The 461,373-nt window shown below is 38.6% G+C and carries 365 protein-coding genes, 4 tRNA genes, 3 rRNA genes, 1 other RNA gene and 11 pseudogenes (2 of these 384 cut by a window edge); 157 read left to right on the plus strand and 227 right to left on the minus strand.

Features of this window, described 5'->3' with window-relative positions:
* The 5 genes from H6607_02450 to H6607_02470 all read left to right on the plus strand — a co-directional run.
* A protein-coding gene (locus tag H6607_02450; protein MCB9261223.1) for a phosphoesterase crosses the window boundary here: on the plus strand, positions 1-488 show its 3' portion. It extends 82 nt beyond the left edge of the window; the window shows 488 of its 570 coding nt (coding positions 83-570); its start codon lies off the left edge, out of view; its stop codon occupies positions 486-488.
* Positions 489-651: 163 nt separating this feature from the next.
* A complete protein-coding gene (locus H6607_02455; protein MCB9261224.1) occupies positions 652-1,323 on the plus strand; it encodes a hypothetical protein in 672 nt (223 codons plus the stop codon).
* Between the two features lie 95 nt (positions 1,324-1,418).
* Entirely contained in the window at positions 1,419-1,844 is a 426-nt protein-coding gene (locus H6607_02460; protein ID MCB9261225.1) for a DUF1801 domain-containing protein, read from the plus strand.
* A gap of 111 nt (positions 1,845-1,955) precedes the next feature.
* The gene (locus tag H6607_02465) at positions 1,956-3,236 is read left to right on the plus strand and encodes a replication-associated recombination protein A (protein MCB9261226.1); all 1,281 of its coding nucleotides are present in this window, start codon (positions 1,956-1,958) and stop codon (positions 3,234-3,236) included.
* A gap of 355 nt (positions 3,237-3,591) precedes the next feature.
* Positions 3,592-4,566, plus strand: coding sequence for a hypothetical protein (locus H6607_02470; GenBank protein MCB9261227.1), 975 nt, complete (start codon positions 3,592-3,594; stop codon positions 4,564-4,566).
* Position 4,567: 1 nt separating this feature from the next.
* Here the strand turns inward: H6607_02470 and H6607_02475 are convergent, their stop codons facing one another.
* Entirely contained in the window at positions 4,568-5,362 is a 795-nt protein-coding gene (locus tag H6607_02475) for a thymidylate synthase (GenBank protein ID MCB9261228.1), read from the minus strand.
* A gap of 139 nt (positions 5,363-5,501) precedes the next feature.
* Here H6607_02475 and H6607_02480 point away from each other — a divergent pair, with 139 nt between their 5' ends.
* Together H6607_02480 and H6607_02485 are read left to right on the plus strand one after the other, a co-directional pair.
* On the plus strand, positions 5,502-6,716 hold the full coding sequence (locus H6607_02480) for a pyruvate dehydrogenase complex dihydrolipoamide acetyltransferase (protein MCB9261229.1): 1,215 nt from the start codon (positions 5,502-5,504) through the stop codon (positions 6,714-6,716).
* A 51-nt stretch (positions 6,717-6,767) separates the two neighbouring features.
* Positions 6,768-9,881, plus strand: a complete 3,114-nt coding sequence (locus H6607_02485) for a PKD domain-containing protein (protein ID MCB9261230.1) — start codon at positions 6,768-6,770, stop codon at positions 9,879-9,881.
* A 45-nt stretch (positions 9,882-9,926) separates the two neighbouring features.
* Here the strand turns inward: H6607_02485 and H6607_02490 are convergent, their stop codons facing one another.
* Positions 9,927-12,986 carry a M1 family metallopeptidase gene (locus tag H6607_02490; GenBank protein MCB9261231.1) on the minus strand — a complete coding sequence of 1,020 codons (3,060 nt, stop codon included), beginning with the start codon at positions 12,984-12,986 and terminating at the stop codon, positions 9,927-9,929.
* Positions 12,987-13,085: 99 nt separating this feature from the next.
* Between H6607_02490 and H6607_02495 the strand changes: the two genes are divergently transcribed.
* Entirely contained in the window at positions 13,086-14,489 is a 1,404-nt protein-coding gene (locus H6607_02495; protein ID MCB9261232.1) for a tetratricopeptide repeat protein, read from the plus strand.
* A 1-nt stretch (position 14,490) separates the two neighbouring features.
* Positions 14,491-15,264, plus strand: coding sequence for a phosphosulfolactate synthase (locus H6607_02500; GenBank protein ID MCB9261233.1), 774 nt, complete (start codon positions 14,491-14,493; stop codon positions 15,262-15,264).
* A gap of 21 nt (positions 15,265-15,285) precedes the next feature.
* Here the strand turns inward: H6607_02500 and H6607_02505 are convergent, their stop codons facing one another.
* On the minus strand, positions 15,286-16,719 hold the full coding sequence (locus H6607_02505) for an energy transducer TonB (GenBank protein MCB9261234.1): 1,434 nt from the start codon (positions 16,717-16,719) through the stop codon (positions 15,286-15,288).
* 80 nt (positions 16,720-16,799) lie between these two features.
* Here H6607_02505 and H6607_02510 point away from each other — a divergent pair, with 80 nt between their 5' ends.
* On the plus strand, positions 16,800-17,669 hold the full coding sequence (locus tag H6607_02510) for a hypothetical protein (protein MCB9261235.1): 870 nt from the start codon (positions 16,800-16,802) through the stop codon (positions 17,667-17,669).
* A 2-nt stretch (positions 17,670-17,671) separates the two neighbouring features.
* On the opposite strand, the gene H6607_02515 is transcribed toward H6607_02510, so the two are convergent.
* Positions 17,672-18,289, minus strand: a complete 618-nt coding sequence (locus H6607_02515; protein ID MCB9261236.1) for an outer membrane beta-barrel protein — start codon at positions 18,287-18,289, stop codon at positions 17,672-17,674.
* A 44-nt stretch (positions 18,290-18,333) separates the two neighbouring features.
* Between H6607_02515 and H6607_02520 the strand changes: the two genes are divergently transcribed.
* The gene (locus tag H6607_02520; protein MCB9261237.1) at positions 18,334-18,687 is read left to right on the plus strand and encodes a TerB family tellurite resistance protein; all 354 of its coding nucleotides are present in this window, start codon (positions 18,334-18,336) and stop codon (positions 18,685-18,687) included.
* Positions 18,688-18,716: 29 nt separating this feature from the next.
* Here the strand turns inward: H6607_02520 and H6607_02525 are convergent, their stop codons facing one another.
* The 4 genes from H6607_02525 to H6607_02540 all read right to left on the minus strand — a co-directional run bounded on the left by H6607_02525 (position 18,717) and on the right by H6607_02540 (position 21,748).
* Positions 18,717-19,424: a hypothetical protein gene (locus tag H6607_02525; protein MCB9261238.1), complete on the minus strand. Its 708-nt coding sequence runs from the start codon at positions 19,422-19,424 to the stop codon at positions 18,717-18,719.
* Positions 19,425-19,509: 85 nt separating this feature from the next.
* Positions 19,510-20,190, minus strand: a complete 681-nt coding sequence (rnc, locus tag H6607_02530; protein ID MCB9261239.1) for a ribonuclease III — start codon at positions 20,188-20,190, stop codon at positions 19,510-19,512.
* A gap of 56 nt (positions 20,191-20,246) precedes the next feature.
* Complete coding sequence (fabF, locus tag H6607_02535) at positions 20,247-21,500, minus strand: beta-ketoacyl-ACP synthase II (GenBank protein ID MCB9261240.1); 1,254 nt, start codon at positions 21,498-21,500, stop codon at positions 20,247-20,249.
* 11 nt (positions 21,501-21,511) lie between these two features.
* Positions 21,512-21,748 (minus strand): acyl carrier protein, encoded by a 237-nt coding sequence (locus H6607_02540; GenBank protein MCB9261241.1) that lies wholly within the window; start codon positions 21,746-21,748, stop codon positions 21,512-21,514.
* Between the two features lie 94 nt (positions 21,749-21,842).
* On the opposite strand from H6607_02540, the gene H6607_02545 reads away from it, so the two are divergent.
* Genes H6607_02545 through H6607_02555 form a run of 3 tightly spaced genes read left to right on the plus strand, consistent with a single transcriptional unit; the run spans position 21,843 to position 24,221 of the window.
* Positions 21,843-22,268: an IPExxxVDY family protein gene (locus H6607_02545; protein ID MCB9261242.1), complete on the plus strand. Its 426-nt coding sequence runs from the start codon at positions 21,843-21,845 to the stop codon at positions 22,266-22,268.
* A gap of 9 nt (positions 22,269-22,277) precedes the next feature.
* A complete protein-coding gene (pyk, locus tag H6607_02550) occupies positions 22,278-23,708 on the plus strand; it encodes a pyruvate kinase (protein MCB9261243.1) in 1,431 nt (476 codons plus the stop codon).
* Positions 23,709-23,717: 9 nt separating this feature from the next.
* Positions 23,718-24,221 (plus strand): DUF2480 family protein, encoded by a 504-nt coding sequence (locus H6607_02555; protein ID MCB9261244.1) that lies wholly within the window; start codon positions 23,718-23,720, stop codon positions 24,219-24,221.
* An 8-nt stretch (positions 24,222-24,229) separates the two neighbouring features.
* Here H6607_02555 and H6607_02560 read toward each other — a convergent pair whose 3' ends face one another.
* Positions 24,230-28,624: a hypothetical protein gene (locus tag H6607_02560; protein ID MCB9261245.1), complete on the minus strand. Its 4,395-nt coding sequence runs from the start codon at positions 28,622-28,624 to the stop codon at positions 24,230-24,232.
* Between the two features lie 121 nt (positions 28,625-28,745).
* Here H6607_02560 and tsaD point away from each other — a divergent pair, with 121 nt between their 5' ends.
* From tsaD to H6607_02590, 6 genes are all read left to right on the plus strand, one after another.
* Positions 28,746-29,693, plus strand: coding sequence for a tRNA (adenosine(37)-N6)-threonylcarbamoyltransferase complex transferase subunit TsaD (tsaD, locus tag H6607_02565; GenBank protein MCB9261246.1), 948 nt, complete (start codon positions 28,746-28,748; stop codon positions 29,691-29,693).
* A 1-nt stretch (position 29,694) separates the two neighbouring features.
* Positions 29,695-30,510 (plus strand): hypothetical protein, encoded by an 816-nt coding sequence (locus H6607_02570; protein ID MCB9261247.1) that lies wholly within the window; start codon positions 29,695-29,697, stop codon positions 30,508-30,510.
* A gap of 1 nt (position 30,511) precedes the next feature.
* Positions 30,512-30,877, plus strand: coding sequence for a fluoride efflux transporter CrcB (gene crcB, locus H6607_02575; GenBank protein ID MCB9261248.1), 366 nt, complete (start codon positions 30,512-30,514; stop codon positions 30,875-30,877).
* Positions 30,878-30,885: 8 nt separating this feature from the next.
* A complete protein-coding gene (locus H6607_02580) occupies positions 30,886-32,145 on the plus strand; it encodes an asparagine synthetase B (protein MCB9261249.1) in 1,260 nt (419 codons plus the stop codon).
* A 159-nt stretch (positions 32,146-32,304) separates the two neighbouring features.
* Positions 32,305-37,251, plus strand: coding sequence for a hypothetical protein (locus H6607_02585; protein MCB9261250.1), 4,947 nt, complete (start codon positions 32,305-32,307; stop codon positions 37,249-37,251).
* Between the two features lie 137 nt (positions 37,252-37,388).
* On the plus strand, positions 37,389-41,033 hold the full coding sequence (locus H6607_02590; GenBank protein ID MCB9261251.1) for a hypothetical protein: 3,645 nt from the start codon (positions 37,389-37,391) through the stop codon (positions 41,031-41,033).
* A 117-nt stretch (positions 41,034-41,150) separates the two neighbouring features.
* On the opposite strand, the gene atpG is transcribed toward H6607_02590, so the two are convergent.
* The 10 genes from atpG to H6607_02640 all read right to left on the minus strand — a co-directional run bounded on the left by atpG (position 41,151) and on the right by H6607_02640 (position 48,107).
* Positions 41,151-42,035: an ATP synthase F1 subunit gamma gene (gene atpG, locus H6607_02595; GenBank protein ID MCB9261252.1), complete on the minus strand. Its 885-nt coding sequence runs from the start codon at positions 42,033-42,035 to the stop codon at positions 41,151-41,153.
* A 14-nt stretch (positions 42,036-42,049) separates the two neighbouring features.
* Positions 42,050-43,630 (minus strand): F0F1 ATP synthase subunit alpha, encoded by a 1,581-nt coding sequence (locus tag H6607_02600; GenBank protein MCB9261253.1) that lies wholly within the window; start codon positions 43,628-43,630, stop codon positions 42,050-42,052.
* Positions 43,631-43,636: 6 nt separating this feature from the next.
* Complete coding sequence (gene atpH / locus H6607_02605) at positions 43,637-44,173, minus strand: ATP synthase F1 subunit delta (GenBank protein ID MCB9261254.1); 537 nt, start codon at positions 44,171-44,173, stop codon at positions 43,637-43,639.
* A 1-nt stretch (position 44,174) separates the two neighbouring features.
* Positions 44,175-44,678, minus strand: coding sequence for a F0F1 ATP synthase subunit B (locus H6607_02610; protein MCB9261255.1), 504 nt, complete (start codon positions 44,676-44,678; stop codon positions 44,175-44,177).
* Positions 44,679-44,758: 80 nt separating this feature from the next.
* Positions 44,759-45,007 (minus strand): ATP synthase F0 subunit C, encoded by a 249-nt coding sequence (gene atpE, locus H6607_02615; protein MCB9261256.1) that lies wholly within the window; start codon positions 45,005-45,007, stop codon positions 44,759-44,761.
* 43 nt (positions 45,008-45,050) lie between these two features.
* Positions 45,051-46,178, minus strand: a complete 1,128-nt coding sequence (gene atpB, locus H6607_02620) for a F0F1 ATP synthase subunit A (protein MCB9261257.1) — start codon at positions 46,176-46,178, stop codon at positions 45,051-45,053.
* Between the two features lie 16 nt (positions 46,179-46,194).
* A complete protein-coding gene (locus H6607_02625; GenBank protein MCB9261258.1) occupies positions 46,195-46,602 on the minus strand; it encodes a hypothetical protein in 408 nt (135 codons plus the stop codon).
* Between the two features lie 52 nt (positions 46,603-46,654).
* Positions 46,655-46,861: an AtpZ/AtpI family protein gene (locus tag H6607_02630; GenBank protein MCB9261259.1), complete on the minus strand. Its 207-nt coding sequence runs from the start codon at positions 46,859-46,861 to the stop codon at positions 46,655-46,657.
* Positions 46,851-47,258, minus strand: a complete 408-nt coding sequence (locus H6607_02635) for a polymer-forming cytoskeletal protein (protein ID MCB9261260.1) — start codon at positions 47,256-47,258, stop codon at positions 46,851-46,853. The genes H6607_02630 and H6607_02635 overlap by 11 nt, the downstream gene beginning before the upstream one ends.
* Before the next feature lie 21 nt (positions 47,259-47,279).
* Positions 47,280-48,107, minus strand: coding sequence for a M23 family metallopeptidase (locus H6607_02640; protein MCB9261261.1), 828 nt, complete (start codon positions 48,105-48,107; stop codon positions 47,280-47,282).
* A 94-nt stretch (positions 48,108-48,201) separates the two neighbouring features.
* Between H6607_02640 and H6607_02645 the strand changes: the two genes are divergently transcribed.
* On the plus strand, positions 48,202-50,808 hold the full coding sequence (locus H6607_02645) for a tetratricopeptide repeat protein (protein ID MCB9261262.1): 2,607 nt from the start codon (positions 48,202-48,204) through the stop codon (positions 50,806-50,808).
* A 3-nt stretch (positions 50,809-50,811) separates the two neighbouring features.
* A complete protein-coding gene (locus H6607_02650; protein ID MCB9261263.1) occupies positions 50,812-53,058 on the plus strand; it encodes a transglycosylase domain-containing protein in 2,247 nt (748 codons plus the stop codon).
* Between the two features lie 37 nt (positions 53,059-53,095).
* Here H6607_02650 and H6607_02655 read toward each other — a convergent pair whose 3' ends face one another.
* Positions 53,096-55,696, minus strand: a complete 2,601-nt coding sequence (locus H6607_02655) for an LPS-assembly protein LptD (GenBank protein ID MCB9261264.1) — start codon at positions 55,694-55,696, stop codon at positions 53,096-53,098.
* Between the two features lie 117 nt (positions 55,697-55,813).
* Between H6607_02655 and H6607_02660 the strand changes: the two genes are divergently transcribed.
* Both H6607_02660 and H6607_02665 read left to right on the plus strand, forming a co-directional pair.
* Complete coding sequence (locus tag H6607_02660; protein ID MCB9261265.1) at positions 55,814-56,563, plus strand: N-acetylmuramoyl-L-alanine amidase; 750 nt, start codon at positions 55,814-55,816, stop codon at positions 56,561-56,563.
* 91 nt (positions 56,564-56,654) lie between these two features.
* Entirely contained in the window at positions 56,655-57,638 is a 984-nt protein-coding gene (locus H6607_02665) for an MCE family protein (protein MCB9261266.1), read from the plus strand.
* Between the two features lie 68 nt (positions 57,639-57,706).
* On the opposite strand, the gene H6607_02670 is transcribed toward H6607_02665, so the two are convergent.
* The 23 genes from H6607_02670 to H6607_02780 all read right to left on the minus strand — a co-directional run bounded on the left by H6607_02670 (position 57,707) and on the right by H6607_02780 (position 73,704).
* On the minus strand, positions 57,707-57,898 hold the full coding sequence (locus H6607_02670) for a cold shock domain-containing protein (protein ID MCB9261267.1): 192 nt from the start codon (positions 57,896-57,898) through the stop codon (positions 57,707-57,709).
* A 90-nt stretch (positions 57,899-57,988) separates the two neighbouring features.
* Positions 57,989-58,657 carry a hypothetical protein gene (locus H6607_02675; GenBank protein MCB9261268.1) on the minus strand — a complete coding sequence of 223 codons (669 nt, stop codon included), beginning with the start codon at positions 58,655-58,657 and terminating at the stop codon, positions 57,989-57,991.
* The gene (locus H6607_02680; protein MCB9261269.1) at positions 58,654-59,451 is read right to left on the minus strand and encodes a penicillin-insensitive murein endopeptidase; all 798 of its coding nucleotides are present in this window, start codon (positions 59,449-59,451) and stop codon (positions 58,654-58,656) included. The genes H6607_02675 and H6607_02680 overlap by 4 nt, the downstream gene beginning before the upstream one ends.
* 9 nt (positions 59,452-59,460) lie before the next feature.
* Complete coding sequence (locus H6607_02685) at positions 59,461-59,883, minus strand: hypothetical protein (protein MCB9261270.1); 423 nt, start codon at positions 59,881-59,883, stop codon at positions 59,461-59,463.
* A gap of 86 nt (positions 59,884-59,969) precedes the next feature.
* Entirely contained in the window at positions 59,970-60,461 is a 492-nt protein-coding gene (locus tag H6607_02690; GenBank protein ID MCB9261271.1) for a hypothetical protein, read from the minus strand.
* 130 nt (positions 60,462-60,591) lie between these two features.
* On the minus strand, positions 60,592-61,497 hold the full coding sequence (locus tag H6607_02695; GenBank protein MCB9261272.1) for an ADP-ribosylglycohydrolase family protein: 906 nt from the start codon (positions 61,495-61,497) through the stop codon (positions 60,592-60,594).
* A gap of 179 nt (positions 61,498-61,676) precedes the next feature.
* Positions 61,677-61,898, minus strand: coding sequence for a hypothetical protein (locus tag H6607_02700; protein ID MCB9261273.1), 222 nt, complete (start codon positions 61,896-61,898; stop codon positions 61,677-61,679).
* A 43-nt stretch (positions 61,899-61,941) separates the two neighbouring features.
* Positions 61,942-62,289 (minus strand): hypothetical protein, encoded by a 348-nt coding sequence (locus H6607_02705; protein ID MCB9261274.1) that lies wholly within the window; start codon positions 62,287-62,289, stop codon positions 61,942-61,944.
* On the minus strand, positions 62,286-62,738 hold the full coding sequence (locus H6607_02710; GenBank protein ID MCB9261275.1) for a hypothetical protein: 453 nt from the start codon (positions 62,736-62,738) through the stop codon (positions 62,286-62,288). The genes H6607_02705 and H6607_02710 overlap by 4 nt, the downstream gene beginning before the upstream one ends.
* A gap of 85 nt (positions 62,739-62,823) precedes the next feature.
* On the minus strand, positions 62,824-63,168 hold the full coding sequence (locus H6607_02715; GenBank protein MCB9261276.1) for a hypothetical protein: 345 nt from the start codon (positions 63,166-63,168) through the stop codon (positions 62,824-62,826).
* Between the two features lie 88 nt (positions 63,169-63,256).
* Positions 63,257-63,760, minus strand: coding sequence for a hypothetical protein (locus H6607_02720; GenBank protein ID MCB9261277.1), 504 nt, complete (start codon positions 63,758-63,760; stop codon positions 63,257-63,259).
* 244 nt (positions 63,761-64,004) lie between these two features.
* Complete coding sequence (locus tag H6607_02725) at positions 64,005-64,352, minus strand: transcription initiation protein (GenBank protein MCB9261278.1); 348 nt, start codon at positions 64,350-64,352, stop codon at positions 64,005-64,007.
* Positions 64,353-64,451: 99 nt separating this feature from the next.
* Positions 64,452-65,036 (minus strand): Crp/Fnr family transcriptional regulator, encoded by a 585-nt coding sequence (locus H6607_02730; GenBank protein MCB9261279.1) that lies wholly within the window; start codon positions 65,034-65,036, stop codon positions 64,452-64,454.
* 169 nt (positions 65,037-65,205) lie between these two features.
* A complete protein-coding gene (locus tag H6607_02735; GenBank protein ID MCB9261280.1) occupies positions 65,206-66,075 on the minus strand; it encodes a tetratricopeptide repeat protein in 870 nt (289 codons plus the stop codon).
* 17 nt (positions 66,076-66,092) lie between these two features.
* A complete protein-coding gene (locus H6607_02740; GenBank protein MCB9261281.1) occupies positions 66,093-66,269 on the minus strand; it encodes a hypothetical protein in 177 nt (58 codons plus the stop codon).
* A 307-nt stretch (positions 66,270-66,576) separates the two neighbouring features.
* Positions 66,577-67,143 carry a hypothetical protein gene (locus tag H6607_02745; GenBank protein MCB9261282.1) on the minus strand — a complete coding sequence of 189 codons (567 nt, stop codon included), beginning with the start codon at positions 67,141-67,143 and terminating at the stop codon, positions 66,577-66,579.
* Complete coding sequence (locus H6607_02750) at positions 67,130-67,867, minus strand: hypothetical protein (protein ID MCB9261283.1); 738 nt, start codon at positions 67,865-67,867, stop codon at positions 67,130-67,132. Before H6607_02750 ends, H6607_02745 begins: the two co-directional genes overlap by 14 nt.
* Positions 67,868-67,995: 128 nt before the next feature.
* Positions 67,996-68,349 (minus strand): hypothetical protein, encoded by a 354-nt coding sequence (locus H6607_02755; GenBank protein MCB9261284.1) that lies wholly within the window; start codon positions 68,347-68,349, stop codon positions 67,996-67,998.
* Between the two features lie 272 nt (positions 68,350-68,621).
* On the minus strand, positions 68,622-69,113 hold the full coding sequence (locus tag H6607_02760; protein MCB9261285.1) for a YfbM family protein: 492 nt from the start codon (positions 69,111-69,113) through the stop codon (positions 68,622-68,624).
* 314 nt (positions 69,114-69,427) lie between these two features.
* Positions 69,428-70,132 carry a hypothetical protein gene (locus H6607_02765; protein MCB9261286.1) on the minus strand — a complete coding sequence of 235 codons (705 nt, stop codon included), beginning with the start codon at positions 70,130-70,132 and terminating at the stop codon, positions 69,428-69,430.
* A gap of 82 nt (positions 70,133-70,214) precedes the next feature.
* On the minus strand, positions 70,215-70,673 hold the full coding sequence (locus H6607_02770) for a tryptophan-rich sensory protein (protein MCB9261287.1): 459 nt from the start codon (positions 70,671-70,673) through the stop codon (positions 70,215-70,217).
* Positions 70,674-70,983: 310 nt separating this feature from the next.
* Complete coding sequence (blaOXA, locus tag H6607_02775; GenBank protein MCB9261288.1) at positions 70,984-71,760, minus strand: class D beta-lactamase; 777 nt, start codon at positions 71,758-71,760, stop codon at positions 70,984-70,986.
* 120 nt (positions 71,761-71,880) lie between these two features.
* Entirely contained in the window at positions 71,881-73,704 is a 1,824-nt protein-coding gene (locus H6607_02780; protein ID MCB9261289.1) for an ATP-binding protein, read from the minus strand.
* A gap of 452 nt (positions 73,705-74,156) precedes the next feature.
* On the opposite strand from H6607_02780, the gene ssb reads away from it, so the two are divergent.
* Complete coding sequence (gene ssb, locus H6607_02785; protein ID MCB9261290.1) at positions 74,157-74,495, plus strand: single-stranded DNA-binding protein; 339 nt, start codon at positions 74,157-74,159, stop codon at positions 74,493-74,495.
* Positions 74,496-74,606: 111 nt separating this feature from the next.
* Here the strand turns inward: ssb and H6607_02790 are convergent, their stop codons facing one another.
* The 7 genes from H6607_02790 to H6607_02820 all read right to left on the minus strand — a co-directional run bounded on the left by H6607_02790 (position 74,607) and on the right by H6607_02820 (position 82,123).
* Complete coding sequence (locus H6607_02790; GenBank protein MCB9261291.1) at positions 74,607-75,101, minus strand: TlpA family protein disulfide reductase; 495 nt, start codon at positions 75,099-75,101, stop codon at positions 74,607-74,609.
* Positions 75,101-76,405 carry a UDP-N-acetylglucosamine 1-carboxyvinyltransferase gene (murA, locus tag H6607_02795; GenBank protein ID MCB9261292.1) on the minus strand — a complete coding sequence of 435 codons (1,305 nt, stop codon included), beginning with the start codon at positions 76,403-76,405 and terminating at the stop codon, positions 75,101-75,103. Before murA ends, H6607_02790 begins: the two co-directional genes overlap by 1 nt.
* A gap of 6 nt (positions 76,406-76,411) precedes the next feature.
* The gene (locus H6607_02800; GenBank protein MCB9261293.1) at positions 76,412-77,083 is read right to left on the minus strand and encodes a DUF4290 domain-containing protein; all 672 of its coding nucleotides are present in this window, start codon (positions 77,081-77,083) and stop codon (positions 76,412-76,414) included.
* 37 nt (positions 77,084-77,120) lie between these two features.
* Positions 77,121-78,215, minus strand: coding sequence for a glutamine-hydrolyzing carbamoyl-phosphate synthase small subunit (carA, locus tag H6607_02805; GenBank protein ID MCB9261294.1), 1,095 nt, complete (start codon positions 78,213-78,215; stop codon positions 77,121-77,123).
* 68 nt (positions 78,216-78,283) lie between these two features.
* Positions 78,284-79,003, minus strand: a complete 720-nt coding sequence (locus H6607_02810) for an RNA pseudouridine synthase (GenBank protein MCB9261295.1) — start codon at positions 79,001-79,003, stop codon at positions 78,284-78,286.
* Complete coding sequence (locus H6607_02815; GenBank protein MCB9261296.1) at positions 79,000-80,355, minus strand: histidine--tRNA ligase; 1,356 nt, start codon at positions 80,353-80,355, stop codon at positions 79,000-79,002. The genes H6607_02810 and H6607_02815 overlap by 4 nt, the downstream gene beginning before the upstream one ends.
* A gap of 13 nt (positions 80,356-80,368) precedes the next feature.
* Positions 80,369-82,123 (minus strand): sulfatase-like hydrolase/transferase, encoded by a 1,755-nt coding sequence (locus H6607_02820; protein MCB9261297.1) that lies wholly within the window; start codon positions 82,121-82,123, stop codon positions 80,369-80,371.
* A gap of 146 nt (positions 82,124-82,269) precedes the next feature.
* Here H6607_02820 and H6607_02825 point away from each other — a divergent pair, with 146 nt between their 5' ends.
* The 4 genes from H6607_02825 (at position 82,270) to H6607_02840 (ending at position 85,784) form a co-directional block, all read left to right on the plus strand.
* Positions 82,270-82,521 carry a type B 50S ribosomal protein L31 gene (locus H6607_02825; protein ID MCB9261298.1) on the plus strand — a complete coding sequence of 84 codons (252 nt, stop codon included), beginning with the start codon at positions 82,270-82,272 and terminating at the stop codon, positions 82,519-82,521.
* 61 nt (positions 82,522-82,582) lie between these two features.
* Positions 82,583-83,749 (plus strand): GlmU family protein, encoded by a 1,167-nt coding sequence (locus H6607_02830; GenBank protein ID MCB9261299.1) that lies wholly within the window; start codon positions 82,583-82,585, stop codon positions 83,747-83,749.
* A 9-nt stretch (positions 83,750-83,758) separates the two neighbouring features.
* The gene (locus tag H6607_02835; GenBank protein MCB9261300.1) at positions 83,759-84,514 is read left to right on the plus strand and encodes a triose-phosphate isomerase; all 756 of its coding nucleotides are present in this window, start codon (positions 83,759-83,761) and stop codon (positions 84,512-84,514) included.
* A gap of 118 nt (positions 84,515-84,632) precedes the next feature.
* Entirely contained in the window at positions 84,633-85,784 is a 1,152-nt protein-coding gene (locus H6607_02840) for a hypothetical protein (protein MCB9261301.1), read from the plus strand.
* Positions 85,785-86,087: 303 nt separating this feature from the next.
* Here H6607_02840 and H6607_02845 read toward each other — a convergent pair whose 3' ends face one another.
* From H6607_02845 to rpsA, 15 genes are all read right to left on the minus strand, one after another.
* Positions 86,088-87,629, minus strand: a complete 1,542-nt coding sequence (locus tag H6607_02845) for a hypothetical protein (GenBank protein ID MCB9261302.1) — start codon at positions 87,627-87,629, stop codon at positions 86,088-86,090.
* A 67-nt stretch (positions 87,630-87,696) separates the two neighbouring features.
* Positions 87,697-89,313, minus strand: coding sequence for a bacillithiol biosynthesis cysteine-adding enzyme BshC (gene bshC / locus H6607_02850; protein ID MCB9261303.1), 1,617 nt, complete (start codon positions 89,311-89,313; stop codon positions 87,697-87,699).
* A complete protein-coding gene (rimO, locus tag H6607_02855) occupies positions 89,297-90,604 on the minus strand; it encodes a 30S ribosomal protein S12 methylthiotransferase RimO (GenBank protein MCB9261304.1) in 1,308 nt (435 codons plus the stop codon). Before rimO ends, bshC begins: the two co-directional genes overlap by 17 nt.
* A 2-nt stretch (positions 90,605-90,606) precedes the next feature.
* A complete protein-coding gene (ftsY, locus tag H6607_02860; GenBank protein MCB9261305.1) occupies positions 90,607-91,557 on the minus strand; it encodes a signal recognition particle-docking protein FtsY in 951 nt (316 codons plus the stop codon).
* Positions 91,558-91,621: 64 nt separating this feature from the next.
* Positions 91,622-91,771, minus strand: a complete 150-nt coding sequence (locus tag H6607_02865) for a DUF4295 domain-containing protein (GenBank protein ID MCB9261306.1) — start codon at positions 91,769-91,771, stop codon at positions 91,622-91,624.
* A gap of 9 nt (positions 91,772-91,780) precedes the next feature.
* Positions 91,781-91,963: a 50S ribosomal protein L33 gene (gene rpmG, locus H6607_02870; protein MCB9261307.1), complete on the minus strand. Its 183-nt coding sequence runs from the start codon at positions 91,961-91,963 to the stop codon at positions 91,781-91,783.
* 6 nt (positions 91,964-91,969) lie between these two features.
* Positions 91,970-92,203: a 50S ribosomal protein L28 gene (locus H6607_02875; GenBank protein MCB9261308.1), complete on the minus strand. Its 234-nt coding sequence runs from the start codon at positions 92,201-92,203 to the stop codon at positions 91,970-91,972.
* Positions 92,204-92,277: 74 nt separating this feature from the next.
* Complete coding sequence (locus tag H6607_02880; GenBank protein MCB9261309.1) at positions 92,278-92,556, minus strand: hypothetical protein; 279 nt, start codon at positions 92,554-92,556, stop codon at positions 92,278-92,280.
* A gap of 224 nt (positions 92,557-92,780) precedes the next feature.
* The gene (locus H6607_02885) at positions 92,781-93,215 is read right to left on the minus strand and encodes a hypothetical protein (GenBank protein ID MCB9261310.1); all 435 of its coding nucleotides are present in this window, start codon (positions 93,213-93,215) and stop codon (positions 92,781-92,783) included.
* A gap of 63 nt (positions 93,216-93,278) precedes the next feature.
* Entirely contained in the window at positions 93,279-95,231 is a 1,953-nt protein-coding gene (gene gyrB, locus H6607_02890) for a DNA topoisomerase (ATP-hydrolyzing) subunit B (protein ID MCB9261311.1), read from the minus strand.
* Positions 95,232-95,340: 109 nt separating this feature from the next.
* Entirely contained in the window at positions 95,341-96,396 is a 1,056-nt protein-coding gene (locus tag H6607_02895; protein ID MCB9261312.1) for an asparaginase, read from the minus strand.
* A 2-nt stretch (positions 96,397-96,398) separates the two neighbouring features.
* Positions 96,399-97,325 (minus strand): aspartate carbamoyltransferase catalytic subunit, encoded by a 927-nt coding sequence (locus H6607_02900; GenBank protein ID MCB9261313.1) that lies wholly within the window; start codon positions 97,323-97,325, stop codon positions 96,399-96,401.
* A complete protein-coding gene (gene pyrR / locus H6607_02905) occupies positions 97,322-97,858 on the minus strand; it encodes a bifunctional pyr operon transcriptional regulator/uracil phosphoribosyltransferase PyrR (GenBank protein MCB9261314.1) in 537 nt (178 codons plus the stop codon). The genes H6607_02900 and pyrR overlap by 4 nt, the downstream gene beginning before the upstream one ends.
* Position 97,859: 1 nt before the next feature.
* Positions 97,860-98,264, minus strand: coding sequence for an EVE domain-containing protein (locus H6607_02910; protein ID MCB9261315.1), 405 nt, complete (start codon positions 98,262-98,264; stop codon positions 97,860-97,862).
* 79 nt (positions 98,265-98,343) lie between these two features.
* The gene (gene rpsA, locus H6607_02915) at positions 98,344-100,440 is read right to left on the minus strand and encodes a 30S ribosomal protein S1 (GenBank protein ID MCB9261316.1); all 2,097 of its coding nucleotides are present in this window, start codon (positions 100,438-100,440) and stop codon (positions 98,344-98,346) included.
* A gap of 360 nt (positions 100,441-100,800) precedes the next feature.
* Here rpsA and H6607_02920 point away from each other — a divergent pair, with 360 nt between their 5' ends.
* Positions 100,801-102,123, plus strand: coding sequence for a T9SS type A sorting domain-containing protein (locus H6607_02920; GenBank protein ID MCB9261317.1), 1,323 nt, complete (start codon positions 100,801-100,803; stop codon positions 102,121-102,123).
* A gap of 17 nt (positions 102,124-102,140) precedes the next feature.
* A complete protein-coding gene (locus H6607_02925) occupies positions 102,141-103,241 on the plus strand; it encodes a c-type cytochrome (protein ID MCB9261318.1) in 1,101 nt (366 codons plus the stop codon).
* Here H6607_02925 and H6607_02930 read toward each other — a convergent pair.
* Positions 103,219-103,725 (minus strand): SRPBCC family protein, encoded by a 507-nt coding sequence (locus tag H6607_02930; protein MCB9261319.1) that lies wholly within the window; start codon positions 103,723-103,725, stop codon positions 103,219-103,221. The two genes, H6607_02925 and H6607_02930, sit on opposite strands and share 23 nt — an antisense overlap.
* A gap of 122 nt (positions 103,726-103,847) precedes the next feature.
* Here H6607_02930 and H6607_02935 point away from each other — a divergent pair, with 122 nt between their 5' ends.
* From H6607_02935 to H6607_02945, 3 genes are read left to right on the plus strand one after another with little or no spacing between them, the layout of a single operon-like run.
* Positions 103,848-105,941 (plus strand): PKD domain-containing protein, encoded by a 2,094-nt coding sequence (locus H6607_02935; protein MCB9261320.1) that lies wholly within the window; start codon positions 103,848-103,850, stop codon positions 105,939-105,941.
* Between the two features lie 56 nt (positions 105,942-105,997).
* The gene (locus H6607_02940; GenBank protein MCB9261321.1) at positions 105,998-106,564 is read left to right on the plus strand and encodes an RNA polymerase sigma factor; all 567 of its coding nucleotides are present in this window, start codon (positions 105,998-106,000) and stop codon (positions 106,562-106,564) included.
* Positions 106,561-107,874: a hypothetical protein gene (locus tag H6607_02945; protein MCB9261322.1), complete on the plus strand. Its 1,314-nt coding sequence runs from the start codon at positions 106,561-106,563 to the stop codon at positions 107,872-107,874. Before H6607_02940 ends, H6607_02945 begins: the two co-directional genes overlap by 4 nt.
* Here H6607_02945 and H6607_02950 read toward each other — a convergent pair.
* Together H6607_02950 and H6607_02955 are read right to left on the minus strand one after the other, a co-directional pair.
* The gene (locus H6607_02950) at positions 107,868-108,407 is read right to left on the minus strand and encodes an adenine phosphoribosyltransferase (protein ID MCB9261323.1); all 540 of its coding nucleotides are present in this window, start codon (positions 108,405-108,407) and stop codon (positions 107,868-107,870) included. The two genes, H6607_02945 and H6607_02950, sit on opposite strands and share 7 nt — an antisense overlap.
* A 3-nt stretch (positions 108,408-108,410) precedes the next feature.
* Positions 108,411-108,965, minus strand: a complete 555-nt coding sequence (locus H6607_02955) for a pentapeptide repeat-containing protein (protein ID MCB9261324.1) — start codon at positions 108,963-108,965, stop codon at positions 108,411-108,413.
* Between the two features lie 471 nt (positions 108,966-109,436).
* Between H6607_02955 and H6607_02960 the strand changes: the two genes are divergently transcribed.
* On the plus strand, positions 109,437-110,879 hold the full coding sequence (locus H6607_02960) for an aldehyde dehydrogenase (protein MCB9261325.1): 1,443 nt from the start codon (positions 109,437-109,439) through the stop codon (positions 110,877-110,879).
* Between the two features lie 18 nt (positions 110,880-110,897).
* Here H6607_02960 and H6607_02965 read toward each other — a convergent pair whose 3' ends face one another.
* From H6607_02965 to H6607_03030, 14 genes are all read right to left on the minus strand, one after another.
* A complete protein-coding gene (locus H6607_02965) occupies positions 110,898-111,200 on the minus strand; it encodes a hypothetical protein (protein ID MCB9261326.1) in 303 nt (100 codons plus the stop codon).
* A 60-nt stretch (positions 111,201-111,260) separates the two neighbouring features.
* Entirely contained in the window at positions 111,261-112,019 is a 759-nt protein-coding gene (locus tag H6607_02970; protein MCB9261327.1) for an SIMPL domain-containing protein, read from the minus strand.
* A gap of 170 nt (positions 112,020-112,189) precedes the next feature.
* Entirely contained in the window at positions 112,190-112,681 is a 492-nt protein-coding gene (locus H6607_02975) for a hypothetical protein (GenBank protein ID MCB9261328.1), read from the minus strand.
* Between the two features lie 162 nt (positions 112,682-112,843).
* Positions 112,844-113,392, minus strand: a complete 549-nt coding sequence (locus tag H6607_02980; GenBank protein MCB9261329.1) for a hypothetical protein — start codon at positions 113,390-113,392, stop codon at positions 112,844-112,846.
* Between the two features lie 135 nt (positions 113,393-113,527).
* Complete coding sequence (locus H6607_02985) at positions 113,528-114,268, minus strand: hypothetical protein (GenBank protein MCB9261330.1); 741 nt, start codon at positions 114,266-114,268, stop codon at positions 113,528-113,530.
* A gap of 344 nt (positions 114,269-114,612) precedes the next feature.
* A complete protein-coding gene (locus H6607_02990) occupies positions 114,613-115,341 on the minus strand; it encodes a hypothetical protein (protein MCB9261331.1) in 729 nt (242 codons plus the stop codon).
* A 321-nt stretch (positions 115,342-115,662) separates the two neighbouring features.
* Positions 115,663-116,097 carry a hypothetical protein gene (locus H6607_02995; GenBank protein MCB9261332.1) on the minus strand — a complete coding sequence of 145 codons (435 nt, stop codon included), beginning with the start codon at positions 116,095-116,097 and terminating at the stop codon, positions 115,663-115,665.
* 522 nt (positions 116,098-116,619) lie between these two features.
* Positions 116,620-116,877 (minus strand): hypothetical protein, encoded by a 258-nt coding sequence (locus H6607_03000; protein ID MCB9261333.1) that lies wholly within the window; start codon positions 116,875-116,877, stop codon positions 116,620-116,622.
* A 251-nt stretch (positions 116,878-117,128) separates the two neighbouring features.
* The gene (locus tag H6607_03005) at positions 117,129-118,289 is read right to left on the minus strand and encodes a hypothetical protein (protein ID MCB9261334.1); all 1,161 of its coding nucleotides are present in this window, start codon (positions 118,287-118,289) and stop codon (positions 117,129-117,131) included.
* Positions 118,290-118,629: 340 nt separating this feature from the next.
* A complete protein-coding gene (locus H6607_03010; protein ID MCB9261335.1) occupies positions 118,630-119,244 on the minus strand; it encodes a hypothetical protein in 615 nt (204 codons plus the stop codon).
* Positions 119,245-119,409: 165 nt separating this feature from the next.
* A complete protein-coding gene (locus H6607_03015; GenBank protein MCB9261336.1) occupies positions 119,410-119,877 on the minus strand; it encodes a hypothetical protein in 468 nt (155 codons plus the stop codon).
* Positions 119,878-120,180: 303 nt separating this feature from the next.
* Positions 120,181-120,684 (minus strand): hypothetical protein, encoded by a 504-nt coding sequence (locus H6607_03020; GenBank protein MCB9261337.1) that lies wholly within the window; start codon positions 120,682-120,684, stop codon positions 120,181-120,183.
* A 209-nt stretch (positions 120,685-120,893) separates the two neighbouring features.
* Positions 120,894-121,973, minus strand: a complete 1,080-nt coding sequence (locus H6607_03025) for a hypothetical protein (protein ID MCB9261338.1) — start codon at positions 121,971-121,973, stop codon at positions 120,894-120,896.
* 174 nt (positions 121,974-122,147) lie between these two features.
* Positions 122,148-122,633 carry a hypothetical protein gene (locus H6607_03030; protein ID MCB9261339.1) on the minus strand — a complete coding sequence of 162 codons (486 nt, stop codon included), beginning with the start codon at positions 122,631-122,633 and terminating at the stop codon, positions 122,148-122,150.
* Positions 122,634-122,931: 298 nt separating this feature from the next.
* Between H6607_03030 and H6607_03035 the strand changes: the two genes are divergently transcribed.
* The gene (locus H6607_03035) at positions 122,932-123,471 is read left to right on the plus strand and encodes a nucleotide exchange factor GrpE (protein ID MCB9261340.1); all 540 of its coding nucleotides are present in this window, start codon (positions 122,932-122,934) and stop codon (positions 123,469-123,471) included.
* 7 nt (positions 123,472-123,478) lie between these two features.
* Complete coding sequence (dnaJ, locus tag H6607_03040; protein MCB9261341.1) at positions 123,479-124,600, plus strand: molecular chaperone DnaJ; 1,122 nt, start codon at positions 123,479-123,481, stop codon at positions 124,598-124,600.
* Between the two features lie 5 nt (positions 124,601-124,605).
* Here dnaJ and H6607_03045 read toward each other — a convergent pair whose 3' ends face one another.
* Genes H6607_03045 through bamD form a run of 4 tightly spaced genes read right to left on the minus strand, consistent with a single transcriptional unit; the run spans position 124,606 to position 127,859 of the window.
* Entirely contained in the window at positions 124,606-125,520 is a 915-nt protein-coding gene (locus tag H6607_03045; protein MCB9261342.1) for a DUF4835 family protein, read from the minus strand.
* Entirely contained in the window at positions 125,520-126,722 is a 1,203-nt protein-coding gene (coaBC, locus tag H6607_03050) for a bifunctional phosphopantothenoylcysteine decarboxylase/phosphopantothenate--cysteine ligase CoaBC (GenBank protein MCB9261343.1), read from the minus strand. The genes H6607_03045 and coaBC overlap by 1 nt, the downstream gene beginning before the upstream one ends.
* The gene (locus tag H6607_03055; protein ID MCB9261344.1) at positions 126,709-127,035 is read right to left on the minus strand and encodes a DNA-directed RNA polymerase subunit omega; all 327 of its coding nucleotides are present in this window, start codon (positions 127,033-127,035) and stop codon (positions 126,709-126,711) included. Before H6607_03055 ends, coaBC begins: the two co-directional genes overlap by 14 nt.
* Before the next feature lie 17 nt (positions 127,036-127,052).
* Positions 127,053-127,859 (minus strand): outer membrane protein assembly factor BamD, encoded by an 807-nt coding sequence (bamD, locus tag H6607_03060; protein MCB9261345.1) that lies wholly within the window; start codon positions 127,857-127,859, stop codon positions 127,053-127,055.
* A gap of 195 nt (positions 127,860-128,054) precedes the next feature.
* Here bamD and H6607_03065 point away from each other — a divergent pair, with 195 nt between their 5' ends.
* A complete protein-coding gene (locus H6607_03065) occupies positions 128,055-129,302 on the plus strand; it encodes an aminotransferase class I/II-fold pyridoxal phosphate-dependent enzyme (protein MCB9261346.1) in 1,248 nt (415 codons plus the stop codon).
* Positions 129,303-129,515: 213 nt separating this feature from the next.
* On the plus strand, positions 129,516-130,391 hold the full coding sequence (locus H6607_03070; protein MCB9261347.1) for a helix-hairpin-helix domain-containing protein: 876 nt from the start codon (positions 129,516-129,518) through the stop codon (positions 130,389-130,391).
* Here H6607_03070 and H6607_03075 read toward each other — a convergent pair.
* The 6 genes from H6607_03075 to H6607_03100 form a co-directional block, all read right to left on the minus strand.
* A complete protein-coding gene (locus H6607_03075; GenBank protein ID MCB9261348.1) occupies positions 130,376-131,152 on the minus strand; it encodes a DUF2520 domain-containing protein in 777 nt (258 codons plus the stop codon). The two genes, H6607_03070 and H6607_03075, sit on opposite strands and share 16 nt — an antisense overlap.
* A complete protein-coding gene (ccsA, locus tag H6607_03080; GenBank protein ID MCB9261349.1) occupies positions 131,149-133,797 on the minus strand; it encodes a cytochrome c biogenesis protein CcsA in 2,649 nt (882 codons plus the stop codon). Before ccsA (H6607_03080) ends, H6607_03075 begins: the two co-directional genes overlap by 4 nt.
* Before the next feature lie 9 nt (positions 133,798-133,806).
* Entirely contained in the window at positions 133,807-134,193 is a 387-nt protein-coding gene (locus H6607_03085; GenBank protein ID MCB9261350.1) for a cytochrome c maturation protein CcmE, read from the minus strand.
* Positions 134,183-134,386, minus strand: a complete 204-nt coding sequence (locus H6607_03090; protein ID MCB9261351.1) for a CcmD family protein — start codon at positions 134,384-134,386, stop codon at positions 134,183-134,185. The genes H6607_03085 and H6607_03090 overlap by 11 nt, the downstream gene beginning before the upstream one ends.
* Positions 134,379-135,446 (minus strand): cytochrome c biogenesis protein CcsA, encoded by a 1,068-nt coding sequence (gene ccsA / locus H6607_03095; GenBank protein ID MCB9261352.1) that lies wholly within the window; start codon positions 135,444-135,446, stop codon positions 134,379-134,381. The genes H6607_03090 and ccsA (H6607_03095) overlap by 8 nt, the downstream gene beginning before the upstream one ends.
* Positions 135,447-135,554: 108 nt before the next feature.
* Complete coding sequence (locus H6607_03100) at positions 135,555-136,115, minus strand: SPOR domain-containing protein (protein ID MCB9261353.1); 561 nt, start codon at positions 136,113-136,115, stop codon at positions 135,555-135,557.
* A 155-nt stretch (positions 136,116-136,270) separates the two neighbouring features.
* On the opposite strand from H6607_03100, the gene fumC reads away from it, so the two are divergent.
* The 4 genes from fumC to H6607_03120 all read left to right on the plus strand — a co-directional run bounded on the left by fumC (position 136,271) and on the right by H6607_03120 (position 141,322).
* Positions 136,271-137,671, plus strand: a complete 1,401-nt coding sequence (gene fumC, locus H6607_03105) for a class II fumarate hydratase (GenBank protein MCB9261354.1) — start codon at positions 136,271-136,273, stop codon at positions 137,669-137,671.
* Positions 137,664-138,944, plus strand: a complete 1,281-nt coding sequence (locus H6607_03110; protein ID MCB9261355.1) for an alpha/beta hydrolase — start codon at positions 137,664-137,666, stop codon at positions 138,942-138,944. The genes fumC and H6607_03110 overlap by 8 nt, the downstream gene beginning before the upstream one ends.
* Before the next feature lie 71 nt (positions 138,945-139,015).
* Entirely contained in the window at positions 139,016-140,473 is a 1,458-nt protein-coding gene (locus H6607_03115; GenBank protein MCB9261356.1) for a T9SS type A sorting domain-containing protein, read from the plus strand.
* A gap of 102 nt (positions 140,474-140,575) precedes the next feature.
* On the plus strand, positions 140,576-141,322 hold the full coding sequence (locus tag H6607_03120) for a hypothetical protein (protein ID MCB9261357.1): 747 nt from the start codon (positions 140,576-140,578) through the stop codon (positions 141,320-141,322).
* A 4-nt stretch (positions 141,323-141,326) separates the two neighbouring features.
* On the opposite strand, the gene H6607_03125 is transcribed toward H6607_03120, so the two are convergent.
* Positions 141,327-142,961, minus strand: a complete 1,635-nt coding sequence (locus H6607_03125) for an acyl-CoA carboxylase subunit beta (GenBank protein ID MCB9261358.1) — start codon at positions 142,959-142,961, stop codon at positions 141,327-141,329.
* A 205-nt stretch (positions 142,962-143,166) separates the two neighbouring features.
* Between H6607_03125 and ffs the strand changes: the two genes are divergently transcribed.
* The 6 genes from ffs (at position 143,167) to H6607_03155 (ending at position 159,116) form a co-directional block, all read left to right on the plus strand.
* Positions 143,167-143,258, plus strand: an RNA gene (ffs, locus tag H6607_03130) — signal recognition particle sRNA small type.
* Between the two features lie 34 nt (positions 143,259-143,292).
* Positions 143,293-143,949 (plus strand): fructose-6-phosphate aldolase, encoded by a 657-nt coding sequence (gene fsa, locus H6607_03135; protein ID MCB9261359.1) that lies wholly within the window; start codon positions 143,293-143,295, stop codon positions 143,947-143,949.
* A gap of 124 nt (positions 143,950-144,073) precedes the next feature.
* Positions 144,074-144,745: a polyprenol monophosphomannose synthase gene (locus H6607_03140; GenBank protein ID MCB9261360.1), complete on the plus strand. Its 672-nt coding sequence runs from the start codon at positions 144,074-144,076 to the stop codon at positions 144,743-144,745.
* A gap of 1,184 nt (positions 144,746-145,929) precedes the next feature.
* Positions 145,930-150,870 (plus strand): T9SS type A sorting domain-containing protein, encoded by a 4,941-nt coding sequence (locus tag H6607_03145; protein MCB9261361.1) that lies wholly within the window; start codon positions 145,930-145,932, stop codon positions 150,868-150,870.
* Between the two features lie 446 nt (positions 150,871-151,316).
* Complete coding sequence (locus tag H6607_03150) at positions 151,317-155,420, plus strand: T9SS type A sorting domain-containing protein (protein MCB9261362.1); 4,104 nt, start codon at positions 151,317-151,319, stop codon at positions 155,418-155,420.
* Between the two features lie 132 nt (positions 155,421-155,552).
* Entirely contained in the window at positions 155,553-159,116 is a 3,564-nt protein-coding gene (locus H6607_03155; GenBank protein MCB9261363.1) for a hypothetical protein, read from the plus strand.
* Positions 159,117-159,176: 60 nt separating this feature from the next.
* On the opposite strand, the gene H6607_03160 is transcribed toward H6607_03155, so the two are convergent.
* Entirely contained in the window at positions 159,177-159,407 is a 231-nt protein-coding gene (locus tag H6607_03160; protein ID MCB9261364.1) for a F0F1 ATP synthase subunit epsilon, read from the minus strand.
* A 9-nt stretch (positions 159,408-159,416) separates the two neighbouring features.
* Complete coding sequence (locus tag H6607_03165; GenBank protein ID MCB9261365.1) at positions 159,417-160,922, minus strand: F0F1 ATP synthase subunit beta; 1,506 nt, start codon at positions 160,920-160,922, stop codon at positions 159,417-159,419.
* A 222-nt stretch (positions 160,923-161,144) separates the two neighbouring features.
* Between H6607_03165 and H6607_03170 the strand changes: the two genes are divergently transcribed.
* Both H6607_03170 and H6607_03175 read left to right on the plus strand, forming a co-directional pair.
* Positions 161,145-162,509 (plus strand): sigma-54-dependent Fis family transcriptional regulator, encoded by a 1,365-nt coding sequence (locus H6607_03170; GenBank protein MCB9261366.1) that lies wholly within the window; start codon positions 161,145-161,147, stop codon positions 162,507-162,509.
* A 1-nt stretch (position 162,510) separates the two neighbouring features.
* Positions 162,511-162,870, plus strand: a complete 360-nt coding sequence (locus tag H6607_03175) for an Hpt domain-containing protein (GenBank protein MCB9261367.1) — start codon at positions 162,511-162,513, stop codon at positions 162,868-162,870.
* A gap of 3 nt (positions 162,871-162,873) precedes the next feature.
* On the opposite strand, the gene H6607_03180 is transcribed toward H6607_03175, so the two are convergent.
* Genes H6607_03180 through H6607_03200 form a run of 5 tightly spaced genes read right to left on the minus strand, consistent with a single transcriptional unit; the run spans position 162,874 to position 167,746 of the window.
* A complete protein-coding gene (locus H6607_03180; GenBank protein MCB9261368.1) occupies positions 162,874-163,587 on the minus strand; it encodes a pyridoxine 5'-phosphate synthase in 714 nt (237 codons plus the stop codon).
* The gene (locus H6607_03185; protein ID MCB9261369.1) at positions 163,587-165,611 is read right to left on the minus strand and encodes a hypothetical protein; all 2,025 of its coding nucleotides are present in this window, start codon (positions 165,609-165,611) and stop codon (positions 163,587-163,589) included. The genes H6607_03180 and H6607_03185 overlap by 1 nt, the downstream gene beginning before the upstream one ends.
* Positions 165,608-166,423 (minus strand): hypothetical protein, encoded by an 816-nt coding sequence (locus H6607_03190; GenBank protein MCB9261370.1) that lies wholly within the window; start codon positions 166,421-166,423, stop codon positions 165,608-165,610. The genes H6607_03185 and H6607_03190 overlap by 4 nt, the downstream gene beginning before the upstream one ends.
* A gap of 22 nt (positions 166,424-166,445) precedes the next feature.
* Positions 166,446-166,778, minus strand: coding sequence for a MerR family transcriptional regulator (locus H6607_03195; protein MCB9261371.1), 333 nt, complete (start codon positions 166,776-166,778; stop codon positions 166,446-166,448).
* Positions 166,778-167,746 (minus strand): peptidoglycan DD-metalloendopeptidase family protein, encoded by a 969-nt coding sequence (locus tag H6607_03200; GenBank protein MCB9261372.1) that lies wholly within the window; start codon positions 167,744-167,746, stop codon positions 166,778-166,780. Before H6607_03200 ends, H6607_03195 begins: the two co-directional genes overlap by 1 nt.
* A 121-nt stretch (positions 167,747-167,867) precedes the next feature.
* Between H6607_03200 and alaS the strand changes: the two genes are divergently transcribed.
* The 4 genes from alaS (at position 167,868) to H6607_03220 (ending at position 173,352) form a co-directional block, all read left to right on the plus strand.
* Positions 167,868-170,483, plus strand: coding sequence for an alanine--tRNA ligase (alaS, locus tag H6607_03205; protein MCB9261373.1), 2,616 nt, complete (start codon positions 167,868-167,870; stop codon positions 170,481-170,483).
* Between the two features lie 64 nt (positions 170,484-170,547).
* Complete coding sequence (locus H6607_03210) at positions 170,548-171,642, plus strand: Re/Si-specific NAD(P)(+) transhydrogenase subunit alpha (protein MCB9261374.1); 1,095 nt, start codon at positions 170,548-170,550, stop codon at positions 171,640-171,642.
* 9 nt (positions 171,643-171,651) lie between these two features.
* Positions 171,652-171,960 carry an NAD(P) transhydrogenase subunit alpha gene (locus tag H6607_03215; protein MCB9261375.1) on the plus strand — a complete coding sequence of 103 codons (309 nt, stop codon included), beginning with the start codon at positions 171,652-171,654 and terminating at the stop codon, positions 171,958-171,960.
* 6 nt (positions 171,961-171,966) lie between these two features.
* The gene (locus H6607_03220) at positions 171,967-173,352 is read left to right on the plus strand and encodes an NAD(P)(+) transhydrogenase (Re/Si-specific) subunit beta (protein ID MCB9261376.1); all 1,386 of its coding nucleotides are present in this window, start codon (positions 171,967-171,969) and stop codon (positions 173,350-173,352) included.
* Positions 173,353-173,457: 105 nt separating this feature from the next.
* Here the strand turns inward: H6607_03220 and H6607_03225 are convergent, their stop codons facing one another.
* The 4 genes from H6607_03225 to H6607_03240 all read right to left on the minus strand — a co-directional run bounded on the left by H6607_03225 (position 173,458) and on the right by H6607_03240 (position 177,680).
* A complete protein-coding gene (locus tag H6607_03225) occupies positions 173,458-174,879 on the minus strand; it encodes an AAA family ATPase (protein ID MCB9261377.1) in 1,422 nt (473 codons plus the stop codon).
* A 179-nt stretch (positions 174,880-175,058) separates the two neighbouring features.
* Positions 175,059-175,481: a hypothetical protein gene (locus tag H6607_03230; protein MCB9261378.1), complete on the minus strand. Its 423-nt coding sequence runs from the start codon at positions 175,479-175,481 to the stop codon at positions 175,059-175,061.
* A 216-nt stretch (positions 175,482-175,697) separates the two neighbouring features.
* Positions 175,698-176,993 carry an aminopeptidase P N-terminal domain-containing protein gene (locus H6607_03235; protein ID MCB9261379.1) on the minus strand — a complete coding sequence of 432 codons (1,296 nt, stop codon included), beginning with the start codon at positions 176,991-176,993 and terminating at the stop codon, positions 175,698-175,700.
* A 39-nt stretch (positions 176,994-177,032) separates the two neighbouring features.
* Positions 177,033-177,680: a tetratricopeptide repeat protein gene (locus H6607_03240; GenBank protein ID MCB9261380.1), complete on the minus strand. Its 648-nt coding sequence runs from the start codon at positions 177,678-177,680 to the stop codon at positions 177,033-177,035.
* Between the two features lie 89 nt (positions 177,681-177,769).
* Between H6607_03240 and H6607_03245 the strand changes: the two genes are divergently transcribed.
* Together H6607_03245 and H6607_03250 are read left to right on the plus strand one after the other, a co-directional pair.
* A complete protein-coding gene (locus H6607_03245; GenBank protein ID MCB9261381.1) occupies positions 177,770-179,164 on the plus strand; it encodes an arginine decarboxylase in 1,395 nt (464 codons plus the stop codon).
* A 15-nt stretch (positions 179,165-179,179) separates the two neighbouring features.
* A complete protein-coding gene (locus H6607_03250) occupies positions 179,180-180,151 on the plus strand; it encodes a deoxyhypusine synthase family protein (GenBank protein MCB9261382.1) in 972 nt (323 codons plus the stop codon).
* Between the two features lie 8 nt (positions 180,152-180,159).
* Here H6607_03250 and H6607_03255 read toward each other — a convergent pair whose 3' ends face one another.
* The 4 genes from H6607_03255 to H6607_03270 form a co-directional block, all read right to left on the minus strand.
* Positions 180,160-181,053, minus strand: a complete 894-nt coding sequence (locus tag H6607_03255; protein ID MCB9261383.1) for a hypothetical protein — start codon at positions 181,051-181,053, stop codon at positions 180,160-180,162.
* A gap of 1 nt (position 181,054) precedes the next feature.
* Positions 181,055-183,523: a type I DNA topoisomerase gene (gene topA, locus H6607_03260; GenBank protein MCB9261384.1), complete on the minus strand. Its 2,469-nt coding sequence runs from the start codon at positions 183,521-183,523 to the stop codon at positions 181,055-181,057.
* A gap of 17 nt (positions 183,524-183,540) precedes the next feature.
* Positions 183,541-185,640 (minus strand): PKD domain-containing protein, encoded by a 2,100-nt coding sequence (locus H6607_03265; protein MCB9261385.1) that lies wholly within the window; start codon positions 185,638-185,640, stop codon positions 183,541-183,543.
* Positions 185,641-185,740: 100 nt separating this feature from the next.
* On the minus strand, positions 185,741-187,144 hold the full coding sequence (locus H6607_03270) for a dicarboxylate/amino acid:cation symporter (protein MCB9261386.1): 1,404 nt from the start codon (positions 187,142-187,144) through the stop codon (positions 185,741-185,743).
* A gap of 223 nt (positions 187,145-187,367) precedes the next feature.
* On the opposite strand from H6607_03270, the gene H6607_03275 reads away from it, so the two are divergent.
* The 3 genes from H6607_03275 to H6607_03285 are packed head-to-tail and all read left to right on the plus strand — an operon-like array spanning position 187,368 to position 189,027.
* Positions 187,368-187,610 (plus strand): helix-turn-helix transcriptional regulator, encoded by a 243-nt coding sequence (locus tag H6607_03275; GenBank protein MCB9261387.1) that lies wholly within the window; start codon positions 187,368-187,370, stop codon positions 187,608-187,610.
* Positions 187,603-187,926, plus strand: coding sequence for a HipA N-terminal domain-containing protein (locus H6607_03280; GenBank protein MCB9261388.1), 324 nt, complete (start codon positions 187,603-187,605; stop codon positions 187,924-187,926). The genes H6607_03275 and H6607_03280 overlap by 8 nt, the downstream gene beginning before the upstream one ends.
* Before the next feature lie 60 nt (positions 187,927-187,986).
* Positions 187,987-189,027 carry a HipA domain-containing protein gene (locus H6607_03285; protein ID MCB9261389.1) on the plus strand — a complete coding sequence of 347 codons (1,041 nt, stop codon included), beginning with the start codon at positions 187,987-187,989 and terminating at the stop codon, positions 189,025-189,027.
* Between the two features lie 40 nt (positions 189,028-189,067).
* Here the strand turns inward: H6607_03285 and aroC are convergent, their stop codons facing one another.
* From aroC to aroB, 3 genes are read right to left on the minus strand one after another with little or no spacing between them, the layout of a single operon-like run.
* On the minus strand, positions 189,068-190,135 hold the full coding sequence (aroC, locus tag H6607_03290; GenBank protein MCB9261390.1) for a chorismate synthase: 1,068 nt from the start codon (positions 190,133-190,135) through the stop codon (positions 189,068-189,070).
* Positions 190,125-191,303 carry a hypothetical protein gene (locus H6607_03295; protein MCB9261391.1) on the minus strand — a complete coding sequence of 393 codons (1,179 nt, stop codon included), beginning with the start codon at positions 191,301-191,303 and terminating at the stop codon, positions 190,125-190,127. The genes aroC and H6607_03295 overlap by 11 nt, the downstream gene beginning before the upstream one ends.
* The gene (aroB, locus tag H6607_03300; GenBank protein MCB9261392.1) at positions 191,291-192,328 is read right to left on the minus strand and encodes a 3-dehydroquinate synthase; all 1,038 of its coding nucleotides are present in this window, start codon (positions 192,326-192,328) and stop codon (positions 191,291-191,293) included. The genes H6607_03295 and aroB overlap by 13 nt, the downstream gene beginning before the upstream one ends.
* A gap of 572 nt (positions 192,329-192,900) precedes the next feature.
* Here aroB and H6607_03305 point away from each other — a divergent pair.
* The 7 genes from H6607_03305 (at position 192,901) to H6607_03335 (ending at position 200,857) form a co-directional block, all read left to right on the plus strand.
* Positions 192,901-194,432, plus strand: a 16S ribosomal RNA gene (locus H6607_03305).
* 123 nt (positions 194,433-194,555) lie between these two features.
* Positions 194,556-194,629: transfer RNA gene (locus tag H6607_03310), tRNA-Ile, on the plus strand.
* 11 nt (positions 194,630-194,640) lie between these two features.
* A tRNA-Ala gene (locus H6607_03315) sits at positions 194,641-194,714 on the plus strand.
* A 51-nt stretch (positions 194,715-194,765) separates the two neighbouring features.
* Positions 194,766-197,555: ribosomal RNA gene (locus tag H6607_03320) — 23S ribosomal RNA — on the plus strand.
* A 70-nt stretch (positions 197,556-197,625) separates the two neighbouring features.
* A 5S ribosomal RNA gene (gene rrf, locus H6607_03325) occupies positions 197,626-197,737 on the plus strand.
* Together the 16S, 23S and 5S rRNA genes with 2 tRNA genes alongside form the textbook arrangement of a ribosomal RNA operon.
* A gap of 71 nt (positions 197,738-197,808) precedes the next feature.
* A complete protein-coding gene (uvrC, locus tag H6607_03330) occupies positions 197,809-199,605 on the plus strand; it encodes an excinuclease ABC subunit UvrC (protein ID MCB9261393.1) in 1,797 nt (598 codons plus the stop codon).
* Between the two features lies 1 nt (position 199,606).
* Complete coding sequence (locus tag H6607_03335) at positions 199,607-200,857, plus strand: anthranilate synthase component I family protein (protein ID MCB9261394.1); 1,251 nt, start codon at positions 199,607-199,609, stop codon at positions 200,855-200,857.
* Position 200,858: 1 nt separating this feature from the next.
* Here H6607_03335 and H6607_03340 read toward each other — a convergent pair whose 3' ends face one another.
* Positions 200,859-203,390: a response regulator gene (locus tag H6607_03340; GenBank protein MCB9261395.1), complete on the minus strand. Its 2,532-nt coding sequence runs from the start codon at positions 203,388-203,390 to the stop codon at positions 200,859-200,861.
* 107 nt (positions 203,391-203,497) lie between these two features.
* Between H6607_03340 and H6607_03345 the strand changes: the two genes are divergently transcribed.
* Positions 203,498-204,448 (plus strand): isopenicillin N synthase family oxygenase, encoded by a 951-nt coding sequence (locus tag H6607_03345; GenBank protein MCB9261396.1) that lies wholly within the window; start codon positions 203,498-203,500, stop codon positions 204,446-204,448.
* A gap of 262 nt (positions 204,449-204,710) precedes the next feature.
* Here the strand turns inward: H6607_03345 and H6607_03350 are convergent, their stop codons facing one another.
* Positions 204,711-205,745 (minus strand): RluA family pseudouridine synthase, encoded by a 1,035-nt coding sequence (locus H6607_03350; protein ID MCB9261397.1) that lies wholly within the window; start codon positions 205,743-205,745, stop codon positions 204,711-204,713.
* 107 nt (positions 205,746-205,852) lie between these two features.
* Between H6607_03350 and H6607_03355 the strand changes: the two genes are divergently transcribed.
* Positions 205,853-206,869, plus strand: coding sequence for an SIS domain-containing protein (locus H6607_03355; protein ID MCB9261398.1), 1,017 nt, complete (start codon positions 205,853-205,855; stop codon positions 206,867-206,869).
* A gap of 5 nt (positions 206,870-206,874) precedes the next feature.
* Here the strand turns inward: H6607_03355 and H6607_03360 are convergent, their stop codons facing one another.
* From H6607_03360 to H6607_03445, 18 genes and pseudogenes are all read right to left on the minus strand, one after another.
* Positions 206,875-209,292: a T9SS type A sorting domain-containing protein gene (locus H6607_03360; GenBank protein ID MCB9261399.1), complete on the minus strand. Its 2,418-nt coding sequence runs from the start codon at positions 209,290-209,292 to the stop codon at positions 206,875-206,877.
* Positions 209,293-209,311: 19 nt separating this feature from the next.
* Positions 209,312-210,361, minus strand: coding sequence for a VOC family protein (locus H6607_03365; protein MCB9261400.1), 1,050 nt, complete (start codon positions 210,359-210,361; stop codon positions 209,312-209,314).
* Between the two features lie 157 nt (positions 210,362-210,518).
* A complete protein-coding gene (locus H6607_03370; GenBank protein MCB9261401.1) occupies positions 210,519-210,869 on the minus strand; it encodes a T9SS type A sorting domain-containing protein in 351 nt (116 codons plus the stop codon).
* A gap of 180 nt (positions 210,870-211,049) precedes the next feature.
* Positions 211,050-211,502, minus strand: a pseudogene (locus tag H6607_03375) (PKD domain-containing protein).
* 9 nt (positions 211,503-211,511) lie between these two features.
* Positions 211,512-212,048 (minus strand): annotated as a pseudogene (locus tag H6607_03380) (PKD domain-containing protein).
* Positions 212,049-212,204: 156 nt separating this feature from the next.
* Positions 212,205-212,399 (minus strand): annotated as a pseudogene (locus H6607_03385) (PKD domain-containing protein).
* Between the two features lie 51 nt (positions 212,400-212,450).
* A pseudogene (locus H6607_03390) lies at positions 212,451-212,705 on the minus strand (PKD domain-containing protein).
* Positions 212,700-213,029, minus strand: a pseudogene (locus H6607_03395) (PKD domain-containing protein). The pseudogenes H6607_03390 and H6607_03395 overlap by 6 nt, the downstream one beginning before the upstream one ends.
* Positions 213,030-213,149: 120 nt before the next feature.
* Positions 213,150-213,359, minus strand: a pseudogene (locus tag H6607_03400) (PKD domain-containing protein).
* A 48-nt stretch (positions 213,360-213,407) separates the two neighbouring features.
* Positions 213,408-213,731, minus strand: a pseudogene (locus H6607_03405) (PKD domain-containing protein).
* A 135-nt stretch (positions 213,732-213,866) separates the two neighbouring features.
* Positions 213,867-214,127: pseudogene (locus H6607_03410) on the minus strand (PKD domain-containing protein).
* Between the two features lie 1,575 nt (positions 214,128-215,702).
* Positions 215,703-218,069: pseudogene (locus H6607_03415) on the minus strand (PKD domain-containing protein).
* A gap of 192 nt (positions 218,070-218,261) precedes the next feature.
* Positions 218,262-219,293: pseudogene (locus tag H6607_03420) on the minus strand (right-handed parallel beta-helix repeat-containing protein).
* Positions 219,294-219,956: 663 nt separating this feature from the next.
* Positions 219,957-221,882 (minus strand): annotated as a pseudogene (locus H6607_03425) (right-handed parallel beta-helix repeat-containing protein).
* Positions 221,883-222,145: 263 nt separating this feature from the next.
* Positions 222,146-222,925 (minus strand): SDR family oxidoreductase, encoded by a 780-nt coding sequence (locus tag H6607_03430; GenBank protein MCB9261402.1) that lies wholly within the window; start codon positions 222,923-222,925, stop codon positions 222,146-222,148.
* Positions 222,926-222,928: 3 nt separating this feature from the next.
* Positions 222,929-223,858 carry a hypothetical protein gene (locus H6607_03435; protein MCB9261403.1) on the minus strand — a complete coding sequence of 310 codons (930 nt, stop codon included), beginning with the start codon at positions 223,856-223,858 and terminating at the stop codon, positions 222,929-222,931.
* 273 nt (positions 223,859-224,131) lie between these two features.
* Complete coding sequence (locus tag H6607_03440; GenBank protein ID MCB9261404.1) at positions 224,132-224,551, minus strand: hypothetical protein; 420 nt, start codon at positions 224,549-224,551, stop codon at positions 224,132-224,134.
* Between the two features lie 18 nt (positions 224,552-224,569).
* A complete protein-coding gene (locus H6607_03445) occupies positions 224,570-225,457 on the minus strand; it encodes a hypothetical protein (protein MCB9261405.1) in 888 nt (295 codons plus the stop codon).
* 280 nt (positions 225,458-225,737) lie between these two features.
* Here H6607_03445 and H6607_03450 point away from each other — a divergent pair, with 280 nt between their 5' ends.
* The 10 genes from H6607_03450 to H6607_03495 all read left to right on the plus strand — a co-directional run bounded on the left by H6607_03450 (position 225,738) and on the right by H6607_03495 (position 240,683).
* Entirely contained in the window at positions 225,738-228,461 is a 2,724-nt protein-coding gene (locus H6607_03450; GenBank protein ID MCB9261406.1) for a 2-oxoglutarate dehydrogenase E1 component, read from the plus strand.
* A 253-nt stretch (positions 228,462-228,714) separates the two neighbouring features.
* On the plus strand, positions 228,715-229,602 hold the full coding sequence (locus H6607_03455; GenBank protein ID MCB9261407.1) for a cytochrome c3 family protein: 888 nt from the start codon (positions 228,715-228,717) through the stop codon (positions 229,600-229,602).
* A 40-nt stretch (positions 229,603-229,642) separates the two neighbouring features.
* On the plus strand, positions 229,643-232,768 hold the full coding sequence (locus H6607_03460; GenBank protein ID MCB9261408.1) for a TAT-variant-translocated molybdopterin oxidoreductase: 3,126 nt from the start codon (positions 229,643-229,645) through the stop codon (positions 232,766-232,768).
* Between the two features lie 19 nt (positions 232,769-232,787).
* Entirely contained in the window at positions 232,788-234,134 is a 1,347-nt protein-coding gene (gene nrfD, locus H6607_03465) for a polysulfide reductase NrfD (protein ID MCB9261409.1), read from the plus strand.
* Positions 234,135-234,155: 21 nt separating this feature from the next.
* Positions 234,156-235,055, plus strand: a complete 900-nt coding sequence (locus H6607_03470; protein ID MCB9261410.1) for a DUF3341 domain-containing protein — start codon at positions 234,156-234,158, stop codon at positions 235,053-235,055.
* A gap of 3 nt (positions 235,056-235,058) precedes the next feature.
* Complete coding sequence (locus H6607_03475) at positions 235,059-236,138, plus strand: c-type cytochrome (protein ID MCB9261411.1); 1,080 nt, start codon at positions 235,059-235,061, stop codon at positions 236,136-236,138.
* Positions 236,139-236,144: 6 nt separating this feature from the next.
* The gene (locus H6607_03480; GenBank protein MCB9261412.1) at positions 236,145-237,542 is read left to right on the plus strand and encodes a quinol:cytochrome C oxidoreductase; all 1,398 of its coding nucleotides are present in this window, start codon (positions 236,145-236,147) and stop codon (positions 237,540-237,542) included.
* Positions 237,543-237,681: 139 nt separating this feature from the next.
* Positions 237,682-239,286, plus strand: a complete 1,605-nt coding sequence (locus H6607_03485) for an ATP-binding cassette domain-containing protein (GenBank protein ID MCB9261413.1) — start codon at positions 237,682-237,684, stop codon at positions 239,284-239,286.
* A gap of 16 nt (positions 239,287-239,302) precedes the next feature.
* Entirely contained in the window at positions 239,303-240,007 is a 705-nt protein-coding gene (locus H6607_03490) for an FKBP-type peptidyl-prolyl cis-trans isomerase (GenBank protein ID MCB9261414.1), read from the plus strand.
* A gap of 73 nt (positions 240,008-240,080) precedes the next feature.
* A complete protein-coding gene (locus H6607_03495; GenBank protein ID MCB9261415.1) occupies positions 240,081-240,683 on the plus strand; it encodes an FKBP-type peptidyl-prolyl cis-trans isomerase in 603 nt (200 codons plus the stop codon).
* Between the two features lie 59 nt (positions 240,684-240,742).
* On the opposite strand, the gene H6607_03500 is transcribed toward H6607_03495, so the two are convergent.
* From H6607_03500 to H6607_03520, 5 genes are all read right to left on the minus strand, one after another.
* Positions 240,743-244,099 (minus strand): WG repeat-containing protein, encoded by a 3,357-nt coding sequence (locus H6607_03500; GenBank protein ID MCB9261416.1) that lies wholly within the window; start codon positions 244,097-244,099, stop codon positions 240,743-240,745.
* Between the two features lie 19 nt (positions 244,100-244,118).
* Positions 244,119-245,513 (minus strand): hypothetical protein, encoded by a 1,395-nt coding sequence (locus H6607_03505; GenBank protein MCB9261417.1) that lies wholly within the window; start codon positions 245,511-245,513, stop codon positions 244,119-244,121.
* A gap of 199 nt (positions 245,514-245,712) precedes the next feature.
* Positions 245,713-247,119, minus strand: a complete 1,407-nt coding sequence (locus tag H6607_03510) for a sugar transferase (GenBank protein MCB9261418.1) — start codon at positions 247,117-247,119, stop codon at positions 245,713-245,715.
* Entirely contained in the window at positions 247,116-248,054 is a 939-nt protein-coding gene (locus H6607_03515; GenBank protein ID MCB9261419.1) for a hypothetical protein, read from the minus strand. The genes H6607_03510 and H6607_03515 overlap by 4 nt, the downstream gene beginning before the upstream one ends.
* Positions 248,051-249,010 carry a hypothetical protein gene (locus H6607_03520; GenBank protein ID MCB9261420.1) on the minus strand — a complete coding sequence of 320 codons (960 nt, stop codon included), beginning with the start codon at positions 249,008-249,010 and terminating at the stop codon, positions 248,051-248,053. The genes H6607_03515 and H6607_03520 overlap by 4 nt, the downstream gene beginning before the upstream one ends.
* Before the next feature lie 84 nt (positions 249,011-249,094).
* On the opposite strand from H6607_03520, the gene H6607_03525 reads away from it, so the two are divergent.
* From H6607_03525 to H6607_03535, 3 genes are read left to right on the plus strand one after another with little or no spacing between them, the layout of a single operon-like run.
* Positions 249,095-249,745: a protein-L-isoaspartate(D-aspartate) O-methyltransferase gene (locus H6607_03525; GenBank protein MCB9261421.1), complete on the plus strand. Its 651-nt coding sequence runs from the start codon at positions 249,095-249,097 to the stop codon at positions 249,743-249,745.
* Positions 249,729-250,913 (plus strand): N-acetylmuramoyl-L-alanine amidase, encoded by a 1,185-nt coding sequence (locus H6607_03530; GenBank protein MCB9261422.1) that lies wholly within the window; start codon positions 249,729-249,731, stop codon positions 250,911-250,913. The genes H6607_03525 and H6607_03530 overlap by 17 nt, the downstream gene beginning before the upstream one ends.
* A 46-nt stretch (positions 250,914-250,959) precedes the next feature.
* Entirely contained in the window at positions 250,960-252,594 is a 1,635-nt protein-coding gene (locus H6607_03535) for an amidohydrolase (protein ID MCB9261423.1), read from the plus strand.
* On the opposite strand, the gene H6607_03540 is transcribed toward H6607_03535, so the two are convergent.
* Together H6607_03540 and H6607_03545 are read right to left on the minus strand one after the other, a co-directional pair.
* Positions 252,595-256,194 (minus strand): PKD domain-containing protein, encoded by a 3,600-nt coding sequence (locus tag H6607_03540; GenBank protein MCB9261424.1) that lies wholly within the window; start codon positions 256,192-256,194, stop codon positions 252,595-252,597. It lies immediately after the preceding gene.
* A gap of 304 nt (positions 256,195-256,498) precedes the next feature.
* Complete coding sequence (locus H6607_03545) at positions 256,499-257,170, minus strand: hypothetical protein (GenBank protein MCB9261425.1); 672 nt, start codon at positions 257,168-257,170, stop codon at positions 256,499-256,501.
* Positions 257,171-257,272: 102 nt separating this feature from the next.
* Between H6607_03545 and dcm the strand changes: the two genes are divergently transcribed.
* Positions 257,273-258,511 carry a DNA (cytosine-5-)-methyltransferase gene (gene dcm, locus H6607_03550; protein MCB9261426.1) on the plus strand — a complete coding sequence of 413 codons (1,239 nt, stop codon included), beginning with the start codon at positions 257,273-257,275 and terminating at the stop codon, positions 258,509-258,511.
* Here the strand turns inward: dcm and H6607_03555 are convergent.
* The 11 genes from H6607_03555 to miaB all read right to left on the minus strand — a co-directional run bounded on the left by H6607_03555 (position 258,487) and on the right by miaB (position 268,469).
* On the minus strand, positions 258,487-259,251 hold the full coding sequence (locus tag H6607_03555) for an Eco47II family restriction endonuclease (GenBank protein ID MCB9261427.1): 765 nt from the start codon (positions 259,249-259,251) through the stop codon (positions 258,487-258,489). The two genes, dcm and H6607_03555, sit on opposite strands and share 25 nt — an antisense overlap.
* Before the next feature lie 122 nt (positions 259,252-259,373).
* Positions 259,374-259,688: an MmcQ/YjbR family DNA-binding protein gene (locus H6607_03560; GenBank protein ID MCB9261428.1), complete on the minus strand. Its 315-nt coding sequence runs from the start codon at positions 259,686-259,688 to the stop codon at positions 259,374-259,376.
* Positions 259,675-261,117 carry a carboxylesterase family protein gene (locus H6607_03565; protein MCB9261429.1) on the minus strand — a complete coding sequence of 481 codons (1,443 nt, stop codon included), beginning with the start codon at positions 261,115-261,117 and terminating at the stop codon, positions 259,675-259,677. Before H6607_03565 ends, H6607_03560 begins: the two co-directional genes overlap by 14 nt.
* A gap of 113 nt (positions 261,118-261,230) precedes the next feature.
* Positions 261,231-261,866, minus strand: coding sequence for a hypothetical protein (locus tag H6607_03570; protein MCB9261430.1), 636 nt, complete (start codon positions 261,864-261,866; stop codon positions 261,231-261,233).
* Positions 261,867-261,951: 85 nt separating this feature from the next.
* Positions 261,952-263,592, minus strand: coding sequence for a chaperonin GroEL (groL, locus tag H6607_03575; protein MCB9261431.1), 1,641 nt, complete (start codon positions 263,590-263,592; stop codon positions 261,952-261,954).
* A 29-nt stretch (positions 263,593-263,621) separates the two neighbouring features.
* On the minus strand, positions 263,622-263,891 hold the full coding sequence (locus H6607_03580) for a co-chaperone GroES (GenBank protein MCB9261432.1): 270 nt from the start codon (positions 263,889-263,891) through the stop codon (positions 263,622-263,624).
* Between the two features lie 136 nt (positions 263,892-264,027).
* Positions 264,028-264,384, minus strand: a complete 357-nt coding sequence (gene secG, locus H6607_03585; GenBank protein MCB9261433.1) for a preprotein translocase subunit SecG — start codon at positions 264,382-264,384, stop codon at positions 264,028-264,030.
* A 7-nt stretch (positions 264,385-264,391) separates the two neighbouring features.
* Positions 264,392-265,330, minus strand: a complete 939-nt coding sequence (locus H6607_03590; protein MCB9261434.1) for a hypothetical protein — start codon at positions 265,328-265,330, stop codon at positions 264,392-264,394.
* A 7-nt stretch (positions 265,331-265,337) separates the two neighbouring features.
* Complete coding sequence (locus tag H6607_03595; GenBank protein MCB9261435.1) at positions 265,338-265,841, minus strand: LptE family protein; 504 nt, start codon at positions 265,839-265,841, stop codon at positions 265,338-265,340.
* Positions 265,828-267,084: a sigma-54-dependent Fis family transcriptional regulator gene (locus tag H6607_03600; protein ID MCB9261436.1), complete on the minus strand. Its 1,257-nt coding sequence runs from the start codon at positions 267,082-267,084 to the stop codon at positions 265,828-265,830. Before H6607_03600 ends, H6607_03595 begins: the two co-directional genes overlap by 14 nt.
* Complete coding sequence (gene miaB / locus H6607_03605; protein ID MCB9261437.1) at positions 267,084-268,469, minus strand: tRNA (N6-isopentenyl adenosine(37)-C2)-methylthiotransferase MiaB; 1,386 nt, start codon at positions 268,467-268,469, stop codon at positions 267,084-267,086. The genes H6607_03600 and miaB overlap by 1 nt, the downstream gene beginning before the upstream one ends.
* Positions 268,470-268,674: 205 nt before the next feature.
* Between miaB and H6607_03610 the strand changes: the two genes are divergently transcribed.
* Together H6607_03610 and H6607_03615 are read left to right on the plus strand one after the other, a co-directional pair.
* Complete coding sequence (locus H6607_03610; GenBank protein ID MCB9261438.1) at positions 268,675-269,463, plus strand: hypothetical protein; 789 nt, start codon at positions 268,675-268,677, stop codon at positions 269,461-269,463.
* A 68-nt stretch (positions 269,464-269,531) separates the two neighbouring features.
* Positions 269,532-270,452 (plus strand): GSCFA domain-containing protein, encoded by a 921-nt coding sequence (locus H6607_03615; protein ID MCB9261439.1) that lies wholly within the window; start codon positions 269,532-269,534, stop codon positions 270,450-270,452.
* 52 nt (positions 270,453-270,504) lie between these two features.
* Here the strand turns inward: H6607_03615 and H6607_03620 are convergent, their stop codons facing one another.
* Both H6607_03620 and H6607_03625 read right to left on the minus strand, forming a co-directional pair.
* The gene (locus H6607_03620; protein MCB9261440.1) at positions 270,505-273,054 is read right to left on the minus strand and encodes a PKD domain-containing protein; all 2,550 of its coding nucleotides are present in this window, start codon (positions 273,052-273,054) and stop codon (positions 270,505-270,507) included.
* 104 nt (positions 273,055-273,158) lie between these two features.
* Entirely contained in the window at positions 273,159-274,673 is a 1,515-nt protein-coding gene (locus H6607_03625) for a VWA domain-containing protein (GenBank protein ID MCB9261441.1), read from the minus strand.
* A gap of 85 nt (positions 274,674-274,758) precedes the next feature.
* Here H6607_03625 and H6607_03630 point away from each other — a divergent pair, with 85 nt between their 5' ends.
* Together H6607_03630 and H6607_03635 are read left to right on the plus strand one after the other, a co-directional pair.
* Positions 274,759-275,628, plus strand: coding sequence for a DnaJ domain-containing protein (locus tag H6607_03630; protein MCB9261442.1), 870 nt, complete (start codon positions 274,759-274,761; stop codon positions 275,626-275,628).
* An 89-nt stretch (positions 275,629-275,717) separates the two neighbouring features.
* Positions 275,718-276,617: a DnaJ domain-containing protein gene (locus H6607_03635; GenBank protein ID MCB9261443.1), complete on the plus strand. Its 900-nt coding sequence runs from the start codon at positions 275,718-275,720 to the stop codon at positions 276,615-276,617.
* On the opposite strand, the gene H6607_03640 is transcribed toward H6607_03635, so the two are convergent.
* Positions 276,590-277,120 (minus strand): hypothetical protein, encoded by a 531-nt coding sequence (locus H6607_03640; protein ID MCB9261444.1) that lies wholly within the window; start codon positions 277,118-277,120, stop codon positions 276,590-276,592. The genes H6607_03635 and H6607_03640 overlap by 28 nt on opposite strands.
* A gap of 65 nt (positions 277,121-277,185) precedes the next feature.
* Between H6607_03640 and H6607_03645 the strand changes: the two genes are divergently transcribed.
* From H6607_03645 to H6607_03660, 4 genes are all read left to right on the plus strand, one after another.
* On the plus strand, positions 277,186-278,088 hold the full coding sequence (locus H6607_03645; GenBank protein ID MCB9261445.1) for a GHMP kinase: 903 nt from the start codon (positions 277,186-277,188) through the stop codon (positions 278,086-278,088).
* A gap of 687 nt (positions 278,089-278,775) precedes the next feature.
* Positions 278,776-279,804 carry a diphosphomevalonate decarboxylase gene (mvaD, locus tag H6607_03650; protein ID MCB9261446.1) on the plus strand — a complete coding sequence of 343 codons (1,029 nt, stop codon included), beginning with the start codon at positions 278,776-278,778 and terminating at the stop codon, positions 279,802-279,804.
* The gene (locus H6607_03655; protein MCB9261447.1) at positions 279,798-280,739 is read left to right on the plus strand and encodes a mevalonate kinase; all 942 of its coding nucleotides are present in this window, start codon (positions 279,798-279,800) and stop codon (positions 280,737-280,739) included. The genes mvaD and H6607_03655 overlap by 7 nt, the downstream gene beginning before the upstream one ends.
* A gap of 55 nt (positions 280,740-280,794) precedes the next feature.
* Positions 280,795-281,622, plus strand: coding sequence for a UbiA family prenyltransferase (locus tag H6607_03660; protein ID MCB9261448.1), 828 nt, complete (start codon positions 280,795-280,797; stop codon positions 281,620-281,622).
* On the opposite strand, the gene H6607_03665 is transcribed toward H6607_03660, so the two are convergent.
* Both H6607_03665 and H6607_03670 read right to left on the minus strand, forming a co-directional pair.
* Complete coding sequence (locus tag H6607_03665; protein ID MCB9261449.1) at positions 281,623-283,983, minus strand: T9SS type A sorting domain-containing protein; 2,361 nt, start codon at positions 283,981-283,983, stop codon at positions 281,623-281,625.
* Entirely contained in the window at positions 283,980-284,894 is a 915-nt protein-coding gene (locus tag H6607_03670) for an SDR family oxidoreductase (protein MCB9261450.1), read from the minus strand. Before H6607_03670 ends, H6607_03665 begins: the two co-directional genes overlap by 4 nt.
* A 136-nt stretch (positions 284,895-285,030) precedes the next feature.
* Here H6607_03670 and H6607_03675 point away from each other — a divergent pair, with 136 nt between their 5' ends.
* Genes H6607_03675 through H6607_03685 form a run of 3 tightly spaced genes read left to right on the plus strand, consistent with a single transcriptional unit; the run spans position 285,031 to position 286,376 of the window.
* Positions 285,031-285,309 carry a transposase gene (locus H6607_03675; GenBank protein ID MCB9261451.1) on the plus strand — a complete coding sequence of 93 codons (279 nt, stop codon included), beginning with the start codon at positions 285,031-285,033 and terminating at the stop codon, positions 285,307-285,309.
* The gene (locus tag H6607_03680; GenBank protein ID MCB9261452.1) at positions 285,306-286,175 is read left to right on the plus strand and encodes an IS3 family transposase; all 870 of its coding nucleotides are present in this window, start codon (positions 285,306-285,308) and stop codon (positions 286,173-286,175) included. Before H6607_03675 ends, H6607_03680 begins: the two co-directional genes overlap by 4 nt.
* A gap of 60 nt (positions 286,176-286,235) precedes the next feature.
* The gene (locus H6607_03685; protein MCB9261453.1) at positions 286,236-286,376 is read left to right on the plus strand and encodes a transposase; all 141 of its coding nucleotides are present in this window, start codon (positions 286,236-286,238) and stop codon (positions 286,374-286,376) included.
* A gap of 97 nt (positions 286,377-286,473) precedes the next feature.
* Here the strand turns inward: H6607_03685 and H6607_03690 are convergent, their stop codons facing one another.
* The 3 genes from H6607_03690 to H6607_03700 all read right to left on the minus strand — a co-directional run bounded on the left by H6607_03690 (position 286,474) and on the right by H6607_03700 (position 291,139).
* Positions 286,474-287,178 (minus strand): hypothetical protein, encoded by a 705-nt coding sequence (locus H6607_03690; protein MCB9261454.1) that lies wholly within the window; start codon positions 287,176-287,178, stop codon positions 286,474-286,476.
* Positions 287,175-290,309 (minus strand): hypothetical protein, encoded by a 3,135-nt coding sequence (locus tag H6607_03695; protein ID MCB9261455.1) that lies wholly within the window; start codon positions 290,307-290,309, stop codon positions 287,175-287,177. The genes H6607_03690 and H6607_03695 overlap by 4 nt, the downstream gene beginning before the upstream one ends.
* Positions 290,310-290,416: 107 nt before the next feature.
* A complete protein-coding gene (locus H6607_03700; protein MCB9261456.1) occupies positions 290,417-291,139 on the minus strand; it encodes a queuosine precursor transporter in 723 nt (240 codons plus the stop codon).
* Positions 291,140-291,274: 135 nt separating this feature from the next.
* Here H6607_03700 and H6607_03705 point away from each other — a divergent pair, with 135 nt between their 5' ends.
* On the plus strand, positions 291,275-292,279 hold the full coding sequence (locus H6607_03705; GenBank protein ID MCB9261457.1) for a tetratricopeptide repeat protein: 1,005 nt from the start codon (positions 291,275-291,277) through the stop codon (positions 292,277-292,279).
* Between the two features lie 36 nt (positions 292,280-292,315).
* Here the strand turns inward: H6607_03705 and H6607_03710 are convergent, their stop codons facing one another.
* From H6607_03710 to H6607_03720, 3 genes are all read right to left on the minus strand, one after another.
* Complete coding sequence (locus H6607_03710; GenBank protein ID MCB9261458.1) at positions 292,316-293,056, minus strand: glycosyltransferase family 2 protein; 741 nt, start codon at positions 293,054-293,056, stop codon at positions 292,316-292,318.
* 3 nt (positions 293,057-293,059) lie between these two features.
* Positions 293,060-294,403, minus strand: coding sequence for a sodium:proton antiporter NhaD (nhaD, locus tag H6607_03715; GenBank protein ID MCB9261459.1), 1,344 nt, complete (start codon positions 294,401-294,403; stop codon positions 293,060-293,062).
* 91 nt (positions 294,404-294,494) lie between these two features.
* Positions 294,495-296,642: a T9SS type A sorting domain-containing protein gene (locus H6607_03720; GenBank protein MCB9261460.1), complete on the minus strand. Its 2,148-nt coding sequence runs from the start codon at positions 296,640-296,642 to the stop codon at positions 294,495-294,497.
* A 274-nt stretch (positions 296,643-296,916) separates the two neighbouring features.
* On the opposite strand from H6607_03720, the gene aqpZ reads away from it, so the two are divergent.
* A complete protein-coding gene (gene aqpZ / locus H6607_03725) occupies positions 296,917-297,594 on the plus strand; it encodes an aquaporin Z (protein MCB9261461.1) in 678 nt (225 codons plus the stop codon).
* Between the two features lie 38 nt (positions 297,595-297,632).
* Here the strand turns inward: aqpZ and nhaD (H6607_03730) are convergent, their stop codons facing one another.
* Together nhaD (H6607_03730) and H6607_03735 are read right to left on the minus strand one after the other, a co-directional pair.
* Positions 297,633-298,958, minus strand: a complete 1,326-nt coding sequence (nhaD, locus tag H6607_03730; GenBank protein MCB9261462.1) for a sodium:proton antiporter NhaD — start codon at positions 298,956-298,958, stop codon at positions 297,633-297,635.
* 25 nt (positions 298,959-298,983) lie between these two features.
* Entirely contained in the window at positions 298,984-299,433 is a 450-nt protein-coding gene (locus H6607_03735; protein ID MCB9261463.1) for a type I restriction enzyme HsdR N-terminal domain-containing protein, read from the minus strand.
* Positions 299,434-299,452: 19 nt separating this feature from the next.
* Here H6607_03735 and holA point away from each other — a divergent pair, with 19 nt between their 5' ends.
* Both holA and H6607_03745 read left to right on the plus strand, forming a co-directional pair.
* A complete protein-coding gene (gene holA / locus H6607_03740) occupies positions 299,453-300,460 on the plus strand; it encodes a DNA polymerase III subunit delta (GenBank protein ID MCB9261464.1) in 1,008 nt (335 codons plus the stop codon).
* A 59-nt stretch (positions 300,461-300,519) separates the two neighbouring features.
* Complete coding sequence (locus tag H6607_03745; GenBank protein ID MCB9261465.1) at positions 300,520-302,457, plus strand: T9SS type A sorting domain-containing protein; 1,938 nt, start codon at positions 300,520-300,522, stop codon at positions 302,455-302,457.
* 179 nt (positions 302,458-302,636) lie between these two features.
* Here H6607_03745 and H6607_03750 read toward each other — a convergent pair whose 3' ends face one another.
* From H6607_03750 to H6607_03795, 10 genes are all read right to left on the minus strand, one after another.
* The gene (locus H6607_03750; GenBank protein MCB9261466.1) at positions 302,637-303,899 is read right to left on the minus strand and encodes a hypothetical protein; all 1,263 of its coding nucleotides are present in this window, start codon (positions 303,897-303,899) and stop codon (positions 302,637-302,639) included.
* On the minus strand, positions 303,896-304,054 hold the full coding sequence (locus tag H6607_03755; GenBank protein MCB9261467.1) for a T9SS type A sorting domain-containing protein: 159 nt from the start codon (positions 304,052-304,054) through the stop codon (positions 303,896-303,898). The genes H6607_03750 and H6607_03755 overlap by 4 nt, the downstream gene beginning before the upstream one ends.
* 184 nt (positions 304,055-304,238) lie before the next feature.
* Positions 304,239-304,856 carry a hypothetical protein gene (locus H6607_03760; GenBank protein MCB9261468.1) on the minus strand — a complete coding sequence of 206 codons (618 nt, stop codon included), beginning with the start codon at positions 304,854-304,856 and terminating at the stop codon, positions 304,239-304,241.
* 154 nt (positions 304,857-305,010) lie between these two features.
* On the minus strand, positions 305,011-306,282 hold the full coding sequence (locus H6607_03765; GenBank protein ID MCB9261469.1) for a rod shape-determining protein RodA: 1,272 nt from the start codon (positions 306,280-306,282) through the stop codon (positions 305,011-305,013).
* Positions 306,272-308,101 carry a penicillin-binding protein 2 gene (gene mrdA / locus H6607_03770; GenBank protein ID MCB9261470.1) on the minus strand — a complete coding sequence of 610 codons (1,830 nt, stop codon included), beginning with the start codon at positions 308,099-308,101 and terminating at the stop codon, positions 306,272-306,274. The genes H6607_03765 and mrdA overlap by 11 nt, the downstream gene beginning before the upstream one ends.
* A complete protein-coding gene (mreD, locus tag H6607_03775; protein MCB9261471.1) occupies positions 308,091-308,612 on the minus strand; it encodes a rod shape-determining protein MreD in 522 nt (173 codons plus the stop codon). Before mreD ends, mrdA begins: the two co-directional genes overlap by 11 nt.
* Complete coding sequence (mreC, locus tag H6607_03780) at positions 308,602-309,435, minus strand: rod shape-determining protein MreC (GenBank protein MCB9261472.1); 834 nt, start codon at positions 309,433-309,435, stop codon at positions 308,602-308,604. Before mreC ends, mreD begins: the two co-directional genes overlap by 11 nt.
* A gap of 5 nt (positions 309,436-309,440) precedes the next feature.
* The gene (locus tag H6607_03785; GenBank protein MCB9261473.1) at positions 309,441-310,463 is read right to left on the minus strand and encodes a rod shape-determining protein; all 1,023 of its coding nucleotides are present in this window, start codon (positions 310,461-310,463) and stop codon (positions 309,441-309,443) included.
* Between the two features lie 192 nt (positions 310,464-310,655).
* Positions 310,656-312,173, minus strand: a complete 1,518-nt coding sequence (gene purH / locus H6607_03790; protein ID MCB9261474.1) for a bifunctional phosphoribosylaminoimidazolecarboxamide formyltransferase/IMP cyclohydrolase — start codon at positions 312,171-312,173, stop codon at positions 310,656-310,658.
* A gap of 67 nt (positions 312,174-312,240) precedes the next feature.
* Positions 312,241-315,318 (minus strand): hypothetical protein, encoded by a 3,078-nt coding sequence (locus H6607_03795; GenBank protein ID MCB9261475.1) that lies wholly within the window; start codon positions 315,316-315,318, stop codon positions 312,241-312,243.
* Between the two features lie 115 nt (positions 315,319-315,433).
* Here H6607_03795 and rocD point away from each other — a divergent pair, with 115 nt between their 5' ends.
* The 3 genes from rocD to H6607_03810 are packed head-to-tail and all read left to right on the plus strand — an operon-like array spanning position 315,434 to position 317,961.
* The gene (gene rocD, locus H6607_03800) at positions 315,434-316,669 is read left to right on the plus strand and encodes an ornithine--oxo-acid transaminase (protein MCB9261476.1); all 1,236 of its coding nucleotides are present in this window, start codon (positions 315,434-315,436) and stop codon (positions 316,667-316,669) included.
* A gap of 15 nt (positions 316,670-316,684) precedes the next feature.
* Entirely contained in the window at positions 316,685-317,509 is an 825-nt protein-coding gene (locus H6607_03805) for a zinc-dependent peptidase (protein ID MCB9261477.1), read from the plus strand.
* Complete coding sequence (locus H6607_03810; GenBank protein MCB9261478.1) at positions 317,494-317,961, plus strand: GNAT family N-acetyltransferase; 468 nt, start codon at positions 317,494-317,496, stop codon at positions 317,959-317,961. The genes H6607_03805 and H6607_03810 overlap by 16 nt, the downstream gene beginning before the upstream one ends.
* Before the next feature lie 8 nt (positions 317,962-317,969).
* Here H6607_03810 and H6607_03815 read toward each other — a convergent pair whose 3' ends face one another.
* Together H6607_03815 and H6607_03820 are read right to left on the minus strand one after the other, a co-directional pair.
* Positions 317,970-319,706, minus strand: a complete 1,737-nt coding sequence (locus tag H6607_03815; GenBank protein MCB9261479.1) for a hypothetical protein — start codon at positions 319,704-319,706, stop codon at positions 317,970-317,972.
* Positions 319,707-319,723: 17 nt separating this feature from the next.
* Positions 319,724-320,986, minus strand: coding sequence for an ABC transporter permease (locus tag H6607_03820; GenBank protein MCB9261480.1), 1,263 nt, complete (start codon positions 320,984-320,986; stop codon positions 319,724-319,726).
* A gap of 29 nt (positions 320,987-321,015) precedes the next feature.
* Between H6607_03820 and H6607_03825 the strand changes: the two genes are divergently transcribed.
* Together H6607_03825 and porQ are read left to right on the plus strand one after the other, a co-directional pair.
* On the plus strand, positions 321,016-322,215 hold the full coding sequence (locus H6607_03825) for a DUF1343 domain-containing protein (protein ID MCB9261481.1): 1,200 nt from the start codon (positions 321,016-321,018) through the stop codon (positions 322,213-322,215).
* Between the two features lie 89 nt (positions 322,216-322,304).
* Complete coding sequence (gene porQ / locus H6607_03830) at positions 322,305-323,363, plus strand: type IX secretion system protein PorQ (protein MCB9261482.1); 1,059 nt, start codon at positions 322,305-322,307, stop codon at positions 323,361-323,363.
* An 8-nt stretch (positions 323,364-323,371) separates the two neighbouring features.
* Here porQ and H6607_03835 read toward each other — a convergent pair whose 3' ends face one another.
* The 12 genes from H6607_03835 to rseP all read right to left on the minus strand — a co-directional run bounded on the left by H6607_03835 (position 323,372) and on the right by rseP (position 331,919).
* Positions 323,372-324,265, minus strand: a complete 894-nt coding sequence (locus H6607_03835) for a geranylgeranylglycerol-phosphate geranylgeranyltransferase (protein ID MCB9261483.1) — start codon at positions 324,263-324,265, stop codon at positions 323,372-323,374.
* Positions 324,266-324,817 carry a peptide deformylase gene (locus H6607_03840; GenBank protein ID MCB9261484.1) on the minus strand — a complete coding sequence of 184 codons (552 nt, stop codon included), beginning with the start codon at positions 324,815-324,817 and terminating at the stop codon, positions 324,266-324,268.
* Complete coding sequence (gene ruvX, locus H6607_03845; GenBank protein MCB9261485.1) at positions 324,801-325,226, minus strand: Holliday junction resolvase RuvX; 426 nt, start codon at positions 325,224-325,226, stop codon at positions 324,801-324,803. Before ruvX ends, H6607_03840 begins: the two co-directional genes overlap by 17 nt.
* Positions 325,227-325,673: an energy transducer TonB gene (locus H6607_03850; GenBank protein ID MCB9261486.1), complete on the minus strand. Its 447-nt coding sequence runs from the start codon at positions 325,671-325,673 to the stop codon at positions 325,227-325,229. It lies immediately after the preceding gene.
* A 9-nt stretch (positions 325,674-325,682) separates the two neighbouring features.
* Positions 325,683-326,141 carry a TonB family protein gene (locus H6607_03855; protein ID MCB9261487.1) on the minus strand — a complete coding sequence of 153 codons (459 nt, stop codon included), beginning with the start codon at positions 326,139-326,141 and terminating at the stop codon, positions 325,683-325,685.
* Positions 326,142-326,247: 106 nt separating this feature from the next.
* The gene (locus H6607_03860) at positions 326,248-327,522 is read right to left on the minus strand and encodes a TonB family protein (protein MCB9261488.1); all 1,275 of its coding nucleotides are present in this window, start codon (positions 327,520-327,522) and stop codon (positions 326,248-326,250) included.
* 112 nt (positions 327,523-327,634) lie between these two features.
* Complete coding sequence (locus H6607_03865; protein ID MCB9261489.1) at positions 327,635-329,002, minus strand: MATE family efflux transporter; 1,368 nt, start codon at positions 329,000-329,002, stop codon at positions 327,635-327,637.
* Between the two features lie 130 nt (positions 329,003-329,132).
* A complete protein-coding gene (locus H6607_03870) occupies positions 329,133-329,429 on the minus strand; it encodes a GIY-YIG nuclease family protein (GenBank protein ID MCB9261490.1) in 297 nt (98 codons plus the stop codon).
* 94 nt (positions 329,430-329,523) lie between these two features.
* On the minus strand, positions 329,524-329,820 hold the full coding sequence (locus tag H6607_03875; protein MCB9261491.1) for a GIY-YIG nuclease family protein: 297 nt from the start codon (positions 329,818-329,820) through the stop codon (positions 329,524-329,526).
* A 42-nt stretch (positions 329,821-329,862) separates the two neighbouring features.
* Positions 329,863-329,946, minus strand: a tRNA-Leu gene (locus H6607_03880).
* A 124-nt stretch (positions 329,947-330,070) separates the two neighbouring features.
* Entirely contained in the window at positions 330,071-330,592 is a 522-nt protein-coding gene (hscB, locus tag H6607_03885; protein MCB9261492.1) for a Fe-S protein assembly co-chaperone HscB, read from the minus strand.
* 4 nt (positions 330,593-330,596) lie between these two features.
* Positions 330,597-331,919 (minus strand): RIP metalloprotease RseP, encoded by a 1,323-nt coding sequence (gene rseP, locus H6607_03890; GenBank protein ID MCB9261493.1) that lies wholly within the window; start codon positions 331,917-331,919, stop codon positions 330,597-330,599.
* Positions 331,920-332,084: 165 nt separating this feature from the next.
* Between rseP and H6607_03895 the strand changes: the two genes are divergently transcribed.
* The 4 genes from H6607_03895 to H6607_03910 all read left to right on the plus strand — a co-directional run bounded on the left by H6607_03895 (position 332,085) and on the right by H6607_03910 (position 334,217).
* Positions 332,085-332,158, plus strand: a tRNA-Cys gene (locus H6607_03895).
* Between the two features lie 49 nt (positions 332,159-332,207).
* Complete coding sequence (locus H6607_03900; protein ID MCB9261494.1) at positions 332,208-332,738, plus strand: hypothetical protein; 531 nt, start codon at positions 332,208-332,210, stop codon at positions 332,736-332,738.
* Between the two features lie 55 nt (positions 332,739-332,793).
* Positions 332,794-333,603: a hypothetical protein gene (locus H6607_03905; GenBank protein ID MCB9261495.1), complete on the plus strand. Its 810-nt coding sequence runs from the start codon at positions 332,794-332,796 to the stop codon at positions 333,601-333,603.
* The gene (locus H6607_03910; protein ID MCB9261496.1) at positions 333,603-334,217 is read left to right on the plus strand and encodes a hypothetical protein; all 615 of its coding nucleotides are present in this window, start codon (positions 333,603-333,605) and stop codon (positions 334,215-334,217) included. Before H6607_03905 ends, H6607_03910 begins: the two co-directional genes overlap by 1 nt.
* Positions 334,218-334,219: 2 nt before the next feature.
* On the opposite strand, the gene H6607_03915 is transcribed toward H6607_03910, so the two are convergent.
* On the minus strand, positions 334,220-334,771 hold the full coding sequence (locus H6607_03915) for a DUF1572 family protein (GenBank protein ID MCB9261497.1): 552 nt from the start codon (positions 334,769-334,771) through the stop codon (positions 334,220-334,222).
* A 163-nt stretch (positions 334,772-334,934) separates the two neighbouring features.
* Between H6607_03915 and H6607_03920 the strand changes: the two genes are divergently transcribed.
* From H6607_03920 to H6607_03930, 3 genes are all read left to right on the plus strand, one after another.
* Positions 334,935-336,335, plus strand: coding sequence for a hypothetical protein (locus tag H6607_03920; GenBank protein MCB9261498.1), 1,401 nt, complete (start codon positions 334,935-334,937; stop codon positions 336,333-336,335).
* A gap of 99 nt (positions 336,336-336,434) precedes the next feature.
* Positions 336,435-339,269, plus strand: a complete 2,835-nt coding sequence (locus H6607_03925) for an insulinase family protein (GenBank protein MCB9261499.1) — start codon at positions 336,435-336,437, stop codon at positions 339,267-339,269.
* Positions 339,270-339,371: 102 nt separating this feature from the next.
* On the plus strand, positions 339,372-339,749 hold the full coding sequence (locus H6607_03930; GenBank protein MCB9261500.1) for a hypothetical protein: 378 nt from the start codon (positions 339,372-339,374) through the stop codon (positions 339,747-339,749).
* Here H6607_03930 and H6607_03935 read toward each other — a convergent pair.
* Positions 339,739-340,377, minus strand: a complete 639-nt coding sequence (locus tag H6607_03935) for an MBL fold metallo-hydrolase (GenBank protein ID MCB9261501.1) — start codon at positions 340,375-340,377, stop codon at positions 339,739-339,741. The two genes, H6607_03930 and H6607_03935, sit on opposite strands and share 11 nt — an antisense overlap.
* A 77-nt stretch (positions 340,378-340,454) precedes the next feature.
* Between H6607_03935 and H6607_03940 the strand changes: the two genes are divergently transcribed.
* The 4 genes from H6607_03940 (at position 340,455) to H6607_03955 (ending at position 343,736) form a co-directional block, all read left to right on the plus strand.
* Positions 340,455-341,252, plus strand: a complete 798-nt coding sequence (locus H6607_03940) for a class I SAM-dependent methyltransferase (protein ID MCB9261502.1) — start codon at positions 340,455-340,457, stop codon at positions 341,250-341,252.
* 135 nt (positions 341,253-341,387) lie between these two features.
* On the plus strand, positions 341,388-342,560 hold the full coding sequence (locus H6607_03945; GenBank protein MCB9261503.1) for a YqgE/AlgH family protein: 1,173 nt from the start codon (positions 341,388-341,390) through the stop codon (positions 342,558-342,560).
* A 114-nt stretch (positions 342,561-342,674) separates the two neighbouring features.
* Positions 342,675-343,019, plus strand: coding sequence for a hypothetical protein (locus H6607_03950; GenBank protein MCB9261504.1), 345 nt, complete (start codon positions 342,675-342,677; stop codon positions 343,017-343,019).
* Between the two features lie 189 nt (positions 343,020-343,208).
* Positions 343,209-343,736: a DUF1003 domain-containing protein gene (locus H6607_03955; GenBank protein ID MCB9261505.1), complete on the plus strand. Its 528-nt coding sequence runs from the start codon at positions 343,209-343,211 to the stop codon at positions 343,734-343,736.
* A 238-nt stretch (positions 343,737-343,974) separates the two neighbouring features.
* Here H6607_03955 and lpdA read toward each other — a convergent pair whose 3' ends face one another.
* Complete coding sequence (gene lpdA, locus H6607_03960) at positions 343,975-345,360, minus strand: dihydrolipoyl dehydrogenase (GenBank protein ID MCB9261506.1); 1,386 nt, start codon at positions 345,358-345,360, stop codon at positions 343,975-343,977.
* 101 nt (positions 345,361-345,461) lie between these two features.
* Positions 345,462-348,320 (minus strand): phosphoethanolamine transferase, encoded by a 2,859-nt coding sequence (locus tag H6607_03965; protein MCB9261507.1) that lies wholly within the window; start codon positions 348,318-348,320, stop codon positions 345,462-345,464.
* 113 nt (positions 348,321-348,433) lie between these two features.
* On the opposite strand from H6607_03965, the gene serS reads away from it, so the two are divergent.
* Complete coding sequence (serS, locus tag H6607_03970) at positions 348,434-349,702, plus strand: serine--tRNA ligase (GenBank protein ID MCB9261508.1); 1,269 nt, start codon at positions 348,434-348,436, stop codon at positions 349,700-349,702.
* Between the two features lies 1 nt (position 349,703).
* On the opposite strand, the gene H6607_03975 is transcribed toward serS, so the two are convergent.
* From H6607_03975 to H6607_03985, 3 genes are read right to left on the minus strand one after another with little or no spacing between them, the layout of a single operon-like run.
* Positions 349,704-350,540: an ion transporter gene (locus H6607_03975; protein ID MCB9261509.1), complete on the minus strand. Its 837-nt coding sequence runs from the start codon at positions 350,538-350,540 to the stop codon at positions 349,704-349,706.
* A gap of 23 nt (positions 350,541-350,563) precedes the next feature.
* Positions 350,564-351,331, minus strand: a complete 768-nt coding sequence (locus H6607_03980; GenBank protein ID MCB9261510.1) for a hypothetical protein — start codon at positions 351,329-351,331, stop codon at positions 350,564-350,566.
* Positions 351,322-351,921 carry a ribonuclease HII gene (locus H6607_03985; protein MCB9261511.1) on the minus strand — a complete coding sequence of 200 codons (600 nt, stop codon included), beginning with the start codon at positions 351,919-351,921 and terminating at the stop codon, positions 351,322-351,324. Before H6607_03985 ends, H6607_03980 begins: the two co-directional genes overlap by 10 nt.
* Before the next feature lie 191 nt (positions 351,922-352,112).
* Between H6607_03985 and H6607_03990 the strand changes: the two genes are divergently transcribed.
* Positions 352,113-352,847 carry a class I SAM-dependent methyltransferase gene (locus H6607_03990; GenBank protein ID MCB9261512.1) on the plus strand — a complete coding sequence of 245 codons (735 nt, stop codon included), beginning with the start codon at positions 352,113-352,115 and terminating at the stop codon, positions 352,845-352,847.
* Between the two features lie 72 nt (positions 352,848-352,919).
* On the opposite strand, the gene H6607_03995 is transcribed toward H6607_03990, so the two are convergent.
* Together H6607_03995 and H6607_04000 are read right to left on the minus strand one after the other, a co-directional pair.
* On the minus strand, positions 352,920-354,029 hold the full coding sequence (locus H6607_03995) for an Ldh family oxidoreductase (GenBank protein ID MCB9261513.1): 1,110 nt from the start codon (positions 354,027-354,029) through the stop codon (positions 352,920-352,922).
* A 33-nt stretch (positions 354,030-354,062) separates the two neighbouring features.
* Positions 354,063-354,359, minus strand: a complete 297-nt coding sequence (locus H6607_04000) for a hypothetical protein (GenBank protein MCB9261514.1) — start codon at positions 354,357-354,359, stop codon at positions 354,063-354,065.
* Between the two features lie 384 nt (positions 354,360-354,743).
* On the opposite strand from H6607_04000, the gene H6607_04005 reads away from it, so the two are divergent.
* From H6607_04005 to H6607_04040, 8 genes are all read left to right on the plus strand, one after another.
* A complete protein-coding gene (locus H6607_04005; protein MCB9261515.1) occupies positions 354,744-355,088 on the plus strand; it encodes a VOC family protein in 345 nt (114 codons plus the stop codon).
* A 279-nt stretch (positions 355,089-355,367) separates the two neighbouring features.
* Positions 355,368-360,779: a T9SS type A sorting domain-containing protein gene (locus H6607_04010; protein ID MCB9261516.1), complete on the plus strand. Its 5,412-nt coding sequence runs from the start codon at positions 355,368-355,370 to the stop codon at positions 360,777-360,779.
* 225 nt (positions 360,780-361,004) lie between these two features.
* Positions 361,005-361,550 carry a sigma-70 family RNA polymerase sigma factor gene (locus tag H6607_04015; protein MCB9261517.1) on the plus strand — a complete coding sequence of 182 codons (546 nt, stop codon included), beginning with the start codon at positions 361,005-361,007 and terminating at the stop codon, positions 361,548-361,550.
* A 20-nt stretch (positions 361,551-361,570) separates the two neighbouring features.
* Complete coding sequence (locus H6607_04020; protein ID MCB9261518.1) at positions 361,571-362,947, plus strand: hypothetical protein; 1,377 nt, start codon at positions 361,571-361,573, stop codon at positions 362,945-362,947.
* A gap of 5 nt (positions 362,948-362,952) precedes the next feature.
* On the plus strand, positions 362,953-364,470 hold the full coding sequence (locus H6607_04025; GenBank protein MCB9261519.1) for a T9SS type A sorting domain-containing protein: 1,518 nt from the start codon (positions 362,953-362,955) through the stop codon (positions 364,468-364,470).
* Between the two features lie 56 nt (positions 364,471-364,526).
* Positions 364,527-369,257 carry a gliding motility-associated C-terminal domain-containing protein gene (locus tag H6607_04030; protein ID MCB9261520.1) on the plus strand — a complete coding sequence of 1,577 codons (4,731 nt, stop codon included), beginning with the start codon at positions 364,527-364,529 and terminating at the stop codon, positions 369,255-369,257.
* Positions 369,258-369,347: 90 nt separating this feature from the next.
* Positions 369,348-373,169 (plus strand): gliding motility-associated C-terminal domain-containing protein, encoded by a 3,822-nt coding sequence (locus tag H6607_04035; protein ID MCB9261521.1) that lies wholly within the window; start codon positions 369,348-369,350, stop codon positions 373,167-373,169.
* Positions 373,170-373,178: 9 nt separating this feature from the next.
* On the plus strand, positions 373,179-374,573 hold the full coding sequence (locus H6607_04040; protein ID MCB9261522.1) for a glycosyltransferase family 39 protein: 1,395 nt from the start codon (positions 373,179-373,181) through the stop codon (positions 374,571-374,573).
* Here H6607_04040 and H6607_04045 read toward each other — a convergent pair whose 3' ends face one another.
* The gene (locus H6607_04045; GenBank protein ID MCB9261523.1) at positions 374,574-375,128 is read right to left on the minus strand and encodes a hypothetical protein; all 555 of its coding nucleotides are present in this window, start codon (positions 375,126-375,128) and stop codon (positions 374,574-374,576) included.
* 101 nt (positions 375,129-375,229) lie between these two features.
* Here H6607_04045 and H6607_04050 point away from each other — a divergent pair, with 101 nt between their 5' ends.
* From H6607_04050 to H6607_04070, 5 genes are all read left to right on the plus strand, one after another.
* Positions 375,230-377,425: a bifunctional (p)ppGpp synthetase/guanosine-3',5'-bis(diphosphate) 3'-pyrophosphohydrolase gene (locus H6607_04050; GenBank protein MCB9261524.1), complete on the plus strand. Its 2,196-nt coding sequence runs from the start codon at positions 375,230-375,232 to the stop codon at positions 377,423-377,425.
* Positions 377,426-377,519: 94 nt separating this feature from the next.
* Positions 377,520-378,008: a transcriptional repressor gene (locus H6607_04055; GenBank protein ID MCB9261525.1), complete on the plus strand. Its 489-nt coding sequence runs from the start codon at positions 377,520-377,522 to the stop codon at positions 378,006-378,008.
* Positions 378,009-378,032: 24 nt separating this feature from the next.
* Positions 378,033-379,316, plus strand: a complete 1,284-nt coding sequence (locus H6607_04060) for an adenylosuccinate synthase (GenBank protein MCB9261526.1) — start codon at positions 378,033-378,035, stop codon at positions 379,314-379,316.
* Between the two features lie 485 nt (positions 379,317-379,801).
* The gene (locus H6607_04065) at positions 379,802-381,673 is read left to right on the plus strand and encodes a T9SS type A sorting domain-containing protein (protein MCB9261527.1); all 1,872 of its coding nucleotides are present in this window, start codon (positions 379,802-379,804) and stop codon (positions 381,671-381,673) included.
* A 64-nt stretch (positions 381,674-381,737) separates the two neighbouring features.
* The gene (locus tag H6607_04070; GenBank protein ID MCB9261528.1) at positions 381,738-385,388 is read left to right on the plus strand and encodes a T9SS type A sorting domain-containing protein; all 3,651 of its coding nucleotides are present in this window, start codon (positions 381,738-381,740) and stop codon (positions 385,386-385,388) included.
* Between the two features lie 3 nt (positions 385,389-385,391).
* Here the strand turns inward: H6607_04070 and H6607_04075 are convergent, their stop codons facing one another.
* Together H6607_04075 and H6607_04080 are read right to left on the minus strand one after the other, a co-directional pair.
* On the minus strand, positions 385,392-386,039 hold the full coding sequence (locus H6607_04075; GenBank protein ID MCB9261529.1) for an outer membrane beta-barrel protein: 648 nt from the start codon (positions 386,037-386,039) through the stop codon (positions 385,392-385,394).
* Between the two features lie 43 nt (positions 386,040-386,082).
* A complete protein-coding gene (locus H6607_04080) occupies positions 386,083-388,479 on the minus strand; it encodes a TonB-dependent receptor (protein MCB9261530.1) in 2,397 nt (798 codons plus the stop codon).
* A gap of 111 nt (positions 388,480-388,590) precedes the next feature.
* Between H6607_04080 and H6607_04085 the strand changes: the two genes are divergently transcribed.
* The 5 genes from H6607_04085 to H6607_04105 all read left to right on the plus strand — a co-directional run bounded on the left by H6607_04085 (position 388,591) and on the right by H6607_04105 (position 392,622).
* Complete coding sequence (locus H6607_04085) at positions 388,591-388,782, plus strand: hypothetical protein (protein MCB9261531.1); 192 nt, start codon at positions 388,591-388,593, stop codon at positions 388,780-388,782.
* A gap of 90 nt (positions 388,783-388,872) precedes the next feature.
* Positions 388,873-389,667 (plus strand): TIGR00266 family protein, encoded by a 795-nt coding sequence (locus H6607_04090; protein MCB9261532.1) that lies wholly within the window; start codon positions 388,873-388,875, stop codon positions 389,665-389,667.
* Positions 389,668-389,768: 101 nt separating this feature from the next.
* The gene (locus H6607_04095; GenBank protein MCB9261533.1) at positions 389,769-391,433 is read left to right on the plus strand and encodes a S8 family serine peptidase; all 1,665 of its coding nucleotides are present in this window, start codon (positions 389,769-389,771) and stop codon (positions 391,431-391,433) included.
* Between the two features lie 2 nt (positions 391,434-391,435).
* Complete coding sequence (locus H6607_04100) at positions 391,436-392,125, plus strand: hypothetical protein (GenBank protein ID MCB9261534.1); 690 nt, start codon at positions 391,436-391,438, stop codon at positions 392,123-392,125.
* Between the two features lie 116 nt (positions 392,126-392,241).
* Positions 392,242-392,622, plus strand: coding sequence for a hypothetical protein (locus tag H6607_04105; protein ID MCB9261535.1), 381 nt, complete (start codon positions 392,242-392,244; stop codon positions 392,620-392,622).
* Positions 392,623-392,908: 286 nt separating this feature from the next.
* On the opposite strand, the gene H6607_04110 is transcribed toward H6607_04105, so the two are convergent.
* From H6607_04110 to H6607_04125, 4 genes are read right to left on the minus strand one after another with little or no spacing between them, the layout of a single operon-like run.
* Complete coding sequence (locus H6607_04110) at positions 392,909-394,642, minus strand: 1-deoxy-D-xylulose-5-phosphate synthase (protein MCB9261536.1); 1,734 nt, start codon at positions 394,640-394,642, stop codon at positions 392,909-392,911.
* Between the two features lie 20 nt (positions 394,643-394,662).
* Positions 394,663-395,103: a GNAT family N-acetyltransferase gene (locus tag H6607_04115; GenBank protein MCB9261537.1), complete on the minus strand. Its 441-nt coding sequence runs from the start codon at positions 395,101-395,103 to the stop codon at positions 394,663-394,665.
* Complete coding sequence (locus H6607_04120) at positions 395,093-395,938, minus strand: MBL fold metallo-hydrolase (protein MCB9261538.1); 846 nt, start codon at positions 395,936-395,938, stop codon at positions 395,093-395,095. Before H6607_04120 ends, H6607_04115 begins: the two co-directional genes overlap by 11 nt.
* A complete protein-coding gene (locus H6607_04125) occupies positions 395,938-396,426 on the minus strand; it encodes a T9SS type A sorting domain-containing protein (protein ID MCB9261539.1) in 489 nt (162 codons plus the stop codon). The genes H6607_04120 and H6607_04125 overlap by 1 nt, the downstream gene beginning before the upstream one ends.
* A 92-nt stretch (positions 396,427-396,518) precedes the next feature.
* On the opposite strand from H6607_04125, the gene H6607_04130 reads away from it, so the two are divergent.
* Together H6607_04130 and H6607_04135 are read left to right on the plus strand one after the other, a co-directional pair.
* Complete coding sequence (locus tag H6607_04130) at positions 396,519-397,070, plus strand: hypothetical protein (GenBank protein ID MCB9261540.1); 552 nt, start codon at positions 396,519-396,521, stop codon at positions 397,068-397,070.
* 259 nt (positions 397,071-397,329) lie between these two features.
* Positions 397,330-402,618 (plus strand): PKD domain-containing protein, encoded by a 5,289-nt coding sequence (locus H6607_04135; GenBank protein MCB9261541.1) that lies wholly within the window; start codon positions 397,330-397,332, stop codon positions 402,616-402,618.
* Positions 402,619-402,706: 88 nt separating this feature from the next.
* Here the strand turns inward: H6607_04135 and H6607_04140 are convergent, their stop codons facing one another.
* The 3 genes from H6607_04140 to porU form a co-directional block, all read right to left on the minus strand.
* On the minus strand, positions 402,707-404,152 hold the full coding sequence (locus H6607_04140) for a T9SS type A sorting domain-containing protein (GenBank protein ID MCB9261542.1): 1,446 nt from the start codon (positions 404,150-404,152) through the stop codon (positions 402,707-402,709).
* A 237-nt stretch (positions 404,153-404,389) separates the two neighbouring features.
* Positions 404,390-405,643, minus strand: a complete 1,254-nt coding sequence (gene porV / locus H6607_04145; protein ID MCB9261543.1) for a type IX secretion system outer membrane channel protein PorV — start codon at positions 405,641-405,643, stop codon at positions 404,390-404,392.
* A gap of 62 nt (positions 405,644-405,705) precedes the next feature.
* Positions 405,706-409,482, minus strand: coding sequence for a type IX secretion system sortase PorU (porU, locus tag H6607_04150; protein MCB9261544.1), 3,777 nt, complete (start codon positions 409,480-409,482; stop codon positions 405,706-405,708).
* 241 nt (positions 409,483-409,723) lie between these two features.
* On the opposite strand from porU, the gene H6607_04155 reads away from it, so the two are divergent.
* The 12 genes from H6607_04155 to H6607_04210 all read left to right on the plus strand — a co-directional run bounded on the left by H6607_04155 (position 409,724) and on the right by H6607_04210 (position 426,710).
* Positions 409,724-410,734: a type IX secretion system membrane protein PorP/SprF gene (locus tag H6607_04155; protein ID MCB9261545.1), complete on the plus strand. Its 1,011-nt coding sequence runs from the start codon at positions 409,724-409,726 to the stop codon at positions 410,732-410,734.
* A 76-nt stretch (positions 410,735-410,810) separates the two neighbouring features.
* Positions 410,811-412,235 carry an SUMF1/EgtB/PvdO family nonheme iron enzyme gene (locus tag H6607_04160; GenBank protein MCB9261546.1) on the plus strand — a complete coding sequence of 475 codons (1,425 nt, stop codon included), beginning with the start codon at positions 410,811-410,813 and terminating at the stop codon, positions 412,233-412,235.
* A gap of 136 nt (positions 412,236-412,371) precedes the next feature.
* Entirely contained in the window at positions 412,372-414,312 is a 1,941-nt protein-coding gene (locus H6607_04165) for a T9SS type A sorting domain-containing protein (protein ID MCB9261547.1), read from the plus strand.
* A 12-nt stretch (positions 414,313-414,324) separates the two neighbouring features.
* On the plus strand, positions 414,325-414,630 hold the full coding sequence (locus tag H6607_04170) for a rhodanese-like domain-containing protein (GenBank protein MCB9261548.1): 306 nt from the start codon (positions 414,325-414,327) through the stop codon (positions 414,628-414,630).
* Position 414,631: 1 nt separating this feature from the next.
* Positions 414,632-416,512, plus strand: a complete 1,881-nt coding sequence (locus H6607_04175; GenBank protein MCB9261549.1) for a hypothetical protein — start codon at positions 414,632-414,634, stop codon at positions 416,510-416,512.
* Positions 416,513-416,543: 31 nt separating this feature from the next.
* Positions 416,544-416,891, plus strand: a complete 348-nt coding sequence (locus tag H6607_04180; protein ID MCB9261550.1) for a 4Fe-4S dicluster domain-containing protein — start codon at positions 416,544-416,546, stop codon at positions 416,889-416,891.
* 2 nt (positions 416,892-416,893) lie between these two features.
* The gene (locus H6607_04185; protein ID MCB9261551.1) at positions 416,894-417,562 is read left to right on the plus strand and encodes a C40 family peptidase; all 669 of its coding nucleotides are present in this window, start codon (positions 416,894-416,896) and stop codon (positions 417,560-417,562) included.
* 87 nt (positions 417,563-417,649) lie between these two features.
* Positions 417,650-420,952 carry a hypothetical protein gene (locus tag H6607_04190; GenBank protein ID MCB9261552.1) on the plus strand — a complete coding sequence of 1,101 codons (3,303 nt, stop codon included), beginning with the start codon at positions 417,650-417,652 and terminating at the stop codon, positions 420,950-420,952.
* Entirely contained in the window at positions 420,939-422,867 is a 1,929-nt protein-coding gene (locus H6607_04195) for a DUF3857 domain-containing protein (GenBank protein ID MCB9261553.1), read from the plus strand. Before H6607_04190 ends, H6607_04195 begins: the two co-directional genes overlap by 14 nt.
* A gap of 1 nt (position 422,868) precedes the next feature.
* Positions 422,869-424,833, plus strand: a complete 1,965-nt coding sequence (locus H6607_04200) for a DUF3857 domain-containing protein (GenBank protein ID MCB9261554.1) — start codon at positions 422,869-422,871, stop codon at positions 424,831-424,833.
* A 71-nt stretch (positions 424,834-424,904) separates the two neighbouring features.
* On the plus strand, positions 424,905-426,518 hold the full coding sequence (locus H6607_04205) for an alanine:cation symporter family protein (protein MCB9261555.1): 1,614 nt from the start codon (positions 424,905-424,907) through the stop codon (positions 426,516-426,518).
* Between the two features lie 9 nt (positions 426,519-426,527).
* Entirely contained in the window at positions 426,528-426,710 is a 183-nt protein-coding gene (locus H6607_04210; protein MCB9261556.1) for a hypothetical protein, read from the plus strand.
* Here the strand turns inward: H6607_04210 and H6607_04215 are convergent.
* From H6607_04215 to dapB, 3 genes are read right to left on the minus strand one after another with little or no spacing between them, the layout of a single operon-like run.
* The gene (locus H6607_04215; protein MCB9261557.1) at positions 426,707-427,633 is read right to left on the minus strand and encodes a methionyl-tRNA formyltransferase; all 927 of its coding nucleotides are present in this window, start codon (positions 427,631-427,633) and stop codon (positions 426,707-426,709) included. The genes H6607_04210 and H6607_04215 overlap by 4 nt on opposite strands.
* Positions 427,633-428,889: a signal peptidase I gene (gene lepB, locus H6607_04220; protein ID MCB9261558.1), complete on the minus strand. Its 1,257-nt coding sequence runs from the start codon at positions 428,887-428,889 to the stop codon at positions 427,633-427,635. Before lepB ends, H6607_04215 begins: the two co-directional genes overlap by 1 nt.
* A gap of 7 nt (positions 428,890-428,896) precedes the next feature.
* Positions 428,897-429,619 carry a 4-hydroxy-tetrahydrodipicolinate reductase gene (gene dapB, locus H6607_04225; protein ID MCB9261559.1) on the minus strand — a complete coding sequence of 241 codons (723 nt, stop codon included), beginning with the start codon at positions 429,617-429,619 and terminating at the stop codon, positions 428,897-428,899.
* A gap of 76 nt (positions 429,620-429,695) precedes the next feature.
* Here dapB and mltG point away from each other — a divergent pair, with 76 nt between their 5' ends.
* Positions 429,696-430,727: an endolytic transglycosylase MltG gene (gene mltG / locus H6607_04230; protein ID MCB9261560.1), complete on the plus strand. Its 1,032-nt coding sequence runs from the start codon at positions 429,696-429,698 to the stop codon at positions 430,725-430,727.
* Positions 430,724-431,800, plus strand: coding sequence for a DUF3524 domain-containing protein (locus tag H6607_04235; protein ID MCB9261561.1), 1,077 nt, complete (start codon positions 430,724-430,726; stop codon positions 431,798-431,800). Before mltG ends, H6607_04235 begins: the two co-directional genes overlap by 4 nt.
* Here H6607_04235 and H6607_04240 read toward each other — a convergent pair.
* The 7 genes from H6607_04240 to H6607_04270 all read right to left on the minus strand — a co-directional run bounded on the left by H6607_04240 (position 431,784) and on the right by H6607_04270 (position 439,970).
* The gene (locus H6607_04240; protein ID MCB9261562.1) at positions 431,784-433,622 is read right to left on the minus strand and encodes a metallophosphoesterase; all 1,839 of its coding nucleotides are present in this window, start codon (positions 433,620-433,622) and stop codon (positions 431,784-431,786) included. The genes H6607_04235 and H6607_04240 overlap by 17 nt on opposite strands.
* Position 433,623: 1 nt before the next feature.
* Positions 433,624-434,649, minus strand: coding sequence for a hypothetical protein (locus H6607_04245; protein MCB9261563.1), 1,026 nt, complete (start codon positions 434,647-434,649; stop codon positions 433,624-433,626).
* The gene (locus tag H6607_04250; protein ID MCB9261564.1) at positions 434,646-435,905 is read right to left on the minus strand and encodes a hypothetical protein; all 1,260 of its coding nucleotides are present in this window, start codon (positions 435,903-435,905) and stop codon (positions 434,646-434,648) included. The genes H6607_04245 and H6607_04250 overlap by 4 nt, the downstream gene beginning before the upstream one ends.
* A 274-nt stretch (positions 435,906-436,179) precedes the next feature.
* Complete coding sequence (locus tag H6607_04255; GenBank protein ID MCB9261565.1) at positions 436,180-436,785, minus strand: Fic family protein; 606 nt, start codon at positions 436,783-436,785, stop codon at positions 436,180-436,182.
* Entirely contained in the window at positions 436,778-436,999 is a 222-nt protein-coding gene (locus H6607_04260) for an antitoxin VbhA family protein (protein ID MCB9261566.1), read from the minus strand. The genes H6607_04255 and H6607_04260 overlap by 8 nt, the downstream gene beginning before the upstream one ends.
* Positions 437,000-437,044: 45 nt before the next feature.
* Positions 437,045-437,725, minus strand: coding sequence for a class I SAM-dependent methyltransferase (locus H6607_04265; GenBank protein ID MCB9261567.1), 681 nt, complete (start codon positions 437,723-437,725; stop codon positions 437,045-437,047).
* Positions 437,726-437,831: 106 nt separating this feature from the next.
* Positions 437,832-439,970, minus strand: coding sequence for a DUF349 domain-containing protein (locus tag H6607_04270; GenBank protein MCB9261568.1), 2,139 nt, complete (start codon positions 439,968-439,970; stop codon positions 437,832-437,834).
* Between the two features lie 58 nt (positions 439,971-440,028).
* Between H6607_04270 and H6607_04275 the strand changes: the two genes are divergently transcribed.
* Positions 440,029-440,895: a hydroxymethylglutaryl-CoA lyase gene (locus H6607_04275; protein MCB9261569.1), complete on the plus strand. Its 867-nt coding sequence runs from the start codon at positions 440,029-440,031 to the stop codon at positions 440,893-440,895.
* Between the two features lie 16 nt (positions 440,896-440,911).
* Here the strand turns inward: H6607_04275 and H6607_04280 are convergent, their stop codons facing one another.
* The 12 genes from H6607_04280 to H6607_04335 form a co-directional block, all read right to left on the minus strand.
* Entirely contained in the window at positions 440,912-441,421 is a 510-nt protein-coding gene (locus H6607_04280; protein MCB9261570.1) for a thioredoxin family protein, read from the minus strand.
* 125 nt (positions 441,422-441,546) lie between these two features.
* A complete protein-coding gene (locus H6607_04285) occupies positions 441,547-443,172 on the minus strand; it encodes a hypothetical protein (protein MCB9261571.1) in 1,626 nt (541 codons plus the stop codon).
* Between the two features lie 70 nt (positions 443,173-443,242).
* Positions 443,243-443,764 carry a tyrosine-protein phosphatase gene (locus H6607_04290; GenBank protein ID MCB9261572.1) on the minus strand — a complete coding sequence of 174 codons (522 nt, stop codon included), beginning with the start codon at positions 443,762-443,764 and terminating at the stop codon, positions 443,243-443,245.
* 54 nt (positions 443,765-443,818) lie between these two features.
* Positions 443,819-444,256: a hypothetical protein gene (locus H6607_04295; GenBank protein ID MCB9261573.1), complete on the minus strand. Its 438-nt coding sequence runs from the start codon at positions 444,254-444,256 to the stop codon at positions 443,819-443,821.
* A complete protein-coding gene (locus tag H6607_04300) occupies positions 444,253-445,425 on the minus strand; it encodes a thioredoxin family protein (GenBank protein ID MCB9261574.1) in 1,173 nt (390 codons plus the stop codon). Before H6607_04300 ends, H6607_04295 begins: the two co-directional genes overlap by 4 nt.
* 82 nt (positions 445,426-445,507) lie before the next feature.
* On the minus strand, positions 445,508-446,128 hold the full coding sequence (locus H6607_04305) for a hypothetical protein (GenBank protein MCB9261575.1): 621 nt from the start codon (positions 446,126-446,128) through the stop codon (positions 445,508-445,510).
* Positions 446,129-446,222: 94 nt separating this feature from the next.
* Positions 446,223-447,242 (minus strand): type I restriction enzyme HsdR N-terminal domain-containing protein, encoded by a 1,020-nt coding sequence (locus H6607_04310; protein ID MCB9261576.1) that lies wholly within the window; start codon positions 447,240-447,242, stop codon positions 446,223-446,225.
* Positions 447,243-447,719: 477 nt separating this feature from the next.
* Positions 447,720-447,953: a hypothetical protein gene (locus tag H6607_04315; protein MCB9261577.1), complete on the minus strand. Its 234-nt coding sequence runs from the start codon at positions 447,951-447,953 to the stop codon at positions 447,720-447,722.
* Positions 447,954-448,258: 305 nt separating this feature from the next.
* Positions 448,259-448,909, minus strand: coding sequence for an ABC transporter ATP-binding protein (locus H6607_04320; GenBank protein MCB9261578.1), 651 nt, complete (start codon positions 448,907-448,909; stop codon positions 448,259-448,261).
* A gap of 2 nt (positions 448,910-448,911) precedes the next feature.
* Positions 448,912-452,031 (minus strand): M1 family metallopeptidase, encoded by a 3,120-nt coding sequence (locus H6607_04325; GenBank protein MCB9261579.1) that lies wholly within the window; start codon positions 452,029-452,031, stop codon positions 448,912-448,914.
* 124 nt (positions 452,032-452,155) lie between these two features.
* Positions 452,156-452,773: a GTP cyclohydrolase I FolE gene (folE, locus tag H6607_04330; GenBank protein ID MCB9261580.1), complete on the minus strand. Its 618-nt coding sequence runs from the start codon at positions 452,771-452,773 to the stop codon at positions 452,156-452,158.
* 3 nt (positions 452,774-452,776) lie between these two features.
* Positions 452,777-453,184, minus strand: coding sequence for a 6-carboxytetrahydropterin synthase (locus H6607_04335; protein ID MCB9261581.1), 408 nt, complete (start codon positions 453,182-453,184; stop codon positions 452,777-452,779).
* A gap of 235 nt (positions 453,185-453,419) precedes the next feature.
* Between H6607_04335 and H6607_04340 the strand changes: the two genes are divergently transcribed.
* The 6 genes from H6607_04340 to H6607_04365 all read left to right on the plus strand — a co-directional run.
* On the plus strand, positions 453,420-453,938 hold the full coding sequence (locus tag H6607_04340) for a sigma-70 family RNA polymerase sigma factor (protein ID MCB9261582.1): 519 nt from the start codon (positions 453,420-453,422) through the stop codon (positions 453,936-453,938).
* 200 nt (positions 453,939-454,138) lie between these two features.
* Complete coding sequence (prmA, locus tag H6607_04345; protein MCB9261583.1) at positions 454,139-454,960, plus strand: 50S ribosomal protein L11 methyltransferase; 822 nt, start codon at positions 454,139-454,141, stop codon at positions 454,958-454,960.
* A 58-nt stretch (positions 454,961-455,018) separates the two neighbouring features.
* Positions 455,019-459,407, plus strand: coding sequence for a hypothetical protein (locus H6607_04350; protein ID MCB9261584.1), 4,389 nt, complete (start codon positions 455,019-455,021; stop codon positions 459,405-459,407).
* On the plus strand, positions 459,407-460,039 hold the full coding sequence (gene plsY, locus H6607_04355; GenBank protein ID MCB9261585.1) for a glycerol-3-phosphate 1-O-acyltransferase PlsY: 633 nt from the start codon (positions 459,407-459,409) through the stop codon (positions 460,037-460,039). Before H6607_04350 ends, plsY begins: the two co-directional genes overlap by 1 nt.
* 18 nt (positions 460,040-460,057) lie before the next feature.
* Positions 460,058-460,339: an ATP-dependent Clp protease adaptor ClpS gene (locus H6607_04360; protein ID MCB9261586.1), complete on the plus strand. Its 282-nt coding sequence runs from the start codon at positions 460,058-460,060 to the stop codon at positions 460,337-460,339.
* Positions 460,340-460,356: 17 nt separating this feature from the next.
* Positions 460,357-461,373 carry the 5' portion of an ABC-F family ATP-binding cassette domain-containing protein gene (locus H6607_04365; GenBank protein MCB9261587.1) on the plus strand. The gene runs 912 nt beyond the window's last position, so only the first 1,017 of its 1,929 coding nucleotides appear in the window; the start codon lies at positions 460,357-460,359; its stop codon lies off the right edge, out of view.

Here is a 461,373-nt window from a genome sequence, read left to right on the forward strand (position 1 = left end):
CCAATGCAGACGAAATGAATGCAGAAATGGTAAAACGTTGGAATGAAAAAGTTGGAGTTGAAGATATAGTTTATCATATTGGAGACTTTGCACTAATGTCGTCAGGAAAAGTAAGACAATTAAGAGCACAACTTAATGGACGAATTTGTTTAATCACAGGTAATCACGAAAGTTCAGCATTAGAATGTGCTGACTGTTTTGAGTGGATAAAAGATTATTACGAACTGACAGTTTCTGACAGCGATGCACACAAAGGAGAAAGATTTATTGTTTTATTTCATTATGCAATGAGAGTTTGGAATGCAAGTCATTATGGGACATGGCATTTATATGGACACTCACACGGCGATTTACCAGACGATGAAACTTCATTATCATTTGATGTTGGTGTTGATAGTCACGATTTCTATCCCTTATCGTACCAAGACGTGAAAAACATAATGTCGAAAAAGAAATGGAAACCACCTTTTGAACCAAGAAATAAATAGATAGAAAATGCCCAGCCACCAACGCGGGTTTGGCAAAAGCTGGGCATTTGTAATAAATTAAACATTTGTTCTTCTATTTAGCTTTGGTAATAAATTGAACTTTCGTACTTTTATTTCCCAGCCTTCGCCAAGCCCGAAACCGTTATCGGTCAGTAAAAGAAAGATGAAACATACTGCAATAATTATATTGATTTTGATAGTTGGAATTGGATGTTTCAATAAAAAAGATCGCAATAATCGGTTTGACTTTATCAATTGTTCTGATACGATACCTGAAATGGATATTGATATAAAAAGAAATGCAGATTCGATCCGAAATGATTTAAGTGAGCTTTATGGATATGATTTGTGCGAGGAATGTGGTTGGGTCAATTTTAAAATGCCATTTAAGATTCAAAACAAGAGTGGATTCTTAAAAGTAATGATTGATTACGATTATGAAATATGTGATAATTGTCCAATAGCAATGAGAGAGAGGAATTATTTTTCAATAATGTTTAATCAACATGATAAATTATTGGTGGCAGGAAGACCAATAGAAAAAGACTCTTTAAAACCACAGATTATTAAATATTTGTCAAAAGTAGGCAAAGATGATTTGGCTCCAGAAGATCTTAATGGATTGAATTACCTAATATATTGGAAACCTGACTGCAATAGAGAAATGCTAGATTCTATACTTACTATAGTTTATCAGTCTCATCTTGAATTTGTTGAAAATGAGCTAAAAACCAAGAATATTGACTTTTGCTCACTTAATAGAATGCAACTGGATTCACTTAAACTAAAATACCCATTGAGAATAGAGTTTGATTTGGAAAAAGCAGGAATTTAGGATTTTGACATTTGAATGGTTTGTGCCACAGGAATAGCGGTATCGCCAATACGTAAACCGTTAGCTCGTCACAAAAGCAACACCCAAATAAAATTATGGATACAGAACATCAAATCAAAGAATATATTGACAGTCAACCCGACTCAAAACGTTCGGATCTTGAAACATTGCATAGCCGAATGCTTTATTTATTGCCAAATTGCAAATTATGGTTCTTGGACGGAAAAGACGAGCATGGCAAGGTGGTTACCAATCCAAACATTGGATATGGTTTAAAAACGATAAAATATGCAAATGGTAAAACCAAAGATTTTTATCAAGTTGGAATCAGTGGAAATACAACGGGTATTTCGGTGTATATTATGGGCTTTGAAAATAAAAAGTACTTGTCTGATACTTACGGAAAAACAATTGGCAAAGCAAGTGTAACAGGCTATTGCATAAAATTCAAATCGCTAAAAGACGTAAATATGGATATACTTGACACAGCGATTTTAGACGCAATTAAGCATCGGATTTAAAGTAGAAAGTGCAAAGCAAAACCTCAAACCAAAACACCATCGAAGAAAGGCTTGGGTAAACACTTTTCAAGCCATTCGCACAATATCAGTGTAAAATTTTACTTTTGACCAATGCACGCAAATGCACCTTTGGCCGAGCGGGTTCGGCCACAATTGTTAAATGAGTATATAGGTCAGCAGCACATCATTGCTGAGGGGAAGCCACTTTATAATTCCATAAAAAATGGGGCATTGCCGTCTATTATTTTTTGGGGACCTCCTGGTGTCGGAAAAACAACGTTGGCCAAAATCATTTCAAACGAACTAAAACGACCCTTTTTTATTTTAAGTGCCACCGAATCAGGGGTAAAACAGGTTAGAGAGGTCATAGAAAAAGCCGAAAAATCGAGGTTTTTGGGTAGTCAAAATGCAGTTTTGTTTATTGATGAAATTCATCGGTTTAATAAATCGCAGCAAGACAGCTTGTTGGGAGCGGTTGAACAGGGCATAATCACACTTATTGGTGCCACCACCGAAAACCCTTCTTTTGAAGTGAATGCGGCTTTGCTGAGTAGGTGTGAGGTCTATGTGCTTAAATCACTTGGTAAGGAAGAGCTGAGAGAAGTGGTGGAGCGTGCCATCAAAACCGATGAGCTTTTGAAGCAGAAAAAAATTAAGCTCAAAGAGTTGGATGCCTTGATGGTGCTGTCTGGGGGCGATGCCCGACGAATTTTGAATACGTTGGAAATTGTGGTAAATGCCAACTCTACCGATAAAATTTTGACCATCACCAATAAACTGGTGGAACAATCGGTGCAACAAAATCGGTTGATATACGACAAAACCGGAGACCAGCATTACGACATTATTTCGGCCTTTATTAAATCCATGCGGGGCAGCGACCCCAATGCAGCGGTGTATTATTTGGCCAGAATGATTGAGGCCGGAGAAGACCCCATATTTATTGCCCGACGTATGGTTATTTTAGCCAGCGAAGATATTGGAAATGCCAACCCAACGGCTTTGGTTTTAGCCACCAACGGTTTGCAGGCGGCTCAAGCCATTGGCTATCCAGAGTGCAGAATTATACTTTCGCAAGTGGCCGTGTATTTGGCCACTTCGCCCAAAAGTAATAGTACCTATATGGCCATTGGCAAAGCACAAAAGTTGATTGCCGAAACAGGAAACTTACCCGTGCCGATGCACCTAAGAAACGCTCCGACAAAGCTGATGAAAGAACTGGATTATGGTGTTGGTTATAAATATGCCCACGATTTTGGAGGGTTTGTAAACTTGGAATTTTTGCCGGAAGAAATTGTTGGAACCACGCTGTATGAACCATCAAATAATGCCCGCGAAAATGAAACAAGAACTCGAATGAAAGCGTATTGGAAGGAAAAGTATGGGTATTGAATGTTTTCCCAAAAACAAATATGCCACCACAAATAAGAGCTAAAAAACACTTTCTTGCAGAGAAACTGTGCCTGCTACTTATGCAGCAGGCCAATAACTTTTAGGAGGTTTGTCTATTTGCCACCAAACGCAAAACGGTTGAAGATTGAAATGGACATGTATGAATTTAACTTTTTGATATACAGAAGTACTCGCTATGTTAAATGCGGTGCAAAGGAAATCAATTTCAAAAAAAGTATTTTGTCATAAATGACATTGTTTTTGTTTTGATTGGCAAAAAGTAGATTTGGAAGTATTTTTGACTACTTTTTTGACAAGAAGTAAAAGCAACTTCTTATTTTTGGCAAAAAAAACGATGAGTGCTACTAAAGTTCCTATTCAATTAATTCGGAAACTAAAAGAACAAATTGTATCTGTTGCTTCTCCTGGAGTAAATATTCACAAAGAATTGGCTGATTTACTGAAATCATCTCAGGAATCGGTTTATAGAAAATTTAGGGGTGAAACGGCTTTTAATATTAGCGAGCTCTATACTATTTCGAAGCATTATGGAATTAACCTCGGTTTTCTACTGAACACTACAGACGAAAAAAAGGTAAATTTTAAACCGTTGTTCAATTTGGGGTCGGGTATTCAAGATTATTTAGAAGATATACTTACCACGCTCAACATACTATCAAAATATGACCAATTCAGACTGACAATGACGTGTGCTGATGCACCTTTGTTTCGTATTTTCGGTTATCCAAATCTAACCAAGTTTAAGGTGTTTTACTGGAACAATATCCTCAATTCGCAGCAGGATGACAACGAAATGTTGGATATGCAAAAGACCATTCCAATGAGTTCGGTGTGCAGGCTTCACGATCTTTTTCTAAATTTGAATATAGTGGAAGTATGGTCAAAAAACACACTGACAGGAATGCTCAATCAAATTGAATATTATTACGACTGTGGCCTGATAAAGGATGCCGATATGGAACTGCTCTCAATGGACATGAAAAAACTGATAGATGACCTTTTTGATCCGACCGACAAACGAAACAGCAATCTCTATCTGCACGAATTGTCGTTTAACAACAATACATTTTTTGTAGAAACCAAACAAAAAAGTGTGCTTTCGTTGGGTGTAAACGGCATAAATTCCATCATGTCGGAAGATAAAGATATACTTTCTGAACACAGAATGTGGTTTCGAAAAGTGATGGCTAAGTCATATCGTGTTTCAGGACAATCAAAAAAAATAAGTTATGCTTTGCATCGCGAATTTGACGATCAACTAAATCGTTCGTTTGTTCCTCGACTTACCACCCGATATTTGGCCGTATAATTTACACCGAAACCTCGCCTTTTATGGCAGGATGTGGGTTGTAATTTATCAATTCAAAATCCTCAAAATCAAAGGCATACAAATCGTTTACATCAGGATTCATTTTCATGGTAGGGTAGGGGCGAGCCTCTCGGCTTAACTGCAATTCAACCTGTTCAAAATGATTTTTATAAATATGAGCATCTCCAAAGGTGTGCACATATTCTCCCAAGCCAAGTCCGCAAACCTGAGCCATCATCATGGTTAAAAGGGCATACGATGCAATGTTGAATGGCACACCCAAAAACAAATCGGCACTGCGTTGATATAGCTGACAACTCAGTTTTCCGTCAGCCACATAAAACTGAAACATACAGTGACAAGGGCTTAAAGCCATTTTTGGCAAATCGCCCACATTCCATGCGTTTACGATTATTCTTCGGCTATCGGGATTGTTTTTTAATAAGTGCAAAACCTCTTCTATTTGGTCTATAACCGAGCCATCCGCAGCCTGCCAACTTCGCCATTGTTTCCCATAAACTGGGCCTAAATTGCCATTTTCGTCGGCCCACTCATTCCAAATCCGAACCCCGTTGTCAGTAAGGTATTTAATGTTGGTGTCGCCTTTCAAAAACCAGAGCAATTCATAAATGATTGATTTTAGATGTACCTTTTTTGTGGTTATCAGCGGAAAACCTTCAGATAAATCAAAACGAAGTTGACCTCCAAAAACACTTCGGGTTCCGGTGCCGGTTCGGTCGCTTTTGTCGGTACCGTTTTCAAAAACAAATTTTAGAAAATCTTCGTATTGAGTCATTTTTATTTTTTTTAAGAATTGAAGTCGTGTCCTATTTGCACAAAAACAACACTTCAAAGAACGCCAACTTATCTTGGTTGTTTTCAACAATATTTAAACCTTAAAAATATTAGTTTTGCGGTTTGAAAGAAAAAACAACATGGCAGTAGCATTAAAATTACCAAAAATGAGCGACACAATGGAAGAAGGTGTGATTGTGTCATGGCAGGTAAAGGTTGGTGATGAAATAAAATCAGGCGATATTTTGGCTGAGGTTGAAACCGACAAAGCCACGATGGACTTAGAAAACTACGAAAAGGGAACAGTTTTGCATTTGAATGTAGAGGAGGGCAAAGCCATTGCTGTTGATAGCATTATTGCCATTGTCGGAAAAAAGGGAGAAGATTTCTCGGCTCTACTTTCTGCAACCCCAAAAAAGGCGGAAGCACCAACAGAAGCTCCGGCAGAAAAAGAAATAATTCCAAGCACCCAGCCTGCAACACCTGCTGCAATTGAAACTACCGTTGGAAACTCTGATAGCCGAATACTGGCCTCACCATTAGCCAAAAAAATGGCTTCAGATAAAGGTATTGACATTGCTATGGTGGCAGGAAGCGGCGAAAACGGACGAATTATTAAACGTGATGTCGAGAGCTATTCCCCAGCGGTTATGCCAGCATCAGTTTCGGGAACAGAATCGTTTACCACCGTTCCTGTTTCCCAAATGCGAAAAACCATTGCCCGCCGATTGAGCGAAAGCAAGTTTACTGCCCCACATTTTTATCTTACCATGGAGATAAGAATGGACAACGCCATTGCTGCCCGACAAGAAATGAATCAATTTTCGGAGGTGAAAATTTCGATGAATGATTTGGTTGTAAAAGCGGCAGCCACGGCATTAACCCGACATCCAAAAGTGAACTCAAGTTGGTTGGGCGATACCATTCGAATAAATAACCACATTCATGTTGGTGTGGCTATGGCGGTGGACGAAGGCCTTTTGGTTCCGGTGGTAAAACATGCAAATAACAAATCGCTTTCGCAAATAAGCACAGAGGTGAAAGCCTTTTCGGCCAAAGCCAAAGATAAAAAATTGCAACCTGCCGATTGGGAAGGCAATACCTTTACCATTTCCAACCTCGGAATGTTTGGCATTGAAGAATTTACGGCCATCGTAAACCCCCCAGATGCCTGCATTATGGCAGTGGGGGCATCAAAAGAAACCGTATTGGTAGAAAACGGCGAAATGAAAATTGGCAACGTAATGAAAGTAACTTTAAGCTGCGACCACCGTGTGGTTGACGGCGTAGTAGGTTCTCAATTTTTATTGACTTTTAAAGAGTTGATGGAAAATCCTGTAAAGATTTTGGTATAAAAAAAAGATACTCAGGCAACGGAAAACCTTTTTATTGCATCATGAGGTAAAATGATTATCATGAAGCATTTTAAAAGAAACCTGATTCTAATTTTAAGCCTACTTTCTGTTCATCAAGCTTATGCACAATGTGATGCTAGTTTTTCACATTACAATCCATGGGATGCAGTAGATTTAAGCATTTATAATTTTAGGGACTCTGGGAACAATGGGTTAATTTACCAAAAATGGGATTTTGGCGATGGCGATAGCACAAATTTCTATTTGACATACGGGGGAGTCTCGGGACATGTCTATAAAAAATTTGGGATTTACCAAATTACCAGGTATATATGGGATAGTGTAAATAGTTGCCGAGATACATTCTCGGATACCATTCACATTAATTGTATTAAGCCAAGTTTTACAGCTTATCACAAATATTCAACTTCCAATTTTGGTGTAGAGTGGGCAAATATTGGGGGTGTTGCCAAATGGTCGTTTGGAAATGGGGACAGTCTTGATTGGTTTAATTATTCTGGTTATTCAATTGCTCCAAGATATATTTACAAATCCAATGGAAAATATAGAGCTTGTTTCTATACAGAGGAAGGTGATTGGAGATGCAAGGATACTTTTTGTGATAGTGTTGAGGTAAATTATAATTGTATAGCAGATTTTAAAATCACAATAAATAAGGATTCTTTCATTTTATCGGATGTTTCTACGAATGCTCAAACATTTAGTTGGAAAATATATAGTGGTAATTCATTGATTGGAACATCTTCAACCAGAACTTTTATAGGAAAACCATCTAGTAAACAGCATTATGCGGAACTTACAATTACCGACGCAAGCAAAAAATGCACTTCCAAAAGGACGAAATGCATATTCCCTGACTCAAGTGTTAAAAATTTTGACGCTTCTATAAACGTGAATCGAGAAGTTGATATAAATACATTTATACCATTTCAACCCACCCAAATTGATTGGGGGGATGGAAATACAACAAATCTATATTCTGGATTAAAACATAAATATAATACTTGGGCTAAGCATCAAATTTGTATAAGTACACCTGGAATTTACGAAAACTGTCCCTCCATGATTTGTGATTCCATTGATTTGACTACACTATGCTCAGCAAACTTCAATGCGGAGGCTTTAAAAGTTTCGAATATAGATTCATTCGGAACAAATAATAGGTTTGTTAGATTATCTGCACAACAACAGATAGCGAAAGATTTGTTTTATAAATACTATTTTGGAGATGGAGATTCATCAACAGAACCGAACAAAGAAATTTTTTATCAATATAAATCGGCAGGACAGTATAAAATTACCAGAATTGTATCAGATTCTGGTAATACCTGTACTGACACAGTCAGCAAAATGGTTGACATAAAGTTTCTTACCTGTGAGGCAAAGTTTGAATCAAAATTGGTCGGAGACACCTTTGTGTTGGTCAATAAATCCCAGGTAGCAGATAGTATTTGGTGGGAGATAAATGGACAAAACCATTTATGGTCTCAGCAAGACACAATCAAATACAGTTTTAAAGACAAAGATTCTCTAATGAGCTATGTAAGGTTATATGTGGTTTCAGACAGCGGCCAATGTGTCTCTACCGTTGAGCAGTGCCTTCAATACCAAAGCAATGTAAATGGGTTTGAAACCAAAATAGTGGGAAATAAAGTAGAACTAATACCCCGCTGTGGTGCGTTTGGCGTTTGGGACTATGGAGACGGAACTGCCTCCACCAAAAATAACGCACACACCTATGCTAATATCGGCAATTACAGTGTCTGTTTTTCTGTGATGAACGCAAACACAACAACGTGCCCCTCAAAAACATGTGATACGCTGCGAATAAAACAAAACTGTAATGCCGACTTTACCTGGAAACTAACCAATAAAATGTATACCTTTACGTATACCGATTCAAGTGATTCACACAAGTGGTATGTGAACGGAAACTATATAGGCATAGGAAATAGTTATTCCGTATATGACACAAACCAAAGCTTAGAGGTAAGCTTGGAAGCTACAAAAGGATACTGCAAAGCGGTGGAGAAAAAATGTATATTGCGTAAACATCTATGGGGACATTATTTTTCGGGTGAAACGCATTCATTTAATTCAGGCTTTCTCAATGCCTATTGGGACTGGAACAATGGTGACAGTATTAAAAAGGCACGAACATTTAATATGACCATACGTGATGCAGGGATATACCAATTGTGTCTAACCAATCTTGATTCCTCAAACAGTGTTTGCCCTGCCAAAGTGTGTGATGAGCTAGTTATTGAGCTTGACACAGGTTGTACTCCTTTGTTAAGCTACTTTATTGAAGATACAGTTCCTAATGGGAAGAGAGTAAATATTGTTACTGAACCGTATTTTAATCGTAGGGTTAGTCTTTCATTTGAACCCGATTGGTGTTACTTTGTTGATTATCAAAAGCCATACGGAATATATGGACAGATGCCCTTGAACACCGGTTACAAAATATGCATGAAAGAGTGGTTTGGTAATAATGGTGATGATACATTTCGTTTTTGTTCTGATTGTAAAACAGTCTTTCTCGACACCGCAAAAACAAAATGCAAGGCCAATTACGAGGTGCAGCTAGATACTACGCAAAAGTTTAAAATACGGTTAATTAATAAATCATCCAACCTTTCAACACACCAGTATTTATGGGCATTCGGAGATGACTCGGTATCTGATTCCAGAAATCCCAGTCATAGGTTTAATAAGTTTGGGAAATACAATATTCACCTCACCGTTTACGATAGCGTTGAGCATTGCATTGCCCGGTTCAAAGATGAAATTGGGCTGGATTCGCTGGGTAAACTTTTAAAGGTTGATGGTTTTGATGTAGAAGTAATAGAGGGAGACAAAACGGACAGAATTGAATCGGTTGGAAGAGATAATTCATCTATTAAAGTTTTTCCCAATCCTAATACCGGACAATTTACTGTTCGTTATATGGATACATGGAATTTGGTAGAACCTATAAAAATTTCATTGTATGATTTGAATGGACAACTCATTTTTGAATCAGAAGATATCGGGGTTTCGGAGACAAACATAAATATGCAAAACTTTGCGAAGGGTGTTTATATTATGAATGTCAACCAACAAGAAGCCAATGTTAGGGTTCTTATTTTAAAACAAAATTAGAAGACCAAAAGCAATCCCGTAAAGATTTTGGTGTAAAAAGGCCATTTAGCTTTTCTTTATAATATCCGAAAACCGCTGCTTGTTGTTTATATCTAAATTTAAGCAGAATGTTATTTTTTGCCCGAAGTTTTTGTACCCCTGGAGGTTTTGTATGTCATTAATCAACGTTGATGAGAAAAATGGCATATAGATTTCAAATAAATCGGGAATCAAATTAATTATCAAGCCTCCGCTGTATAGAAAAGATTCTTGTTTGCTATTGCTCAGTTGAGATTTTATGTCGTTGAAGGTAAAAAAGTCAAGATATACTCCTAAAGGCAACCTAAACGGCAAATCACTTTTTAGATTGGCGGCCATTACCCATTGAGAAATATTTCCATAGTTCCCACGATTTTTGAAATATGTTTGAGTGGGCAACACCTGTCGATGAAAAACAGAACTGTTGTCCACCCCACGATACAGCATCGGACTCATATAGGTATAGTCCCATTTTCCGGCAGCCGATTCTAATCGGTAATGATACGTTGCATCATCGCTGGGGTCTAAAAATATCCCTCCAAACAACCGGATATCAAGGCCTTTCTTTTTAATTTTATAGGTAATATGTTTATTAAACTCGGCATTTAATTTAACGAACATATCATTTTTGGTGTTGGTTGCTATTGATTTTAGTGTCGTATCATACCGGTATGTCAATAATTTTGGAAGACCTGTTTGCAGGCTTATTTCAAAGCTATTTGGATTAAGTGCCTTTCCATTTTTTCGGTTAAAAATGAGTTCAATAAACTGGCTGTTTCCAAGTTGGGTTACGCTGCGTCTGCCCAGGGCAAAACCCGTATCAAGCGAAAGAGCTGTTTTCCGTTGTTCTATGTCGAACAATGGTTTTTCTCTTATAAGGTGAGTTCGCAACGTGAGGGAGCTGGAAATGGGAAGCCTTTTGTCGTGGTTTCTAAACCCAAAAGTTAAAAATGGACTGATGCGGGTGTATTGATACAATTCATCAACTCCTTCGGTTTTAATTAAGTAATTCGGCAAATGAGAAAAACTGGCAGCCTTTACACCAAGCACAGTTTTGTTGTGTACTTCGTTTTTATAATTGGCAAAACTTAGGTCAAAATAGCCATTGAGTGTTTTTGTGGTGCGGCTATACAAAAGCACCGTGGTAAAATTATTTTTTTGTTGTGGAATGGTTGAGTTACTTAAAATCAAACCCTGCATTCCTCTGTTGTGTCCGTTCCAGGCAAGAGCAGGTGCAAAAGAAAATTTTGTAACATTTGGGTTGCTCATAAGCGACATAAACCCAATTTGCAATGGTTCTATTTTTTTAAACATGCCTGATTTTCGCATCGAGTTGTTTTGTTGGTTTATCTCGGGCATAACACCGTAAGGATCTATTTTTACCAAATCATAGTCCATGTTGGGTGCCGCAACACCTTTAATACCATTGTGGCCTTCTACCCACATTTCGTTTATCAATTTTCCTTCTCGATAAAATCCGAGCATGTATGGGCAGGCAATTTGGCCAAGGTTTTGCACAAATATGGTGTCTTTCGATGTGAGAATTTTATAATCGAGATGTTCTTCCGAAATCAATAAATCATCAAAAAACCAGCTAAGATTTTTACCGCTTTTTTCCTCAAAAACTGCTCTAAAATCTGATGGCAACGGATGTTTATATGCCCATCGTTCGAAATATGTTTTAAAACACAAATCCGTTGTTTCTTGCCCTAAATATTGATTGAGATACCTGAAAACCTGAGCACCTTTGGCATAAACGGCATAGCCATAATTATACCCTGCATAGTCAATGGCAGGAATTCCAATGGCCTGATGGTCTTCTATTTGCTCGATGGTATAAGAGAAAATATCTAAAAGATTATTTTGAAGGTCGGATAGCGAATAGTGTGATTCTAAGTATGCTTTTGGCACATATCTATTCATGGCTTTACCTTCAAAATAAGAATTGATTGATTCATCCATCCACGGATATTGACGCTCGTTGTTAGCCAAAATGCCATAAAACCAGTTGTGGCCAACTTCATGCACCACCACTTCGGGCATCATAATGGACAAAACCGTTATCATCGGATATTCCATGCCGCCTCCAGCTTCCAGTTTGCCCTCTACCACGCTGCAATGGCTATATGGATAAAATCCACAATGATTTGAATAATACTGTAGGGCGGTTGCAATATCTTTGGTTAAACTTTTGAGACGTTGAATGGGCTGGTAGCCATATACGTATGTTTCTACCAAGCGTTCGTTTTTGAGAATAACCTCACTCTTGGCTACATTGTATTTTTTTGAAGCAAACCACGCAAAATCGTGAATGCTGTCTTGAATAAACGTAATGGTTTTTGTGGAGTTGGTGCTGGCCGGCGTACTGTCATACATTTTTGGGTAATCTATTCTGTTCTCCAAAAAATCTTTTTCTGATTTCTCCTGCAACTGGCCTGTGGCGGCCACCACATAGTTTTGAGGCAGGGTTATTTTTACCTCAAATTTGCCGAATTCAGAGTAAAATTCGCCCTGATCTAAATACGAAAACGAGTTCCAGCCGTTTACGTCATACACCGCAGGTTTCGGATACCATTGCGTAATTTGGTACTCATTATTTTCATGGCCAAATCGAGAAAAACTTCCCGGAATTTTAACAAAAAATGGAGTTTCAATTTCCACGGTTTCGCCGGATTGTATGGGTTTGTTAAGCGTCAATATGCAAATGTCTATTTGGTTGCCTTTGTATTTCCAATCTACTTTTTGGCCATTAATTTTAAAATCCAATTGGTCAATATAACCCCTGTCTTTGTCATCGGCAAAATGAAAATCGGTTTTGCCGTTCAATAGTTGTTGTTTGGCAAAATCGGTACTGTCGTTTTTGTAGCCATTTGGCCATAAATGAAAGTGCATTTCTGTGAGAGCATTGGGCGAGTTGTTGGTGTAAACAAATCGGGCATTGCCGGTCAATGTATGGTCAACATCGTTTAGCCTCACATTTAGATAATAATCTACGTGTTGTTGCCAGTTGGCCTGAGCGGTTTTTAATTGAGCCTTTGCCAAAAAAGGCAACAAAACCAATGCAAATAATAGGTGTAAAATTCTCATTTATGGAAAATATGTGGGCAAATTACAGATAATTGACGTAAATCATATTCGCGTGTTTTCCACGTTTTGCATAGCTTTGCTTAGAAAATAGATTGGCGAATGGACGAAGAGGAAATAAGTGGAGAAGAATTAAGTGCATTGGTGGCACGATTTGAGCAAAATTGTTTGGTGGATTCGTTCGATTATTATTCTGCCGACCATCTGTCGGATTTAATTGAACACTATATTGAAAAACCCAATTACAAAACGGCACTTCGGGTGGCACAGTTGGCCATAGAGCAGCATCCCTATGATGCAAGTTTTTTTTCAAAAAAGGCTTACATATATACCCTCACAAACAAACCGTCTGATGCCCTGAACATCATTGACGTAGCCTTAGATTTGGAGCCAGGAAACTCCGATTTTTTATCGCAAAAAGCTAGCATTTTGGAGCTTTTAGATAGACCCATGGAGGCTTTGGAGTTGTTTGACCAAGCGTTGGAAAATGGGGCAGACGAGCAAGAGTGCCTATTGCTTAAAATGTTTGTTTATTTCAATATGGGCAATCATGCGTTGGCCATAAATATGATTGAACAAATTTTTAGCAAACCCGTAGAAGACGACCGACTGATTTTGGAATGTCAATTTTGCCTACAACTCATGGATGTTCATGAAGAAGGTATTCGCATATTCAAAGCCTATCTTGACGAAGACCCATATCACGAGGTGGTTTGGTTGGCCATTGCCCGACTCTATATGGTTTCTGGATTTCACGATCTTGCGGTTGAGGCACTCGATTTTGCATTGGCCATAGACGACGAGTTTTCGGAGGCATATTTTGACAAAGGGCAATGTCTTTTTGATCAAGGCAAATTTGAAGAGGCTGTAAAAGTATATCAAGAATATATAAATATTGAGGGGGCTGATGCCTTTGTTAACTGCAATTTGGGCGACTGCTATATGGCTCTCAATCAATTGGCAATGAGCAGAACCTACTACAAACAAGCGTTGAAAATTGAGCCTAAATTTGCCCATGCTTGGTATGGTTTGGGTCAAATTTTGGTGCGTCAGGAAAACTATGAAGAAGCCTATGTTTTGCTGAAAAAAGCGGCAAAATTGCTACCTGATGATGAGCAAATTATCATCGAATACGTTTCAACAATGATAGAGTTGGCCAAATTTGAAGAAGCTGCCAACCTACTGGAAGATCGCATCGAAAAACAAAACTCAAACGAATGGGCATATTTAATGCTGGCCTCCATTTATCACGCCACCGGACTCACATCGTTGGCATTGGAAGTGTTGATAGACGGCGTTAAAAAAATTGAGACACCTGCCAATTTATTCTATAAACTTGCAGCATATTATTTTCTGACAGATTTCTATGAAGAAGGTATTGATGCATTGACCGAAGCACTTTTGCTAAGTCCTGCCGACTATGAAAGATTGTTTGTGGATGCTCCGCATCTTAAAAACAACAAACACATTTTGGATATTATAGAACTGTATAAAAACGAAGACTGAAATGAGCAATATGTATAATTACAACCTGCCACACCTGCCAAAACGAACCGAAAAACCACGCGAAAGCGGAATGACCATGGTTATGGATAAAGGCATGAGTCTTCGGGAGGTGGAAGATTTTTTGAGTGTGTCGAGCAATTATGTTGACTTGGTAAAACTTGGCTTCGGAACTTCGATGGTTACTCCGAATCTCGACCAAAAAATAAAGCTATACAAAGAGGCGAACATTCCTGTGTATTTTGGCGGAACGCTATTTGAAGCCTTTGTTATTCGGGGTTTGGTGGACGACTACATGAAATTGTTGGACAAATTTGGCCTGACCCATGCCGAGGTGAGCGATGGAAGCATCGAAATATCGGAGGAAGAAAAATGTGGCTACATCGAAAAATTGGCGAAAAACTTTACAGTTTTGTCAGAAGTGGGCTCAAAAGATGCCGATAAAATTATACCACCCTACAAATGGATTGCCATGATGAAAGCCGAGTTGGAAGCCGGAGCATGGAAGGTAATTGCCGAAGCTCGCGAAAGCGGAACGGTAGGTATTTTTAGAAAATCAGGAGAGGTTCGCTCAGGTTTGGTAGAAGAAATTTTAACTCAAATTCCGCAAGAAAAAATATTGTGGGAAGCACCAAACAAGGTGCAACAAGTATGGTTTATAGAACTTTATGGCAGCAACATCAGTTTAGGTAATATTGCACCCAACGAAGTGATTCCGCTCGAAACCTTGCGTATCGGTTTAAGAGGCGACACGTTTAGCTTTTTCTTGAAGAGTTAATTGAGAATATCGGAAAAGCAATTAGTCTAAATTTATACGAATTGGAATCGTAAAACGCATTTTGATGGGAACTTCTCCCGAGGTGGCCGGAGTCCAATAGCCTGACATATTTTTTACCACGGAGAGTCCTGACTCACCAACTCCAAATTTTACAGGATCTTTGACTATTTCTGCATTTGTTACCTGCCCCAATTCATCAATAATAAAATCAATATAGATTACACCGCTGTTTGCCTCTGATAAAGCAATGTCCGAGATTACAATATTTTGTTGAATAAACTTTTGTCGAGCATAATCCCCTCCTATAAACTCAGCTCTTTCCATTTTTTGATTGTCATAAAAAAGCCATTCAGCAATAGGAATTGTATCTTCCGTTGAAGTAATAGAATATCTCTCTAAAATGCCTTTTTGAATATTGATGGAGCTGTCAACATTCAATAAGCTATCATAATAAACGCAATTTGTTGCGTAGCCATTTTCAAAAGTTATTAAATTCCAAAGTCTAAGTTTTTCTTTTTTCGTTGGGTAATGACCTTGAACCTGGCCGCTTCCTTGCTCAACATGGCTGATACTATCTGCGTTCCCGGCACTATCATATTTATAATAACTCATTAGGCGACCATTTTTGAAATGGGCAGAAACAGATAATTGATTTGGCAGATTGATGTGTTTTGCCCATGCCGAGCCAACAATGGAATCGTTCATCGTTTCTACAAAAAGCAAAGTGTCTCCTGATTTATTCAAGTAAAATTCTCGAAAGTGCTTTGTGGCCAAACGCTGATTAATTCTTCTATCACCATTGGCATAGTGTGATGTTGAGAGATACATTGTGTCATTTCTGAAGTGTACTTTTTTATATGCTTTTGTCGTATCTCCGTAAACCCATGTTCCTTCTTTTTTGCCGTCAATGGTGTATCCTACAAAGCGTTTATCCATAAAATAATCTTCACGGTTGTTTTTACCTTTTACCAACAGCCCGTTTGGATAGGTGGTTTTCGTTTTTCTGGTGGGTGTCGAGCCGGAGGTATAGTACGTGTAAATTGATTTTTCTGTAGAGCCAATCATTTCGCAATTAACCGAGCTGTCAATCTCTCCGTTTGAAAAGTATTCCAACTTGGCCGATTCAATTTCATTTTTGTATCGGTATGAAAATGATTTTGAACTGTCTAACGTGCCACTGGAGTAGTATTGCAATATACGTTTTTTATAACTTTCCTTTTTAAGCCATTTGCCATGTTTTATCCCGTTCTCAAAATATCCAAACTCAATGGTGTCTTTGTTCCAATTACTGTTGTATCGATGCAAATAATACCCGTGCTTTACCGTTTTGTCTGATTTTAAAACCTGATATTCAAGATAGGTTTTATCTTTTTGCTTTGGCTTTATCACTATTACTTCTTGCCCCCAAGCAGAAGCGAATGCAAAAAGTAAGGCCATTGTAAGAATGTTTTTCATTAAAAGGTTTTTGCAACGTTAGATATTTTTGGTTAATACTTAAAAGACTAATTTTGGGACAACTAATGCAGAGTGCAGTTATGAAAAAGTTTTTCGTCCTCTATTTTTTATTGTTGATGGGGTTTCATTACTCATTTGCCCAATGGCAATTAGGGTTTGGATATACGCATCAGGCTCCGGTGTGCCGATTTAATGGCAGCATCTATCAGCAGGGTGGCGGAATGTTTTTCAACCTGACCACTTCTTCTTTTCTTCCTCGAAAAAGCAAATACGAATTGAGTGTGGGAGCCTATTTCGATTATTTTGATGCCGGGAAAAAACAATTTGACATTGTGTTGGACGACCCACCAAATGGAGAGGGAAGAATGAGGTTTGGAAACAGCACCACCGGACATAATTTAATTACACGGTTTGGGTATAAAGCCACCGAGAAAATTACTTTTTTTACTGATGGATTGATAGGTCATCGCAAGTTTTACTCCGAAATATTAACGGGCTTAAAGAGCTACGACCCCGCCTACTCAGACAATATGGAAGATGTTTTTTCGCAACGACTGTTTCGATATGGCATCGGTTTTGGAACTCGTATTGGGCTAAAAAAATCATTTGGTTTCGAAATCAGGGCAGATTACACTCGAGGCGGGGAAGCAACCTATTTTAATTTGAAAACAATTAAAGAAACCAATACCTCCATTGAATATGAGAGCGAAACTTGGCCGCACACCGATTTGTTTATGTGGTCGGTAGCCTTCAATTGGAAATTGTACAAACTGCAACGCTCTTCTTATTCATCAGGCAGCAGTCCCAGTAGTCCCACAAACACCTATCAGTCACCGTCAACCACCACAAGCCCTACCAAGACTGATTCGGGAACCACACCCAAAAATCCACCTAAAAAAACAGTTACCCCACAAAAAAAAGCAGAACCCAAAAAGGAGATAAATTGGTAACCCTAACTTTTTAATCGGTAGCTCAATCCGATGTAAAACAACCTATTGTATATGCCGGCTCGGTTCAAAAATTTGATGCCGTTGGCATACAAATCGCCCATGCTGGTAAGGCTAAATGAATGTCGGATGTTAAAATTAAGGTTGTCGGTCAACTCGTATGAAGCACCTAATAAATAGGCAACTTCCAATTTTTTATACCCTGTGCCAGCCACTCGAAATCCATCGTCGAATGTGCTTTTTGTTAAAACCCCAATGCTAAGGCCAGTGTTTATGCGAAGTTTTTGAAGATACTGTATTTTGTAATCTACCCACATCGGAAATTCAACATAGCTCGATTTTATTATAAAAATTGCAGGGATAAAAGCCTTTGGGTCAATCCGTTTTTTGCTTCCCTTTTGAGCATATTGTATGTCAAAGCCAAAGCGTTTGTCGTCATTTAGTTCATGAAAAATGGATATGCCACCAAAAATGCCGGCTTTGTCATATCCGGCCAAATAGTCGCCATCAACCTGACTAAAGGTAAAACCACCATTTACAGAAGCCTTAAAAAACTGGGCATTGGCCAATTGTGCATAACAAGTGAAAGAAAGCAGGGCAAGCAGAGCCGTTAAATTTTTCATAATGATTCAAAAATAAATAAACTTGCAATTCAAAAAATACGACAATGCATATTGCTAATTATAACAAAGACGAAATTGCTTATTTGATGTTGCTTATTTTGGCCGATGCCGATGGAAGTTTTGATCCGCGGGAGGGAAATGTGATTGTTGATTTTATCAAAAATAAATTTCCGGCGGGCAGCGATTTAGAGCAAACGCTCGAAAATTTAAGCTATTTGCGGCGAGATGAGTATGAAAAAAAGCTAAATGAATTGGCCGAAGCATTTTACAAAAAAAGTACACCCGAGGAGCGGGACGAGGTGGTAGAGTTTGCACTTGAAATTGTTGAAGCCGACCGACAAATAGCCATGGAAGAAAATCTTTTGGTGGTTACGCTGTTCGAGGCTTGGGAGATATAATTGGGAAGCAAGCATCGTAAAATGTTGTTTCAAAAGTGAAAACATTCAATATTTAAATTGGCAAAATCAAGCAATTTTCTAAACACATCTCCCATAGCGGTTCTCTCGGCTGCCCAACGATAAATGACTTTGTAATTTCCTTTGTTGTAATTGGAGGGTTTTGCGTATCCTGTTACGGTCAAACTTGAGCCATCAAAACCATTAATTCCATTATCTTCATTAAGACCCCAAAAATCGACATATCCCATCGCATTCATAAATTCTTCCCATTTTTTGAAGTCAATAGGAATGATAGTATCTTTAATAATGGTAGTTTTCATACTTGGGTAATGGTCAACTCCCGTTAAGCGAACGCCAAATGTAAGGCTATCCTCATTCAAACTACCTATAAATATACTTGCCGCTTTATCGCAAAATGCTGCATTATAATTGAATTCAAAGAATACATCATAATCATACCTATTTATATGAGTGAATTCAAAATTATTTCTTTTTATGATTTCTTTTCGACGTCGTAAAATAGCTAAATGGTTTTGACATTCCTTTTTTAGTAGAAGAGTGTCAGACAAATAATATGCTTTGAGAAGTTTGAAGTTAAGATTCAATGTGTCGTTATTGGGCAATGAATCCAAAGCTTGAAAATATTTTGTCAAAATTTGATGTTCATTTTTGTATTCAAATCCATTATTACAACTGCAAAGAATAATAAACAAGAATAGTTGACCGTATTTGAGCATAAATGCGTAACGTAAATAACCGCAAATAAGTACTGAATTTACTTTTGGGAGTTAAATTTCGGAAGGCGTTGATAAACGAAAAAAATTAGTTTTCTTCCAGCTTTAAAATTTCTGCAGCCTTTGCACAGGCCATTTTTTCGGCCAATTTCTTGGAGTAGTTTTGGGCTTGGCATAGTTCTATACCATCCACCTCAAGGGCAATTTTGAATTTTCGGTTATTACCTTCTTCTTTGGTTTCAATAACTCTAAACTCAATATTCTTTTTATTTTTTTGAGCCCATTGGTTTATCATGCTTTTGTAGTTGATGTCTTGATTTTGAATTTCATCCAAATCAATGTACGGCTTTAAAACTTTTCGATACACAAATCTTTTTGAGGCTTTATATCCGCGGTCTATATAGATTGCCCCAACCAGAGCTTCTAAAGCGTTTCCGGCCAACGAATTCATTACGTGTGGGTTTTTGGCAATGATTTGTTCTGTTTCTAAAAAATCATGCAAGCCAAGTTTTTGAGCGATGTAGCTAAGCTGTTTTCGGCTCACTATTTTGCTTCGTATCTCGGTAAGAAAACCTTCGCCTTTAAACGGAAATTTGCGAAAAACCAACTCGGCTACAATCAAATCCAAAACGGCATCGCCAAGATATTCAAGGCGTTCGTTGCTGTCTTTTTGGTCGGTATAAAGAATTTTTTCGGAGGCCGAAAGGTGTCGAAATGCCTTTTTGTACAAGTCAATATTTCTCGGTCGAAAGCCTAATAGCTTTCGCATTCGTTTTTTATAAAGAAGATTTTTTTTGTTGAAAAAAAGCATAAAGCAACGCGTAGTTATGCGTTATACTTTTTCATAATCAAAGAAACATTGTGTCCGCCAAATCCAAAAGTATTACTCAAGGCTGCATTCACTTCTCGTTTTTGAGCTTTGTTAAACGTAAAGTTTAACTTGGCATCCAATTGGTCATCATCCGTAAAATGATTAATGGTTGGAGCAATAATGCCTTTATGAATGGCCAATATGCAGGCCAAAGCCTCAATGGCTCCCGCCGCACCTAACAAATGTCCGGTCATGGATTTTGTAGAACTGATATTCAGGTTATAGGCATGTTCGCCAAATACCGATTGAATGGCCCTGGTTTCAGCAATGTCTCCCAATGGGGTAGAAGTGCCATGAACATTGATGTAGTCAATTTCAGAGGCATTCATTCCTGCATCGTTAAGGGCATTAATCATTGCATTGCTGGCTCCCAAACCTTCTGGGTGTGGGGCAGTAATATGGTGGGCATCTGCCGTGAGGCCGCCTCCCACTATTTCGCAATAAATTTTTGCACCTCTTGCAAGGGCGTGATCCAATGTTTCAAGAATTAGGCATGCAGCACCTTCTCCCAAAACAAATCCATCACGATCTTTATCAAACGGACGACTTGCTGTTTTGGGGTCATCATTTCGCTCGCTCAGTGCTTTCATAGAGTTGAATCCGCCCATTGCCAATTCATTTACACAAGCTTCCGAACCACCTGTTAGAATAACATCCGCTTTGCCTGTTCTAAGATAGGTAAAAGCATCGGTTATGGCATTGTTTGATGAAGCACAAGCACTGACAGCCGTAAAATTAGGGCCTCTAAAGTTGTACTTCATAGAAATGTAACCGCTGGCAATATCCGAAATCATCATAGGAATGAAGAACGGACTGATGCGAGGAGTGCCATCTCCGGCCAAATATTCGCGAGTTTCGGATAGAAGGGTATGAAGCCCACCAATGCCCGAACCCCAAATTACCCCGCATCTATCAGGGTTGTAGGCCGTTTCTGCCAAACCGCTATCGGCCATAGCCTCGCTGGCCACCACCATTGCATAATGGGTGTACGGATCCATACGCCTATGCTCACGCCTGTCAATGTGGTCTTCCACATTAAAGTTTTTGACCTCGCAAGCAAATTTGGTTTTAAATTTTTCGGCATCAAACCGAGTAATAAAATCGGCACCACTAACACCTAATTCAAGGTTTTTCCAATATTCATCTTTGGAATTACCTATAGGTGTTAGTGCTCCGATGCCCGTTACAACAACTCTTTTGAATTGCATGCAACAACCAATTATTTCGTATGTGCCTCGATGTATGAAACAGCCTCTCCAACAGTTTGGATTTTTTCGGCTTGCTCATCGGGAATAGCAATGTTGAATTCTTTTTCGAATTCCATAATCAACTCAACTGTGTCCAACGAATCCGCTCCTAAATCGTTTGTGAAGCTGGCTTCTAATGTAACTTCTGATTTCTCAACACCAAGTTTGTCAACGATGATGTCTGTTACTTTTGATGCAATTTCTGACATTGTTTTAACTTTTTTAGTCTTTTAAAGGTTGCAAAGAACATTTTTTTCAATAAAAAACACAAGTAAAATATTTCAAGGTATTTTTGTTGCCCAAATGTCGGCGAAGCTAAAACGTTATGTTTTAAGAGAAGAAGAGGATTATTTCAGCAATACATTCGGTATTGTCTGTTCAAAACCTTTGGTTGAGCTGGTTTGGAACATCAACAAACAGCTTAGCTTGAGCCTGCAAAGAGATGAGGATATTGAAGGGAGTAGGAACGGAATCGAAGATTTTTGGCCTCTTTTTTTCTTTAGAGATGAAAGTTTGGAAACAGATTATCAGTTGGTTCAGAACAAAGGACTCGAAAATGTGCTGGCTCCAGAATTAAGAAATGCCGATTTTTTTTTAATCGAAACGAATCATAATTTAACCTTCGGCATAAATCAAAAAAACATTAGCTCAGTTAAGTTTGTGGACTTTTGTTTCCCGATTGAGCAAAACAATTTAAAGCCCGAAACAAGAAATTTATTAAAAATATAGGAATCCTTTATGGAAGATGAGAGATTTAACAAAACCAAAATTGTGGCAACCATTGGCCCTGCCACATCAAACATAGAAACTTTGAAAGAAATGATTTTGGCAGGTATGGATGTTTGTCGAATCAATTTCTCGCACGGCACGCACGAGCAACACTTGCAAGTTGCAAAAAATATTAAACTTCTAAACAAAGAATTGGGTAGAAGCATCTCATTGTTGGGTGATTTGCAAGGACCAAAACTCCGGGTGGGAGAGGTAGAAGAAGGCACATTTTTGGAGGATGGAAGTGAGGTATTGATAACTACTGAGGAGTGCATAGGCAATGCCAAAAAGATTTATGTAAACTACACTCAGTTGCCCACCGATATTGAGTTGGGGGAAGAAATTTTGATTGACGATGGAAATATTTATTTGAGTGTTACAGAAAAAATAGACGAAAAGAATTTTAAAGCCACCGTAATTTATGGTGGAGAATTGTCGTCAAAAAAAGGCTTTAACCTGCCAAGTACTAAAGTGAGTCTGCCTAGTTTAACCAAAAAAGATTTGGTGGATTTGGAATTTGCAATCAAAAATCATTTTGATTGGATAGGTCTTTCATTTGTTAGAAGCAGCTCGGATGTAAAAGATTTAAAAGACAAAATAGCAAAATTGGGGGGCAATGCCCGAGTAATAGCCAAAATAGAAAAACCTCAGGCAGTAAAAAAAATTAAAAATATTGTAAAACGAGCCGATGCCATTATGGTGGCCAGAGGCGACTTGGGGGTTGAAATGCCCATGGATCAGGTGCCGGTTATTCAAAAAAACATTGTAGAAAAATGTCTTTGCGAAGGCAAACCGGTGATAATTGCCACCCAAATGATGGAGAGCATGATTAATCATCCAAGGCCCACAAGGGCAGAGGCAAGTGATGTGGCCAATGCCGTGATGGATGGGGCAGATGCCGTTATGCTAAGTGCCGAAACATCGGTTGGAAAATATCCGGTTAGAGCCATTAAGGCCATGCAACAAATATTAAAATCAACCGAAGAGGGCTGGAACATTTACAACCGCGGCAAGCGGCCATCAAAATCATCCGATACTTTTTTGAGCGACGAAATTTGCTATGCCGCCACACAAATAAGCGAACAAATTTCGGCCAAAGCCATTATTTCTTTAACCCAGTCTGGATATACGGCATTTAAAATAGCCAGCTACCGACCCAATTGCAATATTTTTATTTTTACGAGCAACAAAACCATATTTAGATTGCTCAATTTGGTGTGGAATGTACGTGTGTTTTATTACGACAAACTGGAAAGCACAGACAAAACCATAAGCGATGTGTTGGAAATGCTGAAAAGTAGGGACTTGATTAAACAGGGCGATTTGGTGGTGCACACGGCCAGTATGCCTATTTTGAGCAAAGCACGAACAAATTCGTTAAAAATTAGTTTAGTTGAATAAAAGAAACAAATGGATGAAATAGTAAACAGAGTAGCCAACAGCGGTTTGCTGACAATCAATTTGGAAGATTATTATGACCAAACGGAAATAGCCGACTTTGATATGAAAAATCATTTGTTTCAAGGCTTAATCTTGCGTGAAAAGGATTTTAGAGATTTCGTGAAAAATAACGATTGGGAGCAATATAGAGATAAGCATGTTGCACTATTTTGCAGTGCCGATGCCATTGTGCCCACCTGGGCCTATATGTTGGTAGCCAACCGACTTTCGCCAATTGCCAAATCTGTTTTTTTTGGCAATAAAATGCAGCTTCAGCAAAATAGTATGAACCAAAAAATAAATCAAATAGATATAAATGAATACAAAGACCAACGTGTGGTAATAAAGGGTTGCAGCAAATTTGAAGTACCGGTGGGGGCTTATGTGGCCATTACAGAAAGGCTATCTACCGTGGCCAAAAGCATTATGTATGGTGAGCCTTGCAGCACAGTGCCCATCTTTAAAAGAAGTTAAGAATTATTTTACTCCACCTTTGTTTTTCGGAGTCGAATAGCATCAAATTGTTTTCTAAAATACAAACCCAAACCGGAGGTGGTTACATTGGAGATTTGACCCAAATTGGGGTCGTTGGCACGTTTGTAGAAGGTCTTCAGTTTTAATGTACCATCTTTTTTTACTTTAAAAACCAAATCAAAGTTGTAGGAGTTTGTGGCAGCATTTGGGTTGTTGTTATAAGTTCCGCTAAATTCCAGTCGTTCGTTCAAAATCTTTTGCCGTATGGAGAGAATCAATTCGGCCTTTTGTTGGTCAGAAATGCCGCTGGATGGGGTAATGTAGTTTACATCAAGTTCCAAATTTTTGGCGTATTCCGAAATCCAATTATTTAGTTGGTTCGATAAAAAATTGCCGATACTACTATTCACAATGTCTCGGTATCCGTTTGAGTTCCCGACATCAATCCCAAAATTGGATGCAGGTATAAACGAACCAAAGGTGAGCAAAGAAAAAACCTGACGGTTCATTTCATCGGGGTCGGCTTCTACCTTTTTTACCATACTGTTAAACTCGCCCAAGCCACCAAACTGCGATGCGTCCGGAAATTCCCAACCAAACGTAATATCGGGGTTAAACAATTCACCTTTAAGGTTGAGAATTACGTTCATTTTGATGGTGTTGTTGTATCGTTCTTCGTCTTCTACAAGGCCAAGCATGAGGTCTATAGGTTTTGCAGTATTGCGAGCCACTGCGGCTTGTAAATTTATTTTGGCATTATAGGGGTCGCCATTCCATACAATCTGCCCTCCTTCTCTCAAATCAAATTTTTCGCTGGCCAATGTGGGCGAAGAGAATGGGTAAGAACCACTGCTAATTACGTAGGTGCCAAACATATAAAAATCTTCAGTGGCACTGTTGTAGGTCATGTTTATGTTGCCATTGCCTCGACCCGTAATTTTATCATCCAACACCTCATCAAATAATAGCACAAACTCGGCATCATCGGTAACATCCAAATTAAAATTCATTTTTAAAATTTGGTCGTTAGGGGCTTTAGTTACAATAGTTTCCGTAGAATCATTAGTTGGCGGTTTCTTGAATTTGATGTAATCCACCATCTGGTTTTCGGAGGTGTAGTATATCGGAATAACCAGTTTTGTTCCATTGTTTGACTTGCCTTTTATATCAATCACCATATTTTCAAGTGGCCCCTTAAAAGTGGCACTTCCCGTGGCAAAAGCCTTGCCATAAAACACCTCACCGCTGGTTTTGTCGGTGTTTAATACCTGAAGGTTGTTGGCTCTATCAACCGTTAAATCAAACGAAAATTTGTCGAATAAGTTATGATAAATAGTGCCATTCAAAAAGGCTTTGTTGCCAAAATCGTCCACCACATCTACATTTTTAAACGATATTTTGTCGTTTGAAATCTCAAAAAAATCATTGACATGATAGTTGGTGTTCAGATAGTCCACCTTTATACCAACCCCGCGGGCGGTAACCGTTCCCCAAAATTTTGGCTCTTTTAGGTTTCCGGTTATCCTCATTTCGCTGGTAGAAACAGTTCCTCTAAAATCGGAAGCCACACCTTTAAACCACGGCTCAGCAGGCTTTATGCTCGACTCTTTAGCCCACAATTGAAAGTTAAGTACATCAATCTCGTTTCTCAAATCAAGAGTTCCTTTTAGCGTTACATCCTTTAAAAGTCCGTTTGCTATTTCTGCATTTATGTTCATTAGCAGGGGGTCTTGATTGGATGAGGTGGTGATTTTAAAATCACCAATAGTATCATTATTTACGGCAAGGTTGGTTATTTTTAGATTACCCTGAATAATGGGATTGCCAAGTGCCCGAAGAATGCCAACAGAATCATTAGAAACGCCGCCTATAGTATAACCGCTTGATTTGAACAACGGATTAAACTCGTCCAAATGCAGATTTTGGGTATAAATCGTCAATTTGTCGTTTTTGTCGTTTGATGCAATTCCAGAAATTTTAATGGCTTGATTGCCATTTTGAGCTTCAAAATTGGAGATATATAATTTGTCGTTATAGTAATAGCCCTTGTTGTTTACGGGCAATACCCACACCCGATTGTCTAAATAAAATTTACTTTCTTCAAGAGCCAATCGAAGAGTATCTGATTTAAAATCAACCGAACCATACGAGCGAAAAGCTATTAAGTCGGTGGTGTCGGCAATATCCAATGCAAACTCCGCAAAGGTTGGCAACACGTTGGCATTTAGCATAATATAGTTAGTCAACGTTTTTCCGTTCGATGATACTTCCTTTGCATAAGAGTTAAGACCAAGCCATTGGTCGGGTACTTTAATGAGGGTAAAGTCATACTTTTTAAAGGTATAGTGATTGTAGCTCATTGAGTCGAAAAATCCGGTTGTTTTTAGGGTTTTCTCCGAAGAGTTGTAGCTCGCCTTAAACTTTCCTTTGCCCAGCAATATGTTGTATGGGGTCCAATAAGAAATAAGGCTGTTTGGAAAAACTTCAATGTCCGCATCAATAACGGTTGGCGAGGTTACGTTCGGTTTTTCGTAAAAGTCTGGAAACATATTGGCCAAAAATTCTGCATAAATCTGGTTGAAGTTGGATAGTTCAAATTGCCCATTCATGTTGGCATTGAGCATATCCGATTTTAACTTCAACTGCCTTTGGTCGGCCTCAAAAAAGTTAGAAATAAAAATGCTGTCAAACTTTAGTACTCTATTATTTCGGGAGGCTTTAAATTGGCCAATTTGCACGGTTCCTTCCATGTCATTAATGGTTTTGCCTTTCATGGATATGTTTATGTTGCCCGATATTCTGGTGTCGGCAGTGTCTATTTTTAGTTTTTGCAAATCAAAATTTCTAATTTCCGACTCAAAATCAAAAACAGGTTTTTGTTGCTTGAAATCAATTTTACCCTTAAAAGTTAAATCTACGTTAGGGTCTTTAAATTCGGCTATTCCGTCAAATTTTTGATCGGTATAAAGGCCATTTGCTGTTATGTTTTTTATTTCAATTCCGTTTAATTGAATGTTCGATATTTGTCCATCCAACTTGGTTTTCATGTTGGCCAATGTGAGGCCGCTACCTTCTACCAAATCAATATTAAACGATGTTTTTCCAAGTTGATTGTTTCCCAAAAAATCTCCCAAGGCAAAGTTTTCGGCGGTCAGATTGCCCAAATATCGGGCATTTTTATCTTGCAAAAGTTTAAAATTGATGCGTGAGGTAAGGTGTCCCAGCTCGGAGTATAAATCGCCATCGGCTGCAAAATCTGTATAAAAACCAGTGAGATGACCCGAAAATTGAATATTGCCAAATTTTTTTAGGTTATCGGCCAATTTTAAACTCATAACACGCTCTATATCTTGTGGATTGGATGCCAACGATGATAGCTTGAGCTTTACAAAACTTGACCTCCAGTTGGGCAAACCTTTTATGTCCACATCTCCGGCCAAAACACTTTGGTTGCCCACTTTTATGTTAAAGTCTTCAAATTTAAAATTAGATACATAGCCTTTTGCATTGCCCGAAACTGCCAAAACATTGTGTTTGTAGGGTGTTAAATTTTTCGAGAAATACTCAAGGTCGCTGGCAGATACAATCGTGTTTACAAGATTGGTTCTGATATAAACCGAATCAATAAAATGCGAAAAATCAGAAAATCCGGAGTAGTCAAAGGCTAAATAATCTTCGATAGAAGACTGATTTGTTCTGAGCAGCAACTCGCTGAATTGCATACCATTTCGGTGAATAATGGTTTTGGAAACTAATCGGGAAACCGGCAATCCATTTTTTTCTACTGTTGAAAGGTTTTTAATTTTAAAATTGAGCGAATCACCAATAATTTGAAAATCTTTAAACGAGCCATTAATCTGCCTAAAGGCAAAATCATTTTCGTCAAACGTGCGGTCTGTTGGAGGCTCATATCCAGCAATGTAGTATCGAAACTCACCCTGCTCAATTTCGACACTTTTTAAGTCTATCATCCAAACACCCCCGCCGCCGCCACCTTTGCCCAGTTGGGTCAAAAAAGTATAATTAAGACTTGAGTCGCCGTTTTTTCTGTGAAAATCAACCAAAACCTTTTGCATTTTAACTCCGCCCAACGACACTTTTTTGGCAAATCGCTTTATAGATAAAATTCTAAAATCAAAATGTTCAATAAAAATAAGCGAATCTCCATGTTGGTCATCAATCAACAAATCCTCTAATTTGAATTTCCCGTTCCAGCTTATGTTGGCATAACCAATAGATACCTCGGTGTTCAATTTTTTTGAAAGTGTTTTGGTAAGGCGTTGCACCACCTTTGTTTGAATAGAGGGAACACTGATAAGGGCAGAAAGTATAAATAGCAAAAGCACCACGGCCAAAAACAGCCGCAATCCAAATTTTAGTACTTTTGAAAAAACTTTTTTCAAGCGTTCGAAATTAGAAAAACAATAGCCTATATACGATACAAAATAAAACTAAGTGCCTCAAAAACAAGACAAAATAATATTGGCAATAGAGTCATCATGCGACGACACCTCGGCAGCCGTGATGATTAATGGCAAAATATGTTCCAATATAGTGGCTGGGCAGTTGGTGCATGAACAGTATGGAGGAGTGGTGCCTGAGTTGGCCTCTAGAGCCCATCAGCAACATATTGTTCCGGTTGTTGATGCGGCTTTAAAAAATGCCGGAGTAGAAAAAAAGGAACTTTCAGCCATTGCTTTTACCCAGGGGCCAGGGCTTTTAGGCTCGCTCATGGTGGGTGCTTCGTTTGCCAAATCAATGGCTTTGGCACTCCATATACCGCTGATTGCCGTAAACCATTTAGAAGCCCATACCACGGCACATTTTATCGAAAATGAACGGGCAAAATTTCCTTTTTTGTGTCTGCTGGTAAGTGGCGGACACACCCAAATTATTAAAGTAGAATCGGCCAGTTCGTTTGAAATATTGGGCAAAACCCGTGATGATGCTGCGGGCGAGGCCTTTGACAAAACTGGCAAAATGATGGGTTTGCCCTATCCCGCAGGGCCGCATATAGACAGGTTGGCAAAAACCGGAAATCCATTGGCCTTCCAGTTTCCCGATTCGCGTGTGGGAGCATTGGATTTTAGTTTTTCAGGATTAAAAACGGCTGTTTTATATTTTTTAAATGAAAGGAAGGAAGAGAATCCGTTGTTTGTGGAACAAAATTTGAACGACCTGTGTGCATCAATTCAGCACACCATTGTGTCTTATTTACTCAGAAAATTAAAAATGGCAGTAAAAGAAACAGGAATACAGGAAATAGCCATCTCAGGAGGGGTGTCGGCCAACAGTGGGCTGAGAAATGCGGCACGCCAATTGGCAGAAAAAAAAGGATGGAATATACATATTCCGCCTTTGCAGTATTGCACCGACAATGCCGGTATGATTGCCCAACAGGCTTATTTTAAATTAGAAACAAAGACATTTGCAACACTAGAAGTGGTGCCTTTTGCACGATTTGAGGATTAATATGACAAAAAAAATTAGTACGGTTTTGGCCATTTGTTTCGGTTTTTTTACCGCCCAATCACAGGTGGCAGACACCACTACATACAGATTAAATAAGGTAAAAGAGGTGCAATCTTTCGTACATTTTTTGGGCTTCGAGCGGCAGGATACGTGCCTTTTTCAGGTTAGAAACATTGATTCGTTTGGCAAAATTGAAAAGGATTATATCAACTACGGTTGTCAAGGTTGGAACATGACCAACACCACCCATATTACCTATGATTCCTTTCATCAAATAATAAAAATAAGGTATGACGAAAATGACGAAGAAAGCAGCGAAATGAGGTTTGCTTACGACGAGCTTGGCCGAGCAGTGTTGGAGATAAACCAGATTTGGAATCCTTATTCTACATCCATAACCCAATATACGTATTTTGGGCCATTAGGTAGGGAGGATTCCGTATATGTATTGCAGATAATAGACGGCGATTCAAGTCATTTTAAAACGATAAACAGCTACAAGAACGATCTTTTGAAGAAATCGGAAACCTATGAAGGTGCCACCGGAAAAATCATCAGTATGTACACCAAAAAATACGATGAACAGAATCGACCAGTCCGCACAGAAACCTATTTGTTTAGGGAAGATGGCCGAGATGCAATAACCAATATAGTGTATGACAGAAATGGGAGAGTGGGGGAGACCAATGATGAGGTAAGCGAACTTGCCGCACACTTTTTTTACGATGAAAATGGACTTTTGGCATTGACCCATTATTTCAATAGATTTGGTTCGCTTGAGCGTGAAGTTTGGCATAAATACCTTTTTTACGAATAAAATGAACTTCATTTACGTGGCATTGGGAGGAGCTTTGGGAGCCGTTTCGAGGTTCGGAGTTTCGGAGTTGGTAAAAAATCAAACCACCAGCGGGTTTCCCACTGCTACACTTTTGGCCAATTTAATTGGATGTTTGCTAATTGGTGTTTTGTGGAAACTATTGGCAGAAAATGAGATGCTAAATTTGCTCTTGATTGTGGGTTTTTTGGGAGGTTTTACTACCTTTTCGTCATTTGGCTTGGATGGTTATAAATTGATAACGAATGGAAATTGGAGCAGTTTTGCATCCTATTTTCTGATAAGTAATATTGGGGGGCTTTTGCTCGTTTTTGTGGGGACAAGGGCAGTTGAAATGTTTTATAAATAGAGAATACAATGAAAAAACTTTGGATATTTATGGTGTTAATAGGGGTGATGCAAATAGCAAAAGCCGAGTATATATTAATACCGATGGATGAGTCGCAAAAAGACCACTTAAAGGCCTATGGGGTAGCCTATTCTATTTTAGAATTTGACAAAGAAGTGGAGTGGCTGCTCAACTATAAAGGCGGGGCATTTATGACCTACCATTTTGAGCAATTCGAAAAATTGTGTTTGCTGCGAGGTGTAAGTTTTCAAAAAATAAGCGACCAAAAAGCACAACTTATCCGCGATGAGGTTGAAAATCCGGTGGTAAATGCCAGCATTGTAAAACTGCTGACTGCCCCAAAAATTGCCGTTTATTCGCCCAAAACTGCCCAGCCGTGGGATGATGCCGTAACCATGGTGCTGACCTATGCCGAAATACCATACACCACTGTTTTTGACGATGAGGTGCTAAACGGAGAGTTGCCCCTCTACGATTGGTTGCACCTACACCATGAAGATTTTACGGGGCAATACGGCAAATTTTATTCAGCCTACCGCAATGCACCGTGGTATCAAGAGCAGGTAAAAGAAGCAGAGGAAATGGCCGCCAAACATGGCTTTGAAAAAGTGTCGGATTTGAAATTGGCCGTAGTCAAAAAAATTAGAGATTTCACCTTAGGTGGTGGTTTTATGTTTGCCATGTGTTCGGCCACCGATAGCTACGATATAGCATTAGCCGCCGATGGAGTGGATATTTGTGCCGAAATGTTCGACGGCGATGCTGCTGACGCACAAGCCCAAACCAAATTGGACTACGCAAAAACCTTTGCCTTTAAAGATTTTACGCTCGAAATGAACCCGTATGTGTATGAATATTCAAACATCGATGTAAACCCCAATGCACGTCCGGTTTCTGAGCAGAATGATGTATTTGTGTTAAACGAATTTTCAGCCAAGTGGGATGTCGTTCCCACCATATTAACCCAAAATCATTTAAAAGTGATACCCGGATTTATGGGACAAACCACCGCATTCAAAAAAGAATTTGTAAAAAGTACCTGCACCATTTTGGCCGAAAACAAATCCCTCAACGAAGTTCGCTACCTGCATGGCACCATGGGCAAAGGCACCTGGACCTTTTACGGTGGCCACGACCCAGAAGACTACCGGCACATGGTAGAAGAACCGCCAACCGATTTGGCCTTGCACCCAAACTCGGCGGGGTATAGGCTTATTCTAAACAATATTTTGTTTCCATCTGCAAAAAAGGAGAAGCAAAAGACCTAAAAAAACTTCATTTTAAGTGAGACGAATCGGACTCATTGGGAGTCTCTAAATCGTATTGATGCCAATTGTGTGAATGGCTTGACTCCAGTTTGGAGTAGAGTACCTTTAATCATTTGGTCATTAATAAGGTTTAAATACATTTGTAGAAACGTTTTTAAAATGAAAAAAATAGTTCTCCTGCTTGTGATGGGTTTTCTTACCCTATTAACAACAAAAACGTTTGCCACGCACTTAATGGGTGCCGATATAACCTATACCTGCGATTCGGCTTATGCTTATACCGTGAAAATTGTTTATTACAGATATTGTGCAGGCACGGCCATGGCCAATCCATCTGCACAGACCAATGCGGTAAATGTCAAAACTGGTGCGAAGGTTGGGATTACGCTAACCTTGCAAAGTATTGAGGACATTACCCAAGTTTGTTCATCGGTTTCAAAGCCCTGTTACCCGGCAAATACATACTCCAATGCCGGTATGGAGCGACTCACTTACATAGGAAACGTAGATTTACAAAGCAGTAAATATGGAAATATGTTGTCATCGGGCAATTGTGTAGTTCGTATCGAGACAAGCCAATGTTGTCGTAACACCACTATAACCACTGGAGGGGCGAATCAAAATTTTTACACCTACGCAACAATCAATGTATGTTTGGCTCCGGTAAACAACTCTCCTCAATTCATTACCGACCCTGTTGCTTTTTTGTGTTGTAATAAACCCTATTATGGAAATGTAGGTGGCTTTGATAATTTGGATTTTGACTCATTGAGCTATCGGTTTGCACCACCAATTACTGGATATAATCTTTACACTTCTTATAGCGGAAGTTATAGTTACAATAATCCTTTTACAGTTTATTATCCTGGGAGTTTAAAACCACCCTATAATAATCCCTATGCAAGTCCTCCTATCGGCCTATTTTTAGATGAGGAGACAGGAAGATTGGTTTTTACACCTGTAAATTGTTCGGAGGTAACAATTGCCGTTTTAGAAATAACCGAATGGCGAAAAGATTCGATTGGTGTGCCGCAGATAATTGGTGTAACCCGCCGCGATATGCAATACAACATTAGCCAATGCAATGAAAATAATCCGCCCAAAATAAAAACAAATACTATAGTTGATATTGATTTAACCCCATGTCAAAAAGAGGTTTATTGTTTTAATGTAACCACCGAAGATAAGGTTGCACCCATTGGCACATACACCCCTTCGGCCGATACCGTTAAGTTTATTCAATATGATTTGCCCGCCGGAATTACCATGACCGTCACCAATCCGAAAAACATTAATCCAACAGCCAAAATTTGTATTGACCCTACTCAAGTTGATGAAAAACTTATTAAAACAGGATATGTTCAATTTCCTATAACGGTAACGGACAATCATTGCCCTCAACCTGCCATTACAACCGAGATAATTACAGTTTTGATAAAGAATTTTTCCCAGTTTGGAAAGGTTGAAGGTGCTGTTGTGTTGGATATAAATGGGAATTGTCAAAAAGACTCATCAGAAATTAACATAAGCCAACAAAGAAAAGTTTTGGTTACAGGAACATCTACAAACCAATATGTGAATGCAAATGGAACCTATCAGCTTTGTTTAAGATCGGGTTTGGCAAAGGTAAAACTGGCACCAAATCAATGGTTCAACGATGTGTGTGTTGAGGATTCGGTAGTGGTTGTTATAGATAGCACTCACACCATCAATTTTTTTACTCAACTAAAGCCCGGCATTGCAGGATATGTTTTTACCGAAGCGGGAGAATGTAAAACCAATAGTTTTACTCAACCCGTGGCCGGGCAAATGGTGGTGGCTCAGCCCGGAAACCATTATGCCGTTACTGATAAATATGGTTTTTATTTGTTCGACATCGATACGGGCAGTTATAAAATTGCGTTGGTAAACGACACCACACACTGGAAAAGCCGCTGCAAAGACAGCATTTCGGTTCATTTTTCGGCAGGTGAAACCAAATTCGTGGACACTTTTTTTAATTATCATGTTCCGGAACAAAACGTATCGGTCAGCATTGCGTTCAATTCCGGAAAAACCATTAAACGTGGGCATCCTTTTTATGCTCATGTAAAAATTAAAAACAATGGCACATATACCGTTGCCTCCAGCAAAGTCATTTTGTCGGTTGACAGCACGTTGCCCGATTTATACAAAAGTTATTCGGGCTGGAAATACAAAGGTGGCGGCAATTATGAAGTGAATTTTACCAACCTCAACCCGGGCTACACCAATAGCTACTATATGTATCTAACCGCCGACACATCATATCAAGTAGGGGATAGCATTCGGTTTTATGCCGTTACCGATACAGCACAAGATGTAACTCCTGCCGACAATGAATATTTGGTAGATTTGAGAGTGGTTGGCCCACACGACCCCAACAGAAAAACCGCCCAGCCCGACAGTATTTTTACAACCACCGATAGAATGTTGACCTACACGGTTCAGTTTCAAAACGATGGTTCGGCAGCGGCAACCGATGTAATTGTGCGGGATACATTGAGTAATAAATTTGATTTATCCACCCTGCAAATGGAAACAGGAAGTCATAACTTTAGTTATAGTCTTGATGGTAATAAACTATGGGTGCATTTCGAAAACATCAATCTGCCACCCAAAAAAGCGGATTCGCTGAGATGTATGGGTAGTTTTACGTTTAAAATCAAATTGAGAGAAGATATTTTTGAGGAAACATTCATCAAAAATAGGGTAGGAATTTATTTTGATTTTGAAGATGTGGTAATGACCGGTTATCAAATAAATCATTTTAAATCACCTATGGAGTTTGTCGGAAATCCGAAAAAGGTTTATTGCAAAGAAGATACACTAAAGCTTCCGTTTGTGGCTTGGTTTAAACCCATAGCGGACAATATGTTTATTTTGGAAATGACCGATTCTTCAGGAAACCACAACACCTTTTCTGCCATTGATACCCTTTTTTCTACAAGCACCCAAAACACGTTTAAACTATTGGTTTCCGACTATTTTCAACACTCCTCATCCAACTATGCTTTCCGCATAAAATCAACCGATGCAGTGACCCAAAGTTTTGTACAGGCCTATCTAAAAAACATCAATATAGAACTTTTAAATGATGCCAAATTGCAGATTTCGGATACAGAGATTTGTTATGGACAAAAGGTTCAAGTCAAATCGAACGAAGCATATTTTACCAACCGATTGTTTGCAGGCACTCTTAAACTTTTGGAGTCGAACAAGGCCGAATTTGAAAGTGATAGTTTGATGGATGGCATGAATTTGTTCATGGAACACGAGGCAAAATATGGCTGCAAAAGCTACACGGACACGGTGCTGATGACGGTTTGGGCGGTGCCTACTATTTCTATTTTTTCAGATTCAAACACATGTTATGGAAACTCAAAAATTGACTTTTTGCCCACCATACATTTCGGAAAAGGCCGAACAACCACAGACACTTTGTTGTGGAATTTTGGCGATGGAAGTTCGAATGTATCATTTGGTTCCGGTTATCCTTCGCACAATTATGCGGATGGCAACTATTTGATGAAAGTGAGCCTACAAAACGGAATTTGTTTTGACTCAACAAGTCAAAACATAGAAATTGGCATCAACCCAAAAATTACCATCGATTCGTTGGTGGATAATATTTGTCCCGAACAAGAGGTGGTACTCTTTTTTACATCGAACACGCAACACGATATTCAACAAATTGATTGGAATTTTGACAACGGTAAGCACATTTTTAGTAAAACTGTGCCAAAATATAGTTATCCGGAATCCGGCAATTATCAGATTTCGGCTATTTTGAAAGACACGATGGGCTGTTCAGACACATCGTTTGCCGCCATAAACATTGCCATTGCACCCAAAGCCAAAATAATAAACGACAAACTTGCGGCGTGCAGCAACGATGCCCAGTTTTTATTTAAGAAAGAAATTTCGGGAGATATTGTTGGATACAAATGGATTGTTGACAATACTGAATATACCTCCGATTCGTTGGAGACACCTCTTTCGGTGGGAACGCATAATGTGTATTTGGTTGCATTAAGTTCGGGCATTTGCAATGATACTGTGGGCAAAAGTGTGGTGGTTTATCCCTATGAGAAAGCTGAATTTGATTTAGATTCAGACTTATGTTCTAACCAAGAATTGCTTTTGATGTCCAAAAATGTGACAACTACCACTAAATATACATGGCAGTTTTTTGGCAAAAAGATTACAGCCCAGTCTATTCAACATACCCTGCAAGATACCACAGCGGGTACATACAGTGTAAAACTTAATCTTATAACAAAGGATGGCTGTACCGATAGTATTTTTAGGTCATTTGATTTACAAAAAATGCCCAAAGCCGACTTTGAAACGCAAGATGTATGCTTGGGTTATTTGATAGAACTGACCAATTTGAGCAGCGAAATGTCGGATAATTCTGAGGTTGCCATTGTGTGGGGAGACGGAATGAAGCTCGACTATAAGAAACCAAAAAATGATTACAGTCACAGTTATTTGGCTGGTAATTATATCGTTACGTTGTTCGCAAAAACAGACTTTTGTGTTGATTCGATGAGCAAATCTGTTCAGGTTTTTGACCCATCACAGGCCGATTTCGACCACCACCCAGCGGCCACCGATGAGTTATTGATAGAATTTGAAAACCAATCAACCAATGCTGACAGTAGTTTTTGGAAGTTTGGCCAAAATGCGGATGAGGTTTGGAACAATTCGCCGGTTGTTTCGCAAAGGTTTGACCATCCGGGCTATTATTTGGTGCAATTGGTGGCCAAAACGCAGCATGGTTGTGTGGATACGTTGGTAAAGAGAATCATGGTAGAATCGGATTTTAATTTTTTTATACCCAACACATTTTCGCCCGGCAGAACCGACGGTTTAAACGATCATTTTGTGGTTGTTCCATCGGAGTATATCAAAAGCATCGACTTTCAACTAATCAATCGGCTTGGGCAAACAGTGGTGCAGTCAAACAATCCCAACCGTTTGATAGACAAAGAGTTGATGCCTGGCATTTACATGTACAAATCCAAAATTATCGACTTAAATGGCCGAGAATATGAGTATGAAGGGGTGGTGCATATTTGGTAGGATTGATTTACCACAAGAAAAGAGAAAAAAGAAATTGTTGAAAAACTGCAACGAATTGGAGGCACAATGAGTCGTAGAGAGAACGGATTTTTATGAAAATACTACCTTTAATTATGCTGATTTTGCAAAGTTTTTCCATGACTTTGTTCGCTCAAAACAATGGATTTTTGGGTGCAGATATTACCTATACCTGCGATTCGGCTTATAGCTATACTTTCAAAACAGTATTTTACAAAAAATGTGATGGCGATGCATTGCCCAATCCATCCTCAATTACCAAAATTGTAAATCAAACAACCGGATATGCTTATGCAGTAAATATGCAATTGCAGGGCATTGAAGATATAACCATGGTTTGCCCCGATTCCTCAAAACCGTGCGGTGGAGGCTCCAATTTGGCAGGGCAAGAAGCACATACCTATATCTGCAAAATAAACATTATGGATGCCAATTTTGTGCATTTGTTTGATAGCAACAACTGCATATTGCGTTTCGAAGTGGGGTTTTGCTGCCGAGATGATACGGCAGCCACCGGATACAGCGGTAATTTTTACACGTATAGCAGCCTCAATTTTTGTCTTGCACCAAGTAACAGTTCGCCACAGTTTATATTGCCACCTTTGGTGGAGTTGATGTGTTATACTTCTAATTATTTGTCGGTGGACGGTTTTGATTTTATGGATTATGATTCGTTGAGTTATTCAATTGTAAGACCTATGAATGAGAAAAATTTTGAAATACCAATTCCCGAAAATAAACGTCTTTTTTGGCCATTTGAGACGTATCTTCCAAGTATGTTTATTCCTCCTTCACCCTATACAAACCCTAGTGCCAACCCGCCTATTGGATTATATTTAAATAAATTAACGGGACAAATAATTTTTTATCCTACCAAATGTGATGAAAAATCAGTTGTGGTGTTTCAAATTGAGGAGTGGAGAAAAGATGAAAACGGGAAAGCTCATCTAATTGGTGTTACAAGAAGAGATTTAATCTGTCATATTATGCCAAACAATGGAAATCGTTCTCTTTTTGTAAATGGAGTTTCACATAGGTTAATTGAGCAACCCAATACAAAAAATTGCTTCAATTTTCCTGTAGTTGAGAACCCCTACAAAACCCAAACTCAGACATTTTATGATTCAATAAAAATTATTGAAACCCCACTACCCAGCGGGGTAACGCTAACTTATGAAGATGGATTTCATTACCTCAATACTGTCGTAGAAGTATGCATTGATGTTGACAAAATCGACTATCGCGTAAGCGAAACCAATTATTTGAATGTACCCATTTTGGCTATTGACAATTACTGCCCAAAATCATCTTGGACGGCAAATGTGGTTACGTTTGCCTTCGACCCGTTAATTTTTAGAGGCACCATAGCCGGAAATGTTATAATCGACTCCAATGCCAATTGCCAAAAGGATAGCAACGAACAAAATTCGGGCATACAACGCACCCTAAAAATAACCGGGAAAAACTTTCAACACATCATTAAAACCCAAGCCAACGGCCAGTTTAGTGTTGATTTAAAAAAGGGTAAATATTTTATTGAACTGCTTCCACACCCATATTTTATTGACGATTGTAGCACCGATTCCATTTTGATAACCCCGGATAGTATTTTCTCGATAAATCTGTATAGCCGATTTAAGCCAGGTGTTGGCGGTTATGTTTATCGCGATTCGGGCAATTGTGCGAGAGATGGGTTTTCGTTACCCATTCAAAATCAAATCGTTTCGGTTGATTCAGATAAACATATTGGAATTACGGAAAGTTCGGGTTTTTATTTTATACCGCTTGATTCGGGCAATCATAAAATTTCGTTGTTTAATGATACATCACTATTCCAAAGTATCTGCCATGATACCATCTCGGTGGTGTTAAAAGCAGGGGAGGCAAATCTTGACAATCATTTTTTAAATTTTGCGAAGCCAGTAAATGATTTGGAAGTAAACATCGTATTTAATGTTGGTTCAACTGTAAGAAGAGGTTCAGATTTTTGGGGAAATGTAATTGTAAAAAATAATGGCACAAAGCCTGTGACGAATAAAAAGGTTGCACTGTTGGTAGATAATACCTTACCCAATCTTTCAAAAAGTAACTCGGCTTTGAGTCATGTGTATGACTCGATTTACCATATCGAGGTTGGAAATTTGGCCATTTACCAACAAAAAACCTTCAAAGTTTATTTTAATAAAAATTTAAACTATGCTGCCGGAGATACCATATCGATTGAGGTTGAAATGGATACAACAAACGATATTAAAAAGGAAAATAACCATCGCAAAATAAACCTAAGAGTGGTGGCCGCCAAGGATCCAAACATAAAAACGTGCCTGCCTGACAGCGTTTTTACAAGTATCGACAGACAATTAACCTATACTGTACAATTTCAAAACGAAGGAACGGATTATGCCCAAGATATTGTGGTGCGAGACACGCTTTCGGATGATTTTGATTTGTCCACATTAAAAATGCTTGGCAGTAGTCACAATTTTCGTTACACATTGACAAACAATGAGTTGTGGGTGTATTTTGATAATATTAAACTGCCTTCGAAGAAAACCGATTCTATAAACAGTATGGGTAGTTTTAGTTTTAGTATTGCACTAAAAGACCGCATTTTTTATGAAAAACAAGTGCAAAATAGGGTAGGAATTTATTTTGATTATGAAGATGTGGTTTTAACAAACTATCAAATAAATCATTTTAAATCGCCGTTTGAATTTTATAAAATTCCAGAGAAGATTTATTGCCAATCCGACACATTGAAACTTCCTTTTTTGGCTCGTTTTGTTACCCCAATGGGAAATGTGTATGTACTAGAAGTGGCTGATTCCATAAATTTTGAAGGGTTTCATGCAATTGATAGTTTACCAAGCCAAAAGCAATTTGAAGTATTCAAGATTGCAGTTGGTAAATTTTTTACAAACTCGGGCAAATACAGTTTTAGGCTAAAATCGACACCCTCGGCGGCACAAAGTTTCGAAAGTAGCTATCTTGCCAATGTTGAAATGGAAATAATGAAACCAACAAAAATTTTGGTTTCAAATGCGGCAATATGTGCTGGCGAAACATTAGAAATACAGGCATCAAACAATTACTTTCATAATGGGTTATATCAAAACGAAAACCAAATATATTCTGGAAATAGCACCTACACAACAGTTCAAAATCTAAAGAACGGCGATAAACTGTTTTATAAACACATAAGCCAAAACGGTTGTAAAAATTATTCTGACACCGTGAAAATTTTGGTTGATGAGTGGCCACAAGCCGATTTCGACCACCACCCTGCGGCCACCGATGAGCTATTGATAGAATTTGAAAACCAATCAACCAATGCCGACAGCAGTTTTTGGAAGTTTGGCCAAAATGCGGATGAGGTTTGGAACAATTCGCCGGTTGTTTCGCAAAGGTTTGACCATCCGGGCTATTATTTGGTGCAATTGGTGGCCAAAACGCAGCATGGTTGTGTGGATACGTTGGTAAAGAGAATCATGGTAGAATCGGATTTTAATTTTTTTATACCCAACACATTTTCGCCCGGCAGAACCGACGGTTTAAACGATCATTTTGTGGTTGTTCCATCGGAGTATATCAAAAGCATCGACTTTCAACTAATCAATCGGCTTGGGCAAACGGTGGTGCAATCAAACAACCCCAACCGTTTGATAGACAAAGAGTTGATGCCCGGCATTTACATGTACAAATCCAAAATTATCGACTTAAATGGCCGAGAATATGAGTATGAAGGGGTGGTGCATATTTGGTAAGTCAAGGTCGAAAGGTAATTTGTGAGATTCTTCGCTGTGTTCTGAATGACGAAAGGAGTTTTCAAAAAAAAATAGGCACTCAAACGAGTGCCTTTTTAGTCAATGTTATACAAAGTTTTACGCTTCCAAGGCTGCCGCACCACCCACAATTTCCAGAATTTCTCCGGTAATGGCGGCTTGACGTGCCTGGTTGTATTTAAGCTTCAGTTTTTCAATCAATTCTCCGGCATTTTCTGTTGCCTTATCCATGGCCACCATTCTGGCACCATGCTCCGATGCTTGAGAATCAAGACAAGCCTTAAACAGTTGTGTTTTTACCGCACGTGGCACCAAATCATACAAAATCTCTGTTTTGCCGGGTTCGAAAATGTAGTCGTTGTTCGCAGATTTTGGTTTATCATGGTTGTATTTCTCCATCTCTACGGGCAACATTTTTTCTACCTGAACATACTGAGTAGCGGCATTTTTGAATTGGTTATAGACAATCCGAACCTCATCAAACTCGCCATTTTTGTATCGGTTGATTATGCCTTCGGCTACATCAAAAGTGCTGGCGGCATCCAATGTTAAAAGGTGAGCCATTTTTGATGTATCGGTTTTAAAATCTCCTTTTTTAAAGGAGTCGTAGGCTTTTTTGCCAAGAAACATCAATTCAAAATCAATGTTATTTTCTTTAAACCGATTGTTAATCAAACCTTTGGTAGCTTTTATTAGGTTTGAGTTAAAAGCTCCACACAAACCGCGGTCGCTCGAAATGATTACGACCAGCACTTTTTTAGGTTCGCGATACTGAAAATAGGCTTTCAGTGTGTCATCATCCTTGGCACTTTCTCCCAAGTTCGACAATATCTCATTTAGCTTGTCGGCATACGGACGCATTTTGGTAATAGCACCCTGAGCCTTTCGCAATTTTGTTGCAGAAACCAATTTCATGGCTTTGGTTATCTGCTGCGTGCTTTGAGTTGTCGATATTCTGTTTCTAACCTCTTTTAAGTTGGCCATAATAGATTATATTATTAAGCTGCGAAATTTTTGGCAACTTCAGCACCTATTTGTTCCAAAGTGTTGGTGATGTCGTCTGTTAACGTTCCGGCACTCAATTGGCTCAATGTTTCTGGGCTTTTCTTTGCCAAAGTTTCAAGATATTCTGTTTCAAAAGCTCTCACTTTATTTACGGGCACATCTCTCAACAAACCTTTTGTTCCCAAATAAATGATGGCTACTTGTTGGCCAACACTTAGAGGAGAATATTGACCTTGTTTCAATATTTCCACGTTTCTTGAACCTTTATCCAACACCGCTTTTGTGGCCGCATCAAGGTCGGAACCAAACTTGGCAAAAGCCTCCAACTCGCGGTATTGGGCTTGGTCAAGTTTAAGTGTTCCTGATGTCTTTTTCATTGATTTTATCTGAGCCGAGCCACCCACACGCGATACAGAAATACCTACGTTAATGGCTGGACGAACACCCGAGTTGAACAAATCACTTTCCAAGAATATCTGACCATCGGTAATAGAAATTACGTTGGTAGGAATATAGGCAGATACGTCACCGGCTTGAGTTTCGATAATTGGCAACGCTGTTAAAGAGCCACCGCCTTTTACCAATGGTTTAAGATTATCCGGCAAATCGTTCATTTGAGAAGCTATCTCGTCAGAACCATTCACTTTTGCCGCTCTTTCTAACAAACGAGAGTGCAAGTAGAAAACGTCTCCGGGGTATGCCTCGCGGCCAGGAGGGCGTTTCAAAAGCAACGATACCTCACGATAAGCAACCGCTTGTTTTGATAAGTCGTCGTAAATAATCAAAGCCGGACGACCTGTGTCGCGGAAATATTCGCCAATAGCAGCACCTGCCATTGGTGCATAAAACTGCATCGGAGCAGGGTCGGCAGCACTTGCAGCCACCACCACTGTATAATCCATTGCTCCTCTTTCGGTCAAGGCTTTTACTACTTGTTTTACGGTAGATGACTTTTGTCCGCAAGCAACGTAGATACAGTAAACGGGCTTCCCTTTGTCGTAAAATTCTTTTTGGTTGATGATGGTATCGATAGCCACAGCAGTTTTTCCTGTTTGACGGTCACCGATAATCAACTCCCGTTGTCCTCTTCCAATTGGAATCATGGCATCAATAGCCTTAATACCTGTTTGAAGAGGCTCTGTTACAGGCTCTCGGTAGATAACACCCGGTGCTTTTCGCTCCAAAGGCATTTCATACACCACACCCTGAATATCTCCTTTACCATCAATAGGTTTTCCAAGAGTGTCAACCACCCGACCCAACATTCCTTCACCTACATTGATAGAAGCGATACGATTTGTACGTTTAACGGTATCTCCTTCCTTAATTTCGGCAGAAGACCCCAACAATACAGCACCCACGTTGTCCTCTTCAAGGTTAAGTACAATCGCGTTTGTGCCGTTTTCAAATTCAATAAGTTCACCTGATCTAACATTGTTAAGTCCGTGAATACGGGCAATACCATCACCCACTTGCAATACTGTTCCTACTTCTTCAAGTTGAACAGCCGACTGAACATTTGAAAGTTGTTCTTTAATAATTGATGAAACCTCATCCGGTCTTATTTGAGCCATAACCTATTAATTGTAAATTAATTGCTTTCTAATTTCTTTTAATTCTTTTGCTACACTCATATCGAGTAGCTTGTCTTCAAATTTGATAACCATGCCGCCCAAAACCGATGGGTCAACAACGTTTTCAATGTGTATTTCTTCATTGGTTACGATGCCCTTAAGGTAGTGTTTCACATTTTGCAGTGTGGCATCATCCAACGAAATAGCTGAACGAACCAATACTTTGGTTACCCCTTTTTGAGCATCAAATTTGGAAATGAAGTCGTCGGCGATATTCACCAACTCATTTTCTCGCTTTTTGTCAACAACCAATTCAATTAATTGCACGGTAAGCGGGTTGGTATCTAAAATCACTTTTTTGATAACCGCCAACTTATCCGAAGCTTTAACAACCGGATTGTTTAATAATTCGCTAAAATCTTTGTTTTGTTTTGCTAAGTCAACAATAGCTTGCATGTCGCTGTAAACAGCGGCATCCGAACCATTGGTTTGAGCCAATTCCAACAAAGATTTTGCGTATCTCGAAGCTACTCTGCTTGACATATTACGATAATTGAACTTGTTTTAAGTGTTCTTCTACTATCTGGGCTTGTTTGTCTTTGTTCGACAATTCAGCTTTCAATACTTTCTCGGCAATATCAATAGATAAGGCTGCAACCTGAGACTTTATGTCGCTCATTGCATTTGCCTTTTCTTTTTCAATTTCGGCACGGGCAGTATTAATCAAACGCTCGCCTTCTGAGGTGGCCGTTTTCTTAGCTTCTGCAATGATGCTTTCTTTTGTCTCGCGAGCTTCTTTTAAAATCTTTTCGCGTTCAGAGCGAGCCTCGGCCAACAATTTTTCATTGTCTGCATTCAATTGGCTCATCTGAGCTTTTGCATCTTCGGCTGCTTTTAACGATTTAGAAATGAAATCGTTTCGCTCGTCTAATGTTTTAAGAATTGGTTTCCACGCAAATTTCTTCAACAAAATCAAAACGATAGCAAATGCCAACGTGGTCCAAAATATAAGACCAACCGGAGCCGCTAATAAATTTAATAAAATCATAAATTTAACTTGTTAATGTTTTGAATAATAAGAAAACCTCGGGAGAAACTTGTTTCTCCCGAAGATATTAAATTTTCTTATTATTGATTCAATACAACCAACAAACAAACGATAACGGCAAATAGTGCAGCACCTTCAATAAGTGCGGCGGCCAAAATCATGTTTGCTCTAATGTCGCCTGATGCTTCTGGTTGGCGGGCGATAGATTCAAGTGCTGAACCGCCAATTCTACCAATACCGATACCGGCACCAACCGCGGCAATACCAGCCCCAACGCCTGCCCATCCATGAGCGGCAACTGCTTCTAACAATACTGTAAGTAATTCCATGTAATTCTAAAAATTATTATGTGTTAAATAAAATTTACAAAATTTAATGATGTGCTTCTTCTACTGCCGAACCAAAGTATAGCGACGACAATAGCGTAAACACATACGCTTGCAAAAATGCAACCAACAACTCTATGGCAAACATAAACACCATAAACAGCACCGAGCCTATGCCCACGCTGTAACCCGCTACCGCACTGCTTTGTCCAAAAATAAAAATCAAAGCGGTAAAGGCTAATATAATGATGTGTCCTGCCGTAATATTGGCCGTGAGACGTATCATTAATACGGCAGGTTTTAATACGATTTGAATAACCTCGATGGGTACTAAAATCAATATTTTTATAATCGCCGGAACGCCATCTGGCCACCAAATATGTTTCCAATAATGCTTGTTTCCGTTGATGTTTGTAATAATCAAAACAAAAATGGCCAAAACCAATGTTACTCCCAACGATCCCATTACGTTGTAACCTCCCAAAAAGCTCATTAAACCTAATAAGTTGGCAATCCAGATAAAGAAGAAAACAGATAATAGAAAGGGTGTGAATTTTCGAGCTTTCGCTTTGCTTCCAATAGATGGAATGATAATTTGCTCTTCAACAAAAATAATAAGAGGTTCTAAAAGAGATTGCAAACCTTTTGGAGCAACCCCATGACCCCGTTTTTTATATGCTCTGCCAACAGATATGAAAAGCCACAAAACTAAAAATGTGGTAAGCAACAGACCAACTACGGTTTTGGTTATCGAAAAATCAAGGGGTTTGGCATTTTCTATAGCTCCTTTTTCATTGTAGGTTAGACCTCCATCGGCATTTTTTTTGTAAATAACCTCATCCACCATTATGTAGTTGCCATGCTCGTATCCATGACCTTTGGCTAAGTGAACGGGGGTGTGATAGAAGTGTGATGAACTAAATATTTTTATACCACCATCAATTAAAATAATTGGTAGAGGAATGGACAAATGATTGGGGTCTTCGGTTTCGGCTTTGAGCGTCATAAAGTGAATTTGGTGTGCATCGGCAATGTGATGCATGATCATTTCTCCAGCATTGAACGTTTCTTTTGCTTCTCCATGTCCCTCTTCTGTATGTTCGGCATTGGCAAAAACATTGAAGAAAGCGAAAATAATCGCAATAAGAGTGATTTTTATGAATCTGAATTGCATTGTAATTTGCTTATTATCAGAGTGTTGAAACATTAATATCCCTTTGTTTTTCGGCTCGCAATTTAGTTACTAAATGAAATAATTCAAACGATGTGAATAATAAATATAAAATTAGAAAGATTACTACCACCAGTTTGTCAGTTATCTCATTGTAAATCAAATATATAACGATAAAAAAAATGCTAAAAATAAATCGTAAACCCATGCTGCCATACAGCAGGCTCATAAAGGTTTTGTTGTTGCTTGTTGTCATGCGGTTATGAAAGGTAGAAATTCCCAAGGTAAGTAGGAAGAAAAAGGCCAGTGATAGCCAATTCCAAACATCAATGGGTTTATTCATGAATGTATGAATGGTAATGATTATTGCAATTGATAGTGCCGTAACCATGATAAGTCCCGGAAAAAATTTTTTAAAAATACCCATGCTTTTTGCGGGTGCAAAGGTGTTTAAAAGCTCAATTTTAACCAAGACTAAATCAGTCTTTTTTTGAACCGATTCTAAAAAGATAAATCATGCTAATAATTACACCCCAAACGGCTCCCAAAAGTGTCAGCCACGGGGTTTTGAGGTTGAGTTTTTTGTCTGCCCACCTACCTGCATAAACCAAGACCAGTATAGTGCCAATCATTTGAAAGGCAATGCCGGAGTATTTTAGATAGTTTTTTGAGGAGCTATTGTCCAATGGCTTCTTTTAATTTGTTTGCCGAGTCAATCGGAATGGCTTTTTTTCCCATTTCGCATTTTCCGTTGAATTCGCCACCTGATTCTACCACTAATTTGTCGGTAACAATATCACCCAAAATGGAGGAGGAGCTTTGAAGGTAAAGAATTTCACTTACTTTTAGGTTCCCTTTTATTTTTCCGCTAATGTCGGCTGACTTAGCTTCAAGGTCTCCCTCGATTTTGCCCGAGGCTCCCAGCACAAGTTTTGAACTGGTTTTTACAGAGCCTATTAAAGTTCCGTCTATCCGAATATCTCCTTTGGAAACTATATTTCCTTCAACCACGGTGTCGGCACCTACCACATTAATGGAGCCAGGTTGAATGGTATTGTGTTCTTTCTTTTTACTTGATAACATATCTACAAAATTAATAAACTGTTAGAACTTTATATAATCTCTTGGATTTACTGCTTGTCCGTTGTTCCATAATTCAAAATGCAAATGTGGCCCCGAAGTTAATTCTCCAGAATTCCCCATAATGGCTATGACCTCGCCGGCATTTACCATGGCTCCCTGCTGTTTTAGTAAAACAGAATTATGTTTGTAAACAGAGATGAAATTGTTGGTGTGTTGCAAAACTATTACATGTCCGGTTTCGGGAGTCCAAGAGCTAAGAACCACGGTTCCGTCGAGTGTGGCTTTTACAGAGGCATTTGAGCTGGAAGTTATGTCAATGGCTTCATGGTTTCTGTGTCTGTCAAACGTATCGGTAACAATTCCCTTTAAAGGTGTAAAGAAATGATTCACGGTGGTGGTGCTTGCAGAACTTGCTTGGTGCTGCATGGAGCCAGATTGACTATTGGATAAAGATGCAAAACGGAAAATGTCGTTATCGGAAGCGGAATGATAGTTGTATGTTTGAGTAAGCGAATCGTTTCCTAAAATAAGTTGGTGTAGAATTCTGTTTTGTCTTTCGGCGGCTTCTAAGTCGGCTTCTAATGAGTCAACAATTTTATAAAGTTTATTAATTTCGGCAGATGTGGTAACAGTACCTCCTGGCATCAGGCTGCGAAGAGGAGTGGCGGGCAAAATAAAAATGGCTATAACAGAGAAAAACACCAACAAACCACTAAACAGCAGCACAAGGTTGAGAGGAGTTAAGGTAATGGTGATTTTCTCTTCTAAACTGCTGTCGTTTCGAATAATCAAACGATAGCGATTTCGCATTTTTGTGGTAAGAAATTCCTTAATTCGAGCCAGATTCATAATATTTGTGGAGATGCGGTGACTAAAAATACGGTAATATAAAATATAATTGCGGTTTCAAAGTTATAACTAAAACACATTTCAGAGCAGAATAGTGATAAAAACTATAATAAATAAACTGGTTTTGGCAGTATGTCTATTGATTGCTGTCTCTCAAGTATCTTATGCTCAAACTAAGCAATCTTGGTTGAAAAAGAACTGGCACAACATGAATGCCCGATACAATGGGCTGTTTCATGCAAAGGAAAAAGTAAAATCTACTGTAAAGAGTTTGTCAGAAAGCCATGTAGATGATTTTACCAAAGTAATAGATGTATTTCCGTGGGGTACGGGTAGCCAACGTGAAGGCGAAAAAGGAACCATGGAAGAGGTTCAAAAAAAATGTACTAAGGTAATTAAAAGGCACCCCAAAAGCCGTTGGGTTGACGATAGTTGGTATGTTATCGGGCTATCACAACTCTATCAAAACAGACCCATACAAGCCATCGAAACCTTTCAATATGTAATTGGCCAATATCCAAACGGTGAGAAAAAATACGATGCCAAATTGGGTATTTTGTTGTCTTACATCATGCAGGAAAAATATTATGATGCCGAGGCTATAATGGCATCTATAAAACAAGATGGAGCGTTTCCAAAACGATTGGAACAACAATTTTATTTGATAGCTAGTGAGATATACATAAAGCAATTTAAGTATTCGCAGGCCATCGAAACCATGACAAAAGCACTGGAATTGACCGGCAAGAAAAACGATAAGGCCAGATATAATTTCATATTGGCTCAATTGTATTTAGAAACCGAACAGATTGAAAAATCAAAAGAAAAATTTATTGCTACAGCCAAATTGAACCCCGTGTATGATTTGGCATTTCAGGCAAACTTGGGTTTGATAAAAACAATTGGCCTATCGTCTGAATCTTCGTTGAAAGCTCCCCGCAAGTATTTAAAGAAGATGTTGAAAGATGATAAAAACATAGATTATCAAGATCAGATTTATTTTGAGCTGGGCAATTTAGAAATGCTCGACAACAACATGGATTTGGCCATAGAGTATTATCAACTTTCGGCACAAAAAAGCACCAAAAACAAAGATCAAAAGGCAAATAGCTACCTAAAATTGGCTACCATTTTCTTTGAAAAAAAGAATTTTGTGCAGTCACAAAAATATTTCGACAGCACCGCCATGTTTGTATCTTCCACCCGCCCGGATTATGAAAATATCAAGGCCAGACAAATTGTGTTGACCGATTTGATTGAAAACTTAGTTACTATTTTTGAGCAGGACAGCCTAATAAAACTTTCAGAACTCTCGAAAGAAGAGTTGGAGAAAAAGATTAACCAGCAAATTGCCAAAGAAGAAGCATTGAAGCAGGCAGAAGAACAACGAAAAAATCAGCAAAACGGAACACCAATTTCATCTGATCCATTCAATACTCCAAACAAGGTGGTAAACAATGCTACCGTTGGAGGGTCTTGGTATTTTTACAACCAATCGGCGGTGGCACGCGGTTCAAATGATTTTCAAAGAAAATGGGGAACACGACCCAAAACCGACCTGTGGAGGTATGCCAGCATGCAACGCGGCATTCAAACCTCAGACACTAAAACCGATGAAGACACAACCGATGGCCCTAAAAACGTGGTAAGTTATGACCCCAATTTAGACCCAAAGACAAAAGAAAAATTGGAAGGTGTGGATGCCGACAAACGAAAATATTATAAAGACATTCCGTTTTCGGATGAGGCAAAAGCCGTGGCATTGGCAAAAATAGAGAAGGCACTTGTGGGAGCGGGCGATATTTATGCAGAGGACTTGAAAGAATATGTTACTGCCAAAAAGTATTATTTAGATTTACTGACTCGTTTTCCTAAAAGCAGTTACAAACCCACCGTTTACTTCAAGTTATACAAAATTGAAACAGAATTGGGCAATAAAGATAAGGCAGCAGAATATGCACAGTTGTTAAAACAGAATTATCCAAACGACCCGCACAGCATTGTTTTGAACAATAGAGAGCAAGCCGAGAAATTGGGTAGCAGCAAGGTTAATAAGATGTATGAGCAAGCGTATAATGCTTATGTATCAGGCAACTATGCAGAAGCAAAAAATGTAATAAACAAGGCCGCCACCGATTTTGCCGGAAATGCGTTGCAGGCCAAGTTTGATTATTTGAGTGCTTTAATAACCGGAAAAACGGAAGGGGAAGTGGCCTACAAGGAGGCCTTGCAAAAGATTGTTGATTTATATCCAGGTTCGGCAGAAGCAAACATGGCCGACTATACGCTGGCATTATTGAAAGAGAAAAAAAGTGGTTTGGGTAGCGAACCACTCCAAACCGCATATACTTTTGAACCAGGGGCAAAACATTATTTTATTTGTATGTACGATGGCGTTGCAGAATCAATGGTGTTGGCGGGGTTTAATGATTACAACAAGAAAAATCACAACTCTGAAAATTTGAGAGTTAATTCTTATGTAATTGGGTCTAAAAATGTAGTTGCCGTTCAGCATTTTGATGATAAAAGTGCTGCCGAAAAATATTACGTCGAGTTTATTAAAAACGACATATTCTACAAAGATTTGGGAATAATAGCCTACGAAAATTACATTATTTCTCAAGACAATTTCCGTATTTTGCTCAAGGAGACGGACGCTGATGCCTATGCACAGTTTTTCGTTCAGAATTATATTGAGTAAAACATGGCAACTTCTAAAAAGAAAACAAAATCATTATCTCTAAACAGACTTTGGAAGTGGTATTTCATCGGACTTGGGCTGTTTTTGGTTTTCATGTTTACTATCAGTTTGGGGTGGTGGGGTAAAATGCCCAACATCAGAACATTAGAAGATCCTCGAACGGCTTTGGCCACCGAAATATACTCGGAAGATGGGGCAATGCTTGGCAAACTTTATCGTAGAGAAGATAGGTCGAACATAAATTACACCGACATACCTCAACACATGGTAGATGCTCTTGTAGCCACCGAAGATGCCCGTTTTTATAGGCATAGTGGCATAGATATTCGGGCGGTGATACGAGCCGTAACCAAATTAGGCCGCGATGGGGGGGGGAGCACCATTAGTCAGCAATTGGCAAAAAATCTTTTTCATGACCCTCCAAAATCAAAGGTGGGAAGAATTATTCAAAAATTTAAAGAATGGATTATTGCCGTAAAACTAGAAAAGAGATATGCCAAGCACGAAATCATTACCATGTATTTCAACACCGTACCTTGGGGCAACAGTTATGGAATAAAATCGGCAGCAAAAACGTATTTTAATAAAGATGTAATAGATTTAAAACCAGAAGAATCTGCCGTGTTGGTGGGCATGCTTAGAGCACCGACCACTTACGACCCCAAACGAAATCCGGACAATGCTAAGCGGGTTAGAAATACTGTTTTAAACCAAAAGGAGAAATATAAATACATAACCGAAAAACAATGCGACAGCCTAAAAGCTTTGAATATAGTGCTGGATTATAATTATACCTCGCACAATTATGGCTCGGCCACCTATTTTAGAGAACAAGTGCATCAATACATGAAAGCGTGGTGCAAGAAAAACGGCTATGACGTGTATGAGGATGGCCTAAAGGTGTACACCACTATTGATAGTAAGATGCAAAAGTATGCCGAAGATGCTGTTGCAAATCACATGAAAAGTCTGCAAGCCAGTCTTTATAAAGAAGTGAAAGACAGCAAAGTAAACCCTTGGCGAGATGAGGAAGTGCTGTGGAAAGAAGATGTAAATTACATACCCAAAAATATTAAAAAAACTGACCAATACAAGCAAGCCAAAGCCGCTGGGAAATCGGATGTGGAGATAGACCGCATAATGAAAACCCCTGTTAAAATGACCATTTTTACTTGGAATGGCACTCGCGACACCATGCTGAGTCCAATCGACTCATTGAAGCATTATAAAATGCTTTTGCACACAGGTTTTATGGCCATGAACCCCAAAACAGGGTTTGTAAAAGCGTGGGTTGGCGGCATAGATTTTAGGCATTTTAAATACGACCATGTAAATAAATATGCCACTCGGCAGGTAGGTTCCACGTTTAAACCGATAGTATATGCCAGAGCCATTGAAGACCAAGTTATTCAACCATGCGAGCTTGTTAGCACTGGGCCCGTAACGTTCGAAACAGAAAACGGACAAATATGGTCGCCTCAAAACTCCAGCCGACCGCCAGGAGACCCATTGCGAATATATGATGGTTTGAAACATTCCGTAAATACCACTACCGCTCGTGTAATGAAACGAATGGAACCCAACTCGCCCAGTAAAGTGAAAGATTTTAGCGACCGTTTGGGCATTGACACCAAAAATTTTATGCCCTACGTTTCTATTTGTCTTGGCACTATGGATATTTCGGTATATGAAATGGTGGGGGCTTATGCAGCTTTTGCCAACAACGGGGTTTGGACAGAGCCAATCTACATTACGCGAATAGAAGATAAAAACGGTAACGTTTTGGAAGAATTTATACCTAAAACTGTGGAGGCCATGAACAAGCAAACGGCATACGTAATGTGCAAAATGTTGCAAAAAGTGCCAGAAGGCGGAACAGCCACAAGGTTGCGGTCTAAATATGGCGTTCCGTTTCCGGTTGGTGGAAAAACAGGGACTACTCAAAATAACAGTGACGGTTGGTTTATGGGCATTTCGCCCGATTTGGTGGCTGGTTGCTGGGTGGGAGCAGAGGATAGACAGGTGCATTTTAGAAGTACTGCATTAGGTCAAGGGGCCAACATGGCATTGCCTATTTATGGTTTGTTTATGAAAAAAGTGTGGGATGATAAAGACATACACATTAGTCATTCAGACTTTGAACGACCGGATATTGAGTTTACCATAGAGACGGATTGCAACCTTTATAAAGCCCCCACAAGTGGCACTGTTCGACCCGATGCAGGTGTGCCCGGCATTGGCCCACGTTAAACCTATTTTACAGTCAAATTGCGTTAGAATATGGTTTCTAATTTAGATTCTGCCAGGTATCTCGCTTTTTAATACGCAAGTCTTTAAGCATAGATGCATCGGGTTTCAACTCAAATGAAAATTGGCGATATGGCCCCGTTGGTACCCACCGGAACACAAAACCCCAGCAATGCAGTTTTCGTGTAAAAACAAAACTGGATACGGTTTCTCGTCGAATAATATCCATGTTCGATTCAAAACCTATTTGCCAATTGGGAGTCAATGTTAGACTTCCTGAAAAATTGAGAGTTTTATTAGGAGAAAGGGCGTTGGTGGCAATACTTTTTTGAAAACCTCCAATATATGAGATACCCACATTCCAAGCCTCACTAAAGTCAACCACATACGGATTGCGTGGCATGGATTTTTCTGTTTTGTCTTTCTTGTTTGCAAACATATTGGATGAAAGGTTGGTACCCAATTGAAGCGAAAAACTGTTAATAGTGCCTAATTTTTTCTCGCTAAAGGCATATTTGTCAATCGAAACAAATTGATTTCTGCCAGTGTCAAATGCAGATAAATAGGGGTTAAGCGTGCTATTTGCCGTCAGGTTTATATACCTGAATAATGTAGTAAAGCCGCTAATAGTTAAATTGCTGAGTTTTAAACTATCGGCAATAAAATTATAGCTTCCGTTTACTCTCAGGTTTTGAATTAATGACACTTTCTGAACAGTGTCTCTATCGGCAATTTTGGTTTTAATTTTCATTTCTAATGAGTTGTTGACACCAAAAATGAGAGCAGCTTGAGCTTTGCCGCTCGGCCCACCCAAAATGCCATTTTCAAAAATGGAATATTCTGTATATCTACCCGTAGTGTCGGACTGCACCGATTGGTAATATCCAAATTTTTGCGAAGTAAAATCAGGGCTAAAGCTCATACCAACCGATGGCTGAACCACGTGCCGAATGGCTTTTATTTTGCCTTTAAAATCTTTCATTCCGTATATGTTGGTGCTGAGCGAAAAGCCGCCATAGTATTTATATGCCCTACTAAATCCATTGTTAAAATCATTAAAAACAGAATCGCCTTGCCATATTTTTTCGGTGGTTTTTAAATACCAAAATTCGTTGTAATTAAAACTTGGAGTGATATTGAAATAGTTTAAAAAACTAAATGAGGTATTGACCGAAATGTCGTGTCGCATGCCACTTTGAATGCTCTCCAAAAAGTTTGGATTAAACTCAATGGTTCGGCCAAAAGCATTAAAAACAGAGTCCTGATTGGTGTTTACCTTACTCATCAATTTTGAGTTGTAGGTAATACCCAAACTGGTTAAACCTTTTGTTTTTTTCGCAAATTCGGCATTTTTAAAAGGCAAAATTCTATTGGCCGATATGCCGATGTCGGGCAGGGTGATGTTCAGACTTCCTGTATTCAACACTTGATCTACCCGCACGGAAGAAGTCATATTTATTTTTCGTTGAAAAAAGCTTCGATTATATGATATACTGCTGTTGGCCGAATTGTTTACCAAGTCGTTAATATCGCTGGCATTATAGCGTTGTTGATTTTTGGTAACATACCGCACGTTGGCGTTAAACGTTCGGTTGGGTTTAGCCTTGGCATCCTGCCGATATATCCACTCAAACAAAAAGTTGTTTTGAACTGCATATTCAGAGGTGTTTTTCTCACCTTCCAAAAATTTGTTGTACTTTAAATTGATGGAGCCATCATATTTATACAGTTTTTTATAACGAGCTGTGGCTCCCAAACCCCAACTGCCACGCAGGTAAATATCGCCTTTAAGCAATACATCAGAATATTGATTCATGGGTAAATAAAAGCCCCAATCGGTGAGGCCATAGCCCCATCTATCTTGATTGGTGTAGCTGCCAACCACCAAACCCTTTGAGCGGTCTTTGTGCAACGGAAAAAACCCAAAAGGCAGCACCAATGGGGTGTTTACGCCTTCTACCACCAAGTTTGCAGGGCCACTCACAACCTGTTTGTCCGGAATTACTTTAAAACGTTTGGCTTCTATCCAAAAATGTGGGTGTTCGGCGTTGCATGTGGTGTAGGTGGCATTTTTTATATACGTGTTGTTCGCAGAGTCTTTAAGCACCTTTTCTCCGCGAATAATGCCGCCCTGTTCGGTAGTAATTACCCCAGTTGAAATACCCTTTTTTGTTTTGAAATTATACCACATCTCATCTGCATTAAAAGGTCTTCCATCAGTGGTAAAAATGGGTTTGCCCACAACCTTTCCACTGCTATCTGGCAATCCCTTTGCATATATTTCGTTGGTTTTAAAACTAAGCTCGATGTAGTCGGCCTCTAATTTCATGTCTTCATAAGTAACAATGGCTTTTTTATAAAGAATAACCTTTTGCTCTTTCATGTCGAGCTTTACCGAGTCGTCGGCATCATACATTACCGGAACTTTAAGCCCGCCTTTGCTTGGTCTTAACCCCACTTTTAGCGAATCTCTGTTTCCTGATACCGTGGTCAGGCTATCTTTCGTTAATGTGTTTAGAGTATCTGATTGTTGGGCAAAGACTTGTGCAGAAAAAAAGACAATAAAAAAAGGCATTAGGATAACTCCGGAGCCGAAAAACCGCAGTAATGAAGCCTCAACAATATTTTTGAACAAAACCATTTAAAGTTGGTGGGTGCAAATTTCGGAATACTTTATTGGTTTTTAGCATATATGTGACTTATGAAAAGCAACAATTTTGTTAAACCTATTGCATTAACGGCCATTTTGTTCATAACAATGGTCAGTGGAAATACTATTCCGTTGGAAGTTGGTAAAATATCGTTAAACACCATTGTGATAGATGCCGGCCACGGAGGGAAAGATCCCGGATGTTTGGCATCTGATAAAATTACCAATGAAAAAGAAATCAGCCTTAAAATTGCCAAAAAACTTGGGAAAATGCTACAAGATAGCATTCCGGGTGTTAAAATAATTTATACTCGAAATAGCGATGTGTTTGTTCCGCTTTGGAAAAGAGCCAGCATAGCCAACGAGGCCAAGGCCGATTTATTCATTTCGGTGCATTGCAATGCACACCAAGAGACCTCGCTGCGGGGTGTAGAAACCTACATAATGGGGTTGCACAAAAACGAAGGAAACTTGGCCGTAAGCAAGCGAGAAAACAATGCTATAACACTCGAGGATAACTACAAAGACAATTCGGAATATGCTGGCTTTGACCCAAACAGCGATGAGGGGCACATTATTTTGAGCCTTTATCAAAATGCGTATAGAAGCCAAAGTTTAAAGTTGGCCGAAAGCATACAAACCAATGTAGAAAAAACCAAAGTCAGCAAAAACTTGGGCGTAAAAGAGGCCGGATTTTTGGTGCTATGGAAAACCGCCATGCCAAGTATTTTGGTAGAAACAGGTTTTTTGACCAACAGCACGGACAAAACCTATTTGGTGAGCGAAACCGGCCAAAACAAAATGGCAACCAGCATATACAAAGCGGTGGCCAACTATAAGGCTACACTCGAAAAGTAATTAACAAATTGCCCTTTTTATCTTCAAGTAAAGCCCTATAGGGCTTAAAATTCTTATTTTTGACCTGTAAATAGTTGAAATTACTTAGATAATGAAAGTTTCAAACGAAACCAAGGTTGGAATAATTGCCGCAGCCGCAATCACTATTTTGATACTTGGGTATAATTTTTTGAAGGGAGATAATGTGTTCTCGAAGAGCAACACCTATTACGGCGTTTATACCGAAGTTGATGGGCTTTTTCGTTCAAATCCTGTGATATTGAGAGGCTACAAGGTTGGCCATGTAAATGCGGTGACGATGGATCATAATACGTTAAAACTAATTGTGGAAGTTAAGATTCCGCAAAGCATAAAGTTGCCCAAAAACTCTTATCTCAAAATTACCAATAGCGACCTCTTGGGCAGCAAAGCGGTGGAGATAATTATGGGCGACACCAATGTTTTTGCCATATCCGGAGACACGCTGCTATCTAAAAAGGATGCCGGAATGGCTCAGGCACTTACCAATGTGCTGTCTCCTTTGTCAGAAAAGGTGGATAATCTGCTAAATAATATCGACACAGCAGTTTCTGGAGTAAGCCTTCAAAAGACACTGGCCGATTTAAGTTCCACATTAAAATCGTTTAAATCAGCTGCCGACAATTTGGATGGCCTAATGATTGGGAAATCAGAAAAATTAAATACTATTCTTGGAAATTTGGCAACAATGAGTGCCGATTTAAAATCGAGTACACCAAAAATAAACGATGTGGTGGCTGGTTTAGAAGGGGTGGTTAAAGAATTGTCGAAAATAAATGCCGAAGAACTCAGCGGCCAATTAACAGAAACCATTACTGAGGTTAAAAAAACGCTGACTGCTGTTCAAGAAGGGCAAGGCACGCTCGGAAAATTGGCTAAAGACGATGAGCTTTGGACAAATTTGAACACTTCGGTAAACGACCTTGATTCATTGGTAAAAGATATGATTGCCTACCCACGCCGATATACGGGAGTGTTTAACAAACAGCGAAAAATAGGCGACAAACAAAAAGAGGTAAACGAAGGAATTGATTTGCCCACAGAAACCAAACCGTAAAACCAGAAGACAAAAAAAAAGATTGGCCAACTGATGACCAATCTTTTCTCAAAAATTCAAAAGTATTGTTAAACAACTTTAACATTAACGGCATTAAGCCCTCTTTTTCCTTCTCTCAATTCAAATTCAACTTTGTCACCATCGGTAATTCGGTTGATTAATCCGGATGAGTGAACAAAGTAATCTTTGCCAGCCTCATCATCCTTAATAAAACCAAATCCTTTAGTTTCATCGAAGAATTTTACAGTTCCTGTATTCATTAAAAAATATTAAAATTAAAGGTGCAAAGGTAAGCCAATATTTGACGGTTGCTTTTTTATTTTTAGGATATTGTCTTTTTTTTGGAGAAACTAATCAATCAAGCGTAAGTAAAATTCCTTTTTTCCGACATCATAAGTGATTTTTAGACGTTCGTTTTCGATGAATTGAAATTGAAAATTAAAAGCATAGGTTGAATCGTCGAAATAGGCATCTTCAAACTCAGCTTGTTCTACAATGGGTTTTGAAATCATTCCAATCCTTAATCTTGTATTTGCACACATATAGGATTCATGGGCATTAATAGCTGCACAGCTATCTTTATTTGTTAAGATACTTGAATGTTCAAGACCTCCAAAACCTATCATAGAATCTTGGAGGAGACCATTTATCATGCAAAATTCTATTGGATGAAGTTGGCTGTATTCTTCATTGTCCAAAACAATATCGAAGTCGGTACATTTTATTGCTCTAATAACGTAATATTTGTTCTGTTTGAATTTTGCCAAAGCCGTGCTTTTGTAGTCAAAATTGGGTGCAAAGAACGTAAGTGTGTCAAAATTTGTTGGATTTATTTCTATGGCAAAAGTGTCTGTGCTCAAACTTATTTTTGTTCCGTTTATGTTCCAATAAATATGTTGCATGTGGTTTTCCCAGTCCTCAATATTTTTAAAATAGAAAAAAGCTTGATTGTTTTGTGCCCTGCACGACAGCCAAGACAGAAAAAAGGTAAATGTTATTATTAATACTTTGGCTCTCATTTCGCACCATTGAATAGTTCAAAATCGACATGAAAATGATCATCGTGCAGTGAATTTATAAGTGGTGTAAGGCTTTGCACAAGGTATATGTTGCTGTTTTTTAGTCGGTTTCCATTTTCGGTGGCAAATAATTCATCTTTGAATTCGGTTTTAATAATGACTTTAGAGATTTTTAAACCGTGCAAACGTGCAACCTTGTCGAGCGTTAAAATTTGTGCCGCCACCAAGTCGAAATCAATGGAAACAGAGGTGTCTTTGTCGTATTGTCCGCTATTGTTAAAATTAAGCAAATAATGGTTTTTGCCCAAACTGTCGAGGGCATAATAGGGTTGGTTTTGTTTGGCTAAGGGTATCATAAAATCAATGCTTAGTCCATTCTGATGAGTTCGATGAGGAGCAATTTCTCCGCCATGTTTGTTTGAACACTCCATAATGCAGAAGTGCCTATTTGGATAGGTGTAGGCAAGTTCGGAATAATATTCCAACACAGAGGCCAACAGTTGGTCATTTAAAAAAGCTCTGCCAGCCAAATAACTCACCGTGTCGAAATAATGGAAATTTTCTCCCTCAAATGGCAATAGTTTGCCGTTTTTTAACGACCCTTTTGAGACTGTTCCGAGTGATTCGCTTTTGGAACTATCTCCTTTATTATGTTCATAATAATTCTCAACAACACTTTTTTTCTTTACGCTATCTTGAGGAATAACTTCCGAATTTTTCTCCTGTTTAGAGGCATCAGCCCATTGACAAGTCATGAATGAAAAAATGATTACCGAAAAAAGAAGTTGTTTCATGAAAACAAATTAATTGCCCAAAACCAATGTAACTGCCAAAAAAGCAACAACCACCAACCCAATGAGTCCGATGGCCAAATGCGTAAAATATATACCACCGGCTGCCACCAATAGGGTAGAAGCCCCAATGGGATACCACCTTGCCGATTTTTGCTGAAATGCTTTTGAAATAAAGAATACCGAAACAGCCATAAGCCCAAATGCTACTATGGTTAAAATATTCGCCCAAGTGTTACGAACTGAACCCTTTTTTGCAGGAAATTCTTGGTTGTTGAGTCCGTTAGCTACGTCTCTGGCGGTTTCACCAATAATTTGTCCAACGGATTTTGCAGGGAAAAATAGGTCTAAAAAGTATGGCATCGACGCAAAAACGAAAAAAGTGATTCCAGCCAAAATCAACGCTTTTTTTCCAATGTCGTGTGGTGTTTCCATACTCAAATTTACAATAAAGGAAACCATTATTGTTATCTAGTAGTGGTTTTTTTAACGTGAAATTTTATTTCCAATGGGTTAAATAATCAGAAATCAACCGCCGAACATAGGTAGTAGATGCAATTATTTTTGGGGTCTTTCCAGATGGCTTCTGATGATTTATCCCAACCACCTTCCTCAACCTTCAAACCAGAGCCATAAAATAATTCAACGCTATCCGTTGGGGTATCGAACCATTCGGGCTTGCTGCCATAATTTTCATATACATGGTGGTTTGCATCGTCAATCACATATTTAGGCAAAGAATCTTTTGGTGTATCAAAGTTTGAGTGAAGTATTTGCTGAAATAATGAATCAGAATAGGAAAACTTCATAAACAAAATCCAAGAATCCCGTATAAAATGGTCTTTTATTTTAATGTCCACAATGTCGTCGGGTAGTGATATGTTGAACCGATTTATAAAATATTTTTTCTGAATATTTCGGTCATCTATATCATTGCTGCGGATGCATCCAACGGTGTTTAGTATTGTGATAATAAACCAAAAAAATACTGTCAGTTTTTTAATTCGAAACATTGTAATAAAAGGTGTTATCCATTGCTCCATTTGGTGTCAACAATTATTAATAACTCTGAAATGTTTTGTATGCAAGTGGCCGAAATTGTTAGGCAACGGGATGTGTTGCTCGGTTCTCAGCTTTTCCCATTTATTCCCAGTTTTCTTTTTTAATAAATGTGTTCATTGTTGTCTCAATCCATTCATATTCACTCAAATTTTTCAACTTATTTATTAATTTGTCGGGTATCCCTTTTTGTCCAATGAATGTGCCAGCAATTTGTCCGGCAATGGAGCAATTGGTGTCGGTATCTCCGCCAATTTCAATGAGTTGCAAATACATTTTTTCGATACCTTTTTCTTTAACTTGGTTTGCCGCCGCAATAGCCAACGGAACAGAGTTTACCACATATCCGTTGTTCCCAATTTGTCCAATTTCTTTAAGACTCTTAATGTCTTTGATTTCAATTAATCGGTCTCTTACTCTTGTGTCTGGAATTTGGTCAATTACCAAATCAATCAAATTTGTTTCTCCTGTCCAATGGCCTTTCAAAATTTCTCTAATTGCAATTATGACACATCTTGCCCCAATGTATGCCTCATCATTGTTGTGCGTGATTTTGCAAATATTTTTGATTTTGGAGTCGGTAATGTTTTCTTTAAATGCAATTGGGGCAATTCGCATGGCTGCTCCGTTTCCGGCTGCATATTCGCCGCTTCTACCCACATAGCTCCAATGTATGCCATGGTTTAATTCTGTTAGAGATTTTAGCGTACTTGCTCCAATTCCGCTAATTTTTCTTTGTTGGTAAAATTTTAAAAACATTTTTGCAATTGACTCCGGATTAGCCTCTTCATCCTCAATCATTGCTTCGATTGTTGCCAAAGTTAATTGTGTATCATCGGTTATTTGCCAAATAGGTTCTTCCGTATTCGGCTTTCCAAAAAGGTATATGGTGTCTTCTTTTTCTTTTACTTTATGTTCAAATCCACTTCCCCATGCATCGCCAATAGCCCCGGCAATAATGCATCCTCTAAATTTTTCAGCTATAGTCATAAATACACCTTAGGTTCTTTTTTTTTTTTTCTTCCCAAATTGCCCTACCGAACTTGTTCAATTCACAAAAAGCCGGAGACACCATATTTTGTTTACCCATATCTAAAATACCACAAATTTTATTAGTTCTTGGCTTATGTTTTAATGGGCAACGATTTTTCGTTATAGGAATGAGTTACTTATCCAGCTTCTTGTCTTCCAAAATACTTTATGTTATTTTTTTCGATTTCAATGTGATAAAGAACGGAGGACTCTGTGCACCAATCTGGTTCAACTAAAAAGGTGTTATCTATTATAAGTACGAAATGACAGAATTTGTTGTCGAAATACAACCTTATCATGTCCTTACAAGCTTCGGGGTCTTTGTATCCTTTGGGAGCGATATTGAAATGATATTTCATTTCGAAGTAATTATTTTTCTCTAAAGAGTCGATGTTTATATCGTTAAGAAAAAGGTTGAGATAGGTTGGTGTTATATCCACAAAATATCTCTTTTTCTTTATCATTATTTGGGTATTGATCGTTTAATACCGAATCAAGTTTGTTGAAAAAATCTTTTTGAAGAATTACGTCTTTAAGTTTTAAGAAATCGGTGCATTTGGCTAAACACGTCTCACGTTCAGCCTTTTTGGGTTTACCATTGAATATTTCGAGTGAGTCTTTATACGGAATGCTGTCATTTAACGTATCCAATACCATTGATTTCTCATCCAACGGATTTCTTTTGTTGTTGGATTTGATACACCCAACGATGGAGGTTAAAAGCAATAATGTGTAAATTAGATTTTTCATGCCACATACATTGGGAATTCATTATCGAATTCCAATTTATCCGATTTTTCACACTCTAAAATCAACTTTTCTTTAAGATTTGACGAAACGTAAATTCTATCAAAATAAAGTTGATAAATTCTGAATCCATCGGATTTCACACGTTTAATATTCTTTAAGTTTAGGTGATTTTTATAAATTATCTCAGAATAATTATTCCAAGTTTCATCTGTGGATTTTCTCCATATTTTTACTTCTTTAATTGAGCTAATTTGGTCTGCAACATATTTGCAAAGAATTTCTGCGATTGAATTATCGACTAAATTTCCGCCTTCTAAAATAGGCTTAAATATTCCGAATTCTGATACCCTGTACATATCATCGCTAATCTTGTCAAGATGCACTTCTTTCCCAAATTTGTTCGGGTCGCATTGATTCTCGAGAGCAAATAAATTTAACAAACCATTCATCAGGAAAAAAAATGTTTCTTACGGAAATATACTACCACTCGGTGTGGATATAATTTTGCTATCAACGGCATCAACAAGATTCTTTCTACTTCGTCCACACGGTTCTAACGAAAGTTGCCGAAGAAAAATCAACCCCGTTAATTTTTGAATTTCCGACAAAACCACCCAATAATCCCAAAACGTTGGCATCGGAATCCAAAACCTCCGTACTCATGTCTGCCCCGCAGGTTCCCGGATTTAGAGTGTAAACGGCACTCCCCTGAAATGAAAACTCTTCGGCTTTTGCATCATTGCAATCCGTTGATTTACTGAAAATTTTGATTCTTTCTTCCACACTTTTTGGGGTGCCTTTTTCAACCTCTACTTTGTTGCAGCCCATAAAGGTTTGGGCAATGAATAATGCAATGCAAATGATAGCCAGTTTTTTCATATTTAATCTAATTACGCTTTTTTTGTGTTTTTGCTTTGATGCTTTCCAAAGGTATTATTTATTCTGAATAATTAGATGTAAAAACGAACTAATGCCTTTGGTAAAGGGCATTTTTTATTTTTTTTACTCCGAAATGATACAAACAAACGACTGCCAAAAAGACTAAAATTTTTCCTAAAAGTCCGACAATTGGATATTTCATATCCATTCCGAATTCGTTGTTAGAAGCCCAACTACTTGGCAAATAATCTCTGTGCAATGTGGTAACAATAAGGGTAAATCGCTCGATGGTAACCACAAAAAGCAGACTTATAATTATTCGAGGTATGAGATGTTTACGTATGAACCGAATTCGATAGGCTTGAGTAAGCAAGAACCAAAACATTGGTTGAATCCACAATGCAAAGGCATATTTACCCGTAAATCGTTCATAATATTCGGCTTTTATAGTTTCGTCTTCCAACCCAAAATAGAAAGCCAAAGCACCAATAAACCAAAATGCCAGCCAGACAAAACCTAAAAAGATGATTAATTGAACCGCACTTTTATCCAATTCTTCTATGGTTTTTTTGTCTTTCAGAAATGCTTTCAATACGAAATATAGTATTGAATAAAAACCGAATCCGACAAAAATGTCAAGCCTAATAAAGTTGGTGGTAAAATTTAATATCTCTTTCAAATTTACTTTTTAAGAATTATTTTTTGTACGTTCCGAGTAGGACGTTAAAAGCACTTCCAATCGATAAAAATACAAATTTTTTTTGAACTTCTGTAGCTGAAAAGTTAAACTTCAACCCCCCACTTTCATATAAATACCTCGTGTGCGGCAGTGCATTTTAATTTCTTTTACTATCTTTCATTTCTTGTGTTGTATTGTTTTGTCTTATTTCAACACTTGTATTTTGCCCTTGCAAAATCGGGCAGTCTTTTGCCAGAATGGTGGCATCTTCCATGTTGTTTGCACAAACCACAATATATCCTGCTAATGACTGTTCGTTGGCAACATAAATTCCATCGCTTATGCTGTTGTCTGATTTTAACACTTTGCCAGTGTGAGGTAAAAATGAATTTCCACCGTTTGCTAATTTTCCTTGGTTTGAAATGTTGTCAATCCATTTCATCCAATTGTCCATGTAGGCTTTTATTTGTTCACGTGTTGGCTGGATTCCACTTGTCAAATTCATTCTAAAGATTAATGTAAATTCTTGCATTTTTTTAATTTTTAATGATGGGCAAAAATGAAACTACTTTTTGTGGGAAACATTGATATAGGTCAAAATCGGTTATTTCGATTTTAGCCTGCTCAAAGTCTCGGGCTGTATGTCGAGAAATGAGGCAAGTGCTTTGTTAGAAAGTTTTTGAATAAGAATTGGGTTGTTTTTCAGCAGTTCATCATATCTCTGTTTTGCGGTGAGAGTTACCAAATTTTCAATCCGTTTATTTTGGAAAGCATAAGCCATTTCAAGTATTTTTTGATAAAATATTTTCCAATTGTCAAACTGCTGATTTAGTTTAAAAAAGTCGGAATGAGAAATTGCCAACAGCTCGGTATCTTCCTGAGCGTCTATACATTCGGTACTCGGTTTTTGAGTGGCAAAGCTTGTTAATGCTGTTCCAATAGTAAAGTCGGTCATAACATAACGTGTTTTTTCTTCGCCAGCTTTGTCCATAAAATAGGTTCTTATGCAACCCTTGTCAACATAATAGAATTCCTTGCAAACGTCACTATCGTGCAATAGAAAACTGTTTTTTTTCACACTTTTGGGTTTGAAATAAGTACAAATTGTATCAAGTTCCTCATCTTTAAATTTGACAATATGAAGTAGTAATTTTTGTAGATTGTCATTCATAATAATACGTTCTGACATAGGTTAGGCATTTGTAAATACACAGTGCGTGCCGCAAAAGACAAACGCTCTCCAAATTTAGCTGAACGGAGCGTGATAACCAATAATGATGTTGGATTCGTTGATGAGGCACTATCCTCGTTTATTGGGAGAGCCGCCAACTCGATTGGCTGCTGTGCTTTTTTGTCATTTATTTTATTGTCCAAGTATAATTGCTTGACCAATCATAAAAATTGTCAATGTCTTTTTTATGTTCTTTCAACCATTTGTCAACGTCTTGATAATCAGAAGTTGCAAATGCAATGTAAGCAAATGTTTCTATTAAATTTTTGTCTTTCATTTCTACGAAATATGGAACATAATATTCCCAATAAAAACCATAATTTTTGTCTTGCATTTCTTTTAAAGAAGAACAAACAGTTTCAAATTTTCTAATGAATTGTTCAATCTCTGTTTTCTTTTTATTTTTCTTGTCGTAGTCCAACGCAGCGTCCATTGATAAAATTAAGTCCGTGATATTAAAATTATTTTCTTTGGCTTTTCCGTCTGCGGTTGTGTCGCAAAGCATAGATGGATTTATGTTGATGTTAATAGAATTTTCACCTGTCTTTTCAACATTTGCTTTAGTTATGCCTTGCAATAGTCCCAAATTTTCATTTGCTCGTTTAGTTTGTGGTTCTATAATTAAAAATCTGCTGAACGCTAAAAGTGCTGGAATTCTTTTGTCTGTTGCATAGAGTAATCTACCCAATGCACTTTGAGAACTTGCGTGATTTGGATTTAGAGATGCAGATTTTTGAAAGCAAATAATTGCTTCGTCATATTTTTTAATGCTTGATAGTGTTATGCCTTTGTTGAAATACAACTGATAGTAATCTGGAAATAGTTTTATGCCTTCGTCATATATTTCAAGTGATTTGTCTGTTTTTTTTAATCCGTCATAAGCGTTTCCGTATGTTACATAAACACTTTTTAGAGCTTTTTCGCCTTGATGTTTTTCTATCGCTGTTTGGCAATTTTCAATAGCTTCATCGTATTTCTGTAACGATAACAACGACATTGCTTTTTCAGCCAATGCTAGTAAATTGTCTTTATCAAGTTGCAATGCTTTGTCATATTTATTGCACCTTCGTAGTCGCCTTTGTCGTGGTAGGCAATACCTTCGTCAACAAGTTTTTCAGCATCTTCTTTTTGCTGTCCGAATAAGGTGTTACAAAGCAAAGAGAACACCAATAATAAAATTGTCTTTTTCATATTTCTTATTTCTTATTTTGTTGTTGTTTCGACTTAACATAGCAGCTAACGGTCGCATGTATTAAACGTTGGGGATTGCGGGCTTCGTCCCTGTCTGCCGTAACAAAAGCTGATGCGGAGCAGAACGCTTGATTTAACCACTTAAACCCCAATGTTTTATACATGATGTGTGTGCCGCAAATGGCAAACACTCTTCAAAAATAGCTGAAAGGAGAGTGATAACCAATAGTGATGTTGGATTAGTTGATGAGGTGTACTCCTCATTTATTGGGAGAGCCGCCTACTCGATTAGCGGTTAGGTCTTCTTTCATATGTCTATTATCAGTATTGCCCAAAATTTGTTTTCATTTTCGTTGGTTGTAATAATATTTTCTCCGTCACGCAATTTATAAAAACTTAGTCTGTCGCTGATATAATGTCCATCATCATCTTGGTCAAGATTGTTTTGTTTGGCCCAAAGTTGTCCGAGTTCAGGTGTCTGGAATGAATACCAAAACCGAATGCCTTTAATTTCTTCGTTTTGAAATTTGTCTGCAAGTAAAGTCAAAGTTTTTACACCAAGCATAAAGGCTTTTTTGTTGTCAGCCGGTTCTACATAACAGTCCACATGAAAATGATTTTCGCTGTCTTCAATTATGGATTGATTTTCCCAGTCCTGTGTAGCTTTGTAAAGTCTGTCAAATAATTTTAAAGTAACACCAAGGTCGGTTATTAAAATTTGGTCGGCAAGAATTTCTTGAACTTTTGTGGGTAAGTCCACCGAAAATGAAAAGTCGTCTGGCAGATTATATTCTGTCAAAAGTTGCTTAAATATTTGGTTGTATGATGTCGTCATAGGCTTACCGCTAACGGTAGTATTTTTAGTAATCATCATATTCTTTCAATGGCTTATATGTTTTGAAACGAATGTAGTTAGCTTTGTTTGTTGTGTCTTCAAATATTATTTTCTCTTTTCCATTCTTGTCAAACTCTCGAACTGTGATACCATCCATTGCCTCAACACTTGCGAATTCTCTTAAACTGTCACCATTAATTCTAAGAAAAACTGTCGAGCTACCGCCATAGACTAAAAATGCGTCAATGCAGTCAAGTTGTTTGTTGTAAAGCATATTTGGATAGTTCTGTGAATTAACCATTGATATTAATTCTTGGTTTTGTTGGTCAAATATAAAAAGTCGCCTTATCTCATTTGCACCTCTGGCAGCAGTCCCTGAAATAAAAGTAATGTCATTAAATCCGTCGTTGTTAAAATCTGAAATGTTGGCTTCAAATCCCATAAGAGAAGTAGTTTCATAGGAATAATTATTTTGTATCATCCATGTTTCTGGGTCTTTAATGGTATTTCTTCCCTTGATGTAGAATTTAACTATTACATAAATGTCATCGTAAACTCTATGTCTTATCAACTGCACTTTGCATTTCCCTTTTTCGCCAATATTTAAACTATCAATAAACGTATCTATAATTTCTGTTTTGCTTATGCCTGTATTTTGACTGTCAACTGAAGCAATTTTATTTTCTACAATTTCTGCTGTATCAGCCTTACCAATATGTTCTTTAGGCTCTTGATTCGAGTTACAAGAGAGTAGAATTGTCAATATTAATAGTGTAAAGAATTTCATCGTGAGGTGTCCTGTAAAATTAGTGCCAACGTTCCGCAAATAGGCACAGCCGCCTAACAAATATAGTGCATTTGGCGGGTGGGTTTATTTGCTGTTATGGTTATTCATTTCTTTAATGCTTCAATCAGCACATCAACCTTATTACTGATATAGTTTTTTCGATTGATCAACTTTGTTCTTTTTAACGGCACAAGCAAAACTTGGGTTGCGTTCAAGTAATTGAGATTATCTGTGCGTTGAAATTCTCCCAAATCAAACCAATCCTCTTTACCATCCCATATCAATTGTATGCAATGGTTATTCTGAGTGTTCGTCCACTGGTAAATTCTGGTTTCAATGCCATCTGTATTGTGGATGTCAGTCACAAGTTTGTAACCCTTATTATACAGTGCCAAGCCTAATTTCTGTTTTGCTTGTTCCTGTGCGTGTTCAATATTTTCTCGAATGTAATTGAGCATTATTTTAATTAATCATAACGGTAAGTATATGCAAAGTAGGCGATTGTGGGCTTCAAACCTATCAAACCGTTGAGAAGTTGAAGCGGGCTACAGCCATTGAATTTACTATTATTTCGCCTATTTTGTATATACATTGTGTGTGCCGCAAATGGCGAACACTCTTCAAAAATAGCTGAAAGGAGAGTGATAACCAATAATGATGTTGGATTAGTTGATGCGGTACACTCTCCTCATTTATGGGGAGAGCCGCCTACTAGATTAGTGGCTGTGCTTTAATTTATGAATGTTATAATTGCTTCTCCATTTTTTGTAGCGTCGGAGTATACTTGTTGTAAGGCCTTAAAGTACTCGTTTAAATATTCGAAGGCTTCATCCCCTTCGTCCCAAATTGTCGGATAAATTTCCAATGTCATCATTCTTTTTGCGTCAAAACTTCTCTTTAATTCCTCTGTCGAGATTTTTGAAATTTGAGCGTTTATTTCTGAAACCTGAATTGGAGTCAAATAATTTGCTGGGCCATAACCTAAATCTTGGTCTTCGTCTATTAATTGTCCGCTGAATAACACCTTTGCAAGCGGATGGTCTAAGTCGTCTATGTTTTTACCCGTTAATAGAAACAAAATGCCTGCCCATGCTTTTTCGACATCTGTTAATTTTGGATCTTCGTAGCCTTTGTCATTATAAATCCTACCATATAGTTTCGAACTGTCGTTAATATATTCTTCGAGTTCAGCGTTTGAAACACGAAGAAGATTTCCAATCATACTCATAATAATTTATTTTGTCTTGTTATGTTGTACAAGGTTGCACCAAACGGATACGGCTTGGCGAAAGCAGGGCTTTGAAAACCATCAGCCGAAGTTAAGCACAAATGTTGAATTACTTCCTTCAGCCCTGCTTTTGCCAAACCGATGTGCCTGTTGCACAACTCAAAAGTAACTCTATTTTTCAACTATTTCAAAAAAGTTGTAATTTTAATCTTTTTATTATCAGCGAGTTAATTGTGTTTTGTTTTTGAGGTAAAATCTAAAATAGCGTTGAGGTAGTTGTGCAACAGCTACCGATGCTACCTGCTGTTTTACTCAATTCCTGTTATTAATTCTTTGTTTTTTTCTGTCAGTTCATTTATAGCGTCCAACATATATTCAAGTCCCGAACTTTTTGGATTGTGTCCTGATAGTGAATATGAGCCGTCTTTCGAACTTTCAATTGCTTTTTCAAGTTGAGCTTTTTCTTTATTCGTCCAATGCTTTCGCCTCATAGTTTCTATGTCGCCAAAATAAAGCTCAATTTTATTTTTCAGTACCAAATACTCTTGTCTATTTATAAAGCCAATTTTATAATCATTCGTAAAACTATCAAATTGCAAATTGTCTTTTAGTGAACGCCCTTTTGTTATAAATGTCCATAATTCAATAAAATCTTTATCCTTGGTAGATGAAACCATTTTATTACTTGCATCATATCGCCAAACACTCATTGTCGGACCAAAAAAATCAAGAATGTCATTGTGCTGGTGTGTTAAGTCGTAGTATATTCCTATAAATTCAGATGTAAGTTCGTCAATAAATTTCTTGTCTAATGTCGCAAAGTCTGCTTGCAAATCTTTGTTTTGATTAAAATACTCTTTTAGCCCTTCGTTCCCAAATGGTTGATTGAATTCCTCCATCGAAGATTTGTCAAAGTCTAAATACCATTGCCTAAAAGTCGAGTAGTTGTCAAACAATAGTTCTTTAAGTCCTTTGTCATAGTTGTTTTTAAAATAGCTTATTCTCTGTCCCATAGTATATCATCCAAAAATAGCAGGTACGATCCCGTATTAGCGGTCGTTTTAATGCCGCTTATGCATTGTAGGGCATAGTTGTTTAATTATTAAAATAGATATATCCATTAAGTGATGTTGCTATCAAAAGCCAAACAAAGTATGGTAGTAAAAGTGCAGACATCACTTTCAACACTGGCCAATAATTGTACAATAAGTATCCTATGAGAAGTGTCAATAATGAAATGACCACTAGAGCAACGGTTATATTGTGTAAATAGAAAAACAGAGGATTCCATGCTACGTTTAACACCCATTGAAGTACATAAAATCCAATAATAAGTTTCTTATTCTCAATACTTGGCCACAGATAAGCCATATATAAAGAAAAGCAAATCATTATTATGATCCAAGCTAAACCAAATACCCACCCAGGAGGAGTCCAAGGAGCCTTGTTGAGTTCTAGATACCAATCTGATGGTACTCCCTTTCCTGTAAAGAGTCCACTGATTCCAAGTGCCCCAAAATTCAACAACAAAAAAATTACGATTCTATTTATCATGTTATTATAATTATGCCCAACGTTTTCGGGCTTTGCGTTCGGGCGGGTTTCGAAGCACAAAACTGTCAATCTGCACTAAACTTGAATAGAAGCATAATGCTCCAAGTTTGCACGTCACCCCGCCTGACGCAAAACCCGTGTGCCTGTTTCACAACTCAAAAGTAACTCTATTTTTCAACTATTTCAAAAAAGTTGCAATTTTAATCTTCTTATTATCAGCGAGTTAATTGTGTTTTGTTTTTGAGGTAAAAATCTAAAATAGCGTTGAGGGTAGTTGTGCAACAGCTACCCGTGTTAGCAGTAGCAATTCTCATCTATCAGTTAGTTTGAGGTCGTTAAGGATTAAATAAACAATGTCTATTCGAGCATTTGCAAAGTCCTTATTGTTTAAGTCAGCCGATTGAATGCAGTTAGCGAAATAATAAACTTTGTCTTTATTCTCAAGATAGCCAACATACCACCCAATATCTTTATTGTCTTGTCCGCCCCAACCAGTTTTTGCTCTAATTACATAATTCAATGTGTCCTTTGCAATCATTATATTTTTAACAATATCCATTGAACGCTTTGAAAAGGGAAGTTGGTTGTCGTGAAGTCGTTTTAAAAAGTCAATTTGTTGTTTGGGAGAAACACGAAGTCCACCAGTAAGCCAAAACTTGTCTATGCCACCTGAAGTGTCAACGTTTCCATAGTTTGCTTTATCAAGCCAGTATTTCATTTGTTGTCCGCCAACTCGTTTTGCAAGTTCTTGATAATACCAAACTGTAGAATTTTTGAAAGCGGTCTTTAAGTCGTGGTCGCTATTCCAGTTTGGGTTTTGTCGGGTTACACTGTCCCAAGGAATTACAAAGTTCTCGTCTTTAATTACTCCTGTCTCAAGTCCGATAAGCGAGTTACAAATTTTATAAGTCGAGGCAGGTGAAAAAGTTTGCTCGAATTGGTCTTTGTTGTAAAAAACATATTTGTCGTCTTGTGGGTCGTAAAGAACGAAAGAACCGCCAACATTAAATTGGTCGTAATATTTTTTAAAGTCGTCACGAATTTCTACCACCTGCTTTTGCTTACAAGCTGTTAGTCCGAGAACCATTAAAGTCAAAATTATTATTGTCTTTTTCACTGTCGTTATATTGTTACTGCTAACGTTTTGCAGCTACCCGAAGGGCGGGGCTTTCGGAGCACTAATCTGTCAAGCTACGATAATGTTTATTTATTGTACAACTGTTCCAATTCCCACTTCAGCCCCCGCTTTTGGCAAGGTGCTGTTAGCACCCGTTTTTATTTCTGTTAATTTGTCAACCAGGTCTTTCGGGAACATATTTAGTTTTCTTAATGCTTTAAACAAGGTCTTAAAATTAATAATTGTGCTTGTGAAAATATTATTATAAACTTCATTCAATATCGTTTTTCCTCGTCTGTTCAATAACCATTTCGGATATAATAAAATTGTCTCACCAACAAATGACACTTCAATTCTTTCTGTTTCAGTCGCTGGGTCGAAATCAGGAAAGTATTTTTTTAATTCAGGTTCTACTATAGATATTATAGCGTCTGCGACTTTCTGTAAAGTTTCAGCAGGAAGCGATTTTAATTTGTATTCTTCGCCTACTGATAGCTTCAAACCCTCAACAGCTGGATTCTTTTCCTTGTCAATTAGTGCGGCATAAACAAGGATTGGATCAGCTAAATAATTTTCAATACTATATCTGTCTATTTTATAGACACCGTCAGATACGGCATTACCAGTGTCTGCGTCAATTAGTCCTTGAACAATATTTACTAATCCTGATTCTTGTAGCTTATTTACCCAATTCTGAACAACATCTTTGCCGCCTGATTTGTCTTTCGTAGATGCTGGAATAAATACTAATGGAATATTTGCATCGATTTGATTTTCTGTTGTAAGTTGATTGTAAGCAAATGAATAAAATGAAACATCATCGTTGTCTTCAACAAGAAAATACTTAGTTCCTTCACCTACATAAACCAATCCTGCTGTCAAGAGTGAAACAGAATGATTTTTTGAAGGGGATTTTCTAATTCGAGGTTCAACTCGTGACATTTCATAAATTGAATTATTGGGTGCAAGAATAACTGTTGAAGGAGAGTGGGTGGTCATTATTACTTGGACTCCAAATTTGTCAACAAGAACATTTTTGATAACATTTAAAAACTGTTGAGACATTGATGGGTGCAGATGAGCATCAGGTTCGTCAAGTAATAATAATTTTGGAAATACTTTTTTTTCTTGGGAGTTGTACAAATAAAACACTAATGAAATAAGTACTTTTTCTCCTGAAGACAAGTCATTAAAATTTATTTCCTCGTTTAATATTTGATGAGTAAGTTTTAATTGAAAGCCATCTCGAATTCCATTGTTTGAAGGGTCATTAACATCAAATGGTAATTTTGATTCTTTAATAATTTCTTTTAAAACAACCCACGGTTTTTCCCCGATTGATTTTTTTATATTTTCTTCCGTTTCGTGTTTAGCCTGCAGTTCTATTTCGGATAACCTGTAATTATAAAAAACTTCACCAATCTTTTGACTTAGTTGGCTTTCCTGCTCAATTAATATCTCAGGAAAATATTCGTAAAATTCTTCTTTCGTTATGACATTGAATTGTTTCCCTGTTTTCTTAATAATTTCTTGGCATGCCCAAAACATTTTAATTTGTCCTTCTTGGTTTCTTTGATAGTTGCCACCTTTAAAGTTATTATAGTAACCATCCATCTGTTGCTGAATGGTAGAAAGATTAACGTGTCCCGTATTTTGTAGTTGCCACTCTCCCTTAAGAAAAGTAACCTCATCTGGTTTGATGGATTTCCCTGTTATAACAACTCTTTCGGTAGTTCCTTGTTTATTGATAATCGTATTATGAATTAAATCTAATAGTTGCGATTTACCAGTTCCATTAGGTCCAGTTATTACAACGAAGTCAGGAATGTCTGTCCAGTTAAAACTTGTAATTGATTTGTATTTTTTGTCGAATTTTATTTCCATAGTTGTCTGTCTTAAAATGGCAGCTAACATCCCTATATGCCCAATACAATAGTCCAATTGTGCATATTTCCATTATCTATGCAACAATACATGCGACGCTGAAGATGTGGCTTCACCGCCAAACTCACACGGTCATGAGTTGTCTCATTCATCTGTCAAAAATATCTTTTTTCATAATAAATCCAAGCCTCTCCTTAATGACTTGTTGGTGGGTATTGCTAATTTTTTAAAGTGATGGTATAAAATTCCAATTTACCCAACTCTATAAAGTCAATCGCACAAATCTTGATAAAGATTAAACGCTTTAAAATCAGCACACTAAATCCGTTATACCCATTTTCAAACGTTTTCAAGTGTTTTTATACGTATCTAAATGTTTTAAAAACCGATGGCACAAAATACCGCCCCAATCTTTGCAGTGTCGGAAATGGTTAAAACCCCACACCGACTTTTTTAAAGTAACATATTAATTTTTTAAACACATGAACACACTAAGAAACAGCGTACGATTGACAGGTCATTTGGGTGCTAACCCTGAGGTAAAAGAAGTAGCGGGCGGTAAAAAAATAGCTCGGTTTACGCTGGCCACCAACGAAACCTACCGCAAACAAGACGGCGAAAAAGTGACCGAAACCACCTGGCATCAGTTGTATGCCTGGGGAAAAACGGCTGAAATTGCCGAAAAATACCTCAAAAAAGGGCAAGAAATAAGCATTGAAGGCAAACTTACCAACCGCACTTGGGAAGACGAAAACGGCCACAAACGCAACATTACCGAAGTGCAGGTAAACGAGGTAATGATGTTTGGCAAAAAGGATTGAGGCTTTTCGATTTTTTTTTGAACCATTAAGGCATTGAGGTAGTTAAGTCTGCGGATAAAATCTTATTGTACCTTAAAGCCTTAATGGTTTAGAACATTTAAGCTTTAAAATTTATTCACTTCCCAATTTAAGCTCCTGCAACCGATTTATCAAGTTTTGGCCAAAAACTCCGGTGGCTATTACCACTCCGGCAGAGTCCACCAAATAGTTTTGAGGCAGGTAGTGGGGCAATTTCATTTGGGTTAATAGCGGACTATCCCATTTGGCAGTGTCTATGGCATGTGTCGGCCATGTTATTCGGTCGTTTCTTATGGCTTTTTGCCACACCAAACTATCGGTATCCAATGCGATGCTCACTATTTCAAAACCGTTTCCGTTTTTAAAGTTGGTGGTTTTGTATTGCTGATAGATGGTGTTTAATTCTCCGTTTTGTATGCGGCATGGCAAACACCACGTACCCCAAAATTCTACCAAAATGAGTTTGCCTTTTATGCTGTCGGAAGCAATTTGATAATGCGTTTTTAGAGATTGAAAATCGAAGGAGTGTTGGTTGTTTTGTGAAAAACTAAATAGCACTAAAAGCGGTATGACTGCCAACTTTTTCATTACAATCTTACAATGTCGGCACCGATAGCATTCAACCGATGCTCGATGTTTTGATAGCCACGGTCTATTTGCTCAATGTTGTGAATGGTGCTGACCCCGTCGGCACTCATGGCGGCAATAAGTAGTGAAACTCCTGCACGAATGTCGGGCGATGTCATTTGTATGCCTTTTAAATTTATGCGTCTGTCAAGCCCCATAACCGTTGCCCGGTGCGGGTCGCACAATATTATTTGAGCACCCATGTCAATTAGGCTATCCACAAAAAATAAGCGGCTTTCAAACATCTTTTGATGTATCAACACATTGCCTTTTGCCTGCGTACACATTACCAAGATAACACTCAACAAGTCAGGCGTTAGGCCAGGCCAAATAGCATCGGCAATGGTCATCATGCTGCCATCTATAAAACTTTCTATTTCGTAGTGTTCATTATTAAACACCCGAATGTCGTCGTTTATTAATTCAAAATGCACACCTAATCGGCGGAAAGTTTCAGGGATTATTCCTAATTCCTTGTATTGCACATTTTTGATGGTTATGTCGGAATTGGTAAGAGCGGCCATGGCCATAAAACTGCCTATTTCAATCATATCGGGCAGCAAAGTGTGCGTGCATCCACCCAAATAATCAACCCCCTCAATGGTTAATAAATTTGAACCTACACCCGAAATTTTGGCTCCCATGCTGTTAAGCATTTTGCACAACTGTTGCAAATAGGGTTCGCAAGCGGCGTTGTATATGGTGGTAGTGCCTTTGGCCATGCTGGCGGCCATCACAATGTTGGCCGTTCCGGTCACCGATGCTTCATCCAGCAGCATATAGGTTCCGGTAAGTTTTTCGGCTTCTATCTCGTAAAAATTCTCATCGGGTAAAAAAGTAAATTTTGCACCCAAATTTTGAAACCCGATAAAGTGGGTGTCCAATCTTCGTCGGCCAATTTTATCACCACCGGGACTTGGGATATAACCTTTGCCAAAACGTGCCAACAAAGGTCCAATAATCATAACCGAACCCCGAATGCTTTTTGCTGTTTTTCTGAATTCGGCTGAGTTTAGATAGTCAAGGTCAATATTGTTTGATTCAAATCGGTAGTCGTTTTCGTTTAATTTTTCTACCGATACACCAAGACCCCGCAACAGTTCAATAAGCCGGTTTACATCTCGAATGTTAGGAATGTTTTTTATAACAATTTCTTCGGGAGAAAGAAGCACAGCCGAAAGCACCTGAAGTGCCTCGTTTTTAGCTCCTTGCGGAATAATTTCGCCTTTAAGTTTTTTGCCTCCGGTTATTTTAAACGTTCCCATTTCTGCCTATCTGCGTTTAAAGTTTTTATTGTTGTTTCGGTTACCCCCGTTGTTGTTATTGTTTTTATTGTTGTTTTTCTTTACTTTATTTTTTGATTTTCCATTTTTGTTTCTAACTCGGTTTACCTCAATATGAATCTGCAAATCATCTTCCGTCAGTTTTAATTGTCCTTTCGACAAGGTTCGCAAATGCTCAATTACGGCTATTTTGTCAAGGTTTTCATCATTCCAGTTTCTTGATGAGTTTACCATAAAACTGGCGATATAGTTGATAAAAGCAGTTTGAATTTCTTTGTCTTTTATGTCTAACGCCTGCTCTACCATTGTTTGTAGATTGCGGCCATAAAAACGAAATTTTATGAGCTCATCTTTATATGGAATTGGTCGTGGCTTTTGCTCAATATGCTCGCGAACAGGCATGTTGTATTCTGTGTCAACATCCAGTTTATAATCGCTGATAATGTATAGGTGATCCCAAAGTTTTTGTTTGTAATCTTCCAATGATTTTACCTCTGGGTTAAGGTTAATCATCACCTGAATCAATGTGTTAGCAAGCTCAGTGCGTTTGGCCTTATCTGGCAAATTGCAAACGTGCGTTACCATTTCTTGAAATGAGCGTCCATACTCAGAAATGGTTAAAGGCTCCATTTGGGTATTATAATCCATGTTGTGTTCCATAGGGCAAAAGTAGCTTTAAAATGGGGGAAATAGATAGTTAGCTGAGCATCGACACAAAATCGTCGAACAAATAGCGAGAATCATGTGGTCCGGGGTTTGCCTCTGGGTGATATTGCACCGCAAACGCTGGTTTGTTTTTTAACCGGATACCTTCCACGGTACCATCATTCAAATTTTTGTGTGTTATCTCGGCCAAATCAGCCACAATGCTGTCGGGGTCAATGGCAAATCCGTGGTTTTGAGAAGTTATTTCACTTCTTCCGGTAACTATGTTTTGAACCGGATGGTTCAATCCTCGGTGTCCGTGGTGCATTTTAAAGGTTCGCATTCCAACGGCTTGAGCCAATATTTGACTACCCAAACAAATGCCAAAGGTCTTTTCGTTGTTGTCCACAATGTCTTTCACCACATCGGTTTCAAAGGCCATAACACCCGGATCACCGGGGCCGTTAGAAAGCATAAACCCATCCGGATTCCATGCTTTCATTTCATTGTATGTGGTTTTGCTCGGAAATACTTTTAAGTAACAATCTCGTTCGGCAAGGCATCGCAAAATGTTGGTTTTTACTCCATAATCAAGCACAGCTACTTTGTATTTGGCATTTGCATCACCATAAAAGTACGGGCTTGTTGTGGTTACTTTCGAACTCAATTCTAAGCCTTCCATAGACGGAACTGTGGCTAATTTTTGTTTTAAAACATCCACATCCAATTCATCAGAACTGATGATGCAATTCATAGCACCCTTGCTTCTGATATGTCGAACTATTTGACGGGTGTCCACATCGGAAATACCAATCAAATTGTTGTCTATCAAATAGTCGTTAAGGCTTAGGTTGGCCATTTTGCGACTAAATTTTTGACTGAATTTTTTGCAAATCAACCCGCTGATTTTAATGCTGTTCGATTCTACGTCTTCCAAGCTGGTGCCATAGTTTCCTATGTGGTCGGTGGTCATTACCACCACTTGGCCGTAGTATGAAGGGTCGGTAAAAACTTCCTGATAGCCCGTCATTCCTGTGTTGAAGCAAATTTCGCCAACGGTAGTGCCTATTTTTCCGATTGCTTTTCCGCTGAAAACGCTACCATCTTCAAGAACTAAGATGGCGGATTGTCCTGTTGTATTGTCCACGTTTTTCTATTTGTGCAAAGGTAATCCAAACACCATGTCGGCCAAAGCGATGTTGAAAAATTGAGGAATCAAATGTTGTCGTATTTTCTCAATAAATTAAGAAATGCTGCCATATCCTTGGGTAAGGCGGCATCAACACTATATTGTTTGCCAAATAATTCAAATTGCAGAGAGTGGGCGTGCAATGCGGCTCGGGTTATCAAGGGTTGCTCTTCGGTTAATTTTTTGAGATTAAAATTCTTTTTAAATGTTCTTAAAAATGGCAGTTGCCCTCCATAGGCCACATCTCCGGCTATTGGGGCATTTTGCGAGGCAAGATGAATTCGGATTTGGTGTAATCTTCCGGTAATGGGTTTTGACTCTATCAAACTGAAATGCTTAAATTGCTCCAAAACTTGAAAGAGGGTTTGAGCAGGTTTGCCATTCAATTTGTCAATTTTTGCTCTGCCTTTAGAACTGACCGAGAGGGGCAGATCCACTTCAAATTTTTCAAAATAATGCCGTCCGTCGGCAATGGCCCAGTAGGTTTTATCCATCTGCCGTTTCTCGAATTTTACAGCTATTTCGCGGTATGTTTCCGCATTTTTAGCAATGAGCAGTATGCCCGACGTTTCCTTATCCAACCGATGACAAAGCTGAGCATCTGCATAATAATTTTGAGCCAATTCTTGTACGCTCATGGCAATCCCGATTCGCTCTTGCAAACTCGACACCATGGGCGGCTTATTGATAATCAGTAGATTTTCATCTTCCTGAATCAAAATGTCTTCAAAACGTTTGATTTTCATTTTTTTAATTTGATAATCAATTCGTTGAGCGATATTTTTGACTGACTTCCATCGGTCATATTTTTTAATTGAACACAGTTTTCGGCCATTTCATTATCGCCCACCACAGCCACCAAATCAAATCCCAACTTGTTAGCATAGTCAAACTGTTTGCCTATCTTTTTTTGATCGGGATACACAACGACTTTAATGCCTTCCTTTCGCAATTCATCAGCCCATCGACTACAAAAAATCATAGCCTTTTCATCGAAATGGCAGAATATAATTTTTTGATTATCTATTTGATTTTGAAATAGTTGAAGAGCATCCATCACATCATATATACGGTCAATACCAAAAGAAATTCCGACACCGGAAACATCCTTTAGTCCAAATATTTCGGTAAGATTGTCGTATCGGCCACCACCGCTCACACTGCCAATTCCACTGTTTTTTATCACAGCTTCAAAAATGCAGCCTGTGTAATAATCAAGTCCACGAGCCAAACTCAAATCAAGCACCACTTGTGATAGATGACTTTCGGCCAATCCAATAAGTTGCCCTAATTCGTGCAAGGCAATTTCTTTTTCCTGGCAATCAACTAATTGATTTTTAATGGTTTCCAATGTGTTTTCAGTTAAAGGAAGTTGAAGCAGCATATTTTTTAGAAGTTCCACTTTGGCGGCATCCACACCTTTTTCGCTTAATTCTTTTCCAACGCCGTCCCAACCAATTTTGTCCAATTTGTCTATGGCCACAGTAAATTCAGTAAAACTACCGGTAAATCCGATGGAAACCGTTACGGCCTCCAACAGTTTTCGGTGGTTTATCCGAACTTCATAATCTTTCAGACCCAACGTTTGAAAAACTTCTTCATAAATTTTAAGAAAATCTGCTTCGCAAAGCAATGATTTGGTGCCAATTACGTCGGCATCGCACTGCCAAAATTCGCGGTATCGGCCTTTTTGTGGTCGGTCCGCACGCCACACAGGTTGTATTTGGTAGCGTTTAAATGGAAATGTTATATCACTTTGATTTTGAACCACATAGCGTGCAAAGGGAACAGTTAGGTCATATCGAAGACCTTTTTCGGCAATGACCCAAGTGAGTTTTTGGGAGTTTTTATTAGCCAAAACTTCAACATCGGCACTTGCCAAAAAATCACCCGAATTCAGAATTTTGAACAAGAGTTTATCCCCTTCTTCCCCATATTTTCCGGTAAGGGTAGTTAGGTTTTCCATGGCCGGAGTTTCGATGGGGTCGAATCCGTATTTTTCATAAACTTTTTTTATCGTATTGATAATGAGGTTTCTGCGAAACATCATTGTCGGAGAAAAATCACGTGTTCCTTTTGGGAGAGCTGCTTTTTGCATGGTGCAAAAATAATTATTGCAAGGCGTTTGGCTTAATGTAGTGATGATAATTTGCCACTTTTTGTTTTAGCATTTCTTCCAATTCTTTAGCCTTTTCGGGGTATTCATTCAGTAGATTTACCACACAATTTGGATCATTTTTTCTATCGTAAAGAAATAATGGTTTCGCATCGTTCATTAGCAAATTCCAATTACCCAAAGTGATGCTATACAACTGATTATCATAGTGACAAACAGGTCTTTCCGACATAGAAAGCATGTCGTTGCCAAGAAGGTTGTAGCCCACACTTCGGTTGTTCATGCTCAAAACAGTCGGAAAAATATCAATCTGCGAAACGGTTTGGTCTATGACCTTCGGGGTTAAAATTTTAGGGGCATAAATCAGCATGGGTATTTCATACTTCCCAGAAAAGGTGCGGAAAGCATGCACAGTGTTTTCGGCACTATGGTCGGCAGTAATAATAAAAATAGTTCGGTCAAACCACGGCTGTTTTTTGCATGAGTCAAGAAAACTTCGCAACGCAAAATCGGTATAGCCAATACTTTCATGAATATCGAGATTTCCTTTTGGAAAAGTGTTTTTGAATTGATCCGGAATGGGGTAGGGGTGATGACTGGTTAGCGTAAATATTCCGGCAATAAATGGTTCTTTTTGTACACTGATTTGGCGTTGAGCAAAATCAAACATGGCATGGTCATAGATACCCCAAAAGCCGTCAATGCCTGATTTGCCGCCGTCATATTCATCTTTTCCAAAATAAAAATCAAGACCGTTGGTTGTTAAAAAGGTTTGAAATCCCATCGAATTATTATCTGCTCCATGAAAAAAAAGTGAGGTGTAACCCTGCTTTTTTAATTCTTGTAAAATAGAGTTTGCCGGTTTTGCAGATAGTGGGCTGTTGATAAACGGCGAGTTACTGAGACGTGGAATTCCACAAAAAATAGCTGGAACAGCATCCATTGATTTTAATCCATTTGCATAAGCATTTGTGAAACATACAGAGCTATCCATCAGTTTGTCAAGGTTCGGGGTGTAGCTTGTGATCCAGTTATGATTAAATGCAGTATATTCTTTACCAAAACTCTCTAAAATAATTATTACGTAGTTATAATTAATTGGCAACGTGTCGATTAGGGTTTGTGAGAAATCATATTTTGGAGCAATGCCTTTGGCAAAGTCAGGAATATTAATGGGGTTTTGATAGGTCTCCAAAAGATAGAGCGGCGTATTCATAGCGAGCGATAAATAGGGTTCGGCAAGATATTGGCCAACATTTGCGGATCGATACGGTTTTTTTTGAAAACCGCGAGCCAAACCAAAAAAGCACAAAATGAATATTGCTAAGTGCCAAAATTTTTGAGTTGCATTTGTAACTTGGTTTATGCGGCGAAGAATTAAGACAAAAGTTACGGAAATAGCAACGAATAAGATAAAAAACGGCCAATAATCTTGTATATAAACCATTGGAGAAATATTGTTGTCTCCCTTCAATTGCCAAAAAATATCGGCACTCAAATGGTTTTTAAGAATAGAAAAATACAAAGCATCAATAATGCCCAAAAGAGCTGTTGTTATTCCAAAAACAGACAAAAGAAGAATTCGTATTCTCGGTTTTTTAAAAAAGAATGTCAGAAGAAAAACGCCACATGTAACATAGGTCGTTGGTATAATGTCGAGCCGAAACCCATAGAAAAAAGAGCTAAAAAGAGGGGAAACAGAAATGGGTTGAAATGCACTAAAATTGGCAAACAAAAAGATAGCCCGCAAACAAAAAAACAATCCCAAAACAAACAATATGCTGAGTAAAAATGCTTTGTTGGATTGCAAGAATTTTCTAACCAAAATAAAAATAAAATATGTCAAAACTATGAAAATAAAATTTACCTTTGCAGTCCTTTAAAAAAAGAAGAGACATGAAGCAAGGTGTGCATCCTGAAAATTACAGAATGGTTGTGTTTAAAGACATGAGTAATGAGCATACATTCATTACAAAATCAACTGTTGATACCAAAGAAACAATTAAATGGGAAGACGGAAACGAATATCCTCTTTATAAATTGGAGATTTCTAACACCTCTCACCCTTTCTTTACCGGAAAAATGAACTTTGTTGATACCGCAGGTAGAATTGACAAGTTCAATAAACGATACGGAAAAAAGAAATAGGCAAATGATAATTTTTGCTGCAAAGCTCTCAATTTGAGGGCTTTGTTTGTTTAAAAAGAATATGAACATAATACTTTTCGATAATAAAAACCGCAATGATTTGTTGCCTCTGGTTTACACCCGACCAGTATGCGAATTGCGGGTGGGTATTTTAACCATTCGCGAAAAATGGGAAAAGTACTTAGGTGACAGTCCGAGCTACAAAACCGAAGAGTATTTACAAACCAAATTTCCACTCGTTTCCGCTGACGACACTGTATGGATTGATGCATCTGTTTTGCCGAATATTGAAATAGTGCAAGCTGTAAAAACACTTGCACAAAACCAGTCTATTGTTGATGAAAACAATCAATTGTTGGCTTGTAGAGGAGATATACATGATTCGGAAAATTGTGAAAGAATCAGTATCCATACCGATCGAATCCGATTTCCCGAAGATATATTTTCGAAAAATGGGGTGGAACTCGAAAAAGATTTTGACCTATTAACTACAGGAAGAAAATCAAAAGAAATTTCGGGTTCAAACCGAATAATTGGAAACGGAAGAATTTTTTTGGAAGAAACAGCCTCTGTGGAGGGAGCCATTTTAAATGCCACTTCTGGCTCTATCTACGTTGGGCATCATGCCGAAATAATGGAAGGCAGCATTGTTCGTGGAGGTTTGGCTTTGTGTGAACATGCGGCACTCAAATTGGGTTCTAAAATTTATGGGCCTACCACCGTTGGACCTCACTCAAAAGTTGGCGGGGAGGTTATCAATTCTGTTATTTTAGGATATTCCAATAAAGGGCATGATGGATTTTTGGGAAATAGTGTTTTGGGTGAATGGTGCAATATCGGGGCAGACTCCAACAATTCTAACCTAAAAAATAATTATGCCGAGGTGAAACTTTGGGATTATACCACCGAGCGGTTTCGAAATACCAAACTACAGTTTTGTGGTTTGATTATGGCCGATCACAGCAAATGTGGCATCAATACGATGTTTAACACTGGAACTGTCGTTGGCGTTTCTGCCAATATTTTTGGGTCGGGTTTCCCAAGAAATTTTGTCCCTTCATTTGCATGGGGAGGCAGTGCTGGTTTTAGCACCTATCAGCTCAATAAAGCGTTTGAAACCGCCGATTTAGTAATGAAACGGAGAGGTATAGAATTAGACGAAACCGAAAAGAACATTTTAAAACATGTTTTTGAAATGTCCGAAAAATTTAGATTTTGGGAAAAGTAAAATAATAGAATGAGAAAGAGATATGTAGCTGGAAACTGGAAAATGAATACCAACTTGATGGATGGTTTTGATTTGGTATCGGAAGTGTTGGAAAACATAAGTGAGACCGATTTGTCGAATTGTGATGTTGCCGTTTTTGCACCTTTCACACATTTAAAAGTGTTTCAAAATTCGCTAAACGGAAGTGGTATTCGGTTGGGAGCTCAAAACTGTCATCATGAAAAAGAAGGTGCATACACGGGCGAAATATCTGCGGCCATGTTGGCTTCAATTCCAATAAGTTCAGTAATAGTAGGGCATTCGGAACGCCGTCAATATTTTGGAGAAACCAACCAACAAATTGCTCAAAAAATGGAAAGAGCTTTTGAAAACGGACTGGAAGCCATTTATTGTTTTGGAGAAACGCTGAACGAAAGAGAAAGCAATAAACATTTTGAAGTGGTTGAAACCCAAATTCGTGAGGCTTTAACCGGTTTTTCATGGAATGAGTGGTCGAAAATCACGTTGGCCTACGAACCTGTTTGGGCCATTGGAACGGGGAAAACGGCCACTGCCGAACAAGCACAAGAGATACACGCTTTTGTTCGCGGCATTGTCCAATCCATTGCAGGAAAAGAAGTTGCCGATACTATCCGAATTTTATACGGCGGTAGCGTAAAACCAAATAATGCAGCCGAACTTTTTTCAATGCCCGATATTGATGGTGGATTGATTGGAGGAGCTGCACTTGATGCAAAGTCATTTGCGGAGATTGTAGCCGCATAAGTGTTTGTTTAATAGGACACATTATAAAGGTGAGAATCTAATTTTTCCCTTAAAATAAGGGCTTTGGTAGGCTGGGACAATTTTTGAACCTATGCTCAAAACAATTAAATTTGAGCGTATGAAACTGAAAATTTACTCTTTCGCATTTGCATCATTTCTGATTTTATCTGTTGTTTTTTTGGGTTGTAGCTCGGGCAAAAATAGGTTCGAGAAAGGTGAGTACGATGCAGCCACTCAGCAAGCCATTAAGCGATTGCGAAGCAATCCGGATAAAAAAAAGGCGGTAAAATATCTCGATTTGGCCTACAATCATGCAGTTGATTATCATTTGAGCGAAATAGACAGGCTTAAAGCCAGTCAGGATAGATTTAAGTTTGATGATGTAGTTTGGCACTATCAAAAACTCAACGAGCTTTATAATGAAATAATTAAGTGTCCTGGTTGTTTGGAAGTAATTCCAAACCCAAAAATATTTCAAAATGAATTTAATGAATCGAGTTTGGCGGCCAGCAAGGCTCACTTTGAGTATGGCTTGGAGCAGCTGAATTTGAACACCAAATCTGGTGGCCGAGAGGCTTACCGACATTTTACGACGGCTAAAAATTATACTCCAAAATATTCAAAAATAGATGAATATATCTCCCAAGCTCTGTCTTTAGGAACTGTCCGAGTTTTGATAGAGAATATTCCGGTACACAGCCGAAGTTTGGCTCTTACAAATGAGTTTTTTCAAAATCAAATTTCGGAATATGCCAGAGGTCTCAATTATACCTTTGTTGAATTTTACCGGGAGTCGGAATACAACGCGTTGAATGTTGAAATTGACGAAGTAATCGTTATGAAATTTGATGATTTTGTTGTTGGGCAAACTTATATTAAAGAAAAAACGGAAACGATTGAAAAGGATAGCGTGAAAATTGGAACTGTAAAAACCAGTGACGGCGAGCTGCCTGTAATAGGAAAAGCAAAAGCGAAGTTTACAACCTATGAAAAAACACTTACCTCCAGTGGATTGCTTGACTTTCAAATTGTAGATGCGACAAGCGGAGCTACCTTAAGGCAACAAAAATTTCCCGGCACGTTTGTTTGGAAAACTGATTGGGCTTCATACAACGGACAAGAGGAAGCATTAACTGCCGAGCAAATTAAAATGTCGAAACGCACGGAAGCATATCCACCCAGTCCGCAAGACTTGTTTATAGAGTTTACAAGACCTATTTACTCACAACTGGTTCGATCTATTGCCAATTATTATTCTGGCTTAAACTAAAGAATAACACAGGTTTTGTTTTTATGCAATTGAATAATTAAAGAGTTAAACCAGAATTTAAGATAATTTCTTATGATTTGAAAATTCAAATATAAATGTGGGACTATATTAGCCTTACTCAAGCCCCATCCTAAAAGGATGGGGCTTCTGTTTAAAGTACATATTGCATTTTAACCGTGTTCAAATATTTTCCCAATTCCAACGTTCAATTTCAATATAATTAGCGTTAAGAAGCAGAAAAGTGGATCCATAAAAAAAGCCGATTCAATGAATCGGCTTTTTTTTATATTGCAGTATTTTATATTATCTAACTTTCATAAGGTCAATTCTTCTGGCAGGATATTGCAAACCAGGAGAAGCCGAACCTTCAGTATCCATAATGAATCTGTCGCGAGGCACACCATAGTTAGAGTTTAAGTAATCAATAATGGCATTGATTCGTTGCTGAGCCAATTGAGAACCTGATTTACTTCTAACAGAGTAACCAGTCATCAATACATTCAAATCAGGACAAGATTTCATTTTTTCAGCAACACTATACAACACACCAATTGCCTCAGGGCTGATTGTATGACTACCATTGTCAAAAATGATTGCTGGAAGCATTACATCAGAACAGTCGCAGCAGCCGCCGACATCGCCAGAAGTTTTAATAGTTTCACCTCTTGGGTTAACGGCAACACCTTTTTGAGTGTTTAATTCTTCATCTCTATAATCAGGCACACCGTCACCATCAACATCAATCATAATGCCGTTAGCATCAACTTCAGAACCTCTTTCTGAGTCAATTTGTTTGTCTTTATTGTCAGGTACACCATCTTTGTCAAGGTCAACAGTAACCCCAGAACCCCAAACGTACGCATCAGGATCTGTGTCAGGTTCTTTGTCGAAATAATCGGCTACACCGTCATTATCAGTATCTAACAAAAGAAGTTCAACCTTTTCTTGTATCATTACAAGCGTGTCCATAGTTTCATAGATGTTCTCAACAGGGTTCAACCAATCGTAGTGTTCTTTAGAACCATCTTTTCCGCCAAGTTTAATACTTGCTTGGAAGCTTAATAAACCGTAGAAGTCAAAAACACGGTTTCTCCAAATTGGGAAAGAGAATGCATCAATATTATCGCTACGTGTGTAGTGGTTTTTGTACTCCATGCCCAAATCCAACCATCTGTTCACATTTCTTTTAAATCCAACACCAAAAGGAATAGTAAAGTTGGTTCCCTTGTACACAGATATTAAATCAACTACGTTTCCGTTATTATCCAACTTTTGGGTGAAAAAACCTTGGTCTCCCCAAGTGTCCCACATGGCTTGCTCATTAGTTTGATATTGACCATATTGGCCTTTTACATCACTCCAAATGGCACCGAAACCAGTAAAGAAATACATTTGCCATTTACGCAAAGGTCGAATAAACGAAAGATTACCTAAAGTTAAATTGGCAGTAACGTTTAAATCTTTAAACTTGTTATTAAAGTAATAGCTGTCATCCGAAGGGGCTTGATTTCCTGCATTGAAATACTGAGTCCCATCCGAAGTATTGTTTCGGTCTTTCGAACTGTTTCCGCTGATATCATGACCGTCCCGTGAACCACTCAAAGTTCCTATATTTCCATTAACTTTAATTCCAAAGGTTTGAGAAACAGAATACTTGGCGTGTGCTCCAAAAGCAAAATTTGCTTTGAAATGGTCAGCGTCACACATGGTGTGAGTAGGACTCAACTGAATTCCAACAGACCATCGCTTAGAATAGCGAAACTTTCCAAAAAAATCGGTCTGCGACATTGCACTCTGGCTTACAACCAAAGCACCTAAAAGCAACAAAGTTTTTAAATTTTTCATATTAAATTAAATACTGAATATGTAGTAATTTTGGGGCAAAGATAGATATTTAGCTATAAATACCAATTTAATTTTCAAGATAAAGAATATTTATTTTAGAGTTTTTTGTTACGGAGGAGGCGGAAAGAAGGTGTTTTAAACTTGATAAGGATTCGAGTATCGATTTTTGTCTTTCCTGATTGTAATTTTCATGCCAAATTTTCGACTTTATTTTAATAACTTTTTGATAGTCTGAATTCATTTCGATGGAGTTGTCAATCATTGATTTTATTGAGTTTGAGGTTTTTTTGAACACATTTTTCCAATCCGTTTTTATGGATGCATTTAGGTATTGTCGCATTGACTCATCCATAAAAAGAGATTCCATTAAATCATCCAACTCCGAAAGTCTGTTCGAGAGGTTGTTGTATTTTTCATTGTATTTATTGACAAACAACTGACTTAATTTTTCTTTTGAGTAAAAAATTGTCTCAATTGGAATATCTGCATTTCTCAGAAATTCAAGGTTTTTTTTAGTAAAATAAAAGGTTGATGGACGAATAATCAATTTTGGGAATAGGGTTCCAAATTTAAAAAGCAATAGCTTGAGTTCTATCCAATACATGAACTCAGCGGCACCTGCAATGTAGCTAATATTTGGCAAGATGACTTGTTGATACAATGGCCGTAACAAGGCATTTGGGCTAAATTTTTCAGGTTGGTTCAATAAAAAATCATTTATTTCTTCGGTATTATATTTTATTTCAGAACCGACAACCCTAAAATTGTTTTCGTTTTTTTCGAGCCTAAGTCTTTGATTGTCATGTAAAAAGAAAGTATTGGATGGCCTCGTGTTGATTGGTGGTTTTATCTTGTTGGCCTTTAATTCATTTATTGTTGCGTCTATTGCTTCAGAACAATCATGTTTAAAAAGGTCGTTTTTAAAAATGTTTACAAATTGTTTTTTACAAAAGGTATTGTCTCCATCAAAAACAATAATTCCGGTATGCCCATAAAGGGTATGAATAATTTGCCGTGTGGCTTGAGCAAAGGTTTTGCATTGGGTGTATGCTGTTTCGCAAACAGCAATAAAATGAAGATTTTCGGGGGTTTGGTCAATTCGCTGTTTTGCAAAATTTACTAAAGGCAATAAGCTTTGTGGAGCCAAACGACCAACGAAGCCCTTTGATTCTATATCCCAGGTTAATTTTTCATTGTATAAACTGACCGAATTAATCTCTTCAAAATCATGATCTTCGGTGGCCATCCAAAATATCGGAACTGATTCATATTCAGATTGTTGTTCATTGAATTCGTCCGATTCTAAACAAACTGAAAGCAATTTGTGGGCTACAAACATTGGCCCCAAAAAAATATGAATTTGTTGTCCGGTAGTTATGCATACGCAATTTTCATTTTGTAGTTTTACAATGTTCTGATAAACGGGACTCGATTCATTCAAATGAATGTTCGATTGCTCGTATTGTTTAAGAATTTCCTCTACCAAGCCTTTTCTGTAATTCGGGCTAAATTGTGGGTTTTGAACAACCTCTTTTGCATTGTCTGCGTCACTGTTTCGATTTACAAATTGATTCGGAAAATCTTGATTAGACAGATATTTTTTGATTAAATCGCTGAAAAAATCAGTATTGGAATAGTCAATCTCTATCAAATTATGTGTTTGATTTTCAGTCGATTGTTCCATATAAATCAAATTCTTTGGCTGAAGTTATGGTTACTTCTACAAAATCTCCAATTCTAAGATGTTGGTCGGTTTTAATCAAAACTTCATTGTCCACCTCTGGCGAGTCGTGTTCTGTTCTGCCAATAAAATATTGGTCGTCAAAATGATCAATCAAAACCTTATATTTTTTGCCCACTTTAGATTGGTTAAGGTCAAATGAAACTTGTTCCTGAATTTCCATCAGGTTAGAGGCACGTTCTTCTTTCACTTCCATAGGAATGTTATCATCCAAAGAAAAGGCGTGAGTTCCATCTTCATGCGAATATGTGAAAACTCCCAATCGGTCAATTTTGTATTTTTCAACAAAGTCACACAATTCTTCAAAATCCTTTTGAGTTTCGCCAGGATGCCCCACCAACATAGTGGTTCGCAATGCGAGTTCCGGACATTTTTCTCTGATTTGTTCCACCAATTCTACGGTTCTTCGCTTTGAAATGCCTCTCCGCATTGTTTTTAAAACATTTTCCGAAACGTGCTGCAAAGGCATGTCGAGATAGTTGCAAATGTTTGATTTTCGGTTAATTACATCCAAAACATCCATCGGAAACTGAGATGGGTAGGCATAATGTAACCGTATCCAATCTATACCATCTATGTCTGAAAGTCTATCCATCAATTCGGCTAATTTTCGCTCATTGTATAAGTCCAATCCATAATAGGTCGAGTCTTGAGCGATAAGCATAAGTTCTTTACAGCCATTTTTTGCCAAATTTTTTGCCTCTTCAACCAATAATTCCATTGGTTTTGATACATGATTTCCCCGCATTTGCGGAATGGCACAAAAAGAACATGGCCTATTGCAGCCCTCTGATATTTTGAGATATGCGTAATGAAAAGGTGTTGTGGTTATTCGTTCGCCAAGTAAATTTTGTTTGTAATCTGCATTTAGTTTTTGCAGCAATGCCGGTAACTCCATGGTGCCGAAAAAGGCATCAACCTCGGGCATTTCAGCTTGCAGTTCATCTTTGTAACGGTGAGATAAACAGCCTGTTACATATAATTTATCAATATTTCCGATTTCTTTTTGGTTGATGTAATGGAAAATAGTGTCAATCGATTCTTGCTTGGCATTTTCAATAAAACCGCATGTGTTTACCACAATAATATTGGCTTTTCCATCCTCCGCTTGATGGGTAGCTTCAAGATCGTTGGCTTTAAGCTGGGTTAATAAAACTTCGGAGTCAACCAAATTTTTGGAGCATCCCAAAGTAATAATATCCACTTTGTTTTTTCCGAAACTCTTGGTGTGCATGATTAATTCGAGAATAAAGATTCGACAAAATCAGTAGGTTCAAAATATTGTATGTCATTAATACCTTCACCAATGCCAATGTATTTTACAGGAATTTTAAATTGCTCCGAAATACCAATTACCACGCCTCCACGGGCAGTGCCGTCAAGTTTGGTTAAGGCCAGGGCATTAACCTCGGTGGCAGCAGTAAATTGCTTGGCTTGTTCATAAGCATTTTGTCCGGTACTGGCATCAAGAACTAAGAGTACTTCGTGCGGTGCATCGGGTATAACTTTGCTCATAACGCGTTTAATCTTACTCAACTCATTCATAAGATTGACTTTATTATGTAAACGCCCGGCGGTATCAATCAATATTAGGTCAACATCTTGGTCAACCCCTTGTTTAACAGCATCAAAGGCTACCGCCGCAGGATCCGTATTCATTCCTTTTGAAACAATAGGAACGCCCACTCGCTGACTCCAAATAGTTAGTTGGTCAACCGCTGCGGCTCTAAATGTATCACCGGCACCCAGTAGCACTTTTTTGCCTGCATTTTTATACATATTGGCCAGTTTACCAATGGTGGTGGTTTTGCCAACACCATTCACGCCCACCACCATTACCACATAAGGTTTGGCAGAGGCATTCAAATCTTCTTTCTTGTTTTCTGTTAATAGGTGCGAAATTTCATCTTTTAGTAATGAGTTTAACTCCGCAGCACCAATATATTTATCCTTAGAAACACGCTTTTGTAGTCGGTCGATGATATTGAGTGTTGTGTTTACCCCAACATCCGACGAAATCAAAATTTCCTCCAATTCATCGAGAAAATCATCGTCTATCGAACTTTTGCCGACCAATGCTTTTGAGATTTTACTAAAAATGCTGGATTTGGTTTTTTCTAACCCTTGATCCAGTTTTTGTTTTTCCTCAACCGATTTCTCTTTTTTAAAAAAATCAAATAATCCCATGTCTATAAACAAAAAAAGCCTCCTGATGAAACACCTGGAAGCTTAAAAAGATTTTTTAAAAATGTTATTTAAAATATTCCTTTACCGCTTCGGTAGGAATAATCTCTTCTTTAAACGTGTACGCACCGGTCTTTGGAGACTTAACAGCTTTGATAACCTTAGCCCAATCTCTACCTGTTCCGGTTTTAAGTGTTGCAACTACCTTCTTTGCCATGTCTCTTTATTATTTAATTTCTTTATGAACGGTTACTTTCTTTAAAATGGGGTTGTATTTTTTCAACTCCAAACGCTCGGTAGTGTTCTTTTTATTTTTGGTGGTAATGTAGCGAGAAGTGCCGGGCATACCGCTCGTTTTGTGCTCTGTGCACTCCATTATCACTTGAACTCTGTTTCCTTTCTTTGCCATTGCCGATTATATTTTGCCGTTTTTTACAAACCCGTCTAAACAAGCTGTAATGCCTTTTTTGTTAATAGTTCTTAAAGCCGAAGTAGATACTTTTAATGTAATCCAAGCATCTTCTTCTGGGATATAGAATTTTTTAGTGTGAAGATTTGGGTAAAATCTTCGCTTTGTTTTAATATTTGAATGGGAAACATGGTTGCCTTTCAAAGCCTTTTTTCCCGTTAAATCACATACTCTCGACATCGCTTATTTTTTAAGGACTGCAAATTTGAACTTTTTTTTCTTTTTACGCAAAAGAAAGTTAGAGATTTTGATTTTTAATCTAATATCCTGTAAGTGCTTGGTGCTAGCTGGATGGTAGAGCCAACAACAAAGGTATCTGCTCTAGCCCATAGTTCTCTAACCATTATCTGATCAATTACCAAAAACGTGAAGTCGGATTTTGTGATTTCCTCAATATACCTTTTTTCAATGACTTGGGTATTGTCGAAATTATATGCTCTAACGGTGTCATTTTTTGGGATAACCAGAACCCTGAAACTTTTCAATTGAAGTAATGCGTTGTTGTATCGCTCCGGATGCTTTGTGTCAAGCATAATATCAAGTTGCAAAGAATCATGCATTTTTAAATACGATTTTGATATGCAGCAGGAATCTATTTTGTTAATAGTCAGACTTTTTTTTTGGGGGGGGATTTCCCATATGGTCGAAAGAGCTGCAAACAAAAATAATAATCAATAGAATTTCGGCCTGAAATAATGTAATCAAAAATTTCAAATTCAATTTTTATTGCAAAATGTTGGTCAAAGAATGCAATTCGCTACTCAACTACTTTGTAAATCCGAGGCATTAGGTTTTTTGTTTCTTTAGTCTCAATGCTGTTTTCATAAAGTATTTTGGATGCCTTGATTCTATCTATAATTACACGGGTAGAGTCTCCACCGGCAATTATTTTTTCGATTACATTTTTGCCAATGTTTCTGCTATCTGTTTTGAATGTGTAAACACTAGCAGAGCCAGTTTTAGGTGCGATAATCAAACCAAATTCATCAATATTCCAAAGTTCAGAAACAGGATTATTTTCCTTGAATGAGGGGGAAAAATCAATCTGAAGGCTGTTTAAATTTTTCAGATTCTTCAAACTCAATGTCTCACCCTCAAAACCGTTAAGATTAATGTCGATTTTACTTTCCATTTTGGTGGTAGTAAACGACAAGGCAACAATTGCCAACAGAAATAAAAATTTTGATTTCATAGTCTTATAAATAAAGTCAAATGTATGATGAAAACTGTATTGGCAGAAATTTATTGTGTCATATTACACATCAATCTTTGCGTAGCGTGCATGTGCCTCAATAAATTCTCTTCGGGGTGGCACTTCGTCGCCCATCAGCATTGAGAAAATTCTGTCGGCTTCTGCAGCACTATCAAGCGTAACTCGTTTTAGAGTTCTGCGAGCAGGATCCATGGTTGTTTCCCACAACTGCTCAGCGTTCATCTCTCCCAAACCTTTGTATCGTTGCACCGTAACGCTATCGGGTCTATCCCCGCCCAATCTCTTTACCTCCGTGTCTCGCTCGTTGTCGCTCCAGGTATAAACGGCTTCTTTTCCCTTTTTTACTTGATAAAGGGGTGGAGTGGCAATGTATATATATCCGTGGTCTATCAGTTTTTTCATGTATCTGAAAAACAGTGTAAGAATCAACGTTCTAATATGGCTTCCGTCAACATCCGCATCCGTCATGATTATTATTTTGTGATAACGGAGTTTTACGATGTTGAGTTCTTTTTCGTCTTCTTCTGTACCCATGGTTACACCAAGAGCTGTAAACATGTTTTTTATTTCTTCGTTGTCATATATTTTGTGTTCGAGGGCTTTTTCCACGTTTAAAATTTTACCTCGAAGGGGCAAAATGGCTTGAAAAGCTCTGTCTCGGCCTTGTTTTGCCGTTCCCCCTGCCGAGTCGCCCTCTACCAAATATATTTCACATGCCGCCGGATCTTTTTCCGAGCAGTCAGAAAGTTTTCCGGGCAAACCGGCTCCGCTCATAGCACCTTTTCGTTGCACCATTTCGCGGGCTTTTCGTGCTGCATGGCGGGCTTGAGCCGCCAAAACCACTTTGTTTATAATGGCTTTTGCCTGATTCGGATTTTCTTCCAAATAGTTGAGCAGCATTTCACCCACAGCCTGATCAACAGCACCCATTACCTCGCTATTGCCAAGTTTTGTTTTTGTTTGACCCTCAAATTGTGGTTCGGCTACTTTTACAGAAATAACTCCTGTTAAACCTTCTCTAAAGTCTTCCCCACTTATCTCAAATTTTAATTTAGAAAAGAAACCTTCTTTCTCCGCATACGATTTGAGTGTTCTTGTCAAAGCTCTTCTAAATCCGGCTACGTGTGTTCCACCCTCTATGGTGTTAATGTTATTTACATAAGAGTGTAAATTTTCCGTGTAGCTTCCGTTGTATTGAAAAGCAATTTCTACCGGAACGCCAGATTTTTCGCCCTCTGCGTAAATTGGAGTTGGAATAAGAGCCTCACGGGTTCCATCTAAAAATTTTACAAATTCGGTTAAACCACCTTCTGAATGAAATTCTGTTGAGAGATATTCGCCATTATCTTCTTTTTCACGTTTATCGGTCAAAATAAGCCGAATTCCTTTGTTGAGATACGCTAATTCTCGAAGTCGTGAAGCCAGCGTTTCGTAGTTGTAAACGGTGTTTTGAAAAATGGAGTCATCTGGCCAAAAACTCACCGTTGTGCCTCGTTCGTCAGAATCGCCAATAACGTCAACACCAGAAACAGGTTTTCCGATGGAGTATTCTTGTTGATAGATATGACCGTCGCGTTTAATGGTGGCCAACAATTTGGTAGATAGGGCATTAACACAACTAACCCCAACACCGTGCAAACCTCCGGAAACTTTGTATGTGTCTTTGTCAAATTTACCACCGGCATGAAGCACGGTCATAACAACCTCTAAAGCTGACCGTTTTTCTTTAGCGTGCATGGCCACCGGAATCCCACGACCGTTGTCTTCAACGGTTATACTGTTGTCTTCGTTAATAAATACCTTTATGGTGTCGCAATATCCTGCAAGAGCTTCGTCAATGCTGTTGTCAACCACTTCATAAACAAGGTGATGCAAACCCTTCAGGCCAACATCGCCTATATACATTGCAGGTCTTTTTCTTACCGCTTCAAGACCCTCTAAAACCTGTATGTTATCAGCTCCATAATTCGAGCTTTGTTGTTTGTTTTCTGACATTTTTTGAATGTAGGTTAAAAGGGTAAAATTAGGGTTAAAATGCCCGAAAACAGGCACTTTTTTGTCGATGTTATCCACATTCAATAAACGAAAAACGACCTTTTGTGGCTTATATGGTTATTTCTCCTCTGATATTGGAAAGCAGAAGTTTTTCTTGCTCTTTTTTGGTAATTTTTTGGGCCAAAACCCACATCATTTTGGATAGGGCAGCTTCGGTGGTAATGTCGTAGCCTGATATTACACCAATTTCTTTAAAAATGTTGCTGGCTGCATATTTGCCCAAATGAACAGACCCTTGCAAACATTGAGTAATGAACATTACAAAAGTGCCTTGGTCTTTAGCATTTTTTAGAACATCTAAAAACTGGGGCGAACACGGGGCGTTGCCGCTGCCAAACGTTTTAATAATGATTCCATCCACATCGGAGTCTTCAACCAATTTTGTCAAAAGGTCGGTTCTTATTCCCGGAAAAAGAGTCAAAACCAACACATTTGGGTTGAAGTTTGAATTGCAGTTAAATTTTTCTCTGCCATTTTGCCACAATGATTTGGTGTTTACCTTTATGCTTTCTTCAAGCTCTGCCAATGCAGGATAGTTTGGCGATGTGAAACCTTCAAAATCGTTGGTGCTGGCTTTTGTGCATCTGTTTCCTCTAAAAACTTTGTCGTTAAAACAAATTGAAACTTCATTAATTACGGGTAGTCCGAAAGCGGAAGAAGCTGCAATATGGATGGCGTTGCTAAAATTGGTTACCGCATCTGTTCTGGTGTGAGAAATAGGGAGTTGCGAACCTGTAAGCACAATGGGTTTTGTCAGATTTTCGAAAACAAAACTGAGTGCAGAGGCCGTGTAGGCCATTGTGTCTGTGCCGTGTATAATTATGAAACCATCAAAATCATTGTATCTGCGTTCAATTTCAGTAGCCATTTGCTGCCAATGCCCAATGTTAAATTGAGAAGAATCGAGCAGTTGCGAAAATGAGTGGTATTCAAATTCGATATTCTTGGTTTTTGAAAAATAACCGTTTGGTTTTATGGCAGGCATAAAACGCTGAAGTTGCTTCCAGTTTTGAGGTGTTAGCGGGCTTGCGGGGTCTTCCTGATTTTGAGGTGCCATGCCGATGGTTCCGCCTGTGTATAAAATAAAAATGCGGGTATTTTTCACGCTTAATTTCTTTGAGCCGCCAATAAATATAGAACCGACATACGAATGGCCACCCCATTTTCTACCTGATTAAGTATGATAGAATAATCAGAGTCGGCCACTTCTGAGCTAATCTCTACGCCACGGTTTATTGGACCCGGATGAAGTATAATAATTTCCTTTTTTAATTTCTCCAAATGCCGCATGGTAAGGCCATATTGCATACTGTATTCTCTTAAACTCGGGAAATATTTTGTGTCCTGCCGTTCTAATTGAATGCGGAGCATATTGGCAACATCGCACCAATCAATGGCTTTTTGTAGGTCATATTCTACTTTTACCCCCAAGCTGTCGATGTGCTTTGGAATTAAGGTAGGAGGCCCACAAACGGCTACTTCGGCTCCCAACTTTTTGAGGCAGTAGATATTTGAAAGTGCCACACGACTGTGAAGAATATCGCCGACTATAACCACTTTTTTGCCCTTCAAACTACCCATTTTTTCACGAATGGAGTATGCATCTAACAAGGCCTGCGTTGGATGTTCGTGTGTTCCGTCTCCCGCATTTACAATTTGAGCATCTACATTTTTAGCTAAAAATTGAGCCGCCCCCGGTGCAGGATGCCGCATTACCACCATGTCCACTTTCATGGAGAGAATATTGTTTACGGTGTCAATCAGTGTTTCGCCTTTTGATACAGATGAAGACGAACTGGCAAAGTTGACAATATCTGCCGACAACCTTTTTTCGGCAAGTTCAAACGAAATTTTTGTTCTTGTTGAGTTTTCAAAAAACACATTGGCAATGGTAATATCGCGAAGGGAAGGAACTTTTTTTATGGGTCGGGCTAAAATTTTCTTAAAATTATCTGCTGTCTCAAAAATGAGGTTTATGTCATGAGCAGTCAGGTCTTTTATACCCAATAAATGTTTTGTCGAGAGCCTTGTCATTTCTTTTCGGTTTCTATCCAAACTTTTTGTTCGTTCACTAAATCCACAATTACTTTATCGTTGGCTCTGCTATCTACATTAAGTCCAACATAATCTGGCTGAATGGGTAGTTCTCTTTTAAATCTTCGGTCGATAAGGGTTAAAAGCTCTGTTTTGGCAGGTCGCCCAAAATCAGAAAGAGCGTTCAAGGCGGCTCGCACCGACCTGCCAGTATAGAGCACATCATCTACTAAAATAATATGCAAGCCTTCAATAGAAAATTCAATTTCCATGGTATTGGGAAGCAATATTTTTTCGCTTCTTCTAAAATCATCTCGATAAAATGTACTGTCTAACTCACCGTATCTAATATTTTTTATTCCGAAATCATCCGTTAAAATTTGTCTAATTTTTCGTGCCAACGCACTGCCGCGAGGCTGCAATCCAATAATGGCAGAGTGTTCGAAAAGTGTGTGATTTTCGTACAATTCCATAGCCATGCGGTGCAGAACAAACTCCAATTGGGTGCTTTCTATGAGTAGCCTTTTCAACATTTTAACTTCCCAGTTTTTTAATAAGGTCAAATTCTTTTTTCGTTACTTTAGAAACGGATAGCCGGTTGAGCCGAACCATTTCCATGCTTTTGAGTACCGGATGTTCTTTTATTTCTGATAGGGTTATTGTTTTTGATAATTTTTGAATTGGTTTTACATCAACGGCCACCCATGTTTCGTCGTTTATGGTTGGGTCTGGATAGCTTTCTCTTTCAACCTCAGCAATACCTACAATTTCTTTTCCTTCATTGCTGTGGTAAAACAAACATTGATCGCCCAATTTCATATCACGCATATTGTTGCGAGCGGCATAGTTTCGCACACCGTCCCAAAATGTTTTTCCGTCTTTTTCAAACTGCTCCCAACTGTATTTGTGAGGTTCAGATTTAATAAGCCAATAATTCATTTTCTTAATTTTTAAGCAAAAAAAAAATCCCATTCAAAAATGGGATTTTTAGTTAATATATTAAATGTTTTATGCAATCTTAATTTGCTAAGAACTCTTTAAGTTGCTCTGACCAGCCATTTTTCGAGAAAGCGTCAGCTTTGCCAATGGTGGTTTCTAATTCCACTATTTGATCAGCGTTTAAAGCTGCCAACTGGGCATAAGTTGTATAACCCGCTTCATGGATTTTTTTCTCCAATGCAGGGCCAACACCGGCCAATTTTTTCATATCATCAGCACCAGTGTTAGATTTAGCTGCTTTTTCTTTTTTTGGAGCAGGCTCATCAGAAGAAACTTTGTCTGATTTTTCCTTTTCCATTTTAGCCAATTTTGCTTCGGCAGATTTTCTGTTTTCTGCTTCCATCTTGGCTTTAAGTTCTGCTAAACCGTCAAGCTCGCCGAGGGTAGAAACGTCGTTAGACTTGTTCAGTTTCTTAACCATTTTGCTGGCTTGTTTTGCTGATTTTTTCTTGGCCTCATCATCGCCGTCAATGCGGGCTCTTTCTTGCTCTTTCCAAATATCGGTATGAGAAACAATGATTCTTTTTTGATCTTTGTTGAACTCAATGATTCTGAAATTCAAAACCTCATCAACTTTTACCGAAGTTTTATCTTCTTTTTTGATGTGTTTATTAGGAGCAAAACCTTCTACACCATAAGGAAGAGCAATGGTAGCACCCTTGTCGGTCATTTCAGTAACAGTTCCTTCGTGTTCCGAACCTTCGGTGAAAATGCTTTCAAATGTATCCCAAGGATTTTCGTCCAATTGTTTATGACCAAGGCTCAAACGTCTGTTTTCGCGGTCTATTTCAAGAACGATAACCTCTAACTCTTCTCCTTTTTTAGTAAACTCGGCAGGATGCTTAATTTTTTTGCTCCAGCTCAAATCACTTACGTGTACTAAGCCATCAACACCTTCTTCCAATTCTACAAACAAACCGTAGTTGGTAAGATTTCTAACCACACCTTTGTGTTTGCTTTCAATTGGATATTTAGCTTCGATGTTTTCCCATGGGTCAGGAGTAAGTTGTTTTATGCCAAGAGACATTTTGTGTTCATCTTTTTCAAGAGTAAGCACCACAGCTTCTACTTCATCGCCCACTTGCATAAAGTCTTGAGGTGTTCTCAAATGTTGAGACCAAGACATTTCTGAAACGTGAACTAAACCTTCTATACCCGGAGCAACTTCGATAAATGCACCGTAATCGGCCACAGTAACTACTTTACCTTTTACTTTAGACCCAACTTGAATGTCGGCACTCAAATCAGCCCATGGGTGAGGAGTAAGTTGTTTTAAGCCAAGAGAAATTCGTTTTTTATCGTCATCGAAGTCAAGCACCACAACGTTGATTTTTTGGTCAAGTTGCAATACTTCTTCCGGATGGTTGATTCTGCCCCAAGATACGTCAGTAATGTGAAGCAATCCGTCTAAACCACCAAGGTCGATGAACACACCAAAAGAAGTCATGTTTTTAACAACACCTTCAAGCACTTGACCTTTTTCAAGTCTTGAAAGGATTTCTCCTTTTTGGGCTTCAATATCATCTTCGATAAGAGCTTTGTGCGAAATAACAACGTTTTTGAAGGCTTCGTTAATCTTAACAACCTTAAATTCCATTGTTTGACCAACGTATTGGTCGTAGTCGCGAATTGGTTTAACGTCGATTTGAGAACCTGGCAAGAATGCGTCAAGTCCGTTAACATCAACTACCAAACCACCTTTGGTTCTAGATTTTACTAAACCTCGAACAATTTCGCCGGTTTCTTGAGCTTTGGTAACCATATCCCAAGAAGTTTCAGCTAATGCTTTTCTTCTTGAAAGAACTAATTGACCAAGAGCATCTTCTGTTTCCACTACATAAACTTCAACCTCATCGCCAACTTTTAAATCAGGTTGGTTTTTGAACTCTGTTCTACCAACCAAACCATCCGATTTAAAGTTAACATCAACAACCACGTATTTTTTGGTCATTGACACAACTTTACCTTTAATGATTGAACCAGCTTCGATGGTGTTGAACGTTTGAGAATACAATCCCATCAATTCATTTTTGTTAGAATCGTCATACTGTCCAAAGCCTTCTTTGTCCATAGACCAATCAAATGCATTAGCATCGTGAACCGGATTGTCGTTAATTTCGACTTTAGGTCTTCTAACTTCTGCTACTTCGTCTTCCTCATCTTCGTCAGATGTGTTCACAAAGTCTTCGGTAATTGTTTCTGTAATTTCGTTTTGTTCGGTTTGTTCCGCCGTAACATCCTGGGTTTCGGCAGCATCAAGAGATACTTGTTCGTTCTCTAATTCGTTGTTTTGTTCTGTCAAATCAATGTGTCCTCCTTTGAGCGGCGGCAAATTTAAAATTCATAATTGAAAAACCAAAAAGTATTGTTTCTTTTTTTCTTAAAGAAAATTCTAACGAAATATGACATTAAAAATGACTTTGGTTGGTTGCATCTAACATCTCTTATCCTTAAATTTGACACTTTATTTTTGATTATGAAGAAGCATCTAATAGCATTTTTGTCAGGAACAGTTTTGATGGGGGTAAATGTTTTTGCCCAAACACCTGCGGTAAAAGGGGTTCAGTGGAATGAACAAACATCGAAGATTAAGATAGTAAATTTAGATCAGCATGGGAGTGTCCTGAACAATGTAGGCGAGGTTTCTATCCAAAATGGTCAGAAATACTTGGCTAATTCTCTTTATAATAATCAATCATCCGGTATGTTGACGTTTGTTACAGAGACGAACGACCCAACTTTGAGGTTTGCTGTTCACCCAGGAGCTCAGCAAATTGTGTTTGCAAACGCTCAAAACGGAGAGGTAATAAAGACAGTGCCTATTAACGCTTCTATAATGACATCTTTTGCCATTGGCGAGAAAAATAGAATGGGCTTTATCACAGAGGAAGGCAATTTTAATCCCTACGGAAACAACAATGAAGATATTTCAATGGTGGTTTTTGATATGAACACTGGAGGTTTAACGGGGAAAATTAAACTTTCATCTCTTTCCATTACCAGCGGTGTAAACGCTCCTTTTGTGGGCAATGTGACCCCCGTTGATGGCAACGGATTGGCTCAGGATGTATCTTTGAGTAATGTGTGCTATGTTCATAAAACCCAAATGCTTTATTTTGCTTCTAAAGACGTTACTGGCACCAATAAACTATTCAAAATAAATGCCGCCTCGAATGTTATTGAAAGTCAAACAACTATTGATTATGACATTCTGGATTTTGTATATGACAATACAAAAGACAATCTGAAGGTGTTGTTTGTAGAAAAAAGTGGAGAAGAGTCCATCCTTAAAATAGGGGAGATGAGTTTGAAAACACACGAAATTACTGCCCAAAATGAGGTTGTAAATTTAGGTGGAGTGAAAATCATCAATGATGGATTTGTGAAAATTGACGCTCAAAATGAGTTCATCTTTGTTGGTAAAATGATTAACGGCAAAATGAATGTTTATACCTTTGGAAGTGATTTGAATCTTGTTTCGCAGGTAACCAATCAAAATACAGATAGACTTGATTTTGAGTTTCCCTATTCCTTTCAAAATTCTGCTACCATTGCGGATGGCGTGATAAGCATGTACCCTAATCCTGCTACCTCTGAGGTAACAGTAGAATCAGATTTGACAACCGTAACAAATGTTAAAATTATGAACATGCTTGGTGAGGTTGTTAGAGTAATAGAAGTTCAGTCAGGATTGCGAGCAAACACCATTAGCGTTGATGGATTAGTTCCAGGAGCATACACTCTATCTATCGAGTCTGATAAATCTGTTACTGAAAACAAAACTCTTATCATACAGTAATCGATTTTTGACATGCGATGAATCAACTGATAGATACGAGATACTTGAAATATCTAAAACATTTTCTTATACTGCTGTCGGTATTTGCAGTTGGTGGGTTTATGAGTGGTTGTGGCCCCGAACCACCGCCAGAAATTATTGGCCCCGGCAGCAAAGCCGATACCGCACTGGTGGAACGAACAGATTTGCCACCTTTACGAATTCCGGCAGACAACCCCCTTACATTGGCCGGAGTTGACTTAGGAAGACATTTGTTTTACGACCCAATGCTAAGTGGAGATGGCACTCAAGCCTGTGGAACATGCCACAATCAAAAATTTGCTTTTACGGATAATGGCAATCCTGTGAGTCAGGGAATAAGAGGTAGTTTCGGAAAGCGTAATGCAATGACTATCTTTAATTTAATGTGGGTAGATAGCTTTTTCTGGGACAGCCGAGCAAAAACCTTACGACAATTAGCTACGATGCCCATTGAAAATCCCATAGAAATGGATGCACGGATACCTGATGTTTTAGTGAAACTAAACAACTCGGCCATGTATCGGCAAAAATTTAAAGACGCATTTAATACAGACACAATTTTAAAAGAGCATTTAGAGAAAGCACTCGAGCAGTTTTTGTTAAGCATTACCTCTGACAATTCAAAATTTGATAGATCAAATAGAGGAGAAGTAGAACTTACAAGTGCAGAACTAAAAGGTTTCAACGCATTAAAAATAAAAGGGTGTTTTAATTGCCATTCAACATCACTTTTAATTGACAATAAATCGCACAACACGGCTCTGGATCCATACCCTAAGGATTCGGGTAAAATGGGTTTTACAAAACTTACAAAAGATAAATTTAGCTTTAAAACGCCTTCATTAAGAAATATTATGGTGACCGCTCCGTATATGCATGATGGTCGTTTTATGACCATTGACGAGGTAATTCGGTTTTATGAAGAGGTGGGTAATAATCTGAATACTTCCAACAACTCTAATGCACCCAGAGACTTAATGACCATTGCTCCTCGAAACAGAATAACTGAGGAGGAAATGGCCGACATCAAAGCATTTTTGAATACGCTTACAGACGAAAAATTTCTGAATAATCCTAAGTATTCGGATCCATTCTGATGGTTTTTTCTCTCTGAATAATTTCGTGCCAATCATTTCCTTCGGCATATTTCTTTATGATAGCGTTTCTTTCAACCAACACTTTGGTTAAGTATTTTTTTAAGAATAGAATATCTGCGAGTCTTCCCAAAATGCCCAAAGGAGCTTGGTAGTCGAAATAGTCCGTCATCACACAACTTCCATTATTGTCTTCAAAAAGGTGCTTGTGGTAAAGGCTTTTGAAGATTCCTTTTTCCATTTCGTCAACAAAAAAATGCGGAAACTGAAGTTCTGTAATTCTACTGGTAAGATGCTGGTATATTCCAAAATGTTTTGCCTTCCAAGTTACCGTTTCGTTCAAATCAATCAAACCTGAAACAACTCCCGAAATGGCTGTTTCATCCGTATTTGAAGTTGAAATTTGGTGCAAATCAATACTTCTCGATAAATCAAAAACCCGTTCAACGGGAGCTTTAATGATGGTTTGAAGTCTTATGTGCGGCATAAAAACAGTGATAAAACAAATGTCAAAAGTAAAGAAATGGGGAGCAAATAACTTTTTTTAAAAATTCATCCAACCATTTTATCCTTAGCTTCGTATTGGTTTTTCAAAAGAGAATAAAAAATATGAGAAAGATACTTTACATTATTGGAATTATTTGGCTTTTGTTTTTGAGCAATACCCAAGCCAACGCACAATGCGATGCACAGTTTTCCTGGTATATGACCAGTGTTTCCGGACTGTTTTATTTTCAGGATTCTTCCGGAAATCAATATACACAGGAACATTGGGATTTTGGCGATGGAACTCGGGATTCCACATTTGGTTTTGCACAGCATAAATACAATAGTGCCGGAACCTATAAGGTTTGCAGAATTGTTATGGATTCAAAAGTGCCATGTGCAGATACATTTTGTGTTACCGTAGTTTATACCACGGGCTGCGATGCACATTTTTCGAGTTATATAAAAGGAGACTCGGTTTATTTTGTAGATAATTCAACCAAGGCCGCCACCCATATATGGACTTTTGGCGATGGGACAACTTCCACAGCCAAAAATCCGATACACAAGTATAGTTCTTCATTGAGCTGGGCAACGGTTTGTTTACAAATTTATGATAGCACAGCTACGTGTTCAGATCAATATTGTGTAACTATTGCCCTACCAAATGGCAACAATTGCAATGCGGATTTCGATACTTATGTAAGCGGAAGCTCGGTTAGCTTTTACCCCAAAGATTATAGCAGTAAAATATACCGTTGGACCTTTGGCGATGGTGATACATCAAGCAGTTTTAGCCCTTATCATAAATATCAAACAACATCTATTCAGACTTTTAATGTTTGCCATTATGTGAGTGATTCAAGTATGGCTTGCAGTGATTCCGTTTGCAAAACGGTTACGGTTTATCCAGATACGTGCGATGTGAGTTTTACGCTCTCTCAATATAAAAATGTAGTTGCATTAAAAGCAAATTCAAATGTGGCAACCACTCATCATTATTGGACTTTTGGTGATGGGCATTCGGTTAGTGGTGGTGGGGGCAGTGTTACTTACACCTATCAACCCGTCACAACAGCCACCACATATCAGGTGTGTCATTATATAATGGATTCTACGTTGGGTTGCAATGATACTTCTTGTCAATACATAATAGTATATCCAGATAGTTGCAATGCAGCGTTTAGTACGCAAATTAGCGGAAATTCGGTTCGATTTTCGGGAGTATATCAGGCCAATAGGTTTTACTATTGGACTTTTGGAGACGGAGCAACCAGCACAGGCAATAACTCGGTAAGTATTGTACACACTTATTCAAAACAGGGCACATATAATGCATGCCTCACCGTTTGGGATACTACTGGATGTCAAAGTACCTATTGCGATAGTATCGTGGTTGGAGGCTCAGCTACTGGTTGTCAGGCCGATTTCAGCTTTTATGTGATGGATACCATTGCCCATTTCAAAAACATGTCCTCGTCAAACACCACTCAATATTTGTGGAGTTTTGGTGATGGAACTTCTTCGACACAAAAAAATCCGAGTCATCATTACACCTATTTTGGAACATATACTGTTTGCCTTTATGCTTACGATAGTGGATGCGTAGATTCCATCTGCAAGTCGGTAACTATTGACAGTATGAAAAGTTGCACGGCATTTTTTAGAGTAGCGGTTGATACCAATACAAAGTATAAGTTGTACTTAATTAATGGCTCATCCAACAAATCATCACATCAATATTATTGGAATTTTGGAGATGGAGGCACATCAACCCAACGCAATCCAAGCCACCATTACTCAACCTTTGGTAGATACAATGTGTGTCTTACGGTAATAGATTCTTCAGCCAATTGTTATGATACTTATTGCGACACGTTAGGGCTTGATTCGTTGGGAAGGTTACTAAAGGTTGATGGTTTTGATATTGAAGTTCTTGACCAACTGGGTGTTGGCAATAAATTGAATAAAAATAATTTTCGCATCTATCCAAACCCAACCTCAGGGCTGGTTAATATTGAGTTGGTTCAAGGAAAATCAGAAGGGGCAATTGTAAGAATTTATTCAATGAACGGCATTTTGATTTCTGAGGTTGAAATGGAAGCGGATGGAAAAGCGAATTTGGACATAGCCCATCAGCCCGATGGACTGTATTTAATTGAAATATCGGGCAAGCAAGTAATGGTAAGAGAGAAATTTATCAAATTGACTAATTAATTCTATAACCTACAATTAGGAGCGATTCGCCGCAGGCGAATCGCTCTTTTTAGCTTATGTCAATATCCCCAAAGCTCATAAAAGATTGTTTGCAAAACAAAAGGAGGGCTCAAAATGAGCTTTACAATGAGCTTTTTAGTTATTTGATGAACATTTGCATACGATACAAAACCAACTATGATGATGCGGGATCAGCTTTAAACGCAATTTATTTTAAGATATTGAAAGGGTTAGTTGCCATAGATATAAATAAACCATTTTTACCCTGGGTCAAAACCATTGCCATCAGGCACTTAGTGGATGAATATAGACAAAATAAAAAGTATATACCGAATGAGGCTTCAATAAATGATTTGGAGTTTATGGTTGAATCTACCGAAATGGATGTAAACCAAAAATTGAATGCCGAAGATATTTTAAACCTGATAAAACAGTTGCCCGAAACCACCTCGCAGGTATTCAACCTATATGTAATTGATGGATACAAACACAGGGAAATATCAGAAATGCTTGAGGTAAGCGAAGGAACTTCAAAATGGCACTTAAATATGGCCAGAAAACAGTTGCAAGCCATGTTGGCTGCCGAAACAAAACGATTGCAAAACATAAAAGTAGAACTATGAGCAGTTGGGATAAATTAGATGAAATGTTTAAAAAGGGGCATCAACAGGAATACAGCCCGGATGCCGAATTGTGGAATAAGGCCAGTGAACAGTTGGAGGTACTTTATCCGGTTAAAAAGAAAAGGATTATTTATATAGTTGCCGCTTTAGTGGCGTTGGTTTGTGTTGGCTTATGGTGGTCGATGAATAAATTAGATTCTACCAAAAGGAGTGATATTCAAGTAGAAAGTCAAACAGCAGAGGAAAGTAAAGTTGAAAATTTCACTGATTTTAATGATTCAAACACGAATGCAACAACTGAAGAATCAACAAAAAATGCAACTGAAACAATTCAAGAAAAAAGCTTCGCTAAATCATCAAATCCCAAAATAAAATATGAAGAGCCTTTATCAAAAAGGGGCGAATTGGGAATTGACGATTTTGCAAAACAGCTCGAAGAATGGAAGGCAAAACGGAGTTTTGAGACGGGAAAAGGAGGTGAGTTGAGAGGAGAATTGCCAAAAGATAAAAGGGCAATATCAACGGATTATTTAGAGGCAATGTCAGCCAAAAAGGAAATTCAGTTTGAAAGATATGATTGGAAAGGTCAATCGGCAGGATTGAATTCGGTTTACAAGAATTCCAGACAATGGAGATTTTATGTTTCCGCTGAAGCCAACATGTCGGCAACAAATAAAACGCCAACCAGAAGTGTTGAAAGCCAAGAATTTGGAACAACCATGCGTTATTTTAACAAGTGGCAAGAAGTAACGAGTAGGGTAGGTGTTTACAAAAACAAATGGGCGTTGGAGATTGGGGCAGGACTGTCGAAGGTGCAAACCGAATCGGTGGTAAGAAACCAAGTTGTGGGTGAAAAAGTGGATACCACCAATAGATATTTTACATTGGTCAACAGTGAGTATAATGCCAATGGCAGAAAAGTGTGGCTGATAAAAGAAATCGTGGAAACCAGAGTTTCTAAAGACACGGCAAATGCCAAAATAGAATTAACTCAAAAGGCAGAATCGGCAAACTACATTCATCTGCCCGTTTCGGTGGCATACAAGTTTGTAAATAAGAGAACCTTTGGAATTTCGGCTCGTACGGGATTTGATGTTATGTTGTTGACCAATTCAAACATTGTTGGCAACGATTTCAACAAAATCCATACACGATTAAATTCGGGTATGGAAGTGAATGTTAATCGCTTTCATTGGCAACCCTATTTCAGAATTTCAGGGGTTTGGAGTTTGAATTCTATTTATAAACGCGATATTTTGAAACCAACAACCACAATGACTGCTTTTGGGTTGAGGTATGTTTTTTATTGATAGGTTAACAATGAAAAAACAGGAGTGTCAGGGGGTAATAGATTTCGACCTCCCAAAAATTCAAGTTCTATAAGAAAAGAAAATTCAACCACTTGTGCCTCAAGTCGTTGCAGGAGTTTGAACCCTGCCCTGGCAGTGCCGCCCGTGGCAAGCAAATCATCATGTAGCACCACTTTGCTGCCTGGTTTTAAAGCATCTTCGTGAATTTCTATGGTGGCATTGCCATATTCTAAATCGTATTTTTCTTGCAAGGTGTTATAGGGTAGTTTTCCGGCTTTTCTTATGGGGATAAAAGGAATATTTAACCGATTGGCTATAAGCATTCCAAACAAAAAGCCTCTTGATTCAATGCCAACAACTGCGTCTAAATTCAGGTGTTTGTATCTTGTGGCAAATGTGTCGGCAATGTCATTGCATAGTTTATGGTCTTTCAAAACAGGTGTAATGTCTTTAAAAACAATGCCCGGTTTTGGAAAATCAGGCACATCACGAACCACGCTTTCCAATTGCTGCGAAACGGTTTTTATATTCATAACTTATTCAAGTTTAATGTCTAAATGAGAAACCAAACCAACCAAATTTTCTTTAGAAAACAGCGTTTTTTTTAACCTATTTTTCTCGGGAGATAGGATGAAATGGTTTGCAGTTCGGAAGTCTGTTTTTTCTAAAATACTTTGGTCAAAGGTGGCATAAAGCAAATTGCAAGTATCAAAAACAGCATTGGTCAAATCACATTCGGTAAAATCAGTCTCGGTTAAATCACAATTTGTAAAGCTGGTATTTTTTAGCAGGGTTTGATAAAATGAACAACTCTGAAGGTTGCAGTTATTAAATGTTACCGAAAGTCCAAATTTGTTGCACGTATCAAAATGAAGCCCTAACATTTTGCATTGGTCAAACAAAACATCTCGAAAAGTTGCATTAGATATTTTCACGAGACTGAGATTGCAGTTGATAAACGAGCAATCAATAAACTTGAATTCCGAAAAATTCTGATCGCCAAAATTACATTCGGCAAAACGGCAGTTTTCATACTCACCAGCTTGCAGTTCTTTAATGTTTTGATATTGTTGAGCGTCGAAATAATTCATTTTGCAAACTTAATTTCAAAGCACCCAATCAAAGAAATTATTGGTGATAATGCAATTATATTGTTGATTTGGATAGTCGGTTTGCCAACTTTGCCGCGGTTGATTTTTACTTTTACTCCACTTAATCTCAAATGTGTGATAGATCGTTGTTCAATCCAGTCTAAATCTGCACTCGAATATCGTCTCCAGAAATGTTAATACTTGCTCTTCCCTTGTAGTCCATATACTTCAACCATTCATTTATAAAAAAAACTCCCACAAAGCACCCTTTGTCAGGCCGTATTACCATGTCAGAAAAATTGTTGATAAAAGCATATTTTTAGGATTAGTAAAAATAATTAGACTAAAGTTTATGGTTAATCGTATGAATTAACCCTAATTATTCTGGTTACTTTGAATCTTAAACATGGATTTAATAAAAAACGGTCTGCATAAACTTCACTAAATTCGAGCCGTCAATTTTGCATTAGTATGTACAAACTCAAAAATTACATCAACGGACAGTTAGTGGAGCCAATTTCGGGAGAATATTTGGATAATTTTCAACCTTCAACCGGCAAGGTATATAGCCACATTCCTCGTTCTGGAAAGGCAGATGTAGATGAAGCTGTTTCGGCAGCCAAAGCGGCTTTCCCTGCGTGGAGCAGCATGAGAAACGAAGAGCGTTCGGATATTTTGTTGAGGTTGTCTAATTTGATAAATGAAAATTTAGAAACATTGGCCGAGGCCGAAAGCAAAGACAATGGCAAGCCTTTGTGGTTGGCCAGAGAGGTGGATATACCTCGAGCTCGCGATAACTTCGCTTTTTTTGCAACAGCCATAAAGCATTTTGCCAGCGAGAGCCATCGCACCAGCGATAATATTATAAACTACACCACCCGAACGGCCATTGGGGTGGCAGGCTGCATATCTCCATGGAATTTGCCGTTGTATCTTTTCAGCTGGAAAGTAGCTCCGGCGTTGGCTGCCGGCAACACGGTGGTTGCAAAACCCAGCGAGGTAACGCCCATGACGGCCTACAAACTTTCAGAACTCTGCATAGAGGCCGGAATGCCTGCCGGAGTGTTTAACATTGTGCATGGATTGGGCACCGAAACCGGAAATGCCATTGTGGAACACCCCGATGTAACACTTATCTCATTTACTGGTGGAACCACCACTGGGGCTCACATAGCTCGAACAGCGGCTCCAATGTTTAAAAAACTGAGCCTTGAGCTTGGCGGCAAAAACCCAAACATCATTTTTGATGATTGCGATTTTGATAAAATGCTCAAAACCACACTCAATTCATCTTTTGCCAATCAAGGGCAGATTTGTTTGTGCGGTTCTCGCATATATGTGCAAAGAGGCATTTACGAAAAATTTAAAACAGCATTTGTAGAAAAGGTGGCTGCCATGAAGGTTGGAAATCCCAACGAATCAGACAGCCGTTTGGGAGCCATTGTGTCTCAGCCGCATTTTGAAAAAATAAAAAGCTACATTCAGCTTGCTCAAGAAGAAGGAGGAGTGGTGTTGACCGGAGGCGAAGAGGTGAAGCTAACGGGAGAAGAAGCAGGTGGCTGGTATTTGCGGCCAACGGTAATAGAAGGGCTCAACGAGACCTGCCGTACCAATCAAGAAGAAATATTTGGCCCCGTGGTAACTATTCAACCATTTGATACGGAAGAAGAGGCCATAGCATTGGCAAACTCAACGGGATACGGACTTGCATCAACCGTTTGGACAGAAAATTTGAGTCGGGCACATCGGGTAGCCGATCAGTTGAAGGCCGGAATTGTTTGGATAAATTGCTGGCTTGTGAGAGATTTGAGAACACCATTTGGCGGAATGAAAAATTCTGGTGTGGGCAGAGAAGGTGGCTGGGAAGCCCTTCGGTTTTTTACAGAAGCAAAGAATGTTTGTATAAAGTATTGATAAAAAAGTGAAGATTATTCACTTTTCAATTTCCTCCTCAGTTTGTTTATCCAAATCGGGCGTGGCAGAAACTCGTGATAAGAAATGGATGGTTCCTTTTCCTTCACATTGTTTATTGGCCAATACAATACCTAACACTAAGCCAACAAAAGTCAGAAATATGCCGATAATCAACGTGTCGATTGTTTGATTTCCCATGTAGATAAAAGCTCCAATGGCCGCACCAATCAGTGCAGGAGAAAGAACAATAAGCACCCAACCAGCAATTTCAAACACCAGTTCCAAATAGTAAAAACCATCTTTCTTCGTTTCTTTTTTCATATCGTTTATGTTTTTGTATAAATGAAACAACCACTTGATGCTTTAAGAAAGGCAAAATCTTTATTCTAAAAAGAAAACAATAGTACTTACCACACGTGCTTTTTGCAAGTATGGCTCTTTGGGTTTTTCACTGTATCCACCCATGTCTTCATCATAATAATATTGCCCGGCAATGGTAATTTGACCTTGTGAAGCGGTTTTTATTTTTCCCAGTTTTGCCTTCGAATCGTTTGCAAATTGCTCTCCGGCCACACGTGCATTTTTTGTGCTTTCGGCTATTAACTGAGGTTTGATAGAGTTTAATTCAGGGAAGACGTAATTGCTTGAAATATTGGATGTTAAGTCTTTGCTGATTAAATCCAACTCAATTTCCGACACTTTGTCTTCTGTCGTTTTCACATCTTTCGACTGAATTGTTAAACTTTGTGTTATGGTGTATCTATCTATTTTAACTTCTGTTTGTACTCCGTTTATCCACCTTGCCTCGTAATATTTCTGCCGATCATATACATTTATATTGTTAATTTTTAGTTCGTTTTCGTTGTATCCTTTTTTCTTGAGATAAGAAACAATTGAATTCTTCTTCGTTTCTGTACGCTGAATAATATCTTGCAATTCATCTCCCGAAAATGAAAAACTCAACGAAATGGTGGCACTTTCTGCCGTCATATTCATTTCGGCCAATCCTTTTACGGTTACTATTCTATCTTTATCACTAAATGTTTTTAATCCTTTGTAGATAAAAAAACCTAACGAAAGAAGCCCTAACAATATAAAAACGCCAACTCCAATGGATTTTGATAAATCTCTGTTTTCCATAATGTCTTTTTTTTTGTTGTTACTCAAAATGCATTTGAATACATATTTTCTTATTTCGTAATTAAACCCTTTACCATCATTCAATTACCTAGTGCTTCACAATCGATTTTGGACAACAACGAAACCAAAATGATATGTTGTTTTGATAATCAATAAATGGCTCACTTTCTTCAATCATCGTCTTTTTCGGCGTTATGCTGTTCGGATGCAGAATTGTTATTTCCGTTTCTAATTTCTGTGTGTCTTATTTCGCCACCAGTAGTGCCCGTTTGTTTCGCAAAAAACAATGCAATGAAGGCAAAAACTAAGGTGGCTATTGAAACGATGGAAGAAAAGGATTTTTGCTTAATACTTGCCCAAAGACCGAGAAGCGAAATACCTCCCAAAATATATGATAGAAATGCAAAAGTTTCGGCTGTTTCTTCGTGGGTTTCAATAAAATGTTTTGAAACACCGTTTATTTCCTCCACCACTTCTTCTGCTCCTTCGCCCGTGGTCATTGCGGCTATTGCAGCAAACGCACCAAGAATAAAAATCATAAATGCCGTTCGTTTAACAGCTTCTGATTTTGAAACAAAACCCGTAATCATTACGATTACCCCTACCATCGGGAAAATAATAGGTAGATGATTTACCACCAAATGCCAATGTGCTCCGTTCATATTATTGTATTTTAAAATTAACTATTTACACCAATTTGCCATTCGCAATATAGTTTTATTAAGTCACTCGATTTCAAATTTTTTTTGGTAGATTTTAAGATAACTGTTCTGCTCAGGTTGCAAGCTCCTCCTTATGGGGAGAGCCGCCTACTCGTTTGGCAGCTACCCTTCTTTTATCATTTTATAGATATTCGATTGATTAAACTGTTCTCTCCATTTCTCAATTCTATCAGTCTCACTTTCAATTTTTTGAATCTGAAATGATTCCACAAAACCAATTTTTAACCGAATTTCTTTTCCACCTTCATCTAATGGTATTTGAACAAAACAATCATGCTCATCACAAGTAATTTTTGACTTAATTAAAGCTGAATCAATTTTGTTTGACAAGAATTCTTTTCCAAATTCCATTTGATAGGATAGCACTTTTAACGAATCTATTGTATTGTTACTGGTGTATATTGAATCTAATGATTGACGAGACAATTTGTGTTCTCCTAATCGTTTGTATATCTCGTATCTTAACAGGTTTGCCTTTTCATTTACTTGCATAACACAAAGGCCACAGGTGCAATAACCACACGTTTCAGCTTCCGTTATTTGCTTCAATGCTTTTTCGTTTTTTCCCTTAGTAACGTTTTTCTCTGCTTTATCAAGTAACATAAATGAATTCTGACCATAGCTCAACTGATAAAATACTATGAGTGTCACTATGGCGAAGGATCTGAGATATTTTACTTCTATTTTCATTTTTTTAATTTCTAAGACGTTTTAGGGCTTTGTGTTCAGGCAGTTTCGCGGGCCATTGGGGTGATTTAACCAGTGAACCACGGTAGGTGTTGTGAGTTATTTTAACTTCTTAAATACATAATCCCAGTCTTTATAAGTCCAATCATTTTCACCGATAAATTCATGGTCCGCACATTCATAAATTTCATTTACATTGAAAATCTGATTATTTTCTCTTGCTTCATCCCAAAGGTTCATTAGCCCAGATTTATCCTTTATTTTTTCAAACTTATTTTTAACATTTTTAAAACAAACTAAATCTCCAAACTCTGAATTTCCACATGGATGATAATTTGAGTATTTACAGGATATACAGGTTTTAATTTCATAATTTTCAGGGAGCGTCTTTTGCATATCAATCATAAGATATTCAAAATTATACATATTCCTTGCAAATAAATTCTCTCCAAAAACAGTCTTAAAAGTTGCTTCTTTTATAACCAACTCAACACCGTAATCTTTTTTATTTTCAATACTTTTTTCCAATTTTAAAATCAGTTCGCCATTAAAATTATTCTTTAAGTGGCCAATGATTATAGGTATCTCAATTTCTAATTCAAAATTTGTTAACTCATTGTAAGAATTAAATTCAAAATTACCCTTAGTTTCTTTTGTTTCTAATGACTCAAACTCACGTCCTTCAAAGATTGTATTCCTTAATTCTAATCTTAAATTGCTTCCATGCGAAATAACCTCAGATTTGAGCGAACCGAATTTGTCAGTATATTTTACGAGATATTTTTTTAAACACATGCTCTTACTCTTTATTTTTCTGGCATTAACTATACTGTAAAACACGGAGAAGCCAAATCATCTAAACGTACTTTATTTAAAATTCTGTACGAATTTCTCCTCTTCAGTGCATGGTGTAAATATAGTTCGAAAGATAAGAAATTGATTGTCAATTTGATATAAATTATTTCCGTCTGGAACAGGTGCATCTAAATCGGGGAAGCCACTATTCGGCGACGTCGCCAACATTGCTATTATTATCACAAAAGGTCAAGTTAGCACGTGTCCTCCAGTGGTGGAAACAGCCGTATTCTATACCCCAATCCCGATAGCTATCGGGATTGGGGTGAGAGGTACACTCTCATCATTTATGGGGAGAGCCGCCTACTTGATTATGTGCTGTTATTTTTTTATTCATATGGTTTCCAGTTTTTGTCTTTGGGTTCCTTGTAATTTGCAGGTCTTACATTTCGCTTCATTTCTTCATCACAAGCTCCGAACTCAATAAAGTTTTTTTGTGCCTGTCTTAACGAAATTGTGTTTGCTCCACCTTCATAATATGGGTCGTCAAGTTGGATTGGGTCATCTTCCCAAAAGCATACAGGGCAAATATCATAAGTTCCATTTGGTTTCTCCGTAAACGTTTTATGTCCACAACAAGGACAAGCAAATTTTGAATTAACTGTCAATATTAGTAATGCCTTTTCCAATGCATCTTTGTCAAAACCGATTGATGGTCTTGTTGCAACCCAGCGTTCTTTTATATACTCTGGCAATGCGTTTATTGATTGGTCATCATCAATAATAACATAGTTCTGTCCCTCTCCTTTTTTTTCAACCCATTCTTTAATTTCGGTTCCTCTGTCTAATAATTGACTTATTTCTGTTTTGTTATTTAGTTTTGATATTGTTTCAAAATTCAATCCTCTTAATCTAAAAATCTCTTTCCATTTAGTTTCGTCATAATTTATTCTATGAGTTGTTGTCAAAACTATCGAAGCATTTGTCCTTTTGTGAAGGATTAATAAGTTTTCAAGTGCTTTTTTATTTAGTTTCATAAATCCGTCAGAATATATTTCTGCCTGTCGCCAAGTAGGTGTCGTTTCCAAAACTCCGTCTATGTCTAAAAGTATTGTCATTCTGTTTTGTGTCGGTCTTTATAATAGCACATAACTTTTTGCCGCTTGCCGCAGTGGGGGATTTCGAAGCACTTCACTTTCAACCAAGCACAAATGTTGATAGAATCACAGCACTTGATTTAACCACGTCAACCCCCATTGCGGCAAACGACTGTGCCTGTTGCACAACTCAAAAGTAACTCTATTTTTCAACTATTTCAAAAAAGTTGCAATTTTAATCTTCTTATTACCAGCGAGTTAATTGTGTTTTGTTTTTGAGGTAAAAATCTAAAATAGCGTTGAGGGTAGTTGTGCAACAGCTACCCGTGTTAGCGGTAGTGTTTACGTCATGTGTTTAAGGAAAAGTGTAATGGTTTCATATGTCAATTCGTTATCCTTGATTATATAGTTGTCAAACCAGTCGTTGTTACTTAGTGTTTGTGCTACCAACCAAGATTCTTTGCCAAGATATAAAAATCGTTTGCCGCCAACTTGTATTAACCATGAACCAAAATCCTTCTCGTGATAAGATTCTTTTGTAATCACCTTGTCTGTTAGTCGTAATAAGCAAAAGTCGAAAAGAAATTTATTCCAATTGCTTGAAACTTTTCTTTCAATGTCAAACGCATAACTTATAGCCTTGTCAATCGTATTATCAGTTGCATTGTCAACCAATTCTGCTTTTCGCCCAAATTTGTCAGTAAGAGTAACTTTAAAAACTCCGTTCGAAATTTCGTCAATTTTAGTTGTCCAACCTGGTAGTGATTTTGTGTTCATAGTGTCTGTCTAACATTACCGCCAACGGTTTCGGGCTTTGCGTTCGGGCGGGTTTCGGAGCACAAAGTTTCAATTTATTACTAAAGTTTATTAGAAGCACAAAGCTCCATCCCGATAGCTATCGGGATTGCACGTCAACCCGCATGACGCAACCCGTGTTATAGCCAGTTTTTCTATTCATTGGTCAACATTACTATTGTCTTATTTTTTGTCTCTGCACATTTATTTTCTGTCGGCATATTAGTTTTTATTTTCAATATGTCGTCATTTCTTTTAATGCTAAAGTTCATAACATTATAGATTGCGTCATTTAAGTAATATTCAAATAATTTGGTCGTGTCATTTCCATAATTTGCAAAAAATTCAAATCTGTAATTGTCAATCTCAGTCTGATAAACGCTATAAAAAATGTGTTCATTAGGTTCGTTTGAAATTGTTCTCGTCACAATGAGGTTGTTCTGTTCAAAATAGGAACAGCCAACTATGAATAGTAAAAATATCAATGCATATTTTGGTATTTTTTTATTCATATACTTTCGCTCCTTTAAAAATGTCTACAAATGTTGACCAGTCTGGTTTGTCCGCATTTACATTTAGTTTCATATTGTCGTAATAGCCTTGAATGTCTTCAGTAAACGCACCCAACGCTTCCAGAAAATCGGTCAAAGTTTTGTTTTCCCAATTTTCAGGATTGGCTAAAAAGTCTTTGCGTAATAAGCCAAGAAACTTAATGAAATTTTGTCTGTCCGTTACTTTAAAGTCGTTAAGTGTGTCGTTCATAAAATTGGCTATAACGTGCCAGCACTAAATGTTGTGCCACTTTTTTCACTATTTGTTGTCAGTATAAATATACAATTTTATTTCTAATTCCCTGTCTGTCAGGCATAACATTTAGTGCACGTGTGTGCCGCCAATGGCAAACACCCTCCAAGTTTAGTTGAAAGGAGAGTGATAACCAATAGTTATGTTGGATTAGCTAATGAGGTGTACACTCCTCATTTATGGGGAGTTCCGCCTACTCGATTATGGGCTTACAATTCAATTTTCCAAAGACCATTTTTGCCTCCGACAATTACGCTTCCCTTAGGATCGATTGCAAGGTAAAAAGCACTTTCAATGCCAGCAAATAAGTCCTTTGACCTAAAAGTATAATATTCCCCATTACTTGTCCGAATACCGAAGTCTGGATAACCCATCCAACTTGTTGTATACCAAATATTAGATTTTTCATCAATAACTATAGAATTTGGTAATGGAATTACCGTTCCACAGTCTGGTTTTAATTTTTCATTGAAAGATTCAGATTGAATATCCAACCCTAATCCAATAAATGATTTACTAAACCCAGGGTTTTGACCATAATGTGTACTATTATATAGATTAATACAAGGGATATTTATAACAGAATTTTTTTCGAAAACACTTCCAAATTGCTGAATACTGTCAAATGTGAAAGTTTTCCACTCATTATTTTTAATTCTAAGTAATTCAGCTTGTGAGGCTGCATTTATTCCATTACCTTTAGTTGCATAGAATCTGACCCAAACGGAGTTATCACTGGTTATAGTTATTCCATCAAGTCTTTTACCTACTGGTAGTCCATTATTTTCTGTGAATGTTAAAACATCGGAAGCTGAAATTAAACTCAATCCATTTTCCTCCCAGTTGGATCCAGGCTGAGGCTGGGTCGTATGACCTACCCAAACATTGTCAGATTGGTCAACTGCAACATATTTCGTATGGTTATTTAGGAGACCTTCATTTTTTGAAAAGAGTTGCATTGAATTCCAGTCATATCTGCACAAACCCTTGGGAGTAGCCATCCATAATCGTCCTTTGCTGTCTTCATCAACTCCTGTAATAGTGTCTGAAGGTAATCCATCTTCTTTGCCAATATGTAACCATTTTTGTTGGGCAAAATCGAAATAATCTGCACCTTTATTCGTTCCAACCAGAATTGCCCCTGATACCTTGGAAACTGACAGATGATTAATTCGCCCGTTTGCTAAATTATGGGTTAAGTTTTCTTTTTTTTCAAAAATAGAGAAGTCGTTAAAGTTTTTACTATTCCAGCAGCTATCCCAAGTAAATTCGGACACGACAACTAGAGGTTTAGATGGTTCCTCTTTTTCTTTACAAGATAATGCCAAAATAGAAAAAGAGATAACTAAGAATGTAATTGTTTTATTCATATTTCTGTTTTTAGTTCTGACTAACGCAAAATTATGTTTCTGATTACCAAGCAATCACAAAGTATCATTTTTTACCTCTTTTTCAGAGGTTTTTTCGACTTCGTTGGCCTCCAAAATTAATAAAGAAAATTCAGAAATGAGAAATTGAATTAGACTCATTTCGGAATTTTTATTTTTGGATTGCCCATAACGGTGAGTGTACGCGTAGTTTGCACGTTTAGGGCTACACCGTGTGTGTGTGCCGCCAATGGCAAACACCCTCCAGAAAGGAGAGTGATAACCAATAGTTATGTTGGATTAGCTAATGAGGTGTACACTCCTCATTTATGGGGAGAGTCGCCTACTCGTTTGTGTGTAGTTTTTGTTCTTTATATACTTTCGTTATTTCGCTTTTTAATTCATTGTACCTTTTAGGTTCGGTCAGTTTTTTCAGTGAATTAATTGTGATTGAGCTCTGACTTCTTTCATAGTTGTCAAGTCGATATGTTGGTAGAACATAAAAATCCCATTGCTCCATTTTTAAAGGGTCAATTGTTTTTTGGTCTTTGTGTTTTAAATGACAGAACACATAAAGGTCAGCGTGTCTTTTGGGTTCTCCACGTTGCATATTTGTTTCTGCATCCCAATATCTTGCAGGTTTAATTGAAAATGAAATAGTCGAAAAGTTCTTTTGATTCCAACTTTGAATATAAGCGGCAGATTTGACTTCTATTTTTATTCCGTCGATAGTTGTCAAGTCATATGCATCCCATTCATCTCTTAAATTTTCAGGATTTAGTCCAACTGCTGTCCCGACGATAAACTCTGCAAATCTTCCGCGAGTTGCATTGCTCAAAATGTCAGAAACGCTCCAACGCCAAAAGTCCAATAGGTTAAAATTTGTTTCCTTACCATTGTCGGTAAGGGTTTCATTTCCGTTTTTGGGGCTTGCTTTTATTTCTTTGAGTTCGTTCATTTCTAATTACACACGACGGTTCGTATATGGTGTCGTAGCATCCCGCAGGGTGCTATGTATTATATACCATGTGTGTGCCGCAAATGGCAAACACTCTCCAAATTTAGCTGAAAGGAGGGTGATAACCAATAGTTATATCGGATTAGTTGATGAGGTGCACACTCCTCATTCGTGGCGAGAGCCGCCTAATGGATTGTGTGTATTATCTGTTAAAATTCTGTTTTTTGGAATCAGCTGATGCATTACGAGTAAAAATAATACACCTTTAGTAAAACCATTTGGAATAAACTTTACAAACGAGTCGTAAATATCAAATTGAAATCCTAATCCAGCTCCTATTATTAAAGAAATTATTATGGAAGAAATTAAGCAAACAATGCCATAAATGCTACCAAATATTAAAGCTTTTGATAGCGATATTCCGAGATTATCTTTTGAAATATTCCTTACTAACAAATGGGTTACGAAAGCGGTAATTATTAAAAATAAAAACTCTAAAACCATCTCATAGATGAAAAAATAGATATTGAATATTCTAGTCATTTCAAATTCGGTAAATATTAATTTTCTAATCAAATCTATTCCAATTGAGATTAATCCAAAAAACAATATTGCTCTAAAAACCTTTGTCATTCTTTACAGTTTATCTTAGTGTTATGCATACGCTGCGATTACGCATAACGGTATAGGGTAAGAAACGTAGGGCATTTCGAAGCAATTTCCTGTTCACCGAAACGGAACTTGCTAAGAGCCCAAAACTTGCGGAAACCACTGCCCGCCCTATGTTTTATACCCATTGTGCGTGCCGCCAATGGTAAACGCCCTCCAAATTTAGTTGAAAGGAAAGTGATAACCAATAGTTATGTTGGAATAGCTAAATAGGTACACTCTCCTCATTTATGGGGAGAGCCGCCTACTCGATTAGGAGCATCATAATTATGAAATCCAAATCATTTCATTGCTTACAACTCGCCATTTTCCGAGGCGTTTTTTTAATTCAACAACATTTCCAGACGAGCTTAAGTTACCTTCGTAATATCCACAATAAACACTGGCTTTGTTTCCAGACACAATTACTTTTGAAATATTGAATGAAAGAAAATCAATTTCACTTTTTTCTTCGTCTGTCATATTATTGAACATTGAAATGTCCTTTACTTTGGGAGAATTCCTTTTTAGCTTATCCAATACAAATGGTAAGGATTGATTGAGAGAATCGTCTAAACTTAGAAAATAGTAGGTGGCTTTTTCTTTGGTTGCAGATGCGTTTTCTTTAAATAATGCTTTGAATGCAGCAACTTCAATTTTAACCAATGTCGTCTTTGGGATATTGTTATTCTGCAAACCCTCTTTTATATTTCCTGTCTTTTGGCTGAATACTGTGCCAGAAAGAAGTAAGAGAAGTGTCGGAAACACAAGGACTTTGAGTATTAAATTCATTTGATTGCCATTTAAATTATTTCTGTCGCATTCTAGAAAGTCAAATTCTATCTGGTGTTGGTGTAATTGCTCCTAACGTATTCGTGTATGAGTAGTGGCGGATTTTAACCCACTAAACTATCAGATAACATCGACCTTTGATTTATAATTTTATGTTTCTATTAAGCACCAAACCCGCTATTGCAAATGTGCTGTTAGCGGTAGTTTTTCTATTCTGTAAGTTCATAAACAGATATTGTTTTGTTGTCTGCCGTTAAGAAACAACCTGTCCCAACGCTGTATTCGTTTACTTTCAAAATTTCGTCTTTAAAAGCGATTTGTCCATCCGATGAAATTACCGAAAAGCCACCTTCGTCAGAAACTGTGATGAACGAATTCATTGCTCTATTGAAATACATTTTCGAACTAAGGATATTTTTGTCAACAATCTGAATTTTCTTACCTATCTCAACATTGTCCCCGCTGATTTTGAGAAAATGAATTTCACAAGGAGAGTCTGCTGTTGAATTTTCATCTCCTTCGGTAAATGGATTATACGCAATAGCAATAGTATCATTGTCAATCCAACATGTCGCTCTGTTTTCATGTTCCCAACCACCTATTCTCAAATCTGATATTCTATTACTTGTGATAAAATTTTCAATATCATAGACATTATAGCAATCGTATGAACCCCAAGCCCAACCTGCACTCAAAAATTTCTTCTGATTAGGCGAAATAAAAAGTTTGCCAAAAAAATAGTCGTATGGTCTCGGCCAAGGTAATTTGTTGTCCTCAGAATGTTTTTTATAAAAATCAATGTGTCTTTCTTCCGCCCCTTCTTCAATCAAGGATTTTGAAGCAGTCAGGATTTGTCTGGTGTCAAGATTCATGATTTGAATATGATTCCATGCTTCACCAAAAATTAAATGGGGCACTCTTTCTTGATTTTTATAAAGTACTATTGGATAAGTTGAAATGTCAGCGTGATAGTCTTCTCTCCACAAGTGCAAGGCATGATACTTGTTGGGATAATGAACAAAACCATGTCTTTTGAAGTCATTAACTACAACTACAATTTCGTCCATTGTGTAAATTGAAGTCTTTGCTGTTAAGTCAAAACCTCCGTCTGAATATCCAAAATTGCTTTTTACTGAAAATAAATGCTTTCCCTTTTTGTCGTCCAAATTAAACCGAATGACATTACCAGAACTCATCAACATAACAACTTCATTTGACTTTGATAAAGTCGCAGTCATAATAGTTTCGTCAGTGTCAAAAGTGATGTCGTAAATTTTATTTGTTTTCATTCTAATCGTCTATTCGCTTGGTAGCTTTAAAATTACCGCTAACGGTTAGTATATGAAAAGTAGGCGATTTAGAAGCTCTAATTTTTCGGTTAAACACAAATTTTAATGCGAGCCATAACCTATGAATTTATCGCTGTTTCGCCTATTTTTTATATACAGTGTTGTAGTGCGTTTTTATTCATTATTAGTTGTCGTAAACACTTGATAGAAGTATGACAGGTTATCAGGCTCTCCATTTGCAAATCGTTTAAAAGCTTTGGCAATCGGGTCGCAAACAGTTCCGTTTGGTAGTTTAATTACAATTGGCATCATATTTACTCCTTCTGGAAGGTTCGCGTCTTCTTGCTTAATCCACCGTCCATTTGCATTCTCAATCATTACTTGTCCAGAATAGCAACCAGCAACAAAAATTGTCTCAGCAAAATCGTCAACGTTCCATTCTTTACTAAAGTTGTCCAGAAATTGGTCAACAAAATTCAGCGAGTCAACTGAATAATCTAACTCAATTCCTTCGTTTTCTTTAACAGCTCCACTAAAAAACTCACTCAACCCTTTTCCATTTTCAGGGTTTGGTTCTAATTGTAAGTTTAGTCCGCGGTTTGGAAAGACTTGTTTTGGCTTTTCTTCTTTCTTTCCGAAAAGGTTTTTAAATATGCTCATCTGTTTTTTTTAATGCCCTATAACATCCGTATATGCCCAATACAATGTTCCTATTACGCATATTTCCATTATCTACGAAACCAAAACAGGGTTTGAAATTTAATGTATCCGTTTTCATTTTTTTTGGCTTCGTTCCATTCAGTCAAATATAGAAACTTTTTTTAGAAATTATCCAAAATGCCAATAGCACCTTGCGGTTTGTAACAAGGCCAAAGAAAAATGCCATTCTGTCACCATTTTAGGTTAAAAAGTGGTTGGCAAAGTAGTTGATATTGCCCAAACATTAATTCATAATCGGATGAAGAAAAACAAAAAGAAGGAGCAAGAAGAAGTGATGGATAATCAAACGGAAGATACGCAATCGCAAGCCGATGAAACCTCAGCCGAAAAAGCTGAGGTAAACTGGCAAGAAAAAGCGGCCGAGCTAAACGACAAATATTTAAGATTGTATTCGGAGTTTGACAATTTCAGACGTAGAACTGCCAAAGAACGCATAGATTTGATAAAATCTGCCTCCAAAGAAATATTGGAAGATTTGCTGCCCGTGGTGGACGATTTTGACCGAACCATTGACTCGCTTACAAAAACCGCCGATTTGAATGCGTTTGGCGAAGGGGTAAAACTGGTTCAACACAAATTTTTGGGTGTGCTTCAAAAGCAAGGTTTGCAACATTTTGAGGCCACCGGTGAGGCTTTTGATGCCGAGCTACATGAGGCCATAACAAAAATTCCGGCACCTACAGAAGATTTAAAAGGCAAGGTAGTGGACGTGATAGAAAAAGGCTATATGCTTAATGATAAGGTGTTGCGATACGCCAAAGTAGTGGTTGGCGAATAATACAAACATGGCAAAAAGAGATTATTACGAAATTTTAGGTGTTTCTAAATCGGCAACCGATGCCGAGTTGAAAAAGGCTTACCGCAAGTTGGCCATCCAATATCACCCGGATAAAAACCCCGACAACAAAGAGGCGGAGGAGAAGTTTAAAGAAGCAGCCGAGGCCTACGAGGTGTTGAGCAATGCCGACAAGCGAGCCAGATACGACCGTTTTGGCCATCAAGGTGTGGGCGGTGCTGCCGGAGGCGGTTTTGGTGGCGGCATGAGCATGGACGATATTTTTAACCAATTTGGCGACATATTTGGCAGTGGTGGCAGCCCGTTTGAAAGTTTCTTTGGCGGTGGCCGAGGTGGCAGAACCCGACAAGCCGTTGGCAGCAACATCCGCATAAAACTAAAACTCAATCTGGAAGAAATTACAAACGGCGTTGAAAAGAAAATTAAATACACCAAAAAAGTAGTTGCCCCGGGTGTAAAATTCGATACGTGCAAAACCTGCGGTGGCAGAGGGCAGGTAACTCAGGTTACCAATACGTTTTTGGGACAGATGCAAACCGCGTCAACATGTCCTGCCTGTGGTGGTGGTGGTAAAACCATCATTTCTCGCCCGTCGGGTGCCGACCATCATGGGTTAATCAGCGAAGATGTGACAACCACTTTAAACATTCCGGGTGGGGTAGAAGATGGAATGCAGCTTTCGGTGAGCGGAAAAGGAAATGAAATTGGTGGAGGCATTCCGGGTGATTTGATTGTGCTTATTGAGGAGCAACACCACGAAAGTTTAAGACGAGAAGGAAACAACATTGTTTACAATCTGTATATCAGTTTTCCAACGGCAGCACTGGGTGGCGATGTAGAAGTGCCAACAGTAGATGGCCGTGTGCGAATAAAAATTGAGCCAGGTACACACGCCGGAAAAATTCTTCGATTAAAAAATAAGGGGGTTAAAGACATCAATGGCTACGGTCGTGGCGATCAGCTGATTCAGGTAAATGTATGGACACCTGAAAAACTCTCGAACGAAGAGAAAAATATCTTAAAACAATTGGATAATTCGGCCAATTTTAAACCCAATCCATCAAAAGGGGAAAAAGGTTTTTTTGATAGAATGAAGGAATACTTTAGGTAATTTTTTTAGTTCTTAGCTCTTAAAATGCCCTCTTCGTATTTGCCTCGATTGGCAGGATCCATTTTGGCTAACATTTCTACCACTTTGTTTTTTATGGTGGGGCTGGCCTGACTAAAAACCTGAATCATTTCGTCCATTTTGGCATCAAAAAAGATTTTTAAGAAAAAGGCATTTGGCAACGCATCAAAAACAAGTTTTAGTTCCTTTACACTTTCATACACCTCATTTCTTCCTTTTTCTATGTCTGTGCTCATCACATCCAAGCCTTTAATATGGTATCTGTAAAGGGCAGAACGCAAGGGCTTAAAGCGGGGGTCAAGCAGATTGTCTATCAAAAAGTGCCGATTACGGCTGCCATTGCCACTATTAGAAGCCCAGCCAGCATTTGCATCGGCAATGTTTGCCACATTTTTTATGTTTAACGCTTTGTTAAAATAGGGGTCTCCGGCATTTAGCTGGTAGCTGTCAAAATCAAGCCCAACAATAATGTAGGCATAAAAAGCCAAAATGCTGCTTAGGTTTCCCGAATAGGTATTTTCTTGAAATTCGATGGTTTGAAATTGGGTATATTTAAAAGCCACACCGCGGTCGAGGTAGGTAAAAACTTTGGTATTGTAGGTGGAATTAAAAACCGTGCGGCTACTCTGAATATTGATATTTGCCATAAACTGGTCAGAGCTTATCGCTGTAACTTCAAAAACCACATTGCAATCTATTTTTTCGTTGGCGGCCACCTCTCCATTTACCCATTTTTTGTTGTTCATAAATTGGGTAATGGAATTTTTTAAATCGGCCGTAATTTGGTCGCTGGCCTGTTGCCCAGATCGGTCTATTACCTCCACCACGCAGTTCAAATCCTGAGCAAAAAGGGTTTGAAACCCCAAACAGAAAATAGTTATGAATAAGAGTTGTTTTTTCATTAAATACAGGTTCTTGCAAGTTCATTTACAATGTCCTTTGCAACTTCTTTCTTACTTTTCAAATCAAAATTACAAATTTCGCCTGATTTGTGTATGATGGTAATGATGTTAGTATCTTTTGCAAATCCGGCACCCTCGTTTTTGAGCGAATTTAGGACAATAAAATCGAGGTTTTTCTTTTTGAGTTTATTTTGTGCATATTCTATTTCGTTGTTGGTTTCTAAAGCAAACCCCACTAAAAACTGATTTTCTTTTTTCATTTTCCCCAATTCATTGAGCGTATCGGGTGTTTTAACGAGTGATAGCTGCAGGTTATTGGCCGTTTTTTTAATCTTTATGTCAGATTTATTTTCTGGAGTAAAATCGGCAATGGCTGCCGTCAAGATGGCTCCGTTGCAATGGGTGTATGCTTTTGTGCATGCCTCAAACATTTCAATAGCAGTTTCTATTTGAGTCAGATGAATATTTTGTTCAAAATCAAATGTGTGAGAAGTGGGCCCCAAAACCAATTCAACTTCGGCTCCTCTCAAGGCTAATTCGTTGGCTATGGCCAGACCCATTTTTCCGGTGCTGCGGTTGCCTATAAATCGAACGGGGTCTATGGGTTCGTGTGTTGGCCCGGCATTGACTAAAATTTTTTTGCCGATTAAATCTTGGTTTTTGGAAAGATTTTTAATTAAAAATTCTACAATATGATCAGGTTCGGCCATTCGGCCAAGACCAATAAGTCCGCTGGCCAATTCACCTTTTTCATAAGGTATAATTTTTACACCATCGGCTTTTAAAAGGTCAAAATTTCGCATTAAACTTGGATGCTCGGCCATATCCAAATCCATGGCAGGAGATATAAAAACGGGAGATTTCGATGAAAAATAGGTGGCCAACAAAAGATTGTCGCAAATGCCATTGGCCATTTTGGCAATGGTATTGCTGGTGGCAGGTGCAATGAGCATAAAATCTGCCCACAAGGCCAGTTCTACATGGTTTTCCCATTCTCCGGTTTCGTGGTTCTGCAAAGAGGTGTAAACCTTATGTTTGGTAAGGGTAGATAGGGTAAGGGGTCCGATGAAAGATTTGGCCGAGTCGGTCATTACAACCCGCACCTCTGCACCGGCTTTTACCAAATTTCTAATTAAATAAGCGGCTTTGTATGCGGCTATGCCGCCGCATACTCCCACTAAAATTTTTTTATTGTTTAGCATCTTTGCTTGGGTTTCTGAAATAAACCTGTCCGTTCAGGAATTCTTCAGTTGCAAGCAAAGTAGGCTTTGGAAGTGATTCGTAATACTTTGAAATTTCAATTTGCTCGCGGTTTTCAAAAATTTCTTCTAAATTGTCTGTGTCGCTTGCAAATTCTTCCAGCTTTGCGTTTAACTCTTCTTTTACTTTTCCTGATAATTGATTTGCTCTTTTAGAAATGATGGCCACTGCCTCATAAAGGTTGCCAGTGTCTTTGTCTAATTCTCTTGTGTCTCGAGAAATAGTGGTGTTGGGAGCTGTTATATTTTTAATCATTTTGAAAAAAACTTATTCTATTGCTGTTCTGATATTTTTTTTAGTTCTTCAATGGCCAATTTAGATTTCTCCATAAGGTCTTTCACTTTTGGCGTGTATTTGTTTTCTTGTGTTGCCTCTAAAAAATCTTTGGCCGCCACAATGGTGGTTTCATAACGTTCTTCTTGCACGCTTTTTACACTCTGTTTGGCATATCTGTATGCCGACTCTACTTTGTAGTAATGAGCTTTTTCAATTTCCGGTAGGTCGGGGTAGTTTATAATGGCATTTTTAAAAGCGGTGTATGCCGCCAAATAATTCTCCATATTGAAGTAAAGCATGGCTGAGTTGAATGCTTTTTCATGCAATCTCGACCGCAATTCATCGATCAGTTTGTTGCCACTTTCAACAGAGTCGTTGGTGGGGTATCTGTTTATAAAAATTTGAATGGCCTCTATCGCCTGGGTGGTATTGGTTTGATCTAATTCGCTGGCTAAGGCTTGATGATATTGACATCTTGCCGACATGAATGCCGCCTGAGTGGCATATTTGCTGTTTGGGTAGCTTGTAGTAAAGTTAGTAAACAGGTGCTGAGCCATATAAAATTCTTGCATTGCAAACTTTGAATAGGCAAATAGGTAGTAAACCTCTTCGGCTTGTTCTCCCCTAAAATTTCCAATTAAGTTTTCGAGCAAAATAGAAGCTCTGTTGTAGTCTTTCTTTTTATAGTATTTTCTGGCGGCTTCCAGTTTTTGCTCGTTCGTGCCTTTATTCAATATTTTATTGTATTCGCACCCGCTTGATACAAGCAGAACCACAGACAGTATGAATAAGACTCTTCGCATTTTAAAAGTTTGCAAAATTAAGGTTTTAAAACAGTAAGAACAATGGTTTTAACGATATGCAGTAGGTTATGTTACAGCCACTTGCAATTTTTGTTAGAAAACATGACAAAATACTTTGCCCGAAAGCCTCATTTTTTTGAAGCTCGGAATAATAATATTGCCAAATTCTTACCTTTGCCCAAAATTTATTGGTTAATGGATATTTTTGAAAAACTGACATCAAACATGGGCCCGTTGGCTCTGCATGCCGAAGCCGCCAAAGGTTATTACACATTTCCGAAATTGGAAGGAGAAATTGCTCCACGAATGATTTTTAAAGGAAAAGAAAGACTTACCTGGAGTTTGAACAATTACCTTGGTTTGGCAAACCATCCGGAAGTTAGAAAAGCGGATGCGGATGCAGCCGCCGAGTATGGATTAGCCTATCCGATGGGAGCCAGAATGATGTCTGGAAATAGCAATAATCATGAATTGCTTGAGCAAAAACTCAGCGAATTTGTGATGAAAGAAGATACCATGTTGCTCAATTTTGGCTATCAAGGAGTGCTTTCTATCATCGATGCTTTGGTGGACAGACATGATGTGATTGTGTATGATGCCGAGTCTCATGCATGTATTATTGACGGGGTTCGATTGCACCAAGGCAAACGATTTGTCTATGCCCACAACGACATGGAAAATCTTGAAAAACAACTTGGCCGTGCTGCCAGATTGACCGAAGAATCGGGTGGCGGAATATTGGTAATTACCGAAGGTGTTTTTGGAATGTCCGGAAATCAAGGCGACTTGAAAGGTGTTGTAGAATTAAAGAAAAAATTCAACTTCCGACTTTTTGTTGACGATGCCCACGGATTTGGTACACAAGGCGAAACGGGTGCCGGAACAGGCGAAGGACAAGGTGTTCAGGATCAGGTAGATTTATATTTCTCCACTTTTGCAAAATCAATGGCCAGCATTGGTGCATTTGTGAGTGGAAATAAAAAAATAATCGACTATTTGAGATACAACACTCGTTCACAAATTTTTGCAAAATCGCTTCCAATGCCACTGGTTATTGGTGCTTTAAAAAGATTGGAGTTGCTAAAAACCCGACCAGAAATAAAAGCCAACCTTTGGACAATTGTGAATGCCTTGCAAAACGGGTTGCGAGAGCAAGGCTTTAATATCGGAACGACAAAATCATGTGTAACTCCGGTAATATTAAATGGTTCAGTTGATGAGGCATTGCATTTAATTCACGATTTGAGAGAAAACTACAATATTTTCTGTTCTATTGTTGTGTATCCGGTTGTTCCAAAAGGCATTATTATGTTGCGTTTGATTCCGACAGCGGCACATACACTGGAAGATGTAAAAGAAACAATTGCTGCTTTTAGTGCCATAAAGGATAAATTGGGAAGAGGAGAGTATCAAAAATCAGAAGTTGCTGATTTAGCATTGTAATTTTATTGAAAATTTAAAATACAAACCCTGCAATTGCTGATTGCAGGGTTTTTTGTTTTTGGTTGTGTGAACACGCCTGTAGGAACACGCCTCGAGGCGTGTTCACACAGGCGTGTCCCTACAAGGCGTGTTCCCACCAATACAAAAAATGTATCAACCTATGCTAAAATTCCTAAATTTCATATACCTTTGGTTTGGTTAATTTTCTAAAGTATGCTCAAACAATTCCTTGAATATTCCCCCTCCACCCAACGCGGCATTCTTGTTTTGTTTATTCTTCTTTTGGGGGCGATTATTTGGCGGGCGTGGCCAGTAAAATGGCGGAGTATAGATGTTCAATTTACGTATCTCACAGCCATAGATGCCAAGAAAACCGACTATTCCCAAAGAGCTGAAAACGAAATTTCTACAGGAGATTCAAAACAGGAATGGAATCTACACACATTTGACATTAACTACACAAAAGCCATAGATTTTAGAGAAATGGGTTTTTCAAAAGAATTCATTTCACGCTGGTTTTCGAAAAAAGGAGAAATTGGATTTGTCAAAAGTTATGAGCAATTGGTTAATTCAAAGATATGTACATCGGAAGAATTGGATGCAATGAGGCCGTTTTTGGATTTTAGCCGGTATGAAAAACGCAACGGTTTTGCACCAGTCAGCGAACAACAAAATGAACCGCCAAAACTGCAAAATCTGAAAATAAATATTAATACGGCATCCATTGATGAGTTGAAAAAACTCAAAGGAATAGGGGATGGGTTTGCAAACAGAATTGCAAAATATAGAGACAAACTGGGTGGATATCATTCAGTTGGCCAATTGCATGAAGTATATGGCCTGCCCGATTCTGTCTATCAAAACTTGTTGAACAATGTGGTTTGTGATGGAACAATTCAGACAATCAATCTAAATATTATTGGTTCTGCCGAATTATCAAATCATCCGTATGTAAGCCAAAAACTTGCCGAGAGAATAGTCAATTACCGCACACAGCATGGCAAATTCAATTCAAAGGAAGAACTGTTGAAAGTGTATGGAATTGATAAAGTTTGGTTGGATAAAATGAGTCCTTACCTCACGCTATAATTACTTATTCGATTTGTCAAGAAATCATACAATTCCAGTAATGGAGCATTGTTGGCAATAAGTTGTCGGTGTTTTTCCAAGGTAATTTTATCACCCCGAAGAGCAGGGCCGGTTTGAGCATCTTGTGGCGACAGCTCCAATACTTTTTTTGCGGTTTCAACAATGATGGGTTTCAAAACATTGAAGTCTAAGTTGTTTTCGCTCAAAAAAGTTTCCGCTTCAAAAAACAATCTGTTCACAAAATTATTGACCAAAACTGCCGAAAAATGATACTGCAACCTCTCGTGCGAGTTGGCATAAAACACTTTGTTGGAAATAGAATCACCCAATTTTCGCAAAAAATCCAATTTATTCGGGTCGTTGCACTCAATCATAATGGGTACTTCAAACATATTTACAGCCCTGTTTTTGGAGAATGTTTGCAATGGATAAAAGATGCCATAATTTTCGGAACAACCCTTTAAAACCTCAATAGATTGAGAGCCGCATGTATGAACAACGGTGCAACGGTTGTATGGAATTTGCCTAACCACCTCGGCCAAATTTCCATCAGAAACGGCAATAATGCAGATGTCGGCTTCCGGCAAAAGATTGGTAATAAGTGTATCGGAATCTGCACCTACTTTGGCTGCCAATTTTTGGGCATTTTCTTTGGTTCGGCTAATTATTTGAATGATAGAATGCCCCGCCCCATCAAGTGCCGGAGCCAAATGCCAAGCTACATTTCCGGAACCTATAAAAGCAATTTTTAATGCATTCATCGTGTGTTTTCTTTGCGTCGGCGGCTAAACGAAAGGCCAAACCCAACCAACATAACAATGGTGCCAAGCCATACTAAATTGATGTATGGGAAAACAATGGCACGCATCAAAACATATCGTTGAGGTTTTACCCATGTTTGAAAACGGTGTACCATATTTCCGTTGTCATCTTCGCCGGGAGTATATTCAAATTTTACCCCTGCAAATTCGGCAAAGCTCGGTATTGGGTCACCTTTTCCGGTGGAGGAAATAACGAATGTGGGAGTGGCTATCACGGTGCTATCCATTTTGGTAACAGCCAACCGAGCAACGTATAATTCAAATCCTTTTAACGTTTTCAAACTTTCTACCGTATCGGCCAATACCTTTTTTACATCAATCAGTTTTACCATAGATTGGTTGGAAAATATGGTATCGCCTTGCTGCAAGAAATATACAGAGTCTTCCAAAAATTCATTTTCATCAAAATCTGGAACTTGAATAAGATAGGTAAAAACATCGCGGGTCAAATAGTGCTTTGTGTCGGGGTTTGACGAAGCAATGCTTCCGTTTCTAAACTGAACATTTGGTTTTAGGCTAAATGATTTTTTGCGAAGCGTGTCGTAATAGTCAATGCGATAATAGTGGTCAGGTTCTATGGCCGTATCTTTGGCGTAGGTTACCAAATATTCCTGCATTTGGTGTGGTTGATTTTGAAAAAGGGCAATGGTTTCGCGGGTTTCTTGCTTGTTCATTTTATCTCCGTAGGTGTAGATTTGATTTTCGGAGATGACATTCTTTTTGGATGAGCTAACCAAAATACCCATCAACATCAATCCAAAACCAACGTGTGCCACCGAACTGCCTGATAGTTTCCATTTCCAACGAAGTGCTTTGGCCATAAAAATAATGTTGCCCACAATGGCAAAAGTGGCCGAGAAAAGGAAGATTAGATATGAGATATAATTCTTTAAATCAAACTCTTGTTTGTTGTAATGTAAATGAAAAATGAAAATAAAAATGGCCGTTACAAACAGCGAAATGGCAAACGTATAACCAGACCATTTTCCAAAATTTTTGCCGGTTGTTTTTTTATAAGTTAAAAACTGAACCAAGCCCGATAAAACGGCCATTATAATGGCAAACCAAATCTGAAAATTGTTAAAGTGGCTAATAATATCCAGCGGAGCATTAACGGTGCCTGCACCCATTTTTTCAAAAGTTTGCACGCCGGTAAGGTTGGCCAGCCATTTGAAAAATCCTCCAAATTGAGCGGTTATTTTATTAAAAACCGGAATGCTGGTGGTAAATAAAATTTGAACGGCAGAAAGAAACAAAATCAATGAACCGATAAACATCCAAAACTCTCGGCTGTAGCTGCTTTCGTCGTGTGGAGAATGTGGCAAATTTTTAGAAAAATTTCGGGCAAACAATACACCGGAAGTTATTAAGAATACAAGATTTATTCCGGTAAAAAATTTGCCTGCCAAAATATTTAGAACCAATAAAGCAATTATTGTGGAGCCATAAATGATTTTTTCTTTTGATTTTTTGAATGAAAATAAAACAGGTAAAACCAAAAATAGAAGCACAAACACCAACAATTGTTGGGTTAGTCCCAAATCGGTAAAAGAGTGTACAGAGGAGTCGCCCAAAATGCCACTTCTTGTCAAAAAGGATGCGTAAAGCACCAAAATAAAAGCCCCCATAATCAGCACGTACGCCAAACCCAAAGAGTTTCCGGTGCTGCGGTTTATTACCATTACGTGCAGCCCGGCAATAAGCACAAGCCATGGAATTAATGAGGCATTTTCCACCGGATCCCAAGCCCAATATCCACCAAAAGTCAAACTTTCGTATGCCCAAAATGCACCCATTATAATGCCTGCACCCAACACCAATCCCGAGAAAGAGGCCCACGGAAGTGCGGGCTTAACCCATTGTTTGTATTGTTTTGTCCATAATCCTGCAATGGCAAAAGCAAATGGCACCACGGTGCTGGCAAAACCTAAAAACAATGTGGGAGGGTGGATAACCATCCAATAGTTTTGCAGCAATGGGTTTAGGCTATTTCCGTCGGTAATTAAATGTAAATAATCAGCTTTGGCCAATCCAAACTGGTCAAGTTCGGGCATATAAATTACATCTGGATTTACTTCGCGAAGCAACTGAAACGGGCTGCTGCCAAACATAAAATCATTCAAAACAGGTATTTCGATACCCAAAAGCATAGATGCTAAAACGGCTTGGCAGAGCATAATAACAGCCATTACAGGGCTTCGCCATTCCGATTTTTTAAAAGTAAGAGCGGCTCCCAATATGGCAGTCCAAAATAACCAAAGTAAAAAACTTCCTTCCTGACCGCTCCAAAAACTACTTATCATATACCGCAATGGCAGATTGTTGCTCGAGTGCTGCCATGCGTAGTTGTATTCGTACAGATGGTTGTATATAATGTAAAATAGAGTACCCAAAATACCCACAACACTTATAAGGTGAAGGCCAAAAATGCCCTTTGCCAGAGCCACATCTTCCTTTTTTTTGTAATGAGTGTGCCAAGCAAACGCCATGGCTGCCAATAAAGCACTGATAAAGGAAATGATTACGAAACTTCTTCCAAGATGGCCAATCCAAAGGTTTTCGTTGTTAAAAACAATAGTTTCCATCCGGTAATTTTATATCTCAGTAAGCTCTTTTTCGTATTTGCTCGGACATTTCATTTGCATTCCGGTGGCAATAAACTCGTTGTTTTCGTCAAAATGTCCGGTTAGTTTCAATTCTTCCGATCGCTCGAAGCCTTGCGGTTTTTCTTTCAAACATGTTACTTTTCTTACCTCGCCGTTTTGGTCTTTAGCAAAAAAAGTAAATTTTTCTGGGTCAATCTTGGCATTATATTCAATGGGTTGGTCTTTTACCAAAGTTGTTTTTACCGGAAAACTTTTGTTCGGGTGTTTTGATGCTTCTTTAAAAGAAACCACTTCGCTCGATTCTTTATAAGTCAGCAAAAAGGCCGAAAGCCCAATGGCGATAATTATCAATATAACGATTTGTTTATTTTTCATTTTCTTCTCGTTTTGAAACTTTTCTATCCAACATAAAAAGGTAAACAATCAAAAACAGAAAAATGATTGATAAAACAGCGACTACCACGAAATATTTTCCATTGCTGAAAAAAACATCCTGACTTTGAGCAAATGTTTGAGTAGAGCTAATCAAAAGCAAAAACAAGCCAAAGGCCTTAACATATCTATTCATTGACGTATTTATCAAGTTGAAACTCTTTTTTGTGCTTTAGCCAATCCACCCGGGCGGTGAGTTGACCAATCCAAGCAGCCACCAAAACCCAGCCTAATGATATTGGGTAAAACACTTTTCTCAAATTGTTGTCTAAATCATAGTCAGAAAAACCCGAATTGCCACCTGCATTGGGATGCAAAGAATCATCCGCCATAAATTTGGGCAAAAGCTGAATGAGTACAATAAACATAGGGAAGGCAAAAACGTTGTAAACCGCACTAATTCTGCCTGTTTTGTCGTCATCATCTATTGAACTACGCAACACCTGATAGGCAACATAAAGCAAAACACCTACTGCTGCACCTTTCAGTTTGGGGTCGTTTGGCCAGGGTTCTCCCCACGTAAAATTGGCCCAAAACATTCCTGTAGAAACGCCCATAAGGCCAAATAGCAAAGCTGTTTTTGCAAATCCGTTTGCCCAAATATCATCTTTCGCATTTCCTGTTTTTAGGTGTTTTATACTAAAAATAAAGGATACGAGAGCCAGCACCATCATGGCAAACCACATGGGTACGTGAAAGTTTAGATTTCTGATGGTTTCAAACAGAACTATTCGGTATGGAAAGCTAAAATATTGCTGCGAAAGGTGTTGTGGAGCATTGCCGCAGGCCACAACCGAGTCGGCAAAACGTGGATTTTCCGGAAATTGTAATTGCAGAATATCGTTGGCCAAAAATAAACCATCGGTTTCATTTTCGATAAAAACCGACGAGGCAAGCATATTGCCGGAAAGATTAAGGGCAATGGTATCAAACGAAACGGATAGGTGATTTTGGTCGATTATTTTTATGGAACTTGGGCAAATGGGCTTGCCCTGAACTTTGAGCCAAACCTGGGTGTTTCCTGAATTAAAATGCGTGTTGTAACCCTCAATGTTGAGGTTAAATTCTTGATTGCCTGTAACTTTTGTGGGAGAAATTTGGGCAATACCAGGACCCACTTTTGTGGATGTGCCAATAAAAATGCCGTATAGCAATAAAACCGCACCCAACCATTTCCACCAATTTTTTTTGAGCATTGTCATTGAGCGGCAAAAATAGGTTTTAAACAGCACTAAAACACTTTGTAGGCGGGTGTTTGCCCAACAAAAATTAAGAAAGCGTCAATTACAAACTTGAGTAGAGTTTTATTTTACCTTTTCGGCATCAAAACCTACCTCACGTGTGCCATCAATATATTGAGAAATAAAGGCATCATCGATGCCTATTTTGGTTATTTCGGCTCTAAATTTTCGGGCATCATTAAGGTTGGCAAAAAAGCCAATAACATAGCGTTTTCCACCATCTTGGTTTTCGGCTCGGATGGTTCTAATACGCTTGTTAAACTCCTCTGTATTAAGCTCTTTAAAAAAACCAATTTGCACAGCATAAACAGTACCTTTCGGAATTTCGGTGCCACCTAAACTGTTGTATCTCTTTTGAAGTTCCTCCAACGAATCGCGAAGCATAGCAATGGTTTTTTCTGCCGCATTCAGTTCTTGCTGCAGGCTTGCAATGGTTTCATCACGTGTATCCACAGCTTCCTTTTGCTTTGTTTTCATTTTTTGGTAGGAAGCGGGGTCTTTTTTGTACTCTTTAATTTCTTTTTTTAATTTCTTTTTTTCAGATTTTGAAAGGTTTTGAGCCATTACTGCATTGCATGTAAACAGTAAAACAATTAGAGCTAAAGTTGTTTTTAACTTATTCATTTTTAAAAATATAAAAAGTTTTTTTCTTAGTAATGCTACAATAGTAAAGGTCGATTTTGTTAACAAAAAAAGAACTTACAAACGATTTGATTTTAGCATCTATTTTTTTAAACATTCATAACCTTATTAACTTTGCACCGACAAAAAATCATACAATGAATTTTAGAATAGAAAAAGACAGCATAGGAGAGGTAAAAGTACAGGCCGATAAATATTGGGGAGCTCAAACACAACGCTCGCTTGAAAACTTCAAAATAGGCAATCAATTAATGCCAATAGAGATTATACGTGCTTTTGGTGTATTAAAAAAATGTGCTGCCATGACCAACGTGGAGTTGGGCGTTTTAAGTCAAGAAAAATGTGATTTAATAGGCCAAGTATGTGATGAGATAATTGAGGGAAAGCTGAACGACCAGTTTCCGCTTGTTATTTGGCAAACCGGTAGCGGCACACAAAGCAACATGAACGTAAATGAGGTAATTGCAAACCGAGGTCACGTTTTGGCAGGCGGGCAGCTTTCGGATGCAAAAAAAGTACTTCATCCCAATGATGATGTTAATAAATCGCAAAGCAGCAACGATACTTTCCCAACGGCCATGAGTATTGCGGTTTATCAACAAATGGTTGATTTCGCTATTCCAGGCATTCAGGTATTGAGCGATACCTTGAAGAAAAAAGCCAGAGAGTTTAAAGACATCGTAAAAATTGGAAGAACCCATTTTATGGATGCCACACCACTCACGTTGGGTCAAGAATTTTCGGGTTATAGAAGACAATTAGAGCTTAGCATAAAGGCCATTGAAAAAGCCATGGACACTGCCAGCGAATTGGCATTGGGCGGAACGGCTGTTGGCACTGGTTTAAACACGCCCAAAGGCTATGCCGACTTGGTGGCCAAAAAAATAGCTTCCGAAACTGGTTTAGCACTAAAAACAGCTGTCAATAAATTTGAGGCATTAGCTGCCCACGATGCCATGGTAGAACTTCATGGAGCATTAAAGAGAGCTGCCGTTAGCCTTATGAAAATTGGCAACGATATCAGAATGCTCAGCAGCGGCCCCAGAAGCGGAATTGGAGAAATAATTATACCAAGCAACGAGCCGGGCAGCAGCATTATGCCAGGCAAGGTAAACCCAACACAAGCCGAGGCATTAACAATGGTGTGTGCTCAGGTTATGGGCAACGATGTGGCCGTGACAGTAGGCGGCAGTATGGGACATTTTGAGTTAAATGTATTTAAACCGATGATAGCGGCCAATTTACTCCAATCTGCACGCATATTGGGGCAGGCTTGTTTGAGTTTTAATGACAATTGCGTTCAGGGAATTGAGCCAAATTATGCCGAAATAAAAAATAAATTGGATAATTCGTTGATGCTTGTAACAGCATTGAATACACACATTGGCTACGACAATGCGGCCAAAATTGCCAAAAAAGCGTATGCCGATAACAGCACGTTAAAAGAAGCCGCGTTGGCACTTAATTTACTCACTGCCGAGCAATTTGACCAGTGGGTAAGACCCGAGAATATGATTGGAGAGGTGAACATTGATTAGGCATTTCTTATTTATTCTTTTTTTCTTTTCGGCATCGATAAACTTGTTTGCACAACAGGCTATTGCCAAAAAATTTGTTGAAAATTTGACCGAAGGAAAGCTGAGCTTGGCATATCGTTGTTTTGAAAAGGATGTGCAAAAAAGTCTTTCGAAAAGTTCATTTGAAGAAACTGCACAAAAAATAGGCATTATTAAAGCCGATTCTACCGATTACGTTTGCTCCACAGAAACAGAGAATGTGTACGCAGATTTTTATGCTTTTTATGCGGCAGGCAAAAAATCGTATATAAAAATTGTGAACCGCGGTGGAAAAATCATTGGCTTTTGGCTACCCGGTTTGGTGCCTTGTGCATCAAGCTATCAGCAACCTAACTATTCAAACAAGTATCAACATAAAGATACATTTATAACCCTGCCATCTGCCACCGGCAATGTAGAAATATGTCTAACAAAACCGCAAGGTGGTGTGTATGACAAAATTGTTTTGATTGTGTCAGGTTCGGGCAATTCGCCTATTGATGGGTCTTTTGAAAACATAAAAATGTATAAAGACCTCGCCGTAGGTTTGGCTCAAAATGGTATTGCCAGTGTGCGGTTTGAAAAATTTCAACGGCTCGATAAGGCCAAAATCAATTCAGTAACTTTTGATGATGAATACATCAAGGACATAAACCTGGTATTGGAGTTCTTGACTAAACAAAACAAAGAAGTAGTGCTGTTGGGACATAGCCTCGGCGGTCATGCTGTGGTACAATTTTTATCAGACTCAATTGCAGGAGCCGTTTTTATGGCATGCAATAATGAGCCACTGCACCATGCCATTGTTCGGCAAATGGAGTATTTGATGAGCTTAGATGCCCCCGAGCGGCGAGAGCTAAATGCCCAAGAGTTGATAAAACTTAAAAAAGAATCTGAGCGAATTGATTCGGCATTAAACACCCTGCCCGACACAGCCAAAATTTTTGAAATTCCGGTAAGTTATTGGAAATCATTGGGTTCAATTGATTTGGAAAAACTGGTAACACAAAATTTAAGTTTACCCATGTTTTTTATGCAAGGGTCGGCGGATTATAACGTACAAATAGATGATTTTCAGCAATGGATGAAATGGCTTGAAGGTGCTGAAAACGTTAAGTTTATGAGCTATGCCAACCTCGAACATTCATTTACACCTTATCCGGGCAATATGTCAACCCCAATGCACACCATGTATCCCAACAATGTGGATGCTCAGGTTATTTCTGATCTGGTCGGTTTCATTTTAGGCTTATAATTTTTTTTAAAAAGAATACAACCTCGGGTGGCAGAAATTCATCTACGGATAAACACATTACCGACATTATTATGAATTTCAGATTAATTGCATCCCGAGTTTGTTTGATTTCTCTAACCATTATTCTTTGCTCAATATTGTTTGTCCAGAATATTAAGGCACAAGGCAATCACTCGCCAAACAAAAGAAACAAAGCATTGATAATTAATTTTCTTCCATTTCAGGAGATTTGTTGGAGTGCATCCAAAATCAACTTAAAAATAACCAGTGATATAAGCCCCAGCAATGGTATTTGGCAGGCGATTGACTCTGTCGGATACGAATCGGCGGCGGCTTTTAATGCCGCCATGAGTGGAGACGACCTAATGGTTTCGCAAACTCCGTTGCCAAACAATGGAAAATCAAAAACCTATATGCTTAAATATACGGTGGGCGTGGGGGGCGATACAGCATCTATTGTTACACCAATTATCATTCGAGGAAAACCAACAGTAAAAATAAATAGCACACCATTGCAAGGTTACGTCAATAACCCACCTTATGTGCAATGCGAGCTGGATGGCGATATTTCTATGTCGGCAAATATTAAAAATGGCATCTGGTCGTCCGATGTAGTAAATGCATTTGAGGGAAATATACTGCAAATAGGCAAGATTAAAACACTTAACAAGCCGTTCTATATTCGATATACCGGAGTAGATACCTTTGGATGTACGGGCAAAGATTCTGCGTTGATTGAGATTCATGCCAAACAAGTAATTGTGCTGCCACCCGATACGGCCTTTACTTGGTATGCCCCCCAAATGGCAGTAAATTTAAAAGCTACAGTAAAAAATGCTTCGGATTTTACTTGGGTTTATTATCGCCCGAACGGGTACTACGATGACTACAAAGCCCTGAACACAACATTCCATTTTTCGGCCGATGAAGATAGCTTGACCAAGATGTTAATAATTGCAAACACAGCGGTTCGAACAGGAACCTCGAGCAATGTGTGCCCATATATGGAAGCCAGCATGTTCATTACAGTACACCCAGTGCCAAAGGCTTATTTTGATTTGGTGTATGATACCACTCAAAAATGGATAACGGCAAAAGCCCGCAGAAACAATTTTATGCACTATAGGTGGAATGCACCCGGAGTTACAGATACTGGAAAAACGGTTGCGTTTAGCACCTCGGCTTTTACTTCGGAAGAAATTCCAATAAAACTCACTGTATTTAATCATCTGGGCGATTCAGCCTCAGTCACCAACTTCGTCAATTTAAAATCGGGGAAGGTTACGGTTGAAGAAACAAAAATATTACCCATTGAATTATATCCTAACCCCGTGCAGGATGGCTTTTTTATAAAAACCAACGAGACAAAGATTTTAAGTATTTCGGTTTTGGGTGCAGATGGTAAACAAATAAATGTGGGTATGGATGCCAATGGTTTTGTGCGATGCGATTATCTAAAACCGGGGTTTTATTGTTTAGTTGTAAATACCTCAAACGGGAAATACAGCCAACCATTTATAAAGGAATGATGTTCTTTGTGTCCTGCTTCTAATGGATTATGACAAACCTGACACAATAATTACATTTCTTTTTCGATTAGTAGTTTACCCCCTTAATGGTTTTATTGCCGAATGAAAAAAGTCTTAACGTTGTGTGTTTTGTCTTCCTTGAGTTTAATAACGACCAAGGCTATTGCACAAAACATCCTTTTAAGCGACAGTATGGTGGAAGCCATTGTTCAGACACGGCAGGTGCAATCGAAACTGGAAACCGAAAATGAAATTTTGACAATAAAGGTGGAACATTTGAGCTACGATACGGCTCAATTAAAACAAACCATTCGAGATTTAACCACCGAGAAAAATGAACTCGAGAATCAAGTAAATCGGTTTAAAAATGGCATTTTTTTGGGCCTCGGCTTTGGGTTTAACTATTTCTTTAACAATCCGCAAAGCTATTATGTAAAACCCGACAGCACGCTTGGCACGTATGGCCGAACCAACGGAATGAGTTTTATCTTATCCGGGTTTATGGCATACAAAATTTCCGAAAAAAACAGCCTGATATTTAACGTTCCGCTAGGAGATGTAACCAACCGAGACGAGTTTAAAATAGGTCTTTTTAATCAGAAAATGGCCGGAGGCATAGGCTTTGGCCGCAACTTGGGCAATGTGTCTCTAATAGGCATCATCAACATAAGCCCCTATGAGCAGGTGGAATATGAGCTGATAAAAAACGAAAAATTTGAGTACGAGAAATTTACCAAAATAACTCCGGATGATTTGCCATCCACCACCCGCTATAGCCCCAGCATTACCTTTGGTTTTTCGTATAATTTTTTACCCGAAAAGTCGCCATTGAAAATGGGGGAGTATTGAACCCTCACGTTTGCAGCACACCCACATTAAAACGCTCAATGGGCTTTTGATTGGCAATTTCAATGCCTTTGCTTATCCACTGTCGGGTTTTGGTGGGGTCAATAATGGCATCCACCCAAAGACGTGCCGCCGCATATTCGGGAGTGGTTTGGTTGTCGTATCGGGTAATGATTTTGTTTAGCAGAGCCTGCTCATCCTCTGCACTTATTTCTTTTCCTTGTTTGGCCAACGAGGCTTTTTCTATTTGCAAAAGCACTTTGGCCGCCTGTTCGCCACCCATTACAGCTATCTTGGCTGTGGGCCAGGCCACAATCAGTCGGGGGTCGTATGCCTTGCCGCACATGGCATAGTTGCCCGCCCCGTAGCTGTTGCCAATAATGATGGTAAATTTAGGAACGGTGCTGTTGCTCATGGCGTTTACCATTTTAGCACCATCTTTTATTATGCCCCCGTTTTCCGACCGCGAGCCAACCATAAATCCGGTAACATCTTGCAAAAACACCAACGGTATTTTCTTTTGATTGCAGTTCATGATAAAACGAGCAGCTTTATCAGCCGAGTCGCTGTATATAACACCTCCAAATTGCATTTCGCCCTTTTTGGTTTTTACAATTTGACGGTTGTTGGCCACAATGCCCACCGCCCAGCCATCAATACGGCCAAAACCACAGATAATGGTTTTGCCATAATCTTTTTTGTATTGCTCAAAATCGCCATTATCAACAAGGGTTTCAATAAGTTGCAGCGAATTGTATGGTTTTGAGCGGTCGTTTGGCAAAATTCCGAATAGGTCTTTTTGATTGGGTACCGAAAATTTAGCATCTGATTTGTTGAAACCCGCTGTTTCAAAACTACCCACCTTATCCATCAAAAATTTTATTCGGTCGAGGCACGATTTGTCGTCTGGAAATCGGTCGTCGATAACTCCCGAAATTTCGGTTTGCGAAACAGAGCCTCCCAGCGTTTCATTGTCTATATCTTCGCCAATGGCTGCTTTTACCAAATAACTTCCGGCTAAAAAAATAGAGCCCGTTTTGTCCACAATCAGGGCTTCATCGCTCATAATGGGCAAATAGGCACCTCCGGCCACACAACTTCCCATTACCGCCGCAATTTGAATAATGCCTTTGCTGCTCATAATGGCGTTGTTTCTAAAAATGCGGCCAAAATGTTCTTTGTCCGGAAAAATTTCGTCCTGCATGGGCAAATAAACACCCGCACTATCCACCAAATAAATAATGGGCAGATTGTTTTCCATGGCAATTTCCTGAAACCGCAGGTTCTTTTTTCCTGTTATCGGAAACCACGCCCCAGCCTTTACCGTGGCATCGTTAGCCACAATAAGACAGCTTTTGCCGGATACTTTGGTAATGCCGCCTACCACACCTCCGGCCGGGCATCCGCCGTGCTCGACATACATATCAAACCCTGCAAAGTCCCCAATTTCGAGAAAATCGGCATCTTCATCTTTGAGATAATCAATGCGTTCGCGAGCCAACATTTTGCCTTGGCTTTTTTGTTTTGCCGCCGATTTTTCGCCTCCGCCTTTTCGTATTTCCAATAAATCGCGGTTTATTTTGGCAAGCAGTTGCTTGTTGAGGTCTTCGTTTTTGTTAAATTCTAATTGCTCCGAATTCATGGTTCAAAACAACTATTTTTTTGCGAAAAATTCGGTTAAAGTTGGAAAACAGTTTTTCATGCTCAGATAGAATGAACGGTAGCATAATATGATTGATACTACCGGTTGAGAAAAAGTCGGGGGCTATAAATGGGTATATGGAAGTGTTGGTTTCAAATCTCTCAAAAAACAATTTATTTATAAAAAAGTAAATACTACCTTTGCCCCCGGCTGACACGACCAGCTCCCTCTGAACTCCCCCAGGGCAGGAATGCAGCAAGGGTAGGAGGTTGTAGCGGTGCGATGTCGGCCTTTTTTTATTTTCTATTTTTGACCCAAAATTAAAAGTTGTATGAAGTTTTTTATTGATACCGCCAATTTAGATCAAATAGCCGAAGCACAAGATTTAGGAATTTTAGACGGAGTGACCACCAACCCAAGCCTGATGGCAAAAGAGGGTATAGTGGGGGAGGCAAATATTCGTAAACACTACAAAGACATTTGCAAAATTGTGGATGGAGATGTGAGTGCAGAAGTTATTAGCACCACGTTTGAAGAAATGATAAAAGAGGGCGAATCGTTGGCCAACATTGATGATAAAATAGTGGTGAAAGTGCCCATGATAAAAGATGGTATCAAGGCCATTCGCTGGTTTACCGATAATGGAATAAGCACCAATTGCACCTTAGTTTTTTCGGCGGGTCAGGCCATATTGGCTGCCAAAGCCGGAGCCACCTATTTGTCTCCGTTTATAGGCCGAGTAGATGATATTAGCTGGGATGGTATGGAGTTGATTCAGCAAATAGCCAATATATATGCTCTGCAAGGGTTTAGCACAGAAATATTAGCTGCCTCCATTCGAAACCCGCTTCATATTGTTAAAGCTGCCGAAGCAGGAGCAGATGTTTGCACTTGCCCACTAAGTTCCATTTTGGGACTATTAAAACATCCATTAACCGATATTGGACTTGAACAATTTTTGGCCGATTATAAAAAATCCGGCAACTAATCAAAGATTTTAAGCGTTATAAAGAGCAATCAGTTTTGGTTGCTCTTTTTTTTATATACTTACACCCGTTTTGAAAAACATAGTCATCATACCCACCTACAACGAAATTGAGAACATCGAAAAGATGGTGCGAACCGTTATGGGACTTGATTTCGACATCGATATTCTGATTGTGGATGATGGCTCGCCTGATGGCACGGCCCAGAAAGTAGTAGAGCTACAAAAGGAGTTTGGCGGGTTGCATATCTTGCAAAGAACGGAAAAGCAAGGCCTTGGCACAGCCTATATACATGGTTTTAAGTGGTGCTTGCAGCACAAATACGACTATGTTTTTGAGATGGACTGCGATTTTTCGCACAATCCGGCTGATTTAAAAAGATTGCACCAAGCCTGCGTAACTGAGCCTGCCGATGTCGCCGTAGGGTCGAGATATGTAAATCATTTGGTAAATGTGGTAAACTGGCCTATGGGAAGGGTGTTGTTGAGCTATTTTGCTTCCATGTACGTTCGATGGGTAACCCGACTAAAAATAATGGATACCACGGCCGGTTTTGTGTGCTATAGAGCTAAAGTGCTGGAAAAAATAAACCTTGATAAAATAAAATTTCGGGGTTATGCCTTTCAAATTGAAATGAAATTTACCGCTGTTCAATACGGATTTACGGTTACCGAAGTGCCAATAATATTTACCGACCGAACCGCCGGAACCTCAAAAATGAGCAAAGGAATTGTTAGAGAGGCTCTTTTTGGAGTTGTTCAGCTCAAAATTCAAAGCATTTTCAGGAAGTATAAATAGGGTGTTCTGTTCCCCATTTTGGATTTGCAAATTCATTGTGAGACAAAATTTTAAAAATGGATTATTTGTTTTAGGTGTATCTAATTGAAAATAAGTGTTTTGTAAATTTTAATTGGTTTGGCTTTGAATTTGATACTACGAAAGTAGAAAGCATGTTAGTTGTCAAGTCGAGTGTAAAGCATCAATATATATTTTTTTGATTGCTACCGCCGTTTAGGTCATTTCACTTTCCTTCTACATGTCATTTTATGGATATTACGTACAATATGAATATTTCATAAGTGTAAAAAATTTTATTTTAATACAAAGCACAGTAATCAATTAGTAGCATAATTAGATTTTAAGGACCCCGTGAGATACGGGGTTCTTTTTTAAGAATTTCAATGTTGCATATTTATTTATAAGTGTAAATAAAATGGCCATAAACGAAAACAAACGTCTTTTGGAATGCAAAATGTCTAAAAACAGGAATTTATTCCCAAAATGAATCAAAGTATATTTTTTATTAATACTAATACGTTTAATTTTTATTTTTTAATACACAGGTAATCAGCGTGTTATGTTCCATTTTTGACTAAATTTTCAAATTGGTACGCTTTTGAATATAAGATTCTTAAGAAAATTTAAAAAAATGAAAAATTACTTTATTCGATTACTTGTGTTAACTGTAATACTTGCGACCCACGTGTCGCTGAGTGCACAGATGGTATTGACCTATTGCGAACCTCGAGGAGCAGGGTATGATGGAGATAACGAGGTTCTTGTGGATGCTTCGGGAAATAAATACCAACTTATTATGACCCAAGACCCAAATTATCCTGTAACCTCGGGAACATCTCCTGGAGGAGATGTTAATTTGGTCTTGGAGAAATATGATGCGTCAAACAATTTGGTGTTTAGTAAATATCTAATCGGAGGAAATGGGAATGATAGGTTGACTGATTTGTATATCAATTATAATGACCGTTTCATTTTGGCCAACAATAAACTATACATCTGTGGGAACACTACCAGTACAAACTTCTATACTACAGATGGCTCTACCTACAAGGGGAATATTGATGCTTTTTTGCAGGTGTATGATTTAAGCGGAAATTTACTTCTTAGCAAGCTCATTGGAACTTCGTATTTAGACTATTCTCCGCACCTTCAGGTAGATACAGATGATATTTACGTTATTTTTAATGAAGCTGATTTCGCTGGTTTGCCCGTCAGTACGGGGGGGGCAGGCATATTCCGCTGGTGGGGATATTTACTATGCCCGCTATTCTCAAACAGGAACATTAAAATATGCCACCTACATTGGTGGAAGCGGCGGTGAATTTAGTATAGGAAGTACGTTGTATAATGATAAACTTTTGATTGCCGGAACCACAACAAGCGATGATTTAGCTACGACTGATGTTAGTGTTTTAAAAGGTACTTCTGATGTTTTCTTCTATTCTGCTCGCAACGACAATACTGTAAACACGCTTCGGTATTTTGGCGGCGATGGACAAGATGTGTCAGAAAACTTTGAGGGGGAAAACGGCAATGGGTATTTAATGATGTCCACCTTTTCGGAGGATTTGCCAACCAGCAATAATATTTCAGGTCAATATCAAAATTATTACTTTGCAAAAGTAAATATCGATGGTGGCCTACTTTATGGGTCGTATTTTGGCTATCAAGGTCTTCAGTGGGCTACGGCCGATTTTAGCGTTCATGACGGTAAAACCTATTTTGCAACAGTTACGCAGCAATCAGGGTTAATTACCACGGATGGTTCGTCATCCGTATCTGGTTATAACACCCCTTTTGTAATGGTGTTAAATGCACAAAACAATATTGAATTTGCTTCCTACTATGGGGCAGGTGGACCAACAGATGAAGATGCTATTTGGTATAGCAAAGAGCCTTTTAAATTTTACAACGGAAACTTCTATTTCTTAGCGTATCTTTTTGAACCTGTTTTGGCCGGAGGGGGGTCTATACTAAAAGCCACAAATCAATATAATCTGCAAGATTATGAACAATACATTCTTAGTATGGCGGTGTATAACAGTTCTACATATCAACTTAAATACAGCGGGCAAATACCCGTTGGAGGGTCTCGAAGCCAGATTGCCGGTTTCTATGACGATAAGATATACATATACTTTATGTCATATTCGGCTTTTCACACTGTACCAGTAAACTTTCTTTCATATTCAACCGTCGGTTATTCAGAGATAAGTATTGGTTATTCAACGCATGCCACTAATACGGTTACTCCTTCATCGCAAACTAAATGTAAACAGGGTTTGGCCGATGTATTGGATGGCAATGAGGTAACGATTGCTGCCGAATCATTTCCACCAATATATACTTATTCCTACTACAGCGGGCAAGATCCACTCTATGTAATGTATTCTGGAATAAAATACCAATGGCAAGAAGCATCGAGTCCCACAGGTCCATGGACGGATATAGCCGTAGGAGTGTTGGAAGATTATTTGCCCTCTATTGGCAATAGCAATGCATATTATCGAAGAATTGCCAAAGGCGTTTCCTTTGCTTCAGTCGGAGATACAAGCAACGTAGTTTCGGTATTGGTAAATGGTTTTACGGCACCCACCGTTGATGCGGGCGGAGTAAAACGAACCTGTCCCAATTCGGCTGTAACCATAGGCGGCAGCCCTACAGCCACAGGCGGTGCAACCCCTTATACCTATTCATGGGATTTAGGTTCTTTCTTATCCAGCACCACAATTGCCAATCCGGTGGCTACAGTTCCTGTAACAACGGTTTTTGAGGTATTGGTAACCGATAATAACGGATGTAAACAGATAGACCAGGTGGTGGTAATGGCACACAAAGCCAATGCAGGCCCCGATAAAGGAGCTTGTTCAGGTGTGGCTACTTTGATAGAGGCAGAACCGGTAGTAGGCTATACAGGAGTGACTTATTCTTGGTCTCCATCTACAGGGTTGAGTGCCACAAACATTGCCCAGCCTATGGCCAATCCGGCTTCAACCACTACCTATACTTTAACCCAAGTGTTGACCAAAAGTGGAGGCGGCACGTGTACTACCACAGATCAAGTAATTGTAACACCCGTATCCATCACCGGTGGATTTGCCGGAGCCGACAAGGTTATATGCAGGGGTTCAACCACTTCATTGGGAGCAAGCCCACAGTCAGGATTTACCTACACATGGGCACCGGGCAATTATTTGACCAGCAACAATGCCTCAACCACAACATTCGATGCAGGAAGCTTCTTCCCAAGTCCCAACCCATTTACCTATTATGTCACAGCCACCAAAGCAGGTTGTACGTTTGTAGATGACGTGGTAGTTTCTGTAATTGATGCAAATGCCGGTGTGGATGGTTGTGGGCCAAGAGTGGTAGGAGTAGGAGATCAAACTCCGAATATTACCGAAACTTGGACATGGACAAAAATTTCAGGAGGAGGCAACTTCTCATCAGGTGCTCCTTTAAATCAGGCAACCTCTAATGTAACGGCTACCCCATCGGGCAGCACCACTTACCAGCTTTCAGCATCTTATGGAGGAACTACATGTACCGATCAGGTAATAGTACCACAATGTGGATGTGTAATGAATATTGCAGTGTCCGCCCCTCACGGATGTCCTAAAACAGCATTTGGCGATACCGTATGGTTAACCGCAAGCGGTGCCAGCATTTTGGATTTGAATCCAAATAACTTTACCTATTCATGGTCGGCCACCGGTGGAGTAGGTCTATCATCAACCACAGGAAGAACCATTTATATAACCAATGGCAACGCAGGAACAGTAACGGTAACAGCTTCAAGCGTGTTGGATCCGGGCTTTAGCTGTAGTGCGTCATTGACGGTAAACGCTCCTGCATGGTCATTGCCCACATTTTCGGCATTGCAAGACACTATTTGTTCAGGAACAACGGTTAGCGTAGGTCAGGCACCGGTATCGGGATACAGCTATTTGTGGTCTGGAGTCGGTTTGAGCAGCACAACAGTAAGCAATCCAACCGTTACCCCAACCGTAACTTCATCGTATTATGTACGAGTAACAGACGCTGCAAACGGTTGTTTTGTTGATAAATCGGCGAATGTAGCGGTTCGGGATGTAGTGGCCGACGCAGGACCTGATTGGTACACCTGTCAAAACGCTATTGTACAATTGGGTACACCAGCCTTGCCAAATTATTCATACTATTGGTTGCCTACATCTACTTGGCAAAACGGCACTTCACAAACCAGTGCACAACCCGAAGTAAGAGTAAGTACAAATATTTCGTATAATGTTTTGGTTACCGACAATGTTACAGGATGTACCAAAAGAGATACCGTTGATATTACCGTAATGAGTACACCAACCATTTATGCAGGTACAGACAAAGTTGCCTGTAAAGGTGGGGCTGGGGTTCAAATAGGCCTCCCAGCTTTGCACAATGTAACCTATAGCTGGAGTCCATCTACAGGATTAAGCTCAAGCAAAGTGGCACAACCTATAGCCAACCCCAATTCAACAACGGTGTACACACTAACGGCAACTTTCCCTGGTTGTGGAGCAACAGCAACCGACCAAGTGGTAGTAACCGTAAGCGATCCTTCGTTCACAATGTCTGATATTCAATACTGCCCAAGTTCAGGGCCGGTGGACATTGGTACGAATGCTCCAACAGGCATGACTTCTTATTCATGGTCGCCTGCACATTTGGTTTCCAATCCGGCAATTAGAAACCCCTCCACCAATGTTGGTCAACCCACAACGTTTACACTTACCGTAACAAATTCCAGCGGATGTGTGGCCTCTGCCTCATTGTTGGTATCACCGAATAATCCTGCACCTATTGCTGGAGAAGATGCAACGATATGTACCGGAGATCAGTTAACATTGGGTTCGGCAAGCAACACTACTGGTACATTCGACTGGAATCCTAAAACCAATTTGTCTTGTGGTTCTTGTGCAGAGCCTGTATTTAGTACGAATTCGGCCGGAACATATAGAATAGTGCTCACACAAACGGTAACGGATAAATTTGGTACTTGTGTCAATTCAGATACTGTAGATATTACGGTTAAAACGTTTACACAACCTACTTTGACAACCAATTATTCAACCTGTTTAGGAAATTCTATTGAAATAGGATATACCCCAACAAGTGGTGTTGATTATTATTGGTCTCCGTCAAACATTGTGAGCGACCCTTACAGCTCAATAACAACGGTGACAACAACTACCAGTGAGCAACTTACTTTGGTTGCCATCAACCCTGACGGTTGTGTAAAAGAGCAATCAACTTTTGTAGCGGTAAGCCCAATTGCGGCACCTACCATTACCATGAGTGATTTGACCCTTTGCTTGAGCGGAGGCACAGGTAATTTTAACCCGTCAATTTCGCCAAGTGGAACATATACTTATCTATGGACACCACCCACAGGATTGAGCAATCCAAACATTCAAAATCCGAATGTTTCGCCAATCACCAGCGGTGTGACAACATACGAATTGACTGCAACAAACCAAGCAAATGGTTGCTTTGGAACGGAAACAGCCAATCTGAATGTCATAAATTGTACACCACTACCGGTAGAGATAATAGCTTTTGATGCCAACTGGAAAGGTCAGGCGGTTGAGGTTGTTTGGAGTACAGCGTCTGAGATGAACAACAGCCACTTTATTGTAGAACGCAGTATTGATGGAGGTTTGACCTATATAGAAATAGGCTTTGTATCAACAGAGGCAGAAAACGGAAATTCAAATTATGTAATCGACTACTCCTTTATAGACATAGATGCCGGCATGATGCCCGGAAACGTGCTATGCTATAAGCTGAAACAAGTGGATTACGATGGCAACTGGGAATATGTTGGAGCGAAATGTTTGAACAAAAATTCAAAAGAAACATTGGATTATGTTTTGTATCCAAATCCTGCCGACGACAAATTGAATATATCGTTTGGTCAAAACACCCGTCAATCGGTGCAGATACGCATAATAAATAGCATTGGTCAAGAAATGTTGAACGAAAACGAATCAATGCCATACACAGATCAGGTATTGAGCATTGATTTGTCAGATTGGCCAAGAGGTATTTATACAGTCGAAATCATGTTTGGCAATCGAATAGAAGCTAAAAAATTAATTGTTCGATAGAACAATTCGAAGAGCACACAATAGATAGTTCGAATAAAGTTAAGCCTCATACTTCGGTATGGGGCTTTCTTTTTTTTAATCCAGAATAACCTGTTGTTTATCAAGATAACATAAAACGAAGAATAGGCTCAATAGGTGACTCTCGAAACATCAACGGCAAAATCGCAGAATGTTTATGCATTTTTTGCAATAAAAAAAAAGTCGGTTCGTTAGTTTTCCACCAAAGAAAGAATCAATAGAAGTAAGAGAAAGATGTATAGCTCTGAGTCTATTTTGAAGAAAAGAAGTCTAATTATGAGAATTTTTTCCAGCATATTGAAATAAAATTGGCTCGTAAATTTCTCAAAAAAGTACATAAGTTATTGATTTTCAATTAATTGATTGTTGGCGTCGATAGATATTGGCGGTGGCATGGAAATTGTAACTACTGCAAAAAAATTCGCGACATGTGTAGAAAATTTATTGATAATTGCGTTAAAACCAAAACGACTTTCCCATTTTTTGTAACCATCTTTCTATTTCTGTTTAGTTTCAACAACAGCTTTGCTCAAATTGTTACTTCGGTAGATGGAGGAAAAGGGTGTACAGGAGAAGTAATTACCGTTTCAGAAAGTACTAAAGATGCCCAAACAGTTACCTGGGATTTAGGTAAAGATGCCACGTTGGACGGATCAAAAGGTACTTCAGAAAGAAATATCATATTCGCTAAGGCCGGAACGTACACCATTACAGCTACGGTTACCGATTCTAAAGGATCAACAAAAACTTATACAACAACCGTAACCGTAGAAAATTGCTGCGATTTTAATGCAGTAATAATTACTTCGGTTGATACCGTTTGTTTGGGTGAATATGTTGCCGTATCCGCTCAAAGTCAAGGAACAGGGTTTGACTACGATTGGAATTTCGGCGGAGGCTCTGCTGCGTCTAATCAAGGAGTTGGACCTCATTATGTTTACTTCAGTACAACTGGTTTGCATACTATAACGCTTACCGTTAATGAAACGTGTAGCTGTAATAAATGTACGGATCAAGTTGCAACAAAGCAAATTTACGTAAAACCTTCACCAGTTATTTCATCCTTAACTTCTACCGCAAGTGGATGTATGTACGTTGGTCAGAACTATAATTTTTTAGTAAATGCAACAAGTGGCAGCACCATTTCATGGTATTCTTCTAATGGCATTATATCATCTTCAAGCAACTCTGCGGCAACCGTAAAATGGAACACTCCGGGTTTACAACAACTTTGTGTGTCAGCAACTTTAGACGGATGTTCAGCAGAATTGTGTGAGAATTTTTCAATCATTACTACTTCGTGCCCAACAGCTGGGTTCAACCTTCCTGATTCTGCCTGTCAAAATCAACCAGTAGTTATTTTAAGCACGGGAAATAATGGATACGGCACAAGCTATAGCTGGAGTTTTACTGGCTCAAATCAATCAAGTGCAAGTACACAAAATGCCAGTGTAGTATTCAATTCTACCGGAATGCAAACTGTAAAACTTGTAGTTTCAAAATGTGGATGTGCAAGTGATTCAATTACCAAAACCATTTATATTAAACCAACACCGGTGGCCAACATTACAGGACCATCTTGTGGCTCTATTGGCCAAACATACAATTTTTCTAATCCGGTTTCTCCTTTGTCAGGAGTTAGCTACACTTGGAGCTTTGGCGGAGGAAATGGAACAAATCCAACACCTGCCACTGCGGCCATTTCGTGGAGTAATTATGGTTCGAAAGAAGTTTGTATAACTGTTTCTAAAAACGGGTGTTCGGCAACAGATTGCAATACAATTATGATTGTAGATTCAATTTGCCCAATTGCCGACTTCAATCTTCCTGACACCGTTTGTCAAGGAGAAGAAATATATGTTAATGCTGTAAATCAAGGTTTTGGAACAAACTACGATTGGACTTTTGAAGGAGGAAATCCACCAAGCGATGATTATATATCATCAGCTGTTTCATTTAGCCAAGTGGGAGATGCTGATGTTAAATTGATAGTGAGTAAATGTGGTTGCGATAACGATTCGCTTACAAAGACCGTTTACGTTAAGCAATCACCAGCTGCGAGTGTTACTGGAGCTAATTTTGGATATGTAGAAACCGTTTATACGTTTTATGCCCCTATAATCAGTGGAGCTTCATACAGTTGGACGGTTGACGGTGGAACTATTGTTGGAACACCTTCAAGCAGCATAAGTGTTAAATGGTCAACCTTAGGCTACAAAAGTGTTTGTGTGAATATAATGAATAGTGGCGGATGTAGCAGCGACGCATGTTTTACAATTGGTATAATAACCAACACTTGTCCGGATGCAATCATTAATGGACCGGTTTCTGGTTGTGTGGGAGATAGTCTTGTTTTTTCTGCCACAGATCAAGGTTGTGGAGTAGATTATTTCTGGAACATTGGCGGAGTTAGCGGAACAGGGTTGTCCAATTCTGTTGTATTTACCGCACCGGGTACATACCAAGTAATGTTGTATATTACTACTTGTGGATGTAATTCATGTCAAAACGATACAGCATATCAAACAATAACAATACATCCAGTGCCAACTGCGTCAATAAATGGCCCAACGGCAGGATTTGTAAATGTTAATTATACGTTCACAACACCTGCTCAAAACGGAGTAACCTTTTCTTGGTCGGCCAATGGCCCAGCATCTCCAGCAACAGGTAGTGGACAAAACTTTACCACATCTTGGAGTACTCAAGGTGCATTCCAAGTATGTTTAGAAGCATCAAATGCTTTAGGTTGTGCAACCACCTCATGTCATGTAATTACGATTTCTGACACCGCTGGCAACGGAGATACATGTGTTGACAAGGCCGTTTTTGAATTGGGAGATTTGGGATTGAACGTTGATTTGGACAATAAAGTAATTTACAATCCAAGTGCAATAGTTGTATTTAATAAGATAGACCCAAACAATGTGGTTATCACACAAGCTACCTCTACATTCTATGTAAGAAATGGGGTAACAGATACAAATTCATACTGGAGTCAAGAACAATACAATACTCAGTCTAAATTGTGCTATCATTTCGACCAATCATTAGATGGAGTATCATTCAGCGTTTTTGATTTGGATTATAATAACACAAGTGATTATAGACTTATGGAGTGTTTTGGAATTGAGGCATACGATGGTGGAGTTGTAGTTCCAATTACCAGTTTAGATTACACATTAGGCAGTTTTGTTGATTACAATTCGAATACCGATTTGTTCTGCAATACAACTGGATTGGTTCCAAACAACTCAAATATAGGAGATGTTGACTTCTTATTAACTAATTCGGTTGACTCAATTTGCATCGAATTTTGGGTTCAAGCCACCGATGGAATACAAGTTGCACCAGAGGGAGATATAGGCATCAGCGATATAGAGCATTGCTATAAAGAGCCTATTTATTGCCTTTCTGCTGATTTGCAATTTAGCGACTTAGGGTTTAACACACCAATTGATGGTCAAACTATTGCTACAGGAAATACATCAGCCAAGTTTGTGCTGGATGATCCGAATCAAATAGTTTTTGATTTTATGACTGACGACAACTATTTGAGATCGGCATTAGATACAACAGCCTTGTGGGTTCAAGATCCAACCGGTGCTCAAAAAAGCCAGGTTTGTATATCGTTCAATCACAACACAAAAGATGTAAGTTTTGATATTTATGATCTTGATTTTAATGACGATACAGATTTTAAATTGTATGAATCTGTAGATGTGTCAGCCTATAATATGGGAAATGTTGCTAGTTTAACATTCATGGATTATACGTTGGGAAGTTCTGTAGATGTAACAGGCAATACCTTCTTTAACAAAGTGGGCATGGTTGGAAGCAATGGCAATGATGGTGATGTAAGTCTTCACTTCTCTTTTAACGTTGACTCTGTTTGTTTGACCTTCTATTCCGAAGGAGAATCATTAAACACAGCAGTACCAAACGCAGATTTGGGTATTAGCGATATTACTGTTTGCGATATTCCAGTTCCGGTTCCAGTAACTTGGATTGGTTTTGTAGCCCAAAAACAGGGAGATAAAGATGTACATTTGTCTTGGACCACTGGAAGCGAAGAGAACAATAGCCACTTCGAGATAGAGCGATCATTTGATGGATACAAATTTGAAAAAGCCTTGCCAGAAGTTTCTGGTGCAGGAACAACCAGTCAAATCAGCAAATATGATGCTTTTGATTTTAACCTTCCTGTTGGTGTAGTTTACTATAGAATTAAACAAGTGGACTTTGATGGCAATTTTGAGTATTCAGAAGTTCAGGCAGTTCAATTCTATGGAGAGAACGAAATGGTGGTTTATCCAAACCCAGCCAGCGACGCTATCAATGTAGAGTTTGAGGCAGGTAAAAATCAGAGAGTAACCATTACCAATTTTGCCGGACAGGTAATAGGAGTTTACCAATTGAACGAGTTCGGAAGATTAAGTATCAGCACTGAGGATTATCCTCATGGAATGTATTTTATAAGAGCAGAAAGTAAATACGGGATTACTACTCAAAAGGTGGTAGTGAACAAATAAGAGCTATTTGTTGACTACAACACTTTCTGAAATTAAAGCCACCGCCCAAAGCGGTGGCTTTTTTGTTGGGGTTGATGATTTTTGGTTTTCATCTTTGAAATCAAATAACATAAATTTGCTAAAAAATTAGGTATGAAAAAAACAACATCGTTATTCGTTTTTCTTCTCATTTTTTTCAATCATACTTTTGGTCAATGGGCTGAGCCTGTTGCAAATATTAATTCAAAAGCAGATCCCAACCTTTCATCTTCACCCGCCTATTTTACAGAGTTGGGTGGATTGGTCTATTTTAGGGCTTTTGACAATGAATTCGGAACAGAACTATGGGTTAGTGATGGAACGGATAGCGGTACCCACTTATTTATAGATCTATTTAAAGGTCAACAATCATCTTTTCCTCAGCAGCTCACGGCTTTTAATGGGAATATTTACTTTACATGCTCAACCGAAAAGAACGGAACTGAATTGTGGAAAACGGATGGAACAATAGCGGGAACATCTCTTGTTCGAGATATTGTTGCTGGGAAGAGCGGCTCTATACCTGCGAATTTATTGGTCGTAGGTAATTTTTTATACTTTTCAGCTTTTGATTCATTAAATGGACGCGAATTATGGAAATCTGATGGTACTTTCAGTGGAACTAAAATTGTGAAGGATATTATTACAGGAAGCAAATCTTCAAGGCCTTCTTGTTTATTTAATTTTCATGATACTCTTTATTTTATGATTCAAGATAGTCTGTCAAATATAAATCTTTGGAAAAGTGACGGTAGTAATGGAGGTACAATTATTTCGACAGCTGATTTTCCAATATATTCAACAGATACTAGAGAATTACATGTTTTGGATTCCTTCTTTTTATTTAAGGGAGTTGATTCAACCGGAGACGTGGAACTTTGGAAATCTGATGGTACAAAATCAGGTACGATACTATTGGTGAACATAAATCCCAATGGTAAATCTTGGCCATCTGGTTTCTGTGAATTTCAGAACTTCATATACTTTGGTGCTACAACAGAAAAGAATGGCTGGGAAATATGGCGAACCGATGGAACATCCGCAAATACAAAGTTATTCAAAGACATATTGCCGGGTGTTGAATCATCGTACGCAAACGAATTTATTACCTTCAATAATATGCTCTTTTTCTCTGCCGGTAAATCAAGCAACCAAGAATTGTGGAAAACCAATGGTAATATTTCTGGAACACAGCTGTTTAAAGAAATCAATCCAAGTGAATTAGGTAGTTCTCCTACCAACTTTCGCATAGCACTTAATAAGTTATGGTTTGCCGCCAACAATGGTGAATTTGGAACAGAACTTTGGATTTCGAATGGAACTGTCGCTGGAACCAATTTGCTTAAAGATATTTACAAGGGTTATACTAATCCTGAACTGCAAAGTGTTCAAATTGTTAAAGATAAAATGATTTTTATTGCAAACGATGGTGACCATGGTTCGGAATTATATATCTCTAATGGGACAGACACGGGGACTCATATTCTAAAAGACCTTCTATCAGGTCAGGGGAGTGGTTTTCCTTATGCTGATTATACAATAGAAGCCCAAAATGGGGTGCTTGCGAAATCTGGGGAATATTATTTTCAGGCGAACGTTGATTCGTTTGGAATCGAGATATGTAAAACGGACGGAACGGAAATAGGAACAAAATTGATTAAAGATATTTCTCTTGGTGAAAATTCTTCATTACCACAGTATATAACTGAGGTGGGAAATCAAATTTTTTTTTCGGCCAATTCATCTGTTGGAACAGAGCTTTGGAAGACTGATGGTACGGATACTGGAACCGTATTGGTCAAAGATATATATCAGAATACCAAATCCTCAGTTCCTCAACACCTCATAGATTTGAACGGGATTCTTCTGTTTACAGCTTTAGAGGCTGCCAGCGGAAGGGAGTTGTGGAGAAGTGATGGTACGGATACAGGAACTCATATTTTAAAGGACATATTTCCGGGAGTTCGGGGGTCGGACATCGCAAAAATTGAAAAAATGGGATCCAGAGTTTTCTTTTTTGCAAGAGACAGTGTATCTGGTTTAGAACTATGGTGCAGCAATGGCACCGATTCAGGAACAAGATTGATTAAAGATATAACTCCAGGTAGTTCCTCAACCAAATATTGGAGCGTTTCAATTATGATGGCAATGGATAGTTGTGTTTATTTTGTTTTGGATGACTCAATACATGGCTATGAATTATGGAAATCTGATGGTACAGAAACTGGAACGTCAATTGTCAAAGACATAAATCCTGGGAAAGATTCTTCTTTACCCTATTTGCTATTTCACCATAATCATATTCTTTACTTCAATGCTTACCACCCAGATTTTGGATATGAACTATGGAGAACGGATGGCACTGATACGGGAACATTTCTGTTGAAAGATATTTACACTGAAATACCTACCAGAAGAGGCTCTTCGGCAGTACAGAAGATGATTTTATTTAAGGATAAGGTTTATTTTGGTGCCTACGATGACATACATGGTTTAGAACTATGGGTAACGGATGGAACGTCTAATGGAACAAATTTGGTTTTTGAATTGGATGAGGGATCTAGGTCTGGATCATTTCCTCTTGCGGTTTATAAAAACAATTTGTATTTGAAGGGTACCAAACTAAATGAAAAATATCAATTATGGAGATTGAATGAAGTTTGCATTGATACGTACGACACGATTACAATAACAGCATGTGACTCTTTTATTTCTCCTAGCTGCAAACAGGTTTGGTTTTCATCGGGTAACTACAACGACACCATAAGAAATGATATTGGTTGCGATTCCATAATCAACATTGAACTTGATTTGATAGTGTCAAACTTTTCTGTCGACACATTAATTGCTTGTGATTCACTTTTGTCTTTAGATGGTTCCAGATTTTTAACACAATCAGGCAGATATAGCTACTTTTACAATAACCAACAGGGGTGCGATTCAATAATTATATGGGATTTAGTCATTGCAAACAAGACAATTAATAGCGTGTCTGTGACAGCTTGCGATAGTTTTAGCCCAGACAATGGTTTGCGTTATTGGAGAAATTCTGGGGTTTTCTTTGATACATTAAATTCAGAGGCAGGATGCGACTCAATAATACAGTATAATTTGAATTTAGGGGTTACTAGTACATATAAAAATTATATCAATGAATGTGACTCCTTTAAATATGATAAGGGACAAGTATTTTATTCTGATGTTGTAATTTTTGACACGTTTAGCAGCCGCTATGGGTGCGATTCAATTGTCGAGACCCAAGTGAAAATTGGATATAGTACTTTGGATAGCATTAAGGTAAGTGCCATTGATAGCTTCGTGTCGCCAAGTGGTAAAACTTGGAAATTTTCCAAAGTTGATTTTGATACAGTTATTAACTCCTTAGGTTGTGACTCAATATTTTTTATCGAATTATCTATAACAAGTCTAATTGGAAATATTCAGAACAGCTCCGCAATTCTCAGAATCACTCCTAACCCTGCAGAAGAATATGTATTAATCTGTATCATAGATCAAGCCTTTGCAAATTCGTGGATTGAATTGGTGGATGGGTTTGGAAATATAATTTTGAGAAAACAAATATTTGAACATACCATCATTAATTTGGAAGAATTAGGTAGTGGCTTTTATTACATAAGAACGTCTTTTGGTTCAACATATAAGCTGGTTAAGTTTTAAACAACATAAAAAAAGGCTTCTCAATTGAGAAGCCTTTTTAATATCTAACAAAAGGGTGTGTTAAGCCAAAACAATAATCTTATTGTTTAGTACTTCAACAATGCCGCCATTAATTTCAAAATCCTTATCGCCATTGTTTGTTCTTATGGTCAAGGTGCCTTTATCGAGGCTTGAAATAATAGAAGCATGATTGTTTAGGGTTTCAAATTTTCCTTTTGTGCCGGGAAATTTTACTGAAACAACTTCACCTTCAAATAATGTCTGATCGGGTGTAATTAATTCTAAATACATAGCTTAAAATTAATTAGCTTCTTTCAACATCTTCTCTCCAGCTTCAATCACGTCATTAATTGTGCCTTTCAAGTTGAAAGCAGCTTCTGGATATTGGTCAACCTCGCCATCCATAATCATGTTGAAACCTTTGATGGTATCGTTTATATCAACCAACACGCCTTTTATACCTGTAAATTGCTCGGCAACGTGGAAAGGTTGTGACAAGAACCGCTGAACACGTCTTGCACGGTGAACCACCATTTTGTCTTCCTCAGAAAGCTCGTCCATACCAAGAATGGCGATAATGTCTTGAAGCTCTTTGTATCTTTGAAGAAGCTCTTTTACACGTTGTGCTGTGTTGTAGTGTGCATCTCCTAAAATATCTGGAGTCAAAATTCGAGAAGTAGAATCCAACGGATCCACCGCAGGATAAATACCTAAAGAAGCAATTTGACGAGACAATACAGTTGTTGCATCTAAGTGGGCAAATGTTGTTGCCGGTGCAGGGTCTGTCAAGTCGTCGGCAGGTACGTAAACCGCTTGTACGGAGGTAATAGAACCTCTGTTTGTTGAAGTAATTCGTTCCTGCATAACACCCATTTCAGTGGCAAGTGTTGGTTGGTATCCTACCGCAGAAGGCATACGACCCAAAAGAGCCGATACCTCAGAACCTGCTTGTGTAAAACGGAAAATATTGTCAACAAAGAAAAGAATATCTCTTCCACCTGAGTTTTCATCGCCATCTCTAAAATATTCGGCAACGCTCAACCCAGACAAAGCAACACGTGCTCTTGCTCCTGGAGGTTCGTTCATCTGACCGAAAATAAAGGTAGCCTTTGATTCTTTTAATTTTTCAGTATCAATTTTAGAAAGATCCCATCCGCCTTCTTCCATTGATTTTTTAAATTCTTCGCCATAGTTGATAATGCCAGATTCAATCATCTCACGCATCAAGTCATTTCCTTCACGAGTTCGCTCACCTACACCGGCAAATACAGAAAGGCCGTCATACGCTTTGGCAATGTTGTTGATTAACTCCTGAATAAGTACGGTTTTTCCAACCCCGGCACCACCAAACAAACCAATTTTTCCACCTTTTGCATAAGGCTCTAAAAGGTCGATAACCTTAATTCCTGTAAACAAGGTCTCTGTTGATGTTGAAAGGTCTTCATATCTTGGAGCTTCAGCATGTATAGGTCTTCCACCAGTTTTATCCACTTGAGAAATACCATCAATAGCATCGCCCACAACATTAAACAATCTTCCTTTAATGGCATCGCCAATGGGCATGCGTATCGCATCTCCGGTGTCAACAACTTCCATACCTCTAACCAAGCCTTCGGTAGAGTCCATGGCAATGGTTCTTACTCTGTTTTCACCCAAGTGTTGTTGAGTTTCTAAAATAAGGGTTGAACCATTTTCTAACTTAATGTGAAGTGCATTCAGAATTTTTGGAGGGGTAGAACCCGCACCTTCAAAACTAACGTCAACTACCGGCCCAATGATTTGGGCAATTTTTCCAACATTTGCCATTATATCAATTATATATTAAGTAGGTCTTAAAATTTGCCGCAAAAGTATGGTTGCAACTCTTAAAAAACGAATAGTTGTGTAAAAATAATAAGTGAAATATACGATTTGAACTACTTTTGTATTCTCGCAATGAACTTTTTGGTAAAATTTGAGAAAAATTCTAATTATGGGAAAATTATTTTGTATATTTGCACCAATTAATGATAACATGCTACTCGCATTATGGCTGGAGAATTTAAAATTTTTGTTGTTGAGGATGATGTTTGGTACGGTGAAGTAATTGAATATCACTTATCCTTAAATCCGGATGTTTCCGTTCAAAAATTTACCACAGGTAAAGAATTTTTGAAGCACCTTGAGGAGGAGCCTTCTCTGATAACCTTAGATTACTCTCTGCCTGATATTTCAGGAGAGGAGGTTCTGAAAAGAATTAAGGAGTTTAACCCTGAATTGCCCGTGGTTATCATATCCGGTCAGGAAGATATTGGCACAGTCATTAAGCTTTTAAAGGATGGTGCTTACGACTATATTATCAAAGACGATGAAACGAAGGATCGGATTTGGAACGTCATAAAAAACATCCGCGAAAAAGAAGAGTTGAAAGAAGAAATTTCTGAACTGAAAAAACAAATTGTTCAGAAATATGATTTTAGCAAATCAATAATTGGCAATAGCCAACCTATGAAAAGGGTATTTAGCCTCATTCAAAAGGCTGTTACCAGCAATATCACTGTCTCAATTACCGGCGAAACCGGAACGGGTAAGGAGGTGGTGGCCAAATCCATACACTATAATAGCCAACGGGCAAAAAAACCGTTTGTGGCTGTAAACATCACGGCTATCCCGTCAGAACTTATTGAGAGTGAGTTGTTTGGTCATGAAAAAGGAGCTTTTACAGGAGCCATTGCCCGAAGAATAGGGAAATTTGAGGAAGCCACTGGTGGAACTATTTTTTTGGATGAGATAGGTGAAATGGACATTAACATGCAATCAAAGCTTTTGCGTGTTCTCCAAGAAAAAGAGTTGACCCGTGTTGGGGGGTCGGGCGTTGTAAAACTCAATTGTAGAATATTATGTGCCACCCACAAAGATTTGGCCGAAGAAGTAAGAAAAGGGAATTTTAGAGAAGACCTTTATTATCGCTTGTTGGGATTGCCCATTGCATTACCTGCATTGCGAGAACGAGGAAACGATATTTTGATGCTTTCAAAACACTTTATTGATGAGTACTGTAGGGAGAATGATGTTCAAAAATTGACACTCTCCACCTCTGCTCAAAATAAATTGTTGAAATATCCTTGGCCGGGTAATATTCGTGAGCTTAAAGCCGTTATCGAACTTTCGTGTGTAATGACTGATACGAACATTATTGATGACGAACACATTACGTTCAATTCATCAGGCAGCATTGACACACTTTTGCAAAATGAAATGCCGTTGGACGAATACAAGAATAGAATCGTAAAATTCTATTTGAGTAAATACAATGATGATGTGGTTACGGTAGCCAAGAAATTGCAAATTGGCAAATCAACCATATACAGAATGCTTCAAGAAGAAGCAGCAGAGTTAGGAAAGAATTATTAAAATGAATACTTACATGATAATGAACGAAGAGAAATTATATAGTTTAGAACAATTAGAGGCTTTGGCAGGAGGTGATAAAGTATTTATCGATAAAATGGTGGAAATGTTTATTCAAATGACACCAGAGTCGGTAGATAGAATGATAACTGCTTTGGCAAATGACGATTTGGAAGATTTGGGAGCCGCTGCCCACAAGATAAAACCATCTATTGATATGATGGGCATTGTTAGCCTAAAACAAAAAATACGGGATTTGGAACAATGGGGGAAAAACCGCTCGAATGTGAATCTGATTTCGGGGCTTTTGGATGAGGTTATTAACACGCTGAATGATGTAGTGCATCAGCTAAGAAACAGGTAATTCTTATATCAGTTCAGCAAGATAAAGCTCAATTGTATTTTTCAAACCCAAATAAATGGCATCGCAAATAAGTGCGTGGCCAATACTGACTTCCAACAAATTAGCAACCTTGGTTTTGAAGTAGCGAAGGTTATGCAAGTCGAGGTCGTGGCCAGCGTTTAAGCCAATTTGTTGAGCCATAGCTTCTCGTGCGGCAGCCACATAAACGGCAATTGCATCCTCTTTACTGGTTTTAAATCTGGAGGCATACGACTCTGTGTAAAGTTCAATGCGGTCTGTGCCGGTTTGTTTGGCGGCTTTCACTTGGTCAGTCACAGGGTCGAGAAAAATGGAGGTTCTGATGCCTTCATTTTTAAATTTTGCAATGATAGGTTGCAAATAATTTTGATAACGTATGCAATCCCAACCTGCATTGCTGGTCAAAACATTGGGGTCATCCGGCACCAGAGTAACTTGTGTAGGTTTTACCTCTAAAACCAAATCAATAAAATCAATTGTCGGGTTGCCTTCAATATTCAATTCGGTCGTTACCACTTTTTTCAATGCCCGCACATCAGCATATCTTATGTGCCGCTCATCCGGTCTTGGGTGCACAGTAATTCCATCCGCCCCAAAGAGTTCACAATCCATTGCGGCTTTAATAATGTCCGGATTATTTCCTCCTCGTGCGTTTCTGATGGTGGCCAGTTTGTTAATGTTTACGCTGAGTTTTGTCATTAAAGCTGAATTTGTAATTGAAATTTTAAATCATTTCTGGTGTTGCCATAGATATAGTCTAAGCCGCTTCCAAAACCATTTGTGGCTTTAAATTCGTGTGCAAATTTGAGCCAAAAATCAATATTATTTGATATGGAATAATTCAGAAGGGCATAGTTTTTTACGGAGTTGTATTGATAAAAGGGAATAGAATAACTCAACGGGACATCGTTTTCGTAGGTGTAAATTCGATTGTTAAAATCATCAATTTGAGAAATGGCAAAACGCATAGTCAGTTTTAACGGAATTCTATGGAAACGATAGGTAATATCCTGAAAAATAAGGTTGCCAAATGTAGGCTGGTTGTTTCCTATTTTGTATGAGTTGGTCTCTATCCGAGTGCGAAGTTTAAGAAATGAATTTGTGGTAATGTCTATGTTAAACCTAAAGCGATTGGAGATGGATTCTACCAAGATTTTTTGAGGTAAGTTTTCTGATGCAGATTGCTCTTTCTTTTCATGTTTAAAGCGACAATAGGCAATTACTTTTTTGGTAAATTTATACCTAATTTCTGATAAAAAATCGGAACCCACAGTGGTGTTTTGAGCCGAAAAGGTAAGCCAGGGAAAGGAGTAATAATCAGAATATCCAACAATTTCGAGCTTTTTGTTGGGTTTGAAAGAAAACCCCGAATACATTCCTTTTTCATTCGAAGCATTGCTCGATTCTGCAAAAACATTGCTTTGCAGCCCAATAAATCCGGCATCAATATCTCGATAGAAAAATGTAAAATCTAAACTTTTTCCTAAACTAAACAATACGCCCTCTACCCATGCCTTCTTTTTGTTTGATGAAAGTGTTGCCTCACCAAAAAATAAAAAATTGCCGAGATAAAAACTGTGGTTAACTCCAAACTTGGAGTATCTATTTCCATCAAAATCATATTTTTTATAAAGTGCATCATTCTTAATGAGGTTTCCGGCAAATTGCACAAAAGAGGCGGTGTGTCCGATGGTAAAATGGTGGTGTTTAGTTTTTAGGTTATAGCCCAATTGGGTCATTAGCAGAGCATCTTTGTCGTTCCACTCGCTCGGTTTACGGTGCAAACCCGTGGTTTGCAACGAAGTAAATCCTGTTTCAAAATCTTGCTCAAGCGTGTCAGTGTTGCCCACAATATTGGCATCAACGTGCAATCGGCTTGCAAAAGCACTCAAGTCAATTTGCTTTAACTTGGCCGAAATGGCTGCACCTCTCAAAAATTGGTTTTCGTTTAGAGAACGATACGCCGTAAGGCCAGTACTGTTTTTCATGGTATTGAGTGTCAACGCTGATTTACGGAAACCCAAACCCGAGCCGAGCGTTAAACCTTGCCCGAAATTGGCTTGATAATCGCCAATCAATATTTTATTGATGGTTTTATATGGATTTTGGTAGATGAAATAGGCCGAATAATAATCGAAACCAAGCCGGTTTTTGTTGGTTAAAAATGGCTCGCCGGCATCTTTTTCGGAGGTTGCACCGTACGAAACAAACCGCCCCGAAGTTCCTCTGTAACGAACCACTTGTCTCAGTGCATTTCCATAATACCTGTTTTCGGTAGAGTCGGAGTTTAAAAAACCCAACTTTTGTGGAGATTGTATTTGACAAGTAATAAAAAGTTGCTGTTTGTATTGAGTTGCGTTTGACATATAAAAATTATCAACCCGAACAAAAAACTTTAGATAGCCAATTTTTTCTATTGGCAAGTTGCAAACTTGCAACTCCAATATATCAATAAAGTCGCTGTATTTTTCGCGATGATTGATGATGGCATTGGCTTCTTCCACAGTCAAAATTCCCAAATTCAACAAGTCCGTTGCCTGGCATTTGTTCAAATTGATTGGGTTATTGCGGTAGGCAGCCCATCGGTCTATAAAATCCTGATAGTCGGATTCACCATCCTGAGTTTCCAACAACCTTTCCATCATTTCTTCAAAAGAGCCAGTGTTTTGGGCAAAAACGGGGGCAAACAGGGCGAGGCAGAATATGAAAACAAGAAGCCTCATTTTTCAAATTCACCAGAAATAACGGGAGAAAAGCCAAACGAATGGTGCCGGACAAACGATGAATTTAGCGACCATTTTTTTAGTTGATAGCCTAAACCAAAACTCAATATCGTTGGATTTGACCCAACGCCAAAACCAACATGAAGCTGATTGTTTGGTTGGTAAATAAATCCGGTTTTAAAGGCCGTTCCTACAAAGAGGCTCACATCAACTTGGGCATACCATTTTACAATGTCATTAATTTCGTAGGCCAACATTACGTATCCTGTGGGGGGCAAATTGGATTCTAATACCTTTCCAACCGGATTGAAAAGGATGACATCCGTCTCCATTTTTTCGGTGGGTTTGGCATGCAGGGCAAGGCTAAATCCAACATCGAGATTATTTTTAAACAAATTTTGGTTTGAGCGAAAACGATATTGATGAATGGACAATCCAATATTTGCCTGTTTATCTATTTTTTGGGCAAATGAAACGGTTGAAATCGACTGGCCGGAAACTTCATAACCCACCGTATTGTAATGCAACCCAACAGCTGAGTTTTTTAGAGAATAGCCAAAGGCAAAAGAAACATTGTTTAAACCCGATACTCCCATGGGGTTGCGGTATGCCACGGCTGCCAATATCTTTTTCTCAGAAATCATTTGAGCAGGGTTGTTAAATACTGCCCAAGCCGACTCTTCACTATATCGAATGTTGGCAATAGATGCAGCCTTGCCACCATCGGCACTTGGTGCTACTTGAGCATGCAAAATGTTGGCAGAAATGCAGAGCAGAAAGACAGATATGGAAAAAAGGATTGGTTGTTTCATGGCAGCTAATGTAGTAATAATATTAAATGCTGTCACGCAACTCGGTTAGAAATTGTTTAATTTTTAACAGAGATTCTTTTACTTCCACTTTTGAGGCAACCCTTTTTCGATTGCTTTTTAGTTGATGTTTTGCCCCTTCCAATGTATGCCCCTCTATCTTTACCAACTGATAAATAGAGTGAATCAACTCAATATCTTGTTTTGAATAAAAACGGCGGCCTTTTTTGTTTCGCTTAGGTTTTAGAGCATCAAACTCTGTTTCCCAATATCGCAAAAGGGAAGTGGCCACACCAAAGTGGTTTGAAACTTCAGATATTGAAAAATAAATTTTGTCGGGTAAAATGCTCGAGGGCATTAGTCAAACGCCTGATTTGGGTTATTTGAAAGCTCAATCATCTCTTCATACTGCCCGTCTGACAAATCGCTGTAATAGTAGTTTGCCGGATTTTGAGCCTCGTTGTTTATCAAAACTTCGTAGTGCAAGTGTGCTCCTGTCGATTTTCCGGTGTTGCCAACCAAGCCAATAATTTGACCTCTAGTTACTTTTTGACCAGTTTTAACTTTAAATTGACTCAAGTGTGCATACCGAGTTTTGTATCCAAAACCATGATTGATAATGATGCTTTGTCCGTAGCCCCATTTTTTAGACTCAACCACTTCCACCACGCCGTCTCCAGTGGCGTAAACCTCGGTGCCGGTTGGTGCGGTAAAATCCATTCCACTATGAAATTTAGGAATTTTATAAAAGGGATCAATTCTTTGTCCATATCCCGAAGCAAGTCTCGTTAAATCTTTATTAGATACGGGCATAATGGCAGGAATAGATGATAATTTTTTCGAACGTTGTTTGGCCAATTTTACCAATTCTTCATACGATGTTTTTTGAACCTTAGCTCTCGAAGCCAACTCGTCCAATTGTTTATTAATATCAGCCAACGATTTGCCATAAGCCATTTTGTTCAAATGGTCGTATCTGTTGCTACCACCCATACCGGCAGCTTTCATAGACTCAGGCATCGGCACACCAAAAATCTCTCTATAAATATCATTGTCCTTTTTTTCGAGCGAATTAAAGGTGGCAGAAAGGTTATTCAACCTGCCTTCAAGTCTGTCAATTTCGATTTTTTGTTCTTGCAATTTTTGTTTCAAAACCTGCTCGTTTGGCGAATCAAAGATGCTGTATGATGCTTTAATAACCACCAAAGAAAATAACCCAACGGCACACAAAAAACCAAATACCCGAAGACTTACAGTCCAAAAAGGGGTTTTTACGTGTTCGTAATTGAGTGTTTTTGAATTAAATTTATATCTGTTTTTTGCCATTTTTCTCTTGTATTGAAAGCGTATTTTTGCCCCACACTTTCGCCGTGCGAATATATAAAATTAAAAGGGTAAAAATCCAACAATATTTTTAAGTAAAAATAACAATAAAATTATTCGATAAATGACTTCAACTGAGGTACGAAATAAGTTTCTGGAATTCTTTAAATCAAAGGAACACCGCATTGTTCCTTCCGCTCCTATTGTGGTAAAAAACGACCCGACATTGATGTTTACCAATGCCGGGATGAATCAGTTTAAGGATTATTTTTTGGGCAATAAAGCGGCCAAGGATGTTCGGGTGGCCGATACGCAAAAGTGTCTTCGGGTGTCGGGCAAGCACAACGATTTGGAGGAAGTGGGGGTGGATACCTACCATCATACCATGTTTGAAATGTTGGGCAACTGGAGTTTTGGCGATTATTTTAAAAAGGAAGCCATAGCCTGGGCTTGGGAGCTTTTAACAGAAGTGTATAAACTCGATAAAACTCGATTGTATGTTACGGTTTTTGAGGGTGACGAGGCTGATAATTTGCTAGCAGATACGGAGGCAGAAGAAATTTGGAAAAACTACATTTCGGCAGATAGAATTTTGCGATGCAACAAAAAGGACAATTTTTGGGAAATGGGCGACACCGGCCCTTGCGGGGCGTGCAGCGAGATTCATTATGATTTGCGGAGCGAAACAGAGCGAAAAGAACGAGATGGAAAAACACTGGTTAACGCCGACCACCCTCAGGTAATTGAGTTGTGGAATTTGGTGTTTATGGAGTTCAACCGAAAGGCCGACAAAACATTGGAAGAACTGCCGGACAAACATGTCGATACAGGCATGGGGCTTGAGCGTGTGGTGCGAGCCATTCAGCTAAAAAACTCAAACTACGACACCGATTTGTTTATGAATACCATAATTGAATTGGAGAAAATAAGTGGCAAAAACTACGGCTTTGACGAAAAAACAGATATTGCCTTTCGGGTGATTGCCGACCACATTCGGGCATTGAGCTTTTGCGTTGCCGATGGTCAGCTGCCGAGCAACGGTGGTGCAGGATATGTTATTCGACGGATATTGCGACGTGCCGTTCGATATGGCTATAGCTACCTATGTTTTGAGCAACCGTTTTTGTTTAAATTGGTCGAAAAATTAGCTTCTCAGTTTGCCGATATTTTCCCTGAGTTAAATGCTCAAAAGGATTTTGTGGCCAGGGTGATTGAGCAAGAGGAGGTTTCATTTTTGAGAACACTTAATTCTGGTTTAAGCCGACTTGAAAATTACTTTGAGACGGGCAAATCATCTGTTGATGGCCAAGTGGCTTTCGAATTGTATGATACCTTTGGTTTTCCGATAGACCTTACCCAATTAATTGCCGCCGAGCGAGGAATGACTGTGGATATGGAAGGCTTTCAAAAAGCGTTGGCCGAGCAAAAAGCACGTTCAAAAGCGGATGCTGCCAAAGAAACAGGAGATTGGAATGTGGTGTTTGACGGCGAAAAAGAGGAATTTGTTGGATATGATTTTACAGAAGCCATCATCAAAATAACCCGTTATAGAACATTGACGGTAAAGGGGAAAGAAAAATACCAATTGGTGTTTAATGTCACTCCTTTTTATGCCGAAAGTGGTGGACAAGTGGGCGACACCGGACTTTTAACCGGAACAGAAAACAACGAGAAAATTTCGGTGGTAGATACCCAAAAGGAGAACGATTTGATTGTACATATTGTAAACAAATTGCCCGAAAACTTTCATCAAAACTTTGAAGCCAAAATCAATTTACAGAACCGAGAAAATACCGCTAAAAATCACAGTGCCACGCACTTGGTGCACGCGGCGTTGCGTCTGGTGCTGGGCGATCATGTGGCACAAAAAGGCAGTTTGGTTGACCCCTCAAAACTGCGATTCGACTTTTCGCATTTTTCAAAAATGACGGATGAAGAAATTGCCAAAGTGGAAGAAATTGTTAACGAAAAAATTGCCGCAGGCATTGAGTTGGACGAAAAAAGAAACGTGCCTTATGATATGGCCATTCAAAGCGGAGTGACTGCTTTGTTTGGAGAAAAATATGGTGATGTGGTGCGGGTAATTACTTTTGGAAACAACTACAGCAAAGAGCTGTGTGGAGGCACACATGTGCAAAACACCTCGCACATTGGTCGGTTTAAACTTGTTTCGGAAACCAGTGTGGCTGCGGGAGTGCGAAGAATTGAGGCCATCACTGGAGACGAGGCAGAAAGATTCTATACCGAACGGTTGAATTTGTTGAGTGAGGTAGAGCAACTTTTGGGTAATCCTTCGGATTTAGTAAAACAAGTTCAGCAGCTTTTGGCCGACCAAAAATCAGCTCTTAAAAAAATAGAAATGTACGAGCAGGCTCAGGTTTTAGGCCTTAAAAAGGAACTAATGAGTGAGATAGAAAATAGAAATGGAATACACTTTTTAGCAAAACAAATATCGGCTTCAAATCCTGCTCAAATCAAAGATTTGTTGTTTCAAATACGGAATGAAGTGGACAATTTGTTTGCGGTTTTGGTGGCAGACATTGACGGAAAACCAAGTATTTCCATCATGATTTCGGACAATCTGGTAAAAGAAAAAAACTGGAATGCCGGACAACTCATCCGCGATTGGTCAAAACACATCAAAGGCGGCGGAGGTGGCCAACCATTTTTTGCTCAAGCTGGAGGTAGCGATGTTGGTGGGTTGCCGGCAGTCATTGAAAACGCACAATCCTTATTATAAACCTATAGTATAGACTTGTGTAAACGAAATTCACTTAATTTTACCGCAATAAAAAAAACGAAAATTGAAACTTTTAGTTCTTAAAGAAACCGATTCAGGCGAGACCCGAGTGGCCATTGTCCCAAAGTCGGTGGCAAAGCTCACGGCACTTGGTTTTGAAGTATTGGTGGTAAAAGATGCCGGAAAAGCGGCCTCTTTTTCAGATGCCGATTATCAGGCCGCTGGAGCGACAATCTCTGATGTCAATGCAATAACAAGTGCAGATGTTTTGGTAAAAATTAACCCACCATCTGCTACCGAAATAGATTCATTAAAGGCTGGCCAGATTTGGCTTTCTCAATTGTTTCATCGACTCAATGATGAAATGATGAAGCAACTCAATGACAAAGGAGTGTCGGCACTTAGTTTGGATGCAATGCCTCGTATCAGCCGAGCTCAAAGCATGGATGTGTTGAGTTCGCAAGCAAATTTGTCTGGTTATAAGTCAGTGATTTGCGGTGCAGACAACATGGGCAAAATATTCCCAATGTTGATGACTGCCGCCGGAACAGTAACACCTGCAAAAGTGCTAATTTTTGGAGTAGGTGTTGCAGGTTTGCAGGCCATTGCAACTGCCAAAAGGCTTGGAGCAGTGGTGGAAGCAACCGATGTTCGGATGGAGTGCAAAGAGCAGACTGAATCGTTGGGAGCAAAATTTATATCGGTGGAAGATGACGGTGTAAAAACCGAAGGCGGATATGCAAAAGAAGTGACGGCCGAATATCTCGAAAAACAAAAACAAGCGGTAAATAATTCGTTGAAACAGGCCGATTTGGTAATAACCACGGCATTAGTGCAGGGAGCAAAATCACCCATTTTAATTTCTAAGGAACAAATAGAAATGATGAAAAATGGGGCGGTAATTGTGGATATGGCTGTGGCCAAAGGTGGCAACACCGAGCTAAGCAAGGCCGACGAAGTGGTGATGCACAACGGAGTTAAAATTGTGGGGGTTAGCAACTTTCCCGCTCAGATACCTACCAACGCCAGTGAGCTGCTCAGCAGAAACATCGAAAATTTCTTAAAACACTTGGTAGTTGATGGCACGTTTAAATGGGATTTGGAAGATGAAATAACCGCCGGAACATTGATTACACACAACGGAGAAAAAAGATTTTAAAGCAGAAAAATGGGAGAATTAATAAATTTTATTGGGGAAAACATTGAGATGGTTTACATCGTGTTGCTCTCCATTTTTGTTGGAGTAGAGGTTATCGGTAAGGTGCCTCCGGTGTTGCACACCCCGCTTATGTCGGGGGCTAATGCCATTCATGGTGTGGTAATAGTTGGAGCCGTCATTGTAATGCTCAATTGCGAAACGGATAATTATTTGGCCTTGACACTTGGCACATTGGCAGTGTTTTTAGGAACACTCAATGTGGTAGGTGGCTTTGTGGTTACAGATAGAATGTTGGAAATGTTTAAGAAAAAGAAATAGGCCATGATGAACGAACATATTCTTAATATCATTTATTTGTTTGCCTCTCTCACATTTGTGTTGGGATTGAAAATGTTGGGTAACACCAAAACATTAACGAAAGGCAATATGTTGGCGGCCATTGGCATGGGCCTGGCTATTGCTGGCACCATAATTTTTCATGAAGGTGAGATAAAACCGATTATCTATGTCCTGATTTTTGGAGCGATAGCCGTTGGAACCGTGGTTGGATGGCTAACGGCCAAACGAGTGCCAATGACCAAAATGCCCGAGCTTGTCTCGCTTTTTAACGGAATGGGCGGTGCTTGTGCAGCTCTTATTGGTTTGGTAGAGTTTCATCACAACCTCGGCAATACGACCAACATTGCTGTTATTCTTGCCGGAATGGTTATTGGTTCGGTTTCTTTTAGCGGAAGTATGATAGCCTGGGCAAAACTGAATGGAACGCTTTCAAAAGCCATTCGCTTGCCCAAATACAATATTCTGAATACCATTTTTCTTTTATTGGTGGTGGCACTTGCAGTTTACATAGCTGCTTCCGGTAGCGATAGCATGGCATTGTTGTATTTACTTTTTGTCATGGCCATGGTTTATGGAGTGATGTTCGTAATTCCAATTGGAGGAGCAGATATGCCGGTGGTTATTTCGTTGCTCAATTCATTTACAGGTTTGGCGGCGGCTTTTGCAGGATTTTTATACAACAACCAAGTGATGTTGACTGGCGGAATTTTGGTTGGTTCTGCCGGAACGCTTCTAACTTTGGTAATGTGCAACGCTATGAATAGACCATTGTTTAACGTAATATTTGGAGCATTTGGCGAAACGGGAGCAACAGGAGGCGGAAGCGATGTAAGCGGAAGCATCAAAGAAATTTCAACGAACGATTTGGCCATACAAATGAATTATAGCCGGAAAATATTGGTGGTTCCGGGTTATGGGCTGGCTGTGGCACAAGCCCAACACGTAATGCACGAATTAGAGGAAGTTCTTGAAGCAAAAGGAGTGGAGGTAGCCTATGCCATTCATCCGGTGGCGGGTCGTATGCCAGGCCACATGAATGTGTTGTTGGCCGAAAGCAATGTGGCCTACGAAAAGCTAAAGGAAATGGAAGATGTGAATCCGGAATTTGCACAAACCGATGTGGTGCTGGTTGTTGGAGCCAACGATATTGTTAACCCTGCTGCCAAAACGGATCCAAGCAGTCCCATTTTTGGTATGCCTATTTTAGAGGTAGAAAATGCCAAATTAGTGGTGGTAAATAAGCGAAGTATGAATGCCGGATATGCGGGAATAGAAAACGAACTTTTCTATAAAGACAAAACCCGAATGCTTTTTGGCGATGCCAAAAAAGTATTGACCGAATTGGTAAGCGAGCTTAAAACAATGGATTAACTTTGGGTTATATTTGGCCAAATGTGGGTTAAAAATACCACATTTGGCCAAATATAAATTTGTTTTTTACACCTAAATAATTGACAATAAGTAGATTGTATTAAATCAATCTATAAATAAATCATTCAAATTTAATTGACTTTGAACCAAGCCGATGGAGTATTCATTTTCAGTTATTCCAAAGGTAGAGATAACGCAAAAGGTTATATTTTTCCTTGTCTTAGATTGATTTGAGAAAATTTCAATTTTTCTTTTCCAATCGGCTGCAATCTTTTTAGTAAGTGCAAATTTTTGGTTGTAAAACTTGGCTTCGCAAATTGTTACGGTGTTGTCGGCTCGGTCAATCAATAAATCAATTTGGGCTTTTTCATTATTGTATTCGCCAATCCACGATGATTCTTCGGTGTAGATACCGCCAATTTCTAAGGCTTTTTTGATGGCCGAAGTGTGTTGCATGATAAGTCGCTCAAAGGCAAACCCACTCCAGGTTATGTAGGTTTGGCTATTCATCTGCTTTAGCCATGTTTCTTTTCCGATGCGGATATTTTTTAAAAATTTATTGTAAAAAATTGAAAATGAATCGAGTACGTAATACAATGCATCTTTGTTCTTTTTGCCGTGGGGCAAAGTTTTGGCCACAAACCCCGACTCAATCAATTCTTCCAAAATACGGTTAAACCCGCCGCCCGAAGTAAAGTCGGAATTATCAATCAACTGTTGACGGGTAAGGCCCTTATTTTTGCTACACAATTCTTCAATAATGTTTTTGTGGTAGCTACTATTGGCAAAAAGCGATTCATACAATTTGTTGTATTCATCTGCCAAAAGTCCATCTTTGGCAAAGCACAAATCATCTATTATTTGCATGGCACTTTTGCCTTTTGGCACTTCTTTTAGGTAAAACGGAATGCCGCCAATGGCCATATATAATTGGCAAATTTGGTATCTGTCCAGTTTTATTTGTTTCCATTTTAAGTAGGCCTCGGTTTCGGCAAGGGTAAAAGGCATAAGTCTGATTTTTTTATTAATTCGATTGTGCAGCCCACCTTTGTTGTTTACGATATTTTTTATCATCCATGAGGCCGCACTGCCACATACCACCAAAATAATATCCGTTCGGGATGAAGCCCAAGTATTCCAGAAATTTTCTAATGCCGAAAGAAACCCACTGCGAGCGGTGGCTATCCACGGTAGTTCGTCAAAGAAAATGACTTTTTTTTGGGTTGATTTGCTTTTTTCGATTAGCATTTTTAAGGTGTGCATGGCAGATAGCCAGTTTTTTTGAGGGCTTATAGTCTCTTTATTTCCGGCATATTTTTGAAGCTCAAGGGTAAATTGGCCAAGTTGGGTTGGGGTGTCTGCTTCGTGCAATCCGGTAAACTGAAACACCATGTTTTTGCCGAAATAGTTTCGTATGAGGTATGTTTTGCCTACTCGCCGCCGACCATAAACGGCAATAAATTGTGATTCGGTTGATTGAATACAATTGTCAAATATTTGCTGTTCGTGATTTCTACCTATTATCATTATAATTGGCCAAATGTGCCTCAAAATTACCACATTTGGCCAATTATAAAAATTATATTTGGCCAAATGTGTCTAAAAAATATCACATTTGGCCAAATATAATATTGATTATTTTTTATAAATATTTAAAAATAAGCGTATTGTGTTATTTTTTGTAACTTATTTTTGTGATTTGTTTTTTAAATCAAGTGTTTCAAGGATCTATCTATTTTCCTAATAATAAGAGTAATTGGAATGATAAAAATGAGCCAAGTAAGCATGAAAATTTCATCAGAATGGCCAATATTTTTTTGTAAAAAATTAGTGATGTAGCATGCCGGAGGATAGTTGAGCAAACAAAAGATAAGTGAAGCAATAAAAAACACAAAATATAAAATGAGTATGATATGCGATTTCATGCTCATTTGATTAAACAGTAACCATTTCAACTTTTTCGTATTCAACTCTTTTGCCAGCCAGTTTTCTTGCATTTTTAATGCTGTGCTTAATCGCACATTTGGGTCTAATGCTTTAACCTCTGTGTATGTTGGATATGGTTTTATTAGGAAAAGTGGCGAAATCGTTTTTCGTAACAATTTTGCTTCATCAAAAGAAACATCCATTTTTAACTTGAACCTTAGATATAGCCAGCAACTAAAGGTTTGGAAAATAAGTTTTTGAACCAAAAGAAAGACAGGGATTGCTACTGCAAATGCGGCAATCATCAAAAAAGCATTATGGTTTTTTGATGCACCTGTTACTTGTAATCCAGCATAGATTGAAAAAAATACATTGAATAATTTGAGCAAGCCATCAAAAATATTTGTTGTTGGCACAAACTATCGATTCATAATCTCCTCAATTTCCTCCACCTCAATAGGCATTTTTATTTCATCCATTAGGTCAAGGAAACCGTTTTCTTGGATAATGAGGTTGTTTTCGATGCGTACGCCAATGCCTTCTTCGGCAATGTAAATTCCCGGCTCGCAGGTAAATAAGTTTCCGGCCTGCATGGGTTCGTATCGCATGCCGCTGTCGTGTACATCAACCCCCAAAAAGTGTGATGTGCCGTGCATAAAATACTTTTTATATGCAGGCCAGTTGGGGTCTTGATTTTTGATATCATCCATGGTAATCAATCCAAGATCCACCAGTTCTTTTTCCATTATTTCTCCCACCACTTTATGGTATTCCATAAGCATGGTGCCGGGTTTTAACAATTCTCGGGCTTGTCTCATCACCCTCAACACTGCATTGTAAACATCTTTTTGGCGAGAGCTAAAACGGCCATTGGCGGGCAAACAACGCGTCATATCGCTGGCAAAATTGCCATAATCCACGCCGCAATCAACCAAAATTAAATCACCGTCTTTTACAATATCTTTATTTTCGATGTAGTGCAACACGCAGGCATTGGCACCGGTGGCCACAATGGGTTCAAAGGAAAATCCGTTGCCTCTGTTGCTGATAAATTCATGAATTAATTCGGCCTCAATATCATATTCATAAACACCGGGTTTGGTGTATTTTAAAATACGTTCCCAACCTAATTTGCTGATAGCAATAGCTTTACGAACCATTTCTATTTCTACCGGATGTTTTACGCTTCGCAATCGTTGAAGAATTTTTCCGGCCCTGTAATACTGGTGCAGCGGAAATTTTTCCTGCATTTCATGTGCAAAATCCAAGTGTTTGTATGGCGATTTGTATGGGTAACGGTCGTTTTCGTTGAGTGGTAAATACACATTGTCGGCCATGTTTATCACCGCACGCAGCTTATCCATATAATTTTGATTCCAAAACACATTGGCAATTCCCGAAACTTCTGTGGCGTGCTCTTTGGTGTATTTATATCCTTCCCAAACTGCTATATGTTCATTGGTTTCCAGCAAAAACAAACATTCTTTGTATTCATCAATTGGACAATCGGGAAACAAAACCAAAACAGAATCTTCTTGGTCTATACCGCTTAGCCAAAAGAAATCGGAGTTTTGTTTGAATTTGTAAAACGCATCGCCATTCCAAGAATATTGATAGTTGCTATGAAAAATGGCAATGCTACCGGGTTTCATTTCGGCAGTAAAACGTGTTCGGTTATCTATAAAAAGCTGATTATTTATTTGCTCGTATTTCATTTCTAAACTTATTTGAAGGCAAGTTTAGAAAAAAAGTGGCTATTTCTTCAATTTAAAAAGAGCCGCAGCCTCATTTAGAAATGAAACAAATTCTTTTTTCGATGAAATCATCTTGAAAATTTCTTTGCCAATTGAATTTTTTGGAGAAGTATCGGTCGTATTTTGGATGTCGAAATATTTGGCGGTAATGTGGTCAATTCCTGCAATTTCATCGGCTTGTTTAAATCGTTGCCTCGCTTTTTGAGTATAACCCAGTTTTTCTTCGGCCAGCCCCAGATTATTTAACGTAATTTCATTTCGAGGGTCAAGTTCGTGTGCTTTTTGATAATCGGCAACGGAACCTTCGGTGTCGCCAATTTTGTCTTTAATGTAGGCTCGGCAAGCGTAATAATATTCGTTATTCGGTTCTAAATCAATGGCTTTGTCCATGTCAAGCAACGAACTTTTGTATTTGAGGTGAAACTTACAAATGCCTCTCTCTAACAAAAAGTCAGGCTGTTCGCCAAAATTGGCAATGGCTAAATCCCATGTTTCCATGGCCTTTTCGTATTGCTTTGTTTTTTGATAGCAACTGGCTTTTAGCTGCGTAAATTCTTGATTTAATGGTGTTTGTATTTCATTTATCATGCTAAGGCAATTTTCAAATTGCTGGTTTTGATATGCCGAAATGATTTTTGAGAGAATCATAATAAATTTATGCAAAAATAATTTGAAATATTTCAAATGTAAGTTTGTTGCATTCTTAATTTTGTGCCCATCTAAGTAAGGTAGTTTTAATGAAAAACAAGTATATTGACTTAATTGAGCAGACGTTTGACTTCCCGCAAGAAGAGTTTGAGGTAAACGATGATTATACATTGAGCTTCCATGATATTTATCTTATGGATATTATAAAGCAGTATGGAACGCCGTTGAAGTTTACTTATTTGCCTAAAATATCCGAGAATATAAAACGAGCGAAAACTTGGTTTAATGTGGCAATGGCAAAGGTGGATTATCAAGGTAAATACAATTATTGCTATTGCACCAAAAGCAGTCACTTCAAGTTTGTAATGGAAGAGGCTTTGAAAAATAATATTCATATTGAAACTTCATCAGCATTTGATTTAGAGATAGTTAGAAGTTTGCTGGAAGAAGGATTGGTAAATAAAGACCAGTTTATTGTGTGCAACGGATACAAAACCGATGGGTACGTTGAGCGAATAGCGGAGTTTATGAATATGGGCTTTAAAAATTGCCATTCAATTATAGACAATGCCGAGGAGATTGACAAATTGGCCACCTTGGTAGAAGGAGAATTTAATGTAGGTATTAGAATTGCATCAGAAGAAGAGCCCAAGTTTGAGTTCTATACAAGTCGGCTTGGAATAGGATATAAGGATATAGTTCCTTTTTATCTAAATAAATTAAAACCTCTTGAGAATGCCAAACTAAAGATGTTACACTTCTTTATAAATACGGGTATATCTGACACAGCTTATTACTGGAATGAGTTACATAAATGTCTTCGGGTGTATTGTCGGTTGAAGAAAGAGTGTCCGGAACTTACTTCTTTAAACATAGGTGGTGGCTTTCCTATTAAACGGTCATTGACTTTTGATTATGATTATCAATACATGGCGGAGGAAATAGTAGCCCAAATAAAAACAGTTTGCACTGAGGCAGGTGTTCCTGAACCTGATATTTTTACGGAATTTGGCTCGTTTACAGTTGGTGAAAGTGGTGGAACGATTTACAACATTATTCATCAAAAGCAACAGAACGACAGGGAAAAATGGAACATGATTGACGGCAGTTTTATGACTACACTTCCTGATGCTTGGGCCATCAATCAACGATTTGTGATGTTACCCATAAATAATTGGGATAAGCGGTATGAGCGGGTTTTGCTTGGCGGACTTACCTGCGATAGTGATGATTATTATAATTCCGAACAGCATGTAAATGCCATTTATATTCCGGCGTTTAGCAAAGAAGAACCTTTATATATTGGCTTTTTTAATACCGGAGCCTATCAAGAATCATTGAGTGGTTTTGGCGGAATTCAACATTGTTTGATTCCTTCGCCAAAACACATTATTATTGACCGTGACGAAAACGGTGAGATTTTTACGAGAATCTATAGTAAAGAGCAAAGCCATAAAAGTATGTTAAAAATTCTTGGTTACTAATTAAAAACACAAAAAATGAACAATCAGATTTCAAATTTCATTGATAAATATTTTCTCCATTTTAACGCCGCCTCCCTTGTAGATGCTGCAAACGGCTACATAAAACATCTAAACGAAGGTGGCAAAATGATGATAACACTTGCCGGAGCTATGAGCACGGCAGAGTTAGGCAAAATTTTGGCCGAAATGATCCGACAGGATAAAGTGGCAATAATTTCTTGCACCGGAGCCAATCTTGAAGAAGATATTATGAACTTGGTGGCTCACAGTCATTATAAAAGAGTACCAAATTATCGCGACTTAACGCCACAAGAAGAGTGGGATTTATTGGAACAAGGTCTGAATCGTGTAACGGATACTTGTATTCCGGAAGAAGAGGCTTTTAGAAGATTGCAAAGCAAAATACATAAGCAATGGAAAAATGCCGATGATGCAGGCGAACGCTATTTTCCACATGAGTATATGTACAAAATGTTGTTGAGTGGTGATTTGGAAGAATTTTATGAAATTGACCCAAAAGACAGCTGGATGCTCGCTGCTGCCGAAAAGAATCTGCCAATTATAGTGCCGGGTTGGGAAGACAGCACAATGGGCAATATTTTTACAAGTTACTGCATCAAAAAAGAGATAAAAACTTCCACTATGAAATCGGGCATTGAATACATGATGTTTTTAACGGAATGGTATAGAGCCAATTCTGGCGGAAAGGGTGTTGGTTTCTTTCAAATCGGTGGAGGCATAGCCGGAGATTTCCCAATTTGTGTGGTGCCAATGATGTATCAGGATTTGGAGTGGACAGAGGTTCCTTTCTGGAGTTATTTCTGTCAAATTTCGGATTCTACCACAAGTTATGGTTCGTATAGCGGAGCGGTTCCAAACGAAAAAATTACGTGGGGAAAATTGGATATTCACACACCAAAATTCATCATAGAATCGGATGCAACAATTGTTGCTCCGCTGGTTTTTGCCAAGATTTTGGGGTGGTAGAGTCGAGTTTACAACACCTCCAATAGCAGTTTTACAAGCTCCATCTTTTTTGTTTCCTTGGTTTTTCCGTAGCTAAAAGTAAGGTTTCTAAGCACTCTTTTTATGATTTCGATATTGGAGCAGATGGAAAAATATTCGGGTTTTGATTCTAATTGAAGCTGCTTTAAAAAGGAACGAATGCTATCGGCGTTTAAAATTAAACCGTCACTAAAAGGGTTTATGTAAAACATTACTTCATCGTTTTCGTCAAACGAGAGTGAGCTTTCGTCATTAAAACGCTTTAATATTTCTACACCTTCCTGATTTTTATACCCCAAAACAAAGTGTTGAGGAAGGTTAACACCATACACAGGGATATTGATTCGTTGAGCAATTAGCGAATAAACAATACCCAATGAAACAGGGTTTCCCGTCCTGTTTTCAAGCACTTTGCTCAGGTAGGAATTGTGTACGTGATGATAGTTGTCGGCATTGCCTTTAAACTTGTGAACGTTAAAAAAAACGTAATTCATCACTTTTATTTGTTCAAACGAAGTGAGGTCGTATTTAAACTCCAACCAAGCGTCTAAACGAATTTTATCTAATTGATTTTTAATGCCTTGCGTATCCACACGGGCAAATTCTATTTGCTCGATAATGAGCAGAGCTTTTAATAAATCGTCGCTGTAATTTTGTTTCCAGTCTTTAAGCTGATTAATTATTCCATCACGTTTTAGTTCTTTTATGAGATTTTGAAGTCGTTCGAGACGTATAATTTCTGCTTCATCAAAACTGGCTTGCTCCAAATAGGGTATGGCTTGATGGCCAAACGACAGAATTTTGCTTTCAATTTGCACAACAATTTCATCGTCTGTATCGTCGAGCAAATAAATAAGACTCGCTATTTCCGATTCGTTTATCAACTTATTTTTTTCTTGCTGATTTCTTTTTTGCCGCTTCGGCCTCAATCATTTTTTTTGCTTCATCAAGGGTAAGTTTACTCACATCAAATGTTTTTTGAAGCTCAATCTTTGTTTTCCCTTTCACAATATGGTGTCTTCCCCAACGAGCCTTTTGCACCGAGATACCTTCTGAAGACCAGTTGTGAACGTATTTTTCGACCTCTTTCTTCTTTTTATCTTCAATCAATTCGGCTACATCTTTCGAAGTAAGATTTTCAAAATCATATTTTCGACTCACATTGATAAAGATACCATTCCATTTAATAAAGGGACCAAATCTGCCTGTGCCTTTTTGCACCTCATGTCCTTCGTATTGAGCAATGGGGGCATCGGCTTTTTGCTTTTCTTTAATAATTTCAATTGCTCTCTGCAATCCCACCGATTCCATTTCTTCTCCACGAGGAATAGAAATAAACTTGTCGTCAAATTTTACATAAGGGCCAAATCTGCCTTGCCCAATAACAATTTCTTTTCCCTCAAAACTTCCAATGGTTTTTGGATATTTAAAAAGCGATAATGCCTCATCAAGTGTTATGGTGTCAATGGTTTGATTGTCATTTAATCCGGCAAATTTTGGTTTATAGTTGTCATCGGCTTTACCAATTTGTACCATTGAACCAAAACGGCCCAACCGTGCAATAACCTCTTTTCCGGTTTCTGGGTCAATGCCTAATATTCGCTCTCCGGTGGCTCTTTCGGCTGTATCAAGCGTTTTGTCAACGGTTTTATTAAACGGGTTGTAAAACTCATCAATCATTTTGTTCCATTGCTTCATACCGGAGGCAATTTCATCAAATTCTTTTTCGACACTTGCCGTAAAATTATAGTCCATAATTTGATCGAAGTGTTGAATTAAAAAGTCGGTAACTACCTTGCCAATATCACTCGGAATGAGCTTGTTTTTGTCGCTTCCGGTGTTTTCGGTTTCTGATTTTTGGCTGATGTTGTTGTCTTTCAGCGTAATTATTTCAAAGTTTCTAACGATGCCTTCGCTGGTTCCTTTTTCAACATATTCACGTTTTTGAATGGTAGAAATAGTTGGGGCATACGTGCTGGGTCGGCCAATACCCAATTCTTCCAACTTTCTAACCAAGCTTGCTTCGGTGTATCTGGCAGGCGGTCTTGAAAACCGTTGAGTAGCTACAATTCTTTCATTTTGCGGATTATCGCCACGTGCCAATGGGGGCAACAAATCGGCAGCTTCTTCCTCCTCTTCGTCGTTACCTTCGAGATATACTTTTAAAAATCCTTCAAATTTTAACACCTCACCATTGGCCGTAAAGATGTGTTCGTTTTTGTCGTTATTAATTTTTACAATAGTTCGTTCCAATTGTGCATCGCTCATTTGCGAGGCAATGGCTCTTTTCCAAATCAATTGGTACAATCTATTTTCTGAACTGTCACTGCCGGCATCTCTATTGCTAAAATAGGTTGGTCTGATAGCCTCGTGTGCTTCTTGTGCACCCGCAGATTTCGTATTGTATTTTCTGGTTTGGGCGTAGTCTTGACCATATTCATTCACAATTTCCTGTCGGGCAGTGTTTAAGGCCAAGTCTGACAAATTTTCGCTGTCAGTCCGCATATATGTAATATGTCCGTTTTCGTAGAGTCGTTGGGCTATTTGCATCGTCCTACTCACGGAATAGCCGAGTTTTCGGCTCGCCTCTTGTTGCAATGTGCTGGTTGTAAAAGGTGGTGCTGGTCTTTTTGTTACAGGTTTTACCTCAACATCGGTAACGTTGAAGTTGGCATTTTTACATGTTTCTAAAAATGCCTCAGCCTGAGCTTTTGTTTTAAACTTGGTGTTGCATTCGGCTTTAAACTTTTTTCCTTTTTCGATAAAATGGGCAATAACTCGAAAGAAACTTTCAGATTTAAAATTCTCAATTTCACGCTCTCTTTCTACCACCAATCTCACGGCCACACTTTGCACACGACCAGCAGAGAGTGAGGGTTTCACTTTTCGCCACAAAACAGGAGATAATTTAAAACCTACCAATCGGTCTAAAATTCTTCGAGCCTGTTGAGCGTCAACCAAATGTTCATCTATTTGTCGTGGGTTTTCAATGGCTTTTAAAATAGCTGGTTTAGTAATTTCATGAAATACAATACGTTTAGTATTCTCTTTTTTCAAACCTAAAACTTCCGACAAATGCCAACTAATGGCTTCTCCCTCGCGGTCCTCATCGGAAGCGAGCCAAACCATTTCTGATTGTTTTGCCAATTTTTTCAGGTCGTTTACTACAGCTTTTTTATCTGCCGGAACTTCATATTTGGGGGCATACCCAGCGGAAACATCAATAGCATCATCGCCTTTTACCAAATCTCGGATGTGGCCAAAGCAAGATTTTACTGTAAAATCATTTCCTAAAAATTTCTCAATCGTTTTTGCCTTTGCAGGAGACTCGACAATTACCAGATTTTTGGTCATAAACTCTTTTAAATCTTTTATTCTGTTATAACAATTCTCTCTGTATAGTTTATCGATGCATTATAAATGCGAACAAAATATACTCCCGAGTTTTCGATAGAAATTGGGGCGTTAATTTCTCCGTTTTGTGATGCATCGATTGACAAAGATTGTATTTTCTGGCCGTGTATATTGGTAATTTCAATGTTGATTGGTTCAAAAATCTCCGAAATTTCAACCATAAAATTCTTCTGAGCAGGGTTTGGCACAAGGTTTAACGCCTGGTTGTAAACTTTTTTGTTGTCTGTTGATAAAACCCATCTATCTATGTTTACGTCATCCAAATAAATCGAGTTTCCGCTGTTTGAGGTCACTTCAAATTTGAAAATAAGATTTGTACTTTGTTCAAATCCATTTTGAGAAAGACCCAATTTTTGAATTTTCCAATCTGCATTGCTTTTTGGACTCCAATTGTCGGTAGTTCCGTCAACCGATTTTAATGTGGTAATACCAATAAAGGCACCCAAAACTCGCCAAGTCGTTCCGCAGTCGGACGAACCATACACAATCATTCTGTCGCCACTTCCACCGGCAGCAGGAAGTGAATAGGCGGTTCTGAAACTCAAGATAGGGCTATAATCTTTGTGTGGGGTTATGTCGAAATAAGGAGAATAAAGGGCAAATGTGGTGACAGGTGCATCGGCATCAATAACGCATACTTCGGCAGTTGAGTTGTTGTAGCCAACTCCGCTCACCCGTTTCCAACCATATTTATATTTCAGCTCTTTTGGCCAAGTAAATTCTGAAACATCAGAGTCAAAACTTTCATAAAAAGGAGATTTTAAATAGGAAACATCCTCCTGAACAACCATAAAATCTGTTTTTGTAATTTCACTTTCTCCCAAAGAATTGGTAACCTTTAGAGTAACTTTATATTTTCCAGGTTGATTGTAGGCAACGGTTGGCGAAGCAAAGGTAGATGAGCTGGGCGAACCACCTTCAAAAGTCCAAACACGATCTACAATTTCTCCATTCCAAGATAAGTCGTTGAACTGAACTGACGTGCCTTTGCAAATGTTGGTTCTTTTACCAACAACATGAAAGTCGGCTTTTGGAGCACATGGGTTGCTAATGTTTATGCCTGTTGAAGCTGCCGTGGCAGCACTTATATTGTTGCCCCTAAAGTTGCTCCGGCTTAAATAAAAGCTCATCACACCTTTTTGTCCCGCACTAAACATATTCGTGCAAGTTCCGTTAGCGTAATCCATGAAGTTCTCTACCATATCAAGTAGGTCAGGCGAGTCAATAGTGCAGGTATTATTTCCAAGCGGACAGCCAAAGGATGGCTTTAAAACAGGAGGTGTGTCGCAAATGCGGTCTCCGCTGGTTGTGCAGTTTGAAGTGCCACAATCATCCGTTGCACCATCATTTTGAAATGGATGCAAAAGTCCGAGCCAATGCCCAATTTCATGGGTAAGTGTTCGGCCTTTATAAGTTAGGTCGCCAGTGCCAATGGTGCCAACGTAGTTGGATAAAACCACAATTCCGTCTTCCGACTCGGAGGTGGCATAGGGCAAGCGAGAATAACCTAAGACATTTTTTTGGGCAATTGATTTTACGACCCATATATTAAGGTATCTTTTATAATCCCAACGAATCAATTTCTTTACCTCCTCGTCTCCACCATTGGTAAGGTTTGAAACAGTACGAGTTATTCCATCGGTGCAATCGCCGTTGGGGTCTTTGGTGGCCAGTTTAAATTCAATTTCGCAATCAACAGCAATAGATTTAAAGATGCTTCTGGTTTTTGTAGTGTCGGCATTTCGTCGTCTAAAATCTTCGTTCAAAACTCTTATTTGGTCAAGAATCTGCTCTTTGCTGATGTTTTCATCGCCATATTCATGTATTACATGAAAAACTACCGGAATGGTTACCACTGCCTTTTTATTATGGTTTGACACAATTTTGCCTTCGGCTATTTGAGACAATTCTTGAAGATATTCATCGTAGGCATTTTGAAGCAGCGGATTGTTGCTTCTCAATTCTTCGTGATAGCGGTCGGTTCCGCACTCCAAATATTGTGATTTGGCAATGAGGGCAAACATCAAGAGTCCAAAAGAAATTATTGATTTTTTCATATAAACGACACCTATTCCTTTTAAAAACGGCGAATATGCAATTTTTGACATGAAAAGAAATAGTGCTTATGGCTTTTTTAACAGAGATGTGGCAAAAAAGTCATTCCTCCCACTCAGAAACGATAACTGCCACCGTTGCATCGCCCGTTACGTTTACAACCGTTCGGCACATATCCAAAATTCTATCTATGGGCATAATGATGGCAATCCATGCAGGGTTTAGTCCAACCGACTCGAGCACTAAAACCATTAACACCAAACCGGCACTGGGTACTGCGGCTGCACCCACGCTGGCTAATGTTGCCGTAAAAACAATGGTTAATTGTTGTGCCACGGTTAAATCTATGGCGTGAAGTTGAGCCATGGCCACCACAGCCACGGCCTGATAAAGGCTAGTTCCGTCCATATTTACGGTAGCTCCAATGGGCAAAACAAAACTGCTGGTGCTTTCTGGCACTTCGAGGTTTTCATGTACGCACTCCATGGTTACGGGCAATGTGGCCGCCGAACTGCTGGTGCTGAAAGCTGTAAGTTGTGCCTGATTTATACCTTTTAAAAATTTTGGAATGGTCATTTTTTTTGTGAACAGTTTTATCAGCGTAGGGTAAATAACAAATGCCATTAATATTAAACCTAAAACGACCACACCGCCGTAGTGAAGCAAAAAGCCAAGTAAATCTACCAATTTCTCAATGTCGTTTCCGGCCATTTCTACCATTGTTCCGGCCATGAGTGCAAACACAAAATAGGGCATGGCTAGCATCACAATTTCTACCATTCGTATAAAAATGGTAGAGGCACTTTCAATAAAGTCGGCCATTGGTTTTGAGGTTTTTTCGGGCAATTGCACCATTACCACACCAAAAAAAATAGCAAACGATATGATTTGAAGCATTTTATTTTTTAGAAGTGCCTCAAATATGTTTTCGGGTATGGCATCTACCAAAGGGAAAAGCGGCCCTGCATCTTTGCTCTTTTTTGCCTCGCTTATTTTTTGTTGCACATTGTCGTCTATGGTTGTTTCTTCATTTTTTTTGCTCACGGTTTCAACCAAAGCGGTGTTTTTGGGGTTGTTCAGTTCGTCAATATTGTCCAGTTTTTTAATATTGTTCTCGTTTCGCCAAAGTTCGTATTCAATCCTTTTTTCAAGTCGAGTGTCTTGAGCCACTTGTTTTCCGGGTTTCCAAACATTTACCAAAACTAGGCCGAGGCTCACGGCAAACATGGTGGTAGTAATATAAAGTAACAACGTTTTTGTGCCTATTCTTCCAAGTTTCTTTATGTCTTTTAAGCTGACAATGCCCGAAATGATAGAAAAAAGAACTAACGGTACCGCTATGGTTTTAAGGATATTGATAAAAATTTTGCCAAATGGGCTAATAAAATCTTTGGTAAATTTTACGGTTGGCAAAGTCTCGGAATTGAGTGTTACGGCGAAATAGGCATAAATCAAACCTAAAATCAGAGCGATAATAACTTTCCAATGAAGTGCAACTTTTTTCATGTTGCGAATGTAGTTTTTCTTCATCCAAAATGTAAGTTTAGAAAAAAAGGGAGAAAAGCTATGTTAAAACCTTAATTATTATAGTTTAAATAGTATAAAATTTAACAAAATTGGCAATATTATATTTTAAATAATATAAAAAATAAAGAAAAGTGTGAAAATATATTTTTTGTAATATAAAATATCGATAAAATAGTATTTTTGTAGTTTAAATAATATAAAAATGAAAGAAAAAAGAGGAGTTCTTTCCAGTTTTGTGAAAAAAAAACGAAAAGATGTAGGCATAACGCAAGTAGAATTGTCGGAAAAAGCAGGGGTTGGGTTGCAGTTTGTTCGCGATTTGGAGCAAGGTAAAAAAACACTAAGAATAGATAAAGTGAACGATGTGCTCCGCCTTTGGGGATATGAATTGCAGCCCGCAAAACTTGGGTTGGATGAACTATTAGAAAATATGAAAAATGCGTAAAGCTGAGGTTAGAATAAGCGGAAAAAGGGTTGGACAAATATCTGAAACAGAGAGCGGTTATGCCTTTGTTTATGATTCGGACTATGCAACCAATCAGGCAAACTTGCCTGTAAGCAAGACACTGCCGTTGCAACGAAATGCCTATACAAGCAACGTGCTGTTTCCTTTTTTTGATGGACTTATACCCGAAGGCTGGTTGCTTGATATAGCCGAACGAAATTGGAAACTGAACGCTCGGGATAGATTTGGGCTATTGATGCAGTGCTGTAAAGATTGCATTGGCACAACCGAAGTCGTAGCAATAGAAAGTGATTAGTGCTATAATGGGTAATAATATATAGAGGGAAGGGAAAGAAAATTCAAACACCAATAAAAAATGAAGAACTACAAACATACATTAGGCTTAAAACAAAATAGCGGCACAACAAATCTTGTGGCCGAACCAAGTGGACAATACAGTTTTAAAAACTGTCTTTATTGCTATAAGCCATTGACCAGTAAAGAGCAAAATTTTCACAAGGCCTGCGTCAAACGTTTCTTTGGGCAGGCTTGTGTGCCACAGCTTGAGTATTCTGCCAATGATTTGGGGCAATTGGCCAAAGAGGTAATACAAAGTCAGATGGCTGTAACCGGTGTTCAGCCCAAAATAAGTTTAAGTATATTTCGAAAATCGGCAGATAATGCGGTAAAAAAGCTAACCATAGTGGGCTTGTATGGTAGCTATATATTAAAGCCTCAAAGCGAGCATTATAGCCAATTGCCGGAGGTGGAAGATGTAACAATGCACATAGCTGATTTGTGCGGAATACATGCTGTGCCTCATAGTTTAGTGAAATTGGCTGATGGAACAGTGTGTTATATAACTAAACGCATAGATAGAAATAAAAAAAATAAACTGGCTATGGAAGATATGTGCCAGCTTACTGAGCGGCTTACAGAAGATAAATATAAAGGTAGCTATGAGCAAATAGCAAAAACGGTTTTGAAATATTCAACCAACCCCTTGTTTGATGTGAGTAGTTTTTTTGAACAGGTGTTGCTTTCTTATTTTACAGGCAACGCCGACATGCACCTCAAAAATTTTTCGATGTGGCAACCATCAGAAGACGCGTTTGTTCTTGCTCCGGCCTACGATTTAGTTAATACGGCTCTCGTAAACCCCATGGATACAGAAGAACTGGCACTTACCCTTAATGGCAAAAAAAGCAATTTTAAATACTCCGATTTTGTAAAAGCGTTCGAAACACTGCACCTTTCGCAAAAGGTATTAGACAAAATACTATACAATTTTTATTACTGCAAGCACGAAATGCACAACATGGTAAATAGAAGTTTTTTGACAGACGATAATAAGAATCTCTATATTGAAATAATGGAAAAACGGTTTGAGTTAGTGCCCAAAGGTATGTTTGAGTAAGGAAATATTGAATGAACCTAAATGGTTGTGGTAAGACGTACTATCTTATACAAAGTAAATTATCCACCAACACCAATGCCGCCATGGCCTCCACAATAGGCACAGCCCTCGGAACAACACATGCATCGTGTCGGCCCTTTGCTTTTAGTTCTACATTTTTACCTTCAAGGTTTACGGTGTTTTGGTTAATGGCAATTGTACTTGTCGGCTTAAAAGCCACTCGAAACTCAATGGGCATTCCATTGCTTATTCCGCCTTGTATGCCGCCGGAATAATTTGTTTTTGTGATAATTTTTCCATTTTCGTTTGTCCATTCGTCGTTTACCTCACTGCCCTTTTTTGATGCCATATCAAAGCCACCGCCAATTTCAAAGCCCTTTGCAGCATTTATTGAAAGCATGGCAAAGGCCAATTGTGCATTAAGTTTGTTAAAAACGGGTTCGCCAACGCCAATAGGGCAATTATTGATGCTACAATGAATAATTCCGCCCAAGCTATCGCCATTTTTTTTTGCTTCTTCAATAGCTAAAACCATTTCTGATGAAGTTTCTTCATGCGGACACCGAACCATTGATTTTTCCATAATATCAGTTGAAAAATGGGCTATTGGGGGGCAGATAACTTGGCCTATTTGTTTAACATAGGCTTTGATTTCAATTTTAAATTTTGTTTTTAAAATCTGTTTGGCAATGGCTCCGGCAGCAACCCAACCCGCAGTAATGCGAGCCGAACTGCGGCCACCACCCGCAACATCCCGAATTCCGTATTTTTTTTGATAGGTATAATCAGCGTGCGAAGGCCTAAAAACGGTTGTCAGGTTTTCGTAGTCAACGGGTCTTGTGTCTTTATTATTTATAAGGATACAAATGGGGGCTCCGGTGGTAATATTGGCCACAACACCACTGGTTATTTCAAAATCATCTATTTCGTTCCGGGTGCTAACCAAATCATTTTGCCCGGGTCGGCGGCGTTTTAATTCTGCATTGATATGCAAAAAATCTAGCTCCACATTAGCAGGACAGCCATCTATCACAACACCAACATGTCGTCCGTGCGATTCCCCGAAGGAAGTCACGCAAAAATTTTTACCAAAAGTATTATTCCCCAATTTCAGAAATATTAAACCCTAATTTTTTAAATTGATTCCAAAAATCGGGAAATGATTTTGAAACAACTTCAGGATTTTTGATTTTGATATTTTTTCGAGCCGCACAGAGTGCAAGACTCATGGCTATCCGATGGTCATGGTGGGTATCAAAAACCGGATTTTCTAATACCAGTTTTTGCAATTCAAGGTTTAAAACATCCACCCTATTACTTTCTTTATGTTGTAAGTGTTCAATTCCAGAAGCAATTAATTCGATATTTAGCAGATGACAAATCACTTTTTCTGTTGGATAAATGTCTGGGCAAAGCGTGTAATCGCGAATTATTTTTGTAGGAAAGTTAAAATTTGAAAAGGGTTTCAGAATAATTCTATTCTCTTCAAAAGAATGATTCACGCCCAATGTTTCGGCAAATTTCAGTATTGCAATATCAGGTTGCAGCACCGATTTAGAAATATTTTGAATAATTAATTCTCTTCTTTCCAAAATAGCGAAACCAACAAAATAAGAAGCCGCACTCCAATCAGATTCAATATTAAAATCAAATTTTTGGTAACTCTTTTGAAATGGGCGAGAAGTTATTTTGTTCCCAATCTTTTTAATAGAAAGTCCCATAAATTGCATTAGTTGAATGGTCATATCCAAATAGCTCGAGCTAACAGAATTGCCTTTAAGGTCAATAACCACATCAAAAGGCATGGCCGGAGCAATCAATGCCAAAGCAGACGCAAACTGGCTTGATTGGGTAACATCTATTTGCCAACGTGGTTTAATAGTATTCAAATCGGTAGGTCTTATCTCAAAATTTTCACCGAAGCGTATATCAAAGCCGGAGTTATTCAACGCTTTAACTAATTCAATAAACGGGCGTTTTAATAAACTCGGTGAGGCGTTGATAGTTATTTCTTTGTTTTGAACCATTGCCCAGGCCATCAAAAACCTGAGCGTGGTGCCACCATCACCAGCATAAAGTGTGTTGGAGCCGGTTTTTACATTCTCTAAAGCATTAAAAAGGTATTTGGTGTCGTCCGATAGAGGTATATTATATAAATTTAGCTGCGGAAAGTATAAATTTTGAAGAATAATCATTCGGTTTGCAATGCTTTTACTTGCCTCCAAATCAATGGTCACAGGCATTACACTGTCATTTGCATTATTTATAAAAACCATTTGGTGTCAATATAATATTGTATCGACTCGGCTATCAAATCTTTTGATACGAGAATGTCTGCCTCGCAGTTTCCAATGCCATTCAGCAAACTCATTCTCACACCTTCCGATGAATTTTTTTTGTCATACATTACATAATAAAGCACTTGTTCAATTTCAGAAATGTCAATTGTTAATTTTTGATATAGATTTGAAAGTGTTTGATGTATTTGACTAAACTCTTCTTCCGACAGGCTTCTAAGCACTTTTGATATGTAACTTTCACATACCATGCCAGCCGCCACACAAAATCCATGATACGTTCGAACTTTTTTGTTTAATAAAAGACTTTCAATTGCATGCCCAACCGTATGGCCAAAATTTAGGGTTTTTCTAATTCCTTTGTCGAAAGGGTCTGCCTCAACAATAGACGTTTTAATTTCAACGCTTCTTTTAATTATTTTAAGCCAATTGTCATTCAAAATTGATGCTGGTATCAAATCTCTGCAAACATTCCAATAGTCACTATCACGTATAAGGCCATGTTTCAGCACCTCCGCATAGCCCGAGTATAGCTCTTCAGTAGCAAGACTTTCTAAAAATTCAGGGCAAACCAACACCTCCTTTGGTTGGGCAAAGATTCCAATATAATTTTTATATTCCTTAAAATCAATACCCACCTTGCCACCAAAAGATGCATCAACCATGGCCAACAGACTGGTAGGGATATTCACGAAACCAATTCCTCGCATATAGGTTGCGGCAACAAAACCACCTAAATCAGTCACAACACCACCACCTATATTATATAGTATGCTGTGGCGTTCAACTTTCTCCGAAATAAGAAACTCGATGGCATCAGAATATGTATCCATATTTTTTGATTTCTCTCCCGATTCGAAAGAAAAACAGGACAAATCCGAAATTGCCAAGTCGGACAAACACTTAATCCTGCAATTTTCATCAGATATGAAAACATAATGTGAACCGGATTTGCGAAAGAATTCAGCCAATAATTCTTTGTTTTCGAAATAAACAAAAGCCATTAGGCAAAAATACAACCAAAATAAATTTTGTTTTAGGTAAAAAGTTGAATTTAAATAATTGATAATCAATATTATACAATTTATTTTAAAAAAAAGTAAAAATAGTTTGTTAAAACTAAAATCGATTTTAGTTTTGCAGCCGCTTTGAAAGAGAGAGATTCTGCAAAAGCAAACGTTCATTAATAGGGTGGTAAAAAAAAGTAAAATATTTCTTGGAAGATAGAAACAATAAATATTAGCTTTGCAGCCCTTTTAGGATGAGAGAATCTGAAAAAGCAAAAGTTCTTTAAATGGCTTAAAAAAAGTAAAATATTTCTTGGAAGATAGAAACAATAAATATTAGCTTTGCAGCCCGTTTGAAATCCAAAATTTTTTTAAATAAAAAAAATAAAAAAAAGTTTTGCATTTTCAAAAGTGAGGTTGTAGTTTTGCAGCCCTCTAAAAAAGAGAAACAAATTTTGATTATCCTTTATGGATAATAAATATTGTGAAAGTTCTTTGAAGTGATGATAGAAATAGCGAGCCCTCAAAATAAAATTTTTTGAGAAAACCTGAGATTTAATTTCAAACATTTTTTACTACGAAGAGTTTGATCCTGGCTCAGGATGAACGCTAGCGGCAGGCCTAATACATGCAAGTCGAGGGGTAGAAGAGTGCTTGCACTCTTTGAGACCGGCGAACGGGTGCGTAACACGTATGCAACCTACCTTTAACTGGGGAATAGCCCGAAGAAATTCGGATTAATGTCCCATAACATTATAGAAAGGCATCTTTCCATAATTAAAGCTCCGGCGGTTAAAGATGGGCATGCGGTGCATTAGCTAGTTGGTGAGGTAATGGCTCACCAAGGCTACGATGCATAGGGGTTCTGAGAGGATGATCCCCCACACTGGTACTGAGACACGGACCAGACTCCTACGGGAGGCAGCAGTAGGGAATATTGGTCAATGGGCGAAAGCCTGAACCAGCCATGCCGCGTGCAGGATGACGGCCCTATGGGTTGTAAACTGCTTTTATACGGGAAGAAACACTCCTACGTGTAGGAACTTGACGGTACCGTATGAATAAGGATCGGCTAACTCCGTGCCAGCAGCCGCGGTAATACGGAGGATCCAAGCGTTGTCCGGATTTATTGGGTTTAAAGGGTGCGTAGGCGGATTAATAAGTCAGTGGTGAAAGCCTGTAGCTCAACTAGGAATTGCCATTGAAACTGTCAGTCTTGAGTTTGGTCGAGGTAGATGGAATGTATCATGTAGCGGTGAAATGCTTAGATATGATACAGAACACCGATTGCGAAGGCAGTCTACTAGGCCAATACTGACGCTGAGGCACGAAAGCATGGGGATCGAACAGGATTAGATACCCTGGTAGTCCATGCTGTAAACGATGAATACTCGATGTTGGCGATATACTGTCAGCGTTCAAGCGAAAGCATTAAGTATTCCACCTGGGGAGTACGATCGCAAGGTTGAAACTCAAAGGAATTGACGGGGGCCCGCACAAGCGGTGGAGCATGTGGTTTAATTCGATGATACGCGAGGAACCTTACCAGGGCTTAAATGGTATTGGACCGTTGCCGAAAGGTGACCTTCTTTTAGACTGATATCAAGGTGCTGCATGGCTGTCGTCAGCTCGTGCCGTGAGGTGTTGGGTTAAGTCCCGCAACGAGCGCAACCCCTATCTTTAGTTGCCATCAGGTTATGCTGGGGACTCTAAAGAGACTGCCTATGTAAGTAGTGAGGAAGGTGGGGACGACGTCAAGTCATCATGGCCCTTACGTCCTGGGCTACACACGTGCTACAATGGCAGGTACAATGAGCAGCCACTTGGCAACAAGGAGCAAATCTCAAAAAGCCTGTCTCAGTTCGGATCGAAGTCTGCAACTCGACTTCGTGAAGCTGGAATCGCTAGTAATCGCGTATCAGCAATGACGCGGTGAATACGTTCCCGGGCCTTGTACACACCGCCCGTCAAGCCATGGAAGCTGGGAGAACCTAAAGTCGATAACCGTAAGGAGTCGCCTAGGGTTATACTGGTAACTGGGGCTAAGTCGTAACAAGGTAGCCGTACCGGAAGGTGTGGCTGGACCACCTCCTTTCTAGAGATAATCTAGTATTCAGGTTAGGCTCGCTATTTCGTCAACTTCAAAATTGTTCTTTAAAGAAATGCCTAAACGAGCAAGCAGATGTTGTGCATCTGGGCGTTCTATTTTATCGAAAGATATTATAGTCCCGTAGCTCAGTTGGTTAGAGCACTACACTGATAATGTAGGGGTCAGCAGTTCAAGTCTGCTCGGGACTACAAACTCGTTTGGGGAATTAGCTCAGTTGGCTAGAGCACCTGCCTTGCACGCAGGGGGTCAACGGTTCGAATCCGTTATTCTCCACTTTTCCGAAATTCGGAATAAGTTCTTTGACATGTTGAAAGTAAATAAGTAATTAATTAAGTTACTAAGAGCACATGGTGGATGCCTTGGCTCTCAGAGGCTAAGAAGGACGTGATAGGCTGCGATAAGCCACGAGTAGGTGTCTATAACCGTTTATTCGTGGATTTCCGAATGGGGAAACCCTTCCGATTTATCGGAACATATAATGGCAAACCCGCTGAACTGAAACATCTAAGTAAGCGGAGGAAGAGAAAATAATAATGATTCCCTTAGTAGTGGCGAGCGAAAAGGGAAGAGCCCAAACCTCAAATGTTTAGGCATTTGTGGGGTTGTAGGATCAGCATAAACAAGATGGATGGATAATTGAATCACTTGGGAAGGTGAACCATAGAAGGTGATAGTCCTGTAAATGAAATTTTGAAATCTGTAGCTGACACCTGAGTAGGGCGGAGCAGGTGAAACTCTGTCTGAATCTACCGGCACCATCCGGTAAGGCTAAATACTCCTGAGAGACCGATAGTGAACAAGTACCGTGAGGGAAAGGTGAAAAGTATCTTGAACAAAGAGGTTAAAAGAACCTGAAACCGTGTGCTTACAAGCGGTCGGAGTTCGCCTATGGCGAATGACGGCGTGCCTTTTGCATAATGAGCCTACGAGTTACTCCTCACTGGCAAGGTTAAGTTGTTAAGCAACGAAGCCGTAGCGAAAGCGAGTCTGAATAGGGCGAAAGTCAGTGGGGGTAGACGCGAAACTTTGTGATCTACCCATGGTCAGGTTGAAGCCCCGATAACACGGGGTGGAGGACCGAACCAGTTTACGTTGAAAAGTATTTGGATGAACTGTGGGTAGGGGTGAAAGGCTAATCAAACTGAGAGATAGCTCGTACTCCCCGAAATGTTTTTAGGAACAGCGTGAGGTATAGTTTTATAGAGGTAGAGCTACTAATTGGGTAAGGGGGTGTCAAAGCCTACCGAACTCAGATAAACTCCGAATACTATAAAATATTTCCTTGCAGTGAGGGCATGGGTGCTAAGGTCCTTGTCCGAGAGGGAAAGAACCCAGACCATCAGCTAAGGTCCCCAAATTTATTCTAAGTTGAGCTAATGTGGTTCAATTGCATTGACAGCTAGGATGTTGGCTTGGAAGCAGCCATTCATTTAAAGAGTGCGTAACAGCTCACTAGTCGAGCGATTGTGCATGAATAATAATCGGGCATCAAGAATAATACCGAAGCTATGGACTCGAAAGAGTGGTAGGGGAGCATTCCAGTACCAGCGAAGGAGTGTCGTGAGACATTTTGGAGGAGCTGGAAAAGCAAATGTAGGCATAAGTAACGATAATGCGGGTGCGAAACCCGCAGGCCGATAGACTAAGGTTTCCTGATCAACGCTAATCGGATCAGGGTTAGTCGGGACCTAAGGCAAACCGATTTAGGGTAGCCGATGGACAACAGGTTAATATTCCTGTACCAGCTGAGAGGGACGGAGATATTTAGCTGCTACGTGCTGACGGAATAGCACGTTGAGCCTAGCCTTCGGGCAAAGCGAAGTAGTGAATTATCTTCCAAGAAAAGCTCCAGCATTAAGCCCGTACCGCAAACCGACACAGGTAGTCAAGGAGAGAATCCTAAGGCCCTCGAGTGAATCGTGGTTAAGGAACTCGGCAAATTAACCCTGTAACTTCGGGAGAAGGGGTTCCCGCCTAAGGCGGGACGCAGAGAAATGGCCCAGGCGACTGTTTAGCAAAAACACATGGCTTTGCAAAATCGAAAGATGAAGTATAAGGCCTGACACCTGCCCGGTGCCGGAAGGTTAAGAGGGGATGTTAGTCGCAAGGCGAAGCATTGAATTGAAGCCCCGGTAAACGGCGGCCGTAACTATAACGGTCCTAAGGTAGCGAAATTCCTTGTCGGGTAAGTTCCGACCTGCACGAATGGTGTAACGATCTGGGCACTGTCTCAACCGTGAGCTCGGTGAAATTGTAGTATCGGTGAAGATGCCGATTACCCGCAACGGGACGGAAAGACCCCGTGAACCTTTACTGCAGCTTTGCATTGAATTTGGGTAAGTAATGTGTAGGATAGGCCGGAGGCTATGAAGCGGGCACGCCAGTGTTTGTGGAGCCATCCTTGAAATACGGCCCTTTAATTATTTGAGTTCTAATTCCCGAATGGGAAGACACTGTTTGGTGGGTAGTTTGACTGGGGTGGTCGCCTCCAAAAGCGTAACGGAGGCTTTCAAAGGTACCCTCAGGACGGTTGGTAATCGTGCTTAGAGTGTAATGGCATAAGGGTGCTTGACTGTGAGACCGACAAGTCGATCAGGGTCGAAAGACGGACATAGTGATCCGGTGGTTCTGTATGGAAGGGCCATCGCTCAAAGGATAAAAGGTACTCCGGGGATAACAGGCTGATCTCCCCCAAGAGCTCATATCGACGGGGAGGTTTGGCACCTCGATGTCGGCTCGTCACATCCTGGGGCTGGAGAAGGTCCCAAGGGTTGGGCTGTTCGCCCATTAAAGTGGCACGCGAGCTGGGTTCAGAACGTCGTGAGACAGTTCGGTCCCTATCTGTTGTGGGCGTTAGAAGATTGAGAGGATCTGACATTAGTACGAGAGGACCGTGTTGGACATACCTCTGGTGCATCTGTTGTTCTGCCAAGGGCACCGCAGAGTAGCTATGTATGGATCAGATAAGTGCTGAAAGCATCTAAGCACGAAACTGACCTCAAGATGAATCTTCTTTTAAGGGTCGTTAAAGACGATGACGTTGATAGGCTGTAGGTGTAAAGGCAGTAATGTCAAAGCCGAGCAGTACTAATTACCCGTAGACTTAATATTTTTATTTGACTTATTTACTTTCAACTTTTGTCAATTTACTTTAAGATATTATTCGCCATGGGCGAAAAGATTTTTTGGTGACTATATCGAGGGTGTTCACCTCTTCCCTTTTCGAACAGAGAAGTTAAGCCCCTCAGAGCTGATGATACTTGGGTAAAACCTGGGAAAGTAGGACGTTGCCATCTCTTTATAAACCCGCATCAAAAGTGCGGGTTTTTTTGTTTTTAACGTTTTTTAACAATCGTATCTTTGGCCAATGATTGATGGTTTGAAGAATGTGGTTTTGAACTTACCCAATAACCCGGGGGTGTATAAGTATTATGATCAATCTGATAAAATTATTTATGTTGGTAAGGCAAAAAACCTGAAGAAACGCGTAAGCTCTTATTTTACAAAATCATACGAAAACGGTAAAACCAAAGTACTTGTTTCAAAAATTGTCAGGATTGAATATACCGTAGTTGACAATGAGATGGAGGCACTTCTTTTAGAGAATAACCTTATAAAACAGCATCAACCCAGATACAATATGATGCTGAAGGATGACAAATCCTTTCCTCTTATTAAGCTCACTAATGAACGGTTTCCAAGAATTTTTGCAATGCGAAATCCGGTCTATGATGGCTCTGAATATTTTGGGCCATATACTTCGGCCAAATCCATGCACACCGTTTTAGATTTTATTAAATCTCTCTATGCCCTTAGAAATTGTAATTACAATTTATCTGAAGAAAATGTGGAGTCTGGTAAATTTAAAGCCTGCTTAGAATATCAACTCGGAAACTGCAACGCCCCGTGTATTGGCAAGGAAACCGAAGAGCAATACATGGAATCTGTGCAAAGTGTAAAACAGATTTTGAAGGGAAATTATTCAGAAGTAAAAAAACATTTGAGTGAAGCTATGTTTTCGGCCAGCAAAAATTTAGAGTTTGAAAATGCACAAAAATTTAAACGTAAAATCGAATTGCTTGAAATGTTTAAAAACAAATCAACCGTTGTTAATCATCGAATAACTAATGTGGATGTTTTTTCTGTTATTATCGATGGTCAGCAGGCTTTTGTTAATTACTTAAAAGTGCATAACGGGGTGGTTGTTCAAACAAAATCAGTAGAGTATAAATTGAAGCTCGAAGAAAAACCGGAGGATGTTTTGTGTATGGCTATCCCTCAACTTCGTGATTTTTTTGCCAGCGACTCAAAAGAAATAATTGTACCGATGGAGCTTGAGCTATTTGAAAATCTTAAGGTTACGGTTCCGAAAGTTGGTGATAAACGCAAGCTATTAGAATTATCAATTAAAAATGCTTTGTTTTATAAAAAGCAAAAGATTGAGCAATACGACAAACTCAATCCTGAAAACAAAACCAATAGATTAATGGAAAAAATGAAAAATGATTTAAGGCTAAAAGAGGAACCCCGACATATTGAATGTTTTGATAATTCAAATTTACAAGGTACAAATCCGGTATCGGCGTGTGTAGTTTTTAAGGACGGCAAACCATCGAAAAAAGAGTATAGGCATTTTAATGTAAAAACGGTAGTAGGGCCAAACGATTTTGAAAGTATGAAAGAGGTTGTTTATAGAAGATATAAACGGCTGAAAGAAGAACAAAAATCGCTTCCTCAATTGATTATTATTGATGGAGGTAAGGGGCAACTGAGTTCTGCGGTCGAATCGCTAAAGGAACTCGATTTATATGGTAGCATTGCCATTGTAGGAATAGCGAAAAGATTAGAAGAAATTTATTATCCGGAGGATTCTTTGCCACTCTATATTGACAAGAAATCGGAAACTTTAAAAATTATTCAACATTTGAGAGATGAAGCACACCGGTTTGGAATAACCTTTCACCGGAATCAACGTTCGAGAAAGGCCATAAAGTCGGAATTGTTTGATATTGAGGGTGTTGGTGATAAAACGGTAGAGGCATTACTCAAAAAGTTTAAATCGATTAAAAAAATTAAAACCCTCACGTTGAACCAGCTTTCAGACGAAATAGGAAATTCTAAAGGTAAAATTGTATTCGATTATTTTCAAGAAAATGGAGGATAATATGAAACAAAAACTGTTGGCATATTTGCGTGAGAAGAAAGAAGTGATTTTTTTAGATTCATGCAAACTGCCCTCGGCAGCCGGAGTGGAAAGCTACGAATGGATTGCAGCTTGGGATATCGAGTCAAAGTTTGAACTATTAACTAACGAAAAGGCAAATTGGAACACAATAAGAAATTTTGTAAATCAAAAGGAATGGGTTTTTACAGCTATTTCTTATGATTTAAAAAATGAAATTGCGGGTCTTATTTCGCAAAATAAGGATGTGTTGGAATGGCCGATGGCTGTTTTTTTTACCATGAAAAATGTGATTCTTTGTCACAAAAATGGTCAAATTGAAACGGTAAAAACTTCTGGCGATGAACCTAAATGGGAGCAATATTCCGGAATTTCTGAAACAAAAGATTTGGGAATTAGCTTCGAGAATATCTATAAATCAATGGATTATGAATTATATAGCAAAACTATTGATTCTATAAAGGTTGAAATTGCGGAAGGTAATATGTATGAAATGAATCTGTGTGTAGAAACGGTGCTTGATTCGTTTAGGTGCAACGAACCTTTTGAGTTGTACAGAAAATTGGTTTCAACCTCACCAACTCCATTTTCAGCTTTTTTGCAATACGATCAAAAGTATGTGGTTTGTGCCAGCCCCGAACGATTTCTAACAAAAAATGGAGAAACCATTGTGAGTCAGCCCATAAAAGGCACGGCAAAAAGAGGTATTGATGAGCATGAGGATAAAGCTAATAAATTGCATCTGGCCAACTCCATTAAGGAACGGGCAGAACATGTGATGATTGTGGATTTGGTGCGAAATGATTTAAGCAAACTATGCTATCCAGGAACGGTGGAAGTAAATGAACTATTTGGCATTTACCCCTACAAAAATGTTTTTCAGATGATAAGTACGGTAGAGGGAAAGGCAAAAAAAGATGTCGATTTTGTTGATTGTCTTTTGGCTACCTACCCCATGGGCAGCATGACCGGAGCACCCAAACATATAGTGATGAAGTACATCGATAGGTTTGAAAAATCATCGAGAGGTTGGTATAGTGGAAGCATTGGGTATATCGACCCTTGCGGCAATTCTGACTTAAATGTTGTTATCAGGAGTATTTTAATTGACGACAAAAAGAAAATTGCAAAATTTTCGGTGGGTGGAGCCATTACCTACGACTCAAATGCAGAGGCCGAATATGCAGAATGCGAGATAAAAGCCAAAGCTATTTCAGACCTATTATTTGGTTGAGTTAAACCTTTTCAGAGGCTAATTTTGCCCCATAGTTCATCAATAATTTACGGAGGTCTTCAGCCTTATAAGGCTTGCCCAAAAAGTCGTCCATGCCGGCATTCATATAATAATCTCTACTCGAATCGTTGGCATCTGCGGTAAGAGCTACAATTGGAGGTCGATTGTCGCCGTATTTTTCTATAATTTCTTTGGTGGTAGTCAATCCATCTTTCTCGGGCATTTGAATGTCCATCAATATCAAATCTACATGATTTTTTTGCATTAAATCCATCACCACAACACCATTTTCGGCATGCAAAAAGTCGCCATAGCCAAACTTAGCAAGAAGTTTTTCAATCAGCATTTTGTTGAACATATTGTCTTCTGCCACCAAAATTTTCATCGGATATTTACTGCTAATTTCGACCAAATCGTTTGCAGCCGTATCTTCTGATTCATTTCCATTTATTGGTTTTTCGTTTTTTCCGGTCGGAATTTTAGCTTCAATGGTAAAGAAAAAAGTGGTGCCAACACCTTTTTCAGATGTCAGACCAATTTCTCCCCCCATAAGCTCTACCAGTTTTTTGCAAATACTCAAACCGAGGCCAATGCCACCATATTTTCTGGAGGTGGAATTATCTTCCTGCTCAAAAGCATCAAAAATGGTCTGTTGTTTTTCCGAACTTATACCTATTCCATCATCAGCCACGCAAAATCTAATCTTGGCGTTTTCTTCTAATAAACTGGTGGATGGTCGCAATTCATCCAGTTTGGCCGATATTTTAATGGTTCCATCCTTTGTAAATTTTACGGCATTGCTCACCAGATTTATCAAAATTTGGCGGATACGCAAAATGTCGCCTTTAAAAAATTTTACCTTTTCGTCTTCAATGTCAAAAACGATGTTGATGTTTTTTTCTTTTGCCTGTTTTGCGAATATTGTTCTAACCTCTTCAATCAGATGTTTCAGGTCAATAAGTTTAATTTCAAGACTCATTTTGCCGGCTTCAATCTTTGAGAAGTCTAAAATGTCGTTCAAAATAACCAATAGATTTTGGCTGCTTGCCTCAATGGTTTGAACATAGTTTTTCTGTTCATTGTCCAAATTAGAATCAAGCAAAAGCGAAGCCATACCCATTATACCATTCATAGGTGTCCGAATTTCGTGGCTCGTCACAGCCAAAAAGTTCGATTTGGCCTGCAAGCCAGCCTCTGCCTGGCGTTTTGCATCATCCAAAATGGTGTTCATTTTTCGAAGCTCATCGTTTTGGTCGTTAATAATGGAGTTTCTTTCCATAAGTTTAACGTTGGCATTTCTTTTTATTTGCAGTTGAGCCCACATAAGCCCAATAATAGCCAATAAGAGCAATATGGCTATGGCTGAACCAACCTGAATATATTTGTTAAAACGATTTTCATTTTGAAGGTTATTGTTATTGGCCTCATTCAGTTTTTGGGTCATTTGCTTTAGTTTTTCATTTTTATTTTTCTCAATATGAAGATACGTGTTGTAAATAATGCCGTAGCCAATGCTTTCATTTATAACGGTAAGTTCGTTATTGGTTTGCAGTGATTTTTCAAAATCTCCCATTTTGGTATAAATCTGAGATTTTAGGTATAGGCACTGTCGTTGCAAAACTTTGTCATCTAAGGCAATAGCTTTATTTTTAACGGATTCTGCAATTTCTAATGCAATGCCCGGAGACCCTTCTTTTAAGCTAATTTCGGCCTTTATTATTTCTAACCTATTGGTTATAAAAGGAGATTCGTTGGCCTCGTTGGCCTGTTTTAGATAGTCTTTGGCAAGTGCAAAATTTTTGAGCGAAAGGTTTAAAAGGCAAAGTTGGGAGTAATTTTCTACTAATAATTTTTTGTTATTGATTTGTCGGGCAAACTTTAAGGCATCTAACACACTTTTGTAACTGGCGTTTAAATTTTCTAATTGATAAAAATATTTGGCTTGGGTGGTTGAGTATTCTGCCCAAAATGGGCTATTGTTTAAGTCAATATCACCTATGGTGGTTGGGGCTAAGAATTGCCGAGAAGCATCCGAATTTCCGGATATTAGGAGCAAATTTGCCAACCTCACATTGCAAGTGGCATATATAATGTTGTTCTTTTTAGATATGTCTTTTAGGTTTACGTAATAATCAATAGCCTTGAGCCAATTCCCAGTAACCTCATGAAATTGTGCAGCAAAAAGATAAAAGGTTATCAAATCATTATGACCCAATAAATCCTTTGGGCAACTTTCTACCTCCGTCATTAAGTCTTTAGCCTCGGCTGATTTCAAAAAATGAAGATTGGTCAGAGACTTCGACAAGTTGAACATTATCCACTCGGGCGAACATTTTTTTGGCGAATTTTCGGAAGATTGAATAATCTTATTGGCCTCGGCAAAGTTGCCATATTCGATGAGTTTGAGCAGGCTATCTGTTTGCTGGGCACTAACCACAGAAGTGGCATAAAGTTGCAAAAACAACAGTATGATAATTGATTTTGGCAGTGCTTTTAAAGTAATTTTAATTGACTCTGTATTGAAGAAATTCATCAAATAATAAGCATAGCAGCGTGCGAATATCGTGGTTGGGACTTAATTTAGCAAGCTATTTCTATGTTAAACAATTAATTTTCAAGTTTATGGATAACCCAGAATCAATAATAAACATACCATCTTTAGATTTAAACCTATTTGTGAATGGAAATGAATCAGAAAGAAAAGGATTTATAGATGCGTTGGGTAAGGCTTATGAAGACATCGGTTTTGCCGCAATAAAGAATCATTTTTTGCCCGACGAATTGTCGCAGATGCTTTATGATGAGGCAAAGGCATTTTTTGCATTGGATACCTCAATAAAAAACAAATATTCCGACCCCAAATTGTCAGGGCAGAGGGGATATACTGGGTGGGGAAAAGAACATGCCAAGGGCAGCAGTGTTGGCGATTTGAAAGAATTTTGGCATTTTGGACAATATGTACCCGAAAATAGGAAGTTAGAATTTGGGTATCCGGAGAATATCCATGTTGCAGAGTTGCCAAACTTCAATAAAGTGGGGGAACAGTGCTATAAGCTACTGGAAAAAACGGGAAAGTACATGCTGAGGGCAATGGCACTTTACTTAAAATTGGATGAACATTTTTTTGATAATGAAATTGAATTTGGGAATAGCATTTTACGCCCAATTCATTATGCCCCCATTACTCAAGAACCGCCACAAGGAGCTGTGAGAGCAGGCCAGCATGAAGATATAAATTTAATAACCTTGCTCATGGGAGCTAGTGCTGAAGGTCTGCAAATTTTAACAAAAGATAATCGGTGGGTTTCTGTTACCTCTGTCGAAAATCATTTGGTGGTAAACGTTGGAGATATGTTGCAGAGATTGACAAATAACAAATTCAAATCTACAACCCACAGGGTAGTTAATCCTCCAAAAGAGCGGTGGCACGAGCCCAGATATTCCATCCCTTTCTTTTTGCACCCGAGGGGAGATACACGATTAGATTGCCTAGATTCTTGTATTGATTTAAACCACCCTAAAGGGTATGACGATATTTCTGCCGGAGAATATCTGCACGAACGATTGGTCGAAATCGGGCTAATTAAATAGAATGATTATAAATAGATGGCATTTTTATCATTTTTCTCATTTTTGGAAAAATATGTCTAAATTTGAATCATTATTTAAGCGTTGTATTGATACAATCAAAAAATAATTTGACATGGATGTTTTGGCAGAGATGCCATTATGCTACTTATATTACTGTTAATGCACTACACACTACTACTACTACTACTTTGACGAGAACGTCCGTGTGCAAGTAAAAAATGATATCATATTGAAAAGGAGGGGCGGGTAGCCCCTCTTTTGTTTAGTCTTTGTCGAAAGTATAAGCATTATGGGCGTTTCGCCACTTCTCTAAAACCGAACTAAAATCGTCGGGTAATTCGCTATCAAAAAAAACTTCTTTTCTTGTGCCCGGGTGAATAAAACCAAGGGTTTTGGCATGAAGAGCCTGTCGGGGCATAATGGAGAAGCAATTATCTACAAATTGTTTATATTTACTAAAAAGCACCCCTTTCAAAATTTTATCACCCCCGTAGGTTTCATCTGCAAATAGCGGGTGTCCGATATATTTCATGTGTACCCTAATTTGATGGGTTCTGCCGGTTTCCAACTGACATTCTATGAGACTCGTGTAGGTAAAATCTTCAAGAACTTTATAATGGGTAACGGCATATTTGCCAACGCCTTCTTCGTTTGTTACCCTAAAACGCTTTCGGTTTTGAGTGCTTCGGGTAATATTTCCAATAATGGTGCCTTCTGTTTGGTCAAAACTACCCCAGGTAAGGGCAATATATTTTCGAATAATGGTATGAGCTCTAAACTGTTCCATTAAAAATCTAGTGGCGTTGTCATTTTTTGCCACCACCAACAGGCCGCTGGTGTCTTTATCAATTCTATGAACTAAATAGGGGTGCCTGTTTTTAACTTTTATCTCATTTTTTAGATAAAAAGCGAGTGCATTGCTCAGTGTTCCAGAAAAATTGCCAACACCAGGGTGTACAGTCATGCCGGGTTTTTTGTTTACAATTAAAATCTGGTCGTCCTCGTAGGCTATATCAATAGGTATATCCTCCGGAATAATTTCATAAATTTTAGGCTCTTCAAATGATAGAATTTCAATTTTATCCCCTGGTTGAACCTTTGTGTTTGACTTTATGTATTTGTCATTTATCCAAATTTTTCCTTCGTCAATGGCTCTTTGAATCTTGCTTCTGGTAATGTTTTCAATACGTTCGGTCAAAAATTTATCTACCCTCAAAGGTGTTTGACCTTTGTCAACAATAAATTCTTGAATCACAAACGGCTTTCTATCTTCCGGATTTATAATTTCTTCAATCACTCAATTCGTCTTTATATTGATTTTTTTTTTGCAAACACATTTGTTGAAATGAATTGTCAAAAAGTGTTGTATAGGCTTAAATTTGCTGCGAAAATATATTTTTAGAAATGATTACCCACGAAGATTCGCTTAAAGATTTCTCATCTCAGATAAAATTCAGCATAGAGAACTATTCCGGTCATGGACTATTGGCCGATGATTTGGATGTGATTTTATTAGGTGGTTTAGGAGGTTCTGGAATAGCTGCGGCCATTGCCAAAAATTGGTTTTTTACAAAGGCCAACCGCCCTATTGAGACAGTTAATGATTATCATCTTCCGGCCTATGTTAGCTCCAAATCGTTGGTTGTTTTAAATTCCTATTCTGGCAATACGGAGGAAACCTTGAGTTTGTATAAAGAGGCAAAAGAGAAGGGATGCAAAATTATTGTTCTTTCTTCGGGAGGCCGAATAACTGACTTGGCCGAGCAAGATGGTATTAAGACATACCCGCTCATGGCTGGTTTTCAGCCTCGTCAATCCATCGGTTTAGGCTTAACTTTTATGTTTTTAATTTTAGGCGAGCTATTTGGTATGGATTTAACGTCAGAGCTAACAGAAGTGGGGGAGAAGTTGGATCAAAATCAAGATAGACTTATTGATTCTGCGGCAAAAATCAGCACATTTGTATCATCGAGCGTACAGAATAAATATGTGATAATTACCGATCGTGAAATGCACGCCGTTGGGGTTCGATTTGCCAATCAAATTCAGGAGAATGCCAAGTTGGAGGCATTTGTGCATGTGGTGCCTGAGTGCAACCATAATGTGATTGAAAGCTATATTGACCGATTAAACTCTAACTTTTTCTTGATTTATACAGAGGAGAATGTGAGAATTGGCAGTCGTTTTGAGTTTTTGACCGGACATTTGGAAATGGAAAACAACAAGGTTTTTCCCATGTTGGTGCCAGAATACTCAATTTATTCAATTTACAATATAATTTATCGTCTTGATTGGGTGTCGGTTATGATAGCAAATCAAATACATGCAGATTTGATGCACGTTCCAACCATAACTTCCTTAAAGGAATATCTGGAAAGCATTGAAGAAATAGAGGATTTTACGGAGGAAGATGAAGGATAATTGACCTAATTCTTTACGAATTTGGTTGTAGTCTCTTTTCCGTTTCTATCCATTATTCGAATAAAATAAATTCCCTCTGTTAGAGAAGACACATCTATACTGTTTGCAGCTTTATTTTCGGACACTTTAACACCTTTTAAGTTAAATATCTGTACTTTTTGAACATCGATGTTCGATATGCTAATTACGTCCTTTGATGGGTTTGGATAAACCACGGGGTTTTTGTTAACTATTTGATCCACCTTTACCACTTCATCTTTCAATTGAGCTATCCATGCACCTCTACCGTATGTAAAAATGTATAGTCTTCTGTCAGATTCACGAAGCCTAATCATAGAAATATATACATTTGGTATGCTTTCTTCTTTATACCAAAACTTACCTCCATCTCCGGTAACATACAAACCATAGTCTGTGGCAATCATAATGTTTTCGGTGTTTGCGGGGTCAACTTCAATCCAGTTTACAGGCAAACTTTGAGGAAGGTTTCCACTAATATCAACCCATTCTGGATTGCTTGTGTTGGCATTGCGTACTTTCCATATTCTTGGCAGTGTGCTAATGTTGCTCATGGCCAAGTATATTGTTGAGTTTGTATCAGGGTCAATTTCAATATTGCCAATAAATCCACCTTTGGCGTTGGCAGGGGAGAGTGTGTACATTCTGAACTCAGATCCGGTGGTTGCCGTTTTTGCGTTGTTGATTCGGTATAAAATACTGCTGTATCCACCAAAATACAACGTAGGATTGTCTTCGGGTGTCATGCCCACCGAAAAGACACTGCCTGCTATTTGATTGGTTAGCAATTGCCAATTATTTCCACCATTGATAGACCGAGCCAGATATTTTTTGGTTGGAAAATAAACCTGCATCCCATCTGTTGGGTTAATTTCGAAGGGATTTATAAACCAAAAATCTTGAGTTCCAACAGTGGCGGCCAAACTATTATAAATATTGAACCATGTGCCATTGCTCGAACGTCTTAAATTGCCGTTTTGCGAAGATGCATACAATATCTCACCTGTGTTGTCAATGGCATTAAAAGCCCCATCTCCAGAAAGAATTTGGCTAAAGCTGGAGCCACCGTTGTTGTTCATGGTTGTCCAATTATCTTGGGCTCCGGCCACAACTTCATCGCCCGTCGGTGAGTAAAATCCAGAATAAAACTGGGTAACATTATAACTGTAATTTAGGTCTATTACTTTTGAGGTAACCGTTGCCGTATTTAGTTTGTAGATGCCTCCATCGCATAACATCAAGAAATCATTCGAATTAGGAATAAAAGTTACGTTATGATAATCGGCGTGTCCGTTTTTCATCCTTCCCCAAGATTGGCCACCATTGCTCGAGTATCCAGGATCTTGTGCGGCACAAATCACAAAATCAGGATTGGTTGGGTGCACTCCTAAAGTAAAGCAATACCATGTAAAATCATAGCTAATACTTGATACTGGCATTGTAGTTGCAGCCCAATTTTCACCATAATCAATTGATTTGTATATGCCTATAATACCATCTCCGGCGGTATTTGCAAATGCGGCATAAATAATGTTCGAATCGCTTTCTGAAGCAGCCACCAAGCATCTATTAAAACTGGAGACAGGAATATTGAATTTTTGAACGGTAATATCATCCGCCTCGTCAAAATAATAGATTCCTTTTTTGCCACCGGCAATATACACTCTGCCATTTGGCATTGGGTCAACATCGCATGCCTCAGAGGCAGTATTGAATATTTGTTTGAACGTTTTGCCTTTATCTGTGCTTCTAAATAGACCTCCGGTTATGGATGCCACATAGAATGTGTTGCTGTCGGTTTGCGAGTAGGCAATATCCCAAGTTTTGTCAAACGCAGTGATGTCAGAACCCTCTATTTGAAAAAACGATTTACCCCCGTCTTCCGATTTAAAAATGCCGTTGCCGTCATAGTTTATATAAACTCCGGTTGAACGCTCGCCGGTGGAGTAGTAAATTTCATTGGGGTTAAAAGGGTTTTGGGTAATTCCTGTTACAGAAAGCGTGCTGGCCGCATCATCCACCGGAATCCAAGTTTTTCCGGCATCGTAGCTGTTCCAAATTCCTCCCGAAACACCTCCGGCAATGAAATGGTTTGCGTTAGCCGCATCTACAATCAAAGCCCTTGTTCTCCCACCAATATTGGATGGTCCGAGCTCTTTTACTTCTTTAAAGAAATCTATTTTAGAGTGAAATTTTGGCGTTTGTGCATCCCATTGTTTCCATAATCCTCTCGGTATTTCGCCATTCTCATTTTGTTTGATTTGATAAAATTGCTCACCATATCCTGGATGTGTTTCCGGTTCAAAGTAACTCTTTTTACTTTTTACCGTAAAAAATAATGGCGAAACAATCAAAGAAGCTATCAATAACGTAACCCCTAAATTTATTTTTTTTGAAATTATCATACGCTCAATTCTACTACAATTAATCTTTTTTTCGGTTGAGAGCTAATGCACTCAACATCCAGTTAGGCAGCGGTTTCTCAGGATTTCGCTTACGCATATCCAAATACCAATTTAATTTTTTCATGATGGGTATTTTGTGGGTTTCTACAAACTCAATGAGCGTTCCATCGGGGTCTTCAATGTATGAAAAATGACCCGCAGCCTCGCCCATATCAAACGAGTTGGAACTGTCAACCGTAAAGTTAAAACCAGCTTTTTCACATTTTGTTTTTAATCCTGCCATGTCATACACATCAAAGCAGAGATGTATAAAACCCAAATCTCCCCAATATCTATTTTCAAAAATAGGCCTTCCGACGCTGGTTTTATTCTCTATAAGCTCAATTTGACTTGAACCTAACAAACGACTAAAACCTCCTTTTCTGCTTTGACTGTGGGTTAAAAGCACTCGTCTATACTGGTCGTTTTTGCCGCCAATACCAGACAAATCATCAAATGAATCTGTTTTGTCGTACAATATGTTATCGTATCCCAAAATATCGGAATATAATTTCAATGCTCTATCAATGTTTGACACTCCAATGATGGAACCGTAAACTCCGCCATTTGTAGATTTGGTGTTTTTAAAGATATTGTCTGATTCAACAATTTGAAACCAATTTCCATAAGGGTCTTTCAAAAAGAAATGTTTTTTTCCGTCTGGTGCAGTTTCTATTTTTTGGCTAAGTGTAACACCTTTATTCTTTAAAAAATCAAAAGATGCCTCAACGTTTTGGGATTTCATTTTGCAAACGTTAAACCCTAAATCTCCCAATTTAATGCTGAAATCAGCGGGCTCGGGTGTGCGGCTGGTGTATTGCCAAATTTCAAAACCGCCTCCACCTTGCATATTCAATGCTAAAATGGCGTGCCTATCGTGCGGTTTGCCGCCGGTATATGGAAGCATAAGTCCGGCAGTTGCGGCTTCTTCAAATATGGGTACATCCATGCCCAAATGAATTCTATACCATTTCCATGCTTCATGAACGTTGGGAATACCAATTCCCATTTGCTGAATTCCGCTAATCATTTCTTTTAAAATTCGTGCGAATATAAAGTTTTACAACCTTTATTTAGGAGACGATGGTAAATTAAACCGAGGCCGCCAAAATCGGGTCAAAAACCAAATGGACAAAAAAAAGGAGAGTTGAATTCAACTCTCCTTTTGAGTGTTAAGTTATTAAATTTTAACGAGTTACGATAATGGTGTTTTTGTAAACAAAAGAACCATTTTGGATTTCGATAAAATACAAACCTTCTGCTGTTTCGCCCAGTTCTACTTCAAATGTAGAAGTGTTTATATCATCAGAAGATTTAATTAAAGCACCTTTGGTGTCGTAAATATTAAATGAAATGTCGCCATTTTTTTGACCCACATTTACCACAAATTTTCCGTTGTTCGGATTTGGGTAAATTTGAATTCCATTTTCAATTTTATCAACTCCTAACAAGCTAATTTTAACTTGATTGCAAGAGGTAGATGCACAACCCAAATTGTCAACCACTTTGAGACATACGTTGAAACTTTGATTGTTCACATTGTAATGATGTGATGGATTTTGATGCGTTGATGTTGCTCCATCGCCAAAATTCCAATTGTAGGTTGCTCCAGCAATATTTGGGGTAAAGTTTACATCTCTTCCTGCGGTTTTAAATGTAAATCCACTATTTGGCAATGGATTGATTGTCACATTTCTATCGCTGGTGTCTGAACATGTTCCGTTAGATGCAATCAATATCACTCGGTAAGTACCTTGTGTTGCATAGGCATGAGTCGCATTATTAGATGTTGCCGTGTTGCCATCGCCAAAACTCCAAGAAGCAGAAGTGGCATTGCGTGAGCTATTGGTAAACTGGGTTACATCTCCTTCACACACGTTTCCAACAATAAATGAAGCCATTGGGCTTTGTAGAACATTTATTGTTTTTGTGATTTCGTTGGTACAACCTTCAGTGCTGGCAATACTAAGCGAAACAACTTTTGAACCGCTGTTTGCATAATTGTGTGTTGGGTTTTGCAATGTGCTGGTTCCACCATCGCCAAAATTCCAATATGAAACAGCTGCCCCGTTTGAGGTATTTGTAAACGAAATATCTGTATTTTGACATCCACCGGTAGTTGAGAAATTGGCAACCGGTAAAGCAAATACTCTAACAGTAGTTGCTGCCATTGCCGTACAACCTACTTTATTTTCAACAGTTACAGAAACGTTGTAGGTTCCGGCAGAGCTGTAGATATGCGTTGGGGTCAATGCTCCGCTGGTGTTTCCATCGCCAAAACTCCATGATTTAACACCAGAGTTTGTGGTTGTTCCAAACGTGATAGAATTACCCAAGCATACATCATTTGCCGAAATAGAAACACTTGGTGCATCAGCCACCGTTACACTTCTCAAAGTAGAAGAAACGCAGCCTTTGTCTGACGTTACGGTAAGTCTTACTTGTCCGTATGTGCCGGCAGTTGCATAGGTATGTGTATTTGATGTGCCACTGTTTCCGTCTCCATATTCAAAGTTTGATGAGGCAATGCTACCACTGCTAATCGTACTATTGTCTGTAAATGTGGCCGTAGGCCCTGTGCAAAGTGCAGTTGCCGTAAACGATGCAACTGGATTTGGATTAACACTAACCATTTTTGAGGTGGAAGATGTGCAGCCTTGAGCAGAAGTTACGGTTAAATTAACTGTATAATTTCCAACTGCGGCGTATGAGTGCATTGGACTAAATTGACCACTTGATGTACCATCACCAAAATTCCAATTGCTTGAACCACCAACTGAAGTGTTGGTAAACGTTACTGCCGAGCCCAAACATGCATTATTTGCTGTAAAGTTTGCCGTTGGTGTTCCGCTGATAATTACCGTTTGTTGATATGTATTGCTACATCCGTTTGCATTTTTAGCGGTTAGGCTAACAACATAGTTTCCGGCTGCACTATACGTGTGACTTGGGTTTGCTGAGGTGCTTGTGCCGCCATCACCAAAATTCCAAGTGTAGGTAGTAGCCCCGCTTGAGGTGTTGCTAAAGGTAAGATTTGAACCTGAGCAACCACTTATTCCTGCAAACATGGCAATAGGTGCATCATATACAACAATGGATTTGCCAGTAGAAGCAATACAACCGTTGGAGTTAGTAACGGTAAGAGTTACATTATACGTACCTGCATTTGTATATGCGTGAGATGGATTGGTTGCAGTGCTTGCCGCACCATCATTAAAATCCCAGTAGTAGCTACCAGAACTGCTGTTGTTGCTGAAAGTTGCAGTATTTCCAACACATACGTTGGCCGTGCTGAAATCAGCCGTTGGGTTGCTATAAATAGTTACTGTTTTTGAAACTACAGAATTACAACCGCCAGCACCAATGCCGGTCAAGCTTACGGTGTAAGTGCCAGCCGAGGCATAGGTATATGTAGGATTAACAGATGTAGAAGTGCTTCCGTTTCCAAAATTCCAAGAGTATGAACTTGCTCCTCCTGAAAGATTTGTGAAAGTTGTTACCACACCAAGACAGTTGTTAGAAACCGAGAAGTCTGTTGTAGGCTTATCGTTTACTACTACATTTTTAGAAATCGTGCTGCTGCATCCGTTGGCTGTTGCTGTTAATGAAGCAGTATAATTTCCGGCGGATGCATAGGTATGCGAAGGATTTGAAACACTTGAAGAAGAGCCATCACCAAAACTCCAGGTATAGGTCAATGTTCCAGAACCAACAGAGCTACTGTTGGTAAAGACTGTGGCACTGCCCAAGCAGGCGGTGTTTGCTGTAAAGGCTGCCGTTGGCATTGCGTTTACATTGTGCATTACGTTGGCCGTATCAGCACATCCGTTTGAGTTTTGTGCAACAAACATTACATTATACGAACCGGCAGCGGCATAGGTATGAGATGGTGACTGACTTGTTGAAGTATTGCCATCACCAAAATTCCAATGATAATTAGATGCTCCGGTGCTTGTGCCAACAAAGTTTGAAGTAGTACCGATGCACACATCAGAAACAGTTATTGCTGCGGTTGGGTTGTCATAAATTGTTACTGTTTTACTTACGGTTCCCGCACAGCTTCCTGTGCCTGTAGCGGTAAGACTTACCGTATAAGTTCCAGCTGCGGTATAAGTGTGTGTTGGATTGGCCTGGGTACTTGTGTTTCCATCGCCAAAATTCCAAGAATAACTTAATGTGCCAGAGCCTCCTGAGGTATTGTTTGTGAAATTAGTGGTAGAACCCAAACAACTGTTTGTTGTTTGGAAATTAGCCACCGGATTATCATAAACTACCACAGAATTTGTGGAAGTATCACCACAACCATTTATCGAATATACTGCAAGAGAAACAGTATAAGTTCCGGCATTTGCATAGTTATATGTTGGGGCGGCTGAGCTGAATGTTGTTCCGTCACCCATATTCCAAGTATAAGAAATGGCACTTGTAGAACTGTTTGTTGCAGTAAAACTGCTGCCTTTGCACATATCCGAAATGCTGAACGAGGATACTGGATTTGAGTATGACTCAACGGCAGCCGTGAAGGTATCTTTACACCCATTGTTATTATAGGCATATAAAGATGCCGTATAATTTCCAGAAGCTCCGTAGGCGTGGCTTACATTGGTTGCGGAAGACGTAGAAGTGTTTCCATCACCAAAATTCCAAACATAGTTGTGGGCATACAGCGAACCATTGACAAATGGAGTGGCAGTATTTACACATCGATTGTCAACCGAGAAATAGGCAAATGGACGCACTTTTACGGTCACACTTTTCGTGGTTGTGTCATTACAACCATTGCCATCGGCAGAAATTAAGGTTACATTGTATGTTTGAGCTGCCCGATAGAAATGAGTCGGATTTTCTTGAGTACTCGTTGTATTGTCGCCAAAACTCCAAGAATATGAATATGCATTTGTTGATGAGTTTACGAATTTCACACTATCTCCAAAACATACGTCATTTGCAGTAAAACCAGAGGTAGCTTTAGGCAAAACGGTAACCGTTTTCGTTACAGAATCTTTAAATCCTCCTGGTAGGAAAATTTTAAACTTAACAGTATAGGTTCCAGAAGAAGCATATTTGTGAACAGGATCTTCAAGTGTAGAGGTTGTTCCATCGCCCAATTCCCAAAGGAAAGCGTTGATTTTTCCGCAATTTACAGAAGTGGTGTTTTTAAATCTGGAAGAATCATCTTTACAGTCGTAAATAGCATAAAAAGTTGGAACCGGAGCGTTTGACACGTTTACAGTTCCTGTTGCCGAGTCTTTACAACCAATATTGGTGGTGGCAATAAGTTTAATGTTCTTAACGCCGCTTGATGCGTATGTATAACTTGGTACAGCGGCAGTGCTGCTGTTTCCATCTCCAAAATTCCAAAGGTATCCAGTGATTGAACCACTGCTTACACTGGAATTGTTGGTTATTGGCATTACATCGTTAAAACAATGAGGTGTTGCAACAAAGGAAACATTCGGTAGCGGTGCAATACTAACTTTAACTGAGTTGGTAGGTTTTGTGCCACATCCGGCTCCCGAAATAGTATTTCTTCTATAAAACATTGCATTAGTCAACGAAGAAGTTGAATTGTACGAAGCAGAAGTTGCACCGCTGATATTACTCCAAGTTGCATTGTCGTTCGACTCTTGCCATTGGTAGGTATATGTTCCGTTGCCACCTGTAGCTGCACTTGTTTGGTTAAGTGTGTTTGGAGTTCCATTCGGACAAACAGAGTGAGGATTTCCAACCAAACCTGCATACAAATCATTGTAAACATTAATGGTTACAGTATTACTATATACCACACCACATGATGAACCTCCGGTGTATCTCAATCTGTAATATCTTGTTGCGGTAAGAGCCGATGGGTTGTATGAGTTTGAGGTTGCTCCACTAATATTGCTCCAAGTGCTACCGTTTGATGATAACTGCCACTGCAACGTCCAAGAGCCATCGCCACCCGTTGGTACTGCCGATTCAGAAATTGAAGAAGGCACGGTGTTGTAGCAGATTGTTTGGTCAGAACCAATCGTTCCGGCCATTAACTCATCTCGCACAGTAACTTTTATTGAAGCAGAATATTCTGGGCCACAACCAACATTGGTGGTAACACCTCTTCTAAAATAGGTTGTGGTTGTCAAATTTCCGGAAGAATAGGTTGCACCCATTGCACCTGAAATATCGCTCCAAGCAGCGTTATCAGCAGATGACTGCCATTGATAACCATAAGTGCCCGCACTACCAGATGCCGGTGTTGTATTGCCAAAAGTGCTTGGCATTGAATTGTAACAAATGGTTTGATCTCCAGATATAGAGCCGGCAATCAATGCTGTTAATACATTGATGCTTCGAGCCGTGGTATCTTTACATCCATTGTTTGTTGTGCTGCTAATGCTCACATTGTAGCTTCCACTGGAGGCGTATGTGTGATTTGTATTGTTACCTGTTCCACTTGTTGCGTCTCCAAACATCCAATAAGTAGAAACAATAGAACCACTTGAAACCGTGCCAGTTGATGAAAAACTCATAGCACTGCCAAAACATGAGTCTGCATTGGCAAACGATGAAACCGGATTTGGCCAGTATGGCACAACTATACCTGCACTACTATTGGCAGAGTTTACATCATCTCCTGTGTAGGTTACGGTAATGGAATTGTCGGTTGTTCCACTCAAATCTACTGTAGTAGAAAGGGTTTGAGTGTAGGTTGCACCGGCAGCAAATGTTCCGGTAACGGTTTCTGTGTAGGTGGTTGTTCCATCTACTACAATAGACAATGGAATATTTGATAATATAAGGTTGCTATTGTTTTTAAATGTAACAGTTATTGGTGCCGCATTCTGATTGCTTCCACAAACTGTGTCAGAGGCAACCGAAATAAGAGCAACGTCCGGCAATAGTTCAAAAGCTCCAATAGTTGGCGTAGCTCTGCGAGTTACTTGCTCAATATCATCCGATACAGAGGCAGTAGTTCCTGCTTCGAAATGTTCCAAACTATTTATATGATAATCGTTTGTGGCATTAAAATCAGGATTTACGCTAATAGAGTTTTGCTCTATGGTAGTATAGTTGGACTGATATGAAGCCAAAGTACTATAGCTCGAGCCAGCACTAATCAGTGTACTTCCAGAAGTGTAATAGCTATTATTATTTATAGCCGAAAATAGGGTTGGGTCGCCATAATATGCTGCAGTTCCACCACCAACATTTGCAAAAATATTGTTGGTAATTTCGTTGCCGGTGTAGTTTGAATTAATTGATGTATATAGAGCTGCCCAAGCTGTTGATACGTAACTGCTGGTAAGAACAATAGTGTTGTTCGATAAAACTTGATTGTTTGATGAGTAAAAATCTACCCCATCTACAGAATTGCTTGAACTGCCAATTTGAACAAAGTTGTTTGCAATTAACCCTTTGTCGGTTGATGTTGCATCGCAGGCGTTAAAGTACATGCCAATTCCATCACCTAATCCCGTAACCTTGTTTCCAATAATGCGTTGTGCACCATCGCTAAAATAACAATAAATTCCGTAGAGACTTGAGTATGATGAGGTCGTAGAAATGGTATTTCTCAATACAGCAAGATCTTGAGTGTAGAAAGAGTAAATACCATAATAGTAAAAATCGGTAATGATGTTGTCTTTAATCATCCAATTTTTTTGCAAAGAACTTGATGATCCACCATAACAATAAATGCCATAGCTACCATTTAATAATTCATTGTTGGAAATGGTTACGCTATCAGACACGTTTGATACACCTGAGTTATCAAAAATTAGTGCATAGTTGCTGGAAGTCGATGATACAACAGGGCCAACAATTTTTGAATTTTGAACCGTAATGTTATTATTCGTACCATTAAATACAACAATACTTCCGCGAGAAGTGCCTGTGGCCACCATATTGAAACTATCAAAGGTAATATGGTTAATGTCTTTAAATAATACGATATAATTATCCGATGATGAACTGGACGAATAGGTAATGGTAGGCATTCCAGAACCAACAAACCGAATGGTGTTGACGGCTGAAGTACCCAAAATTTTTGTGCCGTCCAAATTGATGTTTTCATTGTAGGTGCCTGGTTGAACAGTAAACGTAATAGGTCCTGAAATTCCTGCACACTGAAGGGCATCCACCGCAGCTGTGAAGTTGGGGTAGGTTCCGGTTGAACCAATAGTGTAATTGCCTCCAGCCAACGGAACACCGAAACTAGAAGAATTTGAATCGTTAATGGTAATTACATCCGCAGAGCCATTTGGGTCGCTTGTCCAGGCAGTAAGTTGACTACATCCGGCTGATATAGACGCAGTGCCTGAGAAGGTCAACGTGTCTGATTGGCAACTTGCCAAAGAAATAGTAAATGTCTCGGTGGTAGTGCTGCCACCATCAACCGAAAAGTTTCCTTTAACACTTGTCAAAGTTGAAGATCCATAATTTCGAACCGCAATTTTTACCACCTGATTGCCAGCAGCAACTACGCCGTTAGGGCTTAAAATAGAAGTTACTCCTGCGTCTAAACTACCGTTTATTGTTTCATCAGCACCGGGGAAAGTAGTTGTTGTGCCACGTGAATCTCCATCAATATCGGTGGAAACAGAAGATAGTGCGGGCATTTTTACAAAACAAGGATCTACTAAATGAAAATCAGTTGCAGATACAAAATTTGGCATTTGAAAAACAGAGTTCCCATCAAGGCTTGATGAGCTTACAAAGCCGGCTAAAGTGCTATTGAGGCTAATTCCATCATAAAACATGTCTGAAGTTGAGTTGCCATAAAACACGTTGTAATCTGAGGTTAAATAAGATACGCCTGATACGTAGATTAAATATCCCTGTCCGGAGTTAACAATAATGTTGTTTTTTAATTCAGTTCCAACATAGGTAGAACTGCTACAATAAATATACACTGTTGGGTAGGATGAAGAATTGTAGGAAGAGTTATCGACAAAAGTGTTATGGTAAACATTTTGATAGCTACATCCGTATAAATAAAGGGCTCTTGCCGAATTGGATGCATTGTCTCCAACAACTACAATGTTGTTTGCAATTAAACCTGGTAAAGTGCTGGTGGCATCAGAATAAGAGATATACAAACCGTAGTTTTTTATTGTTATTTGGTTTCCAGTAATTTTTAGGTTTCCGTCACCGTAAGATGAATAAATACCGTAGGTGCTGGTTGACGAACCAATGAATTTGTTGTTGTTTACAACCGAGTTATTATGATAATAGCCGTACAATCCAGCATAATAGAAGTCTTTGATGGTGTTGCCTGTTATGGTCCAATTGTCTTGCAACGCAGTGGTTGATGACCCATACATATATATACCATATGAACCATACAAAATTTCATTGTCTTTAATAAGCACGTTTGTAGATAGTGAACTGCCCGTTTCATCGTAAATTGTAGAGGAAGTAGCGGTTGATGTGCTTACAACAGGTCCCTCAATTTTGCAGTTTTTGATGGTAATATTGCCGTTTGAGCCACCAAAATAGAAAGCTGGAGCGGATGTTCCGGTTTGGATAACGTTTATCCCGTCAAAAGCAACATAGTTGGTGTTTTGCAACTTTATGGTTGCACCAGAGGCATTTTTCAAAACTGGCATCGTGCTGTTTGTTGGGTCGCTAACAAAGGTAATGGTGTTGCTTGAAGAGGAGCCTACAATAGCAGGAATAAAAACGTCTTCAGTATATGTGCCACTTCTTACTTTAAGAGTTACTGCACCCGAAATGCCCGCACAATTTAAACCATCTATTGCTTCCGTAAAGTTTGCAAAATCTGGCGATGAACCACCAATAGTATATGTGCCGGACATTGCCACCCCAAAACTAGTTGAAGCACTATCGTTTGAGATTTTTGTGTCCGAAGCCCCACCGGGATTGCTTGACCACGCGGTCAAGGATTTACAACCAACGCTATGATTAAAAGTAGAGCTAAAAGTAACGGTATCGTTGGCACAACTTGACAAGGTAGTGGACATGTTTTGATTAACAACCGACCCACCTGAGGGCAAATAACTAACAGTATAACCATTAACGGTGTTTAAACCATAATTACGAACTACAACCTTTACAGTTTGTGTTCCTGAGCTAACGGTTCCGGAAGGTGTTAATATTTCGGCAACCCCTATATCGTTGTTTCCTTGATAAACCTCATCACATCCTGGGTGAGTAACAGATGGGTTTCTGCTTGCTCCATCAATATCCGTTGTAACGGCCGATAGTGCAGGCACTCTGTCAAAACAAGCATCACTCAAATGTAAGTCTGTACTACTAATAAAAGGAGGAAGTTTTTCGAAAGAATTTTGGTCATAACCCGATTTTGCACTTTGATAGGCGGCTACATTTGAATACGAAGCTCCCGCATAAACCACGTTGCTACTACCAACACTATAATAGATATTGTAATCTAAGGCGTTATAATAATTGGTGGTGCCACTGTAGTAGAGATACACCGCATATCCTCCGACGGTGTTAACAAATATATTATTCACTACATCATTTCCACTATATGTAGCAGATGAATAGCTAAAGTAACCCGCAACGTAAGTAGTTCCTGTTGTGGACGGAGTTGATGTCACCACGCAAGTATTGTGGTAAAACTTTTGATAACTGCTGCTAAGCGAATAAATAGCTCTTGCGGCATCAGTACCTGAATTTCCAACTCGAATACTATTGTTAATAAAATAGGCCGGTGCCACAGAAGAAGCGTCGCATGAACTATGATAAATGCCATATCCCCTATACACGTCTATTTTATTTTCAGATATCATGTTTGCTCCATCAGAGTAAGCCAAGTATAGACCGTAGAGTGCAGAACTATAGGTGCTATTTGATGAAATAGTATTATTTGAGACAGTAATGTCCTGAGTGCTATAGTTGTAGATACCATAGTAGTCAAAATCTGTACAGGTATTTCCTGTTATTTGCCAACCTTTCTGCAAGCTGGTTGTAGATATACCATAGTTGTAGATGCTTGCAGAACCATATAGAAGAACATTGTCTTTTATGATAATGTTGGTGTCCGTTGATGTTGAAGGTGAATAAATCAGAGCTGCATAGTTGGAAGAAGAACTGGGTTTTTTCCCTTCAATGGTACAATTCTGAATCGTTATATCGCCACTGTTTTGGTCGAAAGAAACAACCCGACAATAATACCCATCCAAACCCTTTAAGTGCAAATTGTTTAAAATATAGTGTGATGCATTATAAAAAAGTATTGTCCAATCATCAGTAGTACCCGTAGCATCATACTCTATTATTGCTTTGCTGGTGGCTGATGGGTCGGTTTGAATGGTAATGGTGTTGGTGGCCGACTGCCCCGGCACATTTGTTATAGTATGTTGCCCTGTATAGGTGCCGGCTGCAAGATTTAGAACAACGGGGCCACAAAGCCCATTGGCCAATGCTGTCTTGGCCGCATCAATGGTTGCAAAATCACTGCTGGATGTGCCAACGGTGTATGTTCCGCTCATGCCCGGTACAAAAGTTTTTTGCAACGTATCGTTCGCGGGTTTTCCATCCGAAGTGGAGTTCGGATTTTTTGTGTAAACAACAAAATTACTCGAACTACCGCTGTAGGTATAGGGTCCTAAATTGATGACAATAGAGCTATTTGGAGTCAATGTGCCGGTATGATTATAGGTGTTTTGTGAGGTGCCATTTACTGACCATTCCACATCAAAACTTGTCACATTGTTGTTTCCCTCGTTGGTTACTTCAATTTTTATACTATCTGTAGAATTACAAATTGCATCGCTTGGATTAACAAAAGAAGAAACAGCTACATCATTAGAAACCAAAAATTTCGGCTCAAAAATATGGTATTCGTTGTCGGATGCAGAACTACCGCCACTACCATAAATAATATTTGGAGAGCCAGCCGATGAGTTGATTCCTGTGGTTACATCGACATAAGTGGAAGAGTTGAGCTGAACGCCTGCAGTTAGGCTTGGGGTGCCGTTCAGGTAATAGTTCTGATCAACGATGTAAATATTGTTGGTGCCTTCTTCCAAAACCACGGCCCAATAGGCATAAGACATGTTACCGATGGCATAAGAGAAGTTTTGAATCCACAACTGCCTGCTGCCAGTGCTGCCAAAAACAAAAGTATAAACATTGTCGCCTGTGCTTCTGGTAGCCACATTTTCCCAGAAATAGGCAATAGTGCTGTCGGGCAAATTACTGTTTGGTAAAGCCGAATTCGAGTTCAGAGAGCTGTTTACCTGAGTTCCAGCCACTGAGGTACTAAACGTAAGCAAACCGTTTTGAGAAACACAAAAAGAGTCAACTGTGCCGCCATAAAACTTAAATGTAAACGGAATGGGAATAGCCAACGACCAATAATTGGTACTGGTGTAAGAACCTGTAGAACCGCCGGGGCCTTGATTGTAAGCCATAATAACTGTTCCACCAGTGGATGTAGCATCGGAACTAGTTCGCACGCCACCGGGATTTCCCACGTTCTGGTTTGAGTTGGTTTGGGTGTAGATCCATTGTGCTTGAGCGTTTTGGTTGGTAAAAAGCAAAAACGCCACAAACACGACCAATAAGTTGAAAAATTTCTTCATAAAAACACTTTAAATTAATTCTATAAATGAGTTATCAAATACCGAAAAACCGTTCTAAATCACAGAAATAACTGCACCATTTTTGCATTAAATGTTACATTGAATGCTGAACCCTCGATTAAGTAACTACACTACCAGTCAAAAATGGTATATAAATCGGATATACGCAATACATTTTTTTTGAAAGATAAAGTGCTTATATTCAGTAGGTTGCGTGGATTTGAAGGAAAAAGGTAGGATGTTGTAAAATGTCTAAAAAAAAATCACTTCGGATTTATTTTCGGGGCAATTTTCCAAAAGAGCGTGGGCAGGTATTTGTGAATGTAATAGAGTATCAACTCTTTTTTACCTATCAAAACTTCACGCTTGTTTCGTGCAATGGCTTTGCCAATTTTGGCGGCACACACCTCTACCGACATCCCATTTCGCTGCCCATCATCCATCTGTCCTGTCGGTTTTCCATCAGGGTTTAAAGCATTTTTGGAGATATTCGTTCTTATTCTTCCCGGACAAACTACCGTGGTGCGGATGTTCTGATTTATATATTCCAATCCCAGAGTTTCGAAATATCCAACAACCGCATGCTTACTTGCCGAATAGCTGCTGCGAAGCGGAAACCCAAACTTGCCGGAAATGCTACTGACAACTGAAATGTTGCCACCACCGGTTTCTATCATCCAGGGCAGCACTTTTTTTGTTAATGCAACGGTGCCAAAGTAGTTTATTTCAAAAATTCTTCTGTCAACGGTTTCGGGAGTGTCTGTTATTTTACTCCGTTGGCTAATGCCACCGTTATTTATTAATATGTCAATTTTTGAAACGTTTTTTTTGGCCATTTCAACCGCATTTTCAATGGTTTTTGAATCAGCCAAATCTAACGGAATAATGTATATCTCGCCGTTGGTTTGGCAAGATTTTGCAACAACTTCTAAGGCAGATTCGTTGCGGGCAGAAAGAATTAGGTTAAATCCTTTTTTTGAATAATAATGGGCTAAGGCTTCGCCAATGCCCGAGCTGGCACCCGTTATCCAAACGGTTTTCATCAATTATTTAAGTGTGAATTTTGTGCTGCCGAGCAACACACCTTCGCAATACACATTGGCCGTATATTCTCCGGCGGTCATATCGTTTGATTTTTCCCAAAAGAAAACCACCTTCTCATTAGAGTTGGTAAAATTGAATTTCTCCTTTTTGGTGTAAAGCGAGCCGTGGTCGTCCAACGTAAACGTTCCTGAACCCTTTGCCTGATTGTTCAGCGTTGTTTTTTCGGGTGATAAAATTTGCAAATACAACGTTTTGCTTTCTTTTATGGCCACCGCATTGTTGTCTATCACAGCTTCTACCATAATTCTATCGGTTTTTGAAAACCTATCGGTTTCTTTTTCAGTGCCACTGCCTTTTACTTTTATGCCATAGGCTCTAAGCGATTTTGTTTTAAGGCGTTTTGCAATATCTAATTGGGCGTTAATCTTGTCTCTTTCAGCTACCACAGCTTCTGTCTTTTTGGTTTGTTCCACCAATTCGTTCTTTTTGGCATACAACGAATCTCTGAAAAATTCTTTTTCCTTTTTCAGTTGTTCTATTTGGGCAATGTAGCCATCACGTTCGGTGGTAAGCTCCTGAATTTGTTTTTTAAATTTTTCGATGTCTGCCTTGCTCACATTTCCGCTGTTGATGGCTTTTTTCAACTCAGCCACTTTTGCGTTCAGTTTCATTTCTTGTTCACGAATCACACTGTCGAGTTTTTGGTTTTCGCCTTTATACTCCACCAATTCGAGATTCAATCTATCCAACTCTTCATTAAGTTGTGCTTTTTCGGCAGTCAAATCATCCACTTGCTCCTGTTTTTCTTCCACCACTTTCTTTTTAGAAAGCAGTTGATAGACCAGCAAACCATTAACCGCAAGCAATGCAAGCACAACAAGCAACAAATACAATCGGCTACGTTTATCTTTTTCTTCGTTTTTAAATGTCATACTACCGAAACAAATTTCTGACAAAATTAGTATATTTTTGGGTTGATAAGAAAAATAGCTTTAACAGATGCTTTGTTTATGGGAAGATTAGTGTATTTGGGGTATAACCGCCGTGCAGAAGCTTGCCGCTGCATCCCTTTTTTAAAATCACTGCTCAATTTGTTTGGTTTTTAAGATAGAATGCAGGAATAAACCTTAATAAAATTACATGGATAAGGAATTATTTTTCTTCCGCTCGAAACCATGCCTAAAAGAAACCGATAGCCAACTTTTTTAACTCCCCGTAATCAACACATAGACAGGTATCTTTTCTTCTCCAAATTTTTCTTCTACTGCAAATGCAAAACCTTCAAAAAAATGGTTGTCTCTATCACCCAAAATGGGTGAGCCTATTTTGTTATGCGTTTGATATAGTAAATCTAATGCCGTAAAATACTTGCCATTAGCAGCCTCCAATGTTTCTATATGTTCTCGCACTTCTTCGTATTCTTCAAGCGGCAACACTATGGCGGCTATCATTACCTTTGGGCTGTTTATGGTGTTTTCATCCCATTTAATTTTGGGATAAGTACCCTTGTAGCCAATGCTTTTGTGGTAGGTTCTAAGGGCTTCTTTAAATGCTTCGGCAGTTTCGTAGGGTGCTTCTATATAGTTCCAATAGAGGTCTCTAAAAAGTTCTTTTGTATAGTCCATATTTGCTTTTTTAGTTTTCTAAACAAAATATTTGCATGGGTTAAAATTGGTATTCCTTTTCCATCGATTAAATGCATACTCGGTCATGGCATTGCTACGGTTTTTTAAAATACCCAGACCCTTATGCTCCTTTGCACCACCAAAATAGGTGATTAAATATTGCTCGATTACCCGGGCTTCAAAAAATTTCATTTTTATACCATCTATACCGGATATAAATACATCTTTAATGCTTATTGAACTTATTTCTGTCGTCCTTTTCCATAAGTTGTATTCTTTGATACCATCCAAGGCACGTTTGCCTTCTTCAACATGCTGAACGTGCCTTAAATCTAACCGCTGCGTTGTAATGCCGACATAGAGGTCGGCTTTGGAAACTTTGTCTTTTAGGGTGTAGAATTCAAACACGTACTCCGTTTGGTCGGCATAGCTGAAAGCCGTTTGGTTGTGTGTAAGAATGCCTGAGTTGGCTACTAAGTAGTTGTGGTTTTGAGCCACTTCTATGTTGTGGGTGGGTACTTGTTGTTCTATTTTTTGGATAGATGCAATGTGTATATGTTTGTTGTTTTGGGCATCGAACAAATAATCGCCCAACGACAGTTGGCTGGCGGCTTTCCAACGCTTGGCAAAGGCTTCAAAAAACCGGTGGTTGCCCGTTACATTTAGTTCTGTGCCGCAAGTGGTGGTTATTTTGATGTATTGCAAGGCGGTGTTGGTATATGTTTGCAATATTAGTTGCAATTCGGTAGTTTTGGTTTTTTCGTTATAGCTCCACACGTTTTCGCCTGTCTTTAAATCTTCAATAGGTTTTAGCCCTTGTTCGGTATGCACCATTGTACCAGCCAAAAAACATGGAATTTTAGGCGGTTTTTCAAAAAGGTCTGTAAATCTATAATCTTTCCACATTTGGGTCGCAAAGTTAAGTTTATTTCTTCCCCTCAGACTCCTTTAATGGGTGGGCGGATTCAAACCCAACCGCCATTCAGAAGCTTGCCGCTGCATCCCTTTTTTAAAAGCACTACTCAATTTGTTTGGTTTTTAAGCTAAAATGATGCAAAATACGTATTGAGAATCTGGATTAAAGCAGGGTGCATTTTTCATCCTTAAACCTTAATTCCTTCAACCTTAAACATTCAAAAAAATCTATCTTTGCCACCCATTTTTAATTGAGTTTTGAAATACACAAATGTTAGCACACTCTTATCTTAGCAATGCCGACGTCGATTCGATAGACGAAATGTATAAGCAGTATCAGGCAAACCCGCAAAACGTGGAGTTTGGTTGGCAAAAATTCTTTGAAGGTTTTGATTTGGCCTACGACAAAACCGGAATCAGCGGCCAAGTGGTGTCGGAAGATATGCTAAAAGAAATCAATGTGCTTCGACTGATAAACGATGGCTACCGCACCCGAGGGCATTTGTTTACCAAAACCAATCCGGTTCGCGATAGGCGAAAATATGAACCTACGCTTGATATTAACAATTTTGGTTTGGAGCAGTCGGATATGGATAAGACCTTTAATGCAGGCATCGAATTGGGCATTGGGCCGGCCAAGTTGAAAGATATTATCGAGCATTTGGAACAAACCTATTGTCAAAGCATTGGGGTTGAATATATGTATATGCAGCACCCCGAGCGGAAAGAATGGCTCAAAACCCGCATGGAAAGCCGGAAAAATCAACCAAACCTGTCTATCAACCAAAAAAGAGAAGTGCTGAATAAGTTGAATCAAGCTGTGGTTTTTGAGAATTTTCTGCATACCAAATACGTTGGGCAAAAACGGTTTTCGCTTGAAGGTTTGGAAACGTTGATACCTGCATTAAACACCATCATTGAGCATGGCTCAACATTGGGTGTTGAAGAGTTTGTGATTGGTATGGCACATAGAGGCAGGCTGAACGTGTTGGCCAACATTATGCATAAAAACTATGAAGAAATTTTTAGAGAATTTGAAGGAAGAGCTTATGCCGATGCCATTTTTGAGGGCGATGTAAAATACCACATGGGATATTCTTCCGAAATAAAATCAAATGAAGGTAAAGATATTCGGCTCACCTTAACACCAAATCCCTCACACTTGGAGGCTGTAAACCCTGTGGTAGAAGGCGTTTCAAGGGCAAAGATAGACAGAGAACACAATAGAAATTTTGATAAATTAACCCCAATACTCATTCATGGTGATGCGGCTGTTAGTGGTCAGGGCATTGTGTATGAAGTCATTCAAATGGCTGGGTTGGAAGGTTACAACAATGGGGGAACCATACATTTGGTTACTAACAATCAAATAGGTTTTACCACCAACTACACCGATGGCCGAACATCGATATACTGCACCGATGTGGCCAAAACCACCAAGTGTCCTGTTTTTCATGTAAATGGAGACGACGCTGAAGCCATTGTGTATGTAATGCAATTGGCCACAGAGTATCGGCAAAAATTTCATACTGATGTTTTTATCGATTTGTTAGGTTATCGAAAATACGGTCATAATGAAGGGGATGAACCGAGATTTACACAGCCTAAGTTGTATAAAGAAATTGCCAAGCACAAAAATCCACGTGAAATTTATGCGGAAAAATTGGCAAATACCGGTAGTGTGGAAGCCGATTTGGCCGAACAAATGGAGAAAGAATTTAAACAACTTTTGCAAGAAAAGTTAGACAGTGTTCGGTCGGCCAATGGGCAAGAAACTACCAATAATTCGCCAGCAAACACATGGGCACACATAAGAAAGGCCGAGCAAAAAGACTTTGAGCAATCGCCCGTAACGGCCATTGACAAAACCAAATTTCAAAAACTGGCCAAATCAATTACGCAAATTCCGGATGGATTTAAGGCTTTTAAAAAGGTTGAAAAACTATTTGCCGACCGTGCCGACATGATTAAAAACAACAGCTTCGACTGGGCAATGGGCGAATTAATGGCCTACGCCAGTCTGTTGGACGAAGGTTTTCCGGTAAGAATGAGCGGACAGGATTGCGAGCGAGGCACCTTTAGCCATCGGCACGCCATAATAAAAGAAGAAGATTCGGAAAACGAATATTGCCCGTTGGCACAAATTGGAGGGCAAAAAACGTCGTTTGAAATCTACAACTCATTGCTTTCAGAATTTGCCGTTTTGGGGTTTGAGTATGGCTATGCCATGACCAATCCCAATGGATTAACAATATGGGAAGCCCAGTTTGGCGATTTTGCCAATGGGGCTCAGGTTATTATTGATCAATTTATTGCCAGCGGCGAAACAAAATGGAAACGCTTTAACGGTTTAGTCATGTTGTTGCCACACGGTCATGAGGGTCAAGGGCCTGAGCACTCCTCGGCTCGTCCTGAGCGGTATTTGCAACTGTGTGCCACACTCAATATGCAAGTAATAAATGCCACAACACCAGCCAATTTATTTCATGCCTTGAGGCGACAACTGAAGCGAGACATTCGGGTGCCTTTAGTAGTGCTTACCCCTAAAAGTTTACTGAGACATCCACTTTGTGTAAGTTCAATCGAAGATTTTACAAATGGAGCATTTCAAGAGATAATTGATGATGCAAAAGCCGATGCAAAAAAGGTAAAGCGGGTGGTGCTTTGCACTGGTAAAATCTATTATGATTTACTGAAAAAGCAGGAGGAAGATAACATAGAAAACGTTGCTGTTGTTCGGGTAGAACAATTGTATCCGTTGGCCGAAAACCAATTGGCCGATTTGCAAAAAAAATACAGGAATGCAGAGTGGAAATGGGTGCAGGAAGAACCTAAAAATCAGGGTGCATGGATGCATTTGCTGCGGTATGATTTGCCTTTTGCTTTGGGTGTAATTAGCCGCCGCTCAAGCTCGTCTCCGGCTACTGGCTACGCCAAGGTGCACAATCAAGAGCAAGAGCAGATAATTTCCGAAGCATTTTCTATCGGGAAATAAATTTGTCAATCATTTCCACCAAGAAAAAGGAAATAATTGATTGTAAAAGTCGCATAATATCAGCGAGTTGAAGCTATTTAGACAATTTCTAAATTAAAAAATGTTGGTATCTTCAATCTTGCCAACTTTTAAACCGATATATATTTGCGGCCATTGCCAATTGGTAAAATTTTTGTCATATAGCAATGTTAAAAGCTTGATAATTAGAAGATTGTCATTTTTATAATAGGAAAGACTTAAAAATAAAAAATAGATGTCAGGAGGTTTTTATAGTAATTCTACATTTTTAGCCTTAGTTATTTTGGCGGTTGTGTTGCTCATCGTAGCGGCATTGATGGTGTATGTTGTTAAACACATTACATCCATTTTAAACCAAAAATACCCTACTCAGGCGGAGCCAACTTTTTACGAGAGTAAAATAAAGCCCACAACAGATAAGTGGAACCCAACTATTGTATCGTTGGTGGTTATTGGCATTTTAGCCATTGTTTTAGGTGGGTGGGGATTCGATTATACTGCTTATAAAGTGGGTAATCAGCAAGGTTATGCACCTGACCAACCAATCAATTTTCCGCACGACAAACATGCCGGTGCAATGAATATTGATTGTCAGTATTGCCATATAGGTGCGTCAAAAAGTAAACATTCCACCATTCCATCAAGCAATATTTGTATGAACTGCCACAAGGGGGCTCAGTTGAGAGAAAAATACAACGGACAAGTATCTCCTGAGTTGGCTAAACTGTATAAGTATGTAGGTTTTGACCCAGAAGCAGGCTCTTACGATCCGAATGCAAAAGGAGTTGGCCCGATAAAATGGGTAAGGGTTCACAACCTTCCTGACTTGGCATATTTCAACCACTCACAACACGTATCTGCTGCAAAATTGGCTCCAGATGGTAGCACCGAGAGCAAAGATATTTGTAATGTATGTCATGGGCCTGTACACGAAATGGCCAAATTGGAGCAATTTAGCACATTGCAAATGGGCTGGTGTGTAAACTGTCACAGACAAAGAGGTATTGATGTTGAAAACAACAAATACTACGAGGATGTGCATAAAGAAATGAAAAAGAACAACAAGCATTATGTTACCGTTGCAGAAAACGGAGGTTTGGAATGTTCAAAATGCCATTATTAATCGATATTCAATTTAAGAAACTCAAAGATTACAACATATAATGAGTAATTTGGAAAATAAATACTGGAAGGGAATTGAAGAACTGGAAAAACCTGCTCAATATGCAGGAAGAACCGATGAGTTCTCAGACAAGCTTCCGATGGAAGAAATTTTTGGTGATTCGGATGAAATAACTTCAAACCGCCGAGATTTCTTAAAGTTTTTTGGTTTTAGCGTTAGTGCAGTAGCATTGGCCGCCTGCAATAGGACACCGGTAAAGTATGCCATGCCTTATATCGAAAAACCAGCGAATGTAACTCCGGGTCTCCCTTTGTATTACGCAACTTCATGTGGTGCGTTCAACGAAGGTTTTCCTGTTGTGGCTAAAGTGCGAGAAGGTAGGCCAATAAAATTGGATGGTAACGAAAAAAGCATCCTCAGTCAGGGAGGGTTAAATGCTATTGGCCAAGCCAGTATTTTGTCGTTGTATGACATCAACCGTTTGCAAAACCCAAAAATTGGCGGAAAAACAGAGAAAGATTGGGCAAACGTAGATAAAAAAGTAGCAGAAATATTAAAGCAAGCGGCAGGAAAAGGCGTGGCAGTGGTTTCAAGAACCGTTACCAGCCCAATTCTTAAAGATGCTATTGATAAATTTAAGACAGCTCACAATGCTACACACATTGTGTATGACCCAATTTCGTATTCAGGTATTTTAAATGCCAATAAAGAATCGTTTGGTGTAGCTACCGTTCCAAATTATAAATTCGACAAAGCAGAGCTAATTGTTAGTTTCGGTGCCGACTTTTTAGGTACATGGGTTTCTCCTGTTAGGTTTTCGTCTGATTATGCTAAAAACAGAGTTCCTTCGCCAGAAAATGCCAATATGAGCAGACACTACCAAATTGAAGCAAACATGAGTTTGACAGGAACCAATGCCGATTATCGGTTTGCAATTCCGGCCTCAAAACATGGAGCCTATTTGGTAAGTCTATATAATATGGTTGCCTCAAAAGTTGGGGGTTCTTCCGTTTCTGGTGCTCAAAATGAGCTTGCCGGAAACATGTTGAGCAAAATAGCCGAAGAATTGGTGGCAGCAAAAGGAAAGGCATTGGTTGTTTGTGGAAGCAACAACAAAGCCGACCAGATTATTACCAATGCAATAAACACTATGTTAGATAGCTATGGAAACACCATAGACATCAACACTTCATACAATGTATCTGCCTTTAATGAGGCGGAATTTGACAATTTTGCAAAACAGGCTGGAAGCCTTGGAGCTGTAATATTTTTAAACTGTAATCCGGTTTATTCTTATGCCAACGGCAAAGATTTGGCCGATTCGTTGAAAAAAACCAATGTAATTTGCACATCTATTGTGGCGGATGAAACCTCAATGAATGCCACAGTGAATGCTCCGGATAACCACTTCTTGGAGTCGTGGGATATTTATGAGCCAATGAGCGGACATTATCTAACTTCTCAACCAACCATTACCAAAGTATTCAACACCAGAAGTGCTGCTGAGTCTTTGAGAACTTGGGCTGGAGAGACGTTGGAAATGGGAGAGGATCAAGTTTCTCGCAGTTGGGTTGTAAATTATTTGGAGAGCAACTTGGGGGTAAATGCTGAACAAGCTCTGCATGACGGGGTGGTGGAAAAAGCTGCTTCAAATGGAGCAGGCTCATTCTCAGGTTCTGTTTCTGATGCCGCTGCAGCTATAGCTTCTGCAAAAAAAGGTGATGGTTTAGAACTTTCACTCTATCAAAAAGTAGGAATAGGCGATGGCACAATGGCCATGAACCCATGGTGTCATGAAATGCCGGACCCGGTTACAAAAGTTACTTACGATAACTACGTGACGATTTCAAGAAGTGATGCAGAAGCCAATAATTGGGAACAAGGCGATTGGATGAAGGTAACTTCCTCAAATGGTACGGTTGACAAATTGCCTTTACTTATTCAACCTGGGCAAGCGGTAGGAACCATCGGTATAGCTTTGGGCTATGGCCGCACACCTGAAATATTAGACGAAAACAAAAATGATTTGGTTGACCTTGGTAAAAATGTTTACCCATTGGTTCAAACAGATAATGGCACCTATTCGTATGTGGTGAGTGGCGTGAAACTTGAAAAAGTAGGTTCGGGTTATGAATTTGCCCAAACTCAAACGCATCACATGGTAGAAGGTCGTGATATAATGAGAGAAACAACACTTTCTGAATATCAAAAAGAAAAAGACGCAGGAAACAAACCTCAGGCTAAAACACAGCACTTGGTATCTCTTTGGGAAGAATTTGACTATTCAAAGGGACATCATTGGGCAATGGCTGTTGATATGAATGCCTGTACGGGTTGTGGCTCTTGTATTGTAAGCTGCAGCTTGGAAAACAACGTGCCAATTGTTGGCCGTGATGAGGTTCGTAGAAGGAGAGAAATGCATTGGATTCGTATCGACAGATACTATGCATTTGAGGTTCAGGAAGAAACAAAAGTATCAGTAAAATTTGCCGGAGAAAGAGACTTTAAAAAAGGCGATTATTCTTCGAAAGAAAAGGAACTAAACGCATTGGATGAAATTGCCAAAAAAGGGGGCAAAAACGACTATTCGCATTACAACAATGTTACGGTAGTTCATCAACCAATGATGTGTCAGCATTGCGACCATGCACCTTGCGAGACTGTTTGTCCGGTATTGGCAACTACGCATAGCTCGGAAGGTTTGAATCAAATGACCTATAACCGTTGCATCGGAACGAAATACTGTGGAAACAACTGCCCATACAAAGTGCGTCGTTTCAACTGGTTTAAATACAACGATAACAGCAAATTCAATTATCATTTCAATAACGAACTTGGAAGAATGGTTCTTAACCCTGATGTAACGGTGCGTTCAAGAGGGGTTATGGAAAAATGTAGTTTCTGCGTTCAAAACATTCAAATGGCAAAACTGAAAGCCAAGATTGAAAACAGAAAATTGAATGATGGGGATGTTACCGTGGCATGTGCAAAAACTTGTCCATCAAATGCTTTGGTGTTTGGAGATAGAAATGACCCCAACAGCAAAATTGCTCAAATGTATAAAAACGAAAGAGGGTATTTAATGCTCGAAGAAGTGGGCATTCAACCATCTGTGAAGTATTTGACAAAAATTAGAAACAAAAAACAAGAAGTTCAACATTCATAATTTATAAAAAGAAACAAAAATGTTTGAAGCTGCAATAAGAAAGCCACTTGTAACGGGTAACAAATCCATTAGCGATGTTACCGAGGATATATGTAGGCCAATTGAAAACAAACCCACCAAACAATGGTGGTTAGGTTTTACCGTGTCATTCATTTTATTGATTGTCATGGTGCTTTCACTTGGCTGGACCGTATGGGAAGGTATCGGAACTTGGGGAGTAAACAAAACCGTAATGTGGGGTTGGGATATTACCAACTTCGTATTTTGGGTTGGTATTGGACATGCCGGAACGCTGATTTCTGCCATCCTACTTTTGTTCCGTCAAAAATGGAGAATGAGTATAAACAGAAGTGCAGAGGCCATGACCATTTTTGCGGTTCTGTGTGCGGCACAGTTCCCGTTGTTTCACATGGGTAGAGTTTGGTTGGGATATTGGCCATTGCCATTGCCCAACGCCTTTGGTTCATTGTGGCCAAACCCTAACTCTCCGTTGATGTGGGACGTATTTGCGATTTCTACCTACCTTTCTGTTTCATTAGTGTTTTGGTATTTAGGTCTTATTCCTGATATTGCCACCATCAGAGACAGAGCAACAACCAAAGCACGAAAATTTTGGTATGGATTTTTCTCAATGGGATGGAATGGTTCTGCCAGAACGTGGCATCGATATGAAATTGTTGCCTTAATATTGGCAGGTATATCTACGCCACTGGTATTATCAGTTCATACCATTGTATCCATGGACTTTGCCACCGCCGTAATTCCTGGATGGCACACCACCATTTTCCCTCCATACTTCGTTGCCGGAGCTATTTTCTCGGGTTTTGGTATGGTTTTAACACTGCTTATCATTGTGCGTAAGGTAATGAATCTTACCGACTACATTACCATTGAACACCTTGAGGCCATGAGTAAAGTAGTTATGCTTACTGGTTCTTTGGTAGGTATGGCTTATTTGACTGAGTTTTTTATTGCTGCTTATTCTGGAGTAGAATATGAGCAATATGCTTTCTTGAACAGAGCCTTTGGCCCTTATTCTTGGGCATATTGGACAATGATGAGTTGCAACCTTATTGCACCACAAGTATTTTGGTTTAAATGGGCAAGAACCACACCGTGGTTCCTATTTATCATGTCCATTATCGTAAATATTGGTATGTGGTTCGAGCGATTTGTAATTATCGTTACCTCATTGCATAGAGATTATTTGCCATCATCATGGGCAATGTATAGTGCAACGTATGTAGAAGTTGGTATTTTCCTTGGCACAATGGGATTGTTCTTTACCTGCTTCTTCTTATTTGCGAAATTTTTGCCAGTTGTTAACATGGCGGAGGTTAAAGGAATTATTAAAAGTAGAGAGTAATATTATTTTAAATCCTGAAGGATGTTAGAAAAAGAATTAATATTAGGTGTTTACGACGACGGAGATAAACTTCTCAACGCCGTTCATAAACTTAGAAAAAAAGGTGTAGAAATATTTGATTGCTACACACCTTATCCCGTTCACAATTTGGATAAGGAAATGGGTATTAACCGTTCAAATCTTACGGTAGGTGCTTTTATCTGTGGTTTTCTTGGATTCATTAGTGGATTGTTATTGCAATTTTACATGATGACCAATGAGCTGCATACCTTTAAAAGTTGGCCGATGATTATTGGTGGTAAACCGCAAGATTACACGGTTTTGCCAAGTATGATTCCGGTTACCTTTGAGTTGACCGTATTGTTTACGGCATTTGGTATGGCTTTCTTGTTTTTTGCAAAAAGTAGAATGATACATGGCAAGATTGCCGAAATTGTTGACCCACGGGTTACAAACGATAGATTGTTTGTAGGTATTGAGCCTTCCGCACTTCACGGCATCTCTCGAAGCGAATTAGACGCCATAATGAATGAGACCGGTGCTCTCGAAATAAGAAACTACAACGGCAGTAGCGAAGTCAATACTTCATCAGCCGAGGCATCTCAACCAAAAGTTGAAGAGTCAAAGGTGGTTGAAACAAGTGCTGACCTGTCAGAAGAAGAACGTACGGAGAAAATGTCGTTCTTGAAGTCGGTGGTTGGGGAATTTTCAGCCGACAATATGGACGACTTGAAACAAATTAATGGCGTTGGGCCAGTTTACGAAAAACAACTTCACGAACTTGGTATCTACAGCTTTGAGCAAGTTGCTAAATTGACAGCCGACGCAATTAAATCTATCGAAGATTTAACAAAATATTTCCCCGGAAAAATTGAGCGAGAAGATTGGGTAGGTCAGGCTAAAAACTTAATGAATAAGTAAAAAATGAAATTGAAACTTAATTCAGTAAATGTATGGATTATGGCTTCGGTTGTAGCATCTACATCAATGGTAGGTTGCACGGCAGGGGGCAATAATCCAGGATTGGAATATGCTCCGCAGATGTATATTTCAAAAGCGTATGAAGCATATACTCAACGGGATGAAATGCAATACAATCCTTATGGAATGACCATGCGGGTTCCAGTAAACGGAACTGTGGCTAGAGGTCAGGTTGGATTTTTTGACTACAAAGAAGGATATGAGGCAGCGGCATCCTGGTCAAATCCGGTGGCAGCCACCCGAAAAAATGTTTTGACCGATGGTAAAAAATTATATAACATCAATTGCCAACATTGCCATGGGGCAACCGGCAAAAACGATGGCGGGGTTATAAAAAGTAATCAATATGCACCTCCACCATGGGATGGCTATAGCTCTGACTATATTAAAAACTTACCCGATGGACAGGCATTTCACACCATTACCTTCGGTAAAGGAAACATGGGTTCTCATGCGTATGCTTTAACACCCGAAGAAAGATGGAAAGTACTTCATTACGTAAGATTTTTAGGTGCAGGTGCCGATGAAAAGAACTTTACATTTGCCCAGGAGGAAACCAAAAGCACCACGCAAACAATGAATGTTTCTGGTCAAACGGTTGGAAGTGAAGAATTGGTAGATATGAACCCAAAAGGAATGGGGGGCAGAATTGACTTGGGAGCGGATGCTCAAAAAATTCAAAATGCCATTGGCCATGTTAAGTTTGGTGCATTACAATATTTAGACTTCAAAAAAGAAAGCGAACCTCATTTAGATGTGATTGCTGATTTTATGAAATCGCACCCCGAATATAAAGCGGTAGTAACCGGATATGCTGCTCCATCAATGAATATTGGTGGTAAAGCCGCTGGCGAAATTGGTCTAATTCGTGCCAAAACAGTGTGTAAATATTTGGCATCTAAAGGAATTTCGATGGAGCATTTAACACCTAAAAGTGGGGCTGATACCGAAGTTGCCGGAAGTAACGAAACCAAAGAGGGTAGAGAAGAAAATAGAAGAGTAGAAATTTATTTCATAAAATAGGTACAAATGGGACACCATCATATTACAGAAGTAAAAGAAGAAAAATTTGAGTTTACCAGCCGCTCTAGAATGTTTGTGGGCTTGGTATTCATTGTTGGATTGATTCTTACGTTTGTTGGTTTTTCAAAAATGAAAAGTACCAACGAGCATGGCAATAAACACGCAAAGGTGGAACATGTTGAGCAAAATGTTATTCACGCGGTGGCCAATCAAGAAGGAAACGGTGAGCAACACGGAGCAGAACATTCAGCTGCCGCAGGTAATGAAGCAAACCGCGAGGGTGGCGAACATGCGGGCGGGCATCACGAAACTTGGAAAATGCGTTTTTGGGCAAACCTATTGCTCAACTCATACTATTTCATGTTGTTTGCACTGGCTGCCGTATTCTTTATTGCCGTAAACTATGCTGCAAACGCAGGATGGTCAACCTTGCTAAAGCGGGTAATTGAATCAATTTCATCGTATCTTCCCGTAGCTATCGTTATTTTAATGATAGTGGTTTTTATGGGAAAAGATTACATCTATCACCATTGGTGGCCAAAAATTGGATTAAAACCGGGCGATGCAGGATACGATGCTTTGATTGAAAAGAAATCTTGGTTTTTGAGCAAAGGATGGTTAATGGTTGGAGCTCCGGTAATAATGATTATCTGGGTTTTATTTCGAACCATTTTAGTTCGTTTCTCACACAAAGAAGACGTGGAAGGTGGTACTTCTTTCTTTAGAAAAAGTGTAAACGTTTCAGCAGGATTCTTGGTTTTCTTTGCTTTCACTTTCTCTATTCTAAGCTGGATTTTGATTATGAGCATTGATGCCCACTGGTATAGTACTATTTTCTCTGTTTACAACTTTGCCATTGCATTTGTAACGGGTTTAACGGTAATCTGTTTCTTTACATTATACCTTAAATCAAAAGGATATATGGAAATTGTTTCTGACGAGGTTATTCATGACTTGGGTAAATTTATGTTTGCCTTCTCTATTTTCTGGGCATATATTTGGTTGGCACAGTTCTTATTGATTTGGTATGCAAACATCAGCGAAGAGGGTATTTACTACACCTTTAGATTAGAACATTTTAAACCAATGTTTAGAGTAAATATTTTGATGAATTTCTTCTTGCCATTTTTAATCTTGATGATGAGAAATGCGAAAAGAAACCCCAAAGTGTTGTTGGTGGCTGGAACAATCATTTTGTTTGGCCATTGGTTAGACTTGTTTTTGATGATAATGCCGGGCGTGGTTGGAGAAACAGCTCATATCGGTCTTTTAGAGATTGGAATGACCATGGCTTTTGCGGGATTATTCATTTACTGGGTGTTGCACAATCTGTCAAGAAAGAATTTGTATGCGGCAAATCACCCATACCTACTTGAATCTGCAAACCACGATGTGGGAGTTTAATTAAAATCTTATAAAAGCAAGAAGGCATTTCGAAAAAAGCGAAATGCCTTCTTCGTTTATACACTAAATTAATATCTACAAATGCAAACATTCCTTTTATCTTTGCCGCCCGTTTAATAAAAAGATTCTACGTTAAAAAATGCTTTCAGTTTCTAATTTATCCCTTCGATTTGGAAAAAGAGTTTTGTTTGATGAAGTAAATGTGAAGTTTACTGAAGGCAACTGCTATGGAATAATTGGAGCAAATGGAGCCGGAAAATCAACCTTTTTAAAAATACTTTCGGGCGAAATTGATTCTACAACGGGCGATGTTTCGATAACCCCCGGACAACGAATGGCCGTGTTAAAACAGGACCACTTCGAGTTTGACGAGTTTCGGGTATTAGAAACCGTAATTATGGGGCATAAAGAATTGTATGCCATCATGAAAGAAAAAGAAGCCATTTATGCAAAAGAAGATTTTAGCGACGAAGACGGAATTAAGGCTTCAGAATTAGAAGAAAAATTCGGCGAAATGAACGGCTGGATGGCCGAAAGCGAAGCAGGCGAACTGCTCAGTTCTTTGGGCGTTTCAGAAGAATATCACTACCTAAATATAGAAGATTTGAGCAACAACCTAAAGGTAAGGGTTTTGTTGGCTCAAGCCTTATTTGGCAATCCGGATATTCTATTGCTCGATGAGCCTACCAACGACTTGGACGTAGAAACTATTTCCTGGTTAGAAAATTTCTTAGCAGAGTCAAAAAACATTGTAATTGTTGTATCGCACGACCGGCACTTTTTGGATGCCGTTTGCACACATATAGCCGATATTGATTTTAAGAAAATTCGGGTTTATGGAGGCAGTTATACCTTTTGGTATGAGTCGAGTCAATTGGCATTGAGACAGCAGCAGCAAGCCAATAAAAAGGCCGAAGAACGTAAAAAGGAATTACAATCATTCATTGAGCGGTTTAGTGCCAACGTAAAAAAATCAAAACAGGCCACTGCCCGTAAAAAAATGTTGGACAAACTGAATGTTGACGAAATTCAACCATCAAGCCGCCGTTATCCTGCCATATTGTTTGACCAAGAAAGAGAGGCCGGCGACCAAATTTTGAATATCTCTGGCCTTTCGTTAAAAGGGTATTTCAAAGACATAAACTTTAGTGTTTATAAAGGCGAGAAAATTGCCATATTGTCGAGAAACAGTTTGGCGGTTACCAACTTTTATCGTGTTTTGAACGGAGAAGTGAAACCTGATAGTGGCAACATAGAGTGGGGAATTACCATTCAACCGGCCTATTTGCCAAACGAAAACGACGGATATTTTACCGCTGATTTGAACTTGGTTGATTGGCTGAGACAATATTCTACAGAGAAGGATGAAACCTTTATACGTGGTTTTTTGGGTAAAATGCTTTTTAGTGGCGAAGAGGTGTTTAAGAAAAGCAATGTGTTGAGTGGGGGAGAAAAGGTGCGTTGCATGATTTCAAGATTAATGCTTGCAAGGCCAAACCTTTTGATGCTTGATGAGCCTACAAATCACCTTGATTTGGAATCGATCACCGCATTTAACGAAGGTTTGAAAAACTATAAAGGGTCGGTTTTGTTTACCTCGCACGACCACACCTTTATGCAATCTATTGCCGACAGAATTATTGAAATAACACCAAACGGAATGATAGACAAGAAAACCGACTTTGACACGTATATAGAAGACGAAGAACTAAGAGAACGACGAGAAAAATTATACATTGATTAATTAGTTTTAAAAATAAATGAAAAAAGCAATTTTTGGATTGGCCATAGTAGCTATCGGCTTATCGGCTTGCAAAACTGGAGGAAAAGCGGTAAAGCTAAAAAACGAAGTTGACAGCGTTTCGTATGCTTGGGCTTATGCAATGGTTTCTAATGCTCAGTACATGAAGAGCTGGGATACGTTGAATGTAGAAGTTATAGCAGCGGCCATTAAAGACTATTACGAAAAAGGAGATAGCGGAATGGCTATTTCAATGAACAATGTTCAGAGCGTTTTGGAAACATACGATTCTAAAAAATACAATGTTGTGTTGCAAAAGAACCTTGATGAAGGTCAAAAGTATTGGGAAGCCAACAAGGGAAAAGAAGGCGTTGTAACTTTAGACAATGGCTTACAATACAAAGTGATAACACCTGGGAATGGAGTAAAACCCCAAATAAACGACACAGCTATATGCCATTATACATTGCGAAACGTAAACGGCGAGGTATTGCAATCATCTCAAGAATTTGGCCAACCGATACGATATACTGTTGGAAGTGGTATTCAAGGATGGAATGAAGCCTTGCCAATGATGGCCACAGGTTCTAAATGGGAACTTACCGTTCCGGCTAATTTAGCTTACGGAAAAAGAGGCAACCAAAGCATACCCGGCAATACAACATTGATATTTGAAATTGAATTGTTGGATGTAGTAAAAGGAAAAAATGAAGCAAAAAAATAATAAAATAAGTTGGGTAGTCGTGGTTGCGGCCTTGTCGTTGGCATCATGTTCTGCCATTAAATCGAAAAGCAAAATGGAGGGAACTCAGGCACAAGTAAATTCCGAATTGGCACAAGCATCTGAAGCCACGGGCAAATTGGTTGGAAACAACATTAAAAGTGGCGGTTTTGAAAAACTGGATATGAACGCTTTTATGGCAGGTTTACAGATGGCTTACGACAGCAACTTATCTCCTGATGATTTGCAGAATGCCAGCAAAATAATGAACGACTTTTTGACAAAGCAATTGTCGAAAGTTGGCAGCGAGTGGTTGGCAGAAAATGCCAAAAAAGATGGTGTTATTTCCCTGCCAAGTGGCTTGCAATACAAAGTAATAAAGCAGGGCAGTGGAGCAGTTGCCGCAGACGGAGATCAAGTTTCAGCCCATTACACCGGAAAACTGATTGACGGAAAAATATTTGATAGTTCTGTAGAAAGAGGGGAGCCATTAACCATTGGAGTTAATCAAGTAATCCGTGGTTGGACAGAGGCTTTAAAGATGATGCCGGAAGGCTCTAAATGGGAACTTTACATACCCTACAACTTGGCTTATGGCGAGCGTGGAAGCCCTCCTGCAATACCTCCATATTCAACATTGATTTTCGAAATTGAGTTGATTGATGTTATTGGAAAGTAAACTCTAAATCTTTTAATTTAGAATTGAAAAGGGCGGCACGGAGTGCCGCCTTTTTTGTTTTATTTAGAAACGGCTATAGCATTCTTCTTCCACAGCCAATTGCCATCAAAAGTCAGATATTCCGGTATTTCGCCAACAAAAACTGTAAAAATTCGAGTGGCCTCGTCATACGTTATATTGTCGTAAGTGTTTGTGGTAATCTTCTTTCCGAGGCCATCAATAAGCTCGTAGGAATGGTTTTTTAATGCAGTAATCTCATTGTCGTCACCAATCCAAATGCGAGTGTATTCTATGGGTAGAACAATATCTCCAAAATGATTTATCACACCGTAATAGTCACCTATTTTTACTTTGGCAAGTCCATTTTTAAAGGGTTCGGCAAAGGTAAATTTCATTTTACATAAGGGTTTTCCAAATGCATCCAGATACTCCCAAACGTTGTTTCGATAAATTAAAATACTACCCTCCGAATATCTTGGGCGGTTTTGAATATTGACTTTCGGAAGAATATTCCCAAAAGTATCGATGCAGTGATATTCTCGTTTCAGACACACAAGAGCCAGCCCATTGCCAAAATCGGTGCCGTAGTTAAACTTTGGTTCAATCACCCAGTCTCCTTTTTGGTTGATGTATCCGGTATGGCCATTTTTATTTTTTAGCTGCACCATTGCTCTGCCATCGGCAAATGCCCCGTATTTCGACACATTGTAAATCTTTTTCAATTTATTCCCTGCTGGGTCATAAACGGTTAATATTTTATTTCGATAGGCAAGAATAGCGTGTTGGTCTATTTTAACAGTTTTATATCGTGGTTTTACAATCATTTCGCCATTTGAGCCAACAACCCCCCACAAATGTTTTTTGGCCAAAATCATTGATTCGTTTTTTTGATAAGCCATTTTTCGGTATTTGGGCTTGCATATTGTTTCGCCCGCTGTGTTTATAAGACCATATTTTTTATTTCCATTCGCCACAATGGCCACATCGCCTTTAAAGGCAAAGGTTTTGGAATAAAACTCGTCATTCAACGGATTTCCGTCGGTATCTATAATGATAAAACCATTTTTTCGTTTTCCACTTTTTTTCTTTTCAGATATCTTGATGGCTGCATAATTGCCCGAACACCAAGCAATGTTTTTATAGGGTTTGTCATTTATCTGGCTTCCGTTGCTATCCAAAATGCCCCACCCACGATTTAATCGAACCGGCACAAGCCCATTGTCAAACTCTTTTCTGAAAGCATAAACCGGAACTTCTGTTTTAATCATCTCTCCATTGGCTTTCAGAACATAAGAAGCATTGTCAGATTTTACGAGAGCCAGCCCGTCGTGCATTTTACTCCCCTCCGAGTAGGAATTGTTTATTCGTTGACCTTTGTTGTTATAATAATGGTAGGCATCCGTCCATTTGGTTAATTTGTATAAACTTCCGGAGTCGTTAGACACTCGGTCAATGTTGATGTTGTCGAATGAGGTAAGATATTGGCCGTCTCTATTTATCAAGGCACATGTATCCCATTTGTAAACCACTGCATTGTCTGGGTCGAAAGGTTCTGCAAACGATATGTCATTTCGGGATAGAAGCAAATTGCCATCTGCATCCACGTAGTTCCAAGTACCGCCCACAAATGTTACCATTACCGACGACCGATATCGATTGTACATGAATGAGCTTGCTTTTTGGTAAAGTACGGCTATGGAGTAGTTGTATTTATTTGCAAAATCAAGAGCCATGTCAATGTTTTTATAAGATGGCGGCTGTAAGTAATCAATGGAGCCTTTAAGGTAAATTCTTGCCCGTCCATTCACAAAATCATCGATGAAAGGAGATTGATATTTTTGTTCTTTAAAGTTTCCTTTATGAATAAGTACAAATTCGCCAGAAGCCTTTCGTGCCTGAAAAACATTCAAATTTGGGTCGGATAGCGATTTTGTGTCAATGTAGGTATAGTTCAATGGAACCACAATTTTGCCGATGGTGTGATCCACAATTCCGCAATAGGTGGTAAATAATGAGCTTTTTGTGGAATAATACGATTGACGGAAAACGAACGAAAAGGGAGACCCCTCAACAGCAGTATGGTAGGAAAATTGAGGTTTAAGCCATACCTCACCGCTGGGTGAACGCAAGCCCCAATATGATTTTTCGATAAACCATACCCCCGACTGATTAACAAGATTGTTGACGATGCCCGAGGCGTTGGCATCCATTCCCATTCGCACAGATTCGAGCGTGTTATGATTGGTAAATTCGGCACTATCAACCACCCTTTTGTTTTCCAACTCAAAAAACCAAAGATTTCCATCGTTATCAATACCCTTAATAACATTGTCTGATACACTCAGTTGGCTCATGCGGGGAGCTATCAATTCTTTTTTTGCCAAAAACCCGAAAACGCCAATGCCACTTTCCGTACTCACCTGAATAAAATCATCGTTTAATAGATAAACGGAGCTATAAACATTGGGCAACAACGGAACTAAATTTGAGTCGAGCAAATTGGCAATTCCGTTCGACGAAACCTGAAGATAATTGCTCTGTACTCGGGCATATTCTAAAGTCTCCGGAAGATATTTTCCGTTCAACAGAATCTTGAGTACTCCATTGTTGTTAATAACTAAATGGTTGTTGAAAATGGTACTCACGAAACCCCAGTTGGTGTCGATGGCCTCGTTTGTAGGTGCATAAAAAAGAATGGTATCCTTTTTAAATATAGCCGAGTAATAGTCGTTATAATCAATAATTTCCTCCCAAGTCTGGTCAAAAACAGTTGACGCAGAATCTATTGGATGCCATTTCTTTTTTTGCTTAACAAATTGCCTGTTGCAGACGTGCATATAATCTTCAAATTCACCCAAAAGAAATAATTTTGAATCGACGCAGTATATTCCTGATTTTGAGGCTTCGTTGTGCGTACACCAAAAGAAAAAGTTATCAAAACGATTGCTAAATGTGATGGATTGATAAATGGGTTCGACAATAAATTGCAACGAAGAATCTAATATTCCGTAAAGATTATTTTGCTTTACCAAAAACCAAAGTCCATTGTTAATCGCCTCAATTTCAGAGAAATCGGCTGTTTTTAATATCTCTCCCGAGTAGCTGCAAAAACCAAATTGATTGTTGGTGTTGAAGATAATTTTATCCTGCAACAATTGGTGCAGATTCATACCATGCACGGAAAGTGTTTTGCCCTGTGAATTTATCAGAAAGGTTTCCGAATCAATGTCAACCCTTGCAAAACCATATTTAAAAGAAGATGCCTTGTCGAATTGATTGGCAATTTTTTGATTCCCATTTCCATCAATATAGCCCCACTTTTTCCCATCAAATACTGGATATAAGGTTTGCGACAGCACCAAAAGAGATTTGCAGCATAGCAGTGCCACCAAACTCAAAAACTTCAACCTGTTCATCGTTTTGTTTTTATCAGGTTTATCCTACAGAAAGTGTTTTGATAATAGAACCGAGTTTTTCGGCACTATCTGCATATTGGCCGGAGGGTTTTAAAAATAGTTCAATTTTGCCTTTTTCTCTGGCGAGGTAGATATCTTCTAATTTTATGGTTTTTGTTTTTAATGTGGCCACCTCTCCGGTGGGCATTATGGACAACAAAACGGTGTTTTGACTGCGTTGGAAAACAAAATTTCCACCGTAAAACGTAATCACTTCATTTGTTTCACAATTGAGAGAATAGATAACTGGAGCTGAGGCCGTTTGCACGCCTTCATATTTAAAAATGGCATTTAGCACCACAGCATCGGGTTGTTTGATAATTCTATCCCAATTATACACTCCCATATTTCGTATAGAAACCGCACGCATAAATGTAGTATTTTGGCTGGCTTTCAACTCGGCTGATTGCTCTCTCCGCAATATTTCTTGCTTGTATTTTTGCTGGGCAGCGTTGTATTGAGCCAATGCTGCGGCATAATCTTTACCAAACAGAACAGGTTTAACGTTGGTTTGCTTTTTGGTACTACCTTTACTTACCTCCAATTGGCACAATCCTTTTTCGGGGTCAACACTGGTTATAAAAACGGTTTCCCATTTTTCGGCAAAAAGCCATTTGTTTGCCTCCACTTCTTTGTTATTTTCAAATGTCCAAAGCATATTTCCGGCATCCGATATGCCAAGAGTCTCAAAATTGTCCACTTTCAAATCAAATACAAAGTCTGATTTAGATACTTTCTGGGGTTTTATTGGCATTTTGGTGTCGATAGTTTTTGCTTTATCGGTGGTGGCAACGGTTGTGTTTTGTACTGCTACGGCATTCAGTTCCGACTTGTTTTGCTCAACCCATTTGCCATTGGCTTGGTCGTATTCATAAAAATTAAAATCACCTTCTTTGCTGCTTTTGGTTTGCACGTCAATTTGTTTGCCGTTGGCCAATTTCAAAAGTTCATTGCCCTGTTTGGCATTTATTTCAAACATACCGCCGCTTTGCATATATTCTGTTTTGCCGTTAATGGCAATGCACATGGGCAAGCCACTGGCTATAACAGCAGCGGGGTCGTTTATTTCTGTAAACTCTAATGTAACAGAGCCTGAAACAGGATTGCCGTTTTGATCCACAAAGGCATTGGCCGGAACTTTCACCTTTGCCCCGCTTTCAAAATTAATTTCTGCACCTTTTTCTACGGCAAAAGTGTTGCTTTGGCAGCCAATGGCCAATTGCGATGAGGGTTTAATCCGCTCAAATTTTTCTGTTTTTTGAATGGAAGAGAAGACTTTTTTGGAGTTGATGTCAGCATTTTCTCCATTTTTTTGGCAAGCCGAAATAGAAAATAACAATGCCAATGCGATGATAGATGATGTAAGTGTTTTCATGTCGAACCTTTTTTTAAGTTAAAATTATTGAGACTCAATGAGTCCATTCAACGGGTTAATAAACAAAATGAAAAAAGGTAACCTTAGTTGGGTAGAAAATTGAATAAAGAGTTAACGGAATCTATACTGATATATTACCAAAGAGGTGAAATTAGTTTGTAAATGCCGAAAAAGACAAGCTAAAAGTATTGATTTGAAGCTATTTTCCTCTGCCCTGAACCATAATAAGAGCGGTGTAAATAAGAATTTTAAAATCAAGAGCCAGCGACATATTTTCTACATACAGAATGTCGTATTTCATTCGCTCAATCATTTGTTGCACATTTTCTGCGTAGCCATATTTTACCTGCCCCCAACTGGTAATGCCCGGTTTTACTCGATGTAGCCGTTTGTAGTGCGGTGCTATTTTTATAATTTGGTCGATAAAAAATTGTCTTTCTGGTCGGGGCCCTACTAAGGTCATGTCGTTTTTTAGCACATTATAAAATTGGGGCAATTCATCAAGTCTTGTTTTTCTTAAAAACTTGCCAATTTTTGTAATTCTGGGGTCTTCTTCACTGCTCAATGCAGGACCATTTTTTTCGGAGTCAATAAACATCGACCGAAATTTGTAGATGTGAAAGGGCTTACCGCCGATGCCAATTCTTTCTTGACTGAAAAAAACAGGGCCTTTACTTGTAAAATAAACGATAGCTGCAATGCACACCAAAATAGGGAATAGAATCACCAAGGCCAATGTAGAAATCAGAATGTCGAGAAAACGTTTAACACTTTTTTGCCAATCGGGCATCAAATAAGGACTTATCTGAATTAAAAGTGTTCCTAAAATATTGTTCATTCGCACGCTGCCCGACAAAATATCGTACATATCAGGAATGATTTTAATATTGACACCCAAACCGCTCAGTTGGTCAATAATTTTATTAATCTTGGTGTGGTCGCTTGTTTCTACGGCAATTAGGGTTTCTTCAATCTTTTTTTGGTTAATAATTTCAGGCAAATCGGCATACGAACCAAGTCGCGGAATTTTGCCTTCAAATAGATTTTTATCCTCGCCGTTAACATTTACATATCCTTCAAAGAAGTAGCCCTCACTGTATTTAGCGTTTTCTAATTCGTTGTAAAGTGCAAATGCCTTTTCATCACCACCTATCAAAATGGTTTTAAAGCCAATTTCTCGATGTTTTATTTTTTTTCCGATTCGAGTAGTTAGCAAGGCTCTAAAAAGTTGTGTAATTCCAAAATGAAAACCAAAAAGAGCCAAAAATTCAGCGTAGTAGGCAGTATAGTCTGATACTTTGTCGTCGAGCAGTACACTGAAAAAAATGAGGAGGCTACCGAAAAAACTGACTATCAAGACTTGGCTAAACTCTTTTAGCCTTGATTTGCGTAGCACCTCCCGATATTGTCCGTAGAGGTAAAAAGCAAAAATCCAAAAAACGGGAATGGCTAATAAACCTAAATATAAATTGTTGTCATTAAGGCATTCTTCAATCGACTTGTTTTCGTGAAAATAAGAGCGGTAGAAAAAGAAAAGCAACCACGAAACGATTGCCGCAACGTAATCTAAACCAATGTATAGAAATCTATAAAAACGGGTTTTCAATAATGAAGAATCTTTAGGTTGTCGAAATAAATTCTACTACCTGCACCGCTTCCGTAGCTTTGCAAAAAGACTTTGAATGATGCGTTTTTATATTGCGATTGACTAATATCCGGGTCAAGATGTATGTAGCTTTTTTTCCAAACGGCCACGCCATCGGCGTTTTTGGTGTTGAATAAATACAGTACATTTATGGCACTGCCTATTTGGTTTCCGGCGGCATCGAAGGCATATAGCCCCACTTGCATATTTGCTTCAAGTTTGTAGTTTATCTCCAAATAGGTCGATTTGCCTGCCGGTATCAAAAATTTGCTGATGGTGGCGGCCTCAAATTTTTGGTCGTCTTTGTCAAACTCCACAAACCCGGAAACAAGATTTTTTGCCCCATAACCATATACTTCATTGGGGTCGTAGGTCAGTTGAATACTGTCTTTCTCCACATTTATACCGCTTTTGGCAAGACTGATGGAGCGGTCTTCAAAATCTTCAATCCAGCGAAATTTTGTGCTGTCAAAATATACCACTTGTGGGTGGATGGAGTCTATCTTGCCTGATTTTAAATCAACAGAATCTTGAATGGCTTTATAAAATGGGAAGATAGCTCTATCATCTGTTCGACCATTTCGTTTTATACCGCCAAATATGGTAATTCTTCTTTTGTCGTTTGCCAAAATTGGAATGGTGGCTGGCACCTCAAAAGTGCCAATTAACTGGCCATTGGCATATACCCAAGCGTCAACGATGTCGTGGGCATTGCTTCCCTGGCTGTTGTCGGTTTTTGTTGTCAACGAAAAAGTGTCGATAAACAAATAGGCCGGAATTTGCTCTTCGCGGTCAACAACGTTGCACGAAGTGCCGCCAATTGTCAATAATAATACAGCAAAAGCCGAAAATAAAAGTGTCCTAAAATGGAATTGGTTTTGAAAAAAATCTGTCATTTACGCTCAAAATTTCGTTCTAATTGATCCAGAATGCGATCGGCCACATCTCTTGCCGCAACAAATTCGGTAAGACTAACCGCAGGTTCTGTACCTAAAACGATGCAATAGTAGAAAGATTCTATTTCTTTTTCTAAGATTTCTTCGCTATTTACGCTTTTATGATAGTTGATTTGGTCGTTAATTTGGTCTTCAACAGCCATTTCGTTCTGATTTTCGGAGGTTTCAGAACCCTGCACTATCCTCAAACTCTGGTTTTGATAGTTGAGCGTGTGGTAATTATTGTTTTGAAAAAAGCGAATTTTATGAACGTTTTTGTCGGCAATTTTGCTGGCTGATATGGTGGCCACGCAGCCGTTGTAAAAATCGATACGGGCATTTACCACGTCAGGGTCTTCAAATAAAACCCCAACACCGGTGGCCGAGACCGATTTAACCCGCGAACGCGAAATGGACAATACCACATCAAGATCGGGCAACAAAACCTCTTCAATCAGGTTAATTTTATGTTTTTTGTCTTTTCGGGCTATGTAGTGGTTGCATTCAATTATTCTTGGCTCTAAGTCAAGGTCTTTTATTTCGTTATGAATGTTTAGAAATCTTAAACCATTGCTAACCTGAATTTTTACACCTGCTTCGTAGGCATATTGCGATAATTTTTTTAGCTGATGTTTTGAAATATGAGAAGTGCTGGTAATAAAGACGTGTTTCAGGCTTTTTACTATTTCCAGAATATTTTCATAAAGACAAAAGGTTGGGTCGAAAATTAGAACGGCATCAACTGCTTTGTCCAATTCATCGTAATTTCGGAGGGGCAGCAAATTTTCGAGCTTGTGGCTTTGCAAGCCGCAACACAAGCCAAAATACTTTTTGTCAATAAAATATCGGAGAAAGTTATCGGTAAAGTCTCCTTTTCCAATAATCCCGACATTTAATGTTTTTAAATTTATTTGCATCCTAAAATGACTTCTGCGAATTAAGATTTTATTTGCAGGCGATTGAAATTATGTTTTCATTTATTGTCAAAAAAAGCATACACTTTGCAAGATACATATAAGAATAAAGGCCGCAGAAAGCGGCTTGTTGAGCTACTTCGCAAGAAAGGAATATCCGACGAAAATGTGCTGAACGCCATAGGTGAAGTTCCACGGCATTATTTTTTTCCGGCTGATTTTGAAGATGAGGCTTATGAGGATAAAGCGTTTCCAATTGGTCAAGGACAAACCATTTCTCAGCCCTACACCGTTGCTTTTCAAACCCAATTACTGCAACTAAAACCGGGCAGCAAAGTGCTTGAAATAGGCACAGGCAGCGGATATCAGGCGGCCATTTTGGCTCAAATGGGGGTAGAAGTGTTTACCATAGAGCGTATCGAAGCATTGTATCGCAAAACAATTGAGTTGTTCGAAAAATTGAAATTGCCGATTCATTGTTTTTGGGGCGATGGCAGCGTTGGACTGAAACATAGTGCTCCTTTTGATGGCATCGTTGTAACGGCAGGAGCCAATGATTTGGCCGAGCATTTGAAAGAACAACTTGCAATTGGCGGAAACTTGGTGTTACCTTTAGGGAGCTTAGAAATCCAAAAAATGGTACTCATAACCCGCCTTGTTGAAAACAAATATGAACGTACAGAACATGGTGAATTTAAATTTGTGCCTTTGTTGGGCAAACATGGTTGGAAAATGTAAAATCGGTATTGTATCGGCCTTAGCTTTAATAAGTTTTTCGCTTCAGGCACAAACAAATTTGGTGGTTTCGCCCAAATCGGGTGATGGAATTTTGACCCTCATGGGTCGATACAAACTCAATCAGCACAGCAGCAATCTTGATTCATTCCTTGATTTGAATGATTTGGATCCCACAGACTACCTCATCTTAGAAAAAAAATATAAGCTTCCGGTAAAGGTGTACGACTATACGAGCGGCACTATCAGAGCAACTATTGGGATAGATGATTACGATAGGGCTCTTCGCATTCAGAAGTATAATGAGCAATTGGTAGAAAGCGGAGTAAAAGAGAAAAGCTATAAGGAAGACGGAAAACTATGGGTTCCATTTCATGAAATGATGACTTCTACTGTTGTTTCAAAGCCCGGTTTTAAAAGTTATACCACCAAAATACCCATTTTAGGAAAAGAATATGAAGACGTGGTGGTTGAAGATGCCACTTTAGATAAATGTGTTTATTATTTGGTTAGTGGACACGGTGGGCCAGACCCTGGTGCAATGACCACAAAAGATGGCCATGATCTATGCGAAGATGAATATGCCTACGATGTTACACTTCGTTTGGCAAGAAACCTGATAAGTCATGGAGCTACGGTTTACCTTATTGTTCGCGACCCAGACGATGGCATTCGGGATGAAACCTACCTAAAACCCGATAGACACGAGGTAACTTGGCTAAACCAAAAAATGCCCGTAAACCAAAGGGCTCGGTTGGCACAACGGGTAAATGCTATCAATGCATTATACGAAAAACATAAGGCAGATGCAAAGTTGCAACGTGTAATTGTGACCCACGTTGATTCAAGAAACGAAGGCGAAAAAATTGACATATTTTTTTATCACTGCCCGGGAAGCACTACCGGCAAACAGGCTGCCGACACCATGATGAACACCATATCGGCCAAATACAACGAGCATCAAAAAAATAGAGGATACAAAGGAGTTGTGAAAGCACGCGAATTGTATATGCTGCTCGAAACAAAACCAACCACAGTCTATATCGAATTGGGAAATATCACCAACGAATTTGACCAAAAACGATTATTGATTCCCAATAATCGGCAGGCAATTGCCAATTGGTTGTATCTTGGCATTAGCAAAGATGCCTCACGAGTTTTAAAGCAATAGCAAGTTTCAATCTATACACCCTATTTTTGAACCAAATTTATTGCCAATGATTAGGGGTTTAATCTTTTTTAAAATCGTTTCTTTTTTTATTTCGGCTTGCAGTGAAAAGCCCAAAACAACGGTTGATCTCATTTTGTACAACGCTAAAATTTATACGGTAAATGAGGATTTTGAAATGGCTCAAGCCATTGCCATACAAGCCGATACCATTGTAGCCATTGGTTCTAATAAAGATATTTTAAACCATTATCAATCTGCCAAAACCATTGACTTGGATCAAAAAACAGTTTTTCCGGGTTTGATAGATGCACACAGCCATTTTTATGGGTATGGAAAAAACCTTCAGGAACTCAATTTGAAAGGGGTGGGCAGTTTGGAAGAAATGATTAATTTGGTAGTAAGTTATGCTTCTAAAACAGCCCCAACATACATAATTGGTAGAGGTTGGGATGAAAATAACTGGCACACGCAAGGCAGTATCAATAAATCAAAACTCGATGTTATGTTTCCCACAGTTCCTGTTTTTCTGCAACGGGTTGACGGACATTCGGCACTATGCAATCAGGTGGCTTTGGATATGGCCGGAATTGGACCCAACACCTATGTGAATGGGGGAGAGGTTGAGGTTTTTGGAGATATAATGACCGGAATAGTAAAGGACAAAGCCATGGATTTGGTAAAACAAAAACTACCCATACCGGATAGAAGTTTCCAAAATCAAATATTGATGGATGCACAAAAAAGCTGTTTTTCGTATGGCTTAACCACTGTGTGCGATGCCGGATTGCCCACCGAAACCATCGAGTTGATGGATTCTATGGCAAATGCAAACCAACTAAAAATACGGCTTTATGCCATGTTCGACCCCGATACAGCCAAGATTATAACGTTTTGGGAAAAACATCCAAACCTTAACAAAAGATTGAAAGCACACTCTATTAAACTTTATGGAGATGGCTCGGTGGGAAGTTCAACGGCCTGCCTCAAACATCCGTATGCAGATAATAAAAGCAACTATGGCTTTATCATTGAAAATGAAGATTTTTATCGAAGCATATTGAGGTTTTGCTATAATCGCAATCTTCAGGCAAACACACATTGCATCGGCGACTCAGCCAATAAATATCTGTTGGGTCTATATGCCGATATATTGGAAGACAAGAATGATAATCGGTGGAGAATTGAACATGCTCAATTGGTGGATAATGCTGATATAGATATGTTTGGTCGATTTTCCATTATTCCTTCTGTACAGCCAACTCATGCCACCAGCGATTTTCACATGTTCAACAAAAATGTAGGCTTGATGAACCCATCCTACAATGCTGGATACAATTACAAATCGCTTCTTATGCAGAACAATTATATTGCTTTTGGAACCGATTTTCCGGTAGAAGGAGTAAACCCATTAAATACTTTTTTTTCGGCAACAAAACGAAAAACTTCGGACGGGGAAATATTCAATATCGAACAAGCTGTAACAACTTTGGAGGCATTGAAAGCCATGACCATTTGGGCTGCCAAAGCCAATTTTATGGAAAATGAAGTGGGCAGTTTAGAGGTAGGCAAAAAAGCAGATTTATGCGTGTTTTCAGATGATTTTATGTATGCCCAAAACGCCGATAAAATTCTATGTCTAATGACAATTTGTGGCGGCGAAGTGGTTTTTGATGTGCGATGATTAGTCTCTAACCACGGTAATCGTTCCGCTGTATTTCTCAATTTCGGCATCGTCAATGCAGCCTTCTCTATATCTTAAAATATAAAAATAAGTTCCACCCGGGCATGGCACATCGGTGTTCATCACGTTTCCATTCCAATTAAGCCCCGAGCCGTATTCGGTATCTTGTTTTGCTCTATACATAAGTTCGCCCCAACGGTTATAAATGGATAATTCATAAAAATCTTCTCCCTCCATTTCAATGTCGTATTCATCATTTAGCCCATCCTTATTTGGGGTAATAATGTTCGGAATCATCATTTCAAACCCGTGTTCGTTTTCAATGGTCTGTGTGGCTGTGTCGAGGCATCCTTCTTTGCTTTTGCTAATTAATGATACCTCAAATTTGCCCTTGTCTGGGGCATAATTGTGACTTGAATTTTTTTCAAAACTCAAGTTTTTGTGACCGCTGGCCGGATGTCCGAAATCCCAAGTGGCCTCACCACCTTCTACCAATATTGCCGAAAAATGATACAACGGACAAAGTGAATCTTTGGTGAAGCTAAACTCGGCTTTATTGTCAAAAACGTTAAACTCTTTTGTAATACTATCATAGCAAGCACGTTGATACGGACCAGTGGGAGTGTATATTGGCCGATATGAGATTACCACTTTTCCGGTATCTTTAAAAACAGCACTTGCAGGTCTGCTGCCAAACGAAATAGCTGAATCGTTTGGCCAATACCAACGATAAATTTTATAAATGGGGTCGGATTTATCTATTAATTCTACTGTTTGGTTTCGACAAATATGTCCATCAATTTCAAAATCCACTTCAGGAATAGGAAGAATTATGACTCTCCGCACATCATGAATCGGAGCTGCCGAGTCTGGATAAAAAGCATTGCAGTAATATACATTATTATTGTTGTCGGGATTAACCACACTATCACCGGCATAGAGATAGATGTTGTATATGCCGGGTTTTGTGTATGTGTGATGTACGTTTGAATCTGATTTCGTACTCAACGAATTGTTTAATGAGGCCGTGTCGCCAAAATACCAGACATAATCTGACGAGTGGGTTGAGTTGTTTTTTAATTCAACGGTAAATGGGGTACAGGCCACAGTGTCCGAAATAATATCAAAACGAGGAATGGGGCCTTCAATACGAATTGTTGTATAGGCCGTATCTTCACATCCGGTGGTGTTTTTGATAACATGGGTAATGGTAAAATCGCCAAAACTTTTATATAAATGAAAAGGATTTTTTAAAAAACTGGGTGTGTATCCATCGCCAAAATCCCAGAAGTGAAAAATAATGCTGTCGTTTTGAATGTCATTCACCTTAGATGAATCAAACAGCTGAATAATATCATCACAAAGCAGTTTTTTGCTAATATTTTTAATGCCAGCGGCTATGTCTGCCACCTCAATGTATTTTACCATTGTGTCTATACAACCGCGGCTATCAGCTGATACCATCGTAATTTTATGTTTTCCCAACGAATCAAACTGATGCACCGGAAGAGGGCCTTTCACTTTGTCAAATCCGGTTCCTTCGCCTATTTCCCATTTTATTGTCTCAATAAGGTTGTTCGGTTTTCGCCAATATTGGGTGGTGTCGTGCCAGTAGGTAATGGTGTCGAAAAACTGTACCGACGTGCCGGGACACACGGGGGTTGGGAATAAAAAGTTGTTATAAAAACCTATTTCAGTACTTGTGTATCCATCGGACGTGCATCCAGAATCGGTTTCTAAAACCCATGTACATTCCACTTTTTTGGAGCGATAATAAATATGCTCAAACTTTGGCAGTGGGCCAAAACCCGCCGGAATATCAATGGTGTCGGCATCTTCGCCTTTATTCCATGTCACCATTATTTTTCGCACATCGGGTTGGTTGCGAACGTAGAGCTCGCCAATTAATTTAAACGGCAAACAACCTGAGTCGGAGAATTTGGCTTGGGCAAAAGGAGTGGGGTTTAACCTAAAGGCTCGGTGATACCAAAATGTATCTTGGCACTTTCGTGAGGGGTCAAGATAATAGTCATTTGGATCGCACGACCTCCAAATAGTGTCGTATCCGGTTTGAGCCAAAATGCCGTAAGTAACCCATCGACTTGTATCGCACGTTTTGCTATATTGTTTGGGCGATTCAAACTGTTCAAAATTATTTTTACCGCAGGCCGAATCGAAGTTTATCAGAATTTTGCTATAACAAGATCCCGAACTAAATCGGACATCCGTTTGCAAACAATTTTTGTCAAGATTTGCTGTAAAATCTTCCGGTACCGGTTTTTTCATCGAAATTTTGAGAACAGTGCTATCCGAACAACCGTGCAATGGGTCGCGGGCAATCAGTTTTGCCTCGCCGCAAAAGCTGGAGTCGTAAAAGTGTTTTCCATCAATATCTACCGAAAAATTGCAGTTAGCGTTTTTGTTTATATTTTGCTTTGTGTTGGTGGTGCAGGCGGGGGCGTGTGGGTCGTTAAACTTCCACAAATACTGCACCGTTCCTGTTCTATATGTCAGTGTTTTGTTGCAGAAATAAACGGTATCTTTTGGGTCGCATTGTTTTTCGTTAAACAATTTGGCATTAGCTTTAACACCTATGGAGTATATCGAATCGTATGTAAAACTGATACAATCTCCTTTTTTTACCCTCAACTCAATGCGATACTTTCCCGGAAATTCTGGAAAGAAGAAAGATTCCCTATTGTTGCCAAAGTTGTAAACAAAATTGCCCGAAGAGTCAATAGCGGCCCATTTGTATTCTGCCCCAAATATGGGAGTATGCTCAAAACTGAAATAATTGGGATAGCACAAAATGCTGTCCTTTTTTATGATTTTTAAATCTACTTTGTTCAGGTCAACATTTATAAATTTTCGATAGTTTACCACACAGCCGTTTTTAAAAGTGGCCGTTACATCCACCGGATAGTTTCCCGATTTGTTGTATTGATGCGATATTTTGGGGGTTTTAAAACCCGTAACATTTTGTGAAGAGCCATCGCCAAATTCAATTTTTAGTGAAGCAATAAGTGTACTATCATTTATCCATGTGTTGTCAAACGAAAAACCAAAAGTTTCTGACTCGCACTTTTTGTTTTGAGAAACGTAGTTGAATTTTGGCACAAAATCATATAAAACCTCAATGTTTAGGCTCTTTTTTGCCTCACAACCCTTTTCGTTTGTCAGTTCCACATCTATGGTGTATTTGTTTGGTTTTGCATATTGGTAGCATATTTTATCACCCGATAGAGGGTTTGAATGGTCGGTTTTATTTCCATCCCCCCACAAAATGGTTCGCTTCGTGTTTTTTATTCCGGCATTTCCGGAGGTGGAGTTGTCGAGAATACACACATTGTTGTTGGTAAAACAAAACTGAGTTGAACCATCGAACGTAAGTTTAACATTGGGTAAATCATAAACCGTTATTTGCTTTGAAGTTTTACAATTGCTGCCGTTGCCCAAGGTAATGTCTGCCTCAATCGTAAAGGTTCCGGCAATGGCAAATCGATGTGATGGTGTGGCCACGGTGCTGGTGTTGCCGTCCCCAAATTTCCACGAAACCGATGCCACAGTGGAAGTAGTAGAGTTGGCCGTGAACGTTATCAAGTCATTTACGCAGGTAAAATTGGGGGAAGAAATGGAACATTGGCCAAAAGTTTCAACCTTTACAATGCTTAAAACGCACAACAAGATAATTGTGAGCCGGTTTTTTTTAAGATATGTGCCAATGTTGTTCAACAATCAGGGTAAATTTTGCTGAAGTAATCGTTAACATTCCAAATAAACAACACTTTGTTTATTGATTTACGTTTTTGTGATATTTTGATAGACACTTGCACAGAATAAAAGTTGCATCCATTACAAGATTCATTTCAAATAGAATTGGTTGCTTTTTAAAATGGAAATAGTTTTAATTTTTCTGCAACATACACTGCCGAATGGAAAATAAATGCAGAAATACAGCCATTGGCATCAAAAAGGAGGCCAGCAAAATGTTGGGCATTTCTACAAATGGAAAATGGTTTACATCTTCTATAAAGTCAGTAAAATAAAAGCTATAAACAAAAGAGAAAACAGTGATGAATAGAATTGCAAATCCGCTAATATTCCACGCGAGCAATGCTTTTTTTCGGAGTTTGGTTTTCCAAAGCAAAAATCCAATTATAACTGCGGAAATTCCGACTAAAATATCAAAATTGTATCCTTCAAAGGTGGCTTGTTTTGGGAAAACGCCTTTGAGGTATGCCCCAAAAATTAAAAGCTCTACCAAAATTCTAAACGATTGAAAAAAGACCGGTTTATAAAGTGAGGAGTTAGTTAAAACCGGTTTGAACCGGTTTGAAAATACAACTCCAATAAGAATTGCCATTATGGGTAAAACCACCAAAACAGGCACTTTTGGCGGCATGGCAAGGTTGTTCAAAATGCCGAATTTGCTGATAAGATAGACGTAGGTGAACCAAACCGCCATAAGGCTTACGAAAATCAAAAGTGCTTTTTTCGATTTGGTAGATTGATAAATCAATAGGCCGATGGAGGAAACCATAATGATTGTAAGTGCATAAAATCCGATAGAAACCATTAGTTCTTTTTCATGCAAAGATTATGATTTTTATTTGGGTATTGAATGTTGCAATTTTACCTGTAAATTTGTAACCATTGTATAAGGTTAAATAACTTGGTTATGAAAGAATATTTGTCGTTGTCCGAAGCATCTGAACTTATTGGAAAAAGCAAAGAAACGCTTAGGCGTTGGGATAGGGAAGGCAAGCTGTCTGCTGTCCGCGAGCCAATGAGCAACTACCGAGTTTATAGGCGAGAACAAGTCGAAACACTTTTTGCTGATTTTTTCAGCCACGAAATCAAAGACACTGTTTCTAATTATATTGAACCGCATAATGAATATACTGTTTTAGAATTGTTTGCAGGAGCTGGTGGCTTGGCAGTTGGTTTGGAAAAAGCCGGATTGAAATGTGTCGCATTGAATGAGATTGATAAGTGGGCTTGTCAAACTTTGCGAAAAAATCGTCCAAACTGGAGAGTTCTGGAGGGCGATATTAAAAACTTTGACTTTACCGAATATCATAATTCGGTTGATGTGGTAACTGGTGGTTTTCCTTGTCAGGCGTTCAGTTATGCAGGTAAAAAACTGGGGTTCGCTGATGCAAGAGGAACTTTATTTTATGAGTTTGCAAGAGTTGTCAAAGAAGTTAACCCGCCCATTTGTATTGGAGAAAATGTTCGCGGTTTACTTAGTCACGATAATGGAAAAACTCTGCAGGGAATGATTTCAATTTTAGATGAAATTGGATATAATGTTGTTCCTGTCCAAATTTTAAAAGCCATAAACTATAAAGTGCCACAAAAACGCGAGCGTTTAATATTGGTTGGTATCAGAAAAGACATACAGTTGAAATATGAATATCCGAAACCGCACAATAAAATCTATAATTTAAAAGATGCTTTAAAGAAAGGCGAACTTTACGATACCAATGTTCCAAAGTCGCCTGGTGCAAAATACCCACAAAGCAAAAAAGCTGTTTTAGATTTAGTTCCGCAAAAAGGATATTGGCGTGATTTACCACTTGATATTCAAAAAGAGTTTATGGGTGGAAGTTTTCATTTAGGCGGAGGAAAAACTGGAATTGCAAGGCGTATTGGTTGGGATGAGCCTTGTTTAACCTTAACTTGTAGTCCTGCACAAAAACAAACGGAAAGATGCCACCCTGAGGAAACTCGGCCGTTTACAGTTCGAGAATACGCTCGTATCCAAACTTTTCCCGATGATTGGGCTTTTGAGGGTTCTATGGCACAACAATATAAACAAATTGGAAATGCTGTTCCTGTTAATCTGGGTACAGAGGTTGGATATTCGATTATAAAATTTTTGAATCAGTACTACAGCCTGTCAAAACCAGGATAGTAGCTGTAGTTTTCAAAAGTGATCTGGTCTAAAATTGTTCTTTTGCTGGTTTTAGTTTCTGATTTAATTTCTTCCAAAGCAGAGTTTTTAACAATTTCTTCGGTTTCTTCAACTGATTTCAGATAGTCTTCGATTGCACCTGGAAGAACTTTGTATAATTGAAACATTGCATCTTGTTGCCCTGATAGCAAAGCATAAAATTGGTCACCCGAAATTTTATAGACTCTGCTATGGCTGTATTCTTTGCCATTTATGTCTCCGCTCCACAATTCACAAAAACTGCCTTTAGCAAGAATTTGCACCCAATAACATTTTGCTTGTTTGTAATCGTCTGCATATCGTTTTAACTTTTGAAAGAGTGCTTCGGATGCACTACTGTTCATAGTATTATGTTTGTTTTTTATGTCAGCAAACAAAGTGTTGTCAGTTGCTTTGACGTCATAACCGCTCAAATTGCCCGCTTCATAGCCTTTTATGCCGCCCAAAATTTGTTCGTGAAAAGTTCCGATTGAGTTATTGATTGATTTGTCAATTTGTCTTAGAATCTCTGATTGAATTAACTTTTCTTCTTCAATGTCATTGAATTTTGAGTCGAAGGTCAATTTGATTGTGTCAACCTTGTTTGAGTAAAAATTCTTCTTTGTGATGTTGTTTTTCGCCTTCAAGTATGCTTTGTGAAGATTCCCTATACAGGCCAACAAATGTTGGTCGGATATGAAGTTTACATATTTGTTTTTCATTCAATCATCCTAATTTTATGTATCAAATTTAAGGCGAAATCTCATCTATTTCTAATTGTGACTGACAAATACATTCCGTTGATACGTCTTTAATCTCTCTAAAATCATTCAATTAACTCAACTTACTTCTTATCAAAAACATGATTATATGCTATTTCTAAGGCATGAAGCAACAAATCATGGGGTAAGTTGTCAATTTCAAAACATGTCCAACCTTGCAACCCCCATTTGTTGTTTACGGGATAAATAGCATCACCAAAATTGCTAAAAACAGATTGCTCGGCCAACGGAAGCTTGAGGTTTGCTGTTTTAGTGGGACTGTGCAGGGTGGCAAAAATGCGTTTACCAATCACTTTAAATGCCGTTCTGTCGAAATGCGGTTTCTCTTCCGTTTTTTCAAAACTAAGAACGGTATTAGTGAATTCAATTTCTGTCATCCGATTTCAATATAGGTTTTGACACGAAATATTCATTATTCAATTCGAACTTAAAAAAATAAAATCCATCCGAAAATGCCGATAAATCAACGTCCGTTTGTTTTAAATTTCTAAAATCCATTTCTTTAATTTTCAAACCATGTACATCAAAAATAGAAATTTTGGCCGATGCAATTTCTTCTGAAAAAATGACTGAAACTACGGCATTGGTTGGGTTTGGTTGTATATGAATAGCATTTGTTAGGGGCATTTTTGCAATACCCGAAATGTTACAAGAATCTATCCGTTGGGCAAAAAATTTAGCCATATTTTCTGTTCTAAGCGAGAAGTTGTCGATGGCGTGACAGGCAGTGTTGGTTTGTTGCAAACAGTTATAATTATTGGTGGTTTTGTCAAAAAAATAGTTGCATGTTGGTTTTGACTGTTTTTTGAGAGTATCGATAAGTGCCGTAAATCCGGCACTTCCATACGCCCACGGTCTGTTAATTATATTTCCGCAATTTGCCGGAAAACCTTGCATGCACGATACATATCCGGCCAAAAGTCGTTGATGGTTGTATGGCACAATCAAATCGCAGGGTTGGTGGTAGGTGTATAAATCCGGCGATTTTGAACCGTGCGATTCAAAGATATTGTTGAAAACACCTCCGTAAAAATTACCGACCGCTTTGATGGTGAAAGGTGTTGTTGAGTAGTTGAGCGTACCTTTTAAATCACCCAAGTTGGGTCGAGAAAGCACCATCGAATCAACAGAAACAGCGAGGCCAACGGTTTTTAGGCAGGGAGATTCATACAACTTATTGGGCTTTGGGGCATTGCCCAAATTTGCAATAAGGCTGGTCAAAATTTCGGTAGAGTCATCGATAAATCCAACGCCCATTGCCACAAAACCTCCGGCACTTTCGCCTACTAAAAATACCTGATTGGCATCTATTTGATATTTTTTTGCATTTTGCACCAAATACCGAATGGCACCATACACATCTTGGATGCCTCGGTAGTTTGCCCGATACCACTCGCTGGAGTCGGTAGTATTAAAACAGTTCCAATTCGGGATATTGCAGTTTACCAATTTTTCGGTATGAAATAACCCCAATCTATAGTCAACAGATGCAGTGGTGTAGCCGCGTTTGGCAAAATGTTCACGCATTGTAGGTGGGTAGCCTTCTGCTTTGTGTCCGGCCATCCAGGCCCCGCCATGCACAATAACCATAAGCGGTCGTCCACAAATCGGGGCGGTATCATTTGTTGGGTATGAAATATCTAATTTCAGCGAACGTTCAGTGCCCGCAAAATCGACCATTTTGCCATATTCAATGTCAGTTTCAGTTTTTATTGAATAGATTGTATCAATGTAATTTTGAGCAGAGGCCAGTACGTTTATAAAAACTACAACAAATGCTGATACAAAAATTTTCTTTGAATTCATAGTATCAAAGTTACCACTTTGTTTAAACGAAAAGCAATATGTTTTTGTAAGGGAATGGATTTTTGAGAATATGCGGTGTCGTTTGAATCGAGGACAGAAATGTGTGGCTCGAGCTATAGAACATTTTTAATGATTTTTTCCTTCAAGTTACCGGATATATCATACACAAAAAGTGCATAATAAAACGTAAGACCCTCGGAGTTTTCGGTTGCCAACAAAAAGTTGCCAGATTCTGTACGATAAACATTCATGTATTCTAGGTTTGGTGAGTATAAATTTGAAATGAAATGAGTTTTGGTGGTCAACTTTTCACCATCAATTTGTATGGTAATGCTCGAAAATTGGTGAGTGGGTGGATGTAAAATAGACTCATCTACGCCCAAACACTGATTTAAGTAGGCAGAATCAGAAAAGTATTTTTCCATAAACCGAGCGGAGTCAACGCTTTTGGTACGGATGGTTATTAGCACAGAATCGCTCCTGAACATGAGCGTGGTATCATTGATTAGTCTTTGATTGAAAGGTTTATAATTAAATCGAACAAAATATTCAAAATTTGGAACTCCTTCGAACCTGTCACAATCTTGAGTCAGATAGCTAAGGGGTATTGATGTGTCGTATTCAACCAAGGTGTCATCATAACCCCGATGCATTATAACATCATATTTTTCGGGCAATTGTCCGTACAATTCCAAATTAGATTGAAATAGTAAAAAGGAAAGTATAGATAGCCAAAAGAATCTCTTCAAAATCAATCTCTTTTAGCGAAAGTACAAAAAAAAATCCCCGACCAACAGTCGGGGATTTTTTTAAATGTATTTCCGAAAAGGCAGATTACATCATGCCGCCCATTCCACCCATGCCGCCCATGTCTGGCATTCCATGAGGTTTTTCGTCTTCCGGTTCGTCAGCAATAATGCAATCGGTGGTCAACAACATACTGGCCACTGAAGCTGCATTTTCTAATGCCACACGGCTCACTTTTGTTGGGTCAATTACGCCTGCACCAATCAAGTTTTCGTATTGCTCGGTGCGGGCATTGTATCCAAAGTCGCCTTTACCTTCTTTTACTTTTTGTATAACTACCGAACCTTCGCCACCCGCATTGTGTACAATTTGACGCAATGGCTCTTCTACAGCTCTTCTAATAATTTGAATACCTGTACTTTGGTCGTCGTTTTCTCCTTTCAAATCAGCCAAAGCCTCGATTGCACGAACATAGGCTACACCGCCACCGGCAACAATGCCTTCTTCTACGGCCGCTCTTGTGGCGTGCAAGGCATCGTCAACACGGTCTTTTTTCTCTTTCATTTCCACCTCAGAGGCAGCACCAATGTATAGAACGGCAACACCGCCGCTCAATTTGGCCAAACGTTCTTGAAGTTTTTCTTTGTCGTAATCGCTGGTAGAGATTTCAATTTCAGCTTTGATTTGACCAATTCTACCATTGATGTCGGCTTTTTGTCCGGCACCATTTACAATGGTGGTGTTTTCTTTGTCAATAACCACTTTTTCGCAAGTTCCGAGGTGGTGCAAAGTAGCATCTTCCAACTTTTGACCTTGTTCTTCCGAAATAACTGTACCACCTGTTAATACGGCAATATCTTGCAACATGGCTTTTCTTCGGTCGCCAAAGCCTGGAGCTTTAACAGCTGCAACTTTGAGCGAGCCTCTTATTTTGTTTACAACCAATGTAGCAAGAGCTTCACTTTCTACATCTTCTGCAATAATCAACAATGGCTTTCCTGTTTGAGCAGTTTGCTCAAGCACTGGAAGCATTTCTTTCATTGTACTTACTTTTTTGTCGTAAATCAAAATGAATGGATTGTCCAACTCGGCTTCCATTTTTTCAGCATTGGTTACAAAGTATGGACTTAGATAGCCTCTGTCAAATTGCATACCTTCCACTGTTTTTACCTCAGTTTCTGTACCTTTTGCCTCTTCAACAGTTATTACCCCGTCTTTACCTACTTTTTGCATAGCATTGGCAATCAAGGCACCAATTACTTCGTCGTTGTTAGCAGAAATTGAAGCAACTTGTTCAATTTTCTTAAAATCATCTCCAACGGTTTGCGATTGAGATTTCAAATTGGCAATAACAGCGGTAACCGCTTTGTCAATTCCTCGTTTCAAATCCATGGGGTTGGCTCCGGCGGCCACATTTTTTAATCCTGCACTTACAATGGCTTGAGCCAAAACGGTGGCAGTAGTTGTTCCGTCTCCGGCAATATCAGCCGTTTTGCTGGCAACTTCTTTTACCATTTGTGCACCCATATTTTCAATGGGGTTTTTAAGGTCTATTTCTTTGGCAACACTCACACCGTCTTTCGTAACGGTGGGTGAACCGAATTTTTTGTCTATAACAACGTTTCTTCCTTTTGGACCCAACGTTACTTTTACCGCATTGGCCAAGGCATCAACACCTCTTCTTAAACCATCGCGAGCATCTACATTAAAATGAATTTGTTTTGCCATTTTTTGTTCTTTTTTCGTTGAAATTTAGATTAAACAATTGCAAGGATGTCTGATTCCCGCATCATCAAATAGTCTTTTCCTTCTACCTGAAGTTCTGTGCCTGAATATTTTCCATAAAGCACCAAATCACCAACCTTTACAGTCGTTGGTTCATCTTTTTTTCCGGGGCCAACGGCCACAACCGTGCCTTTTTGAGGCTTCTCCTTTGCGGTGTCAGGAATATAAATTCCGCCCGCTGTTTTTTCTTCTGCCGCCGCAGGTTCTACCAAAACTCTGTCTGCTAATGGTTGAATTTTCATATCTACAATTATTTAAACGTGTATTTTTTTATTGGCCAAATCTCATTTTTTGTGCCAAAACAAATTCTGCTGACGATACGTCAAAAAGGTGGGTCAGAATGGCAGTTTAAGAAAATTTGTGTCAGTAAATTTTGAATTATGGGGTTCCAACAGGTACATCACCGTTGTTACCATTTTGGGCATTGTTTGGTTCAGGTGCCGTATTAGGAATGTTAGGAATATCCAAGTTTACATCCTCAACACCCGATTTTTCAACATCGCTTGATTTGGTTCCGGGAACAACCAAGTTGCTTACCAAAGTCAAAAACAAAAGAGCAATGGCTAAACCCCAAGTAGCTTTTTCAACAAAATCGTTGGTTTTTTTAACTCCCATAATTTGGTTGGCAGCCGAAAAGTTAGAAGAAATACCGCCACCTTTTGGTTTTTGAATTAAAACAATAAAAATAAGTGCGATACTTACAATGATGGCCAATATTACGATGAGATTATACATTGTTCTTTTATTCTAAATTATGTTCTTTTCTTATTTTTTCGATAAGGGCTGCAAAATAAGCCATCTTTTCGGGAATTTGCAACCTCAATTTTTCATAAATATCTAATGCCAAGTCGGGTCTCTTTTGTTTTAGGTGCAAATCGGCTAAAGATTCGGTAACAATTTGATTTTCATAGCTTTTGGCAATTTCTGTTTTGTCTAAATTTATCCGAATTTTCGCTTTTTGAGGTCGGTTTTTGATGAAATTTTCTAAAAGCTCTTTTGCTTCATCACTAATTATGAGGGGTCGAGGTTTGGGTTTTTTGGTTTCTTCAGGGGCATCCAATTCACTCAACCAATCCAAAAATCCATGTTTTTCGTTTGTCGGTTTGGGTTTTGGGGTTGGGGTTTCATCCAGCGGAATGTTCTTTACAACTTTAGACTCATTTGTATCTCCTTTGACAAATTTTTGTAATTCAATTAATGGGTCATAAACCGGTGTAACCACGGGTTTTTTCGGATTTTCCTTTTCAATAGATTCGGGTGTATCCACTTTTGGGACTGCAATTTCCACAACCGATTCCTCAATAGGTGTAATAATTTCTTCCATGGGTATTTCTGGTAGAATTTCCTCGACAGTTTCTACCAAAACGTCTGCTGCGTCAACCGTTTTTGGTTCGGAAATGGCTGAAACAGTTTCTTTTTCTGTGGTTACCGATTGAAGTGATTTTTGCTTTTCATCGTGCAAAAAGGCGTACAAAACTTCTCTATTTCCGGCAAAAAGTGATGCTTTTTTTAACGCTTTTTTTAGGGTAAATTTCTTTTCATTTTTAAGACAACGTGCCTCTAAGGTATGCAGGGTTGAAAACCAGGGATATTTTTTTTGAAATTCAACAATCGACAAAAACTGTTCATGCCCCAATTTTTCAGGACTTTCAACAAAAGATATGATGTCGGTAGCTGTCAAAAAAAAGTTACCAATTGTTTGCAGATTTATTAAATATTTCCTGAACTAAATTGTCAGATATCGTCTCGATAAGTTCTGATTCAACATCCGATAGGTTTTTGCTGGCATCAAAACTTTCAGTTTTCGTAAAATTGGTTTCAAAAGCATTGCTCGGGGCTTTTTCGCTCACCAGTTTTATGTGAACCGTAATGCTCAGTTGGTTCTGGGTTGCACCTGTGGTGGTGCTCGACCCCATGGCTTTTACCTGATAGTCGCTGATGTATCCGCTAAAAGCATAGTCGCCGTTTTCTCCAACCATTTTCAATTTTGTCTGCCTCAAAAATTGGTCCCGAAGTTTGTTAGTAATCATGGGGCTCAAGGCAGGGTTAACAATTGAGGCATTATTTTCAATAAAATCAACACTAAAAGATTCTATCTCTGCCGGTATAGAAACGCCTTTAAAGCTGTAGAAACACGACCACAAGCTTGCCGAAATAAGAAACAAAAATATGCTCGTTTTATTCCAGTTCATATTGTTTTATTTTTCGATACAATGTTCGCTCAGAAATGCCCAAATCTCGTGCGGCACGCTTTCGTTTGCCATTGTTTTTAAGCAGAGCTTTTTTTATCAATTCTTCTTCTTTTTGTTCAAGCGAAAGGTTTTCTTCCATATTTACCGCATCATCGGGCTCAATTATAAAGTGATGGTGGTCGTTGTTCTGATCCTCCTCATCCATATTTCTGCTGATGGTAATTTCGGATGAATAATCGTTTGAAGGGCTACCAGCCTCGGCCAATACACGTTGAATAATGGCCTGATTGCCCTGAACAATTTCTTCTTTTGAGCCACTTTTTTTGAGTAGTTCAAGCACAATCTTTTTTAAATCCGACATTTCATTTTTCATGTCGAAAAGCACTTTATAAAAAATGTCTCTTTCAGAAAAATCATTTCCACTGCTATTGGAATGTGATGCAATTGCAGGTAAACGGTTGTTGCCGTCTGGTAGGTATTGACTCAGAGTCATTGCGGAAATCAGCTTATTTTGCTCTAATACATAAAGCTGTTCGGCCAAATTTTTCAATTGCCGAATGTTTCCCGGCCAAGCATATTTCATCAATAAATTTTCTGCATCGGCATCCAATTCAATCTCTGGCGAATGATATTTTTCGGCCAGATCGAACGAAAATTTCTTAAACAAAAGCAAAATGTCGGTCGGACGCTCACGCAATGCAGGCACTTTTATGGGCAGAGTAGAAAGGCGGTAGTATAAATCTTCTCTGAACTTCCCGTTTTGGGTTTCGACAAATAGGTCTTTGTTGGTGGCCGTAATTACACGTACATCGGTAGTTTGCACCTTTGAGGAACCTACTTTTATGTATTCTCCATTTTCTAATAGCCTCAATAATCTTGATTGCGTTTCGAGTGGCAATTCGCCTACTTCGTCCAAAAATATGGTTCCTCCGTTTACGGTTTCAAAATATCCTTTTCGGCTGTCTATGGCACCGGTAAAAGCACCTTTTTCGTGTCCAAAAAGCTCTGAATTTATTGTTCCTTCCGGTATAGCTCCACAGTTGATGGCTATAAAAGGCCCATGCTTTCTGTTGCTAAGCTGATGAATAATTTTTGAAAAAGATTCTTTACCCACGCCGCTTTCACCTTGTATATAAACGGTGATGTCGGTGGGTGCCACTCGAACGGCTGTTTCCAAAGCATAATTTAGTCGTGGCGAGTTTCCTACAATGCCAAATCGTTGCTTAATTTGTTGCAAATCCATTATCGAACTACCTCCGTTTCTGCCAATTTTGGTTTTTCGGCATTTTCAAAAGAGGTCAAACCTACAGCCTTTCCAATAAGGCTGGTGGTGGTTGATTTCTCAATCTGCACATCAACGTATTGACCTTTTTCGTAGTTTTCTTTTGGAAAGATTGTAACAATATGTTGGTCACATTTGCCCATCCAATCGTCTGCCGAGCGTTTTGATTCAGACTCAATCAAAACCGTCACAATTTTTCCAACTCGTTCTTTGTTTTTTCTTTTCGATACTTCGTTTTGCAAATCAATTATTTCCGTCAATCTTCGTTTTTTTGTTTCCAAAGGAACATCATCGGCATATTTCTTGGCGGCCAAAGTGCCAGGGCGTTCGCTGTAGTAATACATGTATGAAAAGTCGAAATCAGACCATTTCATTAAAGATAAGGTGTCGTTATGTTCCTCTTCCGTTTCGGTGCAAAAACCTGCAATGATATCGCAGCTAATACCACATTCCGGAATTATTTGTCGAATGCGTTCCACCTTTTCCATATACCACTCTCGGTCGTAGGTTCGGTTCATTTTTTCCAAAATTCTGCTGTTGCCAGACTGTGCAGGAAGGTGAATGTATTTACAAATGTTTGGATATTTTGCCATGGTATAAAGCACGTCATCTGTAATATCCTTTGGGTGTGAGGTGGAGAAACGGACTCTGAGCTGTGGATTTACTTTAGCTACCATTTCTAAAAGTTGAGCAAAGTTTACAGAGTTTTCTTTTTCCTCTTTAGTTAGTTTTTTGAAATCCTTTTTTGGGCCTCCGCCAAACCATAAATAGCTGTCCACATTCTGTCCGAGCAGGGTAACCTCTCGGTAGCCGGCATTGAAAAGCTCTGTTGCCTCCCGAACGATGGTTTCCGGCTCTCGGCTTCGTTCTCGGCCTCGGGTAAAAGGCACCACACAAAAGCTGCACATATTGTCGCAGCCACGCATAATGCTGATATAAGCCGTTACCCCATTGCTATTCAGTCGGGTGGGGGTTATTTCGGCATACGTTTCTTCAAGAGAAAGAATAACATTGATGGCTTTGTCTCCGTCTTCCACTTCGGCCACAAGTTTTGGCAAATCTCGGTAGGCATCTGGGCCAACCACTATATCCACCAGTTTTTCTTGCTCCATCAGTTGGTCTTTTAGCCGCTCGGCCATGCACCCCAAAACACCTACAACCAAGTGGTTATTTCTTTTTTTGTTGTTTCTTAAATGATTGAGTCGGTGTCGTATTTTTTGTTCCGCATTATCTCTAATAGAACAGGTATTCAAGAATACCACATCCGCATTTTCCTCATTATTAGTGGTTTCGTATCCGCTCTCTGCCATGATGGAGGCAACCACTTCGCTGTCCGAAAAATTCATCGCACAGCCGTAACTCTCTATGTAAATTTGTTTTTTTACCACTTCTAAAAATGTGTTGCAAAGGTAAATATGTGAGTGACATTTTGGCAGTAGTATTCAATTTTTTGGATAAATAATTTAAGATTTACGTCAGAAAATAGAGGGGTGTGGTATAGTGAAAACAATTTGGTAATATTGCATCACTTAATAAAATAAAGTTTTAAGAATGAAAGTAATTAAAAAATTGGCAATTGCCGGAGTGGTGTGCAGCACATTGTTTTTCGGCTCATGTAAAGATGATTCGGTTGACCCAACTCCAACAAAAACCTGTAGAGTTTCTGAAACTATGGATGATGATGGTTCTAAAACCACCTATACTTGGGATGGCAGTAATTTGGTGGAATTGAGCAACACAGATTCGTTTGGCTCTTTTAAATACGTTTATACATACGAAAGCGGTAAACTTGCTCAAATATCAAGCAGCTCTGACGGTTCAGTGGGAGATGTTTACAAATTGGTGTACACTGGTAGCCAAGTTACGCGAGTAGATGTTTATGATGGAGCCGATGTTTGGGAATATTACAACATTAGCTACAATACGGATGGAACAATTAAAATGGTTGACAACTTTGTGGTAGAAGACCCTTCTGATGTTTTGTATTCAAGTTATGAATACACTTATACTTCAGGTAAATTGACAAAAGTATATATGATTCAGGATGCTGATGATGATGGCGTTTTAGATAAAGATGTGGATGACGTATCAACAATTACGGTTAGTGCAACTGACGGCAAAACAAATCCACTATATGGATTGCCAACTATTTATACTGATTTTTCCGACATTTTTTCTCTTTTGAAAGATAATATGAACGGTGGTATAATCGAATTTGGTGGTATTCCAATTGGTGTTAGTGCTACTTACGAATACAACTCAGATAATTTGCCAACGAAAAGAACGGCAACTGTTTTTGGTGAAACTACAGTTACCAGCTTTTCTTACAAATGTGAATAATTTAGAAATTCATAAATGATATAAGCCCCCGCCGCAGGCGGGGGCTTTTTTGTATAATAAAGGGTGTCATGAAGTTTAAAATAGATTTTAGTCCGCCAATCCAGCCAATTATTAATTACAAAATACCAATTATGGCGATTGGTTCTTGTTTTAGCGAAAACATGGCCAAAAACCTCGCGAACCATTGTTTTAAAGTATGCAATAACCCAAACGGAATAGTTTATAATCCAATATCTATTGCCGCATCTCTACAAAGAGCCTTGCAAATGACACCTTATTCTGAAAATGATTTAGTTTTTCTCAATGATGTTTGGTATTCGTGGCATCATCATGGCTGCCATAGCCATACCGACAGGCAAATGCTAATCAATAAGATTAATAAAAATCAGTCAGAAATGATTGACATAATAAGTAAACCAAAGGTAAATATAATAGTCACGTTGGGGTCGGCATGGGTATATGAAAAGTATGGTGAGGTGGTTGCAAATTGCCACAAATTTCCGGCAAATCATTTTCAAAAAAGAATGCTACAAGTGGATGAAATTGTTGGGGCATTTTCTCAGGTAATTAATCGGTCGATGAACGCCCAATATCTTTTTACAGTTAGCCCGGTAAGATATGTGCGTGATGGATTGCATGAAAATAATCTGAGCAAGTCGGTTTTGCATTTGGCTGTGCAGCAATTAGTTTCTCAATATGACAACTGCTTTTATTTTCCGTCGTACGAAATAGTGATGGATGAATTACGTGACTACCGATTTTTTGAAAAAGACTTTGTACACCCAAACAATTTGGCCATTGAGTATGTATGGGAGAGGTTTTGTGAGAACGTTTTAGATGAAGAAACCAAAGAAATGGTGCATTTATGGAAACCAATTTTGGTAATGAAAAATCATGTATTGCTAAATCAAAACACCGCAGAAAGCAAAAAATTTCTAAACCAATTAGAGCAACGAGAGAAAGAATTTAACAAGAAATTTTTTGCATAAAAAAAGCCCGGAGAAGCTTCCTCCCCCGAGCACGTTAATATTTCACCTTTGATTAATTCTTTATCAAAAGCTGGCGACTATTTATTTCGCCGTTTTGAATTTCTATAACATACAAACTTCCTGCAAAAGTGGTTAAATCAATCGAAAAATCCAACGTTTCAAATAAAGAACTATAAACCACGTTGCCAGAAAGTGTATAAATTTTTACATGCGATTGAGTTTCCGATGCATTTTTCAGATGAACATTGACCGTTTGAAAGGCCGGATTTGGGAAGATAGCAACATTGTCGTTCTGCAAAATTTCTATACCGGAAAAATCAGGAATTACAACGTCTTCTGAATGTAAATTCACACAATCATTATTGTCGGTTACCTCCAATTTTACATTTTTAGTTGAGTTGCTACTTGTTCCAAAATTGTGATCGGGCTGTTGCAAAACGCTTGTAAATCCATCGCCAAAATCCCAATTATAGCTTTTATAAAAGGCATTGTCCGGAATAAAGGTGTACAACTTATGCACTCTGGAATAGGTAAATGTGGCAGTGGGAGTGGCAGCAACCAATAAGTGAACTAAATCAGAAGTGGCCGAGCATTGCCCGTTCTCAACCTCAACAAAGGCAGAATCTCCGTTGGCAAAGGTGCTTTCGAAATAGAAACTGTCGGACTGTGTAGAGCGAAGATTTCCATTTACAAAAAACCGGTATGTTTCATTTCCACTTGAGGCAGTAAATATAATGGTGTCTCCTTCGCAAAAAATATTTCCGGTTTTTTGGGTTTTTAAAATAGGGGTAGAGATGTTGTCAACCCTAACTTTAAAACTCAATTTTTTTGGCGGACAGCCTAAAAGAGTGGAGTCTGTAACATAAAGTATATGAGTAGCCGTTTGCCCTGGACTAAACTGGAAGGCTGTATCCTTGAAATGATTTCCTCCTTCAAAATTTAGCGAATACTCTTCGTTGGCCAATCCGTGAACAACTACATTCACATCTTCACCGCTACAAATTGCAGTATCGGACACTACCTGAGCATTAATTGGACTGCATTTTCCGGTTCTGCAGACCTGCGTGCTGGCTTCCGAAAAATTGCATGGTACTCCTAAAATGGCACGTACCATAAGTTGATAATCTGTCTCAGGGTCTAATCCGCTCATGCTGTGGGTTAAACCCATAGTTCCTGAGCTTGGAGCTTTCCAAGATTTGCCGCTGTCTAAGCTTATTTGAACGCCGTTGTGTGTTGCTACCGTCCAGCCAAAATCAAGGCTAAAAGGCTGTGTGTTTTTGCATGAAATCACGGGGCCATCTTCTGCTTTTACCGTTTTTAGCTCAACCGAGTCGCTAAAGGCTGATAAACAGTGGTTGGAGGTCCAAGCACGTACTCGATAGCTCGAACCCGAATCGACAGTAAGTGTATGCGTGTTGGTGGTGGATGAGGCTATTTGTGCAAATTTGTTATACCAATAAAAGCTGTCATAACCTGTAGTAGAAGTCAAAGTCAATGTGCCATTTCTGCAAATAGAATCGGCAACAGACGGGGTTATGGTGGGTGTGGGAACAGTATAATGAGATACGGTAACCACATTGCTTATTTTTGAGCAACTTCCATCGTCAACTACTACATAGTAGTCGCCTGCTTTTTTTGCAAAAATTTTATTTCCTGTTGCTCCGTTCGACCAATTATAGGAGTAGCCCGAAAATAAACTGGCGGTCAATTCAACCGAATCTCCTGGGCAAATAGTTTGAGTATTTCCACCTGCTATAAAGGCCGTTAAAGGTTTTTTTACATCTACAATTACAGTATCCTTATTGCTTATGCCTTTGGCGTTGGTAACTTGAAGTGTTACATATTTTTTTCCTGCTGAAGTAAAAGAAACAGAGGGATTTTGGGCAGATGAAACCGAGGGAGAGCCGCCAGGAAATACCCAGCTATAGCTTGTAGGGGAGTTGGTGCCGCTGCCCGTAAAATTTACCGTTTCTCCAGAACAAGGGTTTGAATTAGAGGCAGTGGCCGTTGCCACAGGTAGAAGGGAAGATGGGTTTATAACAATTTTTCTAAAATAAACTTGGTCTCCCGAGTTTTGACCATTTCCATTGGCCGACATGGTAACAACATAAAACCAGATATCACCCACGTTGGTGCTTGGAGCTTTCCACTGAAATGCCCATTCTGCCGTATTAGTAGAAGTTGCTGATGAACCTGTGGATGTTTGTTCAACATATTGTCTTGATTTTCCGCCAATAGTAGTTGTTCTTTTCTGCAATCGGTTGCTGGTTATGGTAAAACTACCCGCCATTGTGGATGAATCGCTTGAATATAAGGCGGTTGCATTTATCCCAAACTTGCTAATGCTTGATTGTGTGAAAGTTATTTTAACATTATACGTCGAATCGGGTATATAGCCTCCACCAGAAAAGTTGCCCGATATTTGAATGTTGTTTGGCGAGCCGCTACCACCATTTAACGCCGTGCCTGTATGACATTGGGTGCAGTTTCCCGCCCCCGGGTCGTTCGCAAGTTTTCCACCGGGGCCACTTTGGTTTGTAAAAGCATGGAAAGCAATGGTTACGAGTGCCAACGTAAATAAAAGAGTAACAGATTTTTTCATCCAATAAATGTTTTTTACAATGGTTGCAAAAATATTTCAAAAGCCCTCTCAATAAATATGTGTGGGAAATATGCTGATAGAAATGACATTGAACAAACGTTCATTTACCGGATGGCGTTTTTCATAATTTCGGTTGTTAGTGCCGATTTGGCTTGTTGCTCAGTTTCTATTTTGATAAAACTACCGCGGCCATTTTCCGAGAGTTGTTGCATGAAATTTAATGCAGACTGACTGTTCCCAAACCCCAAAGTGGTTGTGTAAATGCCTTTGTTCGAGTTGCTTTTAGCGTCTTTTAGTAAGTTCTTAGGATTGTTGTATGGTGAATTGAAAACGCCATCACTTGCAAGAATAACTTGATTATTTCCACCTTCAATAAAATTTTTGCGAGCAATGCTATATGCCATTTCCAGACCTTCATCGCCATAGGACATGCCTTTGGGAAACAAGTTGTCTATAACACTATTTATTTTATCCTTTTGATTTCCGGAGGTCGATTCCATTCGTATTTCTGCGGTTCTTGAATAAACCACGATGGTTACCAAATCCTGCTCTCTTAAGATACTTACCAAATTTTTCATGGAGGTTTTTAGCATGTCTATCTTGCCATGGCTTGCCATGCTCGATGATTCATCTATCAAAAATACGATATTGTTGCTGGCATATTTGGCTTTGTTCAGTGTGCCGTCAGAGGCAAAGTCGCCGGATGTTGACGTATCTTTTTTGGTCGTTTCGGGTACAATTTCAATTTTTGCCGGTGGTTGTAGAGAGTCTTCATTAATCACCGTAACGTCCTGTTCAATAATCTTTTTACCCTTAAAACGTTCGTTCATTATTTGTCTCAATTTTTCTATGTCCTCCCACTCCGATGCATCCGCTTTCCCAATTTCTTTTACCTCTGTGGTACTGTCGCTTTCCACGATTTCTTCATCTTCTATTACACCTGCATTGGGGTCTTTTTGTAATTCATAAATCAGGGTTCCTGTATTTTTATTAATGTAGCTTTCGGTTTTTAAACTTAAATAACCGCTTTTTGAAATTTCAATAAAATACAATCCAATATGTATATCGCTGATGGTTGTGGTGTTTGATTTTGTGTGTTCTATCAAATAATTTTTTTTCGATCCGGCAAGCATAATGTCCACATTGTTCAGCACGTTGCCAGATTCTTTATCTTTTACAATAATGTTGGTTACTCCGTTTAGAGCTTCCACTTTATTTTTTTGGCTCATAACCGGGCAAGCCATCTGTGCTTCTGGATGAAAAGATTGGATTCTTCCCGACATTTTTAAATAAATAGGCTCACTATGCCCGCTCAAATAAAGGGGTTGACTCACAGAAAAGCTGCCTTTAGCCTCTGTATAAAAAACAGCTTCTATGGTTACGGTTTGGCCGGGGGCAATGTATTGGAGGGGTAAATCGATGTACAAATTTCGCTGATAGGTAATGGGCAAAAAGGCTACCCTTTGGCTCGTATTGTTGGTAAATGTGTAGCTGGCCGTTGGATTGTTCCACATTTTTACTTTGCCAAAATCAAAATTATCGGGCAAAATATTTTGAGCTCCGGCCATCACCGATAGACAAATGGCAAATAGAAAAATCAACGTTTTTTTTAAAGACACTTTTTTTAAAGACATAACGTTTTCTGCATTAAACGTAAATTTGAGCAAGTTTCTGATTTAATTATTCAAAAACCAATCCAAAAATTTGATAAACTGTTATAAAATACTTGAAATCCCTGATTTTTCGGATGAAAACACCATTCAGAAGTCTTTTAGAATGTTGGCAAAAAAATACCATCCCGATGTGTCTGGACTGCCAAATGCCGAAGAAAAATTCAAATTGATTGCCAAGGCCTATCAAACTCTTTCTCATCCTAACAGTAAAAAAATGCACGATGATAGGCTGAGAAGGCCTTATGAATCATTTGCCGAAATTCAACAAAAGAGAGAGGCGGCAAGGCAAAAAGATTTGGAAGCACGCCAAAGACGTAGAGCGGAGCTTTTAAAAATCAGAGATTTGAAATTTTATGAAGCTGAGGAAGCATACTTGCCCTATCAATCAAGAATTGCAGGATATGTATTGGTAATGATTGTCGGTGGTATTATCGCATTCAAATATTGGTATGTTAATTTGCTTGATGAAAATATCTATATGCCAATAGCTTTTGGTTTGTGCATATCGGGTGTTGGGGTGGCTGGCTGCATTAATGTTTGGTATAAAAAACTCAGGTTTGATTTTTTGAAACATCAAACATCACAAAATTTCGAGCGAAAATCAATGCAATTTGGGTTGTACGTAGCTCTTGTTTTTGCATTGATTTTTGGAGTTTCAAATAAGTTTAGGAAAGAGTTTCAGCTAAAATATAATGGTGTTTATGACTATGCTCATTTTCGGGAAGATACCTTTAATAAAAGTGATGCCAAGGTGTTATATAAAACCGATGAGGGCTATGAAGTAAAAAAGGAAAGAACCCTCACTTCAGAGCATATTGTTGATTATAAAAATGGTCGGGTACTCATTAAATATTCGAGAAGCTACCCTGAAATTATGGAGTTGGTGGTGCGAAAAAAATAAAATCATTAAAGCTGCCAAAAACTCTGCAAAACTTAGAAAGGTTATTTTCGCAGTAGAATATAGAAAGACTGTTAAGCCAAAAACAATAGGTGATTAATTGTTACAAAATACTTGAAATTCCGGATTTTGCGGACGATGAGGTTATTCAAAGAGCCTATCGAAATTTGGCGAAAAAATATCATCCGGATGTTTCAGATATTCCAAATACCGAAGAAAAATTTAAGCTAATTGCAAAAGCATATTCCATACTTTCCAATCCGGTTAGCAAACAGTATCATGATTTAAAGTTGCGTACCCCTTTTGTTGGGCACACCTCGAAGCAATCGGCACCCTCACAACCCAGTTCTTCGTCAGAAACTATTGCCCAAAAAATGAGGCGTTGGGCAGAAATAGAAAAGCAAAATGACCTTGCCTATTACGAATACGAAAACCAAAAATTTCCTTTAAAATACAGGGTAGTAGGCTGGTTTGTTGGGTCGTTATTTGGGTGGATTTTGGCGTATGTAAATTGGTTTTCGGAAGATTTAAACAATCTTTATATGCTGCCAACTTTAGGAATTTTTTTGATATTTTTTTGTTCGGTGGGTGTACTTTCCTCAAGTTTTAAAAGGTTGAGGTTTTTGCATCTCACCAAAAGGTATAACCCTAATTTTGAGCTAATTAGCTATGCGAGAGGTGTCGGACTTTTTGTTGGTTTAGTGGTCCTTTTGCTCGCAGTAGTCAACTTTCAATCCTACTATCACCTCAAAAAATACCCTGTCTATTGTTATGCTTCGTGGGTAAAACCAACAAATTTCGACTTTACCATTGAAGTTTCGTATCGACCCGAAAATTGGTCAAAGGATATAGTTAAAGAAAAAGAGCTAAAACCAGAGTATGTAGTTGATTTAAAAAACAACCGTATCCTCATAAAATACTCACACAAAAACCCTCGAATAATGGAAGTTGTATGTCATGCGGACTATGCCGATTTTTCTCCCACAAACTGATGGTCTTTGTTTTTAAAAAGTACGTTGAAAGTAGTAAGCGAACCGTAAATGCGGGTAACGTACTGCTGCAAATTCACTTTTTCATCATCCGTCAGCACTTTATGCGAATTAATATTTTGTTCTAAAACCCGCAGCCTGTCACGCACCATCACTATTTTGTGGAAAAAAGTGTCGATTGGAATTTCCTTTACCTGCAAATTTGGGTCTTTGGGCTCCAACACCAAAAGTCCGCCTTTCCATCGGTCGGCAATCTCCACAATTTCAGAGGTATCGCTGTGTTTTGTCAAAATTCGGTATAAAGCATCCTCAATTTCGTCAAAACTAATCATGTTATTTTCAGGCTCAATGGACTCAATAATTTCAAAGCTTGTGTCAGTCCGTTCAATCTCTCTTAAACCGCCTTCAAAAAAGCTGATGGACATATACTCCAATCCAATGCGGCAAATAATTCCCTGACCATATTTTTCGTGCTTTATGCGAGTGCCGATTCCTAAGTTCTTCATTTTAAAAAAGTTATTTTCCCGCCAAAATTAAAAATTTAGGTTTAATGAATGACTAATTTTGTGCAATGAAGTTTTACTCATCAGGAAAGCTACTCATTTCGGGCGAATATGCTGTCTTATTTGGAACGAAAGCGTTAGCCGTTCCCACTGTTTTTGGCCAAACCATGTGGGTTGAAGAAACCGAAAGGCGAGGGCTAATTCGATGGAAATCATTTGATAACGATGGAAGAATATGGTTTCAGGCGGCGTTTGATATGACCAAAAGGAAAGTTGCGAACACTTCGGATGAAGAGATTTCAAATCGGTTGCTAAAACTGTTGATTTTTATTTTAGAAAACTCAAAAACCGTTCGACTCAACCGGCAAGGTTTTGACGTGCGAACCGAATTAAATTTCGACCAAAACTGGGGTTTGGGCAGCAGTTCTACCTTGGTTTCCAACCTGTCGCAATGGACAGAGGTGGATGCCATAAAGTTGTTGCATTCAGCATTTTTGGGTAGTGGCTATGACGTGGCCGTGGGGTTAGAAAACAAAGCTCTGTTTTATCAAATTAAAAATAATGAACCCGTATGGCACACCATTAATTGGCAGCCTCCATTTGCCAATGAGTTGTTTTTTGTGTATTTAGGGGAAAAACAAAGTACCGAAAACGCAATAAAATCGGTTGACATGCAACGTTTTACAGACGAGCAGGTTTCCTTTTTTAGTGATTTGTCAGATAAGATTTTTCAATCAAAAACGGTTGAAGAATTTACGGAATATGTGACGGAGCACGAAACAAAATTGGCCAAAATACTACAATTGAAAACCATCAAAGAAAATCTTTTTGCCGACTATCCAAAGGCAATAAAATCGCTGGGGGCATGGGGCGGTGATTTTGTTTTGTGTATTGGAAATCAGGAAAATAGAAATTATTTTATCCAAAATGGTTATTCAACCATATTGAGTTGGGAGGAGATGGTTTGGTAGGAAAAAATGTTGTTGTTTAACAATAAATATCGAATTCCATCGGCACGATTGTATCATTGGGATTACGCCAATGAGGCCATGTATTATGTTACCATTTGCACCAAAAATAGAAAAAATTATTTCGGTAAAATAATCGTAGAGCCGCAACGCGTTGCGGCTAAAGCGGAATCAAACGTGCCGAAACGTGAACCAAACGAACCGCAACGCATTGCGGCTCTGCAACCAACGGAAATTGGCAGAATCGCCCATGCCGAATGGTTCAAAACCATAGAAATGCGACCCGACATGAATGAGCAATTGGTAGAATTTGTGGTAATGCCGAACCATATTCATGGAATAATTATTATTGGCAGAAACGAATTTAATTCGAACAATCCGGATAGAGACGCGATGCATCGCGTCTCAACGAAAAAAGACGCGATGCATCGCGTCTCGACGGAAAAAGACGCGATGCATCGCGTCTCTATCAATCAATTTGCACCGCAATCAAAAAATTTGGCATCCATTATTCGTGGTTACAAATCGGCGGTCACAACGTATGCCAAAAAAAACAACATTGAATTTGATTGGCAACCGAGGTTTTATGACCACATAATACGCTCTTTGGACGACTACAATAGAATATCAAATTATATAATGGCCAATCCAGAAAAATGGGCAAATGACAAATTTTTTGAATCAGAACAAATGAACACACAAAAATGTAAATGGAAGAGTCCGAGCAACATAGCTTTGGTTAAATATTGGGGCAAAAAAGGCTTTCAACTTCCGGCAAATGCCAGCATCAGTTTTACATTGGATAATTGCCATACAATCACTGAGTTGCGATGGAAAAAGTCGGAACAGGAACAACAAATTGTTGTTTTTTTTGAAGGAAAAAGAAATGAAGATTTTAAACACAAAGTGGTCAAATTTTTTGAGGCCGTTTCTACGGAATATCCCATTTTGGATGAATTTGATTTTGAAATTCACACCAAAAACACCTTTCCGCATAGCAGCGGAATAGCAAGCTCGGCCAGTGGCATGAGTGCATTGGCATTATGCGTTTGCACCTTTTTGCAAGAACAAAACCTGCTAAAAAAGGAGTTTTATCAAGAAGCAAGCAATTTGGCCAGAATTGGTAGCGGCAGTGCCTGTCGGTCGGTTTATGGTGGCGTGGTAGAGTGGGGAAGTCACCCTGAGATAAGTGGAAGCAGCGATTATTTTGGGTTAAAAATGAATGAAATTCATCCGGTTTTCAACACCTTTCAAGATACCATTTTGATAGTGCATGAAGGCAAAAAATCCGTATCAAGTACAGTTGGCCATTCGTTGTTAAACAATCATCCTTTTGCCGAAAAACGATTTGAAATAGCTAATCAAAATATTGTTAACCTGACAAATATTTTGAAAACCGGCAATCTGAATGAGTTTGTTGAACTTGTTGAAAGCGAGGCTCTTATGCTACATGCTTTGATGATGACGAGCAATCCGTCGTTTATTTTAATGGAGCCAAATACGTTGGCTATTATTCAAAAAATAAGAAAATTTAGAGTCGAAAATAACTGCCACATTTGTTTTACGCTTGATGCGGGTGCCAATGTGCATATTCTCTATCCAGAAAAAGATATTGACATGGCAGAGAAACTAATCAAAAACGAATTGCTTGTACATTGTGCAAATGAGCAATATATTTGCGACAAAGTTGGCAATGGTCCAACCAAATTGGAATGTTAAAAGAATCGCTTTTTTACGCCAAAATTCTTCTGTTTGGAGAGTATGGAATCATCCAAGATTCTATGGGGCTTTCCATTCCGTATAGTTCCTACAAGGGTAGCTTAAAATTCAACCAAAAGCTGGAAGGCGAAACACTTGTTTCAAACCAACATTTGCAGGCTTTTGGTACTTATTTGAAAGAATTGGCGGCCAAAAACGAATTACTTTTTAATTTCGATTCGGCACAATTTGAAAAAGACCTTGCCAAAGGAATGAGTTTTGATTCCAGTATTCCGCAAGGGTTTGGAGTGGGCAGTTCAGGAGCGTTGGTTGCGGCTATTTACGACCGCTATAGTGCTGATAAAAAGCAAGTTGCAGAAAAACCAAAAAGCAAGGAAATAGCCGAACTGAAATTAATTTTTGGCCAAATGGAGAGTTATTTTCATGGTAAAAGCTCAGGTTTGGATCCATTAATTTGCTATCTTAATCTTCCGGTATTGATTAAATCAAAAACCAGTATGGGAACCGTTGGTTTGCCACAGGCCGATGCCAATGGAAAAGGGGCAATTTTTTTAATTAACAGCGGAGAACCCGGAAAAACCGAACCGATGGTTAATATTTTTATGGAAAAAATGAAAAACGAAGGTTTTAGAAATATGCTGAAACAAGAGTTTAAAAAATACAACGATGCGTGTATTCAAGCATTTTTAAAGCGAGATATTAAACCACTTTTTAGTAATATAAAACAACTAAGCAAGTTGCTTTTAAATAATTTCAGCCCAATGATTCCTGCTGTTTTTCATAAACTTTGGAAAGAAGGAATTGAAAGCAATGCATACTATCTGAAACTATGCGGCAGTGGTGGTGGTGGCTATTTTTTGGGTTTCACCCAAAATTTGGATGAGGCCCAAAAACGGTTGAAAGACTACGAACTTGAGGTAGTTTTTACATTCTAAGATTTTGTCAATTCTTGGCCGACAAAATCGCATTTTCGTTATAAAACTTTTTGCCTTGTTATCCATTATTCGTTGGCCGGTGCTACTTTTTACAGCATTGGTGCAGTATGTAACGGCCATCTATGTCTTTACGCCCAACAAAAACCACTGGGAGGTGTTGGCCGACTATGAGCTTCATTTTATTGTGCTTTCTACAGCCTTTATGCTGGCGGCAGGTTTTATAATCAATAGTTTTTATGATTTTGAAAAAGACTTGATTAACCGACCAGATAAAACACTTTTTAATCGTGTGGTAAGCAAAGAATTTTGTTTGAATACCTATTTAGTTTTTAATGGTTTAGGCCTAATTTTTAGTGCATTGGCCTCTTGGAGGGTGTTGTTGTTCTTCGCGGCATTTGCTTTTTGGCTGTGGTTTTACAGTCATAAACTGCAAAAAATTCCGGTAGTTCGAGAGGTTGTGGCGGTGGTTTTATCAGTGGTTTCAGTGTTTAGCATAGCTCTTTATTATCAATATTGGCACTGGATTATGCCCATTTTTGGAGCATTTTTTACGTGCATTTTGTTTAACCGTGAAATAATAAAAGACCTAAAAAACCATGATGGAGATATGGCAGTTGGCAATCAATCCATTTCCACAAAATGGGGTAGAAGAGCGGCAAAGGCTTTTTTTTCGACAATATCTTTCTTGGCTATTATGCTTTTGCTCAGTTTTTACAAAGTGTCTGAGGGAAAATATGCCCTGCACTTTGCGGTAGGAATTAGTGCAATTGTAGTTTTTAGCACAATTCTGCTTTTAATTAATAAAAAACCCAATACCACTCATATAGCCTATAAATTGATACTTTTTATGAGTGTTTTGTATCTGATATTAGGTTATAGGTAGCTATAGCTTCTGCAATTTCGACCAGAATTTATTCCCCAAATCATCCTCAAAAACAATAAAATAATTTCCTGTTTCTAAGTCTGAAACGTCAAAACCATAGATTAGGCCATTTGGGATTTCAGATTTTATTTGTCGTCCAAATACATCAAGAATTTCAATATTTTTAACTGCCATATCTCCCGAAAACAAAACAAAATTTGTTGCCGGATTGGGGTACAAACTCACCTGACTTTCCCAAAAATCGGCGATTGAATTGGTTGTCCAAACCAAATGGAAAATATCTGAAACTGCACTGCACCCAGAATCGTGGCTCATGGCAAGATAGGCATAAATATTTTTGCTTGAAGTGTCGGATAACTGTACCACGCCTGGCACATCAGCCACTTTACTATTAAATGTAAATTGGTTTTTGGCCGAATCGGTAAAATAAAAATCAATATCATCGGCACTATTAATGGTTCCTGTAATCAAAACACTTGGAAAAATTTGGGCTGATAATTTTAGGTTATTGGTGGTTGGCACCGGGGCGTTAAAAATGCGAGCATTTTGGCTGTATGTGCAACCCAATGGATGAGTGGCGGTCGCAATAAAATGATAATCTCCGGAGATATTACTTTGAAAAATCGGGTTGAAAATAGTGCTATCGCTCAAAACATTGCCCGGCGACCAACTGTACGATATTCCGGCAATATTGCTGGCCGTTAATTGGGCAGTTTTTCCGCTGCAAATTTTTGTGTAACTATTTGAAATAGAAAAAGTTGGAACAGGGTTGACAATGATATAAACGGAATCATAACCTTTGCAACCCGTATTTTTATCTTCAATATCTACAGTGTATTTTTGGTTGGAAATTCCGGAAAAAACGGGGTTGGAAATGGTTGGGTTGCTCAAATTGGTTTGCGGTGACCAGTTAAAACTGTAAGGGGAGTTTTTAACTCCAATTTCTAAACTCTCGCCATTGCAAATTTTGTTATTTCTTATCAATGACTTTAGTTGAATGTTGGGGCTTACCGATACATTTACAATCACACTATCACTGCAACCAAAGCTTTTGTTGGTGGCCTTAAACTGATAAGAATAAGTTCCGGTATCGGTGGCCGAAAAAATAGGGTTTGAAATTGTTGAGTCGCTCAAAAACATAGAGGAACTCCAAGAGTAGGTGTCGTTTGAACTGCCCGATTTGCCCATGCTTGCGGTGCTGCCTTTGCATAGAGACAAGTCGTTGTAAACCAAATCAGCGGCAATGGGTGTGGCATAAATATCAAAGCTTTCTTCGGGACTTACAAATACGGGGTTGGTTGTCCTGATTCGGTATTTATAGCCGTTGGTTGCATATTTTCCAATGGGCAAACTGCACGAAATTGATTTTGGGTTTGAGGTGGCAGATGTAGAACCAAGTGTGGTAGATTTTGCGAAACTACCCGTGCTGTCTGATAACTCAACAATAAATTTATTTCCGGCGTTATAGGTGCCTTTTCCATCGGCAAAAATGGAAAAATCAGTTATAAAACTACTGCCAGCACACGCTCCGGTGGAGGAGGCTACTTCGAAATAATGCAATCGGTGGAACTCAATTTTGTTGCACAAATGACACAAAATAGCCACAATATCCAGCTCTGGCACAATGCTCAAGCCGGCAGGTTTGTTGTAGCCAGTTATTTTGGTAAGGTTGCCAAAATTTTTGTCGCAACGATACAAATAGCTGTCATCCCAGTTGGTAAAAAAATAGTTTCCCTGTGGGTCTTGGGCAATGCTGTTTAGACTGTCGATGTTGGTAGAAAGCAGCGTGGTAAGGCTACCGGAGGCCGTATCCACTTTTATTATTTTTCCGTTGGTTTCATCGGTAACCACAATCAAATCACCATTATTGTTGAAATGCAAACCTTTGGGCCTCGTAATGCCTGATGAAACAATTTTTGTGTATGAAGGCAAATAAAACGGTGGCGGGCCTACTTTTCCTCTAATAATGGCATTGCCGCCCACATCGCTCAAATAAAAATAACCAACATTGTTTAAATCAAATTCAATATCTTCAAGCTCTGTAACACCCGAAACCGTGAGTGACGTATATTTTTGATAAGTGGAGGCATCATAAACAACAATCTTATTATTATCGATGATTAAAATACCACTATTTCCTCCAAAGCTGCCAAAAGCGATGTCTTTTGGAGCTGTAAGCCCTGTAATTACGGTAGTTGTTTTGAAGTTAGAATCCAACTCTACAACGCTGCCGGCACCGTTGTTGGTTATCAAAAAACTCTTTTTATCTGAGTTGTATGCCACCCGATATGGTTTGTTGTATTGAGCCGAGGCAGCAGTGAATAAAATAAGGCCAATTAAAACAGTAAATAATGATTTCATAATGCTTGTGATTTTAAAAATTGATTGTAAACAATGTCTATTCCTTGGTCAAAACTGTGGGGTTCATAGCCTAAAACAGTTTTACTTTTTGATAAATCAAATCCGGTTATAGGCGGCCTTTTGGCAGGTTGATTCAAGGTTTTGCTATTAATTTTTGACACATTTTCCATACTTAGACCATAATGGTTGGCTACACGTTGCACCAACTCAAATATACTCATAAAATCTTTTCCGGAAATGTTAAATATGCCCTGAGCTTTTTGCCGCTCAATTAAGTGGCATCCCATTGCCAAATCTTCGGCCAACGTAGGTGTTCTAAACTGGTCATCTACCACATTTATTTTTTTATGATTTTCAAGGCTCTCCTTAGCCCAAAGCACAATATTGCTTCGGCTCATATCGGCCACCAAACCATAAACCAGCACCGTGCGGGCAATAGCCCAATTTTTGCAGTTGGAGGTAATAATATTTTCGGCATCAAGCTTTGCTTGTCCGTAAATGCTCAATGGGTTCGGAATGGCTTCCTCTTTATATGGGCCATTCAACCCATCAAAAATAAAGTCGGTTGATAGATGAATGAGGTGTGCATCAACAGAATTGGCGGCATATACCATGTTTTCAACGGCATCTACATTTGATATTTGGCAGCTTGTGGGGTCAAGTTCGCAGGCATCCACATTGGTCATGGCCGCAGTGTGAATAATGGTATTTGGCCGATATTTTTCCACTACCGTTTGCACATTTTCCCTATCAGCAATATCCATCTCTGCATACAAATAACCCTCTTTTTCAGGATGTCTATTTTGGCCTTTGCCTGTGGCAATAAGTTTTATATCTTTTTCATGGAGATAAAGGTCTGTCAGTTTTTGCCCCAACAATCCGTTACTTCCGGTTACTAAAACTGTTTTCATTAAGTGCAAAGCAAGCGAATTAAAGTTAATTTTGATTGTTCATTCAATAATCTTAGCCAAACATGACTTATGTTATTGTATATAGTACTTCCCAAAAAAAGGACAATTCAAAAGATTAATAAATTTGAATTGGAAAATGAGCAAAAAGCGTAGAAAATTTAGTTCGGGATTTAAGGCCAAAGTGGTCATTGAAGCCCTTCAAGAACGTCAGACATTGCAAGAACTGGCCAGTAAGTATGAGCTGCATAGCACCCAGATTGTATCTTGGAAAAAGGAGTTTTTGGAGAATGCCTCGGAAGTATTTGAGTCAAAGTCGACCAAAGAAAAAGGGTCTGAAGACACCGAGAAATTGTACAACAAAATCGGTCATATGCAAATGCAGATTGATTTTTTAAAGAAAGTCTTGGGCAAATGAGTTTGACAGAAAAACGGCAGCGAGCTGTACAAACGCGTTCAAGACTACCCTTAATGGAGCGTTGCAAATTAATGGGCATCAATAGATCTGGTGTTTATTACAAGCCCAAGATAACCAGTGCATTAAACGAGCAGTTGATGCGAACCATAGACCAATGTTTTATGGCACATCCATACTATGGTGTGGCTCGAATGACGACCTATCTCAAAGAAGACTTGGGTTATCAAATCAACGAAAAACGTGTTCGCAGACTATATCGTCAAATGCGTCTAAAAACCATTTATGCCAAGCCCAAAACCACCCTTAGAGACAAGGCAAACTGTCATTATCCCTATCTGCTTGGTGGACTCAAAGTAGAACACCCAAACCACGTTTGGCAAACAGATATAACGTATATTCCAATGTTTAGAGGCCATATGTTTATGGCAGCTATCATTGATGTGTATAGCAGAAAAATAGTGGGCTGGAGTCTGTCTAACACGATGACCGCACAGTGGTGTGCAGACTTGCTCACAGATACCATAAAACTACACGGAAAACCTCACATTCACAACTCCGATCAAGGCTCGCAATACACCAGCGAAATTTATCTAAACATTCTAAAACAAAACAACATACAAATCTCTATGGACGGCAAAGGAAGGGCTACAGACAACATTTACATCGAACGTTTTTGGCGTTCATTAAAGCAAGAAAAAATCTATCTAAACCCTCCCAACGGGGGCTTGGAATTATACCAACAAATCAACCAATACATCCAATTTTACAACACAAAAAGAAGGCATAGCTCTATAGGGAATTTAACCCCATTACAGAAATATTTTAACCCAAATAAATCAGAAAAAGTTAATTATAAGTACCTTTGATTTTGTCCTAACTTTGGGGTGTAGTTAAAAAAAATCTATCTAAACCCTCCCAACGGGGGCTTGGAATTATACCAACAAATCAACCAATACATCCAATTTTACAACACAAAAAGAAGGCATAGCTCTATAGGGAATTTAACCCCATTACAGAAATATTTTAACCCAAATAAATCAGAAAAAGTTAATTATAAGTACCTTTGATTTTGTCCTAACTTTGGGGTGTAGTTACGTAGGCTCAATTGTATAAGTTCAAACAAATACAAGAACATCAACAAAGTATCAATTTTATTCGGGTATATCAATTCAAAACAATTTTAGAATAGTTAAAGAAAAGGTGAAATACTGAAAAGGGTATTTTATTAATTTTCTTATGTTCTGAGTAGTATGAACCATCAAACTTTTCTTTCAAAACCATGGCCTCTAATAGTTTTGTGGTTTCAATAGTTGAATTTTTGGAAAGTTTATCATTGACTTTATCCTTTACGGTTTCGTAATTCCAATCTGGGTTTTCTATAAAACCTAATTGCCCTTCAAATGGTAATCGAAACATTTTATGATTTCTTTCAGTGATTTTTTTAGTGTCATTTACATATTCAGAAATAGAACCCAATCTTTTGCATTCAATCGCAAAGTATGTTTTCTCTTGTACCGCTAATGAATTTTTAAGTGCAGTATCAACAATTTGAATATCTATCTTATCTGGACGTGGTTTATCATTATCATCATAATACTTTTCTTCTGAATTATGTCCAGCAACACTATAATCAGTAGTTCCAGAGTTTAACAGGTCTAGCTCGTTTTGAAAATAATTCTCAACCAATTCGGATGTCAAATAATCTTCTTGTGAATAAGTTCCTCTATCATTAAAATCAAATACAACGCCATCAGCAATTATTTTTTCGTAACTGTTAATTACGCAAACTAAAATCTGCTTAACTCTTTTTTGAGTTAACGCAAGTGCTTTTTCTCTGCCTTTTGAAAAAATGGAGGCGTTTAAATTCATTTAGCATTTATATTTAGTTCGTCAATTTCAGCTTTTTGAATTGCCTCTTTAAATTCTGCTACATCATACCAAGCCATTGCTCTATGCCAAGATTTGTATTCATTCGGTTTTATAATGTAAAATGAATTTTCTTCAAACCCTTTAATGTCTTTTTGAATGTAAAGGTTTTTTGTAGGGTCGGTAGTATTTACAACCTCTGATATACTTAAAGTATTTGCTAAAGTTCGTAAAACGCTTTCTGCATCTTTGTTTTTTGAGTAATCAATGACCTTTTTAGGTTTTTCTTTCTTCATTACAAAATTCATTGCAATAAAATGTTCTAATGGGAAAACCTCAACTTGAATAAACTCGTCTATATAAATTTCAGAAAACTCTTTTAGATAGACCTCTGCATACTTTTTGAGTAATTCTTTATCGTTATCTACTTTTTGAGTAAAAAGATGTTGTTTACTTTCTTGAAATTGGTATCTTGAAACATTTAAAACAAAATCAATAAGGTCTTTTTCGTGTTCCTTTATTTCATAAATTTCGTTAATTAGATAGTTTATTTGGTTTAATGTAGTTTGATTTATTGGTGGTTTTGATTTTTCTACATTGGTTGGTTTTAGTTTAAACTCGATATCAGACTTTTCAGCTTGTTTTTTATAGTATTCTTTAATAGGAGTTATGAATGTTTTGAATAAATCAATTAATTGTTTTTTATCTTTATCATCCATTTCCACAATCGGAAAAGATAAATATTCTTCTTTCCATCTTGTTTGAGGTCTGGTGGCAACACCCCAACCACTTGAAACACAAAAAATATAATATTTATACACATCTGAAATTAAACGGGGATAGAGTTCAAATAATAAATCTGTATTTTTATTAGTTATTCCAAAAACGCCTTTTTTAAATACATAACTACCATCAGAGATTGATATATTTAAATCAGTCCAATCTAATGCTTGTTCTTTTACAAAGATTTGTGTTCCTTCATATAAACCTTCTATTCTGCCACTTTTTACAAATGATTCGTCATAAGAGATAAATTTGGATTCAGTTGCTTCTGAATAATATTTTTTCACATCATCATTTGATACATACTCTCTATTTAAAATTGGCAAATACGAATCAAAATTTGTCTTATTACCTTTAACAATGCCAGCACCAAAGACAAATAAATTTTTTTTCAAAAAATTATAAAGAGTTGAGTGTTCTTTAATTCTTTTCAAAAAATAAAAATCCAAAGTATTCCCGTACAAAGCAACTTTAAACATCCATTGATTGTCAATAAAGTGTTTTTGAAGTATTTCTTTTCTATCAAATTTTTCAATGACTAACATTCTGAAATTTTTCAAGAACGAGTTCACCTTTAAACTTTGATGCTTTACAACATTTTCAAAATGTTCATTGTTCTTTGATAGTCTGAAAAAGATTATAGATGTTGGACTTTCTTGTGTTTCAAATAAAGTTTGTTTAACTGGCGATAAATCGAAAAACTCATCAATGCAATAAGTGTTTAATACCTCATCTTTAAACTTTCGGGTAGTTTTGGAAACATTATAAAACATTGTACTTGTTAAAATTAATGCACTTCTTGTTTTATCATTCATAAAGTCTTTTGTCCTTAACAAAAAGGATTGTGCAATTTCAAAACGCCCAACAGTCTTTTTATTTTCTTTTAGCCATTTTGTATGGATGGGGTCATCTTTTTTGCTTTTCCAAGGCGGATTGCCCAAGATAAATTCCGGTTTTACTTTTTTTATGACTGATTCAAATTCAGCAGGAATTAATTTTTTATTGTCATCTAATTTTCCAAAAAAATTGGCTTTAAATAAATTCTTTCCTTTTAATTCTGGGAATTTATACTCATTTATATCTGCTGGTTCTAAATAATCTAATAAAGCAATGTATATCGAAAAGCAAGTTACATTTAGGGCTTGCTCATTTATATCTATGCCATAAAGGTTATTTTCCGCAAACGATTTTATTTTTTCTGCAAAGCCATTATTATCCTCTTTTCCGTTTAATTTAATTTCTTTTTCTATGATTCTTCGAAGACTTTGAACAAGGAAAATCCCCGAACCGACCGCCACTTCAAAAACGGTACAATCTTCGGGTTTATTTACCTTTAGAAACTCATCAACAGTATCTTTTAGAATATAATCCACCAAAAATGAAGGCGTATAAATTGCAGATGTTTCATTTTGGGTTTCGGGGTCAATTAAAGATTCATAAATTCCCGAAATTACCTCAACAGGAATAATGGAGAAATCAAAAATTTCAAAGAAAAAACCATCAAACAAAGTATCTTTTCCTTGAAGTTCTCCCGAAAATACATTCGATAAGTATTCTGCTTGTCCTTTTGTTAATATAACATTCGTTTCTTTAAATAGGACACCGTTAAAACGGTCATTTAATATTTTAAAAAGTTCGTTTAATTGTTGAGGTTGCTTAATTAACTGAATAAAACTTTTTCGTCTTTCATTTAGTTCATCAACTTTGCCCGAAATTAATTTATCGTGAATTTTTATTTTTCGGTCAATTAGATAACGGATGAAAATCAACCTCAAAATAAGGGAATTTGCTTCATTTTCAGAAAGTTCAAATTGTTTTAATTCTTCCCTTACTATTTTGATATTACTAAAAAGCCGTTCGTTTACTCTTTGTTTTTGGTTTTTTCTCCTTTTACCATCAATATATTTCTCTTGAAACCACTCCCAAGTTTTTCCACTTTCTAACTCCCATAAGTTAAATAACCTTTCAATCTCTTGTTGAGATAGTGAGATTTCTTCAAGTGAATTTTGTTTTTTGTCTTTAATATAATTTAAAGCATTAAAAACTTTAATTTCTGATTTTTCAATGATGAAGATTATGGAAGTATTATCAAAAGACCAAACCTTTTTATACAGTTCTTCTAAATTTCTTTTTTGTTCAGTTAAGTCAAAAAATAAAATTAGAGGTTGAGAATTGAAAAAATACACAGCATCTGGCTCAATGGCTTCAATTCTTTGTTGAATATCCTTGTGAAAACCACCAATTTCGTTGTTTAAGTCAATACAGTAGTCATCCTTATCTTTGTTTCCAAAGACAACACTTTTCTCTAATTTTAGTTGAGATAAAAAACTATGAAGTTTGTTTTCTTTCAAACGCTTAACAAGTCTTAATTTTTGGCAAAACTAAGACTTACAAGGATTTGTTATTAACATTCCTAATTTTTCAATGACTTTTTATCCATCTTAGCCAAACATGACGTTTATTCATTCTCCAAATACCCATCAATCCATCCATGAAGTAAGTATAACACAGGAGTGAGTGCAATGGCTACCACAAATTTGTAGATGTAGTTGACAATGGCTATCGCCGTAACTTGGTTCAGAGTCATTTTGCCACTTAAATGAAAGGCAATAAACAGCACAATAAACGAATCTATAAGCTGCGAAACCAGTGTGGAACCAGTGGCTCGAAGCCATAGTTTTTTATTTCCTGTAATATTTTTCAGCATTTGAAAAACGGTAACATCGGCTAATTGACCCACCAAAAATGCTACCAACGACCCGGCTATAATCCACAACCCCTGACCAAAAACGAAGCTAAATGCCAAATTCATATCCGCAATGCCATCGGTTGCTCGGCTTGATACAAACCAATCGGATGGTTTTAGACCAATGGAAAGGTATATCATTAAAAACGAATAAGAGATAAGCCCAACAGCGAAATAGCTCAAAAATCGAACACCTTTTTTGCCGAAATATTCGTTGATTATGTCGGTTAGAATAAAAACAACTGGCCAAAGCAATACGCCGGCGGTCATGTTAAACCCATCGAAATGATTGCCTAAGATATGGAAGTTGAGAGGTGAAAAACCAAGTGATTTTTCTAAGTTAAAAATTTTCCCACCAATAAATTCGGCTAACAACGCATTGGCAATGAAAATGCCACCCAAAACAACGAACAACCGACTTTTTTTAGATTCCATACCACGAAATAAATAAATTTATTGTCTGCAAATGCATACACCCAATACCAAATGTGGGGTAATTGTTTTTAATGTATTTTGATTGAGCGATTTACCTACTACTACTTTTGTGGATTGGTGAAGAAAAGGGAAAACATGACAAGAAAATTTATTGCCGCATTGTTTTTAACAGTAAGTAGTTCGGTTTTTTCGCAAACGGCGGAGCAATGGCTTGCATCTGCCAACAATAAAATGGAGGAGGGCAACACTCTTGGAGCTATCAGAGATTATACGTCTGCCATAGAGTTAAATAGAAATTTAACCGATGCCTATTTTGGCCGAGGTAGTGTTTATGCCGAGCTGTTGAGCTACGACATGGCTGTGAAAGATTTTAACAAAGCCATCGAACTTGATTCAAATTCGGCTATGGCATTTTTCAATAGGGGCGTGGTGTATGAAGCAAAGGGCTATAGAGCATCGGCTCTAAATGATTTCAATCATTATATCAGCTTGCGTCCTGCCGATTTGCAGGGGTATTTGGCTCGAGCAGAACTTTTTATTAAAGAAGGCAAAACCACCGAAGCCATGTCTGATTACGAACGTGCAAGTAAATTGGAACCTGTTGATTACGAAGGATATTTGAGCCGAAGCGAGGTAAATTTGATTCTTGGCGATACGGCTGGGGCTCTCCGCGATATTTCACATTGCATCGATTTACATCCGCAAGAATCGCAAGCCTATTTTTTTAGGGCCAATATATATGCAGCTCAAAACCTGTTAAATAAGGCAATAGACGATATGAATCTGGTTATTTTGGACAAGCCGAATAATGCGGAAGCATTGGCAAAGCGGGGGTTTTTTTATGCTAAAAGTGGCATTTTAGAGGCCGCTGTTGAAGATTTAAAAAAATCACTTTCCATCAAAAATAGGCAGCCAAATGTTTGGTTCGATTTGGGATATTATCAATTAGAACTTAAACAATTTCAAGATGCCATTTTATCGTTTCAAAATAGTTTAGCAACTGGTATTGTTGACCCTGAACTGGCCTATTACAACAAAGGGGTCGCGGAGTTTGCTCTGAATAAAAAGCAGGAGGCTTGCAACAGCATGAGCAAAGCCGGAGCAATGGGGCTTGAGCATCTGCAAAAGCATTGCCGATAATTGGCGACCGCAAATACGGTAATAGACTCTTTTTGTTTAGCTTAAAAAGCTGCGTTTTATGAACCCCCATTTTTGGAGTCGATAAACAATGCTTACCCGAATTACTCCCAAGCCGTATTTTACACTTCGTTTAAAGTTGATGGAAGAAGCCTCCTCGAAGTATTTGGTGGGGCATGTAACTTCGCCAATTTCATAACCGGCAAAACATATTTGAGCCGTCATTTCATTGTCGAAAACAAAGTCATCCGAATTGGCTTCAATGTTGATTTTACTAAAAACTTCGGTTGAGAAAGCACGATATCCGGTATGGTATTCGGATAGTTTTTGCCCCATCAAAATATTTTGAAACAAGGTCAAAAATCGGTTGGCAACATATTTGTATATGGGCATTCCACCTCGCAAAGCACCTTTTCCCAAAATGCGGGAGGCATACACCACCGGATACACCTCATTTGCTATAATGCTGGCCATGGCCCTCAAAAGTTTTGGTGTGTATTGATAGTCGGGGTGAAGCATTACCACAATGTTGGCATCCAGCTCTAATGCTTTTTTGTAACACGATTTTTGATTGCCACCATATCCGCGGTTTTTTTCGTGTTTTACAATGTGTTTTATGCCCAAATCTTTCGCTTTTGCAATAGTTTCATCGCGGCTGGCATCATCCACCAATACAACTTCATCAACCAAATCAAACGGAATTTCGTTGTAGGTTTGTTCCAGTGTTTTGGCGGCATTATATGCCGGCAAAACCACTACAATTTTTTTATCTAAAATCAAGGGTTAAGAAAAAAGAAGGAAATATACCAAAGCACCTGCTAAATAACCAAGAACGGCAAGCCAAGAGATTTTTTTCAGATACCAACCAAAATCAATTTTTTCGAGTCCCATGGCTGCAACACCCGCTGCTGAACCAATAATAAGCGAGCTACCGCCAACCCCTGCACAATAGGCCAAAAATTGCCAAAAAGTGCCATCGGCTGCAAAGGCCGATCCTTGTGCTGCGGCCATCATGCTTTCACGATACATACCCTGTGCAGCGGCCACCAAGGGCACGTTGTCAACGATGGCAGATAGAAACCCAATAGAAATATTAATAGCAAATATGTTTCCGATTTTTTCATCAAGAAATTGTGCCAATGCTTTAAGGTGTCCAAATTCTTGTAAGGCAGCCACAGCCATTAAAATACCTAAAAAGAAAAGCACACTGGCCACATCAATTTTTTGTAAAACACCAATAACCGAAAGGTCGTGTTTGTCTTCTTTGTTTTTTGCCCGATGAATAATTTCAGTAGTAATCCATAAGATACCCAAACTGAGCATCATGCCAGTAAAGGGTGGCAAGTGTGTAATGGTTTTGAAAACTGGAACAAAAATTAAACCGCCAATACCCATAATGAATACCAAGTTTCTTTCTCCGGAAGTGGTTGGGTTTGAATAGTGTTCAATACCCTCGGCTTTTAGGGGTCTTTCTAATTCTTTTCCTTTAAGTTTATAACCTAAAACCAACATGGGAACCAAAATGGCAACCAAACTCGGCAAGATCAAATCAACAATCATTTTACCCACGTTTGGCAGGTTTCCGGCATTCCAAAGCATGGTGGTGGTAACGTCTCCAATGGGCGACCATGCACCTCCGGCGTTGGCGGCAATAACCACCATACCAACAAACAGCCATCGCATTTCTTTTTCTTTAACCAATTTTCGCAATAGCGAAATCATTACAATTGTTGTTGTAAGGTTATCTAAAACCGCGGACAAAAAGAAGGTAAGAAAGCAAACAATCCAAAGCAGTTTCGTGGCATTTTTAGTCTTAATTCTATCCGTAATTACGCTAAAACCCTCATGGGCATCAACCAATTCCACAATGGTCATGGCACCCATCAAGAAGAACAAAATACTGGCTATTTCATATAAATGATTGACCAATCCGCCGTGTTCGCCACCGCTTCCATGATTGATGATGTGCTGTACTTCGTGGCTGGATCCACCTATTGAGAATGAAAACAACGCCCAGCAAATCATACCCGTAACCAAAGCTGATGCTGCTTTGTCTATTTTTATATTGTGTTCAAGAGCAATAGCTGCATAACCCAAAATAAAAACGGCAATTACTAAAATCTCCATCTTTTAAAAATTTGGTGCAAAAATAACCTTATAGTTGATTTAAGAAATTTGTGTCTGAAAACCCATAAATGAACAAGGTCAATAGAAATTCTTACTCCAGGAGTAATTTAGAAATGTATTCATTTCCATTATTAGCCATTGTCTTTAAAATGTATATGCCAGGCGGCAATTCAGGATTCAGGTTCTGCTCAGCGTTAGGCTCAACGGTTTTACTAAAAACCAATTTTCCGTCTGTGGTATATATTAAAACACCCGAAATTTGTACATTTTCATTTGTAGCTCGAATGTAGAAACCATGTGAGCTGGGGTTTGGGCTGATATTTATCACATCTGAGTAGCGTAAATCTTGGGTAAAAAGTCCGGTAATAAAGTGACAATCTGAGGTGTCAAGACAATTGTCGTAGGCTATTTCCACAGCATATTGTCCGCTGTTTTGGTTTTCAAACACCGCCGAATCTGCACCTACAATTTCGGTATAACCATTTTTGCAATCCAGCCATTGAAATTGCCCAACACTGCTCTGTGCAGTCAGTTTTTTAGCCTCCACTTTTACTTTTGTGTCAATGTTTACAACGGTAACGTGCATGGTAATAATACTGTCGCACCCGGAGGCATTTTGTAGGGTATCCAAATAGGTTGTTGAGGCATTAAATATTTTTCCATCCGTTGGCGAGACTGCCGTGCCGCATCCGTGAATGTTTATTTCGGAACTATTTTGCCCTCCAATCACAAGAGATATTTTAATGATGCTGTCACAACCTCTACCATTTATCAGGGTATCATAAAAAATGCCGGAATTACCCAAAATTCTACCTTTTGGAGATATGTAAACATTGCACGAATGAGCATTTATGTCATGATAGGTTGTTAAACCGCTTACGGTGGTTGTTATTATGCTGTCGCAGCCAACCATGTTTTGAATGGTGTCATAATGCACGTCTCCGGGTTTTAACCATTTAGTTTTCAATGGATTCAAAACAGAATCGCAGGCATTCAAATGAAATGATGAATAAGTTGGATTTAAAATGGTTAGTTGCAGTTTTTCAATGCTGTCGCAACCAAAAGTATTTGTGAAATTTTCGAAATAAGTGCCGCTTGAGTTATACGTTTTCCCCGTAGAAGAGGTATAGCTTATGCACGAACTTTTTGTTGATAAAACCGAATCGCCACCCACTTTGAGGTTTGTGGTAATAACGCTGTCGCAACCAGCTGCATTGGCCAAAATGTCGTAGTAGGTGCCTGATTTTTTATAAACTTTTCCGGTGGCTGACGTAAAGCTATCACACTCTCGAATGTTTTGAGTGAAATAGGAATTGCTCGTTATGATAATATGGTGTGAAATGACCGAATCGCAACCTACACTATTGGGTATATGTTTGGTGAGGGTTGTCGTGCTTTTTACAAGTTTGCTAAAATAGGTGTCCAAATAACTGTTGCACGCCCTAAATGTATCGTTCGCATACGTTGCATCTTGACTCAGACCGGCACCGGTTGTCCAGTTAGAGCTTGATCCGCTAAGGGTAAATGTATTTAACGTACCGTTGTTTCCATTTCCCGAATAGTCTTTGGTGGAGTTAATTCCTGAATTGTTTCCATTGGCTGTGCCTTCGTCAAGTTTGTAATAACCCATGAGGTGAGGAATATTCAACCCACACAATTCCATGTTCATGTTGGCTTTAATAATGGTGTCTGACCAGGCGGTGTCCCAAACCCGAACTTCATCAATATTTCCATCCCAATATCGGCCATAGGTGGGGTGATACCCCAACGTGAGGGGCGTGTTTAAACTACCACCTACCGAGATATTGGTGGCAAGCGTGTCCACTAAATAACCGTTGACATACAATCGCATTTTGACACCATTATAAGTGGCTGCAATGTGCGACCAACTTCCAATATTGAGCCATCCAATGGTTGTATTGATTTCTGACCAACTGCCGTTGGTGCCAGCACCAATGCCAAAACCCACTTTACCTCCGTCTCCGGCACGCAGCATAAAGCCGCCATTGTTGCTGTTGCTTTCTTTGATAACAATGCTTCCTTCGTAAATTTTTTGAGGAAAAGATTCGGGTTTTATCCATGCTTCAACAGTAAACGATTTTTTGCCGACATCTAACGCCGTATCGTTACCACAGTTTACACCATCGCTCGAACCATCAAAATTTAGAGCATTTTGGGCAGGCAAAGCGATCGAAAGAAAAACTAAAAAACCAAATGAGAGTAAATGCCGATGTTTCATTTGCATGAGATTTTGTTGCAATACGGGGCAATTTAACCCAAAAAACAAACATTGCAGAAAAAAATATTTTAATGATGTAATGATTTGATAATTAGTTTATTAAATTTTGATGTGCATCAATTATCGTTTAAATTCGGATTAAAAATGAGACCTAAAATTCCTGTTTTTAAAAAAAATAATGAGTATTTCGTGGGAGGCATGGTGGTTTTTGATAGGGCTTTTATGTGGCAATTTTTGTTAGAGTTTACTTTTTTTTAACATAAAAATATTTAAAATGAGAAATTATTTATCTGAATTTATCGGAACTTTTTGGTTGGTATTGGGTGGCTGTGGCAGTGCAGTTTTGGCTGCTGCTTTTCCCGATGTCGGCATTGGTTTAGTAGGTGTTTCATTGGCTTTTGGACTTACCGTTCTTACAATTGCTTATTCTTTTGGTCATCTTTCTGGGGCACATCTCAATCCGGCGGTTACGGTAGGCTTGTGGATGGGTGGCCGGATTAATTCAAAAGAAGTATTGCCTTACATTGTTTCACAGGTTTTAGGTGGTATTGCTGCTGCAGGGTGCTTGTATATTATTGCCACCGGAAATGGGAGTGATATAGGCAATTTTGCTGCCAACGGTTATGGGGAACATTCGCCAGGTGGATATGGTATGGCGGCGGCAATTGTTACCGAATTGGTAATGACTTTTATGTTTTTGTTAGTTATTTTGGGTGCCACGGACAAAAAAGCTCCTGCCGGTTTTGCCGGAATTGCCATCGGTTTGGCTTTAACCCTTATTCATCTTATTAGCATTCCGGTTACAAATACTTCAGTTAACCCTGCAAGAAGTGTTAGCCAAGCTTTGTTTGTGGGAGATTGGGCTTTGAGCCAATTGTGGCTGTTTATACTTATTCCCACCATTGGCGGTGCGGCGGCAGGCATGGTTTATAAATATTTTAAATCTGAATAAAGCCCGATTTAAGTAAGGCGGTTTGCAGTTTTGAAATTTTAGACAAATACAAACATTGAGAGCAAATAATAAACAATGGCTCCACCAAGATAGCCTATAACTGCAAGCCAAGTTACTTTTTTTAGATACCAGCCAAATTCTATCTTTTCAAGACCCATAGCCGCCACTCCGGCAGCCGAACCAATGATAAGACAACTGCCACCCACACCGGCACAGTAGGCCAAAAATTGCCAAAAATGCCCGTTAGCCGCAAACTCTCCGGATGCAGCCACCTCATACATTCCCTGTGCTGCGGCCACCAAAGGCACGTTGTCCACAATGCTGCTTAAAAAGCCAATGGCTACGTTTATTATGTAAATATCTCCAATAGAATTATTTAAGAACTCGGCTAATTTGCCCAGGTGTCCAAACTCTTGAAGTGCGGCCACTGCTAACAAAATTCCTAAGAAGAAAAGTACGCTGGAAACGTCAATTTTTTGAAGAACACCCACCACCGAAAGCGGATGTTTGTCTTCTTTGTTTTTGCTTCGATGGATTATTTCGGTAACCACCCAAAGTATGCCCAAACTGAACATCATGCCCATAAACGGACTTAAATGGGTAATGGTTTTAAACACCGGAACGAATACCAAACCGCCTATACCTAAGGTAAAAATGAGTTTTCTTTCTGAATCTGTTGTTGGGTTGGTTTTGTGTGCAGAAAGGGTATCTGCTTGAGGTCTGGCAAGCTCTCTTCCTTTTAATGAAAAGCTCAAAGCCAAAATAGGCAGAATCAACGAAACAAGACTTGGCAGGATAAGATGTGTGAGCATTTTACCCACATCGGGCAGTTGGCCGCCATTCCACAATAAGGTAGTGGTAACATCGCCAATGGGCGACCACGCACCGCCAGCGTTTGCCGCAATTACTACTAAACCCACAAAAAGCCATCGCATTTGTTTGTCGTCAATCAACTTTCGCAACAGCGAAATCATTACAATGGTTGTGGTTAGGTTGTCGAGAACCGATGATAGAAAAAAGGTAATCAATCCCACAATCCATAGCAGTTTTACGGCATTGGTAGTTTTTATTTGGTCAGTTATCACTTTAAATCCTTCGTGAGCATCCACCAATTCCACAATGGTCATGGCACCCATCAAGAAAAACAGAATTCCTGCAATGTCGAACAAATGATGTCCCATGCTGTGTTCGAGGGCTTCTTTTAATTCGTGTCCGTGGTAAGTTTTTCCTAAATAAAAAGAGAAAAGAGTCCAGCAAATCATGCCGGTGAGCAAGGCCGAAGCAGCCTTGTCAATTTTAATGTTGTGTTCTAAAGCAATGGCGGCATAACCGATGACAAAGACTGCAATAACCAAGAGTTCCATACGTGAAATTTTGCACGAAAGTAGATTAAGAAATGATACGTTGATACGGTGGAAAGTCGTTTTCAGAAATTATTTTTTTCGATTTTGTATCTACTCTATAAATCAATGAGTTGCGACCATTCGTGATAGCAAAAAATGGGGCATTTAGAGCAAAATTATATTGAGCAATTTGGTGAATGGTGTCTTCCGAAAGTTCAACAAACGGAGCCTTACACTCTATCAGCAATTTTGGTTGCCCGTTGGCAAAAATCAAAATGTCAAATCGCTTTTTCAGTTTTAGATAAGTTATCTGTTTTTCTACCGAAATAGAAGCCGCAGGATAACCCAAATCTTGAACAAGATGATAAATGACAAACTGCCTAACTTGTTCTTCTGGAGTTTCTTGGATGTATTTTTTTCGGATTGGGTCAAAAATGTATAGGGTGTTTTTTTCAACACGGGTTTTAATTCCAAGTTTTTCCCAATTAAATTGCACCAAATTTTTTTAGCAAACGGTGGCAAGTATAGCAGAATTTGACAAAATAGTTTCGGAAATCAAGTCGAGAAAGTTTCAACCCATTTATTTTTTGGAAGGGGAGGAGAGCTATTTTATCGACAAAGTGGCCGACCTTTTGGAAGAATCCGTATTGACAGAGGCCGAAAAAGGATTTAACTATCAGGCCGTTTACGGAAAAGATTCAAACATCAACGATATTATTTCTGCCGCCAAGCGGTTTCCGATGATGGCCGAATATCAGCTCATCATGGTTCGCGAGGCACAGTATTTAAAAACCATTGATGCACTTTTAGACTATTGTGAAAATCCGGTAAAGTCAACAGTTTTGGTGTTTCTTTATAAAGGAAAAAAGGTAAACAAAGCCACCAAATTGGGCAAAGAACTGAAAAAATTTGGGTTGTTTACCACTGCCAAACTCTATGACAACGAAGTGGCCGGATGGTTAGCCGCTCATTGCAAATCGTTGGGAATAACCATTGCTCCGCAAGCCGCACAAGTGCTTTTGCAAACGCTTGGCAGTGATTTAAACAAAATATCAGGCGAAATAGAAAAGGCAAAAGCCAACTTAGGAAGTCGGAAACAAATTGAAATGGACGATTTGGCCAAAGGTGGCGGTATAGACAAAGAATATAATGTGTTTGAACTGACCAAAAGCATAGGCAAGCGGGATTTGAAAACAAGTCTTCAGATAGTTAAATATTTTGGTCAAAACACCAAGGACAACCCCTTTGTGCTGGTTTTGATAAACTTATACAACTATTTTAAGAAAGTGCATCTAATTCATTTTCAAAAAACAACCAATAGCACAGAAATTGCCAGAGCGGTAGGTTTATCGCCCTATTTTGTGACAGAGTATATAACAGCCGCAAAAAACTATCAGCCCGCAAAAATTAGCCAAGTATTTAGTGTTCTACACGAATTTGATTTGAGAAGCAAGGGAATAGAAGGTGGAAAATCAGAAGAAGGCGAACTTTTGACAGAAATGGTAGCAAGAATTATAAAGTAATTTCTACATTTGTCAACTTTAACGAAAACGTAATAAAGAATTAATAGTTAAAAAGTAGTATGAAAAAAGCAATACTTTTATCAGCTGCATTGGCAACCATATCAATAGCCAATGCACAAACAGATGCAAACGCAGGAGTAGTAAACATGGAGGATGGAAGCCATCTAAAAGCCATAGACGGAAGTCAGTATGCTACTACTCCAAATCAATCAATGGGCAACAAACAAATTCATGCAAAAAGCCGTGAGGAAGTGTATGATTTTGTTAGAGTAGGAAACACTTTTTATGATTTGCAAACAAATGCGGCTATTGGTAGAAGAGCCATTTTGCACGATGATGGAACAATCACTGTGGCATGGACATTTAGCGGCACCAGCAGCACCACATGGCCAGACAGAGGTTCGGCGGTAAATTATTTTGACGGAACCGATTGGGGTGCAGAACCAACGGTAAGAACCGAAAATAACGTAAGAACTGGTTGGCCATCTATTGGCGTTTTGGCGGATGGATCAGTTTATACCATTGCTCATGATGCTGCCGATGGTGGTTTGGTAATAGCATCTACTTCGGCAAAAGGTGGAAGTACTTGGACAACTGGAAGCAACGTTGTAACAAATCCTAACGGAAATTTGATTTGGAACAGAACGGCAAACAATGGCGATATCATGCACACTTTGGTTGCATTTTCTGCCCAGTCAGGCGACCCAGATGTAATTATAAATGGTATAACAAATCCAGTTTTATACTCCCGTTCGTTAGATGCCGGTAAAACATGGTCAACCCCAACGACCTTACCAGGCTACGATTCATCAAGATATTTAGATGGAGACGGAGATGTATATGCTATTGATACCCGCGATTCGGTTGTGGCAATGGTTATTGGTGGAAGATATAAAGATGTTACCATGTGGAAATCAATGGACAATGGCGACAACTGGACAGTTTCTATTATCGATACGTTCGAAATTCCACGTTTTGTGTGGGGTAGAACATTGGTTGATGTAAACAATCCATACCTAACAAACGATGGTGCAGTAGATATTTTGATTGACAACAACAACAATGTACACGTGGTAACTGGAAGAGTAAGTTATGCGGATGACGACACCACGGATGATTTAGCTCGTTCAGGAAGCCTTTATAATCTATTCCACTGGAGCGAAAACGAACCTATTTGGAAAGTATGTGGTACCCCAATTGACATGGACGGAGCCAACGGCTCAAATGGTTCTCCTTATGAATTTGCTGATGAAACAACAAATAGCATGGACGCTAACGGTAACCCGAATGGAGGCCTAAGTTATGCTGCCCGCTACGGTGGAACCAGCCTTTCTACACACCCAAGTCTTTCGTGTGATGCAAGCAACAACATATATGTAACATACGATTGCCCTGTGGAGTTTACTTACCACGATTTTGGTGCAAACTTTAGAGATGTACATATTTCTTTTTCAACCGATGGTGGAGCCAATTGGGCAATTCCTCAAAACGCCACTCAATTGCGTAAAAAAGAAGCCGTATTTGCTTGTATGACTAAGAAAACAGATGATTTTGTTCACTTCATTTTTCAGGTGGATGAGCATCCTGGAACAAACTTGCAAAACAGCGGAAGCGGTAACTTGCATCCAAACGTTGAGAATACAATATTCTATGCAGCTATTCCTGTAACCGACCTGATGGCCGGAAACATTGGTCAAAACACGTTGGGTGAGCGACCAATCGAAAAAGATGCGAAAGTGTTTGTGGTTAGTCAAAACCAACCAAATCCATTCAGTGCAGAAACCAATGTAATGATTTACTTGCGTTCTGGAAGTGATTTGTCATACACTATCACCGATGCAACCGGAAAAGTGGTAGCTACTCAAAATTTGGGCTACAACAACGCTGGAAACCACAACATTGTTATTGATGGAAACAACCTTACAAGTGGCGTATATTTCTACACCATTTCGTCAAAAGACAATAAGGTTACCAAATCAATGCAAGTAGTTAAATAAGATTTGGATTAGATAAAAAGCAAAAGCCCTTCGCAATGCGAAGGGCTTTTTTTGTGACAAATTTTTTGGGAGGAAATATTGATTGATTTTTCTATCTCCTTCTCTCTCCATAATGGATATGGTGGTTTTTTGCAGTAGATACAGGGAGTTGTTGCTCTCCTAATACTTTGGGGGTATGGCTAATATACCCTAAAAAACACCCCCAAGCCGGCTTGTTGAATTGTAGAGTTTTTGCTGAACATAGCCCTACCATAAGCTTCTAAACCAATATATTTAAACTTTTTAGGAAAGGGCATGTACTTAATTGAGGTACTGCAGGTAATGCCACGAAATGGGAGAAGATCAGTGACCTCATATCCCTCGTATGGGCGTTTCTTAATTACACGGTATTGCAAAAAACCTTTACCAATTATGATTCCTACATTAATACTGCTTTCAACACGTTTTGAAAAAGGATGGAAATAATAGCCCAATTCCGAACCTCCATAAATTGCATTAAATTCACGCAAAAGATTATAACGTTCATTATCATCCGGAAATAAATCAAAGAGAACATACCTTCGATCTAGAAACCATTGGTAAGTATATTGGAAACTAATGTTTGCGGAAAGACATTTATTTAATAAAAAACTACTGTTCCATTCTCCTCCAACCCAAAGAGGATTAAATTCCAACGTTTCAAAATCGGGGTAATTGTTTTTAAAATCCGCCCTAAAATAATTCATTCCACGAACCGACAGCGTTGGTCGTAGCTTTGCCAAAACAGAATCGGCAGAATGTGTTGGAATCTTATAAAACAAACCCAAGCCTGCTTGACGCAATGTTGAATTTTTGCTAAACATTGCTCTGCCGTAGGCTTCCAAACCAACATACTTAAATTTTTTGGGGAAGGGACTGTACCTAAATGAAGTACTAAAGGTAATGCCATAAAATGGCAGACTGGTTTCCGTATCAGATCCATCGTAAGGAGGTACTTTTATCAGACGGTAATGCAATAAACCTTTACCAATTATGATTCCTGCATTAATACTACTTTCAACGCGTTTTGAAAAAGGATGGAAATAATAGCCCAATTCCGAACCCCCATAAATTGCTTTAAATTCATGCAAATGATTCCAACGTGCATCATTAGGATATAGATCGAAATGAATATCGTTTTTTCTGTAATCTTGCTTGGTTATTTGAGCGTAAACGCTCAATGAAAGACATTTATTTACTGAAAAACAACTATTCAGTTCACCGCCGATAATAAAAGGGTTATATCTTGAAGTTTCAAAATCGGGGTAATTGTTATTGAAGTCAGCCCTAAAATAATTCATTCCACGAACCGATAGGGTTGGTCGTAGCTTAGTTGTCCAAACAGAATCGGGAGAATGGAATAAGCCGAATGATTTTGTCGAAGAAAGCAATACAAAAGCTAAACCTGCAATTTTTACTTTCATAATTTTATCAGTTTAAAAGTATTTGTTTGCCCCCATGGGTTGGAAACAATCACGTAGTACATACCACTTTTTAAGGAGGATAAGTCAAACCATGCTTCACCCATTACCTCTTTTTGCACAATGGCTAGGCGAGAATATTGGTAGATGATTTTCATAGTGCTAATTATGCTTATTTTAATGTTATAATTGCTTATCTCAATTGGTAAGAATTTATCAAAGATAGTCCGTTATTTGATATTCACCAATCGTTTCATTTATCAATCCAGTCACTGCCACAACAATCTATCAAAAAAGCTGATAGTTGTCTGAGATATTTTGCATTTAGTATATCACAAGATGCTATAATCCTTTGATATTTATATGTTTCAGCTTATAAGACGAATAGCCGGTATCGGTTTGAAAACAATTTTGGTCGCTGGTCATATACATTAACATTGTTCGTTTATCCACGTTACCGATTAGTATGAGAGGAGTTTTTTTGTCTTCCAAATTTTTTGTGATACCAACCATGATAAACTCATTGCATGAAACCCAGATTACTTCATCAATCCATCTTGAATTTGTACCAAAATATATTCTGTTCCAATATTTCTTTTGGTTATCAAACAATAGTATGGCTTGGTCAATGTCAGGAGAGGCATAATAATATTTTCCGTTTTTCTCCAAGTTTAATTGATAGCTGTATATGTCTATAAACAGTGTACTATCGGGCGAGTATGTAATTATTGGTTTGTATATATCTAAAAATGTTTTGAGATAATTCGAATCCTGTTCATAGTCGCCATCAAAAGCCACCGTATCTTTAACATTGAAAGACGATAGATTGAAATTGTCAAAGGTGGCAACCCACTCTTTGAGTTCATTATCAAAACAATTTTTGTATGACAATAGGTTTTTATCTTGTTCTGATGGCACAAATCCAAGGAAGAAAAAAGCCGATAAAAGAAGATATTTCACAAACAATTGAAATGAAAAAAATCCTGTTTTACATTGTCTTCAAACCTCAAAAATAACACATAATGATTAGATAAAAGACAGACTTCTTTGTTTAAACAAGGCTACAACAAAATATTTATTTGAAAATCTAATGGAAATCATGCGGTTTGATAACCTAATAATTTACCGAATCCAGCTCATTTTCTCTGTTGGCATCAAAGCGGAGCAACAAAAACAACATAACGGTAAAAGATATAAGGCTGGAACCGCCATAGCTAATAAAGGGTAGTGGTATGCCAATAACCGGAGCCAAATTGATGGTCATGGCAATGTTTATCAGAAAATGAAAAAATAAAATACTTAAAACGCAGTAGGCATATACTCGGCTGAATTTGCTTCGCTGCCGCTCGGCAATATGAATTATTCTAAAAAATAAGGCCACATAAAGTGCAATGAGGATGGTGCAACCAAGCCATCCGAACTCCTCGCCAATGCTGGTAAAAATAAAATCGGTGTGCTGCTCTGGCACAAAATCACCTTTGGTTTGGGTGCCTTGCAAATACCCTTTTCCTAAAAAACCTCCCGACCCAATGGCCGTTTTTGATTGATCTACATTGTAGCCTAACCCTAATGGGTCGTCTATAATACCCAACATTACCTGAATACGCTTTTGTTGATGGTCTTCCAATACTTTTGAAAAAGCAATATCAACCACTACGCTAAAAGCCATGCAGGCAGCCATGATAAGCCATATTTTTCGCAATAAAGCTGCATCTGTATAAACAAATCCGGTAATGAGCAGGCCAAGAATAATGAGCGTAATTATCATGGGTATGATAGAAAAAGCGATGGTGGCTACGGCAAGAATGATGCTGACAATGCCCACTACCAAAATAACACCCGACAAGCCTTCGCGATACAAAACTAAGGCAAACGAGAAAAACACTAATCCGGAGCCGGCATCACCCTGCAATACAATCAACAAAATAGGGAGCAATACAATTCCGGCGGTAAACAGTTGATAGCGAATGCTTTTCATATCGGTATCAATATCGCTGATATATTTGCTCAGGGCAAGTGCTACGCCAAGTTTGGTAAACTCGCTTGGCTGCAAAAGAAACCCGCCAAAGGAAAACCATGATCGTGCACCGTGTTTTTCTGTGCCAATAAAAATGACCAGAATAAGCATGGCTATCCAAAAGGCAAAAAACCAGTAAGAAAATACCTCAAAAAACCGTGTTTCGATAAGAAAAAGCATAGAGCCGATGATGATAGACACCGCCAAAAACATGATTTGTCGTTCGTAATTATTGCTCAGATTAATGATACCATCATCTGTGGCAATGGATGAAGAGTAGATGCTGAGTAAACCTACGGTTGCCAATGCCAAAAATAGTAGCACCGTCAATACATCAAATCTCGATTTGCTCTCTATTTCATTCATCATGGCTGCTCTCTGATGCTGCTTGGGGGTGTAATGGTCGCATAACTCTTTTTTCTAAATCGGGGCGTTGGCTAATGCTGTCGCGGTTTATATATTTTTCAATCATGAGCGTGCTGATTGGTGCGGCCCAAGTGGCACCATAGCCTGCATTTTCAACAATAGTTGCAATAGCTATTTTGGGGTTGTTCATTGGGGCGAAGGCCATAAAAATACTGTGGTTTTCGCCATGTGGGTTTTGGGCTGTTCCCGTTTTTCCGCATATTTCTATACCCGGAATTTGAACTCCTGCTCCTGTTCCGGCCAACATCACACCACGCATACCTTCAATAACCGGTGCAAAATGTTGGGCATCAACCCGAGTAAGATGTTTTTCCGTAAAGGCAGAATTTATGCCCTCACCTGTGTAAACATGAGGTGTATAGTAATAACCCCTATTGGCAATAATGGTGGCTATATTGGCAATTTGCAAGGGAGTTAGGGTTAACTCGCCTTGACCAATGGCCAGCGATACGATTCTAACATAATTCCATTTATTTTTTCCGTGGTAGCGATGAAAATATTCTGCCGTTGGCACATTTCCTCCTTTTTCACCACTGATATCGCAACCCAATGTGTGCCCCAGCCCAAATCTATCTAAATATCCTGCCCAGTTGTTATATCCTTCTTCAATATTGGCAAAACGGTCTTGATGTAGGATTTCACGAAAAACGTTGCAATAGTAGGCATTGCATGATGTTTGAATACTAAAGCGGAGGTCGGGGCTGCCAAAGTGCGGGTGGCAACGAACTGTTAAACGGCCAACATGAAAACCTCCGGCACATGTAAAACGAGTTTCTGGAGTAATAACTCCTTCTTGAAGACCTATTAAGGCCATAACCGTTTTAAACGTACTTCCAGGTGGATATTGTGATGTTATGGCTCTATTTATCAATGGTTTATTGGGGTCGGCGGCAAGTGCGGCATAGTTTTTTCCAAGGTTTTTTATGGCAAACATATCTGGTTTGTAGCCTGGGGTGCTTACCATGGCCAATATCTCCCCAGTGCTGGGTTCGATGGCAACAATGCTTCCGGTTTTTCCCTCCATCAGTTTTTCGCCATACTCTTGCAGCAGCACATCAAGCGAAACGTGCATGGCATCAGCCACTTTCGATTTTGAGTCGAATTCTCCGTTTTTATAAATATCTTTAATGTATCCGGCGTTGTTTCTCAAAAAATATTGTTTGCCTTTTACTCCTCTTAATCGTGTTTCATAATATTTCTCAATGCCGCTTTTGCCAATATATTCGCCAATGTCGTAGTATTCTTCTTTGTCGTTTTCGAGTTCTGTTCTTGATATTTCGGCAACATAACCGAGTGTGTGGGCTGCCACATTGTGTTTATATTTTCTATCACTTCGAGTTTCGAGGGCAAATTGAGGAAACGAATGCAAACCTTCTTGTATCCGGGCAAAATCTGCAGCCTCCAAATTTTTAATAAAAATGGCTTTTCCGTTATACGATTTTAGACTCCTAAATTTTTGCGAAACCTCATCTCTGCTCAGTTTTAACAAATGTGCCAAAGACGACATATCAATTTTTGAGGTGTCAAACGGAAAATGAATAACCAAGTCGTGGGCATCTTCATTAAACACAATTACCTCACCATTTCTGTCAATAATAAGCCCTCGGTCAGGATAGTCTGTAATAACTCGAATAGAAATGTTCGCAGATTTTTCTACATATTTATCACTGATTATTTGCAAGTAAAAGAGTTTGGCAATTAGAACAAAGGCAAATAGCAAAATTGCTATTTTAATGACTGTTGCTCTATTGTTAGTCGCCATCTTGCTGAACTGTATTAAACGAAAATTGGAAGAGCAAAATTAAGAAAATGGCAAGGCTGCTGCTGTAAATAATTTTGAGCAAAGTGTTCACAAAGTGATGAAATGAAAAACTCTCGAGCGACAGCAGAATGAAATGAAAAATAAATACAAACAGCGGCATATAGAGCAAATACCAACTTCGGTCGGTATTATTAAAATTAGGTCTAATGCCCGTGGCAAGCCACTCTTTATCAACAAATCGGCTGAAGTATTGATGCCTGAAAAACATCATAAATACACAAGTAAACGAGTGTAGCCCAGGAGTGCCAAAACTATCGGCCAAAGCCCCAAGTAAAAATCCGGCCACATATCCTTGCCAATGCGGCAAATTGATGGGCAAAGACATAAGCAGCATAATATATATCTGCGGAAACATATATTGATTGAGGTTGAGGTGGTCTATAATCAACACCTGAACCGCCACCAAAAGCAATGCTTTTAGACCAAATATAAACCACTCGTTACTCTTCATTGATGTATTTGTCTTGCAACTGGTCGAGTTCTTTTTTGAATAAATTTTTGATGATATACACCTCGCCCAATCGCGTCATGTCGGTGGACAATTTTACCTCCAACACCCAGTATTTGTTGTTCTCACTTTTTGATACTTTGCTGATATTGCCAATAGCAACCCCATCTGGAAACAAATCGGCGAATGGTGTAGTGGCCACTTCCTGTCCTACTTTTATATCGTAATGGTTGCTCACATTTTGAATTTGTACATAATCTGGGTTGGAGCCATTCCAACTAAGTTTACCAAACCGAACTTCGCCTGCAATTTTTGGAGTGAGAATAAAATCGCTATTTAGAATGGACATGGCCACCGAAAAATTTTCGGAAACATCCACAATTTTTCCGGCCACGCCTTGCGGACTAATAACCCCCATATTTTTTTCAACCCCCTGAGCATAGCCTCGGTTTATGGTAAAATAATTTTTTTGTTTTCGGATGTTGTTGTAAATAACCGTGGCCGGAATGTAGCTGTACAAAAGCTTTTTGGCAGAATCTTTGGCCAATAAAGTATCATCCGAAATAAAAATAAAGTTTTCTGTTCCGCGAGTTCTTAAAAGAATATTTTCATTTTTAAGTTTCTGATTTTCAGATTGTAAGGAAAAGTAATTGATTACATTTTTTCGTTGGGTTAAAATATTTCCATTCACTTGGCTCGAAGTGCTGAAAAAAACAGCCTGATGATAATTGTTGAATCGAATAAGAGCAAAAAGTGAAATGCCCTGTAGTAGCAAAAAAAGCAAAATGTGAAAATTTGTCCGTATAAATTGGAGCAGATTTCGCATTTAGATTATTGCATAATGGTTCGGTAACTTGGTAGATTTTTTAGGGCAATTCCTGTTCCTTTCACAACGGCTTGCAATGGGTCTTCGGCCACATAAACAGGCAATTTCGATTTGCTCGAAATACGTTTGTCCAAGCCTCTCAAAAGGGCACCACCACCAGTCAAATACAAACCGGTTGAGTATATATCGGCACTCAATTCTGGTGGAGTATTTTCTAAGGCTTTCAATACGGCTTCCTCAATTTTTGAAATGGATTTATCTAACGAAAGAGCAATTTCGGAATAAGAAACCAAGATTTGTTTTGGAATGCCTGTCATCAAATCTCTACCGTTTACGGCATAATCTTCCGGTGGATTTTCAAGTTCGGGCAGAGCCGCTCCAACCTCAATTTTTATTTGTTCGGCAGTGCGTTCGCCAATCATAAGGTTGTGTTGCCTACGCATGTATTCAATAATATCCTCCGTAAAATCATCACCAGCCACCCGAATAGATTCGTCAGAAACAATGCCCGACAAAGCAATAACGGCAATCTCGGTTGTGCCACCACCTATGTCTATAATCATATTACCCATAGGTTCAGAAATATCGATGCCAATACCAATAGCAGCAGCCATTGGCTCAGGAATCATATAGACTTCTTTGGCTCCGGCTTTTTCGGCTGATTGTTTTACGGCTCTTTTCTCAACTTCTGTAATACCCGATGGGATGCAGATTACCATTCTTATCTGAGGGGTAATAAAACTTCCTTTTCGGTTAATCATTTTTATGAAACCACGAATCATGTGTTCGGCCGCTTTAAAATCGGCGATTACACCATCTTTTAGGGGTCTAATAGTCTTTATGTCTTCGTGGGTTTTGCCATGCATTTTTTGGGCTTCTTTGCCAATGGCTATTATCTCGCCCGTGCTGCGTTTCATGGCAATAATTGACGGCTCGTTCACCACCACCTTGTCTTTGTGAATAATTAACGTATTGGCTGTGCCAAGGTCAATGGCTACTTCTTGAGTCAAAAAGTTGAAAATACCCATCTATGTATGTAAAATCTCGAGTTTTCTAATTAAAAAATATACCGTTTTGCAAAGGTTTTGCAATATTACTTTAATATGGTGTGATTTATCAATTTTTCGTAATAAAAATAATAGCAGTCAATTTTTATTCTCAGAAATTGCTCGTTGGCGATTCTTTTAAAACCCTATCGTCATAAAATTGCATACAATAGGTTAATGTTTAAAATGCCGATATCCGGTCATTACCATAGCCATTTTATGTTGGTTGCAATAGTCAACCGAAAGTTGGTCTTTAATACTGCCACCAGGCTGAATTACTGCACTAATTCCCGCCTTGTTGGCTATTTCTACACAATCCGGAAACGGAAAAAAAGCATCACTTGCCATGACAGCACCATGTAGGTCAAAATTAAAATTTTTGGCTTTTTCAATAGCCTGATTCAATGCATCTACTCTTGAAGTTTGACCTGTGCCGCTGGCCAACAGTTGGCCATTTTTGGCAAGCACAATGGCGTTGCTTTTGGTGTGTTTTACTAATTTATTGGCAAAAAGCAGGTCAGCAATTTCTTGGTTGGTTGGTGGTGTGGTAGTCACAATTTTGAGTTCTGATTCTTCAACAATTTTGTTGTCTCTTTGCTGAATGAGTTTTCCGTTTACCGCCGACCGAACCGTTTTTTCAGTCCATTTAAAATCAGAAAGTTGCAGCAAAATTCTATTTTTCTTTTGTTGAAGAATTTCGAGTGCATTTGCCTCAAAATTTGGAGCAATCAACACCTCAAAAAACAAATCGTTCATGGCATTGGCCACGCTTTCGGTTATGGTTGATAAAGTTGCCAAAATGCCGCCAAATGCACTCACAGGGTCGGCTTCAAGGGCAGCAGCGTAGGCCTCGTCAACCGTGGGTCTAACCGCAAAACCGCAGGCATTGTTGTGTTTTAGTATTCCAAAAACGGCATTTTTTTCGTGTTTAAAATCGCCAATCAAAAGCAGAGCGGCATCAATATCCAGTAGGTTGTTGTACGATAATTCTTTACCGTGCAGTTGTTTGAAAACGGACTCTATATTTCCGACAAAATGAGCTTCTTGATGAGGGTTTTCTCCATATCGCAGTGGGGTAGAATTCAATTCACCAAAATAGTTGGATATGTGTCTATCATAAATGGCAGTGGTTGAAAATGCCTCAAATGCCAAATTTTTTCTAAACGCAATGCGGCTACCGCAATTATTTTCTTGCAAATGGCTCAACACTTTTGAGGGTTGATTTTTGTTGCAAATGATGATTTTATCGTTAAAGTTTTTGGCTGCTGCACGAATCAATGAAACACCGCCAATATCAATTTTTTCGATGATTTCGGATTGGTTGCTGGTGTTTTTTACGGTTTCTTCAAACGGATATAAATCAACCCACACCAAATCAATATTTTCTATATGATATTCTTGAAGTTCTTTTTGGTCATTTTCGTTTTCTGCCCGATTCAAAATTCCACCAAAAACGGCAGGATGCAAGGTTTTTACACGTCCACCTAAAATAGATGGAAATCCTGTTTTGTCTTCTACCGGCACCACCGGAATGCCGAGGTTTTCGAGGTAGCTTTGGGTTCCACCGGTGCTCAATATAGTCACACCGTTTTGATGTAAATAGTTGGCCAATGCATCAATACCATCTTTGTAAAATACCGAAATTAAAGCCGTTTTAACTGTTCTCAATGTTGTTGCTTTTTGTTGCCGCAAAGGTAGTTCAAAGCCTTTGTTCTATCGATAAATGAAAAGCCTAACAATTGAAACTATGGATAAGTTGTTAAAATGCTTTGCTAAGCGAGATTTTGCCAAGGTGTTTTTGCCAAACATTATTGTCGAAAATCCAGGCAACATCGTATCGAATGGTATATCCATATAGGTTGGTTTGTACACCAAATCCGCCGCTATAGACAAATGGATTTTTAATGTTGTAAATAACAATGTGCAGACTTCCGTTGTCAATAATTTGTTTGTTGGCCGAATTGGAAAGGCTGTATGGAGAAGAACCGAAATAGGCAATTCCGGAATTTGCAAAACCAATGAGAGCCAGATTTTGTATAAAGGCCGATTTAACTGGTTTTTTAATGATAAATTTTTGAAGTGGAAGCCAAATTTCTGAATTTATAAAGGCTACTTTGTTCCCCATTCGGGTATCAAGTTTTGTATTTCGCAAACCAAAAACTGGGGTGACAAAGGTGGCATTTGGCAAAATAGATTCGGGTTCGGATTGCCTGTATTGATTTTGGTTGCCCCCAAGTAGGAATACGTTTTGCGATTTTCCGAAAGAAACCGCAGTAAAAAGATTGTTTTTCCAAAGCCAGTTCTTTTTAATTTTTTTGGTGTAAACGGTGTTCCACTTGGCCACAAACCCAACGGTTCCGTTGGCATTGTATCGGGTGGTAAAGTCCAGCTTTGACCATGTTCCGGTGTTTACCACATTATCAAGTTTGCCCGATTTCTGAAATTTCAATTCTACTGTTTGGTCAAAAACGGTTTGTGTTTTTATTTTTTGATTGATATAAGTTTCATCCACCCAAACCGGAATGAATAAATCGTATCTTGTGGTTTGTATAGCTTTGACAAAGAGATTTTTACGTAGAATTTTGCCAATTTCGAATTGCATCACCCTTATTTCTGATTTGCCTAAGTCTTTATTTTGGTTAAATCGGTTTTGACCATACGAAAAGGTCAATTTTTTTTGATACTTACCCACTCTATTTTGATACGAAATTTTAAGCTGATATAGTCCAAAACCATAGTTAGTACGCAACCTTCCATCAAGTTCGTGGTTTTTAAATTGGTCTTGCATTACCACACCCAAAACAACACCCATTTTATTCCCGACAGTTAGTTGTGGGTCTATTCCGGTGGCAAAATCATTACTCAAAAAATAGCTGTTGTTAAATTGAGCAATGGCTTTTGCGGGCATAAATCTCAAATTATTCTTTGCCAATAAAACCGGATTTGAATACTCCAATTTTTTTAAATCTCGTTCTATTTTTTCAAGCGAATCAATATTGTCGGGCGTCGGAAAGTTTGATTGAAAATATACTTTTGATTTTTTTACACCCGTATCGCTCGGCTGAATGGGTTTGTTTTTACTTGCATTTTTGATTTTTTCGGTTATCATTAAAAGGCTTTTTGTATTTGACGGGTACAAGATGGCTCCAAAATTTTTGCTGCTATCTACAGGTGATATAAAGACAGAGTATTGACCACCCAACAGCAAGGTTTCTATCAAAGAGGTTCGGTCTTTGTTTAAACTTTGCGACAAAATATTTACCCTATAGTCGCTTAGAGCAAATGTTTGTTCATCGAGTTTGTAGGCATACGCATTGTTAATTCCATTTTGATCGCTCAAGAAACTAAGGTACTTTTCATTCAGTTTTAAAGGATTGTTTTCGTTTATGCTATCGGTTTGGGTCACGTTGTTAATGGCCAATACCTCTTTGCCGTTTCTAAACAAATAAAAAATATCTTTTTGCCAGCCGGATACCAGCTCTCTTTTTGGGTCGATAAATAGTATTTTGCTAAAATAAATATTCCCATTTTTGTCGAAGTGTGGATCCAAATCATCATTTGATTCGTCTGTCAACTTATGCAGGTTGCCCGTTTCGGGGTCTAATAAAAAAAGGGAGGAGGAGCCATTTTTGAATGCCGAAATCACTATTTCATTGGTTGATGGATGGTAATCCAAATCATTCACAAAATTCATCGGAATAGGTATTTGCATTAGTTCATTTCCACCCAGTTCCAATTGGGTCAAATATGGCTGAGCTTCATTTTTCATCAACCACAAATGCTTGTTATCTTTCCAGCAAACAAGCCACATTTTGGGGTCTTTCAGCACACCATTGTAGTAATAGAAATGCTCTGCAACTATTTTTCTATCACCTGTGGTTAAGTTGAACACCTCCAAATATACTCTGCCATTTTTGTGATAAACACTCGCAATTTGATCGCCATCAGGAGATAATTTGGTTTTTACAAATTCATATTCATCTGCCGAAAAAACTAAGTCAGGCTTTTGGGGAATTCGCCTTTTCAACTCATGCGAATAAACAGCCGAACCGAAAACATACCATTCTTCATACAGTTGTTTGGTGGTTTCATAAAGCTCGGCATAAATGGCATTTTCTATTTTTGGCGAACGCCTAATAGAAAAAAGAATTTGCTTAATGGCCTCACTTCCTTTTGCATCATCTATAAAAAGCCAGATGTTTTGCCCAACCAAAATTTGCATTTCAGGAGATAATTTGTTGAATGATTCAAAATCGCGGTTCAAAAACAAATCCCTCAAAATATTGTCCTGTGATGTATGCCAGCCCAGAGCCAAATAATTTATTAATCCTTCAAAAAACCAATCGGGAGGGTGCAGTAGGGTAGCATATTTTATGCGTTCCTGAACCATTCCACCATACAACATTTCTACAATTAAATTTTCGGCAATAATTTTAGAAATTTGATTCAACAATTCTACTTGATTTTGGCAAAAATATACATGGCCATCGTTTGATTTTATGGGTGCTATTCCTCCTGTAATAAGTTCATTTTCAAATTTTTGTACGGAGTATGTTTCATTTAATTCGGCCAAAGACGGGTGAAAATAAAGATTGATTTTACCACTTAGTCTGTATCCAATTTTATTCTCAATTTCATTAAGTTTAGAAATAGAAGCAGGTAGTATGGAATGTACTATTTGGTTTGACGAGTCCTGAAAATAAAAATTGAAGTGGTCCGACTTGACCATATACCAACTTTTTGATGCATTATTTTTTCTGTAATAATCTACCTGCTGCGAAAATGATGCAGAGGAGATTAATAAAAATAGTAACCAACTAAGTTGCCTAATTTGCATTTCTCCAAAGAAACGAAAAATTTGGATGATTGGTGCATGTTTTTTTGGCGTTTCGACTTTCGGGATGCAAAAATGCCTGATGGTGTCTTAAAAATTAAAACCCTAAATTCGCAACATGACAAAAAACAACGCTTATTTCATTGAATTAGAGAAAAAATATGGTGCTCATAACTACAAACCGCTTCCGGTGGTTTTGAAAAAAGGGGAGGGAGTATTTGTTTGGGATGTAGAAGGAAAACGATATTATGATTTTTTGTCGGCATATAGTGCTGTAAATCAAGGACATTGCCACCCGCGTTTGTTGCAGGCTTTGACTAATCAGGCCAAAAATTTGACTCTGACCAGCCGTGCGTTTCATAACGACCAGTTAGGAGAGTATGAAAAATTTATCACCGAATATTTTGGATATGATAAGGTGTTGCCCATGAATAGTGGGGTAGAAGCCGTTGAAACCGCTTTAAAACTTTGCCGCAAATGGGCATATCAGGTAAAAAAACTTCCCGAGAATCAGGCGAAAATAATTGTGGTTTCAGAGAATTTTCATGGCAGAACCATTGGCGTAATTTCTTTTTCTACCGACCCTGATAGCCATGGAAATTATGGTCCCTATTTACCCGGATTTGAGGTGGTAGAGTACGATAATTTAGATGCAATGCATGCCGCTATAAATCAACCAAACGTGGCTGGTGTAATGGTTGAACCCATACAAGGCGAAGCTGGAGTGATTGTGCCACAACGGGGCTATTTGGCCAAAATTAGCGAGTGGTGCAAGGCTGCCAATGTGCTTTTTATAGCCGATGAGGTTCAGACAGGCATTGCCCGAACAGGCAAAATGTTGGCTTGCGACCATGAAAATGTGAAACCCGATATTTTGGTTTTGGGAAAAGCTCTAAGTGGTGGTGTGCTTCCGGTATCGGCAGTTTTGACCAATGACGAAATTATGCTATGTATAAAACCCGGTGAGCATGGCTCTACGTATGGCGGCAACCCGCTTGCGTGTGCCGTAGCCAAAGAAGCGTTGCAGATTGTAATAGATGAAAACCTTGTTGAAAATGCCGAAAAGCTGGGTAAAATTTTGAGAAAGAGACTTTTAGAAATTGATAGTGACTTAATTTTAGAAGTGAGAGGAAAAGGTTTGCTCATTGCCATCGACATAAAGCCATTTGGTGATGGTAAAACTGCCTACAACGTATGCCTCGATTTGATGAAAAACGGACTGCTGGCCAAACAGACTCATACACACACCATTCGGTTTGCACCCCCATTGGTCATTACCGAGGAACAGATAAATGAGTGTGCAGATATTATAGAGAAAACAATTGTGAATCTTCAAGTAGAGGAAATAGCATAATCAAGAAACCAAACCATGGAAATAATAATTGTTCTTCTGCTTTTAACGGTCTATTATGCCTCACAACCTATTTATGATATAGTCCGAATTTATAGCCGTTCGTTTCCGGCAATGGATAATGTTATTTCACGCTGTCTCAACGAGCATCCATACTATTCCAAGCTATCGCCGCAAGGCAAGGCCAGTTTTGTGCGAAGTGTTAGAAAACTTAGCCTTACCCTTGAGTTTGAAGAAAAAATGGGTATGTTTTTGATAGACAGCCGAAAATATAAAATTTGTGCTGCCATTGTGCAAATTTGTTATGGTTTCGAAAAAAGGGTTATACCAAAATTTGATACCATAATGGTTTTTCCTGCCCCGTTTTTTAATCCTAGATACGGGCAACCTATGAAAGGTTTTGCCAGCCTTACAGGCAAGTTGGCTCTTAGTTGGGCTGATTTTGAAATGGGCTATAGCGACCAATCCGACAACTATAATCTTGGTTTGCACGAGTTAGCTCATGCCCTTCATATCAACTCCAAGTTTGACGAAACGGATAGCCATTTTAACCGACATTTTGTTCATTGGGAAAAAAACAGTCGAAAGGATTTTGAGGATTTGCAAGAAGGGAAAAACGATTATTTCAGAGAATACGGTGCCACCAATATGCACGAATTTTTTGCTGTGTGTATCGAGCATTTTTTTGAAACACCCCAAAAATTCAATGCCATACTTCCTGATTTATATTTTCGCACGTGCATTTTAATGAATCAAAATCCATTAAACGAACATGGCGATTATGCGTTTGATTTGAATGATTTTCCGGAATTAAAATACAAGGTAAGATGGATTCCAACATAAATTTGGTGGTAAGAAAAGGAAGGAAAGAAGATGTTTCGGATTTGCTAAAACTCATAAAAGAGTTGGCCGTTTACGAGCGGCAGCCGGAGGCTGTTATTGTTTCGGAAGCCCAATTGTTGGAAGATGGTTTTGGCTCAAATCCTTTGTACGGCCTTTTTGTTGCCGAACTTGACGAACAGGTGGTTGGCATTTCACTTTTTTATGTCAGATACAGCACATGGAAGGGTAAATGTGTTTATCTCGAAGATTTGATTGTTACCGAAAAACACCGCCGAAAGGGAGTTGGCAGTGCACTTTTTGAGGCCACATTAAACTTTGCTAAACTCAATTGTTACAACCGATTGAATTGGCAGGTGCTTGATTGGAACACTCCCGCCATTGATTTTTATAAAAAATACGAAGCAAGTTTTGACGGCGAATGGCTGAACGGGGTTGTCGCTTTTGAGCTGTGAAATCAAACTTATTCCACTCGAAAAACAGGATAGGTTAAATGTTCTTTTTCGTATCTATGGCTGTTTTGGTATATCCAAACAAGCTGTTGTTGAGGGTTTTGTGCAAAATTCAGGTCTTTCTTCATTTCCATAAATTTTTGATTCAGCACCGAATCTTTTTTGAGTATTTCGGCAGCCTCATCTTCAAAAACATACGCCGAAAACCATTCTTTTTGTTGCAGAACAGCATCAAAAAAGTTCCAATTAAAATAGCTGTCGGGAGCCTCCGGTTCGAGGGTTTCAATCAAAAACCGTTTCATATTATTATCCAATTTTAGCACATAGTCATATTTTGAGATATGCACTTTTTGGGTGGCTTTTGATATACCGGTTTGATAATGAAAATAGTGCTTTTCATAAGGAACAGTCGATGTTTCAAGAGTTTCAATTCTATAAATCGTGACTTCCAAAACAGTATCGCGACCCATTTCTTGCAACACAACTCCATTGGCCAACAAACGTTTTTCGAGTTCCACAAAACCTCTTTTTAGTATGTAGTATTTTGGAGTTTCTACCGTTTTAGTCGGTTTCATATATTCATAAAACGGGATGTTGGCAGAATAGGCTTTCTCCCGATTGTAAAACAATCTTTTCTCGCCGGTCACTTCACTTGGTTTGTATCCCGATTCATAACCTTTAAATAGAATTTGCGAAACGCTTGTCGAATCAATTTGCCAATCTATGGCAAAGGTTTTCTGGGTTTTAAGTTCTTTTCGGTCTGCAATTTTTTGGTTTCTAATTCGCACGTTGTCCAACAATTCTAACCCAGATTCGAGAAAGGCCAAAGTGGCATTTACCCTTTGTTCATAAGGTTTTAGCATGTGTGTTTCGGTAATATATCCCGGTATTTGAAGCAATGCCAAATAGCCGGTAGAATACCTAGGTTGGTCGTAAAAAGTGGCATAACCTTGTTTTGGCGATTCGTTGTGTACATTCACATACGGACACATTTCAAATCCTTGTTTGCTCATTTTATCTTTCAAAAAGGGTGTCCATGCTTCTCTCAAATTTTTTCCCAATTGTCCACCAATTTTATCTTCTTGGGTAGATAAATAGGTTATTACGTATTGATAGTCGGCACCATTGCTAACGTGTGTTTCTATGTATAAATCAGGGTCAAGTTCGTTGATGAGCGTGGCAAAGGTCTTGGCGTTTTCTGAATCACATTTTATAAAGTCTCGGTTCAAATCGAGGTTTTGTGCATTGCCACGAAAGCCGTATTCCTCAGGCCCATTTTGATTTGTCCTACTAAATTTATTTCTATTTAGCGTGCCGCCAATGTTGTAAAACGGGATAATCACCAAACTGGTTTTAGACAGAAGTTGCTTTTTTTGAGGGTCAGTCATTAGGTTGTGCACCAATACCATTGAGGCATCCACGCCATCCGGTTCGCCGGGGTGTATGGCGTTGTTTATAAGCAAGACTTGTTTCAAACTTTGTTTGTAAGCACCTAAAGGTTTAGGCCTCTCGCCATCAACAATGACAATATGGAGCGGCAAGCCTTCATCTGTCATGCCATATTTTTCAATCGAAATTTCGTCATAATAGGCCGCCATTTTTTCCCAAAAGGCAATTCCTTCTTCATAAGTCGGCGTGCTGTTTTTATTTTCAGAAACCAAAAACGGTGGGATAGGAGCTTCGCCTTTTGGTTTTTTAGAGCATGAAACTAACAAACCGATAAGTGATAGAAGAAAAAGGTTTTTCATTCGGCAAAAATAGGCTCTTAGTCGAAACGAATTGCTTTGACCGGAGAAATGAATTTTACCAAAACGCCCGGCAAAAACATAATTAAAATGCTGATTGTCAGGCTTCCTAAGTTTATCAAAACAAAATGTTTCCATGAAATCATTACAGGTACCACCGACATATAATAGGTTTCTTCTGGAAGAGTCAATATGCCAAAATGTGTTTGTAAAAAGGCAATGCCAAGCCCCAAAACGTTGCCAATAATCATTCCGGGCAAAATCATTAATATGCCTTTAAGCAAGAATATGCGAAGCACCTGTCGGTTTTGGGCACCCAATGCTTTTAAAATTCCAATCATTTGAGTGCGGTCAATTATCAAAATTAAAAATGCCGTAATAAGGTTTACCATGGAAACAATGCCCATTAAAACGATAATGATAATGGCGTTTGAATCGACAATATGAAGCCATTGAAAAATAATTTGATGTTGCGATTCTATATCTTGAGCCCGCATATTCATGGGTATATTTTCATCCACCCAATCGGTCATGGGAGATAAACTATCGAGGTTTTTTATCCAAACTTCATAGCCGCTCACTTTGCTGTAATCAGTGGTGTATATTCGTTGAATAACCCGTAAATCAGTAAAGCAAATGGTTTTGTCAAACTCGCCCAAACCTGTATTGAAAATGCCGGTTAAAACCATTTTTCGCCGCCGCACTTTTCCATTATGAATAAAGTAAATTTCCAAATTCTGTCCGGTATCAACCCCTATTTTGTCGCTTACCGATTTGGAGAGTAGAAATTCGTAGGTGTCGGCAGAATCGCTCAAATTGGGCAGTCGGCCTTTGGTTAAATTTTGTTTGATAAAACTCCAGTTGTAATTGGCCGGAACGCCTTTAAAAACCATTCCCTCAATTTCTTTGTCGGTATTGATAATGCCTGCTTTTATGCAAAATGGCGAAACGGTTTCAATTTCCGGATTTTTGGTTAAAGCATTAATTATTTGTGGGTCAAAGTCTATCAACTTCAGTTCACGACTTTGATTTAAATCAAGATTACGAATATGTATATGTCCGTCAAAACCAATAACCTTGTTGCGAATTTGATTTTGAAACCCCTTAACAACCCCCACAGCCAACAGCATTACAGCTATGCTCAACGCCACACCGGCAACCGCCAACCGAATGATTAATCGTGTGAACGATTTTTCGGAACTGGTGGCAATTTTTTTCCCTACAAAATAGCTGAAATCCATAATTTCGAGCGTTTTAGCTCTGTTATATTTTAAAAAATTCAAAAATGCACAAATTTGGTCTTTTTCTGCTCATGGTTTGGATAATAGCCATAGGGGCGTGTGGAAATTCGAAAGGAAAATCGGAGGCGGTAATAAAAATGGCCGAAGAAAAGCAAACGGAAATTTTAAAACCAATAGAGGTAGGAGCAAGCCAATTGGATGAATATCTGCCTAAACTGTTGGGAAAAAAGGTGGCTCTGATGGTAAATCAAACCAGCACCATTGGCAAAATGCACATTGTGGACACCCTCTTGAGCAAAGGGGTAAACATTGTTAAAATATTTGCACCCGAACACGGTTTTAGGGGCGACCACAGTGCCGGAGCCCACGTAAAAAGCACAATCGATGAAAAGACGGGGCTGCCAATTGCTTCTCTTTATGGAGCCACCAAAAAACCAACCGCCGAAATGCTTAAAGGGGTTGAAGTTATTGTTTTTGATATCCAAGATGTTGGCGTTCGATTTTATACCTACATCAGCAGTATGCACTATTTAATGGAGGCCTGTGCCGAAAACTCTATTGCCATGATGGTATTGGATAGACCAAACCCCAACGGACATTATGTGGATGGCCCAGTGCTGGATATTAAATTCAAATCGTTTATTGGTATGCACCCTGTGCCATTGGTGCATGGCATGACGGTGGGTGAATTTGCCAATATGATAAATGGAGAAAATTGGTTGACAGGTGGCACAAGCTGTCAGCTTGAAGTAATAAAATGTAAAAATTATACGCATGATTCCATGTATCAACTACCCATTCGTCCATCGCCCAATTTGCCCACCATGGCATCCGTTTATTTATACCCTTCGCTTGGTTTGTTTGAAGGTACCGTAATGAGCATTGGCCGCGGAACCGAGCATCCGTTTGAATTGCTCGGAAAACCCAACTTTGGGCAAGGAGATTTTGTGTTTACACCACATAAAATTCCTGGGGTGGCAGACGAGCCCAAATTTGAAAACCAAGAGTGTAAAGGGTTTATTTTAACAGAGTTTGCCAATACTTATATCAAAACAAATAAAAAGCTCTATTTAGAATGGTTGAGGTTGAGCTATCAAGAATGTAAAACAGAAACTACCCCTTTCTTTATTTCTTCTTTTGATAAATTGGCTGGCAATGATGTACTTCAAAAACAAATAAAACAAGGATTGACAGAAGCCGAGATACGACAAAGTTGGCAACCTAAATTGAATGAATTTAAAGAGCTTCGAAAGAAATATTTGTTGTATTAAACATCACTAAATAATGACAGTTTGCCTATTTTAGCTGCAAAATAAAACACAGCAAAGTTTCGTTTGGCTTGTTGTAAAACCTTAGTTGTATGCGTAAAACCCATTTAACATTTCTTTTGCTAATCTTCTGCTCAGGGGCGTTTGCACAGCTTGGAGGCAGCTATTCGTTTGGTTTTGTAAACATTGACCCAACTGCAAGAACAGCGGCTTTGGGCAGTAGTTTGTTGGCCGATTTTGGAAACGACATTGGCACGGCATATCACAATCCATCCACGCTAAATCCAAAAATGAATAATATGGCTGCCTTGTCATACAACAACTATTTGGCCGATATAAATAGTGGTTTTGCAGGCTACGTAAAGACCATTAAAAACTTTGGAACCATGAGCGGAACAATGACCTATAATGATTATGGATATTTTGATAAAACGGATGAAACAGGAGCTATCATTGGCCGTTTTTGGGCAAACGATTACATTTTTCAAGTGGGCTACGGCAATGTTTGGCAGCAGGATGACCGATTTACCTACGGTATAAATTTTAAATTTTTATATTCGGTGTATGAAAAATATGTAGCCACGGCATTTGCTTTTGATTTTGCGGGAGCCTATCACGACACCGCTCGGCTGTTTGACATGGCCGGAATAGTTCGAAATTTGGGATACAATGTCATTCCATATCAAGATATTCGTGTTGACTTACCTCTTGATTTACAGTTTGGAATAAGCAAAAAGCTGAAACATAATCCGTTAAAATTTACGGCGGTTGCTCACAACCTTCAGCGTTTCGACATTAGTTATGTAAACACCAACGCCCGAAACAAAAACATTGATTTAGAAACGGGAGAGGTGTTAAACCAAAAAGTCAGTTTTGGAGATAAAATGATGCGACATTTAAATGTTGGTGCAGAGTTGGTTTTTTCTGATAATTTTCAGGTTCGGGGAGGATATAATCATCAACGTAGAAAAGAATTGGCGGGAGAAACTTATAAAGGCTCTGCCGGTTTTTCGTGGGGATTGGGAATTGCCATAAAAAAGTTTAAGTTGGATTATGCCATGGTTACCTATTTTCCGGGATTAAATGTAAACTACATAACTGTTTCAAAAAACTTATCCGATTTTAAACGAGCCAAACCGGAGAATTATTGAGATTTAGTTTACAAAAACAGCATACTTAAAAAGCCGGTAATCATAACATACTTAATAAGTTGGCTTAAAAAAGAAAAGTTTTCTGTGCTACGGGCGTTTGACAAATTAAAACAAAATGCTGCCAGCGGCACACCAACGCAAACAATTTGATAACCTATAACGACCCATTTTAACGGTTGAAAAAAGGAGGGTACAAACCAGTAGATATTGATTTGAGCGAAAACTACCAAAATGAAAACCGACAAAACCAGAGTGAGGTTGCGGGTGGTTGTAATGCCCAAGACGATAGGTAGTGTTTTGGCTCCTGTTTCATGGTCGCCTTGGTAATCTTCGAGGTCTTTTATCATTTCACGAATAAGGGTAATAAAAAAAGCAAACCCCGCATAATACCGGATGAGTTGATTATATTGAGGCATTTCTTCGCTGATATTCCCCAACGGATATTGTGAAAGAAACGCAACGTAAACAACAAAAATGGAAATACCAGCAAAAAGGGCTACCAACAGATTGCCGACAAATGGCCAGCGTTTAAACCAAAGGGAGTAAATCATCATCAAATTGACCACCGAAAACATGATGAAAAAAACACTTCCGTTGATAGAGTTGGAGAGCAATAATCCGAAGGCATTGAGCAAAACGAAGCTCAACCAAGCCAGTTTAATATTCCAAAACCGGATGTACATTTTTTCGGGTTTATTGATGCTGTCGGTTTTTGTATCCAACATGTCGTTAAACAAGTATCCGGCTGCAGATATGGCTATGGAGGATGCGACAAGTTTCCAAAGAATGGGATTGGTTAAAAAAGCATATCCCGATTCAAAATCTAAAAAACGAAAGGTTAAAACCTGCAACAAACCAATAATGGCAAGGTTTAGCGGTCGAAAGATTTTGAGTGCGTTCAATTATTTTTTTGGAAATTTCATTCGATAATTTACAGACACTTTTCCGGCGGTTATGTCGGCCAATTTCCCTTTCAAAAGTCGGCGTTTTAAAGCCGAGATATGGTCTATAAACAAAATGCCTTCAATGTGGTCGTATTCGTGTTGAATAACTCTTGCGGTAAGTCCGTCAAATATTTCTTCGTGGGTTTTAAAGTTTTCGTCTTGAAATTTTAGTTTTATTGTGCCGTTTCGAGCCACGTTTTCTCTAATTTTTGGTATGCTCAGGCAACCTTCTTCAAACTCCCAGGTATCGTTGTATTCGTCAATCATTTCGGCATTGATAAATACTTTTCTGATACCGTCTTTTTCATTTTCGTGCATAAGGCTGCTGTCTATCACAAACATTCGAATATCAAGTCCAATTTGAGGAGCAGCCAAACCCACACCATCCGATTCGTCCATGGTTTCGAACATGTCGGCAATTAGTTGTTGCAGATTGGGGTAATCTTTGGTAATGGTCTTGCATTTTTTACGTAAAATGCTGTCGCCATAAGCCCTAATAGGTAAAATCATTCTTGCTTGTTAAATAGTCCTGCAAAATTAAACTTGCACTTGTAGAATCCAACAGTGACTTATCTTGCCTTTTTTTCTTTTTCAAACCACTGTCGAACAAGGCTTGTTTTGCAATTTTAGAGGTAAAACGCTCATCGTATCTGTCTATTTTATGATTGGGCAAGGCTGCCTTTAGTTTTTCTATAAAGGCTAAAATTTCTGTTTCTACCGCCGATAATTCGCCCGACATGCGGCGTGGTTGGCCCACCACAATGGTTTCCACCTCTTCTTTGATGCAATATTCTTTCAGATAGTCCAACACCTCGCTATTTGCGACCGTAGTCAACGGCGAGGCGATAATTTGCAAGGGGTCGGTCACGGCCAATCCAACGCGTTTCATTCCAAAATCGATACAGAGTATTCGGGGCATTTATTTTTTCTTCTTTCTGGGTTTAGTTTCTCCATCAATGTTTACCCGAATGGGTAAAATAAATTGCATCCTGACGGGTTTCCCATCAATCATGGCAGGTTTCCATTTAGGCATCTTTTTGACAACTTCAACTGCGGCATCTATTAGATATTCATTTTTACATGGACTCATATTTTCCTCAACATGAACATTGCTTAATGCTCCGTCTTGGTTCACAACAAACCGAACTATTATTAGACAATGTATATCTTCATCACTGTTCAGCACTACCTCAGGAATGTCAATATTATCTTGAATAAATTTTTCTCTTGCCGAATCGCCTCCTGTAAATTCAGCCTTTTCGGTTACGTGAAACCATTCATAAATTTCTTGAGAGGTGCTGTCTTCGCTTTGAGCAAAAACATTTGTAGAAAGTGCAACAAAAAATATTAAGTAGCTGATTTTCATGGAATAAAATTATTTTTTTCTTTTCTTTTTGGGAATGTATGGTGTTTCTGAATCTATCCTTATGCGAATGGGCATCATAAATCTCATTCGTACCACTTTATCTCCTTGAGTAGCAGGTTTCCATTTTGGCATACGTTTAACCACGTCAATGGCGGCTTCTTCTAACCCAAAGCCTAAAGGAGTTGTTTTTTTTGAAGTATCCAATTGAACATTGCTGACACTCCCATCTTTTTCAATAATAAACTTGACAAAGATAGTGCCGTTTATTTCTTTCTTTGAGTTCAGGGCAATTTCCGGAATTTTCATATTTTTAGAAATAAACTCCTGTCTTGCGGAGTCCCCTCCCGGAAATTCAGCCCTTTCGGTTACCTGATACCATTCATAATTTTCTTGAGTGGTGCTGTCTTCACTTTGTGCAATTGCACCTGACGAAAAGGCTAATAAAAGGATTAGAATTATGTTTTTCATAGGTCAAAGATATAGTTTTTGAAATTTTTAAAAATGATTTTCTTTCATATAGACCTGACAGGTTTTCAAAACCTGTCAGGTCTGTAGATGTCTATGAACTTAAAATTTATTTTTCAAATTTAACAACCGTGGTCATTCTACTCCTCACGATTACATCCCCTTGTTTTGCTGGAATCCATTTGGGCATTTTTTTAACAACCTCAATGGCAGCGTTGTCTAACTCAGGAATTTCCTTTCTTTTAGAAAAATTAGATATTTCAACGTTGGTGATACTTCCATCTTTTTCAATTACAAATGCCACAATCACAGTAAATCCATCATAACCATTTTGACTCAAAAAACTATCTGGGACTATTAGATTTTCGTTTATGAACTTATTTTTTTGTTCTTCTCCACCCGGAAATTCAGCTTTTTCAGAAACGGAGTACCATTCGTAAATTTCATTGGATTGGTCGTTCACTAAAATCTCGTTTATTAATGTTCCGTTGTCAAAATAGAATTTACTATTCAGAGTGTCAAATTTTAGTACAAGGGTAAGATTTTGGTATGAATCAGGATTTATATCCGTAATTTTTTTAGATATTTTTAGTGTGCTTTTCGACAGTTTTGAAATAATTTTTGAGGTAAGACTTGGAGTTAATCTTCCCTGCCATATTTTGGAGTTTCCATTATTGATACTTTCTGATTTCAAATCAATTACTTGAAAATCAGACCCCAAAATTTTGATATTGAATATAAGTGAGAAAATTTCCTCATTTTTAATAAAAGCAACCGCATCATTACTATCAAAAAGTGAGTTGATTTGTTTTATTAGTTCACCGAGGTTCTCGAAATCGTCATAATTCAAAATATGTTTGACCGTTTTAAATTTTCCAACAGTAGGTATGGGTTCAATATTGAAATGATTGTCGTTTGGAGAATAGTCAAGCGGTGTCTTGTCAAGCACATAAACTTTATCTACAATTTCCAATTGATTTGTTTTACCAAATTTAACAACAGCCACAACCTCAATTATTTTATTTTTATCTATAGGCAAAAATTCATTCGGATCGAAAATTATTTCAAATGAATCTAGGGTTTGGTTTAGGAAAGAAAGATTCTGCCATTGTGAATTTGAGTAATCTTTAGAATCAAATGGTTCTAAGCTGGAAAACTCGTAGAAACCAGCCTTATTAAAACTATAAACAGCATATTTTTTTTCATTCAAAAAATCTCCAAATTCAGCTCTAAAAGTCGAATCCTGAAGTAGCATATTTAAAGTGTCGGTAATTTTGTCAATTCCTACTATTTGATGGGGTTTATAAGTTTTGTATTCTACATCCTGAGCAAAACCTCCCCAAAAAGAAGTAAATAGAATCAGCATTGATAGATATCGTTTCATGTCTTGAAATATTTAAACGAATCAAAGGTATAAAATTAATCATACAATGCTCACACTTGCTCTGAGATACAAAGACTTGACAGGTTTTTAAAACATGTCAAGTCTTTGTATCTCATACCTCTGTTTTTTTCCAATTTCCCATTTTAAAAATATAAATGGCTACAATGGCCAGCAAGGTTTCGGAGGTGAGGATGGCAATATAAACGCCGTCTTGATTCATATTTAGGAACTCTGTTAATAAATACGCCAACGGAATTTGGATAATCCAAAATGCAAAGAAGTTTAAAATGGTTGGTGTTTTGGTGTCTCCGGCACCATTAAATGCCTGTGCCACCACCATGCCGTAGGCAAAGAAAATGTAGCTTACACTCAAAAACCTCATACAACGAATACCGTGTTTGAGCGATTCGCTGCTTTCGGCAAAAACTCCAATAATTTGTGGTGCAAAAGCGAAGTAAAATATGGAAACTATCCCTAAAAATATGGCGGCATATCGAGCAGTTATCCATACGGCTTCTTCGGCTCTGTCTGTATTTTTTGCCCCTAAATTCTGACCCACAAGGGTTGCTGCTGCATTGGCCAAACCCCAAGCCGGAAGAATGGTAAATACAAAAACCCGAATGGCAAAAGTATATCCGGCCACTGATGAGTCGCCAAAACCCGACATGATTCGCATTAAAAAAATCCATGAGGCGGATGCCACCACAAATTGACCAAAGCCGCCTGCACTTACCTTTACTATGTTCCATATCAGGTCTAATTTTGGTTTAAAATGGTATGAGGCAAGTTTTAAAATTCCACTGCCTTTAAACAAAAAATAGAATTGAGTTGCTACAGCGGTTGCCCTGCCAATGTTGGTGGCGTAGGCTGCACCCACCAATCCGTATTTGTGAATTAGAATGGGGTCGAGGATTATGTTTATTCCATTGGAAATGATAAGAACTCGCAGGGCTAAAACCGCGTTTCCGGCACCTCTAAAAATGCCATTTAGCAAAAATAAAAACAGGATGACAAAGTTTCCACCAATCATCCAGCGGGTAAATGAAACGCCGTTTTTGATGGTTTCAGGTTTGGCTTTCATTAATTCCAATATTTCGGCAGGAAATACAATGCCTACAAAGGAAATGATAATGGAAACAAACAAACCCAACAGCATGGTTTGAGCCGCGGCCTTGTTAGCTTTTTCCGTTTTTTTCTCACCTATTCTGCGGGCAACAATTGCGGTGGCTGCCATGCTAATACCAAACCCCAAAGAATAAACAATGGTTAGCACCGACTCTGTGAGGCCAACAGTGGCCACAGCTTGGTCGCCAAGTTCGCTCACAAAATAGATGTCAACTACAGCAAAAAGGGATTCCATGAGCATTTCCAATACCATGGGAACCGCCAAAAAAACAATCGCTGATTTTAATGGAACATGAGTATAATCGCGTTCAACACCTTTCAACGAATCAATTACATTTTGCCAGAAGTTTTTCATTTTTTACTAAGGGGACGAAGATAGGTAAATAGCTTTGGCAACATTTTAATAAAAAAGCTCTGATTGCTCAGAGCTTCAGTACCCAGGGCCGTGTCGTCCCGATAGCTATCGGGACGACACGATATTGCTATCATTGGTGTTTTTCTAAAAATCGCACAATTAGCTTTTGAGTCATTTCGGGGAATTTGATAAGATTTTCAATATACACCTTACTTTTCATTTTTTTGATGTGAGCCTCGATATTACGGGCTTGGGAATAATCCAGATTATCCATTTTAAAAACAAGTTGCCAATCAGAAGCCGCCGTTGTGAATGAGCCGAGATATTTTTTAGACTGATGCTCTTCCAATCGCTCCAAGAGGTTTATGCAACTGCCAACATAAAATTTTTCGAGAGATTCAGATTTAAGAATATAAACAAATGCCATAGTTGATTTAATAAAAAAAAGCTCTGATTGCTCAGAGCTTTAGTACCCAGAGCCGCGTCGTCCCGATAGCTATCGGGACGGCACGATATTGCTATCATTGGTGTTTTTCTGAAAATCGCACAATTAGCTTTTGAGTCATTTCGGGGAATTTGATAAGATTTTCAATATACACCTTACTTTTCATTTTTTTGATGTGAGCCTCGATATTACGGGCTTGGGAATAATCCAGATTATCCATTTTAAAAACAAGTTGCCAATCAGAAGCCGCCGTTGTGAATGAGCCGAGATATTTTTTAGACTGATGCTCTTCCAATCGCTCCAAGAGGTTTATGCAACTGCCAACATAAAATTTTTCGAGAGATTCAGATTTAAGAATATAAACAAATGCCATAGTTGATTTAATAAAAAAAGCTCTGATTGCTCAGAGCTTTAGTACCCAGGGCCGGGGTCGAACCGGCACGATATTGCTATCATTGGTGTTTGAGACCAACGCGTCTACCAATTCCGCCACCTGGGCAAATCTTTGTTGGGTTTAAGAGACCAACGCTCTACCTCCCGATAGCTATCGGGATCCGCCACCTGGGCAAATCTATGTTGGGTTTTGAGAGACCAACGCTCTAACTTTTGAATGAAGTTCTCCGTTAGAGGGCTGCAAATTTATCAATAGAGTTTCGTAATCGCAAAATATATTTTCGCTGTAAATAAATTTCTTTGATTTCGGTTAAAATATTTTTGTCGCCGGATCTTTCAAAAGCCTCTATTTTGCTCATAAGTCGGTCATTTGTTTGTGTTTCGATTAGTGCAAAATCCGTTGAAATATTTTTTATTTCTTCCATATTTTCCTCCATTTGAGCATCTGTTATTCGCTCGTTCCATTCCATCATTTCCATCAAAAAACTGGTGGATAGTTTATCTTCTTGAGTTAGGGATACATTCAACAAATCGAGGACGTATTTTATCCGTTCGTCTGTATCATTCAGTGTTTTCCAAGCCTGATTATTGAGGGAAGTAGCCATCAAGGCTTGCTCATAATCTTCATCGCTGTTTCCCACCGAAAAATCCGGATGGTTTTCTCTCGAAATTTGAAGGTATCGTTTCCTTATTTTTTCTAAATCAGGTAGAAAGGAAACTTCAACTCCAAAATGTTCGAAGAAATTTTTCAATGAATTAATTTCCCTTAATAAGATTCCAAATGTCGTTGCCCATAGTCAACGCCATCAAGGTTAAAAGTAGTGCCATACCAATGTATTGAGCCACTAATAGCACCTTTTCTGAGGCCGGTTTTCCAGTTATCATTTCCCAAGTTAGAAACAACATGTGGCCACCATCGAGAGCCGGAATAGGCAGGGCATTCATCAATGCCAAAGCCAGCGAAATCATGGCTGTCATGCTCCAGAACCGATGCCAATCCCATGTGCCACCAAAGAATTTTGCCATACCAATAACACTTTTCACCTGATTTGCAGGGATTTTTCCGGTGGCAATTCGTTTTAAACCAACGGCATTGAAGTATATATTGTCCCAACTTTCTTTAAGAGAATATTTGATTGCCGAACCCAGACTATATTTTGTTCTTGCCGATTCGTAAATTTTGAGTTCTGGCCCAAAACCCAGTTTTCCGGCAGTGTCAACTTGGGCTTTTGTCTGTTTTATTTCGCCATTTCGCACATAGCCCACAGAAATTTCTTTTCCTTTGTTTTTGGCTAATTTGTCGCTTAGTTCTGCAAAATTTCGTATGGCTGTGTCATTAATAGAAACAAGTCTGTCATTAACCATCAATCCTGCATTTTTAGCATTCGGTACTTCATCAGACAATTCGCTTATAAAAATACTTTCGTGTGTTCCAATAAGTGCTCCTCGGTTTGATTTTAAGATTCTGAAAATGGTATCTGGAATGGTAATGGTTTTCAATTCTCCATCTCGCTCCACCACCATATCTCCGCCAAAAATGGCCTCCATGCCCATATAGTCGTCATATCGCTCGTAGGTGTTTCCGTTAAGGGTAATCAGTTTATCGCCATCTTTAAAACCCAGTTTTTCGCCTATTTCACCTGCCAAAATCCCTTCCTGGTTTACTGTGTCTATAGTTACGTAGTCCTTTTCATAAACTTTCATAACCATAACCAAAAATAGAAAACCCAGGATAAGATTAACTACAATACCGCCAATCATTACAATAAAGCGTTGCCATGCCGGTTTGCTTCTAAACTCCCAGGGTTGTGGAGGCTGTTTCATTTGCTCTTTATCCACCGATTCGTCAATCATTCCGGCTATTTTTACATAGCCGCCAATGGGCAACCATCCTATACCATATTCGGTGTCACCTTTTTTTATACTGAATAATTTTTTGCCCCAGGCATCAAAAAACAAATAAAATTTTTCTACCCGAATGCCAAATGCACGGGCAGCAAGGTAATGCCCAAGCTCATGGAAAGTAACCAAAATGGCCAATGATAAAATCAACTGTCCGGCCATTATTAATCCTGTCATACTGCTTCTTGTTTATTTTTAATGGCCGCGAAGATAAGAATATATATACCGCAATGCTTCTAAATTTGGATATAATGGGGTGTAAATCGGATAATCAACTTTTTTCAAAAATTTTAAATTAAAACTAAAACAAAATTTTAGTTTTGCGGTTCGATTTTAACAAAAGGTCGGATGGCCGAGCGGCTAGGCTCAGCTCTGCAAAAGCTGCTACACCGGTTCGAATCCGGTTCCGACCTCCAATCAATTCAAAATCCTTCCCGATTGGGAGGGATTTTTTATTTTCGCTTTATGACAGTTTATCTAAAGGATTTTGAACAAGATGTGTTAGGCTGTGTTCATGGTAAATCTTGGAAAATTATGGCCGAGCATTGCGTTCAAAATCCGGAATTGATATATTATCTTGTTGAATTTTTGGTTGGGAAGAATGAGCGGGTAGCACGCCGATCGGCGGAGATTTTGAGGTTTGTTCATGATAAAAATACTTTTTTGATTGTGCCTTATATTCCTCGTTTGATTAGTCGGCTGAATGCCCCGGCACATGATGCCATTGTTCGCTGCATTTTTCGAATCTTTCAAAATTGCCGGTTTACAGATGAGCAAACAGGGGCGGTTTTAACCTTGGCGTTCAATTATTTACAAGATGAAAGCAATCCAATTGCTGTTCGCACTTTTGCCATGACAACCATATATAACATCTCAAAAAAATACCCGGAGTTATACGATGAATTGGTAGCGGTGATTTCGGAGAACCTCGACCAACAAAGTGCCGGATTTCAAAATAGAGCCATGAAAATCATCAATCGAACTTGGAAATTCTAACATAACATCGAAAAAATGATTTAATTTGTTGAACAACTTTTAAAGTATATGTGCGATGAAATACACTGTTTTTAACAAAGTTTTGGGCTATTTTGTAATCGCATTTTTTGTTTCGTGTGCCGGCTATCGTCAAACGGATGTTACCTCCGATGCTTTTATAAGCCAAAAAAAATGGCAGGAAAACTACGATAAATATGTCTATCTGGTTTCAGATAGTAGCCACACTTATCGTCTTGAAAATGTTAGTCTTACAACAGATAGTTTTACCAATCGGGTATCTACGATTAATGGACATTTAAATGAAATTCCGGAAGATAGTTTTGCTGAAATTAGAAATCAAACACGGCGAGAGCAGCTAAAAACCATTCAACTTTTTGTTGATAATAGTTCGAGTCTTTCACCCAACACCGATGTGCAAATACCCCCTCAAAAGATTCGTAAAGTGAACCTTGCTGTAAAAAACAATAATGGGGTAATTGCTGCCTTTATAATTCTGATCGGTTTGATTTTGGGTATCTTTTTAGGAATAGTCATTTTGATATTTTTTACCATTTTGACTTCTGCCGGGTCGGATAGCTCTAACAGCAGCAGTAGCAACAATTCTAATAGTAACAATTCGAGTAGCTGTTATGTGGCAACCATGGTTTATGGTTCGTCGGAGGCAAAAGAGGTAATGATTTTGAGAAAATACAGAGATGTTGTGCTTTTAAAAACCGCCTACGGAAGAAGGTTTGTTTCTTGGTATTATCAAAATTCACCGAAATTTGTGGAAAGGCATAAATCGAATATGCTGATTAACAAACTAATAAAGAGGGTTTTAGACATTCTTGTTTATTGTATCTGGTTATTTTTAGCCAAAAAATAATGCGAATCGGGTTTTTGGTTTTGATTGGCCTTTGCATCTCTTTTGCACAAGCTCAATCTGCCTTTACACTTAAATATTTTGGATTAACCAGTCACCCAAAAGGTGACCCAACCGCCGAGCTACAGCCCAATAAATTGGATAAAAACGCCCGATTGGTGGTAAATGTTGGAGCCATTGGCGGGTACGAAAAATTTGTTTTTAAGGATTTATACTCTGTTAAAGTGATGCAGGGCTTTTTGGCCGACTGCTCAAATGGCTTTATGTCTGTAAGTCATATCGGGGCGAGGGTTATGTTGTATAAAGATGATAAACATCGAATCAATTTTGGCATTGGCCCTACATTTGTTTTCCGCGAGTCGTGGAATAGATTTGGCAGCAAATACACCTCTTCCGGATTTTTTAATGAATATACTACCAAAAAAGGAAAAGAGTGGCAGTGGAAGTTTGTTTGGTATGCTTTTGAGCTTGAATATGATTATTGTTTCAATCAAAAAGATAATTTTTCTATCAGTTTAATTCCTGTTTTCCCGCTGGCGTTAATTTCAAATTTCGGTTGGAAACACTGGATTGAGTATAAAGAATATGACAAAACTAGAATTTATGTACCTAAATAAGGCTACAAATCGTCTGTAAAGTGTTTTCTCTCTTTTGGTTTTGCAAATTTTTCTGAATTATAACTATCCGATTTTCCTTTTGGAATGGAGAGACTTTGCCACTTTTCATTTTTGAGCATTTTGCCCAAAAAAACAATCTGACCAATGTGATATGGATAATGTGCCAATTGGCGGTTGATGGCTTCCATTACCGTATGACCCATATTTCGGATATATATAATTTTATCTAAGTCATGCTCAGATAAAGTTTGAAGAGTGTTTAGAAAGCAGCTCCAACCTTTTTCCCAATATTCCAAAACTTCTTGTTTGCTTTTAAAAAGCATCTCAAATTCAGTGTCCCGATTTCTCCATTCTTTCTCACCATCGGTAGTCAAAAAATCCGTCCATCGAGAGAGCATGTTTCCTGCCAAGTGTTTTGCAATGATGGCCATGCTGTTACTTTCAGAATTATATTGCCAAAACATCTCATTATCAGTTGTTTGGCTAAAAGTTTTGTCAGCCAAAGATTTGTAGTATTCCACTTGTTTTATTACGCTTTCTAAATACGATTCCATATACTGATGTATTGATTGGCTCAAAGATACAGAACACTTTGGTCGAATATTGGCTGTATAAAATAATAGTCTTAAAAATTGTAGGGGTTAATAATGTTACTTTAGCTTTTGCCCTCGTTTGTTGATAAAATGTTGAGCAAAAGATACCTTTGTCCTACAAAAGATGAAAAAACTACTATCAATACTGATTTGTTTTAGTTTGGCATTGCTCGGTTTTGGGCAAGAAGTGCTTACCAAACATGGCTTTGGTATAAATCAGGATTTTCATGATTATAATGTGCGAATTCTTGATAAAAAAATAACCAGTTTTGACTCATCGCTATCCCAATCAATCCGACTTTCATACACCCGAAGTTTTAGCAGAAGTTGGGCATTAAATGCAGGGTTGAACAACGGTTTTTTGCTTAATAATATGGAGGAGCATGGTTTGGTTAGAAAATCATATTTAGTTGGCCTGGATGCCGATTTGATTTTGAAATTAAACAATGGCTTTTTCTTTCCTCAAAATGCGAGGATAGCACCATTTTTATCTTTTGGGTATAATTTTAATTATCACACAAATTATAGAAGTCTTGGATGGAAACCAATAATGGTAAGCAACGAATATGGCCTCGGATTCAATACCCGACTTGGAGCCAAGTCTTTTATTACCTTAGGTGTAGCGTTAGACCAACAGCTTAATGGTGATTTCGACACCCATGTTCAATACAGATTAGGCTATGCTCAAACCATTTCTAAAAAGCAAATTATTTCTCCAAATAATAATGACAAAAAGGATTATGACGGAGATGGCATAGCCGATGCAGACGATGATTGCCCTACTTTGGCCGGAATTGATGCCAGACACGGTTGCCCTGAAAATTGGTCGGAAAGCGGTCAGGTAAACGATTCGATTGTCGAATTGGTTTCGGAGCTTGAAGATATACTTATTAGTCTAAAAGCCGATATTGACTATCTAAAATCGAATAGGGTAGTAGAAGTGAAATGTGAAGAAGACGAAAATACAAACCCTACACATCCAAAAACGATTGAAACAAAGAACTCAGAAGACAAAACCAATACAAACCCGACCAACGAAAAAACAACGGGGGAAAAGACCACAACAGCACAAAACGGCCATAGCGATGACAAAACTTCTGACCAAAAAGACAAAGTTGATGGACAAAAGGACGTAGCTAAAAATGAAAATGATGGAGTAAAAACAACCGATGAGTCAAAAGTAAATTCTGAAGACAATAAAAACACCACTAAAACGACCGAACCAGTTGAAAAAATTGGTGGAAACGGATACAAGCCAAAAGGATTTGACCCATTGACAGGGTATAAAACCGATGATGAGCCAAAAGCTTATTATGTGGTGGCTATATCCACCCTCGACCCAAAATTGGCAGAAAGAGCCGCCTCCTTGATTGCGGCTGATTATCCGATTGTGAAAATTTTGCCTCAAAGCAACGGATATTACAGGGTTGGCGTTTATGCCACCCGCACCAAATTAGAAGCCGATAAAATACTGGGATACGCCAAAACTCATGGCATCCCCAGTGGGTGGATTTCATACGAGTAACCGTTTAAAAGCAAAAATCGTCTTTTTGTCGAAACCGTGTTTTTCAAAACCATCGGCATATTATCTTTGAGCGATTTTAAAAAATAATTGATTATTTTAATGAAGAACTTTAAATTATTTGCCCTTGTGGGTTTATTGATTGGAGGCTGGCAGTATGGGTTTGCCCAATTTGAGCTAATTGAAGAGGTAAAACCGGATGCCTCAAGCAACAACATTCCGTATGTTAAATACAAATTGAGCAGCAATGATTTGACATTGATTATTCATGAAGATCATAGCGACCCAATTGTTCACGTGCAAGTGGCATATCACGTAGGCTCTGCCCGTGAAAGCATTAAAAATAGTGGGTTTGCTCACTTCTTTGAGCACATGATGTTTCAAGGCTCGAAAAACGTGGAGAAGGAAGAACACATGAAAATTATTAATGAAGCCGGAGGAAGTAACAATGCCTTTACGAGTTTTGATAAAACGGTTTATCACAACACGGCACCGAGCAATATTACAGAAACGATGCTCTGGTTAGAAGCTGATAGAATGGGTACTCACCTTGATGGGTTTGACACAGTTAAATTTAACAATCAACGAGATGCTGTGAAAAACGAGAAGAGACAACGATACGACAATCAGCCCTATGGTATGGTCGATGAAGAGATTTTTAAGTCATTGTTTCCAAACCATCCGTATGAGTGGATGCCTATCGGTTTTGTTGACGATTTAGATGACGCTACATTCGATGATTTAAGAAATTTCTTTTTAAGATGGTATGGACCAAATAATGCCACGTTGGTTGTTTCTGGCGATGTGGATCCAGAGCAGGTAAAAGTATGGGTGAACAAATATTTCGGGACCATTCAAAAGTGTCCAGAAGTACGGCCAATGCGGGCTACAGCTCCTGCACTTCCATTTAGCAAATATGTGAGAACCTTGGATAATATTTGGGCTCCTAAAACTGTAGTTAACTACCCAACAGTTCCAGAATATCATAAAGATGATGCAGCCTTATTTATATTGAGTAGATTACTTGGAGGGTCAAATAACTCAATTCTTTACAGAAATCTTGTCAAAACAGAAGAGGCCATTCATGCCGATGCCTCTTATACTTCTCTTGAACTTGCCGGATTTTTTCAAATTACCGTATATACTCCTTATGCAGGGTTGAGTCTTGACGAAATAGAAAAACGAATCAATCAAACCTTAGAAGAATTTGAAAAAAATGGAGTTTCGCAAGAAGATTTGGACAGGATAAAAACGGGCCTAAAGGCTGATTTTGTTGATCAAACCAACTCTGTTAAAGACAAGGCTATGCTGTTAAGTCATTGGAATATGATGAAAGGAAATGGCTTCAATTTGGACGATGAAATGGCTCGATACGCAAATGTGACAACCGACGATGTTATGCGGGTGTTTAGGAAATATGTGTTAAACCAAAAAGCAGTTATTCTTACTGTTTCTCCTGATTTATCGGGCAATAAATCGGATAATGAGAAAAGTAAAAGTGTAAACCCCCACGCAGGCCAGCAAAAAACCATAGACATTCAGTACAAAGGTCTGACTTACAATCCACCAAAGGATGATTTTAATCGTGCACAAAAACCTCAAGCTGCGGCTTCTAAAACAATAAAAGTACCTTCATATTATACATCAAAATTTGACAATGGTTTAAAACTCATTGGCTCTCAATCAGAAGACATGAAAAAAGTGTATATCTATTTTGATATAGAAGGTGGTCATTTAATGGAAGCCGATAAAACTGTAAAGGTGGGTACGGCCTCTCTTTTGGCCGATCTTTTAAACGAGGGTACATCCAAAATGACAACGGAAGAGTTTAGTGCAGCACTTGAGAAATTGGGAAGCAACATCAGCTTTGGCAGTGGAAACACGTCAAGCACGGTGTATGTTGAAGCCCTTGTTGAAAATATTGATGCAACTATTGAATTGTTGAAGGATGCGTTGTTTGCTCCTCGTTTTGATGCATCTGACTTTAAACGGATTAAAAAGCAAACCTTGGAGTCGTTGAATAATCAAAAGAAAAATCCAAACTGGATGGCTTCTTCTACATACAATTCCATTGTTTATGGCAAAAAAAGTATCATGGCTCAGTCAGCCAGCGGAGATTTTAAAAGTGTTAGTTCCATTGGCATAAGCGACTGTAGAGCCTATTACGACAGGTTTTATTCTCCAAACGTTACAAAGGTTTCCACTATTGGGCCATTGAGCGAAAAGGAAATGCTTGCAAAACTTGATTTTCTTAAATCGTGGCAAAATAAAAATGTCACTGTTCCGGCATTACCTCAACCGATAAAACCTGCCAAAACAACCATTGTTTTGGTGGACAAACCGTATGCTCCGCAAAGCGTTATTTTGGCCGGATATCCTTCGTTGACTTATGATTATAATGGAGATTATTTTAAAGCAAATGCAATGAATTTTGCCCTTGGTGGCAATTTCAATAGTCGTTTAAATCATAATCTTAGAGAAGTTAAAGGATACACTTACGGTGCATCTTCAAACTTTGGAGCAAATCATTTTTATGGCAATTACGTTTTTAGTGGCAATTTCAAACGAGAAGCTACGGACAGTACTATTATGCTATTAATGAAAGAAATGATTGAGTTTAAAAATGGCGGAATCAAAGAGGATGAGTTGTCTTTTACCAAAAACTCCATGATGCTTAGTCAGGCGTTGGGTTATGAGAGACCAATTCAAAAATTGGACTTTTTGGCCTCAATCATTGAAAACGACTTACCAAAAAATTATATCAGCGAACAGCAGGCTATTATTAACTCATTGACAGTTGAGCAGGTTAATGCCTTGGCAAGGAAATATATTGAGCCTGAACACATGCTAATTGTTGTGGTAGGGCATCAGTATAAAATTAAAAGTGGGCTGGATAGATTGGGTTATGGCAAAGTAAAAGTTGTCACAATCAATTAAAAATCTGCCTTTCAGCATTTAAAAAAAAGCCGGATTTCAGTCCGGCTTTTTTTATTCTAAAACCTTATGTTTATTTTGGCTGTAATAAAAATTATTTAGGTTATGAAAAGTTTTAAACTGATTTTGATGGTGACGGTTTTGATTATCTCGTTTCCGAAATCCGGAATTTGTGGTGAACCACCAACTATGGAGATGGATGAAGAAATTGAGCAATTAAAACAAAAAATTGATGAAACTACAGCTCAAACCGATTCATTAAATCAGGCAATCGAAGAAATGAGTCAGGCAGAAAGGAAGGCTCAAATGGAAGAATTTATTGAGCAGAACAAGCGAAATCTGGATAGCTTTATGGCCGAACAGCAGGCAAGAGAAAAGAAAAATAATACCCGACTTTTTATACGTTTAGGGCTTTTGGTCATAACAATTATTGCTCTAATTGTGAGCAGAGTAAACAAAAAGAAGGCTCAAGCTAACGAGTAAACGGGTTGTATTGTTTCTCAAAACCAATGGTGGTTGATTGGCCATGGCCAGGATAAACGACAAATTCATCCGGCAATGTATAAAGTTGATTTTTTATTGATTCGATTAACGTTTTGTGATTGCCTCCAGGCAAATCGGTGCGACCAATGCTTTGACGGAAAAGCACATCGCCACCAATAATAAATTTCTGTTCGGTTGCCACAAAGCACACGCTTCCCGGTGAGTGACCTGGAGTAAAAAGCATGGATAATTCGGAGTTTCCAAAGCTAATCTTTTTTGAAACATCCAAAAAAGCATCCGGCTTTGGTGATTCATCGTAACTCAATTGATACAACATTGCTGTGCGATGCCCCGATTCAAGTACAGGCATATCCATCTCGTGGGCATAAAATGGTATATCGAACTTTTGTTTGATATAGTTATTGCCAAAAATATGATCGATATGGCAATGTGTGTTGAGTAAAAATTTCGGTTTAAGTTTTTCATATTCAATGTATTGTGAAAGTAGTTGTTGCTCGGTGGCATCATAGCACCCAGGGTCAATTATCACACATTCTTTGGTTTCGTCAAACAGTATATAGGTGTTTTCCGCAAAAGGATTAAACTCAAATTTTTCGATAGAAATCATGCCTGCGAAAATAACTTCAACGAACGATTTAGCCACAGGCAAAAAGGTATGATTGAACTCCATATCTTTGTGTTGAGATGAATTTGGATTACAAAACAATTAACAAAGCCCTTTGGAATAAGCGAACCGAAAGTCATATTGATTCGGATTTTTATGACAACGAAAGTTTTATGCAGGGTAGAAATTCTTTGAATGAGATTGAGATGGAATTTTTAACCGATATCAAGGGTAAATCCATACTTCATTTGCAATGTCATTTTGGACAAGATAGCATTTCGTTGGCTCGCTTGGGGGCAATGGTAACCGGAGCAGATATTTCGGATGCATCCATAAAAATGGCAGAGGAAATGGCCGCAAAAATGAATGTTCCATCCACCTTTATTTGTTCTGACCTATATGAATTGCCCAATGTATTGAATCAAAAATTTGATATGGTTTTTACCTCTTATGGCACCATTGGCTGGTTGCCCGATGTTGAGAAATGGGCTTCAGTCGTTTCCCATTTTTTAAAGCCCGGTGGCCACTTTGTAATGGCAGATTTTCATCCGGTGGTATGGATGTATGACGATGATTTTAAAGAGGTTACTTATCGTTATTTTAATGCCGAACCAATTATTGAGCAAAGCGAAGGTAGCTATGCAGACACAGATTCACCCATTTCGTTACCATCTATAGGTTGGAATCATGGGATGGCCGAAATCCTTTCTGCATTGATGCATAATAATGTTCAGATTAAAACTTTTCGCGAATACGACTATTCGCCCTATCCATGCTTTCGGCACACAGAGGAGTTTGCCCCAAATAAATTTCGAATTAAACATTTCGGAGATAAAATACCGATGGTTTATGCCATTGTGGGGGAGAGGAATGGGTGAGTAATGATAAGTAAAACTTAAAAATTATAAAAATAACTTTTGGTGATTTTGCAAATATGAAAATTTGTAAATTCGGCCTAATATTTAGCATAAATATAATATGGAGCATATTTATTTAATAATCGTAACCTAATAATGAAAATATTTAAAAACTTTTTTAAATCAGACAACGGAAATGAACGCAAACAACAAGACCCAATTGTTAAAACTTCGTTGACTTTCGAAGAACTTTCTCGAGGTGATGTAATTGTCTCAAAGCCTTATGCAACACATAACCTTTTTGAAAAGACAGTCATTCTCATACTTAATAAAAATGAAAAAAGTATTTCCGGAATTATCTTGAATAAATCGGTTGGTTTAACTCTTAAAGATTGGCATTCACATTTTAATTCTTCAGATTTTCCAATTATGTGCGGAGGACCAGCTCAAGAAGATAAAATTTTTGTTCTTAATAAATATGATACTTTACTAAAATCGAATGTTAAAATTTCTGACAAAATATATTTTAGTTCGAATATAGAAGAGGTGTTTACTTGGCTGGATTATAAAAAGTTCTCTACCAAGGACATTAGAATCTTCAGAGGTGTGACTGGCTGGAGAATTGAGCAGTTTCGAACGGAAATGGAAGAAGGTGCGTGGAACATTTTTAGGGTAAATGGTTTTCAACTTTCTGATTCCGATAATCCCGATTTATGGTATGAATTTTATCCTGATTTTCAAGTGGAACCAGATTTCAAAATTTACCCACGACTAAAACATAATTTGAATCATGCAATGTATAAAGAAAACAAAATTACTGAAGGGGAATTTATAGAAGCTGATGAAAGACACTTTATATATCAAGACTTCCTATCGGATGATTTAACAATTGTTTTTGTACGTGATGTTGGTTCATATTATCAATACTTGAATGGCGATTTTTTTGAGCAATATCCTCATTTTGATGTCGAGATGTTATTAAGACTCGCAATTTGGAATCTTGAAGAAGATATTTTAGATAATATTCAATTGCAGAGTGACCCAGAAGATGTTATTATGCTAATGGCAGGCGGAGAGTTTGAATCATCTTTAATTCTTAGTTCTGGAGTTTTGGCTAATTTACATAGAAATTTTGGTAACAATTTAATCATGGCAATTCCAACCAGAGATTTGTTACTTTTTTGTAAAGGAGGTAATGAGGTAGCCCTTGTAAATATGAAAAATATGGTTGAACATTACTTTAAAAATCCTGAAACCAAAGGCATTCTATCGAAGGGTATCTACAAAATCGAAAACTCTTTGATAGAACTTCTGGAGTCGGCCTTTTAACATATTTATTTCCAAGCAGATTATTTGCTTTTACCATTCTACTATTTCCCTCAAATGAGAGGAATAATCCTTTTATAAAGTTCCCATTTTTTAAAGCCTGGTGACCAATTTGTGATGGCAGATTTTCATCCGGTGGTATGGATGTATGACGATGATTTTAAAGAAGTTACATATCGTTATTTTAATGCCCAACCAATTGTTGAGCAAAACGAAGGCAGCTATGCAGACACAGATGCACCCATTTCGTTACCATCTATAGGTTGGAATCATGGCATGGCCGAAATCCTTTCTGCATTGATGAATAATAACGTTCAGATTGAGACTTTTCGCGAATACGACTATTCGCCCTATCCATGCTTTCGACACACAGAAGAGTTTGCCCCAAATAAATTTCGGATTAAACATTTCGGAGATAAAATACCAATGGTTTATGCCATTGTGGGGGAGAAGGAAGGTTAATGAGCAAAATCGGCTCAAATCTGATAAATCAATGCAAACGACAAAAATGAAAACAAACGATTAATACTTATTTTTGACTGGTGCTCACATGGTGTGTACAGATTGATTTTATAAACAATAAGTTTTGGTTGAATGTTAAAAAAGAACGGGCAATCAATTCTTGGACAATTGAAGGAAAAAGGATAAAAAATGGATAAGAATATTTCAAATTTGTTAAAGGCCGAAAGTAAACAAATAGAAAAACTACAGGAGATTGTAAGAAAATCGTTGCAGGAAGAGGAGTTGATTACCCAAAATCTATTAAATCCTCCCAAAGAGCTGCTGAGTAGGGGGCAAAAAATTTCGGACAGAGTTGCCAAATTTGGTGGAAGTTGGGCATTTATAATTTCTTTTTTAGTCATTTTAACAGTTTGGATAGTTTTTAATATTACCGCCCCAAAAGGTGATGAATTCGACCCTTATCCATTCATATTGATGAATTTAATTCTTTCGTGTATTGCCGCGTTGCAAGCTCCCATAATTATGATGAGCCAAAATAGACAAGAAGAAAAGGATAGAAAACGCAGCGAAAATGATTATTTGATTAACCTAAAAGCAGAATTAGAAATACGGTCGTTGCACCAAAAAATTGATTTACTCGTGCAAGAACAAATCAAAGTTTTATACGATAATCAAGCAAAACAAATGGAAATGTTAAAGAAGATTGAATCAAAGTAGCCCTTTTTGGCATACACCAAATTGCTCACATAGAGCTACCAAATGGATGGATATTTGACACTATCCCGAAAAATTTATTCCTCCTTTATTTCTGCCACTCTGACTAAGGTTCTTCGACTGTGCATTGCTCAAAAAAAGGCATATAAAACTTAGAACAGCTAAAACTCTTTTCATGATCAAATAAACGAAGTTTTAGTTACTTTATTGGCCTCCAAGCCTTTATGTTTCTCGCAATCTATTAAAGGTGTATCACTTCGCCATAAGCAGCGGCGGCGGCTTCCATAACGGCCTCACTCATAGTGGGGTGCGGGTGTACGGTTTTAATGATTTCGTGTCCTGTGGTTTCCAATTTTCGGGCAGCAACCACTTCGGCAATCATTTCCGTTACGTTCATACCTATCATGTGAGCACCTAAAAATTCGCCATACTTGGCATCGAAAATTACCTTAACAAAACCTTCTTTGGCTCCGGCGGCACTCGCCTTTCCGCTGGCCGAAAATGGGAATTTGCCCACTTTAATTTCGTATCCTGCTTCTTTTGCTTTTGCCTCCGTATAACCAACCGAGGAAATTTCAGGAGAAGTGTAGGTGCAACCCGGAATGTTTCCATAGTCAAGCGGTTCGGGGTGGTGTCCGGCTATTTTTTCAACACAGATAATGCCTTCAGCACTTGCCACGTGTGCCAATGCCGGCCCAGGAACGATGTCGCCAATAGCATAAATACCTGCTACATTGGTTTGGTAGAAATCATCTACCAACACCCGGCCTTTGTCGGTTTTTATTCCCATGGTTTCAAGACCAATACCCTCAATATTGGTTTGAACGCCAACCGCCGACAAAACGATTTCGACGTTCATTTCTTCCATTCCTTTGGCTGTTTTTATAGATACTTTACAGTCTTTTCCGCTGGTATCCACTTTTTCTACCGATGATGATGTCATCACCTTTATACCTTGTTTTTTAAATTCTTTCTCAAGTGTTTTTGATACCTCTTCGTCCTCGTTTGGAACAATGTTAGGCATAAATTCAACTAAGGTAACTTCTGTATCCATGGCATTATAAAAATAGGCAAACTCGCTGCCTATGGCACCGCTACCCACAATAACCATGGACTTTGGCAAACTTGGCAATGCCAATGCTTCGTGATATCCAATTATTTTTTTGTGATCTATTTTTAAATGTGGCAACTCTCGCTCTCTTGCACCTGTGGCCAAGATAATGTTTTTGGCTTCAACAGTAGTTTTTTGACCATTGTTATCCACCTCCACTTTTCCTTTGCCTACCAGCCTGCCAAAACCTGTAATAACTTCAATTTTGTTTTTTTTCATTAAAAACTGAATGCCTTTACTCATTCCGTTGGCCACATCCCGACTGCGTTTTACCACTGCCGGAAAATCTGCATTTGCATCTTTTACACTTATTCCATAGTCGGCAGCATGATGAATGTACTGAAAAACCTGAGCCGATTTTAGAAGGGCTTTGGTGGGAATACATCCCCAGTTTAAACAAACGCCGCCCAATTCTGATTTTTCAACCACCGCCACTTTCATGCCTAATTGTGCACCTCTAATAGCTGCAACATATCCTCCGGGTCCGCTTCCAATTACCAATAAATCAAATGCCATGTTCTATATTTTGTGGCAAATTTAGGGTTTAGTTTTGAAACAACTGTTTCTTTTCACAGCTCCTAATCGATAACTCGAAAAACTACATTTCAATAATGCAATCACAAATCGAAAACGGATTTAAAGCCCACTAAAATTGATTTTACACGTGGGTCGTATAAATAAGGTTTGTTCAGCAGTTGACTATAGAACAAGCCATTTCGAACCTGCAGTTCTAAATCCCAAGTGTGATAAACAATGTTTTTTGGCAACTTTGGTTCCATATATTTTTTAACAAATGGATAAAGCCAAACATCAAATGAAATGGCTGAAATATGTTGATTTTTTAGTTGTGCCAAAATGGAAACTGCGGCCTTTTGTTGCTCTGGCTGGGTTTTCGATGCAATGTCTGTTGGTAGGTAGTAGCTAACATGAAAACCACTTTGCACAAATTCTGAAACGAAACTTGAGGTGGCCGTTGTTTCAAAAATAAGTTTGGATTTGAGTTTGAACCGAGCATCAAGTTTTATTAATTCCAATAAAATCTGGTCTTTATTGCTCGAATTTAGGTTTTTTACGTCCAACCAAATTTTATCCAATTTGTACGGATTTATTTCCAGTAAATATTGCTCTAAACTGATGCCGGGCATTGCTTTTTTTTCGCCATGTCCCACCATCAATTTGTCCGACATCAACACATCTATTTCGATAAATTTTAGGCCTGATTTCAATACTTCATTGCATTTTCCAAACGTGTTGGTTCGGTGAGACCCAATTTTTTGCAACAGTTGATTGGCTCTCAAAGAATCAACATTTTTTTGCGTCCAGTAAAACTCGTTTTCAACGTCCATGTATGGCAGTCGGCCATGTTTTGTTTTGAGTGTATCTATAAAAAAGCTGTTGCTAAATAGGTCGTATTTTGACTGATAATAGGGCGTTTTTACATCAAACATACTAAGCAATGTCTCAAAGACTACGTCGTTTGAAACCGGTTTGTTTACATTTTTTATAAGTTGATTTACCTTATCAGGATATGCTGTGTTGTATCGATCCGAAAACCAGAAATACATCGGTATTTGTGTCATCCGAAAAGTAAATTGTCCCACGTTGTGTCCTCTTTTTTCTTCCAAATCATCTCCGTGGTCGCTCATATAAAAAAGAGCCGATGTGGATTCTTTGTCACTTGATACTAATCCAATGATTTGACGCATAACCCAATCGTTATACTTCATGGAATTGTCGTAGTGCATCCAGTCCTCCAAGTTTTCATTTTTGCCATAGTCGGCTCTTGCTCTTGAGCGGATTCCGGCAAAGGTTTCGGTGGGGTAACGTTCGTCATAATTGGCATGATTGCCCATTAAATGCACAAACACAACCCGATTTTTTTCGGTTTTGTCGGCCAAAATCTCTTTCAGTTCAGGAATTAGATTTTCATCATAGGGCGAGTTGGAAACCGTTTCGCCGATATTTTTGTTGATAAAATATTTTTTCTGACATCCTTCAGCAATTGCCGAAACCACATTGTCCCAGTTACTCAGTTTTACCTGATTGCTGAGCCAAACCGTCTCAAAATCAGCCGAGTTGAGTACACTAATGAGCGTTGGAACTTGCGTATAATCCAAACCGTTGTACTGGTTGGCCTGCGTTAATGCTTGTTGCAGCACCATGATGGTGTGTGTGTGGCAAGAAAAAGCATTTTGCATTACCACCAATTGATTGTTGGCTTTCATAGAATCTAAAAAGGGAGAGGTTTTTTTGTGATAACCGTAGAGAGATAAATGCTCTTTGCATTGCGATTCGCCAATTACCACAATGTATGTTTCGCCCTTTTTCTCTTTAGATGCTTCTAATTTTTTATTTTGGGCAAACGAATTTTGAACCTGATTGAATTTTGCAATTTCGTGATAGTAGCGACATCGGGCGGTATAAAACTCGTTTAAAAACTGACTTTGAAAAAGCAACAAAATGCCCGAAACGCCTATAACGCAAGCCATAATTACAAATGAATTTGACCAGGTTCGGTTGTTTTTATACGAAAAGAAAAACCAATTAAGCAGTGGTATTCCAATGATAACCAAGCCGGCCAAAATTGCCCAAATGTGCAATTCTCTGGATACAAATTCAACCATTTCTGTGCTGTTGCTCTGTAAAACAGAAACGATTGCTTCAAAATCCATTTTATACCCAAATCTCCAGTAATTAAAAGAGAAAATAGAACAAAACGCAATGCCTGCCATGCTAATATAACCAATCAGCGATTGCATCACATTTCGCCATATATTAGAAGAAATAAAGCTGGACATGTAGCTGGATAGTGCTAAAAAAAGGCTTGTTAGCAAAATGCCCAACATGCCCACATATCCATGGTCGGTAAGGTATAAATGTTCGTTTAAAATACCCAATAAAAAGATAACCGAAGGCAAAAGAATGTGCCTTACTTTTAGTGCAAAAACAAACCACAATGCCACCGCTACCCATATAAAAATAATGGCGTAAAGACTGAGTTGATAAAACAGCGTAACTCGCTCAAGTTTAAAGCCAACCTCGGCTTGTTCTGTGAGTGATTTTGTCCAAATGCGAATGTTTTCGTCTTTTTTTATATCAAAACAGTAGGTTTTTTTTGAAGCATAATCTACGTCGAAAGAATCCTCAAAAATTTCGTTTCGCCATAAATAAATGCGAGCTTTTTGCCCCTCAAATTTTGTTTTTGACCTAAGTCTAAAGTCAAAATCAACATTGGCCGTAATGGCAAAAATGGCCTTGTGGTTTCCTCGGGCAACTGCATCAACAATGCCGTTGTAATCTACCGTATAAGCTAGTGTATCTGTTGTATAATCGGCATATCGGTAGGTTTTTGAATCAATATTTTTAAATGATTTGTTATATGGTTTTAATGTAATAAAAAGCAGAAAAACGGAGACGATGAGCCATGAAATGGCCGAAATGTTTATCCATTTTTTTGAAATTTTGATAGTCGCCAAATTAGCTAAACGTTTGGCAAACATACAATTTAAAGCGAATAGCCCATAAGCATTTAATGTTGCATTGCTAATTTGCTGCATTTAAACCAAATTTGCGGCATTAAAACAAAGAAATGTTAGAAATTCAGCAACTTAGAACCAATTATGAAGATATTAAAACACGTTTGAGCAAACGCGGAAAAGACTTTGAACCGCAGTTGAAACAGGCCATTGATTTGGATGAAAAACGTAGAGCAACTCAAACACAATTGGACGGTTTTTTGGCTGAAATGAACAACATTGCCAAAGAAATTGGCAATCTTTTTAAGGACGGAAAACGTGATGAGGCAGAGGTTTTGAAGGCTAAAACCGGTGAAATAAAAGAGCAATCGAAAGTGCTCGAAAATGAATTAAGAAGCATTAGTGATGAGCTGAATAATTTATTGACCCAAATACCAAATGCACCCTATAAGAAAGTGGTTTTTGGAAAGACTGCCGAAGACAACGAGGTGGTTTTAACGCATGGCGAAAAGCCCAACTTGACCCAAAGCATACCACATTGGGAGTTGGCCGCCAAATACGATTTGATTGATTTTGAATTGGGTGTGAAAATAACCGGAGCCGGTTTTCCGGTGTATAAAGGCAAAGGTGCAAGGTTGCAAAGGGCTCTAATCAATTTCTTTTTGGATGAGGCCTTGGCACAAGGATATTCGGAAATCCAACCTCCCATTTTTATTAATGAGGCATCGGGTTTTGGCACAGGGCAACTGCCTGATAAAGAGGGCCAAATGTATCATGCCACCATCGATAATTTATATGCCATACCTACGGCAGAAGTGCCAATAACCAACATATACCGAGATGTAATTTTGAACGAAGAAGACCTACCGATTCGCAATGTTGGATATACGCCATGTTTTAGACGTGAGGCCGGAAGTTATGGCAAAGACGTGCGTGGATTGAACCGTTTGCATCAGTTTGATAAAGTTGAAATTGTGCAAATTGCTCACCCAAACAACTCATACGAAATTTTAGAACAAATGAGCAGTTACGTGCAAAGTTTGCTTCAAAAGTTGGGCTTGCATTATCGGGTGCTCCGTTTGTGTGGGGGTGATATGGGCTTTACCAGTGCCATGACCTACGATATGGAGGTTTTTTCGGCTGCACAAGAAAAATGGCTTGAGGTAAGTTCCGTTTCTTGTTTTGGAACATTTCAAAGCAACCGTTTAAAACTGCGTTTTAGAGATAAAGACAACAACAAACAATTGTGCCATACATTGAACGGAAGTGCGTTGGCTCTACCAAGAATTGTGGCTGCTTTGTTGGAGAATAATCAAACCGAAAACGGGATAAAAATGCCCGAAGTGTTGCACAAATACTTGGGCTTCGAGGTGATTGACTGATTTAATTTTCGGTTAAATTCTCCCCACAATGTTTGCAGAATTTGGCATCCAAATCATTTGTGGTTTGGCAGTTTTTACAACCATTTTTAGGTTGAATTTCTTTATTATTTCTTTTTTGATCGGCATACTCTACGCTCACAATTCCGGTGGGAACAGTTATGACGGCATATCCCAAAATCATTAGGGTTGAAGACAAAACTTGCCCCAATATGGTGTTTGGAGTTATGTCGCCGTAGCCAACGGTTGTGATGGTTACAATGGCCCAATATATTCCTCGTGGAATACTGCTAAAACCGTTTTCCGGACCTTCTATTACAAACATGAGCGTACCCATAATGATTACCACTATTAGAATTGCCCCAAAAAACACAGTAATTTTTGCCCCACTGGCTTTTATGGCTTTACCCAACGAGTTGGCCTCTCTGCTGTAGCTGGTAAGTTGCATAATACGAAAAACCCGAAGCAACCTCAATGTTCGGATGGTAAGCAGATATTGTGGGCCAAAAATAAAAAGGCTTAGATAGGTGGGAATGGTGCTCAACAAATCAATGATACCCCAAAAACTAAGAATATATTTTCGAGGGTTTGGACTGAGATAAATTCGCAAAAAATATTCGATGCTAAAAACAATGGTAAAAAACCATTCAGCAATTTTTAAAATGGAGCCATAATGAGTTTGAATAGAATCAACACTGCTCAGCATCACAATAAATACACTAAAAAGAATTACCCAGAGCAGGATTACATCAAACAGCCGAGCATCTGAAGTGTCGGCTTCAAAAATGATTTCACGCCATTTTTCTTTTCGGGTTAAATGTTTTTTATCTAACGTTCGCACTGCCCAAAATTAAAAATGAACTTTTAAATATCTTCATTTTCAATAAAATAACGAAAACCAATGTTGAATTGAATGCCCGAACCGCTTGTATAAATAGTATTTTGAATGGCAGAATATTGAGGAGTTTTGTAGGTTAAATCGAAGAAATTGTTGCCGGCCACGCCAGCCCTCAATTGCATCGAAACATTAATCATAATTCCCTCATTTAGAGGGTATTGGTAGCCAGCATTTAGATTAAACATAATTAAATCGGCATCAAAATCATTTCCGGTTATAGTGTATTGAATGCTACCTTGTGTTAAATCATTTTCATCCACAAAAACCTCAGGACTGATATATGTTTGGTCTAAACCCAGTTTCTTTTTTACCAGAGTGGTAATACCAATGCCAGAATACCAGTAATGTGTATCGTATTTTTTTTGAATAGGTTTTATAAAATTAAAGTTAAATGGAATCATGTAGGACGTAAAGGTATTGATGGGTGTGTTCACAAAATATCGCTTTCCATCTTCGTTTATGATGTCAATGTTTGTTCTGAAATCGGATTTGATAATGGCAGTTTCCAATAAAATTTTGTTGTCAATTTTTATACCTCCAATAATACCAAATGAAGCACCAATGGGGTTGTGAAGGTTTAGGCTGGGCGAATAAGGGCGAGAGCCCCCGGTGGCCAAACGATACCAATCAACTTTGGGGCCAATATCAAGCCCAATGTATTTTTGATTTTGAGCCATTCCTAAAGTTGAAATGACAATAATCAACAAAAATGAAAAGATATTTTTTATTCCCATAAATTGAGTTGCAATGTAGTTGTTTTAAATGACTTTCGATGGTGTTCGGTGATGCCAAATTCGGCAATTTTTAGGCGGTGTTCAAGCGTTGGGTAGCCCATGTTTTTAGCCCAATTATAATGTGGAAATTCATGGTGTAGCTTCATCATATATTCATCCCGATGGGTTTTTGCCAGTATGGAGGCCGCGGCAATATTCTGATATTTTCCGTCGCCTTTTACCACCGTTTGATGCAAAATATCTTTGAATGGTTTAAAGCGGTTTCCGTCAACCAAAATAAAATCGGGTTGTGTTTTTAGATTTTCCAATGCCAAATGCATGGCTTTTATAGAAGCATTAAGGATGTTGATTTTGTCTATCTCTTCCGGCCAAACCATGGCAACCGCCCATGCCATTGCTTTTTCTTCAATTTCAGGTCTCAGCTTTTCGCGTTGACGTGCAGTTAGTTTTTTAGAATCGTTTAGAGCGGCAATCTTTTTTTTCGGATGCAGAATAACTGCAGCGGCACTTACCGGACCGGCCAAACAACCTCTTCCGGCCTCATCGCATCCGGCTTCCAACCTATTTTTATCTATTCCAAAAAGAAGCACGGACAAATTTAGTTGATTCGTTGCATAGAAGTATAGATTGAAACTATCGGCAGTTGAATTAGTTGAAAACTATATTTTTGAGAAAAGGTAGCCGCATTCCTGTTACCACATGCCTCTATGCATGTGGAATTTGTTTCCACGGTTACACCAAGTAAAAAAAAAATCCTTTGCTTTGCACCACGCTGATTTGTATGCACAAGTATCGCAAAACCCTATACGAGAATTATTATTCAACCCATTCGGGCAAAACGGATGTGGCCATTCAACAGTCTCATTTCGACCAACAAGTTCGCTATTTTAAATGGGAGTTTGGGAACCATCTTCCCACCAACAAATCCATTGCTATTTTGGACATTGGTTGTGGTTTTGGCTCGCTCATAAAAGCCCTAAACGAACTGGGTTACAATCAAACTACGGGTATAGACTTGAGTCCGGAACAGGTAAAAATGGCCGAACATTTTGGGGTGAAAAATATACAACAAGCGGATGCTCATGATTTTTTACAAAATGAAAACGCAAAGTTTGATGTCATTTTTGCCGTTGATTTAATTGAGCATTTGAGCAAAGATGAACTGGTTGATTTTCTTCAACGATTAAAATCTGGTTTGAAACCCGGCGGAAAAATTATATTGCGAACACCCAACATGGATGCACCATTGGCCGGAGTTTTTGCTTTTGCCGATTTTACGCATGAGGTTTTTTTAAATAAGGCTTCCGCTATGCAACTATTGCATTCTGTAGGTTTTACAAAAGTTGCTGTTTCTGAGGGCATCATGTACAACGAAAGTCCGATAAAAGAATTTGTTCGAAAGATAGGCTGGTTTTGCACAAGAACATGGCTAAAAGCAATGCTTTTCTTTTCGGCTCGCACCTGGGACGAGGTTGTGTTTTCGCCCAATATTGTGGTGGAGGGGGAGTCTTTATAGATTTGAGAAATTAGATTTGAGAAGTTAGATATCAATTGAGTCAATGTGAGTCAATGCCTTATTACTTAATGCTCAAATCTTAAAGCCACCAAAACTATCGGCACTCACTCCCAAATCTATACAAACCTCTTTCAAATCCTGATAAACCGCATCAATAATTGGGATTCCTGAATTTACACGCTCTTCAAACATGGCTTGCTCAGGTTGGCCGGGAATGATTACTTTTTCTTTACCAGCAATAGTTTGGGCATTGCTAAATCGGTCAATCCAATTGTCCATATTCTGTTTAAAATCTTCAATGGGTCTAAAACCATCCACCCTCATGGCTCCCACAAAATGGCCGATTCCCTGGCCGGGCATGCCGTCTGCTAGTGGCAAAAAACTTACAAATGGTGGCACCCACGGACCATAATTAGCACCGCTGAGCACCCCACTAAAAATATCTACAAAGGCCGACAACCCATACCCCTTGTGGCTCCCCATTTCTTTGTGACTGCCTAATGGTAGCAGACTTCCGCCACCTTTTAAGTCAGCCGGATTGTCGGTATCGTTTCCATCTTTATCCTGAAGCCAACCTTTAGGAATGGGTTTGTTTTGCCGTTGGGCTATTTCCAATTTCCCATTGGCAGCCGCCGAGGTAGCCATATCAATCACCACTGCATTTCGTTTTCCAGCCGGTATTGCATAGCAAATTGGGTTGGTGCCGAGCAATCGTTCTTTGCTGAAAGTTGGTGCTACCAGCGGGCTGGCATTGGTCAAAGCCATGCCAATCATATCGTGTTTTAAGGCTTTCATGGCATGATAGCCTGCAATACCAAAATGATTCGAGTTTTGAATGGCTACCCATCCGCTACCATGTTTTTCAGCCATTTCAATGGCAATGTCCATAGCCTTTGATGCATTGGTAAGCCCGAGACCACCATCGCCGTCAAGTGTGGCGGTAGTGTGCGTTTGATGTATTATTTTTGGTTTGGCTTGGGCGTTTATTCGGCCTGCCTTCCATAGGCGAACATAGCCACTCAATCGAGCCACGCCGTGCGAGTCAATGCCACGCAGGTCGGCACTTTGCAATACTTCAGCGGCCAAAGCTGCATCTTCGGCAGTGCATCCCATTTTCTGGAAAATAGCTTTAGTTAGGTTTAATAAATCAGTTGCCTTGATGTTGTGGTATTCTACCGACATTCTTTTTTTTTGGCAAAAATAATGGAGATTTCGCTATTCAATCAGATAAAACTCAGGTGCAACAGCTTCGATAACTTTCCCATCGTTTCCAAAAAATTGAATTTTGAATTTAATGGTTGTGTTTATGTATTGGTTGAGGATTTGGCTGTCGTTGGAATATATGTACATATCATCGTAGTGATAATTCCATATATCACTCCATTCGGATGAGGTTAGTTCTGATAAAGATTTATCAGGGAATCGAGGAATAAAGAAATCTTTTGATAAATTTAGGGTTGAATCTCCGCTTAGATTTATGAGTCTGACAGAATCTGTATTCCAATTTGTCACATAATCAGGGTCGCAAGGAGGCGTGGCATAAGAGAACGTTCCAAAAATGCTTTCTTCAATTGAGGTGTACTCTTTAATTTCAAATTTAAGATTAAGATAAAAATCTGTGATTGAGTTCTTATCTTTATGAACTTCCGCTGCATCAGTTTTATCAAAAACATCAAAACTATTAATGCCAATAACATCAAAATTTACGGTTCAGTCACCACAATTTCCCCACCAACATCCCCAATCTACCACCGCCAAACCAACACACAGAAAAACGATTAAAATGATTTTTAATTTCATAAGTCAAAAATAGCAAATCAATTTGAAAGATTTTCCTCTATAAAACAGGGAAATAATAAATTAACTTTGCCTGACATAGAAAATATTGGTTTACCAATGAATACACAAAACAATCACATCAACTACATTGAATTTAAAGCCCAAAATTTGGCCGAAATAAAAAGGTTTTATACTCACTGTTTTGGTTGGACTTTTGCCGACTACGGCCCCGACTATATTGCTTTTGATAACAGCGGGTTGCAGGGAGGTTTTGAGTATTCTGACGAAAAAAATAGTAACGGCGTTCTGGTGGTTTTATATCACGAAAATTTGGAGGAGATCAGAAACAAAATTGTGGCTGAAGGTGGCCGCCTGATAGAAGATATTTTTTCGTTTCCTGGTGGCAAACGGTTTCATTTTCAGGATCCTTCGGGCAATGAACTTGCCGTTTGGTCAGACTAAAAAAGGCTCTAAAAATCCGTTTCTTATTTCAAAATTGTTAAATAATTTACTTTAGTTTCTACTAAAACAAAAGAACTATTCTATGAAATCTTATAGTTACTACCCGATAGTTGAACCTAAAAATATTTTTTAATTGACTAATAAACAGTTTGTTAGGAATTTTTTGAGACACAAAAGCTAAGATAATCTATTATTTATTTTGTAAATTATTGAGGAGAAAGTATTTTTGCGATACTACTACTACAAAAATTATTTAAGATGAAAAGTTATTTTACTCGAATGATTGCATTCGCAATCGTTCTAATTACCTATTATTCGTTGAGTGCTCAAATGGTTTTAACCTATTGCGAACCTCGGGGAGGTTCGGGAAACGATGGCGTTACAGAGATGCACTTTGATGCCTCTGGAAACAAGTATCTCCTCATTACAACCGCATCGTCAGATTATCCGGTAACTTCGGGAACTGCTCCAGGAGGAGCTTCTGATTTGGTTTTGGAAAAGTATGATGCATCAAACAATCTGTTGTTCAGTATCTTTCTTAGTGTTGGGAACGGTATGGAATCCGCATCAGAGTTTATTTTAACCAACAATAAACTTTATGTAGCCGGAACAACCACCAGTACAAATTTTCCAACTACAGATGGTTCTACCTATAAAGGGAATACGGATGCCTTTGTGCAGGTGTATGATTTAAGTGGAAATTTGGTATTGAGCAAGCTCATTGGAACTTCTTATGTAGAACCACATCCTTACCTTCAGATTGATAGCGATGATATTTATGCAATACTAAACACCAATACATCATTTTATCTTCCTATAACTACCGGTGGGAAACCCCATTCGGGAGCTGGAGATGTTTATTATGCCCGCTATTCGCAAACAGGAACGTTAAAATATGCCACGTATTTTGGTGGCACAGATGAAGAATGGTACTACGGAAGTGCTTTATACAATGACACTTTGTTGATTGTGGGCAGTACATTAAGTTATGACATTGGATCTACCGATGGAAGTGTACTTAAAGGCGATGCCGACATTTTTTTCTATTCTGCCAACAACAGCAATGCCATCATAAATCTAAAATATTTTGGGGGCTCGGTTGATGAAGTACAAACTAAATTCAAATATGAAAATGGTATTGGGTATTTGCTAATGCCAACAAACTCGAGTGATTTGCCTGTTAGTAATAACATCGGAGTTCAAGGTTATTATTTTACAAAAGTGGATATGAGAGGCAAACAACTGTACGCATCATACTTTGGATATCAAGGCTATTCGGGTGCTGCTGATTATATGGTAAACAATGGAAAAACATACTTTATAACATCTACAAGCCAAAATGTTACGACAACCGATGGTTCTTCAAAATCTGGAGCATCCGATTTATTAATAATGGTACTGAATGCAAACAACAACATTGAATTTTCGGGATATTATGGCGGAACCGGAGAAGACCAAACAATGTTCATAAAGAATCCCTTTTATTTTAACAATGGAAATATGTACTTTTTGGCCTATTCCGAGTCCCCCTTGTTGGCAGGAGGAGGGCAACTTATTGAAACAACCAGCGGAATAGATTTTAATTCAAAGTTTTGGAGTATTGCAGTTTATAATTCTAACTATCAATTAAAATACAGCGGGCAAATAACCTCATGGGGGGAGAGAGATGAAATAGCGGGTATTTTTAATGATAAAATTTACATTCACAATACGGAAACGATCATCTTTACCACTGCCCCGATTACTCAAAATGGCATAGATGCGGGCTATTCGGAGGTAACTATTTGTTATCCTGCTAACACCACCAATACGGTAACGCCCTCATCGCAAACCAAATGTAAACAGGGTTTGGCCGATTTGTTGGATGGCAATAAAGTAGAATTGTCCCCAGATTCATTTCCACCAATCTACATTAATAATGCATCCTACCAAAACGAACCTTTTTACGTTATTTATTCAAACATAAAATACCAATGGCAAACGGCATCAACCCCCACAGGCCCATGGACAAATATAGCTGTTGGGGTTTTAGAAGATTATTTGCCATCTATAGGCAATAGCAATGCGTATTATCGAAGAATTGCAAAAGGAGTTTCTTTTTGTTCAGGAGGAGATACAAGCAACGTAGTTTCGGTATTGGTAAACAGCTTTACGGCACCCACCGTTGATGCGGGCGGAGTAAAACGAACCTGTCCCAATTCGGCTGTAACTATAGGCGGTAGCCCTACGGCCACAGGCGGTGCAACCCCTTATACCTATTCATGGGATTTAGGTTCTTTCCTATCCAGCACCACAATTGCCAATCCGGTAGCTACAGTTCCCGTAACAACGGTTTTTGAGGTAATGGTTACCGATAATAACGGATGTAAACAGATAGACCAAGTGGTGGTAATGGCTCATGCTGCCAATGCAGGCCCCGATAAAGGAGCATGTGCAGGTGTGGCTACTTTGATAGAGGCAGAACCGGTAGTAGGCTATACAGGAGTGACATATTCTTGGTCTCCATCTACAGGGTTGAGTGCTACAAACATTGCCCAGCCTATGGCCAATCCGGGTTCTACCACTACCTATACTTTAACCCAAGTGTTGACCAAAAGTGGAGGCGGCACGTGTACTACCACAGATCAAGTAATTGTAACACCCGTATCCATCACCGGTGGATTTGCCGGAGCCGACAAGGTTATATGCAGGGGTTCAACCACTTCATTGGGAGCAAGCCCACAGTCAGGATTTACCTACACATGGGCACCGGGCAATTATTTGACCAGCAACAATGCCTCAACCACAACATTCGATGCAGGAAGCTTCTTCCCAAGTCCCAACCCATTTACCTATTATGTCACAGCCACCAAAGCAGGTTGTACGTTTGTAGATGACGTGGTCGTTTCTGTAATTGATGCAAATGCCGGTGTGGATGGTTGTGGACCAAGAGTGGTAGGAGTAGGAGATCAAACTCCGAATATTACCGAAACTTGGACATGGACAAAAATTTCAGGAGGAGGCAACTTCTCATCAGGTGCTCCTTTAAATCAGGCAACCTCTAATGTAACGGCTACTCCATCGGGTAGTTCAACCTACCAGCTTACAGCATCTTATGGAGGAACTACCTGTACCGATCAGGTAATAGTACCACAATGTGGATGTGTAATGAATATTGGAGTATCAGCTCCTCACGGATGTCCTAAAACAGCATTTGGCGATACCGTATGGTTAACAGCCACTGGTGCCAGCATTTTAGATTTGAATCCAAATAACTTTACTTATTCATGGTCGGCTACCGGCGGAGTAGGTCTATCATCAACCACAGGAAGAACTATTTACATAACCAATGGCAACGCAGGAACAGTAACGGTAACAGCTTCAAGCGTGTTAGATCCGGGCTTTAGCTGTAGTGCATCCTTGGCCGTAAATACTCCAGCATGGTCATTGCCCACATTTTCGGCATTGCAAGACACTATTTGTTCAGGAACAACGGTTAGCGTAGGGCAGGCACCGGTATCGGGATACAGCTATTTGTGGTCTGGAGCTGGTTTGAGCAGCACAACAGTAAGCAATCCAACCGTTACCCCAACCGTAACTTCATCGTATTATGTACGAGTAACAGACGCTGCAAACGGTTGTTTTGTTGATAAATCGGCGAATGTAGCGGTTCGGGATGTAGTGGCCGACGCAGGACCAGATTGGTACACCTGTCAAAACGCTATTGTACAATTGGGTACACCAGCCTTGCCAAATTATTCATACTACTGGTTACCTACATCTACTTGGCAAAACGGCACTTCACAAACCAGTGCACAACCCGAAGTAAGAGTAAGTACAAATATTTCATACAATGTTTTGGTTACCGACAATGTTACAGGATGTACCAAAAGAGATACCGTTGATATTACCGTAATGAGCACACCAACCATTTATGCAGGTACAGACAAAGTTGCCTGTAAAGGTGGGGCTGGGGTTCAAATAGGCCTACCTGCGTTGCACAATGTAACCTATAGTTGGAGTCCATCTACAGGATTAAGCTCAAGCAAAGTGGCACAACCTATAGCCAACCCCAATTCAACAACGGTGTACACACTAACGGCAACTTTCCCTGGTTGTGGAGCAACAGCAACCGACCAAGTGGTAGTAACCGTAAGCGATCCTTCGTTCACAATGTCTGATATTCAATACTGCCCAAGTTCAGGGCCGGTGGACATTGGTACGAATGCTCCAACAGGCATGACTTCTTATTCATGGTCGCCTGCACATTTGGTTTCTGATCCATCAATTAGAAACCCCTCCACCAATGTTGGTCAACCCACAACGTTTACACTTACCGTAACAAATTCAAATGGTTGTAGTGCCAAAGCTTCGTTGTTGGTATCACCGAATAATCCGGCACCTATTGCCGGAGAAGATGCAACTATTTGCACAGGGGATGAAGTAACGTTGGGTTCTGTTGACAACACAACAGGTACATTCGCATGGAGTCCTTCAACCAATTTGTCTTGTGGTTCTTGTGCAGAGCCCGTATTTAGTACGAATTCGGCCGGAACATATAGAATAGTGCTAACACAAACGGTAGCGGATAAATTTGGTACTTGTGTCAATTCAGATACTGTAGATATTACGGTTAAAGCATATACCCAGCCTGTGCTTGCCACAAGTTATTCAACATGTAGTGGTAATTCAATTGAAATTGGGTATCAAGCAGTAGCGGGTATAGATTACTATTGGTCTCCGTCAAATCTTGTAAGCGACCCTTACAGTTCTATTACCACCACTACTGTTACTACCAGCCAGTTATTTACACTCGTTGCCATCAACCCTGACGGTTGTGTAAAAGAGCAATCAACTTTTGTAGCGGTAAGCCCAATTGCGGCACCTACCATTACCATGAGTGATTTGACCCTTTGTTTGAGCGGAGGCACAGGTAATTTTAACCCGTCAATTTCGCCAAGTGGAACATATACTTATCTATGGACACCACCCACAGGATTGAGCAATCCAAACATTCAAAACCCGAATGTTTCGCCTATCACCAGCGGTGTGACAACTTACGAATTGACTGCAACAAACCAAGCAAATGGTTGCTTTGGAACAGAAACAGCCAATCTGAATGTCATAAATTGTACACCACTACCGGTAGAGATAATAGCTTTTGATGCCAATTGGAAAGGTCAGGCGGTTGAGGTTGTTTGGAGCACAGCGTCTGAGATGAACAACAGTCACTTTATTGTAGAACGCAGTATTGATGGAGGTTTGACCTATATAGAAATAGGCTTTGTATCAACAGAGGCAGAAAACGGAAATTCAAATTATGTAATCGACTACTCCTTTATAGACAAAGATGCCAACATGATGCCTGGTAATAAAGTATGTTATAGGCTAAAACAAGTGGATTACGATGGCAATTGGGTATTTGTTGGAGCGAAATGTTTAAACAAAAATTCAAAAGAAACATTGGATTATGTTCTGTATCCAAATCCTGCCGACGATAAATTGAATATATCGTTTGGTTCGGAAACAACACAAATACTTCAGTTGAGAATTACCAATAGTTTAGGACAGGAAATGTTAGCCAATGGAGTAATGGATGTTTATTCAAATGAAACATATAGCTTCGATTTATCAGATTGGGCTTCAGGTATTTACACTATTGAGGTAATGGAAGTTAATCGGGTAAATGTTAAAAAGTTGATTGTTCGATAAGAATATCAACAAGAGCCAAAACACTTTTCAGTTTGAATCATATTAAAATTCCTCCACCTCGGTGGGGGAATTTTTTTTATGCACGGTTATTTTACTGTTTTTGAAAGCGATGTTCAATTTTTTGAAGAAATTTGAAAAAAAATAAAAATCGCACGCAACGTTTTCTAAATCGTGTGTGTCATAGCATTGGAAAACAAAAAACAACATACCACTGGCGAGGATTGGATGAAGAGCGATGAAGACTTGATAAGGGCTTGTATTAAAGAAAATCGTGAGGCTCAGGGTTTGTTGTATAAAAAATATGCCAATAAAATGTTTGCGGTTTGCATGAGATACTGCAACAGCCGCGAAGAGGCAGAAGATGTTTTGCAAGATGGCTTTATAAAAGTGTTTGACAAAATATCAAAATATAGGGGCGATGGGAGTTTTGAAGGGTGGATTAGAACCATAATGGTAAACACCTCCCTCAGAAGTTGGGATAAAAGAGCCATGAAATTTGAGCCGGGAAATATTGATGATATTGCGGAGCCGGCGGTAGATGAAAAAGTGTTGAGCAATATAGGGGCAAAAGACATTATGGATATGTTAGCCCGATTGCCCGAAGGATATAAAGTGGTTTTTAACCTATTTGCAATTGAAGGTTATAGCCACAAAGAAATTGGAGAAATACTAAATGTCAATGAAAGCACGTCTCGCTCGCAATATGCAAGAGCCAGGCAATCGTTGATAAAGATGTTAGAAAAAGTTGAAAGTAAAGCAAAAGCGAGTTAAACATTAGAATGAAACAAGAAATGTTTGAAAATAAAATGAAGGAGTTGATGCACAACTACGAGGTTGAAGCTCCCGACTTGATGAACAAAGTTTTTGAAAAAAGAACACCACTTTATGTGTTTGCAAATAAATTGGCTTTGCACAAATACAAATTATTGGTGGCCACTTTGGCCATTGGCGTTTTGTTTTGGTTTGGATTCAATAAAGAATTGAACGGACGATTTGATGCAAAACCAACGCACCAAGCCCAACAAACAGTGGAGAATAAGGCAAGTTCGGATGAGACAACATTTAATGATGACGTAAACGAGAAAGTTGTCAAATCTGCTGAAAACGAAGTTTCAACAGAAATCAATGGAAATATTTCTTTGGTTGATTTGAATAAAAAAGCCGCCAAACAAACACAAATCACGGCCGACAAAAACATCACCATTCACAATGAAACTACTGCTGAAAGAGAAATTGAAACGCCTGAAATTGTTGAAATTGATGAACATAAACTTCCAAATGAAAAAGTGGAAGAAGTGAATCCACAAGTTGAAAATCCGAAAATCGAGGTGGTACAGACCGAAGAAAAGACCGTGGATAAAATGATTGATGAAATAGAGGATGAAAAACCTCTTGTGGCAGAAACTGAAGATGATGGGGCAAATGAAAACAAACAGATAGGTGATTTAATCATTAAACCTTCCAAATGGTCAGCTTCTTTGGCTTATGGGCCAAGCATTGGAGTCCGCAAATTTGCTGGAGAAGGTGAAAATACATTGATTGACGCACGAAATTTATCCGAGAAACAACGCTACTCGCATGCCGCCGACCTTTTAGTTTCTTACCGCTTTAAACCAGCTTTTGAGGCTTTTGTTGGGGCTTCTTATTTTGACAGACGGGAAAAAATGAGTTATCAAAAAACTACTTCTACCAATAACATGTTCATCACGTCTCATACCGTAAAGGAATATCATCCGGTGTTTGGTGTACGAGATGTTACCATTTATGATACCACATTTAGCACAACTACCACAACTCAAAATTTTGTAAGTAAAAATAGCTACCAACATCTTACCTTGCCTATAGGTTTGCGAATGGGGCATTATAGAGCAAAAGATGGAATCTACATCTCTGCCTCTACCGGACTTGATTTTGTTTTGAAAACCAGAGGTATGGTAATGGACGAAAATTTATTACCAATAGATTTAGGCAGTGGGTTTAAGCGAATGACCATTGGCAATTCCATTTCAACCGGAGTTGGTTACACACGCTTGTTAAGTGCTAACTCAAGTTTGTTTGTAGAGTACAGACAACGATGGTATTTATCTCCAACAAATAGGGAAACATACCCAATAAACCAATTTGATAGAGCCCATAACCTTATGTTTGGTTGGAAATTTGGTTTTTAAGAGAGGTGAATAGATTACTTTTAATAGCACTTTTTAGTTTTGGAAACGTGGCATTATCATTTGCACAAAGTGATCAATCCATAATAAAAGCTGGAGATTTTGAAGCCATTGTGTTGGCCAACGGCAGTTGTTTTGCCAACAAAAAGGCCGAAATTTACAATGGTTTTAGTCAAAATTTAAACAATCATTTTTTTCGATATTCGGCCCCATGGATGGTCGGTGTTTTGCCCGATACTGTTCGAGCCAAGATCTCAATAAAGGCCACTCAACCCCAATTTTGGCCAGGGCCAATTGACACACTCAATGGAGAACCAAAAGATGCAATTAACTGGGCGAAAACATGGCCAATAAGCAGAGAAATAGTCAATTATCATCGAAAACATTACACAGAAGCAGAGTATATTCTTTCCGATGAAATAAAAAATTGGCCGGCCAAACACAACGAAACGAATGTGAGTGCCTATTTGGCTCCATTTATTGATTGGAATGTCAATGGAGTTTATGATCCTGAAAATGGCGATTATCCCAGTTTTATTGGCGACCAAGCAGTATATTTTATTGCAAATGATTTATACGGCGAAAATCTATTGCCAAACTCCCAAAAACTTGGTGTCGAAATTCAGGGATTGATTTACACCTATAATGACCCTATTCTACAAAATGTCTTGTTTAACACTTACTATGTCATCAACCGATCTTCAGATAATTATTCCCCTTTTTACTTTGGACAATTTTTAGATTTTGAATTAGGAAATTCGACAGATAATTATGTTGCCACAGATGTAAATAGAAATTTGTTTTATGGGTTTAATGGAGATGAAAATGATGAAAATTTCTTCAATAATAATTTGCCTCAAGGTGGAGTAATGTTTTTGGACAAAGAGCTGCATAGTAGCACAATTCTGATTGAAACAGACTCTGTTAGAGGATTTCCCCAAAACGAAAAGCAGGTATATAATTTGGCAGAAGGAATGTGGTTTAACGGGTTGTCCAAATTAAATTCTGGCAATGGTGTTTCCGAAGGAAGTAACACAAGATATATATATACAGACGAAAAATTTTCCGATGCTCATTCTCTAGATAATCCCGGCGAACGAAAAGGAGTGGCGTTTGTAAAATTTGACCGATTAAAAAGCCATGATTTTGTTAAAATAGAATTTGCGTTTATTGTTGGTGCCGACAGCATTTCAGGTCTTGAAAAATTTTTGGTCAAGTCGGATGATGTACGTGAGTTTTTCAACAATAAATTAACAGTTGACCATTTTGAAGATAATATAGAAGTGGGTGTTTATCCAAATCCCTTAAATTTAAATTTGGTTAATACACTATATATTAATGCTTTAAGCGTGGATTTGTATGACTGTATGGGGCATTATATCGTTACCTTGGAGCAAGTAAATTCTGCTGAAAATGAATTTAAAGTGCCATGCAACGAATCTTTTTCTTCAGGTATCTACTATCTAAATATCACAAGAAAAGGCGAAAAAAAGGCTTGGCAAAAGTTGGTAATTGTGAAGGATTGAACATGAAAATATGGAGTTTTAAGTAAAATAATTTAATTTAGCGAGTTATTAGTAGTATGGAGCGAGTAGTAAAAAGGCAAAAAGATATTATGAAACGACTGATTTACAGCATGTTAATGCTGTTTGGTATTTTATTTGGAGGCTTTCAGAAAGCAAATGCTACCCACGTTATGGGTGCGGATATCACATACAAATGTATTGATACCCTAAAATTTGAAATTTTTGTAAAATTTTATCGGCAATGTGCGGGGGTTCCTTTTAGCAATCCAAGTAGTTTAACGAAGGTAATTTGCACTACCTCGGGGGCATCTCAAGGTGTGAGCCTTTCATTGGTTGCCATCAGAGACGTTACCCCGGTTTGTGCCAAAACAAGCAATCCTTGTAAGCCCACCAACACCACTGCGAGTCAGGGTATTGAGGAGCATTTTTATAAAGGCACCATTGATTTTAATCAAGCTCCTTACAGCAATTTAATAAAAAACGGTTGTTGCACCATTAGGTTTGAAACTGGTCAATGTTGCCGTAATTCAAATATTACTACAGGTGCTGCAAATGCAAATTTCTACACGTATGCAACCATCAATATTTGCAAAGCTCCATGCAACAGTTCGCCTGCACTTACTACGGAGCCTATTGCTTATTTATGCTGTAATCAACCATTTTTCTATAATAACGGGGCATCAGATACGGCCAACTTTGACTCTATTTCGTATGCCTTTGCAAATCCGTTAAGTGGATTTAATCAGAATATTAGCTATAGTGGAAATTATACTAAAGATTATCCCTTTGAAGTGTATTATCCAGGTAGCTTAAAACCACCATACAAAAACCCAAATGCCAGCCCTCCAATTGGCATTTCGTTAGACCCTGAGACTGGGGATTTGATTTTTACACCTATAAAATGTGATGAGGTTACTGTTGCAGTTTTAGAAATGACCGAATGGAAGAAAAATCCTTCCACTGGGGCGATGGAGGTAATAGGTGTAACGCGGCGTGACATGCAATTTATTACAAAGACATGTCCTGATAATAACCCTCCCGTCATAAAGGGAGATTTTAAAAGAGAGACCTGTGAGGGTGAACAAATTTGTTACACCATTACCACGGAAGATAAAGTAAAAAAACCACCACCACCAGCCACACCGCCAGATCCGGATACGGTAACGATAAGTTGGAACCGAGGTATTCCTGGGGCGAGTTTTACGGTAATCAACCCAACGGCTATCAACCAATCGGGTAGATTTTGTTGGACTCCACCTATTGGCTCGGCCAGTACCATACCTTATACTTATACGGTTACGGCTCGCGACAATGCTTGCCCGTTGAATGCCGTAACGGTAAGGGCGTTTCAAATCATTGTTCATCCTATAGCCGAAGCCGACCGAATAATAACAAAATTGGATTGTGGAAGGTACGCCATTGAAAGCGAACCTTTCCCGAACTTTAGAAACCCTGCCAAATATACCTGGCAGCTAAAGGATACGAATGGTGTGGTGTTGTTTGACCGAAAATATGGATACTTTGAGAGCAGCAAAAACTTTTTGAGCAGTAAACAAAAGGATACGATTTTGTTCAGAAAAGGTGGAACGTATATTTTGCAACATACCATAAACAATCTGCCCGACTGTCCGAATGATTATTATGATACGATAGTTGTTCCGCCATTGTTGGAGGTTGATATAGCATTAGGACCTGACACTTTTGTGTGTGCAGGCACCACCTTGAGGCTTCAACCTCAAACCGCCAACGGATATCCACCGATTACATATAAATGGGGAACGGGCGACACGACCGATTACATTGATGTAGAAGTTCCGAATTGGACGAGCGACACCTCTTTTTACGTACAAATAAAAGATGGCAACAACTGTACAGCATGGGATAGCACCATTGTTTATTTACGCGAAAACCCATTGGTATTTATCGGGCCTGATAGACGAATATGTACGTACGATACCATCCACTTGGTGCCAAATGATAGTTTGGCCTATTGGGATGACCCGAGGGATACCTCAGAGATACGCATCCGACAAGGCGACACACTTTATAAAGAATGGTATCTGGATGGAGTGAAGATAAGCACCGACAGTATGCTGGTGGCCAATGTAAAAGGAGAGTATGTTATTCGGGTGGTAGATAGTTTGGGCTGTTTTTGGGAAGACACCATGATACTTCACGTAAACGACACAGTAAAAGCCGATGCAGGTCAAGATCAGGTATTGTGCTGGAATGATGTCGTTGTAATAGCGGCGGGAGGCTTAGACACGGCGGGCAATGCCAAGAGTGGTTGGTATGTGTGGAATGACATTACAAATCCGGCCAATGTAAAAGAATTTAGCCGGGACGACACCTTAAAATACAACATCAAAACAACGACCGATTACCAGTTGCAGTTGTATGTAATAGAAGATACCACGAGGTGTTATGACGATGATACGGTAAAAATAACGGTCAACCCGCTGCCAACGGTAAAAATGCCAAACGATATGGCCGTGTGCCGCGATGCGGGGGTAATTACGTTAAACATCTTAGAGGATGCCGCCACTAAAGGTGGAGCATGGTCTGTTCCTTCAAAACCCGGATTGGTTATTAAATCAGGTACTCAATATCAATTTGATACTTGGAATGCCGGAGCCATAAAAGACACCACCAAGCGATATGAGGTGTATTATCGTTATGTACATCCTTCCACAGGATGTGTACGCACGGACTCATTTGAGATAAAAGTATTCCCCTTGCCTGAGGTAAGCATTCGTGACGGATATTTCTGTCAAGACAAAGGTTTTGTAAACTTTAGAGACGATGGCACGATAAAATTGCCGTCAAAACTGAAGTTGGATTTGGGTACACAGCAATGGAATTGTTTGGAGTGCGGAGCGTATGATTGGTCAAAAATGTTGTACAATGCAGAAACCCGCTTTGGTTTTCCGGCCAATTATGAGATAGACATCAGCGAGAACACCATAGACTTGGGAAGCCGTCCGTCGGATTCCATCAAAATAGAATTTGTGTTTAGAAGCATCGATGGATGTTATGGTAGAGACACCGGCAAGATAAAAATAGTAAAAGTACCGAAGATAGACTTTAGTCCATTCCCTGATTTGTGCTGGGATTTGGGCAAGGTTGACTTAAAAGAACTGAGCAAGGTAGTACCCAATGATGGCACATGGTATGCTATCAATGCAACAGGCTTTAAAGATTCGGCGAGCTTCAATCAGGGGTTAAACGGTGGCTTCTTTCAAGGCGATACACTGAACACCTTGCAAACGGCAAAACCGGCCAAAGATGGCAACTTTAAATATAAGCTACGGTACTTCCACAACCTATCGGGTTGTCCCACATTTAGAGATACCAACATAACGATACAAGGATTGCCTGTACCGAAAATAAACACCACACCACTTACAGGCTATGTAAACAATGCACCTTTTGTACAATGCGAGTTGGACGACGACATTGCCTTAACGTCGAACTATCCGGGTAGTGGTGGCAAATGGAGCAGCAAACAATCGGGAGCAGTATCGGGCAGCACCTTTACGGTGGGAAGTGTAACAACACACAACAAACCGTTTTACATCAACTTTGACTATACGAACAGCTTTGGCTGCAAGGGCAAAGACTCGGTGTTGGTAGAGGTGCATGGCAAACAAGAAATCAACCTAAATCCGGACATCGAACTGTGCAGAACAGGAGATGCCATGACGGTTGATATTGCAGCAAGCACCGTAAACGCATCTGATTTTACGTGGTTTTACTATCAACCTAATGGCAAATTTGCGGACGATAAAAATACCACCACCACCTTTACGTTTAGCACCTCGGCAGACTCTACGGAAAAGTTATTGATTATAGCCAACACGGTTGTTCAAAACGGCACAAGTGCAAATGTTTGTCCCACTGTGGAGGAATATCTAAATATCACCATCCACCCAAAACCGAAGGCGGAAATAGTGGCAGATACATTAAACGGCTGTAATCCGGTGGATGTAAACTTTGGGGTGAATATGCTGAACAAAGTAGATGCAACGACAAGCAGCTATGCATGGACTTATGCCGATGGCGGCTTGGACAACATCCAGTCACCCAGCCATCAGTTTACGGATGATGGAGACAATCAAGTAAGTTTAACCATTACCTCGGAGCATAACTGCGATACTACGTTGACGGTGAACGTGGAAGTTTACCCCATACCGGTGGCCTTGTTTGTTCCCGACCCCAACAACAGCACCACGGCAGCATTGCCCAAGTTCCAGTTCAACAACCAATCGTCGGTAGCCAATGTGTTGAACAGTACAATTACCGAAAACATTTGGGATTTTGGAGACTTATCGAGCATTGATGACACTTCCACCCAAAAAAGTCCCTTGTTTTTCTACCCAGCCGATACAGGTTCGTATGACGTAACCCTAACGGTTCGCACCCAATATGGCTGTGAAGATCAGATAACACTTCCGGTAATTATTGGGCCAGATATTTTGGTATTCATACCCAATGCCTTCTCGCCTGATGGTGGTGGGCCATTGCGAAACGATGGATTTAGGGCTCATGTAAACGATGGAGCAAAGCTTTATCACTTGATAATATTTAATCGCTGGGGAGAAAAAATATGGGAGACCACCGATAAAACCCTCGATTGGGATGGCACCTACGGCCTGCCACCAAAAGAGGGCGGCAAAGATGGCTTGCACCAACCCGTTCCAATGGGAGTATATGGCTACCAGCTCGACATTGTAAGCTGGAGCGGCGAAAAGTTCCGATACACAGGAACCGTTACGCTGATTAGGTAATGAGAAAAAGTTGCAACAGAAGCAGTATTTGGATACTGCTTCTGTTGTTTTAAATAAAAATTAAATTAAAAACTATAAGGTAAATTTTACTTGAAAAAGTTTGCTGTCATATCTTTTCTATTTATGTTGGGCATTGTACCAGCACTTGCCTCGCATATTCTTGGCGGCGAAATAACTTATAAGCATAAAGAAAAGAACATCTATGATGTATTTGTTACGATTTATAGAGATTGTGGCGAGTGCAAATTGGCAGGAGCCGGAGGTGGAAGCAGCACGCAAGATTGTGGTAATGTAAAACTCAATCTAAGAAAATCTGGAAGAATGGGGTGTAGTCCAACGGATTTGAAAGAATTCACCCTAACCAGAACGTCAATACAGTCGATTATTCCGATGTGTCAAGGAGCCAGTTCTCTTTGTGAGAGCGATTCAGGGTTTGCAAAGGGTTACGAAGCTCATGTTTTTCAAGCAACGATTGATTTTGATGATTATAGTGAATATGTCGATTGTGGATTTGATTTATTTGTAAAACAGAGTTCGCGAGCCAGTGATATTACCACGATTTATTCTGTAGATGAACAGGCATTTTGTAACTATGCATTTATAAATCCCTCCTACAACCACAATTCCCCAGCACTGTCGCAAAATTTTGATTTGCTCATAAGTGTTAATAAACCAGTTAGAAGTAATGTCTTAGCATTTAATTCGTTAGACGAAGATTCGATAGCCGTCTCGTTTCAAAGTCCTTTAAGAGATTATTCTACTGCCATGACCTATACGGGCAGTTTTTGGGCAGGAAAACCATTGAGTGTTTGGTGCAACGGAAGTTCAACTTGCACGGCCAATAGATTTGCAGAGATTCCAGTAGGCATTTATCTTGGGCAAAACGGTGATGTAATTTATACACCCGTAAACTATGGTGAAAAATCCATCATGGTTGTTCAGATTGAAAAATGGAGAAAATCAGTGAATGGATCCATTTTATTGAGCGTTGTTCGCAAAGATGTTCAACTTGAGGTCTCCTCTTTTGGCAATGATAACAATCCGCCTAAACTGATAGAAAATGATTTAGTCAAATATTTTTGTGCAGGATACGAAACTTGTTTAGACATTTTCGCAAAAGATTTGCCAGTAAAATTACCTGGAGGAGGATATGCAAATCAGGATACGGTGCATTTTAAATGGCAAACAGATATAAAAAATGCGGTAATAAGCGAGGTTGCCACGGCAGCAGCACCTTATCGCAAATTGCAAATATGTTGGATACCATCATTAAATGATCAGGGTAAGGATTTTGAGTTGAATTTGGAAATATCGGATAATCATTGTCCGGTTAATGCTCGGCAGTTTGCGAAATATATTTTACATGTAAACAAAAGACCCGAGGTAGAAGTATCGGTTAAAGAACTTTGGTGTCAAAATGCCCATGTTGAGATAAAGCATATTGATGAAAGCCAGCCCTATTTGCTCAGTTGGGGCGTGTATAATCCATCAGGAGAAAAACTTTTTGAATCGAATAGAATTACGGATACGGCTTGGCTTAAAGAAGCTGGTAGCTATGTAATTAAAGGTTCACTGTCGGACTATTACTGTAACTCAAACTTTGAAAATGATTTGATAATAAGTGATAATTCTGTACCTATTCTTGGAAAAATTGAAGGTGGTTTTAACTACTGTGTTAATGATACTATAGAATTGGGTTTTAAACCTCAGTTTGGGGTGGAGCTATCAGAAATAGAATGGTTCTCGGGTGGACAGAGCATTGATTCAGCTCAGCTAAGAATTCCGGCCTATTGGCTTGCTAATGATTCTTTAGCAGTTCGGGTTTTAGGAAATCGCAAAGGGTTAGTTTGTCAAAATGAAATAAATGTACCACTTATTATCGGACAAGGTCCTGATATAGAGTTTGATACAACTTTCTCATTGTGTATGGGCGATATTGTAAATTTAGATTTGTTGGTAAATGGAATGGAAGGTCAGTGGAAGGCAATCAATCATGACTTTCTCTCGCAAGGAAATTTGCTCAAAACAGGTAAAGAATCGAATTTATTTCAAAGCAAATATTTGTGTCAATCTTTAACTGCAATCGATTTATCGTCTGGTTGCACCAGCATAGACACCATCTGTTTTTGGGCAAAGGCAATATCTGATGTGTCAATAAAAAACACAGTTATTTGCAAATCAAGCCCAGAGTTTAATCTATCAAACATGTTAAATCAATGGGTAGATTTGAGCAAAAACGGTATCATTTGGAAGGTGGACGGAAATGAAAGCAATGAACTCATAGATGTTTTGAGTATGCTTTCTGGGAAACATGTGGTAGAATGTTTTTTTACGAATGAATTTGGATGTAAAACTTATTCAACAGCTACTCTCGAACTAAGAGAAAACTTAGATTTAACCCAACTTAAAAACCACTCTATATGTCAAGGAAATGTAGATGACCTCAATAAAATATTTGACTTGGGTTTTGTGGGCGGAATTTGGTATTCAATTTCCGATTACGGAATCATAACCAACAATACCTTAAACGACACTTTTTGTGGTATTTCGCAATTAAATTATACCTACGATAACTTTGGATGTTATGCCTCGGTGGATGTAGAAATTGAGGTAAAATGCAAACCCGAAGTTAGCCTCCAAAATCCAGACACAATGTGTTTTAACTATCCTGAAGTAGAGTTAAAAGCTATTCCCGCAATAGGTTTTTATCGAGGAGATAACGTTTTGGGTAATAAACTTACCTTAGACAACACAATCAAAATGTATTATTTTGATTATGTGGTTAATAATGACGGCTGTCAATTTATTTACCCCGATTCGGTGCTGGGATATTCACAGGCCGAATTTGTACTTTCAGGCAATATTCTGGATGAGATTTGCGAAAACGACACCCTTATTTTACCTAAAATAACCGTTTCTAACGGCGTGCTTAAAGCATTTGCAGAATTTTCTTTGGATACCTTTACTGTTGCCAATGGTGTATTTGATAGAATGTCTTTTACCGCCACAAAGAGAGATATAGACAGAGGATACTTGAATCTGCATATCGACTACAAAAGCACTCCACCATGTTTTAATACAGAATATAAAAAGACTATTTGGGTCAACAAAATCCCTCGAATTGAATTAGTAGATTCAGCAATTAAGGGTTGTGAACCATTTTTATTTGCCCCAACCGTTGAGGCTACCGAAAATATAAATTGGCCAGTTGCACAAATTGATTGGAAAATTGGAAATCAAACCACGGCCAACAAAAATCCAAAGGTGATTTTAACTGAACCTGGATTGTATGATGTTTCAATCCACACCTCTGCCAAAAATTGCTCATTCGATACCATTTGGAAAGACTATTTGCAGATTTACCCTTCGCCAAATGTTGCTTTTGTGGCCAATCCGAGCGGTCAGGTTTCTATTCGCAAAGCCGATATTCAATTTCAAAACAAAACTACACATAGCTCGGAATATTCTGTTTTATGGAATTTTGGAACAGGCAATGCCAATGACACAAGTAACCAATTGAACCCAGTATTTTCTTTTACTAAAGATACCGGAACATTCAACGTAGTGCTGTGGGTTACTGACAAAATGGGGTGCAAAGACTCGGCCTCATCATGCATTTTAGTGATGTCTGATATTCAAATTTTTGTGCCTAATGTGTTCTCGCCAAACCAAAAGGGGCAAGAGGCCAATAACTATTTTTATGTTTATGGCAATCATGTATCCGATTTTCATATTCAGATTTTTAATCGGTGGGGTAATGAAGTGTTTTCATCTGATGATATCAACCAAGCGTGGGACGGCAAGGTAAATGGAGTTTATTGCGAGACTGGCGTGTTTGGGTATCAAATACAAGCTACCAGCACATCAGGAGATCAATACAAATTGGCCGGAACATTATTATTGCTGCGGTAAATTATTGTTTTGAGTCAAAATTCTTTCTTTAGAAAAAAAATTACATGGATTTTAATTGCCTATGGGCTGTTTCAAATAGCTTTCATAACCTACCCTCCGTTGGATGCCGCACACAATTGGCGACAAACCGTTACCGCCATGATTGCTCGAAACATGGTGCAGCAAAACGGATCGTTGCTCTACCCGGAGGTTGACTATTTGGAAAACGGTAATGGAATAATTGCCACAGAATTTCCTTTTATGCAGGGTTGCATTTCGGTTTGCATCAAATTGTTCGGTTTTCAACATTGGTATGGCCGATTAGTTAATCTTATTGCTGTAATGACGGCATACTTGGCACTCTATTTTCTGATTAAAAGATACAGTTCCGAAAGTATGGCCGTTTACTCCGTTTTGGGATTAATGTTTTCGCTTTGGTTTGTTTTTGGCAGAGATATTATGCCCGATACCTTTTCTGTTTCCTTGGTTATCGTTTCTCTGTGGTTCTTTTCAGAATATATGGAAAAGGGAAATTATTGGAGTTTGTTTATTGGTAGCGTTCTGCTTTCATTGGGTGTGCTGTCAAAAATTCCGGCATTGGTACCGGTGGCTTCGTTGCTGTTTTTTTTATTGGGCAATTACCCAATTCAAAAAAAAGTACTCCTCTGTTTTGCAGTTATTTTATCCTTGATGCCGGTTTACTGGTGGTATTTTAAGTGGGTTCCGCATCTTATTAGTCTCAACCAAAAACCACTTTTTTTTCCAAGAAGTTTGCGAGAGGGTTTTTTTGAAATCATGGAATATAAGAGTGCCGTGATTGAACAATTTACATTTCACACCTTTTTTGCGTTTTCCGGGTTTATATTAGCCGTTGGCGGAGTTGTTTTGTTGATAAAAAAACATCTAAAAATAGAGTTGTTGGTTTTAGTGGCATTGAGTTTTACAATGATTTTGTTCATATTTAAAACCGGAAATGTTTTTCCAAGACATAGTTATTACATGGTTCCGTTTGCACCCGTCATGGCCGTGCTTTTGGGATATTTGTTGCACAATATACCTCATAAATGGGCAATAGGCTTGCTTGCGGTTTTCATAATTGAATCGGTGGCCAACCAACATCATGATTTTCTTAGAAGGCCAACGAGAGAGTATCTATTAAACTTGGAAGAAATGGCAAATGGTTTTTCGGACAGGAATATGAAAATTGTATGCAATGGTGGTGAAAATCCGCAGTTGATTTATTTTATCAATAGGAGAGGGTGGTCGGTTGAAACATCAACAATAACCAATAAAAGTTTGAAAAATTGGATGGATAAAGATGCTCAATTTTTATTTATTGATAAAACTAAAGGTGTGGTTGAAGAAACCATTTTATTTCCCAAAATTATTTCAACCAAAGAGGTGGATGTTTATAGGCTCAAATAATCAAGCCTTAGTTTCCGATACATGATCGAAAAATTTAGTCAATCTTGTTGTTTGCTCCTCAGAGTATGGCAATTCTTTCAGAGACATCAACAATTCGCCCCTATTTGCTCTAAAAGAAATAAGCTGCAATTTGTGCAGAGCCAGCAATTGTTCGGGGGTTGTCAAGTAGCATTTTTTTCGGCTTATCCAATAAGTCTCCCCTTCAACCTCCGCTTTTTTTAAGTTTAGAAAAAATGCTATAATCCTATTGGCAAAGCTATCTTTCAATATATTTAAAGTGATAGTTTTGTCAATGGTTGCTGCCACATTAAAAATGTTTGTGTAAATAAGGTCTTCTTTTGTGCTTTTTTTAGGTATTAATTCCCGAATGGCAAAAACTCTTAAAAACCCTATCAAATTTGGTAAGTCGGCCTGAAATTGCAGTTCAATATCGTTATATTTTCCTTTAATAATTCCTGAATTTTTGGCAATAAGAACAGACCAATGATTGGCGGCAACTTCGTTTTCATAATAACCCAAATTTCCTTTTTTACTTTGGTCGGGAGTAATTGGCATAAATTATATATCTATGTATGTCAGTGGACAAAGCTATGAAAAATTCCCATTTTGATACAATCATTTTACCCACTTTGAAATGTATTTTTGAAAACTGAAAGATGGCAAGACTTAGCGAAGAAGAAGAAAAAAGAGAAATCCTCAACAGATACAGAGGATTGCTTAGGGTTTCAAAAGACAGCAGAAACGAAGGTGATGGTAAAATAATCAGACGAGCGTTTGAAATGGCTGTTGATGCCCATAAAGATATGCGTCGCAAATCGGGCGAGCCATACATCTATCATCCTATTGCAGTTGCCCGCATTGCCGCCGAAGAATTGGGTTTAGGAACCACCTCTATTGTATGTGCATTGCTGCATGATGTGGTGGAAGATACAGACATAACCCTCGAAGAAATTTCCAAAAAATTTGGAAAAAAAGTAGCCCATATTATCGACGGCCTCACTAAAATGAGTGGCTATTTTGGCCAATCAAACTCGCCGCAGGCCGAAAATTTTAGACGGATGCTGCTAACACTAAGTGATGATGTGAGGGTAATTTTGATAAAACTATGCGACCGACTGCACAACATGCGAACCCTCGAGCACATGTCGCAAAAAGGCCAGCTAAAAATTGCTTCAGAAACAAAATATCTATATGCCCCTCTTGCACATAGGTTGGGCTTATACACTATAAAAACTGAGCTTGAAGATTTATCGTTAAAATATATGGAACCTGAAGTTTTTCAGGACATAAAGCGGAAACTCAGTGCATCAAAAGAGCAAAGAAATAGGTTTATCCGCAACTTTATTAAACCACTAAAATCAGAGCTTGAAAACTCCGGTTTAGAGTTTGAAATAAAGGGGAGGTCAAAATCTATTTCATCTATTTTGGACAAAATGCAAAAGCAGAAAATAGACTTTGAACAAGTTTATGACCTGTTTGCCATTCGCATAATTGCAAAATCTGAACATGACCGCGAAAAAAGCGATTGCTGGAATGTCTATTCAATAGTTACCAGCATATACCGACCAAATCCGGAGCGGCTTCGCGACTGGATTTCTTCACCAAGAAGCAATGGTTATGAATCATTGCATACCACCGTAATGGGCCCCGGAGGAAAATGGGTGGAGGTGCAAATAAGAACCGAGCGAATGGATGACATTGCCGAAAAGGGATATGCAGCCCATTGGCGATATAAACAAGGCAATCACTCGGATGCCTCTGGCTTGGATGATTGGCTATCTCGTGTGCGTGAAATTTTGGAAAACCCTCAAGACAATGCCATCGACTTTTTGGATGATTTTAAACTGAATTTGTTCAGCGAAGAAATCTTTGTGTTTACTCCAAAGGGGGATATAGTAAGACTTCCATATAACGCCACGGCACTTGATTTTGCATTCGAAATTCATACTGATTTAGGTGCCAAATGTATAGGTGCAAAGGTGAACGGAAAACTTGTTCCGCTGAGTCACAAATTAATGCGTGGCGACCAAGTTGAGGTTATTTCATCAGCCAAACAAAAGCCCTCAAAAGATTGGCTTGATTTTGTGGTATCGGGCAAAGCAAAAGGTAAAATACGCCATGTTTTAAAAGAAGAAAAACGCAGAAAAGCTGCCGACGGAAAGGAAATTTTGGCTCGAAAATTCAGGAATTGGAAATTGCAACTCAATGCCGAAAATATGCGAATTCTTTGCCACTATTTTGGAATTATTAGTGAGGCCGATTTTTATGTTTTGGTGGCTGATGATAAAATGCCTCAGGCCGAGGTTAGTTACAAGCAGTTACTCTCAGACCACAAAGAATCGAAAGATACCCATAAAAAGAGTGAACGACCAGCCGAAACAACAAAGAAAAATACCGAACTTGTTATTGGTGATGACATTGACGTGCCTTTTGATTATTCGTTTGCAAAGTGCTGCAACCCTATTCCCGGAGATGAGGTTATGGGGTTTGTTACCGTTGGTGAAGGCATAAAGGTGCACAGAACCAACTGTAACAATGCCATAAAACTCATGTCGAATTATGGGTATAGAATTATACCTGCACATTGGGCCGATTCTTCGGTTAAAAATAAAATATTTACGGCCGGTTTGCAGATTATTGGTATTGACGAAGTTGGATTGGTTGGAAAAATAACAGACGTTGTTTCAAAGCAGAACAAGGTAAATATGCAATCGGTATCCTTTAAGGCCACCGATGGAACTTTTGTCGGAAATTTGGTGTTGGAGGTAAATGGCAAACAACATCTGGAAAAACTAATTGAGCAGCTAAAAGAAGTTGACCACCACATTGAGGTGGTTCGCACGGAGTTGTAGTGTAGAGCAAATATGGACAACTATCATGTATTTGTTTAAATGTTATACAACCCAATAGTCTAACTTTGCGTTTTGCTATTCATTCAAAAGAAAAATGAGCGAACAAAAAAGAAATATTCGGGAAGAGGTCAAAGATATTTTCACCAAATATTTGGAAGAAAAAGGACAACGCAAAACGCCCGAGCGATATGCCATTTTGGATGAAATTTATAGCAAAAAGCACCACTTTGATGTAGAAACACTCTACATACAAATGAAAAATAGAAATTATCAGGTTAGTCGAGCCACGGTGTATAATACGCTTGATTTGTTGTTGGAATGTGGGCTTGTGGTAAAACATCAGTTTGGGCAAAACATGGCACAATTTGAGCAAGCCTTTGGCTACCGTCAGCACGACCACATGATTTGTACGGTGTGCGGCAAAGTGTCCGAATTTTGTGACCCCCGAATTCAACAAACCTCCAGCACTATGGGCGATTTGTTGAACTTTGAGGTTACCCAACATTCGCTCAACCTTTACGGAAAACCAAAGCTGGATGAAAATGGATTATGCCTGAATTGCGATAATCAGGTTTCGTTTTAGAAAAAATTTAAACAGAAAGAAAACATGGCTGAAAAGGGATTTGTTGATATTGTTTTGGGCTTGCAGTGGGGAGACGAAGGCAAAGGCAAAATTGCCGATTTTTTGACACCAAACTACGATGTGGTTGCCCGTTTTCAGGGTGGGCCGAATGCCGGACATAGTCTCGAAATAAACAGCAAAAAACATGTGCTTAACACCATACCAAGTGGTATCTTTCACGAAAACTGCATAAATCTTATTGGCAATGGTGTGGTGGTAGATCCGGTGCGGTTGATGGAAGAAATAAAACGAACCGAAGCAGCAGGAGCCAACGTTAAGAAAAACCTATACATAAGCCGCAAAGCCAATTTAATTTTGCCTACACACAAATTGGTTGATGCTGCATCAGAACAATCAAAAGGCGATGCCAAAATTGGTTCAACCTTGCGGGGCATTGGCCCAACCTATCGCGATAAATATGACCGAAGTGGCCTGCGATTGGGCGATATTTTCTTAGAAGATTTTAACGACCGATATACCAAACTTTCGCAAAAACATCTTTGGCAAATAGAAAAACTTGGTTTGGCAGATTATGATTTGCCTGGCTTGGAAAAAGAGTTTTTTGCATCCTTAGAAGAGTTGAAAAATTACCAATTTGTTGACAGCGAATATTTTGCCAACGAATTGCTAAATAATGGTAAAAAAATATTGGCAGAAGGTGCACAAGGCTCCATGCTTGATGTGGATTTTGGCTCTTATCCGTTTGTAACTTCGTCCAACACCATTTCGGGCGGCATGTCTGTTGGGCTGGGCATTGCCCCCAAATATATTCGTTCTGTAAAAGGTATTTTTAAAGCCTATTGCACACGGGTGGGAAGTGGACCGTTTCCGTCGGAGTTGCACAATATCATGGGCGAAGAACTACGAAAAAAAGGCTTTGAATTTGGAGCAACCACTGGGCGACCTCGGCGTTGTGGATGGCTTGATTTGGTGGCCTTGAAATATGCGGTGATGCTCAGTGGTGTAGATGAGCTAATTATGATGAAATCGGATGTGCTGAGTGGTTTTGAAGAGGTAAAAGTAGGAGTGGGGTACAAAGACAAAAGCGGCAACACCACGCATCAAATTCCGTTTGATTTTATTCAAGCCGATTTGGAATCGGTATATGAAAGTCATGCAGGATGGTCGGAAGATTTGACCGCCGTTAGGTCAGAGGCTGAGTTTCCACAAACATTTGCCAACTACATTCATTGGCTCGAAAACCAAATAGGAACGAAAATAAAAATCATCTCTTTGGGTCCGGATAGAGTTCAAACAGTGGTGAGGTAGAGGGGCATTATTCCGGATACTTAACTTCAAATTTGGTGTCATCGGTCTGATTTCCATGAATCAAAGAGTTTCAAAATGGGACAATTTAATCATTTGAACTGGCCCATTTTGGGTTTAAACAATCGGCTGAACTTAGTATGGTGTATGGTTTGGAACAAAGTTCAACAGGTTCCTACGAAATTGACAGCTTGATAAGAAACCAAAACCAAATCCAGCTCCGTAGGAGCCGTATCTTAATAGACTTATTAAACCAAGACAATTGCAACTCCGTAGTAGTGAAATATCGCCTCGTTTCAAAGCATGTCGCCCCTACGGGACTATGATTCGTTTGTGTTGTTAGGTTATTATGATATCGCCCCTATGGGGCTACGATCTGATTGCGTCGTTTTGTTATTATGATGTTGCCCCGCTGGGGCTTGAAAATGGAATATTAAAAACTTGCAACGCCCGCCCTCAAAACAAAAAAATGCCCTATTTTTGACCACATGAAGGGAGTTTTTACATACTTGTTAATTCTGGTTTTCTCGGTAGGTTTTTCGCAGAATGTGGACTTTAAACACCAACCGAATATCGCCTCGCAAAAAATAAAAACCATTCGGTTGGCAGATGTTGAAACTCCAAAAGCTCTGCTCGAAAATATTGCGGAAGAATACCCCAAACCATCCGTAAACTATGAGACGGTAAAAAAAATGTTAGACCAAAACCGCAAGAGAAGGTTTTCTCATTCATTCAATAAATACGATAAAAACTCTGAAGAAATTGAACCAGCGGTTTTAACTGACTTTGATGGACTTCCGGTTGGCTCATCAGGTATTCCATGCGATAACTCAATGGCTATTTCTAATGCCGGAATTGTTATGAGTGCCATCAATTCGTCTGTTACTATTTTAGATTCTACCGGAAAGTTGCTCAAGTTTACTACGCTCAAAAATATTGTTGACGGGCAACTTCCAAACTTGGATAGAACGTATGACCCCAAAGTGAGTTATGACCCCATTGCCGACCGATTTATTTTGGTATTTTTACAAGGAAGTGCCAGTAAGGATACCCGCATAATCACTGGTTTTAGCGAAACAAACGACCCGCTTGGAATTTGGAATTTTTATGCCATTGATGGAAACCCTTTTTTGGGCAAAACTTGGAGCGACTATCCAATTATTGGCCAAAGCAAAGAAGATTTGTTTATTACGGTCAATATTTTGAAAGACAGCACAAGTTGGCAAGAGGGCTTTCAACAGTCGGTTATTTGGCAGGTAAACAAACAATCCGGCTATGATGGACTCGATTCTATTTATCAAGACTTGTGGTATGATTTGAAGTACAACAATCGGTCGCTTTGGAGTATCTGCGTGGTTCAGGGTGGTAGCGATTTTACATCGCCAAACATGCACTTTTTAACGGTTCGGCCCGGGGATGCAGCCAATGATACAGTATTTATCCACGAAATCACTAATTCGCAACAATCAAACATATCAGAATACAAATTGAAAGTGCTTCAAACCAATAAAAAATATGGAGTGCCACCTTCGGCATTTCAGCCCAATACCGAAAATCTGTTACAAACCAACGATGCTCGTGTATTATCGGCTATTTCCGAAAGTGGCTACATTCAATTTGTGCAAAGTACTATGATTCCCGAAACAGGTGTGCCGGGTCTTATGCACAGTTTTTTAAATTTAGAAAATGGCCAAATTGAGTCTGAATATATTACCCATGACACACTCGAATTTGCCTATCCGTCTATTGCCTATGCAGGAAGTCTTGAAAATCCGCACGCCTCAGTTATTACTTTTTCGCACACTTCTGAGTTCGACTTTTGCGGAACTTCGGCCATTTTTCATAATCGAGTTGCTGGAAACGAAGCATTATTTAGTCCAATTGTGGTTATAAAACAAGGCGATATTGCGGTGGACAGACTTACAGATAGTTTGGAGAGATGGGGCGATTATACCGGCATTCAAACCAGATACAATCAACCGGGAGTGGTTTGGATGAGTGGTTCGTATGGCAAAAAATTGGGAACAAATATCCGAGGATTTAACAGTGCCTGGATAGGGGCTGTAAAAGTGGATAACCAATTAAACACAATTTCTTCATCCACCGATTTGTTGGTTTATCCGAACCCTGTTTTGCAGTCGGCCACATTTCAGTTTATGGCTTTAAGTGCAGAGAAAATGACCTTTGATTTGTATGATGCCATGGGCAAACATGTGGATGTTTTGTTAGAGCAAGAAGTAAAAATAGGCATCAACCAATTTACCTTTGATACAGCACATCTAACCGCCGGAGCTTATTTTGTATATGTCCTAAATAGCCAAAACAAGAAAGTCTTTTCACAGAAAATTTTGGTGTTGTAAAATACTGCGTGCAACTTTTTTAATTTTTCAGCCGTCTCTAATCAAACAAAAGTTGATTGAACGTATGAAAAAAATTTTAAACTTAGTTTTCCTTACCTTTTCTATTTGTACTCAAAACGATATTGCTGCACAAGATTGCCGTGTTATGTTTTGGCCAACCACCGAAAATATCATTGGTTGTGATTCTACCTTGTTGACTTTTCAAATTTACCCTTCGGGACTGGAATTGTCGGATATTCAACAATACGTTTGGGATTTTGGGAATGGCGACAGCATAGTTGGCAGTTCAGCTGATTCCCGTTTTTGGTATGGGGCTGAAAACAACCATGTGATTCATTTTGTAAAACATAAACCGGGTAAATTTAGACCTTCTCTAAGTATTGCAACAAAAAGTGGTTGTGCTTATACTTATGTTTCTTTTTATGAATTTGAGAATATTGTAATTGATGGAAAAATAGTTAATGTGCCAAACAAAAACATTGCTGACTCTGCAGGCTGGCTTAGCCTCTCGTTTGACAAACCTTTGAGTCAAGATTGCCAATATCGATGGAATTTTGGGGATGCTTATTCACTCGATAATATAGATTCTACAAACAGAGCCAATCTGATGCACAAATACAAATCTACCGGCCCCAAAAAAGTGTTGTTGGATGTGTCAAAGGCACAGTGTTTTAAGCAATATACCGACACATTTTTAGTTTTAGGGCCTGTGGCAAAGCTGAGTATTGAACAAAACAAATATCAATACGGTGGGGGGCAAAGGGCTTATTTTTTGGATAAATCCATTTTTTACCAAAACGACTATTTAACAGAAGATGAGGATTCTATTAACTTAATTAATGGACGAAAAGCCTATGTATTTAAAAACGAATCTGGAGTTTTTGAGGCCGCCACATCCTCCCAACACTTAAAAAATAGAACCAATGATGGCCGGGTGCATCGGCTGTGGTATTTTAACGATGATTATTCCGAGCAATGCACCACTTCTACGGCAAAAAATAAAAACGTGGGTAAAAATTGTAATTTTAGTGAGGACTTAGATGCCACGCACATGTACCCCGATTGGGACAGCATTTATGTTACCGATTTCTATGCAAAGAATTTCGCCTTTGAGAAAATTTCGGTGTTCAACGGAAATTGTCAAATTACGATGGTGGACACCAATCAGCTTGTTGAACATAAAAGTTGGTTTCAGCAAAATATTCGCCACGATTTTTATCCTGAGTTATTGCTTTTAGATACTGTTTCAAAACGAATTTCAAAAGATACAGGACATATTTTTTCTCAATCCATCCAAAACGGATATTTACAATTATTAAGCCCCGTTGCCTATCAGCTGCCAGACGAACTCGTTTTTAATTTTAGCTTAAATACAGGCGGACAATCTTATTTTGCTGTTTGTCAAGATTCTAATATTTCCAACAATTTTTTTGACTTTAGAAACAAAAATATTTGCCGTTTTTTTGAAAATAACGGCTCATTGCCCTTTGATGTTGATTTAGTTGAAACCACAGATCGATTTTCTTTAAAATATTCCTTTTCGGATTATAAAAATCATTCATCTCCGCTCAAAATTCCGGTTACGGTGGGTATTATTATTGGCATGGGTCAATTGGATTCTATGGGAATTCCGGCAGTTTTGGATACGTTCTGGTATCATAACTTTTTTGAAATTAGTTTTTTTGATTTCGATGTTTACCCTGTGGGTGGCAAAAATAACTCAAACTACTATTGCAAAAAGGACGACGTATTCTTAAAACTAACGAATCAGAATCACAGTAAACAGATAGAAGAGTTAACTTGGAAATTTGTAATAAATGAATCGGAGCTTTTGCAAACCGAAAAATTTTATTACAACCAACCCTATTTGGGACCCAAAATGGGTAGAAACGACAGTGCAGTGGCCTACAACGGCGAAAATTGGCTTTGCAATTTTGTGGATAGAACCATCCAGACGGACATTGATGGCGAGGTTTTTCGTGATACCATAGTTACCTCCATTATCAAAGATTTTTACTATACATTTCAAATTAACCCCCAAATTAATCTAACCCAAAATATTGAATTGAAACAATTGTATAACATCGTAAAGACTAACGATTTTGAATCTTACAATGGCATTTTCAACTGCATCGATACCACTTTGTCAAACCTAATATCAGCAGAATTAAAAACCTACGAAAACCACGACCCACTTGTTTTTACAGCAGGGAACAAACGATACCGATATACCGATGAAACCAAGAGTAAATCAATTGAAGTGGCCGAAATATTGCATTTTCGCGATTCAAGTATTGCAGGATACGATAGTCTGTTTGACGGAAATTCGACTATGGCCAATCTATGGAAACCTGATTTAACCTTTGCTCACAGGGAATTTAAAAACCGAAATTGGGACACCGTTCATGACCGTAGCAATTCTATAATTTATTCCACTTTTATTTTGAAAGATAAAAATCAGCACTATCGGGTATTTCAGGATACCATAGTGACAGGATTTATCAATTCCTATCGAATCATTGATAATGTTATTTGTTCTGGCTCCGAAATGTTTGTGTTTGATTCGATAAGATATTTTCAAAATTCCAGCATTACTTTTCCAGATGATTATCCAGCTGACCCAAGAAAATTTTGGGATGATGGTCGGCGATATGTTTCAAACAAAGAGATAAAACTGGTTGATTGGGGCGAAACAGATACTTTGGAGTTTCAACGAAACTTGAGAATGTTTCATACCTATAATGAACCCGGTATTTATATGATTACAACCGTGGCCATAGACTCTTTAGGCTGCATGGATACAGCGGTGATGAAGATAGAAGTTATAGGCCTAGATAGTAGTGATTTTGAATTAAAAGACAGTCTTGTAGGAGAAAATTGTGCTCATTTTCTAACACTAAAAGGCAAAAGTAAAATTATACAAACCGATAATTTTGATAGCCTAACACGCCCAGTTTGGGAAATTAAATATGATAATCATACTCAATTTAAAGATACAGCTGAGATTCTAAACAAAGTATTTGTAATGAATGGTGAGTATGAAATTTTGATGACCCCACGGTCATTAAAATATGGATGTAATGTAGAGAACATATCGAAAAAAGTAAAATTAGAGGGTATTAATCCTCAATTTCAACCTGCGGATAATAGGGTTAGTATCTTTGATAGTTTCTACATGGACATTCATGAAAATCTTGAAATTATCTGTTATAATTTTGGACTTTCAAACGCAGATACTTCCAAATTCTTTTGGGATGATGGAACTTTTGATTTCGTTGAGGAACATGATTTAATAACAAAAAAATACACAGACACTGGGGTTTATCATCCGTATTTAGAGACAAAATATCAATTGGATGGGAGAACATGCCGCCGGGTTTATCCAGATTCTTCGTTGCCACTAAGTGAAAGAATTGAAGCAACAGTGGTGATTACGAAAAATTTGAATGTCGATGTAGTTGAAAATAGAAACATGAACATTTATCCAAATCCGGCCAGTGAGTCGTATGTTTATGTAAAATTAAGTGGGGTTAATTCATCGAAAATAACCACCATTAAATTGCTTGATATTTCGGGTAAAGAAATAAAATTAAACGATACAGTGGAAGAGGCAGAGCGTATCAAAATGAATATATCTGACTTAAAATCAGGCATATATGTGCTTTTGATTTCTGCTGGCGGCGAAGTCTTTCGACAAAAAATAACTATTTTGTAATCCCTACCTCGGTGTAACGAAATTGAGTCCCAAAGTAACTTGCACTGTATTGTTACGTTGGTCAAACTTAAATTCTTGACCTTTAATTGTTACCGAATCTCCAAGTTTGCCGAGGCTGGTTTCGTATTTGCAGTCGATGTTTATTTTGCCAATGTTAAAACCAAAACCGAGTTGCCAAGCCCAAGACCCTCCATTAAGAACCGTTTTGAACTCTTTGAACAAAAACTCGTTGGTGCCCACGTTGTTTTCGAGCATTTTAGTATAGACAGGACCCGTCAACAATCTAAAACGTTTTATGGGTGCATACCCAAATAGCAATGGAATATCGAATCGATTTTGTTTCAACGTTAAAATACTGTCGTAATTTGGGCTGCTCAGTTTCATTTTAGTTTTGTAGTTGCTGGCCAAAACCTCGGGCTGAAACACAACTTTTGAAACTTTAAATCGGGTAAAAATTCCCCACGGAACCGCCACATCGGCTTCATGCGTAGCATAGTTAAAATCAACACCACCCTGACTAAAGGTTTCATTAATAATTGATTCTCCGTAGTTGGCTCCAACTTTTACACCAAAAGCATTAAAGGTTTGTGAAAAAACGGAAGTTGAATACAGGGAAACCAAGAGAATTAAAGCACTTTTTATTATTTTCATAACACAATTTTAACGGACATTCACACAATTAAATTTTACCAAATCAAAATACGGAATAAACAGAAAGTACCAAGTTTCTGCCCGGAGCTGTTATGCCAGAGCTGTATGGCCTATATCTTTTATTCATTATATTTTCTAAACCAATGTTGGCTTTTAATGATTTATTAATTTTGAAAGAAGTCTTTAGGTTGAGTGTGCACCATGCCGGTGCATAAGGATTTCCGTTTGCATCTCTTGCATACAAATAGGCTTTTCCTTGTTCGGTGGGTGCCAGTTTCTCAAAGGCGAGTTCGGTGTTATAATTTGCATAAGCCGAAATCATAATTTTATTCTTTTTGTAGTTTAAAGAGGTGTTCCCGAAGTTTGGTGTAACGTGCCTAATGGACATGTTGTCTGAGGTTTTGCCACTTATATAGTTGAAGTTTGATTTCAACTCAAAAAAAGAATTAATACTCCACTGTATCTGGGTTTCGATGCCATGTATAAAACCTCTACTGGAGTTTACCAACGATTGTGTGCGAAGCATGGAGCCATTAAACAGAAGACTATCAACACCGTTCAAACTAAAATCATCACGGACAATTAAGTTGTCAACTAAGGTGTAGTATCCGTTTATCATCCATTGCACTTTTCCGCCCAAATTGGTAAACAAACCCATTTCATAATTGTATGAATATTCGGGTTTTAGGTTGGGGTTGGGTATGGTTACCCTATTTGGTTGATTGTCAAATATTTTGCCCATGTCGTCAATGTTCGGGGCTTTAAAACCGGAGGCAATGTTGGCAAAAACATAGGTGGAGGCATTTGCCAAAAATCGCACTCCCAAACTGCCGCTAAATGCAGATTTTTTTAGCCGAATTTCACTAAACGGAAATGAATAAAACGTATCGGTAAAAGGTGCATACAAATTTATATAAGAATATCTGATGCCCGCAGAAGCCATCATTTTTGAAGAGAGTTTGGTTTTGGCCGAAGCATAGCCAGCCATTGTTTGCAGCGTGCTGCTGTTTGGATAACGGCTTACATTGGCCGACATATAACCAGAATCGATTGACGAGATACTCCCGAATGATTGAACAAAGTTGGAAACGGATTCAATGCCGTATATCAAATCGGTTTTTCCTTTCTTTTTGTCAAAGTCAATATTTGCCGAATACACCCGTACTTTCTCCACATTTTCGTAAATTATTTTGCTCTGAAAAGCCCGCTCAACGCGGCTTTCTCCAAAATTTTGAAAAGCAAGTGTGGCTACCATTCGGTCGGCCAGTTTCTTTTTATCAAAAAGAAGTGTGTGGCGGGCATTTAGCTGAGTCCATTTTTGAGGACCATAGTGCCAGTCGCCATATTTTGGAAGTCCTTTGCTTTGTTGGGTCAATCGGTCATATCTCGGCACGTCAGAACTGGTGGTATGTCCAAAATGCACAATCAAATCATTTCTTTTGTTGAATTTGTATCTGAATTTTTGGTTAAAATTAAACTGACTGTATCCGGTAAATAACTGAACATTAGGGTCTTCGTTTTTAATGATTGTATCGTTCAGGCCGGTATATTCCGTATAGATGGGTCTTGTGTATTCTTTTGGGCCATTGGCTCCCATTTTTAGCTCACCAAAGTTGTATATAGAAATGCTTGTAATGCCGGCAAAATTTGTCTTTCCGTAGCCCATATCTACGTGCCAGCTATTTTCTTTATTGGCCGATTGGGTTCTAAGCATCACATTACCATTGTAGTGCGATATGCTATCCAATCTCGGATTTTTGGTTTCAAAAACCATAACACCGCCCATGGCATCGCTGCCGTATAGCACAGAGCCAGGGCCAAACAATACCTCAGTGCTTTGCACGAAATTTGGATCTAAATTAATGATATTTTGTAAGTTTCCATCTCTAAAAATGGCATTGTTCATTCGCACACCATCCACCACAATTAATACATTATTTGCTGCAAAGCCTCTAAACATGGGGCTTCCACCGCCCATTTGCGATTTTTGGATAAAAATTTGATTACTCAATCCAACCAAATCGGCAGAGGTTTGAGGGTTTAGAAACTGAACATTTTTTGAAGAAATTTTTATTTGTCGATTGGTCTGATTCTTCTGTCCTTCAAAATCAGGATTATGTCGCACAAAAGAGGTAGAAAGAAAATGGTTATTGCTTTCCAACATAATTCTGAAACGTTGTTTTTTGAGCTGGTCAAGTCCCCATGAAATTTGTCTGTAAGATACATGCGAAACCAAAACCGAATCAATAATGTTCAATTTTGGCAATGTAACAATGCCAAACTCATCCGTAAAAAATATAGAAAATTCATGAGCTTCTTTGTTGTATATCTTTACCATAGCGTTTTCAATGGCCTCATCAAACTCATCCACTACAGTAATGGTTTGGGCATTAGCAATCATGCCTGCCAAAACAAAAAAACATCCTATAAATATTTTCAACTTCAAACCAACGTCATGCAATAGGGCAAATGTAAAAATCTTTGATTTTAGATGCAGTATTACTTTTGCCAATATTACATCAGTTTATACATAATTCTTAAATTTGCTTGCATGACTTTAAAATATCTCAAATTGCTCGCTGTCTTTTTTTTGATTGCCGTAGGGGTGTCGATGCCCGGATGTAAAAAACGAAAAGCAGAGTGTCCTGCCTATGGAAGTGGCGATAATCCGGATGACTTTAAAAAATCAAAAACCAAAAGCGGATTGTTCGGAAAAAAGGATCCCAAAATGCGAAGCAGATAATTTTGATGGATGTTTTTTATCAACTTGTCGTTTAGCCAAAAAGTATCAATTTTTTTTTGTGCAATTTGCAGACCTAATATCAATTGAAATATGAACGCACACGAAGTTGATTTTGAAATTTTTGGTGAAGAAATGCAATTTGTGGAGGTAGAGTTGGACCCACAAGAAGCAGTGGTGGCCGAACCCGGGAGTTTTATGTATATGCCCAATGGCATAACCATGGAGACCATTTTTGGTGATGGTTCTAAACAACATGACTCTTTTTTCGATAAAATTTTGAATGCAGGAAAAAGAGTTTTGACTGGCGAAAAATTGTTTATGACCGTTTTTACTAATGCCGATACCCAAAAAAAGAGGGTGGCATTTGCCAGCCCGTATCCAGGCAAAATTATTCCATTAGATCTTGAAGAATTGGGGGGTAAAATAATTTGCCAAAAGGATGCTTTCTTATGTGCCGCCAAAGGTGTTTCGGTTGGTATTGAATTTCAGAAAAAACTTGGCACCGGTTTTTTTGGTGGAGAGGGCTTTATTATGCAAAAATTAGAGGGCGATGGTTTGGCCTTTGTACACGCCGGAGGCAATATTGTAAAAAGAGAGCTTAGAGTAGGGGAGGTGTTGAAAATTGATACCGGATGCATAGTAGCTTTTACTCAGAATATTGAATATGACATACAATTTGTGGGTGGAATTAAGAACACGCTTTTTGGCGGAGAGGGCGTTTTTTATGCAGTCCTTACAGGGCCTGGAAGTGTTTGGATTCAAAGTTTACCCTTTAGCCGATTGGCCGGAAGAGTAATTACTGCCGGAAGTGGGCTGCCCGGAACAAGAAAAGGGGAGGGAAGTATTCTCGGTCATTTTGGCGATTTATTTGACGGAGACAGGTAAGATATTCATAACAGCTAATAAGGCTGATGCCACATGCAAAAAGCAGTTTGACAACGGAGAAGAAAAAGTATATCAAGTTATACTTCAACAAAAAAAGATAAATGAAAAAAACAATTGTATTTACCATCCTGATAGCATTAGGGTTTTTGGCTCAGGCACAGGATAAAGTTTGGGTTTTTTTTAAAGATAAAGATACCGCCAATTTTAATCCATACACTTTTTTTGATTCAAAAGCCATTGAGCGAAGAATGTTGAATGGGATAAACCTGTATGACTACACTGATGTGCCTGTTAATGAGGCTTATATTTCTCAGATTATTGAAATAACGCAAAACAACCGAGCGGTGAGCCGATGGTTTAATGCCGTTTGCTGTTTAGCCACTCCAGAGCAACAAAAAGAGCTATTGAAGTTACCTTTTGTTAGCAGCGTTCGCATTGTTTCATCCGAGATACAGAAATACTTTGCTGGCATGGAGCAAACTGATGATGAAGGCAATTTTACTCCAACCGATGATGAAATAGACTTTTTGAAAGCCCAAATTAAACGGATGAATGGCGAAACGTTTAGCAATAACAAAATTGATGGAAGCGGGGTTCGGGTGGCCATTTTTGATGTTGGATTCAAATCATACAAAACCAATCCGGCTTTTGAACACATCAGAGCTGAAAATAGGATAATTGCCACCTACGATTTTGCCAAAAACAAAGAAAATGTTGATTGTGGCGGCACACACGGATGTTTTGTAATGAGTTGTGTTGGTGGTAAAATTAACGGTCAAATTATGGGTTTAGCCACCGGTGCCCAATATTTGCTTGCCCGCACAGAAACTCGCACCGAGTTTTATGCCGAAGAAGAGAACTGGCTCGAAGCTGCCGAGTGGGCCGACAAAAATGGGGCAGACATAATTAACAGTTCGCTGGGATATACGATTCACCGATATTTTGTGGAAGATATGGATGGTACACATAGTTTGGTGGCAAAAGCCGCCAACATGGCTGCCAGCAAAGGAATTATTGTGGTAAATTCTGCCGGAAACGAGGGTAGCAACGATTGGAAAAGAATCGGAACACCAGCTGATGCAGACAGTGTTTTGAGCATAGGGGGTATTAACCCCAAAACGGGTATTCATACCAGTTTTAGCTCTTTTGGACCCACCTGGGATAAACGAATGAAACCAAACGTGACAGCCTATGGCCACGTAATCGGCAGTGGGCCAAAAGGAATTTCTGAAACGCAGGGAACCAGTTTTAGTGGGCCGTTGGTGGCGGGTTTTGTGGCGTGTGCCAAACAAATAAGAATGGGTTATAAGTCGATGGATTTATTTCATGAAATTGAAAAATCAGCCGATTTGTATCCCTATTTTGACTACGCCCACGGTTATGGCGTGCCACAGGCCAAATATTTCATCATCCCTTTTCCGCAAGAACCCTCTCCAAGTTTTGAAATTGTCGTTAAAAGTAAAACGATAGAAATAATGCTCACTGACACCACATCCATTGACGAAGAAACCCTAAAATGGGAAGGTCGTTATGTAAAATGTCCGGATTATTTGTTTTATCATATCCAAAACGATAAAGGATATCTGGATAAATATTTTGTAATCGACCCCTTTGGTAGCCTGTTTTCGGATAAATATTTGAGCGTAGAGGATGAAGACCTTACCCAAACCCTTAGCCCATTAAAAATTAAAAAAACGGATTATGCCCGACCGTTTACACTTCGGGTTTTTTATAGAGGATATTTTAAAGAAATAGTGATAAAATAAAAATGAAAAGATTAATAATATTGGCAGTTGCCGTGGCTTCTTTTTTTTGTGCGAATGCTCAAAGCATTATGCTAAAGCAGGATGTAAACGAAGATACCGTGGTTAGCAATTTCGGGAGGAACAGAAAGCATTTTTATGCCGGAAACGTTGGTTTTGCGTCTATCATTGGCAACACCGACAATGATTCATTTTCTTTAAAAAACGCTGCAAGTTGGCAATTCAACGCCGGGGTATATTACAAATATCGGGTGTCTCAGCCCTATAGCCTCGTGTTTCGGCTTGATTATGTATTTGATAAATACAAGTTTAAAACCGACAGCAGCAATGTAAAATATGCCAATTTGGTGATGCAAACCGCCCGATTGGAGTTTGCCAACAGATTTAATTATGGAAGAAGAGGCAACTATCTTGGCCGTTATTTGGAGATAGGCATTTCGGCAGATTATGCCTATCGAAATCGTTTTTTTACCAAAACTACTGCACCCGACAACAGCAATTATACCTCCGAAAAAAGCATTTTATACGGTCTTAAATACATCGAACCATTCAACTATTCGGCTCATGCCCGATTGGGCTTTAATAAGTTTGTCTTAACCGCCGATTACCGCCTAAGCGACAATACGAATAATTTGGTAAACTATAATTTACCACCTTTGGCAGTGGGTGTTTTGCTTGATTTGGGTGGGTTTTAGTAGTAGGGGAATGGTAGTTTTTGTTAACAACAAGAACTTCAGTTTGTATGAGTAGCAATTCGATTGAAATGCAGTATTGTAAAACGAATTTTGTAACTTTGGCCTTTGTTATAAATGTGAAAAAAATATTTTTAACCATCCCTTGTTTAATCTTTTTGATAAGTAATTCGATAGTTGCAAACTCAAAAGTTGATAAATGCCCTAATAGACTCAACAAAAAAGGAGAGAAGAAGGGTACTTGGGTTACATTGGATCCAAGTACAAATGCCAAAACAATTGAACATTTCCGCAATGGAAAACATTTTGGGAAATATCTCCAATTCTCAAATTCCGGAAATCTTTTAAAAAAAGGACGGTATTGGAATGATAAGAAATATGGAAGGTGGGTTACATACACCGTAATGGGTAGCAAGGTAGCTTCGGCATTTTTCATTAGAAACAAATGTATTACATACACCTATGTTAATTTTGATTGGGAGATTAAGAATATGCTTTAAAAGAGGGAGGGGTTTACATTTGTAATTTCTTTAGATATCGAATTAGGTCAATCAGAAAACTTCCGTTTGAAAATGGAATAAATTGGGATTTGGAATGCCAGTTACATTGATTTTTGATGAGAATTAGGGAATCTTAATTTCTCCTGTTTATTTCCAAAAAACGAATTTTTCTAAAAAGTACTGGATACCATTTAGCAATGTGTTGCACTTAATAATTGAATCTACACATTTGGGGAGAAAGCGATTGCAGGAAAACACATAATTCAAGGAAAATACTTTTAATTTCTCAATGGTTCTTTTTTATTAACCTAACAATCGACTCTGTATCCAAGCCAAACTCCGTAAACAGTTCTTCTCTTGTGGCGTGTTCAATTACCTGATTCGGAAAACCGAGAGTTATAATTTTTCCGTAGTAATTTTTTTGAGCTGCATATTCCGATATTGCTGAGCCAAAACCACCGGAAACCACGCCATCTTCAATAGTAACAAGGGTTTTGTATTGATTGAAAACAGAATCCAATATATTGAAATTTAACGGCTTTAGCCACCGCATGTTTATTAAACCAACTTTGATACCTTCTGAATTTAATTTTTCTAAGGCTGCTTTGCATTGTTGCAACATCGTGCCAATGCTCAAAATGCAGGTTGTTTTTCCGACATTGATTATTTCTGGCTTTTGAAGGCTTATTTCTGGTTTACTCTTCCAACCTAAAACAGAACCTCCGCCTTTTGGATACCGAATGGCAATGGGCTTTTTCAATTCTACCGCCAACTGCATGGCATCTCGCAATTCTACCTCATCGGCAGGGCAAAAAATGGAAATATTGGGCAAACACCGCAAATAAGCCAAATCATACAGTCCGTGGTGTGTTGCACCATCTTCGCCCACAGCACCTGCACGGTCGAGACAAAAAATGACTGGAAGATTTTGAAGGCAAACATCATGTATTACTTGGTCGTAGGCTCGTTGCAAAAAAGTGCTATAAATATTACAAAACGGAATCATGCCGTTGGCAGCCAATCCGGCGGCAAACGTAACTGCATGCTGTTCTGCAATGCCCACATCAAAGGTACGTTCTGGCAATTTTTCCATCATTATTTTCATGGAACAACCCGTTGGCATGGCCGGAGTAATGCCGACAATTTTATCATTTTGCAAGGCCAGGTTTAGCAAGGTTTCTCCAAAAACATCCTGAAACTTGTCAAACTTTTCATCGGCTTCAGCCTCATCAATTTTTACATATTTCACCGCATGAAACTTGGTTTGTTCGGCCTCGGCAGGGGCATGGCCTTTTCCTTTGATGGTTTTAATATGCCAAATTTTTGGAGTTTCTATTGTGAGGATATTTTTTAGAGTGTTTGCCAAATCTACTACATCATGCCCATTTTGTGTGAATTGATAATGGAAACCAAGCTCAGTAAAAAAATTGTTTTTTGTGTTGATGTTGTTTAAATATTGATTCAAAGCCCCGGCATTTGGGTCAATGCCCATTTGGTTGTCGTTTATAATAATTAAAATATTGGTGTTGCTTTCGGCTGCGTTGTTTAAGGCTTCCCAAGCCATTCCGCCTGTTAAGCTGCCATCGCCAATTACGGCCACATGTTCGCGTTTTATTTTGTGCAGATTATCGGCTATGGCCATGCCCAAAATGGCACTGATAGAGGTGCTGGAGTGTCCGGTACCAAAGGTGTCAAACGCACTTTCCGACATTTTTGGAAAACCACTGATGCCCTCCTTTTTGCGGATGTTTTTCAGCTCATTTTTTCGTCCGGTCAGTGCTTTATGCAAATAGGCCTGATGGCCAACATCCCAAATTAACTGGTCGGTTGGAGTGTTTAAAACATAATGCAAAGCCACAGTCAACTCCACCGTGCCGAGGTTGGCACTAAAATGACCACCGTTTTCAAGAATAGTTTCTATCAAAAATGTGCGTTGATTTTGGCAATATTCCTGCAAATCCTCCAAACGCAACTTTCGAAGGTGGGCGAGGGTTTTGGGTATAATAGCCGATGTTTTCAAGCAAGTGCAAAGGAAGTTATTTATAGAGATTTTTCCATTTTAAAATGTGGAATGCCTACTTCCATGAATTGTTCGCTAACAATGTGGTAACCTTGTGATAAATAAAATTCTACGGCCACTTTTCGGGCATTCAGTTCGATGGTTTTAAAACCAATTGCTTTGGCAAATTCTTCCGAAAATAAAACCATTTTTTTGCCTACTCCTTGGTTCTGAAAGTTAGGTTTTACCGCCACTTGCCGCATTTTAACCAAATCGGTTGATAGCACTTTTAGCAATAAAATACCCACTAAAGTTTCTCCATTAGTGGCACCAATATGGTATTGATTTTTATCGTCTTCAATGTCTAACAAACTGATAGAAAAGCCGAGTGGTTTTCTTAGAACTTCATCACGCAAAGCCACCGACTCGATGTATTGTTCGGAGTCAAATTCAATTAAACCAACCGAAATTTTATTTGGCAAAATCCGACAAATCAAAAATATCCTGAGCCTTGTATTTTCCGTTTTCAAAACAAATCGTTGCACACTCATTATTTAAGTCATGCTCAAAAAAAAGTGTGTAGTTGTTGGCCACGGCCTCTTTTAAAAAGGCTTCGGTTTCTTGCATTCGCACCACAGGATGTATATCGTAAGACATACAGTAATGGGGCGGAATATGAGCCGCCGATGGAATCATATCTGCTGCAAAAACAATTGTTTTGCCATTGAAATTTATTTTTGGACAAATCATTTTTTCGGTATGGCCATCGGCCAATATCACCGAAACATTTTCTGAAATTTTCAAATCATCGCCCACAAATTTTAACTGTCCACTTTCTTGAATGGGCATAATGTTTTCGGTCAAAAAAGAGGCTTTTTCGCGTGGGTTGGGGTGTATCGCCGAATTCCAATGGTCGGTATGACTCCAAAATGTAGCGTTTTTAAAAGCGGGTTCAAGATGGGTTTTTCCGCTATTCCATTTTATGCTCCCCCCACAATGGTCGAAATGCAAATGAGTAAGCACTACATCCGTGATGTCATCAAAATCAACCCCAGCGGCATGTAACGATTTTTTTAGACTATTATCGCCGTTGAGGTAGTAATGGCCGAAAAATTTTTCGCTCTGCTTGTCGCCTAACCCATTGTCAATCAATATCAAGCGGTTTCCGTCTTCTACCAACAAACAACGCATGGCCCAGTTGCACAAATTATTTTCATCGGCGGGGTTCAGTTTGTTCCAAATTACCTTTGGAATTACGCCAAACATTGCACCACCATCAAGCTTAAAATTACCCGTATGTATTGATTCAAGTCTCATTAATAACTAATTTTCATATACCGTTGAATATCCACCACATCGCCGGAAATAATAAAAACAAAGTACAAACCTTCGTGATAGGAAGTGGTGTCGAAACTAAATTTTCGGGAGTCGATGGCCAGATGATTTTGCGTGAGAACCAATTTTCCATAAGCGTCTCGAACCTGAATTGTGAGAGGACTTTTTGTGTAAAATTGCACATACAGATCAAAAAAATCGGAAGTCAAATTTGGGTAAATGCTCGAAAACATAAATTCTTCCTGACAAACTCCATCATACAAAATGCTTTGCACGCCATAGTTTCTAAATGCCTCACATTGATTTCGATACGTTTGATGATTGCACCCGCAAACTGGGGTAAAACTTGGTTCGTTGCATTGGTAATACTGGTTTATTTGGTTTGAATCAACGCATACATTTTGCAATTGTGCATTGCTTTGCAAAAACAAAAATTGAAAAAACAGCAAAACCGACAATCTCCAAACCATTGGCCAAAAATAATTGAAAGTTTTGGCTTTGTTGTTTGTTTGCTGCACCCGTTTTAAATTTCAGTGCATAGATTTGTATTAAAAAGTTGTCGATGTCTATATATGTAACCTACCCCAAAGAATTAGAAAAAGAAGTGATGATAGTGATGGCCAAATATCCCGAGCTACAGCAAACTTTTATCCACTTTAAATGGGGGAAAATTGCGGCAAAATCATTTATGCTGGCACAGCCTCAGGTTGCATCGCTGCTTAGACACCGCTCAAAAAGAGAATATCAAATAATCATGAAAGAGCGATTTTTTACGCACAACAAAATGATGGAAAACGGGCGAGTGCCAAGCGAAGTAATTGTAGGTTGGTTGGCTCATGAATTGGGACATATTTTGGATTACAAAGACCGCTCAAGCTGGAATTTGGCTTGGTTTGGAGTGAAATATTATTTTTTAACAAGTTTTTTGAAAAAGGCAGAAATAACTGCCGACCACAACGCTGTAAAACATGGATTTATCGATGAAATTGTGGTGTCGAAAGAATTTGGCCGCAACCCAAAATACTTTCCAAAGGACTACATCGCGAAGCTAAATAGACTTTATCCAAGTGTAAAAACTGTAAAAGAGTGGGCAAAAAATTTGATTGGAGGTTAGCAACGATGGTTGGTTTTAGGTTTTAATTTAGTTTACCAAATTTTCCCCCATTGGGGTATCAAAAATGTTTTCAAATTTCAACTACGGCTCAAAAACAACCACCAAGGCCGGTGCAGCAATGCAAAGGCGAATATGCCCAACACAGTAAGTGCAACTTCTTCAATTTTGAGTAAAATTTTCATGACACAAAAATAATTTTAAGTTGAAGCAACGCATTATCCCAAAGTTTCGTCCTATATTTGGATACCACAAAAAAAACATGCGAATTTGCTTTACCATACTTAGCTTTATATGTTCTACGGTTTTTGCATTAGCCCAAACCCAGGCCGACTTTACAGCCCCCACCACGAAAGGATGTTCTCCAATAACCGTTCGTTTTCAAGATGCTTCGAGTGGAAATATTGTTTCGTTTTATTGGACGTTTGGCAATGGCAATACCTCCACCCAAAAAAATCCGGCTGCTATTTTTTATAAACCCGGATTTTATGATGTTTCCTTAACCGTTACCGACAATACCGGAAAAACCAGTACGGTCACAAAAACAGGTTATGTTGAAGTTTTTGAGCCACCGACTGCTGATTTTACCATGTCAAAAACCAAGGGCTGCGAGCCGCTTTCTGTAAATTTTACCAACAGCTCTAAGCCGGGAAGTTCGGCATTGGCTACAACCACCTGGGATTTTGGCGATGGAAATACGCTAACATCCAACAATGCTTCACACGTCTATTCAAAATCAGGTACTTATTCGGTTTCTATTTTGGTAATTGATAAAAACGGATGTCAAAGCAAAATAACCAAAACATCTGCCATAGAGGTCTTGGCAAAGCCTGATATCAACATTTCTGCCGATAATACCTTTGACTGTACCCCACCATTAGTGGTTAATTTTAAAGATTTGACAAAATATGCCGGAACCGGAAGCACCTATAGTTGGGATTTTGGCGATGGTAGCACAAGTACTTCTCAAAATCCTTCGCACACCTACACCAGCAAAGGCTCTTTTACGGTAACCCTTACAGTGACAAATGCTGATGGCTGTGTTTCTACCCGCACCTTTCCGGCCTATATCAACATTGATGAGATAAAGCCTGATTTTACGGTGAGTAAAACGGAGGGCTGCGAACCATTGGAAGTTATCTTTACCGACAAAACTACGCCCAATGCCTCTGGGCTGACGTACATGTGGGATTTGGGCAATGGCTCAACACCCCAAACCAAAAATGCCAAAACCACCTACGGAGCCGGAAAATATACTGTGAGCCTTACCGTATCAAAAGGCGGAAAGTGTGGTAATAAAATTACCAAATACAATGAAATTACGGTTTATAAAAAGCCGGATGTTCAAGTATCTGTTAATAAGAAAAGAACTTGCGAACAGCCATTTACAGTGAGTTTTACGGATAATGGGACGGGCAGTTTTTCATACAATTGGTATGTTGATGGAATACCAAGATCGAACACCAAGAGTGGAACATATACTCTAACCAAATCGGGTACCTATCAGTTTACATTAATTGGAAAAAATGAATTCGGCTGTCCGGATACAGCATACGAATTCGTTACAATTGATGATTTGATACCCGACATATTTGCCGATGTAGAAGAAGGTTGTGCCCCGCTGACTGTTAATTTTACCAATAATTCGGAATATCTTGGGTATAAAATGTCGTTGCAAAGTTGGGACTTTGGAGATGGAGGAAAGGAAAATATTTCGGACACCACCCAACTGAGTACCACCCACACCTTTACCAAAAAAGGAGTTTATACGGTAAAACTAAAAATTACTACCCCCGAAGGTTGTCAAGGTTTTGCGGAAAAGACTATCAGAGTGGGCAAAAAATGGGAACCCAACATTGATAGTACCCTAGATACGGTGTGTAATTTGGAAGCATTTCAGATTAAAAATTTAACCAATATAGCCTTTAAAGATTCTTTGACAGCCTTGCATTGGAAACTGTATTCTAACAGCACATCTACCGATACTGCCATTACATCAAAAATAAGCAATGGGCACGGGGAATGGGACTTTAACATGAAAGAACATCATTTAGAAAAAGGGTATTATAACATTAGGCTGATTACAGAAGACAATGGGTGCTTTGATACGTTTATCAGAGCCAAACGTATCTATGTAAATCCGCCATTGGCAAAATTGGCCGCCCTGCACGATACATGCTCGAATGATACGATAAAATTGAGAAGTTTCTCGAAAGACTATGACAGCATAAATTGGACAGTAAACGGCAAATGGTATTCAAATAACACCCATATTGAATTAAATCCCAAAAATGTTAGCGGGCCGATAATCCTGAGTGCTTTTAATGGCAAATCTGGGTGTATTGATACGGTGAAATTTGTATATACGCCAAAACCAACTTTCCCAAATGGTTTTAGCAAATATGGAGATGTTTGCACACCGGCTACTATTAATTTAAAGGCGAGTGCTACAGAAGATTATCTTCAATTTCGGTGGGTAGTTGATGGAAAAGACACCACATTTGGGTCTAAACTAAATCTTTTTTACGATCAACCCGGAAAACATGTGGTGGAATATGTGGCTTTGGACATCTCTGTAACCGGAGGATGCAAGAAAACCACAATTGATACGTTAATTGTTGCTGGCCCCACGGTGGATGGAGATTTTGTAGGAAAACCTGCATGTGGCCCTGTTTCAACGCAACTTATAAACAAGAGCAATCCTGCCGACTTCGTAAAATTGTACTGGGAAATAGGAACAAATCAAATTCCGATTACCCAAAAAGGTACGATGAACTATGATTTTTACCAACCCGGACCCGACAGTGGTGGATTTTGGAAAGTAAGCCTTATTGGGGTTGATAAAAATGGGTGTATTGGCCGAAAGGATTTTAAAATGCAAGTTTTTGGGGTGGAAAAGGCCAAGATAAAGGTCTCCCGTTTTCAGGATTGCAGTGGCCGAAAATTTATTTTTAAGACCGATATACCGGCAAATGTTAACGACAGCAATTGGACATATCTATGGGATTTTGGCGATGGAACCCAAAAGGCTAACCAAAAAACAGTAAACTATGTGTTTGCCGAGCCGGGCAAGTACAATGTGAGGCTTTATATAACCAATGAAAATGGTTGTGTGACACGACCTGAAGAAATAATAGATATTGACAATGAAGCCCTGAGAGCCAAATTTTATGCAGATAGTTTGGTGAAAGATTGCCCACCACTGCACGTACAATTTGAGGATAGAAGTACACTGAACAACCTTAGAAGAATTGTAAAATGGGAGTGGGATTTTGGCGATGGAAGCACATCAACAGAGCGATACCCCAAAAAATTGTACTTAGAGTCAGGTTCATACAACGTAAAACTAAAGGTAACAGACGAGTGGGGTTGTGTCGATTCTATCGAATATCCAGGGTTCATATTAGTAAAAGGGCCATTGGCCACATATACGTTCGATAAAAATAATGGCTGTGTGCCATTAACGGTCAATTTTACTGCAGATACATCGAGAGCAAGTTCATTTAGTTGGGATTTTGGTGACGGAACGGTTATAAACAACAACTTAAAAATAGCACATACCTATAAGGATACAGGCAGATTTATTCCACTTCTTACCGTTAAAAATCAATATGGATGCACCTATACCGCCCCGCCAATCGACACAATCTATGTGCACCCCAACCCGTTTCCTGATTTTGAGTTGACCAAACCTTGTATAAATCAAGCATCGGTTTTTACAAACCTCACAAAAGCACAAAATGGGTCAACCTTTACTTGGAATTTTGGTGATGGAAACACCAGCACTGAATCAGCCCCGCAGCATACATACCTTAATCCGGGAACATATCCGGTAAAAATGACTGTGTTGACCAACAAGGGTTGCAAGGCAGATACCATCAAACAGATAAGTTTAAAAGACATTAAAGCCGATTTTGAATCGTTGAGCAAAAAGGTATGCGTGGGCAGTATGCTGAGTGTTTTGGATAAATCAAGAGCCGATAATGGCGTGATGAGTTGGCGATGGATGATTAACGATACCTTTGAGTACTACGGGCAAAATCCTCGAATTCAAACTACCAATGTAGGACCCGTAAAAATTCAATTAGCCATAACCGACAATTTGGGATGTAAAGATTCTATTTTAGACATAAACAAAATAAAGGTGGGAGATACACTGCCGCCACCACCCACCTCACTTTTAAGGGTAAGTGTGATGGACGATTATTCTTATTTGGTGGACTTTAATAAGAGTAATATTCCCGACTTTGATTGCTATCACATTTTTCATAATGATGGAGAAATTGCCAAGATTACCGACCCCAACGAAACAAGATTTGAGTTTACCAATCTCAACACGCTGCATAATGTCTATTGTTCAAAAATTGCGGTTGAAAATACATGTGGCATATTCAGCGATTTATTGGCCGATAGCAATGATTGCACTGTTGAGGTTTCGGCCAAAGGCGAGCTAAATCAAAGTAGGCTGAACTGGAACGCCTATCACGGATGGGATGAGGTAGAAAAATATTACATCTATCGGGAAGATAAAAACCGAGATTATGTCTTGCTCGATTCGGTGGCCGGAAATGTTTATGAGTATATTGACACCAATATTTTATGTTATCAAAAACACAGATATAAAATTTTGGCAAAAGAATATTATGGAAACAATCAAATAAGTTGGAGCGACACCTGCGAGGCTACGCCTATATATGTTAACTCATTGCCCCCAAATGAGTTGGTTAGAGCCACCGTGGAGTTTGATGATTACATTAGGCTGGAATGGCTGCCCACGCCATATAGCAAAATGCCAATAGACCATTATATTGTCGAAAAATCAGGTGATGGAAACAATTACAGCCAAATAAAAAATAACATTCCGGCTGGCACATTATATATCGAAGATAAAAAAGTTGAAGTGGATAGTCAGCCCTATTTTTACCGTGTTCGGGCGGTAGATGTTTGCAAAGATCAGGCACCATACAGCAATTTGGCGAAAACTATTTTATTGCATGCCGATACTGGAAAATATCAACGCCCGTGGCTTAACTGGACCAAATACCAAGGGTGGGATGATGGTGTTTCATTTTATGAAATTCAGCGAAAAGAACCCGATGGTACTTTTTTCTCAATGGGGTATTCGGATGGGGCAGACGATACTATTTTTAATGATAAAGAAACACCGTTAAATGAGCGTCCGAGCTTCTGTTATCGAATTATCGGTTACAAAAATATGCCCAATGATACAGCTCCACAAATTGTGAGTGTGAGCAATGAAGACTGTATTTGGGTAAGCAGTTGGCTTTGGGTGCCCAATGCTTTTTCGCCCAATGGCGATAATTTGAACGATTATTTTGTTACCCCGGGTTGGTACATAAAGGAATATCACATTGCCATTTACAATCGTTGGGGAGAAAAAGTTTTTGAGAGCAACTCGCTTTATCAAAGTTGGGATGGTAAATACAAGGGCGAGGTGGTAGAAAACGAAGCCTTTGTTTATATTATCAACAGCATTGGCATCGACAATGTAAAACGAGACTACAAAGGCACGGTAACGGTTATCCGGTAAAAAATGAAGTGGTCTTAGAAAATGAAAATCACTAATTAAACGGTGTTGCTTTCTTTTGGTTTATTATTCTAAAGGTTAATATCCAAGACTAAAATTTTATCAGTTTCGAACCAAAAACAGCTTCATTACTTTCCAATTTAACAATATACATTCCCGATATAAAGTTGCTTTTTTCTATTCTAATTTGATTGTTGTGGCAAAGAACGTTTTGCAAAATCTTTCCATTCAAATCATAAATAGTGGCACTTTTAATGGAGTTGTTTGCGGTGTTAAGAATAACCCACGAATCGGGTGTATTCAGAATTTCAAAATTGTTGCTTACTGGGGTAGCAATACTTTCCATTTTATCAAGTGTAATAAGAATATCATTGCTCATTGGGCTGTAACCGTATGCATTAACAGCTCTTATTTTTATGTGGTACTTTCCATTGGTTAACCCATAAATAGTGTAGGATTCGAGGGTTGAAATTATTTTGGTTGGGTTAAGAAATAAGGACGTTGTGTCTAAATATATTTCATAATAGTCGGCTTCAGAAACCGACAACCATTGAACTTGCACAGAATCAGATTTAATTGTTTGGCCATTAATAGGTAAACTTATTATCGGTTTTGTCATTTGATATTTAGTTGAAAAACTCCATACATCCGAGTATTTCGAATCTTCAATACCTGTATATCTGCTTTTAGCTCGCCAATAATAAGTAGCTCCAAACTTTAGCCCTTTAAAATAACCGGTGCTTCCATTATAGATGATAGGGTTTTGGAATGTTTCATCATCTTCCGACAATTCGACAAGTGAAGTGGTGTTACCAATTTTGTTGACAACATAATAATATTGTGTGTCTATTCCGGCAGATAAGTTTGCTGGTTTGTTTAATGTGGGGTTGGAGGCCACATCAAAATAATAATCATTTTCATATTCTTTGGTTGAATCTTTTGAACCATAATTTAAATATGCTTTGGCATGAAAATACACACGGCTACCAAACGGATATTTATCTAATTTGAATTGCCTGCTTCCAGAGGTTGATGTGCCTGAAACCGACGTTGCTGCCGCCGAACTAAAATCAGAGGTGGTGTCGAATATTCCAATATACTCCAAACCTGAGCCATAATCATCCGTGTTTATGAAAGTTATTGCATCATTTACGGCAGTGCCGCTTGCGGGCAAGTATGGATACAAAAACTTTTGAGTGGTAAAACTCAAAGTATCCGAATAGGGCGAATATCCATTTGATAATCTGGCTCTACATCTCCAGTAATATGTTTTATCAAAGCCATATTGAAGTATTTCCCAATCTATGCTTGTAAGTGCAAGAATAGAATCAACCATTTTAAATGGTGAATTAAAATTGGGTGTGGTGTCTAATTCAAAGTAATACATCCACCCGTCGGCAACTCCAGCCGACAACTTTAGATAAGTCTTTTGATTTATGTATTTTGTACTGCTATTTGGCTCTAAAGCCACGGGTGCTTGGGCATTTGCCAACGAAATAAAAAGACAAGCAAAAACAGAAATGATTAAAGTCTTCATAATTTTTTGTTTTTACGGAACATCACAAATGTACAATAAAGCGATAAATTTTAGTATATAAAACCAGTTCATTGGTTGAACAATGTAGTTTGGAGGCTATAAAACGGTTGGTTTCAATGTTCGCGAACAAATATCCCAATGTTTGCTGCATATTCCACAAAAGTCAAAAGCCAACCTTTCATTCAAAGGTTGGCTTTTGATAGTCCTATTGGGCAAAAGAAAATATTTTGTAAAAAACTACGACTTCGGCTTTGATGAACTTTGTTTGGCAAATTCGTCTAAATTAAATGAAAGTGTAAACCTCAGCGTGTTTTCTAATGGATGTCTTTGTTGAAAAGGTTTTAGGTAGGCAACATCAATACCAAATACTTGATACTTGATTCCCACTCCTAAGGTCATATATCTGCGACCACCTTTGGTATTTGCCTCATGAAAATATCCGGCACGAAGGGCAAATTGATTTTCATACCAATATTCCATACCAACATTGGTAATAACCTCTTTCAATTCTTCTTTCAAACCTCCGGGTGCATCACCTAATGATTTTAGCATACCTGCCAATGTGGGGTCTTGCGATGTGGAATATTGAAGCGGTTGAACGTAGTGCTTCGTTCCATCATCAAAAATAGAATCTTGACCCGCAGAATTTTGAACGTAGGCATATTGAGGTGTTGGCACCAATAATTTATTGAAATCAAGACCAAACGAAATTCGGTTGTGGTCATCAATTTCTCTTTCTATAGATCCGCCCAAACGTAGGTTGGCCGGAAGAAAATCTCTGTTTGCATCGGTGGTATAGGTAATTTTTGAACCCATATTGGTAATGCTGGCTCCCAAAGCAAATTTGTATATCTCGCCGCTTATTTTAAGCTTGTCGTCTTTATAATAGGCACCAATATCGCCCGCCACGGCACGGCCTGGTCGCACATCAACGTTGGTGGTTCTTACAGAAACCAAGCGGCTGTTGATGTATCTTGTGGCAATGCCAAAAGAGAATTTTTTCGACAATTGTAATGAATAACCAAAGTCGAAAGCAAATTCTTTTGGTTCATCAACGCCAGTGGGGTTTCCTAAAATATCGGTAAACTGAATGGTTCCTAAACTGAAATAGCGTAATGAACCTGTAACGGTGCTTCTGCCTTTATCGCCCACTTTGCTGTATCCAGATAAATAATAAAACCAAATATCAGGAACTAATTGACGAAGCCACGGTGCGGCACCCAAAGATATTCCACCATTATCTTCAATAAAAGCCATTTTGCCTGGATTCCAGTGATTTCCGGCTGCATCAGGTTTTGTGGCCACGCCTATATCGCCCATTCCCGCAGCACGTGCATCGGGTGTAATGGTTAAAAAGGGAACAGCCGTTGTTATAACGTTTCGCTGCCCCAATAAATCATTTTTGCTTATGGTTTGGGCATTTGTTTTCGGCATAATTACCAATAATCCGAAAACCGATATGAAAATCTTTACTTTATTTAATCTCACAATAATTCTTTCTTGTTATTGTTGTTAACGCAAAGGGCAAAGTTATATTTTTCTTTTAAAATAACTTATTTTAAAATGACCATTTTCTGAATGGCCTCTGCCTTTTGTCCATCTTCTGTTTTTATGGTTACCTTATATAGATAGACTCCTTTAGCCAATGGGTCGCCAAATTCATCGTTTCCATCCCACACTATGTTGCTAAAATGGCTTTGGGAGGCCACTATATTTTCGTGAAAAGATTTTACGATTCGCCCACTTATGGAGGTTATTTGAACAAGAACAGTCAGATTTTGTCCGGCCTTATTATGGTCAAAATGAAAAGCGGTGCTGGTGGTAAATGGGTTTGGATAATTCAACAAATTATCAATAGTGAGCTTATCATCTTTAGCCACCACAAATTCTGTATAATCCTCTGATGAATTGTTGTAAACATCCCATACTCGCACTTTGAGGGTATGCCTTCCCGGCTCTATATCGGCCAGTAAGTATCTTATTTCTCCTTCTTGGTATGAATTGAGTTTTGTTTCGTAAAAATCGTTAAGGTTGATGATTTTTTCAAATTCGGTTCCTGCATCTAAAATGGCTGTTAAATCTCTGCCAATGCCATTGCCAACGGTGTTGATGCCGTTTTCATCAAAAATTTTAACCAAAATGGTGGGGGAGGGGTTTGTAGTTCCTCCAAAAACCCAACTTTCATCGTTCATAAACAAATGAATTTCTGGCCCTGAGGTGTCGGTGGCTGTAACACTCGAAGTTCCACCAACGATAATGCCCGTATCAAAACCTGTGCCCGTAGTAATTCCATTACTCGAAAAGTAAGAGATTTTCCCTTGACCAAAGTTGTATGAAATATCTTTTGGAACCACAAATACAAAGGAAAATTTACCACTGTCCACCGTTATTTTGCCGCGATAAAGCACACCGTTCTGCATTTTGAAAGTTGCGGTAATACTTTTTGGGTCGTTTCCTCTTGTTTGATAATCTATGAATTTGTCAAAAACTGTCGGGTAAACTTCGCCTGTATAGTCAGAAACAAGTTGGTTGTTTTGGTCTCTGATTTCACCACTTATTTTGATTTTATCAAACGCTTTAAACGTGTCTATTTGTTGAACACCAACAATTGAATCATTGATAGATGTGGTAACCACTTTATATTTTGGTATGGCTAACTGCATGGCGGGGTCGGCCAATAGTGCAAAATTTCGTTGGTTTATACTACCCCCCGAATTGTTTTTTGCCGTTATATATATGTCGCCGATTGTTCGGTCTGGGTATTCCAATATGTTTTTATCCCAAATTTTGTCGCTCATTTCACTATTTACACCAAACAAAACCGACCGCATGGTAGTAAGTAAGCCAATGGCTCCACCGTGTTCATTAAACAACATCAATTCGCCCGGCGAATCTTGTTCGGGGTCGTCATACCGGCTAAGCTCACAAGTGGCCGTTATCATTAGGGCAAGGGCATCGTAGTTTTGCCAGTTCTTAATTTCTTCGCGGGTCACCACTCGCTCATGAGCTATGCCGCTGCCGCCTCCATGACCTAAATAGGCAAAAACCAGATTTCCTTTTTCAAATGATTTTGTAACCGCCAAGTTAACATCTGGATATTTTTCTCCACTTCCAAAACTTAGCTGCTCGTATGCATCGAGGTAGATTTTTTCAATGTTATAATTTGGTTGTTGAGCGTTTACTTTTTCTGTGGCTTTTTCGCAATCATTAAAATGATAATTACCATCCTCATCATCGCCTAAAAAAGTAAGACGATTTACCCAGTCTCCGTGCGAACTGACATCATGGTAATGTATAATTTTATCAACGGCAGTTTTTGCCTGTTCAGCATTTCTGCAAGGTATTCGGCCAACGGCCACATCAATATCTTCCATACGTAAATTTATGTCATACCAACCCTCCATATCATCAAGTATTCCATAAAACTCATCGGCACAATACGATTCTTCCGGAATTAAAACATCTCTGCTCTGGAAGGTCGGGACAAAATTGGTATTCGGCTCAACTTTGGCTTTATAATCGTAGCTGCCATCACCAAAAATGAGCACATGGTTTAATGGTTTTGAAGCTAACTGGCCTCTGTCGTAAATCATTTTTAAGAAATTTCTGATAGCCACGGGGTCTTGTTTGCCTGCGGAAAATTCGTTGTAAATGTCTTTATGGTTGACTACAACAGTGCTTTGCCCGTAGTGCGTGCGATGAAAATCGGCCAATCTGTTGGCCTCTGTTAAAAAAACAGAGTTAGTGATAATTATAAAATCAGCGGATTGAATGGCATGAAGATTTTGGTTTTTAACCACTGCCACAAAGGTTGCCGATTTTTCATTATTTGGTTCAAGAAGCACAAAATGAATCGGTGCAGAAGAAGTTGATTTAATTGAAACTCTTGAGTTTCCTTCGTTATAGGTCTCCTGAAATTTTGGGTTATAAAAGTCTGAAACATCCCAAATTTGGTAGTTTCCTGCCTCAAACAAAAATTTAACTACATTATAGTTTGCTGCTTCTTTGCATTTTGCAATTGTGGTGGGGCTTTTAATGCCCAAACTCACAGGAACAGCCAACGTGTAATAGTCAATCCAGCCATTTCCCTCACCCACAAGTGAGTATTTATAAAGTATATTGACTTGGTTTGACGAAAGATTAAATGAACCTATACCCGACAAAAGTCTTCCAAAGGTATCTTCGTAGCCTCCCCCCACAGAAGATACAGAATTGCTGTATGTGTTTGAGCCGTTCACATCAATACGTAGTGATGAAACATTTTGAATGGAGCGTCCTAAAAAGCGATGTTCAAAATATCCGGGCAAACTCGTTTCTACACCCACAAACGTGTGGTCGAAAGATTTGGTAATATCAAAATTAAATGCATCGCCAAACCAATATCTACCACTATGTAGTACATTTTCATCCTCTTGCTCGTGGTGCACGAGCTGATAAAAAAAGCTCAGCGAGGTGTCAAAACTATTACCCTGACCACTGGCCAGCTGACTTATCTTTTTGGAAGGTAACCCACCATGAGTCAGGTAAACAAAAGCCTCGTCGGTAAACAGATTTTTTTCATAAACGTATTGCCCTTTTGTATATTTCCAATTGTCTGCACCTTGAGCATAAAATCGGATGTAATCGCCGGCATCCATTTTATTATTTCCGTTATTATCAACCAATTCCACCGGAATTTCTCGTAAATCATCTGGTTTTTGATTGGCAATTATATCTGAAAGCATACCACCTTCATTTGCATATAGTTTTAGGGTGTTGGCATCTATATTATTAAGGCTTAATCCGGCTTCGGTCAATTGCTCATAAGTGAGTTTGTAAATTCCTTCAGAAGTGGTTTTGAATTGATACCAATCGCCTTGATTTAGCAGGCTGGTATTGGCAAAACTAATTGCCTTATTCTGCTTGTGTGAAATTTTTGTAGAAAAGTCGTCAATCAATTGAATTTCGAAAGAAACGAGTCTTTCAATAGCTCCTGTTGATGAAATTTGGTATGGAAAAATTTGAATGGAAAGGTGTGGCAACCCTTTTTGAAATGTTACATATTGGGTCATCAATTTTTGATTTTGAATAAACTCAAAATCGAATGGAATTTCGTTGGTTACGGGTTCAAATCGTTGATTTGTGATTGAGGCACGCTTAGTTTCATTTTCAATTCTAATCCGCTCAAAATAAAGGGGGTATGTAATTTTATTTTGGTTTTCATAAATGCATGATTGACATATAGTTGTTTTGTTTTGGTCTTCCCAATTTAGCGTTCTTACGTTAGATATTTGGGCATTAAGCCCAATAAAGACAAATAGAAACAATAAACTAAAAGCGATTTTTTTCATTCAATAAATCTATTAAAAATACTTACGACACACAATTTTAGAGTTTAAACAATAAAACGGCCACAAATATTGTTTTAAAAAATAATTTTGACTTTTGTGCAACAATTCATCGTCGTTGTGAATCATTGCAAAGAAGTCAAAATCAAAAAATTAGATTTTGAACTTTGGTTAGTTAATAAAATGGTTGTATTTTAGCACGTTCTTAAAAATGAAAATCACATTAAGTCAAAAAAGACAAAAAATGAAGACTCAGAGATTACTATATCGAGGCTTGGTGGCAGTGGCGTTGGGCCTTTTATTGTCTCCAAATGCAAAAGCTCAGGATCCTGAGTTTTCGCAGTTTTATGCAACTCCCGTTTATACAAATCCTGCCATGGCCGGAACCGGAACCTGCAATGGTGGGGGGCGTATGGTAATTAATTATAGAAACCAATGGCCAAGTTTGCCGGGCACTTTTCAAACCACGGTTGCCTCTTACGATCAACATTTTGAGAATGTAGGTGGTGGTTTTGGTGTGATATTGCTAAATGATGTGGCGGGCGAGGGTTTGCTTACCACCAATCAGGCTTCTTTTGTCTATTCTTACCTTTTAAGAGTAAGTAAAAAATTACACATGCGGTTTGGTTTAGAAGGGCAAATTATGCAACGAAACATTGATTGGTCTAAATTGAGATGGCCAGATCAGATTGATGCAACAAGAGGTTTTGTATTAAATACGCAAGAACCTCCACCAGTTAAGGGTATAACCTCTCCAAACTTCAATTTGGGATATTTGCTTTATACTGAAGGGTTTTATGCAGGTGTAGCAGTGCATAATGTTATTGAGCCGGTTCAATCTTTTTATGGGGATAATCAGGCCAAATTACCAAGAAGATACACCGCCCATTTGGGGTCGGTAATTCCATTGGATAAAAGACCCATAAGTCGATCAGAAGTTACTTTTAGCCCCAATGCATTGTTTATGATGCAAGGACAATTTACCCAATTAAACTTTGGTTTTTATATGAACAGAGGACCGCTGGTTTCTGGTTTGTGGTTCAGACAAACATTGGGAGAAGTGAAAAATTCGGACGCTTTGATGCTGTTAGTAGGCTTTAGAAAAGAAAAATTCAAATTTGGTTATAGTTTTGATTTGACAGTTGACTCAAAGAAAACAGCGGCCAAAGGTTCTCACGAAATAAGTGCAGCCATAGAGTGGTGTGCAAAACCACCAAGAAAAATATACAAACCATTGAGATGTCCTGACTTCTAAATAAAAATTAGAAAATTAGACAATAAAAAAGTACAATTGCAGTTTAATTGAAAGAGTATTTGAATTAACAAATAATATGAAACGTAAAGGTTTAGTTTTATTATTAGCAGCCGGATTGGCTATGTCGCAAACCTCCTGCAAAAAGGAGCGTTCTGCTGCCACAGGGTGGAAGTATAACGATGCTAAGTGGGGCGGAATTGAGCGTTATGACTATGCAGGTCAGGAAACAGGTCCTGGTTTGGTTTTCGTAAAAGGTGGTCAATTTACTATGGGTTCTTCCGAGCAAGATGTGTTGTATGACTACAACAACATTGAGACCAAGGTTACGGTAAGCTCCTTTTATATGGACGAGGCTGAGGTGAGTAATCACAACTATTTGGAGTATCTTCTTTGGATGAAAAGAACATTCTACGATGGTCAACCTGAGGTGTTTTTTTCTGCTTTGCCAGACACTAATTGCTGGAGAGAAAAGCTAAGTTATAACGAGCCGTTTGTTACAGAATATTTGCGACACCCTGCTTTTAGAGATTATCCTGTTGTGGGTGTAAATTGGTTGCAAGCCACAGACTATGCCAAATGGAGAACGGATAGGGTAAACGAAATGATTCTTATTAGAGAAGGCATTATGGTTCCAAACTTTGATGCTCAAGTGGACGAGAATAACTTTAATAGCGATGCTTACCTTGCCGGTCAGTATGATGGTGAAGACGGAAAGCACATGGTTAAAGACATCATGGATAAAAAAGGAACTCGTCGAGTGAAAATGGAAGACGGAATTCTTTTGCCACCATACAGACTTCCAACAGAAGCCGAATGGGAGTATGCAGCATTGGCACATATTGGTAATTCAGAACTGGAGAACACAAACTATCAAAATATCTATAGCTGGGGTGGTTTGACAGTTCGTCATCATGGCGGTAAAGAAATAGATAGAGGATATATCAATGCCAACTTCAGAAGAGGCGATGGTGATATGGCTGGTATTGCCTCCAGAATGAATGATGGAGCAATTTATACTACAGAAGTAAAGGCATATTGGCCCAACGACTTTGGTTTGTATAACATGAGCGGAAACGTGAGTGAGTGGACAATGGATGTGTATCGTACCTTATCTCCCGAAGATAAATCAGACGTAAACCCATACAGAGGAAACGTATTTATGGATCCAGAGAAAGATCAGTATGGCGACCTTGTTGATAAAGATGATCGGGGTAGATTGGTTTCTAAACCAGTTGAGGACGAAGATGTTCAATACAGAAGAAATTATCAAAAATCGGATAACCGAGGTTTTTTGGATGAGGAGACATACAACAATGATGAACAAATGTATGTTTACGGAGTGTCTTCATTGGTAGATAATCAAGCTCGGGTATATAAAGGGGGTTCATGGAATGATAGAGCCTACTGGATTACTCCAGGAACAAGAAGATTTTTGGATGAAAATCTTTCAAACTCAACTATTGGTTTTAGATGTGTAATGCACAGAATTGGATCAATGTAAGATTTTTGAATATTCAATGAAAAAAGCCGTTCAAAAAGGACGGCTTTTTTTATTTATGCAATTTTCTATTTCACTTTACCATCATTTTAAAATCAAAACAAGCGGCTTAATTCATTTTGAATAAATTTGCTGCAATATGGCCAGTGATAATCCGTTGGCATTAAAAACATTAAAACGAATAATGCATCTAAAAAAGTTAATAATACCCATATTCATATTGAGCAATGTTTATGTATCAGCTCAAGTTGGTTTAAAGCCTCTTTTGTCAAACCCGACAATACAAAATTACCTTAATCAAAACCCTGACTATATCTGGAATCAATCAAAGAAACACAACAAATGGGGGACACCCGACACGTTGCAAATACCATTTTTTGAAGATTTTACATCAACATTAATTTATCCCGACTCGTCAAAATGGCAAAACAATTATGTCTATATAAACCGCGATTTTGCCATAAATCCACCGAGTTATGGCGTGGCAACGTTTGATTACTTGAATCAAAATGGACTTCCGTATTCATCCATAGAAAAAGAAACCGTGGATTATGGAGACACCTTAACCTCGCAGTTTATCAATTTGAAAGACTCAAATGGTATATCCTATCTTATATCTGATTCTTTTTACCTGAGTTTCTTTTATCAACCCCGCGGAAGAGGTGATTTCATAACGAGTGAAGATTCGTTAAAACTTTTGTTTAAGGACGCCGATGGCAATTGGGTAAAGGTTTGGGGTGTAAATGGAGGCTCCAATTATGATTTCAAACAAGTGCTTATTCCACTCAAAAATGCAAAATACTTGCACGAAACTTTTCAGTTTATGTTCGTTAATTTAACCCATCGTTGGGGCAACAACAACCATTGGCATTTGGATTATATTTATCTAAATAAAAATAGGTCGGTTAATGATAGAAACTATCGCGACTATGCTATTCAAAGTCCGCCAACATCGTTGTTAAAGCACTATTATTCTATGCCTTACGATCATTTTTTGGCCGATAAAAGCGAAGCCGCAGATTCGTTTTATTTTACTGTTTCCAATATGCAGGGCAGTGTTATAAATGCTCAGGTACGATATGTGGAAACCAATATGGGAAATGTGCTAAAGGAAACACAATTTGTGGATAATGCGGCCAATGTTCCGGCCAATGGCTGGAGCCTGCGAAAAGTTCCGGGCTATGATTTCTCCAATTTAAATGGTTACCCGGTGGTTATCGGTCGCAACTATATGATTCGCGAATCTGGTATCACAAATCCGGTGTTGTTTCAAACCAATGATACCCTAACGCAGCAATTCGCATTCACTCGACATTATGCCTACGATGACGGAACTGCCGAAAGTGGTTTTGGATTTAATGATTTGAAAAATGCCGAAGGCGAAATAGTAGTGGAGTTTGACTTGAAAAAAGCCGACAGTTTGCAAGCGGTAGATATACTGCTTACCTACAACACCGCAGATGTGAGCAATCAACGATTTGATTTTAGAGTATATGGTGACATTGCTCTAAATGGTGGCACCGATAATTTGCTTTTCGAGCGGCGGTATTCAGTCTCCACTATCTACAAAAATTCAGACGCACGAAACTTTTACACGATATCATTAGACACACCTATCTACCTGCCAGCAGGAAAGTTCTACGTCGGTTGGAGCCAAGATAGAAATTATAATCTTACGGTGGGTTTTGACAAAAACAATGGCTATTTGAAGGATGCCAATAAAATGAATGATAAAATTTATTTTAATGTGGGCGATGGATGGGTTAAAAACAACAATCCGGCTCTTGTTGGGGCCCCGATGATAAGACCAATTGTTGGGCAATCAAATCCGTGGTTGGCTTCTGTGGAAGGCAACAAAACGCATACGCTAAAATGCTATCCCAATCCGGCCACCGATGAGCTATTTTTTAATGAAACAGTTGAGAAGGCCATTATTACCGATATACTTGGTAATATTGTTTTAGAACAAAATATTGAAAATAATTCATTGATAATAAGTCAGTTAAATTCCGGAATTTATTTTGTTTCGGTATTAAGCAAACAAAATGAATGGTTAACTGCTAAGGTAATAAAATTATAAATAGTTATTAAAATGACAGGAGATATCAGTGTTGTAGAACTTAAACAACGAATGGACGCAGGCGAAAAATTGAATATTATTGATGTTCGGGAGCCTTGGGAGTATGAAGAATTTAACATCAATGGCCGTTTGATACCACTTGGCGAGTTGCAAGGCAAGGTTGACGATTTGGAAGATTTGAAAGACCAAGAAATAATCGTGCATTGTAAATCGGGTGGCAGAAGTGCCGCTGCCGTTGATTTTTTGACCCGTCAAGGATTTAAAAATGTCCGCAACCTGAGCGGTGGAATGATGTCTTGGATGATATCTAACATGTAAGATGCCCATAAGAAGAGGTTGGCTGGCATTCGGTTTGTTTTTGGCTTCGATGCCTTTGATGCTTTGGCATTGCAATAGCCACACCGCTTCAGAACAATATCTAAATTTAAGCGACTCAGCCCATTACGTTGGAATGGAGGTTTGTGCTACTTGTCATGCAGACAAAGCTCAAACATTTGTTCATACCGGAATGGGCTTGAGTTTTGATACCGTTTCCAAACAAAAAAGTAGTGCTCGGCTAACCAGTCATCATGTTTTATACGATAGTTTTCAGAACTATTTTTATTACCCTTATTGGCGAGGTGATAGACTTTTTATCAAAGAATTTAGACTAAACGGAAAAGATACCACCTATCAAAGAACGGAGGAGATTTCATACATTATTGGCTCTGGGCAACATACCAATAGTCACCTGATAAAAAAGGGAAATTACGTTGTTCAGGCTCCTTTTACGTGGTATGCACAAAAACAAAAACTCGATTTTCCCCCAGGTTTTGAGAATGGGCACAACTCCAGATTTAGCAGGGTAATAGACGAAGAATGTATGACTTGTCACAACAGTTTGCCATCTTTCAAACCCAACTCCACACGCGAGTTTATGGATATACCCAAAGGTATCGGTTGCGAGCGTTGCCATGGGCCAGGTAGTTTTCATGTTGATTTTCGGAGAAATGGAAATATACCAAACGGAGATATTGATTATACCATCGTTAACCCTTCTAAGCTTAGTTTGGACAGGCAAATTGACGTTTGCCAGCGATGCCACTTGCAGGGAAATAATGTGTTGAAACCTCAAAAGCGGTTTTCTGATTTTAGGCCGGGCATGGTGTTGAGCGATATTTTCGAGGTTTATCTGCCTCAATATGAGGACGATGAACAGCTTTTTAATATGGCTAATCATGCAGATAGAATGCAAAATTCTGCATGTTTCAAAAAGAGTAAAAATTTGACGTGTATTACCTGCCACAACCCACATATCAGCGTAAAACAAACAAATGCCAATCACTTTATTTCTATTTGCGAGGGTTGCCACACATCAAAAAATACGTGTACGGAACAACTCAAAATTAGAACATTAAAAGGAGATGATTGCATCGTTTGTCACATGCCGGCATCCGGTTCTGCCGATATTCCGCACGTGTCGGTTCACGACCACAAAATTGCCATACACAATAAAATTCAAGAGCCGAAGCCTGCCCAAAATCCGGTTGGGTTATATTGTGTAAACAATCAAAATCCGGATGCGGAATCATTAATAAAAGCATATTTGACCTATTACGAAAAGTTTGAACCAAACACTGTTTATCAGAAAAAAGCGGAAGAATTGTTGAGCCGCAATGAGGTACCCGAATTGCAGATTCATTTATTATACCAAAAAGGTAAGTGGGGTGAATTGGTAGAATACGCAAATAATAACAAAATAGAGCAGCCTGCCGGCGTGACTTGTTATAGAATTGGGGTGGCCAACTCAAAAGTTGGAAATTATAAAAGAGCTGTAGAATGGCTTCAATTGGCAGTATTAAAACAACCGGATTATTTTGAATACAAAAGCGATTTGGGCTCTAATCTGATAAAAATCAATCATTTTTCAGAAGCAGAAAAGATATTGTTGGAGGCATACAAACAGTTTGAGGAATATAATCCAACACTCAATAATCTTGGATTTTTATACATCAATCTGGCTCAATTTAAAAAGGCTCAGGCCTATTTAGAAAAGTCGTTATTAATTGATAATGATAATATTATAGGTATTGAAAATATGATTTTGCTTTATTCTCAACAAAATAACAGGGAGCAAGAAATAGCATATATAAACCGATTGCTAATGCTAAAACCCAATCATGCAGCTGCCAAACAACGTTTGGCCGAATTGAGAAGATAACAATATCTTTGCACAAAACTTTACAAAGCAGATGGCAATAATAATAACGGATGAATGCATAAACTGCGGGGCTTGCGAGCCTGAATGTCCGAATAACGCGATATATGAAGCTGGAGCAGAGTGGGCAATAGCCGATGGAAATGAGGTGACCGGACAGTATATTTTGGAAGGTGGCATAGTTACCGATGCTGCGAGCAAGCACAGACCAATTAGTGATGAGGTTTATTTCATTGTGCCTGATAAATGCACGGAGTGCCAAGGATTTCATGAAGAACCACAATGTGCGGCGGTTTGCCCGGTAGATTGCTGCCTGCCCGACCCTGACAGACGTGAGAGCGTTGAAGAACTGTTGGCTCGTAAAGAAAGGCTACATTTATAGCCATGAAACAAACGGGTCAGTGCCTCGTTTCTTGCATTCCCGTCAGGGCAGATGCCTCAAGTAGGTCAGAAATTGTGACTCAGTTGCTTTATGGTGAAACTTATTCCATCAGGGAGCAAAAGGATGATTGGTATGTTATTACTACACACTTTGATCAATATTCAGGGTGGATATCAGCCAATCAACACAGTGAACCATCATTTGAGCCGAAATCCATTCAGAATAAAAGTCTTTTTGAACAGAGAAATGGCATAATTATACCTTTTGGAAGTTATTGGACAGAAGAATCGAATTCAGATTTAACCCCCATTGAGGCCTCTAAAATCTTTTTAAATTGTCCATACTTATGGGGTGGAAGAACATTTATGGGTATAGACTGCTCAGGGTTTATGCAGGTAATTCATAAGGCATGCGGAAAGAAATTGCCGAGAGATGCTTCACAGCAGGCGGAAATTTGCAACCGCATTGATTTTGGGGAAAGAAAAGCCGGCGACTTGGCCTTTTTTAAAAATGGAGATGGCAAAATTACCCACGTTGGTCTATTGCTTGATAAAGATAGAATTGTTCATGCCAGCGGAAAAGTGCGTATTGATGAATTGACCAATCAGGGAATTATTCATTCAGAAACCAAGATACGAACACATATTTTGGAATGTGTGGCTCGACTTTGAGTTGCTATTAACTTTTACCATTCCCCAAGCTACTTTAGGTAAATATGATTAAATTTCTATATTTGCTTTGTTTAAAAAAGTCGATTAATGAAAAAGATTTCCCGAATAGGCCAAATTACCGCCTTCGCATGTTTATTTTTATTTGCCAATCAACTTGTTGCTCAAAATTACTCAGTTGAAGATTCTAGATTATTTCTGATAAACGGTTTGATTTATCATAATCAAGAAAAATACAACTCTGCCATTGAAGAATACAGCAAAGTGCATAGAAATGATACAAACTATGCGTATGCACTCTACGAAAAATCATTTTCTCAAACCAAGCAAAAAAAATATAAGGCAGCCATTGAATCGTGCATTGAGGGTTTAGAAATGAACGACCCCAAGCTCGATTTTTTGTTCTATACAAGTTTGGGAACGGCTTATTCTGAAAGCGACCAATTTGAATTGTCGATTGAAACCTATTTGAAAGGAATAGAGAAATATCCGAAAAGCTCTACCCTCAAATATAATTTAGCCGTTGTTTTGTTAAAAGACAAACAATACGAGCGGGGTATGGAAATGATTTATACAACTTTGCGAGAAAATCCTTTTCATGCCAACTCGCACCTGATATTGGGCAACATCTGCCGAGATCAGGAATTAAAAACACAAGCGGCCATTTCTTATTTTTTCTATCTAATGATGGAGGATAATGACCAAATTGGATATGCAAGATTGGGATTAATTGATGGGTATCTCTCCGGAAAAATGGAAGGGGAGAATGAATACAAAGACATAAATTTTTTAGAGCAAGGCTATTCAGAAATTGATGAATTAGTGGAAAACAAAATTGCCAACCGAGCTACCTACAAAACGCCTTCGTCGCTAACATTTCCAACAATAAAACAGGCTCACCTTATCATCAATTCTTTAGACAAGTTAGAAGCTGATACGGGTTTTTGGAATGAGTTTTATGTGCCTATGCTCAAGAGGATGCAAAAGAATAAATCCTTGTTTGAAGGATTTAGCTACTATTTGGTTAGAAGCGGCACAGAAAGAAATAAATTGATTACCTCAGCCTACAACGGCAATTCATCCAAAGTATCGACTTTTCGAAACTGGTATATGGAGAATTTTGAAGAATTGTATGCCATGCAAAAGGATGAAGATGGCAACGAAATTTTGCATCATTATGCCGGTGGAATTCTTGTGGCTCATGGCAAACTTGTAAATGATAAATTGGAAGGCCCAGTAACCTTTTACCATAATTCAGGCCTAATTTCGGCTAAAGGAAATTATAAAAATGGAGAGAAAGATGGAGCATGGGTTTATTATTACGGAAACGGCATCCGAAAAAGTGAGTACAATTACGACAATGGGGTTGTTGATGGTGCATTCAAAGAATACAATAACGAAGGTTTTTTAGAGAAAGAAGGAAACTTTAAAAAAGACTATTACGATGGAGTTGTAAAGGTTTACTACAGCCAGGGTGGAGGCATTTATGCAGAGAGAACCTACGAAAATGGAGAGTTAACAGGGAAATACACTGAATACCACCGAAATGGTGAAAAGAGTGTAGAAACAATTCTTGAAAAGGGCGACCCGAATGGAGAGGTTTCCTATTATGGGTATGGGGGCAGAAAGTTATCATCAGAATACTTTGAAAATGGCGAACGAAATGGAGAAAGCAAAGTTTGGAACACCGAAGGAATATTGACACGTGAAACAAAATATGTAGATGGCAAAGTGGATGGAGAGATGAAAACTTATTATCAAACGGGCGAATTGTCATCGAGAACAGAATATTCGGCAGGAAAAATATTTGGAATACAGGAAGAATTTCATAAAAACGGGCAATTAATAACCAAAACTGTTTTTGATGGAAAAGGAAAATTCACGGGAGTATCGGAAGCATACCATAGTAACGGAAATGTGCATTGGCGAAAAACATTTAAGAAAGGGGTACTTCAGAATTATGAATATTTCGACTCTTTAGGAAAATCAATAAAATATGTTGAGAAGAAGGGAAGCAATATTATAATGGAAGATTACGATGAAAATGGGTACATGTGGCGTAAAGGTGCAATGAAAAAGGGACTGTTTGACGGAGAGTTCACCTTTTATGACCCGCTCGAAATATTGGTAAGCAAAAGAAATTTTGTAAAGGATGATGCAAACGGGGATTATCAATTTTATTATTCGGATGGCACGCTAAAAACAGAGTGCAACTACACGGATGATGAAAAGGATGGGCAATTTAAACAGTACGGCCCTGATGGAGAAACCATAACCTACACTGGTTTTTATGTAAATGGGTCAAAAAAGGGGGAATTCATTTCTCAAAATATGCAGGGAAAAACCACCGATATTCAGTATTTTTCTAAAGGAAAAGAGCAAGGATGGCAGCAATACTATACTGAGAAAGGTGTTTTATATCAGGAAGAATACTGCGAAAATGGTGTTCTCTTGGGATGGAAATTTTATGATTCAAGTGGTAAAAATCCTGAAAAACACTGGTTAGAAAATGGCAATGGGGTGTTGGAAAGAAAATACCAAAACGGCCAAATTGAATTTAAAGGACAATATGTGAATGGCGAGCCAAGCGGAGAATTTGTTTGGTATCATCCAAACGGGAAAATGGCTACAACAGGAATGTATGTGGGCGGCAGCCGACATGGCGAGTGGAAATGGTTTTATGAAAACGGTGTTCAGAAATCTGCGATAAATTATTTTTATGGCGACCGAAATGGCGAAGCTACCTGGTATCATGAAGACGGAACATTGGAGATAAAATCAAACTACGTGAATGGCGACAGAGAGGGTGAATACACACGATATTTTTGGAATGGAAAGCTGCGTGAGCAGTGCTTTTATAAGGACGGTTTTCTACATGGTGTATGTCGATACTATGCCCCAACTGGTGAGCTGGCAATTGTTCGTAGGTTTGTAGAGGATGTGTTAGTGGCCTATTCGTATGAAGGAAGTGACGGCAATTTGGTTGACGAAATTGCTGTGACCAAGAGGTTTCAACACATCGAAGCTAAGTTTGCAAATGGCCAAAAGTCGGTGGAGTTTGATTGGGAAAATAATCTTGTGGCAGGTGGAAAATTCATTTGGTATTATCCAAACGGCAACATTTATAAATCGAGTGAATATAACGAACAAGGAGCATTAAGTGGTAGAATGTATGCCCAGCAAATAGATGGAAAAATGTTGTATGACTACAGAAATAACTGGAACAACTATCATGGCGTAGGTTTGGATTATCACCTCAATGGAAATTTAAAATCGAGCATCAACTATTTTCAAGATGAGATGGAAGGTGTGTCAAGATTTTATGATGAGAATGGAAAATTAGTTAAAACAGCATATTATTTTAATAACAAATTTGTACATGAAATTAAGTAAATCAATTTATTCAGTGTTGGTAGGTATTGTATGTTCGATGGCCTCAAATGCACAAAGTGTAGAGAGCATGGTGGCTAAATATCCGGGAAAAACGGCATGCCATACACTTTTGAAAACACATTATGAAATTGGAATTGTAAATGGAGAAATTGCCGTTACCGAGCAAGTGTCTGAAGAGATAATGTACCTGTCTGAAAAGAACCCAACAGTAGTGCAAGATAAGGTTAGCTTTAGTTCTTTTTTTGAGCTTAACAGCATCGAGGCATTTACCATGGTGCCTCAAACCAATGGCAAATACAAAAAAGTAAAAGTGAAAGATTTTGTGGATGCTTCGAACACAGCGGGGTGGGTGTTTTATGATGATAGCCGCGAGAGGTCTTTCCATTTTAAAAACATAACCAAAGGTGCTAAAACACGACTTAATTACAGTTACAAAATAAATCAACCGAATTTGTTAACTCCTTTTTTTATGCAGAGTTATCTGCCGGCCGATAAGTTAGAATTTTCAGTTGCCTACACGGATGATGTGGAAATTGGCTATAAGTTAATGAATTTGAATGAGGGAGAATATACATTTACTCAAACCAAAAAAGGGAATAGAAATATTTTAACCTGGAGCAGAAATCAGGTGAAAGATTTTAAATACGAGTCGGATGGGCCAAATCCGAAGTATTACTTACCACAAATTCATGTGTTTTTAGTTAGTTCAAAAACCAGAACTGGTGTTCAAACCCACGTGGGAAGCATAGACAACCTGCACAAGTGGTACAGAGAGTTAATCAAAGATTATAACCGAAACGATAAACCAAGTAAGGAACTCATGAATATTGTAGATTCTTTAACCAACGGACTTACCGAAGAGTTGGACAAGGTTCGTGTAATTTACAAATGGGTTCAGGGAAATATACAATATGTTGCTTTTGAAAATGAATTGGCCGGTTTTGTGCCAAGAGCGGCCAACGTAGTTTGCACACGACGATTTGGCGATTGTAAAGATATGGCCAGTATCATCACAGAGATGTTGGATTTTGCCGGAGTAAAATCGTATTTAACTTGGATTGGTACTACTTCTATTCCATATAGCTACAGCGATATTGCTACTCCTGTAGTGGATAACCACATGATAGCCACTTATATTGATAAAAATGGAAAGCCATATTTTTTGGACGCCACCGACAAATACATAGATTTTGAGCATCCTGCTTCGCACATTCAGGGCAAAGAGGCATTGGTTAGTCTGAGCGAAACAGAGTATAAAGTGTTTGTTGTTCCGAGGCCGGAAAAAGAATATACCGTTTACACTGATTCCGTTTGGATGGGCATAGAAGGCAATAAGTTAGTGGGCAAGGCCATGCAATATCAAACGGGCTATTATCGAAATTTTTTTACGTATCGATTGACGGGCAGAAAGGCAGATGAACAAAAAGAAATGCTGAAAGGTGCTTTGGAAAAAGGCTCAAACAAATTCAGACTTCATGATTTTGAGGTTAAAAATTTAGATGTTGTAGAACAGCCTTTAACCATTCAATATACGTTTGATATCGGCGACTATGTGCATGCTTATCAAGACGAACTTTATATAGATATGAATTTAAGCAAAAGGATAGGTTCAAAAATAGAAGATGACCGCGAGGTTCCGTTTGAATACGAATTTAAATCGAGCGAAAGCTATGTTTATACACTTACCATTCCGGATGGTTATGAGGTTAAATATTTGCCTGAAAACCTAACCTTGTCAATCCCAAATTTTGAAATAAAACTAGAATACAAACAAGAAGGAAACAAAATTGTGTACAATATGACCCAAAATTCTGAGTTGGTAATGTTTGAAAAGGAAGACTTCGAAAGTTGGAATCAACTTTTTGCTTCGGCCAATAAATTTTTTTCAGAAACAATTGTATTAAAAAAGAAATAATATGCTAAAAAAAATCAATTTACTTTTATTGAGCTTGTTGTTGGCAACATTTGCTCAAGCCTCGAAATCATTTTTGCTAAACTATGAGTGGAAAAGCAAACCCGCCATGCACGAATTGACCGAAAATGAAAAGAAAGAATCAACGGTTTACATACTTCACAAAGCAGTTTGCGAAATTCTATATCAGTCAGATGGTTCGGCAATTGAATATTATATGGAGCATGTGGTTATGCACCTCAACGATGCAGACGCCGTGGATGAGAACAACAAAGTATTTTTGAGCTTGAGGTTTGAAGATGCCGATAAATACACCATCGTAGAAAAAGCACGTGTAATAAAAGCCAATGGTAAAGTAAAAAATCTCGATGCGAGCGACATTCTGGAAGAAGAGGATGAGGAAACGGGAGTTAAAACCCGATATTTTGCATTAGAAGGAATAGAAGTGGGCGATGAAATCGAATATTATTACATCTACCCTCGAAATCCGAGACTTAACGGTGTGGTGCAAAGAATTCAATCGAGTAATTTTAAACGTGAAGCCACCATTATAATTATTTCACCCTCAAATCTGGAAATGAGTTTTAAATCGCTTAATGGATTTCCGGAAATGACCCAAAACGAAGATTATGATGAGAACTTCTATTCAGCAACAGATACAAATGTGGTAGGCTTAAAAGAAGAAAAATATGCCAGCTACCAAAGCAACCGAAAAGGTGTTATTCACTATCTTCACAAAAACACCTATAACCACACAACCATCGATTGGTATTCAAAATTTCCGGAGATTGTAAACTCCTTAATTGTGGGGACGGATTATAAAAAATCAGGTTTAAAAAAACTCGTGAAAACCATGATGATAGATCAAACAAAATCTGAAGAGGATCAAATTCTACAGGTTGAAAATTATATCAAGCGGGAGTTTCGGTACATTGAGATTGGCAATAGCGTGCTGTCGGATGTAAAGCAGGTAATGAAAAACAAGTTAGTAAATCAGACGGGTTTGCTTAAAATGTACGCAGTAATTTTTGACCAATTAGGAATAGAGTATGAGGTTGTTTATACCACAAATAGGAGGGAGCTGGAGTTTGACGCAGACTTTGAGTGTTATGCATACTTGAATGAACTTTTGTTTTATTTCCCTGCATCAAAAAAATATATGTCGCCAGTTGGTATCAATAATCGAGTAGGATTTCCACCTGCCATTTATACGGCCAATTACGGTTTATTCACTAAGTTTAGCAAGTTGGGCGGTCAGCGAGTGGCCACGGGAAAGGTAAAATACATTGATCCGGTGGATGGAAGAAACACATCGGACGAAATGACCATTACCTTGAGCATGAAGAATTTGCCCGAAACAAAAGCACACATAGTTCGCTCTTTTACCGGCTATAATGCACTGGATATGCAGTGCATATATGAGTATATGGACGACGATGAGCAAAAGGAAATGCGGGAAGCATATATTAAAACCATCGATGAAGATATGAATCTAGATGATGTAACAATCCAAAATTGTACAGTTGCCGACATCGGAAAAGAACTTACCGTAGAAGCCGATTTTACTTCTGAGGTTTTTATTCAAAAAGCTGGAGAAAATTACTTAATCAATGTTGGAAAACTGATTGGTCCACAAGCTGAATTGTATCAAGAAAATGATCGACAACTTCCGGTTAGTAATGTTCACAATCACCAATACGTGCGTCATTTGGTGGTGGAAATTCCTGAGGGATATGAGGTGGCAAATCTTGATGATTTGGCTATGAACATTCGATATGAAAAAGATGATGGGCATAAAGACATGGGCTTTGTATCTACCTACAAATTGGAAGGCAGCAAGTTGCTGATTGAAATTAATGAATATTACTATAGCATCAATTATACGGTAGAAGAATATCCGAAATTTGAAAAAGTAATAAATGCTGCTGCCGACTTTAATAAAGTAGCGGTGTTGCTCAAAAAGAAATAAATTTAGCTCCATATCTTTTTTTTGTTTTAGAAAATAATATTCCCATATTGCGATTTGTAAAAAAATCGGGAATGAGAAAATTGTTTACACTATTAGCTGGCTTATTTATTTCGGGATTAGCTTTGGCTCAAGAAACCAAAAAAGGTTTGGATGAAAAAATCAATGATTGGTTTGCACCCGTTGCCGACACGTGGGAGGGGATAGTGTTATATCCGATAAAATTGGGTGACAAAAGCATGCCCATTGTGGTTTTGCTATTAGTTGTTGGGGCGTTATTCTTTACTCTTTATTTCCGGTTTGTAAATGTCACCAAATTTTGGACAGCCATAAAAGTAGTTCGTGGAAAATATGATTCTGTTGACCAACATGGGGTAGAAAAAGCAGACTTTGTGTCGGAAGACGGCGATATACCCGATACAATAAGAGATGAAAGTAAACAAGGCGAGGTGAGTCATTTTCAGGCACTTGCCACAGCCGTTTCTGGCACGGTTGGTTTGGGAAATATTGCCGGAGTGGCAGTGGCCATTGCCATTGGCGGACCGGGTGCCACTTTCTGGATGATAGTTTGTGGTTTGCTGGGCATGTCCACCAAATTTGTGGAATGTACACTTGGTGTTAAATACAGAGATATTGGCGAAGACGGCACCGTTTATGGTGGCCCCATGTATTACTTAAGAAAAGGGCTCAGCCTCAATGGAAAAGCGGGTTTAGGAAAGGTGTTGGCAATCGTTTTTGCCGTTTTGTGTGTGGGTGCATCCTTCGGCGGGGGAAATGCTTTTCAATCCAATCAGGCTACACAGCAAATAGTTTCACTTTTTAACATATCCGGCAGTAATTCGGGTGTTATTATAGGTCTAATTTTGGCCATTTTTGTTGGTATTGTTATTATAGGCGGAATAAAACGTATAGCCACCATCACAGAGAAAATTGTACCATTTATGGCCATTATCTATGTGGCGGCGGCACTCATTATCATCTTTGCACATATCAGTCATTTGGGTACTGCCATAGCATTGATTTTTGAGGGAGCATTCAACCCAATGGCAGGTTTGGGAGGTCTTATTGGTGTGTTGATTGTAGGTTTTCAACGAGCTGCATTTAGCAACGAAGCCGGAGCCGGTTCTGCGGCCATTGCACACTCTGCGGTAAAAACTCGATATCCGGCCAGCGAAGGCATTGTTGCTCTTCTGGAGCCATTTATTGATACTGTGGTAATCTGCACCATGACTGCATTGGTTATTATTTTTTATAACTTGGAGGGTGTGTTTAATTATGGTGCTGCCTCGGATGGAAAAGTGGTTATAAATGCCACCGGTGCCAAAGTAGGAGGGGTGGATATAACCTCAATGGCGTTTGATAATGTGATTCCGCATTTTTCAATTGTGCTTACCATTGCCATTATTCTTTTTGCCGTTTCCACCATGATTTCGTGGTCTTATTATGGTTTGCAGGCATGGAAATTCTTATTCGGGAGAGGCAAAACCGCCGATATTATTTACAAGCTATTGTTTTTGTTTTTCATTGTTGTGGGTGCAGCAGCCACTTTGGATGCCGTTATTAAGTTTTCGGATGCCATGATTTTGGCGTTGGTTTTTCCTAATATGATAGGCCTCTTGCTTCTTTTTCCTGATGTGCGAAAGGAATTGTCGAAATATTTGAATGTTATTCGCGGGGTTAAGTCGTAGTTTTGCGGTATGATGTTTTTAGATGTTGTTCCGGCGAATCCTGAATCGCAAAACTTTAAAATACTTTTAATTGTCTCGGAAATCGTCATTCCTTTGATTGTTTTTGTGGGGGCATATTACATTTTTAAACCCCTAATTGATAAAAACAAAAATCAAAAAAATGATAACTATCGGGAAGACACCTTGGATTAATCCATTCTAAAACCCCGAAGAAATTCATCGATTTTCATTCTTCGTTTGCCTTCTATTTGCACATCGGTAAGGCTAACAATGCCATCCGAACAAAAAAAGTGTAAATATGATTTTCCATCCGTTTCAAAAACTCCCGGGTATCGGTCGTGATTTTCGCGAGTAAAATTCGCATCATACACTTTAAGAATTTTGCTGTCTAAAAAGGTGCGGGCGACGGGGTAGGGGCTAAGTCCGCGAATCTGATTATAGATATTCGAGCCATTATTTTTCCAGTCGATTTGACAATGTTCTTTGAAAATTTTTGGGGCTATTTTGTCATTTTTTGAAAAAACTTGGGCTATTGCTGTCAGTGTATTTAATCGGATTCCATCCAACGTTTCTAACATCAAATCGGCACCTGCCAGCATCATGCGGTCGTGCAATTGTCCCGCATTTTCATTCGGCTGAATGTCGAGTTTTTTTTGCATCAAAATATCACCCGTGTCAATTTCGTGTTTTAGCCGAAAAGTGGAGAGACCTGTTTCGATTTCTCCGTTCATTATGGACCAGTTTATTGGGGCTGCACCTCTATAATTTGGCAAAAGAGAGGCATGCAAATTAACCGTTCCCAAGCGGGGCATATTCCAAACCATTTCCGGCAACATCCGAAAGGCAATAACCACCTGAAGGTCTGCTTTTAGTTGGGCTAATTCTGCAATAAATTCTGGATTTTTTAGGTTGGTTGGCTGCAAAATGTGGAGGTTGTTTTTCTCGGCAAATTGCTTAACTGCCGATTTTTGCATATTCATGCCTCGTCCTGCAGGTTTATCAACGGAGGTAATAACGCCTACTACCTGATATCCGGCATCAACTATTTTCTGAAAACTGGGTACGGAAAAGTCGGGTGTGCCTATCAATACCACCCGCATTTCATTTCTTTCCATTAGCGAATAAGCATAAAACTTCTATTAAAACGGAATCGTTTAAAGAAACTTCCCTCTGGCTTTAGCGACCAAAGTACAAACCATGCTTTGCCCACAATATGATCTTCCGGAACAAAACCCCAGAGGCGAGAATCTGCACTATTGTGTCGGTTATCACCCATCATAAAGTAATAGTCCATTTTAAACTCATATTCCGTTATTTCTTTACCCTCAAGGTAAAATTTATTATCCTTAACTGTTATGTTATCATTTTCATAAATTGCTATTAATGCCTCATAGATTCTATAATTTTCGGCTGAAAGCTTCACTCTATCTCCTTTTTTAGGAATGAGTAAAGGGCCATAATTGTCAATTGTCCAATAATGACTTTGATTAAGTGGAAACAAAGTGTCCCTTTCAGATTTTCGATCAAGCAATGTGTCTATTGAAACAACCTTATTTAGGGATTTAATTTTATCACGAGTGACATCCGTCGCAACCAAACCGTACTCGGTATTGAATTCATTCTGTTGGTATAATTCATTTATGTCATTTTCTTTAAGAAATTTATTAGAAAAATAGGGGGAATTAAGTTTTACATCATAGAAGAACTGCCGACCTGCAGGCACATTTTCCATTTTTCCGTTTATGTAAACCGTACCGTTTATCACTCTTAGGGTGTCACCAGGAATGGCAACACACCGTTTAATGTAGTTTTCCTTTTTGTCAACAGGCCTTCCTTCGCGTTCTGCAGGCCAGTTAAAAATAACCACATCGCCGTTTTTAACTTTGCTGTATCCCGGAAAACGATAGTATGGAAATTTAATGGCTTCGCTATACGCTTTTGTGCCCAAAACAGGCATGGTGTGGTGTGCAAACGGAAAACAAAGCGGTGTCATGGAAACTCGGGTGCCATAAGCCATTTTGTTTACAAACAAAAAATCGCCTACCAACAATGATTTTTCCATAGAAGGTGTGGGTATTTGATACAACTCAATAAACAAACTTCTGATAACCGTGGCAGCTATCACAGCAAACCCAATGGCATCAATCCATTCGCCAAATTTGTGTTTTTCGCGGTAATGGTATCGGTAGATGTAATAAGCCCATATCGCTACTTCCCAAATTAGAAAGAAAATAATGGAGCCAATTATTGGGGCTTTTGCCGCAAAAAGCAGAATGCCTAAAAAGAACAAATTTAGAACCGTCCAAACCACCAAAACAACTTTGGTTTGTGTTTTAAATCCCTTAAAAATTTCGATAAGGTTAAAATTCATTTTTTGATTAAAAGTTAAGTAAGTCTTTCATCGAAAATATCCCTTTTTTGCCTTGCATCCATTCGGCTGCGGCCAAAGCTCCGGCGGCAAAACCTTTCCGATTGTGAGCGGTGTGTTTTATTTCGATGGTATCTATATCACTAAAAAATTTCACGTTGTGCGTGCCGGGCACATTTTCTTCCCGATACGAATTTACAACCAAATCCATCGCATTATTCGTGTGTCCCAATCCGTTTTCATGATGAATCCAATTGTTTTTTCTACTAAAGTTGGCTAACAGCTTTTCCGCCGTGGTAATGGCTGTTCCGCTGGGAGCATCCAATTTTTGTGTATGATGGATTTCATCAACCTCCACGTCATATTCGCCATACTTTTGAATCATATTGGCGGCCAATTCATTGATTTTGAAAAAGATATTTACACCAATGCTAAAATTAGTTGCGGTAAAAAGTCCACTGTTTTTGGACTTTACATAGTTCGACATTTCATCAAATTGATGATACCAAGCCGTGGTGCCAACCACCACCGGAACGCCAGCATCAGCACATTTTTTTATATTCTCAGCCACTGTTGATGGGGTAGAAAATTCAATGGCCACATCCGTATCTTTCAAATCATCTATCTCAAAACCTTCCCTATCGGTGCGTAAAGAAATCTCATGTCCTTTGGCTAAGGCTATCTCCTCGATGGCCTTTCCCATTTTGCCGTATCCAATAAGTGCTATTTTCATATCAACGTGTGCAAATCTACAATTTATAATGAGGTGAAACTACGTTTGGCTTCGTTGTATATTTGCGTTTTAAACAATGAAAAAGTTATTAAAAATTGTTTCTATTTTTGTTTTAATTGCCTTTGTAATAGGCGGTTATGCATTCCATAAAGTGGTGTTGGCCGATAATTTGGTGGATAACAAGGCCGGACAACATACATTATATATTCGTTCAAATTGGAATTATGATTCCCTGAAAACGGGACTGTATCCGCTTTTAAAAAATAAAAAAACATTCGACCTGCTTGCCGATAGGATGAATTTGCCCAACCGAGTGATTCCTGGAAAATACGTTTTGAAAAATAATTTAGGCAACCGAGGCATTATCAAAAAGCTACGAGCGGGTGATTATGAGGAAGTGAGGGTAGTTTTGAAAGGAGACATACGGCGAAAAGAAATTTTTGGAAAGATTGCACAATCGCTGGAGGTGGATTCCATCGAACTTCAAAATTTGATGAATAACAGTCAGTTTTTGGACTCTATTGGCTACAATACCGACAATTGGCCATGCCTTTTTGTGGCTAATACCTACCATTTCAATTGGGCTACGAATGCCCGCAGTGTGGTAAAACGATTTTTAAAAGAAAGAGAATTGTTTTGGACTGACGAACGAAAGGCCAAAGCTGAAAAATTAGGTCTTTCACCAAACGAAGTAGTGGTATTGGCCAGCATTGTTGACGGCGAAGCCATGCACGACAGCGAGTTGAAAACCATTGCCGGATTGTATCTTAATCGGTTAAAAATCAATATGATGCTGCAAGCCGACCCAACCGTAAAGTTTGTTGCATTTCAAGAAGGTAGGCAGCGAGTGCTAAATGTAGATTTGCAATCGCCCAGTCCATACAATACCTACAAATACGTCGGTTTGCCGCCAGGTCCTGTGCTATTTCCGAGTAATAAAGCCATCGATGCCGTGCTGAATCCGGAGCTGAATGATTACATCTTTATGTGTGCCAAAGCCGATTGGACGGGATACCACTGGTTCGAACCTCAATCGGGCTATAATAAGCATCTTCAGCATCGAGCCGATTATGGTCGGGCACTCGATGAGAGAGGCATTCGCGAATGACAAAGCACCAAAAAGTGGCTATTGTAGAGCCGTTTTATTCCGGTTCGCACAAATATTGGGTTGATTCATTAAAAAAGTATTTTTCGACAGATATTCAAACCTTTACCCTGCCCGGCAGACATTGGAAATGGCGAATGACGGCAGGTTTTATCGAGCTGGCAGAACAGGTGAATCAACATAACCAGTTTGATGTTTTTTTGGTTTCGGATATGTTGGATGTGCTAAGCTTTAAGGCATTTTTAAACCCTGGGCATCAATCAACGTCCATTGTGCTGTATATGCATGAAAATCAGGTGGTTTACCCTTTTAGAACACCCGAAGGCGAGAAGCATCGAGATAGACATTATGGTTTTATCAACTATAAATCAGTGCTTTGTGCAGATAAAGTATTGTTTAACTCTCAGTTTCATTTTGATTCATTTTTTGATGAAATGGAGAAATTTTTGTTCCCTTTTCCCGATAGCAAACCGCTTATTCGTCGGCTACAAGAAGCCAAACCAAAATGTTCGGTGCAATATTTGGGCATTGAGTTGAATGAATTAAACCGATTCAAAACGGCAAAAAATAGGGTTCCCACCATTTTGTGGAATCATCGTTGGGAGCACGACAAAAATCCAGAATTATTTTTTAAAACCTTGATGCGGTTGAGCCTTGAAGGTTTTGACTTTCAGTTGATTGTGTGCGGCGAGCAATACGAAAAAGCCCCTGCTATTTTTGAAGAAGCACGGACTATTTTGGCAAAACACATCGTGCATTGGGGCTATTTCGACAGTCGAGAGGATTACACAAAAGCACTTTGGCAAAGCACCATTTTGCCGGTGACCAGCAATCAGGAATTTTTTGGATTGAGTGTGCTGGAAGCCTCAGCCTGCCATGTGTTGCCCATTTTACCCAACCGACTCTCGTATCCTGAACTCTATCAAGGTATTGGCGTTTTTTACAACTCTGATGAGGAGTTTTACGAATTTCTTAAATCTGCGATTGAGAAGAATGAAGTGCCTGATTTTGGTGTGTTTGCGGAGCGATTTGATTGGGAGGGCAAGGAGGGAACAATACTTACACCTGTAGGTTGATTTTCAATTTCTTCCTTTTTTCAACTTTTTCGTCATCATAGAATTTATGGATACATCCAAGTTCAGGGTTTTGCATTAATAAACAAGCAGTTTTATAATCTGCCTTATATGGACATTCTTCTACTTTCATAGCAGTTACAAAATAATATGAAATTCTACTTTCAGGATGGTCTTCTTCCAAAATACCTTTTGCAGTTAATTGCTCCTGAGTAAGATTTAAAATAGTAGTATTGGGTTTAAGAACATTACCTGTGTAGAAAAGAGACACAACAAATATTTTTTCTACCGTTTTAAAAAAATCAACAGCTCTTTTGTGTATCAATTTCCTAATTGTTCTTCCGTCATTTACGACATCTGTAATGACTAGTACTGATTTATACTTGTTGTCATTCTCAAAACAGATTTCTCTTTCAAAATCGTTATGGCCATCATAACGGTATGAATATGGTAAAAACGAATATGGTTTTTCGTAATTTATTGCTGTTTTCGTAGATAAAATATTTCCTTCAATTCCTAAACCGATAACGAAATCAAAATTCTTCCCAATGTTTCTTTCAACTAAATCGAGAATAGCATTTTTAGCAAAAACTAAATCATAAAAATTGTTTAGAATTTTTGTTACATCGATCCAATTGTGGGCTCTAGATGTCTCACTCCAATGAAAGTGTCCAGAATGAAAAAGTTTTTTTTCTTTAACAAGATTAAATAACTTAGTTGAATACTCGGTTGTTTCTATTTGTTGAATTGACGGTAATTCAATATGGTTGTATTCGACTATTTGAACCTGCTTTATTATGGGCTGGTTTTTTTCTACTGGTTTTATTATAACAAAGCACTTCTTCTCCTGTGGTGAACTTTCAATACGAGACCAATATCCATCACCAAGTAATGTAAGGCTATTTTGTGGCTGAAAATTAAACAATTTATTATTTATGATGAATCCATCTGATTCGTCAATTTCATAAATTTTAAATGATAAAATGGAATTTTTTTTACTCAATGTGCCTACAGCACTTTGAAATAAAACACCATCTTCTTCCTCTGAAAATGAAGTATGCTCATTTCCGTAGAATAAGACCTTAATATCTTTACTTTGTAAATATTCTTTTACCTGATTTCGGTTGTCTTTTTCCCAGTTTCCAATTGCTGAGTTTTCATATTTTGCCTCCAAATTATGATGAAAAGCAGTAAAAATTTGTTTATCTGAATTTTCAGAAATAATATTTTCAAGTTCTATTTTTAGTTTTTCAAGGTTAATATATCCCTCACCCGATTGAGCCCCAATTTTAAAATTCGAATTCAATCCAATTATTAATGAATTAAGGGTCAAGTCAATTTTACCACTAACTGCATTTTCTGGATCAAAAACAATTCCTTCATCGGAATAAAAATCATTGTAGAAATCAGTGAATTTTTGAAATTTCTCTTGGTGAAATTCGAAAGCCTTTTTATCCTGTACACCATAATCATCTAATGCTTTTGCACAATCCACCCAATTCACATCGTGATCCCCAGGCAATATCAAGGTCTTTCTTTTATCTATTTTTAATGAAGTTATAAATTCATTTAAAATGCGTTTAGCCTCTATATATTCGTTTCTACTGGCAGAATCTGAAATGTCACCAGTTACCATTAAATAAAATTCAGTATCGGAAAACTCTTCCTTTATATGTTGAATTATGGATTGCAAAAACGCATCTCCAAATTCATCATTTTTATCAGTGTTGAAAAATGAGTTTAATTCCTTCGCCTTTTCATACCCGTTGGGGTCAAGATGATTTGTTACGTGTAAATCAGAGATATGTATTATTGCCTTTTTCATTTTATATATCTAGTGCTGTTGAAATTTTATAACCTATTTCTTTGTTACTTTCCTTATCTACAACAAATACACACTCGGCATCTTCAAAACTTCGGTAAACAGGGTCAATTGTTTGGATTCTAACAATTGAAACATTACCTAGATATTTGCCACCTAAAAACTCTATAAGACTTTTTGCAATTTTAATTTCTGTTCCAAGACAAACTAAATCAGAAACAACAATGTATTTTTTATTGGTTTCAATTTTACTATCAAGTGTGCTATACATTTTGTTTATTGGGCCGATTTGGTCTAGTATAACAATATCTGTCCTTAATAAAGTTGAAAGAATTGAAGTAATGTAAGAGCTATTAAGATTTTGGCACACTAAAATTGGTTTATTTTCATTATCCAATGGGATTAAGCTTTTAAACCATTTTTGATAAGTCTTTACAGCTAAATTATAAATTGCATACAAGAAAAATTCTTTATCAATGCTGATGAACTTTTTTATATTTATCCATTTAGAGAGATATACAGATGATGAAGAGTGATATTTCTCTTCACCTTCCAATTGTTTGATGTGTTTCTCTTTTAATAAATTTAAAAAATGTATTTTGAAAATTTCTTGAGTTGAATAAGAAACTTGAAATTTACCAGTCTCAAAACAGTTGAATACTAAATAATTATTATCCTCATCAATAATATTATTCTCATTGTTAAATAAGCTAAGTAGATTCAACTCCTTGATTAGTTCTTTTTTGACATTTATCAGTACAAGATTTGTGTTTAAGCTTTTTAAGTCACTAATTTTTGATAGTTGGTTATTTTGAATTGCATTAATATTTTCAAAGTTTAAAACCACAACTTCCGGCTTATCTTCAACCTCTTTGCTATAATCCTCTATAATTTTAATTAATGTCGTTTCATTAACCAATTGTTCGGAAATCCCGATATTACCATTATCAACAAAAGCAGATGTTATCGTTTGCTCAGCGTGTAAATGATAATACAAACAGTTCGATATTTTTATTTTAGAGATTATCATAATTTTTCAATTGAATTAGGAATTTCAACCTCAATATGAACTCCTCTAAAACGAACTTCAAATATTCTTAATGCAGAAAACCTTGTGTCTTCTGAATATTTCCTAAATATTGATGTTGCAAGCTCTGTGATTTGCTTTTTGCATATTCCTTTTAGATTGGTCAATTTTTCTTTAAATTCTTCGGATTTGATTTTTCCAAACATTAAGGAGTGGTTAGTGCTTAATATTTGCATTCTAGTTTCGTAAAGATTTTGCAATTCGGTCAGCATTCTTGCCGAAACAATTATTTGAGCATTATCAGTATGTAGTCTAAAATAACCACTACAGTCAAGTACTACATTACACATCAAATCAAAAAGACCTTGTCTGTCTTTTAGCATTGAGTAATAAAGCGTTTCAAATAGAATTAATGCAGAATTTTTGATATTATCATCAATCTTTAATGGAAAGGAATTCGATAAAGATTTAAGGAGTTCAAATTTTTCGTAGAATTCACCTGTATCCTTTTTGTTTTTTAAAGACTCATAAAGTCCAATACCATTGTCTGAAATTGAAAATTTTGTTTTAAACTTATCTGAAAACATTAAAACAAATGCATCTGATTTTGAATGTAAAACACCATTTGTTATGAGCTCAGCTAGTATTTCGATAAATTCGGATGTTAAATGACTAGTTGTTTCATTTTCAAACAATAAATCATAAAAATGTTCTTTAACCTTGTAGGTGTAAAACTCAACTAATGAATCTCTTTGTGCAGGCTCACCATCTGTAATATTTGATAATCTTACTTTTAAATTATCATCATTAAGCGAGTAACATCTTAATTTATGTTCTGTTCTAATTACTTTTCCTTTAAATCCGCCTAAATAAACATCATCAAAATCTAAAATATTTCGACCAAGTGGAAAATTAGGATTGACGTTACTTCCTGTTATGTAGAAAAATTGAGAACGGTATAAATATTCTAAAACATCAATTGTAATTGGTGTATTGGACAAATGAAGTTTAATCGGGTTTTTATGAAAATTTCTTAGCTGTTGAAAAAGGCTAAGTAACAATGGTAAGGTAATTGGGTCTATGTAGTACCTTTTTTTTGAGTATTCTAAATCATTACCTTCAATTAATTTGAACTCTAAAGAGTTGTTGTTATTTTTATGCTCAGAGTAAAAATGTGCTACTTCTAGAAGGAATTCGGTATAGAAGACAAAGGGAGTAAGGCTTTTCTCCTTGTATATAATTGGTATTGGGGTATTCATTTCTATTTTATTTATGCCTAATTAACCTTATTGCTGAAAGTTTTTTCCAAATGCTGAACCAAAGTTTTGGGTATACTTTGCAAGTTTATATTTCAAATGTACTTTTTTGACCAACGGTTTTTTACATTGTTTAATTTATATGAATTATGAACATCGATTCAGTATATTTAACATTTTGCAGAATATGTTGCCAACCTGATAAGTTCACCTCCAAGGTCTCAAATATAAAATACTCCCCTCAAATCCTCAACCGGAAATTAGGTCTTTAATTTATTCAAATGTTTGTGACAAGTAGCTCATAAAGTAATTCCGTCAGTGTATTAACGTCACTCTCAATTGTCCCTTTCATATATTTTTCGTAAACGGTCTCATTGTCGGGAGGGTTTAGGTTTAGAACGAAACCTTTTTCCAATGCCAATAGTCTCAAAAACTCTCTTTGTGCTCGTCCGTTGCCTTCTCTAAATGGGTGTAAATAGTTGATGTTGTCGAGTATTTCGGCCAACTTTTCGGCTAAAAGTTTTTCATTATCCTTCGAAATTTTTTCAAACTCAGCAATTAACTGATCAATGTGTCTAAATGCCTTGTCAAAATGTGACGTAGGGAAAAACTGTTTGCCATCTTTACTTATTTCGACCTTACGTTTTTTACCTGCCCAAACATAGATGTCTTGAAACAAGTATTTGTGGATTTCAAAAAGGCTGTCAATTCCGTTAATTTTTATCGGGTTTTCATAAAGTTCTTGCAGACGTTTGGTGACTGTACCACTCTCAACAAAAAGCAATACTTCAGGGTCTGTTATGTTGGGTAAATTGCGTAAAAGCCCAGTTTTGGGGTCGGTATAGGTATAGTCAGGGTCTATATATTTGTATGAATTAGACATACACTTTTTGTTTGGCCAATGCCACAAACTCTGTTAGAGATATTTTTCCTGTCACGTAGTCCCGGATTATTTCAACACCCTTTGGAGTTGGTTTAAAACCTTCAAACATATTGCTGCCCAAGGCATTTGCAGTGCTTTCAAGCGTCTTTAAATCCGAAAATTTTACACCCATTATTGTTAGGTTATTTCGGTCTATTTCTAGGGTATTAAACATATCTTTCCGATTTTTAATTCTATTCAAATTTACAAAATATCTACCTCAAATCCTCAACAGGAAATGCTGTTTCTCCACACCCTTTCTGATAAAAACAATGCCTAAGTGAAACAAATCAATGCTGATAGAAACTCGTGAGTCTTGGCATATTTTTTCCCAGGCTAGTTTCATGCCCTCCGACCAGTAGATGTCGTCAAAAACCACTACGCCGTTGGGCGAAAGGTGCTGGTATATTTGATTAAAATAATCCAGCGTTGGCTGTTGTTGATGATGCCCGTCAATAAAAGCAAAATCAATTGTTTGCAGTTTTTGAAGGGTTTCGGGCAATGATTTTTCAAACGAGCCAATTTTGATGCAGGGATTCAAACCCAACTCTTTCAAATTTGACTTTGCAAACTCTGCCACTTCCGCTCCGCCCTCATGGCTCACAAACCGACAGTTGGGGGCCGCCAATTGCTGGAAGGCCAAACTAATGCCTAGCGATGTGCCAAGCTCAATGGCGGTTTGTGGATTTACAAATGCTACAATTTCGGCTAATGTGCTGCATAGTTTTGGGTTTTTGGCCGAATTTCGGGCAATATCCGAAACCGTTTTTTCGACCATTTTTTTGTTGTTGCCAAAATCGACAAACCGAAGTATTTGTTGATTGGTCAAAAGTTGCTTTCGTAAGGCTTCTACCTTCGTAAATCTTGATTTTGGAAGCGAGTTTTTGTGTATGTTCTGCATCAATGCAAAAACCATCGGGCTATGCACACTACGCCATGTTTTGGCCATGCAGATGTGTTTAAGAAACAGGAAAATGCGTGTCAACAAACCATAAGGTTGTTGCATTTTATTCGGCTGTTTCGCTGGTTTCTAAAACAACTTCTTTTTCTTTTGGCGGATTTTTTAGGTTTTTAATAACCTTTAATTCTGCTCTCAATCTGCCCAATTGCTCTTTTGTTTTTTCAATTTTTGAAGCAATTTCTTCTTTTAGTTTTTGCGAACCTTTTGAACGGCCAAAAAACTCCATATTGTTTTCAAGCGTAATGATTTCGCTGTCCAAAAACCGGATTTTCTTTTGAATTTTTTGAGCCTCGTCGTCCAATTTGCTTTTGCCGGCAGGCATTTGCGATAGGTTTTGATAATGCTCTTTTATTTGCGTTTGTTTAACTGACTTTTTGTCGAGTTTAAACTTGTTAAACACGGCATCAGAGGCCTTTCTGTAGCTGTCTTCTACCTCTTTTTTGTTTTTCATTGGCACAAAACCAATGCCGTTCCACTCTTTTTGTAGAGCTTTTAAATCATCCAAAATAGATTCAGAGTTGCCATCGTTTAGTAAGGCTTCTAATTTGACAATAACCTCCTTCTTTTTGGTTAGATTTTCGGTTTCAATGCCTTTTCTATTTTTAAATTCTTCTTCTTTTTTGCTGAATACAAAATCGCAGGCAGTTCTGAATCTCTTCCAAATGGCATTTGATATTTTTTCGGATACAGGCCCAACTTCTTGCCATTCTCGTTGAAGTTTTTTCAATTCGTTGGTGGCAAAGTTTAGGTCATCACTGTCTTTTAACTCTTCTGCCCGTTTGCATATATCTTCTTTTATCACAAGATTGGCTTTTCGATCTTTCATCAATTGCTTGAAGAAATTGCTTTTCTCGTCATAAAAAGTGTTAAACGATTTTCTGAATTTTTTCCAAACTTCGTCGCTTTGAGCCCTCGGCACTTGACCAATTTTTTTCCATTCGGTCATCAACCCATCGAGTTCTTCCGTTTTCTGTTTCCAGTCTTTTCCTTTTTTTGGCAGCAGTTGAGTAATCATTTCGGCTTTCTCAACCAATACACTTTTTAGTTCCAGATTTTTCTGTCTGTCGGCTTCTAATGCTTCAAAAACAGCCCTTTTTTGCTCATAAACTTTATCGCATGCGGCTCTAAATCTATCCCAAATTTCTTGGTTAAACTCTCTCGGAACCGGGCCTGTGTTTTTAAATTCTTCCTGATATTTATTTAAAAGTATAAAACTTCTTTTCAATGAATTTTCGGCACTTAGCTCATCCACTTTTTTGCAGAGTTCAATTTTAACCTCAAGATTTTTCTTGCGGTCAAGCTCTTTCAACTCAATGTTTATGGAGTGATTGTCGTAAAATTTATCCAACAAAAAGTGATAATTATCCCACGTTTCTTGCACTTTGTCAACTGGCAACACACGAATGGTTCTCCACTCTTGTTGAATTTCTTTAACCGCGTCTAAACTTTTTTCGGTCTCGTCCGAGTCGGTTATTTCACGCAAACGTTGTAACAGCTCTTCTTTGCGTTTTAGGTTGTTTAGTTTTTCTTTTTCAATACGGTTTATTTCTTCCATTCGGGCATTTTTGGCCAAATTGAAAGCATTTTTAAACCGTTCGCGGTAGTTGGTGTCGTCATATTCAAAGGTTTCGGGGTCGTTACCTTCTTCTACAAACTTGTGTAGTGCTTCTCTTTTTTCGGCTCGCAATATGTCATTAAAGATGGGTCTGATTTGACGCAATCTTGCCAAAGCCTCGCGAGCAGTCATTTTTTGATTTGCCTCGATAGCCAAATCGAGCAATTGGTCTTTGTTTAAGACCTCAAAATCTATGTGGGCGTGTGTGTCGTCCTCGTCTGATGTTGATTCTTCCTCCGATTCGTCGTCCACGTTTGAATCGTCTTCCAAACCATCGTCTTCTTCGTTGTTATTTACAATTTCGGTTGAAACAGCTTCAAAAGTTTCTTGTTGTGCAACAGTCTCAACTACTTCCTCGGTGGTTGCTTGAGGAGTTTCTTGCTGAACGTGTTCATTTGTTAGGTTGGTTGTTTCGTCGGTTGTAACCGGAGCTTCAGAAACCGGAGTTTCATTTGCTTCTGAATGTGTGTTTTCGTTTTCCATTTTTGTATTGTGCGGGGTAGGTAGGTTCTCGTTGGAACTATTGTTTTCCATCTCAACCTCATTTTTAGAAATCTCTTCTTGAGACATACGTTTATAATTCTTATTTTTCGTTTAAAAGCGGCAAAAATGGTACTTTTGACTCGAAATGCAAGCATCAAAGAGTAATATGAACGTTAAAATAATTGAATGTCCTCGCGATGCCATGCAGGGGTTGCATTGGTTTGTGCCTACCCAAACAAAAATTGATTACCTAAATAGTCTTTTAAAGGTGGGCTATCACACGATTGATTGCGGCAGTTTTGTGTCGCCAAAAGTAATTCCTCAAATGCGTGATACCATCGAAGTTTTGGATAATCTCAACGATTCTGAAACAAAACTTTCGGTAATTGTGGCAAACAAACGAGGCATAGACGATGCGGTTAAACACCTAAAAGTCAATTATTTAGGATTTCCTTTTTCTATTTCTGAAACCTTTCAGCAACGCAATACCAATCAATCCATTACAGAAAGTTTGGACGTGGTAAAATATTTGGTTGACCAAAGCAAAAAGCATGAAAAGGAAGTGGTAATATACATTTCGATGGGGTTTGGCAACAATTATGGCGATGATTGGAATGCGGATATTGTGGAAGATTGGGTGGGGAAAATTGAAGAAATTGGTGTTGATTCATTCTCTATAAGTGATACAGTAGGTGTGTCGGATGCTGCAAAAATTAAGGCAGTGTTTGAAAAACTGAATAAGAGTTTTAAAAACAGCGAGTTTGGGGCACATTTTCACACACGAAAAGACAATTGGAAAGAAAAGGTGGAAACCGCTTGGCAACATGGCTGCCGTAGGTTTGACGGGGCTTTGAAGGGATTTGGCGGTTGCCCCATGGCCGAGGACAAATTGGTGGGAAATATGCCAACGGAAAATTTGGTTCAGTTTTTTGACGAAAACAACATTGACCATAATCTCGACCTCAAAAATTTTGCAAAATCAGCGGTTTTGGCCGGAACTATCTTTGAATAATTTGTCTGAAAGATACCTACTCCGTAATTTTATCCAACCATCGGCGAAGAAAGCACTTTCGCTTTGACGGATTTTCGGCTGGTTCAGTTTCGGTAGGTGTAGGTTCCACCACAACAATGGGTTCGTTTCGAAGTTTTTTGAGTTCGGTTTCTAATTCCGATTTCGTTTTTAGACCAATTAATCTGAGTTGAACAGCTTCGTCAATCGGGTCTATAACCAATAGGGTGGGCAACACAGAGGCATTGAACTTTTCCTGCAAATCCATACCGTCAAAATAGTCAACATCTACCTTGTAGGAAATAAAATTGTCAGCCATATAATTTCCTAAATCCACATCCTGAAACGTGGTTTTTTCCATTTCTAAACAAGGTTTGCACCAATCTGCCCTAAAATCAATGAACAACAATTTGCCTTCGGCAGATGCTTTGGCCAAGGCTTCTTCGTATGTGCCCGAAACAAAGTTGATTTGTGCCTTTGCAGAAGAAATGCCCACAAGGAATAAGAAAATTAAAAATCGAAATTTCATACAACAAAGTTGGCCGCTTCTTGCGGCATTTGATTTTGTGGGTTATACACGCCTCAAAAAGTTTGTATGTTTTTTTGTAAAAATAAATAGGGCCATCTGAAAAGACGAGACAGCCCCATTTTACCCTAACTGATTGCCGGCACCAATTTGCCCAATGTAACTTTGTATTTGGTTCCTAAAATCGTAATTACCTCGCCCTCTGTAAGTTTTGCCAGGTTTGTTATGTCTTCTTCAATGGTGTGAAGACTTCCGCCGTTTTCACGAATCATATTTAGATATTCTAAATTCACGCCATTTTGTGCACCGCACACTATTACGTGTATGGGTACTTTTATTTGACTTAACAATTCTAAATCGCGGGGTGTGGCATAGTTGTCGGCTATCATAATAATACCTTTGGCATCCGGTTTTACCTCCAGGCCATAGATTCCTGCTTCAATGTTGTTTTCTGGGCCATCGCCGCCGCATCCGGCTGTTTGAGCTTTATTCAATGTTTTTTCTAACGTGGTGTAATTGTTGGTTTTTATGTAATACAATCCCCCTACTTCGCCCGTTATTTTTAAATAATCAGCCATATTGTCGCCATCATTAAAAAAGACGAAATCGGTGTTTTTGCTGCTCGATTTGAGATGGAGTTGATGCCAAGCCAAAAATTGACCGATGTATGGCGACATGCTGCCGGTAACGTCGGTGGCAACCACACAATTGCTCCAATCCTTGTTTCTATCCAATACTTTAGTAACCACATTTTCGTATAAGAACGTTGTACCCAATTTTACAGAAGTGTCAACATACGAACAATTAATTACCTGCTCGGTGCTGGTGGAATATTGAAAATTTTCTATTGCTTTTCGGTTGCTATCAATGGGTAAAGCGAGGGTAGTAAATGATTTAATTTTCCCGTTTCGAATGCTAAATTTTAACGTGTATTGGGTGGCCGATTTCTCTCCCTGATAGCGAGAGGAGGTAAACCGAAAACCCGATTTTAAGGATTTGAGAATGCCTTCATCATCCATATCATTGGTGACTTGCATTTTTCCTTTTGCATCTACCCAAAATATAAGTTCATCTTCCTTAAACCCTTTTTTGTTGAGGTTTTTAATGAAATTTTGCTTCGATTTCTTATTTCTACCCAGCATTTTTCCAACCCTGTTTTTGGGATTTTCAACCGACCGATAGGTGGTGTCGCATACCCGAATAATCGAACTTTTTCCAGTTTCAATAAGCGAATCTAGCACGTGCGAGTCGGTGGTTTTTCCGGAGTATAAATTTTTATAATAGGTGGTCAGTGTTTTTTCGCTAAAATCCTTTTTTAAATCATCTTCCGACATGGTTTTTATCTCAAAACCATGAAAAAAACCTCGGCAGTCGCCCGGTGTGTTGCAGCCTGTTTGTGCCACCAAATACCATTTAATGCTTTTGTTTGATTTAAGCTGCGGTACATATTTAAAAAGCTCATCAATTCTCGCCTGATTTAAAGCTAATTGATCAAACCGCTCAGACAATTTGAATTGGGTATAAACAAGAGAGACACTTACCACCTTTGAAGCATCTAACCCCAAAACCTTTTTGTCAATGTCGGAATGGTTAAAGTCCATCGGAATGTAATGAAAGTTGGCGGCCTCAGAGAGTTTGAACTTTTCCGTTTCGATGCGTATGGCACCCAATTGGCCAAAAGCCGAAAAGCTCATAAAATAAAAAACCAAAAGGGCAAAGATTGATTTAAACCGAATGTTGAGAATAGAATTCATAGCTTTACTTTTAACGTTTCTTTATACTTGACGAAACGAAAAAGTAACCCGTTGGGTGAAAATTATTTTTTTATTTCAAATCGGCATTAAGTTTCTCAATATCAAGGTTCTGCAAAAAGGTAAGCAACTGGGGCAGTCTTTTTTCATGATAGCCGTACTCGGTTTTTCTAAATTCATCTATGGCATCTTCCCTTTCCCAATCGCACAAAGCCATGCGGTAGGTGGCCACAATTACCCCTGTTCTATCAGAGCCATAATAGCAGTGAACAAGCAGCGGTTTTGGTGCGGTTTTTATAATTTTTAATGCCGATACCACATCTGCATAGGTCACTTCTGTTGGTTTTATCTCTATATGTTCCAGCCGCAGATTGGAGCTTTTCGAGGTTTTATCTTTCTTATTATTTCGGAGGTTTAAAATGGTTTGAATACCCAGTTTTTCCAATTCTTTAAATCCTTTTTTAGAGGGCTGCTCCGACCGAAAAATAGAATCATTTAGCTGATGCAAATTCTTAAAATGCGTAGAACTTTGGGAAAAAGAGTGAGGTTTGAAGCTCACCAAAAAACCAATCCAAATAATAAAAAGGAATTTCATTGAGGGCGAAGGTAGGGAATATATCAAGCACAAAAGAGATGTTTTTTAACTCCGTCATTCATCGTTTCGATGAAGCTTATTTCTACGTGGGTTTAGTTTTGTAATTAGATAAATTTCCAAAGCAGCGGCAAGATGGTAATGCTCATCAGGAAATCCGATTGTGACAATTGAGGTGAGATTCGACCAATCTTCCGTTGGCATATATTTTCGTTGAGTTGATTTATTATTTTTATCAACCATATAATATCTTTTTAAACGAAAACCTAAGCCATTTCCTTTGTAATTTCGATATCCAGAGCCCAGTGCAGAGCCGACATAAATGATTTCATCATTTTCCAGAAGTGCATAACATCCTCTTTTTTCATGATTAGGCACAGAGTTTACAAACACCCAATGTTTTGACCAATCCGGTAGAACTTCATTTTTACAGTTCCAGTAGGTTTTAAAAAAATCGTCTGTTGCGGAAATTAGATCCTTGTGTTTGCTCATCATTGTTTAAGCAATTCAAGTAGTTTCTCTGTCTCAGCGGCATTTTTTCCTTCGTTTTTGGCCACATTTATGGCACGTTCGGCAACTTCTTTGGCCAATTCCAACTTATTGGTTTTGTACAGCAACCAAGCATACGTATCGATATAATTGTATTTGGGTTCGGCCACAATAACCTTAGCCATCCATTTGGCGGCTCGTTCCAAAAGTGCTTTGTCTGAGCAATTTTCAACCAATTCCCATGCAATATTATTCAGCAAATACCGCTCACCCTCGCTTTGCTCACCAAAACGTTCCTCAACCATAGGAACCAAATGGGCATAATCCTTTGTGTCCTGGTAGTATTGAAATCGTAGATCGGCTTTCAAATCTTCCGACTTGCCCGGTTCGCAATATAAAGGAGCTTTATGTAATATTTCATTAAACAGTGCAGTATCGTTTGCACTTGTAGCTTTGTTCAATTGCATAAATATTAAATCTCTGCCCACCGAATAGACCTCCTCCGTAGCAAACTGTTTGTTATATTCAGGCATTAATGATGTAAAAAGATTTTGCATACTATCGTTTAGCAAAAAACTAAAACGTTGAAAAACACGAAACCCTACTTCGTTCATCACATCATTTTTTGAAAGCCATTTTGTGAGTGTTTTTTCATCCGGATATTTTCGTTTTCCATTTTTTCCATTTGCTTTTAGAAAAAAGTCTGGAAAATCAAGATTCAAATTTGAACTAACGCCTGGGTAGAAGTCGATACCCGATATAGCCCTAGATTTAATAGAATCTAAATTCTGCAAGAATACCGCCGGCTCACAATAGCCAGACCAAATGGCAATGGGTTTGCCCGAAGGGTAAAAGTAACCAATGGTGGGATAGCCGGAAACCCCATATTTCATGGCCACATCCACTCCAATTCCCTTTTCTGCATCTAATTTTAAACCAACAAAATCTTTGTTTAAGGCAGCGAGAACCGTGCTATCTGAAAAGGTGTTTTTATCCATCACTTTGCACCAACCACACCACTCGGTATAAAAATCAACGATCAAAATTTTATTTGATTCTTTGGCCAAATCTCGGGCTTTTTCCCAGTCTTGGTCAATAAAAAAGCTGTGGTTATTTTGAGCTTTTACGCTGATGCCCAGCACCAGCAATAAAATTCCATAGATTGTTTTTTTCATAGGACGAATGTATGAAAATGTTTGAATAATCGATTTCGGTTCGTTCAAGAATTGCGGCTCTCAAAAAAATGGTAATTGCTGATTACATCTCTAAAAGCGTCAACTCTTTTGAAATATTCCGTTTTGCTTGAGTTTCATAGGTTTTGTAAAAAAAGTCGGTCTTATAAATTCTGTCCATTGTCAAAAAATGGTTTAACACTTTTTTACGACCTTTTTTATAGATAAAGTTGGGGTAAATGGCATATTCTTTCCGCACATTTTTAAAATAGTTGGCATAAGTGTCCCAATCTTGTCCCAGCACCGAAAGGTCGGCATCCGTAAAGAAATTTGTGTCATCTTCTTCCGAGAATATATGCGATTTGGTTGCCAAAATTTGTTGTTTGCAGCGTTCTATTTTGTCTCTTGAAACACCAATGTGCGATAGTCGTTTTTCTGCAAGTTCAGCACTTTTTTCTTCGTTATCTGATTTTGTGGCGAGGTATATAGCATCATGGTAAAACAATGTAAACAACACAGTATCCCAATCTTGTATGTCGTTTTTTACTTTGGTCAGTTGTATAAATAAATTTTCGAGGTGCTGCAATGTGTGGTAATGCCTTTTGGGGTTAGCATGTTGCTCCTCCATTTCTGTCCATAATTCATCTATCAGCCCATTGTCGGATGTGTAGTTTTTTAACAGATTTATGAATACGTCCTTTAGCATTGAATTTTTTGTCCAACTTTCTAAGTTGAAATATGGGGTAGGAGGTACGATCTATCATCAACAGTGGACGAGTAGCTGAGCATTAATTTTCTTTTCACATGTAGGTTAATGCCTTGTCAATTAACGATTTTTTCAGTTTAACTATACTATCTATGTCCGTAATGTCAATTTTGTTCCCATCGATATCAATCTTTTGATTAGTCGGAGTAATGTAGAGATCACAAATCTTTTTCTTCAAATTGTCGTCAATCAAGATAGAAAATTTCCCTTTAAAATCACGGTAACCAACGGAATTTGTATCAATTCGTTTATGCTGAGCTAAAATGGTCTTAATGACATGGAATACTTTTAATTCCTCCTCCGTTGTTATAATACCGGAATTTGCTCTAGTCGATTCTTCTAAAATCAATTTGTCAAGTGCGGATTTTATCGATACGGAATTTATTAACTCTCGGATTTGTTTTTCAATATTTTCGGTCATTCGATTCCCATTCATGTGTGCAAAAATTGCCTTTGTAAACTCCTTTGAAGGGTTCGCAAGTTCCTTGAAAAGTGCCTCTTCAAAGCCCTCCATAAAAAATGAATCTTGGGCATTATCAATAATTAGTTTTGTGTCAATAGATGTAGCATAAAATTCAGCTAGTTTTTCAATTTGGCTACCCTCAATGTTCTCCCAACTAAATGAGTAAAATGATGTAGGGTGCAGTCCAGAACCGCCGTTATTGTTTCGACAATAAAAGTCAAATTGGACACCATTTGTGAGTATGCCAATTTTTGAGTCATTCGTGTTATTGAAATATTCATTCAATTGAGCAAGATGTTTATCATTCAATCTTGTATTACATTTTTTTACCTCTATGATGATTTCGGGTTTATTTCTGAACAAAATAGCATAATCGACTTTTTTACCTTTAAGAGTTGCAAAATCAGCGTCAAATTCAGGAACTAAGTTTCCATTTTCAAAACCCCTATTGAATCGAAGTGCTTCAAAAAATGGTTCAACAAGGTACATTCTGGTTTTTGCTTCATTGTCAGAGATTTCAATTGCCTTATTAAGGTCAAAGTTTGACAATGATTTTTTGAGTTCTTTTACAATTTGTTGAATGTTAGCCATATATTTTTCTGTTAACGAACTGAGCGACCAAAATAACAAATTAGTAGTTAGAACAATAGTGAAAAATAAAAATTCTTACGAGCAAATGGGTTCTCCCTCACACCAACCTAGCATCTTTCATCGCCACTTTTCTGTCGGTGCTGGCTGCAAGTTGGTCGTTGTGGGTAACGATGACAAAGGTTTGGCCAAATTCCATTTGCCGTTGGCACTTGATTTTAGGAAAAAATCGAACAGGGTCTTATCCTAACAATTTTTTAATTAATCATAATGACCAATTCACTTTTTTCTCTCTTTTAAATTCAAGAAGTCGTGTATAAACGATTTCCATGCCTTTAACAAGGGCATCTTTCAATTCACTCTATTCTTCTTTATTCATTTTCCAATTCAAATTTATTAATCTTTTGAATTGTCCTATTTTTGGGGAGTATTACAATAATTCCTTTTAAATTACTCAGAGCCTCATCCGACCAAATGAGTTTATAAGTATTTTTCATAAATCTTGCGAGCCGTTTCGTGAGAATGAACCCGCCCTTCTTCGAAATCTTTTAGTCCTCTATTTATTGAATCAATCTCTTCTTTTTTTAGAGAATCCCACCAGTCTTTAGATTTTGAATAATCATCTTTTATTTTAATTAATTTATCAATAATCATTGTGTCATTCAATCTTGAAATCCACTCAATTAAATCTAATTTTTCAGTTTGAACATTCATATCTAATTATTTAAGACAAAATTAATCTATATCAGAATAACGCACTAATCAGAATTTTTGTTTCTGCGAGCTATTGAAAGCATTCTGACTAATGTCAAATTTAAGCATTGCTAATCAATTATTTACAAATTTTTAAATTTCCATTTTTTACTCCATTTCCTTTTATTCGGTAGCACGAGAAATTATTTTCTCTCCAGGAAAAATGGGGCATGGCAGCTAAAGGTGTTAGTATTTTCAAATTTCACCAAAATGTTAAATTGAAGCATTGCTTTTGAATTTTGTAAATACTACCTGTTTTTTACCCCTCACACCAACCTACCATCTTTCATCACCACTTTTCTATCGGTGCTGGCGGCAAGTTGGTCGTTGTGGGTAACAATGACAAAGGTTTGGCCAAATTCGTTTCTTAGGTCGAAAAACAGTTTGTGCAGTTCGTTGGCATTTTCGGTGTCGAGGTTGCCGCTGGGTTCGTCGGCCAATACCACCATGGGGCTGTTCATTAGGGCACGTGCCACTGCCACCCGTTGTTGTTCGCCACCACTCAGGGCATTGGGTTTGTGGCCAAACCGGTGGTTTAAGCCCAAATAATCCAACAATTCTTTGGCTCGTTTCTCGGTTTCGGCTTTTCCCTTTTTACCAATATAGGCCGGAATACAAACATTTTCCAATGCTGTAAACTCGGGCAACAGGTGATGAAACTGAAAAATAAAACCAATGTTTTGATTGCGGAATTCCGCCAGATTTTTGGCGTTCAGTTCGTTTACGGCCACATCGTTAAACAGCACACTGCCCGAGGTTGGTTTGTCTAACGTTCCCATAATTTGCAGCAGGGTGGTTTTTCCGGCTCCTGAGGCTCCCACAATGCTCACCACTTCACCTTTGGCAATTTCTAATTGAATGCCATCCAACACTTTTAGCTGCCCAAAATATTTTTCTATGTTGTTTAATCGAATCACGCTTAAAATGCTCTGTTTATGCCTACAACGTATCTAAATTTGAGGTAGTCATTTTGTTCCTCGGGTATTCGGTTTAAGAAAAATGGAAGATCAACCCGAATGTTGAGTGGTTTGGTGGCGGTCCATTTGTTGTTGAAAAGCAACGCAAAATTGGCTCCAACACCTGCATCCATTCTTAGGTCGCTGTATTGATTATTAGCATTGCCAAGCACACCCAAATCAGTAAACAAATAGGGGTTAATGTTTATTTTTCGTCCTAGTTTTTTCAGTTTTGGGTTGATGTAGTTGCCAAAATCAAGTTCGGCATTAAATGCCAACCCACGGCTACCACTGTAGATATAAAACGAATCCGTTTCGTTGTTGTTGGTGGCCTGCACACCCGAAAATCCTCGAATGTTCAACCCTCCACCTTGATGCAGGTGGTTTCCGTTTCGGCTATATGTCAATGGGTCTTGCGTTAGCCATCCAATGCTTCGGGTATAGCGGCTGTTCATTAAATCGTAGGTGTTTGCTCCGCTTAGCTGCAACATTGCTTCGGGGGCAATGTTTCCGTCCATCATCTGACCAAAAACCCGGGTTTTTAGGTTCATTTTTTTGATGCTTCTATTGTTGAGCAATTCGGCAGACACAGATGAATAAGCATAATCAGTGAATAAAAATGGAGCTTGAGCTTTTATGGTCAGGGTGCCGTTTCCTTTCATTTGCTTTAAATTTCGTGTCAATTTCGCCTCCATCCAGTTGTCCATTCCGGCATTGGCAAATTCCTGATAAATAAGGTATTGAGCATTGGTTCTATCGGCACTGGCCAGCGAGAATCCAACATTGCCTTTGTTCATTAATCTCGAAACACCTACTCGGTGAAATCGCCAACCGTCCACCCAGCGGCTTTCTGCAGCAAAATCAACATTGGGATACAATCTTGTTTGATAATCAATTTGGTAGCTTAACAGGTCTCGATTGTTTCTAACCGAATCATCGGCAATGGCTCCAAGCCCGGTATTATACCAAGAATATGCATTAAATTTGTGTTTGATATAGAAATAATCACCCGAAAATTTTACTCCGGCTTTTACACCATCCACGGCATTCCACCATATATCAGGTCGGTAGCTGAGTCTATAATTTCTGAATGAACTGTATTGAAATTGCATTTTATCGAGTGAAGAATTTACCGGACATTTTTTGCTGTTGTTCAATTGATTTATATCAGCCAATCGGCCACTTGGGTCAATAATCACATCCTTTATTCCGTCGGCTATTTCCACCACGGCTTTGTATTCTTTGTTTATCAAATCCCAACCTTTCCAAGTAGGTAACACCGTGGCTGACGTTTTTTTAACAAAATAGTTGTTGGGTATATGGTAATTGGTTAATGAACCATTTTTTCCAATAACCGTAAAGTCAATGGGCATTTCCATACCTTTTCGTTCAAAGGTTATTTCGTATTTGTTTTCGCCCAACGATTTTACGTTTTTGACTGCATAATCAATGGTTGAAGTATTCTCTATCCATTCATCAAAAAACCAATTTAAGTCCACTTTTGTGTATTGAATGATGGAGGTTCTAAAATCTTCCCAATATGGGTGGCATATTTTCCATTGGTCGAAATAGTTGGCAAAAGCCTCGGCAAACAATTCATCGCCCAAGACATATTGCAGATTGTAGAGCATGGTGGCTGTTTTGTAATAAACCTGGCCATAGCCACCGCCGTGTCGCTCGGCTGAGTTAAAATGGTCGGAATGGATGTTTAGTCGTGCTGAATTTTCATTTATGGCATGGTACATATATCCATAAAAAACGGTTCCGTCGTCGCGGTAGTTGGGCATAGTGTTAACATTGTCGAGTATTTTTTGCGACATGGCTGTCAAAAATTGGGTAAAGCCCTCATCCAACGAAGCCTGATAGGTTTCGTTGTTGCCCACCATACCAAAAAACCAGTTGTGACCAATTTCGTGAGCCAAAAGTCCTTTGTGGCCCGGAAAACTACCACCGTCAAGAGTCAACATCGGATATTCCATGCCATCACGGGCATCAGCAGCAATCATTTTTGGGTAGGCATACATCCCCACTTTTTCGGAATAGGTTTTTACCACATCGGCTACAAATTGAGCCGATTGTTGCCACGTGTGGGCGTGTTCTTCTTGCACAAGTGCAATGCAGCTTATTCCTTTCCACATCACTTCTCCAATGCGGTAGGTTGGGTCGGCTGTAAAGGCAAAATCATGTACGTTTATGGCCATAAAACTCCATGTTTTGGTGGTTCCATTCGGTGTTTCGGCATTGGTAACATCGGCTAATGCAACGGGCTTATCTTTATAGTTTTTTACATCAATTTTATCTCTTAGGCCGTTGGTGTAAACTTCGGTTTTATTCAGCAAATTTCCGGTTGCCTCAACGATGTATTGGTTCGGGAATGTGAGGTTTACTTCATACACACCATAATCGCCGTAAAATTCTTTACCAAGATGTTGGTCGGTGGTCCAACCGAATTTTCGGTCGTAAACCGTGATACGCGGATACCAATGCACGCCATCAAAATGCAAAAAATCCTTGTCATCTTTTCCACCGTGCCGAAAGGTCTTCATTCGTCGGCGAAGGCTTCCGGCATCGTCTTTATCCCAATAGGTAACAAATTCAATATCAAAGGTTAAGCCCTGATTCGGTTCAAGTTTTTTGGCTAAATTGGCCATTAAAATGGTGTTGTCTATGGTATAAGAAACCACGTTTCCGTTTATTTTAAAAGATTTAATAACAGTTCCTTCGCCCAAACCTTCATGATAACCAAATTTTGTTTGAATTTTGTCCTGATTGGTCATGTTGGTTAAGTACGAATTGGGTGTAAACGCATTTTGATACAAATGAAAATAAACTCTGTCTAACGCATCCGGAGAATTGTTCCAATAGGTAAGTCTCAGTTGTCCAGTTACAGATTCCTCCTTGTCATCTATCTGAGCATCAATAACATAATGCACATCCTGCTGCCAATAGCCCTCAAACGGTTTTCGATTTTTCCAATAATATTGGTTTGAAGAACTTTGATATTCAATAAGTTGTCCAGTTTTTTGTTGGCTAAAGCCAAGTGTTGAGAGACAAATAAAAATCAGTACAAATAAATTTTTCATTAACATCCAAGATTAACTCGGACAAAGAAACGGAAAAAAGTTGAGTAGGGGATACTTTGGTTTGTCCGGGGTTTAAACAACCAATTTTCAAATCAACCAAGAAACAAGGTAACTAATCGATTTTTTAATATCCAATATACCGCAAAAACTCCATGCGGGTGGCCTCTTTTTGAAATTGCCCACTAATATCGGCGGTAACGGTTGAAGAATTTACATCTTCAATGCCGCGAGCTGCAACACACATGTGGGCAGCATCAATCACCACTGCCACGTCGTCGGTTTTTAATGTTTCACGAAGTTCTGCCGCAATTTGTCGTGTCAGTCTTTCTTGCACCTGCGGCCTTTTGCAATAATGTTTAACAATTCGGTTGATTTTTGATAGGCCAATTACCTCGCCATTGCTGATATAGGCCACATGGGCTTTGCCATAAATAGGCACCAAATGATGTTCGCACGTACTAAAAACAGCTATGTCTTTTTCAACCAACATCTGGCTGTATTTGTACTTATTTTCAAAAAGTGTTATCTCTGGTTTGTTTTTTGGGTTAAGGCCGGCAAAAATCTCTTTAACGTACATTTTTGCCACTCTGTGAGGAGTTTTTGAAAGGCTGTCGTCCGTCAAATCCATACCAAGCACGTCCAAAATGCCACGAACATGCGTTTCAATTTTGGCAATTTTTTCGTCATCGCTCAACTCAAAAGCATCTTTTCGAAGTGGGGTATTTGTGCAGTCTTTAATCATTTTTTATTCTTCAATGTCAACAAAATTGCGGTCGGTTTCGTAAAGTCTCAGGCCAAGTTTGTATTGTGGGTCGATGGCAGCACGCAGTTTATTAAAAATAACAACGGCAATATTTTCAGCGGTTGGGTTTAAATGTTGAAATTCGGGTATGTCTAAATTCAAGTTTCTGTGGTCGTATCTTTCTACAATTTCCCGATCGACAATTTCTCTTAAAATGCCTAAATCCATGATATATCCGGTTTCGGGGTCAATATCTCCGGTAAGTTTTACTTCCAGCACATAGTTGTGGCCATGATAATTAGGCATATTGCATTTTCCAAAAACCTCCCGATTCCGTTCGTTTGTCCATACAGGATTGTGCAACCTATGAGCCGCATTGAAATGGGTTTTTCTGATAACCGAAATTTTCATTTGTGCAAATGTAGTATTAAACCCGAAAGCCGACATTTAGTTTTATACCTGACAAAATAACATATCCTTATAAGCAATCAAAATGTGGGTATAAGATTATTTGATGACTATTTATAGTGTTGATTTTTAGGAAATTATAATTATTTTTTGATTCTTAACATTCCCATGATACAAACATTCATTGCCAATAAGTCTATATGGTATAGATTTGGTCGCAGAAACAGAAAAAACAACAATGGACATTTCAAAAAAAATAACAAATGAGCAACCCGCACTGAGCAGCTATGCCATGCAGTTGACTAAAAATATAGAAGACGCAAACGACCTTGTGCAAGAAACCCTCTTAAAGGCATTGACCTATCAAACCCGATTTGCAGAAGGCACCAACCTCAAAGGATGGTTATATACCATAATGCGAAACAGTTTTATTAATAATTATCGGCGATTGATGCGTCGAAATACGTTTATTGATACTACTGACAACACCTATTTTTTGGATGCGTCTGACTATGTGACAGAAAATATGGGCGAAACCAAGTTTTTGGCAAAGGATCTTGAAAAAGCCATCGAAACATTACCCGAAGATTTGAAATATACCTTCGAGTTGAATATGGAAGGATTCAAATATCATGAAATAGCCGAGCAATTGGATATACCCATTGGTACTGTAAAAACCCGAATATTTGTGGCAAAACGTCGGTTAAGAAAACTACTAAAAACCTATGCCGAACATTATGGTTTGAAGGATGAATAAATAAAACGGCACGATGTAATTTGTCTTGGGGGAAAAAATTGGTGGTTTTGATTAGCATCGCATAAAGAATTACCATAAAATAACAGTCTCTGTAGGTAGAAAGGCTTTGCAGATGCAACCCGAACAAAAAACCGATAGGTTAAATTCTGCGGCAAACGAATCAACTAATCATCTAATCAACTAATCTACTAATATTGCACATGCAATATTTGGAGATAAACATTCCGGTGTTAGACGAAAAAAAGGAAGTGCTAATGGCCGAACTGGAACTGCTTGGTTTTGAGAGCTTTTGGGACAAAGGTTCGGAAGTGGCAGCATATATCATAGAAGAAAATTTCAACCACAAATTGCTGTATGACAAGCTGGCCAAATATGGTATGGAAAACAGTTTTTCTATCAGCAAAATGGAAAATAAAAACTGGAATGAAGAGTGGGAATCGAACTATGAACCGATCTTGATTGGAAGTCAGGTGTTTGTTAGGTCACCTTTTCATGAGCCAAACTCAGAAGTTAATTATGAAGTCATTATTCAACCACAAATGTCTTTTGGCACGGGGCATCATCAAACTACGCAATTGGTTATTGAAATGATGTTGACAACCGATTTTACTAAAAAAAGTGTGCTTGACATGGGGTCAGGAACGGGAGTGTTGGCTATTTTGGCCGAAAAAATGGGTGCATCGCACGTGGTGGCCATCGACTATGATGAAAATTGTGTTGAAAACGCAGCCGAAAATTTGAAATATAACGGTAGCGAAAACGTTAAAATTCTTCAAGGAAGCCATGAGGCTATTCCTGACCAAGAGTTTGACGTGGTTTTGTCTAATATTACAAAAAATATTAATGTAGGTTTGATACCTTTTTTGGCCAAAGCCACCAAAAAGGGCGGGCAGATTATATTGGCCGGGTTTTTGAATTTTGATTTAGAAGAAATAGATAACATTGTGTGCAGTCATGGGTTTGCCATTGATAGAAACATATCGAAAGGCGATTGGGAGTGCCTGATGTACACAAAAAAGTAAGAGAATAATGGTTGTAAATAATTTTAAAAACATGATATTCAGGAGCTTGTTTGCTCTTTTGATTGCATTTGTTGCCACCAATGTTGTGGCTCAAACAAAGGGATTTAACCGCGACCCTGAAAAATTTATAGTTGATTTAGAAGAATATTTGAAATCGGCCAAAGAGCCGGAGGTAAAAAAGAATTTTGAAGTTTTTAAGGCTTATTGGAAGAACAATAAATATACCGAAGATCAACAATCGGTTATAATACGAATGTTTGAGAACATGGATATAGCCAAAATGACGGCCTATCCGGAGTTTAACCTGATGCTAAGCACCTTGAATGCAGCAAAAGACACCACCAAAGGCATTGGCGAAAAAGAAACCAACGATTGGTTAAAGCATCAATCAAAACTTATAGACAGAGACAGACAGGCTTTTTTGAGCATTTTGGAAACAAGCAATCATCTTTTTTTGAATAATCGGTTGTATGTAGATGATAAAAAATGGTGGGGAGTAAGTGCCACGGATTATAAAATCAATTATGATGGAAAGAAAACAACCATTGAATTCAAAAATATTGACCTAACTTGTCAGGGGCCGGAAGATAAGATAAGAATTAGAGAAACATCGGGAATCTATCATGTGGTTGACCAGATTTGGAAAGGAAACGGGGGCATAGTGGACTGGGAGAGGGTAGGTCTTGACCCCAATGCCGTGTTTGTAGAACTCAGCCAATATGAAATAAAACTTGAAGAACGAGGCTTTGAGGCCAATCCGGTAGCTTTTCAATATGTGGGAATGATTGACGGTAAGGTTCAAGGTAAATTTGAAGACAAACTTTCGATGGAGGTGACTGGAAAAAGAGAAGAAAAAGAAATTAAAACCTCCTACCCTCGGTTTGAATCGTTTAGCGACAATCTGACATTAAAAGGTTTTGCTGATGGCGATATAATTTTTAGAGGTGGATTTGGACTAAATGGCAAACGAATGGTTGGAAAAGGAACCAAAGAAAACTATGCCGTATTTGAATTTTATCGTGGAGACCGTTTGATTGTGGAAGTAAAATCGGAGAGTTTTGGTATTGATGAAGAAAGAATTGTGAGTGATGAGTGTGAAGCTACCATCAATACAGATAGTGGCACCATATATCATCAGCACATAAAATTTAATTTCGACAACAAAGACAAAGTGCTAAGATTGGTGCGAGAAGGGCAGGGGCTGCAAGAATCTCCGTTTTTTGATACAGACCATAATATGGAAATTTGGGTGGATCAGGTAATTTGGAAAATGAGCGAATCAACCATTTCGTTTGACATGATAAATGGCGAAGAGGTGGCTCGATTTGAATCGAAAAACTTTTATAAAGAATACAACTATGAATTGATAACCAAATCAAACAACATGGCTTATCATCCGTTGGATAAGCTCTACAAATTTTATGTAGATAATAAGGGCAAAAGAAAAACGCTTACCTTGCAGGAATACGCCAATTTTGTTGGAACCAAAAAAGAATATTTGATGTATCAAATTGTGGATTTGACCAAATATGGGTTCATATTTTACGATGCCAATAAGGAAATGATAACCATCAAAGAAAAAGCCATAAACTATTTTTTGGACAATCGGCATTTGCAAGATTATGATGTTATACGACTTCGAAGCAAACAGCCTGGAAGCAAGCCCAATGCCGTGTTAAATTTGGTAAATTACGATTTTGAATTGACCGGAGTAGAGAAGTTTCAGTTCAGTGATTCGCAGTATGTTTACGCCTTTCCGAGAGAGCAAAAGGTAGTTTTGAAAAACGACCGAAGAATGATTTTTAATGGTCGGGTTACCGCCGGAAGATTTGATTTGTTTGGAGATAATTTCGATTTTAGCTATGAGTTTTTTACCATTAGCAGTAATAAAATTGATTCGTTGAAAATTTGGTTTCCTGATAAAGAAAATGATAATTTCTTGAGACCCATAAAATCCGTTTTGAGCGACATCAACGGAACTTTATATATTGACAAACCCGGCAACAAATCAGGTTTAACGGAATATCCGGAGTATCCGATGTTTACCAGTAGAGCTCCGTCGGTGGTGGCTTATGATAAAAAATCGATACACAACGGAGCATATAAAAAGGAAGAGTTTCGGTTTGAGGTTGACCCCTTTACCATCGACAGTATGGACAACTTTACCATAGATGGATTGCGTTTTCCCGGAACATTTGTGTCGGGAGGTATTTTACCCGAATTTCCTTACGAACTGGGTATTATGGATGATTACTCTTTAGGTTTTAAACGAAAAAATCCGGCAGGAGGTTACCCAATGTATGGCGGCAAAGGCCATGGCGATATTGACATAAGCCTGAGCGAAGAAGGTTTTTGGGCAACGGGCGAAATTCAATATGAAGGAGGTATAATGACATCAAATAAAATATTGATGACACCCGACAGCACCAATGCCGAGGTGGATTTGTATGAAATAAAGAAAAGCGGGAAATACCCAAAACTTTATGCTGCGGATGTCACCACTCACTGGTTGCCAAAAGAAGATAAAATGCAAATTTATACCAAAGACCACGACGTGGATGTGTTCGACAATGGTCAGGTATTTAAAGGATTGCTAACCCACAGCCCCACCGACTTGTCTGGCTTTGGCGAGTTGAGATGGGATAATGCAGTATTAACGTCAAAAGATATGCACTTTACGCCTATTCATGCCAATGCCGACACCTCGGCCATTCGAATTGGGGATATAGATGCCGGAAAAATTTCGTTTGTTTCAACCAATGTAAAATCGCACATAGATTTTCAGAAAAGAACGGGAGATTTTAGAGCCAATGAACTTGGGCACTTAACCGATTTTCCTTACAACCAATTTGCCTCCAGCATGGACGAGTATAAATGGGACATGGACAAAAAAACCATTTTGCTGACACCAACAGGTCGCCAAAAACCGGAGGATTACTTCTTTGTCTCGAAAAATCCGGAACAGAAAAATTTAAAATTTCAAAGCACCAAAGCCCTATTTGACATGAACGAAGGCATTATCTATGCCGAAGAAGTACCCTATATTGATATTGCCGACTCGCGTGTTTTCCCGAACGAAGGAAAAGTTACCATTGAAAAAGACGGGGTAATTCGGCCTCTTCATAAATCAAAAATGTGGGCCAACCGAAAAGATAAATTTCACGAATTTTATGACTGCTCAATTTGGGTAGAAGGCCGACTTTCATTGTCAGGTAGAGGTTATTTGGAGTATAAAGACAAGCACAGCACCGGGCAGGTTATCTATTTTGACAAAATGCGGGTGCTGCGAGATACGAGTACGGTAATGGCAGAGGGATATTTGTCGGACTCACTCAATTTTATACTTTCACCCAAAATAGCCTACAAAGGTATTGTGGAGATGTATAGCAAACAGCAACATCTCTCGTTTAAAGGATTTGTAAAACCCATCCACTCTTTTGACGACATAAAAAGCGATTGGTTTAAATACATTGCAGCCCCCGACCCCAAGGATGTGATAGTTAATGCCCGCGACCCTCGAAATAAGGACAAAGGAAAAGTGTCGGTTGGTCTTAATTATTCCAACTACGATTCCATCAATATTTACACAACTTTTTTTAGCTATAGAAGTGCCGTGGCCGATTTGGAGATTGCCGTGGACACTGGCATCTTGTTTTATGATGAGACCGAAAATCAATTTGTGGTTGGTGATAGCAACTATTTGATGAATGGCTACTACAAGGGCAATTACATAACCTTTGCCGACAATAAAGAAATAACGGCTCACGGCATTTTAGATCTCGGTTTAAACATGCACCCGCTTTACAACACCACGTTTATTGGGCAGGCACAAAAATCAGCGTCAGACTCTACTTATATGTTTACAACCACGGCACTTATGAGCATGGCCTTGCCCAAAGAGTGTTATGACCGTATGTATAAACTGATTGAAGAAAAAGCCTCAGATGCTCCTTCCTTTTCTGCCGACAACGAAACGTATAAAGAAAATCTTGGCCAGGTTTTGGACGAAAAGGATTTTGGCAAAGTAAAAGATGAATTGAGTTCGGTGGGAGAAACAAAATTGGTAAAAGCCATTGATAAAGATTTTATAATCAGCGAAATGAGCTTTTCTTACAACGATTCGCTTCGAGGTTTTGTGGGGATAGACCCCATAAATATTGCGGTAATTAGTGGCCATCAGGTCAACAAAACCTTTAATGCCAGAATGTTGATTGAACGGAAAAGAACCATCAATAAAGTGACCTTTTATTTTGAAGTTACAAAATATGATTATTTTTACTTCGAGTTTTTTAGAGGAAGCTTATATATTTACTCAACCGACCAGGAGTTTAACACATTGCTAAAGCAAAAGGCAAAAAAGATAAACGACAAGGGGTATAAGATAAGACCTGCCTCGCCTTCGAAAGTGAGAAAACTTCTGGATAGTATTGATGCATATACAGGATAATGTATTTAAGTCTCGCACTATTTTCACTTTTGGCCTATTTGTTGGGCTCATTTCCATCGGCGGTTTTGGTGGGAAAAGCGTTGTATGGAATTGATGTAAGGCAACACGGCAGCATGAATGCCGGAGCCACCAACACATTCAGGGTTTTGGGCAAATCAGCCGGAACATTGGTTTTAATTCTCGATATTTTGAAAGGCTTTACAGCCGCCAATTTGGTGTATTTTTTTGAAAGGGTGCCACACGGCGAAACGATTATTACCTTTAAAATAGCCTTTGGTTTGTTGGCCGTGTTGGGGCATTTATATCCGGTATTTGCCGAGTTTAAAGGGGGCAAAGGCATTGCCACCTTGCTGGGTTTGGTCATCACTATTAATTGGAAAATAGCCCTTATCTGTGCTGCTATTTTTTTATTGGTGCTTGTCACCAGCAAAATGGTTTCGCTCGGTTCTATTGTTGCTACTGCTTCGTTTGTGTTTTTGTGTTATGCTTTTTACCAAACCAGTGAAAAATATTTATTGATTTTTGGCATCTTTGCAATTGGTTTGGTGGTTTATACGCACCGAGCCAACATAACCAGAATAATAAAGGGAGAAGAGAAGAAAATTTATTTGTTTAAAAAGAAAACAACATAGATTGTGAATCACGAAAAATTGTTTCATCAAACGGAAGAATTAGAAGAAGTTGAAGTACTTGACGAAGTGCTTGGTGGCTATGCCTTAGTTATTTTTAACGATGATGTAAATACATTCGACCACGTAATATCTTGTTTGGTAAAATACTGCGACCACACGCCCGAGCAGGCAGAACAGTGTTCCCTCATCATTCATTATAAAGGCAAATGTGCCGTAAAATTCGGTGGTTCGGCCAAGCTTCAAAGCATTTGCGATGCCTTGTGCCGCAAGGGTCTTTCGGCGGTAGTAGAACAAGCCTAATCAACAAACTGCTTTAAATGATTTCATTAAACGATATTTCTTACGAATTTGGAGGAAATTACCTCTACAGAAATGCCAATTGGCATATAAAACCAAAAGAACGAATTGGCCTTGTTGGCAAAAACGGTACCGGAAAAACAACGCTGCTTCGATTAATTACTGGAGAATATGAGCTTCGAGAAGGCTCCATATCTATGATGAGAGGTCTAAAAATAGGCTATTTGCATCAAGAAATGAGCGAGACGGCGGTTGATAAATCCATATTGGAAGTGGCCATGCAGGCATTTGAGGAAACCTTAAAAATAGAGGAAGAATTAAATGACCTTTATCTGCAAATGGAAACCGACCACAGCGACAAGCTATTGGAAAAAATCGGACATCTTCAAGAAGAATTTGAGCGGCAAGGAGGCTATCAGGCCAAAAGCCAAACAGAGGAAATTTTAGAAGGTCTTGGTTTTAAAACAAGCGATTTGGTAAGACCACTTCAAGAGTTTAGCGGTGGTTGGCGAATGAGGGTCATATTGGCCAGAATGCTTTTGGAACGACCTGATGTGCTGATGCTGGATGAGCCAACAAATCACCTTGATTTACCTTCTATTGAGTGGCTCGAAAATTATTTACAGAGCTATCAAGGAACGGTCATCGTGGTTTCGCATGATAAATTTTTCCTCAATAAAATGGTTACCAAAATTGTGGAAGTGGCCAACCTAAAATTATATGTTTGGGAGGGCAACTACGATTTCTTTTTGAACGCTAAAACAGAGCGGGACGAGCTGCAGCAACGACAATACGACAACCAACAGCAGTTTATAAAAGACCAAGAAAAATTTATCAATCGGTTTAGAGCCAAAGCCAGCAAAGCCACAGCAGTGCAAAGCCGGGTGAAAATGTTAGACAAACTGGACAAAATTGAACAAGTGCAGGATGATGGTGCCAGGGTAAACCTGAAGTTTGACATCAGCAAAGAATCGGGTAAAATTGTGATGGAGCTGAATGACATCACTAAACATTTTGGCCAAAACAGAATTCTTACC

This window comes from Flavobacteriales bacterium (genome assembly GCA_020635395.1).
Classification (GTDB): Bacteria; Bacteroidota; Bacteroidia; order NS11-12g; family UBA9320; genus UBA987.

Bases quoted from the DNA above. Each gene is read 5' to 3' on its own strand.
- H6607_04090 (MCB9261532.1), top strand. From the start codon at position 388,873: ATGAACGCACACGAAGTTGATTTTGAAATTTTTGGTGAAGAAATGCAA.
- H6607_02990 (MCB9261331.1), bottom strand. From the start codon at position 115,341: ATGACAATACTTTTAGACATAGACGGAGTTTTGGAAACGACACCTACT.
- H6607_02845 (MCB9261302.1), bottom strand. From the start codon at position 87,629: ATGAAAAATTTAAAAACTTTGTTGCTTTTAGGTGCTTTGGTTGTAAGC.
- H6607_02545 (MCB9261242.1), top strand. From the start codon at position 21,843: ATGTCGGCGAAGCTAAAACGTTATGTTTTAAGAGAAGAAGAGGATTAT.
- H6607_03810 (MCB9261478.1), top strand. From the start codon at position 317,494: ATGGATTCCAACATAAATTTGGTGGTAAGAAAAGGAAGGAAAGAAGAT.
- H6607_03155 (MCB9261363.1), top strand. From the start codon at position 155,553: ATGAAAAAAACAACATCGTTATTCGTTTTTCTTCTCATTTTTTTCAAT.
- H6607_04185 (MCB9261551.1), top strand. From the start codon at position 416,894: ATGAAACAAACGGGTCAGTGCCTCGTTTCTTGCATTCCCGTCAGGGCA.
- H6607_03185 (MCB9261369.1), bottom strand. From the start codon at position 165,611: ATGAGGCTTCTTGTTTTCATATTCTGCCTCGCCCTGTTTGCCCCCGTT.
- H6607_02685 (MCB9261270.1), bottom strand. From the start codon at position 59,883: ATGGAAACACCACACGACATTGGAAAAAAAGCGTTGATTTTGGCTGGA.
- H6607_03495 (MCB9261415.1), top strand. From the start codon at position 240,081: ATGGAGGGAACTCAGGCACAAGTAAATTCCGAATTGGCACAAGCATCT.
- H6607_03125 (MCB9261358.1), bottom strand. From the start codon at position 142,961: ATGAATTCGGAGCAATTAGAATTTAACAAAAACGAAGACCTCAACAAG.
- H6607_03765 (MCB9261469.1), bottom strand. From the start codon at position 306,282: ATGATGAATGAAATAGAGAGCAAATCGAGATTTGATGTATTGACGGTG.
- H6607_02495 (MCB9261232.1), top strand. From the start codon at position 13,086: ATGGACGAAGAGGAAATAAGTGGAGAAGAATTAAGTGCATTGGTGGCA.
- H6607_04155 (MCB9261545.1), top strand. From the start codon at position 409,724: ATGAAGACTCAGAGATTACTATATCGAGGCTTGGTGGCAGTGGCGTTG.
- H6607_03990 (MCB9261512.1), top strand. From the start codon at position 352,113: ATGCACAAGTATCGCAAAACCCTATACGAGAATTATTATTCAACCCAT.
- ssb (MCB9261290.1), top strand. From the start codon at position 74,157: ATGAACACACTAAGAAACAGCGTACGATTGACAGGTCATTTGGGTGCT.
- H6607_03190 (MCB9261370.1), bottom strand. From the start codon at position 166,423: ATGAAACAACCAATCCTTTTTTCCATATCTGTCTTTCTGCTCTGCATT.
- atpE (MCB9261256.1), bottom strand. From the start codon at position 45,007: ATGGAATTACTTACAGTATTGTTAGAAGCAGTTGCCGCTCATGGATGG.
- H6607_02810 (MCB9261295.1), bottom strand. From the start codon at position 79,003: ATGAAAATCAAACGTTTTGAAGACATTTTGATTCAGGAAGATGAAAAT.
- H6607_04300 (MCB9261574.1), bottom strand. From the start codon at position 445,425: ATGAAAAAAACAATCTATGGAATTTTATTGCTGGTGCTGGGCATCAGC.
- H6607_04310 (MCB9261576.1), bottom strand. From the start codon at position 447,242: ATGGCTAACATTCAACAAATTGTAAAAGAACTCAAAAAATCATTGTCA.
- ccsA (MCB9261349.1), bottom strand. From the start codon at position 133,797: ATGGAAACTATTGTTTTTAACAACGAAAACCTTTGGATTGGCCATCTT.
- H6607_02925 (MCB9261318.1), top strand. From the start codon at position 102,141: ATGAATCAACTGATAGATACGAGATACTTGAAATATCTAAAACATTTT.
- H6607_04070 (MCB9261528.1), top strand. From the start codon at position 381,738: ATGAAAAAAATTTTAAACTTAGTTTTCCTTACCTTTTCTATTTGTACT.
- H6607_03920 (MCB9261498.1), top strand. From the start codon at position 334,935: ATGAAAAAACTACTATCAATACTGATTTGTTTTAGTTTGGCATTGCTC.
- H6607_04055 (MCB9261525.1), top strand. From the start codon at position 377,520: ATGAGCGAACAAAAAAGAAATATTCGGGAAGAGGTCAAAGATATTTTC.
- pyk (MCB9261243.1), top strand. From the start codon at position 22,278: ATGGAAGATGAGAGATTTAACAAAACCAAAATTGTGGCAACCATTGGC.
- H6607_03440 (MCB9261404.1), bottom strand. From the start codon at position 224,551: ATGGACTATACAAAAGAACTTTTTAGAGACCTCTATTGGAACTATATA.
- H6607_03200 (MCB9261372.1), bottom strand. From the start codon at position 167,746: ATGGCAAAAAACAGATATAAATTTAATTCAAAAACACTCAATTACGAA.
- H6607_03475 (MCB9261411.1), top strand. From the start codon at position 235,059: ATGAAATTGAAACTTAATTCAGTAAATGTATGGATTATGGCTTCGGTT.
- H6607_02740 (MCB9261281.1), bottom strand. From the start codon at position 66,269: ATGAAAAAGACAATTTTATTATTGGTGTTCTCTTTGCTTTGTAACACC.
- H6607_03500 (MCB9261416.1), bottom strand. From the start codon at position 244,099: ATGAACAGGTTGAAGTTTTTGAGTTTGGTGGCACTGCTATGCTGCAAA.
- H6607_02755 (MCB9261284.1), bottom strand. From the start codon at position 68,349: ATGCTCAATTACATTCGAGAAAATATTGAACACGCACAGGAACAAGCA.
- H6607_02625 (MCB9261258.1), bottom strand. From the start codon at position 46,602: ATGGGTATTTTTAAAAAATTTTTTCCGGGACTTATCATGGTTACGGCA.
- H6607_04130 (MCB9261540.1), top strand. From the start codon at position 396,519: ATGTCTATATATGTAACCTACCCCAAAGAATTAGAAAAAGAAGTGATG.
- ftsY (MCB9261305.1), bottom strand. From the start codon at position 91,557: ATGGGATTATTTGATTTTTTTAAAAAAGAGAAATCGGTTGAGGAAAAA.
- H6607_03705 (MCB9261457.1), top strand. From the start codon at position 291,275: ATGACAAGAAAATTTATTGCCGCATTGTTTTTAACAGTAAGTAGTTCG.
- H6607_04095 (MCB9261533.1), top strand. From the start codon at position 389,769: ATGAAAAAAACAATTGTATTTACCATCCTGATAGCATTAGGGTTTTTG.
- aqpZ (MCB9261461.1), top strand. From the start codon at position 296,917: ATGAGAAATTATTTATCTGAATTTATCGGAACTTTTTGGTTGGTATTG.
- H6607_03645 (MCB9261445.1), top strand. From the start codon at position 277,186: ATGAAGTTTTACTCATCAGGAAAGCTACTCATTTCGGGCGAATATGCT.
- H6607_02825 (MCB9261298.1), top strand. From the start codon at position 82,270: ATGAAGCAAGGTGTGCATCCTGAAAATTACAGAATGGTTGTGTTTAAA.
- H6607_03480 (MCB9261412.1), top strand. From the start codon at position 236,145: ATGGGACACCATCATATTACAGAAGTAAAAGAAGAAAAATTTGAGTTT.
- H6607_03815 (MCB9261479.1), bottom strand. From the start codon at position 319,706: ATGAAAAACCTTTTTCTTCTATCACTTATCGGTTTGTTAGTTTCATGC.
- H6607_02680 (MCB9261269.1), bottom strand. From the start codon at position 59,451: ATGAAACAACTTCTTTTTTCGGTAATCATTTTTTCATTCATGACTTGT.
- H6607_03170 (MCB9261366.1), top strand. From the start codon at position 161,145: ATGGCTGGAGAATTTAAAATTTTTGTTGTTGAGGATGATGTTTGGTAC.
- rnc (MCB9261239.1), bottom strand. From the start codon at position 20,190: ATGCGAAAGCTATTAGGCTTTCGACCGAGAAATATTGACTTGTACAAA.
- H6607_04180 (MCB9261550.1), top strand. From the start codon at position 416,544: ATGGCAATAATAATAACGGATGAATGCATAAACTGCGGGGCTTGCGAG.
- atpG (MCB9261252.1), bottom strand. From the start codon at position 42,035: ATGGCCAACTTAAAAGAGGTTAGAAACAGAATATCGACAACTCAAAGC.
- H6607_02665 (MCB9261266.1), top strand. From the start codon at position 56,655: ATGAAAGTTTCAAACGAAACCAAGGTTGGAATAATTGCCGCAGCCGCA.
- H6607_03595 (MCB9261435.1), bottom strand. From the start codon at position 265,841: ATGAACTGGAATAAAACGAGCATATTTTTGTTTCTTATTTCGGCAAGC.
- H6607_03955 (MCB9261505.1), top strand. From the start codon at position 343,209: ATGGATAAGAATATTTCAAATTTGTTAAAGGCCGAAAGTAAACAAATA.
- H6607_03940 (MCB9261502.1), top strand. From the start codon at position 340,455: ATGAATTTGGATTACAAAACAATTAACAAAGCCCTTTGGAATAAGCGA.
- fsa (MCB9261359.1), top strand. From the start codon at position 143,293: ATGAAGTTTTTTATTGATACCGCCAATTTAGATCAAATAGCCGAAGCA.
- H6607_04010 (MCB9261516.1), top strand. From the start codon at position 355,368: ATGATTGCATTCGCAATCGTTCTAATTACCTATTATTCGTTGAGTGCT.
- mrdA (MCB9261470.1), bottom strand. From the start codon at position 308,101: ATGGCGACTAACAATAGAGCAACAGTCATTAAAATAGCAATTTTGCTA.
- H6607_02555 (MCB9261244.1), top strand. From the start codon at position 23,718: ATGGATGAAATAGTAAACAGAGTAGCCAACAGCGGTTTGCTGACAATC.
- H6607_03950 (MCB9261504.1), top strand. From the start codon at position 342,675: ATGGCAGATTTTCATCCGGTGGTATGGATGTATGACGATGATTTTAAA.
- rseP (MCB9261493.1), bottom strand. From the start codon at position 331,919: ATGACAGGATTAATAATGGCCGGACAGTTGATTTTATCATTGGCCATT.
- H6607_03355 (MCB9261398.1), top strand. From the start codon at position 205,853: ATGATTACCCACGAAGATTCGCTTAAAGATTTCTCATCTCAGATAAAA.
- H6607_04100 (MCB9261534.1), top strand. From the start codon at position 391,436: ATGAAAAGATTAATAATATTGGCAGTTGCCGTGGCTTCTTTTTTTTGT.
- mltG (MCB9261560.1), top strand. From the start codon at position 429,696: ATGAAAAAGTTATTAAAAATTGTTTCTATTTTTGTTTTAATTGCCTTT.
- H6607_03365 (MCB9261400.1), bottom strand. From the start codon at position 210,361: ATGATTAGCGGAATTCAGCAAATGGGAATTGGTATTCCCAACGTTCAT.
- H6607_03655 (MCB9261447.1), top strand. From the start codon at position 279,798: ATGTTAAAAGAATCGCTTTTTTACGCCAAAATTCTTCTGTTTGGAGAG.
- dapB (MCB9261559.1), bottom strand. From the start codon at position 429,619: ATGAAAATAGCACTTATTGGATACGGCAAAATGGGAAAGGCCATCGAG.
- nrfD (MCB9261409.1), top strand. From the start codon at position 232,788: ATGTTTGAAGCTGCAATAAGAAAGCCACTTGTAACGGGTAACAAATCC.
- H6607_03905 (MCB9261495.1), top strand. From the start codon at position 332,794: ATGAAATACACTGTTTTTAACAAAGTTTTGGGCTATTTTGTAATCGCA.
- H6607_03235 (MCB9261379.1), bottom strand. From the start codon at position 176,993: ATGAAATACGAGCAAATAAATAATCAGCTTTTTATAGATAACCGAACA.
- H6607_04335 (MCB9261581.1), bottom strand. From the start codon at position 453,184: ATGAAAATTTCGGTTATCAGAAAAACCCATTTCAATGCGGCTCATAGG.
- dnaJ (MCB9261341.1), top strand. From the start codon at position 123,479: ATGGCAAAAAGAGATTATTACGAAATTTTAGGTGTTTCTAAATCGGCA.
- H6607_02965 (MCB9261326.1), bottom strand. From the start codon at position 111,200: ATGAAAAAAGAAACGAAGAAAGATGGTTTTTACTATTTGGAACTGGTG.
- H6607_02950 (MCB9261323.1), bottom strand. From the start codon at position 108,407: ATGAATATAAAAACCGTTTCGCAGCAATTGGAAAGCGTGGTTCGTGAT.
- H6607_03505 (MCB9261417.1), bottom strand. From the start codon at position 245,513: ATGAAAACACTTACATCATCTATCATCGCATTGGCATTGTTATTTTCT.
- ccsA (MCB9261352.1), bottom strand. From the start codon at position 135,446: ATGCTCAAAAAAAATTGGTGGAAATGGTTGGGTGCGGTTTTATTGCTA.
- H6607_02480 (MCB9261229.1), top strand. From the start codon at position 5,502: ATGGCAGTAGCATTAAAATTACCAAAAATGAGCGACACAATGGAAGAA.
- H6607_03610 (MCB9261438.1), top strand. From the start codon at position 268,675: ATGAAAGTAATTAAAAAATTGGCAATTGCCGGAGTGGTGTGCAGCACA.
- H6607_03275 (MCB9261387.1), top strand. From the start codon at position 187,368: ATGAAAGAAAAAAGAGGAGTTCTTTCCAGTTTTGTGAAAAAAAAACGA.
- H6607_03195 (MCB9261371.1), bottom strand. From the start codon at position 166,778: ATGCCCTCGAGCATTTTACCCGACAAAATTTATTTTTCAATATCTGAA.
- H6607_04265 (MCB9261567.1), bottom strand. From the start codon at position 437,725: ATGCAGAACATACACAAAAACTCGCTTCCAAAATCAAGATTTACGAAG.
- H6607_04205 (MCB9261555.1), top strand. From the start codon at position 424,905: ATGAGAAAATTGTTTACACTATTAGCTGGCTTATTTATTTCGGGATTA.
- H6607_03860 (MCB9261488.1), bottom strand. From the start codon at position 327,522: ATGAAACGATATCTATCAATGCTGATTCTATTTACTTCTTTTTGGGGA.
- H6607_02970 (MCB9261327.1), bottom strand. From the start codon at position 112,019: ATGGAAAACAGAGATTTATCAAAATCCATTGGAGTTGGCGTTTTTATA.
- crcB (MCB9261248.1), top strand. From the start codon at position 30,512: ATGAACTTCATTTACGTGGCATTGGGAGGAGCTTTGGGAGCCGTTTCG.
- H6607_04075 (MCB9261529.1), bottom strand. From the start codon at position 386,039: ATGAAAATAATAAAAAGTGCTTTAATTCTCTTGGTTTCCCTGTATTCA.
- H6607_02715 (MCB9261276.1), bottom strand. From the start codon at position 63,168: ATGAAAAAACTGGCTATCATTTGCATTGCATTATTCATTGCCCAAACC.
- H6607_03945 (MCB9261503.1), top strand. From the start codon at position 341,388: ATGAAAATATTTAAAAACTTTTTTAAATCAGACAACGGAAATGAACGC.
- H6607_04190 (MCB9261552.1), top strand. From the start codon at position 417,650: ATGAAAAAGATTTCCCGAATAGGCCAAATTACCGCCTTCGCATGTTTA.
- H6607_02705 (MCB9261274.1), bottom strand. From the start codon at position 62,289: ATGAAAAATCTAATTTACACATTATTGCTTTTAACCTCCATCGTTGGG.
- H6607_02570 (MCB9261247.1), top strand. From the start codon at position 29,695: ATGACAAAAAAAATTAGTACGGTTTTGGCCATTTGTTTCGGTTTTTTT.
- H6607_04120 (MCB9261538.1), bottom strand. From the start codon at position 395,938: ATGAGACTTGAATCAATACATACGGGTAATTTTAAGCTTGATGGTGGT.
- bshC (MCB9261303.1), bottom strand. From the start codon at position 89,313: ATGGAACAATCGACTGAAAATCAAACACATAATTTGATAGAGATTGAC.
- H6607_03165 (MCB9261365.1), bottom strand. From the start codon at position 160,922: ATGGCAAATGTTGGAAAAATTGCCCAAATCATTGGGCCGGTAGTTGAC.
- H6607_03485 (MCB9261413.1), top strand. From the start codon at position 237,682: ATGCTTTCAGTTTCTAATTTATCCCTTCGATTTGGAAAAAGAGTTTTG.
- porQ (MCB9261482.1), top strand. From the start codon at position 322,305: ATGCGTAAAACCCATTTAACATTTCTTTTGCTAATCTTCTGCTCAGGG.
- H6607_02955 (MCB9261324.1), bottom strand. From the start codon at position 108,965: ATGAATTATTTCGACGCTCAACAATATCAAAACATTAAAGAACTGCAA.
- H6607_03225 (MCB9261377.1), bottom strand. From the start codon at position 174,879: ATGATAATAGGTAGAAATCACGAACAGCAAATATTTGACAATTGTATT.
- H6607_04140 (MCB9261542.1), bottom strand. From the start codon at position 404,152: ATGAAGACTTTAATCATTTCTGTTTTTGCTTGTCTTTTTATTTCGTTG.
- H6607_03470 (MCB9261410.1), top strand. From the start codon at position 234,156: ATGTTAGAAAAAGAATTAATATTAGGTGTTTACGACGACGGAGATAAA.
- H6607_03090 (MCB9261351.1), bottom strand. From the start codon at position 134,386: ATGAATAGATATGTTAAGGCCTTTGGCTTGTTTTTGCTTTTGATTAGC.
- lepB (MCB9261558.1), bottom strand. From the start codon at position 428,889: ATGAATTTTAACCTTATCGAAATTTTTAAGGGATTTAAAACACAAACC.
- H6607_04245 (MCB9261563.1), bottom strand. From the start codon at position 434,649: ATGATAATCTCTAAAATAAAAATATCGAACTGTTTGTATTATCATTTA.
- H6607_02745 (MCB9261282.1), bottom strand. From the start codon at position 67,143: ATGATGATTACTAAAAATACTACCGTTAGCGGTAAGCCTATGACGACA.
- H6607_03070 (MCB9261347.1), top strand. From the start codon at position 129,516: ATGCTCAAACAATTCCTTGAATATTCCCCCTCCACCCAACGCGGCATT.
- H6607_04045 (MCB9261523.1), bottom strand. From the start codon at position 375,128: ATGCCAATTACTCCCGACCAAAGTAAAAAAGGAAATTTGGGTTATTAT.
- H6607_02945 (MCB9261322.1), top strand. From the start codon at position 106,561: ATGAGCAGTTGGGATAAATTAGATGAAATGTTTAAAAAGGGGCATCAA.
- H6607_03620 (MCB9261440.1), bottom strand. From the start codon at position 273,054: ATGAAAAAATCTGTTACTCTTTTATTTACGTTGGCACTCGTAACCATT.
- H6607_03870 (MCB9261490.1), bottom strand. From the start codon at position 329,429: ATGGCATTTGTTTATATTCTTAAATCTGAATCTCTCGAAAAATTTTAT.
- H6607_03265 (MCB9261385.1), bottom strand. From the start codon at position 185,640: ATGAAAAAATCAATAATTTCTTTTGGACTCTTGATGTTTGCCCTCATT.
- H6607_03750 (MCB9261466.1), bottom strand. From the start codon at position 303,899: ATGAAAGTAAAAATTGCAGGTTTAGCTTTTGTATTGCTTTCTTCGACA.
- H6607_03900 (MCB9261494.1), top strand. From the start codon at position 332,208: ATGACAGTTTATCTAAAGGATTTTGAACAAGATGTGTTAGGCTGTGTT.
- H6607_03020 (MCB9261337.1), bottom strand. From the start codon at position 120,684: ATGAATTTAATACTCAAAGTCCTTGTGTTTCCGACACTTCTCTTACTT.
- H6607_03100 (MCB9261353.1), bottom strand. From the start codon at position 136,115: ATGAATAAGTTAAAAACAACTTTAGCTCTAATTGTTTTACTGTTTACA.
- H6607_04050 (MCB9261524.1), top strand. From the start codon at position 375,230: ATGGCAAGACTTAGCGAAGAAGAAGAAAAAAGAGAAATCCTCAACAGA.
- H6607_03120 (MCB9261357.1), top strand. From the start codon at position 140,576: ATGAAAAAAGTCTTAACGTTGTGTGTTTTGTCTTCCTTGAGTTTAATA.
- H6607_03910 (MCB9261496.1), top strand. From the start codon at position 333,603: ATGCGAATCGGGTTTTTGGTTTTGATTGGCCTTTGCATCTCTTTTGCA.
- H6607_03065 (MCB9261346.1), top strand. From the start codon at position 128,055: ATGGATATTTTTGAAAAACTGACATCAAACATGGGCCCGTTGGCTCTG.
- H6607_03245 (MCB9261381.1), top strand. From the start codon at position 177,770: ATGAAAAACAAGTATATTGACTTAATTGAGCAGACGTTTGACTTCCCG.
- H6607_03140 (MCB9261360.1), top strand. From the start codon at position 144,074: ATGGTGCGAACCGTTATGGGACTTGATTTCGACATCGATATTCTGATT.
- H6607_02735 (MCB9261280.1), bottom strand. From the start codon at position 66,075: ATGTCGTTGTTATCGTTACAGAAATACGATGAAGCTATTGAAAATTGC.
- serS (MCB9261508.1), top strand. From the start codon at position 348,434: ATGTTAGAAATTCAGCAACTTAGAACCAATTATGAAGATATTAAAACA.
- blaOXA (MCB9261288.1), bottom strand. From the start codon at position 71,760: ATGGTTCTCGGACTAACAGCTTGTAAGCAAAAGCAGGTGGTAGAAATT.
- H6607_03700 (MCB9261456.1), bottom strand. From the start codon at position 291,139: ATGGAATCTAAAAAAAGTCGGTTGTTCGTTGTTTTGGGTGGCATTTTC.
- H6607_03340 (MCB9261395.1), bottom strand. From the start codon at position 203,390: ATGAATTTCTTCAATACAGAGTCAATTAAAATTACTTTAAAAGCACTG.
- H6607_04255 (MCB9261565.1), bottom strand. From the start codon at position 436,785: ATGTCTAATTCATACAAATATATAGACCCTGACTATACCTATACCGAC.
- H6607_03295 (MCB9261391.1), bottom strand. From the start codon at position 191,303: ATGGTTTTTATAAATAATGCAAATGACAGTGTAATGCCTGTGACCATT.
- rpmG (MCB9261307.1), bottom strand. From the start codon at position 91,963: ATGGCAAAGAAAGGAAACAGAGTTCAAGTGATAATGGAGTGCACAGAG.
- H6607_03670 (MCB9261450.1), bottom strand. From the start codon at position 284,894: ATGAAAACAGTTTTAGTAACCGGAAGTAACGGATTGTTGGGGCAAAAA.
- H6607_03865 (MCB9261489.1), bottom strand. From the start codon at position 329,002: ATGAAAAACTTCTGGCAAAATGTAATTGATTCGTTGAAAGGTGTTGAA.
- H6607_03680 (MCB9261452.1), top strand. From the start codon at position 285,306: ATGAGTTTGACAGAAAAACGGCAGCGAGCTGTACAAACGCGTTCAAGA.
- H6607_02885 (MCB9261310.1), bottom strand. From the start codon at position 93,215: ATGAAATCAAAATTTTTATTTCTGTTGGCAATTGTTGCCTTGTCGTTT.
- H6607_03560 (MCB9261428.1), bottom strand. From the start codon at position 259,688: ATGACAGAAATTGAATTCACTAATACCGTTCTTAGTTTTGAAAAAACG.
- H6607_03230 (MCB9261378.1), bottom strand. From the start codon at position 175,481: ATGGATGTTTCTTTTGATGAAGCAAAATTGTTACGAAAAACGATTTCG.
- atpB (MCB9261257.1), bottom strand. From the start codon at position 46,178: ATGCAATTCAGATTCATAAAAATCACTCTTATTGCGATTATTTTCGCT.
- H6607_03580 (MCB9261432.1), bottom strand. From the start codon at position 263,891: ATGAAAATTCAACCATTAGCAGACAGAGTTTTGGTAGAACCTGCGGCG.
- fumC (MCB9261354.1), top strand. From the start codon at position 136,271: ATGAATTTTAGAATAGAAAAAGACAGCATAGGAGAGGTAAAAGTACAG.
- H6607_03160 (MCB9261364.1), bottom strand. From the start codon at position 159,407: ATGTATTTAGAATTAATTACACCCGATCAGACATTATTTGAAGGTGAA.
- H6607_02900 (MCB9261313.1), bottom strand. From the start codon at position 97,325: ATGACAAGGCTCTCGACAAAACATTTATTGGGTATAAAAGACCTGACT.
- H6607_02930 (MCB9261319.1), bottom strand. From the start codon at position 103,725: ATGCCGCACATAAGACTTCAAACCATCATTAAAGCTCCCGTTGAACGG.
- H6607_02815 (MCB9261296.1), bottom strand. From the start codon at position 80,355: ATGCAAAAAGCAGCTCTCCCAAAAGGAACACGTGATTTTTCTCCGACA.
- H6607_03565 (MCB9261429.1), bottom strand. From the start codon at position 261,117: ATGAATTCAAAGAAAATTTTTGTATCAGCATTTGTTGTAGTTTTTATA.
- H6607_03335 (MCB9261394.1), top strand. From the start codon at position 199,607: ATGAAACAAAAACTGTTGGCATATTTGCGTGAGAAGAAAGAAGTGATT.
- H6607_04215 (MCB9261557.1), bottom strand. From the start codon at position 427,633: ATGGAAAGAAATGAAATGCGGGTGGTATTGATAGGCACACCCGACTTT.
- H6607_03850 (MCB9261486.1), bottom strand. From the start codon at position 325,673: ATGAAAATCAGCTACTTAATATTTTTTGTTGCACTTTCTACAAATGTT.
- H6607_02710 (MCB9261275.1), bottom strand. From the start codon at position 62,738: ATGAATGGTTTGTTAAATTTATTTGCTCTCGAGAATCAATGCGACCCG.
- topA (MCB9261384.1), bottom strand. From the start codon at position 183,523: ATGACCAAAAATCTGGTAATTGTCGAGTCTCCTGCAAAGGCAAAAACG.
- H6607_03490 (MCB9261414.1), top strand. From the start codon at position 239,303: ATGAAAAAAGCAATTTTTGGATTGGCCATAGTAGCTATCGGCTTATCG.
- coaBC (MCB9261343.1), bottom strand. From the start codon at position 126,722: ATGCTAAACAATAAAAAAATTTTAGTGGGAGTATGCGGCGGCATAGCC.
- H6607_03840 (MCB9261484.1), bottom strand. From the start codon at position 324,817: ATGATTTTACCTATTAGGGCTTATGGCGACAGCATTTTACGTAAAAAA.
- atpH (MCB9261254.1), bottom strand. From the start codon at position 44,173: ATGTCAAGCAGAGTAGCTTCGAGATACGCAAAATCTTTGTTGGAATTG.
- H6607_03515 (MCB9261419.1), bottom strand. From the start codon at position 248,054: ATGACAGATTTTTTTCAAAACCAATTCCATTTTAGGACACTTTTATTT.
- H6607_02935 (MCB9261320.1), top strand. From the start codon at position 103,848: ATGAGAAAGATACTTTACATTATTGGAATTATTTGGCTTTTGTTTTTG.
- H6607_03460 (MCB9261408.1), top strand. From the start codon at position 229,643: ATGAGTAATTTGGAAAATAAATACTGGAAGGGAATTGAAGAACTGGAA.
- H6607_04295 (MCB9261573.1), bottom strand. From the start codon at position 444,256: ATGATGAGCAAACACAAGGATCTAATTTCCGCAACAGACGATTTTTTT.
- H6607_04060 (MCB9261526.1), top strand. From the start codon at position 378,033: ATGGCTGAAAAGGGATTTGTTGATATTGTTTTGGGCTTGCAGTGGGGA.
- H6607_02770 (MCB9261287.1), bottom strand. From the start codon at position 70,673: ATGATAAATAGAATCGTAATTTTTTTGTTGTTGAATTTTGGGGCACTT.
- H6607_03720 (MCB9261460.1), bottom strand. From the start codon at position 296,642: ATGAAACATCGGCATTTACTCTCATTTGGTTTTTTAGTTTTTCTTTCG.
- H6607_04200 (MCB9261554.1), top strand. From the start codon at position 422,869: ATGCTAAAAAAAATCAATTTACTTTTATTGAGCTTGTTGTTGGCAACA.
- H6607_03445 (MCB9261405.1), bottom strand. From the start codon at position 225,457: ATGTGGAAAGATTATAGATTTACAGACCTTTTTGAAAAACCGCCTAAA.
- alaS (MCB9261373.1), top strand. From the start codon at position 167,868: ATGACTTCAACTGAGGTACGAAATAAGTTTCTGGAATTCTTTAAATCA.
- H6607_03085 (MCB9261350.1), bottom strand. From the start codon at position 134,193: ATGAAAAATAAACAAATCGTTATATTGATAATTATCGCCATTGGGCTT.
- H6607_02500 (MCB9261233.1), top strand. From the start codon at position 14,491: ATGAGCAATATGTATAATTACAACCTGCCACACCTGCCAAAACGAACC.
- H6607_03930 (MCB9261500.1), top strand. From the start codon at position 339,372: ATGAAAAGTTTTAAACTGATTTTGATGGTGACGGTTTTGATTATCTCG.
- rocD (MCB9261476.1), top strand. From the start codon at position 315,434: ATGACAAAAAACAACGCTTATTTCATTGAATTAGAGAAAAAATATGGT.
- H6607_02830 (MCB9261299.1), top strand. From the start codon at position 82,583: ATGAACATAATACTTTTCGATAATAAAAACCGCAATGATTTGTTGCCT.
- H6607_02640 (MCB9261261.1), bottom strand. From the start codon at position 48,107: ATGAATCTGGCTCGAATTAAGGAATTTCTTACCACAAAAATGCGAAAT.
- uvrC (MCB9261393.1), top strand. From the start codon at position 197,809: ATGATTGATGGTTTGAAGAATGTGGTTTTGAACTTACCCAATAACCCG.
- H6607_03270 (MCB9261386.1), bottom strand. From the start codon at position 187,144: ATGAAAAAAGTTGCACTTCATTGGAAAGTTATTATCGCTCTGATTTTA.
- H6607_03360 (MCB9261399.1), bottom strand. From the start codon at position 209,292: ATGATAATTTCAAAAAAAATAAATTTAGGGGTTACGTTATTGATAGCT.
- H6607_04015 (MCB9261517.1), top strand. From the start codon at position 361,005: ATGAAGAGCGATGAAGACTTGATAAGGGCTTGTATTAAAGAAAATCGT.
- H6607_03280 (MCB9261388.1), top strand. From the start codon at position 187,603: ATGCGTAAAGCTGAGGTTAGAATAAGCGGAAAAAGGGTTGGACAAATA.
- H6607_02485 (MCB9261230.1), top strand. From the start codon at position 6,768: ATGATTATCATGAAGCATTTTAAAAGAAACCTGATTCTAATTTTAAGC.
- rimO (MCB9261304.1), bottom strand. From the start codon at position 90,604: ATGCACACCAAGAGTTTCGGAAAAAACAAAGTGGATATTATTACTTTG.
- H6607_02460 (MCB9261225.1), top strand. From the start codon at position 1,419: ATGGATACAGAACATCAAATCAAAGAATATATTGACAGTCAACCCGAC.
- H6607_03520 (MCB9261420.1), bottom strand. From the start codon at position 249,010: ATGCAAATAAATTTAAAAACATTAAATGTCGGGATTATTGGAAAAGGA.
- H6607_03530 (MCB9261422.1), top strand. From the start codon at position 249,729: ATGGTTGGAAAATGTAAAATCGGTATTGTATCGGCCTTAGCTTTAATA.
- H6607_03995 (MCB9261513.1), bottom strand. From the start codon at position 354,029: ATGTCGGTAGAATACCACAACATCAAGGCAACTGATTTATTAAACCTA.
- H6607_03055 (MCB9261344.1), bottom strand. From the start codon at position 127,035: ATGATTAAAAATATAACAGCTCCCAACACCACTATTTCTCGAGACACA.
- H6607_03640 (MCB9261444.1), bottom strand. From the start codon at position 277,120: ATGAAGAACTTAGGAATCGGCACTCGCATAAAGCACGAAAAATATGGT.
- H6607_04005 (MCB9261515.1), top strand. From the start codon at position 354,744: ATGAATACACAAAACAATCACATCAACTACATTGAATTTAAAGCCCAA.
- H6607_04285 (MCB9261571.1), bottom strand. From the start codon at position 443,172: ATGAATTCTATTCTCAACATTCGGTTTAAATCAATCTTTGCCCTTTTG.
- H6607_03250 (MCB9261382.1), top strand. From the start codon at position 179,180: ATGAACAATCAGATTTCAAATTTCATTGATAAATATTTTCTCCATTTT.
- H6607_02655 (MCB9261264.1), bottom strand. From the start codon at position 55,696: ATGGTTTTGTTCAAAAATATTGTTGAGGCTTCATTACTGCGGTTTTTC.
- lpdA (MCB9261506.1), bottom strand. From the start codon at position 345,360: ATGGCATTTGATTTATTGGTAATTGGAAGCGGACCCGGAGGATATGTT.
- H6607_03600 (MCB9261436.1), bottom strand. From the start codon at position 267,084: ATGGATTTGCAACAAATTAAGCAACGATTTGGCATTGTAGGAAACTCG.
- H6607_03855 (MCB9261487.1), bottom strand. From the start codon at position 326,141: ATGAAAAACATAATTCTAATCCTTTTATTAGCCTTTTCGTCAGGTGCA.
- ruvX (MCB9261485.1), bottom strand. From the start codon at position 325,226: ATGCCCCGAATACTCTGTATCGATTTTGGAATGAAACGCGTTGGATTG.
- H6607_03015 (MCB9261336.1), bottom strand. From the start codon at position 119,877: ATGACAAAGGTTTTTAGAGCAATATTGTTTTTTGGATTAATCTCAATT.
- H6607_03745 (MCB9261465.1), top strand. From the start codon at position 300,520: ATGAAAAAAGCAATACTTTTATCAGCTGCATTGGCAACCATATCAATA.
- H6607_04020 (MCB9261518.1), top strand. From the start codon at position 361,571: ATGTTTGAAAATAAAATGAAGGAGTTGATGCACAACTACGAGGTTGAA.
- H6607_03285 (MCB9261389.1), top strand. From the start codon at position 187,987: ATGAAGAACTACAAACATACATTAGGCTTAAAACAAAATAGCGGCACA.
- H6607_04170 (MCB9261548.1), top strand. From the start codon at position 414,325: ATGACAGGAGATATCAGTGTTGTAGAACTTAAACAACGAATGGACGCA.
- H6607_03005 (MCB9261334.1), bottom strand. From the start codon at position 118,289: ATGAATAAAACAATTACATTCTTAGTTATCTCTTTTTCTATTTTGGCA.
- H6607_02670 (MCB9261267.1), bottom strand. From the start codon at position 57,898: ATGAATACAGGAACTGTAAAATTCTTCGATGAAACTAAAGGATTTGGT.
- H6607_02865 (MCB9261306.1), bottom strand. From the start codon at position 91,771: ATGGCAAAGAAGGTAGTTGCAACACTTAAAACCGGAACAGGTAGAGAT.
- tsaD (MCB9261246.1), top strand. From the start codon at position 28,746: ATGATTAATGGCAAAATATGTTCCAATATAGTGGCTGGGCAGTTGGTG.
- H6607_03220 (MCB9261376.1), top strand. From the start codon at position 171,967: ATGAACGAACATATTCTTAATATCATTTATTTGTTTGCCTCTCTCACA.
- H6607_03010 (MCB9261335.1), bottom strand. From the start codon at position 119,244: ATGAACGAACTCAAAGAAATAAAAGCAAGCCCCAAAAACGGAAATGAA.
- H6607_04325 (MCB9261579.1), bottom strand. From the start codon at position 452,031: ATGAAAAATTTATTTGTACTGATTTTTATTTGTCTCTCAACACTTGGC.
- H6607_04065 (MCB9261527.1), top strand. From the start codon at position 379,802: ATGAAGGGAGTTTTTACATACTTGTTAATTCTGGTTTTCTCGGTAGGT.
- H6607_03980 (MCB9261510.1), bottom strand. From the start codon at position 351,331: ATGGGAATAAAAAATATCTTTTCATTTTTGTTGATTATTGTCATTTCA.
- miaB (MCB9261437.1), bottom strand. From the start codon at position 268,469: ATGAATTTTTCGGACAGCGAAGTGGTTGCCTCCATCATGGCAGAGAGC.
- H6607_04195 (MCB9261553.1), top strand. From the start codon at position 420,939: ATGAAATTAAGTAAATCAATTTATTCAGTGTTGGTAGGTATTGTATGT.
- H6607_04290 (MCB9261572.1), bottom strand. From the start codon at position 443,764: ATGAAATTCCTTTTTATTATTTGGATTGGTTTTTTGGTGAGCTTCAAA.
- H6607_02690 (MCB9261271.1), bottom strand. From the start codon at position 60,461: ATGTTTCGAATTAAAAAACTGACAGTATTTTTTTGGTTTATTATCACA.
- H6607_02960 (MCB9261325.1), top strand. From the start codon at position 109,437: ATGTACAAACTCAAAAATTACATCAACGGACAGTTAGTGGAGCCAATT.
- groL (MCB9261431.1), bottom strand. From the start codon at position 263,592: ATGGCAAAACAAATTCATTTTAATGTAGATGCTCGCGATGGTTTAAGA.
- H6607_02725 (MCB9261278.1), bottom strand. From the start codon at position 64,352: ATGAATTTGACAAGTGGAATCCAGCCAACACGTGAACAAATAAAAGCC.
- H6607_03035 (MCB9261340.1), top strand. From the start codon at position 122,932: ATGAAGAAAAACAAAAAGAAGGAGCAAGAAGAAGTGATGGATAATCAA.
- H6607_03030 (MCB9261339.1), bottom strand. From the start codon at position 122,633: ATGAGCATATTTAAAAACCTTTTCGGAAAGAAAGAAGAAAAGCCAAAA.
- H6607_02490 (MCB9261231.1), bottom strand. From the start codon at position 12,986: ATGAGAATTTTACACCTATTATTTGCATTGGTTTTGTTGCCTTTTTTG.
- H6607_02765 (MCB9261286.1), bottom strand. From the start codon at position 70,132: ATGGGACAGAGAATAAGCTATTTTAAAAACAACTATGACAAAGGACTT.
- H6607_04270 (MCB9261568.1), bottom strand. From the start codon at position 439,970: ATGTCTCAAGAAGAGATTTCTAAAAATGAGGTTGAGATGGAAAACAAT.
- H6607_04175 (MCB9261549.1), top strand. From the start codon at position 414,632: ATGCCCATAAGAAGAGGTTGGCTGGCATTCGGTTTGTTTTTGGCTTCG.
- H6607_02910 (MCB9261315.1), bottom strand. From the start codon at position 98,264: ATGAATTATTGGCTTATTAAATCTGAACCTCACAAATACAGTTGGGAG.
- H6607_03545 (MCB9261425.1), bottom strand. From the start codon at position 257,170: ATGGTTTCTATCGGATTTTATGCACTTACAATCATTATGGTTTCCTCC.
- H6607_02835 (MCB9261300.1), top strand. From the start codon at position 83,759: ATGAGAAAGAGATATGTAGCTGGAAACTGGAAAATGAATACCAACTTG.
- H6607_02760 (MCB9261285.1), bottom strand. From the start codon at position 69,113: ATGATTGGAAATCTTCTTCGTGTTTCAAACGCTGAACTCGAAGAATAT.
- H6607_02465 (MCB9261226.1), top strand. From the start codon at position 1,956: ATGCACGCAAATGCACCTTTGGCCGAGCGGGTTCGGCCACAATTGTTA.
- H6607_02660 (MCB9261265.1), top strand. From the start codon at position 55,814: ATGGTCAGTGGAAATACTATTCCGTTGGAAGTTGGTAAAATATCGTTA.
- H6607_02510 (MCB9261235.1), top strand. From the start codon at position 16,800: ATGAAAAAGTTTTTCGTCCTCTATTTTTTATTGTTGATGGGGTTTCAT.
- H6607_02520 (MCB9261237.1), top strand. From the start codon at position 18,334: ATGCATATTGCTAATTATAACAAAGACGAAATTGCTTATTTGATGTTG.
- H6607_03665 (MCB9261449.1), bottom strand. From the start codon at position 283,983: ATGAAATCATTATTTACTGTTTTAATTGGCCTTATTTTATTCACTGCT.
- pyrR (MCB9261314.1), bottom strand. From the start codon at position 97,858: ATGTTGAAAAGGCTACTCATAGAAAGCACCCAATTGGAGTTTGTTCTG.
- H6607_02800 (MCB9261293.1), bottom strand. From the start codon at position 77,083: ATGGAACACAACATGGATTATAATACCCAAATGGAGCCTTTAACCATT.
- H6607_03675 (MCB9261451.1), top strand. From the start codon at position 285,031: ATGAGCAAAAAGCGTAGAAAATTTAGTTCGGGATTTAAGGCCAAAGTG.
- H6607_03215 (MCB9261375.1), top strand. From the start codon at position 171,652: ATGGGAGAATTAATAAATTTTATTGGGGAAAACATTGAGATGGTTTAC.
- H6607_04240 (MCB9261562.1), bottom strand. From the start codon at position 433,622: ATGAAAAAGGCAATAATACATATCTCTGATTTACACGTAACAAATCAT.
- H6607_04210 (MCB9261556.1), top strand. From the start codon at position 426,528: ATGATGTTTTTAGATGTTGTTCCGGCGAATCCTGAATCGCAAAACTTT.
- H6607_04235 (MCB9261561.1), top strand. From the start codon at position 430,724: ATGACAAAGCACCAAAAAGTGGCTATTGTAGAGCCGTTTTATTCCGGT.
- H6607_02695 (MCB9261272.1), bottom strand. From the start codon at position 61,497: ATGACTATAGCTGAAAAATTTAGAGGATGCATTATTGCCGGGGCTATT.
- H6607_02730 (MCB9261279.1), bottom strand. From the start codon at position 65,036: ATGTCAGAACGTATTATTATGAATGACAATCTACAAAAATTACTACTT.
- H6607_03025 (MCB9261338.1), bottom strand. From the start codon at position 121,973: ATGAAAACAAATAAAATTTACGACATCACTTTTGACACTGACGAAACT.
- H6607_02650 (MCB9261263.1), top strand. From the start codon at position 50,812: ATGGCAACTTCTAAAAAGAAAACAAAATCATTATCTCTAAACAGACTT.
- plsY (MCB9261585.1), top strand. From the start codon at position 459,407: ATGTATTTAAGTCTCGCACTATTTTCACTTTTGGCCTATTTGTTGGGC.
- dcm (MCB9261426.1), top strand. From the start codon at position 257,273: ATGAAAGAATATTTGTCGTTGTCCGAAGCATCTGAACTTATTGGAAAA.
- H6607_02540 (MCB9261241.1), bottom strand. From the start codon at position 21,748: ATGTCAGAAATTGCATCAAAAGTAACAGACATCATCGTTGACAAACTT.
- H6607_03925 (MCB9261499.1), top strand. From the start codon at position 336,435: ATGAAGAACTTTAAATTATTTGCCCTTGTGGGTTTATTGATTGGAGGC.
- H6607_02610 (MCB9261255.1), bottom strand. From the start codon at position 44,678: ATGATTTTATTAAATTTATTAGCGGCTCCGGTTGGTCTTATATTTTGG.
- H6607_03000 (MCB9261333.1), bottom strand. From the start codon at position 116,877: ATGAACGACACACTTAACGACTTTAAAGTAACGGACAGACAAAATTTC.
- H6607_02875 (MCB9261308.1), bottom strand. From the start codon at position 92,203: ATGTCGAGAGTATGTGATTTAACGGGAAAAAAGGCTTTGAAAGGCAAC.
- H6607_03455 (MCB9261407.1), top strand. From the start codon at position 228,715: ATGTCAGGAGGTTTTTATAGTAATTCTACATTTTTAGCCTTAGTTATT.
- H6607_03805 (MCB9261477.1), top strand. From the start codon at position 316,685: ATGGAAATAATAATTGTTCTTCTGCTTTTAACGGTCTATTATGCCTCA.
- murA (MCB9261292.1), bottom strand. From the start codon at position 76,405: ATGGGAACGTTTAAAATAACCGGAGGCAAAAAACTTAAAGGCGAAATT.
- H6607_02590 (MCB9261251.1), top strand. From the start codon at position 37,389: ATGACTTTGTTCGCTCAAAACAATGGATTTTTGGGTGCAGATATTACC.
- nhaD (MCB9261462.1), bottom strand. From the start codon at position 298,958: ATGGAACTCTTGGTTATTGCAGTCTTTGTCATCGGTTATGCCGCCATT.
- H6607_03150 (MCB9261362.1), top strand. From the start codon at position 151,317: ATGTGTAGAAAATTTATTGATAATTGCGTTAAAACCAAAACGACTTTC.
- H6607_03915 (MCB9261497.1), bottom strand. From the start codon at position 334,771: ATGGAATCGTATTTAGAAAGCGTAATAAAACAAGTGGAATACTACAAA.
- H6607_03555 (MCB9261427.1), bottom strand. From the start codon at position 259,251: ATGAAAAACAAATATGTAAACTTCATATCCGACCAACATTTGTTGGCC.
- H6607_02475 (MCB9261228.1), bottom strand. From the start codon at position 5,362: ATGACTCAATACGAAGATTTTCTAAAATTTGTTTTTGAAAACGGTACC.
- H6607_03115 (MCB9261356.1), top strand. From the start codon at position 139,016: ATGAATTTCAGATTAATTGCATCCCGAGTTTGTTTGATTTCTCTAACC.
- H6607_02675 (MCB9261268.1), bottom strand. From the start codon at position 58,657: ATGAGAGCCAAAGTATTAATAATAACATTTACCTTTTTTCTGTCTTGG.
- mreC (MCB9261472.1), bottom strand. From the start codon at position 309,435: ATGCGAAATCTGCTCCAATTTATACGGACAAATTTTCACATTTTGCTT.
- H6607_03240 (MCB9261380.1), bottom strand. From the start codon at position 177,680: ATGATTCTCTCAAAAATCATTTCGGCATATCAAAACCAGCAATTTGAA.
- H6607_04305 (MCB9261575.1), bottom strand. From the start codon at position 446,128: ATGCTAAAGGACGTATTCATAAATCTGTTAAAAAACTACACATCCGAC.
- H6607_03535 (MCB9261423.1), top strand. From the start codon at position 250,960: ATGATTAGGGGTTTAATCTTTTTTAAAATCGTTTCTTTTTTTATTTCG.
- H6607_04250 (MCB9261564.1), bottom strand. From the start codon at position 435,905: ATGAATACCCCAATACCAATTATATACAAGGAGAAAAGCCTTACTCCC.
- H6607_03615 (MCB9261439.1), top strand. From the start codon at position 269,532: ATGAAGTTTAAAATAGATTTTAGTCCGCCAATCCAGCCAATTATTAAT.
- H6607_04135 (MCB9261541.1), top strand. From the start codon at position 397,330: ATGCGAATTTGCTTTACCATACTTAGCTTTATATGTTCTACGGTTTTT.
- fabF (MCB9261240.1), bottom strand. From the start codon at position 21,500: ATGCAATTCAAAAGAGTTGTTGTAACGGGCATCGGAGCACTAACACCT.
- H6607_02790 (MCB9261291.1), bottom strand. From the start codon at position 75,101: ATGAAAAAGTTGGCAGTCATACCGCTTTTAGTGCTATTTAGTTTTTCA.
- H6607_03435 (MCB9261403.1), bottom strand. From the start codon at position 223,858: ATGACATTTAAAAACGAAGAAAAAGATAAACGTAGCCGATTGTATTTG.
- secG (MCB9261433.1), bottom strand. From the start codon at position 264,384: ATGTATAATCTCATCGTAATATTGGCCATCATTGTAAGTATCGCACTT.
- H6607_03785 (MCB9261473.1), bottom strand. From the start codon at position 310,463: ATGGGTATTTTCAACTTTTTGACTCAAGAAGTAGCCATTGACCTTGGC.
- H6607_02505 (MCB9261234.1), bottom strand. From the start codon at position 16,719: ATGAAAAACATTCTTACAATGGCCTTACTTTTTGCATTCGCTTCTGCT.
- H6607_04160 (MCB9261546.1), top strand. From the start codon at position 410,811: ATGAAACGTAAAGGTTTAGTTTTATTATTAGCAGCCGGATTGGCTATG.
- H6607_02600 (MCB9261253.1), bottom strand. From the start codon at position 43,630: ATGGCTCAAATAAGACCGGATGAGGTTTCATCAATTATTAAAGAACAA.
- H6607_03825 (MCB9261481.1), top strand. From the start codon at position 321,016: ATGGTTTGGATAATAGCCATAGGGGCGTGTGGAAATTCGAAAGGAAAA.
- gyrB (MCB9261311.1), bottom strand. From the start codon at position 95,231: ATGTCAGAAAACAAACAACAAAGCTCGAATTATGGAGCTGATAACATA.
- H6607_02470 (MCB9261227.1), top strand. From the start codon at position 3,592: ATGAGTGCTACTAAAGTTCCTATTCAATTAATTCGGAAACTAAAAGAA.
- H6607_02880 (MCB9261309.1), bottom strand. From the start codon at position 92,556: ATGCTTGACACAAAGCATCCGGAGCGATACAACAACGCATTACTTCAA.
- H6607_03180 (MCB9261368.1), bottom strand. From the start codon at position 163,587: ATGACAAAACTCAGCGTAAACATTAACAAACTGGCCACCATCAGAAAC.
- H6607_03175 (MCB9261367.1), top strand. From the start codon at position 162,511: ATGAATACTTACATGATAATGAACGAAGAGAAATTATATAGTTTAGAA.
- H6607_02585 (MCB9261250.1), top strand. From the start codon at position 32,305: ATGAAAAAAATAGTTCTCCTGCTTGTGATGGGTTTTCTTACCCTATTA.
- H6607_02635 (MCB9261260.1), bottom strand. From the start codon at position 47,258: ATGTTATCAAGTAAAAAGAAAGAACACAATACCATTCAACCTGGCTCC.
- folE (MCB9261580.1), bottom strand. From the start codon at position 452,773: ATGATTAAAGACTGCACAAATACCCCACTTCGAAAAGATGCTTTTGAG.
- H6607_04275 (MCB9261569.1), top strand. From the start codon at position 440,029: ATGCAAGCATCAAAGAGTAATATGAACGTTAAAATAATTGAATGTCCT.
- H6607_04125 (MCB9261539.1), bottom strand. From the start codon at position 396,426: ATGGTTTGGAGATTGTCGGTTTTGCTGTTTTTTCAATTTTTGTTTTTG.
- H6607_04280 (MCB9261570.1), bottom strand. From the start codon at position 441,421: ATGAAATTTCGATTTTTAATTTTCTTATTCCTTGTGGGCATTTCTTCT.
- H6607_03075 (MCB9261348.1), bottom strand. From the start codon at position 131,152: ATGAATGCATTAAAAATTGCTTTTATAGGTTCCGGAAATGTAGCTTGG.
- H6607_02975 (MCB9261328.1), bottom strand. From the start codon at position 112,681: ATGAACGGAGCACATTGGCATTTGGTGGTAAATCATCTACCTATTATT.
- nhaD (MCB9261459.1), bottom strand. From the start codon at position 294,403: ATGGAGATTTTAGTAATTGCCGTTTTTATTTTGGGTTATGCAGCTATT.
- H6607_04030 (MCB9261520.1), top strand. From the start codon at position 364,527: ATGGAGCGAGTAGTAAAAAGGCAAAAAGATATTATGAAACGACTGATT.
- H6607_03145 (MCB9261361.1), top strand. From the start codon at position 145,930: ATGAAGCTGATTTCGCTGGTTTGCCCGTCAGTACGGGGGGGGCAGGCA.
- H6607_02940 (MCB9261321.1), top strand. From the start codon at position 105,998: ATGTCAATATCCCCAAAGCTCATAAAAGATTGTTTGCAAAACAAAAGG.
- aroB (MCB9261392.1), bottom strand. From the start codon at position 192,328: ATGGCTTTTGTTTATTTCGAAAACAAAGAATTATTGGCTGAATTCTTT.
- H6607_02455 (MCB9261224.1), top strand. From the start codon at position 652: ATGAAACATACTGCAATAATTATATTGATTTTGATAGTTGGAATTGGA.
- H6607_04340 (MCB9261582.1), top strand. From the start codon at position 453,420: ATGGACATTTCAAAAAAAATAACAAATGAGCAACCCGCACTGAGCAGC.
- H6607_02920 (MCB9261317.1), top strand. From the start codon at position 100,801: ATGAAGAAGCATCTAATAGCATTTTTGTCAGGAACAGTTTTGATGGGG.
- H6607_03690 (MCB9261454.1), bottom strand. From the start codon at position 287,178: ATGAATTTAAACGCCTCCATTTTTTCAAAAGGCAGAGAAAAAGCACTT.
- prmA (MCB9261583.1), top strand. From the start codon at position 454,139: ATGCAATATTTGGAGATAAACATTCCGGTGTTAGACGAAAAAAAGGAA.
- H6607_03755 (MCB9261467.1), bottom strand. From the start codon at position 304,054: ATGAAAATCATCTACCAATATTCTCGCCTAGCCATTGTGCAAAAAGAG.
- porU (MCB9261544.1), bottom strand. From the start codon at position 409,482: ATGAAAAAAATCGCTTTTAGTTTATTGTTTCTATTTGTCTTTATTGGG.
- H6607_02515 (MCB9261236.1), bottom strand. From the start codon at position 18,289: ATGAAAAATTTAACGGCTCTGCTTGCCCTGCTTTCTTTCACTTGTTAT.
- H6607_02580 (MCB9261249.1), top strand. From the start codon at position 30,886: ATGAAAAAACTTTGGATATTTATGGTGTTAATAGGGGTGATGCAAATA.
- H6607_03875 (MCB9261491.1), bottom strand. From the start codon at position 329,820: ATGGCATTTGTTTATATTCTTAAATCTGAATCTCTCGAAAAATTTTAT.
- H6607_03935 (MCB9261501.1), bottom strand. From the start codon at position 340,377: ATGATTTCTATCGAAAAATTTGAGTTTAATCCTTTTGCGGAAAACACC.
- H6607_04260 (MCB9261566.1), bottom strand. From the start codon at position 436,999: ATGTTTAATACCCTAGAAATAGACCGAAATAACCTAACAATAATGGGT.
- H6607_04165 (MCB9261547.1), top strand. From the start codon at position 412,372: ATGGCCAGTGATAATCCGTTGGCATTAAAAACATTAAAACGAATAATG.
- H6607_03430 (MCB9261402.1), bottom strand. From the start codon at position 222,925: ATGAAAACCGTTTGGATAACGGGTGCCAGCTCGGGCATTGGCGAAGCC.
- H6607_04085 (MCB9261531.1), top strand. From the start codon at position 388,591: ATGACTTTAAAATATCTCAAATTGCTCGCTGTCTTTTTTTTGATTGCC.
- H6607_04315 (MCB9261577.1), bottom strand. From the start codon at position 447,953: ATGAATGTTCAAACTGAAAAATTAGATTTAATTGAGTGGATTTCAAGA.
- H6607_02525 (MCB9261238.1), bottom strand. From the start codon at position 19,424: ATGCTCAAATACGGTCAACTATTCTTGTTTATTATTCTTTGCAGTTGT.
- H6607_03045 (MCB9261342.1), bottom strand. From the start codon at position 125,520: ATGAAAAAACAACTCTTATTCATAACTATTTTCTGTTTGGGGTTTCAA.
- H6607_02780 (MCB9261289.1), bottom strand. From the start codon at position 73,704: ATGTTAGCTGCCATTTTAAGACAGACAACTATGGAAATAAAATTCGAC.
- bamD (MCB9261345.1), bottom strand. From the start codon at position 127,859: ATGCGAAGAGTCTTATTCATACTGTCTGTGGTTCTGCTTGTATCAAGC.
- H6607_03795 (MCB9261475.1), bottom strand. From the start codon at position 315,318: ATGCAAATTAGGCAACTTAGTTGGTTACTATTTTTATTAATCTCCTCT.
- H6607_02700 (MCB9261273.1), bottom strand. From the start codon at position 61,898: ATGAAATATCATTTCAATATCGCTCCCAAAGGATACAAAGACCCCGAA.
- H6607_02840 (MCB9261301.1), top strand. From the start codon at position 84,633: ATGAAACTGAAAATTTACTCTTTCGCATTTGCATCATTTCTGATTTTA.
- mreD (MCB9261471.1), bottom strand. From the start codon at position 308,612: ATGAAGAGTAACGAGTGGTTTATATTTGGTCTAAAAGCATTGCTTTTG.
- H6607_03450 (MCB9261406.1), top strand. From the start codon at position 225,738: ATGTTAGCACACTCTTATCTTAGCAATGCCGACGTCGATTCGATAGAC.
- mvaD (MCB9261446.1), top strand. From the start codon at position 278,776: ATGAACACACAAAAATGTAAATGGAAGAGTCCGAGCAACATAGCTTTG.
- H6607_02995 (MCB9261332.1), bottom strand. From the start codon at position 116,097: ATGAACACAAAATCACTACCAGGTTGGACAACTAAAATTGACGAAATT.